The organism is Curtobacterium sp. MCSS17_015 (genome assembly GCF_003234265.2).
In the GTDB taxonomy this organism is placed as follows: Bacteria; Actinomycetota; Actinomycetes; order Actinomycetales; family Microbacteriaceae; genus Curtobacterium.
This window is the reverse complement of record NZ_CP126256.1, coordinates 2,958,889-3,318,982: the sequence shown is the minus strand read 5'-3', so window position 1 is coordinate 3,318,982 and position 360,094 is coordinate 2,958,889. Positions and strand designations below refer to the sequence as shown.

The window sequence follows — 360,094 nt, the reverse complement described above, 5'->3', positions numbered from 1 at the left end:
GTCCGCTCGTCTCCTGGTCTCGTTGCTCGGTTGCGGCTTCGGGGTGGTGCTGTGTCCGCGGGGGCGGCGTCTCGTGGTGGACGACCGGCGACACGCGGGCCGTACCGACAGCACCCCGCGCTTCGTGGACGGTCAGCGCGGTGTTCTGGGCGCCGGTCCACCGTCGAGCTTCCCACAGGGTTGTCCACAGAGTGTTCCGCGGCCTGGTGGACGGCGACCGACGGGGTGCTCCCCCGCAGTACCGGGCATCCGGCCGTGCAGTGACACAACTGTAAAGGACCAGACCGCGTCGCACCGAACGGAAGTTGTCCCCAGTGTGGAGAATCGGTCGTGGCGCGGGCGGTCGGCCCGGCGGGGTAGCGGCGTTTGACCTGTCAGCCGTCGTCACGTACCGTTGTCCAGTTGACTGCGGCCGTTCGGTCGCGCCTTCCGCGTCAACCAACGCATACGTGACGGCTCGCCGCGAGCAGCCGTGTGGAGATCATCATGAGCAAGCGCACCTTCCAGCCGAACAACCGCCGCCGCGCCAAGAAGCACGGCTTCCGGGCCCGCATGCGCACCCGCGCCGGCCGCGCCATCCTCGCCGCACGCCGCGGCAAGGGGCGCACCGAGCTCTCCGCCTGATCCGCGGGGTCCTCGCCGTGTTGGCCCGAGCCAACCGCATCGTCCGAGGCGACGACTACCGAACGGTCGTGCGCCGTGGCCGCAAGAGCGCCACGGCGCACGCCGTCGTGTCGGTGGTCCGTCGCCTCGACGACGATCGTGGTCCCACGAGGTTCGGGTTCATCGTGGCGAAGACCGTCGGGAACGCGGTGACGCGCAACCTGGTGCGCCGCCGACTGAAGGCCATCGCACACGGACTCCTCCCGAGCGCCCCGCTCGGGTACGACGTCGTCGTTCGTGCACTGCCAGCCGCTGCGCAGGCCGGATGGCCTACCCTGCTCGAAGACATCACGCGCTCCTTCGCGCGCGGTGTGGAGAAGGCAGCATGAACCGGTTCCTCTGGGTCGTCGCGTTGCTCCCGCGCAACGCTTGCGTCGTCGTGCTCCGGGCCTACCGTGCGGTGATCTCACCGCTCTACGGCAACGTGTGCCGGTACCACCCGTCGTGTTCCCGGTACGCGCTCGAGGCGATCCAGCAGCACGGCGTCATCCGCGGATCGGCCATGGGAGCGTGGCGGATCGCACGGTGCAACCCCTGGGCCGCCGGTGGGATCGACGACGTCAGGGAACGTCGCCGCCCCTTCAACGTCAGTCGGTTCGGGTTCGTGCTCGCACCGAGCCCGCAGCAACAGCAGAACTCGGCCGGCACGGTCCGACCGGTGCTGCTCCCCCAGCGCACTCGAAAGGCGTGACCTCCTCATGGAGATCCTGAACACTCTCCTCTGGCCGCTCAAGTGGGTGGTGTCCGCGATCCTCGTCGGGTTCCACTGGCTCTTCGAGACCATCGGGATGGACCCGTCAGCGGGCATCACGTGGGTCCTGTCGATCATCTTCCTGACGTTCGTGGTGCGCGCCGCGCTGATCCCGATCTTCGTGCGCCAGATCAAGTCGCAGCGTCGCATGCTCGAGGTCGCGCCGCAGCTGAAGAAGATCCAGGACAAGTACAAGGGCAAGAAGGACCAGTTCTCGCGCGAGGCCATGTCCCGCGAGACGATGGCGCTGTACAAGGAGACCGGGACGAACCCGCTGAGCTCCTGCCTGCCGCTGCTGATCCAGATGCCGATCTTCTTCTCGCTGTACTCCGTGCTGCACGAGGCGCAGATCAACAAGGCCGGCATCGGTCTGCTCACGAACGAGCTCGCCGCCGACTTCGGCAACGCGGCCCTGTTCGGCGCCCCACTGCACGAGACGTTCACGAACGCGTCCGGCTGGGAAGTCCGGGTCATCGCCGGCTTCATGATCGTCGTGATGACCGCCTCGCAGTTCATCACGCAGCTGCAGCTCGTGGCCAAGAACATGTCGCCGGAGACCAAGGAGTCTCCGATGTACCGCCAGCAGAAGATGATGCTGTACATCCTCCCGCTGGTGTTCGTGATCTCGGGTCTCTCGTTCCCGCTCGGCGTCATGTTCTACTGGCTCGCCTCGAACATCTGGACGATGGCGCAGCAGTACTTCGTCATCCGTAGCATGCCGACCCCGGGTTCCGAGGCTGCCCTCGCCCGCGAGGCACGTCTGGCCAAGAAGGCCCAGCGGCGCGGCACCCCGGCGACCGCCGGTGTCCTGACAGAGGCCGGCACCGGCGCCTCGGTGGCCGAGGTCGAGGCACGTGTCACCACTCAGCGGCAGCAGCCGGTCGGCAAGTCGCGCGCCAAGAAGAACGGGAAGAGCAAGTGACCGAGCAGGACACCGCAGCTGTCGTCGACACCACCGAGGACGAGCAGGTCCTGGGCCAGGCGCCCGGGGAGGACGGCGAGGACGAGACCCGCGACGAAGCGGACATCGCGGCCGACTACATCGAAGAGCTGCTCGACATCTGCGACCTCGATGGTGACATCGAGATCGAGGAGCGCGCCGGTCGGGTGTACCTGACCGTGACGGACGACGGTGAGGCGCTCCGGGTGCTCGCGAAGCCGGACACCGTGTCCGCGCTGCAGGAGCTCACCCGCATCGCCGTGCAGGCCGAGACCGGGGAGTTCAGCCGGCTGATCCTCGACATCGGTGGATCCCGTGATGCCCGGGCCACGGAGCTGCAGCGTCTCGTCGACACCGCAGTCGAGCGCATCGAAGCCGGTTCGACCACTGCTGCCCTGCCGCCGATGTCGTCCTACGAGCGGAAGCTCGTGCACGACCTGGTCGCCGAGAAGGGCTTCCACTCGGAGTCCGAGGGTGAGGGTCGCGACCGTCACACCGTCGTCACCCGATGACCGACGCCGACACCACGGCCGGTTCCGAGCCTCCTGTCCTGGAGACGGAGCCGGCCGTTGCCGCATCCCTCTTCGGGGCGCAGATCGAGGGCGCACGGTCCTTCACCAGCGAACTCGCGCGCCGTGGCGAGGAGCTGGGTCTCATCGGGCCGCTCGAGCTGCCCCGGCTGTGGACTCGACACATCCTCAACTCTGTCCTGCTCGCACCGCTGCTCCGGGAAGGCGCATCGGTGGGTGACGTCGGATCAGGGGCTGGCCTTCCCGGTCTCGTGCTGGCCATCGCCCGGCCGGACGTGTCCATGACGCTCATCGAGCCGATGGAGCGTCGGACCGAGTGGCTCCGCGGTGAAGCCGACCGTCTCGGCCTGACCAACGTCACGGTCGTCCGCGCGCGCGCTGAGGACGTCGCCGATGAGCTCGTGCTCGATCAGGTGACGGCGCGTGCCGTGAGCGCCCTCTCGAAGCTCATCCCGCTGACTGTCCCGCTCGTCCGCTCCGGCGGGCAACTCATCCTCATGAAGGGTGCGCGGGTCGATGACGAGGTCGCAGCCGCTCGCAAGGTGATCCTGCGGAAGCGCCTGGAGGACGTCGAGGTCCTCGAGCTCGGAGTGGGTGTGGTCGACGAGACCACGCGCGTCTTCCGGGCTACAGTTGAGTGACGCCACCGGTCCGGTCTGACCGGGCCTGCTGCTGGTCGGCTGAGCGCGTCGAGGGGCGGTGGCACACCACCGAACTGCCCGATGTTCCACGTGAAACACAGACCGGGGAAGAGGCACTCGTTGAGTTCGTCCACTGACTACGACGCGTCGACACCTCTCGCCCGGGAGATCGCCGATCTCAACCGGCGCCGACGAGCGATCGCGATGCAGCAGTTCCCGCTGCCGGAGAAGACCCGTGTCTTCACGGTGTCGAACCAGAAGGGTGGCGTCGGGAAGACGACCACCACGGTCAACCTCGCTGCGGCGCTCGCTCACGGCGGCGCACGGGTGCTCGTGATCGATCTCGATCCGCAGGGGAACGCTTCCACCGCCCTGGGCATCGACCACCAGGCCGAGGTGGCGAGCATCTACGACGTCATCGTCGACGAGGCTCCCATGGCGGACACGGTCCAGCGATCCCCCGAGTCCGAGACGCTGTGGTGCGTGCCTGCGACGATCCACCTCGCAGGCGCGGAGATCGAACTCGTCTCGCTCGTCGCCCGGGAGCAGCGGCTGCGCACCGCCCTCGACGAGTACCTCGCCTCCGTCGAGGAGCCGTTCCACTACGTCTTCATCGACTGCCCGCCGTCGCTCGGTCTCCTCACGATCAACGCCTTCGTCGCGGCCAAGGAGGTGCTCATCCCGATCCAGTGCGAGTACTACGCACTCGAGGGATTGAGCCAGCTCCTTCGGAACATCGAACTCATCGAGCGGCACCTCAACCCTCATTTGGCCGTGTCGACGATCCTGCTCACGATGTACGACGGCCGGACCAACCTGGCCAATCAGGTCGCCAACGAAGTGCGGACACACTTCGGTGATCAGGTCCTGCAAGCGATGATCCCGAGGTCCGTCCGAGTGAGCGAAGCGCCGAGCTACGGACAGAGCGTGGTGTCGTACGACGTCAACTCCACCGGCTCGCTCTCCTACCTGGAGGCGGCGGCCGAGATTGCAGAACGAGGAGCGAAGGCCTGATGGCAACCAAGCGGACCGGGCTCGGGCGCGGCATCGGCGCCCTCATCCCCACGACGAACGAGCAGCAGGAGCGGCCCGTCGACGTGTTCTTCCCATCGGGGGGGACCTCGGCAGCGGACACGACCAGCGGTTCGGCTGGCGCGGCGACGGCGGAGGAGCTGCTCGCCGTTCCGGGTGCTCGGCTCGCGAACCTCAACCCACTCGACATCGTTCCGAATGCCCAGCAGCCGCGGAAGGAATTCCGTGAAGAAGAGCTGCAGGAACTGGTGCACTCGATCCGCGAGATCGGACTCCTCCAGCCGATCGTGGTGCGCCCGATCGTCGGCGCCGCCGGTACGGCACCGCAGTACGAGCTCATCATGGGCGAGCGACGCCTCCGTGCGACGAAGGAGCTCGGCCTCGCCACCATCCCCGCGATCGTCAAGGACACCCCAGACGATGCGATGCTCCGTGACGCCCTGCTGGAGAACCTGCACCGCGCCCAGCTGAACCCGCTGGAGGAGGCGTCCGCTTACCAGCAGCTGCTGGCTGACTTCGGCATCACGCAGGAGCAGCTCGGGCAGCGGATCGGCCGGTCGCGGCCACAGATCACGAACACGATCCGTCTGCTGCGGTTGCCGTCCCCCGTGCAGCGTCGTGTTGCCGCTGGAGTGCTCTCGGCCGGGCACGCCCGTGCGATCCTCGCGGCGCCCGACGCAGAGGCCATGGAGTACCTCGCGGAGAAGATCGTCAACGAGGACCTGTCGGTACGTGCGGCTGAGGCCATCGCGCAGCAACTCTCGGCGAAGACGCCGGCCAAGGCCCCCGCGGTGCCGTCCAAGCGCCAGGTGCACTTCAACGACATGGCGGAGCGTCTCGGCGACCGGTTGAACACCCGCGTCAAGATCGCAGTCGGTGCTCGCAAGGGATCGGTGACCATTGATTTCGCGAACCCGGACGATCTGAACCGGATCTTGGGCGAACTCGGTATCGACGACGTGGCGCGCTGAGCCGCAGTCACCGTCGAGGGCGCCCAGGCGGCCGCTGAGGGGTGCACGGGACGTCCGAGGCTCTCCGGGCCACCAGGAGGGCGTGCTGCGGCCTCCAGTGGGCGCACAGCGGACGCCAACGCCGTTCAGGGGCTCCTCTGGGAAGCGTCGGGACGCGTCCGAGCCGACTTCTCCCGGTCGTCCGCGGGAAAGTGGCCTCTGGCTCTGCGCTCCGGACCTGGTGAGCCCGCGGTACCCGGTCGAGGGAGATGGCGACGGCGATCCGCACGCCAATCTGCGGATGATCCGCGGCTGGAGGCTCCTGGGACCGACTCAGCAGCCAACGATGTTCCACGTGGAACACCTTGAGCGAGGTACGCAGGTCTGTTGCCTCGCGGTCTCTTGACGCTCGCTGTACGGATCAGCGGGTGGGCCATCCCACCACATTCGGTGGCCCCAGGACGTGGCTCCCGGTGACCCGTAACGCACCCATCGTCCTCGGCCGACCCGCAGAAGACTCCCTTGAAGCAGCGTCTACCGCCAGAGCTGGATTTCGGGTCTGCAGCTCGAGACCGCGGCGCTCTCGGTGTCGGCTCGGCGGCGACGCGGGCGATCGCGGGATCGGGATGTTCGGGCCGCTCAGGTGCCGGAGCACCGTGGAGCACCGACAACTACGAACTGGCCCGATGGACGAGGCGGTCGGCGAGGTGACGCTGCCTCGGGGTCTGACGGAGTTCCACGTGAAACGTTGACAATGCCGTGCTTCCTCATGCGCTCTGCAGCGAGACCGCGTTTCACGTGGAACATCGCTCGTGCTTGCCGGGAGCCGCACAGTACGAGACGCGGGCACTGCCGTCGGCCCGTCAGCACAGGTTGACCCGCCGGGAGGCTCGCTCTCGAGCAGCACAAAGAAGATGGCCGTCGTCCGCTCACTGACGTCCTGGCGGACTCGAGACTCCATTCAGTGGCTGTGGCGTCGGACTCGTCGACTGTCTCTCGTCGCGGAGCTCCGTCTGCGCGGATCCTGCCTCGTCAACGCGCCACTCCCCCAGCCGCACGGCAGGTGGATATCCCCGACTGAACGGCACTGGTGGTATCGACTCCGAGGCAGAACGCACCACGCGCAGAACGATCACGGCCCAATGCCCACGGGCAGAACGCAGACGGCGCAACGTACAAGGGGAAGAACGATCAAGGGAGGAACGCACGAGGGGGGAACGATCAGGGGGTAGATCGTGCCAGGGGCGGACAGACGCGTTCCACGTCGGCAGGCTCGAGCCGCGATGAAGCTGTGCAGGTGGCGGAGCGCCCCGCGTGCCTGCGAGCGCTGTTGCAAGGGCGCAGGCCGACGACGGGAGCGAAGGATGGTCGTTACGCCCGTTCGCCGGGGGCGCTGTGCTGATGCCCCAGCATGCTCTTGCGCAAAGGCCCCCTCCGACGTCGACGGAGCGAGGGCGGGCTCCTCACGGGGCCTCACCACCACACCTGCAGAAGCAGACGCGCAGGACGGGGTCGAGTTCGACGCCGACGAGGGTGTCGGAACTGAGCTCGTGCTGCGATCCGTGCGCACGCACGCTAGCGCAACGAGCCGACCGGCGCAGCTGAGGTACCGAGGCGCCAGCGCGGCCGCGGCCCGACTCACCGACGGCGTCAGGTCACACCGATCGAGCTGCGCCGCCTACCGGCCAGGACGATCGCCGCGATCGAGATCGGCGTCCCCAGCAGCCTGATGCGGGAGAGTAGGTGTGTTCAGCGCGGCCGCCGACTGATCCACGAAGCACCCGACGGCCGGATCGTGCACGATGTCGTCCGTCTCATCGACGGATCCACTGGATCGTGCTGGACAGTGGCGACGATCGGGTGGGAGTCGTCGATGTCTGGCGGACGGTCGTCCCGTCGATGCTTCGCCCCCAGCGGGGCTCGCGCCGTCAGGCGAACTCGTGCAGTGGCAGGTGGAACAGACGCCCGTCACAAGGCGATCGGGTGACCGCATTCGAGGCCACTGCGGCGCCTGTGGTGGTGTGATCGATGACCCCGACACGAGCGTTTCCCCTTCTGATCGGGGGTTGGGCCGATCTCGACCGCAGTTCGTGTCTGCGGACACGCGCGCGATGGCTGCTCAGGAAGCCCTGCGACGCGCGTCGGAGCCGGATGTCTCGGACCGCTCCGTGACCAGGAAGCCGGACGCCGAGTGAGATCGGCGGAGTTGAGTCGCGATGGTGTTCCACGTGGAACATCGGGGTCGGCCCTACCTCGATCGCAGACCGCGCTTCAGGCAGGTCACCCGCCGGAGTGAGTCGGGCTCGGTCAGGCCGTGTGATCCCGGATGGCCTGCTCGGCGAGCTCCGCATAGGTCCACCCGAGGTCGAACCCCGACGCCGAGAGCGCCTGTGGCACGAGCGACGTCTCGGTCAGTCCCGGCAGCACGTTCGACTCGAGGAACCAGGGTGTGCCGGCCCCGTCGACGATGATGTCGACACGGGACACATGCCGCAGCCCGAGCGCGCGATGCGCGAGGACCGCCGCCGCTGACGCAGCGCTCGACTGCTCGTCCGACAACCGGGCCGGCGTGTAGAAGGTCGTCTCGCCGGCGTTGTAACGCGCCTCGTAGCCGTAGAAGCCGTTGCGCGGGACGATCTCGACCGGGGCCAGGGCGAGCGGCCCGTCCCCCGTGTCGATGATGCCGACTGCGATCTCGGTGCCGCGGATGAGCTGCTCGATGACGGCGTCCTCGCAGTAGGTGTAGGCGGCGACCATGGCCCGCGGGAGGTCCTCCACGTTCTCGACGAGGGTCACCCCCTGGGCGCTACCGCCTCGTGCGGGCTTGACGGCGAGCGGCACCGGGTGCTCGGCGGCGATGGCCTGGAGCACGCCGACTGCGCCCAGCTCACGGAACACGTCGTGCGACAGCGTGATCGATCGCGGGGTCCGGACGCCGGCGCGGGAGACGAGGGCGGACGCCGTCGGCTTGTCCCATGCGAGACGAGCGGACGTCGAGCGTGAGCCGACGTAGGGGATGTCGAGGGCCTCCAGGATGCCGCGCAGCGCGCCGTCCTCCCCTGAGGCGCCGTGCAGGGCCGGCCACACGACGTCGGGACGGTCGGCGCTCAGGGCGGGCAGCAGCGATGCGTCGGCGTCCCGGAGGTCCACCTGCCAGCCGTACCCGGCGAGCGAGTCCGCGACGCGTCGGCCGGATCGCAGCGAGATGTCGCGTTCGTGCGAGATCCCCCCGGCGACGACGACGACGTGACGGCGGGCGAACTCAGCCATGGAGGATCCTCTGCGAATGGTGTTGTGGTGCGGAAAGACCTGTTCAGGACAGGTTCGGCGGCGGCGAGCTGACCGTCGGGCGGCTGAGCGTCGGGCGCGAGCGTGCGGTCGGGCCGAAGGTCTCGATGAGTTCCAGCTCGTCGTTGACGACCGATGCCAGACGCTTCACGCCGACGCGGATCTGCTCGGAGGTCGGGTAGCAGAACGACAACCGGATGTTGCCGGCCCCGCGGCCGTCGGCGAAGAAGGCGGTACCCGGTGTGTAGGCGACGAGCTCCTTGACCGCGCGGGGCAGCATGCCCTTCGAGTCGAGGGACTCCGGCAGGGTGAGCCAGACGAAGAAGCCACCGTTCGGCACGGTCCAGCTGAGGTCGGGCAGGAACTCCCCCAGTGCGGAGAGCATGGCATCGCGTCGTTCGGCGTAGAGCCCGCGGAAGGTGTCGACCTGGCCCTTCCAGTCGGCGGCGTCGAGGTAGGCGTTGACGACGTACTGCCCGAACGAGTTCGGTGCGAGGACGGCCGACTCGTTCGCGAGCACGAGCTTCTCGCGGATGGCGTGCGGCGCCAGGGCCCAGCCGACGCGGAACCCGGGGGCGAGCGTCTTCGAGAACGACCCGAGGTAGACCACACCCTCGTCGTCGATGGAGCGGATGGCCTGCGGCGCGGGCTCGTCGAACCAGAGCAGCCCGTACGGGTTGTCCTCGAGCACGAGGATGTCGTTCGAGCGGCAGATGTCGAGGACCTCGATGCGGCGCTCGCGGCTCATCGTGACCCCGGCGGGGTTGTGGAAGTTCGGGATCGTGTACAGGAACTTCATCCGCTTGCCCGCGGCCCGCAGACGGGCGATCGTCTCGCGCAGGGCCTCGGGGACCAGACCGAGCTCGTCCGTCGCCACGTGGACCGTCTCGGCCTGGTACGACCGGAAGACCCCGATGGCACCGACGTACGAGGGTGACTCGGCCAGGACGACGTCGCCCGGATCGATGAACAGCCGCGTGACGAGGTCCAGGGCGTGCTGGGACCCCGTGGTGACCACGACGTCCTCCGCGCTGGCACGGATGCCCTCCAGGCTCATCACGTCGACGATGTGCTCGCGGAGGGACCGCAGTCCCTGCCCGCCGCCGTACTGCAGCGCCATGGCCGCGTCGTCCTGCATGACCCGGTCGATCGAGCCCGTGACGAGTTCGCGCGGCAGCGCGGAGACGTACGGCATGCCGCCGGCGAGGGAGACCACCTCAGGCCTCGACGCGACGGCGAACAGAGCTCGGACCTCGGAGGCGCTCAGCCCGGCGGTGCGCTGGGCGTAGGAGTCGTACCAGGGGTCGAGACTGTTGCCGTTCGTCATCGAGTTACCTCCACTCGGTCGTTCTCGCCACAGTACGACATGGAGCAGGGCGTCCGTCGGTCCGCGACGCAGGCCGATCGGCGATCCGTGGCCTGGGCCCGACCGCACGGGCGTCGCACGCGCCCGTACCGGCCTGGAGGCCCGCCCAGCGCCCGCGGTCCTGCCCACCGCGCAACGGGCCTCCAGACAGGCGAACGCCCCGCCCTCCGATGGAATGGAGGGCGGGGCGTCCGGGTCTGTGCTGCGGATCCCGCTGTGCGAAGTCCCTACGCGAGGAAGTCCGCGAGGTCGGCCTCGAGGGCCGGCTTCGGCTTGGCACCGATGACGGTCTTCACGACCTCGCCGCCCTTGAACACCTTCATCGCCGGGATGGACGTGATCTGGTAGTTCATGGCCGACTGCGGGTTGTCGTCGACGTTGAGCTTGACGATCTCGATCTTGTCGGCGTGCTCCGCGGCGATCTGGTCGAGGATCGGCGAGACGGCGCGACACGGGCCGCACCACTCAGCCCAGAAGTCCACGAGGATCGTCTTGTCGGACTTGAGGACTTCGGCCTCGAACGTGGCGTCGGTGACGGCCTTGGCGTTGCTCATGTTTGCTCCTTCGACGGAAGTCGGTTCGGGAAGGTGAACGTCGTCGACGGACCGGGCATTCCCCCGGTCGGCCGCGCCGGGGTCAGACCCGGGCGGTGACGTCGATGATCGCCTCGGTCGGGGTGACGCCCTCGGCCTGGTCGGTGAGGTCGTGGTCGAGGTCCGCCAGGTACTTCTCGGCGTCGAGCGCGGCGACGGCACCGGAACCGGCGGCCGTGATCGCCTGGCGGTAGGTCGGGTCGAGCACGTCACCGGCGATGAAGACACCGGGGACGCCGAGCGCTCGGGACGAACGGCCCTCGACGGCGAGCGTGCCCTCGGGGGCGATCTCGAGCTGCCCGTGCACGAGGTGCGTGCGCGGGTCATTGCCGATCGCGATGAACAGCCCGTCGAGCGCCATCGAGGACACTTCTCCGGTGACGGTGTCCTTGAGCGTGACGCCCTCGACCGCGGAGTCACCCGTGATCCCGGTGACCTCCTTGTTCCACGCGAACTCGATCTTCGGGTCGTTCATCGCGCGGTCCTGCATGATCTTCGACGCGCGCAGCGAGTCCTTGCGGTGGATGACCGTCACCTTGTCGGCGAAGCGGGTGAGGAACGTGGCCTCTTCCATCGCGGAGTCGCCACCGCCGACGACGGCGATGTTCTTCTGGCGGAAGAAGAAGCCGTCGCACGTGGCGCACCAGGAGACGCCGTGGCCGGAGAGACGCTCTTCGTCGGCGAGGCCGAGGTGGCGGTAGGCGGAACCGGTGGCGTAGATGACCGTGAGGGCCTCGTAGGTCTCGCCGGAGCCGACCGTGACCTTCTTGACCCGACCGGTGAGGTCGACCGAGACGGCGTCGTCGTACAGGACCTCGGCACCGAACTTCTCGGCCTGTTCCTGCATCTTGATCATGAGGTCGGGGCCCTGGACGCCCTCGGGGAAGCCCGGGAAGTTCTCGACCTCGGTCGTCTTGGTCAGCTCGCCGCCGGTCTCGACGCTCGAGGCGACGATGAGCGGCTTCAGCTCAGCGCGCGCGGCGTAGATGCCGGCCGTGAACCCGGCGGGACCGGAACCGATGATGATGAGCTCGCGCATGACTGCCCTTCCGTTGCGTGCTACCGGGAGAACCCATGGTACCGGCGGGCCATTCCCCGGCAGCCGTGCGTGCCGGGCCGGCGGAGGCCCGAGGCGGCGACGCCCGCCGACCCCGCAGCCACGGTTCAGCGACCGAGTCGCGCCCGGACGAGGTCGACGGCGCTGCGGACCTCGGCGTTCCGGAGGAGCGCGAGGACGCCGAAGTACACCGCGACCATGACGATCCCGCCGAGCACGACGGTGATGAGCGCGCTCGTGAAGTCGGCCATGGCGAACCCGTCGGCGCGGAAGGCCCCGAAGAAGTGCACGACGACCAGGCCGACGGCACCGGCGACGAGCGCGGCGGCGACGAACTGCAGGTGCGAGCGGGTGACGACGGGGCCCTCGATGCCGTCGAGACGCCGACGGACGAGCACGAGCGCGACGATCGTCTGGGCCGACCCGGCGACGGTCGTGCACGCGGCCACGGCCAGGCCGATGACCTCCCCCGGCAGCGCGGTGACGGCGAGGGCCCCGATGACGAAGAGCCCCGACTGGACGAGCTGCATGAGGAACGGCGTCCGGTGGTCGTGCATGGCCCAGAACACCCGCTGGATGATGAAGAGCATGCTGAACAGGACCAGCCCGGGCATGTAGGCGAGCAGGACCGCGCCGATGGAGACGGCTCCGTCGAAGGTGTTCGAGAACATCCGCCCGAACGGCACGGCGACCACCATGAGCGCCACCGACGAGAACACCGTGAACAGTCCGACGATCCGCAGGGACAGCGACAGGTTGCGACGGACGGCAGCGAGGTCGCCGCGCTCGGCCTCGTGGCTCATCCGCGTGTAGTAGGCGGTGGCGATCGACACGGCGATGATCGAGTGCGGGAGCATGAACAGCAGCCAGGCGTTCTGCAGTACCGCGTTGCCGGCGTTCCCGGAACCGAGTGAGGCGACCCGCGACTGCACGATGCCGGCGAGCTGGGTGACGAGGATCATCGCGAACAGCCAGCCGGCGGCGGTCCCGGTGGCCTTGAGGCCGACACCGCGCCAGCGGAAGTCCGGCCGGAAGCTGAGCCCCGCGCGCTTCCAGAAGAACGGCAGGAACGCGGCCTGCGCGAGGACACCGAGTGTGGCGCTCCCGGCGAGGACGGCGATCTTCAGCGGTGTCCAGTCGTCGGTGCCGGAGTTGGTCGTGCGGTTGCCGAACAGGGCGATGAACACGACGAGACCCGAGATCGCGATGACGTTGTTGATGAGCGGTGCCCACGTGAAGGGCCCGAACACCTGCTTGGCGTTGAGGACTTCGCCGAGGAGCGAGTACAGCGCGTAGAAGAGGATCTGCGGCAGGCACCAGAACGCGAACGCCACCGCCAGGTCGGTCGCCGCCGGCGAGAACCCCTTGCCGTCGTTCGCCTGCGCCGCGTAGACGCGGACCAGGACGGGTGCGAGCAGGGTCGCGACGATCGTGATGACGACGAAGACCGAGGCCCCGAGCGTCACGATCTTGTTGACGTACGCGCGTCCGGCGTCCTCCTGCTTCATCGAGCGGACGATCTGCGGGATGAGGACCGCGGACAGCAGGCCACCGGCGATGAGCGCGTAGATGTTGTTCGGCAGCTGGTTCGAGACCGCGAAGGCGTCCGCCGAGCGGGAGTTCGTCTGACCGATCGCGTAGGCGAGCACGAACGTCTTCGCGAAGCCGAGCAGGCGGGAGATCATCGTCCCCGCTGCGAGCATCGCGCTCGCCCGCCCGAGGTTCCGCTCGCCCTGCGGTGCTGCGTCGACGGTCCCGGTGGACGGGGTGGTGCTGATGGTCGGCTCCTCGGGCTGGCGACGGGCGTCGCGGGTGCGGTCGTCGTCGTGGTCGTCGGACGGGAGGCTCGACCGCGCTCCGGCGCGCATGATCGCGTCCTCGAGACGGTCGCCGTCGGATCCGACGGTGTCGGTGCCGGAGCTGGCCGCGGCGATGGCGGTGGCGGCCCCGGGGACGGGGGTCGGGCCTCCAGGCCGGGTTTCGGCGTCGGGTGCCGGCGTGGCGCGGTCCGCTGCGACGACGCTCTCGGCGGGTCCGCCCGGGGCGGGGGGCTGGACCTCGAGCGGACGGTTCGGGTCGTCGTCCTCCGGCTCGGGCTCACCGTTGCGACGGCGGAGTCGGCGTCGGACGTTGCGGACGATGCCGAAGCCGAAGACGGCGATCACCGCGACGGCGGCGATGGCCGTGATGACGGTCTCCCACTGTGCCTGCACGTTGATCTCGACGGTGGCGGGCGTGGAGATCCGTGCGCCGGTCGCGCTGGTCAGCGACATCGACAGGGCGACCTTGCCGTTCGCGACCGACTGCACGGGGAAGGTGGTGCGCGTCGAGGAGCGGGGCTGGATCGTGACCTCGACGGCGTTCTCCTCGATGCGGAGGAACGAGTTCGACGGCGTGACGGTCAGGAACACGGTGACCGGGAAGTCCGACCGGTTGCGGACCGAGATCGGCAGCGAGGAGCGGTCGCCGAGCAGGGTGATGTCGCTCGAGTTGACGATGCCGACGGTGCCGACGGTCTCGTCGTTCGTGGCGACGATGCCGTCGACCACCGTCGTGAGGCCGTCGGTGTCCGCGCGCCAGGCGTTGGACGCGGCCGCGAGGGTGGTGAGGCGCGCCGGGGCGGTGACCGCTGCCGGGTCCTGGACGGCGCTGGCGAAGTCGGCGAGTTCCTGCTCGGAGCGGACGAGACGTCGGAGCGTCGCGAGCCGGTCGTCAGCGACGCTGCTGCTCTGCAGGGTGAGGGAGCCGGGCGTCGCGTCGACGACGGTGGAGAAGTCGGTCGGCGAGACCCAGACCGTGCTCTCGAGGGTGTCGAGGGCCTTCTCGAGGCGGCTGGAGTCCGTCGGCCAGGACCGGTCGAGCGTGAGGAGGACCGGTCCGGTCGCGGTGCCCTGGACGGCGACGGTCGCCAGGGTGGCGGACAGTTCGGACATGGCCTTCGCGGCGGCGCGTCCGTCGGTGGCGCTGGCGGCTTCGCGCAGGAGGCCGGACATGGCCTGGTCGGACACGAGGGCCTGGGTCGACCCGATCTCCTCGGAGGCGGCGACGGTGGTGTTGCCGCCGGCGGAGGTGTTGCCGCTCGAGACGAGCGTCGAGCGGTACCCGGCGGCGCCGAGCGCGGTGAGGTCGTCCGTGGCGACGGTGCCCTCGGCGGGCCAGGCGACGGTGTCCACCGTCCAGGGGAAGTCGACGAGCGACTCCGAGGTGGGGAGGGTCGCGGGGGCGTCGGCAGCCGGGCCCGTGCCGTCGCCCGTCGGATCACCGGGGGTGGCGTCGGCGGTCGGGGTGCCCGTCGTCCCGGTGTCGTCCTGGCCGGCACCGCCCTGGTCCGCGCCGTCGTCCGTGCCGGGTGTCCCGGCGGTGGCGCCGTCCGAGGGGGCGGGGGCCGTGGGGCTCGGCGTCGCGCCCGGGAACCGGTCGTCCTCGACGGCCGCGGCGATCGCCTGGTCGAAGGAGATCGGCGCGGCGATGCCCGGCAATCCGGCCTGATGGAGACCGGCGACGTCGGCATCGGCGTAGGACAGCGGGAACTTCTCGTTCCGCAGGCCCTCGAGGCGCTCGAGCCAGGCGGTCGCCGAGCTCGGGGCGTCGTCGCCGAGGAGCCGGATCGAGGCGATGATGCGCGGGTCGACGGCGAGGGCGACGCTGTGGCCCTCCGCCGCGTCGAGCTGCTGGGTCAGGGTGCCGTCGACGGCGGTGTCGGCAGCGAGGGCGCCGGCCGAGAGCACGCCGTCCTCGGTCGCCGGGACCGTCACGGGCATCGCGACGGCGACGTCGACGGGCGCGCGGTCGAGTGCGGGGTTCCACGTGAAGGCGGAGCGTCCGACCGCGAACGTCGACCCCGCTGCGTACGAGGCCGCGATGCGCCGGGCACCGAACGGGTTCAACGTGCCGAGCCGCACGTCGTCGAACGGGACGCTGATGGCGCTGACCGTGACCGAGCGGTGCGCGGGGACCACCGGGACGTCCACCGAGTCCATCGGGACGCCGACGTAACCGTCTGACGAGGTGTCGCCGAGCCAGTCCGTGAGGATGTCACGCGTGCCCACGACCGGGCGGATGATGTCGAGGTCCGCACGGCCGGCCGGCAACGCGACGTCCGTGTCGTTCGTGACCGTGAGGGACAGCGAGAGGTCGTCGCCGAGCTCGAGGACACCTTGCCCGGAGGGCGTCAGCTCGACCGAGGTCGTGCCGGACTGGGCGGTGGTCGGGTCGGCGGGCTTCGAGCTGGTGGCGGCGTCGGCGACGTCCACCGCAGCGGGCGCGATGACCAGACCGGTGGCGACCAGGGCGGACGCGGCGGCGGCGAGCACGGTACGGAGTATCTGCATGTGAGAGGGCCCTGGTCGTGAGCGGGCCACGACGAGTGTATGAGGCACGACCATGACAGCAGGCGGGCGCGCAGGTGCTCACCGCCATCATCTGGGATGATCGACGGCGTCATGCAGTCCGTAGCCCAGGCCGTCGAACGACTCGACGCACTCGCCGCCACCGACACCGTCGACGTCCTCGCACGGGCGTTCGCCGCAGCCGGTCACGAACTCGCCCTCGTCGGCGGGCCCGTCCGCGACGCCTTCCTCGGCCGCCCGGTGACCGACCTCGACTTCACCTCGGACGCCCGGCCCGACACCATCCTGCGGATCGTCGAACCCCTCGCGAGTGCGACCTGGGACGTCGGCCGCCAGTTCGGCACCATCGCCGCCCGGGTGCGCGGCGAACAGGTCGAGATCACCACCTACCGCAGCGACGTGTACGACGGCGAGACCCGCAAGCCCGAGGTCACGTTCGGCGACACCATCGAAGACGACCTGCTGCGCCGTGACTTCACCGTCAACGCGATGGCGCTCCGACTCCCCCAGCGGGAACTCGTCGACGTGCACGGCGGCGTCGAGGACCTGCTCGCCGAACGGCTCGCGACCCCGCAGGAGGCGCGGATCTCGTTCCGCGACGACCCGCTCCGGATGATGCGCGCGGCACGGTTCACCGCACAGCTCGGCTTCACGGTGTCCGACGACGTCCGTTCCGCCATGGCGGACCTCGCCGACTCCATCGACATCGTCTCCGCCGAGCGCGTGCGGGACGAACTGGTCAAGTTGCTCGACACGTCGGACCCCGTGGAGGGGCTCCGGCTCCTGGTGGACACCGGCATCGCCGAGCGGATCCTGCCCGAGCTGCCCGCGATGAAGCTCGAGATCGACGAGCACCACCACCACAAGGACGTGTACGAGCACTCGCTCACCGTCCTCACCCAGGCCATCGGGTACGAGGCCGAGCGCCACCCGGGCGACGCCCCCGACACCGTGCTCCGGCTCGCGGCGCTCCTGCACGACATCGGCAAGCCGGCGACCCGGAAGCTCGAGCCCGGTGGGGCCGTGAGCTTCCACCACCACGACCTGGTCGGCTCCAAGCTCGCGAAGAAGCGCCTGCGCGCGCTGCGCTTCGACAACGACACCATCGCGTCGGTCGCCCGCCTGATCGAACTGCACCTTCGGTTCTTCGGCTACACCGAGGGCGCCTGGACCGACGCGGCCGTCCGCCGCTACGTGCGCGACGCGGGCGACCAGCTCGAGCGGCTGCACGAGCTCACCCGCTCCGACGTCACCACCAGGAACCGCCGGAAGGCGGACCGGCTCGGCTTCGCCTACGACGACCTGGAGGCCCGGATCGCCGTCCTCGCGGAGCAGGAGGAACTCGACTCCATGCGTCCCGACCTGTCCGGGGACGACATCATGCGCATCCTCGACATCCCGCCGGGGCGCGCCGTCGGCGAGGCGTACCGCTTCCTGCTCGAGGCGCGGATGGACGAGGGGCCGCTCGGCCCCGACGAGGCCGAGGCGCGTCTGCGCACCTGGTGGACGTCCCGCGACGCGTAGCCCGCGGGTAGAGCCGGGGGGACGCGGCGGACCGGTGGCGCGCCTCCAGGCCGTCCGCTACGATGGGCAGGTTGTCTCGCGCGCATTCAGCGTGCCGAGGCACATGCATCAACCCTCCTGCCCCGGGAACTGCCCGGGGCCGCTGAGACCAGAGGAGGTGGGTTCCGCATGCACCAGTACGAACTGATGGCGATCCTCGACCCCGAGATCGATGAGCGCACCGTCGCTCCCAGCCTGGACAAGTTCCTCGCGGTCATCCGCAACGACGGTGGCACCGTCGACAACGTGGACGTCTGGGGTCGTCGCCGGCTCGCTTACGAGATCGCGAAGAAGACCGAGGGCATCTACGCCGTCGTGAACTTCACGTCGTCCGCCGACTCCGCCAAGGAGCTGGACCGCCAGCTCGGTCTCTCCGAGGCCGTCCTGCGCACCAAGGTCCTCCGCGCCGAAGAGGGCATGGCCCAGGTCGCCGCTCAGAAGGAGCGCGACGAGGCCCGTGCCGCCCGCAAGGCCGCCAACGCGTCGGCCACCGCGACCGCGAGCGCCGAGTAGCCCGTGGCCGGCGAAACCGTCATCACGGTGGTGGGCAACCTCACCGCGGACCCGGAGCTGCGCTACACGCAGAACGGGCTCGCCGTGGCGAACTTCACCATCGCGTCGACTCCTCGCACGTTCGACCGTCAGGCGAACGAGTGGAAGGACGGCGACGCGCTGTTCCTCCGTGCGAGTGTGTGGCGCGAGTTCGCCGAGCACGTGGCGGGGTCGCTGACGAAGGGCTCGCGCGTCATCGCGCAGGGTCGTCTGCGTCAGCGTTCCTACCAGGACCGTGAGGGTCAGCAGCGGACGAGCATCGAGCTCGAGGTCGACGAGATCGGCCCCTCGCTGCGGTACGCGACCGCCCAGATCACCCGCGCGCCGGGTGGCAGCGGCGGTGGCGGTGGACGCGGCCAGGTCGGTGGCGGCGCCGGGGGCAACTCCGGTGGCGGCAACGGCGGTGGCTGGAACAACGGCGGCGGCGGGCAGTCTGACGCCCCGTGGTCCCCGCAGGGTGGTCAGCAGGGCGGCGGCAACGCACAGTCGAACGACGTGTGGTCCACCCCCGGCGGCACCTACGACGACGAGACCCCGTTCTGATCCTCAGCGGTCTGACGACACAACTTCTTCTTCTCTAAGGACACACAATGGCTGGAAAGAGCACCGGCGACCGCCGGAAGCCTCGCGGCAAGGGCGGCAAGAACGCCGCTCCCGCGAAGGCGATCAAGGTCGGCGTCATCGACTACAAGGACGTTGCGACCCTTCGCAAGTTCATCTCGGAGCGTGGCAAGATCCGCGCCCGTCGCATCACCGGCGTCTCCGTCCAGGAGCAGCGCCTCATCGCCCGTGCCGTGAAGAACGCCCGTGAGATGGCGCTCCTCCCCTACGCCGGCTCCGGCCGCTGATCGGAGGTCGACACATGTCGAAGCTCATCCTCACCCACGAGGTCTCCGGCCTCGGTTCCGCCGGTGACGTCGTCGACGTCAAGAACGGCTACGCCCGCAACTACCTGATCCCGCAGGGCTTCGCCGTGTCGTGGTCGAAGGGCGGCGAGAAGCAGATCGAGTCGATCCGTGCTGCTCGTGCCGCGCGCGAGCTCGCCACCATCGAAGAGGCCCAGGACCTCAAGATGAAGCTCGAGAACGCCACCATCCAGCTGTCGGTCAAGGCCGGCAAGGACGGACGTCTGTTCGGCTCCGTCCGCCCGGGCGACGTCGCTGACGCCGTCAAGGCGCAGGGCGTCGGCTCGCTCGACAAGCGCAAGGTCGAGGTCCCTGCGACCATCAAGACCGTCGGTGACCACGAGGCCACCGTGCGTCTGCGCGAGGACATCGTCGCGACCATCTCGCTGAAGGTCGTCGCCGCCAAGTAGGCAGCACCAGCACCGCCGGAGGGCGGGTCTCCCATGACGGGAGGCCCGCCCTCCGTCGTTCCGGGACTGCGCGTCGGGCGGGTGTTGTGTCCTCTTCGGGCACGGGAGGCCCGCCCTCCGTCGTTGTCGGGACCGCGCCGTCGGGCGGGTGTTGTTTCCTCTCCGGGCACGGGAGGCCCGCCCTCCGTCGTTGTGGGGCGGGGGTAGACGGCCGCCGTGCAAGCGCTCGCACGTCGGGTCCGGGCCGACGCGGAGGCACTCGCGCTCCCCCGTACCCTCGCAGGCAGGGCGAGCGACGATGGCCGCCACGATGGCCCGCTCGCTCCTGGCAGGCGGGACGCTGATCGTGGGCGGGGGACGGTGCTCGTGCATCTGGGGACCGGGATCGCGTCGACGGTGCAGGTGCCGATGGTGACGCCGGCGATGCGGGCCGGGACGCTGGGCGTGGGGTCGGGACCGGAACCGAGCGACGCGCCGGTGGAAGCGGTCTCCGACGACGGCGACGGCGTGTCGGCGGGCGACGAGGGCGTCCTGGAGGCCGGGGTCGGACGAGCAGGTTCGGCACCCGAAACACGACTGGCCGGTTACGCCCTGCCCCGATCTGCCTGCCTGGGAGCCAGCCGAGTAGCTTGGGACGCCGAGGGCGTTTGTCAAGTCGGTTCTGCACAGTGGCAGCCTTCGAGGGGAACCTTCGACTCCCACTTGAAGCCGAGTTCTCCACACACGGTGTGGAACGCAAAACCCCCGGTCAAAAGTCGAAAGTGTGTTCTCCGACCGACTTATCCCCAGCGGAGTGCACAACCCTCCACACAGGAGTCCGGCGTGTTCCGCAACCTCTCCACAGAGTTGTCCACAGGGACTGTTGCTGGGGATAACTGTGTACCCGTAGCTTGGCCCAGCGACTCGGTGATGTCGGTCGCCCGGGGTAGAACTGCTCGGTGAGGAACGGTGAACGGGCCGTCCACCAGCACCGTCACGAACACTGAGGAGCACGTGTGTCGATCGCGCATCTGGAGCCGGCCCCGCAGGAGTACGCCGAGCGGAACACCGATCGGACTCCCCCGCACGACATGCTCGCGGAGCAGTCGACCATCGGCGGCATGATGCTCTCGAAGGACGCCGTCGCCGACGTGATCGAAACCGCTCGCGGTGTCGACTTCTACATCCCGAAGCACGAAGTGATCTTCGACGCGATCCTGTCGCTGTACTCGCACGGCGAGCCGACTGACGTGATCGCGGTCACCGACGAGCTGACGAAGACGGGCCTGTTGTCCCGCGGTGGCGGTGCCGAGTACCTGCACAGCCTGACGAGCATGGTGCCGACCGCGGCGAACGCCGGGTACTACGCGGCCATCGTCGCCGAGAAGGCCGTCCTCCGCCGCCTGGTCGAGGCCGGTACCCGCATCGTGCAGATGGGCTACGCCAGCGAGGGCGAGGTCACCGACCTCGTCAACAGCGCGCAGGCCGAGGTCTACAACGTCGCCGGCGGTGTGCAGACCGAGGACTACGTCCCCCTGACCGAGGCCATCGGCACCGCGATCGACGAGATCGAGGCCGCGAAGGGCCGCGACGGGCAGATGACCGGCGTCCCCACCGGGTTCGCGCAGCTCGACGGACTGACCAACGGCTTCCACCCCGGGCAGCTCATCATCGTCGCCGCCCGACCCGCACTCGGCAAGTCGACGCTCGCCCTCGACCTGTGCCGTGCCGCCGCACTGAAGCACAACCAGACGGCCGCGTTCTTCTCGCTCGAGATGGGTCGCGCCGAGATCGCCATGCGTCTGCTCTCCGCCGAGTCGAGCGTGCCGCTCCAGAACATGCGCAAGGGAACCGTCGACACCCGCGACTGGACCACCATCGCGCAGACCCGCGGGCGCATCAACGACGCCCCGTTCTTCATCGACGACTCCCCCAACATGACCCTCGTCGAGATCCGTGCCAAGTGCCGGCGCCTCAAGCAGCAGCACAACCTGAAGCTCGTCGTCATCGACTACCTGCAGCTGATGACCTCGGGCAAGCGCGTCGAGAGCCGCCAGCAAGAGGTCTCGGAGTTCTCCCGCGCGCTCAAGCTCATGGCGAAGGAGCTGCAGGTGCCCGTCATCGCGCTGTCGCAGCTGAACCGTGGACCCGAGCAGCGTGCGGACAAGAAGCCGATGATCTCCGACCTGCGTGAATCCGGGTCGATCGAGCAGGACGCCGACATGGTCATCCTGCTGCACCGTGAGTCGGCGTACGAGAAGGACAACCCGCGGCAGGGTGAAGCCGACCTCATCGTGGCGAAGCACCGCAACGGGCCGACGGACACGATCACCGTTGCGTTCCACGGGATGTTCTCGCGGTTCGTGGACATGCCGCAGTAGGTGAGTTGTTGTCGTCCGCCAGCTAACTTGTCCGACTGCCACTCAACGTGTCTGAAATACGGACATGGACACGTTGTTTGGCAACACGGACGGGTCACGTTGACCAGGGGTTGGCTACGTGTTCGAACGTCGCGACGTGTCCGTATGACGTGCGTGAACTGAGTTAGTTCGCGGATTACCTATGTGAGACGGGGTGGGGCCTGGAGCAGGGCTGTAGAAGTCCGGGGCTGCCTGTAAGCACCCGGGGGTCCCCTTCAGGACCGGCTATCGAGGCTGTGATCTTCGATCTCGCTGTGTGCTCGTTAGGACAACGACTGCTTGACCCCGTGGAGTCGTCGCCGGGAGGCACTAGTGCTAGCCGACTTCCAAGGGGAACGTCCTCGCCGCGGCGAATCGGAGGTACTACAACCTCAAGGATACAACGGCGCCCCTCCGCAGCCGGACGCGAACGGACTGTTGCGGGAAGGGTGCGATCATGAGCACAGAACAACTTGGTCCCCAAGGGAAGCGAGCATGATGCTGGTCAAGGTCGTCTACTTCGATGAGGAGTCCGCTTCCGATTTGCTCGATATCGCCGCGGGTGGCAAAGAGATCGCGTCGAAAGAGCAGACAAGAGAGCGGATGGCCGAAGTCGAGGCCGAAGCTAGCACCAAGGCCGCAGCGAGGTTCAACTGGCTGCCCTTCTTTGGGGCCTCGGCCCAAGTCGGGGCCGCGGCAAGCGCTTCGGCTCTTGGGCGCAATATCCTGAATAAAACTCTCTCCAACACAATTCTCACTGATTACCTCCGCAAACTGGATGAGCTCGGCGGAGTCAAGCGTCTAGCGGAAATGCGCGTGTCGGCGCCGAGTGAATCGGCGGCCTACATGAAAATGTTCACACCGTACCTCGCGATGCTTAAAATCGACGAACTGCCCGTGAACTTGGCCGAGATCGACAGCGCGCTGATGTCGGCGAAGGGCTATTACGAGCTGCTTGGTAAGGGCAACGACGGCCTAAAAAGCATACTTAGATTCAATATTCAGGCATTTCGAAACAATTACGGCCTTGCAGACCTGGGGCGAATGAACCTTGTCTTCCACGGTATTCATGTCGGACAGGCGTCCGAAGAAAGCTTGACGATGACCGCGGAAATGAATCCTGACGGAAGAGGGTCGGAGGAAGTAACAGGACTGGATGTCGTGGACGGCCCGAGACCCCCCGTGCGAGATGTCCTCGATGTGTACGACGTCGTTCTGGCCGGGGTCGAACATGCCGGCTAAGACGAAGGTCACGATCTGCTACGGCCCTCCGTCCTGGTTCGAGGAAGTACTGGGTAAGGGTGCACGGACGTACCTCCTTGACGCGCTGAATGAGCGCGACGCGGCGATGCGGCGTCACCGGCACACGATCGACGGGCAAGAGCGAAGCGTTGAGGAGGAAGTAGCTCCACGCGTGAAACGGTTGATCGCGATGACGGGGGATTACGCAAGCGTATCTGAGCACGCAATCACCAATTTTGTCGGGCTCGTGCGGGAGATAGATCCCAAGCGCCTCGTGCTGCACAACCCTCCTGAACTCGTTCACGCGCAGCTCAAGCGCGCCTTCCCGACCGAAATCCTGCGTTTCGAGTACCCGGTTCTAAAGCGTGACGCCCTGCGGATGTTCCGCGACGGTTTTGGCGGCCGCCTAGTCGGCCAAGCCGCGGTGCGTGAGCGGATGCTCGCCGCGCTGTACCCCTTGACGACACCACGGCGCTCGAAGCCGGTGGTGCTGATGTTCTACGGACCATCGGGTGTGGGAAAGACCGAGACCGCACAATTTGTGAACGACTTGATCGGCGGAACGCTGCTCCGCAAGCAATTTTCAATGTTTCACAGCGAGAAGTTCGCCTCTTACGTTTTCGGCGGGGCGCACTCGGAAGGATCGTTCGCGCGCGACCTGCTTGACCGATCCTCCGGCGTTATTCTTCTCGACGAGTTCGATAAAGCGGCGTCCGTTTTCCATAGCGCGTTCTACGAGGTGTTCGACGAGGGCGTATTCGAGGACAAGAACTATCGGGTCCGGCTCGGGCCGGCCCTCATCATCTGTACCTCGAATTACGAATCAGAAGGTGACATCCGGAACGCCCTCGGGGAAGCGCTCTACTCTCGGTTCGACGCTCTCATTCGATTCGCAGCGCTGTCCCGCGATGAAATCGCGCTGGTGATTCGTCGCCTCGTCGATGACCGTTTCACGCGCCTCACCTCGGAGGACGGCGCGCTGTTGAGCGCGGACGCCATCAGCGAAGAGCTGATTGAGAGGGCGGGCCGCGTCGGAAACGTCCGAAAGCTTGGAAAGCTGGTCGATGAAGTTATAGCTTTGAAACTTGTCCGAGCGGTGCTCTCCAGCACCGACGCCGACGCCTGTCCCGACATTGCGGTTGAGGGCGCCTAGGAACTCGCCGTGCTGCTTGTAGCGCTGGGTGTTTGAGGAGCTTCGCTCTATGTCGTCGTTCTGACTTCGGTCTGTGTCGTGATCGCGTCCCGTTAGCCGACCGGCTTGCGAGACTCGACTCGGCCACAAGATGCGGCGAAAACGCCTACTCGAGCGACATATCGCGCAAAAGAGACGGAACGATTCGGGGCGCATCGCGCTAAGGTCAGTCTGTGAACGGTGACGGTGGTACTGGCAGGATCGCGGTTGATCGAGAACAGGCGCGTCCGTGGGTGGAAGTGGCGCAGTCTGCTCGGGTCTTGCGGGACCTACTGACCGAAACCCCAGCGGCTGTTGCGGGGTCGCCGTTCAGGACCATCGATGACGACCTACCTGAGTCGTGCGAGATATGGTGTCGCTCCTACCTCTCGTCTGCTCTCGAACACCTTGGGCTGTGGGCGGACCACGTCGCACCGCTGACTTTTCGGCCCGACGCGGTCGTGCACCATGAGGCACGGCCGGCGCAGACGCTCGCCCGTGCGGCGCTCGAATCTGCATCTCAAGCCGTTTGGGTGATGGCGTCGCGTGATCCGAGCGAATTGCTGCGGCGTCACCTGTCGCTCGTGCTCGCGGACTGGGAGGAACAACGGAAGGCCGAAGTGGAGCCGCAGCGCAAGGCGGACCTCAAGCAGCAGAGGCTCGACCTGCTCAAGATCCTTGAAGCGCACGGCGTCAAGACCAGTGACCCGAGCTATCTGACTCTCGTCACGGCCGCGGCTGACGAGGTGCGAAGCAAAGCACCTATGACAGACCTAGGCGACCCAGCACGGGTAGAGCGCCTTTGGCGTGCATCTGCCGGCTCTGCACACGGGAAGATGTGGCCATCCGTGGAGTTACGGGTCTCGGTCGAGCTCGACGGCCAGAGATTCTCCTTCCCCGACGCCGACGCGATGTCCGCAATACTCGTGCTCGCGAACAAGGTCACGCAATATGGCGTCTTCCGCTTCATTGACTACGCTGGTCATGAGCCCCAACTCGCGGAGCGCCTCACAGCGACCACTCGCCGCTGGTACGCGCGAATACCGAAGGTCGCGGGAGCACCCGAACGACTAGAAGACGTTCCTGGCTACCCGGGACCGACTCCTGATTCTACCAATCCAAGTCAGGGTCAATAGCTGTCACGCGACGCGCATGTCCGGGTACGTGCTTGAGCGCTTCGCGGCTCGATCGCCTGTGGCGCAACGAACACGACCGGGCCCGCGTGGCTCTGACCGGTAGGGGATCGGCTACCGGACGCCTGGTCTGCTGGGTGACGGCCAAGATGAACAGGCCCGGACCCGGATCGCCCGTGTATGGGGTTAGTGGAGCAAGTTGCCGCAGAGCGCGATGAACTCTGCTTCCTCTCCGGCCGTGCTCCTGAGCTCGATCGTGTCTCCTGATCGCATGGTGAGCGTCAGTACCGGGTTCTCCGGGGTCCACTGCGCTTCCATGTCGTCGAAGTCTGGTGCGTCAACCCGCGTCAGTTTCGCCTGCACGATGTCGGCTCGGCTACGAATGACCGCGGTGCTCTCGACCGACCCGACGGTATGGGCTGGAGTCGGCCCCGTCTGAGCGGAGAACGTGAGGCAGACGATGGCTGAATCGGTGACGTAGTAGGCGGTGCCGAACAGTGAGCGGCCCAGCTTATTCACCTCGACGTCGATGTCAGCGAAGCGAATCGCCTCGATGTCGGGGATGAGCGGTGCAGCGGAGGCGGTGAGCGACCGGTGGAAGTAGGCCGCTTCCTCGGGGCTTCGATGCTGGTTGCCCCACACGACGCGGGCAGCTTGGATGATGGCCTGTCCGCTGCGGCCAGGCAGCGCGGCGAGGTGGTCGGCGATGATCATCGCGCGGTGATTGTTCATGCCGCGACGATAGCCCGAGCATCGTTCATTGCAGAACGTCCGAAGGGCGCTAGGTGCGACGCATCGCGGCCTGATGCCGGCGCCGCCGGGTTCTCAGGGCTGCAATCGCGCTACGGTCCTCGGATGGTGGAGTGGGAAAGAGCTCGGAGCCGCGGGATGGCGTTGAACGCTCTCGAGAAGGCACTGACCGACCTTCGTCGACGTCATGGCGAGCTTTATGCCAACGTCGGTGCCGGAGTGATGTGGGCGGCCGTTCTCGATGAGAACCTCCGCGATGACTTGGGCGCCGAGTACGAAGAACTAAGGGATCGCGACGCCCCTTTGTTACATGGGCTCGTTCATGCACGGAACGGCGTCATGCACGCGGCGCTCGTCACGACTAACGCCGGAGGTATAACCGCCCCGATCGTAGCCCCGGTCGTCATAGGCCCGCCGTCTTGGCGGGCGTCCGTCGTGCTGCACAAGCTCTGGACACCCAAGGCCCTCGAGAGTCCCCGCGTTCGTAAGCGTGTGGCAATGTACGAGGAGCACCTCGCGGGGCGGGATCCGGCAGACACTTTCGAAGAGGTGTTGAGCTTTTTCCGGTCGCTCGAAGCGGTTGGCTGGAACCCATCGGCCCTCAACTGAACGTGACCCAGGGCTGGGTGAGCGACTGGGCACTCGGGTACCAGGATGCTACGTCGGGATCTACAGATGGCGGACCCGTGTGCATCTAAGGTGTTCCTACGTCCAGCTCGCGGCTTCGAGATGGTCAAGGACGACCTGGACGTCGCCGCCTATCGTCAACCACTCGACGGGCGTGAAGGACTCATCGGTCCCCTCGATCTCGAGTTCCGCGTTGTACATGAAGCCGAGGATCGTGGACGGGTGCTTCTGCTCGCCCCACGCCAGCGTGAGTCGCGCGAGGCCGGAAGGACAGACATCGTTGGATCATCGCTGAACTGCCACGCCGGGTAACGCAACTCACCGTCGCAGACGAATGTTCCGCCCCGGGTCTGATGGAGGCTCTCAATCCACGGGAGGATGAGAGTCATGGGAGCACCGAGGAAGTACCCGGAGGAGCTTCGGGAGCGAGCGGTCCGGCTCGCGGTGGAAGCCCGCCGCAACCCGAACACCAGAGCTGGCGCATTGCGTCGGATCGGTGAGCAGCTGGGGATCAATCCGGAGACGTTACGGAACTGGGTGCAGCAAGCCGAGATCGATGCCGGCGACCGGCCGGGGGTCACCACTGACGACGCACAGCGGATCGCGGAGTTGGAGCGTGAGGTCCGCGAGCTTCGACGGGCGAATGTGATTCTGAAGTCGGCGTCGGCTTTCTTCGCGGCGGAGCTCGACCGCCCGTCCAGCAGGTGACGCGGTTCATCGATCAGCACAAGCACGAGTTCGGGGTCGAGCCGATCTGCAGGACGTTGCAGGTCGCCCCGTCGAGCTACTACGCCGCGAAGAACAGGCGGCCGTCGGCCCGGTCGATCAGCGACGCTGCACGCAGGATCGAGGTCGAGCGGGTGCACCGGAGCAACTACGGCGTTTACGGCGCCCGGAAGGTACACGCGCAACTGCGGAGGGAGGGGCACGTGATCGCCCGCTGCACGGTTGAGCGACTCATGCGGTCCACCGGACTGCACGGCGTGTCCAAGCGGAAGGGCCCGAAGACGACGATTCCGGGTCCGGTCGGTGACCGGCCGGCGGATCTGGTGCAGCGGGCGTTCACCGCGACCGGTCCGGACCAGCTCTGGGTTGCCGACATCACCTACATCCGCACGTTCTCCGGGTGGGTCTACGCCGCGTTCGTCACGGACGTGTTCTTGCGCCGTATCGTGGGCTGGCAGCTATCGAAAAACATGCGCACCGACCTCGTCCTCGACGCCCTCGAGATGGGCATCTGGACCCGGCAACGCGAAGGTCGAGATCTGTCACGGCTGATCCATCACAGCGACCGCGGAGTTCAATATCGAGCTATCCGCTACACGGACCGACTCGCTGAGGCCGGTGCGGTCGCGTCCGTCGGATCGAAGGGCGACAGCTATGACAATGCCCTCGCGGAGGCGGTGAACTCGATCTTCAAGGCCGAACTGATCCGCAACAAGGGACCGTGGCGGGGCATCGAGGACCTCGAAATCGCGACCGTCGAGTACATCGATTGGTTCAACCACCGCCGTCTGCACGGCGAACTCGGCATGATCCCACCCGTCGAGTTCGAACACGCCCACTACCGTCACAACCCCGCTCCGACTACCGTTGAAGAGGCACTACCGAGCCTCCACTAAACCCGGGGTGGAACAGACGGCATTCCCGTCGCGGTGACGTGCCGGGTGTTGCAGCTTGCTCGTCAGCCGTACTACCGGTGGTTGGCGGCTCCCGTCTCACGCAGCGAGGTGGTGCGGGCATATCGGGCGAACGCATTGTTCGATGCGCACCGGGACGATCCCGAGGTCGGGTACCGGCTCCTCGTCGACGAGGCCCGCGATGCCGGCGAACCGATGGCGGACCGGACCGCGTGGACGATCGCGTCGGACAACGGCTGGTGGAGCGTGTTCGGGAAGAAGCGTGGCAGAACCGGGAAGAAGCCCGGCCCCGCGGTCCACGACGCCCTCTGCACCATGACCGACGACCACGGTCGCGTCCGGCACGTGTTCACAGCCGAGGCGCCGAACCGGCTGTGGTTGACCGACATCACCGAGCACAACACCGCGGAGGGCAAGCTCTACCTCTGCGCGGTCAAGGACGCCTACTCCGGACGCATCGTGGGGTACTCGATCGACTCCCGAATGAAGTCGCAGCTGGCCGTGACTGCGTTGGAGAACGCGGTCCGGATGCGTGGCGACGTGGCCGATTGTGTCCTGCATTCGGATCGGGGATCGCAATTTCGAGCCGGAAGCTGCGTCGGGCGTTGACCCGCCACGGCATGGTCGGGTCGATGGGCAGAGTCGCTTCCTGCGGTGATAACGCCGAAATGGAGAGCTTCTTCGCGCTCTTGCAGAAAAACGTCCTGAACCGACGCGCGTGGGCAACGCGTGAAGAACTACGAATCGCAATCGTGACGTGGATCGAACGGACCTACCACCGGCATCGCCGTCAGGCCCGCCTCGGCCGATTGACGCCCATCGGGTTCGAAACCATCATGAAGACGAACGTCGTACTGGCGGCGTGACTAGAACTGTCACCTATCCGTGCAGCAGACCCTCAGGATCTCCGCGCGACGTTCCCGTTGTTGAACAGTGACAGTGACCGAATGACGAACGCCGCCCTACCAGGGCGGCGTTCGTCATTCCAGTGGCGCTCCATGCGACTACCGGCCGCGCTCCCCGCGCTCCCCCTGAGCACCCGTCGCGCGCGTCGCGGTCTTGCGTCGGTCAGCGTGGGTGCGGAGTGCGGCGCGAGCCAGACGGGCTCGCGCCGCGAGGAGATCTACGCGGTGACGCTGATGCTCCAGGTGACGCCGAACTGGTCGGTGAGCATGCCGAAACCGGCGCTCCATGCCGACGCCGCCAGTGGCTCCACGATGACGGCATCGACAGCGAGGGCGTCCCAGTGTCCCTGGAGTTCCTCGAGGGTCTCCGCGCCGATCGAGACGAACAGCGCCTGGTCGGTGACGGTCGTCCCGTTCTCGCGGCGGGTGGAACCGTCGCCGGCGATTCGTCCTCCGGTCTGGCCGGGGATGTCGTAGCCCATGACGCGGAAGCCGCTGTCGGCAGCGACGAGCCCGAAGACGACCTTGTCGGACCCGGGCACCTCCGTCGGCATCCCGAAGTCCGCGTACGTGTTGATGACGGTGTGGCCGCCGAACACGGACTGGTAGAACTCGAGCGCCGCGCGAGCATCGCCACGGAAGTTGAGGTGGGTGGTCGTCTGGATGGTCATCGTTGCTCCTTCACGAGGTCCGGGTCCTGTTGACCCGCTGCCGCAACTGTCACAGCCATGTAGGTCTGTTCCTGTCCTAGACCGTGATTAGTGTTGCCGTCATGACGACGACCACGCGACTGCTCCGCCTGCTGTCGCTGCTCCAGACGCGTCGCGACTGGCCGGGGTCGCTCTTGGCACGTCGCCTCGAGACCAGCGACCGGACCGTTCGTCGGGACATCGATCGGCTGCGTGGGATGGGCTACAGCATCCGGGCCACGATGGGCCCGGACGGTGGCTACCGACTCGACGCGGGAAGCGAACTGCCGCCACTGCTGTTCGACGACGACCAGACGGTCGCGGTCGCCATCGCCCTGCAGACCGCGCCAGCGATCGGTGCCGGCATCGAAGAGGCAGCGATCCGTGCGCTCGGGACGATACGGCAGGTCATGCCGTCCCGACTGCGGCATCGGCTCGACGCGCTCGAGGTGACAGCGGTCGGCCGCGCCGGCGATGCCGCCCCCGTGAACCTCTCGTTCGACGTGCTCGTCACCCTCGCCACCGCGATCCGCGACCGAGAGACACTGCGCTTCGACTACGTCCCTCGTGATGCGACAGCGGAGGACCGGCCGCTTCTCCCGCCGCGCCGTGCTGAACCGTCACACCTGGTCACCTCGCACGGACGCTGGTACCTGCTCGGGTGGGACCTCGACCGTGAGGACTGGCGACTCTACAGCGTCGATCGAGTTCGACCGCGGACCCCGAACGGTCCGCCGTTCGCCCCGCGCGCGGTGCCCGGTGGAGATGTGGACGAGTTCGTGTCAGGGCGGTTCAAGGGCTCTGACGTCAACGAGTGGCCCTGCCGTGGCACGGTGATCCTCGATCTCCCCGCGCACGAGGTCCTGCCGTTCGCCGGGGACGGAACCGTGACCGCGATCGACGGTCACCGATGCGCTCTCGAGGTCGGTTCGTGGTCATGGGGTGCACTCGCAGCGTCGTTCGGCAGGTTCGAGGTGCCGATGGAGGTCGTCGGCCCGCCAGAACTCGCAGCCGCGTTCGGGACGATCGCCGCGCGCTACCGAGCGACGAGCGAGAGCGCGACCACCCGTCGCCAGCCGTAGGTCACTCGCTGGTCGACGTCGATCAGGGCTCACCGGGCCTGCCGTGCGGATCGCGCCCGGGTCATGCCGACCGCCACGAGGAGCGCTGCGGCAACGGTCATGGCGAAGCCCGCGACGGTGACGCCCGTCTGGAACGCGGCGGCCTGGTGCGCGGTCCAGTTGGTGGCGGAGATGTCGCCGGTGAACAGGGCTGCGAGGATCGTGCCGGTCACGGCGAGCCCGATACCGGTTGCAGCCTGGCTGGACGTGTCCACGAGCGCTGCACCGACTGTGGTGCGGTTCTCCGGAAGACCGGTCATCACGTTGGTGCCCGCGACGACACCGACGAGGCGCATCCCAGCGGCGACGAGGACCAGGGCGAGCGCGACCCAGACGTACCCGAAGCGGCTCCCCGCGGCGTGGACACGCGACCTCGGCGTCCTCCGCTCCACGCCCGGTGCTGCTCAGACGGTGGCGCGGTAGCGGAGCCCGTCGACCAGGAGTCCGACGAGCTGCTGGCTCTGCTCGGGGGTCGCCGCACCGTGGGACAGGTCGGCGACGGCCCGGAGGAGCTGGGGTGCGTCGATGTCGGCGCGGACCGTTCCGGCTGCTGACGCTGCGTCGAGCAACTCCGTCAGGGTGCCGCCGAGCCGTCCGATGAAGTAGGCGGGGAGGGCCTCGAAGGCGGCGTCGCCGGACTGCAGTGCGGCGGCGAGCCCCCGCTTGGTGGCGACGAACTCGGTGAACCGCTGCAACCACCGAGCAAGCGCCTCGTCCGGAGCGTGTGCGGCGCGCAGGTCGTCGGCGGCGTCAGCGCAGGCTTCGACGGCCTGCTGGAACACCGCCACGACCAGGTCGGAGCGCTGTGGGAAGCGGCGGTACAGGGTGCCGACGCCGACGCCTGCGCGGTCGGCGATGGCCTTCGCGGGGGCGTCGACGCCGTCGGAGGCGAACACGGCCTTGGCGGCGTCGATCAAAGCGTCCAGGTTGCGGCGGGCGTCGGCGCGCACAGGTCCTCCTCGGTCCGGGGTTGCGGAAACGGAAAGGCGTTCCGTATAGTTCCGGAAGAGCGTTCCACTTCGCGTCAGACTACGACATCTGCACCCGGGACGCCATCGACAGGAGGATCCCATGCAGTACCGCACCCTCGGCAAGACCGGTATCCAGGTCAGTCCCTTCGCGCTGGGCGCCATGATGCTCGGCACCGACGGCCGGATCGGCAACGGAGACGAACAGGACTCGATCCGGATCGTCCACCGGGCACTGGACGCCGGCATCAACCTCATCGACACCGCCGACCGCTACTCGCAGGGTGGCTCGGAGACCCTGCTCGGCAAGGCGCTCGCGGGTCGCCGTGACGACGTCGTGCTCGCCACGAAGTTCAACGGCCCGATGGGGGACGATCCGAACCGCCGGGGGAACTCCCGCCGGTGGATCATGCGTGCGGTGGAGGACTCGCTCCGCCGTCTGCAGACCGACCACATCGACCTGTACCAGGCACACCGACCGGACGACACGGTCGACCTCGAGGAGACCCTGTCGGCGCTGACCGACCTGGTGCGCAGCGGCAAGGTGCGCGCCATCGGCACGAGCGACTTCCCGGCGTCGATGCAGGTGGAGGCGCAGTGGACCTCGGAACACCGGGGTCTCGAGCGCTTCCGCACGGAGCAGCCGACCTACTCGATCCTGAACCGCGGCATCGAGCGCGAGGTCCTGCCCGTCGTCGAGCGCTACGGCATGGGCACTCTCGTCTGGAGCCCGCTTGCCGGCGGCATGCTGACCGGGCGGTTCCGCAAGGGCCAGCAGAGCGACCTCGCCCGCGTCGGCTTGTTCCGGCACAACCAGGACGAGCGACGCATCGACGCCGTCGAGCAGGTCGTCGCGCTGTCCGAGGAGGTCGGCATCCCGATGACCCACCTCGCGATGGCGTTCGCGATCGCACACCCCGGAGTCACGAGCGCGCTGATCGGTCCGCGGTCGATGGAGCAGCTCGACGACCTGCTCGCGGGCGCCGACGTGGCGCTGTCGGACGAGGTCCTCGACCGGATCGACGCGATCGTCCCGCCGGGCACGGACGTCGGTCGTCTCGACCAGCAGTACGCCCCGCCAGCAGTCCTGCAGGCCGGGCTGCGTCGGCGCCCCGTCGCCGAGCGCCGAGCAGCCTGAGACAGCGCGACCCACGCCCCGGTGGCCGCGAGGCCGGGAGGAGGAGTCGTGTCCGGACGCTCATCCTCCCGGCCGCCGTGGTTCCGGGGCTGCTGCACCTGATCGGTCCCCTCCCCGTCCGCCCGCCTCCGCCGCCCCTCACGACGGTGCTGGTCACGATCGGGTAACGGGATTTTGCGTCAACGCGTTTGACGCTCCTACGGTCGCATCAATCGATTGACGACCCCGCGTCAACCGATCGACGCGAAGGAGCGACGCATGCTGACGATGAAGGACATCGCCGCCCAGGTGGGCGTGTCCGTGTCGTCCGTGTCGCTCGTGCTCAACGACCGGGACGCCGGCCGCGTCAACCGCGACGTCGCCAGCCGGATCCGGGAGCTCGCCGACACGTTCGGCTACGTGCCGAACCAGCTCGCCCGCTCACTGAAGTCGAAGCAGACGCAGACCATCGGCCTGGTGTCCGACCGGGTCGCGACCGTCCCGTTCTCGAGCGCGATGCTCGCCGGCGCGCAGGAGGCCGCCTGGCGCAGCGGCTACGTCCTCATGCTCGTCGACACCGGCGGCAACGAGGAGATGCAGACCACGGCGGTGCAGTCGCTGCTGCAGCGGAACGTCGACGGACTCATCGTCGCCGCGACGTACCACCGGACCGTCGAGGCACCGAAGGTGCCGTCGAGCACCCCGGTGGTCCTGCTCGACGGCCGCCCCGACACCGGCCCGGCCGACGGCGGCGCAGCGTCCGGGGGAGCGGGCCCCGACGCTGCACCGACCGACTTCGTCGTGCCGGACGAGGAGCGCGGTGCGTACGACGCCGTGACCCACCTCGTGCAGGCGGGACACCGCCGCATCGGGTTCTGCACCGTCCGTGCCTACCCGATCGCCGACGCACTGCGCACCCGCGGGTACCGGCGCGCCCTGGCCGATGCGGGCCTCCCGGCCGACCCCGCGCTCATGGTGACCGCCGAGGACGCGGCGACCGCGTGCGCCATCGCGCCCGCGCACGCCCTCCTCGACCGACCGGCCGGCGAGCGGCCGACCGCGGTGTTCTGCTTCGGCGACCAGATCGCGATGGGCTTCTACCAGGTGGCCCGGAGCCTCGGACTGACCGTCCCCACCGACCTGTCCATCGTCGGCTTCGACAACCAGGAGTTCGTCGCCGAAGCGCTCGACCCGGGACTCACCACCGTGCAGCTCCCGCACCGAGCGATGGGGGAGTGGGCCGTCGAGCGCATCCTCCGCCGGATCGACGGATCACCCGCGACCGGTGACGCACCCGTCGGGCACCGCATGCACTGTCCGATCGTGGTGCGCAGTTCCGTCGCGCCGCCCCGCGATCCCCCCTGAGCCGTACCGCACCAGTCCTCCCGACACCCACCCGAACGCGACGCGCCCCACGTCGCGGTGGTCGAGTGCGCCTGCGCGCGGTCGTCCACGTCATCAGCAAAGGAGCTGCACCATGCACCGAACCACGCGACGTCGGTCCCTGCGGACCGCCGCCATCACCACGATCGCGCTCGCCGCGGCCGCCCTCACCGGATGCAGCGCGTCCGGCTCCGGCTCGGACGGCAAGACCTTCACGATCATGCAGTACGAGGACCCCAGCACGGCGCAGGGCCAGGGCTGGAAGCTCGCGCTCGAGATCTTCGAGAAGAAGCACCCGGACGTCGACGTGGAGTTCCAGACGACGAGCTTCGACGGGTTCCGCAAGAACGCCAAGCTCGTGCTCGGCGGGAACAAGGTGCCGGACGTCGTCGAGTTCAACAAGGGCAATGCCGACGGTGGGCAGCTCGCCAGTCAGGGGCTGCTCGAGAACCTCGACGACGCCGTCGAGGAGCGCGGCTGGGACGACAAGGTCACCGGCTCCATGCAGTCGTTCGCGAAGTACGACGAGCAGGGCAAGGCCGGCAGCGGCAACTGGTACGGCGTCCCGAACGTCGGTGAGTACGTCACCTTCTACTACAACAAGGACAAGTTCCAGCAGGCCGGCATCACCGCCGAGCCGAAGACGATGGACGAGTTCACCACCGCCCTGCAGAAGCTCAAGGACGCCGACATCACGCCGATCTCGTCGTCGGCAGCGGTCAACCAGGGCTTCAACCAGATGTGGATCTGGTACTCGCTCGTCTCCGCGGCAGCCGACCGGGAGGACATCGACGACTTCATGTTCCTCAAGGGGAAGGTCGACTTCTCGAAGGACCCGTGGAAGTCGGGCACGCGGCAGTTCCAGGAATGGATCGACGAGGGCTACGTCGGCACGGACCTCGGCGGCCTCAACTTCGAGCAGGCGAACGTCAACTTCCTGAGCGGCAAGACCGGGATGCTCATCTGGAACAACGGCGTCTTCGCGCGGGTCAAGGACCAGGCGTCCTTCGAGTGGGGCTCGTTCACGCTCCCCGGCGCGAACATGACGATGGGGTCATCCGGCCACCTGTGGGGCGTCCCGGCGAAGGCCGGCAACAAGGAACTCGCCTACGACTGGATCGACACCACGCTCAGCCCCGAGGTCCAGAACGAGATCGGTGAACAGGGCGGCCTGCCGCTGGCGGGCGACACCGCGTCGATCTCGGACCCCGTCACGAAGGCGTACACCGAGCGCTTCGACGAGGTCGTGCGTGACGACACGCTCACCTTCTACCCGGACTACCCCGTGCCCGGCTTCCTCGACTTCATCCAGAACAACATGTCGGCGATGTCGAACGGCAACGAGACCGCCGACGAGTACCTGTCCGAGCTGCAGTCCTTCTACGACGACGGCAAGAAGACCGTCGACCAGGGCTGACCGACACCCACACCGGGCGGGCGCCCACCGGCGCCCCCGTCAGGAGATCGTCATGACGACACTCGCGCTCCGAAGTCGCACCCGGCAGCACTCCTACTGGTGGTACCTCGTACCGATGATCATCGGCACGCTCGCCATCGTGATCGTGCCGTTCGCGATGAACGTCTGGTACAGCCTCTTCCAGTGGAAGGGCGGACTGGCGCCGATGCGCTGGTACGGGATCGGCAACTACGTCGACCTGCTCGCCGACGCACAGTTCTGGCTCGCCTTCGGGAACTCCGTGTTCATGATCGTCGGCATCGTCGTGGTGCCGACCATCATCGGGCTCGTCCTCGCCGCGATGCTGTTCGACCACCTCGGCCGCGAATTCGGGCCGAAGGTGGCCGCGACGCTCCGCGCGCTGTACTACCTGCCGCAGATCCTGCCGATCGCGGTCGCCGGCTTCGTGTGGAGCTGGGTGCTCGCCACCCAGAACGGGCTGCTCAACAGCGTGCTCGCCGCGTTCGGGAACACGAGTCCACCGGACTGGCTGGGCAACCCGGACATCGCGATCTTCGCCGTGATGCTCGTGCTCGTCTGGCTGCAGATCGGCTACCCGGTGGTCGTCTTCATGGCGGCACTGCAGCGGGTGGACCCGGAACTGTACGAGGCGGCGTCGCTCGACGGTGCCGGCTGGTGGCGACGCTTCACCGCGATCACGCTGCCGCAGATCCGCCCCGAGGTGTTCGTCGTCGTGATCACGGCGACCGTCGGCGCCCTCAAGGTCTTCGCGCCGATCCTCATCCTGACGGGCGGCGGGCCGGAGGGATCCACCGTCGTGCCGTCGTACTACTCGTACCGGAACTTCTTCGAGCTGTCGAAGGTCGGGTACGGGTCCGCCATCGCGACGGTCATGGCGATCGTCATCTTCGTCATCGCGGGTGTGCTCATGTGGCTGCAGCGCCGTGACGCCGAGGGGAAGGACGCCTGATGAGCGCCACTCTGTCCACCTCCGACGAGACCGCTCCGACCGAGGATCGGGCCGCCCAGACTCCGGGAGGACGGACTCAGCGGGGCCGCGGCGCCCGCCGGAAGCGCGGGGTCACCCGCTGGGTCGTCCTCGCCGTGGCGGCGGTGTTCGCCCTGCTCATGCTGGCGCCCCTGCTGCTCCTCGTGCTCAACGCCTTCAAGACCGGCGCGGACTACTCCGCCCACGGTCCGCTGTCGCTGCCCGAGCAGTTCAGCACCGAGGCCTTCCAGCAGTACCTGTCCCTCGTCGACTACCCGCGGGCACTGCTCAACTCGATCGTCATCTCGGGACTCGTCGCCGTGCTCGGGACGGCGCTCGCCCTCGTGACGAGCTACGGGATCGGCATCGGCCGGATCCGCGGTCGCACCTGGATGCTCGCGGTGTTCCTGCTGGCGACGATGCTCCCGCAGGAGTCCCTCATCTACCCGCTGTTCTACGGCGCCCAGACCACCGGCACCGTCAACACGATCTGGAGCGTGGTGATCGTCTTCACCGTGCTGCAGGCCGCGTTCGGCACGTACCTGCTGTCGAGCGTGATGAGCACGATCCCCCAGTCGTTGCTCGAGGCCGCAGCGCTCGACGGCGCCGGACGCTTCCGCATCCTCTGGTCGGTGGTGTTCCCGGTCCTCCGCCCGACGCTGTCGGTGCTCGTCGTGTTCTTCTTCGTCTGGACCTGGAACGAGTTCTACATCCCGCTCGTGCTCCTCACCGACCAGTCCGCGCAGACCGTCCCGATCGCGCTCGCGACCCTGCAGGGGCAGAACAGCATCAACCTGACCGCGCTCAACGCCGGGTCGTTGCTCTCCCTGCTCCCGACCCTGGTCTTCTTCCTCGTCTTCCAACGCACCCTGAGCCGCGGCGTCACCGTCGGCTCCGTCAAGTGACCACCACCCGACCGACCCCCGGAGGATCCATGCTCCCCACCCTGTCCGAACTCGCGCCGCCCGCCGGCGTGCGGTCCCGATCGATCAACGCCGAGAACCCCACCGGGGCGTTCGGGATCGCCGCCTCGGCCTCGTCGAACCTCGGTCCGGGCCGCAAGGGGAGCGCCTGGGCCGCACTGCCCGCCGGTGGGACGGTGGACCTGGTCGACATCGACGGGCCCGGGGTGATCCGGCACATCTGGATCACCGTGACCGACAAGACCGAGGCCGGACCGTTCGTCCTCCGCGACCTGGTCCTGCGCGCCTGGTGGGACGACGAGGACGAACCCTCGGTCGAGGTCCCGCTCGGCGACTTCTTCTGCAACGGCTTCGCCACCCGCGCGCTCGTCACGTCGGAACCGATCACCGTCGCCCCGACCGCCGGCATGAACAGCTACTTCCCGATGCCGTTCCGGAAGCACGCTCGCATCGCCATCACGAGCGAGCACGGTGCCGACCTGGAGCACGTCTTCTTCCAGGTCGACCTGACCACCGGTGACGACATCGCCGCCGACACCCCGTACTTCCACGCGCAGTGGCGGCGGTCGAACGGCACGACCGCGCTCGGCGAGGACCACGTCATCCTCGACGGGGTGCGCGGCCGCGGGCGGTACGTCGGCACCTACGTCGCCCTCGCCTCGCTGAGCCGCTTCTGGTGGGGTGAGGGCGAGGTCAAGTTCTTCGTGGACGGCGACGACGAGCTCCCGTCGCTCTGCAGCACCGGACTCGAGGACTACGCCGGCGGAGCGTGGGCGTTCCAGGACGAGCTCCGTGCCGACCCCGAGCCCGTGCCGCTCACCTTCAGTGCGCCGTACTTCGGCTACCCGTTCTGCAGCAGTCGTGACACCACCGGGGCGTCCGAGTTCATCCACGCGGTCGCGCCGATGCACGCCCTGTACCGCTGGCACCTGCCGGACCCGATCTGGTTCGAGGAGGACCTGCGCGTCACCGTGCAGCAGATCGGCACCTGGGACCACGGGCTGTTCGAGCGGGCCGACGACATCAGCACGGTCGCCTACTGGTACCAGACGGGACCGCACGCGCCGTTCCCGACGCTGCCCCCGGCGGCGGCACGCGTCCCGAGGTGACCGCCTGACGGCCTGGAGGCGCGGTGCGGGCCCGCACCGCGCCTCCAGGCCGTCCCCTCGCGGTAGGGACGCAGGACCCGCGTCGCTCCCGATCCTCAACCCGTTGCCGGAAGGTGAGCAGCATGGAGACCGTCGTCATCGGTGAGGCCCTCGTCGACGTGGTCGACCGACCAGCGGGGCGCGTCGAGCAGCCCGGTGGGAGTCCGATGAACGTCGCGGTCGGCCTGGCCAGACTCGGCACGCCGGCACGGCTCGTCTGCGCGCTCGGCGACGACGACCGTGGCAGCGCGGTCCTGGCCCACGTCGCAGCGAGCGGCGTGGCGGTCGACGCGACGCGCATCGGGCGCACGTCGACCGCGGTCGCGACGATCGAGGAGCACGGCGGCGCGTCCTACGCGTTCGACCTCGACTGGCGGCTCGACCCCGTCGACGTGCCGGCGGGGACGCCCCTCGTGCACGTCGGGTCGATCGGGGCCGTGCTGCGGCCCGGAGCGGGCGCGGTCCTCGACGCGGTTCGCGGCCGACCCTCGGGCACGCTCTGCTCCCTCGACCCGAACGTCCGGCCGACGATCACGCCGGACCGGGACGCGGTCCTGGCGGCGCTGGCGCCGCTCGTCGCCGAGGCGGACGTCGTCAAGCTCAGTGACGAGGACGCCGCGTGGCTGTGGCCGGACCGTGACGTCGACGCGGTCCTCGACGGGCTGCTCGCGGCCGGGGTGGGGCTCGCCGCGGTGACCCTCGGCGGCTCCGGGTGTGCGATCGCGTCCCGGAGCGCTCGCCGCAGGTCGCCCGCACCCGCCGTCGAGGTCGTGGACACGATCGGGGCCGGCGACTCGTTCATGTCGGGGTTGCTCGTCGGCGTCCTGTCCGGGCGAGTGGAGCCCGGGGACCTGGACGGCGCCGAGCTCGAGCGACTCGCGGGACTCGCACTGGCGTGCGCAGCGGTCACGGTGTCGCGACCAGGGGCGGACCCGCCCACGCGGGCGGAGCTCGACCAGGACGTGTGAACGTCCTGGATGCGCCGTCCGCTCCGTCAGGACACTGACGAGCTGGGCCCCTCGGCGTGATCCGGCCACAGCAGCCGGAAGCGCTCACACACCACCGGCATGTCAGACGCCCACCCCCGCGGGCTCTCCGAGTGCTCCCGCCAGTACCGCTCGTGCGCCGCACGCCAGTAGGCCAGGGTCCGGTCGCCCTCACCCTCGGCGCGGGCGTGCTCGGCGCTGACCCGGATGAACGGTACGATCCGGACCTCGGTCGTCACGAGCACGGCTCGCGGCTCGTCAGTGCCGTCGAGGATGATGCTGTACTCGCCGACCTCCGGCAGGGGCTCACCGGTGGCCTCGTAGTCCCAGAGCGAGGATGCTGTTCCGTCCTTCACGCCGGCGAGCACGAGGTCGAGCAGGGCGTCCGCGTGTTCCGGTGTCGCACCGAACGCCCATGCGAGGGGAACGGTCTCGGGCAGATCGGGGGAGTCGCGGCGACGCGCCTCCCAGAAGGCGGCCACGGTCGGTGAGGGTGCGTTCACAGCAGTGACCCTAGTGAGCGACCAGATGCGAGCGACGGCCATGCCACCCACCGGACGTGACAGGATCGACCCGTCCCCACGAGCCTCCGGAGCCCCGATGACCACGCGCGATCGCACCACCAGCACGACGCTGCTGTGCCGCGCGACGGCCTCCGGCCCGGGCTGGACGCCGATCGTCTCCGCCGAGAAGGCCGACCTGTACGGCAGCGACGACAGCCGCCGCGAGCTCCATCCGTAGATGCGTGACGGGCGCGCCCCGCGCCTCCAGGCCGGCGGCTCCGATTCCTGCGCAGCAGGCGGGGGAGCAGCCGGCTCGACCCGCACAACCCACCGCTCGGAAACAGGAAGCACCGTCATGCCCGCACGCACCCTCACCCCCTCCGGCTCCCCGGCGATCGACTGGGCGACCCGCTCCATGCCGCTCCTCGCGGCCAGCATCGAGCAGGACGCTCCGGTGTTCGCCGGCCTGCACCTCGGCATCTGCATCCACATCGAGCCGAAGACCGCCGTCCTGTGCCGATGGCTGCTCGATCAGGGCGCCCGCGTGACGATCACCGGCAACGTCGGCACGACCGTGCCCGAGACGGCGGAGGCGCTCCGGACCCTCGGCATCACGGTGATCGGTGGCCGCAGTGACGACGCCGAGCAGCACGACCGGAACCTCGACGAACTGCTCGCCGCCCTCCCGGACCTGGTGATGGACAACGGCGGTGAGCTCATCGCGAAGCTGAGCAGGGGAGCACCACGGTCGAGCACGTTCCTCGGCGCGACGGAGGAGACGACCACCGGCGGCATCGCCATCCGCGCCCTGCCGCAGGCGCCGGACTTCCCGGTCGTGGTCATCAACGACAGCCGACTGAAGCTCATCGTCGAGAACGAGCACGGCGTCGGGCAGAGCATCGTGCAGGGGTTCATGAACGCAACGAACGCGATGGTGCCCGGCGCCCGCGCCACCGTTGTCGGGTACGGCCCGTGTGGCAAGGGCGTCGCGGACACGCTCCGGAGCCTCGGCGCCGTCGTGAGCGTCGTCGACACGGACCCGTTCCGCGCGCTCGAGGCGATCATGCGCGGCCACCGCGTCGGGCCGATGGCTGCGGTCCTGCCCGACACCGAGCTGCTCTTCCTGGCGACGGGCGCACGGGGCGTCGTCGGCTCCGCCGAGATCGCGATGCTCCGCGACGGCGTCGTCATCGCGGGCGTCGGTCATGAAGGGCTCGAGCTCGACCTGGAGGCCCTGACCGCGGTGACCGCGGAGACCACCTCCCTGTCGGGGCCGGGTTCCGACCCGGACGCGCGGGTCCTGCACCGTCTGGTCGACGGGCGCGAGGTCGTGACACTGCACGGGACGCGGATGATCAACCTCACGGCCGCGGGCGGCAACCCGATCCAGGCGATGGACCTCGGGCTGTCGCTGCAGGCCCGGAGTCTCGCGGCGATCGCGCGCGGCGACGTGCCGTGGACCGGGGCAGGGCCGGTCCCTGCCGACGTCGACCACTGGCTGGCGACGGCGCTCGTCGCGCTGCTCGGCAAGGGCGGTCGCTGACGGTCGCGCGCGTCACTGCGACAGTTCGCGGTCCAACCGGTCGAGGAGCGCCTCGAGCGAGACCTCGAACTCCTCGTCGCTGCGGTCCTCGCTGAGCAGGGGGCGGAGGCGTCGGACCTCCGGAGCGACGTCGAGGGACAGGTTCCCGTCGCCCTCCGGGATGTCGGCGTCGCCTTCGTCCAGGGGTTCCTCCGCGGGCCCCGCCTCGGCTCCCGCCACGACGGACTGCAACAGGAGCTGCCCGAGCAGGAAGCTGCTGAAGGCCCGGTAGGCGTTGACCGCCTGTGCGTCGCTGAACCCGTGCTCGGTCAGCGCGTGGAGGAACGTGTCGACGACCTCGATGCTGCGGAGGGGCGGACGGAGCCAGGGCGCGGCAGGATGGCGGGTCGCGACGAGGGGGAACGCCTTCGGGTGGTCCGTCGCGATCCGGCGGACCTCGTGGGCGACGGTCTGCAGGAACCCCTGCCAGTGCTCGGCCTCGGGCTGCGCGTCGTCGAGGCGTGCGGTGAGGTCACTCATCAGCGACGCGACGACGCCTTCGAGCAGGTCTTCCTTCCCGTGCACGTACCGGTAGAGGGACATCGCCTCCACGCCGAGGTCCTGTGCGAGGGACCGCATGGACAACCCCTGTGGGCCGGAGCGGTCGATCTGGGCGAGCGCGGTGTCCACGATCAACTCGCGACTGAGTCTGGGTCCGGTCGTGCTCGGTCGGTTCGCGGTCACGACTGCCTCCAGGTCCGCCGGGGTCGTCGCCGGGACGGTTCCCGGTCGTGGGTCGGCGCCCGGAAGTACGGCGTCACCGAACCTGTGAGTCTACCGGGGCTTACGTCGTAAGTTCGGACTCGCTTACGGTGTAAGCCTCCTCGAGGCAGGGCCGAGCGGACGCTCGTGTCCGGCTCCCCGGCCATCGAGGACCCACTGTTCATCGACCCTCGGGTACCCCGGGGAAAAGGAGCACGACATGATCGACAGCAGCAGCGTCAACGACCTCATCGGCGCCGACGTCTACGGCAGCGGCGAAGCCAAGATCGGCACCGTCGGCCAGGTCTACGTCGACAACGACACGCAGGCCCCGACGTGGGTGACCATCCGGACCGGTCTGTTCGGGACCTCGGAGACCTTCGCGCCGTTGACCGAGGCGAACTTCGACGCCGGCATCGTCCGCATCGCCTACGACAAGGCCTTCGTCAAGGACGCACCGCGGGTCGAGGCCGACGGCGCCCTCAGCGACGAAGAGGAGCAGGCGCTCTACTCCTACTACGGCATGACCGACGCCTCCGTGGACGAGTCACCGCTGTACGACCAGGACGCCGACCGCGGCGTGAACACCCACGGCACCGAGGGCCACGACACGTCCGGCCCGACGACCGACGACGCGATGACCCGCTCCGAGGAGCGCCTGCACGTGGGCACCGAGCGGGTCGGAGCCGGCCGTGCCCGTCTGCGCAAGCACGTCGTCACCGAGCAGGTCACGAAGACCGTCCCGGTCAGCCACGAGGAGGTCACCCTCAGCCGTGAGCCGATCACCGACGCGAACGCCGCCGACGCCCTCGCCGGTCCGGACCTCAGTGAGGAGGAGCACGAGGTCGTCCTCACCGAGGAGCGCATCGTCACCTCGAAGGAGACCGTCCCCGTCGAGCGTGTCCGTCTGGGCACCGAGACCGTCACCGAGCAGCAGACCGTCAACGAGGACGTCTCCCACGAGGAGATCGAGCTCGACGACACCGAAGTCCGCACCACCACGACCGACGGCACCGTCGCCGACCGCGACTCCCGCTCCTAGGCACCGCCCGCGGCGGCCCCCGGCCCACGTCGGGTGGCCGCCGCCGCGTCCGGCTGACCCTGCGAACCCGTGTCCACATCGGAGGAGACCATGACCTCGCCCCACACCCCGCGACGCCCGTCCGCCGCCGACGACGACGACATCGAGGTGGTCCGGCACGAGGAGCGCCTCGCCGTCAGGACCGAGCTCCATGCGACGGAGCGGGTCCGGCTCGAGCGGGTCGTCGTGAGCGAGCAGCGGACCATCAGCGTCGACGTCAGTCACGAGGAGGTCCGGCTCACACGCGAGCCGATCACCGGAGGGACCCGCCTGCCCGGCGCCGAGGTCCCCGTCCGCGAGCCGATCGTGGTGGTCCTGCACGAGGAACAGGTCACCGTGACGAAGACCGTCGTCCCGGTGGAGCGCGTCACCCTCAGCACGCACCGGGTCACCGACGACCACGTGGTGACGGAGACGCTCGGCCACGAGGAGGTCGACGTCACGACCGAGTAGCCAGGGCGCTTCCGGCGCAGATGTCGAGCACGCCGTCCACGGCAGCGCTCCGCGGCGGGAGTGCCCGGCCCGTGCGTCCACTGCGCCTGTGGCCATGCGCACGTCCGACCGAGGACCGTGGGGACCAGCGCGTCCCCGACCCTCCGGGTCCCGGGAGCAGGACCGACCGCACGCACGCCACGAGGGCCGACCCGCATCCGCTGGGATGCGAGCCGGCCCTCGTGTCGGTCGGCCGGGTGCGCCCGGTCAGACCGACCGGCGTCGGCGGGACCCGAACACCGCCGTCGCCGCGCCCAGCAGGAGCAGCGTGAGCGCCGCCGCGATGCCCGCACGCGGGTCCGACCCGGTGAACGCGAGGCTGCCGGTCGTGCCGCTGCCGTCGCCGACGGTGCCCGTGGTGCCGTCACCAGCCGTGCCTCCGGTGGCGCCACCGGCCGCGAGGTAGGCGAACGCCGTCCCGTCGTCGCTCGTACCGCCCGCGGTGCTGACGGTGATGGCCGCTCTGCCCGCGGCACAGGCCGGGGTGGTGAAGGTCAGCTCGGTGCCGTCCTCCGAGACGGTGACGTCGGCCGGGTCGATGGTGACCCCGCAGATCGTCACGGTCGTGGCGCCGGGGACGAAGCCGTCACCTGTCAGGGTGACGGTCGTGCCGCCCGTGGTCGGTCCGGAGCCGGGGGTGGCACCGGTGACGGCGGGGACGGGCAGGTAGGCGTAGGCGTCAGCGGCGACGGCGGTGCCGTCCGGTCCGGTGACGGCCACGTCGGCGGTGCCGGTCGTGCCGGCCGGCGTCGTGACGGTGACGCTCGTGTCGGTCGGCGTGCCGACGATCGTGGCGGGGACGCCGTCGAACGTGACCTCGGTGGTGCCGGCGAGGCCGGTGCCCGAGACGACGACGGTCTGGCCACCGGCGGTCGGGCCGGCGGCGGGGCTGATGCCGGTCACGGTCGGTGTGGCGGCGGCTGCCGCGTACCGGAACTGCACCGGAGCGGTGAGCAGGGTGTCACCGGGGAAGCCGACGGTGACGTCGACCAGACCCGTGCCGGCCGGTGCCGTGACGACGATGGTGGTGCCGTCGTCGGACACGGACTGCACGTCGGCGAGGGTGTCGCCGAAGCGGACCTCGTCAGCTGCCTGGAGGCCGGTGCCGGTGATCGTCACCGTCGTCCCGCCCGCAGCCGGACCCTCGGCCGGCGCGAGCGCGGTGACCGTCGGGGCGACGTAGACGTAGGGGAGGCTGTCCGAGGTGCCGCCGCTCGTGACGACCGCGGTCGTCGTGCCGGCGGGTCCGGCGGGCGTCACCGCGGTCAGGGAGGCGCCGTCGGCCGCGACGGTGACGTCGGTGGCGGGGACGCCGGCGAACGTGACCGTCGTGTCGTCGCCGAAGCCGGAGCCCGTGATCGTGACGGTCTGGCCGCCGGTGGTGGGGCCGGTGCCGGGGGTGATGTCGGCGACCGTGACGGGCGCGGCCGCAGCGGTCGGGGTCTCGCAGTTCGCCTGCGCGAGGACGACCGTGGCGACGGCGTCGTCGGTGAGGGTGACGCCGGCGGCCGTGCCGTCGAGGGTGACGGTGGCGACGACCGCGGTGGCGGTGGCGGTCGTGCCGGTCGTGGTCGTCGTGCGGGCGAGGTCGACCGTCAGGGTGACACCGGCGAGGGCGCCCGTCAGCGCCGTCGCGTTCGAGAAGGTCGGGGTGTCGACGTCGAGGGTGACCCCCTGGCCGAACACGGTCAGGCCGGTGAGGAGCGCGTCGCTCGTCGGGGTACCGCCGACCGGGCAGGTGGCGGTGGCCGTCGCGGCGTCGGCGGTCAGGACGTCGAGTCCGAACAGCTCGATCGAGGCGCCGGCGATCTCCGCGGCCGCCGTGGAGCGTGTGGCGTCGCTGCTGGCCGAGGTCGTGACGACCCCCGCGCCGATGTCGGCGACCGCTGCCGTGACGAGCGCTGCGGCGTCGCCGTCGAACTCGTCGGTACCGGTGCCGGCGACCGAGACGGCACCGGCGGACGCGTCGGCGGTGAGCCCGACGATCCCCGCGAGATCCGGTACTGCGACGTCGGCACTGATCCCGACGGCTGCGGCGTCCCCGGGTGCTGCCGCGGCGGGGCTCGCGACGACGAGCGCACCTCCGAGGGCGGTCCCGGCGGCGATGGACATCGCGGCGAATCGCATTCCCACGCGTCGTTGCATGGTGGTCCTTCCGTTTGAGTGACTCTCAGGACGGACGCTAAGCCGGGGATCAGCAGGGGGTTCCACCCACGTTCGGGGGATGGACGTCACCCCGAAAACCTGCACATCCGCTCAGATCCAGCGTTGGCGCGCTCCCTCCGCCCGCCTCCGGCGCGGCCAGCGGCACGGGATCCGCGTTCCGTGGCCAGCGCCGCGGGGACACTCAGTCGTCCATCGCCACCACGACCTTGCGGGCGGAGACGCCGTCCCGCAGCGTCTGCAGGGCGCCGGGGAGGGCCTCCAGTCCGTGTCCGACGACCATCGCCTCCGGGGCTGCGCGGAAGCGCCCGTCGGCCAGCGCTCCGGGCAGGAAGTCGCGGAAGACGGCCGGTCCGACGGGGGAGACCACCGGGGTACCGCCCCAGATGGCGGAGACGCGGATGCCGCCCAGGCGCGCGATCCGCGACCGCACAGCGGTCACCGGATCGGGGTAGGCGGACGCGATCCGCTTCGCGCCGGGTGCGCGACGGGTGATCCGCAGGGCGTGCCCCAGTGACCCGCTGCCGATGGCGATCGTGCCCGCGAGCCGACGGCCTCGCAGCGCAGCGACGACCTCGGCGTCCACGTCGTCGTCCCGGTAGTCGAGGACGGTCTCGGCGCCGAGGGAGCGGACGAGGTCGTGGTTCGCCCGACCGGCGGTCGCCACCACCGTGGAGCCACTGGCACGGGCGAGCTGGACGGCGTTGCTCCCGACGCTCGTCGACGCGCCCCAGACGAGGACCACCTGGTCGCTCCGGTCCGCGCGGTCGCCCGGCAGGGGGAGGGCCAGCTGGTCGGCTTCGTACAGGCCCGCGGCCGCGGTCGCCAGCGCGAGCGGCAGGACCGCGGCCTGCTCGAAGGACAGGTCGTCCGGGAGGCGCGTGGTGACGCGCTCGAGGACCGTCACGATCCGCTGGAACCCGCCCTCGGCCGCGCTGTTCCGCGGTTTCTCCTGGCCGGCGGCGAACGCGGTCACCCGGTCGCCGACCGCGAGGGCCGTGACGTCCGGCCCGACGGCGAGGACCTCGCCGGCGACGTCGCTGCCGAGGACCGTCGGGAAGCGCACCCAGGGGGTCACGAGGCGCCGGAGCGGGCCGGTGATCGCGTCGACCGGGTTGACGGCCACGGCACGGACGCGGACGACGACCTGACCTGCGGCGGGGCTCGGCACCGGGGTGGGGCGGACCTCGAAGGGGCCGCGGGGGCTGAGCAGGAAGAGTGCTGCGTTCGTGGTGGTGGGATCGTCGGCGGTCATGCGAGCTCCTCGTTCTCCGGTGCCGATCAGCGCGATGACACGTGGTGTCATCGTACGCCTCATGACACGTCGTGTCATCAGCTACCATCGGACGATGCGATGGGCTCCGGATGCACGAGGACGACTCGAGCGCGCCGCGTTCGAGCTCTTCGCCGAGCAGGGGTTCGCCGCAACGACGGTGCCGCAGATCACCGCTCGTGCGGGCCTGACGACCAGGACGTTCTTCCGGCACTTCGCCGACAAGCGCGAGGTCGTCTTCGCGGGTGCCGAGATCCCGGAGACCGCCGCGCGGCTCATCGCCGAGGCGCCGGACGACCTCGAACCGATGCGGGTCGTCCGCCGCGTCCTGCACCAGGTCGCGGCCACGCGCTTCGACGGGAACCACGAGCAGACCGCCGCATGGCGCCGGATCATCGAGGGGAACGACGAACTCCGCGACCGTGACGCCCGCAAGCGGTCCGACCTCGTCCGCGCCGCCCGGGCCGCCTTCATCGAGCGGGGGGAGACCCCGCTGCAGGCGACCGTCGTCGCGGAACTCGGCGTGCTCGTGTTCCAGGTCGCCCTCGAGCAGTGGGCGGCGGGGACCGGGGAGCGGCCGATGGAGGACACCGTCGACGAGGTGTTCGCCGCGCTGCCCTGAGGCTGAGGCCGAGGCCGCGGGACCGGGTGGAAGGATCGTGCCCATGCGCGCCGTCACCTTCACTGCCTTCTCCGCGACGCCCGTCGTCACCGAGGTCCCCGACCCGGAGTGCCCGCCGCACGCCGCCGTGGTCCGCGTCGTCGCGACCGGCGTCTGCCGCAGTGACTGGCACGCCTGGCACGGGCACGACGACACGGTGTCGCTGCCGCACGTCCCCGGACACGAGTTCGTCGGCGTCGTCGAGCAGGTCGGGGACGAGGTCCGGCAGTGGCAGCCCGGCACCCGCGTCACCGCCCCGTTCGTGAACGCGTGCGGCACCTGCCCCACGTGCGTCGCCGGACGCCAGAGCATCTGCCCGAACCAGACCCAGCCCGGGTTCGACCGCCCCGGGTCCTTCGCCGAGCGGGTCGTCGTGCACCACGCCGACACGAACCTCGTCGCCGTGCCGGACGCCATCGACGACGCCACCGCCGCCGGACTCGGCTGCCGGTTCGCCACCGCCTACCGCGCGATCGTGAACCGCGCCCGAACCGCCCCCGGGGAGCACGTCGTCGTGTTCGGCTGCGGGGGAGTCGGGCTCTCGGCGATCGTCGTCGCCGTCTCCCGCGGTGCGCAGGTGACAGCGATCGACGTCTCCGCCGAGGCGCTCGCGCTCGCCCGGACGCTCGGCGCCACCACCACGGTCGACGCCCGGTCTGACGACGTCGACGAGCAGATCCGGACGGCAACGGTCGGCGGCGCGCACGTCGTCGTCGAGGCCCTCGGACGCGCCTCGCTCGTCCGGCAGGGCATCGCCGCCCTCCGTCCCGGCGGTCGGCACGTCCAGGTCGGGCTCCTCGCCGGGGCGAACGCCATCCCGCAGGTCGACCTCGGCCGCGTCATCGGCCTCGAACTCGAGCTGCTCGGCAGCCACGGTATGTCCGCGCACGAGTACCCGGCCATGCTCGCCGAGATCGCCGCGGGCCGCCTGGACCCAGCACCGCTGGTCGGACGGACGATCGGGCTCGAGGAGGCGCCTGCGGCGCTCGCCGCGATGGACCGGCCCGCGACGGCGGCGGGCACGACGGTCGTCGTCCTGTAGTCGCGAGCGCGTCGCGGACGGGAGGCGCGCGGCCAGGCCGGGCCTCCCGTCCGTGGAGGCGACCGCCTGCGTGACGGGAGGCGCGTGGCCAGGCCGGGCCCGGCCTCCCGTCCGGCGCAGGCGACCGCCTGCGTGACGGTAGGCCGGAGGCCGGAGGCCGGACACGGACCGTCGGCGCGCGGCAAGCTGGAGCAGACGTCGGTCCCGGAGGGGGACCAGCGTCAGCAGACCGGGGGAGTGACGATGGACGACGACCGGCGGCCGGACACGGTCGGCGACGAGAGCACGGCGCGGGTGGGCCGTCGTGCGTCCGTCCTGGCGATCGCGACCGTGACCGTCGCGCTGCTCACCGGATGTGTCCCCGTCATCAGCGGGCCCACGCCGGCACCGTCCCGCAGCGACGTCTCGGTCGCGAACGGCGTGCGCCACACCGGTCCGGCACCCACGGCGATGAGCCGTCGAGACGGCGTCGAGACGTGGGACCTGACCGTGCCGCCCTCCGTCGAGGCGTTCGGCATCGAGACCGACGGGGCCAGTCCGTTCGTCGGCGCCTACTCGGCCACGGCACCGGGAGGACGGCCCGTGCGGTTCCTGCTGCCCGGTGGCAGGGAGGTCCGCGTCACCGCGACCGAGGTGATCTTCGACGCGCTGGACAACGACGAGGAGATGACGGATCGGTCGGGCGAGGTGACCCTGCCCGAGGGGCGGCTGTTCCACCTCGACGTCCACACCGTGCCGGTGGAGGGCGCCACGGCAGGCGTGGCCGGGTACCGTGACGTGCTCCGACAGCTCGACCTGCCGGAGACCTCGGTCGGCGAACTCGAGGACAAGCTCGCGTCGGCTGACTCGATCAACCCGGTGGATGCGTCCGAGCCGATCGGTGCCGGCGTCGACGTGCCGAAGTCGGGCGGCCTCGACTTCGGCATGAGCTCCACGTTCCGGCCGAACGACGAGCCGCCGTTGTTCGCCCTCCGGCTCGCCGGCGTCTGGGATGCGGTGCCGATCCCGTGATGTCCGGCGACGTCGCCAGGGCCACCGGATCGAGCATTCCCCGGTGTGACGAGGACACGAACGGCCGCCGCGCCGGCGGACGGCGGAGCATGCCTCATCGCGGAGGACCCCGACCCGGCACATCGCGCGCTCCTGACGACTAGCCGGCGAGCATGCCCGCTGGCGGTGCGTCCGTCCATGACAGGTGCTGGACGAGTCGCGTGATCCGCCAGCCCTGGTCGGACCGGACGACCACGTGCTCGTACGAGCCGTGCATCACGAAGGTCGGTGCGCCCTGCATGTGGTGCTGGGCGAACATGTACGAGCGCAGGACGGCGGTGTCCGGGTCCGCATCGTCGAAGTCCACCTCGTGGTTGGTGCTCAGGTGCTGGCGGGCGTCCCACCCCTCGAGCCCCTGACGGGCGAAGGCGACGAAGTCGTCGCGGGCGAAGTCGGCCGCCGGCATCCCGGCTTCGCTGAAGTCGACGTGGACCACGTCGGTGAAGAGGTCGCGGAGGCGGTCCCAGTCGGCCCGATCGACGGCGGATGCGTACCGGACCGCGACGGCGGCGATGTCGACCCGGTCTTCGAGGCGGCGGATCCGCTGTTCGAGAGTGGTGGTGGTCATGGGTGCGCTCCTCTGGCAAACTAGTCACCTGCGGTTTGCAAGCAACCTGCAAAAAGTAAGTGAGTGAGGAGCGCCATGTCAACTCCAGACCCGACCCTGTCCTCGAGCACTCCGGGGGACCTCTGCGACACCCTGAGTGAACCGCTGTCGCAGGTGATGACCCTGCTCGGGAGGCGTTGGGCCGGCATGGTCCTCAGCGCGTTGATGCAGGGCCCGCTGCACTTCAACGAGGTCAAGCGCGCCGTCCCCGGGGTGAGTGACCGGGTCCTCACCGAGCGGCTCGGTGAGTTCGTCGACCTCGGGTTGGTCTCGCGCACGGTGTCGGACGGCGGGCCGGTCCGGGTGCGGTACGAACTGACGGAGCGTGGTGCTGCCATGCGGCCGGCCATCACGGAACTCACCCGGTGGGCGGAGCAGAACCTGAGCCCGTCGAACGGGGTGTAAGTCGGCGACTCCGACGTGAGCGCTCCGGGATGACGGGCTCTTCGCGGACGCCTCGACTGCACAGGTCTTGTACATGTAACCTTGCCTGCATGCCCGTCCCACCGAAGCGACGCCTCGTCGCCGACGCCCTCCGCGACGCGATCGCGACGGGCCGGTACGTGCCGGGCCAGCGCCTGCCCGGTGAGCACGACCTGGCCGAGCGATTCGCCGTCAGCCGTGGGACCGTGCGGGCCGCCCTGGCCGACCTGGCCGACGAGGAGTACATCGCGATCCGCGGCGGCATCGGTTCGGTGGTCACGTTCGACGGTGCCGCGCTCGACCCCCGGAGCGGCTGGGCCCGGTCCCTCGAGGCGACGGGCACCGAGGTCGCCGTCCGCGTCCTCCGGATCGCCGTGGTGAGCGCACCGGCGCTCGCCGCCGAACTCGGGCTCGACGACGCCGACTTCGTCGCCGTCGACCGCGTCCGCCACGTGGCCGGGGGACCGGACATCTCCCTGGAACGCAGCCTGGTGCCGCCGTACGGGAGGCTCGCCCGCGCCGTCGACGAGGGTCTCGTCGACGGGTCGCTCACCGCCACGATCGCGGAGACGGGCCTGGTGCCGGCGCTCGCCGAGCAGTGGGTCGACGTGCTCCCGCTCACCGAGGAGGACGCGGCGCTCCTCCACCGGGCCGCCGGGGAGCCGTTCCTCCACAGCCGCCGCGTCTCGCGCACGGCCGACGGCACGTTCGTGGAGGCCGTCGACAGCCTCCTCGACCCGAGCCGGTTCCGCATCCACATGACGTTCGGGAGCGCACGATGACGACCAGCAGCCTGACCGAGCACGCACTCGCGGCCTTCCGGGGCCTGGCGATCGGGGACGCCCTGGGCATGCCGACGCAGTCGATGTCGCTCGAGCAGATCCGCACCGACCACGGCGTGATCGACGGGTTCGTCGACGCCGGGCCGAACCAGCGGATCGCCCACGGCATGCCGGCCGCGAGCATCACCGACGACACCGAGCAGGCCGTCCTCGTGGCGGAGCTGCTCGTGCAGGGGCAGGGCCGGCTGGACCCGGTCGACTTCGCCCGGGCGCTCATCGACTGGGAGCGGACGATGGCCGACAAGGGCTCCCTCGACCTGCTCGGGCCGAGCACGAAGACCGCCGTGCAGCGGATCCTCGACGGGGTCCCGGCGTCCGAAGCCGGGTCGACCGGCACGACGAACGGCGCCGCGATGCGCATCACCCCGGTCGGCATCGCGACACCGCTGGGTTCCGGCACCACCGGGTTGTCGTCGCTGGTCGACGCCGTCCAGGACGCCTGCCGGGTCACGCACGACACCGGGCTCGGCATCGCCGGGGCGAGTGCCGTCGCGGCGGCCGTGTCGGCCGGCGTCGAGGGCGCGACCCGGTCGGAAGCGCTCGACCTCGCGGTCGCGGCAGCCCGGATCGGGGAGACCCGGGGCCACTGGGTCGCCGGCGGCTCGATCGCCGACCGCATCGATTGGGCGCGCGGGTACCTGTCGACCGTCCCCGACGCCGAGCGCATCGACGTCGTGTCCGGCCTGATCGGCACGAGCGTCGCCTCGCAGGAGTCCGTCGTCGCCGCACTCGCGCTCGTGGCGCTGGACCTGGACCCCTGGCAGACCGTCTGCACCGCGGCGAGCATCGGCGGCGACACCGACACGATCGCCGCCATGGCCGGCGCCGTCCTCGGCGCCGTGCACGGCGCGACCGCATGGTCCGCCGACGCCGTCCAGCAGGTGGAGACCGTCAACGACCTGCACCTCGAGGAGCTCACCGAGCAGCTCCTCGACCTCCGCGCCGGCACCCGCCGGTAGCGGCCCCCTGACCGCCGGGCGGCGGTTCCCCCCTTGCCGCCGCCCGGCTCCCCCCTCGCACCCTTCCGATGACGTAAGAGGACCTGATGACCAGCACCCCGACCGACGCCACCACCCGCGCCGGGACCCTGACCACCATCGAGCAGCGCGGCATCGAGCCGGTGCCCGTCGCCGAACGCACCGGGACACCGGGCGCGCTGTTCTGGGTCTGGTTCGCCGCGAACATCTCGATCCTCGGCCTGCCCCTCGGCGCCACACTCGTCGCGTTCCAGGGGCTGACAGTCTGGCAGGCGCTGCTCGTCGCCGTGATCGGCGCCGCCGGGTCGTTCGCCGTCGTCGGGGTCATCTCGATCGCCGGTCGCCGCGGCGGAGCACCGGGTCTGACCCTGAGCCGAGCGGTGTTCGGCGTCCGCGGCAACATCGGCCCGACGTTCATCTCGCTCCTGAGCCGCCTGGGCTGGGAGACCGTGAACACCACGACCGCCGCGTTCGTGCTGCTGTCGCTGTTCACGATCCTGTTCGGCACCGACGGGGGCTCGAAGGCGCACCCGGTCGTCACGATCGTGGCGATCCTGCTGTTCGTCGCCGCGACCGTGCTCATCTCGGGCCTCGGTCACGCGTTCATCGTCGCTGTGCAGAAGTGGGCGACGTGGGTCTTCGGCGCACTGAACGTCTTCGTCGCCGTGTTCCTGGTCGCCCGCATCGACTGGGACGTCGTCGGTGCGCAGCCCGCCGGCCCCGTCGCCGCGATGGTGATCGGCATCGGGACCATCGCGGCCGGGACCGGCATCGGCTGGGCCACCGCCGGTGCCGACATCGCCCGGTACACGCGCACCAGCGTCCGCGCCGGCAAGCTCGTCGCCGCCAGTGCCGCGGGTGCCGGCATCCCGCTCGTCGTCCTGGTCGGACTCGGGTCCCTCGTCTCGGCCGGCGACCCGACCCTCGCCCAGGCCGGGGACCCGGTCGCCGCGATCCGCGACATGCTGCCGAGCTGGATGGCCGTCCCGTACCTCATCGCCGCGTTCGGCGGACTGCTGTTGTCGAACCACCTGTCGGTGTACTCGGCGAGCCTCACCACGCTGACCCTCGGCGTGAAGGTGCCGCGGGTGTGGGCGGTCGCGGTCGACGTCGTCATCACCACGCTCGGCGCCATGTACTTCATGCTCGTCGCCGACGGCTTCTACGCCCCGTTCATCACCTTCATCTCGGTCCTCGCCGTGCCGATCACCGCGTGGCTCGGCGTCTTCATCGCCGACATGGTCCGCCGCACCTGGTACGACCCGGCAGCGCTCCTCGACCTCCGCCGCGGAGGCCGCTACTGGTACGCCGGTGGGGTCGCCTGGCGGGCCGTCATCGCCTGGGTCGGCGCGATCGTCGTCGGCTTCCTGTTCACGAACGTCCAGGTGGGCGACGCCGACCCGGTGTTCGTCGGGGCGTTCTCGGACACCTGGATCGGCGCGAACGGCCTCGGCTGGGTCGTCACGTTCGTCGTCGCGGCCGCGGTCTACCTGCTCACCGGAGGGCCGCGTGGCACGCTGCACGAGCAGCCCGACCAGTCCGCTCCGCTCCCGCACACCGAGCACACCGTCTGATGGGCCGCCTCGTCTCGGTCGGCAACGTCATCGTCGACATCGTGATGCGCATCGACGCGCTGCCCGAGCCGGGCGGGGACGTCATCGCGGACGCGTCGGAGATCACCGCCGGCGGCGGCCTCAACACCATGGTCGCCGCCCGTCGCGACGGCATGGAGGTCGTCTTCGCCGGGCAGTACGGCACCGGCCCGTTCGGGGACGTCGTCCGCCGGGCCCTCGCCGACTCGGGCGTCACCGTCGTGCAGCCCGGCCTCGCCGACGTCGACAGCGGGTACTGCGTGGCCCTCGTCGACGCCACCACCGAGCGCACCTTCGTCACGAGCGTCGGCGCGGAGGGGCAGCTCACCCGCACCGACCTCGACCGCGTCGAGCTGCGTGACGACGACGTCGTGTTCGTCTCCGGCTACGGCCTCGCCCACCCGGTCAACGGAGCGGCGATCACGGACTGGCTCGAGACCGTCCCGCCGTCGGTCCGGGTCGTCTTCGACCCGTCACCGCTGGTCGACACCCTGCCGGCGTCGACCCTGTCGGCCGTGTCCGCCCGGTCCGACGTGGTCAGTGCCAACAGCCGGGAGGCCCGCCTCATGTCCCCGACGTCGGCCACCCTCGCCGAGGCGGCCACCGCCGTCGCAGCGGCAGCGCGGGGCACCGCGCTGGTGCGGGACGGAGCCGACGGCTGTTGGGTGGTCGAGGACGGCAGCGCGCCGGTCCTGGTCCCCGGGTTCCCCGTCGTGGCGGTCGACACCAACGGTGCGGGTGACGCGCACGCCGGCGTGCTGGTGGCGGCGCTGGGACGTGGGGCGGGCCTCCAGGACGCGGTCCGGCGTGCGAACGCGGCGGCGGCGCTCGCGGTGACCAGGCCGGGCCCGGCGACGGCGCCGACGGCGGAGGAGACCGACGCGCTCCTCGTGGCGCCCTGACCGCCAGCCCGTCCGGACGGTCGCCTGCGTTCTCCGGCTGAGCGACACGTGCAGTGTTTCCCGGCCGTCAACTGTTCGTTACGACCCCGTTTCCCGAGCCCAGCGGATCCCGAGGTGCCTCGAAGCTTCCTCTGAGAACCCCTTCACTCGAGGAGACCCTTGTCCAGATCCCTGTCCCGGAGTCGGCTCGCCGCCCTGGCGATCACCGCCACGCTGACTCCCGCCCTCGCCCTGACCGCAGTCCCTGCGTTCGCGGCGCCCACCCCTGACCCGGTCGTCGCCTCCGGCAGCGACTGGGACGTGACCACCACCCCCGGCGGCTACCTGGTGTCCCTCGACCTGGACGAGCCGCTGCCGATGGTCGACGACGCACCCACGCTCGTCGTCGACGGCGAACCCATCGGCTTCGCGACCGAGTCGGCCGACGGGAAGACGCTCCAGGTCCTCACCGCGGACCGGTCCGTCGCCGACGCGAGCGACGTCACCAAGGCGTGGTCGAGCGGGGACGAGGACAAGGCGACCGAGACGACGACCGCGCCCGTCACCCCGCCCGTCCCGGAGAACCGGACGCTCAATCGGCAGATGAAGTCGCTCGCGACCGCCGCCGCGGTGGAGGACCCCTCGACCCCCGGCGCCTTCACGGTGACCGAGGCCGAGTACGACTTCGGTGACCAGGCGGTCCCGCTCGCGGCGATCGGCGGCATCCGCGGCGAGCTCACGGGCAAGATGTACCTGACCAGCGCGGCCGGGCAGCGACCGACGGTCGTGCTGCTGCACGGTCGGCACACCTCCTGCTCGGGCACCGGCGCGAACCCGCTGCGCTGGCCCTGCGGTCCCACGCAGATGAACGTCCGCTCGTACCTCGGCTACGAGGGCACCGCGCGCGCACTCGCGACCCGCGGCTACAACGTCGTGTCGATCGCCGCCAATGCCGTGAACTCGAACGACAACCAGCTCGCGCTCGACTACGGCGCCGAGGCCCGGGGCCAGCTCGTCCTCGACACGCTCGAGATGCTCGGCAAGGCCGACGCCGGTGCAGCCGTCTCGTACGACGACGTCACCACCGCGACCGACGCCGCCCCGAGCACGACCACGACCCGCACGCTCGACGACGCACTCGTCCGCGCGACCACCCGTGCCGACCAGCCGGCCGCCGCCTCCGGCGTCACGGCAGCATCGCTGAAGGGCCGGTTCGACCTGACCCACGTCGGTGTCATGGGTCACTCCCGCGGCGGTGAGGGCGTCGTCTCGGCCGCGACCCTCAACCAGGCGCTCCCGAAGCCGTACGGCATCGAGGCGGTCCTGCCGCTCGCCCCCGTCGACTTCGGCCGCATGACGCTGCCGGACGTCCCGACGTCCGTCTTCCTGCCGTACTGCGACGGCGACGTGTCGAACCAGCAGGGGCAGCACTTCATCGACGACTCCCGGCACGCCTTCGACGACGACGTGCTCCGGTCCGCCGTCTGGGTGATGGGCGCCAACCACAACTTCTTCAACACCGTGTGGACCCCGGGCCTGTACCCGGCCGCCACGGGCGACGACTGGCGGACGAGCGACACCACGTCCACCTGCTCGACGACCAACCCCACCCGCCTCACCGCGGCGCAGCAGTACCAGGTCGGCGTCAGCTACATGACCGGCTTCTTCCGCCTGACGATGGGCGGCGAGACCCAGTTCCAGTCGATGTTCGACGGTTCGGTCAAGCCGTCGACCACCGCGACGCCGTACGCCGACGTCCGCACCATGGCCGCGCAGCCCTCGTCCACGACGAAGCTCGTCACCGACTTCACGACCTCGAGCTCGCTCATCCGCACGGTCGGCGGTGCCACGGCCGCGGTCTGCACCAACCTGACCGGTCGGACGCTGCCGCAGTCGAACCCGTTCTGCGCCACGACGAAGGCCTCGGCCCAGGTCCCGCACTGGACGCCGGGCTCGTTCGCCCCGAACGTCCCGACGTTCCCCACCACGCGGTTCCTCTGGACGGGTGCCTCGACGACGGACCCCGCGGTGCCGAGCACCGGTGAACTCCGCGTCTCCGTCCCCGCCTCCGCGCGCAACGTCACCGGCAGCACGCAGATGACGCTGAAGACCGCTCCCGACGAAGCCGTGCCCACCGGCACCGACTTCCGGATCACGGTCCTCGACGGCTCCGGAGGCAGCTGGTCGACCGCCGCGTCGGCGATCAACCCTCTCGCCGTCAACCGGATGCCGGGCGGCACGAACACCACGCTCAACAAGATCGTGCTGCAGCAGCTCACGATCCCCACGGCTTCGATGACGGGCGTCGACCTGACGAACGTCCGCGAGGTCCGCTTCACCGCGGGCGTCGGCGCGGACGGCACCGGGACCGGTGGCGTGTACCTGTCCGACCTCGCCTTCGACACGCCGAGCGTCGGCACCGCCGTCGCGGCGACCCGCACCACCGTGAACGTCGCCCCGACCACGGTCGAGGAGGGTGACGGCCCCGGCACCGCCGACGTCGCCGTGTACCTGTCCCGCGCCTCCGACCGGCCGATCACCGGCTACGTCAGCGTGCTCGGCTCCGCCACCGGTTCGGTCGGTGTCGGCATGGAGCGCGTGACCTTCGCGCCCGGCGAGACCTGCAAGGCCGTCACCGTCCCGACCGCGGGCAACACCGCGGTCTCCGCGACGCCGAGTTCGGCGTTCAAGGTGAGCGTCACGAACACCCGCAACGCGGTCATGGGCGCCACGGCGTTCACGAACCTGACGGTCCGCGAGGACGACGGTGTCACGGCACCGGCGACCGAGCTGCCGACCGTGGGCGCGCAGGGCGACGTCTGCGCGGAACGCGCCGGCGCGGTCACCCCGGTGACGCTCGGAACGTCCGCCGACACCGTCGCACCGGGCGGCTCGGTCGAGCTCACCGGCGAGGGCTTCCGCGCCGGCGAGACCGTGACGTTCCGCTCCGGTACGACGATCACCGACACGGTGGTCGCCGACGCAGCGGGCGTGGTCACCTCGACCCTGCGGGTCGCGGAGGACGCCGACCTCGGTGCACTCGCCCTCTCCGCCGAGGGTGCCGGTTCCGGCCGGGAGGCCCAGGTCACCATCGCGGTCCTCGCACCCACCGAGACGGTCCTGTCCGTCACGCCGACCGAGCCGGTCGAGGGCGACGAGGTCGTCCTGACCGCCACGGTCACCGGCCGGGACACCGACGGCACGGTCACGTTCCGTGACGGCGACCCGGCTGCACGTGCCCGTGCCGCTGCCGCCATCCTCGGCACCGCCGAGGTGACGGACGGCGTCGCGACGCTGACCCTGGCCGACGGCCTGAGCGTCGGCGACCACACGCTGGTGGCGGTGTTCGGGGCCACCGAGACCGCGGACGCCTCCACGTCCGCCCCGGTGGTCATCACGGTCGCGGCTGCTCCCGTGGCGCCGAGCCCGACGCCCGGCCCGGGTGCGGGTACGCCCGGTGCCGGTGCTCCCGGCGCCGGTACCCCGGGTGCCGGTACGCCGGGCGGCGGGACGGGCAACGGCCCGATCGACACCGTCGGTGGCGGCTCCGGCTCCGGCTCGACCGGCGGCTCGATCGCCGACCGTCCCGGGTCCCTCGCCTGGACCGGCGCCGAGATCGGTTCGGCTGCGCTCGCGGCACTCCTGCTGCTGACGGCGGGCGTGGGGATCACCGTGGCACGTCGTCGTCGCCGGATCGAGTGAGGTCGGCGAGCTGACCCCGAGCAGGGTCGTACCCGGGAGGGTGCGGCCCTGCTCGCTGTGGTCAGCGTGGGGTGCCGTGCGGCGTGCCGGAGGGGGGCGTCACTCCGCCTGTCGCAGTTCGGCCACGTCGCCGTCGGAGCACGTCGAGACGCCGGTGACGCTGTAGCGCTGCGGGTAGGCGTTGAAGCCGATCGTGTTGACCGGACCGCCGCCGCCACGGACACCGGTGAGTGGGTCGACACCACCGCTGACGAAGCGCTCCGTCGTGATGCCCTTGCCCTCCCAGAGCTCCTCGACGGTGCTGATGTCAGCTGCAGGTGCCGTACCGTCCACGCCCTCCCGCTCGAGGATGTAGACGAAGCGAGCGCCGTCCCTCCCGTCCGGCTGCTCACACACCTCGGCATCAGGGCCGCGGTAGAGTACCCAGTCGCCTCCGACCGCCTCGGTCGACTCCTCGACGAGATCGACGACGGCGTCCCTCGCTCGCTCGGGAGTCATGGCGCGTCCGGCCGGGTCGTTCCCACAAGCGGTGAGTGCGAGTGACGCACCCACGAGGACCAGAGCGACGGTGGTGGTCATCCTGCTCTGCGATCGACACAGCACCCTCACGCCCATCCCCTTCATTCCTCGCGACGCAGTTCCTTGACGTCGCCGTCCGAGCACTTCGACACGCCGGTCATGGTGTAGCCCTGCGGGTACGCGTCGAAGCCCACCGAGGTGACGGGACCACCTACGCCGTTCACGCCGGTCAAGGGGTCCGAGCTCCCGCTCTGGAAGCGCTCTGTCGTGATCCCCTTGCTCTTCCAGAGTTCCTCGACGGTGCTGATGTCAGCTGCCGGTGTGGACCCGTCGGCGCCCTCCCGCTCGAGGATGTAGACGAAGTGTGCGCCCTCTCCGCCGCCGGGCTGCTCGCAGACCTCAGCTGCGGGACCGCGGTAGAGCGTCCACTCGCCGCCGACCGCGGTGGTGGACTCTTCAACGAGGTCGACGATCGACTTCTTCGCATCGGACGGTTTCACGGTGGTGCCTCCGGGGTTGTCACTACAGCTGGCAATGGTGAGGGACGCCGTCAGGACGAGAGCGGCGCTGATGCTGCTCCTCACGAAGCCTGGTGTTCGACGGTCGGCCCCGCTCACTCGTTCTTCCGCAGATCACTGACGTCGCCGTCTGCGCATCCCGAGACCGCTGTGATGCTGTAACGCTGTGGGTAGGCGTTGAAGGCGATGGACGTGGTCGGGCCACCTTTGCCCCGCATGCCGAGGAGGGGATCGCTGCCACCGCTTCGGTACGGGGTGGTCGTGATGCCCTCACCGTCCCAGAAGTCCTGCATGGTCTGGACATCTGTCTTCGGGGCGGTGCCCTCCGTGCCGGTTCGTTCCATGATGTAGACGTACCGAGCTCTGTCCTCGGCTCCCTCGCCGCAGGCCTCCACGGAAGGCCCGCTGTAGACCTTCCAGGTGCCCCCGACGACGGCGGCGGACCGTTCGACGATGTCGACGACGTCCTTCTCGACAGTGGCGGGTTCCACGGTGGTGCCTCCTGTGCTGGTGCTGGTGCTGGTGCTGGTGCCGCAGCCGGTGATGCTGAGCATCGCGGAGACCGCGATCAAGGCTGCGATACCGATGCGGCTTGGTCGATCTTGGCGTGGGGGCATGCTCACGGTGCTCTCATCATCTGGTCCAGCATGGATTGCTCGAAGTCGGTCAGCCCCTTGGGCACGAACTCAGTCATCCGCTCCGGTTGTCCGGTGGTCGCGAAGCCGACGTTCGTCAACGACTCCGTACCGGGATCGAGGTACCCCTCACCGTCGGGCGTGCTGACGCCATGGTCCTTCACGCCCTTCAGCTCATCGACGCCAGCGACACCGTCGGCGCCGAACGCGGTGGCTCCGAACTCGCTCGACGTCGGGTCGATGTTGTGGACGGGGCTGAGCCGTCCAGATCCGGCCCACTGGTCGCCCTTCTCGTCGCCGGGCACTGCCCAGACATTGCGGGCTTGCCCCGCGTAGACGTGGGTGGCGTGGAGGTCGTCGGCCTCGGGGATCGAGTTCGGGATACCGGCAGAGCCGATCGTCGTGAACGTGTCGACATGGACGCCGGGCTGTGTCAGGCCGAAGGCCGCGGTGGTCGAGCCGTAGGAATGTGCCACGACGTTCGTGGTCGGCATCTCATCCCCGGCACGGACTGCATCCAGACCACGGATCGACGTCGCGAGGTTGTCACCACCTGGTTCCGCAGCGCCGTTGGTGAGGACGCCGAAGTCGAGGCTGCCCGACATCACTGGGACGGGCGGTGCTTTGTAGCCCATCCAAGCGATGACGGCGCGGTCCTCCGCGCCACCGTCGGCCTGTTGGTCGTAGATGTGCTGCGCGGAAGTGGTCCAAGCACGCATCCCGGTCGTTTCCGAGCCCATCCCGGGCACGGCCCAGGTCACATTGTCCGCAGAGTCGAGGTCGCCGATCGAGACTGCTGCGAGTGGCGGCACGTCCTCGGTCAGCGAGATCAGGTACCGATCGCCCTGGTTCTTGCGCTTGTCCAGCGCGTCGTCGATGTCGCGGAGCGCGTCGAGGTTCGTCGAGGCGCGGAGGTATGCAGCTCCGTTGTCGTACGCGATCGTCGTCTTCAGCGCCTCGACCTGTTCCGCCGCTTCGGTGATGCGTGTCTCAAGGACGACCTGGTTGGCCGTGTCCCGCGCCCAGTAGTCCACGCCCTCCAGGTTCCCGAGCCGACTGAGCACCGGGATGGGCAGGGCCTTCAGGTCGTTCTCGTCGGCCTTCGAGTAGCCGAGCTTCGCCCAGAGTTCCGCGACCTCCGCCGGGGAGAGGTCAGGATCCAGCATCTTCTCGAAGGCCGCCGGGAGCTCGGCGGCAGCGGAGACGTCCAGCGTCGCGTTCGAGAGCGAACCGTGGCCGCCCGCGCGCTCGAACGCTTCGGCGATGCGTTCCGCCCACGCGGCGTCCTCGCCGTTCTCCTCGAGCAGCCGATCGAACCCGGTCAGGAAGGTGGCGGACTCGATCCGCGCCCATCCGCACGACCCCGTGAAGCCGTGCCACGCACTCCGCAGCGTGCTCAACTCCTCGGCGGCGCCCCGGTCCAGCGCACGGTAGGCGGTCGCGAAGGACCGCAGGTGGTCGGGGTCGGCAGAACTCTTTCCCCCGGACGTCCCGTCCCCGGTGCGGGTCCGCCCTCGTGCCGAGAACGACGCCGAGATGGCCGGCGGTGCGATGGGCGTGTCGGACGGCTTGAAGTCGAACCCCATGCCCGCGGGCACCTCGAAGACGCCGAGGGGAGACTCCGCGGCCTTGCGCTCCCGCTCGTCCTGCCGGACCTGCCATGCGGCCAGGTCGGCCTGACGCTCCCGTTCCCGCTTCGCCGCTGCGGTCACCTCGTTCACCTGGTCGCCCAGGTCGTCGAGCACGGACGCGAGCTTCGGCCGGTCCTCGGCTTCGATCTGCGCCGATTCCTCGAAGCGTGTCGCGTAGGCACCGGAGAAGTCGTCCGTGCCCTGCTCGACGGCGGACCGACGGCCAGCGGCTTGCCCGCGGAGCTTCTCGGCGGCTGCCGTCGATGCCTTCACGAGCGCGTCCGCTGTCGCCTCGTCGTACTGGATGTCCCCCATGATGTCCTTCCCCCTGTGCCCCCTCGCGAGCGCACGCTCCCGACTGTACCGATCCCTGCGCCCGGCGTCACGGGGGAGGACGAGGACCCCGCGCCTCCGGCCCGGCGCTGCCGCGCCGTCCTGCCACGCGACCCGAACACGGGACTGGTGCCGCCACCGGTCGCGCGCTTGACTCGTCCCAGGGCACACCGCCCTGCCCACGACCAGGAAGGCCGACCGTGCGCACACTCGTCTACACCAGCACGCAGACCCGACCGATCTCGGACTCCGAACTCGCCCAGATCCTGGCGGTCGGCCGCGAGAAGAACACCCGCCTCGGCATCACCGGCATGCTCGCGCACCGCGACAGCAACTGCATCGGCATCATCGAGGGCGAGGACGACGTCGTCCACGAGCGCTTCGAGCAGATCCGGCTCGACCCGCGGCACACCAACGTCCGGGTGCTCTGCGACGACCCGGTGCAGCAGCGGTCCTTCCCGGACTGGTCCATGGCGTTCCAGCCCCTCGATCCGCTGATGCGCGAGGTCCCGGGGTTCAGCGACCTGTTCGCCGCGCAGCGGCCGAGCGATGCCGAGTTCGGTGCTTCGCGGGCCCGCGCCCTGCTCGAATGGTTCCGCAAGCACCCGCTCGCACCGCTGACGAACCAGAACGCGGCTGACGACGAGGTCCCGCGCACCCGCGCCCTGAACGGCGCGATCGCGGTCCTGCACGACGGCGGCACGACGAGCTTCTCCATCGAGGCGGTGGCCGAGCGCAGCGGGATGAGTGTGTCCGAGATCGAGGGGCTCTTCCCGAACCGGCACGCCCTGCTCGCGGCGACCGTCGAGCGCTGGTCCCGCGCGGTGTCGGCACCCCTGCTCCCGATGATCACCGAACGCGGCACGGTGGCGTTCATGCACGCCCTGTTGGCCGCGCACGTCGAGGAGCCGGGCCTGATGCGCCTGCTCGCCTCCTCGCTCGCCGCGGCCACGGACCCGAAGGTCGACGGTGCGGACTACTACCGGTCCGCCTACCGGAACTTCCGGCAGACGATCCGCACCGCGCTCGCCGCGGACGTCCGCGACGGCCGGGAACCGGCGACGATGGACCCGGAGCGGGGCGCGCAGCAGTTGCTCGCCCTGTACGACGGCCTCCGGCTGCAGGCCCTGCTGACGGGTGACACGGACCCGGTGGACGCGTTCGACCGTGCAGCCGCCCGGATGCGGCGTGGTTGGTCGGAGCAGTACGAGCAGCCGACGTACTGGGACATCCCGGTCGCCTCGGCGCCCTGAGCAGGGCGCCGGATGCGGGAACAACCGGTCTCCCCCGTGGAGTGGGGGCGGTGGAGCGCTCCGCGATCGGGCAGGATGGCGGGAGGGCGTGGACCGGGTATCCGCGCTCTGCTCGCTCACCCAGGGTGGTGAGCCCGGCCGTCTGGTCGCCTTCGGGTGGTGATCAGGCGGCCGAACACGTTCCGGGCGCTGCACTTGTCCGCCGTTCGTCCGACTGTGGAACGCGCTCGATCGGGTCTACCGTCACGTCCGTGCGGCAACGGGGCCGCACTGGTCATGAATCGAGCATCATGCAACGACGGATGAGAAGTCTCGTCGCCCTCGCCGTGAGTGCCGGCGTCGTGGGGGCACTGGTCCCGGCGATCTCGGCCCAGGCGGTCACGACGAGCGACACCCCGGACTTCGGGAGCAACGTCAAGGTCTACAGCCCATCGACCCCGACCTCGACGATCCAGGCGGACGTCGACGCCGCGTTCAACGCGCAGCTGCGCAGCACCACGGCGCAGTTCGGGTCGCAGCGACACGTCTTCATGTTCAAGCCGGGCAGCTACAACCGGGTCTGGGCGAACCTCGGCTTCTACACGACGGTCGCCGGTCTCGGGAAGAACCCCGACGACGTCACGATCACGGGAGCCGTGAACGTCGACTCCGGCTGGAACGCGGGCGACGAGTCGAACGCGACGCAGAACTTCTGGCGGTCGGTGGAGAACGTCGCGGTCGTCCCGGAGGGCGGCACCGACCGCTGGGCGGTGTCGCAGGCGGCCCCGATGCGCCGGGTGCACATCAAGGGCAACCTGACGATGGGTCCCTCGAACCAGGACGGCGGCCAGGGCTACTCGTCCGGCGGGTACATCGCGGACAGCAAGGTCGACGGCACCGTCACCTCGGGCTCGCAGCAGCAGTGGTACACGCGCAACTCCACGCTCGGCTCGTGGCAGGGCGGCAACTGGAACATGACGTTCTCCGGTGTGCAGGGTGCCCCGGCGAACGACTTCTCGAAGAGCTACACGACGCTCGCCACCACGCCGACGACGCGCGAGAAGCCCTACCTGTACGTGGACTCGTCGAACAAGTACCACGTGTTCGTCCCCTCGCTCCGGCAGAACTCGAGCGGTGTCACCTGGCCGAACACCGCGGGCACGGACATCCCGATGCGGAACTTCTACGTCGCGCACCCGGGTGACACGGCGGCGACGATCAACAGTGCGCTCGCGCAAGGGCTGAACCTGTTCTTCACCCCGGGCACCTACCAGCTCGACGCGGCGATCAACGTGCAGCGGGCGAACACCGTCGTGACCGGCATCGGCTTCCCGACGCTCGTGCCGACCAAGGGCAACTCCGTCCTGGTGTCGAACGACGTCGCTGGTGTGAACGTGTCGAACCTCGTGGTGGACGCCGGCACGCAGAACAGCACGCAGCTGGTGCGACTGGGCACGGCGGACTCGCACATCGACCACGCGGCGAACCCGCAGAGCATCCAGGACGTCTTCTTCCGCGTCGGGTCGAGCATCCAGGGCAAAGCCAGCACCTCGCTGCGGGTCAACGCCGACGACACCCTGATCGACCACATCTGGGCGTGGCGCGCCGACCACGGTGGCGCACCCACGGGGTGGACGGTCAACACCGGTGCCACCGGCGTCGAGGTGAACGGCAACGACGTCCTCGCCACCGGGCTCTTCGTCGAGCACTACCAGAAGTACGAAGTGCAGTGGAACGGCGACAACGGCAAGACAATCTTCTTCCAGAACGAGATGCCGTACGACGTGCCGGACAACGCCTCGTGGCAGAGTCCGACCGGGGCCGGGTACGCGGCGTACAAGGTGGCGTCGAACGTCACGAAGCACGAGATCTGGGGCGGCGGTGTCTACTGCTTCTTCAACACGAACAAGGCGGTGCGCGCCGACCGGGCCTTCGAGGTGCCGCAGACGCCCGGCGTCCGTGCACACAGCCTGGTGACGGTGTCCCTCGGTGACGTGGGCACCATCTCGAGCATCATCAACGGGGTCGGCGGAGCGGTGCCGACGCCGGCGGGCAACACCGCCCCGAACCGGCTGGCGAACTACAACTGATCGTCGGTCGCGACGCGACCACACGACGGACGGGAGGCCCGGGACCAGTCGGTCCCGGGCCTCCCGTCCGTCCGTCGCCGCCAGCGTGGGTCCGCGGTGCCCGTCCCTCAGGACCGACGTGACGCCCGCGGCAGGAACGTCTCGTCACGCAGCGACTGCTCGATCTGCTCGAGCGACCGTCCCTTCGTCTCCGGGACCCGAAGGAACACGAGCACCCACCCGAGCACGTTGAGGGCCGCGTACACGAGCATCGTGCCGCCGAGCCCGATCCACCCGGTGAGGGTGAGGGCAGTCGAGGTCACGAGCAGGTCCGCACCCCAGAGCACCATGGCGTGCAGACTCGTGGCCGCGGCCCGGACCCGCAGCGGGTACATCTCGGAACCGATCAGCCAGCCGACCACCTGGATGCCCCCGGCCTGGAAGAACATGAACGCCAGGATGAGCACGATCGTCAGCACCGGAGAGGGTTTGCCGTCCTGCAGGAAGAAGAGCGCCCCGAAGAGCCCGATGCTCATCGCCGCTCCCGGGAGCATGACGAGCGTCAACCGCCGACGCCCGACACGGTCGACGACCCGCGACCCGACGAACGTCATCACCAGGTACACGACGCCGACGCCGACGTTGGCCCACAGCGAGTAGACGTGCGGGAACCCGGCGTCGGTGAGGATGGTCGGTGTGTAGTAGATCATCATCTCGAGGCCGGTCAACTGCGTGAACGCCGCCACGATGAGACCCGCCACGAGCGCCGGACGCACCCACGGTTTGCGGAGCTGCGACCACTGCCCCTTCCCCGAGTCCGGTTCGGCGTCGTCGAGCCGGCGGATCTCGTCGAGTTCGTCCTCCGCGGCGCGGCTGGTCGGCCGCAGCCAGCGGAGGACCTGGCGAGCCGGTCCGACCCGGTCCTTCGACACGAACCACCGTGGGCTCTCCGGCAACCGCAGCATCCCGAGCAGCAGCACGATCGCGGGCGCCGCGGCGACACCGATCATGAACCGCCACGAGACGACGCCGTTGAGCGTGACCCCGACGAGGGCTGCTGCGAGGATCCCCACGCCGATGGCGCAGTTGAACACGGTGACGAGGCTCCCTCGCCGGGGCCCCGGGGCGATCTCCGCGATGTAGGTCGGGATGGTCTGGGTCGACCCGCCGACAGCCAGCCCGAGGAACAGCCGGCTGAGCACGAGGAACACCGGGCTCGGCGAGACCGCGGCGAACAGGACACCGAGCATGAACACCGCCGCGATGAGCAGGATGGTCCGGCGTCGGCCGACCCGGGCCGAGACCGGCCCGGTGAGGAAGGCGCCGAGGATCGCACCGACGAGGATCGACGCGGTGATGAACTCCTTGACGGCGGAGCCGACGGAGAACTCCTTGCCGATCTCGATGAGGGTGCCCGAGATGACGCCGGTGTCGTAGCCGTACAGCAGCCCGCCGAGCGCCGCGACGAACGCGACCCGGGTGACGTGCCGCTTGACGGAGCGGGCCTTCTCGGCGTCGCCCGTGCCCTCCGGGATGGCCGGCGGGACGCCGGGGACCCGGTCGTCGTCAGTGGTCGTGTTCGTCATCCGGGCCCTCCGCCTCACCGGTCCGGCACGCGCCGGACCGGCGGTCACGGTAGACGGAGGACTGCGAGCGGACGGGGAGCTTGTACGGATCACGCCGTGTACGGAAGTCCCCGTCGTCGGCGCGGTACACCGCCTGAACGGCTCCTGACCGGGTTCAGTCCCGCGCGATGACGCCCTGCCGCAGCATGTCCCGCGCGACCCGGGCCCGCGGGATCACCCACAGCGCGCTCCACAGCGCCAGTCCGGCCCAGAGGCCGAGGAGCAGCAGGGTGATCACCGTGCCGTGCTGGTCGCGCATGGACCAGGTCATCGCACTCCAGAAGACGCAGAGCACGATCTTGCCCCAGCCGCCGACCTGCTGGTCCGCCTGGGCCTGCAGCCGCGGGACCCAGACGTCGGCGGGCACCTCGGTGGGGACGCGACGATCGGTCACCCACCGTTCGACCATGACCACGCGCTCGTACCCGCCCTCGGCGCGCCACGAGCGGAGCAGCAACCAGCCGGCCACCACGGCGCCGGCGACGGCGGCGGGCAAGCCGACCGACACGAGCACCTGCGGGGTCGCGGTCCGGAACGACGACAGGACGAGCATGACGAGGACGAGCGCGAACGCGGCACCGGCCACCGCGGTGCCGAGCAGCCGGAGCCGCCCGGCTTCGTCGACCACTCCGACCCCGTGCACGCTCCGACCGTACCCGTGGCGGCCGACCTCCCGCTGCCCGCCGGGGGCAACGCACAGGAGGCCCGTCACCGGTCCGACGGACGGGTGACGGGCCTCCTGGAAGGGGTCCGCCTGTACTGCGGTACCGGCATCGGCGTGCTGGCCCGGGGTCAGTCCCCGGCGTTGATGAGGCCGAGCCAGCGGCCGAAGCCCGCGTGGTCGTCGTCCTGCAGGTGGAGGTGCGGGTGGCGGGCGAGGTCGTCGCGCTGGCCAGGGGTGCGGTCGTCGTCGATCACGGCGGACTCCTTCTCGTTCGGGGGTGTTCATCTCTACACGCGGGCCGCCGCGGACATTCCCGTTCCGGCCCGCCGTACCGGGGGACACCGCTGCGACCCGGCTGAGTCCGGCCCGCCCGGTCCTGGTACTCCTTGGGGATCGGCTGCGCCCGCAACCGAGGACGAGGTGGACGCCATGGTCGACGCGAGGACCTACGACGAGTCCGGGTACTGGTACCCCGACCGTGCGGCGAAGAGCGGCGTGGAGCTGCTCAACGCCATGCGCCGCTACCGGTCCGCCGAGGTCGCCATGCGCCAGCGCACGCGCGACACCATGCACATGGGCGCCACCGACATGGCCGCCGTCCGGTTCCTCCTGCAGGCCCGACAGCGCGGCACCGCGGTGAAGCCGACCGGACTGGCCGCACACCTCGGCATCACGACCGCCTCGACCACGGCCCTCGTGAAGCGACTCGTCGCAGCCGGACACGTCGACCGGCAGACCGACCCCGACGACGGCCGCGGGTTCCTGCTCGTCGCGACGGACTCGGGCGACGAGACGGTGCGGTCGAACCTCACCGCCGTGCACGCGCGGATGATCGCCGCCGCCGACCGGCTCTCCCCGACGACGATCGCGGAGATGAGCGCCTTCTTCGCCGAGATGACGGCCGCGATGGACGACGCCGCCGCGGTGGTCCCGGACGACGCTCGCGGTGCCGTGGCCGTCGCCGTGCCCGCCCACCACTGACCGCCACCAGCCGCGCTGAGTAGCGTCGGGCACGTGCCGACGTCCGCACCGCGCTGACGTCCGCACCACGGCGGCGTCCGGACCGCGACGACGCCGGCAGGGAAACGAAGGAGACCACCCGCATGTCCAAGAAGAGCCGGACCACCAGCACCCTCACGCGCGCCCTGCTGCTCGGGGTCCTCAGCGGAGGCCGCTCGGCCACCCCGCTCGCCGTCCTCGGCCTGCACCAGGGCGACAAGCGCCTGTCCGGCGACTGGCAGAAGTGGAAGACCTTCGACTCGTCGCTCGGCCGCGCCGGGCTCGTCGCGGGTGCCGCAGGCGAGATCATCGGCGACAAGATGCCGAAGACCCCGAACCGCATCGCCCTCCCCGCACTGCTCGGACGCATCGGCGCCGGCGCCTTCGTCGGTGCGGCGTTCGGGACCACCACGAAGTCCGGGAAGTCGGACCTGCGGATCGAGGGTGCCATCGTCGGCGCGATCGGGGCGCTCGTCGGCTCCTACGTCGCCTGGGCGGCCCGCAAGGCCGTCGGCACGGTCCTGCCGGACCCGGTGGTCGCCGTCGCTGAGGACGCCGCCGTCATCGCCGGCTCGCGTGCGGTGGTCCGCGGCGCCTGACCCGCGAACGGACGGACGGGAGGCCCGACTCACCTGCTGAGCCGGGCCTCCCGTCCGTCGTCGTGTCGGCGGCTACCAGCGCTCGTGCACCGTGGCGCGGAACCAGCGGTCGTAGAGGTCCTGGACCGTCGCGTCGAGGTCGGCGGGCAGCTCGAGCGAGCCGGCGGCCGCGTTCGACCGGGCCTGCTCGGCGTTCCGCGCACCCGGGATCGCGGCGGTCACGCCGTCCTGCGCGACCACCCACGCGAGCGCGGCCTGCGGGACCGAGACACCCTCGGGCAGGGAAGCGGCGAACTCCTGCGCGGCACGGACGCCGTCCTCGAACGGGACGCCGCTGAACGTCTCGCCCTGGTCGAAGGCCTGGCCGTCACGGTTGTAGGTGCGGTGGTCCTCCGGCGCGAAGGTCGTCTCGGTCGTGTACTTGCCGGAGAGGAGCCCCGAGGCGAGCGGGACACGGGCGAGGATCGCGACCCCGGCCTCCCGGGCGGCGGGGAGCACGCGGTCGAGTGGCTTGAGGCGGAACGCGTTGAGGATGATCTGCACACTCGCCACTCCGGGACGGGCGATCGCGGTCAGGGCCTGGTCGGCGGTCTCGACGGAGACGCCGTAGGCGGCGATCGACCCGTCGGCGACCAGTGCGTCGAGGGCGTCGTAGACCGCATCGTCCTCGAAGACGGCGGTCGGCGGGCAGTGCAGCTGGACGAGGTCCAACGTGTCCTGACCCAGGTTCTCCCGCGACCGGTCCACCCACTGGCGGAAGTTCCCGGCCACGTAGTTCGAGGGGACCTGGTCGACCCGGCGGCCCATCTTCGTGGCGACCGTGACGTCGGCCTCGGGATGCGCGGCCGTCCAGCGGCCGATGAGCTGCTCGCTCCGGCCGTCGCCGTACACGTCGGCGGTGTCGAACAGGGTGATGCCGGCCTCGGCGGAGGCGTCCATCACTGCGAAGGCGTCCTCCGCGGCGACCGGACCCCAGTCACCGCCGAACTGCCAGGTGCCGAGACCGATCACGGATACGTCGCGGCCGGTACGGCCGAGGGTGCGTCGCTGCATGACCCCGACGGTAGCCCCTGCCCGCCGAGGAGCCCGTCCGCTCATCCGCTCCGCGTGGGGAGAGGTGCACCGCGCGTACGGTGACGGCATGAGCAGCAAGCGCATCGTCGTCGTCGGCGCGACCGGTCACATCGGCACCTTCCTCGTTCCGCGACTGGTGCGTGCCGGACACCACGTCGTGACCATCAGCCGCGGCACGCGCTCGGCCTACGTCGACGCCCCGGAGTGGCAGCAGGTCGAGCAGGTCACCGCCGACCGTGAGCAGGAGGACCGCGACGGCACATTCGGCGACCGCATCGTCGCGCTCCGGCCGGACGTCGTCATCGACCTGGTCTGCTTCACCCTGGAGTCGGCACGGGCGCTCGTCTCGGCGCTGCGCGGCACCGACGTCCACCTGGTGCACTGCGGGTCGATCTGGCGGGCAGGGCCGAGCGCGGTGCTGCCGGTCACCGAGGACAACGCGACGCCGCCGCAGGGCGAGTACGGCACCCAGAAGGACGCCATCGCCCGTCTGCTCCAGAAGGAAACCGCCTCGGGTGGTGTCGTCACGACGTCGCTCCACCCCGGACACATCAGCGGGCCGGGCTGGGCGCCGATCGGTCCGGTCGGCAACCTCGACCCCGCGGTCTGGCAGACGCTGTCCGCCGGCGAACCCCTGCTCGTCCCCGGACTCGGAGCCGAGTCGATGCACCACGTGCACGCCGACGACGTCGCCCAGGCCTTCGAACTGGCCGTCGAGCACCGGGACGCGGTCGCCGGCGAGGACCTCACGGTCGTCGCCCCGACCGCGCTCACGGCACGCGGGTACGCCGCGCTCGCCGCGTCCTGGTTCGGCCAGGAGGCCCGGCTCGAGTCCGTCTCCTGGGACCGGTTCCGCGAGGCGGTGCCGGCCGAGCACGCCGACGCGAGCTGGGAGCACCTGTCCCGGAGCCACGTGTTCAGCATCGACAAGGCGCGGCGGCTGCTCGGCTACGCGCCGCGGTACACCGCGGAGGAGACGGTGCTCGACGCGGTGCGGTGGCTCGTCGACAACGACGAGGTGGTGGTCGCGGGGCCGCTGGTCGTCTGAGACGGAGCGGGCGGACGCCGCTGTCGGTGCTGCTCGGTACCGTCCCGGCATGAGCACGATCTACTCCGTCGCGGCGTCCCTCGACGGGTTCGTCGCGGGACCCGACGACGACCTCGACTGGCTCCTGCAGTTCGGCTTCGACGCGTTCCAGGAACACCACGACCGCTTCGCCGCCGGTGTCGGCGCCCTGGCGATGGGGGCCACGACGTACGAGTGGCTCCGCACACACGACGACACGTGGCCGTACCAGGACAGGGTGACCTGGGTCTTCTCGTCGCGGAGCCTCGAGGTCCCGACGGACGGTGACGTCCGTGTGGTCAGCGGCGACGTGCGGGACCACCACGGCCAGGTGGTGACGTCCGCCGGGGGCCGTGACGTCTGGATCGTCGGTGGTGGTGTCCTCGCCGCCCAGTACCAGCAGGCCGGGTTGCTCGACGAACTCCACGTCACGGTGATGCCGATCGCGCTCGGAGCCGGCACGCCGCTCCTGCCCGTCGGCTCCGACACGGGTGTGCTCGACCTCGTCGGCACGACGGTGTTCGACGGGGGAGCGGTCGAACTGCGCTACCGGACGTCGAACCCGGGCTGAGACCACGGTGTCGGCAGGGCGGTATGCAACATTCTTGGCTGCCGCCGTCCACGCCTGACACGCTCCACGCAGCCCCGAGCGGGGCGCGAGAGGAGACACGTGGGAAACAGGAAGAGCGCAGTGGTGACCGGGCTGCTGCTGGCGACCGGGCTGGTCGTGGTACCGACCGTGGGAGCGTCGGCAGACGACGTCCTCGGGTCCGGACCGGGATCCGGCGGGGTCGTCATCACGGGAGGGAGCGGTACCACCGGAGAGGTGCGGGGCTCCGCGAGCCGACGTGACGACGGCGGTGGAGGGAGCTTCTGGCAGTGGGGGGTCGGTCGGGAGGACACCTGGTCGAACTACTTCCGCGAACGACGCTGTCATGGCGCGACGGCCGTCGGGCTGAAGAGCAAGCGCGTCAGCGGTGTGCCCGGAGGCCGGTACGCACTGGCGACGACGCCGAAGGCCCGCAGCGGCAACAAGGCGTACTACCACAACTGCTGAGCATGGCGCGGGTGCGGAGTGTGCGGCTGGCGTACGTCGTCCCACCGGTCCTGGCCGTCGTGCTCGCCTTCCTCGGGTGTGAACAGCTGAGCCAGACCGGCGTGGTCGATGTCTCGACCGTCGTGACGGCCGCCGTGGGATCCGGCTCGACGTCGAACGGCGTCGTCGCGGAGTCGCTCGAACGCGTCGCGCGCGAGCACGACGCGACGATCGTCCGGACGGTCGCCGATCGTTCGGCGCCGACGAGACGACGGACAGCGCTCGTGACCGATGCCCCCGGGACGCGGGGAGCTGCGTGGCTCCGGAACGGCTACGCCGAGTTCGACCCGTCGATCACGACGGCGGTGCGACCGATGTCGGCACTCGACCGGTACGACCCGGCAGGGGCGTACGAGGTCGTCGGCGACGAGCAGGCGGCAGGTGCGACGGAGCACGCCCTCGTCGCGGCGGGCTTCGAGACGACGTCCGAGCGCGTCCCCGCCCTGACCCGGCTCGGCGTGACCGCGGGAGCGGAGGGAACCGGGAGCCTCATCGGCGCACTGGTGCTCGGTTGTGTCGTGCTCTGCCTGGTCGGGACGGTCGGCGCCCCGCGGAGGACGGCCGTCCGGGGACTGCACGGGCGCGGCATCTGCTCGGTCGTGCTCAGCGAGGTCACGGAGGTCCGGACGACGCTCATCATCACGGCCGTCCTGGCGCCGGTCGTCACGCTGGGGCTCTGGGTCCACAACGGGCTCGCGGTGTGGGCGACCTTCGCCGTTGCGGCCGCGGTGTGCTGTTCGGCGCTGCTCGTCCCGGTGGTGACCGCGCACGCGCTCGGCACCGTCATCGCCTCCCGACGGTCGATCGCGCGGACACTCAGTGGTGACCGACCGTCGTCTGCGCTCGTCCTCGTGGCGCAGCTCGCACGGGTCCCGGCGGTGGTGGTGCTGGTGGCGGCGGTCTTCGACCTGACGTCCGCGGTGGCGGTCGCCCGGGCGGGATCCGCGGAACAGGAACGCCGGGCCGCCGGCGACACCGTCCAGCTCTGGGTCACGCCGGACCCGCGCCCCGGATCGCACACGCAGCCGTACTGGGACCGGATCGGGCATCTCGCCGGCAGAGCGCTCGACCAGCACCGGGCGCTGCTGTCCGCGGCCGCCGAGGTCTCGACCGGCATCGGTCGCGGCACGGTGCCGGCCCTGTTCGTCGACGCCGGGTACCTGCGGCGACAGGACCTCCGGACGGCTGCGGGGGACCGGGTCACCGGCACGGGGGACGCGATCACGGTGTGGACACCCTCCGGCTCCGACATCGACGGCGCGGCGCTCGTCCGGGCCCTCACGGAGTGGGAACTCCGAGGAGCGTCGCCCGCGCAGAAGAACAGCATCGGTGGTGGCGAACTCGCTCCCCAGCGGGTCTACACGTACCCGGGCGACGCCTCCACGGCGTCCTGGCTCACGGAGGCCGTGGTCGTCGTCGTGCCGACTCCCTCCCGGGTGTTCACCCCTGACCAGCTCAGTGCCTGGTTGTCGACCGGGGACGTGGTGTTCACCTCCGAGCGAGCGGCGGACCGGGCGATCGACGATTCGGGCCTGCGCGACGAGTTCAGCGCTGTCGTGTCGGTCGGGCAGGCGGCCGCCGAGCAGCAGCGCCATGCGGGGACCCTCGTGGTCGTCGACGTCCTCACGGTGATCAGCAGTGCCGTGGTCGCGGTCGTGCTCGCCGCCCTCGCCGTCACCGCGCACCTGCGACGTCACGGACGGTCGGTCTTCGCCGAGGCCGCCGCCGGCAGGTCGTTCGTCCACACGCACCGGCTGCTCCTCACGGTCGAAGGCGCCCTCCTGTCCGTCGCCGCCGTCGTGACGGTGGACGCCTGGTGGCAGCGCAGACCGGACGGCTCGGGTGCGGTCTCCGTGCTCGACCCCGCGGCGCAGGCCGCCGGGTCGGCAGCGGCGGCGGCCGCGCTCGTCGTGCTGACGGTGAGCGTGGTCTCCGTCATCGTGATGGTGGGATCGGCCCGGTCCGTCGTCCGACTCCGGGGGACCGGGTCGTGATGATCACCGTCCGGGACGCCCGCAAGCAGTGCGGTGGTCGGACCCTGTGGGACGCACTGTCGTTCGACGTCGCAGCGGGAGAGGTCCTCGCCCTGACCGGTCCGAGCGGCGCCGGGAAGTCGACGCTCCTGGACTGCATCGGGCAGATCGACGTGCTCGACGCCGGGACGGTCAGCATCGCCGGCGTCACCGCAGCCCGGAGTGGACGCCGGGCACGCCTGCTCCGGCGTGATCACCTCGGGTACCTCTTCCAGGACTTCGGGCTCGTGCCGGACATGACCGTGCAGGCGAACGTCGAGATCGGGCGCGTGCCACGCCGGGGTGGCGGCCGCGGGCTCCCCACCGCCGCGGCGCTCGAGCGGGTCGGACTCGCGGGGCGGGCGACCGACCGCGCGTACGAGCTCAGCGGCGGGGAACAGCAGCGTGTCGCCCTCGCACGGCTCCTCGTGAAGCAGCCCGACGTCGTCCTCGCCGACGAGCCCACGAGCGCCCTCGACGAGGGGAACGCGCAGATGGTCCTCGACCTCCTCGGCGAGTTCGCCGCCGACGGCGCGGCCGTCGTCGTCGCCACGCACGTCCCCACGGTCGTCTCGTGGGCGGCGAGCAGACTGCACCTGGATCCCGCCCGCGCGACGTGAGCCGGGCCTCCCGGGCCTCGTCGAATGGGTGATCGTCGACCACCTCGTCGACGACGGCTGGACCGTCATCAGGCCCGCGTCCGGAACGGCAGTCGGCCGACCTCAACAGCAAGACCCGCCTGTCCACGAGTGTGGGGCGGGTCCGCGGCTTCAGGATGACCACATCCGGACCGGACGTCCACCACTTGCCGCCGGAGCGGCCAGGACTCCGCGGAAGTCGCACCCTTCCTCGCGCGGACCATGTCTTCGGGACCGTCCGGTGGCGGAATACGCCCAGGCGACAGGTGTTGTCTCCGGTCCACCGCTCCCCACCGGAAGGACCCGCATGACCGCGACTCCGCACGCCCTCGTCGTCGGCGCCACCGGCATCGCCGGATCGGCGATCGTCGGCCACCTCGTCAGCGACGGCTGGACCGTAACCGCGCTCTCGCGCCGTCCGGGTGCCGAACGACCCGGTGTGACCTGGCGGTCGGCCGACCTCCGGTCGTCGGCGTCCCTGGCCTCGGCGCTCGCCGACATCCCGGCGACCCACGTGTTCTTCACCGCATGGTCCCGCCAGGCGACCGAGGCCGAGAACATCGCGGTGAACGGCGGCATGGTGCGGGACCTCCTCGCCGCACTGTCCGGTGCGCCCGTGCAGCACGTCGCGCTGATGACCGGCCTGAAGCACTACCTCGGCCCGTTCGAGGCGTACGGCCAGGGCGCGATGCCGGACACCCCGTTCCACGAGGACGAGCCGCGGCTGGACGTCGACAACTTCTACTACGCGCAAGAGGACGAGTTGTTCGCCGCCGCGGCACGCCAGGGCTTCACCTGGTCGGTGCACCGTTCGCACACCGTCCTCGGGTACGCCGTCGGCAACGCGATGAACATGGGCCTGACGATCGCCGTCGCCGCCGCGATCAGCCGGCACACTGGCCGCCCGATGGTCTTCCCCGGCAGCGAGACGCAGTGGAACGGCCTGACCGACGTCACAGACGCCGACCTGCTCGCCGCGCAGATGGTGTGGGCGTCCACTGATCCCGCGGGCGCTGACGAGGCGTTCAACACGGCGAACGGCGACGTGTTCCGCTGGCGGTGGATGTGGCCGCGCATCGCCGCGCACCTGGGCGTCGAGGCCGAGGGGTTCGACTCGGCGCCGCGGCCGTTCGAGCAGCAGATGACCGACGCCGCTCCGGTGTGGGCGGAGATCGTCGCCGGGCACGGCCTCGTCGAGCCCGACCTGGAGCGCCTGGCGTCGTGGTGGCACACGGATGCCGACCTCGGCCGCGACATCGAGGTGATGACCGACATGTCGAAGAGCCGGCTCGCCGGGTTCACCGAGCACCACCGGACGCTCGACTCCTTCACGCGGCTGTTCGACCGGTACCGGGCGGCGCGGCTCGTCCCCTGACGCGACGTGACGACGTGACGACGTGACGAGGGGCCGGCCGGTCACCCGGTCGGCTCTCGGTCGGTCAACCCGTGGTCAGCGGGACCTGCACGATCCGGTCGTCGCCGTCGCGCGGGTCCCCACGGCCGTCGGTGTTGTTCGTCACGAACCAGAGCGTGCCGTCCGGGCCGGCGAGCACCGTGCGGATCCGGCCGTACTCCCCGGCGAAGTACTCGTGCGCGGTGCCGGGGTCGTCGACCGGGACGCCGCGGAGCACCTGGCCCTGCAGGTTCGCGATGAACACGGTGTCCCCGACGACGGCGAGGCCGCTCGGACTGGCGTCGTCGGTCGACCACTGCTGGACGGGGTCGACGAACCCCTGGTCCTCGCCGCCGGTGCCCTCGACCTCCGGCCAGCCGTAGTTGCTCCCCGGCTCGATGACGTTGAGCTCGTCGCGGGCGTCCTGCCCGAACTCGGACGCGAACATCGTCCCGTCCGCGCTCCACCCGAGGCCCTGCACGTTCCGGTGGCCGAGGCTCCACACGGGGGAGCCGGGGAAGGGGTTGTCGTCGGGCACGTCGCCGTCCGGGGTGAGGCGGAGGATCTTGCCCGCGAGCGATTCCCGGTCCTGGGCGTCCTCGCTCGCGCCGGCGTCCCCGACGCTGGCGTAGAGCATGCCGTCCGGGCCGAAGGCGATCCGCCCGCCGTCGTGGAACGTGTTCGCGGGCAGGTCGTCGATGAGCGTCGTAGCGTCCCCGAGCGTGTACGAACCGGCCGATCCGGCGAGGTCGTAGCGCTCGATGCGGTTGCCGTCTTCGCCGGTGGAGTACACGAACAGGTCGTCCTCGTGCAGGGCGAGTCCGAGCAGGCCGCCCTCGCCGCCGTGCCGGACGCCGGGGACCGTGCCGACCGTGCGGCGCTCGCCGTCGGCCGTCAGTTCGAGCACCTGGGCGGAGTCGCGCAGACTGATGAGCGCGTCGGGACCATCGCCGGTGCGCGCGACGGACCAGGGGGCCTCCAATCCGGTGACGACGTCCGTCGTCCCGCCGTCCGGCGCCGACTGTCCGGCAGCCAGGTCGACCGGGGCGGAGGCCCGGGGCGCGCGGTCCGGGTCGGACCGGTCCGCGTCGGGTCGGTCCGCACCCGTGCAGGCGGTGAGGGCCAGGGCGACGAGCGTGACGCTCGTCGCCGTGACGGTACGACGTGTCCTGGCCATGGTGTGCCTCCCGGTGCGGTGTCCGTCGATTGCACCCCGCGGAGGTGCGCAACCGCTGGGTGGACCGCGACCGCGACCGCCACCCGCGACCGCGACCCGCAGCCGGCAGCCGCGACCGCGCCCGGCAGGCGCGACCGGCAGCCGCCCGGACACCCGCTACCGCGCCAGCACCCGCAGGGCGAGCGCGGTGACGGCGCGGGTCGGCAGCAGCCGCAGCACGGTCGAGAAGAGCGCGTTCGCCCGCCCGTCGACGACGGACGGTCCGGACCCGTCGAGCGCGGCGAGGACGGTCGCGGCGACCTGCTCGGGTCGTCGACCCCATCGTCCGGTGGCTGCGTTCATCGGGGTCCGGGTCGGCCCGGGGCTGACGGTGACGACCCGCACGCCGCTGCGTCGCGTTTCCGCCCAGAGCGCCTGTGTGAACGACAGGACGTACGCCTTCGAGGCCGCGTAGGCCGCCAGGACCGGTGCCGGGGCGAACCCGCCGGTGCTCGCGATCGTGACGACGGAGCCGTGCCCGCGCTCGACCATCCGGGTCACCACCGCCGTGGTGAGTTCCGTGAGTGCTCCGGCGTTGAGGTCGACCATGCGGCGGAGGGCCGCGGGGTCGCTCTCGACGACGAGGCCCCGCGAGGCCGCGCCGGCGCTGGCGACGAGCAGTTCGACCTCGGTCCCGTCGTCGGTCAGGCGGTCGAGCAGCCGGGCGACGGCTCCGTCCTCCGCCAAGTCGAGCGCGATGGTCGTGACGGTGACGCCGTGGCGGTCGCGGATGCCGTCGGCGCTCTGCTCGAGCCGGGTGGCGTCCCGGGCGACGAGGACGAGGTGTGCCCCCGCGTGCGCGAGTGCGCCGGCGACGGCGGCCCCGATCCCGGTGGAGCCGCCGGTGACGAGGGCGGTGCGGTCGTGCATCTGTGCTGCTGTGGTCATGTCGGTACGGTAGACATTGACGTCAGCGTCAAGGTCAAGCGGAGGGCGGCGGGGTCGTGCGGATCGGCGAGTTGAGCGAGGCGACGGGTGTGAGCACCCGGGCGCTGCGGTACTACGAGCACGAGGGGCTGATCACGAGCAGACGGCGCCCGAACGGGTACCGGGACTACGACCCGGACGCGGTCGAGATGGTCGCGCTCATCCAGGACCTCTTCGCGGCCGGGCTCTCGTCGGGGCTCCTCCGTGACGTCATGCCCTGCGTCGCGGGTGACGGGGCAGGATCGCCGCCGGCGGAACTCCTCGCCCGGGTCGAGCAGGTCCGGGACGACCTGCTCCGACAGGAAGAGCGGCTCCGGGCACGCCGGGAGACGCTCGACGACTACCTGTCCGGCCGACGACGACCCGCCCGCATCGACGCCCTCGTGTCCGCTGACGCGTGCGGACCAGACCGGACCTGACTGCCGCACGCGGCCGCCTGGTTCAGTGGACCGACCACCACCAGTCCCTGGAGGACCACATGACCACCATCGCCATCGTCGGCGCCGGCAAGGGCCTCGGGCTCGCCGTCGCCGAGCGTTTCGCCCGCGAGGGCTTCGCCGTCGCACTGATCTCCCGCAACCAGGCCCGCCTGGACGAACTCGCCGCCGCGCTCCGCGAGCAGGGCCACCAGGCCGCCGGGTTCGCCGCGAACGTGCGTGACGGAGACTCCCTCCGCCACGCGCTCGAGCAGGCCACCGAGCAGCTCGGCCCGATCGAGGTCCTGCAGTACAGCCCGCTGCCCGCGAAGGAGTACATGCGGCCGGTGCTCGAGACGACCGCCGAGGACCTCGTCGGCCCGATCGAGTTCTCCGTCTACGGCTCGGTGAACGCCGTCCGCCAGGTCCTGCCCGGCATGCGCGCGATCGGCCACGGCACGATCCTGTTCGTCAACGGCGGGAGCGCGGTCCGTCCGGGCGCCCGTGTCACCGGCACGTCGGTCGCCTTCGCCGGCGAGAGCGCCTACGCGCAGCTGCTCCACGACGCCGTGCGGGACGAGCAGGTCCACGTCGGCCAGCTCATCATCCCGTTCGGGATCGACGACGGGGAACAGGCCCACTCCGGTGCCGCGATCGCCGAGCACCTCTGGGCGATCCACACCGAGCGCGGCGACTTCCGCACGTACGCGGAGCCGCTCCCCGAGTAGCCGGTCGCGGTGCACGACACCGCGCGAGGGACACGGCGCCGCGCACCTGCGTGGTGCCGTGTCCGTTCCGGGGTGTCGACGACCCCACCGGCGGGCTACCGTGGTGCGCATGCGACGCAGGGACCGGCCGACCGGTGACACCGCGCTGACGGTGGACGAAGCCACCGCGATCGCCGACCACGCCGAGGCCGGCCGCCTCGACATGGAGGACCCGGAGGTCCGTCGTCTGGTCGGTGAGGCCAACCGCGTCCTCGTCCGCGCGGGCGTCTGGGGCGTCGACGAGACCCCGCGGCAGCGCCGACGCCGACGGGTCCTCGCGGTCGGCGCGTCGGTGCTGGTCCTGTCCTGGCTGGCCGGGCTCTTCCTGCCCCTGCTCATCCGGCTCACCGACTAGCGGACCACGCGCTCGCCTCAGGCCGCGTGACCGCCGGACGGGAGGCGCGCAGCCAGCCGGCAGCGAGCCTCCCGTCCGTCACGCGGTCCGGCGGACCGCCACCCGGCGTCGCCGTCCGGCAACCGCCCAGACCCCCGCGGTCACGAGGACCGGCAGCCCGAGTCCGAGCACCGCGAGCGACACCGGGTCCAGGGCGAACGGCATGTGGACGACGCCGTCCGGAGTCGGCGTGAACCGAAGCGTCAGGGCGCGCAGCGGTAGCGTCCCGAGCACGACACCGACCAGCGAGCCGACCAGGGTGAGCACCGCCGCCTGCCAGGTCGAGACCAGGCGCCGGACACCGGGGGAGGCGCCCACCGCGTCGAGGACCTCGTCGTCACGCCGCCCGTCGGCCCGGGCCAGCCCGATCGCCACCGTGGTGGCGCCGAGCGTGACGATCCCGGCCAGGAGCGTGACGACGACGGCGATCGGACGGAACGGGTCCTCGGGTCCGGTCTCCACCGAGAACCACGGGTACCAGAGGTCGGCGTCCGCTCCTGCCGCCGTCTGCCAGGTCGCCGCGAGCGCGTCCGCCTGCTCGTCGGGCAGGCCGCCCGGGAAGGACCCGACCAGGAAGGAGCGCTCGGTCGCGACCCCGTGCCGCTCGGCGCCCTGCGGGGTGAGGAACAGCCCGAGGTGGAGGGGCTGGTCGGTGTGCTCGACCACGGCCGGCAGGGTCGTCGACCTGACCGGCGGCGCCGACGGTTGCTCGCCGTACGCCGTGAACTGCGAGAGCGGACGGGTGTCGAGCCGGGCGACGCCGTCCCGCACGTACTCGGGCCGCATCGAGACGGCGTCACCGCGCTCGAGCGCAGCGCGTGCGGCCCGGGACGGCCGGTGACCGAGGAGCACGGCGAGGTCGTCGACGTCACCGGTGAGGACGTGCGGGCTCGAGGCGTCCGGCGATGCCAGCCAGTCGTCGCACGATCCGGTGCTGCTGCGGGAGCAATCCGGCCGGTGCTCGTCGACGGGCAGGGTCACCGGGACGTCGTCGGAGCCGGTCTCGACGCCCTCGCCGAGCAGCCGGACGTCGGCGTCGGGCAGGACCTGGCGCACGACCCGGAGCGCCCGAGCGGTGAGGGCGGCATCCACCCCCTCGCCGGTGACCGACGCGGTGCCCACGCCCTTCGCGGTGGAGAACTCGTACTGTGCTTCGGTCTGCGCCTGTCCAGCGGCCGCGAAGGTCAGCACGACGGTCGAGACGAACACGACGCTCATCACGCTCGCGAGCACGGGGACCGTCCGGACCGGGTTGCGGACGGCGTCGCGGACGGCGATCCGGGCGGGCAGACCGAGCCGCTCCCCGATCCGGGCGACCCCGGCGAGCAGCCGACGGGCCGCGAGGACGATGCCGAGCTGCGCCAGGCAGGGGCCGACCGCGACACCGACGCCGACCACGAGCGCGAGGTGGTCGTCCTGCACCGGCCGGTCGTTGAGCATCAGCACGCCGACGCCGCAGGCCATCGTCATCAGGATGCCGAGTCCGGTGAGCACGGGTCCGGCGGCCGCGGCCCGGCGACGACGGGACACGGGCGCGGGACGGGTCGCACCACGGAGGGCGCTGTCGACGTCGACGCGGCTCGCGCTCCTGGCGGCGACGAGCGAGGCCGCCCATCCGGCCAGGACCCCGAGCGCCACGACGGCGAGCAGCACGAGCCACGGCAGGTGCACCCCGGGGTACCGAGCACGGTCGCCCGAGTCGAGCAGGTGGAAGGCCGCGACACCGCCGCCGATGCCGAGCACGGTGCCGCACACCGCGCCGACGGCCCCGAGCACGAGACCGGAGGACGACACGACCGCGAAGAGGAAGCGCCGGTCGCCGCCGACGCTCGCCAGCACCGCGTGTGACCGGGTGTCCGCGCGGGAGCTCACCAGGAACGCCGCCGCGGCGAGCAAGCCGACCTCGAACAGGGCGAACGCCCCGGCGAGGCCGACGTACCCGTAACTGACGATCGGGTCGTACCCACCACCGGTGCTCCGGCTCGCGAAGGGCGGGTCGAGCACGACGGCCCGCGACTCGACCACGATGCCGTGGTCGTTGTACCGCTGGATCTCGGGCCAGGTGACGCTGCGGTCGGGGAGGAACACCTGGGTGGCGTCGTCGTCGCTGAGACCGAGGGACCCCCACGGGCCGAACACGGCGAGGGTGGACGACGGCTGGCCGAGGTCGCGGAGGGTACCGACGATCGTGACCTGCCGCTGCACCGGGTCCTTGAGCTCGAGCGGCTCGCCGACGGCGACGTGCAGGCGGTCGAGTGTGGCCGGTGACACGAGCACCTCGTCCGCGTCGCGCGGGACGGCGCCGTCGATCCGGTCCCAGTGCCCCTGGAGGGCGCCGGCCCAGGTCTGTCCCTCGACCGCGGTGACGGTCACGGGGACCTGCGGCCCGGCGACGACCGCGGAGCCCTCCCGCACCGGGATGGACGCGGCTCCCGCCGGGACCGAGGCGAGCAGGTCCGCTGTCGGCGGGGCCGGGGCGTCGGCCTCGGTGCTGGTGGGGTCGTCCTGGTACCGCTGGAGCGGACTGCCGCGCCGCGTCTCGGCGGTGTAGCGGTCGACGGGGTCCTGCCGCATCCCGATCAGGTCGGGGCCGTTCGACTCGAGCAGTGCGGCGGACCGCCCGAGCTCGACGTTCAGACGTTCCTCGGTGCTCTGTGTCGTCGACGCGATGAGCACGCTGCCCGCCGCGAGCCCGGCGATCGGCAGCCCGATGAGCGATGCGACGAGCACCGCGCGACCGGTCCGGGCGAACGCGAGACGCCGGGCCAGCAGGAGCGCGGGCCGGACGGCGAACGGGGAGCGGCTGCGGATCGTCGGACGGTGTGTGTCCCGACGGGGCCGCTCGCTCACGACCGGTCCTGCGCGTCCGACAGGGCCAGCTCCACGCCGGCGTAGGCGGTCTCGTCGACGATGCGGCCGTCGCGGAGGAACACGATCCGGTCCGCCCAGGCCGCGTGCCGGGCGTCGTGGGTGACGAGCAGCGCGCCGGCCCCGGAGTCGACGTGTCGGCGGAGCATGCGCAACACGACCTCGCCGGTCTGCGAGTCGAGGGCTCCGGTCGGCTCGTCGGCGAGGACGAGCTTCCGGTCACCGACGACGCCGCGGGCGATCGCGACGCGCTGCCGCTGCCCGCCGGAGAGGTCGTCCGGCCAGGCGTCGAGGCGGTGTCCGAGCTCGACGCTCTCCAGTGCGAGCTCCGCCGCCTTCCGGGCACGGCCGGTGCGCCAGCCGTCGAGTTCGAGCGGGAGTGCCACGTTCTCGACCGCGGTCAGCGAGGGGATGAGGTTGAAGTCCTGGAAGACGAAGCCGAGCACCCGTCGGCGCAGGGCCGCGAGTTCCCGGGCCGGACGGTCCGACACCCACTCGCCGTCGATGCGGACCTCACCGCTCGTCGGCGGCAGGAGCGTGCCCGACACCGACAGCAGGGTCGACTTGCCCGATCCGGAGGTCCCCATCACGGCGACCATCTCGCCCGGGCGGATCGTCAGGTCGACACCGGCCAGGGCGGTCACGGCCTGCGCGCCGGTGCCGTACTGCACGGCGACCGCGTCGAGTTCGAGCAGCGGGGTCGAGGTCATCGGACGGCCTCGCCGGTGCGACGGCCGGTGGGCTCGCTGCCGTACGCGTCCTCGTCGTCGGGCTGGTCCACCGTTGCACGGGGTGCCGGCTGGTACCGCGCCACGCTCGACTCCACGTGGTCGAGCCAGCGGACCTCGGACTCGGCCTGGAACACCATCGACTCGAGCACGAGCGACCACGCCAGCTCGGTCGACGGGTCCGTGGTGCGCTTGAGTCGTGTCAGGTCCTGCAGTGCCCGGACCGCGGACGTCCGCTGGACCTGCACGAGGCGCTGCACGTCCACGCCCGGCACGGTGACCGCGATGGCGAACTTGATAGCGAGTTCGTCGCGCCCGCGCTTCGACGGCACCGGTTCGCTGAACCAGCGGTCGACTTCCTCGCGGCCCGCGTCGGTCGCCGTGTAGACGACGTGTCCGTCGTCGTCGGCGTCCCCGCGGGCCACGAGGCCGTCGCGCTCCAGTCGGTCGAGCGTCGTGTAGACCTGGCCGATGTTCAGTGGCCAGCTGCCCCCGGTCCGGTGCTCGAACTCCCCCCGGAGCTGGTAGCCGTAGCCCGGCTCGGCCACCAGCAGTGCGAGTACGCCCATGCGAACGCTCATCGTGTCCCCTCGACCCGCCGGAGCACTTCCCCTCGGGCATACCGAGTATGCACATACCCGGTATGCGGAGGCAAGCGGACCAGTCCGATGTCATCCTGACGACGGACGGGAGGCCCGTGGCGATCCCGCCACGGGCCTCCCGTCGTGTCGTCGGTGCGTCAGCTGTGCAGCTTCGACAGCTCCTGGAACTCCTCGTCGCTCAACTCGATCGTCGCGCCCTGGAGGTTGTCCTCGAGGTGGTCGACGCTCGACGTCCCCGGGATCGGCAGCATCACGGGGGAGCGCTTGAGCAGCCAGGCCAGGGCGACCTGCGCCGGGGTGGCGTCCTTCGACTTCGCCAGCTCCGTCAGCGGCGAGTCCTCGCCGGTCAGGCCACCGGTCGCGAGCGGGAACCACGGGATGAACCCGATGCCCTGCTCCTCCGACCAGTCGAGGAGCTCCTCGGCGGACCGGTCGGTCAGGTTGTAGAGGTTCTGCACGGAGACGATCGTGGCGATCTCCTGCGCGGCCTTCACGTCGTCGACGGAGACCTCGGACAGCCCGATGTGGCGGATCTTGCCCTCGTCCTGCAGCTTCTTCAGCTCGCCGATCTGTTCCTCGAGCGGGACCTTCGGGTCGATGCGGTGCAGCTGGAACAGGTCGATGCGCTCGAGGCCGAGGCGGCGGAGGCTCATCTCGGCCTCCTGGCGCAGGTACTCGGGGCGGCCGACCGGCGGCCACTCGTTCGGGCCGGTGCGGGTCAGGCCGGCCTTGGTCGCGATGACGACGTCGTCCCCGTAGGGGTGCAGCGCCTCCTTGAGGAGCTCCTCGGCGACGTAGGGGCCGTACGAGTCGGCGGTGTCGAAGAAGTTCACGCCGAGCTCGACGGCGCGCTTCAGGACGCGGATCGCCTCGTCGTGGTCCTTCGGCGGTCCCCACACGCCGGGGCCGGTGAGCTGCATGGTGCCGTAGCCGAGGCGGTTGACCTCGAGGTCCCCGCCGATGCGGAAGGTGCCGGACGATGCGGCCGGACGGTTCGTGGTGTCAGTGCCAGTGGTCATGTCTCCCGGTCTACGCCCCGGCTGCTCGGCCGTCCTGAGGGTCCACCCGGGGACGGGGGTACGGCGTCTCCCCGCGCTCCAGCATCCCGACGAGTTTGGTCACGCGGTTCGCCCGCGCTCCCGGGCTCGGCGCGGTGACCACCCGGTGCACCACGGCGTAGCGGTTCGTCGCGTCGAGCTCCGCGAACAGTCCGGCGGCGGCCGGTGTGGCGTCGAGCGCTGCCCGCAGGTCGTCCGGGACCTCGGCGGTCGCCGCACCCGCGTACGCACGGTCCCACCGGCCGTCGGCCTTTGCCCGGTCGATCTCCGCACGGCCCCTGGGGCGCATCCGCCCGGCCTCGATCAGTGCGGTGACGAGTCCGACGTTCCGCTGCGACCACAGCGATGCCCGCCGCCGCGGCGTGAACCGCTGGAGGAACGTGTCCTCGTCGAACCCGCGCTTCTGCCCGTCGATCCACCCGGAGCAGAGCGCCTCGTCCAGGGCCTGCACGTAGGTCAGGCTCGTCGGACTGGTCGTGCCCTTCTTCGCGAGGACGAGCCAGACCCCGTCGGACAGGTCCTCGTGGCCGTCGAGCCAGGCGCGCCAGGCGGTGACGTCGGCGACGACGAACGGCTCGATCTCCATGCCCCGATCGTAGGACTCAGGCCCGCCCGGCGCCGGTGACCCGCACGGCGTCCGCCCACGCCCGCACCCGGTCGGGCAGGGTCAGGTCACGGGGTGCGCCACCGGCGGCGGCGAGCAGTTCGTCGGGCTGGACCGTGCCTCCCGTCCGGCGGAGGAACCGGGCCTGCACCACGGCCCGGGCCACGACGTCACCCCGGCGGACGAAGGTCTGCTCCATGTACACGGCCCGCTCGTCCACCCCGAGCACCCGCGAGCGCAGTTCGAAGCGCTGGCCGAGCGTCAGCGACCGCTTGTAGGTGATCGTCTGCGCGGCCACGACCGGGTACCACCCTCGTGCACCGACGACCTGCCAGAAGCCGGACCGCAGCATGAGGTCGAGCCGTCCGAGGTCGAGCAGCGACAGGTACTTGCCGTTGTTGACGTGCCGCAGTGGGTCCAGGTCGGTGAGCGTCACGCGGAACGGGGTCCGCGACTCGTCCCACAGGGACAACCGTCGCGGTGAGAGCCGGACGCGCAGGGTCAACAGCAGGAGCCGGAAGGTCAGGTTCACGCAGCCGATCCGACCACGGCGGCGACGTCGGCGCCACGTGGTTGGAGGAACCACACCGACGGCGGCCGTCCTCGGTCTGCCGGTTCGTCGGAACGGGACGGAACACGACGGTCGCGCGGGCATTCCCGACGAGACGGGCACGGCCAGGGCCTCCCTGCCCGACGGCGCGTGCGAGTACACCGGACCTGCAGACAACGGACCTCACGAAAGGACCACGCATGCAGACACGCACGCTCGCCGATCTCCAGGTCGGCGCGATCGGACTCGGCACCATGGGCATGAGCGCCTTCTACTCCGGCGCCGGCTCCGACGACGCCGAGTCGATCCGGACCATCCACCGCGCCATCGACCTCGGTGTCACGCTCTTCGACACCGCCGAGGCGTACGGCCCCTACACGAACGAGGAACTCCTCGCGGAAGCCCTCAAGGGCCGCCGCGACGACGTCGTCATCGCCACGAAGTTCGGCCTGTACCACCACGAGGCCGACGAGCAGACGCCGACGCAGACGCGGTCGATCTCCAGTGCGCCGGAGTCCGTGCGGGTCGCCCTCGAGGGGTCGCTCCGCCGTCTCGGCACCGACCACATCGACCTGTACTACCAGCACCGCGTCGACCCGGCCGTCCCGATCGAGGACGTCATCGGGCAGCTCGCCGGCTTCGTGCAGGAGGGCAAGATCCGCCACATCGGACTGTCCGAGGCCTCCGCCGCGACGATCCGCAAGGCCCACGCCGTGCACCCGATCACGGCACTGCAGAGCGAGTACTCGCTGTGGACCCGCGACCCCGAGGGTGACGTCCTCGACACGGTGCGCGAGCTCGGGATCGGCCTCGTGCCGTACTCGCCGCTCGGTCGGGGGTTCCTCACCGGCGCGATCACGAAGCCGTCCGACCTCGGCGAGGACGACTTCCGGTCGGCGAACCCGCGCTTCCAGGAGGAGGCCTTCGCCGCGAACATGCGGATCGTCGACGCCGTGAAGGGCATCGCGGACGAGGTCGGCGGCACCCCCGCCCAGGTCGCGCTCGCCTGGCTGCTCGCACAGGGCGACGACATCGTCCCGATCCCGGGCACGAAGCGTGTCACCCGGCTCGAGGAGAACGTCGGCGCGGCCGACGTCACGCTCTCGGCCGACCAGGTCGAGCGCCTGTCGGCGCTGCCGCTGCCGACCGGAGACCGCTACCCCGACATGTCGAGCATCGGCCGCTGACCCTCCCGCACCACGCACCGTGGGCGGCACCGCGCAACGCGATCGCGTTGCGCGGCGCCGCCCACGGTGTCTTCTGCGTGCCGCGCGTCGGCGTCAGACCTCGGCCGCGAAGGTCGCCACGCGCACCTGCAGGTCCTCCATCCGCCGCAGGCGCGCGGCCTCGACGTCGTAGCCCTCGTACGCCGGCGGCGGCGTCCGCCGGACGTTCCGCGAACACTGGAAGTCCTGGCAGACCAGGGTGCCAACCGTGTTGCCCTTCCGGCCGGACGACCCCGAGCGCTTCGCGGCGTAGAAGACGACGTCGTTCGGCAGTTTCACGTCCTGGCACCACGAGCACTGGGCGCGGGACCTCGGCGAGGCCTCGGCCTGCCGGAAGAGGATGCCGACCAGGCCGCCCTCCAGCGTCGGGATGACCGCGGCGGCGCGGCGAGCGGTCTTCGGGTCGCGCCAGCCGAAGTACGTCAGGTCGTCCCACGCGACGGCGTCGAGGTCGGGGACGGTCATGTCGGCGAGTTCGCGCCGGGAGGCGTTGACGAAGGAGGCGCGGAGGGCCTCGATGGTGAGCGGGAGCATGGTGAGCCTGTCGTTCTGGCACCCGGACACGGCTCGGTGACGGCACGGACGCGGGGAGCGTCCCGTGCACGGCGAGCACCGTCGGAGGGGTGCGGTTGTTCTGGAGGGGTCGACGATGGTGCCGTGTCGACGACACGGCAGGGGCGTCAGGCCCTGATGCCGGCGCAGGCGCCGACGACCTCCTCGGAACGGTTGCTCACCGTCTCACCCTACGGCCGGGCGACGACGAGCACCAGCGCGCCCTCGTAGGACGGCTGCACCCGGAGCCGTCCGTACCGGGCGTCCCACGAGCCGTCCTCGATCGCGGTGCGGAGCGCGTTGACCGATCGTGCCGCGGTCATCTCGTCGACGAAGGCCCACGCCGAGTTCGCCTTGCGGGCGCCCGGGTCGAGCAGGCGTTCCGGTCGGCCGTAGTACGCCTCCGAGAACCCGTCGACGCAGGTGAACGGGATCGGGAGCCGGGTCGTGCTGACCTCGCCGCCGAGCGCCCCGGCGATGCGGTCGAGCGACGGGTAGCGGCGGGCCTCGGTGGCCATGACCTCGGGCGCGTAGTCCGTCAGCCAGTGGTCCTCGACACGAGCGGGGTCACAGGTCAGCAGGACGACGGGGCCGCGGGTGACGCGCCGCACCTCGGTGAGGCCGCGTTCGAGGTCGGACCACTGGTGCACCGAGAACGTCGACATGGCGGCGTCGAAGGTGTCGTCGGCGAAGGGCAGGTCCTCGGCGGCGGCGTCGAGGGCGTCCGGCAGGTCGGCGGGTCGTTGGGTGCGCATCGCGGCGGAGGGCTCGACGGCGGTGACCTCCCGGTCGCGGGGCTCGTAGGACCCGGCACCCGCACCGACGTTGAGGACGGTACGAGCCTGCCCCAGTGCTGCCCGGATCTCCCGCTCGAAGGCCGGTTCCGGTCGGCGGTACCGGGTGTACCCGTCGCCGATGGTGCCGTAGTCGGCGTCCCCGGCTGATCCGTCCGCAGTCCTCGTCACGTCGTCAGCCTACGGCGGAGGACCCGCGCCGGGGCCGCCTGCGGGCGTCGCTTCAGTCGACCGACTCGGCCGACCGTGTCGCCGCCCGCTGCTCGGCCAGCTCGGTGGCCGCCCACGTGCCGAGCAGCGACAGGGACCGCTCGGACTCCGACCCGGGGTCGGCGCCGTAGGTGAACACCGTGAGCCCGGGGTCCGCGACGAGGTCGAGTGCCTCGAACGACAGCTCGAGGTCGCCGACGATCGGGTGGTGCAGGTGCTTCCGGCCGGAGCGGTGCACGTGCACGTCGTGCTCGGCCCACCAGGTGCGGAACTCCTCGCTCTTCACCGACAGCTCGCCCACCAGGGTCATGAGGCCGGGTTCGCACGGGTTCGAGGCCGCCGTCGTCCGCAGCACCGCGACGGCGTCCCGGGCGGTCTGCTCCCAGCGGGGGAAGAAGTCGCGCGCGGCCGGGTCGAGGAACGCGAACCGGGCGGTGTTCACCGGTCGTCCGGCACCGGCGAAGACGGGTGCGTAGAGCGCGCGCCCCAGGGTGTTCGTCGCGACGATGTCGAGCCGTTCGTTGCGGATCCAGGCCGGTGCCCCGGTGATCGCGTCGAGGAGGCGCTGCACCGCGGGACGGACCGAGGTCGGCACCGCGCGGTGGGTGGTCTTGACCCCGGCGTTCGCGAGGCGTGCGAGGTCCGCCAGGTGCGCGCGCTCGGCCTCGTCGAGCTGCAGGGCGGTCGCGAGGCCGTCGAGCACCCCTTCCGAGACGCCCTTCAGGGTGCCGCGCTCGAGCCGTGTGTAGTAGTCGACGCTGACGCCGGCGAGCATCGCGACCTCGTGCCGGCGGAGCCCCGGCACACGTCGGGTGCCGCCGCCGAAGGACGGCATGCCGGCCTGGTCCGGCGTCAGGCGCGCTCGTCGGCTGGAGAGGAAGTCGCGGATCTCGTTGCGGACGTCGATACCCATGACGTCAGGCTACGTGGCGGAGCCGGTACCAGGACAGGTACCGCCAGGGCCGGTCACGGCGGCGTGTGACGTGGTCCTTCCGGACGGGAGGCCGGACACCGGTCCGGTGCCGAGCCTCCCGTCCGGGACGGCTCACTCGGCGGCGTCGGCTGCTGCTGCCGTCGGCACCGCGCTGATCCGGACGCGGGCGACGCGGTGACCCGCCATGGCGGTCACCTCGAGCCGGACCTCGCCGACCTCGACGACGTCGCCGACGCTCGGGACCCGGTCGAGCGCGACCTGCACCAGCCCGCCGACCGTCTCGTAGTCGCCGTCGGACAGGACGGGGCCGCCGTCGGCGGCGAGGTCCTCGAGGACGAGCGCTCCGTCGACCTCGTCGTGCAGGGCCGGGGTGCGGTCGTCGTACTCGTCGTGGATGGTCCCGACGAGGTCCTCGAGCAGCGCCTCGAGCGTGACCATTCCGGCGCTGCCGCCGTACTCGTCGACGACGAGGGCGATCTGGTGTCCGTCGGCACGCATGTCCGCGATCGCCCCGGTGAGGGACTTCGTCTCGGGCATGGCCGACACCGGACGCACCACGGTCGCGACGGCTGCGCTCGGGTCGGTCGGCCGGAGGAGGTCCCGGAGGTGCACGAAGCCGAGGACGTCGTCCCGTGACCCTGCGGTGACGAGGTACCGCGTGTGACCGCGGTCGATCGCCTGGTCGGTCGCGCGGGCGAGCGGCAGGTCGGCGTCGAGGACGTCGACGTCGAACCACGGCCGCATCGACTCGCGGAGGATGCGGTCTCCGGCGTCGAGGGCACTGCGGGCGATCCGTCGGCCCTGCGCGTCGATCGCGTCGTGGTCGGTGACGAGGCCGCGGAGCTCCTCGGTGCTCATCGACTCGCTGCGGGCGTCCGGGTCCCCGCCGAGCAGTCGGACGACCGCGTTCGTCGAGGTCGACAGCACCCAGATGACCGGCCGCATGGCGACGGCGAAGCGGTCGAGCGTCGGTGCGACGAGCATCGAGAACCCCTCGGCGCGCTGGAGGGCCAGGCGCTTCGGGACGAGCTCGCCGAACACGAGCGAGAGGTAGGCGATGACGAGGGTCATCGCGACGAGGGCGACGGCCTCGGCGGCGCCCTGCTCGAGACCGAGTGTCGTGAACAGCGGAGCGACGTCGGGTGCGATCGAGGCGGCACCGTACGCGGCCGAGAAGAACCCGGCGACGGTGACGCCGATCTGCACGGCGGAGAGGAACCGGTTCGGGTCTCGGCCGAGCGCGGCGACCCGGGCTCCTCGCGGTCCACGGTGTTCGAGCTGCTGCAGCTGGGACTCACGGAGCGAGACGAGGGCGATCTCGGCGGCGGCGAAGACACCACCGACGAGCACGAAGAGGACGACGAGTCCGAAGGCGATCCAGGTGTCGGCACCCATCAGCGGGGCTGCACGGAGCGGGACACCGGCGGGGTCGTGGGGTGGGCGGGCGGTCTGTGGTGATCGTCCATCCTGTGATCCTGCACAGGGACGCTGGGACGACGCCGCGGGACTGCTGTGCCGCAGCTGTCCGGTCGGGACGGGCAGCTAGAGGGCGCGGCCGGTGTGGGCGGCGATCCACGCAGCCGGGTCGACCGGGAGCGTGCCGTCCATGAGGACCTCGAGGTGCAGGTGCGCGCCGGTCGAGACCCCGGAGGACCCGACGCTGCCGACGAACTGCCCGGGCTCGACGCGGTCGCCGACCCGCAGTGGGGAGGAGCCCGGGATCATGTGCCCGTACAGGGTCGAGACCTTCCGCCCGTCGACGACGTGGTCGATGATGACGGTCTCGCCGTACGAGAAGTACACGCCCGAGACCCGCACGGTGCCAGCGGCCACGGCACCGATCGGGGCACCCATGCCCGGGTTGAAGTCGAGGCCCTGGTGCAGCGACGAGCAGGCGGCGCAGGGGGCCGACCGGTACCCGAAGCCGGAGCTCATCCGGACCGGGCCCGGGAACGGCGAGCGGACCGCGCCGCCGTACGTCACCGTGTCGCCCGCGGTGGCGTCGGCCGCGGCGACGCCGCCACCGACCGTGAAGCCGTCACGGCTCGTGCTGGACAGCGCGACCTGCGTGACGGCGAAGTCCTGGGTGGTGACCGCGGGCGCGAGGGTCGACGTGGCGGCGGCGGTCCCCGTGCCGGCGTGCGCGGGCATGGCGGAGGCACCGAACATGACGAGCGCGGCGACGGCACTCGTCACCGTGAGGCGGCTGGCGCGGGCGGCGCGGGACCCTGCGGACGCGGGTGTCCGGGTGCCGCTCCGGCACCCGGGGAGCGGCGACGCGCGACGCTCCGGCACGGTCGTCCACGCTGCGGACGGGCTCAGCGCCGCGGTCCACCGGGGTCGTGGTGGCCGGTGCCGCCACAGCTGCTCCCGGTGCCACGACCGGGGCCGCCGCTGCTGCTGCACGCCCGGGACCCTTCGTCCGCCCAGCCTGTCCGGCCCGCTCGGCTGCGAGGGCAGCGCGACGGGTCAGGTGCACGACGGGCGTGCTGCTGGGGTGGTCTGCGTCAGGGGGAGTCATGGCCGCAGACCATTCTGCACGAAGCTGTCCGCTTGTACAGCCCCAGTTCGTCGGGCCTCCGCCGTCGCCTCCGGTCGACTCCCGCGGGGGAGCGACCCGGCCCCGCTGGGAGTCGACCGGGCCGGAACGGGTGATCCGGCCCTCCCGCCTGGTGCGTCAGTAGGGTCAGGGGAAGCGACGGAGAGGACCCCTCATGGCCCGATCGCCGCGGGAGCGGCACGAACCCATCGACCTGCGGTCGGCGGAGGTCGTGCTCGCCGGTACCCAGGACCTGCTCCCCGTCCTCCGGTCGGCTGCGGTCCGGGCCGGCGTGGACGCTGCACGGATGCACGTCGTCGGGGTCGACGACGTGCCGGACCTGGACGGCCCCGGAGTGGCCGAACTCGCGGTCATCGCGATCCGTCGTCGAGGCGACGACCCGGCGTTCCACCGCGCGCAGGAGGCGGCCGAGCTCATCGCTCCGTTGCTCCGACCCGGTGCCGTGCGCATCGTCATCACGGTGTCCGGTGTGACCCGCCTGGCACCGAAGCTCGAACGGGCGCTCACGGCCGAGGTGCTGCACCAGCTCGGTGCCGCCACCGCGGTCTCCGGGTTCCGTCGGCCGTTCCGCAACCTCCGGACCCGGCTCGGGACCGCCGGGCTCCGTACCGCGGGGCTGCGGGTGTTCCGGCTGACGGTCTGACGGGCTGACCTTCCTGGCTCCGCTCGGCCTGGAGGCGCGGGGCGTCTCGCCGGGGACCTCCTGTCCACAGGTGCCCGGTTCTCGGCCTCCGTCCACCGGGCGGGTATCTTGATGTCGAGACATCTCACGCCGCGAGTAGCGTGGGGGGCACGGACCGCGCGAACAAGGGAGTACCCGCCAGCATGGCCAAGATCATCTACACGCTCACCGACGAGGCCCCGTTCCTCGCGACCCACTCCTTCCTGCCCGTCATCGCGTCCTTCGCGAAGACCGCGGGGGTCGAGGTCGAGACCCGCGACATCTCGCTCTCGGGCCGGATCATCGCCCAGTTCCCGGAGCGGCTCACCGACGAGCAGCGCCTGGACGACGCCCTGGCCGAGCTCGGCGAACTCGCCGGCACGCCAGAGGCCAACATCATCAAGCTGCCGAACATCTCGGCGTCCATCCCGCAGCTCAAGGTCGCCATCGCGGAGCTCCAGGCGCAGGGCTACGACCTGCCGGACTACCCGGACGAGCCGACGTCCGACGACGAGCGCGACGTCCGTGCCCGCTACGACCGCGTCAAGGGCAGCGCCGTCAACCCGGTGCTGCGCGAAGGCAACTCGGACCGCCGTGCGCCGCTCTCGGTGAAGAACTACGCCCGCAAGCACCCGCACCGCATGGGCCGGTGGAGCTCGGACTCGAAGACGAACGTGGTCACCATGGGCGTCGACGACTTCCGGTCGAACGAGAAGACCTGGGTCGCTCCGGCCGAGGACACCCTGACGATCACGTTCGTCGGGCAGGACGGCACCGAGCAGACGCTCGGGCAGCCCATCCCGGTGCTCGCCGGAGAGGTCGTCGACGGAACCGTGCTGCACGTCGCCGCGCTCGAGGAGTTCCTGCGCAAGCAGATCCAGCGCGCCGCGGACGAGGACGTCCTGTTCTCGGTCCACCTCAAGGCCACGATGATGAAGGTCTCCGACCCGATCATCTTCGGGCACGTCATCCGGGCGTTCTTCCCCGACGTCTTCGCGCGCTACGGCGACGACCTGGCCGCGGCCGGGCTCACCCCGAACGACGGACTCGGTTCGATCCTGGCCGGGCTCGACGCGCTGCCGAACGGGGCCGACATCGAGAAGGCGTTCCAGGACGGCATCGACGCCGGGCCGGACCTGGCCATGGTCGACTCCGACAAGGGGATCACGAACCTGCACGTCCCGAGCGACGTCATCGTCGACGCCTCGATGCCCGCGATGATCCGCACCTCCGGCCACATGTGGGGTCCGGACGGCGAGGAACACGACACCGTCGCGGTCATCCCGGACTCGAGCTACGCCGGCATCTACCAGGCCGTCATCGAGGACTGCCGGGCCAACGGCGCCTTCGACCCGGCCACGATGGGGTCGGTGCCGAACGTCGGCCTGATGGCGCTCAAGGCGGAGGAGTACGGCTCCCACGACAAGACCTTCGAGCTCCCCGGCGCCGGCGTGGTCCGCGTGACGAACGCCGCCGGTGCGACCGTGCTCGAGCACGACGTCGAGCCGGGCGACATCTGGCGTGCCTGCCAGACGAAGGACGTCGCGATCCGCGACTGGGTGAAGCTCGCCGTCAGCCGTGCCCGCGCCACGGGCTCGCCCGCGGTGTTCTGGCTCGACGAGACCCGAGCCCACGACGCGGCCCTGATCGGCCTCGTCCGCACCTACCTGCAGGAGCACGACACCGACGGCCTGCAGATCGAGATCCTGTCGCCGGAGGACGCCATGCGCTTCTCGCTCGAGCGCATCCGTCGGGGCGAGGACACGATCTCCGTCACCGGCAACGTGCTCCGCGACTACCTGACCGACCTGTTCCCGATCATGGAACTCGGCACCTCGGCCAAGATGCTCTCGGTCGTCCCGCTGCTCGGCGGCGGTGGACTGTTCGAGACCGGTGCCGGTGGTTCCGCACCCAAGCACGTGCAGCAGCTCGTGCAGCAGAACTACCTGCGCTGGGACAGCCTCGGGGAGTTCCTGGCGCTCGCCGTCAGCCTCGAGCACCTGGCCGGCGTTACCGGGAACGCCCGGGCGAAGGTCCTCGCGGACACGCTCGACCGCGCCACGGGCACCTTCCTCGACGAGGACAAGTCGCCCGGACGCAAGCTCGGCTCGATCGACAACCGCGGCAGCCACTTCTACCTGGCGAAGTACTGGGCCGAAGAGCTCGCCGCGCAGACCGAGGACACCGAACTCGCCACGGCCTTCCAGGGCCTCGCGACGACGCTCGGTGAGCAGGAGCGCACCATCGTCGACGAACTCAACGGCGTGCAGGGCCACCCGGCGGACATCGGCGGGTACTACCGGCCCGACGACGCCAAGACGAGTGCGGTCATGCGTCCCTCGTCGACGCTGAACGCGGCGCTCGCCAGCCTGTAGGCGCACGACCCCACCGCAGACCGCAAGGCCCGGTGCCAGCTGGCACCGGGCCTTGCGTCCGTGCGGGCCGCTCCGCGCGAGCCGTCCGACCACCGACCGTCAGCGCGACGGCACCGGCCGTCAGCGCGACGGGACCGGCGGACCGAGCACGAGCAGCACGCCGAACACGGCCGCGACGAGCACGACCCCGACGACGGCGGCGAGCACGGGGCGACGCACCACGACGAAGAGCAGGCGGTCGAGCGGACCAGGGCGATCCCCGTCGGCCGGACCACGGCGCCACGGGCCGTCGAGCATCCCGCGGCGGGCGACGCCGACCTCGAACGGCAGCGTCGTGTACGGCACGACCGAGCTGAGCCAACCGAGTGCCGTGGCCCCGAAGGACCAGCGCTGGTTCACCGCGACGACCGTCGTGACGACCAGGTAGGCGAGGAACACGAAGCCGTGCACCCCGCCTCCGATGCGGACCGGCCAGTCACCGGCGTCCAGGCCGTACTTCAGCAGCATGCCCACCAGGAGCATCGTCCAGGTCACGAGTTCGGCGATCGCGAGGCCGCGGAACAGGGATCGAGGCGTCATGTCGACCATCGTGGCGGACCGGCGCTGGGGGACCGCATGACGCCCCGGGCCGTGACGGGGCCCGGGGCGTGGTGCGGTCGCGTCAGCGTCGGACGGAGACGACCTGGTCGAGGTCGTTCACGCCGGTGCGGGCATCCCACGTCCCGACGTTCGCGGTCTGGATCGCGAAGTCCGGGTCGGCAGCGATCGACCGCTCCGGGGCCGGCAGCGCGAGTGCGACGTGCCACCTGCCGGACGGCACCCGAGCGAGCGAAGCGGTGACCGTGGCGGTCGTCCCGGGCTGCCACGACGACGCGTCCGCACGGACGGGGACGGTGACGCGCCGGTGCCCGTTCGTCAGCACGAGCTGCACCGGCCGGGGGTTGTACGGCGCCGCCCAACCGTCGTTGCGGACGGACACCGACACCGATGCGTGTTTGCCCGAGGTCACGGTGCTCGACGTCATGGTGAACCGGTAGCCGAGCTTCTTCGCGGCGTCCGTCATGCCGGCGTCCCCCCACGACGCCAGGACGTCCTTGTTGTAGTCGAGGTTGAGGTAGCTGTAGTGGTACTTCGCCATCTCGGCCCAGGCGGACGGGTACTCGGACCGCGGTGTGTTCACGGCGCAGGTCTCACCGCCGACCGGCACGTACCGCGACTCGGCGGCCAGGTAGTCCTGGTCGAGTGACAGCGGGTCGCTGAGGAACGTGCCGAAGTCGTCGGGCGAGGCGAGGAAGCAGTCGTTGTGGTGGCCGATCCGGGACGCCGCAGATCCGTCGTGCGCCTGCTGCGGCGTGAGCGCCCCGGCGGTGCCCGAGGTGGTGCGGAGCGCGTCCTGCTTCATCTGCATGGTCCGTACCTGGATGGAGCGGCTGCTCGGCAGGGCGGCGAGTTCCGCCTGGACCACCTGGCGTCGGGCCTCCTTGTCCGCCTCGGTCAGCACGCCCGGGTTGGCCGGGTCGCTGGCGAAGTGGTCGGTGTAGTAGCCCTCACCCCAGAGGCCGATGAAGCCCTCCTGCAGGGTCGGGATCACCTCGGCGTTCCGGCGCAGGGTCGGCGTGAGCTGCTCGATGTGGGCGAGCACGGTCGGCAGGTCGGCGTCGCCGTACGGTGCCGTGTACGGCCAGGCGCCGCCCTGGACGTAGGCGAAGCGGGTGATCACGCCGACACCGGCCGCCCGCGCGGTGTCGTAGTCCCGCTGCACGAGCCGGAGCCACGCCGGGCTGAGGCGTCGCTGGTCGACGAACGCCTCCATGTAGAACACCCGGACGATCTGGGTGACGCCCTCGCCGCGGTACCCCCGGAGCGTCGCGGCGTCGAGCGGGGTGTACCCGGTCCCGTCGGCGCGGAAGTGCGTCTCGGTGGTGTGGTCGAAGCCGCGTGACGGGTTCGGGATGACCGCGTCGCTCGCCGTGTACGACACCGTGGTCCTGGTCGGTGGTGCGTGGTGGCCACCGGGCGACGAGGCCCAGGCCCCGGTCGGTACGGCGAGTGCGATCACGGCCGCGAGGGCGGCGGTGGTGATGGTGCGGTGCTGCATCGGACGAGCCCCTGATCCCTCGGCGCGGACGCTCGTCGACACCCCCTGGTGCCGCCGTCCTGCGCGGATGTGATCTGAAGGTAGGTCAAACGGTCAGAAAAGACCAGAGTGATGTGGTCGTATCGATTCGATCGGAATCTGGGTAGCGTTGACGCATGTCGCAGACGACCGATGCATCGAAGACGCTGCGCGTGGGGGTGGTCGGCCTCGGTTTCGCCGGGACCACCCATCTCGACGCCTTCACCGCACTCCCCGGCGTGGAGGTGATCGCCCTCGCCGGACAGGAACCCGAACGGCTCCGCGAACTCGCGACCAGCCGTGGTGTCCCGAACGCGTACGCCGACTGGCAGGACCTCGTGGCCCGGGACGACCTGGACATCGTGTCGATCGGTGTGCCGAACAGCCTGCACCACCCGATCGCCGTCGCCGCGCTCGAGTCCGGCAAGCACGTGTTCTGCGAGAAGCCCCTCGCCACCACCGGCGAGCAGGCGCAGGAGATGGTCGACGCGGCCGTCCGCAACGACCGTGTGCTCGAGGTCGCGTACAACCACCGCCGCCGCGCCGACGTGCAGTTCCTCGCGACGCACCTGCGCCGCGGGCAGACGGCGGGTGACGCCGTCGACACCACCGATGACGGTGCCCTGGCCGCGCTCGGCACCGGCCCGATCGGGAACGTCTACCACGCCCGCGCGAGCTGGATGCGACGAGCCGGCATCCCCGGCATCCGCAGCTGGTTCGTCAACAAGGAGACCGCCGGCGGCGGTCCGCTCATCGACCTCGGCTCGCACGTGCTCGACATCGCCCTGCACCTGATGGGCGAGCCGCGCGTGGTGACGGCGAGCGCCGTCACGTACAACGAGCTCGGTCGCGCCGGGCGCGGCGGCAGCGACCGCGACCCGGTGTCCGCCGCCACCGGTCGTCCGTTCGACGTCGAGGACTTCGCGAGCGCCCTGCTCCGCTTCGAGGACGGCGCGAGCCTGCTCCTCCAGGCGTCGTGGGCCAGCTACTCGAAGGACGTCGAGGACATCGAGGTCGAGCTGCTCGGCTCGACCGGTGGCGCGCGGCTGTTCGTCCGCGACTACGCCACCGAGGGCACCGTCACCCTGTACTCCGACGAGCAGGGCGTCCCGACGGTCACCCGCCCGGGTGTCCAGGTCCCCGCGGGCCACCACCAGCGCGTGATCGAGGAGTTCCTCGCGACCATCCGCTCCGGGCTGCACGACGGGCACCACGGCGAGTTCGCGCTGCACCGGAGCCGCGTGGTCGACGCCATCTACGCGTCGGCGCAGGCCGGACACGAGGTCGAGGTGGTCCGGTGAACATCGTCGTCTGGAACGAGAACGTCCACGAGACCCGCGGCGACGAGACCGTCCGCGAGCACTACCCGGACGGCATCCACACGGTCGTCGCCGCCGGACTGGAGGCCCGACTCGCCCCCGGCGCGGACGGTGCCGACGGCACGCACCCGGCCCACGGCCAGCACGCGTCGACCCACACCGTCACGACCGCCACGCTGCAGGAGCCCGAACACGGCCTGACCGAGGAGCGCCTGGCCGACACCGACGTCCTGTTCTGGTGGGGGCACATCGCCCACGACCAGGTCGCGGACGAGGTCGTCGACCGGGTGGTCCGACACGTGCACGCCGGCATGGGCCTCGTGGTGCTGCACTCCGGCCACTACTCGAAGCCGTTCACGCGCCTGATGGGCACGACGTGCTCGCTGAAGTGGCGCAACGACGGGGAGCGCGAACTGGTCTGGACCATCGCACCCGAGCACCCGATCGCCGCCGGGGTCCCGCACCCGATCGTGATCGACCGCCAGGAGATGTACGGCGAGCACTTCGACATCCCGCGCCCGGACGAAGAGGTCTTCCTCTCGACGTTCGCCGGTGGCGAGGTGTTCCGCTCGGGCGTCGCCTACCGCCGCGGGCTCGGGAAGGTGTTCTACTTCTCGCCGGGCGACCAGGAGTACCCGGTGTACCACCACCCCGACATCCAGCGGGTCCTCGCGAACGCGGCGCAGTGGGCGGCCCCCACCGGCCCGCGCCGACAGCTGACCGCCGACCCCCACCCGAGGGACTGGTTCCTGCCCGAGGGCTGACCTCGACGAGCACGCACCGCGACGTGACCGGAGCACACCGGGAGCCTCAGCGCGCTGGGGCCCCCGGCTTGTCCGTGAAGGCCGCCACGAGCAGTGTGGCGAGCAGCCCGAACCCGGTCAGGACGACGCCGAGCGCCGCGAGCTGCCAGTAGGCGCTGCCGACGTGCTGTGGCTGGGTGAGGACCTCAGGCCACCACGGCTCGAGGAACGGCACGGAGCCCGGGAACGGGTCGAGTCCGAACATCGCCAGGCCGCCCAGGAGCATGAGGACCCCGAGCGCCGCCATCGTGCCCCGTCGGCGTCCGAGGGCGTGGACGACGAGCGCCGCACCCATCCCGACCAGACCGACCACGGCGATCGAGAACGCCACGACGAACACCGGCTGCGGCACGAGCGCGAACCAGTCGAGCACGGCGATCGGCACCAGCAGCCACCGACCGGTCCTGGCCCACCGCCTGGGCTCCTGCCATCCATGCATGTCGGCACGGTACGACACGAACCCGGACGACCGCCCGGCTACGATCGCCGTCGTGCCCACCCCCGGAGCCGAGGTCCACGTCGACGTCCCCCTCGTCCGCGCTCTGTTGGCCGACCAGCACCCGGACCTCGCCGACCGGTCGCTCACGGTCGTCGCGAGCGGCTGGGACAACGTCCTCGTCCGCATCGGCCCCGCGGTCCGCCCGGGTGCCGGTCCCGACGTCGACCTCGCCGTCCGGCTCCCTCGGCGGGCCGCGGCGGCGGCCCTCGCCCTGCACGAGCAGCGCTGGCTGCCCGAGGTCGCCCGCCTCGTCGGTGACCTCGCCCCCGTCCCGGTCCCTGTCCGGACCGGCCGGCCGGCCCTCGGTTTCCCCTGGTCGTGGAGCGTCGTGCCCTGGTTCCCGGGCGAGACGATCGGCAGCAGGACCGGTGGGACGTCGGTGGCCGAGACCCTCGCAGCGTTCCTGGCCGCCCTGCACGTGCCGGCGCCGGCGGACGCCCCGGTCAACCCGGTGCGTGCGGTGCCGCTGCACACCAGGACCGAGGCGGTCGCCACCCGGCTCGCGTCACACCCCGTGCCGCGGGCCGGCGAGCTCGCGACCGCGTGGCGGACGGCGGCGGACCTGCCCGGGTACGCCGGGCCTCCCGTCTGGGTGCACGGCGACCTGCACCCGTTCAACCTGCTCGTCGAGACGGGGCCGACCGGCGACCGGCTGTCCGCCGTCGTCGACTTCGGCGACGTGACGGCGGGGGACCCGGCCGTCGACCTCGCGACCGCCTGGTTGACGTTCGACCGGGAGGCCCGGGCCGACTTCCGGGGTCGCCTCACCGCGCAGGACGGCAGCCTCGACCCGCACGCCTGGGGGCGGGCGCGCGGCTGGGCCGTCTCGATCGCCTCGGCCCTCGCCGTGGGTGACGAGCCGTCCGCCCGTGCGGTGGCACGCCGGGCGATCGACGCGGCCCTCGACGACTGAGCGAGCGGTCCTCCGCTTCGCGCACGACGGGACGACGGGGGCTACCGCCACCGGGAGCCCGGGGTTACCGTCTCCCCACACCATCCGTGCACGTGAAGATCGGGAGGGGCCCTCATGACCCTCGAGTTCCGCGTCCAGCACGACGTCGCCACCGACGCCGCTCCCTCCCGTCGTCCCGTCCCCGACCGGCGCAGCCGGGTCCGGCGGGCGCTCGACCACCTCGCCGCACGACGCACCGCAGCCCACCTGCGGCGTCTCGAGGCGGACCAGGCCGAACTCGCCGACCTGCAGCGCGTGCTCTCGGACGCACGAGCCGTCGTGGAGCGCGGGTGGATCCAGCACGCCTGGTTCGCCTACCTCGACGACCGCGGACGGACCCGGACCGCCTCGAGCGCCGCCGCCACCGAGGTCACCGGCCGGCCCCTCGTCGGGGCGTGCCTGGTCGGCGCCGTGGTCGACGCTGCCGGTGGTCCACACGCGGTGCACGCACAGCCGGTGCAGCGCTCCCTCGACCTCGTCTGGCACGCGCTCGCCGTGTCCGAAGGGTCCCCGGTGACCTGGTGCCCCGCTCCCGACGTCCGGATGGCCCGCGTGCGGGACCTGACCCGGTGGAACGACAGCGGTGGACGGACCGCGGAGCAGGTCGCCGGGTTGCTGCTCACGGCCGAGCGGGTCGCGGTGCAGGAGTCGGACCGGGTCGTCGAGCGGATGTGCGCCGTGCGCGAGAAGGTCACGGGGCGCGGATCGGGCCTGTAGCCGACGATCCCTCCTGATCGTTACCGTTCTCCCAGGGTGCCCGGTACAGCTCTGCTCTCATCAGGGGTTCTCATCGCACGTTCGATGGGTGTTCACCCGGGAACGGTTGTCCCGCAGTCGGCCGGACGTCGGGGACCTGCGTAGCTTGGGGCCGTTCGTGCCCCGTTCCGTGGGTCGAACTGCCGACCGGAGGGAGCGGAGAACCGGTGTTCCAGTACATCGCCGAGCGATGGGACCAGATCTGGTTCTCGTCCTGGCAGCACTTCTCGCTGGTGGTCCAGTGCGTCGTGCTCGCGACCGTCATCGCCGTGGTCCTCGCGGCGCTCGTCTACCGGATCCCCGGTCTGCGGTCCGCCGCGAACGAGGTGTCCACGATCGGGCTCACCCTGCCCTCGTTCGCCGTGATCGGCCTGTTGCTCGTGCCGCTCGGGTTCGGCGTCGTGCCGTCCGTCGTCACCGTGACGTTCTTCGCCGCGCTGCCGATCCTCCGCAACGCGGTCGTCGGGCTGAACGAGATCCCGCCCGCCGTCGTCGAGTCGGCCCGGGGCATCGGGATGAGCCGCTTCCGCACCCTCGTGCAGGTCGAACTGCCGATGGCGTGGCCGATCATCCTCACCGGCGTGCGGGTCTCCGCGCAGATGGTGATGGGCGTCGCCGCCGTGGCGGCGTACGCACTCGGCCCCGGGCTCGGCAGCTTCATCTTCTCCGGGCTCTCCCGCCTCGGCGGTGCGAACTCCCTCAACTCCGTGGTCGTCGGCACCGTGGGCGTCGTGCTGCTCGCCCTGGTCCTCGACCTCCTGCTCCTCGGCCTCGGCCGCCTGACCACCTCGAGAGGTATCCGTGTCCAGCACTGACTCCCCGACCACCGCGCCCGACACCGACGTCACCGGCCGGAGCATCCTGCTCGACCAGGTGACGAAGCGGTACCCGGGCCAGGCGAAGCCCGCGGTCGACGGCATCACGCTCGAGATCCCGGCCGGCAAGATCGTCATGCTCGTCGGTCCCTCGGGCTGCGGCAAGACCACCACGCTGAAGATGATCAACCGCCTCATCGAACCGACCGAGGGGCGCATCGTCGTCGGCGACGACGACGTCACGAAGATCGACGGCGACGAGCTGCGCCGCCGGATGGGCTACGTCATCCAGGCCGGTGGCCTCTTCCCGCACATGACCGTCGCGGCGAACATCGCGATCGTGCCGAAGATGCTCGGTTGGTCGAAGGAGAAGATCGCCGCCCGCGTCGACGAACTACTCGACCTGGTGTCGCTCGACCCCGACACCTACCGCGACCGTTACCCCCGTGAGCTCTCCGGCGGTCAGCAGCAGCGCGTCGGTGTCGCCCGTGCCCTGGCCGCCGACCCGCCCGTCCTGCTCATGGACGAGCCCTTCGGTGCCGTCGACCCGATCACGCGTCAGCGCCTGCAGGACGAGCTCATCCGGATCCAGGCGGAGCTGCACAAGACGATCGTCATCGTCACGCACGACTTCGACGAGGCCGTGAAGCTCGGCGACTGGATCGTCGTGTTCTCCGAGGGCGCGCACATCGTGCAGTACGACTCCCCGGAGCGGATCCTCGCCGAGCCCGCGAACGAGTTCGTCGAGAACTTCATCGGGTCGGGCGCCGGGCTCAAGCAGCTCACGCTCACCCGTGTCCGCGAGGTCGGACTGGCCGACGCGGTCACCTGCTCGCCGGGCGAGCAGACCGAGGCCGTCCTGCAGCGCATGCGCGAGGCCGGCGGCCACGGGCACGCCGTCGTCGTCGACCGGCGTCAGCGGCCGATCGGGTGGCCGTCGCGCCGCCAGCTCGAGCGCCTGGACCGGATCCCGGAGGGCATCGAGGCGGGTCTGCCCGTCGTCTCCGAGGCATCGACCCTCAACGACGCGCTCGACACCATGCTCGTCTCGAGCGCCGGCGCCGCGCTCGTCACCGGTCGCCGGGACGCCTTCCAGGGCGTCATCACGGTCGAGACGGTGATGGAAGCGATCACCCGCACCCGCGCCGCGGCCGCCGAGGACCAGGCGTACACCCCCGTCGGGACGAACACGAACCCCCTCCAGACGATGCCGAGCAGCCCGGCCGTCGACCTCGGGGACGAGCCCGCCGGGTCCGCCGACGACTCGCTCGTCACCGACGCGGTGCCCGCCGACGGCCGGGACGACCGGTGAGCGACGTCGTCACCGCCTCCCCGGCGACCGGGAAGCGGACCAGCTGGCGCGGGCTGGTGATCCAGCCGGTGGTGATCCTCGTCGTCCTCGCCGCGTTCGCGGTCTGGCTCGCGAACGCGGACCTCAGCGCGACCGAGCGCAGCACCCTCAACCCGTCCGGGCTGCTCGACCTGGCCTGGCAGCACGTCCTGCTCACCGTCGTGTCGACGATCATCGTGCTCGTCGTCGCCATCCCGCTCGGCATCGCCCTCACGCGCGGCCCGCTGCGGAGAGCGAGCGGCACGATCCTGGCGGTCGCGAACTTCGGCCAGGCCGCCCCCGCGGTCGGCCTCGTCGTGCTCCTGGCCTTCTGGCTCGGGTTCACGTTCTGGGCCGCGGTCGTCGCGCTCGTGCTCTACGCGATCCTGCCCGTCCTGCGGAACACGATCATCGGCATCGAGAGCGTCGATGCCCGTCTCGTCGAAGCCGGCCGGGGGATGGGCATGAGCGCCGCCGCGGTGCTGCTCAAGGTCGAACTGCCCCTCGCCGTACCCGTCATGCTCGCCGGCATCCGCACCGCGCTCGTGCTCCTGGTCGGTTCCGCCGCCCTCGCCACGTTCATCGGTGCCGGCGGCCTCGGGTTGCTCATCACCACCGGCGTGAACCTCTTCCTGCCGAAGGTGCTCGTCGCCGGCGCGCTCCTCATCGCCCTGCTCGCCCTGTCGATCGACTGGCTCGGCCGCATCGTCGAGACGTACGCCCGACCGAAGGGACTCCGATGACCCGCCGACCCACCACCCGCCGTGCCCGCCGGCTGCTGACCGCTGCCGCCCTGGCCGGCGTCACCACGGGCCTCCTGGCCGGCTGCGGGCTGCAGCCCGCAGCGTCCTTCGTGCCGGCTGCCGCACCCGGCACGATCGAGCAGATCGACAGCCTGCCCGAGGACGCCCCGCTCACCGTCACGTCGAAGAACTTCACCGAGCAGCTCGTGCTCGGCAAGATCGCCGTGCTGGCCGCCTCGGCCGCGGGCTTCGACGTCACCGACGAGACGAACGTGCCCGGTTCGGTGGCCGTCCGGCAGCTCATGACCTCGCACGACGCCGACATGACGTACGAGTACACGGGAACCGCCTGGCTGACCTTCATGGGGCACAAGGAGGGGATCCCGGACAAGACCGAGCAGTGGCAGGCGGTCAAGGACGAGGACGCCGGCAACGGGCTGACCTGGCTGGCGCCGGCGCCGATGAACAACACGTACGCGTTCGCCGTCCGGAAGGAAGCGGTCGAGGACCTCGGCGGCATCACGAAGCTGTCCCAGATCGCGGAGCTGCCCGCCGACCAGCGCACGTTCTGCGTCGAGTCGGAGTTCAACTCCCGTGCCGACGGCTTCAAGCCGATGCTCGAGAAGTACGGGCTGACGCTGGGTGGGTCCGGCGACGGCGCGATCCCGAAGGACAACGTCGACATCCTCGACACCGGCACGGTCTACACGGCGACCGACCGCGGGACGTGCAACTTCGGCGAGGTCTTCACGACCGACGGCCGTATCAAGTCCCTCGGGCTGAGCGTGCTCGAGGACGACCGCGGGTTCTTCCCGGCGTACAACGTCGCCCCCGTGCTGTCGACCTCGGCGCTCGAGGAGTACCCGCAGCTCGAGGGGGTCTTCGACCAGATCTCGCCGAAGCTCACCGATGCGGTGCTCCAGGAGCTCAACCGCCAGGTGGACGTCGAGGGGCGCGAGCCCGCGGACGTCGCGTTCGAGTGGATGGTGGAGGAGGGCTTCATCACGGAGCCCTGAGGTCGCTGCGCGACCCACGACGGACGGGAGGCCCGTGGCGACACCGGCACGGGCCTCCCGTCCGTCTTCACGCGGGTCAGGGCCCGGCTCCGGGCGGACCGTCGTCCGTCGCCGGTATCGTCGTCGCATGGCACTGTTCGGACGACGCAAGCCCGACGTGCGCGACCGACCCGTCAGCCAGGTCGAACTGAAGCGCGCCGTGGACGAGGGCTTCCTCATCGCGAAGGCCGCCGTCACCGTGGCCGTCGCGAACCGCATCATCACGAACGCCCTGCGCGACCAGGGGTACTTCGACCACGCCCTCATCGCCGACGCCACCCGCCAGGAACTCCACCGGATGGCCGAGGAACAGCGCGCCGACGCCGAGCGGATGCGCGAGATCCGGGTCCGGTCGAGCAAGCAGGGCGGGAGGTCGCAGCACCAGCACGACTACCGCCGCGGCGACGACCTCAAGCTCCGGACGCGCGAGGCGACCTACGAGGAACTCGCCCGGCGGCTCGACGCCCGTCGCGACGACCAGTACTTCGTGGACGGCATCGTGCTCGCCGCTCGGGCCCGGGCCTGGGACGACATCGGCACGACCGTCGTCGGACGACTCGGATGGGCGCAGCGGCCGGCCGACGACTACGAGGTCGGGCGGGAGGAGCGCGTGCAGCAGCTCCTGGACGAGGACTTCGCGGCACTCGTCGCCGAGCACCCCGTCGGCACGGGCCGACCGGTCGGTGACGACGACCCGACGGACGCGGACGGATCGGACGACGGCACGGACCCGGCCGAGGCGGACACCACCACGAGCTGATCGGGCGCCGGTACCACGTCCAGCCGCCGCTCCGTAGGCTCACCCGCATGGTTGATGCGGTGGTCGTCGGAGCCGGACCGAACGGGCTGGCCGCGGCGGTGACCCTCGCCCGCGCCGGGCTCAGCGTCGAGGTGGTCGAACGGGACGACACCATCGGTGGTGGTGCCCGGACGAAGGAGTTGACCCTCCCGGGTCACCTGCACGACGTTTGCTCGGCCGTGCACCCGATGGCACTGCAGTCCGAGTTCTTCCGCGCCTTCGGCATGGAGCAGCGCATCGAGCTCCGACTGCCCGAGGTCCAGTACGGCCACCCGCTCGACAACGGCCGGGCGGGCATCGCGTACCAGGACCTCGAGCGCACCGCGGACAGCCTCGGCATCGACGGCGGGGCGTACCGGCAGCTCATGGCCCCGCTCGTCCGGAACGCCGACCAGGTGTCCGACTTCGCCACCGACGCCCTGCTGCACGTCCCCCGGCACCCGGTGACCGTGGCCCGGTTCGGCCTTCGCGCGCTCGAACAGGGCTCCCGCGCCTGGAACCTGCGCTTCCGCGACGAGGTCGCCCCGGCGATGATCAGCGGCGTGGCGGCGCACTCGATCCAGCACATGCCGTCCCTCGCCACCGCGGCCGCAGCGCTCTCGCTCGGCGTCTACGCGCACGCCCGCGGCTGGCCGGTGCCGATCGGCGGGAGCCAGGCGATCGTCGACGCGCTCGCCGCCGACCTCGTCGCGCACGGCGGCACGATCGAGACCGGCCGTGAAGTCCACTCGCTCGGGGACCTGACACCGGCCAAGGCGGTGTTCTTCGACACGAGCGTCCCCACCATGCTCAGCATCGCCGGGAACCAGCTGCCGTCGCCGAAACGCGGAGCACTGCGCCGCTTCCGGTTCGGCAACGCGGCGGCGAAGGTCGACTTCGCGCTGTCCGAGCCGGTGCCGTGGACGAACCCCGAGCTCCGTCGCGCGGGCACCGTGCACATCGGCGGCACCCGCGCCGACATCGCCGAGGCCGAGGCGCAGGTCGCGCGCGGGCAGGACCCCGAGCGGCCGTACGTCCTGGGCTCCGAACCGACCGTCGTCGACCCGAGCCGGGCACCGGAGGGCGGACACGTCTTCTGGGCGTACGCGCACGTCCCGGCCGGCTCGACGGTCGACCACCAGGAGTCCGTCATCCGCCAGATCGAACGGTTCGCCCCGGGCTTCCGCGACACCATCGTCGCGACGAACAGCCGGACCGCCGCCGACATGGAGCAGTACAACCCGAACTACTCCGGCGGGGACATCGCCGCCGGTGCCGCGAGCTTCTGGCAGCTGGTCAAGCGCCCGGTGCTCTCGAGTGACCCGTGGCGGATGGGCGGTGGCATGTACCTGGCCTCGCAGTCCGCGGCTCCGGGTCCGGGGGTGCACGGCATGGCAGGCTGGCACGCGGCGAAGAGCGCCCTCCGGCACACCTACGGGCTGCCGGTGGACGTCGACCTGGCACCGAGGAGCTGACATGGCGAAGAACGTCCGGATCATCCACTGCACGCCGGAAGAGGTCTTCGACGTCCTCCGCGACGGCTGGCTCTACCCGACGTGGGTGGTCGGAGCCTCCCGGATGCGCGGCGAGGACCCCGGCTGGCCCGCGGTCGGCACGAAGATCCACCACTCGTTCGGCATCTGGCCGTTCGTGATCAACGACACGACGCACGTGCTCGAGTACGACGAGCCCCGCCGCATGGTCATCCAGGCTCGGGGTTGGCCGGTGGGCGAGGCGCGCGTCGAGGTCGAGGTCGAGCCGCACCCCCGAGGGTGCCGCGTCACGATCCGCGAGAACCCGGCGGAGGGCCCGGGGTCGCTCGTCCCCGGGTTCATCGCCCAGCCGGGCATCTGGTTCCGGAACCGCGAGACCGCCCGCCGGCTCGGCTGGGTCGCCGCGGGGCGCGCGCGCAGCCACTGACGCTGCTGAGCGCTGACACGCCCCCGTGTGCGTGCGACGCCGCGCCCTACGCGAGACGCCGCCGGATCCCGCGGCGTCCGTGCGAGATGGCGGCGTCTGAGCGAGGCGGCCCCGCGCTACTCCTCGCGCGAGAAGGCGCTCGCCCGGGCGACCTGGTCCGCGGTGAGCGCGACGCCCGTGTACCGCTCGAACTGACGGGCCGCCTGGAGGGCGATGACCTCGGCTCCCGTGATGACGTGCGCCCCGGCCTCGCGACCGGCCCGGACGAGCGGGGTCTCGGCGGGGAACGCGACGACGTCGAACACGGTCTGCGCTGACGCGATGCGGTCGGGTGCGAAGGACAGCGTCGTCTCCTCGTCGCCGCGCATGCCGAGCGGCGTGACGTTGACGAGCAGGTCGGCGTCGCCGGCACGGTCCTCGGCATCGACCCAGGCGTACCCGTACTGGTCGGCGAGGGCGCTGCCGGTCGCCTCGTTCCGGGCGACGACGGTGAGGTGCTCGAACCCGGCACCCCGGAACGCCGCCGTGACCGCCTTCGCCATGCCGCCGGACCCGCGGAGCAGGACCCGGGCGGAGCGGTCGACCCCGTGCGAGTCGAGCAGGGACGCGACGGCCTCGTAGTCGGTGTTCGAGGCGGTCAGGACCCCGCCGTCGTTGACGATCGTGTTGACCGAGCGGATCGCCCGCGCCGACTCCTCGAGCTCGTCGACGAGGGGGATCACGTCCTCCTTGAACGGCATCGACACCGAGCAGCCGCGGATGGCGAGCGCACGGATGCCGGCGACCGCGCCGGGCAGGTCCGTCGTGGTGAACGCCTTGTAGACGAAGTCGAGTCCGAGTTCGTCGTAGAGGAAGTTGTGGAAGCGGGTGCCGATGTTGCTCGGGCGGGCGGCGAGCGAGATGCACAGCTGCATGTCCTTGTGGAGGATGGGCATGGCGTCAGTGTCCCACGAGGGCGCTGATGGAGCGGTCCATGAGGTGTCGTTCCGGACGGGGAGCGGCCCGCTGGCGTACCGTGACGCGGGATGACTGCTCTCCCTGACACCATGCGCGCCGTCCGCTTCGACGAGTGGGGCGACCGCTCCGTCCTGCACGTCGCCGAGGTCCCGGTCCCCGACGTCGCTCCCGGCCGCGTGCTCGTGAAGGTCCGCGCCGCCGGCGTCAACCCCGGCGAGTCCGCGATCCGCCAGGGCGTGGTGGACGACCACGACCCGTCGAGACTGCCGTCCGGCCAGGGCACCGACCTCGCCGGCACCGTCGCCGCGATCGGCCTGGACGTCGACGGGTTCGAGGAGGGCGACGAGGTCCTGGGCTGGTCGTGGGAGCGCTCGAGCCAGGCCGAGTACGTCTCCGTCCCCGCCGGACAGCTCGTCCCGAAGCCCCGCCTGCTCTCGTGGGAGGCGGCGGGCGGTCTCGACGTCATCGCCACCACCGCGGCAGCAGCCGTCCGTGCCGTCGACCCGCGAGCCGGCGAGACGGTCGTCGTCTCCGGTGCTGCCGGTGGCGTGGGTGGGTTCGTCACGCAGCTGCTGACGAACGAGGGCGTCGACGTCATCGCGATCGCCTCCGAGGCGAACCACGAGTGGTTGCGCGGGAAGAAGGCCCGCCCGGTCGCGTACGGCGACGGGGTCGAGGAGCGCATCCGCGAACTCGCCACGAACGGCATCGACGCGCTCATCGACACGTTCGGCCCGGAGTACGTGCACCTCGGCATCACCCTCGGGATCCCCGCCGACCGCATCGATACCGTGATCGCCTTCGACGCTGCGGCCGAGGTCGGGGCCAGGGCCTCCGGCAGCGCGGACACCGCCGACCCGGAGATCCTGTCGGCGCTGGCGAACATGGTCGCCGACGGCTCGATCGAGGTCCCGATCGCCGCGACCTACCCGCTCGACCGCGTGCAGGACGCCTACGCCGAGCTCGAGGAGCGCCACACCCGCGGCAAGATCGTCCTGCTCCCGTAGGGCGACTGCCGGGAGGCCCGTCCAGCGCTGGTGGGGTTGCCCCCACCCTCGAGCCGGGTGCGGCCCGGCTGCCGCCGCGCAGCGCGACCCCGTAGCGTCGGGGACATGACGAACACACTCCACCGTCCCCGCTCCGGTCGCATGCTCGCCGGGGTCTGCGCCGGCATCGCCGACCGCTTCGGTTGGTCCCGCACCGCCGTCCGCGTGCTCTGGGTCCTGCTCAGCCTGTTCCCCGGGCCGCTCTGGATCGCCTACGTGGTGCTCTGGGTCGTGATGCCGACGCAGGGCGCCCGTCGCTGAGGGTGCCACCCGGGGAGCGGAACGCCGACACTGGCCGACCCGTCCGGACGGCGTAGGCTCGCCGTCGTGCCGGTCTCCGTCTTCGAGCTGTTCAGCATCGGTGTCGGCCCGTCGAGCTCCCACACCGTGGGACCGATGCGCGCCGCCGCCGAGTTCGCCGCGCGCATGGCGGACGGCCCCGTCGACACGATCCGCGTCGACCTCTACGGCTCGCTCGCCTCGACCGGTCGCGGACACGGGACGCTCGGCGCCGTCGCGGTCGGGCTCATGGGGCACCGACCCGAGGACGTCGACCCCGACGTGATGACGGCCGCGCTCGACGCCCTCGAGTCCACCGGCAGACTAACCCTGGCGGGCGGGACCGCCGTCCCCTTCCGGCTCGACGACATCGTGCTGCACCCGTTGACGATGTTGCCCCGGCACCCGAACGCGATGCGCCTCCGGACGTTCGACGCGACCGGGACCGAGACCGCGGTCGAGACGTACTACTCGATCGGCGGCGGGTTCATCGCCCGCGACGGGGACGAGGAGCCGGGCGAGGACGTCGCCGGCACCGCGATCCCCGTGGAGACCGACGCGGTGCCCCACCCCTTCTCCAGCGGAGCCGAGCTGCTGTCCGCATGCGCGACCGCGGGCCTCCCGGTCAGCGGTGTGGCGCTCGCCAACGAGACCGCGAGCCGCACCGAGGACGAGGTCCGTGCCGGACTCCTGCGCATCCACGCCGTGATGGAGGACTGCGTCGAGCGCAGCGTCCGCCGCACCGGCACGCTCCCCGGTGGACTCGAGGTCCGGCGTCGCGCCGCCGACTGGTACGAGCAGCTCACCCGCGACGACCCGGACCACGACCCGCTCTTCGCGATGGAGTGGGTGAACCTCACCGCGATGGCGGTCAACGAGGAGAACGCCTCGGGCGGTCGCGTCGTCACCGCGCCGACGAACGGTGCTGCCGGGATCATCCCCGCGGTGCTCGCCTACGCACTGACCTACGTCGGACCGGTCGCACGCGGGTCCCGGACGGAACGGGACGACGCAGTCGTGCGGTTCCTGCTCACCGCCGGTGCGATCGGCTCGATCTACAAGGAGCGGGCGTCGATCTCCGGAGCCGAGGTCGGCTGCCAGGGCGAGGTCGGGTCCGCTGCCTCGATGGCGGCGGCCGGGCTCGCCGAGGTCCTCGGCGGCACCCCGGAGCAGGTCGAGAACGCGGCCGAGATCGCGATGGAGCACAACCTCGGGCTGACCTGCGACCCGATCGGCGGCCTCGTGCAGATCCCGTGCATCGAGCGGAACGCCATCGCCGCGAACAAGGCCGTGAACGCCGCCCGGATGGCCCTGCGCGGCGACGGGGTGCACCACGTGTCGCTCGACCAGGTCGTCGAGACGATGCGGCAGACCGGTGCCGACATGTCGACGAAGTACAAGGAGACCGCGATGGGCGGCCTCGCGGTGAACGTCCCGCTCTGCTGAACTCCCGCCGCGGTCCCCGGAACTGGGGCTGCGGCACCCGTGCCACCCCGGGTTAGCGTGCAACGTCCGTCACCGAGCGGACCGGCGGCCCGGGACGGCCGTCGTCTCCGACCCCCGGAAGCGATCGTTGATGTCACCCCGCACGCCGACCCTCCTCGCCGCCACCGCCGTCGTGGTGGCGCTCGCCGTCACCGGCACGGGCCTCCCCGCGCAGGCGCAGCCCAGCGCCACCGTGCCCACCGCGCCTGCTGATCCGGCCGCCGGTGGTGTGCCGGCGCCGTCCGACCCGACGGCCGGTGCGACCCCCGACGACACCCCGGTCGACCTGACGCTGGTCCTCCGCCCGGTCGACCCGGCCGCCCTCGCCGCCCTGCCGGTGTCGACCACGGGTGACACCGCCGATCAGCGTGCTGCGGCGGTGGAGGCGGTCGCCCCCGTCGACGACGCCCGGTCGCGCGCCCGCGCCGTGCTGACGGGTGCGGGCTTCACCGTGACCGACCCGGACACGTGGGAGGTCGAGGCACACGGCACCGCTGCCCAGGCCGAGGCCCTGTTCGGGGTCGAACTGGTCGGCACCGGTGACGGCATGCACCCCGTCGCCGAGCCGACCCTGCCACGGGCCTTCGACGGCGCCGTGGTCTCCGTGCTCGGGCTCGACACCCGCCCGGCACTGGCCCACGCGGCCGTCCCCGGCGGGTACGCCCCCGCCGACCTGGCGAGCGCGTACCGGTCCTCCGGGTCGGCCACCGCGGGTACCGGTGCGACCATCGCGACCGTGCAGTTCTCCGGCTGGGACCGCAACGACCTCAGCGCCTACGCCGCGGTGACCGGACGGAAGCTCCCCGCGCTCGACCAGATCGCGGTCGACGGTGCCGACCCGCACAAGGGTGACGGCAACCAGGGCGAGAACGAGGTCGCGCTCGACCAGCAGGCGCTGCTCGCGGTTGCGCCCGGCGCCCGGCAGCGCGTGTACGTCACGCAGAACTCGTTCCAGGGCAGCTACGACGCCTACAGCCGCATCGCCGACGAGGTCCGCACCGCGGGCATCACGGCGGTGAGCATCTCGTGGGGCAGCTGTGAGACGCGGACCCCGGCCGGAGCGCGGGCGGCGCTCGACGCGGCGCTCTCGCGGATCGTCGCAGCCGGTGCCACCGTCTTCGCCGCGACCGGGGACGACGGCGCGCAGTGCCCGACCGGCCCGACGACGACCATCCGCGACGTCTCGTACCCGGCGTCCTCACCCGCGGTCGTCGCCGTGGGTGGCACGTCCCTCACGAGGACGAAGACCGGTTGGACGGAGGCCGGGTGGTCGAACTCCCTCGGCGCCGGCGGTGGCGGTCCCTCTGCGGCCTACGCCCGGCCCGCGTGGCAGACCGGCATCAGCGGTGCGAAGCGCATGCTGCCCGACGTCGCGGCGCTCGCCGACCCCGCGAAGGGACCCGCGGTCTACATGTCCACGGCGCGCGGCTTCGTGCTCGGCGGTGGCACGAGCCTGGCGTCCCCGGTGCTCGCCGGGCAGCTCGCCGTCGCACTGACCGCACGCGGATGCGCAGCCGGCGTCGGCGACGTGCACCAGGCGCTGTACGCGAACCCGACGGCGTTCCGCGACGTCACCTCCGGCAGCAACGGCACGTTGCGCGCTGCCCGGGGTTGGGACGCGGCGACCGGGCTCGGCTCGCCGAACTGGTCCACCCTCGGCCGACTGCTCCCCACCGCGGCGGACTGCACGCGACCGACCACCACCGCGGCCGCGGCGGGAGCGGACGCCACGTCCGTTGTCTCGGGGACCGGGACCGTGCCGTCCGGGACGTCGATCCACTCCCCGAACGGCCAGTACTGGCTCGACATGCAGGTCGACGGCTCCCTGGTCGAGTGGGGCAACGGCCGACGCCTCTGGCAGAGCAGCGGTCGGGCCGAGGGCGCCGGGTTCCGCCTCGACAGCCGCGGGCGGCTCTCCGTCGTGGCTCCGTCCGGTGCGGTCCTCTGGTCCACGACGGCGACGACCACCTCCGGTGGCGCCCGCCTGACGGTCGACGACGCCGGCGACGTCCGGGTGACCGCACGGAACGGCGCCGTGCTGTGGCGCAACAAGGCCCCCGGTGCCGACCGGCTCGTCCCCGGGGCCACGCTCGTCGCCGGCCAGTCCCTACGAGACGGCACGTCCGGCACCCGACGGCTCAGTGTGCGATCCGACGGGAGCCTCGTCCTCGGCTCCGGCAGCCGGGTGCTCTTCCGGAAGTCCGGCGGCGGACAGGGCGCGTCCCTCCTGCTGCTGTCGAACGGCGACCTGGTGCTCGCGGGGCCGTTCGGTCAGACCCGGTGGTCCACGGCCACGGGGAAGCGCGGGGGGTCCGGCGTGGTCCTGCGGATGCAGTCGGACGGCAACCTCGTGCTGCGGAAGGGGTCGACCGTGATCTGGAAGAGCGGGACCCGGGGCTGAGCGCCCCGGGCCACCCGGCTCACCCGGCGAGCAGCGCGAGCAGCCGCGAGGTCTCCGCGGCCACGGCGTCCCGACCCGCGGCGACGTAGCGGCGCGGGTCGACCAGGTCCGGCCGTTCGTCGAGCACGTCGCGCAGGGCCCGGGTGAACAAGCCGTTCAGGTGCGTCGAGATGTTGACCTTCGTCATGCCGGCCCGGACCGCCCCACGGAGCTCCTCGTCCGACAGGCCCGACGAGCCGTGCAGCACGAGCGGCACCGGGACGGAGGCCCGCAGCCGCTCGACGAGGTCCCGGTCGACGGACGCCTCGCGGGTCTGCATCGCGTGTGAGGTCCCGACCGCGACCGCCAGGGCGTCGACGCCGGTGGCGTCGACGAACGCGGCGGCCTCGTCCGGGTCGGTCCGGACACCGGGTGCGTGCACACCGTCCTTGCCGCCGACCTCGCCGAGCTCCGCCTCGATAGCGATCCCGGCGGCGTGGCACGCGTCGGCCAGCTCCCGGGTCGCCGCGACGTTGGCGTCGTGGTCCAGATGCGAGCCGTCGAACATGACTGAGTCGACGCCGAGGGCGATCCCGGCGTGGACGAGTGCTCGGTCCTCGATGTGGTCGAGGTGCACCAGGACCTCGACGTCGGCGGCCCGCGCGACGGCTTGGGTCGCGGTGACGATCGGCGTCAGCCCGCCGTGGTAGCGGATGCAGTTCTCGCTGATCTGCAGGACGACGGGCAGTGCGGCCCGTTCGGCACCGGCCACGATGGCCTCGGCGTGCTCGAGGAGGACGACGTTGAAGGCGCCGACGCCCCGATGGGCGGTGCGGGCGGTGTCGAGGAGCCCGGTGAGGGCGAGGGCGGTGGTCATGTGGAGCTCCCGGTTCGGTCGAGCTGGGTCAGGAATCGGTCGACGGCGTCGCGGTCGACCTCGCCCGCGACGGGGCGCAGGACCGCGGCGGCGCCGTACGCCGCTGCGCTGCGCAGGGCGTGCCGGAGGACGTCGTGTCCGAGGGGGTCCGGCGCCTGGGCATCCGTCGTGCGGCGGCCGTCGGGCGCCGTGAGCGCGAGGACGAGCCCGGCCGTGGCGGCGTCGCCCGCGCCGGTCGGGTTGCCGTGGACGTCGGGGACCGCCGCGACGGAGACGACCCCGTCCCGCGTGTGCGCGCTGATGCCCGCGGAGCCCGCGGAGACGACGACGACCGCGGCTCCGCGTGCGAGCAGGTCGAGGGCGCCGGCCCGCTCGTCCGGGGCACCGGTGGCGTCGAGGAGCTCGTCGCGGTTCGGCTTGCAGATCGTGGCGCCCGCGGACGCGGCCTCGAGCAGCGCCGGACCGGACAGGTCGGCCACGACCAGCACCCCCGCGTCGACCGCGCCGCTGACCCAGGGGCGGACCACGCGGGGATCGGTGCCGCGCGGGAGGGACCCGGACACGACGAATGCGGACGCGGCGGCCCAGGTCGCGCGCACCGCGACGCCCACCGCAGCCCATTCGTCCGCGGTGACCGCGGGGCCGGGTTCGCCGTACATGGTCGGGTGCGCGAGGTCGTCGACGACCGTCACCGTGGTCCGTGTGTCCCCGGCGACCGGCACGGCCGTCGTCGTGAGCCCGTCGCGCTGCAGTGCCGCGGCCGTCCAGGAGCCGGTGGTGCCGCCGAGCGGCAGGACCGACGTCGTCTCCACGCCCGCCGCGTGGAGCACCCGGGCCACGTTGACGCCCTTCCCGCCCGGTCGGCGGGCGACGTCGAGCACGCGCTGGGTCACCCCCACGGCCTGTTCGGCGACGCGGTAGGTGACGTCGACCGCCGGGTTCGGGGTGAGGACGACGATCACGCGGGGACCTCCAGGACGGTGGGGCGGCCCTCAGGGTCGAGGACGACCAGGTCGGCGGCGGCGCCGACGGTGAGGGGTGGACGCAGGCCGAGCACCGCGGAGGCCCGGACGGACGAGGCGGCCACGGCCTCCCGGACGTCGTCAGGACGAGCACGACCGGGCCGACCCCCGGGACGAGCGGCGAGGACCCGGGCGACGGCGTCGCCGACGGTGATGGTGCTGCCGGCCAGCGAGGACCGGTCGGCGAGCATCGCGACACCGCCCTCGACGACGACGTCGGATCCGGCGATCCGGTAGGCGCCGTCGGCGCAGCCGGTGGCGGCCATCGCGTCCGAGACGAACACCAGGCGGTCACCGGCGGTGCGGCGGACCAGGTCGACGGCGACCGGGTCCAGGTGGTGGCCGTCGACGATGCACTCCACGGTCAGCCGGTCGTCGGTCAGGGCGACCCCGACCGGACCGGGCACACGGTGGTGCAGCGGGGGCATGCCGTTGAAGAGGTGGGTGACCAGGGTGGCGCCGGCGTCGGTCGCTCGCTGCACCTGCTCGCTGTCGGCGTCGGTGTGGCCGATCGCGGCGACGATCCCGGCGTCGACCAGGCGGCGGATCGCGTCGATCGCACCAGGGAGTTCGGGGGCGAGCGTGACCACCCGGAGGGCTGGGCCTCCGGCGTCGATCAGGAGGTCGACCTCGGCGGCGGTCGGCGGGTGCAGCAGGGCGACCGCATGCGCGCCGCGGCGGGCGGGCGCGAGCCACGGCCCCTCGAGGTGCAGGCCGGCGAGCGTGCCGTCGGTGACGAGCGGTCCGAGGCGGTGGAGTGCGGCGACCGTGTCCGGCACCGTCCCGGTCGCGATCGAGGCGACGAGGTGTGCCGTGCCGCGTCCGGCGTGGTGCGCGACGGCGGCGCGGGCGTCGTCGGCCGAGCACGAGGCGAAGTCGTGGCCGAGGGCGCCGTGCGCGTGGAGGTCGACGAAGCCCGGGACGACGGTGCCGGGAGCCTCGACCACGTGGTCGCACGAGGGTGCCGGGCCGCTGCCGACCGCGGCGACCCGATCGTCGGTCACCGTGATCCAGCCGTCGACCAGGTCGAGTTCGGCGGTGACCACCCGTGGGGCGCGGACGAGCGTCGTCACGCCGACACCGCCGTCGGGCCGTCGTCTCGGTGCGGACGGTCGTCGTCCTGCCGGCGGTGGCTCGGGAGGTCGCGGTCCAGCAGCTCCTGCGCCAGGAGAGCGGCCCCGATCGCGCCGGCGGTGTCACCGTGCCGTGCGCCGACGACGGCCGGGACGCGGACGCCGGCCAGCCGATCGCCCAGCGCCGCGGTGAGGGGGTCGAGCAGGAGCGGACCGGCCTGCGCGAGTCCGCCGCCGATGACCAGGGTGTGACACCCCGCGGTGGCCGTCAGCCAGGCCAGCGCGTCGGCGAGCACGTCGACGCAGTCGTCCCACGCCCGGCGGGCGACGAGGTCGTCGGCGCGGACGCGGAGCATCGCGGCGTGCGCGGTCGGTACGCCGCTCCGACGTGCGACGGCACCGGCCGAGGCGACCTCCTCGACCCGGAGGCCCGCGTGCGGACCGTGGACGATGCGGACCTGGCCGATCTCGCCGGCCCAGCCGTCACCGCTGACGACGCGCCCGTCGACGACGAGGGCGCTCGCGAGCCCGGTGCCCACCGGGACGAACGCGACCGCGCCGTGGTCGAGCCCGCCGGCCCGCACCTCGGCGAGGGCCCCGGCGCGCACGTCGTGGCCGAACGCGAGCGGGACGTCGGTGCCCGTCGCCCGGAGGGCCGCAGCGACCCGCTGGCGGACGGGGACGTCCTGCCAGCCGAGGTTCACGGACAGCACCGACCGACCGGCGGCCTCGTCGACCACACCGGGGACGACCAGGCCGACGGCGTCGAGGCCGGCGCCGTGCTGTCGGGCGACCGAGCGCGCGTGCACGGCGAGCTCGGCCACGACGACGGCGAGGGCCCCGGCCGCGGGGTCGTCTCGCGGGGTCGGGACACGCTGCTCGTCGAGCAACCGTCCGTCGTCGGCGGTCAGTCGGGCCTTGATGCCCGTGCCGCCGACGTCGACCCCGAGCACTGCCCCGCGTGCCGTCATCAGGTGAGGATGACCGACCGGGTGAGCGAGCGCGGGTGGTCCGGGTCGAGACCGCGGCGCTCGGCGAGGGCGACGGCGAACCGGTGCACGACGACGAGTCCGGCGAGCGGGTCGAGGTCATGGTGCACGAGGCGGGCACCGGTGGCCGCGACCTCGTCGGCGAGACCGTCCGGCACCGGGCCGAGGGACCAGACCAGGCGGCCGGGCTGCGCGATCGCGATCGGACCGTGGCGGTAGTCCATGGCGGGGTACGACTCGGCCCAGAACTGCGCGGCCTCGCGCGTCTTCAGAGCGGCCTCGGACGTCAGACCCACCGCGGCGCCACGGCCGACGAACGTCACCTGCTCGGCGTCGAGCAGGTCGTCGATCGGCAGGGTCAACGCGGTCTCGGCCTGGGCTGCGAGGGCCTCGACGTCGTCGCCGAGGGAGGCGCGGAGCAGCGCGAGCGCCGTGGTGGCGAACCGGGTCTGCACCACGGAGCGCTCGTCGGCGAAGGGCAACGCGACGACGTCGTCGGCGTCCGCGGCGGCCGGGCTGTCCGGCACGGCCGTGATGAGCACGGTCCGCTGGTCGGGCAGGGCGCGCAGCAGGTCGATGATCTCGGTCGTGGTGCCCGAGCGCGAGATGGTGACGACGCGGTCGTACCGGCGCGCGGCGGGGTACTCGGAGCCGGCGAAGGCGTCGGTCTGCCCGAGGCCTGCGGACTCGCGGGCGACGGCGTAGCTCATCGCGATGAACCAGCTCGTGCCACAGCCGATGACGGCGACGCGCTCACCCGGCTGGGGGAGGACGTCGATGAACGAGGGCAGCAGGGCCGCGGCGGAGCGCCAGGAGTCCGGCTGCGATGCCAGCTCGGCGCCCACGAAGGTGTCGGACATGGTGTCCTTCCGGTCGGACCGATCCTTGGTGATCGGTACGGGCCAGCATGACGATCGATCGTGCGCGATGCAAGTACAAAACGTCATTTCCGATCACGAGCGTGCCGGACCAGCGCCCGTAGGATGACGCCATGACCCCGCAGCAGAGGCTCAACGCCCTCCTCGAGTTGGTGAGCGATCGCGGCAACGTCTCGATCACCGAGATCGGCGACGCGCTCGGGATCTCCGCGGCGACCGCTCGTCGCGACCTCGCCACCCTCGCCGACCAGCGCCTGGTGACCCGGACGCACGGCGGTGCCGCGGCACTCGGAGCGGGCTACGAGCTGCCCCTGCAGTACAAGATCGCCCGTCAGGCCGAGGCGAAGACCGCCATCGCCCGGGCGACGGCCGCACTCGTGGCCCCCGGTGACACGGTCGGGCTCAACGGCGGGACGACGACGACCGAGGTGGCACGGGAGCTCGGCAAGAGCGAGCGCTTCCTCCGCGCCGACGGCGAGTACGGCATCACCATCGTCACGAACGCGCTCAACATCGGGTACGAGCTCTCGGTCCGCGCGAACGTCAAGATCGTCGTGACCGGCGGCGTCGCCCGTCGCCAGTCCTACGAGTTGATCGGCCCCCTGGTGCGCGACACGCTCGACGAGTTCGCGCTCGACGTGGTCGTGCTCGGGGTCGACGGCCTGACCGGCCAGTACGGCGCCACCACCATGCACGAGGGTGAGGCGGAGGTCAGCCGGCACTTCGCCTCCGTCGGACGGCGGGTGATCGTGGTCGCCGACTCCACGAAGATCGAGCGCTCCACCTTCGCCCGGATCTGCCCGCTCGACCGCATCGACGTCCTGGTGACGGACCGGGACGTCCCGGCGCAGTTCGCCGCAGACCTGGCCGCCGCCGGCGCGGAGCTCGTCGTCGCCGACTGATCCTCCGCCAGGGGCCCGACGCGCGGCCCGGGCGGCACGTTACCGGCGTGTAAAACCCTCGTATCTCGCTTCCGTGAGCGATCCATGAGCACATATTGTGCATTCATGATCGATTTGGCATCATGGCCGTCACAATCACGCAAGGGAGCGAGATGAGCATCACGAGCACGCGAACACTGCGGGTCGGCGTGGTCGGCATCGGTCAGCGGTCGACCATCGCGAACCACGTCGCCGCCGCCGGACTCGACGCCGACGGGGTCGACGCCCGGATCGTGGCCGCAGCCGACGTCACGGCGTCGGGGCGGCAGCGAGCCGCCGATGCCTGGCCGGACGCCACCGTCGTCGACGGCCACCGCGCACTGATCGGAGCCGACGGCGCCGAGAACCTCGTCGACGCCGCGATCGTCACCACCCCCGACTGGACGCACGCCGAGATCGCGATCGACCTGCTCCGTGCCGGCATCGCCGTCTACCTCGAGAAGCCCCTCGCCATCACGGTCGAGGACGCCGACGCCGTCCTCAACACCGCCGCCGAGACCGGTACTCCACTCTACGTCGGCCACAACTTCCGGCACGCGGCCGTGGTCCGCCTGATGCTCGACGTGATCGGGCGCGGCGAGATCGGCGAGGTCAAGGCCGTCTGGGTGCGCCACTTCGTCGGCAACGGCGGCGACTACTACTTCAAGGACTGGCACGCCGACCGCAGCCACGTGAACTCGCTCCTGCTGCAGAAGGCCAGCCACGACCTCGACGTCGTGCACGCCCTTGCCGGCGCGTACACCAGCCGCGTCGTCGGCATGGGCTCGCTCTCGGTCTACGGCGACGTCACGGACCGCCGGGACCGCAGTGACGAGTTGATGACCGACTGGTTCTCGTTCGACAACTGGCCGCCCGCCGAGCAGACCGGCCTGAACCCCGTCGTCGACGTCGAGGACGTCTCGATGGTCATGATGACGCTCGAGAACGGCGTGCAGGCCAGCTACGAGCAGTGCCACTTCACGCCCGACTACTGGCGGAACTACACGGTGATCGGCACCCACGGTCGCCTCGAGAACATCGGTGACACCGGCGGCGGCGTGGTCAAGGTCTGGAACCACCGCCGCAACTGGGACGTGGCCGGGGACGTCGAGTACCCGATCGACGGCGTCGAGGACGGCCACGCCGACGCCGACCTGCTCACCATGACCGAGTTCCTCCGCTCCCTGGCGTTCGGCGAGCCGACCACCCTGTCCCCGATCGCGGCACGGGCCGCCGTCGCCGCCGGGGCGCTCGCCACCCGCTCGCTCCGCGACGGCTCCGTCCCCATCGACGTGCCGCCGCTCCCCGACGCCACCCTCCGACACTTCGCGACCGCTCCCGACCGCGACGACGTTCCCGAAAGGACCACCCGATGACCGCTCCCACCGCCCACCCGGGCCGCGGCCGCCGCCGCGCACTGCTCGGTCTCGCAGCCGCCGTCAGCGCCGTCGCGCTGCTCGCCGGCTGCAGCAGCGCCTCCTCCGCGGGGTCCTCCGACTCCGGTTCGGGCGAGGTCGCGAAGGACACGAAGGCGAACCTGACGTACGCCGTCTGGGACCAGAACCAGGTCGACGCGATCAAGGCCAACATCGAGGGGTTCAACGAGGAGTACCCCGACATCACGGTGAACGTCGACGTCACGCCGTACGCCAACTACTTCACCAAGCTGCAGACCCAGGGCTCGAGCAACACCCTGCCCGACCTGTTCTGGATGAACGGGCCGAACTTCCAGCTGTACGCAGCCAACGGCAAGCTCGCCCCGATCACCGGCTCGGTGGAGTCCGGTGCGATCGACCCGGCGAACTACTCGGCAGCGCTCAACAAGCTCTACACGTACGACGGCACCCAGTACGGCGTGCCGAAGGACTTCGACACCATCGGCGTCTGGATGAACAAGGCGCTGTTCGACAAGGCCGGCGTCGCCATGCCGTCGAAGGACTGGACCTGGGACGACTTCCAGGAGACCGGCGCCGAGCTGTCCGACAAGCTGAAGTCCGACGGCGCGTACGGTGCCGCCGCGGGCATGGACGGCCAGACGACCTACTACGACACGATCTTCCAGGCCGGCGGCTCCGTGATCGACGGGGACGAGTCGGCGTACGACACGAAGGCCGCGCAGGAGGGCATCGGCTTCTGGACCGACCTGATCGCGTCGGGCGCCTCGCCCTCGATCAAGCAGCTGACCGACACCACGGCGGACCAGTGGTTCACCTCCGGCAAGGTCGCGATGTACCAGGGTGGCAGCTGGTTCCGGTCGGCGCTGATCGGTTCCGACATGGAGAAGGACGTCGTCGCCTACCCGCTGCCGAAGGGCAAGGAGCAGGCGACCGTCATCCACGGAGTCTCGAACGTCGTCGCGGAAGGGTCGAAGGACAAGGCCGCCGCGCAGGCACTCCAGGCCTACCTGGCGAGCAAGCCCGCCCAGCAGCAGCAGGGCGACATGGGCGCGGTCATCCCCGCCTACACCGGCACGCAGGACGCCTTCACGAAGACCATGCCGGACGCGGACCTGCAGGTCTTCCTCGACGCGGTCGACTACGCGAAGCCGCTGCCGGTGTCGAAGAACACCGCCGCGTGGAACACGCTGGAGACGAACCTGCTGCCCAGCGCGTTCGACGGGTCCGAGCCCGTCGACCAGGTGACGGAGGAACTCGCCCGGAAGATGGACGCGGCACTCGCCAAGGAGTGAGGGACGCCGGCCGGTCGGGCCCCACCTGACCGGCCGGCAGCCCCCACCGCGGGCCGAGCGCCCGCAGTACCAGCAGCACCCAGCACCACCCGGACCACCCGATCCGACCGCCCTGGCCGAGGAGCGACCTCATGACGATCAACACCCAGCGACCGGACGCCGCGCAGGCGTCTCCGCCGCCCGAGACCCGTCCCTCCGAACCCGCGAGGTCGAAGCAGGCGCGACGCACCGACGGTGTCTGGCCGTGGCTGTTCGTCCTGCCGCTGCTGGTCGGCGTCGCCACGTTCTTCATCTGGCCGATCCTGCAGACGTTCTACTACTCGTTCACGAGCTGGGGGGTCTTCGGCGGCTCGAGCTTCACCGGGCTGGCGAACTACGAGCGCCTGGTGACCGACCCGCAGCTGTACCAGTCCCTCGTCAACACGATCGTCTACACGGTGGTCGTCCTGGCCGGCATCCCGATCGCCGTGTGGCTCGCGAGTCTGCTGAACACCCCGGGCCTGCGCTTCGCCCAGTTCTACCGGGTCCTGTTCTTCCTGCCCTACGTGGCGATGCCCGCCGCCATCGCGCTGGTCTGGCGCATCATGTTCAACGGCGACTTCGGCATCGTGAACTGGTTCCTCGGGTTGTTCGGCGTCGACGGCCCGTACTGGATCTCGACCCCGGGCTTCGCGCTCGTCGCGGTCTCGCTCGTCGGGCTCTGGTCGTCCCTCGGCTTCTCGATGATCATCCTCGGCGCGGGGCTCAAGGACATCCCGCCGGAGCTGTACGAGGCGGCCGAACTCGACGGGGCGAGCCGCTGGCGACAGTTCCACTCGATCACCGTGCCGCTGCTGACGCCGAGCATCTTCTTCGTGCTCATCATCACGACGATCTCGAGCTTCCAGCTGTTCGACCTGCTCTACGCCATCCTCGGTTCCACCAATCCGGTCATCCCGAAGACGATGTCCCTCGTCTTCTACTTCTACAGCGCCGGGTTCATCGACAACGACAAGGGCTTCGCGGCTGCGATCGCGATGGTGATCTTCCTGCTCATCGGCATCATCACCGTCGTGCAGTTCCGGGTCCAGCGGAAGTGGGTCCAGTCATGACCGGCATCATCGACGCGCACGGCAGCAAGCTGACGGCTGCCACGAAGGCCGCCACCCGGGCCCGGACCCCGGTCCTCGCACAGTCACGTCCGGGTCGCCGCGGCGGCAGCCACTGGTGGATCCACGTCGTCCTCGGCGTCGGCGGGTTCGTGATGGCCTTCCCGTTCCTCTGGCAGATCATCATGGCGCTGTCCACGAACGCACAGGTGACGTCGCCAACGCCGACGTTCTGGCCGGGCGACCTGCAGTGGGGCAACTTCGTCCGCGTGTTCGACCGGCTGCCGTTCCTCGACCAGCTCGCCACGTCGATCTGGGTGACCCTCATCCGCACGGCGGCGCAGATCGTCCTCTGCACCCTGGCCGGCTACGCCTTCGCCCGGATGCGGTTCCGCGGTCGCGCGGTCATCCTCGGGATCGTCCTGTCGATCCTGCTCGTACCGTCGCAGGTGTACCTGATCTCGCAGTACCAGATCGTGCAGGGCCTCGGCTGGCTCGACACCCTCGCCGGCATCGTCGCCCCCGGGCTGTTCAGCGCCTTCGGCACGTTCCTCATGCGCACCGCGTTCCTCAACATGCCCGCCGAGCTCGAGGAAGCGGCCCGCATGGACGGCGCGAACCCGTTCCAGACCTTCTGGCGGATCATGCTGCCGCTGGCCCGACCCTCGATCAGCGTGCTCGCGATCACGACGGTCCTGTGGTCCTGGAACGAGCTGCTCTGGCCGCTCGTCGTCTCCACCCGCGCCGAGGACATGCCGCTCGCAGCCGGACTCGCGACGCTGTCGAGCGACCGGACGATCGACTACCCGCTGCTCATGGCAGCCAGCTTGATGGCGATGGCCCCCGTGCTCGTCCTGTTCATCGTGCTCCAGCGCCGGGTGATCGACGGGCTCGCGTCCTCCGGCCTGAAGTGACCGCGGGGGTACCGGGGCCGGTCGGAGCGGGACGGGTCGGCGCGGACCGGGAGGCCCGGTCCGACCCCGTCACGCTCCTCACCGCCGCCGTCGGCGCGTCGGCGGACCCCGCCGGGCTGACCGCATCGCTCGAGGCGAGCGTGCGGCACCTCGACCCGGCCGACCGGGAGGCCGCGGTCCTCGCCGCCCTCCGTGCGGTGCTGCCCGACACCGAACGGTGGCTCGTCGCCCACGGGTGCAGCCCCGAGGACGCCGCGTCGAGCGTCGCCGACGTCGACCGGAAGGTCGAGCGCTACGGCCTCGACGGCACCGGGCTCGACTGGCTGGCACAGGTGGCGACCGGACGCGTGGTGGCCGTGGGGCGCCTCCAGTTCGAGCGGTCCGCCGAGCTGCCGGACGGGACCGCGGCCTGGGGCGTGCACGTCCCCGAGACCGGGCCGCTCGACCCGGACGCCTGCGACCGGTCGTTCGCGGCGGCACCCGGCGTGCTCCGGACGCTCGATCCCGGTACGGCGGTGCGGACGTGGGTGTGTTCCTCGTGGTTGCTGGACCCCGGGGTCGCAGACGTCCTCGGTCCGGCGTCGAACACCGCCCGGTTCGCGGCGCGGTTCCGGCTGCTGCCGCCCGGTCCGCACGACGAGGTGGCCGGGGACGAGTCGGTCGCGAAGTTCGTGTTCGGGACGGACCGGCTCGCAGCGCGTCGGGTCGAACCCGTCGGCAGGCTGCAGCGTGCGGTCCACGACCGGTGGGCGGCGGGCGGCCACTGGGCCGAGCGGACCGGCACCGCACCGGTCGACCGCTGACCGTCGACGTGCGCTCTGGGCCCCGGGTCGGCGTACCGTGACGGACATGAGCGCTCCCGACCGAGACCACCTGGACGACGGCGTCGACATGACCTTCGAGGAGCGTCGACACGACACCTTCCGGCGCATGTCGGGGTCCGACGAGCACGACGAGGCCCCCCGCGTCGAGGTCGAGGAGACCGAGTCCGGGGACGTCCGCATCGACGTCGCGGACAGTGCCGCGGTCCGACCGGGGGACTGAGCGGGCACGTCGTCCGACGATGACGGCGGCGCACGGCAGAATCGTCGGGTGCACCTCGTCCTCACCCGTGTCGACGGTGGCGTCACGGCGACGCCGCTGACGGACGCGGGGGAGCCGGACGGCGAGTCGACGCGCCTGGCGGAGTCGGACCTCCCGGCCTTCGTCGCCGCGACCGACGGACCGGGCGTGCGCTGGGTCTGGTCCGACACCACACGCTGGTACCCGGCCGTGCTCGCCGCCGGTGGTCGGGTCGCGCGCTGCGTGGACCTGCGCCTGGGGCACCGGGTCCTCCGGACCGCGCTGGCCGCTCGCGGGTCCGCCCTCGCGCAGGCGCCGACGAGCGGGTGGGACGCTCCGGCTGTCCTGGAGGCACGGCCCGCCCCCGTCACGCAGGCGTCGCTCTTCGACGACGACCTGTTCGCGCTCGCCCCGGCCGACGACGACCTCGACCCGGTCGCGGAGCTCCGCGCGCAGCTCGACGCCGTGGTCGGGTCGACCGAGCCGGGCGCGCTCCGACTGCTGCTGGCGGCCGAGTCCGCCGGCGCGCTCGTCGCGGCCGAGGTCAAGCACGCCGGGCTGCCGTGGCGGACGGACGTGCACGAGCGGCTGCTCGCCGACGCCCTCGGACCGCGGGTGCCGTACGGGGTGCGGCCACGGAAGCTCGAGGAACTCGCGGAGGTCCTGCGCGAGCGGCTCGACGACCGCGACCTCAACCCGGACTCGCCCGCGGACGTCCTGCGCTCCCTGCGGCGGGCCGGACTCGTCGTCGAGAGCACTCGCAAGTGGGAGCTGCAGCACCTGGAGCACCCGGCGATCGAGCCACTGCTCGAGTACAAGCGGCTGTACCGGCTGCTCACCGCCAACGGCTGGACCTGGTTCGACGAGTGGGTGCGGGACGGACGGTTCCACCCCGAGTACGTCGTCGGCGGTGTCGTCACGGGGCGGTGGGCCGCGAACGGCGGCGGCGCCCTGCAGCTGCCGAAGCAGGTCCGGGCCGCCGTGGTCGCCGACCCCGGGTGGGCGCTCGTCGTCGCGGACGCGGCCCAGCTCGAACCGAGGGTCCTCGCGGCGATGTCCGGTGACACCGACATGGCGGCCGCCGGCGACGGGCAGGACCTGTACGACGGGGTCGTGGCCTCCGGCGCCGTGCAGACGCGGCAGCAGGCGAAGACGGCGATGCTCGGTGCGATGTACGGCGCCACGCAGGGCGAGGGCGGTCGGTTCGTGCCACGGCTCGCCCGGGCCTTCCCGCGGGCACTCGACCTGGTCGAGCAGGCGGCCCGAGCGGGGGAACGCGGTGAGCCCGTGACGACCCGGCTCGGCCGGACCTCGCCCGTCCCGGAGCCGTCCTGGTTCGAGGCCAGGAACCGCGCGTACTCGGTGGAGGGGTCGCCGGGGATGCAGCGGGCGGTCGAGTCGCGAGCACGCAGCTGGGGCCGGTTCACGCGGAACTTCGTGGTGCAGGGGACGGCGGCGGAGTGGGCGCTGTCGTGGATGGGCGGTCTCCGGACCCGGTTGGCCGCGCGGACGGACGGGCCTGTCACGTCCGGGCCCCACATCGTGTTCTTCGTGCACGACGAACTCGTCGTGCACGCGCCCAGCGCCGACGCGGAGTGGGTGGCCGAGCAGGTCCGCGCGGCCGCGGTCGACGCCGGGCGGATCATGTTCGGCGGGTTCCCGGTCACCTTCCCGCTGTCGGTCGCGGTCGTCGGGGCCTACTCCGAGGCGAAGTAGGCGCACCGCCGGCCGCGTCTCCCCAGCCGCGCGAGGCCAAGCTGGTCGGATGGAACAGCACGACACCCCTTCCGGTCGGACCCCCGTGATCGGCGGCGTGGAGCGCGAGCGCGCCGACCGCACGGTCGGCGAGGTCGACCTCACCCGCTGGCGGTCCCGCGCCGGACGGACCGTCGCGGACTCGTGGGCGGCGCTCGGACGGCGGTTCGGCGCGCTCCCGCTCCTGGTCTTGACGCTGCTCGTCGGGATGGGGGTCGTGGTGACCGCGACCTGGGCCGCGTCCGAGGTCTACGACGCCGTGCGCGAAGCCGACGACGTCGCCGTGCTCGACCGTCCCGTGCTCGACTGGATGCTGACGCTCCGCTCGCCCGTGCTCGACCAGGGCGTGACGTGGTGGACCGACATCGCCGGCACGATCGGGATGCCGATCGTCGCCGTGCTCTTCCTGGTCGGCTTCACGGTCCAGCGCCGTGCGTGGACGCCGCTCGTGCTCCTCGTCTCCGCCAGCGCCGGCTCGCTCGCGATGACCGTCGCCGGCAAGGACCTCATCGGGCGGAGCCGGCCGCCACTGTCCGACGCCGTTCCGCCGTACGAGCACTCGCCGTCGTTCCCGTCCGGGCACACCCTCAACGCGACCGTGATCGTCGGCACGATCGTGTACCTGCTGCTCCTCCGTCAGAGCCGGGTCGTCACCCGGGTCTGGACGATCGTCGCGGGGACGCTGTTCGTCGTGTCCGTCGGGATCTCGCGGGTGTTCCTCGGGCACCACTGGACCACCGACGTCCTGGCGGCGTGGGCCCTCGGGCTCGCCTGGCTGGCGCTGGTGGTCACGGCGCACCGGCTGTACCTGACCGCGCTGCACCGGGGTGCCGAGCCGACCCCGTCCTGACGCGGCTGCGCGCCCTCGCCAGCTGCGCCCGGTAGGTTTCCCCGCATGGAAGAACGGCTGATCGGCGGCAGGTACCGGGTGACCGGGACCCTCGGACACGGCGGGATGGCATCGGTGTACCGCGCCGTCGACGAGCAGCTCGGGCGTGAGGTCGCGGTCAAGCTCTTCCGCATCGGCCCCGTCGACCACGGGGAGCGCGCCCGCGCCGAGGCCGAGATCCACGTGCTCGCCGGGCTCCGCAGCCCGAACCTGGTGACCCTGTTCGACGCGGCCCTCGACACCGCGGACGGGGACTCGTTCCTCGTCATGGAGCTCGTCCCCGGCAGTGACCTCGCGACCCGGCTGCGAGAGGGTCCGCTCGACCCGGTGACGACCGCGCGCGTCGGTGCGCAGGTCGCCGAGGGTCTCGCCGCCGTGCACGCGCAGGGCATCGTCCACCGTGACGTGAAGCCCGCGAACGTGCTGCTCGAGCAGGACGGGGAGCACGTCAAGCTCGCCGACTTCGGCATCGCGCTGCTCCGCGACGCCGCCCGCGTCACCGGGACCGGCACCGTGATCGGCACGGCCGCCTACCTGGCCCCGGAGCAGGTCCTCGGCCAGCCCGTGACCGGCGAGGCCGACGTGTACGCGCTCGGGCTCATGCTCCTCGAGGCCCTCACCGGCAAGCAGGCCTTCCCGGGCAGCGCGGTCGAGGCCGCCACCGCCCGGCTCGCCCGGGCTCCCGAGATCGACCAACACCTGCCGACGGCGTGGCGCACCCTGCTGCACGTGATGACCGCGCAGCACCCGGAGGACCGTCCGACCGCCGCGGAGGCGGCAGCACGGCTCCGGGCGCTCGGCCGCGACGACGTCGCGCCCGCCACCCAGCTCCTGCCGGGAGGCCCAGGGGCGCTCACGAGGGCGGCCGCCGGCGCCGGTGTGGCCGGGGCGGCCGCCGGGGCCGGGGCCGCGGCGGCGGACGAGGCGACGCGCGCGATGCCCCTGAGCGGTGCCTCCGAGGCGGACACCGCCACCCGCCGACTGCCGGTGCAGTCCGCCGGCACCGCCGACGACGACGTGGCGACGACGGTGCTCGGCACGCCGGGTACGGCCGGTGCGGCAGCAGCCGGTGCCGGTGCCGCCGGTGGTGGCACGGGCGGTCGTGCCGGCGCGACGGCCGTCCCGGCCGGTGGGTCCGGTGCCGAGCCCGAGGAGCGCGAGCGGAAGCGCTGGGTGCTGCCGGTGATCGTCCTCGCCGTCCTCCTGGTCGCGGGGGTGCTGGTCGCGGCGCTCGCCCTCGGCCGTGACGAGGGCACGCCGAGTCCGACCGAGTCGAGCCAGCAGCCCTCGGACGAGCAGCCCGGTGAGGACGAGTCGAGTGCACCCGCCGAGGAGCAGCCGAGCGAGCCCGCGCCACAGCAGCCGAGCGAACCGGCGGAGGAGCAGCCGAGCGAGGAGCCCTCGGAACCGACCGAGGAGTCCAGCGAGCCCGCCGAGCAACTGCCCACGTCGGTCCCCGAGCCGAGCGTCGAGACGACCCTGCCGGTCCAGGAACCCCTGGACACCGGAGTCGACACGACGTCGCAGCAGGCCCCTGGCAACGGCAACGGCAACGGCAACGGCGGTGGGAAGGGCGGTGGGCCGGGGAAGTCCGGCGAGGCCCCTGGCGGGTCCGGCGACGCCCCCGGCCGCGGCTGACGCACAGCGGACACCCCGGAGACGCTGTCCACCTCCGAGGAGCACACTCGACCCATGTCGATGAGCGCACCGTTCGATCCCACGCAGCCGGGCGGCGACGTCCCCGTGGACGGGTCCGACCAGGACGAACTCGAGGTCGAGGAGGCCCGCGGGGCCTCGGCCCCCGAGACGTCGGGAGCCGACGTCTCGGGGGCCGAGGTGACCGGGAACCCCGGGGACTCCCCGGTCCGGCACGACGACGAGGACGAGGCCGGCGGCGGCCCGGTCTTCCGGACGCCGAACCCCGGCGACCGTCTGCACCCGGACGACCTCGGCGCCTGACCACAGCCGGCGTTGTGCCGGCTCCAGGGTCGGACGTGCAGGCTCGTCGCATGTCGATGAGCAGTGCGTTCGACCCGTCGAAGGGCCGCGCCATCCCCGAGGACCAGGTCAGCAGCGACGGGCTCGAGCTCGACGAGGACCCGCTCGCGGCCCTCGGGATCGAGGTCGCCGTCGTCCCCGGCGGCACGACCGACCCGACCGCAGCGCCGGTCCTCCGGCGAGACGGCGAAGGCCCCGAGCCGACGTCCTGAGACGGCAGCGCGGGGCCTCCGCGGCAGCGGCGGTCAGGGCACCGTGTGCCCGGCAGCCGTCAGGACGCGGTACCACTCCTCGCGGCTGAGTTCGACGTCCGAACCGGCCGCCGAGTCCTGCACGCGCTGCGGGTTCGTCGTCCCGAGCACCACCTGGAAGTGCGCGGGGTGCCGGGTGATCCACGCCACCGCGATGCCGGTCGGGGTGACGCCGTGCGCCGAGGAGATCTCCTCGAGCACGTCGTTCAGCTCGGCGTACTGCTCACGGTCGCCGAGGAAGACGCCGTCGAAGAAGCCCTTCTGGAACGGTGACCAGGCCTGCAGCGTCACGTCGTTCAGGCGGGCGTGGTTGAGGATGTCGTTGTCCCGGTCGATCGACTGGTCGAGTCCGGCCATGTTCGCCACGAGGCCCTGCGTGATGACGTTCGCGTGCGTGATGCTCAGCTGCACCTGGTTGAACGCGAGCGGCTGCCGCACGGACTTCTTCAGCAACTCGGTCTGCCCGGGGGTGTGGTTCGAGACGCCGAAGTGGTGCACCTTGCCGGCCGCGTGCAGCTCATCGAAGGCCTTCGCGACCTCGTCCGGCTCGACGAGGGCATCCGGGCGGTGCAGGAGCAGCACGTCGATGTGGTCGGTGCGCAGGGCGGTGAGCGACTCCTCGACCGAGGACAGGATGTGCTCGTACGAGAAGTCGAAGTACGCGCCGTTGCTCGTCGGCCGGATGCCGACCTTGGTCTGCAGCTGGATCTCGCTGCGCTCGGCCGCGGACAGCGTGACCGCCCCGCCGAAGCGTTCCTCGCAGCCGTGCCAGCCGCCGTAGACGGCCGCGTGGTCGAACATCGTCACGCCCGCGTCGCGCGAGGCGGCGTACAACGCCCGGATGTCCTCGTCGCTCATGTCGTTGATCCGCATCAGTCCGACGACGACGTCGGAAGCGGTGAGGTCCGTCTGTGGCAACTCCAGTGTCTTCACCCGACCGATCCTGCCAGCGGCCGCCGGTGTGAGCCAGGCACTGGCCGTACCCGCCAGCGCACGCGGACTGCCCGCCATCGCACGGCGGACTGCCCGCCCGCGCACAACGCGCTGCCCAGCGGCGGCCCGTCTACGGCAGCAGGACCGCGACGACCGCCGAGCCGTCGGTGCCCCAGCCGGCGGTCAGGGCCGCCCCGGCGGGGACGTCGACCCCGAGCACCCGCAGCACGGCGACCGCCCCGTGGTCGGTCGTGACGGTGGTGACCGTGCCGTCGGTACGGGCCCCGACCGTGGTGATCGTCGGCGACGTCGGGTCGTTGCCGTCACCGGAGGCCCGACCCTCCTTCTCGAGGGTGCCCGCCCCGGAGGCCCGCTCGAGTTCCGCCTCGTGGCCACCGGTGGCGATCGCCCGCCGCAGGACGTCGGCGTACACGGGGTCGCCGACGGCGTCGTAGACCCCGCGGCGGCCGAGGACCGAGTGCTCCATCTCGGTGACGAGGAACGCCTCGGCGCCGGCGAGCGGCGCCCCGCGGTAGGTCAGCGGCACGTGCAGCACCGGCCCGTCGGCGGCGCGCACGAGGTACGTCTCCACGCCGACCTCACCGTCCGGGTCGTCGAACCGGAAGCGGCTGACCTGCTCCACCGTGGTGCCGGCGGGGACCCCGCTCCACGGCTGTCCGGGCAGCCAGGCGCTGATCGCGTCGAGCTTGCCGGGGGTGAGTGTCGCTTCGTGGATGACGGCCATGACCGCAACCTACCGGCACGCCCGTACCCTGGACCGGTGCGTGACGACCTCCTCTCCGTGCTCGCGTGCCCGGTGTGCAGCGAGCCGCTCGCCCGCACCGCGCCCGGGCAGGCCGGGTGCGCGAACGGGCACCGGTACGACGAGGCGAAGCAGGGTCACCTGACGCTCCTGCCCGCCAGACGGCGGGCTCTCACCGCGGACACGCCGGAGATGGTCGATGCACGGCTGCGCTTCCTCGGCCGGGGGCACTACGCGCCGGTCGAGCGGGCGCTCTCGAGCGTGGTCGCGGACGTGAGCGCACCGGGTGTGGTCCTCGACGTCGGTTCCGGCCCCGGCACCTACCTCGCGCACGCGCTCGAGGGGACGGCCTCGCCCGGTCGTCCGGCCGGGAGGCTCGGGGTCGCCCTGGACCTGTCGGCCGTCGCCGTCCGCCGCGCGGCCCGCATCCACCCGCATGTCGGTGCCGTCGTCGGGGACGTGACCGAGCGCCTCCCGGTCGTCGACCGTGCCGGAGCCGTCGTGCTCGACGTCTTCGCGCCCCGCAACCAGCACGAGTACGCCCGGGTGTTGCACCCGGAGGGCGTGCTCGTCGTCGTCACGCCCCGGGCCGGTCACCTGGCGGAGCTCGCGGCGGCGACGATCAGCGTCGACCCGGAGAAGGAGCGGCGTCTGCACGACAGCCTGACGCCCGCGTTCGCACTGCGCTCGAGCGAGGACCTGACGTGGACGATGTCGCTGACCGCGGAGGATGTGCACGATGTCGTCCACATGGGGCCGAGTCACCACCACGTGGCGCCGGACACGGTGTTCGCACCGGAGACGGTGACGGCGTCGGTGACCGTCAGCACCTGGACTCCCGCGCGCTGAGCGTCGGGCGGCGAGCCCGTCAGGACTCCGGCGCGTCAGTACTCCGGGGCGTCCGGTCCCAGTGTCGGCCACGGCTCCGACGGTCCGCGCTGTGCCGGCCAGCCCTGGGCGGGAGCCCCCGGGGACGGGGCACCCGGTGCTGGCCACCCCTGCGCCGGAGCGCCCGCTGCGGGCCAGTTCGGTGCCGGGGTGCCCGCGCCCGCGTACGCGACCCATGCCCAGGGTGCGCGCTCGGCGAGCCAGGCCTCGAGGTCGGGGTAGCCGATCGCGATCGACACGGTGTCGAACAGCACGGTCCCCTTCGCGTCCCGCGCCTGGATCCCGCCGTACGGGCCGGTCCAGGGGCGGATCGACGCGATGGCGGTGTGGTGCACCTCGCGTTCCGCCCGGAAGCCCTTCCGGACGACCAGCCGGTCCGGCAGCGCATCGATCCGCGTCCGGGCCAGGGCCCCGGCGAGCAGGACGAACGCGACCCCGCCGAGCAGGCCGACCCCGCCCGCGATGCCCATCGGCAGCGCGTCCGGGTCGTCGGTGGTCGAGGCCGCACCGAGCAGCAGCACGCCACCGAGGACGATGACCAGGATGCCGATGGTCCGCAGGATGACCCGCTGCCACCGTCTCGGCCGCACGGTGAACAGTGCGTCCGGGGCCGCGCCGGCGAGCACGCGCTGGTGCTTCCGCTTCCGGTCCCCCCGGCGGATGGCCGACGTCACGACCACCGGGACGACGGCGGCGGCGACGAAGGCGATCGTCACGGACAAGAACGTGGTCCCCATGGGGTCAGCGTACGGACCCGCAAGCTGCCCGTCCGGTCCGCACCACCACCGTCCTCGACGCCGACGCCGACGCCGACGCCGACGCCGACGCCGTCGTCGTCACCGGACCGGACGCGCGCCGCGACGGGGCGCGGCCGGTGGTCGAGCGGTGCCGCTCCGCGGTCGACGAGTGGGCGTTAGGGCCGCGCACGTGTCGGTCACGGCACCGTCAGGGAACCGTTAGGACCGGCCGGGAGGCCCACCCGCGGATCCAGCATCGGTACCGCACCACGACCGGTGCGGTCCACGGCACCTGCCGCGGGCACCTCTACCTCCAGGAGTCCCACGTGTTCGACGTCTTCGTCGTCGCCGGTGTCCTCGCCGTGTTCGGCGTCGTGGCACTGATCGCCAAGGGGGTGGAGCGGCTGTGATCGGCATCACCATCGCCGCTGCCGTCCTCGGCATCGCCGCTGTCGTGTACCTCGTCTGGGCGCTCGTGCGCCCCGAGCGGTTCTGATGGGCGCCGCGCAGACCTGGGCCGGCATCGCCCAGGTCGCCCTCCTCGTGCTGCTCCTCGTCGTGGCGCACCGGCCGCTCGGCGACTGGATGGCGCGCGTCTTCACGAGCACCCGTCACGGCCGCGGTGAACGCCTGGTGTACCGGGTGATCGGCGTCGACCCGGACGCCGAACAGTCGTGGGCCGCGTACCTCCGCGGCGTGCTGCTGTTCAGCGTCGTCGGGCTGCTGCTCGTCTACCTGCTCCAGCGCATCCAGGTGGTGCTGCCGGGCGACCTCGGCCTGCCCGCCGTGGGCCCCTCGCTCGCGTTCAACACCGCGGCCTCGTTCGTGGCGAACACGAACTGGCAGTCGTACTCGCCCGAGGTCACCGTCGGGTACACCGTGCAGATGGCCGGCCTGGCGGTGCAGAACTTCCTGTCCGCCGCCGTCGGACTGTCCGTCGCCGTCGCCCTGGTCCGCGGGCTGGCCCGTCGGAAGTCGGACACGCTCGGCAACGTCTGGGTCGACGTCGTGCGGGGCACCGGTCGGGTGCTCCTGCCGATGGCCTTCGTCTCCGCACTCGTGCTCGTCGCGGGCGGCGTCGTCCAGTCGTGGGGCACCGGCACGGACGTCACGACGCTCACCGGTGGCACGCAGCACATCCCCGACGGGTTCGTCGCCTCGCAGGAGGCCATCAAGGAGCTCGGCACGAACGGCGGCGGGTACTTCAACGTCAACTCCGCGCACCCGTTCGAGAACCCGCAGGCGTGGACGAGCCTGTTCGAGGTCTTCCTCATGCTCGTCATCCCGTTCTCGCTGCCCCGCACCTTCGGCAGGATGGTCGGCGACACCCGCCAGGGCCTCGCGATCGTCTCCGTGATGAGCGGCATCTTCCTGGTGTCCCTGTCGGCGATGTCGATCGCCGAGCTCGCCGGTGGCGGTGCGGCCACACAGGCGGCCGGGGCGGCGATGGAGGGCAAGGAGGTCCGCTTCGGCGTCCTCGGCTCGACGCTCTTCGCCACGGCGACGACCTCGACGTCCACGGGCGCCGTGAACGCCATGCACGACAGCTTCACCCCGCTCGGCGGGATGATGGCGCTCGTCAACATGATGCTGGGCGAGGTCACCCCCGGCGGCGTCGGCTCCGGCCTGTACGGCATGCTCGTGCTCGCCGTGATCACGGTGTTCATCGGCGGCCTGCTCGTCGGTCGCACCCCGGAGTACCTCGGCAAGAAGATCCGCGCCAAGGAGATGACCTTCGCGGCGCTGTACATCCTCGTCACGCCGACGGTCGTGCTGCTCGGCACGGCGCTGTCCCTGGTGATCCCGGGCGTCCGGGAGCAGGTGCTCGGCACGAGCATCTACAACCCGGGCAACCACGGCCTGTCCGAACTGCTCTACGCGTTCACCAGCGCCGGCAACAACAACGGTTCGGCGTTCGGTGGCCTCACCGCGAACACGACGTGGATGAACTCCGCGCTCGGCGTCGCGATGCTGCTCGGCCGCTTCGTGCCGATGGTGTTCGTCCTGGCGCTCGCCGGGTCGCTCGCCGCGCAGGACAAGGTCCCGGCGACCGTGGGCACCCTGCCCACGCACCGGCCGCTGTTCGTCGCGCTCCTCGGTGGCGTCGCCGTCATCGTCACCGCACTCACGTACTTCCCGGTGCTCGCACTGGGGCCGCTCGCAGAAGGACTGTCATGAGCACCACGACCTCCGAACCGGAGGTGACCCCGGCCCCCCGGCCGGCCACCCGCTCGTCCGCATTCGGACCCCGCCAACTGGCGGCGGGCCTCCCGGGCGCGTTCCGCAAGCTGGACCCCCGGCTGATGTGGAAGAACCCGGTCATGTTCCTCGTCGAGGTGGGCGCCGCCCTGACGACGGTCACCGCCGTCGTCGAGCCGTTCAGCCGGACGGGAGGTGCGACCGACTCCGGCGCCCCCGTCCCGTCGTCGTTCACCATCGTCATCGCCGTCTGGCTGTGGCTGACCGTGCTGTTCGCCAACCTGGCGGAGTCGGTCGCCGAGGGCCGGGGCAAGGCCCAGGCCGACACCCTGCGGAAGACCCGGTCGACGACCAGCGCCCGCCGCGTCGTCGGGTACTCGTCCGCCGACCCGGCCGCGCTCTCGGCACCGACCGAGGACGTCGCGTCCGTCGACCTGGCGAAGGGCGACCTCGTCGTCGTGGTCGCCGGTGAGGTGATCCCGGGCGACGGTGACGTGGTCGACGGCATCGCCTCGGTCGACGAGTCGGCCGTCACGGGCGAGTCGGCCCCGGTGATCCGCGAGTCCGGCGGCGACCGCAGCGCCGTCACGGGCGGCACCCGCGTGCTGTCCGACCGGATCGTGGTGCGCATCACGTCGACCCCGGGTGAGACCTTCATCGACCGGATGATCCGGCTCGTCGAGGGCGCCGCCCGACAGAAGACGCCGAACGAGATCGCGCTGAACATCCTGCTCGCGTCACTGTCGATCGTCTTCGTGATCGTCTGCCTCACGCTGCAGCCCATCGCCGGGCTCGTCGGCTCGACGGTCAGCATCACGGTGCTCGTCGCGCTGCTCGTCTGCCTCATCCCGACCACCATCGGTGCGTTGCTGTCCGCGATCGGCATCGCCGGCATGGACCGGCTCGTGCAGCACAACGTCCTGGCGATGTCCGGCCGCGCGGTCGAGGCCGCCGGTGACATCACCACGCTGCTGCTCGACAAGACCGGCACGATCACGTACGGCAACCGTCGGGCCTCCCGGTTCGTGCCGGTGCCGGGCGTGAGCGAGGTCGACCTCACGGCCGCGGCCGCACTGTCCAGCGCTGCCGACGGCACGCCAGAGGGGCGCTCGATCGTCGACCTGGCGCTCGCCGCCGGAGCCGTGACGGGCCTCCCGGCCGGTGCGGTGGAGGTGCCGTTCACCGCACAGACCCGCATGTCGGGCGTCGACCTGCCGGACGGCACCGAGGTCCGCAAGGGTGCCGCTGCCGCGGTCATGGCCTGGGCGGGGACCACCGACCCCGGCATCGTCGCGGCGGTCGACGCGACCGTCGCCGACGTGTCCGACCAGGGCGGGACGCCGCTCGTCGTCGCCCGGAAGGACCCGTCGGGGCAGGTCGCACTGCTCGGCGTCGTCCACCTCAAGGACGTCGTCAAGGACGGTCTCGCCGAGCGCTTCACCGAGCTCCGCAGCATGGGCATCCGCACCGTGATGATCACCGGGGACAACCCGCGCACCGCCAAGGCGATCGCGGCCGAGGCCGGCGTCGACGACTTCCTCGCCGAGGCCACCCCGGAGGACAAGCTCGCGCTCATCAAGCGGGAGCAGGAGGGCGGCAACCTCGTCGCGATGACCGGCGACGGCACGAACGACGCCCCCGCCCTGGCGCAGGCGGACGTCGGCGTCGCGATGAACACCGGGACGACCGCGGCGAAGGAGGCCGGCAACATGGTCGACCTCGACTCGGACCCGACGAAGCTCATCGACGTCGTCCGGATCGGCAAGCAGCTCCTCATCACCCGCGGAGCACTCACCACGTTCTCGATCGCCAACGACATCGCGAAGTACTTCGCAATCATCCCGGCGATGTTCCAGGTGGCGTTCCCCGGCCTCGGCGTCCTCAACGTCATGGGGCTGCACAGTCCGGCGTCGGCGATCCTGTCGGCCATCGTGTTCAACGCGCTCGTCATCGTGGCGCTCATCCCGCTGTCGCTGCGTGGCGTCGGGTACCGCGCGGGCTCGGCGTCGTCGATCCTCGGCCGCAACCTGCTCGTCTACGGGCTCGGCGGCGTCATCGTCCCATTCATCGGCATCAAACTGATCGACCTCGTGGTCGGTCTCATCCCGGGGTTCTCGTCATGACTTCCACTCGTTCCTTCCTCCGTTCCGGTGGTGTGGCCGTGCGCCTCACCCTGCTGTCCACCGTCGTCCTCGGCGTCGCCTACCCGCTCGCGGTGTGGGGCGTCGGCCAGGCGGCCTTCTCGTCCCAGGCGAACGGGTCGATGATCACCGACTCGTCGGGGAAGACCGTCGGGTCCTCGCTCATCGGGCAGTCCTTCGCCGGCGAGGACGCCGACCGCTGGTTCCAGTCCCGCCCCTCCGCCGCAGGCGAGGACGGGTACGACGCCGGTGCGTCCACGGGGTCGAACCTCGGCCCGTCCAACCCCGACCTCACCAAGGCCGTCGAGGACCGTCGAGCCGCGATCGCGGCGGCCGACGGCGTGCCCGCGTCCGAGGTCCCGGCGGACGCGCTGACGGCCTCGGGCTCCGGCCTCGACCCGCACATCAGCCCGGCGTACGCGGAGCAGCAGGTGTCCCGTGTCGCCGCCGCCCGCGGGCTGTCCGAGGCGGACGTCCGTGCGCTGGTGGCCGAGCACACCGACGGCCGCCAGCTCGGGTTCCTCGGCGCCCCCGCGGTGAACGTGCTCGAGCTGAACCTGGCCCTGGCGCGGGCGCACTGAGGTGCCCCGCTCACCCCGCTCCCTCGTCCGACCGACGCTGCCCGACCGGATGGCGGAGGCCGTCGAGGAGGTCCGGGTGAGCCGCCAGGAGGTCTGTCAGCCCGTACGAGCGGGGACACGACCGCCTCGTCGTCCCGGCGAGGTGGTCGATGAGCACTGCCGAGCGGTACGGACTCCGGACCGGCGCTCCCGCCAGCCGCTCGACCAGGTCGGTCGGCTGCCGGTAGTGCGGTGTGGGGACGCCCAGCGGGCGGCCCCACACCTGAGCGTGATGGGCGCAGCAGTTCCGGACATGGGTGATGTGCTGCACGGTGGCGCGGAAGGTCGGCTGGGGGGTGCGGAACGACCGTGCCACCCCGCCCTGGACTCGCAGGACCAGTGCTCCGGCGGTCCGCGACAGCGTGCCGAGGCTGAGTTCCTCGGCCAGGACGGCGAAGGGGACCTCGTCGAGCGACCGGTCGCGCAGATCGGGATCGTGCGACCGCGCCAGCGCTTGCGAGAAGCGTGCGCGGAGGACGCCGTGCGGGGCGTGCTGCCGGAACGAGCGCGGATCGAGGTGCCAGAAGGGCCCGGCGCTGTCGATGCCGGCTTCGTCGAGGCGGCCGCGGAGCGCCAGCTCGATCCGCTCGACCAAGGAGAGCAGCACGATCCGGAGCTGCCCGTCGAACTCGTGCAGGCGGTCGACGTCGGCGTCGGAGGCGGGAAGGTCGTGGGCGCGCAGCGCCTGTCGGAACTGCTCGTGCCGGTACCTCGAGACAGCGAGTGGGTGGTGCAGCATGCGGCTCCTTGAGGACGACGGAGGGTCGAGGCCTGGGGCGAGCCGGGAACGGAAAAGTCCCGCCGGTTTGAGGAAGCGTGAGCTCGAGCCTTGGCGGGAACGATTGCGTCCAACATATCAGTCGATGGACGTGTCGTCAACGTCGAGCAGGAGAGGATGAGCACGTGAAGCGAGGCAAGCTGCGGGTGCTGCTCGGTGCAGCCCCGGGCGTCGGCAAGACCTACACGATGCTCGAAGAGGGGCGCCGGATGGCCGACCACGGTCGGGACGTGGTCGTCGCCGTCGTCGAGACCCACGGCCGCGCCGCCACCGCCGCCCTCGTCGACGGGCTCGAGGTGGTCCCGCGCCGCACCGTCGAGCACCGCGGGGTCGCACTCGACGACATGGACCTCGACGCCGTCCTCGCCCGCCGCCCCGAGGTCGCCCTGGTCGACGAACTCGCCCACACCAACGCCCCCGGCAGCCCGCACGAGAAGCGCTGGCAGGACGTCGAGGCGCTGCGGGCCGCGGGCATCGACGTCATCTCGACCGTCAACGTGCAGCACATGCAGTCCCTCGGCGACGTCGTCCGCGAGATCACCGGCACCGTGCAGCGCGAGACCGTCCCCGACGCCGTGGTCCGCGCCGCCGACCAGATCGAGGTCGTGGACCTCTCCCCGCAGGCCCTGCGCGACCGGTTGTCCGACGGCCTCGTCTACCCGGCCGCCCGTGTCGACGCAGCCCTGTCGAACTACTTCCGTCTCGGCAACCTCACCGCCCTCCGCGAGATCGCCCTGCTCTGGCTCGCGGACGAGGTCGACGACGCCCTGAAGCGCTACCGCGCCGAACACGGCATCGCGAACCGGTGGGAGACCCGCGAACGCGTCCTCGTCGCCCTGACCGGGGGCCCGGAGGGCGAGACCCTGCTCCGCCGCGGTGCCCGCATCGCCGCCCGCTCCGCTGGTGGCGAGCTCGCCGCCGTGCACGTCACCACGAACGACGGCCTGCGCGAGCGGCACCCCGGTGCCCTCGGCAAGCAGCGTGCCCTGCTCGAACAGCTCGGCGGGACCTACCACCAGGTGGTCGGCGATGACGTGCCGACGACGCTCGTCCGGTTCGCCCGCTCCGTCGACGCCACCCAGATCGTGATCGGCATCAGCCGTCGGAGCCGACTGGCCGCCGCGTTGACCGGCCCGGGCATCGGCAGCACGGTCATCCGCGAGTCCGGGGACATCGACGTCCACGTCGTCACGCACGAACGCGCCGGTGGCGGACTCGCCCTGCCGAAGCTCGGTGGCAGCCTGTCCCGCTCCCGGATCGTCGCCGCCTTCATGCTGTCGCTCGTCGCCGGGCCGCTCCTGACCTGGGTCCTGTCCTTCGGGAACGACCCGGACTCCATCACCGTCGACGTCCTGGCGTACCAGCTGCTCGTCCTCGTCGTCGCCCTCGTCGGCGGCATGCTCCCCGCCGTGTTCGCCGCGGTGCTGTCCGGGCTGAGCCTCGACTTCTTCTTCGTGCAACCCCTGCACCAGGTCACGGTCCAGCAGCCGTGGCACCTCGTCGCCCTCGTCATGTACGTCGTCAGCGCGGTCCTCGTCAGCTTCGTCGTCGACCGGTCCGCCCGCCGCTCCCGCACCGCCCGTCGCGCGGCCGCCGAGTCGGGGCTGCTCGTCGGGATCGCCGGCAGCGTCCTCCGCGGTGACGACGCCCTCCAGGCCCTCGTCGAGCGCACCCGCGAGGCGTTCGGCTACGCGGGCGTCCGCGTCCGCCAGGGTGACGAGGTCCCGGCCACGTCGGGCGAGTTCGGCGACGCGCCGGACGCGGCCACGACCCTCCCGTCCGGCGCCGTCCTGGAGTTCGCCGGTGCGCCCGACGACCCGGCCCAGCGCCGGTTGCTGCGGGTCGTCGAGCAGCAGCTCGACGCGGCCCTCGAACACCGCGCGCTCACCCGCACCGCCGTCGACGCGGAACGCATCGCGGCCGTCGACCGGGTGCGCAGCGCCATCCTCGCGGCCGTCAGCCACGACGTCCGGCGACCGATCGCGGCCGCGTCGGCCGCCGTGCAGTCCCTCCGTGCGCGTGACGTGCGGCTGGGCGAAGCTGACCGGGAGGCCCTCCTCGCCACCGCCGACGAGAGCCTCCGGCAACTGGCGGTCCTGCTGGCCGACCTGCTCGACGTCAGTCGGGTGCAGGCCGGGGTGCTCGCCGCGTCGCCCGTGCCGACCTCGCTCGACACGGTCGTCGCCCCCGCACTGGACGAGCTCGAACTCGGTCCGGAGGACGTCGACCTCGACCTGCCCGCCGAACTCCCGCCCGTCCTCGCCGACCCGGTGCTCCTGCAGCGCGTCGTCGTGAACCTGCTCGCGAACGCCGTTCGGTACTCACCCGACGGCCAGCGGGTCCGGATCGCGGCGAGCGCCTTCGCCGGCGGGGTCGAACTCCGCGTCGCCGACCGTGGTCCCGGCATCCCCGAGGACCGGCGCGAGGACGTGTTCCAGCCCTTCCAACGGCTCGGGGACACCGACAACGACACCGGGCTCGGCCTCGGCCTGGCGCTCGCGCGGGGCTTCACGGAGGGCATGGGCGGCACGATCGAGGTCGACGACACCCCGGGTGGTGGTCTCACCGTCGTGGTGCGACTGCCGATCGCGGGGCACCTGGGAGTGGTGGGCAGATGAAGGTCCTGATCGCGGACGACGACGTGCAGCTCGTGCGTGCGCTCGCCGTGACGCTGAACGCCCGCGGGTACGAGGTGGTCACCGCCCGGGACGGCCGGGCCGCCATCGACGCCGTCATCACCGAGCGGCCGGACATCGTCATGCTCGACCTCGGCATGCCCCGGCTCGACGGCATCGGGGTGCTCGAGGGCATCCGTGGCTGGTCACAGGTGCCGGTGCTCGTGCTGTCCGGGCGGACGGACTCGGGCGACAAGGTGGACGCCCTCGACGCCGGGGCCGACGACTACGTGACGAAGCCGTTCGAGATGGACGAGCTGCTCGCGCGGCTCCGGGCGCTCGGCCGACGCCGGGCACCCGTCGGCGGCGAGGCGGCTCCCACCATCCGGATCGGCGACCTCGTGGTGGACCTCGTCGCCAAGCAGGTCACCGCGCCCGACGGTCCCGCGATCCGCCTGACCCCGACCGAGTGGCGGTTGCTCGAGGTCCTCGTGACGAACCCGGACCGGCTGTTGACGCGCGAGATGCTCCTCACCGAGGTGTGGGGTCCGACGCACGGCAACGACTCGGGGTACCTGCGGTTGTACATGGCACAGTTGCGGCGGAAGCTCGAGCCGGAGCCGTCGCACCCGCGCTACCTCGTGACCGAGTCGGGCATGGGCTACCGGTTCGCGCCGGCGGGCTGACCGCCGGTCTCGTCCTCCAACTCGCCGGCCCAGGCGAGCGCGCGCTGCCGGAGGGCGGCGACCTCCGGCGGAGCGACGCCGTACTCGGCGAACCGGTCGTCCGCGACGCGGGTCACGAGGCGGAGTTGCTGTGCGAAGACGACTGGGTCGTACCCGTCGTCCCGTTCAGCGACGAGACGCAGGAGATCGGCGTCCGTCCACCTGCCGGAGGCCCGGATCGCGTCCACGTCGATGAAGTCGCGCACCTCGAGGCGGCCGTAGAGCGCGTCGAGCTTGGCTGCGACGGCGTCGTCCGCGGCCAGCACCGGTCCGATCGGGAGATCCGCCGGGGCCTGGCCGCGCCAGTCGTACCCGAAGTCCATCTCCATACGGTCACCCTGCGCGGACGTCACCAGGAGCTGCGCGAACAGCTCGTCGTGCCGTCGGATGTCGACCCGGTAGCCGTGTCCGGAGAGGACGCCGACCGCGTCCTCGACTGCGGTACGGAACAACTCGCGGTCGTACCGGTCGGTGAACAGGTCGATGTCGCGGGTCGACCGGTCGACGAGGCCGTGTTCGCGGATCGCGCCAGAGCCGGCGAGCACGAAGCCCTGTCCGCCGACCGTCCTCAGGACGAGCGCGGTGACCTCTCGCTGCGCAGCGCGGAGGTCGGTCACGCCGTCAACTCCGGGAAATGTGCCTCCCACGCTGCGCGGACGCGATCGGGCAGCAGGAGATCCGGCCATGTCCGAACGAGCAGGTCCCGATCGAGCAGGGCCGCCTGAGTTCTGGTGTCACCCTCGCGGAGGACCGCTTGGTAGGCCTTGGCGACGTCCGAGGTGGATGCCAGGTCGACCAGCGGTTCCGGACCCCAGTAGACCTCCAGCGGGAGCACGAGCGGACCGGTTGCCGGGCCGTGGAGGTCTTCGAGGGAGGCGACGACGTCGACCGGCTTGACGTCCTGGAACAGCACACGCGGGTTCATCACACCTCCCTCGCTCCGATCGTGCCAGAGCCGTCGGCAGGACGCCACCGCCCGGGTGCTACCGCCTCAGCCGGCGTGCACGTGCGCCGCGAGCTCCGCCCGGGTCCGCGCCCCGAGCTTCCGGAGCAGGTTCGCCACGTGGTACTTCGCCGTGTTGACGGAGATGCCGAGGCCGTCCGCGATCTCGCGGTTGCCGACGCCCGTTGCGACGAGGCGCAGGACCTCGGCCTCGCGGGGCGTCAGGTCGGCCTCGTCCGGGCTCGACACCGATCCGGGGGCGGGGTCGAGCGGGATCGTGATGTCGAGCACGGACCCCCAGCCCGGCGTCGAGTCGACCTGCATCCGTCCGTCGAGGACCCCGACCCGCTCGGCGATCGGCCGCATGGCGTCGTCCTGCACGTCATGCGTCCCGGCACCGTCGTCCCGTAACTGCATGAGCAGGTTCCTCCCGTCGCAGTCCCACTGGATGCGGACCCGGCTCGCGCTGCCCTCGTCGACGAGGGTGAGCACCGCGTTCCGGACGATCGCCCGGGCGGCATGTGCGACGTCCCCGGGGAGTGCCCGTCCCGTCGCGGGCGGCTCGACGAACTGCACGTCGAGGTCACCGAACCGGACGAGGGGACGCAGGTCGGCGCGGAGGCGGGAGAACGCCCCCGTCACCGGCTCGAGCAGGACCTCCCGCTGTCGGTCGCTCGAGGTCCGGAGGTCGACGAGCGCCGCGGACGCGACCTCGACCGCCTCCGCCCGGGCTGCCGCATCGCCGACACGGGGGGAGCGCAGGACGGCGAGCACCGACTCGAGGGTGAGCGAGTGCCGGTCGGTCAGGTCCGCGACGACGCGCGCGTGTTCCGCCGCCTCAGCGCGGCTCGCGTGGCCGACGGTGCCTCCGACGGGTGCAGGGAGCGCCGGACGGGAGGCCCGACCCGGCCCCGGGACGGGCGTCACCTGGTCGTCGGGGGCGGTACGCGCCTCCCGGCCGGTCTCCGGGTCCGTCTCGTCGTCCACCAGGCCGAACCTACCCGCCCTGCTCTGCACGGTGCGCCCGCCCACCCGATCGGACGGGACGCCCGCCGTGTCGGGTAGCGGCGCACTGCACCTGACAGGCGCAGGCTCGAGACATGTCCGAACAGACGCTCGCCAACTCGCTCGACCTCGTCAGCCACGAACTCGACGACCTCGTCGACGCGGTCGGGGAGAGCGATCCGGCTCCCGCTGCCCGGGCCCTCGACCTGCTCGACGGTGCCGAGCGCGTCTTCGTGCACGGCGCTGGCCGGTCCGGGCTCGCGCTGCGGATGACCGCGATGCGCCTCATGCACCTCGGGCTCGACGTCCACGTCGTCGGCGAGGTGACGACCCCCGCGATCGAGGCCGGCGACGTCCTGCTCACCGCGAGCGGGTCGGGCACCACCAGCGGCATCGTGCAGGCCGCGCGCACCGCGGTGGACGTCGGCGCGCAGGTCGTCGCCGTGTCGACCACGGCGTCGTCGCCGCTCGCCGAGCTGGCCGAGGTCACCCTCGTGCTGCCGGCCGCGACGAAGACCGACCGCTCCGGCACCGCCTCGGCGCAGTACGCGGGCAGCCTGTTCGAGCAGGGCGTCGTCCTGCTCGGCGACGCGCTGTTCCACGCGCTCTGGCAGCGCAGCGGACACTCCGCCGACGACCTCTGGCCGCGGCACGCCAACCTCGAATGACCCCCACGGAAGAAGGAAGCACCAGCATGCAGCTGCAGTTCGCCATCGACACCCTGTCCACCGAGACCGCGCTCGAGCTCGCCGCCCAGGCCGCTCCGCACGTCGACATCCTCGAGCTCGGCACCCCGCTCGTGAAGAGCGCCGGCGTCGCCGCGATCACCGCGATGAAGGAAGCACACCCGGACAAGATCGTGTTCGCCGACCTCAAGACGATGGACGCCGGTGAGCTCGAGGCCGACATGGCGTTCCAGGCAGGTGCCGACCTCGTCACCGTGCTCGGCGTCGCCGGGGACAGCACGATCGTGGGGGCCGTCGCCGCCGCGGAGAAGCACGGCAAGGGCATCGTCGTCGACCTGATCGGCGTCCCGGACAAGGCCGCCCGTGCCCGCGAGGTCACCGAGCTCGGCGTCGAGTTCGTCGAGGTGCACGCCGGCCTCGACGAGCAGGCCGAGGAGGGCTTCACGTTCGACACGCTCCTCGACGAGGGCAAGGCCTCGGGCGTGCCGTTCTCGATCGCCGGTGGCGTGAAGGCGTCCTCGGTCGCCTCGGTCAAGGCCGCGGGTGCCCGCGTCGCCGTCGCCGGCAGCGCGATCTACAGCGCCTCGGACGTCGGCGCTGCCGCCGCCGAGATCCGCGCCGCGATCGACGCCGCGTAGTCCTTCCGCAACACGCGATGTGGGCGGTTCCACGCAGCGGTACTCCGCTGCGAGGGACCGCCCACGTTGCGTTCCGCGGGGGCTCGTCTCGGGTGAACGGGGGCGTTCCGCCAGCCGGCTTCAGCGCCGGTTCAGGCCGCGCCGCCATGCTCGGACGATGCGCGTGCTGGTGGTCGACGACGAGGTGCGGCTCGCCGACGGCATCCGCAAGGGCCTCCAGGCCGAGGGGTTCGCCGTCGACGTCGCCCACGACGGGGTCGACGGGCTCTGGTACGCCCGCGAGAACCCGTACGACGCCATCGTCCTCGACCTGATGATGCCGGGCATGAGCGGCTGGAAGGTCTGCGCGACCCTCCGCGCCGAGCAGGACTGGACCCCGGTGCTCATGCTCACCGCGAAGGACGGCGAGTGGGACCAGGTCGACGCCCTCGACGCCGGCGCCGACGACTACGTGACGAAACCGTTCTCGTTCCCGGTGCTCGTCGCACGCCTCCGTGCGCTCGTCCGGCGCGGATCCCGGGAACGGCCCACGGTCCTCCAGGCCGGCGACCTGCGGCTCGACCCGGCGGAGCGTCGTGTCTGGCGCGGCGAGACGTTGCTCGACCTGACGAGCCGGGAGTTCACCGTCCTCGAGTACCTCATGCGCCACCCCGGGCAGGTGCTGTCGAAGCGGGACGTCATCGCGAACGTCTGGGACGACGACTTCACGGGGGACCCGAACATCGTCGAGGTCTACGTCGGGCACCTCCGCCGCAGGGTCGACCGCCCGTTCGGCCGGAACGCCATCGAGACCGTCCGCGGGGCCGGGTACCGCCTCGACGTCGACGGTGGCTGACCGGTCGCGTCCGTCCCGTCGCCCCCGTTCCATCCGGGCGCGTGCGACGGGAGGCGCGGCCCTCGTCGTCCTCGTCGCCCTCGTCATCGGGGCGGTCACGTTCGTCGCGGTCCTGCGGAGCTCCTTGTCCGACGGCGTCCGGTCGTCGGCCGAGCAGACGCTCGACGGCCTCGCCACCCGGGTTGAGGCGGACGGAGCCGGTGTGGTGGCGGCGGAGGACGACGACGTGCTCGCCCAACTGCAGGACGACGACGGCCAGGTGCTGGCCCGCGCCGACGACAGCCCCGGCCAGCCCCTCGACACCGCCGAGGAGTCGCGGTACCGGCACGACGGCGAGCGGTGGCTGCTCGTCGCCGACGACGTCGACCTGCCGGACGGCACCGGCGGCGTCCTCGTCGTCGGCGCCTCGCTCGAGGACGCCGACGCCGCCGTGCGGACCGTGACCGTGCTGCTGGTCGTCGCCGTCCCGGTCGTCGTGGCGCTCATGTCGCTCGTGACCTGGTCCGTCGTCGGTCGTGCGCTCCGTCCGGTCGACCGGATGCGCCGCGAGGTCGACGATGTCGAGGGCACGAACCTGCACGCCCGCGTCGACGAACCGGGCTCCGGGGACGAGGTCGACCGGCTCGCCTTGACCATGAACCGGATGCTCGGCCGACTCGAGGCGTCCCAGCAGGCGCAGCGGCGGTTCGTCTCGGACGCCTCCCACGAACTCCGCTCCCCGCTCGCGACGATCCGCCAGCACGCCGAGGTCGCACGGGCGCACCCCGACGTCACCGACACCGGGGACCTGGCCGACGTCGTGCTCGACGAGGGCGCCCGGCTGCAGGAGCTCGTCGAGTCGCTGCTCCTGCTCACCCGCCTGGATGAACGCGGACGCGACCGGGACCGTGCCGTCGACCTCGACGACCTCGTGTTCGCGGAGGCGTCGCGGCCGCGGGCGACCGTGCACGTCGACGTGTCCGGGGTCGCACCGGCCCGGGTCCGCGGCGACGAGCGGCTGCTCGGACGGGTCGTGCGGAACCTCGTGGACAACGCCGTCCGGCACGCGGACCTGGCCGTGACCGTCGCGCTCGGGAGCGTCGGTGGCGATGCGGTGCTCACCGTGGACGACGACGGGCACGGCGTCCCGGAGGCCGACCGGACCCGTGTGTTCGAGCGCTTCGTGCGGCTCGACGAGGGCCGGGCGCGGGACGCCGGCGGCTCCGGGCTGGGCCTCGCGATCGTCGACGCCGTGGTCCGCGGGCACGGCGGGTCCGTCGCGGTGTCGGCCGCGCCCGGCGGGGGAGCGCGGTTCACCGTGCGGCTGCCACTCCTGCGGGACTGAGTCGCGGCCGGTGCCCGGTCGCCCGCCCTGCGGCGTCGCCCCAGGTCGCTTCAGGTCTGCTTCAGTGCCCGCTCGCCAGGCTGACGACATGCAGACCACGAAGAAGACCACCGCCCGCCGCATCGCCCTCGTCGCCGCCCTCCCGCTCGTCGGAGCGCTGGCGCTCGCCGGGTGCGCCACCGACGACGACGACCGCGACGACGTCGCGGCCCCGGCAGCCTCCGGTCCGTCCGTCTCCGCCACCGACGGCGCGACCACGGACGACGCCAGCGGGAGCGCCACCGTGCCGGGGGAGGACGCCCTCGTCGCCGCCGCGACCACCGCGCGAAAGGCCGTCGGTTCCGGGACGGTGACCTCGGTCGAGCAGGAGGCCGGCGGCACCTCGTGGGAGGTCCTCGTCGTGACGTCCAACGGGGACGAGCACGAGGTCCACGTCGACGCCGACGGCGAGCGCACCACCGCGGTCCCGACGAAGGAGACCGCGGACGCCGAGGACGTCGCGGAGAACGAGCGGTTCGTCGACGCCGCGGACCTGTCGGTCGCGCAGGCCGCGTCGACCCTGACGAAGACCGTCCGCGGCACGGTCACCGAGCTCGGTCTCGACGACCACGCGGGCACGGTCGTCTGGGAGGGTGACGTCCTCGACGGCTCCGGCACGACACACAGCATCCGCATCGACGCCGGCAGCGGGAAGGTCGTCACGAACACGGTCGACACCGACGACTGACCTCCCGCCGGACCCTCCGGCTCGCCCTGCGCCCGGGCGGCGGCGGTACCGTCGGCGACGTGAGCACCGACGCGCGACCAGGCCGTGCCCGACGACACCGTGCGCTCCGGATCGGCACGTGGGTCCTCGCCGCGCTCCTCGTCCTCGTCCTCGTGTTCCTCGTCTGGGCGCACATCGTCCTGCAGGGCACCCGATCCGCAGCCCTGACCGTCTGGCGGGACGATCGGGTGTCCGTGCGGGACGCGGGCGACGCCGTCGTGATGACCCCGACCGGCACCGCGGACGGCGTCAGCATCGTGTTCGTGCCCGGCGCGAAGGTCGACCCGTACGCGTACATGGCGACCTTCCGGCAGGTGGTCGGTGACGGCACGACGGTCGTCATCACGAAGCCGACGCTCAACCTCGCGTTCTTCGACACCCGTCCGCTCTCGCGCTTCGCAGCGCATGCGCCGGACGGCCTGACGTGGGCGGTGGGCGGGCACTCCCTGGGCGGCGTGCGTGCGTGCCAGCTCGCGGAGGACCGGGACGTCGCCGGGGTGCTCCTCCTCGGTAGCTACTGCGCGGACGACCTCTCGGACAGCGACCTCGACGTGCTCAGCGTCTCCGGCTCCCGGGACGGCCTGTCGACACCCGAGAAGGTCGCGGCCGCGCGCGACGAACTCCCGGCCAGCGCGACGATGACCGAGGTCACCGGTGCGAACCACGCCGCCTTCGGGGCCTACGGCGCCCAGCCCGGGGACCTCCCCGCGACGGTCTCCCGCCGCGAGTCCGGCCGCGCGGTCACGGCCGCCGTCGAGAGCTGGGTCCGCGACCTGCGCTGAGTCGCAGACGGCGCGGACATCGGGACGCGCCCCGAGACGCGCATCGCGCCCCGTCGGGACGGGGCGCGATGAGCGCAACGGGGCGCGATGCGGTGCGGCGGACGCGGGGCGGGCCTCCAGGCCGTCAGCCGGGAGGCCCGCCCCGACCCGGTCAGCGGGCCTGCGTGTCCGAGGTGGTGCGCTCGCGGCCGCGCGTCGCACGGGCGATGAAGTACAGCACCACACCGACGGCCAGCAGGATCGCCGCGTACAGCCAGACCTGGCCGCTCTGCTGCGTGAGCAGCAGGATGCAGGACGCGACGCCGAGCACCGGGACGAAGGTCCACACCCGGAAGTGCTCGTGCTCCACCTTGTCCTTGCGGAGCACGAGGACCGCGACGTTCGTGCTGATGAAGACGAAGAGCAGCAGGAGCACGACGGTCTCGGCGAGGGTGCCGACGTCCCCGACGAGGGTGAGGAGCATCGCGACCACGGTGGTGGCGATGATCGCGGTCCACGGGGTCTTCCGCTTCGGGAGCACCTTGCCGAGCAGGCTGGGCAGCAGACGTTGTTCAGCCATGCCGTAGGTGACGCGGCTCGCCATGATCATGGTGAGCAGGGCGCCGTTCGCGACCGCGACCAGGGCGATGAGGCTGAACACCACGTCCGGGATGCCGACACCGGTCGCGGCGACGACCGCCAGGAGCGGGCCGCTCGAGTCGGACAGCTCCGAGGCGGGCAACGCGATCGAGCTGGCGAGCGCGACGAGCACGTAGACGACGCCCGCGGTGGCGAGGGAGCCGAACAGTGCACGGGGGTAGACCTTGGCCGGTTCGCGGACCTCCTCGGCGACGTTGGCCGAGGTCTCGAAGCCGACGAACGAGTAGTAGGCGACGATCGCGGCGCTGAGGGTCGCGAGCGCGGGGTTCGCCTCCGCCGGGAAGGCCCCGACGCGGGAGACGTCCCCGCCCCCGCCGCCCATCATCAGGGCGACCGACACGATGACGATGACCAGGCCGGACAGCTCGATGATCGTCATCACGACGTTGCTGCGCAGCGAGTCCGAGATCCCGCGGGCGTTCAGGCAGGCGACGAGCGCGAGGAAGACGATCGCCGCGGGCACCGGCGGGACGTCGATGAACGTGCCGAGGTAGTCACCGGCGAACGCGAGGGAGAGGCCGGCCGCGCTCGTCACACCGGCGGCGAGCATCGAGAACCCGACCAGGAACGACACCAGCGGCACCTTGTAGGCACGCTCGGCGAACACCGCGGCGCCACCGGCCTTCGGGTACTTCGTGACGAGCTCGGCGTACGAGCCCGCGGTGAGCAGGGCCAGGAGGAGCGCGAGGACCAGCGGAGCCCAGAGCGCGCCGCCCACGTCCTTCGACAGGGTGCCCATGAGGGCGTAGATGCCCGCGCCGAGCACGTCGCCGAGGATGAAGAGGAACAGCAGAGGACCGGTGATCGCCTGCTTCAGCTTCGAGCCGGTCCCGTCCTGCGGCCGTGCGGTGGTGTCGGATGTCATGAGCGCGAGCGTCTCTGGCCGGTGCTGAACACGTCCCCAGGTCCGCGTTCGGTGGACCGCACCGGTCTCCGTCGGCATCCACCACCGCTGGAGGACAACGCTGCGTGCCGGTCCTAGAGTGGGACGCGCTGCATTCGTGTTCGACACCGCTCCCTGGAAGGTCTGCCCATGACGTCGTCGGATCGGCGAACCCCTGCACGCCTCGCGGACCAGCGGGCGCTCCTCTTCGACCTGGACGGTGTGCTCACGCCGACGGCCGAGGTGCACATGCGCGCCTGGAGCCGTCTCTTCACGCCGTACCTCGACGCCCACGGGGTGGCGCCGTACACGGAGCAGGACTACTTCGCCTTCATCGACGGCAAGCCGCGGTACGACGGGGTCCGCTCGCTCCTGCACGACCGCGGGATCGACCTGCCCGAGGGCACCCCGGCGGACGACCCCATCCTGGACACCGTCTGCGGGCTCGGCAACCGGAAGAACGCCGAGTTCACCGCGGAGCTCGAGGAGCACGGCGTGGCCGCGTACCCGGGGTCGGTGCGCTTCCTCACCGCAGCGATCGCCGCCGGCTACGAGGTCGCGGTGGTGTCGAGCTCCGCGAACGCGAAGCACGTGCTCCGGACGGCCGGCATCATCGACCGCTTCGACGTCATCGTCGACGGCGCGGTCGCGCGTGAGGACGGCCTGGCCGGCAAGCCCGCCCCGGACACCTACCTCGACGCGGCGACCCGCTTCGGGCTGACCGCGGCCGAGTGCGTCGTGGTCGAGGACGCCACGAGCGGGGTCGAGGCCGGCCGCAACGGGGCCTTCGGGCTCGTGGTCGGCGTGGACCGTGGCGCCGGCGTCGACGCCCTCCGCGCGCACGGTGCCGACGTGGTCGTGTCCGACCTCGCCGACCTGCTGCCCGACCTGCCCGGCGACGGATCGCACGAGCCCGCTGCCGACCTGCCTCCCGTCGACCCCCGGAAGACCGCATGAACCCCATCACGGAAGACCCCCTCGACCGCGTCCGGTACCCGGTCGACGAGTGGGCGCTGATCGAGACCGAGTACGCCGACGAGCAGGGCGTCGACGAGACGAACTTCGCGGTCGGGAACGGGTACCTCGGCCTCCGCGGCAACTTCGACGAGGGCCGCGGCGGCGTGCAGTACGGCACGTACATCAACGGCTTCCACGAGACCTGGCCGATCCGGCACGCCGAGACGGCGTTCGGGTTCGCGAAGACCGGGCAGACGATCATCAACGTCCCGGACGCGAAGGTCATCCGGCTGTACGTCGACGACGAGCCGCTCGTCCTGTCCGAGGCCGACATCCTCCGCCACAGCCGCCGGCTCGACTTCCGCGGCGGGTACCTGCTGCGCGAGACCGAGTGGTCGACGCCGTCCGGCAAGCGGGTCCTCATCCGGTCCCGGCGCCTGGTGTCGTTCGTCGAACGGCACCTCGCCGTCATCGACTACGAGGTCACGATGCTCGACCACGACGCCTCCGTGCTGCTGTCGAGCCAGGTGCTCAACCGCCAGGACGTCGCCGACGAGTACCACGCCGGCATGAAGGCCGCGGCGGCCGCGTTCGACCCGCGCAAGGCCGAGTCGTTCACCGACCGCGTCCTCCAGCCGCGGTTGAAGCGGAACGCGGGCTCGCGGTCCCTGCTCGGCTACCAGGCGTCGAGCTCCGGCATGACGATCTGCGTCGGCGTCGAGCACCGGCTGGAGACCGAGAACGCCTGGGACGAGACCTCGAGCATCGAGGACGACCTGGCCAAGCACGTGTACCGGGTGCAGGCGAAGGCCGGGCAGCCGATCCGCCTGGTGAAGAGCATCGTCTACCACACGTCCCGCGGCGTCCCGGCGCGCGAACTCGCCGACCGGTGCGACCGCACGCTCGACCGTGCGAAGTACGAGTCCGTCGAGCAGGTCTTCGGCGACCAGCGGAAGTGGCTCGACGACTACTGGGCCCGCAGCGACGTCGAGGTCGCCGGTCAGCCGGAGATCCAGCAGGCCGTGCGGTGGAACCTGTTCCAGCTCGCACAGGCCACCGCCCGCACCGACGGGCACGGCATCGCGGCGAAGGGCGTGACCGGCTCCGGCTACGGCGGCCACTACTTCTGGGACATGGAGATCTACGTCCTGCCGTTCCTGTCGTACACGGCGCCGATCGTCGCCCGGAACGCGCTCCGGTTCCGCTACAACATGCTCGACGCCGCACGTTCCCGGGCGCGCGAGCTGAACCAGCGCGGCGCCCTGTTCCCGTGGCGGACGATCAACGGCGAGGAGTCCAGCGCCTACTACGCCGCCGGCACCGCGCAGTACCACATCGACGCCGACATCGCGCATGCCCTCATGCAGTACGTGCGGGCCTCCGGCGACACCGACTTCCTCAAGCGCGGTGCGATCGACATCCTCGTCGAGACGGCCCGACTGTGGGAGGACCTCGGGTTCTGGCGCTCGAACGGCGACCAGAAGTTCCACATCGACGGCGTCACCGGCCCGGACGAGTACACGACCGTCGTCGACGACAACATGTACACGAACGTCATGGCGCGCGCGAACCTGTGGTTCGCCGTGAACGCCTGCCGGCAGCTCGCGGTCGACGACCCGGACGAGTACGCGCGGATGGTCCGACGCACCGGGCTCGACCCCGAGGAGATCGAGAACTGGGAGCGCGCGGCCGAGTCGATGGAGATCCCCTTCGATCCGCACCGTGGCATCCACCCGCAGGACGCCCAGTTCCTCGACAAGGAGTTGTGGGACCTCGAGCGCACGCCCGAGTCGAAGCGCCCGTTGCTCCTGCACTACCACCCGCTGGTGATCTACCGGTTCCAGGTGCTCAAGCAGGCCGACGTCGTGCTCGCCCTGTTCCTGCAGGGCCACGAGTTCACCCCCGCCGAGAAGCGTCGTGACTTCGACTACTACGACGCCCTCACGACGGGGGACTCGACCCTGTCGGCGGTCGTGCAGTCGATCATGGCGGCCGAGGTCGGCTACCACGAGCTCGCCGACCAGTACTTCCAGACCGCGCTCTACGTCGACCTCGCCGACCTGCACGGCAACACCACCGACGGCGTGCACATCGCGTCGACCGGTGGCATCTGGGGTGCACTCGTCAACGGCTTCGGCGGGATGCGCGACCACGGCGGTCGGTTGACGTTCAACCCGCGCCTGCCGGTGGACTGGGAGCGTCTGACGTTCCGGATCACGGTGCACGGCTCGCGGGTCCGCGTCGACCTCGAGCAGGATGCGCTCACGTTCACCGTCGAGACCGGTGGCGGGCTCGACGCGTGGGTGCACAACGCCCCGGTCGAGGTCCGTCCCGGCGAGCCGACGGTCGTGCCGCTGCCGCACCAGGGGCCCCGGATGACCGGGCACGCGCCGACGACGAGCGACATCCAGGGCACGCTCCGCGCCGACGGGTCGGTGATCACCGCCTCCATCCCGACGATCTCGCTGGAACGCGACATGGAGACCGAGGACACCACCGCGTAGGACCGTCCTGGAGGCGGCGTCCTCCGTCCGCCTCGCTGCCCGCCCCGCCCTGGACCACCGTCCAGGGCGGGGCGGGCACCGTGGTCTCCCGTGCCCCTCCGGGCCGACGGCGTCCCGCCCCGGGCACGACCGACGCGAGAGGAGCACATCATGGGCAAGCGGTTCGAGGGCAAGGTCGCGATCGTCACCGGCGCGGGGTCCGGCATCGGCGAGGCCACCGCGCGGGCGTTCGTCGCCGAGGGCGCCGGCGTCGTCCTGGTCGACAGCGTCGAGGAGAAGGTCCGCGACGTCGCCGACTCGCTGCCCACCCAGCAGGCGCTGTGGTTGCAGGCGGACGTCGCCGACCCGGACGCGTGGCAGACGGTCGTCGACGCGGCGATCGACCGCTGGGACCGGCTCGACGTGCTCGTCAACAACGCCGGTACCTTCACCTCCGGCGACATCACCGACATCTCGCCCGACGAGTGGCGCCGCGTCGTCGAGACGGACCTGTCGAGCGTGTTCTACGGCACCCGGGCCGCGCTGCCGTTCCTACGCGAGACGAAGGGGTCGATCGTGAACACCTCGTCCGTGTCCGGCGAGGCCGCTGACTGGCGGATGAGCCCGTACAACGCGGCGAAGGGCGGCGTCTCGAACTTCACGAAGGCGGCGGCGCTCGACAACGGCGGGTTCGGCGTCCGGGTGAACGCGGTCGCCCCCGGTCTGATCTGGACCGACCTGACGCAGTCGCAGGCCGAGGACGAGGAGCTCAAGCGGGAGTTCTCCGAGCGCATCGCCCTCGGTCGTGGTGGACGGTCCGAGGAGGTCGCCGCAGCCGTGCTGTTCCTGGCGAGCGACGAGGCGTCGTTCATCACCGGCGCGGTCCTGCCGGTCGACGGCGGCACCATGGCGAGCAACGGGCAGCCCGCCCAGGCCTGATCCCGTCGGCGGGGTATGCACAAGAACCGTTGCGCAAGGGCTCTTGTGCATGTACCGTCGGCGCATGACGCCGACGCCCTCCGCGGGACCCGACGCCGCCGATGGCGGACCTGACCCGAGCCGACCGCGCGGTGCCGGCCGCCTCGACGACCCCGCGCACATGCGTGCGCTCGCCCACCCGACGCGCCTGCGGATCCTCGGCCTGCTCCGCACCGGCGGGCCCCACACCGCGGCCATGCTCGGCGACCAGGTCGACGAGGCGCCGGGCACCATCAGCTACCACTGCACGCGGCTGGCCGCCGTCGGGCTCATCGAACCCGCGCCGGAGGTCGGTACCGACCGCCGGGAGCGCTGGTGGCGGGCCGTACACGAGTCGTCGTCGTGGGACCTCGCGGCAGCGCTCGACGACCCCGAACGGGTCCTCGCCGCCACCGCCCTCAACCACGTCATCGCCGGGGTCTACGCCGCCCGGTGGGAGGCGTTCGTCGAGCGGGCCGCGTCCTTCGGTCCCGCCTGGGCCGCGGCCTCGGCGAGCACCGACACCGTGCTGCGGCTCACGGCGGACGAACTGGTGTCCCTCGGCGCCGAGGTGCAGGCGGTCGTCGAGCGGTGGCGGCCGAGGAGCGACGCGCACGATGCTGGTGACGGCTCCGAGCAGGTGTTCGTCCTGAACCAGGCGTACCGGTGGCCGGGCGCCTGAGCGCGGCCGCCCGACTCCGGGCGCTCCTGCTCGTCCAGGTCGTCTCGCGCGTCGGGAACGTCGTGACGACGGTCGCCGTGCCGTTCCTGGTCCTCGCCCGCGGTGGGTCGGCGACCGACGTCGGCATCGCCGCGTTCGTCGCCACCGCGCCGATCGTGCTCGGCGGACCGTTCGGCGGTGCCCTCGTCGAACGCGTGGGGTTCGTCCGCTCGAGCGTGGCGTCGGACGTCCTGAGCGGGGTGACGCTCCTGGCGATCCCGGTGCTCGCGTGGACCGCCGGGTTGCCGACGTGGGCGCTGCTCGCGCTCGTGTTCGCCGGCGGCCTGTTCGACGCGCCGGGGGAATCCGCGCGACGGGTGCTGCTGCCGGGACTGGCGACCGCCGCGGGCATCCCGCTCGAACGCGCCGTCGGGCACTTCGAGGCCTCCGCCCGGCTCTCGGTGCTCCTCGGTGCTCCGCTCGGCGGGCTGCTCGTCGCCGTCGCCGGGCCGCTGCCGGCGCTCGCGTGCACCGCTGCTGCGTTCGGGCTCGCCGCGCTGGTCGCCGCGGTCACCCTCCGCGGACTCGACGCTCCGGACGCGACCGTCTCGGGGGCCGACGGTGGTGCGGCGGGCACGGTGGACGTGGGCACGAGCGGCGGCTACTGGCGCGACATCGCCGAGGGCTTCCGCTTCTGCGTCCACGACCCCCTGTTCCGGCTCGTCGTGGCGCTCGTGCTCGTGACGAACCTGCTCGACGCCGGCCGCTCGACCCTCATGCCGCTGTACGCCGCAGAACGCCTCGGCGGCGCGCAGGCCCTCGGCTTCGTCACGGGCACGTTCGGTGGCGCGGCCTTCCTCGGTTCGGTCGTGTTCGGGTACGTGGCGCACCGCCTGCCGCGTCGGATCCCCTTCGTCATCTGCTTCGTGGTCGCCGGCGGGCCGTCGCTCGTCGTGCCGGCGCTCGGCCTCGGGCTGCCGTGGGTGCTCGCGGCGTCCGCGGTGTCCGGGCTCGCAGCGGGGGCACTCAACCCGATCCTCGGTGCGGTGGAGCTCGAACGGATCCCGGAGCACATGCGCGCTCGGGTCTTCGGGCTCCTCGGCGCGGGAGCGTGGGCGGGCATCCCGATCGGCGGTCTGCTCGCCGGTGTCGCCGCGGACGGCGTCGGTGTCATGGTCACCTTCGCCGTGGTCGCCTCCTGCTACACGGTGGTCACGCTCGCGCCGCTGACCGGAGGGTCGTGGCGGCTCATGGAGCGTCGGCCCGGAGGCGCGTCCCGGTCCGCCACCACGCCCCCCGCTCCGGACGCACCGCGCTGACCTGGTGGGTTCCGGGCGGGCAGTCGGTGGTCCCGCAGGACCCGGGGTCAGAGGAGCTCGCGGAGGGTGTTCGTGTTCCGGGTCGTGCTGGTGCGCGCGGAGCGCCTGCTCGATCGCTGCCCGGAGCGCAGGGGGTCGGCAGCGCCGTCGGTCGTGAAGTCGACGTTCCCCGACGCCAGGACCGTCCGGACGTCGGTGTGCCCGAGGGCCCGGAAGAGCTCGACCAGCTCGGCGCTGCGGATGGTGATCCCGTTCACGTTCACCCCGCGCAGGAGCGCCACCCACCTCGTCATGTCGTGACGGTGGCGCGGACCGGGCGCCTGGTCCACGGTCACGTCCACGTGCGGGCGACGCTCCAGCCGTCACCGTCCGGGACGATGTCGACCACCAGCGTCTCGCCGTCCTCCGCCGTGGCCTGGAAGCGCCACCCCGCGGTGCGTTCCGGGGCGTGGGTGATCGCGGTGGGCAGGTCGGTCGGGGTCGTGGTGAGCCGCGTCGGGACGTCGGTGACGCGCCAGCGCCGGCCGAGCCACACCAGTCGGACGGGTGCGCCGCCGGTCCACCACACCGTGGCAGCGGTGTCGACGATCATCATCAGGAGCCTCCTCGTTCGAATGTGTGTTCGAATGCTAGGTCGGCCCTCCGACAGCTGCAAGCGGCTCGGCGTGCCGCCTTCGTCCTCCGGAGCACGCCCAGGACGACGCGAGGAGCGATCGTGTAGACGAGCACCATGACGAACGACGACGGTCAGGGCCCCGACTCCGCGCACCAGCTCCCCGAGGGGGTGTCCGAGGCGACGATCGAGGCCCTGGGCAGCCTGTCGGCGGCCCTCGAGGTGATCGAACACGCCCGTGGGTTGCTCTACGGCTTCCACCGGCTGACCGGCACCGCGGACCTGGGCTTCGGCGAGGCGGTGGAGCAGCTGCGGAAGGCCGGGCACACCGAGCTCGCGGAGCGCATCGACACCGAGCTCGTCGGCCGCAACGTCATCGCCGGGCGGTGGACGTTCCAGATCGTCGAGGACTACGACGACGGCTACTACGCACTCGCGAAGGACCTCGAGCGCACCGCGCGCGAGCAGCTCGTCGACGGCAAACGCCACCTGTTCGAGGCGAGCATGAAGGAGGACCGGCGCACGCCCGGCCAGCGCCACCACGAGGCGACGCCGGCGGACCTGACGGACTGATCCGGGCCTCCCGTCCGTCCCGGGCCGGGTCAGCCGACGCCGAGCAGCTGCTCCAGCGGGCCGCGGGCGAAGTACAGCAGGAAGCCGGCGGCGACGACGTACAGCAACCACGAGACCTGGCGGCCCTTGCCGGACAGCGCCTTGATGAGGACCCAGCTGATGAAGCCGGCACCGATGCCGTTCGCGATCGAGTAGGTCAGCGGCATCACGACGATCGTCAGGAACGCCGGCAGCGCCGACCCGAAGTCCGACCAGTCGATGTCCGCGACCTGCGCGACCATGAGCGCACCGACGACGACGAGTCCGGCGGCGGCGACCTCGAGCGGGACGACCTGGGTCAGCGGCGTGAGGAACATCGACGCCAGGAACAGCAGGCCGGTGACGACCGAGGCCATGCCCGTCCGGGCGCCCTCGCCGATGCCGGACGCCGAGTCGATGAAGACCGTGTTCGACGACACCGAGGCGCCACCACCGGCGATCGCACCGGCACCCTCGACGACGAGCGCGGCCCGGAGGCGCGGGAACGTGCCGTCCTGCTCCGCCACCCCGGCGGCCTTCGCCAGGCCGGTCATCGTGCCCATGGCGTCGAAGAAGTTCGTGAAGACGAGCGTGAAGACGAGCATCGACGCGGCGAGCGGGCCGATCCGGGCGAACGCACCGAAGTCGAACTGGCCGACCAGGGACAGGTCGGGCAGGGCGAACAGCGCGCTCGGCAGGCCGGGGGCGTTGAGGTTCCAGCCGGTCTTCGACTCGACCGAGGTCGGCACCTGGAACACGGCCTGCAGGATGATCGCGATGACGGTCGTCGCGACGATGCCGATGAGCAGCGCGCCCTTGACCCGGCGGGCCATGAGCGTGCCGATGATGACCAGGCTGATGAGGAACACGATCGTCGGCAGCGCCCCGACCGAGCCGTCCTCACCGAGCTGCAGCGGCGGCGACGCGAGCCCCGACGACCGCACGAAGCCGGAGTCGACGAGCCCGATGAACGCGATGAACAGGCCGATCCCCACCGTGATGGCGGCCTTGAGCTGCGCGGGCACGGCCGTGAAGATGAGCGTGCGGATCCCGGTCAACGCCAACAGCACGATGATGACGCCGTTGATGACGACGAGTCCCATCGCCTCGGCCCACGTCACCTGCTGCACGACGCTCACGGCCAGGAACGAGTTGATCCCGAGACCGGCCGCGATGCCGAACGGCAGGTTCGCGATGACGCCCATCGCGATCGTCATGAGTCCGGCGACGAGCCCGGTGGCCGCGGCCACCTGGGCGTTCTCGAGCCAGCCGCCGCTGACGTCCTTGGCGGCCTGGTCGGCGCTGAACCCGCCGAGGATGAGCGGGTTGAGGATGACGATGTACGCCATCGTCACGAAGGAGACGACGCCACCCCGGACCTCGCGCGGGATCGTCGATCCGCGCTTGGTGATCGAGAAGAAGCGGTCGAGACCGGATGCGACGCTGTTCCGGGGCGGGCTGGATGTCTGCGGGGCGCTCACCGGTGGAGTTTAGAGGACGGGGTCAGGACCGCACCGCGCAGCCGGTGTTGGATGAGCGGGTGACGCAGCGCATGGACCGTGCCCGTGTCGAGGCCGCCGTGCGCGAGTTGCTGGCGGGCATCGGCGAGGACCCCGACCGACCAGGACTCGAACGCACCCCGCAGCGGGTGGCGGACGCGTACGCCGAGTTCTTCCACGGGCTCGACCAGGACGCGACGCAGATCGCCCGGGACGGCACGGTGCCCGCCGGCGACGGGGAGCGCGGTGACCTCGTGGTCGTCCGCGACATCCTGTTCCGCTCGGTGTGCGAGCACCACCTGCTGCCCTTCCTCGGCACCGCGCACCTGGCGTACGCGCCCGGCGAACGGCTCATCGGCCTCGGGACGCTGGCGCGGGTGGTGGAGGCGCTGGCCTCCCGCCCGCAGCTGCAGGAGCGGCTCGGTGAGCAGGTCGTCGCGGCGGTGCAGGACGGGCTCGAGGCACGCGGCGTCCTGGTCGTGCTCGACGCCCAGCACCAGTGCGTGACGACCAGGGGGGAGCGCCAGACGAGCTCCACGACGGTGACCGTCGCGGCGAGCGGGACCCTCGCCGAGGCCGCGGGCCGTGCGGAGGCGATCGCGCTGATCGGTGCAGGCGCCGCTGCCGGGGCCGACCCCGGAACGGGCGCCTGATGCGCGCCGGCCTCGGCACGGGCCTCCGGTCCGGTCCGTCCGGTGCACCCGGACCCGGGTGGGTCGTCCCGGACCTGCGCGCACCGGTCCGGACCATCGGCCGCCGCACCTTCGACTTCGACTCCCGCATCGCCGTGATGGCGATCGTGAACCGCACCCCGGACTCCTTCCACGACCAGGGTCGGACCTTCGCCCTCGACCGTGCCGTCGAGGCCGCCGTCCTCGCAGCCGAGCAGGGCGCCGACTGGGTGGACATCGGCGGGGTGAAGTTCGCGCCCGGACCCGAGTTGTCCGCGACGGACGAGATCGACCGCGTCGTCCCCGTCGTCGAGCAGGTCGCGCAGCAGTCCGACGTCACGATCAGCGTCGACACGTTCCGGCCGGAGGTCGCCGCCGCCGCGATCGCCGCCGGTGCCAGCGTCGTCAACGACACCACCGGCCTGACCGACCCGCGGATGGCCGCCGTCGTCGCGGACTCCGACGCCACGATCGTCATCACGCACTCCCTCGCCGCACCCCGGCAGGAGTACCCGGAGCCGCAGTACGCCGACGTCGCCGGCGAGGTCGCGGCCTTCCTGCGCCTCCGCGTCGACCGGGCGCTCGCGGCCGGGATCCCCGAGGACCGGATCGTCGTCGACCCCGGGCACGACCTCAACAAGACCACCGTCCACACCCTCGAGCTGACACGACGGCTGCCGGAGGTGGTCGCGCTCGGCCACCCCGTCCTCGCCGCGGTGTCGAACAAGGACTTCGTGGGGGAGACCCTCGGCCGACCCCGCGGTGAGCGCCTGGCCGGGTCGCTGGCCGCCGCGACGATGAGCGCGATGCTCGGCGCGCGGATCGTCCGGATGCACGACGTCGCCGAGTCGGTCGACGCGATGCGCATGGTCGAGGCGGTGCTCGGCTGGCGGGAACCCCTGGAAGCGAAGCACAACACGTGACGCACCTGCCCGACTCCGTCGCCGACCTGTCCGACGACGACCTGCTCGCCGCCTACACGGACGGCGCCGAGGGCGCGGCGGACGGCGGTTGGCTCCGGGTCAACTTCGTCAGCTCGCTCGACGGCTCCGCCACCGCAGCGGGGAAGTCCGGTTCGCTCGGTGGCCCCGACGACCTGCGCGTGTTCGACCTGCTGCGGCGGGTCGCCGACGTCGTCCTGGTCGCCGCGGGCACCGTCCGCGACGAGGGCTACGGCCCGATGCTCCTGCACGACGTCGACGTGGCCTGGCGTCGGGAGCACGGTCTGTCCGACCACCCGGTGTTCGCGATCGTCACGGGGTCGCTCGGCCTCGACCCGGCGTCGCGGGTGTTCACCGAGGCGCCGGTCCGGCCGCTCGTGCTCACGGCCACGTCGGCCGACCCCGAGCGACGACGTGCCCTCGAGGTCGTGGCCGACGTGGTGTCCTGCGGTGCGGACACCGTCGACCCGGTGCTCGTCCGGACCACCCTCGTGGAGCGCGGCCTCGAGCGGGTGCACTGCGAGGGCGGGCCGTCGTTCCTCGGGGCCCTGGTGGCGGCGGACCTGGTCGACGAGTTGTGCCTGTCGATCGATCCGTCGCTCGAGGGCGGGGCCGGTGGGCGCATCGTGCGCGGGTCGTCGCCGGGGCTGCGGTCGATGTGCCTGGCGCACGTGCTGCGCGGGGCCGGGGACGTGCTGTTGACGCGGTACGTGCGGGCGCGCTGACGGGCAGTGTCGGTCGCCGCGGGCCTCCCGGGGACGGCCGGCGGTAGGGTCGGCACGTGATCGACGTCGTGGTGTCCGGGGTCCTGTTCGACATGGACGGGACGCTCGTCGACTCGACCGCCGTCGTCGAGGGGGCGTGGGGACGGTTCGGCGCCGACCACGACCTCGACCCGCAGACGATCCTCGCCTTCTCGCACGGCCGTCAGACGATCGACACCATCCGGCAGTTCCTGCCGGACCTCGACCCGGACGAGCAGCGTCGGGTGGCACTCGAACTGGTCGACGACGAGGTCGAGAACACCGACGGCATCGTCGAGGTCCCCGGCGCCGGTGCGTTCGTCCGCCGGCTCCTCGCCGCCGGTGTCCCGGTCGCGCTCGTCACCAGCGCCCCGCGGGACCTCGCCCTGAACCGGATGCGCGCCGCCGACGTGCCCGTCCCGGACGCCGTGGTGGCCGCCGACGACGTCGAGCACGGCAAGCCACACCCGGACGGCTACCTGCGGGGCGCGGCCCTGCTCGGCCTCGCCGCTCCGGACTGCCTCGCCTTCGAGGACGCCCCGGCCGGACTGGAGGCCGCCATCGCCTCCGGTGCGACGACCGTCGCCGTCGGGTCACTCGCCGCCGAGGTCCCCGCCGGCCTCGCGCGCATCTCCGGGTACGACGAGGTCACCGTGACGGCCGAGGGCGACGGGTTCCGCATCCGCGACTGAACGCGCGCTGCGCACTGCGAGCACGTCCAGCGGCGACCGACGACCGTGGTGTCCGCGGCCGGAGACCCCGGCCTGCGGAAGGAGTGACCATGGCAGCCCTCGACGGCAAGAAGATCCTCGTCATCGCGACGAACTACGGCGTGGAGCAGGACGAGATCGTCGTCCCCACCGACCAGCTCCGTGAGCGTGGCGCCACCGTGACCGTGGCCGCGAAGGAGTCCGGCTCGATCGAGACCCTCGTCGGCGACAAGGACCCCGGCAAGAGCGTCGACACCGACACCACCTACGACGGCGTCTCCGCCGCCGACTTCGACGCGCTCGTCGTCCCCGGCGGCACGATCAACGCCGACACCATCCGCCAGGACAGCACGGCGGTCGACCTCGTGAAGGCCTTCGTCGAGGCCGGCAAGCCGGTCGCGGCGATCTGCCACGGCCCGTGGACCCTGGTCGAGGCCGGTGTCCTGCCGGGTCGCACGATCACGTCGTTCCCGTCGCTGCAGACCGACGTGCGCAACGCCGGCGGGGAGTGGGTCGACCAGGAGGTCCAGGTCGACGAGACGGGCAGCACGATCATCACCTCGCGGAACCCCGGCGACCTGCCGGCGTTCGTCGACGCGATCCAGGCAGCACTCGCCTGACCCTCGCACCACGCGACGTGGGCGGTCGCGCGCAACGGTGTTCCGTGGCGCGCTGCCGCCCACGTCGCGTCCCGCGGACCGGACAGCGAGCCGGCGGGCCGACCAGCCGGCGCCCCGTCAGTCGGCGCCCACGTCAGCGGCGGGGACCGGGTCGGCGGTGCGGAGCACCGCCGTGCCGAGGGTGAGCACGCCGTCGGACTCCGGGTCGCACCGGACGCCGCCGTGCCCGCGCATCGCGCGGAACGCCCCCGGAGCCACCTCGGTGTCCATCCACGCGCACGGGTTCGCCGGCCGGTAGCCGCGGAACAGCACGGGCCCGTCACCGGTGTCGAGCGAGAACGGCACCCCGCGCAGTGCCTCGACGTCGACCCCGCGCAGGAACACGTTGCGCCTCGTCGACGCCAGGTCGATCGGTGCGCCCAGCTCGCGGCCGGCCTGCTCGAGCCCCTCGACGCCGATCACCGTCACCGAGGCGTGCACGTGCGCCCGGGCTGCGAAGTACCGGTCGCCGACGATCCCGAGTCCGGCGCGGAGCTCGATGCGGTCGCGGAGCTCCTGCTCACCCGGCTGCGGAGGAGCGGCCCCGTCGGCCGGACGTCCCTCGTAGCGGTGTCGCCGGGAGGCCAGGAGCATCACCACCTCGACCGCGCGGGCATGCGGCAGCGCCTCGGACGCAGCCGTGTCGGAACCGGGACCCATGCGGACGACGGTAGTCGTGCCTCCCGGCCGGAGCAGTCGGGTCAGCCCGTCCGGCGCCTGGACCCGCACCCGCACCCGCCGGGCGGGCGCCGGCGCCCCGTCCGCTGCGACGTCCGATTCCCGCCAGTCCGGCGTCACCTGCCCGTGCCAGGCTGACCGCATGACGACGACCGGAGCCGAGGCGCTGCACGACGAGCGCTACCGCATCGCCGCGTCACGGGACGCCCGGTTCGACGGACAGTTCGTCACCGCGGTGCACTCCACCGGCATCTACTGCCGGCCGAGCTGCCCGGCACGGACCCCACGATCCACCGGCGTCACCTTCTACCGGACGAGCGCCGCCGCGCACCTGGCCGGGTTCCGTGCCTGCCGTCGCTGCCTGCCCGAAGCGACGCCCGGCAGCCCGGAGTGGGACCTGCGCGAGGACGTCGCCGGCCGGGCGATGCGCCTGGTGGTCGACGGCGTCGTCGACCGGGAGGGCGTCCCCGGCCTCGCCAGCCGCGTCGGGTACTCCGAGCGGCAGCTCAACCGGATCATGACCGAGGAGCTCGGCGCCGGACCGAAGGCCCTCAGCCGCGCGCACCGGGCGCAGACGGCCCGCACGCTGCTCACCGCCTCCGACCTGTCCATCGCCGACGTCGCCTTCGCCGCGGGGTTCACGAGCATCCGCCAGTTCAACGACACCGTCCGCGAGGTCTTCGCACTCACCCCCACCGAGCTCCGCGCCCGTCGTCGGTCCGCCCCGAGCGCGGACGGCGCGCTGCGCGTGCACCTGCCGGCGCGCCCGCCGTTCGACGCGCAGGGCCTGCTCGAGTGGCACGCGCTGCACGCGCTCGCCGGCATGGAACAGGTCGGGACCACGGCCGCCGGACGGGTCGCGTCCTACGGGCGCCTGCTCGACCTGCCGGGAGGCCCCGCTTGGTTCCGCGCGTCGGCCGCCGACCCCGACGTGGCCGCGTCGAGCGCGGGGCGCCGGACGGACGGCCGTGGACGCACCGGCCTCGACCTGCTCGTGCGGCTGACCGACCTGTCCGACCTGCCGACGCTCGTGGCCCGGGTCCGGGCGCTCTTCGACCTCGACGCCGACCCGGTGGCGGTGGACTCGGCACTCGCCGCGGTACCCGAGCTCGCACCCGTCGTCCAACGGGTCCCCGGCATGCGGCTGCCGGGCGCGGTGGACCCGCACGAGGTCGTGTTCCGCACCCTCATCGGCCAGCAGGTGTCGGTCGCCGCGGCCCGGACGGCGCAGACCCGGCTCGTCGCGGCGCTCGGGGCGCCGGTGCCGGACGGACTCGTGCCGGACGGGTCCGTGCCGGACGGGTCCGTGCCGGACGGGTCCGGGCCCGACGAGCCCGGGGCGCGCCTGTTCCCGCGGGCCGCGGTCATCGCGGAGCGCGGGCGCGAGGTCCTCCGCGGCCCCGCCGCCCGGGTGGACACGATCATGCGCGTCGCGGCTGCCCTCGTGGACGGGTCGCTCGTCGTCGACGGCGGCCAGTCCCTCGACGACCTGCGATCCGGGCTGCTCGCCGTCAAGGGCATCGGGCCGTGGACCGCCGACTACGTGGCGCTCCGGGTCCGACACCACCCCGATCTCTTCCTCCACAGCGACCTCGCGGTGCGGAACGGCGCACAGGAGCTCGGACTGCCCGGGACGGCGCGCGAGCTCTCTCTATGGTCGGAACGGGTGGCGCCCTGGCGCAGCTACCTGACGATGCACTGCTGGCGGCCGATCATCGATCGCGCGATGGACCGGACCGCAGCGACCTCCACGAACTCCGGGAAGGAACCCCGATGACCGACGCCGTCCTGGCCACCCTCTCCACCCCCGACGGACCGTTCACGGTGCTCGAGGACGACCGAGGTCGGGTCCTCGCCTCGGGGTGGACCGCCGACGCGGAGCGGGTCTTCGCCCGGATCGCCGAGCGACACCGCCCCACCCGGGTCCTCGACGGACACGTCGCCGCGGCGGACGCGGTCGACGCCTACTACGCGGGCGAGACCGACCACGTCATGCAGGTGCCCGTCCACCAGGTCGGAACCGACCTCTTCGCCGAAGGGTGGCGGCGGCTGCGGGACGTGCCCGCCGGCACGACCCTGACGTACACCGCCTTCGCGAGCGTGATGGGTCGACCGGACGCCGTACGGGCCGCCGCGAGCGTCTGCGCCCGGAACGCCCCGGCGCTGTTCGTCCCCTGCCACCGCGTGCTCCGGTCGGACGGCTCCCTGGGCGGCTTCGCGTGGGGGCTCGACGTCAAGCGCGCACTCCTCGAACGGGAGTCCGTCAGCGTCGACGCGCTGGTCTGACCGGTCGCCGTCGGCGCGGCCGTCCACAGGGTCCACAGAGCGCTCCCCCAGGACGCGGGTGGTGACGCGGGACGATCCGCCTGTCAGACTCGCGACGACGGCGTGGCCCATGACCACCGAGGGCCGTGATCAGCGTCGCCCGTGATGCGCGTGGCACCGACCAGTGCCGCTCGGCCGGGGACGACCCACCCGCCGTCGGGACCGAACGAGGACGCCATGACGACCACCGCCGAACGATCGGTGCTGTCTCCGGACGGCACGCGGATCGCGGTGTCGTCGAGCGGTTCGGGTCCGGCGCTCGTCCTCGTCGGCGGGGCCTTCGACCATCGGGGCACCCCGTACGTCGACGCGATCGTGGCGACGTTCTCGGACCGGTACCGGGTCGTGACGTACGACCGCCGTGGGCGGGGCCAGAGCGGTGACACCCGGCCGTGGTCCGTCGAGCGCGAGGTCGAGGACCTCGCCGCGGTCGTCGCCGACGTCGGCGCACCGGTCGACCTGCTCGGCATCTGCGTGGGTGCCGCCGTGGTCCTGCACGCGGTCGCCGCCGGTGTCCCCGCGGGGCGCGTCGTCCTCTACGAGCCGCCCTACCGCGCCAGTGTCGACGCCCACGCGGACGACGTCCTGTTCGCCGACCGGCTCGACGAGATGATCGCCGGCGGACGCCGAGCGGCAGCGGTCCGCGCCTACCTGACCCGGGTGCTCGGCGTGCCGATGCTGCAGGTCTCCGCCGTGCCCCTCAAACCGAAGCTCTGGAAGGCGCTGCTCGCCGACGCCGCCGTGCTCGGCCGCGACGTCCGGGTCCTCGGCGGACTCGTCGTGCCCGAGCGGGTGCTCGCCGCCATCGGCGTCCCGGTGCTCGTCGCGGCCGGCACCGCGGGGGCGGTGTGGGCGCGCGGCGCTGCCCGAGCGGTGGTCGACACCGTGCCCGGCTCCACGTCCGTGGTCCTCGAAGGACAGGGGCACGTGCCGGATCCCGCCGTCCTCCGGGGCGCCGTCGACGCGTTCCTGCTCGGCGAACGCAGCCCCGACCCGCACTGACCTGCGCCAGGATGGACGGGTGAACGCACCCCGCCTCGGACTCCTGCTCGACGTCGACGGCCCGATCGCCAGCCCGCTCTCGCGGACCATCGCGATCCCGAGCATCATCGAGGACCTCGTCGCGCTCGCCGCGGAGGGCGTCCCGGTCGTGTTCAACACCGGTCGGAGCGACGCCTTCATTCGCGAGCAGGTCGTCGGGCCGCTCCTCGCCGGGGGACTGGCAGCGGGCGGCCGCGTGCACGCCGTCTGCGAGAAGGGCGCCGTGTGGTGCTCCATCGGGCCGCAGTTCCCGGACGGCATGGGCGAACTCACCGTCGCCGACGACCTGGCGCTGCCGCGGGACTTCGCGGACGAGATGCGGGACCTGGTCCGGGACGAGTACGCCGACCTGGTGTTCTTCGACGAGACGAAGCGTGCGATGGTGTCGATCGAGCAGCTGGTCGAGGTCGACAACGCGGCCTACCTGGCACGGCAGCCGTCGTTCGACGCCCAGGCGATGGCGGCGCTCGAGCGTCGCGGACTCGGCGTGCGGCGGCTGGACGACGTCCGACCCGACGAGCACGGCGCAGTGGACTGGCGGGTCGACCCGACGATCATCTCGACCGACATCGAGTCCGACCGGAGCGGCAAGGACCTCGGCGCCGAACGGGCGCTCGAGCTCCTCGCCGCGGACGGCGCCCTGCCGCTCGAGTGGCGCACGGTCGGCGACTCCCGGAGCGACTACGCGATGGCGGACTGGCTGCACGCGAACGGTCACCGCGTCGCGCACGTCGACGTCCGGCCGGCCGACGGGGTCCCCGAGACGCCGTACCGCGTCCTCACCGCACCCGACGGCGTCATCCACGACGAGGCCGGCGCCCGCTTCCTCCGCGGGTGGCGCGAGGGGCACGAGGTCTGACCCGCGCACGAAGCCTGACCCGCACCGGGGCGCACGAAGCCTGACCCGCACAGTGTGACGGGGTGACTCCCATTTGTGACAGCAAGCGGTATACCACTACCCTTCCCGGGTCCGCCTGCTCCGATGACGGGAACGTCCCATGGCCCTCCGCACCAAGTCCATCGAGGCGTCGCTCGCCGACGCCGACGAGAAGGGGCGCTCCCTCAAGCGCTCCCTGAAGACGTTCGACATCGCCGCGATGGGGATCGCCGTCGCGGTCGGCGCCGGCATCTTCTCGGTCGGGGCGAACGCCGCCGCGAACTTCGCCGGCCCCGGCGTCATCATCTCGTTCATCCTCGCCGCGGTCACGTGTGGCCTCGCGATCATGTGCTACGCCGAGTTCGCCTCGACGATCCCGGTCGCCGGCTCCGCGTACACGTTCACCTACGCCACGATGGGCGAGCTGCTCGCGTGGATCGTCGGGTGGGACCTCATCCTCGAGACCCTGACGGCCAGCGCCGTGATCGCGAAGTACTGGGGCATCTACCTCAGCACCGCGTTCGACGTCTTCGGCATCACACTGCCGAGCACCATCGCGGTCGGTCCGATCGGCTTCACCTGGGGGCCGGTGCTCATCGTCGGTGTCTTCACCGCGCTGCTGGCCTTCGGCACCCGCCTGTCGAGCCGGGTCTCCGCGGTGATCACGATCATCAAGGTCGCGATCGTCCTGTTCGTCATCGTGGTCGGCGCCTTCTTCGTCAAGGCCGCGAACTTCACGCCGTTCATCCCCGAGGCCGAGCCGGCCAAGGGCGCCGAGGGCAGCGTCTGGACCCAGTCGCTGGTGTCCTTCGCCACCGGGTCCGAGCCCGCGCAGTACGGCGTCTTCGGCCTGCTCGCCGCCGCGTCCCTGGTGTTCTTCGCGTTCATCGGCTTCGACGTCGTCGCGACCAGTGCCGAGGAGACCGAGAACCCGCAGAAGACGCTGCCGCGCGGCATCTTCATCGGCCTGGGCATCGTCACGCTCCTCTACGTGGGCGTCAGCATCGTCATCACCGGCATGGTCTCCTACCAGCAGCTCGCCCAGGAGGAGGCACCGTCACTCGCCTCGGCCTTCGACCTCGTCGGCCTGCCGTGGGCCGCCGGCATCATCGCGATCGGCTCGCTCATCGGGCTCACCACGGTGGTCATGGTGCTGCTGCTCGGGTTGTCCCGCATCGTCTTCTCCATGAGCCGCGACGGCCTCCTGCCGCGCTGGCTCTCGGTGACGAACCCGAAGACGCAGACCCCGGTCCGCGTGCAGGTCGTCGCGGGCGTCATCGTGGCGTTCCTCGCCGGGTTCACGCCGGTCGAGAACCTCGAGGGCATGATCAACATCGGAACGCTCTCCGCCTTCGTCCTCGTGTCGATCGGCATCATCGTGCTCCGGAAGTCCCGTCCCGACGCGCCGCGTGCGTTCCGCGTGCCGTGGTCGCCCGTCATCCCGATCCTGTCCGCCGTGCTGTGCTTCTGGCTGATGCTCAACCTCGAGGTCGAGACGTGGCTCCGCTTCGTCGTCTGGCTCGCCATCGGGTTCGCGATCTACTTCGGCTACAGCCGCCGCAACAGCCGGGTCGGCCAGGACCTGCGCCAGCAGTCCCGCTGACCGCCTCCTCGGCGTCGACGGCCCGTCAGGCGCCGAGGAGCAGCGTCAGCCCGAAGGCCAGCATCACCACCGCGACCAGGGCGTCGAACACCCGCCAGGTCACCGGCTTCGCGAACAGCGGCCGCAACAGCCGCCCGCCGAAGCCGAGCGCGCCGAACCACAGGCAGCTCGCGGCCACGGCGCCGACGGTCCACCACCAGCGGTCGTCCGGCCCCTGCTGGTTCGCGACGGACCCGAGGAACACCAGCGTGTCCAGGTAGACGTGCGGGTTCGCCCACGTGAAGACGAGCATCGTCAGGACCGCGGCGCGCATCGTCGGTCCGCCCGGCCCGGAGCGGACCGGCCCGGAATCGACCAGTCTGGAATCGACCGGGCCGGCGCCGACCAGTCCGGAGTCGACCCGGCCGGGAGGCGCGGTGCGGCCCCGCGACGCAGGTGCGGCCTCCTGGGCGTGCCCCGGCACCGCGTCGGTGGTCCCGCTCCCGTCCGCGTCCACCGCGGCCGCGACGGGGACGCCGTCCTCCGCTGCGCGGTCGTCCAGGCGGATGGCGTCCCCGGACGGCCGCAGCGCCCGCCGGGCCGCGAGCACCCCGTACGTGATCAGGAACGCGGCCCCGACGAACCGGATGACGAGCAGCGCAGCCGGCACCCGCTCGACGACCGCGCCGACGCCGAGCACCCCGGCGACGATGAGGGCCGCGTCCGACAGGGCGCAGACGCCGACCGCCACGGCGACCACGCCGAGGCGTGCGCTGACCGCGAGCCGGAGCAGGTAGGTGTTCTGCACCCCGATCGCCACGATGAGGGCCAGACCGGTCCCGAGGCCGGAGAGGACGGGGAGGAGTGCGGTCACAGGGGAACCGTACGGCCGGACCCCGCCACCAGACCAGCTCACGTTCCTGGTCGGCCGTAAGCTGCGCTCATGGTGCACCTCCAGCGCGACCACCTCGAGACCCTCCTCGCCGCGGTCGATGCCGGCACCTTCGAAGCCGCGGCGCGCGAGCTCGCGATCACCCCGTCGGCGGTGTCGCAGCGGGTGAAGGCGATGGAGCAGCTCGTCGGACGTGTCCTGCTGCAGCGGACCACACCGATCAGCCCGACGCGGGACGGCGAGGTCGTGCTCCGGCACGCGCGCCAGGTGCGACTGCTGGACGAGGAGACCTCGCGGGCACTCGACGTCGCCGACGCGACGGTGCCCGGGCGGACGCCCTCGATCCCGCTCGCCGTCAACGCGGACTCGCTCGCGACCTGGTTCCTCGACGCCCTCGCCCTGGTCCGCCGCGACACCGAGGTGGTGTTCGACCTGCACCGCGAGGACCAGGACCGCACCGCGGAGCTCCTCCGCGCCGGCACGGTGATGGCAGCGGTCACGGCCGAGTCGGAGCCCGTGCAGGGCTGCTCGTCGGTGCCGCTCGGCGTCGACCGGTACCGGGCCGTGGCGTCGCCGGCGTTCGTCACCCGCTACCTCGCCGACGCCGACACCGAGCGGCGCATGACGGCCCGTCTCGACCGGGTGCCGCTCGTGGACTACGACCGCGACGACGACCTCCAGCAGGGGTTCCTCCGGCGGGTGCTCGGGCACGCTCCCCGCGGCCCCCGGCACTTCGTCCCGAACTCCGCGGACTTCGCCCGCGCCGTCGGGCTCGGGTTCGGATGGGGCCTCCTGCCCGAGGCGCAGTGCCTCGACGCCCTCCGGTCGGGCGCACTCGTCGAGCTGACGCCCGGCCGGCGGGCGGACGTGGCGCTCTGGTGGCAGCGCTGGAACCTGGCGTCCCCGCTGCTCGAACGCGTCACCGAGGCCGTCCGGGCGGTCGCGGCGGAGCGGCTGCACCCCGCTCGGGGGTGACGGCCGGGTCGGCGTCGCTCCGTGCGCCCGTACCCATGACGCGCCCGTGACGCGCCCGTGGCGGCGGATGTCCGCGGAACGCACGGCCAGCACCACGACGCGCCCGTGGCCCCCGCCCAGGGGGTGTGTTCACACGATCGTCACATGCCGGCTCCGACCGGTGACGTACGATCAGCACCACCGACGGCGCGGGCCGTCGGCAGCTCGACCCGACATCACCGAACACGGTCACGCCTCCCGAGGGCGGGCCCCCTCCGGTGCACGCCGCACCCACGGCGAGCACCGTGCCACGGACGAGGAACCCTAGCCTCCGTCCGCGCCGGACCACTGCGTCCGGGTCCTGTCGCCACCGTCGCCGACACCCGTCATCCGTCGTGCCCCCGCGAGCACGGCGGACTGACATCTCCGACACCCGACAGGAGAACGCGCATGTCCGCACCCACGGACGTCCGGCGACCCCGGACGACCTCTGCACCCCCGACCGAACCCGACGACCGCACCGTGATCGAGGTCCCGGCCGACGGGGACCCCCGTCGCCGGTCCGGCCGTCGGTCCTCCTCCGGCAGTGGCGCCGTCGACGCCGCAGCCCGCCGCCCCGAGCGTCGGACCGGCCGGCCGGTCGAGCGGCCGGACCGCTCGACCGAGCGGCCCGGCGGCCGCGCCGAGGCGACCCCCGCGCGCCGCACCCGCGCCGACACCCGGGCCCACAGCCCCGTCATGGTGCTCATCGTGCTGCTGGCCACGCTCGGCGTCGTCACGTACGCGGTGTTCCTGCTCAACCCCGCCAATCGCGGCGACTTCCTGCCGTACGGCCTCGTCATCGTCGCGGAGAGCGTCCTCGTCGGGCAGTCCCTGCTGTCGATGTGGACGATCCTGTCCGGGGGCTCCGACCCGCGCGACTTCGCGTTCCACAACACCCAGGACACGCTGTTCGACCTCGACCAGATCGACCGCGACGGGCTCGCCGAGCGCAGCCACCTCTGGCCGATGCGCGTCCGCGGCAAGCAGGTCGTCGTCGACGTGTTCATCACCGTGTACGGCGAGGAACTGACGAAGATCGCCGCCACGGTCGCCGCGGCGGTCGCGATGCGCGGCGAGCACCGGACGTGGGTCCTCGACGACGGCCGGAGCGACGACGTCCGTGCGCTCGCCGACCGCCTCGGTGCCCGGTACGTCCGGCGCCTGTCCTCGAACGGCGCGAAGGCGGGCAACATCAACCACGCCCTGACCCTGGCGAAGGGCGACTACTTCGCGGTCTTCGACGCCGACTTCGTGCCGGGCAAGGACTTCCTGTTCGAGACCGTGCCGTTCTTCGCGGACGGGTCGATCGCGTTCGTGCAGACCCCACAGACCTACGGCAACCTGCACAACCTCGTCTCCCGCGGCGCCGGCTACATGCAGACGGTGTTCTACCGCTTCATCCAGCCCGGGCGGAACCGGTTCAACGCAGCCTTCTGCGTGGGGACGAACGTCATCTTCCGGCGTGCGGCGATCGACGACGTCGGCGGCATCCACACCGACTCGAAGTCCGAGGACGTCTGGACGAGCCTGCACCTGCACGAGCGCGGCTGGAAGTCGGTCTTCATCCCGATGACGCTCGCGGTCGGCGACGCCCCGGAGACGATCGAGGCGTTCAGCAAGCAGCAGCTCCGCTGGGCCACCGGTGGGTTCGAGATCCTGCTCACGCACTTCCCGTTCAACCCGAAGCGCAAGCTGACGATGGACCAGCGCCTGCAGTACTTCGTGACCGCGAGCTTCTACCTGACGGGCATCGTCCCCGGGCTGCTGCTCCTCGTCCCGCCGCTGGAGATCTTCTTCGACCTCCGCCCGATGAACATGTCGATCGGCGTCGGTGAATGGGTGCTGTTCTACCTCGGCTTCTACCTCATGCAGGTCGTCCTGGCCTTCTACGCCCTCGGGTCGTTCCGCTACGAGACGCTGCTGCTCGCCGCCGTCTCGTTCCCGATCTACGCCCGAGCGCTCTGGAACGTCCTGTGCGGGAAGGAGCAGGCCTGGCACGTGACGGGAGCGGGACGCGGTCGGGCACCGTCGCCGTTCAACTTCATCGTGCCCCAGGTGCTCGTCTTCGTGTTCCTGTCCCTGACGAGCGTCGTCGCGATCTGGCGTGACGTGTCGAACGGACAGCTGACCCTGGCGACGGCGTGGAACATCACGAACTCGCTCATCTTCGGCGCCTTCATCATCACCGCGTTCCGCGAGCAGTCGGCGGGCCGCCGTGCCGCCCGCGAGGAGCGCGACGCCGACACCGCCCCGGTGTTCGTGCTCGCAACGGTCGGCCTCGAGCCGGCGCCCGCCCTGCGGACCCAGGTGGTCCGCCCCGACGCGCTGCAGTCCGCACGCGACGTCATCACCGCCAGCGCCGCCGCCGGCACCCCGACGCCCGTGGAGGTGGCTTCGTGACCTGGACCAACCGGCTCCGCCTGTACGGCGGCATCGTGCTCGTACTCGTCCTCGTGGCGGCGTGCACGCTCGTCTTCAACCAGCGCCGGAGCGCGGTGGCGAGCACCTCGGCCGCGATCACCGCGCAGGAGTACGCCGTCGGCACCGACTACGGCGGCACCGTCACCGAGGAGTACGTCGAGGAGGGCGACACCGTCCGCGAGGGGCAGGAGCTCATGCAGGTCCAGAGCCTGCAGCTCGCGCAGGACATCCGGAAGGGCGTCGTCGGAGCGAACACGACGACCAGCGCCTACGAGATCGAGTCCGACGGACTCATCACGTTCAAGGCGGAGGTCTCCGGCACCGTCGCGACGCTCGACGTCAAGGCCGGCGGGTACGTGCAGGCGGGCGCCGAACTCGGCACGATCCACAAGGCGCAGAGCCTGTTCGTCACGTCCGAGTTCCTCGTCAGCCCCCGCGACTACGGCCGGATCACCGACGGTGCGACGGTCGACCTGCTCCTGCCCAACGACCGGTCGATCGAGGGCACGGTCGAGGACGTCAGCGTCGTCACGGACGCCGACGGCCAGGCGAAGACGACCGTGTCGGTGGAGAGCCCGGAGCTGTCCGCCTCGCCGTCCTCGGGCGTCACGAGCCCCGGCACCCCGGTGGACGCGACCCTGCACCTCCGGGACGACGGTCGGCTGTCCGGCGTGACCGACGGGTTCCGCGACTTCCTCCGGCAGATCGGGCTGTGAGCGTGCGGCTCCGCGCCGGCGCCGTCGCCCTCGCGGCCGCGTCCGCCCTGGTGCTCACCGCCTGCACCGGGACCGAGACCGGGACGGGAGGCGCGGACCGCGCCACCGGGACCGCGTCACCCACCGTGGACGGTGCAGCCCAGCAGCGCGCCGTCACCGCACTCGGCTCGGTCGCGGAGACGACGGCGGGCACGATGCGCCTCGCCGACGGACTGGTCCCACCGACGAACCGGTGGTTCTCGGGCCTCGTGTACGGCGACGCCCCGCAGCCGGTCTTCCCGACCCCGATCTCGTGGCAGGTGACCGACGACGGCTTCGCGGCCGGGCTGCCGGTCGTCAGCGCGACCGAGAAGACGATCGCCGGCGGCGCCGTGCAGCAGGTCGGGCTCGACCTCGGCGCCGACCGGACCCTGGTGTCCGCGTACGACCAGGTCTCGGTGACCGTCGAACACCGCGCGGGTGCCGCCGTCCTCGGACGCACGGTGCTCGCGCAGGGGTCGCCCCTCGTCTCGTACACCGCCGAGGGTGCCCAGACCGTGACCGTCACGGGAGCGGTGACCGGCACGGGCGACGGACCCGACGGCACCACGACGGGCACCATCGCCGCCGACGGCCGGACCTGGGGCGTCGTCACGAGCGGGGAGGTCGACGGCAGGTCGATCCGTCTCGCGGCGGACGGCTCGGTGGTGCTCTTCCCGGTCCCCGACGACGCGACCACGAAGCAGGTGCAGGCACTCTCGGCCGCAGCGGCGTCCCCGCTGCAGCAGGTGACGCTCGCCCGTTCGTCCACCGGGTCGGGGAGCGACGGAGCGCAGCGCACGGCGCTCGGCTACCGCACGGCCGCGACGGGGAAGACGGTCATCGTCCCCCAGCCCGGCCAGGGCGCGACCGGGCTGCGGTGCACCGGACTGCACTACGCGACCATCACCGGCGACGCACCCGTCTGCATCGGTGACGTGCTCCGGTTCTCGGCCCCGAGCCTCCCGGCCGACGACGAGCTGGACCTGTCCGGCCTGACGTCGTCGCAGCGCGACACGCTCGTCGCCCAGGTCCGTGCGGACGCGGGCGGCGTCTCGGCGGCGTCGTTCGGCGCGGACAGCTACGGCGGCGGCAAGGACCTGTACCGCGTCGCGAACCTGTACCGGCTCGCCACCCAGCTCGACCTGGATGACGTGGCCACCGGGCTGCAGCAGCAGCTCGTCACCCAGATCGACCAGTGGACCGACCCCGACGGCTGCGGCGTCAGCGGCACCCGGTGCTTCCTGTACGACGACACGGTGAAGGGCCTCGTCGGCCAGGCGCCGTCGTACGGCTCGGACGAGTTCAACGACCACCACTTCCACTACGGGTACCTGCTGTCCGCGGCGGCCATCGTGGCGGACGGTTCGGACGACCTCGTCGCGAAGTGGAAGCCGGTGCTCGACCTGGTCGCCGCGGACATCGCGTCCCCGGCAGCCACGGAGTCCTTCCCCGAGCTCCGCGTGTACGACCCCTACGCGCAGCACTCGTGGGCCTCCGGGTACTCGCCGTTCGCCGACGGGAACAACCAGGAGTCGTCCTCCGAGGCGGTCTCGGCCTGGAACGGGCTCGCCCGCTGGGGCGCCGTCTCCGGCTCCCGCGCCACCGAGGAACTCGGTGACTGGCTGCTCGCGAACGAGGCCGTGTCCGCGCAGCGGGACGTCCTCGACCCGGACCTGCGGGCGTTCCCGGGCTTCGAGCACACCGTCGTCTCGCTGAACTGGGGCGGCAAGCGGGACCACGCCACGTGGTTCAGCGCGGACCCGGCGGCTCCGGCGGGCATCGAGCTCATCCCGATGCCCGCCGTCGCCGCGGACTACGTGGCCGCCGGTGGTGAGGAACAGATCGCGAAGGTGCTCCGGGAGGCCGTGCCGGAGGGCGACTACGCCGTGCAGTTCGGGGACTACCTGCTCATGTACCGGGCGCTCGCGTCCGGAGCCGAGGCGGAGGCCGCCCTCGACGCGGCACGGGACCTGCCGGCGGAGGACATCGACACCGGCAACACCCGGTCCTACCTGCTCGCCTGGATCATGGCGCGCGGGTAGCGGACGCCGGACCGGGAGCGTGGTCGGGGGACGCGCTCCTGGGCTCCGGCACACCTCCGGCGGCCTAGCGTCGGGACCATGACCACCTTGCGCGCGAAGACAACCGCCACCCTCGTCGGCCTCGCCACCGTCGGCCTGCTGCTCGGCGGCTGCTCCAACGCCGGTGCCCAGAACGGCAACCCGGTCGGGAAGGTCCCGGGCTCCGAGGAGTCCGCGACGCGCTCCGACCCCGGTCAGCGCAACAGCGCGCCGTGCGGGGTCGCCTCGAGCGCCGCCGTCGACGTCCTCGACGAGGCCGTCGGTCCGCACGACGGCACCGACGTCGTCAGCGTCACCCAGAGCGACGAGGGCTGGTACCTCGGCGTCTCGGTCGCCCCGAACACGAGCGACGACCCGAACGACGACGAGGTCGGCATCTGGGGCACCGAGGAGGACCCGACCGCCGAGGACTTCGACGGCATGGTGTTCCCGGTGAACAAGGTGGCCGAGGACGTCGTCGCCGACGAGCAGGGGTCGGCCACCGCGGCGCCGTCCGCGTTCTCCGAGACGTCGAAGGCCGCCAAGCAGGTCCAGAGCTGCATCGTCGAGGCCGTCGACCACTGAGTCAGGTCTGGCAGCGCGGGCACCAGTAGGTGTCCCGCAGCGTGAGGTCCGACTCGCCGAGGTCGCCCGACCGCACGCGCGTGCCGCAGCGCAGGCACGGCTTGCCGGCCCGGTTGTAGACCCAGAACCGCTGCCCCGGTCGGTCGACGCCCGTGGTCACGCGGTTGCTCCGGTCGCGGTTGGCGACGATGAGCCGGGAGGCCATGGTCACCATCCGCGCCGGGTCGCGCACCTCGCCGACGGGGCGCGTGGGCAGCACGCCCCGCAGGAAGCAGAGCTCGTTGCGGTAGACGTTCCCGAGGCCCGCCATCACCCGCTGGTCGAGGAGGGCGAGGCCGACCGGACGATCCGGGTCGGCGGTGAGGTTCACGAGTGCGCGGTCGGCGTCCCAGTCCGGGCCGAGCAGGTCCGGGCCGAGGTGTCCGACGACGGTGGACTCCTGGTCGCGGGGGACCACCTCGAGGACGCCGAGCGTGAACCCGACGGTCGAGACGTCCGCCGCGTCGAGCACCACGCGGGCCTGGAACGCGGGACGCCGCCAGCGCTCACCGGGGCGGTAGACGTCCCACCGGCCCTCCATCTTGAGGTGCGAGTGCACGGTGAGGTCGCCGATCCGGTGCAGCAGGTGCTTGCCCCGCGGCACGACCTCGTCCACCGTCCGACCGACCAGGTCGAGCGTGGCGAACGCGGGCACGCGGAAGTCGCTGCGGGTCAGGACCTTCCCGGCGAGTGCGGCGTGCAGGCGAGCCGCCGCCCGGAAGACGGTGTCGCCCTCAGGCACGATCGACCTCAGGCACGGAGCCGCAGTCCCTGCGGGGTGGCGGTGAAGCCCGCGGTCCGGAGCGCCGTGCCGAGCGCCGACTCGAGGACGAACTCGCCGTCGACCCGCTCCACGGACAGCTTGCCGAGTCCGGTCCGCACCGTGGCCGCGATCGACGCCGCCGCTGCCGCCAGGTCGGCCGGGTCCTCGGTGAAGGTCAGCACGCTCTTGCCACCGCGTTCGACGTAGACGGCGAGCTGGCCGTCGACGAGCACGACGAGCGCGCCCGCCTTGCGGCCGGGTCGGTGCCCCCGTCCGGTCTTCGTCACCGGGGCGGTGGTCGTCAACGCGGACGTGCCCACGGCCTCGGTGCCGGTCGAGCCGTCGGTGTCCTCGTCAGCCGCGTCGTGCGGCCACGGCAGCGCCGCGCCGTAGGGGTTGGCCGGGTCGGTGGCGGCGAGCGTGAGCGCCTCCCGCACGCGGTCCGGGTCGGCGCGCTCTTCGTCGTCCAGGTCCTTCGCGTAGGTGCGGAGCCGGTCGACGGTCGGCCCGGTGGCGAACTGCGCCGCGCCGAGCCCCTCGACGAAGTACCCGCGTCGGGCGCGGCCCGACTCCTCGAACTTCGCGAGCACCCGGTACACGCCGGCGAAGCCGCCGCGGACCCCCTCGACCTGCACGGCTCCGCGGGTGACGACGCCGTAGCGCTCGAGCAGGAGTTCGGCGGTGGCCGCGGCCCGGACGGTCGCGTCGGGTTCGGCGAGCGGCAGGAGCGACCAGCGGCCGCCGACGTCCGGCGGTCCGGACTGGGTCGGCAGCGTCGGGCGTCGCCGTCCGCGGTACGCCCGGGTGCGGGGAGCGCTGGAGGTCCGCGCCTTGCCGCCGAGCATCGCCCGGAGCGGGGCGAAGGTGTCGTTCGTGATCTGTCCGGCCCAGACGAGGTCCCAGAGGGCGGTCGTCAACGCCTTGTCGTCGGTGCTCCCGACGGCCTGGCCGAGCTGGCGGAAGAAGTAGGCGCCGCCGCCGGCCAGGGCACCGAGCACGTCCCGCTGCAGCTCGGTCGTCTCGTCCCCGGCGGCTTCGGCCAGGGTCGTCGCCGCGGTGTCGGCGAGGTGCAGGCGCACCCAGCCGTCGCTGCCGGGCAGGGTGCCGCCGCCGGACCAGAGGACCTCGCCCGTGGCGGTCAGCTCGTCGAGCATGCTCGGGGCGTAGTCGGACACCCGGGCCGGCAGCACGAGGGACTCCCACGAGCTGGCGGGCAGGGCGACACCTGCGAGCTGGTCGACGACCTGCAGCACGCCGTCGATCCCGCGCAGCCCGCCGCGGGTGCCGGGGACGCGGACGTGCTGCCACGCCGGCATGAACCGGGCGAGCGTGTCCGGGGACACCGGCTCGACCTCGTGCCGGAGCGCCGCGAGCGACTTCGTGCGGATGCGTCGGAGCACCTCGGAGTCGCACCACTCCGCGCCCTGCCGGTCGGGGCGGAACTCGCCCTCGACCAGCCGTCGGTCGGCGACCAGGCGACGCAGCGTGTCCTGCACGACCGCCACGCCGAGCCCGAGTCGACCGGCCGCCTCCTGCAGGCTGAACGGCCCGTGACTGCGGGCGTACCGGCCGACGAGGTCCCCGAGCGGGTCCGCGACCGGTTCGACGAACGCGGTCGGGACGCCGATCGGCAGCGGGACGCCCAGCGCGTCGCGGAGCCGGGAGGCGTCCTCGATGACGGCCCACCGGGTGGCGCCGGCGTGCGAGAAGGCGAGGACCCGGCGGTCGCGCTCGAGCCCCTCGAGTGCCGTGCGCAGGGTGGCGCCCGCCTCGGCCCGGTCGGTGGCGTCCGCCAGCCAGCTGCGGTCGAGGAGTTCGTCGAGGTCGAGCGCGCCGACGAGTCGCAGGACGTCGACCATGCCCTCGACGTCCCGCGCTCGGCGGTCCGGGGAGAGCCGCTGCAGGTCGCGCTCGACGCCGGCGATGACCGCGGGGTCGAGGAGTTCGCGCAGCTCGGCGCGACCGAGCAGCTCGCTGAGCAGTGTCGAGTCGAGCGACAGGGCTGCGGCCCGACGTTCGGCGAGCGGTGAGTCGCCTTCGTACATGAAGGCGGCGACGTAGCCGAACAGGAGCGTCCGGGCGAACGGCGACGGCTGCTCGGTCTCGCTCTCGACGAGTCGGATGCGCCGCCGGGCGATCTCGTCAGCGATCCCGAGCAGGGACGGGACGTCGTACACGTCCTGCAGGACCTCGCGCACGGTCTCGAGCAGGATCGGGAACGTCGGGTACTTCTGAGCGACCTCGAGCAGCTGGGACGCCCGCTGACGCTGCTGCCAGAGCGGCGAGCGGCGGCCGGGGTCACGGCGGGGGAGCAGGAGCGCCCGGGCGGCGCACTCGCGGAACCGGGCGGCGAACAGCGCGGACCCGCCGACCTCGTCGGTGACGATCGCCTCGAGGTCGTCGCGGTCGAAGACGAACAGGTCGGCCCCGGGAGGCTCGGCGTCGGTCTCCGGGATCCGTACCACGATGCCGTCGTCCGCGGCCATCGCACCGCCGTCGATCCCGTGCCGCTCCCGCAGGCGGGCCGCGACCGCGAGGGCCCACGGGGCGTGCACCGTCATGCCGTACGGGGAGTGCAGGATGAGGCGCCAGTCGCCGAGTTCGTCGCGGAAGCGCTCGACGACGAGCGTCGTGTCGCTCGGCACGTGGCCGGTGGCGGCGCGCTGGTCGCGGAGGAAGGTGATGAGGTTCGTGACCGCGCGCTCGTCGAGTCCGACGCCCGCCACCCGTGCGCGGGCGTCCTCGTCCGAGGCGGACTCGACCTCGCGCACGAAGGCGCCCGTCGCGCGGCCGAGCTCCGCGGGTCGGCCCAGGCCGTCGCCCTTCCAGAACGGCACGCGTCCGGGCTGCCCGAACGCCGGACTGACCAGGACGCGGTCGTGCGTGATCTCCTCGATCCGCCAGCTCGTGGCCCCGAGCGCGAAGACGTCGCCCACGCGGGACTCGTAGACCATCTCCTCGTCGAGTTCGCCGACGCGGGAGGCCCGCTCCCCGACCATGAAGACGCCGAACATCCCGCGGTCGGGGATCGTCCCGCCGCTCGTGACGGCGAGTCGCTGGGCACCGGGACGACCGGTCAGGGTGCCGTGCACGCGGTCCCAGACCAGGCGCGGTCGCAGCTCGGCGAACTCGTCGCTCGGGTACCGCCCGGTGACCAGGTCGAGCGTCGCGTCGAACGCCGAGCGGGGCAGGCCGCTGAACGGTGCGCTGCGTCGGACCAGGTCGAACCAGTGCTCGACGTCGATCGTGTCGACCGCCCCCGCGGCGACGGTGTGCTGCGCGAGGACGTCGAGCGGGTTCGCGGGGACCGAGATCGACTCGATCTGCCCGCTGACCATCCGCTCGACGGTGACGGCGCTGTTGACGAGGTCCGCCCGGTGCTTCGGGAACAGCACGCCGTGGGAGACCTCGCCGACCTGGTGCCCGGCACGGCCGACGCGCTGCAGCCCGCTCGCGACCGACGGCGGTGCCTCGACCTGGATGACGAGGTCGACCTCGCCCATGTCGATGCCGAGTTCGAGCGAACTGGTGGCGACCACGCAGCGCAGCCGCCCGGACTTCAGGTCGTCCTCGATGATCGCGCGCTGGTCCTTGGACACCGAGCCGTGGTGGGCGCGGGCGAGCACCGGCACGCTCGGGTCCGAGCCGCCGCCCTCGGTCTGTCCGGACCCGCCGACGAGCTGCGCCGGGGGTCGCTTCGGCTGGGCCACCGGCGCGTGCGCCGACGCCCGGCCCGGGGACTGCGCCACCGCCGCTGCACCGACGCCGGCTGCCACGGGCTCGGCCACCTCCGTCGTCGCGAGCGCCCGTTCCTCGTGGATCTCGTTGAGTCGGGCGGTCAGGCGTTCGGCGAGTCGGCGGGAGTTGGCGAAGACGATCGTCGACCGGTGCTGCTCGATGAGGTCGACCACGGACTCCTCGACGTGCGGCCAGATCGATCCGTTGGTCGGACTGGAGGTCGCGTCTGCACCGACCGGTGGGGCGCCGAGCTCGGTCATGTCGTCGACGGGGACGACCACGCGCAGGTCGAAGGTCTTCTGCGCGGGCGGCGCGATGATCTGCACGGGGGCGCGACCGCCGAGGAACCGGGCGACCTCCTCCGCCGGACGCACGGTGGCGGACAGGCCGATGCGCTGCACGGGCTTCTCGAGCAGGTCGTCGAGGCGCTCGAGCGACACGGCGAGGTGGGCGCCGCGCTTCGAGGAGGCCACCGCGTGCACCTCGTCGACGATGACCGTGTCGACGTTGACGAGCGTTTCGCGGGCCTTCGACGTGAGCATGAGGTAGAGCGACTCGGGCGTCGTGATGAGGATGTCCGGCGGGAGCCGCAGGAGCCGCTGCCGGTCGGCTGACGGGGTGTCACCGCTCCGGACCCCGACCGTGACGTCCGGGGGTTCCAGGCCCATCCGCTTGGCGGTCTGCGTGATGCCGACGAGCGGGCTCCGGAGGTTGCGCTCGACGTCGACGCCGAGGGCCTTCAGTGGGGACACGTAGAGCACCCGGGTCCGCTGCTTCGCCGGCGGGGTGTCGGTCGAGGCGATGAGGCGGTCGATCGACCAGAGGAACGAGGCGAGGGTCTTGCCGGAACCGGTCGGAGCGATCACGAGCGCGTGCTGCCCGGTGGAGATCGCGTCCCACGCCCCGGCCTGCGCTGCCGTCGGTTCGCGGAAGGCACCCCGGAACCACGCAGCGGTGGCGGGGGAGAAGCGCTCGAAGACGTCCGTCATGGTCCGCTCCATCCTGCTCCCGACCACCGACAGCGTCCTGATCGGGGACGCGTGCTTGACAGGGCGAACAGTACCGATCTATCGTTACTGCATCGCGACCGGTACGAGTACGGTCGCGGACCATCCTCCACGAAAGGAGTCGTCATGCACTCCATGGACGACCACACCAGCACCACATCCCACCGCGGCCCCTTCGGTCGCGGACCCCGCGGGCTCCGCTTCGGCGGCGCCCGCCAGCACCACGGCACCGGGTTCCCCGGCCGTGACCACGACCACGCCGGCCGTGGCGGTCGCGGCTTCGGCGGCCCGGGCTTCGGCGGACCCGGGTTCGGCCCGGGCTTCGGCAGCGGCTTCGGCCCGGGTCGCGAGCGCCGCCGTCGCGGCGACGTCCGGCTCGCCGTCCTCGGCCTCCTCGGCGAGGGCCCGCAGAACGGGTACGCCGTCATCAAGACCATCGCCGAGCGCACCGGCGGTGCCTGGAAGCCGAGCCCCGGTTCGGTCTACCCGACGCTCCAGCAGCTCGTCGACGAAGAGCTCGTCGTCTCGACGGGCGACGGCCGCAAGACGCTCTTCGAACTCACCGACGCCGGACGCGCCGAGGTCGAGGCGAAGGCCGACGAGATCGCCGCCGCGTGGGAGTCCACGCCCGGCGTCCCGGACTCGCAGCGGGCGTTCGTCGAGTCCCTCCGCAGGGCGATGGGCGTGCTGCACATGTACCGGACCACCGCCACGGAGGAGCAGCTCACCGCCGCCACCGCCAAGGTCGACCAACTGCGCCGGGACCTCCTGCAGATCCTGGCGGACTGACCGTCCGTCCCCCGTTCAGTCGCCGATGAACGCCGCGACGTCCGCGAGCTCCGCCGCGGCGACCGCGTGCGGCAGGCCGGGGTAGCTCCGGTCGGTCACCCGGGTGTGTGCGGCCGCCCACACGCTGGTCCTGGCGGTGGCCTCGGCGGGGACGACCGTGTCGGCGTCCCCGTGCCCGAGGAACACCCGTGGTCGGACGGCGGCCAGCCGGTCGTCACGGCCGTCGTCGACGCCGGGGACCACGAAACCGGAGAGCGAGACGGCGAACGCGAACGCCTCCGGTCGGGCACGGAGGAGCTGCAGGGCCATCGACCCGCCCTGCGAGAAGCCGAGCAGACCGATCCGCGGGTGGTCGGCCGCGACGGCGTCGATCCAGTCGAGCACCGCGGCCGCGGACGCCTCGACGGCGGCGGGGTCGGCCGACCCGGGCGCCTCGAGCGGGTACCAGCTGAAGCCGGGACCCCACGGGTCCGGCGCCCGGAGCGCTGCCACCGTCCACGTCGCGGGCAGCGCCGGCGCCAGCCCGAGCAGGTCGTGCTCGTGCGACCCGACCCCGTGCAGGGCGACGAGGAGCGGGGTCCCGACGCGGTCCGCTGCCGACCGGGTCCACTGCACGACGTCTGCATCCACCATGTGGACAACGCTATCCGTGCACCGCCGTGCTCCTCCGGCACCGCACTCGCCGCCTGGCCTGGTAGGAACGGTGCATGGCATCGCTCCGCACCCCCGACCCCGATCCCGACTCCGGCTCCGGCTGGCTGTCGGACGAGGAACTCGCGACCGTCCGCCGTCGCATGCCCATCGCCTACGTCGAGGCGGTCCCGGTGCGCACCGACGGCCTCGGAGTCGTGACGGAGGTCGGCGTGCTGCTGCGCGTGTCCCCGAGCGGGTCGATCGCGCGGACGCTCGTGTCCGGCAGGGTGATGTACGGCGAGTCGATCCGCACCGCGCTGTTCCGCCACCTCGAGAAGGACCTCGGTCCGATGGCGTTCCCGCAGCTGCCGGCGAGCCCGAACCCCTTCACCGTCGCCGAGTACTTCCCGCTGCCCGGCGCCTCGGTGTTCACCGACGAACGGCAGCACGCGATCTCGCTCGCCTACGTCGTCCCGGTGACGGGCACGTGCGAGCCGCGCCAGGACGCCCTCGAGCTGACCTGGATGAGCCCGATGGAGGCGGCGTCCGACGCCGTCGCCGACGAGATGGAGGGCGGTCGGGGTGCCCTGCTCCGGGCCGGCCTCGCCTCGGTGGGCGCCCTGCACTGACCTCGCGTCCCGCGCACGACGAAGCCCCCGGATCCGATCGGATCCGGGGGCTTCGCAGCGCGGTACGAGACCGGCTTCGTTACTTGTCGTTCTTGAAGGAGTCGGCGACGCCGTGTGCAGCGTCCTTCACGTCGGTGACGCCCTGCTTGGCCGAGGCCTTGCCCTGGTCGGTCTGACCCTCGGTCTTCAGGCGGTCGTTGTCGGTGGCGTTGCCGAAGCCTTCCTTGGCCTTGCCGGCCGCCTTCTCAGCGGCGTTCTTGATGTCTTCGATCCCAGCCATACGAGCTCCTTCCGACGACGGACAGTTCCCCGGTGGACGCTCGCGCATCCGCCGGTGACCAGTACCGTACGCCGCGACGTCGGGCCGCTCGGAGGAGACGTTGAGGTTGGCGGACCGGGTCCGTCCGGACCGGGTCAGCGACCGCTGCCGGCCGGACGGGAGGCGCGGCGGGACCCACCACGACGGGCTGCGAGCGCCGCGTCGTCACGCGGGGTGCGACCGGCGGCGTAGCCGCCGTCCGACGACCACACCGACGCGGAACCGCCACGGGTGGTGTCCGACGCGGCACGGCGCGGCCCACCCCGGCGCTGCCCGGAGGCGGCACCACCCGTCGAGGCACCACGGCGGTCGTCGCGACCGGCGGAGTCGGACCGACCACCGCGGCGGGAGCCCGAACCAGCCGAGTCGGTGCCCGCAGCGGAGCGCCCGGCGGAGGCCGAGCTTCCCGAACGACCACCGGTGCCACCGGCGGGGGCGCCACGACCACGCGAGCGGCCACGTCCCTGACCGGCGGTGTCGCCGGAGGACTGGCGACGCGGCTGCTGCTGCTGGACCGCGGGGGTGGTGTCCTCGCGGTACGGGGCGACCTCGCCGACGAGCTCGGTGACCGCCGGGGAGGTCGCGGTGACCTGCTGCGGGGTGACCTTGATCGCGGCGGCGCGCATCATCTGCGCGACGTCACGACGCTCGGCGGGCATCGTCACGGTGACGACGTCGCCCGACGAACCGGCGCGCGCGGTGCGGCCCGAACGGTGCAGGTACGCCTTGTGCTCGGTGGGCGGGTCGACGTGCACGACGAGCTCGACGGCGTCGACGTGCACGCCGCGGGCCGCGACGTCGGTGGCCACGAGGACCAGGGCGTCACCGGAGGAGAAGCGGGCGAGGTTGCGCTCGCGGGCGCCCTGCGACAGGTTGCCCTGCAGGTCGACGGCCGGGATGCCCTGGCTGGAGAGCTGCTTGGCGAGGCGCTTGGCGTGGTGCTTCGTGCGCATGAAGAGGATGCGACGGCCGGTGCCGGAGGCGAGGGCCTTGACCAGGTCCTTCTTCGCGTCGGCGTCCGCGACCTCGAAGAGGTGGTGGGTCATGGCCTCGACGGGGCTGGTCTCGTCGTCGACCGAGTGCATCACCGGGTCGTGCAGGAACTTCTTGACGAGCTTGTCCACGCCGTTGTCGAGCGTGGCGGAGAACAGCAGCCGCTGTCCCTTGACCGGCGTCGCCTGCATGATCTTCGTCACGCCGGGCAGGAAGCCCATGTCGGCCATGTGGTCGGCCTCGTCGAGGACGGTGACCTCGATGGCGTCCAGGTGCACGTGACCCTGCTGCATGAGGTCGGCCAGGCGGCCCGGGCAGGCCACGACGATGTCGACGCCGCGGTTCAGCGCCTCTACCTGGCGGCCCTGACCGACACCACCGAAGATGGTCGTCGTGTTGAGGCCCATGGCCTTGGCGAGCGGGGCGAGCGTCGCGTCGATCTGCGTCGCGAGCTCACGCGTCGGGGCGAGCACGAGCGCACGGGGGCGCCCGGCGCGACGGCTGCGGGGGGAGGCGGCCAGGCGTGCGGCGAGGGGGATCGCGAAGGCGATCGTCTTGCCGGAGCCGGTGCGGCCGCGGCCGAGCACGTCCTTGCCCTTGAGTGAGTCCGGCAGGGTGTCGACCTGGATCGGGAAGGCGTTCTCCTTGCCCTGGGCGACGAGGACGTCCACCATCGGGGCGGGGACGCCGAGGTCGGCGAAGCGGACGTCGGCGGTGGGGGTGTTCTGGGTGGTCATGGTGACCTCTCGGGCCGTTGCCGGCCGGAAGGCGCGCGGTCGAGGCCGGCGCGGGCGGGAGCGCATCCGTGAGCGGTCCGTGTCCGGAGGGGAGACGGCGCTGGTGAACGGGTGCTGTCGCCGCAGCAGAGAGCCTGGCACCGGGTCCTTCCCACCGGACGGGTTCCGGGGGAGGGGAGGTGCGCGATACATCGGTGTCGGTTCCGCTCGTGAGCCACTGGGGCTCGGTGCGGGACACCGGGAGTTTCGGGGGCGTCCGTACGACGCACGAGGCGATCGGCGCCTCGAGTGATGCCAGCATAGCGGGCTCAGGGGCCCGAGCGGGAGGGGGTGTTCGCGATCGGCGTGCGAGGATGCCTCGTGCGCTCCCGGAACCCCGTCGTCCTCGCGGCCCTGGTGGCCGTCGTCGTGCTCGCCTCGACCGGGTGCGCGGCGGCCGCCCCGAGCGGTGCCAGCCCGACGGGCGCGGCCGCCGGCGCTGCACCCCGCGCGCTGCCGACCACGGGCGTGCCCGACTACCAGCTCGGCGGCGGCTACGCCCCGCCTGCCGGCGTCACCGTCGTCGAGCGCGACAGCACCGAGCGGCCGGCGGCCGGCACGTACGGCATCTGTTACGTCAACGGGTTCCAGACCCAGCCCGGGGAGCGGGCAGCCTGGTTGTCCGATCACCCGGGAGCGGTCCTCCGCACGTCGTCCGGAGCGCCCGTGTCCGACCCTGGCTGGCCGGACGAGGTGCTCCTCGACACCCGGACGGCCACGGCTCGGGCGACGATCACCGAGGTCCTCGGCCGCACGGTCGCACGGTGTGCCGACCGTGGCTTCGACGCCGTGGAGTTCGACAACCTCGACTCGTGGACCCGCTCCGGCGGCCGTCTCACCCGCTCCGGGAACCTGGCCCTCGCCGCCGCGCTCGTCCGGGTGGCGCACGACGAGGGACTCGCCGCCGCGCAGAAGAACACGCCGCAGCTCGGCACCGACGGGCAGCGGCGAGCCGGCTTCGACTTCGCGGTCGCCGAGGAGTGCGTGCAGTACGACGAGTGCGCGGCCTACACCGAGGTGTACGGCGACCGCGTGGTGGACGTCGAGTACGCGGACACCCTCGAGCAGGACTGGTCCGACGTGTGCGCGATGACCGACCGGCCGCGCATGACGATCCTCCGCGACCGGGAGCTCGTGCCCGCCGGCAGCGACGGGTACGTCTTCGAGCACTGCTGAGCGGTGCCGTCGGTCCGTGTGGTCCGCCCGCGCTACACCGGCCAGGCGTCCCGCACGGCTGCGGCCGTCTGGTCCGCCGACAGGCCGGCATCGCGCGCCGCGGCCACGAGCGCCGTGGCCGCAGCCGTCACGGTCTCCGGCACCTCGGCCGGGCGCACCACCCGGGTGCCGGCGCCGCGTGCGGTGTGCACGAGTCCGGCCTCCTCGAGCAACTGGTAGGCCTTGGCGACCGTCCCGGCGGCCAGTCCCAGTTCGGCGGCGAGCCCGCGGACGCTCGGCAACCGCTCGCCGTCCACCAGGTAGCCGGCCGTGATCTGCGCGGCGAGCTGCGACCGTACCTGTTCGAAGGGCGGCACCCGGCCGCCGGCGTCGATCGCGACGAATCCCGACATGCGGTCCACCCTAGGAGCCGTACCGTTCGCCGACCGGGACCGCCACGGGCACCGTGTTGCCCGGAGGAGCGAGCGGGCATGCCCACGCCGGGTCGTACGCGCACGACGGGTTGTACGCGAAGTTGAAGTCGAGCACCAGCTCCCCGTCGTCCCCGCCCAGGTCGGAGCCCTTGATGGTGTCGAGCAGGTAGCGGCCGCCGCCGTAGGTCCCGCCGGGGCGCCCGGCGTCGGCGTCCTTCACCGGGACGAACAGCCCGCCCGCGTAGCCGCCGTGCGCCCAGACGTCGAGGGAGCCGACGCCGGGCACCCGGACGACGCCGAGCCGGTCGAAGTGCACGGTCCCGTCGGTGCCGGTCTCGACGTCGAGGGACTGCGGTTCGGCGGACTCGACGGGCAGGCGGAAGCGCCAGGCCGGGTCGTACGGTGCGACGGGCAACGCCGTGAAGGCGGCGGCGTCCTCCGGCAGGAGCGGACTGGCCGGGTGACCGGCGAACATGGCGTCCCGGCCCTCGCGCCACAGCGTGTGGGCCGCCTCGGGGTCGGGGGTCGCCCGCACCCGACGGAACAGGTCGAAGGTGGCACGACGCCAGTCGACGGTGGCGAGGGTGCTGCGGACGCGGTCGGCGGTCTCCGTCTGGGTCACGCCGGTGAGCGTACGCGCGTCCGACGACAGCGCCCCGGACGGACGGGAGGCCCGCAGCAGGCACCCGCTCGGCTCAGGCCCGCCAGGTGCTCGCGAGGGCGCGCATCCGGAACGCCCGCCACTGCCAGATGACCCACATCCCGGGCCAGAGCGCCACGCCGAGGAGGGTCGGTCGGGTCCGGTAGGTCAGCCGGTCGCGGAACAGCGTGCGTCCGTCGGGCAGCGCGGACACCGCCATCCGGTGGCGGATCTCCATCCGGGCGAAGAGGCCACTCGTGCCACCGCCGCGGTCGACCTGGACGGGCACGCCGTCGGTCTGGTGCAGGTCGATGTCCACGTGGCTGGCGCCGCTCGGGACGACACCGAACGCCGAGGCGCTGACCGGGTGCGGCTCGTGGGGCGTCCAGTGCTCCGGGAACCCGGCGGGGTCGAGCGAGCGGTAGACCAGGAACGGCTTCGTGACGGCGACCATCACGGCGGGGCGGAGGAGGGCCTCCCGGACGGCGTCGACGGGCGCGTCCAGTTCGATGCGGAGTCCGACGTGCATGCGGCGGACGCTACCCGGACCCGCTGGGGGCGCCGGAGCGACCCGGGGACTCGTCCGCGACGGCGGCCGTCCCGCTCAGGCGTGTCGGGCGGACCGGCGCCGGGACCCTTCCGCGCGGTCATGGCTGCGCAGACGTTCAGCGAGCAACAGTCGGACGGTCGGCCACTCGGACTGGATGACCGAGAACACGACGGTGTCGCGGAGGCTGCCGTCGCGGCCGAGGGCGTGGTTCCGGAGCACCCCGTCCTGCTTCGCGCCGAGCCCGGCGATGGCCGCACGCGACCGCGTGTTGTGCCAGTGCGTCCGGAACTCGACGGCGATGCACTGCCAGACGTCGAAGGCGTGGGAGAGCATGAGCAGCTTCGCCTCGGTGTTGATGCCGGTGCGCTGCGCGGAGGCGCCGAGGAACGTCGCCCCGATCTCGACCCTCCGGTTGTCACGGTCGAGGTTGATGAAGGTGGTCGCGCCCACGACCCGGCCGGTGGGCCGGTCCCGGACCGCGAAGGGCACCATCCGACCGGCGGCCTGCTCGCTGAGCCGTCGATCGACCTCGGCGTCGACCTGCGCCGGAGCGGGCACCGAGGTGTACCAGGCACGCCAGAGGTCACCGTCCGCGACGGCCACCCGCAGGTCGTCCGCGTGCTCGTGCGACAGTGGCTCGAGCGTGACGCGGTCGCCGGTGAGCATGGGCGCGGGGACGGTCTCCATGGCACCGGATCGTACCGGCCGACCCGGACACGCCAGCTGCGCGGGACCTGTCCGTGGACGGGCACCGCAGCCTGTGGCGGACGACGTCCGGTCTCGTGTCGGCGGCTATCGTGTCGGCGTGCAGGAGCGAGGACAGCAGAAGTACCAGGTGCGGTTCGGGTGGGGCGTGTCGGGAGCGGCGCGGGTCGCCGCCGACGCACACCTGCTCGTGTGGGTGGACGTCCTGCCCGCGGCCGGTGGGCACGACGACCGGTACCCGGCCGACCACCGGGACGTGCCGCTCGGGCAGGTGCCCGACGGGCCGGAGGTCGTGCTCGGCCACCTCGGCAACGCGGCGGCGGTCGCCGGACGGGTCGCGCGCCTCCAGGCCGAGCGGGGCGACCGCTGTGTGGTTGCGGTCGTCGCGGCGGGCCACGTCGACGGTCCCCTCGGCGGGAACGCCGCCGCCGAGGCGGGCGAGGCCCCCGACGTGCAGGCGGTGCCGGAGTTCGCGGTGGAGGACCTGCTCGGTGCCGGCGCGGTGGTCGACGCGTTGGTGGAGTCCGGCATCGACCACACGTCCCCGGAGGCCGCGGCGGCGTGTGCGGCGTGGACGGGCCTCCGTCGAGCGGCCAAGCACCTCGTGACGGCGTCGGAGTCGGCCGCCGTGCTCGGGCCCGAGCGGGTGCACGCGGCGCTCGCCGTGGGGACCGACCTCGTCACGCTGCGACCGTCCACCGGGCGGGCGTAACGTCCGGCTCGACCGCCGTCGGACCGACGGCCGGAACGAGGAGGAAGTCATGCAGGCAGTGATCGGCGACACCGTCATCGCGGAGGCCCCGGAGGCGCACCTCATCCAGATCGAGGGCAACTGGTACTTCCCGCCGGCGAGTGTGAAGACCGAGCTGTTCAGCGAGAGCCCCACCCAGTACCACTGCCCGTGGAAGGGCGACACGCAGTACTGGACGGTGACCGTCGACGGGCAGGAGCACGTGGACAACGCCTGGTCGTACCCGGAGCCGATCCCGTCGTCGTTCGACCGCGTGGGCAAGGACTACAGCGGCTACGTGGCGTTCTGGAAGGACGTCCGCGTCGCCGACTGAGGTCGACCGACAGCGTGCGTGACCCGGTTCAGCCCGTCACGGTGAGCACGATGAGCGCCACGTTGAGGGCGACGATCACCGCGGCGATGAGCCAGGCCACGACCCGGGTGCCGACGGCGTTGACGTCGGCACCCATCACGCTGCGCCGGGACGTGTAGGCCACGAGCGGGACGATCGCGAACGCGATGCCGAAGCTCAGCACCACCTGGCTGATGACGAGGAGCTGCGTGGCGTCGGCGTCGAGCGCGAGCAGGACGATCGCGGGGACGAGCGTGACGAGCCGCCGCACCACGAGCGGCACCCGCACCCGGAGCAGCCCGTGCATGATCTCGGCGCCGGCCATGCAGCCGACCGAGGTCGAGGCGAGTCCCGACGCCAGCAGCCCGATCGCGAAGAGCACCCCGACGACCGGTCCGACGTTCTCGGCGATGGCCCGTTGCGCTCCCGGGATCGAGTCCGTCCCCTCGACGCCCTGCAGCGTGGCGGCGGCGAGGACGAGCATGCTGATGTTCACCCCGCCGGCCACGACGAGTGCCAGGGCGACGTCCCACCGCGTGGCGACGAGGACCCGGCGTCGCTCGGGTCCGGCCGGCACGTCGCCGTGGCGGTCCCGGGCGAGCGCGGAGTGCAGGTAGACGGCGTGCGGCATGACGGTCGCGCCGAGCATCGAGGCGGCGAGCAGCACGGAGCCGGAGTCGGCGAACCGGGGGGCGATGCCGGCGACGAGGGCGCCGGGGGAGACCTGCGCGAACAGCAGTCCGGCGCAGAAGCCGATGGTGAGGACCGCGAGCATCGCCGTGACGACCGCCTCGAAGGTCCGGGCGCCGCGGCGGTTCTGGAGCAGGAGGATCGCCATCGACACCACGCCCGTGATCACCCCGCCGGCGACGAGTGGCACCCCGAAGAGCAGGTGCAGGGCCAGCGCACCACCGATGACCTCGGCGACGTCGGTGGCCGCGGCGACCACCTCGGCCTGCGCCCAGAAGAGCAGGCGCGGCGCGCGGCGCATCTTCAGGCCGAGCAGTTCCGGCAGCGACCTGCCCGTCACGATGCCGAGCTTCGCGGAGAGGTACTGCACGACGACCGCACTCGCGTTCGCGGCGACGAGCACCCACAGCAGCAGGTAGCCGTAGCGGGCGCCGGCGGTGAGGTTCGCGGCGACGTTGCCGGGGTCGACGTAGGCGATCGCGGCGACGAAGGCCGGTCCGAGCAACCCGAGGCCGGCAGCACGTCGGCCGGGCGGGCGCTGGCCCACGAGCGGGGCGGCGGTGTCCGTCATGCCGCCAGCCTGCCAGAGAGTTCGGCGGGCCGAATCCAGGGTTTCGGCAGGTCGTCCGATCCGCGTGGACGGCCGTCCTGCGGCGCGCTCGACCGCTGGAGGCGCTGCCGGTGGTGTCGGGTCAGACCGCGGCGCGTCTGGCCCGGTGTGCCCGCACCTTCGCCCGGTTCCCGCACCGTTGCATCGAACACCAGCGCCGGGTGCCGCCGCGGGAGGAGTCGTAGAACACCAGGCCGCAGTCCGGCGCCGAGCACCGGCTGAGCCGGGCGGCCCGACCGTCGGCCTCGACGTCGTCGAAGCCGACCTCGGTCAGCAGGGCGACGGCGTCACGGGCGACGCTCGAGAGTGCCTGCGCGAGCCGGACCCGGTTCGCGCCGGCACGACGCCGACCACCCGGGAGGCTCGGGGGCACGTCCGGCAGGGCGGCGAACAGGTTGACGGTGTCGATGTCGTCCGGCGCGGGACGCGTCCGGCCGGTCCCGGCCCGCAGACCCGCGGCGACGGCGGTCCGTTCGGCGGCGGAGTCCGCGGCTGCCGGGGCGGCGGCGACGGCGAGGCGGGCGATCGCGGCACGGAGCGCACGGGCGTCCTGCAGCTCACGGGCGGTCGCGCCGACGTCGATCGGTTCGGTGTGCAGGCCGAGCCACTCGTCGAGGTCGGCCGGGGTGGCGAGCAGCTCGCCGAGGTGCCCACGCGGGCGACGGCGGTCCGGGTCGTCCGCGAACCCACCGGTGTGTGCGAAGTCCAGGGCGATCCGTCCCGCGTCGAAGAACCACGAGGACCCGGCATCGGTCCGGATGTCCTGCCCTGTTCGCATCCGCCCAGGCTAACGGGTGAGCGGCGCGCCTCCGACACGATCCGCCACTGCTGGGGTAGACGCGGCCGTCTCAGAGTGCGGACGGCGCACCCATGCGATGACGTTCCGCTCGTCGAACCGGCGCGAACACCGGGCACAGGCGAGCGGGCGCGTGGGGGTCCGGTACCGGAAGTGCTCGTGTCCGGCGGGGCAGTGGCCCACCCACGGGGCGAGCTCACTCGCGATCGGCCCGTCGTGCAGCCGTGACCCGGTGTAGCCGAGCGCCGCGGCCGTCCGGCGCCAGGTGGGCCCGTGCCCCGCCCGGGGACCGCTCAGTGCGTGCGCGATCTCGTGCAGCAGCACCTGCTCGACGTCCTCGGGGGTGAAGCGGACGGCGAGGTGCCGACTCACGGTGATCCGACGGCGGGCGAAGTCGCACTGGCCGGCGCGGGTCTTCGCGTTGTCGAACGCGAAGGCCCAGGAGCGGTCCGCCAGGTGGGCGCCCATCAGCTCGGCAGCCCGGGAACGGACGCGGTCGAGCGCGGTCACTGCTCCCCGCGCGGACCCTGGCCCTCGTCGGACCGGTCCTTCCGGGCGGCCAGACGACCCCAGAGCGAGTCCCCTTCGGTCCGGGCGGCGTCCGGAGCGCCGAGCACCCGGCGTCGAACCGGCGGGACCTGTTCCTGCGGCTCGGCCACCCGTGTCTGCGGCTCGTCGTCGGTCCGCACCGCGACCTCGCGGGCGGTGCGCGGACGAGCGGTGTCCGGCTCCGCGGCGGGCTGCGCCATGGAGGCCCGGAGTGCAGCCTCGACGGCGGTGCGGAGCGCCTCGGTCCGCTCCGAGGGCGCACCGGCGGCGCGGAAGGCGTCGTACGCGCGGCTGAGGACGGCGCGGGCCTCCTCGAAGCGGGAGAGCTCGTGCAGGGACCAGCCCTCGATCTCGGCGGCGGCGCCCTCGAGTTCCGGCCACTCCTCGGTCGCGGCGGTGTCCCGCGCCAGCGAGGCCTCGGTCGCGGCACGCTCGTACCGACCGAGGTCGTGCAGGATGTGCGCCCGGCGGATCCGTGCGCCGACCTTGTCCTGGCGTTCCCCGGTGAACATCGCCAACCGGAACACCTCTTCAGCCACGGTCAGCGCCTCGTCCAGCCGACCGAGCAGTCGGAGCAGTTCGGCGCGCTCGGCGAGGGCGTCGGTGCTGCGGCTCTGGCCGAGGTCGCGCAGGCGGTCCTGCACGACCTGGACGTCGACGGCCGGGCGGAGGCTGATCGGCGCGAAGGTGCTGCCCGGGCTGACCCCTGCGGTCACGGGGGCGGCATGACGCGGCTCCCGGGCCTGGTCGGTCCGGTCGTGGTCTCGGCGTTCGTCGGGCGGGAGGGACATCAAGGTCGAGGGTATCCGCGCGATCCCCTGAGGTCTCCGTGCCACGCGCACGGAACGCGCACGGCCCGCCCCGGTCGTCCGGGACGGGCCGTGTCGACGTCGGCGGAGGGTGCTGTCACCGGCTCCCGGCGACGGCAGCAGCGATCGAGCCGCCGTAGGCGATGCCGAACACGACGACCGCGAGGACGGCGAGGACGATCGCCAGGACACCCCACACCCGGCCGCGCCCGGTGGCGGCCGCGATGATGCCCTGCACGAGGGCCCAGAGGCCGATCACGGTGCCGATGCCCATCACGACCAGCGCGCTGCCGAGGGCACGCATGACGGCCGGGTCGGACATGAGTTCGCGCGACATCTCCTGCTGGTCGATGGTGCCGGAGCCGCCGTTGCGCATGAGGTCCTGGAACGACTGACTCGCCCCGATGCCGCTGCCGAACAACCAGCCGCCCACGGCGCCGAGCACGAGGGCAACGATCCCCAGGCCGAACGCCACGACCCCCACGGTCTTCTTCCGCTTCGCCGACCCGTCGTGGGCCTGCCAGGCGGGAGCGGCACCGTGCTGCTGGTGGCCGTACTGCTGCGGCTGCCCGTACTGCTGCTGCCCCCAGGGCTGCTGGCCCTGCTGGTGTCCGTACTGGTCGCCGTGCTGCTGCTGCCCGCCCTGGTGCTCGCCCCACTGCGGTGCGGACTGCTGACCGTACTGCTGCGTCGGCTGGTCCTCGTACCGCGGAGCCGAGCCGTGCTCCGGGGTGATGCGCTCGCCGTAGCGCGGCTGGTCGTGCTCACCGTGGCCCTGCGGGGCTGGGTTGCGATCGTCGTTGGTCATCGGCGGCCTCCTCGTGGTGTGCGGTCGCGCGCTGGCGCGGCGTGCCCCCATCCTGGCAGCGTCCCCTCGCCGGGGTACACCCGCGCCGGCATCCGCAGCCGGTGCTCAGGCGCCGAAGACCGAGCGGTTCGGCTCGGGGGACCCGACCGCCGTGGTGTCGGTGACGATCGGTGCGCCCGCGATGAAGGACCGCAGCTCCGCGCCGTGCACGACCTTGCTCGGCAGCGGGTCGGCGGAGTACCGCCGGGGCATCTCGGCGATCGGCAGCTCGCCCGGTGACCCGAGCAGCACGATGTTGCCGAACCGCCGGCCCTTGAGCATCCCGGTGTCCGCGACCGCCGCCACCGAGGGCAGCACCGACTGGAGCGTCGCCGCCTGACCGCGCGCGAAGGCCAGGCCGGCGCCGTCGGCGACGTTCACCGCGACCATGCCCGTCGGCGACAGGAAGGACGCGACCGACCGGTAGAACTCCACGCTCGTGACGTGGGCGGGTGTGCGGGCTCCGGAGAACACGTCGACGACGGCCAGGTCGACCGTGCCGCGGAGGCCGGCCGGCAGCTTCTCGAGCACCTCGCGGGCGTCGCCGTACCGCACCCGGATCGAGGCGCCGCGCGGGAAGGGCAGGGCGTCGCGGACGTGGTCGACGAGTTCCCGCTCGAGCTCGATCACCTGCTGCCGGGAGCCCGGCCGGGTGACCGCGACGTACCGCGGCAGGGTCAGGGCGCCGGCGCCGAGGTGCAGCGCGGTGACCGGTCCGGGCGGCAGCAGGTCGATCGCGTGGCCGATCCGCCGGATGTACTCGAACGCCAGGTGGCTCGGGTCCTCGAGGTCGACGTGGGACTGCGGCGTCCCGTCGACCACCAGGGTGAACGACCCCGGCCGGTGCTTGTCCGGTTCGACGACCGCGTACCCAGCACCCACCCGGAACCCGTCGAACGCATCAGCCATGTGTCCATGGAACACCACCCGGCGTCCGGCGAGGTCCCGCCCGTGGGTCAGGTGTCCGACGCTGCCGGGGTCGGTGCCCCGGTGCGGGCCGCGACCTCGCGGAGGTGCTGCGCCGTCCGCTCGGTCAGGAAGGCGCACAGCCGCCCGACCGCGAGGACCTCGGTGGCCAGGGTCATCACCTGCTCCGCGGAGACCTGCGCGTCCGACTCCCGGGCCTCGAACGTCACGGTCCACTCCGGCGAGCCGCCGATGTCGCGCTTGAGGTAGACCTCGGTGCCGGAGGTCCCGAGGCGCGCCACGATGAGCGCGGTGTCGATGAGGGAGCCGTCCCACGAGACGTCGATCGCGCGCGGGTCGGCAGCGTCGCCGGCGCCCCGCGCGCGGAACTCCGCGATCCAGCTGGACAGCTCGTCGCTCGAGAGACTGGGCATGCGACCAGGATAAGGACTGCACGGAGCACGGCCGATGAACCGGTCCGATGTGCGCCGGGTCCGACCGGCTCGGTCGATGCTCCTGCATGGACAGCCAGGAGACGCCAAGGCAGGCGACGTACCGTCGGTGGGTCCTCGGACGACGAGCGACGCGACCGCCCCACCCCACGGTGGTCGTGCCCGTCGTCCCGGTCGGCCCGACCCGTCGACGACCGCCCCGGTCCCCGCCGAGGCCGCGCCCGACGCCGTCGGCCCCGACCGCTCCGGACGCCGCCCGACGACGAGCCCCGCTCCCGTCGCGGGTCTCGTCGACGTGCTCAGCGTCCGCCCGCACCACCGCACCACGTCCGGGCCCCGCGCCCGAAGGAGCAACCCCATGTCCGCCGACACCCTCTCCGTCCCCGTCCCCGTCCGCCCGGCCCGTCCTCGCCGACCAGGAGGCGCGGCGCGACCCTCGACGCACGCGCGCCGCAGGATGGGCGCGAGCCGGACCTCCCGTCCGATCGTCGAGGACCACGAGACGGCACCGGTCTGGATGCGCGTCGTCGGCGGGGTCGTGCTGACCGCCGGGCTCGCGCTCACGGCCGCCGTCCTCGCCTGGCCGGGGGGCGCGCCGGAGGCGGCGCTCCTCGTCCCCGGGCTCGTCGCCGTCCTGGTCGGGGTCCTCGCACTCGTCGCCCGCGCCGGCTTCACCGTCACCGCCGACGTCGTGGTCCTGCACTTCCGGCCGCTCCCGCCCCGTCGCATCGCGCGCCGGCGCATCGCACGGGTCCGGGTGTCCGAGGCGGACGCCGGCACCTACGGCGGCGTCGGGCTCCGGATCGGACGGCGGCGTCGCGCCCTCGTGCTGACGCCCGGACCCGGCCTCGAGATCACCGACGACGCGGGACGGACGACGTTCGTGCGGAGCGACCGGCCGTGCGACGCGGTCCGCGCGCTCGACAGCGGGGTCGCGGCCGGGGGTGCCCGGGCGGGGGAATGAGACAGGTCGTGCGGGGCTTATACACGCCGGACTCGATCTCGGTCAAGCCAGGACTGGACAGCGCACTCGTACCCGACCTATGATGACAGTTCGCGCTCCCTGGCATCCGTGTCGTCATATTGCGGTCGACCGAGTTCCTCGAAGACGCCTCTCAGCAGGCGCTTCGCAGAACACGCCTGGTGACGCCGGTCCCGTATATGGCGGCGGGGCCCGCTCACCGATCATCCCACAGGCGGCTCCGGACCCGGAGCCTCACCGTACTCGTGTCGTGATCATCGGGTTGCGCCGAGCGATCAATCCACTCACCTACACACTGCTCGTCAGTGTCGGCCCGACGGGGCCTACCGGAGGTCAAACCCTTGGCTGCTGCGCCCAACGCATCCACCAACCCCAAGAACGGTCGCAACCACTCGCGACTCTCGTTCGCCAAGATCACGGACACCCTCACGGTTCCTGATCTGCTCGCCCTCCAGACGGAGAGCTTCGACTGGCTCGTCGGCAACGACGCATGGAAGGCCCGCCTCGCCGAAGGGCAGGAGCAGGGTCGCACCGACCTCGCGCTGCACTCCGGCCTCGAGGAGATCTTCGAGGAGATCTCCCCGATCGAGGACCTCGGCGAGACCATGCAGCTCTCGTTCACGTCCCCGGAGCTCGAGGACCCGAAGTACTCGATCGACGACTGCAAGGAGCGCGGCAAGACCTATGCCGCTCCGCTGTACGTCAACGCCGAGTTCATGAACCACATGACGGGTGAGATCAAGACGCAGACGGTCTTCATGGGCGACTTCCCGCTCATGACCGAGCGCGGCACGTTCATCATCAACGGCACCGAGCGTGTCGTCGTCTCGCAGCTCGTCCGCTCGCCGGGCGTGTACTTCGAGCGTGCGCAGGAGAAGACGTCCGACAAGGACATCTACTCCGCTCGCATCATCCCCTCGCGTGGTGCCTGGCTCGAGTTCGAGATCGACAAGCGCGACCAGGTGGGCGTGCGCATCGACCGCAAGCGCAAGCAGTCCGTGACCGTCTTCCTCAAGGCCCTCGGCCTGACGAGCGAAGAGATCATGGAGGAGTTCCAGGGCTTCGCGTCCATGGAGTCGACCCTCGAGAAGGACGCCGTCCTCACGAAGGAAGAGGCGCTCAAGGACATCTACCGGAAGCTCCGTCCGGGCGAGCAGGTCGCCGCCGAGGCCGCGCGTGCGCTCCTCGACAACTTCTACTTCAACCCGAAGCGCTACGACCTGGCCAAGGTCGGTCGCTACAAGCTCGACCGCAAGCTCGGCATCGACGCCCCGCTGTCCGACTCGGTGCTCACCGTCAAGGACATCGTCGCGACGATCAAGTACCTCGTGTCGCTGCACGCCGAGCGCACCACGATGGACGGCATCCGTGACGGCGAGCCGGTCCAGCTCCGCCTCGACGTGGACGACATCGACCACTTCGGCAACCGTCGCATCCGCGCCGTCGGCGAGCTCATCCAGAACCAGGTCCGCACCGGTCTGTCCCGCATGGAGCGCGTCGTCCGCGAGCGCATGACCACGCAGGACATCGAGGCCATCACGCCGCAGACGCTCATCAACGTGCGTCCCGTCGTCGCCGCGATCAAGGAGTTCTTCGGGACGAGCCAGCTGTCGCAGTTCATGGACCAGAACAACCCGCTCGCGGGCCTGACGCACAAGCGGCGTCTGTCGGCCCTCGGCCCGGGTGGTCTGTCCCGTGAGCGTGCCGGCGTCGAGGTCCGCGACGTCCACCCGTCGCACTACGGCCGCATGTGCCCGATCGAGACCCCGGAAGGCCCGAACATCGGCCTGATCGGTTCGCTCGCGTCCTTCGGTCGGATCAACTCCTTCGGCTTCATCGAGACCCCGTACCGCCGGGTCGTGAACGGTCAGGTCACCACGACCATCGACTACCTCACGGCTTCGGAAGAGGACGACTTCGTCGTCGCGCAGGCCAACGCCCCGCTGACCGACGACTTCCACTTCCAGGACGACAAGGTGCTCGTCCGCAAGAAGGGCGGGGAGGTCGAGCTCGTCGGCAAGGACGAGGTCGACTACATGGACGTCTCGCCGCGCCAGATGGTGTCGGTCGCGACCTCGCTCATCCCGTTCCTCGAGCACGACGACGCGAACCGCGCCCTCATGGGTGCGAACATGCAGCGCCAGGCCGTGCCGCTCCTCCGTTCCGAGTCGCCGCTCGTCGGCACCGGCATGGAGGGCTACACCGCCATCGACGCCGGTGACGTCGTCACCGCCGACAAGGCGGGCGTCGTCTCCGAGGTCTCGGCCGACGCCGTGACCCTGCAGCTCGACGAGGGCGGCACGCAGACCTACTACCTGCGCAAGTTCGACCGCTCGAACCAGGGCACCAGCTACAACCACCGCGTGATCGTCAGCGCCGGTGAGCGTGTGGAGCAGGGCGAGGTCATCGCCGACGGCCCCGCGACGGAGAACGGCGAGCTCGCGCTCGGCAAGAACCTCCTCGTCGCGTTCATGCCGTGGGAGGGCTACAACTACGAGGACGCGATGATCCTGTCGCAGAACCTCGTGAAGGACGACACGCTCTCCTCGATCCACATCGAGGAGTACGAGGTCGACGCCCGCGACACGAAGCTCGGCAAGGAGGAGATCACCCGCGACCTCCCGAACGTCAGCCCGGACCTCCTGGCCGACCTCGACGAGCGCGGCATCATCCGGATCGGTGCCGAGGTCCGCCCCGGCGACATCCTGGTCGGCAAGGTCACGCCGAAGGGCGAGACCGAGCTGAGCGCCGAGGAGCGCCTGCTCCGTGCCATCTTCAACGAGAAGTCGCGCGAAGTCCGCGACACCTCGCTCAAGGTGCCCCACGGTGAAGAGGGCACGATCATCGGCGTCAAGGTGTTCGACTCGCAGGACGGCGACGACGAGCTCGGCTCGGGCGTCAACCAGCGCGTGGTCGTCTACATCGCCCAGAAGCGCAAGATCACCGCGGGTGACAAGCTCGCCGGCCGCCACGGCAACAAGGGCGTCATCTCGACGATCCTGCCGGTCGAGGACATGCCGTTCCTCGCGGACGGCACCCCGGTGGACATCGTCCTCAACCCGCTCGGCGTCCCCGGCCGCATGAACTTCGGCCAGGTCCTCGAGATCCACCTCGGGTGGCTCGCGAAGCAGGGCTGGAACGTCGAGGGCATCCAGGAGTGGGCCTCCGCCCTGCCGGAAGCCGCGCACAGCGCAGCCCCCGGCACGAAGGTCGCCACCCCGGTGTTCGACGGTGCGTACGAGCGCGAGATCGAGGGGCTCCTCGACTCCACGCTCCCGAACCGTGACGGCGAGCGCCTGATCGGTTCCTCGGGCAAGGCGCAGCTCTTCGACGGTCGCTCCGGCGAGCCGTTCCCGGAGCCCGTCTCGGTCGGCTACATGTACATCCTGAAGCTGCACCACCTGGTCGACGACAAGATCCACGCCCGTTCGACCGGCCCGTACTCGATGATCACGCAGCAGCCGCTGGGTGGGAAGGCGCAGTTCGGTGGACAGCGCTTCGGTGAGATGGAGGTGTGGGCGCTCGAGGCATACGGTGCCGCGTACGCCCTCCAGGAACTCCTGACGATCAAGTCCGACGACATCCTCGGCCGCGTGAAGGTCTACGAGGCGATCGTCAAGGGCGAGAACATCCAGGAGCCCGGCATCCCGGAGTCCTTCAAGGTCCTCATGAAGGAGATGCAGTCGCTCTGCCTGAACGTCGAGGTCCTCTCGGCCGACGGCCAGGCGGTCAGCCTCCGCGACACGGACGACGAGGTCTTCCGTGCCGCTGAAGAGCTCGGCATCAACATCTCCTCGCGGTTCGAGTCGTCGTCCGTCGACGACATCTGATCCCTCCCGTACCGAACACGTTTCGAACTCAGCAAGAGAGAAGAACATTGCTCGAAGCAACTTCCTTTGATGCCATTCGGATCGGTCTCGCGACCGCCGAGGACATCCGCCAGTGGTCGTACGGCGAGGTCAAGAAGCCGGAGACCATCAACTACCGCACCCTGAAGCCCGAGAAGGACGGTCTGTTCGGCGAGCAGATCTTCGGTCCCTCCCGCGACTGGGAGTGCGCCTGTGGCAAGTACAAGCGTGTCCGCTTCAAGGGCATCGTCTGCGAGCGCTGCGGCGTCGAGGTCACCAAGTCCTCGGTCCGCCGTGAGCGCATGGGCCACATCGAGCTCGCCGCGCCCGTCACGCACATCTGGTACTTCAAGGGCGTCCCGTCGCGCCTGGGCTACCTGCTGGACATGGCCCCGAAGGACCTCGAGAAGGTCATCTACTTCGCGGCGTACATGATCATCAGCATCGACGAGGAGGGCCGTCACGCCGACATGCCCGGCCTCGAGAACGAGATGCGCCTCGAGATCAAGAACCTCGAGAACCAGCGCGACTCGATCATCGCCGACCGCCTCAAGAAGCTCGAGGACGACCTCGCAGCCCTTGAAGAGGAGGGCGCGAAGGCCGACGTGAAGCGTCGGACCAAGGACACCGCCGAGAAGGAGATGTCCCAGGTCCGCAAGTCCTTCGACGAGGACATCACCCGTCTCGAGCGCGTGTGGGAGGACTTCCGCAACCTCAAGGTGGGCGACCTCAAGCCCGAGGACGCCGTCTTCCACGAGCTCCAGGACCGCTTCGGGATCTACTTCGACGCCTACATGGGCGCCGAGGCGATCAAGCTGCGGCTCGAGGCCTTCGACCTGGCCGCCGAGGCCGAGGCACTGCGTCTGCAGATCGCCGAGGGCAAGGGCCAGAAGAAGATCCGTGCGATCAAGCGTCTGCGCGTCGTCAGCTCCTTCCTCGCAACCGGCAACTCGCCGGCCGCGATGGTGCTCGACGTCGTGCCGGTCATCCCGCCGGAGCTGCGCCCGATGGTGCAGCTCGACGGTGGCCGCTTCGCCACGAGTGACCTCAACGACCTCTACCGTCGTGTGATCAACCGCAACAACCGTCTCCGCCGCCTGCTCGACCTCGGTGCCCCCGAGATCATCGTGAACAACGAGAAGCGCATGCTGCAGGAAGCGGTCGACGCGCTGTTCGACAACGGTCGTCGTGGACGTCCGGTCACGGGTACCGGCAACCGCGCCCTGAAGTCCCTGAGCGACATGCTCAAGGGCAAGCAGGGTCGTTTCCGCCAGAACCTGCTCGGCAAGCGCGTCGACTACTCGGGCCGTTCGGTCATCATCGTCGGCCCGCAGCTCAAGCTGCACCAGTGCGGTCTGCCCAAGCAGATGGCGCTCGAGCTGTTCAAGCCGTTCGTCATCAAGCGCCTCATCGACCTGTCGCACGCGCAGAACATCAAGTCGGCCAAGCGCATGGTCGAGCGTTCGCGTGCCCAGGTGTGGGACGTGCTCGAGGAGATCATCCGCGAGCGCCCCGTGCTGCTGAACCGTGCGCCCACGCTGCACCGTCTCGGCATCCAGGCGTTCGAGCCGCAGCTCGTCGAGGGCAAGGCCATCCAGCTCCACCCGCTGGTCTGTGCTGCGTTCAACGCGGACTTCGACGGTGACCAGATGGCCGTGCACCTGCCGCTGTCGGTCGAGGCGCAGGCCGAGGCCCGCATCCTGATGCTCGCCTCGAACAACATCCTCAAGCCGTCCGACGGCCGTCCGGTGACCCTGCCCGCGCAGGACATGATCATCGGTCTGCACCACCTGACGACCGTCCGCGAGGGCGCCGTGGGTGAGGGCCGGGCGTTCTCCTCCGTCGCCGAGGCGATCCTCGCGAAGGACCAGAACACGCTGCACCTCAACGCGATGGTGAAGATCCGCATGTCGGGCGTCCACTTCGCCGAGGGTGAGGCGCCGGAGGGCTACGAGGTCGGTCAGCCGATCCTCCTCGAGACCACCCTGGGCCGTGCGCTCTTCAACGAGACCCTCCCGGCGGACTACCCGTTCGTCCAGAAGGTCACCGACAAGGGCACGCTCTCCGCGATCGTCAACGACCTCGCCGAGCGCTACTCCAAGACCGAGACGGCCGCTGCGCTGGACCGGATCAAGGACGCCGGTTTCTACTGGGGCACCCGCTCCGGTGTGACCGTCGCGCTGTCGGACGTCGTGACGCCTCCTCGCAAGAAGGAGATCATCGCGGGCTACGAAGTCCAGGCCGCCAAGGTCCAGGGTGAGTTCGACAAGGGTCTGATCACCGACTCCGAGCGTCGCGCCGACCTGATCAAGATCTGGACCGAGGCCACGAACGAGATCGCGCAGGAGATGCGCGACAACTTCCCCGTCGACAACACCATCAACCGCATGGTGTCGTCGGGTGCTCGTGGTAACTGGCTGCAGGTGCGCAACATCGCCGGTATGCGTGGTCTGGTGAACAACCCGAAGGGTGAGATCATCGCCCGCCCGATCATCAACTCGTACCGCGAGGGCCTGACCGTGGCGGAGTACTTCATCGCCACGCACGGTGCTCGCAAGGGTCTGGCGGACACGGCTCTCCGTACCGCCGACTCGGGCTACCTGACCCGTCGTCTCGTGGACGTGTCGCAGGACGTCATCATCCGTGAGGACGACTGCGGGACGACCCGTGGCCTCGAGCTGCCGATCGCGACGATGGGCGCAGACGGCAAGCTCGTCCGCGACCCGCGCGTCGAGAACACCGTCTACTCGCGCACCCTCGCGACCGAGGCCGTCGACGCCTCGGGCACCGTGGTGGCCGAGGCCGGCGAGGACGTCGGTGACGTCCTCCTCGACAAGCTGCTCGCGGCGGGTGTCGAGAGCATCAAGGTGCGCTCGGTCCTGACCTGCGAGTCGGCCGTCGGTGTCTGCGCGCAGTGCTACGGCCGGTCGCTCGCCACGGGCAACCTGGTCGACATCGGTGAGGCGGTCGGCATCATCGCCGCCCAGTCCATCGGTGAGCCCGGTACCCAGCTGACGATGCGTACCTTCCACACGGGTGGTTCGGCCTCGGCCGACGACATCACGCAGGGTCTGCCGCGCGTGACCGAGCTCTTCGAGGCCCGCACCCCGAAGGGCGCGTCCCCGATCGCCGAGGCCCCCGGCCGCGCCACGATCGAGGACACGGACAAGGGCCGTCGGATCATCCTCACGCCGGACAACGGCGACGAGCCGTTCATCTACCCGGTGCTCAAGCGTGCGACCCTCCTCATCGAGGACGGCCAGCACGTCGAGCTCGGCGAGCAGTTCATCGCCGGCACCGTCGACCCGAAGGAAGTCCTCCGGGTCAAGGGTGTCCGTGAGGTCCAGAAGCACCTGGTCAACGGTGTGCAGGACGTGTACGGCTCGCAGGGTGTGCCGATCCACGACAAGCACATCGAGGTCATCGTCCGCCAGATGCTCCGCAAGGTCACCGTCGTCGACCACGCCGACACCGACCTGCTGCCGGGTGAGCTCGTCGACCGGTCGCGCTACAACGCGATCAACCGGGCGGCGCTGCAGGAGGGTCGCAAGACCGCCTCGGCTCGCCAGGAGGTCATGGGCATCACGAAGGCGTCCCTCGCGACCGAGTCGTGGCTGTCCGCCGCGTCCTTCCAGGAGACCACCCGCGTCCTGACGCAGGCGGCCATGGAGGGCAAGCAGGACCAGCTCGTGGGCCTCAAGGAGAACGTCATCATCGGTAAGCTCATCCCCGCCGGGACGGGCCTCAGCCGGTACCGCGACGTGGACGTGAACGCGACGGAAGAGGCGAAGGCGGAGCGGTACCCGAACCGCATCTTCGCGGACGACTCGTCGTTTTCGGACGCCGACCTGAGCTTCGTCGACTTCGACAGCTTCTCGTCGGACGACTTCACGCCGGGTACGTACAACTGAGCGTGAGTTGACAGCAGAAGGCCCCCCGCATCCTCGGATGCGGGGGGCCTTCTCGCGTCGCGTGCGTGCGGCGGCCAGGAGGCGCGGGGCGGGTCCGCACGGGCCTCGCGTCCGGCGCGTGCCGGCCGTCAGACCGAGCGGCCCGCGTCGCTGCCGCGACCGCCGGGATCCCGACCGCTCTCGTCGGCGAGCGAGTACAGGCTGAGGACGTTGCCGTCGGGGTCGCGGGCGTCGAACCAGTCGATGGCACCGTCGACGCACTCGATCGGACCGACGTCGATGCCGAGGGCGGCGATGCGTGCGTGCTGGGCGAGCACGTCGTCGACGCCGAAGCGGACGGTGACCGGGTTCTCGTCGGCGTCCGGGTCCTCGAGGAGCTGGATCCAGATGCCGCCGACCTCGTACTCGGCGACGCCCTCGGTGGGCTCGAGGTCGGGCTCGAGCCGTTCGAACACCGCGCCGTACCAGAGGCACGACGCCTCGAGGTCGGTGACGGGCAACCCCACGGTCACGCTCGTGATGTCCATGCCTCATCATGGTCTCTCCGCACCGGGCGCGTCGAGGGGTACGGCATGCTGGGGGCATGGCGACGCTGCGTGAACGGGTCACGGCTCCGGCCCACCTCGACCTCCCGACCGCGGTCGGCGGGCTGGCCTTCCGACCGGCCACCGAGGCCGACCTGCCGGCGGTGCACGACGTGGCCGTGGAGTCGGCCGCCGTGGACGACCCGCAGACGCACCCCTCCCCAGAGGACTTCGCCCACCGGCTGTCCACAGCAGGACTCGACCCAGCCCGCGACACGGTGGTCGGCACCGATGCTGATGGGCATGTCCACGCGTACGCCATCGTCATCGCGGTCCCGAGCCGGGACACCGCCGCCCGTGTGCTCCTCGCCGGGTCGGTGCGTCCCGCGTACCGCGGACAGGGCGTCGGGCGGCGGTTGCTCGCGTGGCAGACCGGTCGGGGACGGCAGCACCTCGCTGCACTGGACGTGGACCTGCCGGGCGCGATCGACCTCACCGCGCCGCAGGGCTCGTCGGCGCTCGCGTTGGCCGCACGCTTCGGCCTGGAGCCGGTGCGGTACTGGGTCGACATGCAGGTCGTGTTCGACCAGGCTCCGGCGCGGGACGCCCTGCCGACCCTGCCCGACGGCCTGGTGCTGCGCCCCGCGACGCTCGACGACGTCGAACGCATGCGGATCGCCAAGAACGACGCCTTCCGCGACCACTGGGGATCACAGCCGATGCTCGCACCGGACTGGCACGGGTACCTCACGGCCAGGAAGACCCGGCTCGAGCTCTCCCGCGTGGTCGTCGACGAACACGGGGACGTCCTCGCGTTCACCGTGGTGGAGTCCGATCCAGGCGCGTTCTCCGCTCGTGGTCGGAGCTTCGCCTACCTGCACTGGGTCGGTGTCGTCCGGCGCGCACGCGGCCGCGGACTCGCTCCCCTGGTGCTCGCGGCGACGCTCGGCGCCGTCGCCGACGCCGGACTCTCGGCGGCCGCGCTGGACGTCGACTCGGAGAACCCGAGCGGGGCGGTCGGGCTGTACGAGCGCCTCGGGTTCGTCGCGGGTGCGGTCAGCGTCACGACGTCCACAGCGCTCTAGCACCGGCCGTCGCGCACTCGATACCCGCGGGTACCCCTGTTCTGGGTGCAGTCACGAATGCTCCGCCCCCTCCTTCTGGGACTGCTCCGGACACGCGCCCGGACGTACCGTGGTCGAGCGTCGTACCCCTGGCGGCGCCCATCGAACCACGCGGCTTCGGCGCGCCCGGCAGCAAGGAGGTACGGGGCACATGGCAACCCTGTCCGAGATCCTCATCCTCAACGGCGCCCTCCCGATCGAGTACCTCGACGCGATGACCGGCCACGAGGACGTCGACGAGCAAGCGATCCGTTCCCTCGTCGAGCAGGGCGTCGTGAGCGAGGCGCAGTACATCACCGCCCGTGCCGCCTCGCACAACTCCAAGACGGTCCCGCTGACCGACTACCCGGTCGACGGCACCGCGGTCTCGGTGCTGCCCGCTCCGCTCTGTCGACGGCACTCGGTGCTCGGCATCGGGTTCGAGGGGGAGACCCTCGTGCTCGCGATGGTGAACCCCGCCAACGTCCTGGCGATCGACGACGCCCGTGCCGCCTCCGGCCGACCCATCAAGCCGCTGCAGGTCGACGAGCGCGACCTGCTCGCCGCCTTCGACCGCTACCTGCGCGCCGATGACGAGCTGAACGACCTCACGTCCTCGCTCGAGGAAGAAGCCGGGCGCACCACCGAGCAGCAGGTCGACATCGGCGACGGGGCGCTCGACGACGTACCGATCGTCCGCTTCGTCAACCTGCTCGTCTCGCAGGCGATCCAGGACCACGCGTCCGACATCCACATCGAGCCGGGCGAGCACGAGGTCCGCGTCCGCTACCGCATCGACGGCGTGCTGCACGAGATGTCCCCGGCGCCGAAGAACATCCAGAACGGCGTCATCAGCCGGCTCAAGATCATGAGCGACATCGACATCGCCGAGCGACGGAAGCCGCAGGACGGCCGCATGTCCGTCCGCCACGGTGGACGGCAGATCGACCTCCGCGTCGCCACGCTGCCGACCGTGTGGGGCGAGAAGGTCGTCATGCGGATCCTCGACAACACGAACACGTCGCTGACCCTCAAGGACCTCAACCTGCTCGACCGCAACGCCGCGGCCTACCAGAAGTCCTACTCGAAGCCGTACGGCATGATCCTCGTCACCGGCCCGACCGGTTCCGGCAAGTCGACGACGCTGTACACGACGCTCAACGCCGTGGCGAAGCCGGAGATCAACGTCATCACGGTCGAGGACCCGGTCGAGTACCGGATGGCCGGCGTCAACCAGGTCCAGGTGAACCCGAAGGCCGGCCTGACGTTCGCGTCCGCCCTGCGGAGCATCCTCCGCTCGGACCCCGACGTCGTGCTGCTCGGTGAGATCCGCGACCACGAGACCGCCCAGATCGCGATCGAGGCGTCACTCACGGGTCACCTCGTGCTCTCCACCCTGCACACCAACGACGCCCCCTCGGCCGTCACCCGCCTCACCGAGATGGACATCGAGCCGTTCCTCGTCGGGTCGGCGCTCGACTGCGTCGTCGCCCAGCGACTCGCACGCAAGCTCTGCGATCGCTGCAAGGTGCCCGCCGTGTACGAGGCCGAGCAGCTGCACGCCCTCGGGTTCCTCGACGCACCTGACGCGGTGATGCCGGAGTTCTTCGCCCCGCTCGGCTGCTCCGTCTGCTCGAACACCGGGTACCGCGGGCGCATCGCCCTGCACGAGGTGATGACGGTCACCGAGGAGATCGAGCGACTCGCCGTCGCCCGTGCCTCGAGCGCCGAGATCAGCCGCGTCGCCCAGCAGCAGGGCATGCTCACCCTCCGGATGGACGGGTGGGAGAAGGTCAAGCTCGGTCTCACGAGCGTCGACGAGATCCTGCGCGTGGTCGCGTAGCCCTGGAGGACGACCAGATGACCGACTCCGTCTACGACGTGACGCCCGCGAGCGATGAGCCCGTGGCCGGCTGGCACCCCGGAACGCCCGGCGTGCCCGGCACCGAGCTCGGCGGACGGCGTGCCGCACGCCTCGCACAGGCCGGACAGCAGCCGCCGACCTCGTACCCGCCGGCCGCGGCGCACCCCGCGCCCGTGTCGTCCGCGCCCGTCTACGACCTCGGCGACGACCTGGCCGCGTGGTCCGCGCCGGTCGGGCAGCCCGTCGCGGTGCCGGTGGCCCAGCCGCAGGCCGTGCCGGCGACGCCGCCAGCCGCCGTCCCGCCGTCGACGGCGAGCTACGGGTACGACTCGTACCAGGCCACCGAGCGGTTGCCGGTGGCGCCCGCCGCCGTCACCACGAACCTCCAGACCGTCGCCGCCCGCACGCCGGTCGCGATGGTGGCGCCCAGCGGCAGCCCCGAGATCAACTTCACGCGGCACGCGCGCGAGGTCGCCGACTCCGACCTGATCACCGCACTCGCGCAGGTCGTGTACCAGGGTGCATCGGACCTGCACGTGACCGCGGACGCACCGCCGACCGTGCGGGTCGACGGGTCGCTCCGACCCGCCGTGCCGGGAGGCCCGTGGGCCCGCAACAAGGTCATCGCGGCGCTCAAGACACTGCTGTCCGGCGACCAGGCGGCGCAGTTCGACCAGGAACAGGAACTCGACTTCGCGTACTCGCTGTCGCCGGAGTACCGCTTCCGCGTGAACTACTACCAGCAGCGCGGCAACTGGGGTGCGGCCTTCCGCATCATCCCCACCAAGATCAAGACGCTCAAGCAGCTCGGCATCCCCGAGCACGTCGGCGAGTTCGCCAAGCTGTCCCGCGGACTCGTCCTCGTCACCGGCCCGACCGGCTCCGGCAAGTCCACGACGCTCGCCGCGCTCATCGACCTCGTCAACGAGACCCGTGCCGACCACATCGTCACGGTCGAGGACCCGATCGAGTTCATGCACGAGCACAAGAAGGCGATCATCAACCAGCGTGAGGTCGGGGCGGACACGCACTCGTTCGCCCGCGCCCTGAAGCACGTCCTCCGCCAGGACCCGGACGTCATCCTCATCGGCGAGCTCCGCGACCTCGAGACGATCTCGGTCGCGCTGACCGCCGCCGAGACCGGCCACCTCGTCTTCGCCACGCTGCACACGCAGAGCGCCCCCGGCACGATCGACCGCGTCATCGACGTCTTCCCGCCGCACCAGCAGGGGCAGATCCGTACGCAGCTCGCCGCGACCCTCGAGGGCGTCGTCTGTCAGACCCTCGTCCCGAAGGCGAACGGCACCGGCCGCATCGTGTCGACCGAGATCATGAAGACCACCCCCGCCATCGGCAACCTCATCCGCGAGGGCAAGACCTACCAGATCACCTCGGCAATGCAGGCGGGGCGGGACGCGGGCATGCACACCATGGACCAGGACCTGGCCGAACTGGTCAACGTGGGCACCATCACCCGCAAGGCGGCGCTCGAGAAGGTCCACGACCTGGAGGGCTTCGACCGGCTCGTGCAGCGCGTCGAGTCACCGTCGGACGCCTCCGCTGACGCCATCGCCGCCAGCGGGATCGACTTCGGCGACAAGTTCTCCGGAGGCTACTGATGTCCCTCGCGTTCGACTACCGCGGCCGCGACGGCTCCGGCAAGCTGGTCAAGGGTCGGCTCGACGCCGCCTCCGAGGGTGCCGTCGTCCAGCGGCTCCGGGGGATGGGTGTCTCGCCGATCGCGATCACCGAGGCCAAGGCCGGCACCGGCCTGCAGACCGAGATCAAGATCCCCGGCTTCGAGAAGGGCGTCGGGCTCAAGGACCTCGCGATCATGTCCCGGCAGGCGTCGACGATGCTGTCGTCGGGGCTGTCACTGCTCCGCGCGTTGACGATCCTGGCCGACCAGACCGAGAGCAAAAAGCTCAAGGGCATCCTCGGCAAGGTGCGCGACGAGGTCGAGCAGGGGGTGTCGTTCTCGGACGCCGTGGGGAAGTACCCCGTCGACTTCCCGCCGATCATGATCAACATGATCCGGGCGGGGGAGACCGGCGGGTTCCTCGACCAGGCGATGGACTCGATCGCGACGAACTTCGAGAAGGAGCACAAGCTCCGGACCACGATCAAGTCCGCCATGACCTATCCGGTCGTCGTGCTCATCATGTCGCTCGCCGCGGTGGCGATCATGCTGATCTTCATCGTGCCGATCTTCCAGGACATGTTCTCGAGCCTCGGAGGCACGCTTCCGTTGCCGACGATGGTGCTGGTCTACGCGTCTCACGCGATGCGGTTCGTCCTGCCGGTTCTCATCCCGTTGGTGATCGTGGCCTGGCTGTGGTGGCGGGCGAACAAGAATTCGGCCAAGGTCCGATCGGTGATCGATCCGATGAAACTCCGCCTGCCGGTGTTCGGTGCATTGACGCGCAAGATCGTCATCGCTCGTTTCTCACGCAATCTCTCGAACATGATCGCCGCCGGAGTTCCCATTCTCCAGGCGCTGCAGATCGCCGGCCAGGTCGCAGGGAATTCCGTCATCGAGTCCGCAGTGGACCGCGTTGCTGAAGCAGTGCGAAAGGGAGACACGATCGCCGGCCCGTTGACGAAGGAGTCGGTGTTCCCCTCCATGGTTTCGCAGATGGTCTCCGTCGGAGAGGACGCCGGGTCACTCGAGACAATGCTGGAGAAGATCTCGGTGTTCTACGACAATGAAGTGGAAGCCACCACGGAAGCATTGACGTCCCTGATCGAGCCGTTGCTCATCGCCTTCCTCGGCGTCGTGGTCGGCGGGATGATCGTGGCGCTCTATCTCCCGATCTTCCAGATCACGAGCCTGATCAAGTAGTAGTGGCTGCCCCCTCCACGGGGGTAGAACGATTCCGCCGCACCCCCGGTAGTGGGGGTATTTCGTTCGCATCTGCCCCCCGTTCTCGGGATTATGCGGCGTGCGAGCCCCGATTAGCTTTGACATCGCGGCGGAGCAGTCCCCGGCATCATCCCCCATTGCATTCCCCAGAACGGAAACCACAATGCACTTCGCTCTCATGGGCAAGCTCGACGCTCGCCGCAAGGGTCTCCTCCAGGACAAGGAAAAAGGCTTCACCCTCATCGAGCTCCTGGTGGTCGTCATCATCATCGGCATCCTCGCCGCGATCGCGATCCCGGTGTACATCGGCGTGCAGAACAACGCGAAGGACTCCGCCGCGAAGTCGGACCTCACCAACGCGAAGACTGCGGTCATCTCATCGTTCACGCAGAACCAGAAGAACCCGGCTGACCTGACCAATCTCGGCAACGACGGCTACACGGCGTCGACCTACTCGTCCACCGGCGTCGCTCCTGCCCTCAAGAGCGGAGCGAACGCAGCCGACGGCAAGTTCTGCATCGAGGTCAAGAGCAACGCGGGCAACGTCTTCAGCGTCACCCAGGACAGCGGCGTCAAGTCGAGCGCCTGCAGCGCCTGATCCTCCTCCGGGAGCGGGTCGCGCGGAAGCGCGGCCCGCTCCTGTCCGTCATCGCACCCCGAAGTCGAGAGGAACGTCGTGCGTCTCGTAGAGCGCCTCCGCGCACGGCACACCGAAGAAGACGGCTTCACCATCATCGAGGTGATGGTCGCGATGACCGTGTTCGCGATGATCGCAGCAGGGGTCGCCGCGGGCATCGTCTCGAGCATCTACCTGACGCAGGACAACCGCTCGCGCGAGGCTGCGCTGAACCTCGCCACGCAGGAGATCGACCGCGTGCGGAGCGTCAAGGACGTCTTCACCGTGACCAACTCGTCGAGTCCGGCGCAGGTCGGTGGGCAGCAGTACACCGTCACCCGATCGGTGAACTGGATCACGTCCACAGGCTCCGACAACGCATGCGGAGCGGGAGACGGTGTCCTCGCCTACAAGCGCGTCAACGTCGAGGTTGCATGGTCGAACGGAACGTCGAGCAAGCAGCGGTCCGTCGACATCGACACGCTGGTCGCGCCACCGACATCGGTCGCGAGCAACACGAGTTCGACGATCGTCATCGCGGTGTCGACGGCGAACGGTGCGCCCAACACCGGTGCGACGGTCGCCGTCAGGCCGGTGGGAGGCGGTGCTGCGCTCCCGCCCGCGCAACCGGCTCCGACCGACGCGAACGGGTGCTCCTACGCCGTCGACGTGAAGCCGGGGACCTACGAGGTCTCGGTCTCGAAGAGCGGGAACACCGACGAGGACTTCGCTTCCACCGCCTCGAAGCAGGTTGCCACCGTCGCCGGCAGCGTGGCCAGCCAGTCGTTCCTGCTCGACCAGCCGGCATCGGTGACGCTGCAGTACGCGGCGAACGCCAGGGCCGGGAGCAACCCGAAACTGCCGAGCGGTCTGTCCGCGTCCTTCGTCCGCGGTCAGACGGTGACGACGGTGACGTCCTCGCAGACGAGGGTGTTCCCCTACGGGTACGACGTCTACGCGGGCAAGTACGACAAGACGACGTGCGCCAACGTCAACCCCTTGGCGTGGTCGATCCCCACGACGTCGAACCTCATGGTGGACGCGGCCAGTGTCCCCACCGGGGTCGGCGGAGTCGCGGGCGACTCGAGCACGGCCAAGATCCCGATGGGCCTGATCGACGTGAAGCTCGTGGGTTCCGACACCGTCCTGGTCGCGACTCCGACTCCCGGGCCGAGTGCCGCGAACGACCCCGGGTGCACGACCCGACCGGCAACCACCTACACCTTCACCGGGCTGAATTCGAAGACCGCGACGACCATCGCCCTGCCGTACGGGACCTTCCAGTTCAAGGAAGGGACGTCTGCGGCAGCGCTCGGGCCGAACACTCCCGTCTTCGCCGCTTCCGTCGGCGCGACGAACGTCAACGTGACGGTCTCCGGAAGCACGGTGCTCTTCGATCCCCGGACGAAGGGCGCGCCGTGACGCGGCGGTGGAGAGAGCTGCGTCGACGGGTGCTCGTCGAGGAGCGCGGCATCAGTCTCGTCGAACTCATCGTGGCGATGACCCTCAGCATCCTCATCCTGACGGTCGCAGGGTCCTTCCTCGTGTCGGCGCAACGCGCGTCGGTGACGGCTCGAGCGGTCAACGACAACACGCGTACGGCAGCAGCAGCGATGAACGAGATGACCCGGATCCTGCGATCGGCGACGAACAACGCGGTGTCGACGGGTGACGAACCGCAGTACGCCTTCCAGTACGCGAGTGCGACCAGCGTCCGCTTCTTCTCCTACGTCAACACGGCCTCGACGGCGTCGCGGCCCGTGCTGGTGCAGCTCACGCTCGATCCGGTCCGACGATCGATCATCGAGACGAAGTGGGCGGGCACCCAGGTGGGTGCGAGTGATTACTACACCTTCCCCCTGGCGTCGACGCCGTCCCTGAGTGCGACGCCGATGTCGACCCGCACGTTGGCGACGTCGGTCGTGTCCACGCGTGCCTTCACGTTCACCAACGCCGCAGGCACCATGCTCGGTTCGATCGACGCCCCCCTCAGTGCAACCGACCTGACCAACGTCCGTCGCGTTGCGATCACCATCACCGCGGGAACGGACCTGTCCGACCGCCGCGCAACGACGTTGACGAACAGCGTCAGCCTCGCGAACCTCTGATCGGAGCCTCATCGTGATCCGGATCCTCCATACGCTGCGTGCTCGCGACGACGAGCGCGGCGTCGCACTCGTCGCGGTCGTCGGCGTGGGCATGGTGGTCATGATGCTCGTCGCGACGCTCGTAGCGGTCTCGTCGAGCGGAGCGCGACTCACCACGAACGACCGGGACTGGGCGCGTGCCGCGGCCGCGGCCTACGCGGGCATCGCGGACTACCAGGCCCGTCTCAATGCGGACAACTCGTACGGGACCCACGGCGAGGAGGCCGCTCCGTTCAGCAGGGACAGCGGGAGCAAGTTCTCCGACGGCCCCGGCGGCAATCCGGCCTTCGGGTACCGGCCCGAAGACCGTTGGGTGAACGTTCCCGGGCGCGACGGCACTCCGAGTGGTGGCTCCTACCGGTACGCGGTCGACAACTCGAAGCTCACATCGCAGGGTGCCATCCGTGTGCAGTCGACGGGGCGCGCTGGTTCGACGACACGGACGTTCATCGCGAACGTCCGACCGGACGGCTTCTCCAACTACCTGTACTTCACGAACTACGAGTCCCAGGATCCCTCCGTGAGCAACGAGACGGTCAACTCCACCTGCGGCGGTCAGCAGTGCAAGGTCCCCTGCACCAGTGAGTACCGGCCGTTCGCCGTCGGGACGACCTGCCAGTACATCCAGTTCGCGGCACGCGACCTGCTCGAAGGCCCGGTGCGGTCGAACGACCAGTTCCGGATCTGCGGCGCGACCTTCCAGGGCACCGTGCAGAGCGTGTACGGCTGGACCAAGGCAGGGTGCACCGGCACGACGCCGACCTTCGCGAGCAACCCCACGACGAGCTCGACGCTCACGCCGCCGGCCACCATCGCGGATCTCCGCGACTACACGCGCGAGGACCTCCGGTCGACGACGGACACGCCGGAGGGCCCGGGCTGCCTGTACACCGGTCCCACGAAGATCACCTTCCTCGGCGGAGGGAAGGTCAACATCGTCTCGCCGATGACCGTGAAGACGTGGGTGAAGGGAGCAGCCGAACAAGCGGGCGGTTTCCTGACGGGCGGCAGCCAGCCAGCCCGTTGCGGGGACGTCGAACAGCTGCACACCCCCGCCGGCGCGACGATCGACATCCCGAAGAACAACCTCATCTACGTGCAGAACGAACCGGCCGTCCGGTCGCGTGGCGGTCAGGACCCCAATCTCTGGAGCAGCTCGGAGTACAAGCGGGAGGCCACCGCGTGCGACGTCACGACGCGCGCCAGCACGGCCACGACGCTGCCGTCGAACGGGGTGGGTTTCCCCGAGGTCGGCAGCACCAACGAGGCAGACCCGACAGCGGGCCTCGGCAACACCGTGACCGATCCGTACGGCTGCGACAACGGTGACGTCTTCGTGAGGGGCACGGTGGACAAAGCGGTGACCGTCGCTGCGGAGAACTACCTGTACGTCACCGGCGACATCACCTACCCCGCGACCCGGTCGGCGTCGACGGTCCTCGGACTGATCGGACAGCGTGCGGTGTGGGTCTGGAACCCCGTCAACCAGGCCAAGCAGCCCTACAAGCCGGCCAACCGCCGGATCGACGCGGCGATCCTCGCGAACGACGGCACGTTCGCGGTACAGAACTACACGCTCGGGTCCTCTCGGGGAACACTGACCGTGAACGGATCGATCGCGCAGAACTTCCGTGGTGCGGTGGGGACCGGGAGCGGGGCGAGCGGGTACTTCAAGGACTACGCCTACGACCCGTCCCTCGCCACGTACACCCCGCCGAAGTTCCCGCAACCGACGATCACGACCTACCGCGTCGCGACGCAGCTCGAGTCCCGCACCGCCTACACCGCATCGGGGGCAGCGGTACCGTGACGATCTCGGCAGCCGCTCCTGTCCTGGTCGTGCTCGTCGGCGTCCTGGGCATCGTCGTCGGGTCGTTCCTGAACGTGGTCGTCCACCGCGTCCCCGCCGGACTCTCCGTCGTCCGGCCGGCCAGCGCGTGCCCGCGGTGTGGGCACGCGATCCGCCGTCGCGACAACGTGCCCGTCCTGTCGTGGCTTGCGCTGCGGGGTCGTTGCCGGGACTGTGGCGTCCGTATCTCGAAACGGTACCCGCTGGTCGAGGCGGCGACGGGCGGGCTCTTCGTGGTCGTCACGCTCCTCCTCCTCACGGCGCCCTGGTCGCCCGCGACCGGTGGGGCAACGGGAGCGTCAGCGGACGTCCACGCGCTCGTCGTGCTCGTCGCGTACCTGTACCTGATGGCGCTCAGCGTGGCGCTCGCGCTCATCGACCTCGACACCCACACGTTGCCGAACCGGATCGTGCTGCCGGCCTCCGTGGTGATGCCGGTGCTGCTGATCACGGCATCCGTCCTGTCCGGCGACTGGGCAGCGCTGGGGCGGGGCGCGGTCGGAGCGGTGATCCTCGGCGGGGCCTACTTGGGGCTCGCCGTGGCGGTGCCCGGCGGTATGGGGTTCGGGGACGTGAAACTCGCCGTCGTGCTCGGGCTCGCCCTGGCGTACCTCGGATGGGGACCCCTCGCAGTGGGTTCTTTCGGTGCGTTCCTCCTCGGCGGTATCTTCGCCATCGCCCTGGTCGCCGTGCGGCGAGCCGGACGGCGGAGCGGGATCCCGTTCGGCCCCTGGATGCTCGTCGGCGCCTGGCTCGGGATCGCGTTCGGTCCACCGCTCTGGGCGATGTACCTCGGGCTCCTCGGGCTCTCGTGATCAGCCCTCGACCGCGAACCCACCAAGTCCTCCCGGCGTCCGGCCCGGGCATGCACCATCCTCCGCAGAGCTCCTCCGCGGCGGCACGGAAGGAGGCCGTCATGGCCAAGAGCATCGTCGGCGTCGACATCGGCGCGGCTTCGATCCGCGCTGTCGAGGTGCAGGACGCAGATCGGGCGAAGCCGGTGATCCTCCGCTTCGCCGAGGTGCCGGTGCCCGAGGGATCCACGCGGCAGGGCGAGGTGGTCGAGCCCAACACGGTCGCGGCCACCCTCCGCCAGCTGTGGTCCGTCGGGAAGTTCCGGTCGCGCGACGTCGTCCTCGGGATGGGGAACCAGCGCGTGCTCTCCCGTGACCTGACCGTGCCGAAGGCTCCGCTGGCGCAGATCAGGGAATCACTGCCGTTCCAGGTCCAGGACATGTTGCCGGTCCCGGTCGTGGACGCGATCCTCGATTTCTACCCGACCTCGGAAGGGACGAGCGAGAACGGCCCGACGGTCAGCGGTCTCCTGGTCGCCGCCGTGAAGGACGCGGTCCTCGCGAACGTGCGCGCGGTCCAGACCGCCGGCCTCAACCCGGTCGCGGTCGACCTCATCCCGTTCGCCCTCGCGCGCGTCCTCTCGCCGTCCCAGCGGAGCGGGACCACGGCCATCGTCGAATGCGGCGGCAACACCACCACGGTCGTGGTCGTCACCGACGGCGTGCCGAAGTTCGTGCGCATCATCCCCACCGGAGGCGAGGACGTGACCCGGCTGCTGGCTGGCCGTCTCGAAGTCCCAGCATCCGCAGCGGAGTCCGTGAAGCGTCACTTCGGTATGGACTCGACCCGTGCCCGGACCCGCGACGACGCCCTTGCGGTCGCCGCGGTCCGGGAGACGGTCGGAGAGCTGCTCGCGAGCCTCCGGAACACGATGAACTACTTCGTGAACACCCACCCGTCCGAGCCCGTCGGCGAGGTCCTGCTGGTCGGCGGTGCGGCTGAGCTGCCGGGCTTCGCGTCGGCGCTCGCTGAGGCCACCGGCTTGCCCGTCCGACGCGGTGAGCCGTTCACCCACGCCGGGCTCGCGAAGTCGATCCGCCCCGAGGACCTCCAGACCCACGCCTCGTCGATCACGGTGGCGTGGGGGCTCGCTGTCGGAGGGAAGGCAGCATGAGCGAGGCGAAGATGAAGCAGCCGCGGTTCGCCGGGGCGCGTGGGCGCACGAGTGTGAGCCCGGAGCGCCGCGTCGTCGAGGAGACCGCGCAGCGGTCGAAGCGCCAGCCCCGACGTGGGGCCGGCAACGGTCCGGTCGTCGGCGCCCGTCCGCGTGCGGACCTCCTGCCGACCGAGGTGCTGGTTCACCGGCGTGAACGACGGGTCGTCGGTCGTCTGTGGGCGGGAGTCGTCGTCGTCGCGGTGGCGGTCGGCATCGGCATCGGAGGCGCTTCCCTCGTGGCGACCCGAGCGACGGACGACCTCGCGAACGCACAGGCGCAGACGCTCTCGCTCCTGCAGCAGCAGGCGCAGTACAAGGAAGTGCGGACGACCGAGACCTCGACGTCGCTCCTGGAGTCCGCACAGGCGGTCGGAGGGTCGACCGAGATCGCGTGGGGGCCGTACCTGCGAGAGGTGCGGACATCCCTCCCCGAGGGCGTCGTCATCAACGGCGTGGGCGTCGACTCGGCTTCCCCGCTCGAGCCGTACGCACAGACCGATGCGCCCCTGCAGGGCAGGCGGGTCGCCACGCTGACGCTCGACGCGATCAGCCAGACGTTGCCGACCGTGCCGGACTGGCTCGAGGCGGTTCGATCGTTGGACGGCTTCGTCGACGCGACCGTCAATTCCGTGACGCTCGAGGAGACGAGTGGCCACTACACGGTCAACATGACCATCCACGTCGACGAGCGAGCATTCGACGGCAAGTACCTCCCGCAGAAGAAGGGGGAATGACATGACCCGGAACCACCTCAACATGGTCCTGGCCGTGCTCGCCATGGTGGTGGTCGCGACTGCAGGCTTCTTCCTCGGCGTGCAACCCCAGCTCAGCCGTGCGGCGACCGACGGTGCCCAGCAGGCGACCGTCGAGCACGAGAACGCGGTGAAGTCCGGCGAACTCGCCCGCTTGCGGCAGCAGGCGAAGACCCTGCCCGAGATGCGGACGGCACTTGCCGAGTTGCAGGCCTCCGTGCCGTCGTCGGACCGCATGTCCGCGTTCTACGACGAGGTCGACCAGGCAGCGACGACGGCAGGAGTCACGGTCTCGACGATCACCACCTCGGACGCGACCGCCTACATCCCGCCGGTCGCCGAAGCGGCGTCGACCGCGACCGACGGGACCGAGCCGGCGGCCCCGCCCACTGCGACCCCCGCGCCGTCCGCATCGGCCACGCCCTCGCCGCCGGGCGTCACGACCGACGCGCGGATCACCGGGGAGAACTTCTCCGTGATCCCCGTCACGGTGTCGGTGGACGGCTCGTTCGACCAGGCGATGGCCTTCGCGACCGAGGTACAGGACCTGTCCCGGCTGTACCTCGTGACGTCGATCACGTCGTCCGCCTCCGAGCCGTCGGCGGAATCCACCGAGACGTCCTCCACGACCTGGAACTTCGGCGGCTACGTCTACGTCCTCGACATCGATGCCGACGCGTCGGGCACGGCCGCAGCTTCCGACGCCGCCGGCTGACCCCCATCCCCGCAGAACGCCCCCCGGAAGGGGTCCCGCCGCCACGCCGGACCCGCTTCCGCCGGGGCGTTCCGTGCCTCTACGATGCTGCTCGGGCCCGCGCTCGCGGCTGCCCATCTCCCTCTCGGACGTCCCCTCGGAACGGGCGTCCCTCGTCGTGCCCGGAGTCGCTCGTGTTGGTCGGTGTCGTGGAGTTCCTCGGCTGGTTCGGAGCCGTAACCGTCCTCGTCGGTTACATCCTGTTCTCCCTCGGGAAGATCGCGAACGGCCCGGTCTACCAGCTGTTCAACCTGGTCGGCGGTGTCGCGATCGCCGTCAACGTGGCCGCGCACAACGCCGTGCCGTCCACGATCGTGAACAGCATCTGGGCCGCCGTCGCCGCCGTGGTGCTCGTCCGGATGGTCGTGCGTCGACGTCGGGGTACGGCCGGTGTGCAGCCGACGCCCGAGCTGCACGCGGAGCCGCCCACCACGACCGCGGTCCTCCCGGTGATCGGTCCGGCGCTGCGCGACCACGACCTGGTCGAGGCCGGTCGCGAACCGGCACCGCAGCAGGCGCCGACGTCCCACGTGGCGGACGCGACGACCGTCGTCGCCCCGACCCCGGGCCTCCCGTCCGCTGACGGTGACCGCACCGGCCCGGCCGTCGGCCACGATGCTCCCGCGCCGATGACCGAGACGGTCCCGGTCATCACGGCGACCATCGCGCTGGCGCTCGTCCAGGCGGCCCACCAGCAGCACGCTCAACAGCAGGGGGCCGCGCAGCGGGACACGGCGCAGCCCGAACCCGCGGACGCCCCGTAGCGGCCGGACCCGGACCCTCCGCAGGGCGCTACGATCGGCGCATGTCCCGGTGGTTGGTGGCGACGATGGCGTCCGTCCTCTTCATCGCGCTCGTCATCGCCGTGACGGGCTTCGAAGCGCTGCTCGCGGACGTCGAGGCGATCCGCCAGCCGGACGCCACCCCGTACCTCGGACCCGGCATGGTCGTCGGGGCCGCGGTCGTCGTCTTCCTGGCGACCGCGACGGGCGCGCGCGAGGGCAACCCGGTCGTCACCGGGCTCGTCGCCGCTGCGACGACCTACCTCGTGATGCTCGGCGTGGGGGCGGTCGGCTACACACTCGTCCGGTCGGACGCCGCCGAACTGCTCGTCTTCCCGGCCGGGTACGCGCTCAGTCCGTTCGTCGTCGGCGGCGTCGTGGTCGCGCTCGTCACGGTCGTCGGCGGCATCTCGGCGGTGCGGTGGCAGGCGCCTCGTCCACAGGGGCAGCAAGCGGCACCGGTCCGTCCACAGGACTGACGGGAGGCCCGCCCCACCTCCGTCCCGCCCGGTACGATTCCGAGACGGGCTGACCGATCGCACCTTGGGGGACTCATGACCGACGGACCTGACCACGTACCGGGCTGGGGATCGGTGCCGGGGGCGGACACCCTGCGCGGGGACGCCGTGCTCCCCGCCGTGATGACCGCGCCTGCGCCGGGCGGCCCCCCGTCGGGGCAGCCGGATGCGTCCGCCGGTGGCCCGGGGCACGGCCCCGGCCGCCCCCGGCGGGGGCTGCGCAAGGGTGCGGTGATCGGCATCGTCGCAGGGGCGGCAGCGCTCGTGCTCCTCGTGGTCGCCGGTGGGATCGGTTGGTCGGTCGGATCGGACAGCCACTCGGCGGAACGGCCGGTGCAGGCGTTCCTGCAGGACGTCGAGGACGGTCGGTTGTCGGACGCGCTCGAGTCCGCGGGCATCGACCGCGACACCGACGACGTGCTCCTCACCGATGCCGCGTACGCCGAGGCGGGCGACAAGATCACGGCGCACCGGATCACCTCCGTCGACGAAGGTGACGACCGGGCGACCGTGCGAGTGCTGCTGACCCAGGCCGGCCGGAGCGTGCCGGCCACCTTCGAACTCGAGCGCACCGGCACCGACTGGGGCGTGTTCCCCGTCTGGGAGCTGCAGCCGCCGTCCCTCGGTTCGGTCGAGGTCGTCGTGCAGGGGCCGACCCGCAGCGGGGTGCAGGTCGCCGGGGCCCAGGTGACGACCGGTGACCTGGGTGCGGTCGCGCTGCGGGCGTTCCCCGGCTCCTACGAGGTCTCGGCCGACGGTGGGAAGTGGTTCACGGCAGATGCGTCGACGGCTGCCGTCCGGGGGTTCGGGACCCCAGGGACCCCCGTCGTGCTCGCCACGACCCTGACGGACGCGGGCCAGCAGGCGGCGAGCAAGGCGGTCGACTCGTGGGTGGACGGCTGTGTGGCATCGCCCACGGCCACGCCCGACGGGTGCAGCTTCTACGCGTACGGCGAGAACCCGGCGAACACCTACACGAACCAGAAGTGGACGCTCGACGCCCGTCCGGCCGTCGGGGTCGGCGCGTGGTCGTCGAAGGGATGGCTGGTCGAGACGCGCTCCCCGGGCTCCGCGAGCTTCACGGCGGACTTCACCGGCCCGGCCGGGCGCGGGAGGGCGACGGCCGGTCCGATCGACGTCAACGCGTCGGGGTGGATCACGGGCTTCGACGACGACGGCGCCACCTTCGTTCCCGCCGTCGCCAACGGCAGCAGCGACTCCGGCTCCTGAGCATCCCGTTCCCCGCAGCGACGCCGTTCTCGCCCTGGGTGGACGGCGTGGTGCCGGGGCTGCCGCGGATTGATTTCAGCGGGTCCGACGGCTAGGCTCTTCTGGGTGTGCGCCTTCGGGCGCGCCCAGATCCTGCAGGCCTCCGGCCTCCTGATCACTCCATCCCCAGTCTTCCCCGCCGTCAGGCGGTGGTCCGTGTGGGATGAGGAAGCCGACGGACCGCGTCGGCCAGAGAGCACGAGCGAAGAACCAGGAGAACAGTTGCCTACCATCCAGCAGCTCGTTCGCAAGGGTCGTACGCCGAAGGTCGTCAAGACCAAGGCGCCCGCCCTGAAGGCGAACCCCCAGCAGCGTGGCGTGTGCACCCGCGTCTACACCACCACCCCGAAGAAGCCGAACTCGGCACTGCGCAAGGTCGCTCGTGTCAAGCTCTCGAACGGCACCGAGGTCACGGCCTACATCCCCGGTGAGGGCCACAACCTGCAGGAGCACTCGATGGTGCTCGTCCGCGGCGGTCGTGTGAAGGACCTCCCGGGTGTCCGCTACAAGATCATCCGTGGTGCCCTGGACACCCAGGCCGTCAAGAACCGTAAGCAGGCTCGTAGCCGCTACGGTGCGAAGAAGGGTTGAGTTAGATGCCTCGTAAGGGTCCCGCCCCGAAGCGCCCCGTCGTCGCCGATCCGGTCTACGGCGCTCCCGTCGTCAGCCAGCTCGTCAACAAGATCCTCCTCGACGGCAAGAAGGGCCTCGCCGAGCGCATCGTCTACGACGCACTCGAAGGGGTCTCCTCCAAGAACGGCCAGGACGCCGTCACGACGCTCAAGAAGGCGCTCGACAACGTCCGTCCGACCCTCGAGGTCCGCAGCCGCCGCGTCGGTGGCTCGACCTACCAGGTCCCGGTCGAGGTCAAGCCGCACCGTGCGAACACGCTCGCGCTGCGCTGGCTGACCTCGTACGCCAAGGCCCGTCGCGAGAAGACGATGACCGAGCGTCTCATGAACGAGATCCTCGACGCGTCGAACGGTCTCGGTGCCGCGGTCAAGCGCCGTGAGGACACCCACAAGATGGCCGAGTCGAACAAGGCCTTCGCGCACTACCGCTGGTAGTCATCCGGCACCGTCCGGGTGCCTCGGTCAACAGCCGAGGCACCCGGACGGCCGCCACCCTCTCCTACAACTCTCTCGGAGGAACCCTGTGGCACAGGACGTGCTCACCGACCTGAACAAGGTCCGCAACATCGGCATCATGGCGCACATCGACGCCGGCAAGACCACGACCACCGAGCGCATCCTGTTCTACACGGGCATCACGCACAAGATCGGTGAAGTCCACGACGGCGCAGCCACCATGGACTGGATGGCGCAGGAGCAGGAGCGCGGCATCACGATCACGTCGGCCGCGACGACGTGCTTCTGGGACAACAACCAGATCAACATCATCGACACCCCGGGTCACGTGGACTTCACGGTCGAGGTGGAGCGTTCGCTCCGCGTCCTCGACGGTGCGGTCGCCGTCTTCGACGGCAAGGAGGGCGTCGAGCCCCAGTCCGAGACCGTGTGGCGTCAGGCGGACAAGTACAACGTCCCCCGTATCTGCTTCGTCAACAAGATGGACAAGCTCGGTGCGGACTTCTACTTCACCGTCGACACGATCATCAACCGCCTCGGTGCGGAGCCGCTCGTGCTCCAGCTCCCGATCGGTGCCGAGAACGACTTCGTGGGCGTCATCGACCTGATCGAGATGCACGCCAAGGTCTGGCCGGGCGATGCCAAGGGTGACGTCACCATGGGCGCCCAGTACGAGGTCCAGGAGATCCCCGCGGACCTCAAGGACCGCGCCGAGGAGTACCGCGCCAAGCTCGTCGAGCGTGTCGCGGAGACCGACGACGCGCTGCTCGAGAAGTACTTCGGCGGCGAGGAGCTCACCAAGGAAGAGATCAAGGCTGCGATCCGCAAGCTGACGATCAACTCCGAGGTCTACCCGATCCTCTGCGGCTCGGCCTTCAAGAACCGTGGCGTGCAGCCGATGCTCGACGCGGTCATCGACTACCTGCCGTCGCCGCTCGACGTCCCGCCGATGATCGGCCACGACGTCAAGGACGAAGAGGTCGAGATCATCCGCAAGCCGGATGCCACCGAGCCCTTCTCGGCGCTTGCGTTCAAGGTCGCGGTGCACCCGTTCTTCGGTCGCCTCACCTACGTCCGCGTGTACTCCGGTCACATCGACTCCGGCGCCCAGGTCATCAACTCGACCAAGGGCCGCAAGGAGCGCATCGGCAAGATCTTCCAGATGCACTCCAACAAGGAGAACCCGGTCGACTCGGTCACCGCCGGCCACATCTACGCGGTCATCGGTCTCAAGGACACGACCACGGGTGACACCCTGTGCGACCCGTCGAACCAGGTCGTCCTCGAGTCGATGACGTTCCCGGAGCCGGTCATCGAGGTCGCGATCGAGCCGAACACCAAGGCCGACCAGGAGAAGCTCTCCACCGCGATCCAGAAGCTCGCCGAAGAGGACCCGACGTTCCGCGTCGAGCTCAACGCCGAGACCGGTCAGACGACGATCAAGGGCATGGGCGAGCTCCACCTCGACATCCTCGTCGACCGCATGAAGCGCGAGTTCAAGGTCGAGGCGAACGTCGGCAAGCCGCAGGTGGCCTACCGCGAGACCCTGACCAAGGTCGTCGAGCGCTACGACTACACCCACAAGAAGCAGACCGGTGGTTCCGGTCAGTTCGCGAAGGTGCAGATCGCGCTCGAGCCGATGCCCGTCACCGCTGAGAAGGTGTACGAGTTCGAGAACGCCGTCACCGGTGGCCGCGTCCCGCGCGAGTACATCCCCTCGGTCGACGCTGGTATCCAGGACGCGATGCAGGTGGGCGTGCTCGCCGGCTTCCCGACCGTGGGTGTCAAGGCCATCCTCAAGGACGGTGCGGCGCACGACGTCGACTCGTCCGAGATGGCGTTCAAGATCGCCGGCTCGATCGCGTACAAGGAAGCGGCTCGCAAGGCCGGTCCCGTGCTGCTCGAGCCGATCATGGCCGTCGAGGTCCGTACGCCCGAGGAGTACATGGGCGACGTCATCGGCGACCTGAACTCGCGTCGTGGTCAGATCTCCGAGATGACCGATGCGTCGGGCGTCAAGGTGGTCCGCGCGAGCGTCCCGCTGTCCGAGATGTTCGGGTACGTGGGCGACCTGCGCTCCAAGACCTCTGGTCGTGCTGTCTTCTCCATGGTGTTCGAGACCTACAACGAGGTCCCGCGCAACGTGGCGGACGAGATCATCCAGAAGAGCACCGGGGCCTGACGCTCCCGCGTCATCCCCAGGCGAGGGTGCCCGGCGACGGGCCCCTCGTCACCAAGTAAAGTAGAGACACACACACCGCGCGCCAACAGTGCAGGGCCGACCAAGGTCCTGCCGGGGGCGACGCATCCGAGTCCTGAGGAGGACCCACAGTGGCCAAGGCCAAGTTCGAGCGGACCAAGCCGCACGTCAACATCGGAACCATCGGTCACGTCGACCACGGCAAGACCACGCTCACGGCGGCGATCACCAAGGTTCTGCACGACCAGTACCCGGACCTCAACGAGGCCCGTGACTTCGCGCAGATCGACAACGCTCCCGAAGAGCGTCAGCGCGGCATCACGATCAACATCTCGCACGTCGAGTACCAGACCGACAAGCGCCACTACGCGCACGTCGACGCTCCTGGTCACGCCGACTACGTGAAGAACATGATCACCGGTGCGGCCCAGATGGACGGCGCGATCCTCGTGGTCGCCGCCACCGACGGCCCGATGCCCCAGACGCGTGAGCACGTGCTGCTCGCCCGCCAGGTCGGCGTCCCGTACATCGTCGTCGCGCTGAACAAGGCCGACATGGTGGACGACGAGGAGATCCTGGAGCTCGTCGAGCTCGAGGTCCGCGAGCTGCTCGGCTCGCAGGAGTTCGACGAGGACGCCCCCGTCGTGCAGGTCTCGGCGCTCAAGGCGCTCGAGGGCGACGAGAAGTGGGTCAAGTCCGTCCAGGACCTGATGGCCGCCGTCGACGAGAACGTCCCGGACCCGGTGCGCGCCACCGACCAGCCGTTCCTCATGCCGATCGAGGACGTCTTCACGATCACCGGTCGTGGCACCGTCGTCACCGGTCGTGTCGAGCGCGGTGAGCTCGACATCAACTCCGAGGTCGAGATCGTCGGCATCAAGGCGACCCAGAAGACCACGGTCACCGGCATCGAGATGTTCCGCAAGCTGCTGGACAAGGCAGTCGCCGGTGACAACACCGGTCTGCTCATCCGTGGCCTCAAGCGCGAGGACGTCGAGCGCGGCCAGGTCGTCGTGAAGCCGGGTTCGGTCACGCCGCACACCGAGTTCACCGCGAACGCGTACATCCTGAACAAGGAAGAGGGCGGTCGTCACAACCCGTTCTACGCGAACTACCGTCCGCAGTTCTACTTCCGCACCACGGACGTCACCGGCGTCATCACGCTGCCCGAGGGCACCGAGATGGTCATGCCCGGTGACACCGTCGCCATGACCGTCGAGCTGATCCAGCCGATCGCCATGGAAGAGGGCCTCCGTTTCGCCATCCGCGAGGGTGGTCGTACGGTCGGTGCCGGTACGGTCGAGAAGATCATCAAGTAACTCCGGTTGCTGCGTCAGCGGGGTCGGGCCTTCGGGTCCGGCCCCGCTTCCGTGTTCCCGGACCGCCGTCCGGGGTACGTTCCTGCCGCCGACGGCAGTGCCGATGGTGTTGCATCGAGGACGTGACACGTCTTCGCCGCTCCTCGACCAAGGGTCGCGGGTACCACCGCGTCCGCAGTGGCAAGGGCTTCTCCTACCGCGACCCGCACGGCACGACGGTGACGGACCCCGAGGTACGCCAGCGCCTCGAGGACCTCGTCATCCCGCCGGCATGGGACGACGTCTGGATCTCGCCGTACGACAACGGCCACATCCTGGCCACCGGGATCGACGGCGCCGGACGCCGGCAGTACATGTACCACCCGTCCTGGCGCGACCGGATGGACAAGATCAAGTACGACCGTGCGTTGGCGCTGGCCGAGTCCCTCCCGGCCGCCCGACGCATGGTCACGCAGGACCTCCGCCGCCCGGAGCCGGACCGCCGACGGGCGCTGGCTGCCGCGTTCCGGATGCTCGACCAGGGGTCCCTGCGCGTCGGCTCCGAGCGCTACGCCACCGAGCACGGCAGCCACGGCCTGTCCACCCTGCTCTGCACGCACGCCCACATCTCCGGCGACGACATCGAGCTGGAGTTCCCCGGCAAGAGCCACCAGGCGTGGTCCTCGACGATCCACGACGCCGACCTCGCCCGTGTCCTGGTCGGGATGAAGCGCCGCGGGCCGACCGCGCGCCTGCTGTCGTTCCGTGAACGGCGCGGCGACGACTGGCAACCGGTGACGGCCGAGGACATCAACGCGTACGTCAAGGAGCGCGCGGGGGAGGACTTCACCGCCAAGGACTTCCGCACGCTGCACGGCACGGTCGCGGCCGCGGTCGACCTGGCCCAGACCGGCGTCCTGTCCAGTCAGGCCAAGCGCAAGAAGGCGATCTCGCACGCGGTGAAGGCCGCCAGCGAGGTCCTGGGCAACACCCCGACCGTCGCCCGTCAGAGCTACATCGACCCGCGGCTCCTGGATGCGTACGAGCACGGCGAGACCATCGACCCGACCCGGTTGCACGCGGCCGAGGCCGAGGTCCGGGCACTCCTGTACCGCCAGTGACGTGATCGGTCGCCCGCGGTTCCCGGATGACGTAGCGTTGGTGGTCGTGCCCGCCCACCCCACGAGGCACGGAAGGACCCATCAGTCGTGACCGACGAGTGCATCCACGGTTTCCCCATCGAACTCTGCGACATCTGCTCCCCCCGGCAGCGTGATCCGGAGACCATCACGAAGACCCCGACGCCGCGGCGGACCCGTGTGACGACGTCCCTGCGGTCCGCCCCGACGAACGCGAACGGGAAGCCCGTCGAGCCGACGCTCCCCGCCACCCGCGACTTCGCGGCACTCCGGGCCCACCACGTCACACACGTGGACAACCTCGCGTCCATCGTCGCCGAGGGCGCGATCCTCGCCGCCGACCAGGCGGCGCCGTCCGTCGACGTCAGCTCCGCCGCCACCCGGGAGGCCCGTGGTGCGGCCACCGCACCCGACGGTTCCAGCGTGGCCGGCCACGTCCCGTTCACCCTGTCGCCCGACGCCCGCCGCTGGGACGAGCTCCGTTCCGGCGCCGAGGAGGGCCGTTGGTCGGACGCCGCCCGGCGCACCCGCGCGACCGAGTACGTCGTCCTCGTGGTCCCGACGACCGCGTTCGGTGCCTCCGTGATCCTGGCGGACACCGACGCCGACGACCCGGACGTGCGGTTCGCCGTCGGGCCGGAGGCAGCGACCAACCTGCTCCGCCGGACCGACATCACGGACCCGTCGATGCACGGCGTCGAGCTGCTCGCCGGCCCCCGGGTGCCGCTGTCCTCGGTCGCCCTGGTGGGTGTCCCGAACGACAAGGTCCGCCAGCAGGTGAAGGCCGTCTTCGCCGAGCAGGGTGGGGCCGCGCCCCGCGTGGCGGTCTTCCCGCCGTGGTTCGTCCCGCCGCTGCCCGAGGACTGACGCCGGACCGCCAGGACGTGCGAACGCCCCGGATCCCCACGAGGGACCCGGGGCGTCGTCGTCCCGGCGGGCGGCTCAGCCGTGCCGGCGCGAGCGGGCGTACAGCACGATGCCGGCGACGACCGACACGTTGAGCGACTCCACACGGTCGTCGATCGGGACCGAGACCGTCTGCGTGGCGAGGTCCTGCAGGACGTCCGAGGCACCAGTCTTCTCCGCACCGAGCAGCAGTGCGACGTCCTCGTCGAGGGCGCCGAGGGACTCCGGCGACAGTGAGCCGTCCATGTCGACGTCGACGACACGGAGGCCGGATTCGCCGAGCCACCGTGCGACGCGCTCCCGGGTCTCGAGCAGGACCGGCACCGAGAACACGTGCCCGCGGCTGGCGCGGACGACACGGCGGTCGGCGATGGTCGCGAGGTCGCTGTCGACCAGGACGACGCCGCGCGCGCCGAGACCGACCGCGGTCCGGACGATCGCGCCGATGTTGCCGACGATCTTCACGCCGTCGAGGACGAGCACGTCCCCGGCTCCCTCGGCGAGGGCGGAGAACCGGGCGGGGGCGGGGACGGACGCGACACCGAACACCTTCGGGCGCTTCTCGGAGCGGAACACCTTGGTGAGCACGGCCGGGTCCACCAGTCGGACCGGGACTCCGTGCTCACCGCACAGGGCGGTGAGGTCGGCGGGGAACTCGCGGGTCGATTCGCCGTACACCTCGACGAACCGGACGCCGGCGCGGAGTGCTTGCACGAGGGGCTCGGGGTCCTCGACGATCGCGGTGCGGACGGTTCCGCGAGCCGGCTTGGCGAGGTCGGCGAGCCGCTGCACCGCTGGGTCGGACGGGTCGGTGAGCACTTCGTGTTCCGGCATGGGCGAAGGCTAGCAGCGCGTCGGACGCCCGCCGGGGGCTGCGTCACCGCCCCGCGCAGGACGTGCGTCGACCGCCGCGCGGAGGGCGAGCCTCCAGGCTCGGTCAGGGCGGCCGGGGAGGCCCGTGGCGGGCCTCCCGACACGCCGCGCAGAGCGCGACACGCCCGGGTTGCACGGATGCGGGGCCTATGCGAGACTTGTCCGGTTCCGAAATCCCGAGGCGCACGCGCCCGCGGGGTCACTGCTCTGGCAGTGCACAACCCCCTTGTTCAGCAGGGCTGGGTTGGGCCGCAGGCAGCAGAACACGATCGACATCCTCCAGCACCACCGTGCGGCACGACAGTGCAGCGCGATCCGGTGCGCGGGTGACGACATGCCCACGCGGGTGCCCCTGGTACTCGCGCGGTTGACAGGAGAACAGCGGTCATCCCCTGCGGATGGAGCCGGTGGTTCACGCAAACAGCCGGGCACGCGACAGCGGAGCCCCGGCGGCGTCAGGCGGCCTGAGGGTGCGCGGCGCAGAGAGGACAGGAAAACACATGGCGGGACAGAAGATCCGCATCCGGCTCAAGTCGTACGACCACGAGGTCATCGACACGTCGGCCCGGAAGATCGTCGACACGGTGACCCGTGCCGGTGCGACCGTGGTCGGCCCGGTGCCGCTCCCCACCGAGAAGAACGTGATCCCCGTGATCCGTTCCCCTCACAAGTACAAGGACTCGCGCGAGCACTTCGAGAAGCGCACGCACAAGCGGGTCATCGACATCGTCGACCCGACGCCGAAGGCCGTCGACTCGCTCATGCGACTCGACCTCCCGGCGGACGTCAACATCGAGATCAAGCTGTAAGGGGGCTGGAACTCATGGCGAACTCAACCAAGACCGTCAAGGGCCTCCTCGGCAAGAAGCTCGGGATGACCCAGGTGTGGGACGAGAACAACAAGTTCATCCCCGTCACCGTGATCGAGGTCGGCCCGAACGTGGTCACCCAGATCCGCAACGTCGAGCGCGACGGCTACGAGGCGATCCAGATCGCCGCGGGCCAGATCGACCCCCGCAAGGTGAACAAGCCGGCCGCTGGCCACTTCGAGGCCGCCGGGGTCACCCCGCGCCGCACGCTCACCGAGATCCGGACGAACGACTCCGCCGAGTACACGCTCGGCCAGGAGCTCACGGTCGACCTGTTCGAAGCGGGCCAGAAGGTCGACGTCGTCGGCACCAGCAAGGGCAAGGGCTTCGCCGGTGTCATGAAGCGTCACGGCTTCGCCGGTGTCTCCGCCTCGCACGGTTCGCACCGCAACCACCGCAAGCCCGGTTCGATCGGCGCCTCCTCGACCCCGTCGCGTGTCTTCAAGGGCATGCGCATGGCCGGTCGGATGGGTGGCGACCGCGTGACCGTCCTCAACCTCACGGTCCACGCCGTCGACGCCGAGAAGGGTCTGCTGCTCGTCAAGGGCGCCGTCCCCGGTGCTCGTGGCCGTTCCGTCTTCGTCCGCACCGCCGTGAAGGGTAAGTGATCATGGCCACCACGACCGCAACCACGATCGACGTCCTCGACGCGACCGGAGCCGTCGCCGGGAGCATCGAGCTCCCCGCCGAGCTCTTCGACGTCGAGACGAACGTCCCGCTGATCCACCAGGTCGTCACCGCGCAGCTCGCCGCCGCGCGTCAAGGCACCCACAAGACCAAGAACCGTGGCGAAGTCCGCGGTGCCGGTCGCAAGCCGTTCAAGCAGAAGGGCACCGGCCGCTCCCGTCAGGGTTCGGTCCGCGCTCCGGAGCACACCGGCGGTGGCGTCGTCCACGGACCGACCCCGCGTGACTACTCGCAGCGCACCCCGAAGAAGATGATCGCCGCAGCCCTGCTCGGCTCGCTCTCGGACCGTGCCCGCGGTGGCCGCATCTCCGCTGTGGAGGGCTTCGTCGCGGCCGAGCTGCCGTCGACCAAGACCGCCCGCACGCTGCTCGAGAAGGTCGCGCCCGTCAAGCACGTGCTCGTCGTGCTCGAGTCGGGCGACGAGCTCACGCTCAAGAGCGTCCGCAACCTGCCGAACGTCCACGCGCTCTCGTACGGCCAGCTGAACGCCTACGACGTCCTCCGTGCGGACGCCGTCGTCTTCAGCAAGAGCGCCCTCGACGCCTTCATCGCGTCGAAGACCGCGAAGGAGATCACCGCATGAGCGGCTTCAACAAGGACCCGCGCGACATCATCATCTCGCCGGTCGTGTCGGAGAAGAGCTACGGCCTCATCGACCAGGGCAAGTACACGTTCCTCGTGGACCCCCGTGCGAACAAGACCGAGATCAAGCTCGCCATCGAGAAGATCTTCGACGTCAAGGTCGCCGGCATCAACACGCTGAACCGTCCGGGCAAGACCCGCCGGACCAAGTTCGGGATCGGCAAGCGCAAGGACACCAAGCGCGCCATCGTGACGCTCAAGTCCGGTTCGATCGACATCTTCACGGCTGTCGGCTGAGGACCAGAGGGATAAATCATGGCTATTCGTAACTACAAGCCCACGACCCCCGGTCGTCGCGGCTCCTCGGTCGCCGACTTCGCCGAGATCACCCGTTCGACCCCGGAGAAGTCCCTGCTCCGTCCGCTGCCGAAGACCGGTGGCCGGAACAGCTCGGGTCGCATCACGACGCGTCACATCGGTGGTGGCCACAAGCGCCAGTACCGCGTGATCGACTTCCGTCGTGCCGACAAGGACGGTGTCGACGCCAAGGTCGCGCACATCGAGTACGACCCGAACCGCACGGCGCGCATCGCGCTCCTGCACTTCGTGGACGGCACCAAGCGCTACATCATCGCGCCGAACAAGCTCAAGCAGGGCGACGTCGTCGAGACGGGCCCCGGCGCGGACATCAAGCCGGGCAACAACCTGCCGCTGCGCAACATCCCCGTCGGTACCGTGATCCACGCGATCGAGCTCCGCCCGGGTGGCGGCGCGAAGATGGCCCGGTCCGCCGGTGCCTCGGTGCGTCTCGTCGCCAAGGACGGCCCCTACGCGCAGCTCCGTCTGCCGTCGGGCGAGGTCCGCAACGTCGACGCCCGCTGCCGCGCGACGATCGGCGAGGTCGGCAACGCCGAGCAGTCGAACATCAACTGGGGCAAGGCCGGCCGCATGCGCTGGAAGGGCGTCCGCCCGACCGTGCGTGGTGTCGCGATGAACCCGGTCGACCACCCGCACGGTGGTGGTGAGGGCAAGACGTCCGGTGGTCGTCACCCGGTCAGCCCCTGGGGCCAGGCCGAGGGCCGCACGCGCAAGCCCAACAAGCCGAGCGACAAGCTCATCGTCCGTCGCCGTAACGCCGGCAAGAAGCGCAAGTAGGAGTTCCGAAGATGCCACGCAGTCTGAAGAAGGGCCCCTTCGTCGACGAGCACCTGCTCCGCAAGGTCGTCACGCAGAACGAGGCCAACACCAAGAACGTGATCCGTACCTGGTCGCGTCGGTCGATGATCGTCCCGAACATGCTCGGTCACACCATCGCGGTGCACGACGGCCGCAAGCACATCCCGGTGTTCGTCACCGAGTCGATGGTCGGTCACAAGCTCGGCGAGTTCGCGCCGACCCGCACCTTCCGCGGCCACGTGAAGGACGACAAGAAGGGCCGTCGCCGCTAAGGCGGCGACGAAGAGGAGGAACGAAATGGTGGAGTCGATCGCACGCGTGCGACACATCCGCGTCACGCCTCAGAAGGCCCGTCGCGTCATCCAGCTGATCCGCGGCAAGCAGGCCCACGAGGCGCTCGCCATCCTGAAGTTCGCCCCCCAGGGCGCTTCGGAGCCCGTGTACAAGCTGGTCGCCTCGGCGATCGCCAACGCACGTGTCAAGGCGGACTCGACGAACAGCTTCCTCGACGAGCGCGACCTCTACGTGAGCAGCGTCTACGTCGACGAGGGCACGACCCTGAAGCGGTTCCAGCCGCGCGCCCAGGGCCGCGCCTTCCGCATCAACAAGCGCACCAGCCACATCACGGTCGTCCTCGCGACGCCGGATGAGGCCGAGGCCGCCGCGACGAGCAAGAAGGCGAGCAAGTAATGGGCCAGAAGGTCAACCCGTACGGCTTCCGTCTCGGGATCACGACGGACCACATCTCCCACTGGTTCGCCGACAGCACGAAGAAGGGTCAGCGCTACGCCGACTTCGTGGCCGAGGACGTCAAGATCCGTCAGTTCCTGACGAAGACCCTCGACCGCGCGGGCGTCGCCCGCATCGAGCTCGAGCGCACCCGTGACCGCGTCCGCGTGGACATCCACACGGCACGCCCGGGCATCGTCATCGGTCGCCGCGGCGCCGAGGCGGAGCGCATCCGGAGCGAGCTGGAGAAGCTCACCAAGAAGCAGATCCAGCTCAACATCCTCGAGGTCAAGAACCCCGAGACCGAGGCCCAGCTCGTCGCGCAGGGCATCGCCGAGCAGCTCTCCGCTCGTGTCGCGTTCCGTCGCGCCATGCGCAAGGGCCTGCAGGGTGCACAGCGCGCCGGCGCCAAGGGTGTCCGCATCCAGGTGTCGGGCCGCCTCGGTGGCGCCGAGATGTCGCGCTCGGAGTTCTACCGCGAGGGCCGTGTGCCCCTGCACACCCTCCGCGCGAACATCGACTACGGCTTCTACGAGGCCCGGACCACGTTCGGCCGCATCGGCGTGAAGGTCTGGATCTACAAGGGCGACATCACGAACAAGGAGCTCGCTCGCGAGCAGGCGAACCAGCGTTCGTCCCGCCCGGAGCGTCGTGGCGGCGACCGTCGTGGCGGCGGCCCCCGTGGCGACCGCAACGAGCGCGGTGGCGACCGTCGCGAGCAGCAGGCCCCGCAGGACGCGCCGGCCGGCGCAGGAGTTGAGGCGTAACCATGCTTATCCCCCGTCGAGTCAAGCACCGCAAGCAGCACCACCCGAAGCGTTCGGGTCAGGCGACCGGTGGCACCAAGGTCTCCTTCGGTGACTACGGAATCCAGGCGCTCACCCCGGCCTACGTGACCAACCGTCAGATCGAGTCCGCTCGTATCGCCATGACGCGTCACATCAAGCGTGGCGGCAAGGTGTGGATCAACATCTACCCGGACCGCCCGCTCACCAAGAAGCCGGCTGAGACCCGAATGGGTTCCGGTAAGGGTTCCCCCGAGTGGTGGATCGCGAACGTCAAGCCGGGTCGTGTGCTCTTCGAGCTCTCCGGCGTGAGCGACGAGATCGCCCGCGAGGCACTGACCCGTGCAATCCACAAGCTGCCCCTCAAGGCACGCATCATCAAGCGCGAGGAGGGCGACGCATAATGGCGATCGGTTCCAAGGAGCTCCGTCCCACTGAGCTCGACACCTTCGAGAACGAGCGTCTCGCTGACGAGCTGAAGAAGGCCAAGGAGGAGCTGTTCAACCTCCGCTTCCAGTCGGCCACCGGCCAGCTGGAGAGCCACGGCCGTCTCCGTGCCGTCAAGCGCGACATCGCGCGCATCTACACCGTGCTCCGCGAGCGCGAGCTCGGCATCCGTGCCACGCCCGCCCCCGTCGAGACCGCCCCGAAGGCCAAGAAGTCGTCGAAGAAGGCCGAGAAGCCGGCTGAGTCGACCGAGGCCGAGACCGCCGAGGAGAACTGATGGCGACCGAAGAGAAGGACTCCGCAGCCGTCACCCGCGGCTACCGGAAGACCCGTCGTGGCTACGTCACGAGCGACAAGATGGACAAGACGATCGTCGTCGAGGTCGAGGACCGCGTGAAGCACCCCCTCTACGGCAAGGTCATCCGTCGCACGTCGAAGGTCAAGGCCCACGACGAGCTCGGGACCGCCGGCATCGGCGACCTGGTCGTCATCAGCGAGACCCGTCCCCTCAGCGCCACGAAGCGCTGGCGCCTGGTCGAGATCCTCGAGAAGGCCAAGTAGGCCTCGGCCCGCTTCGGAATAGGAGACAGCAGTGATTCAGCAGGAATCCCGCCTGAAGGTCGCCGACAACACGGGTGCCAAGGAGATCTTGACCATCCGCGTTCTCGGTGGCTCGGGTCGTCGCTACGCCGGCCTCGGTGACGTCATCGTCGCCACGGTGAAGGACGCCATCCCCGGCGGCAACGTGAAGAAGGGTGACGTCGTCAAGGCGGTCATCGTTCGCACCAAGAAGGAGACCCGTCGTCCGGACGGCTCCTACATCAAGTTCGACGAGAACGCGGCAGTGATCCTCAAGGCTGACGGCGACCCGCGCGGCACGCGCATCTTCGGTCCGATCGGTCGCGAGCTCCGTGACAAGAAGTTCATGAAGATCATCTCGCTCGCGCCGGAGGTGCTGTAAGCCATGGCGAACATCAAGAAGGGTGACCTGGTCCAGGTCATCACGGGTGCCACGCAGGAGCGTGGCGGCGACCGCGGCAAGCAGGGCAAGGTCATCGAGGTCCGCGGCGACCGCCTGGTCGTCGAGGGCATCAACTTCGTGACCAAGCACGTCCGCGTCGGTCAGACCCAGCGCGGTTCGAAGACCGGCGGCATCGAGCAGCACGAAGCCCCGATCCACGTGTCGAACGTCGCGATCGTCGACCCGAAGACCAAGAAGCCGACCCGCGTCGGTTTCCGCAACGAAGAGGTGGAGAAGGACGGCGTCACCAAGACCGTCCGCGTCCGCTACGCCAAGAAGTCTGGTGAGAAGCTCTGATGACCGACACGACTGCCGCGACTGCTGAGAAAGTTCAGCCGCGCCTCAAGCAGAAGTACCGCAACGAGATCAAGGCGGCGCTGACCGAGCAGTTCGGTTACGCGAACGTCAACCAGGTCCCCGGCCTGGTCAAGGTCGTCGTCAACACCGGTGTCGGTGAGGCCGCGCGCGACTCGAAGATCATCGAGGGCGCCATCAAGGACCTCACGGCGATCACCGGTCAGAAGCCGCAGGTCACGCTGGCCCGCAAGTCCATCGCGCAGTTCAAGCTGCGTGAGGGCCAGGCCATCGGCGCGCACGTCACCCTCCGCGGTGACCGCGCGTGGGAGTTCCTGGACCGCCTGCTGTCGCTGGCACTCCCGCGCATCCGCGACTTCCGCGGCCTGAGCGACCGCCAGTTCGACGGCAACGGCAACTACACCTTCGGTCTCTCGGAGCAGAGCGTGTTCCACGAGATCGACCAGGACCGCATCGACCGCGTGCGTGGGTTCGACATCACCGTCGTGACCACCGCGAAGACGGACGACGAAGGCCGCGCGCTGCTCCGCCAGCTCGGCTTCCCGTTCCGTTCTGCCGAGCAGACGGTCTAAGCTACTCCGGGCGGTGCGGGCCGGAGGAGTTCTCTCCTCCGGCCCGCTCGCACGAAGTCACACCGATCCCGGGGAACCGCCCTGGGATCACATCGATCGTCGAGGTCGGCACTCGTGGAACGGGTGTCGAAACCGGACGAAGGACGGAAAACGCATCATGACGATGACCGATCCGGTCGCAGACATGCTGACCAGATTGCGGAACGCGAACTCGGCGCACCACGACGCCGTCTCGCTTCCGAGCTCCAAGCTCAAGCAGACCATCGCTGACATCCTCAAGCGCGAGGGTTACATCAGCGAGTGGAAGGTCGAGGACGCCCGCGTCGGGCAGACCCTGACCATCGACCTCAAGTACGGCCCCGATCGCGAGCGTTCGATTGCCGGCATCAAGCGCGTCTCGAAGCCGGGCCTCCGCGTCTACGCGAAGTCGACCGAGATCCCCCGGGTCCTCGGTGGCCTCGGCGTGGCGATCCTGTCGACCTCCTCGGGGCTCCTGACCGACCGCGAAGCCGAGCAGAAGGGCGTGGGTGGGGAAGTCCTCGCCTACGTTTGGTGATCGATCATGTCTCGTATCGGACGTCTCCCCATCGACATCCCGGCCGGAGCGACCGTCTCGGTCGACGGCCAGAACGTCGCCGTCAAGGGCCCGAAGGGCGAGCTCACGCTCGTCATCGCTGAGCCCATCCAGGCCAAGGTCGAGGACAACCAGGTCCTCGTCAGCCGCCCGGACGACGAGCGTTCCTCCCGCGCGCTGCACGGCCTGACGCGCTCGCTCATCGCGAACCAGATCATCGGCGTCACCCAGGGCTACTCCAAGGGCCTCGAGGTCGTCGGCACCGGTTACCGCGTGGCGGCCAAGGGCAGCGACCTCGAGTTCGCGCTCGGGTACTCCCACCCGATCACGGTCAACCCGCCGGCCGGCATCAGCTTCGCCGTCGAGGGCAACAACAAGGTCACCGTGAACGGCATCGACAAGCAGCTCGTCGGTGAGGTCGCGGCCAACATCCGCAAGCTGCGCAAGCCCGAGCCCTACAAGGGCAAGGGTGTCCGCTACGCCGGCGAGATCGTGCGCCGCAAGGCCGGAAAGTCAGGTAAGTGATCATGGCCATCGGAACTCGTACTCGAGGCAAGAGCAAGGCGGCTGCCAAGGCGCGTCGCCACAACCGTCTCCGGAAGAAGATCACCGGGACCGAGACCCGTCCCCGTCTCGCCGTCACCCGTTCGTCACGTCACGTGTTCGTGCAGGTCATCGACGACGCCAAGGGTCACACCCTCGCCAGCGCATCGACGATGGAGGCCGACCTCCGCTCGTTCGACGGCGACAAGACCGCCAAGGCCCGTCGCGTCGGCGAGCTCGTCGCCGAGCGTGCGAAGTCGGCTGGCGTCGAGGCCGTGGTCTTCGACCGCGGCGGTAGCAAGTACGCCGGTCGCGTCGCCGCGATCGCCGATGGTGCCCGTGAAGGAGGGCTGAACCTGTGAGCGACATCGCGAACACCAACGACGACGCCGAGGCCACGACCGAGGTCGAGACGACCGACGCCGAGACCACCGAGGCGAAGGCCCCCGCGGCCAAGGAGCCCGACGTCCCGGTCGTCGAGCGTCCCGTCGAGACCGCTGCGGGTTCGGCATCGAACAACCGCGACTCCGTCGACAACCGTGGCCGTCGTGGTGGCGGCAGCGGTGGCGGGCGTGACCGTCAGCAGGGTGGCCGTGGCGGCAACGACCGCAACGGTCGCGGCGGCGACAGCCAGTTCCTCGAGCGCGTCGTCACCATCAACCGCGTCTCCAAGGTCGTCAAGGGTGGTCGTCGCTTCAGCTTCACCGCCCTCGTCGTCGTCGGTGACGGCAACGGTCTGGTGGGCGTCGGCTACGGCAAGGCCCGCGAGGTCCCGACCGCCATCTCGAAGGGCGTCGAGGAGGCGAAGAAGAACTTCTTCCGCGTCCCCCGCGTCGGCAACACGATCCCGCACCCGGTGCAGGGTGAGGCCGCCGCTGGCGTCGTCCTCCTGCGTCCGGCCGCTGCCGGTACCGGTGTCATCGCCGGTGGTCCGGTCCGCGCCGTGCTCGAGTGCGCCGGCATCCACGACGTCCTGAGCAAGTCGCTCGGTTCGTCGAACACCATCAACATCGTGCACGCGACCGTGACGGCGCTCAAGCAGCTCGAAGAGCCGCGTGCCGTCGCCAGCCGTCGTGGTCTGCCCGTCGACCACGTCGTCCCGGCCCGTCTGCTGCACGCCGAGGCGGCCGCACGTACGGCTGCGAACGAGAAGGCAGGTGCGTGATGGCGATGCTGAAGATCACGCAGACGAAGTCCGTCATCAGCGAGAAGCAGTACCAGCGCGACACGCTCCGCAGCCTGGGTCTCAAGCGCATCGGCCGTACGGTCCTGCGTGAGGACAACTCCCAGAACCGCGGGTACATCGCGACGGTTGCGCACCTCGTGAAGGTCGAGGAGGTCGACGCATGAGCGACGAGAAGAACGAGCGCGTCCAGATCCTGAAGGTCCACCACCTTCGTCCGGCAGCGGGGTCCAAGAAGGACCGCACCCGCGTCGGTCGTGGTGAGGGTTCGAAGGGCAAGACCGCCGGCCGTGGCACCAAGGGTCAGAAGGCCCGGTACCAGGTCAAGGTCGGCTTCGAGGGTGGGCAGATGCCGCTGCACATGCGCACCCCGAAGCTCCGCGGGTTCAAGAACCCGTTCCGCGTCGAGTACCAGCCCGTGAACCTGGACAAGATCGCGGAGCTCTACCCGAACGGTGGCGACGTCACCGTCGCGGACCTGGTCGCCAAGGGCGCCGTCCGCAAGAACGAGAAGGTCAAGGTTCTCGGTCAGGGTGACATCAGCGTGGCGATCACGGTCACGGTCGACAAGGTCTCGGCTTCGGCCGAGGAGAAGATCGTGGCGGCGGGCGGCACCGTCACCAAGTAGTCCCCGTCGGCGGCGGCCCGCGCATTGCGCGCGGGCCGCCGTTACGGTTTCCTTGATGGCAGGTCCGGAACACGGCGTCGTTCGACGTGCGTGCCGGGCCACGGGGTCGGCGCTTCCGGCCACGGGCGACCTCGCCCGGCTCGACCGGTCAACCGGTCACAGAAGTTCGGAGTAACTCGTGTTCAGAGCGGTCGCGCGCATCATGCGCACCCCAGATCTTCGGAAGAAGATCGGCTTCACCCTCGCGATCATCGCGCTGTTCCGCCTCGGCTCGTACATCCCGGCACCGTTCGTGGACTACGCCAGCGTGCAGGCCTGCCTGGCGTCCGCGTCGTCCTCCGGCGGCCTGTACGACCTGATCAACCTGTTCTCCGGCGGCGCGCTCCTGAAGCTCTCGGTCTTCGCGCTCGGGATCATGCCGTACATCACGTCGTCGATCATCGTGCAGCTCCTGCGCGTGGTGATCCCGCACTTCGACTCCCTCTACAAGGAGGGCCAGTCCGGTCAGGCGAAGCTGACGCAGTACACGCGTTACCTCACCATCGCGCTGGGCGTGCTGCAGTCCACCACCCTGATCACGGTCGCCCGCTCTGGTGCCCTCTTCGGCACGAGCGCATCGGCGTCCTGCACGTCGATCATCTCGAACGACAGCTGGTACGCCATCCTCCTGATGGTCATCACACTGACCGCCGGCACCGGCCTCATCATGTGGATGGGCGAGCTCGTGACCGAGCGCGGCATCGGCAACGGCATGTCGCTGCTCATCTTCACGTCGATCGCCGCCCAGTTCCCGTCGGCGCTCTGGGCCATCGAGCAGTCGCAGTCCTTCGAGCTCTTCCTCTTCGTCATCCTGGTCGGCCTGGTCATCATGATGGCCGTCGTGTTCGTCGAGCAGTCGCAGCGGCGGATCCCGGTCCAGTACGCCAAGCGCATGGTCGGGCGCCGCACGTACGGCGGCAACAACACGTACATCCCGATCAAGGTGAACATGGCCGGCGTCGTGCCCGTCATCTTCGCGTCGTCGCTGCTGTACCTGCCGGCGCTGATCGCCCAGTTCAACCAGCCCTCGGACGGCAGCGCGCCGGCCCCGTGGGTGACCTGGATCCAGAGCAACCTGACCTCGGGCGACAACTGGTTCTACATGGTCCTGTACTTCCTGCTCATCGTCGGCTTCACGTACTTCTACGTCGCGATCACCTTCAACCCCGAAGAGGTCGCCGACAACATGAAGAAGTACGGCGGGTTCATCCCGGGCATCCGTGCCGGACGTCCGACCGCTGAGTACCTCGACTACGTCCTCACCCGGGTGACGTTGCCCGGTGCGCTCTACCTCGGTCTCATCGCGCTCATCCCGCTCGCAGCACTGGCGCTGTTCGGGGCGAACCAGAACTTCCCGTTCGGCGGTGCCAGCATCCTGATCATCGTGGGTGTCGGCCTCGAGACGGTGAAGCAGATCGACTCGCAGCTGCAGCAACGTCACTACGAAGGGCTTCTCCGTTGAGCGCACGCCTCATCATCGTCGGACCTCCCGGAGCCGGGAAGGGCACGCAGGCCGGACGGATCGCGTCCACCTTCTCGATCCCCGCCATCTCCACCGGCGACATCTTCCGGAAGAACGTGGCCGAGGGGACGCCGCTCGGACAGCGTGCCAAGGCGCTCATGGACGCCGGCGAGTACGTGCCGGACGACCTGACGAACGAACTCGTCCGGGACCGCCTGGCCGAGTCCGACGCGGAGCACGGCTTCCTGCTCGACGGGTACCCCCGGACCGTGGCCCAGGTGGAGTACCTGGACGGCCTCCTGGCTGAGCAGGGAGACGCCCTCGACGTCGTCGTCCAGCTCGTCGCCGACCAGGACGCCCTCGTCGACCGGCTGCTCCAGCGGGCGCAGGAGCAGGGCCGCGCAGACGACACCGAGGAGACGATCCGTCGTCGGCAGCAGGTCTACCAGGAGCAGACCGCGCCGATCGTCGCCGTGTACCAGGAGCGTGGCCTCGTGGTCGACGTGGACGCGCTCGGCGGCGTGGACGAGGTCGGCGATCGCATCGCCGACGCCCTGACCGCGCGCGGCCTCCCCGCCGCCGTCTGACCGAGGTCGACCCGGTGCGACGGCGGAAGCCCTCGATCTACAAGACGCCGGAGGAACTGCGCGCCATGGTGCGCCCGGGCCTCCTCACGGCGCAGGCCCTCGACGCCGTCCGCGCGGCGATCCGTCCCGGGGTGACCACCGGCGAGCTCGACGCCATCGCGGAGCGCACCATCCGTGACGGCGGGGGCGTCCCGAACTTCCAGCTCGTGCCCGGTTACCGCCACACGCTCTGCGTCTCGGTGAACGACGAGATCGTGCACGGGATCCCCGGGGAGCGGGTGCTGCAGGCCGGGGACATCGTGTCGGTCGACGCGGGAGCCGAGGTCGACGGGTGGAACGGCGACAGCGCGTTCACGGTCGTCGTGCCCGGTGGCGACCCCGCGGTGACGGACGCCCGGCAGAAGCTCTGTGACACCACCGAGCGTGCGCTGTGGCACGGCGTCGCGGCGCTCGCGCTCGCGAAGAACCTGCACGAGGTCGGGGCGGCCGTCGAGGACGCCATCGACGAGACCGGTGCGTGGGGCATCGTCGAGGACTACACGGGTCACGGCATCGGGCGCTCGATGCACGAGGAGCCGCCCGTGTTCAACCACCGCGTCCGTGGCGCCGGCCCCGCCGTGCAGCCCGGTCTCGCGGTCGCCATCGAGCCGATGGTCACGGCCGGCACGATCGACAGTTCGACGGACGCCGACGAGTGGACGGTGCGGACGCTCGACGGGTCCGACGCAGCCCACTGGGAGCACAGCGTCGCGGTGCACGCCGACGGGATCTGGGTGCTGACGGCCGCCGACGGTGGCGCAGCGGCGCTCGCGCCCCTGGGAGTGACCCCGGTCCCGGTGCCGTAGGGCGAGCGCCGCCGCCGCCGGCGGGGGAGAAGTGCTCGTGCCGTGCGGGCTGGCACCGGTGTCGGTCCGGTGTGCCGAGCCTCCAGTCCGCCCGGGCCGCTCCAGCTGCCGCTCCAGCTGCCGGTCCCGGTTTCGGTCCTCGGTCCCCTGGCCCGTTCGCGGTCCCGGTCCCGGAGTCGGTGACGGGAGGCCCCTCAGCAGGTCGCAGGGTGCCGTGCGTCTCGTGGCGCAGGCTCGCCTCGGCAGGCTCCCGCCGACGACCGGCAGGTCCGTGCCGGCCGCCGCCGCATCCGGCGCGCGGTCGGTGTCGTCAGTTGCCGACGGAGCAGGTCTCCTCCGCCGCGCTCTGCCCCGTGATCGAGGAGGGCAGCGGTGTCGCCGACGGGCTGCTCGTGGTGGTCGTCTGCCCGCCCGGTGTCTCCGAGGGGCTCGTCGACGGACTCGCGGTGTCCGCCGGGGCCGTGGTGTCGGACGGCGCCGGCGTGGCGGACGGAGCGGTGCTCTCGGCGTCCGACGACTCCTGGGACGCCCGCCCCGTCGACGAGTCGCTGAGGGTCGTCCGCTCGTCGGTCTGCAGGGCCACGTTCAACGTGTGGGCGTTCGCCTCGTCGACGATGACCCGCGCGGTGTCGGCCGGGTCGTCGATGACGGGGTACTGCACGAACAGCATGCTCGAGGTGCTCATGCCGCGCAGGGTCGACGCGAGTCCGACCAGGGTGCGCGTCTGGGCGAGCCCGTCCGAGAGCGCCATGTTGGAGAGCGCGGCGCCGGCGAGCTTGTAGAGCGTGATCGGGTTCGAGAGTGTGCCGTCCGCGGTCACCTGGCGGAGGAGGGCCGAGAGGAACACCTGCTGCGAGCTGATGCGCGCGAGGTCGCTGCCGTCGCCGACGCCGTGGCGCGAGCGCAGGAACGCGAGGGCGTCCGAGCCCCGCAGCGAGTGTGCGCCCGCGGTCAGGTGGAGGCCGGTGAACGTGTCGTCGATCGGGGTCGCGACGCACACGTCGACACCGCCGAGTGCGTTCGACATCTCGATGACCCCGTCGAAGGTGATGAGTCCGGCGTACGGGACGGTGAGGCCGGTGAGGTTCTCGACGGTGTCGACCACGCAGGACACCCCGCCGTTGCCGAGCGCGGTGTTGAACTGCGCGGACTCGGCGGCGGGGTAGGTGGTGCCGGTCTCGGGGTTCGTGCACGCAGGGATGGGCACCATGAGGTCACGGGGGAAGCTGACCGCGGTGAGCTGCTGGTGGTCCTCCGACACGTGCACGAGCATCGTGACGTCGTTGCGGGCGCCTTCGACGTCCTCCTCGGAGTCGAACTGGCCGACGCGGGTGTCGCTGCCGATGAGCAGGATGTTCGCGCCGCCCTCGATGGCGGTGACGTCGGCGGTCTCCGCCGTGCTCTGGTCATCGGTGCTGAGCTGCACCGTCCGGGGTGCCGCGGCCAGCTGCGCGCCGGCGATCGCGGCCACGCTCGTGCCGCTGACGAGGAGCACCGCGGCGGCGGAGGCGACGACGGACAACAGGGTCGTCCAGCCGCGGCGGCGGGGGAGTCGGCCGTGGCGTGCGACGGGGCGCTCGCGGCCGGTGGCGTCGGGCACGGTGGTTCTCCTTCGGTGACTGCTCCCGTCACCGTACGGCTCCGGGCTCTGCTGCGGCACCGCTGCGACCGTGGGATCGCTGTCGAACAGCGCATCTGCGCACCGGTCCGGGACGCCCGTCCCCTGTACTGGGGTGGCCGCGCCGCTCCGAGTGGAGCCAGCACTTGGCAATCCGCGGTCTACCACATAAGATCGATCTTTGGTGTGCCATGCCCTCTGGCGTGGCGCCCGACCCGCAGACCGGCTCGGGGATCACACCGGTAATCCAACCAAGCGACAGTGAGGCTATGGCCAAGAAAGACGGCGTCATCGAGATCGAGGGCTCGGTGCTCGAAGCTCTGCCCAACGCGATGTTCCGCGTTGAGCTGACCAACGGACACAAGGTCCTCGCGCACATCTCCGGGAAGATGCGCCAGCACTACATCCGCATCCTCCCCGAGGACCGCGTGATCGTGGAGCTGAGCCCGTACGACCTGACCCGCGGCCGGATCGTCTACCGCTACAAGTGATCCGCGAGCTGGAAAGGAACGGCCCGGCGAACCCGCCGAGCACGAAGCCAGCGAGCACGAGGAACGAACAATGAAGGTCAACCCCAGCGTCAAGCCCATCTGCGAGCACTGCCGAGTGATCCGCCGGAAGGGCCGCGTCATGGTGATCTGCAAGAGCAACCCGCGTCACAAGCAGCGTCAGGGCTAGTCCCTCCCGCGTGACCGGGGCCGCCAGTCGGAGACTGCCAGCGGCTCGAGCACGACCCACAACTGAAGATCGACAACGCAGTACCAGAACCCATCCGCTCCGGCGGGCGGGGGACACCTCGGGACGGAGGCCCGGGCACCGGTACTGCGCCACACCTCCATCGACAACAGGAGCAGCCAGCACAATGGCACGTCTAGCAGGCGTCGACATCCCGCGCGAGAAGCGCGTGGAGATCGCACTCACCTACATCTACGGGGTCGGCCGTACCCGCGCCGTCCAGACGCTCGCGGAGACCGGCATCTCCGGCGACATCCGCGTCAAGGACCTCACCGACGACCAGCTCGTCGCCCTCCGCGACTACATCGAGGGCACCTTCAAGGTGGAGGGTGACCTCCGCCGTGAGGTCGCCGCCGACATCCGCCGCAAGGTCGAGATCGGTAGCTACGAGGGTCTCCGCCACCGTCGTGGTCTCCCGGTGCGCGGTCAGCGCACCAAGACCAACGCTCGTACCCGCAAGGGCCCGAAGCGCACCGTGGCAGGCAAGAAGAAGGCTCGATAGGAGATCACGATGGCTACCCCCAAGACCGCCGCGCGCAAGCCGCGCCGCAAGGAGAAGAAGAACGTCGCCGTGGGCCAGGCCCACATCAAGAGCACGTTCAACAACACCATCGTCAGCATCACCGACCCGTCGGGTGCCGTCCTGAGCTGGGCGTCCTCGGGCGCCGTCGGCTTCAAGGGCTCGCGCAAGTCGACGCCGTTCGCGGCGCAGCTCGCTGCCGAGTCGGCTGCCCGTCAGGCCGCCGAGCACGGCGTCAAGAAGGTCGACGTCTTCGTCAAGGGCCCGGGCTCGGGTCGCGAGACGGCGATCCGCTCCCTCCAGGCCGCTGGCCTCGAGGTCGGCTCGATCAACGACGTCACGCCGCAGGCGCACAACGGGTGCCGCCCGCCGAAGCGCCGCCGCGTCTGACGCGAGGAGCAACCGGCCGTTCCCCGCTCGTTCCCTGACCGGGACGAGCGGGGTCGGCCATTCCTGGTCGTTCGATCGCGCACTCCTGTGCGCGTGATCACAACTGAAACAGACCCGTCGGGGCCCGGCCGGCCCCGTCGTACCGCCAAGTGTCATATAGCGGACACTTCGCCGAAAGGAATTCCACAGTGCTCATTGCACAGCGCCCCACCCTGAACGAGGAGTCGATCTCCGAGTTCCGCTCGCGCTTCGTCATCGAACCGCTCGAGCCGGGCTTCGGCTACACCCTCGGCAACTCGCTGCGCCGCACGCTCCTCTCGTCCATCCCCGGTGCTGCCGTCACGAGCATCCGCATCGACGGTGTCCTCCACGAGTTCAGCACCGTTCCCGGTGTCAAGGAGGACGTCACCGAGATCATCCTGAACATCAAGAGCCTGGTCGTCTCGAGCGAGCACGACGAGCCGATCACCGCGTACCTGCGCAAGCAGGGTGCCGGGCAGGTCACCGCGGCGGACATCTCCGCCCCGGCCGGTGTCGAGATCCACAACCCGGACCTCGTCATCGCGACCCTGAACGACTCCGCGCGCTTCGAGCTGGAGCTGACGATCGAGCGTGGCCGCGGCTACGTCTCGGCGACCCAGAACCGCTCGGAGTTCAGCGAGGCCGGTCAGATCCCGATCGACTCGATCTACTCGCCCGTGCTCAAGGTCACCTACCGCGTCGAGGCGACGCGTGCCGGTGAGCGCACGGACTTCGACCGCCTGGTCGTCGACGTCGAGTCGAAGCCCGCGATCACGCCGCGTGACGCCATCGCGTCGGCCGGTCGCACGCTGGTCGAGCTGTTCGGGCTCGCCCGCGAGCTCAACACGGCGGCCGAGGGCATCGAGATCGGCCCCGCGCCGGTCGACGCCGTGCTCTCGAACGAGCTGCAGACCCCGATCGAGGACCTCGACCTGTCGGTGCGCAGCTACAACTGCCTCAAGCGGGAGGGCATCAACACGGTGTCCGAGCTCGTCGCCCTGTCGGAGACGCAGCTCATGAACATCCGCAACTTCGGTCAGAAGTCGGTGGACGAGGTCAAGGACAAGCTCACCGAGCTCGGCCTGTCCCTCAAGGACACCGTCCCCGGATTCGACGGTGCCCACTTCTACAGCGGGTACGACGAGGACGAGTCCAGCAACTGACCTCGCGCTGACGCGCACGCGCTCCTGACACGGGGCGCACCACCATCACCACTGGAGAACTGACATGCCGAAGCCCACCAAGGGCCCCCGCCTCGGTGGCGGTCCCGCACACGAGCGCCTGCTCCTGAGCAACCTCGCCAACGCCCTCTTCACGCACGGTCGCATCACGACGACCGAGACGAAGGCCAAGCGCCTCCGTCCGGTCGCCGAGCGCCTCATCACGTTCGCGAAGCGCGGCGACCTGCACGCGCGTCGTCGCGTGATCGCGGCCCTGCGCGACAAGACCGTCGTGCACACGCTGTTCACGGAGATCGCGCCGCAGGTGGCGGACCGCCAGGGCGGTTACACCCGCATCACGAAGCTCGGCTTCCGCAAGGGCGACAACGCGCCGCTCGCCTCGATCGAGCTCGTCCTCGAGCCCGTCTCGAGCACGCCGGCCCCCCTCACGCGCAACGCGGCCCCCGCCGCGGCTGCGCCGGTCGCCGAGGACACCACGTCCGACGAGACCACGGCCGCCCCGGTCGAGGAGACCGAGACCACCGAGGAGTCGACCCCGGTCGCCGACGAGACCACGACCGACGCTGCCGCAGAGGTCGAGGCCGACGCCGCCGCGAAGTCGGACGACGCCGCGGACGAGTCCAAGTAGTCACACCGCAGGTCAGGAGGGCCCCCGCAGCGTTCGCTGCGGGGGCCCTCCTGCTTCGGGCCGGACACCGTCCACCGGACGCGATGTGCCCGGGAGGCCCGGTACGCGCCCGTCACGGATCGTGACGGCCGACGAGACGAGAGCACCGATGCAGTTCCAGCACGTCGCCGGTGTCGGCACCCGCCTGTGGCGGTGGAGCCGGAACTCCGGCACGCAGCCCCGACTGCTGCACGCCGCGAAGGCAGCAGCGGCGGCGACGCTCGCGTGGGTCGTCGCGCAGAACGTGCCGGGCGTGGCCGCCGAGTACCCCTACTACGCTCCCCTCGGCGCCGTGGTCGCGATGCAGACGACGGTGTTCGCCGGGCTCCGGAGCGGGCTGCAGACCCTCGTCGGCATCGCCCTCGGCATCGCCGTCGCCGCCTTCACGATGTGGGTCGGCGACCCCGGGGTCCTGGCGGTGGCGATCACGGTCGGCGTGGGCGTGCTGGTCGGCGGGTTCCGCATCCTCGGCGAGGGCAGTTCCTGGGTCTCGACCGCGGCGCTCTTCGTCCTGCTCGTCGGCGGCGCCCACGCCGAGGGCTACTCACTCGCGTACCTCGTGCAGATGGCCGTCGGCGTGGTGGTCGGGCTGCTCGTGAACTTCCTCGTGTTCCCGCCCCTGCACTTCTGGGATGCCGAGCGGCGCATCGACCAGGTGAACAGCGTGCTGGCCGTGCACCTGGACGGCCTCGCGGACGTGCTCGAGCAGGGCGGGCGGGACGAGCGGGCGTGGGACCAGGCGCAGGACCGCCTGGACCGGGCGATCGCCGACGTCCGGAGCCGGGTCTCGATCGCGCAGGAGAGCCGTCGCGTCAACCCCAGGGGCGCGCTGCGGGGATCCCGTGCTCGGCTCCAGCGCGACGGAGCCCGCTTCCGCGCACTGGAGCGGGTCGCCTGGTACACGACGGACCTCACCGAACTCGTGGCCCGGTCCGGTCCGGTCTCGTCGAACCTCGGCCGGCCGGACGAGGCGTTCACGACACCGCTCGTGCGGGCGATCCGGCAGGTCGCCGCGATGGTCCGCGGTGACCACCCGCCGGACGAGGGGGACCGGGCGATCTCCGAACTCGAACACGCGCTGGACGCCTCCCGCGAGAAGCCGTCGGACGTCGCCGTGACGTCGACGGCCCTGGTGGCGCTCCGCGGGATCGTGGAGTCGGAGCGGCGGGCGACCCATGACGCCGACACCGAGACCGGCCCGGCGGAGCCGCCGCGGCCCACGAGCCTCCACGACCGGCTCGCCCGACGGCGAGGGCACCGACCCGGGCGTGGCGGTCCGTCGGACTGATCGTCCGCGCCGAGGGCCCGCCGTCTGCGGGGCGTGGACCGGCCGAGGGCGCGGACATCGGTACCGTGGAGGTGTGAGCGAGACCGGCCGGACCGAGGGCGAGGCCGGCGTGCGGCTGCGGCTCGACATCGCCTACGACGGAGCCGCGTTCTCCGGGTGGGCCCGACAGCCGGGCCTCCGCACCGTGCAGGGCGCGCTCGAGGCCGCCCTCGCCACCGTCTTCGGCCGGTGGGGCGAACCGCCGCAGCTGACGGTCGCCGGCCGCACCGACGCCGGCGTGCACGCCACCGGACAGGTCGCACACCTCGACCTCAGCCCGGACCAGTGGGCCGCCCTGACGAGGCCGAAGCGCCCCAGCGCCGACGGCACCGTCCGCGACCCCTTCGCCGGGCTCGTCCGACGAATCAACGGACTCGCTGGCCCCGACGGCGACGTCGTGGTCTCCCGCGCCTCCGTCGCGCCCGCCGGGTTCGACGCGCGGTTCTCCCCGGTGTGGCGGCGGTACCGGTACCGGGTGGCCGATCTCGACGCGCCGCGCGACCCACTCCGACGAGGGCACACGACCTGGTACCCGGGGCGTCTCGACCAGGCGGCCATGGAGCGCGGTGCGCTCCGCCTGCTCGGGCTGCACGACTTCGCGGCGTTCTGCAAGCCGCGCGAGGGCGCGACCACCATCCGGACGCTGCAGGAGTTCCGCTGGGACCGCGAGCCGGACGGCGTGCTGGTGGCGAGCCTCCAGGCCGACGCGTTCTGCCACTCGATGGTGCGTGCGATGGTGGGCGGCACGCTCGCCGTCGGCGAGGGCCGCCTGACGCCGGACCAGCTCGACGACCTGCGGATCGCGGAGGAGCGGACGAGCGCGTTCACGGTGGCACCGGCCCGCGGACTCACCCTCACCGAGGTCGGGTACCCGGACGACGACGCCCTGGAGGCGCGTGCCGAGCAGACGCGCGCGCGTCGCGACGCCGAGGGGCACCGGCCCGGCGACCTCCAGGCCGACCTCGGGCGGTAGCGTCGGGGGATGGCTCCTCGCACTCCCCGCTCCGTCGTCTCCGTCGCACCCGGTGTGGTCTTCGTCGAGGGGCCGGTCTCGAACTGGGTCGTCCTGGCGGAGGAGGACGGCGTCGCCCTCATCGACGCCGGGTACCCGGCCGACACCGACCTCGTGCTCGACAGCGTGCTGCTCGCCGGGCACGACCTCGACGACCTCCGCCGCGTCTACGTGACCCACGGACACGTCGACCACGTCGGGGGCCTGCCCGGGATCCTCGAGCGCCACCCGCACGTCGAGGTCCTCGCACACGCCGACGAACTCGCCAACGTCCGTGGACCGGGGCGCCAGCAGGTCACCCCCGCGGAGATCGGCGGACGGCTCGCCGCTCCCCGGGTGCTGCGGTGGCTCGGGCGGGCGATCGCCTCGGACGCGCTCCGGCCGACCACCGTGCCGTCCGCCCGGGCGTTCACCGCGCGGGACTTCGACGGCCGTGCGATGACCCCGCTGCCCGCGCCCGGACACACCGCCGGGTCCACCGCGTACCTGCTGCCGGCCGCCGACGCGATCGTCACGGGCGACGCCGTCGTCACCCACCACGACACCCAACCGGCCTCGTGGGCGCCCCGGCCGCGGATGATCACGCCGTTCTTCACGGCGGACCAGGCGCTCGCCGTGGAGTCGGCAGGTGTGCTGCCGTACCCGGCGATCGTGTTGCCCGGCCACGGGCCGGCGGTGCACCGGGTCGGGTCGGAGTGGGTTCCGATCGAGGCGTGAGGGCCATGAAATACTGGTACTTGTACTCTGTATTCTAGTTGTGCCACGATCTCCTCGACGGCAACCTGGCCGTCGAGAGGAGAGGGGTCACATGAACAGAGCACGCACCGCTGGGATCGTCGGGGCTGTCGTCGTCGGAGCGATGCTGAGTCCGGTCGGTGTGACCGCAGCCTCCGCCGTACCGCTGACGAGTGTCACTGTCAGGGGAGCGTCGACGCCGACGGTGCCGTCCGGTGGGGTCGCCCCGTCGGTGACCACTGGACCGTCCACGCTGTCTCACACCGGCGCCTCCACGGACGGGGTGCCGATCAGGCCGATCGTCGACTGGCTCAAGCGCAACGCGTCGTCCGTCATCCCTGCGCTCAAGAACGCGCTCCGCAGTGGCTTCAACGCTTTCAAGAACTGGTGGAACGGCCTCGCCAGCTGGATCCGGACCGGGATCAGCGCGCTGGCGCAGATGAGCCTTCAAGAGCTCTTCAGCCAGCTCTGGCACCACTTCTTCGGATGAACGATGCAGCACGACCGCAGCGAACCGGGCGGTGAGTGAAACGTGCCAGTGATGGAGCTCGCGAACATCGTCGTGCGGGGCCGAGGCAGGCCTCGGCTGGACGACATCACGCTCAGATTCGAACGCGCGCAGGTGTACGGCCTGATCGGGCCGAACGGTGCTGGGAAGTCGTCCCTGCTCAGGGTCATCACCGGGCTGCTGCCGACGGACGGGGGCCACATGTCTGGTCTGCCGTGGCAGCAGGGGCGAGCCGTGGGGGCGGTATTCGGTGATTCGGGTGTCCATCCCGGGCGGACGGTCCGGGAGACGCTCTGGCTGCGCGCGAGGTACGTCGACGCGGACAGTGCGCAGGTGACCGCTGCCGCCCGGCGAACCGGTCTCGACAACGTCATGAGCCGCCGAGTCGGAGCGCTCTCGCTCGGGATGCGGATGCGGCTTGCCATCGGGGTCGCCCTGTTGGGTGAGCCATCTCTCGTCGTGTTGGACGAACCGACGAACGGACTCGATCCGAACGGCATCACCTGGGTGCGCGGTGTCGTATCCGACCTCAGGAGCGCGGGCGCCACAGTCCTGGTGTCGAGCCACCTGCTCGCCGAGCTCGAACCGATGATCGACACCGCGATCGTCATGAGTCGAGGGCGGGTCGCCCGCATCCACGACCACGACTTCCGGAGCGCCGAGCGATGCGTGATCGCGGTGGATCGACCGAGTGCGCTGATGGCGGCGCTGCAGGACGAGGGCGTGCCTGTGACGCCGGGAGCGTCGGGCCTCCTCGTCGAGGCCGCGCCCGATGCGGCCGTCCGGTTCGCCGTGGAGGTCGGCGTCCGAGTCATGGCGGTGTCCCCGCGTCACGGCACGCTCGAGGCGCTGTACGAGGCGACGTCGTCAGCAGAACACGAAGCGGAGGCATCATGACGAGTCGGTGTTGCAGACTGATCGGGTTGGAACTCCGTAAGCGGTTCGACACACGCGGTTCCACGACCGGATACGGGTTCCTCGCTCTCATCGTGATGCTGTGTGGTGCGCTCAGCGTCTCCGTGGTGACCCGGGCTGACTCATTCGCGGCGAGTGAGGTCGTCGTCACCACTGGCCTCGCAGCAGCGCTCGCCTCGTCGATCGTCGGAGCGGTTGTCGGTGTGGGCGATGCCGGACGGGGCGGTGAAGGTGATGTGCTCCTCGGTGGGCATTCCCGTGACGCGGCGTTCTTCGCGCGTGGTGCGGCGTGCATCGTGGTGATCGCCGCGCTCGTGCTCTTCACCGCAGTCGTCGCCGCTGCGAGCGCCGGCGTGGCCGTCCTCCTGGGTGGAAACCTCCGATCCGGTGTCCCGCTCGGAGCGGTTGGTCAGGTCGCGGGCCTGTCGTTGTCGTCTGCAGCGGCTGGCTTCGGGATCGGGTCGGCCTGCCGTTCGTTGACACTCAGCGTGGTGACGGTCGTCCTCGTCCTGCTCGTGGTGGACGCCCTGCTCGGCTTCCTCGGGGACTGGAGCGTCTTCATCCGCTTCAGCACTGTCCAGAGCGCGTCCACCGGAACGACAGCGTTCCTTCCCACCGTCACCTCGACGCTGCTGTGGATCGCTCTGCCACTTCTCGTCGGGTGGGTTCGCACCAAGCGAGCATCAGCATGATGAAGCGTCCGGGAGGTTCGTGGTCGCTCAGGCGATCAGCCGTCATGGTCCTCGCCGTCATCACGACGCTGGCGCTGTTGGTGGCAGGGGTGGAGGACCAGAGCCTGCCGGTACGGGGTGTCGCCTCGGTGACGGCCGCAGGAGCGGGGGGCGTTTCGATCGTCCTCGCTCGGTCGCGCGGGAACCTCGTCGGCTGGTACCTCATCGCTGTCGGCGTCGTCATCATCCGCGTCCTCGCCGGAGCGTGACCGGATCCCGGAACGGGCGGTCGACCCTCGTCCGGGGGGAAGGTTCACCCGCTCGTAACCTGTGCGCCCGTGCAGGACCGTACGGTCGTCGGGATCCCTCCCGACCACGAACCGAAGGTCCTCATGCAACGAACCGTCGGACGCACCCTGCTGTGCGCCACGGCTGCCGCGACCCTGGTCGCCGCACCGCTCGTCACCGTCACCGCCGCGACCGCGAACCCCGCGGGCACCGGACTCGTCATCTCCGAGGCGTACCTCAAGGGCGGCAGCACGAACCAGCCGTTCACGAACCGGTTCGTCGAGATCGCCAACCCGACCGACACCGCCGTGTCGGTCGACGGGTGGTCGCTGCAGTACCGCTCGGCGACCAGCACCGGTGCCGCGAGCACGGTGGTGCCCCTGACGGGCACGGTCCCGGCGAAGGGGACCTTCCTCGTCCAGGGTGGTTCGAACGGCACGGCCGGTGCGGCTCTGCCCACGCCGGACGTGGTGTCGACCCTCAACGCGTCCGGCAGCGCCGGCACCCTCGTGCTGTCCGACCGGGCCACCGCCCTCACGCTGCCCGCCGGCACCGTGTCCGCCGGGACCCCCGGTGCGGTGGACCTGCTCGGCTACGGGACGTCGAACACGTTCGAGACGGCCGCGGCGACGAACCCGGCGGGAGCGAACTCCACACCGGACGCCCTGGCGCGCGCGACGAGCGGCGCCGACTCGGACGTCAACCGCGCGGACTTCACGCTGTCCACCACGATCACCCCCCGGAACGCGAAGGGCGAGACCGCGACCGGCGGGTCCGCACCGACGCCGGGCGACGGCGGCACCACACCGCCCGCCACCCCTGCGGTCGCCGCGACCATCCCCGAGGTCCAGGGCACGACCGACACCTCGCCGCTCGTCGGCAGGACGGTCACCACGAGCGGCGTCGTGACTGCGGTGTACGCGACCGGTGGCCTCAACGGCTACACGATCCAGACGCCGGGCACGCCCGGCGTGGGCGCCGCGGCCACGCGGACCGCGTCCGACGGGCTCTTCGTCTACTCCGCTGCCACCGTCGGCCGGGTCGCGATCGGTGACCACGTCGAGGTCACCGGCGCGGTCTCGGAGTTCAACGGGCTGACCGAGCTCACCGTCCCGAGCGCCGCCGGACTCCGGGTGCTCACCACGCCCGCCGTCGCGCCGCAGCCGGCAGCCGTCGCGTTCCCCCGCTCGGACGCCGAGCGCGAAGCGCTCGAGAGCATGCTCGTCCTGCCGCAGGGCGACTACACGGTCGCGGACAACTACACGACGAACCAGTACGGCGAGATCGCGCTGGCCACGGGCGCCGGCCGGCTCCTGCAGCCGACCGAGGTCGCGCGTCCGGGCAGCGCTGAGGCCGCTGCGGTCGCCGCCGACAACGCGGCCCGCAAGGTCACGCTGGACGACGGCGCGAGCACGAACTTCCTGCCCCGCGACGACCAGGACCAGGCCGCCCGCGGGATCCCGGTCCCGTGGTTGACGAACGCGGGTCCGATCACGGTCGGGGCCACCACGACGTTCACCGACCCCGTGGTCCTCGACTACCGGAACAACGCCTGGAAGTTCCAGCCGACGACGCCGATCACCGGCGCCACCCCGGCGGCCGACCTGCCCGCGTCGTTCTCGGACGTCCGTACCCCGGCGCCCGCCGCGGTCGGCGGCGACCTCACGCTCGCCGGGTTCAACGTGCTGAACTACTTCCCGACGACCGGTGACGAGCTGACCGGGTGCACGTACTACCGGGACCGCGTGGGGGACCCGATCACGGTGAACTCCGGCTGTGACGCCCGCGGTGCCGCCGAGCAGGAGGACCTCGACCGCCAGCAGGTGAAGATCGTGAAGGCGATCAACGCCCTCGGCGCCGACGTGGTCTCGCTCGAGGAGATCGAGAACTCGGCGGCCTTCGGGCAGGACCGGGACGCCGCGGTCGCCACGCTCGTGGCCGCGCTGAACGCCGCGACGGGGACCGACACCTGGGCGTACGCGGAGTCGCCGTCCGTGATACCGACCAGCGAGGACGTCATCCGCCTGGCCCTGATCTACAAGAAGGACCGGGTCGCACCCACGGGCGAGTCGACGATCCTCATCGACCCGGCGTTCACGAACGCACGCCAGCCCGTCGCCGACGCCTTCCGACCGGTCGGCGGCACCGCGGAGGACGACTTCCTCGTCATCGCGAACCACTTCAAGTCGAAGGGCTCGGGCACCGGCGAGAACGCCGACCAGGGTGACGGCCAGGGCGCTTCCAACGCCGACCGCGTACGACAGGCGCGGGCCCTCGCGACCTTCTCCACCGCCATGCAGGAGCAGTACGGCACCGACAAGACCTTCCTCATCGGTGACTTCAACGCGTACAGCGAGGAGGACCCGATGGTGGTGCTCCGTGACGCCGGGTACACCGACCTCGCTCCGGCGCAGGACGAGGACGAGTACTCCTACGTGTTCAGCGGTCTGAGTGGGTCCCTCGACCACGTGCTGGCATCGCCGGCCGCGCTCGAGTCGGTCACCGGCGTGGACATCTGGAACATCAACTCGACCGAGTCGGTGGGCCTGGAGTACAGCCGGTACAACGTGAACGTCTCCGACCTGTACGAGGACGACGTCTACCGCGCCAGCGACCACGACCCGATCCTGGTCGGGTTCGACCTGAGCGCGGCCGAGGTACCGGGCGACCCGACGCCGGAGCCCACGCCGGCACCCGAGGCGGACGACGCGACACCGACCCCCGCCCCGGTCGCCGGTGGCGTCGGCGTGACCCCGGGTGCGGGCGGCGCGCCGAGCACCGACGGCGACCTCGCCTTCACCGGTGCGGAGCTGGGCGCGGGGCTGGCGGCGACACTCGCCCTCCTGGCCGCCGGCGGTGGGCTCCTCGCCCTCCGTCGCCGCCGGACGACGGGTGGCAGCGCCGAGTGAGGCTGCCCTGAACACGACCACCGCCGGGAGGCGCGTTGCGGGTCCGACCCGCAGCGCGCCTCCCGTCCGTGGCGCATCCGGGTCTGCCCGCGGTTGACCGACGTGATCCGCGTCCGCTAGGCTCTCACCTTGGCCTGCGCGCTCTGTTGCGCCAGGCAGTCAGATGGGCCCTCCACCGGGTCGTTCACCGGGCATCTGCCCGCGGGAACGCCCACCGGAGCGGGATTCACGGACTCCTCACCTCGACACGAAAGCAGCACTCCTGTGACTCGTACGTTCTCCCCGAAGCCGGCAGACGTCCAGCACGACTGGATCGTCATCGACGCGACCGACGTCGTGCTCGGCCGCCTCGCTTCGCACGTCGCCGCCCTTCTCCGCGGCAAGCACAAGGCCACCTTCGCCCAGCACATGGACATGGGTGACTACGTCATCATCGTGAACGCCGACAAGGTCGCCCTGACCGGGTCGAAGCTCGCCAAGAAGGTGTACTACCGCCACTCCGGTTACCCGGGCGGCCTCACCGCCACCAGCTACCCGGAGATGCTCGAGAAGCACCCGACCCGCGCCGTCGAGAAGGCGATCCGCGGCATGCTGCCGAAGAACACCCTCGGTCGCGAGCAGCTCAAGAAGCTCAAGGTCTACGCAGGCGCTGAGCACCCCCACGCGGCGCAGCAGCCCAAGCCGTACACCTTCGACCAGGTCTCGCAGTAACAGCGGCCACGACGACTTCCAGGAACGAGAAAACACTCATGGCTCAGATCGCTGACTCCATCGACCAGACCCCGGAGAGCTTCACCACCGAGAGCGCGCCCGTCGCGTCCGAGGCCGCTCCCCGTCAGATCCTCAACGTCTCGGGCGGTGCCGTCGGTCGCCGCAAGGAGGCCATCGCGCGCGTCCGCCTGGTGCCCGGCTCCGGCACCTTCTCGGTGAACGGCCGCACGCTCGAGGACTACTTCCCGAACAAGCTGCACCAGCAGCTCATCAACGACCCGTTCAAGGTGCTCGAGCTCCTCGGCTCGTACGACGTCACCGCCCGCATCACGGGTGGCGGCCCCTCGGGTCAGGCCGGCGCGCTCCGCCTCGCCATCGCCCGCACCTTGAACGAGATCGACCGCGAGAACAACCGCGCGACCCTCAAGAAGGCCGGCTTCCTCACCCGTGACGCCCGCGTCATCGAGCGCAAGAAGGCCGGTCTCAAGAAGGCCCGCAAGGCGTCGCAGTTCTCGAAGCGCTGATCGCCTGACGGCGGGAGATCGCATGCCGCGTCTGTTCGGTACCGACGGCGTTCGTGGCCTCGCCAACGGCGAGTTGACGGCCGCGCTCGCACTGGGCCTTGCCCAGGCGAGCGCGGCCGTGCTCACGCACGGACACCATGCGGACGCTCGTCGAGCGTCCGGTCGCACGCGCCCGCGGGCCGTGCTGGCGCGCGACCCGCGCGTCTCCGGCGAGTTCCTGGGCGCCGCCGTGGCAGCCGGACTCGCCTCCGCCGGCGTCGACGTCCTCGACGCCGGGGTCATCCCCACTCCCGCAGCGGCGTACCTCGTCGCCGACATCGACGCCGACTTCGGCGTGATGATCTCCGCGTCGCACAACCCCGCGCCGGACAACGGGATCAAGTTCTTCGCCGCAGGTGGTCGCAAGCTGCCGGACGAGGTCGAGGACCGCATCGAAGCGGCCATGCACGACCAGTCCGCGCCGACCCCCACGGGTGCCGAGGTCGGACGCATCACGCGGTTCGCCGACGCCGAGGACCGCTACGTCGTGCACCTGCTCGGCACGCTGCCGCACCGGCTCGACGGGCTCCACGTCGTGCTCGACTGCGCCAACGGGGCAGCCTCCGGCGTCTCGCCCGAGGTCTTCGTCAACGCGGGTGCGAAGGTGACGCTCATCGGTGCCGACCCGAACGGCATCAACATCAACGACGGCGTCGGCTCGACCCACATCGACAACCTGGCCCGCGCGGTGCTCGAGGCCGGCGCCGACGTCGGCATCGCGCACGACGGCGACGCGGACCGGTGCCTCGCCGTGGACGCCGACGGCAACGCGGTGGACGGCGACCAGATCATGGCGATCCTGGCGCTGTCGCTCAAGGAGCGCGGCCGCCTGGTGGACGACACCCTCGTCGCCACGGTCATGTCGAACCTCGGTCTCAAGCGGGCCATGGCGGACGCGGGCATCACGGTGCTCGAGACCGGCGTCGGTGACCGTTACGTGCTCGAGAAGATGAACGAGGGCGGCTTCTCGCTCGGTGGCGAGCAGTCCGGCCACATCATCTTCAACGACTACGCGACGACGGGTGACGGGGTCCTGACGGGCCTCCACCTCGTCGCCGAGATGGCGCGCACCGGCAAGACGCTCGGCGAACTCGCCGCGTGCATGACCGTGTTCCCGCAGGTGCTCCTCAACGTGAAGGGCGTCGACCGGCACGGGCTGCAGGACCAGGGTGTGCAGGACGCGATCGCCGCCGCCACCGACGCGCTCGGCGACACCGGCCGGGTGCTCCTGCGTCCGTCGGGCACCGAGCCGGTCGTCCGCGTCATGGTCGAGGCCGCCAGCCAGGAGGACGCCCAGCGCGTCGCCGAGGAACTCGCGGACGTCGTCCGTGCGCGCCTGACGCTCGAGGCCGCGTAGCGGCGCGCTCGCGGCTCGCGGTGTCGCCCGCAGCTCGCGGAGTCGCCCGCGGCCCTCGGCGCCGATAGCGCCCGGTCGCAGACGACGCGCCCCGTTCCGACGGGGCGCGTCGTCGTCGCGGGGTGGGACCCCGGTCGGGCCGTCCCCGTCGCGACCCGCTCCGGGTCAAATCTTGCGGAGCAGGACGCTCGTCACCTTGTGGTCCGCCGCCTTCTTGAGCACCAGCGTTGCGCGGGAGCGGGTCGGCAGGACGTTCTCGAGCAGGTTCGGCTCGTTGATCGCCCGCCAGACCTCGGTGGCGGTGCGGACGGCGTCCTCGCGGGACAGGTCGGCGAAGCGGTGGAAGAACGAGTCGGGGCTCGAGAACGCCTGCTCCTGCAGCGCCAGGAACCGGTCCACGTACCAGGACTCGATGTCCTTCGTCTTCGCGTCGACGTAGATGGTGAAGTCGAAGAGGTCGGACAGTGCCAGGCGCCCGTGCACCGGCGGTGCGAGCACGTTGAGCCCCTCGACGATGAGGATGTCCGGCTGTCGCACGACGATCTCGGCGTCGGGCACGATGTCGTAGACCAGGTGTGAGTAGTACGGCGCGCGGACCTCGGCAGCGCCGCTCTTCACGTTGCTGACGAACCGCAGCAGGGACCGGCGGTCGTACGACTCGGGGAAGCCCTTGCGGTCCATGATCCCGCGCCGCTCGAGCTCGGCGTTCGGGTACAGGAAGCCGTCGGTCGTCACGAGTTCGACGCGGGGCGTGTCCGGCCAGCGCTTGGTGAGTTCGCGGAGCAGGCGCGCCACGGTGCTCTTGCCGACCGCCACCGATCCGGCGACGCCGATGACGAAGGGGGTCCGGCCGGCACGTTCGCCGAGGAAGCGGCTGGTCTCGGCGTGGAGGTCCCGCGCACCGGCCGCGTACAACGTCAACAGGCGCGAGAGCGGCAGGTAGACGTCCTGCACCTCGGTGATGTCGAGGCGGTCGCCGAGGCCGCGCAGCTGCACGATCTCGGTCTCGGTGAGGGAGAGGTGCTCCTTCGGTGCGAGCTGCGACCACTCGTCGCGGGGGATCTCCACGAAGGGAGTGGGGTGCGCGACGGTCGTCTCCGGGATCGGCATGGGGTCGAGCGTACCCAGCCGGGAGGCCCGCCCCCGGTCAGCGACGTCGCCGACGGTGGGTGGGCCTCCCGGCCGGGCTCCGGGTCAGGCGGGGAGGGCCGCCTCGATGGCGGCGACGACCTCGGGGGCGTCCGGCGTGACCGTCGGGCGGAAGCGGGTGACGGTGCCGTCCGGTGCCACGAGGAACTTCTCGAAGTTCCACATCACGCGACCGGCCTTGCCCGACGCGTCCGGAGCCTGCGTGAGTTCCCGGTAGAGCGGGTGCGCGGACCGGCCGTTCACCTTGACCTTCTCGGACATCGGGAAGCTGACGCCCCACGTGGTGGAGCAGTACTCCTCGATGGCCTCGGACGAGCCGAGCTCCTGCAGGAACTGGTTGCTCGGGAAACCGAGCACGGTGAAGCCCCGCGGGCCGTACGTGCGCTGGAGTTCCTCGAGCTGTTCGTACTGCGGCGCCAGCCCGCACCGCGAGGCGACGTTCACCACGAGCACCGCCTTGTCGCCGAAGCTGCCGAAGGTGGTGGTCTCACCCGTGAGGGTGGTGATCGCGATGTCGTCGAAGCGTCCCATGTCCGGAGGCTATCCCCACCTCCGGGGCGGCTCGCAGGGTGCTCCCGGCAGTGCCCGTAGGATCGATCCCATGTGTGGAATCGTCGGCTACGTCGGCAGCAACAGCAGCACGGACGTCCTCCTCGGGGGCCTCCGCCGTCTCGAGTACCGCGGGTACGACTCGGCGGGCATCGCCGTGGTCGACCCCTCCGGTGACATGACCTCGGCCAAGAAGGCCGGCAAGCTCCAGATGCTCGTCGACGAGCTGGACGCCAACCCCATCGCGGACGGCGGCACCGGGATCGGGCACACCCGCTGGGCGACGCACGGCGGTCCGACCGACGAGAACGCGCACCCGCACCTGGCCGACGGCGGCAAGCTCGCCCTCATCCACAACGGCATCATCGAGAACTTCGCCCCGCTGAAGGACGAACTCCTGGCCGAGGGCGTCTCGTTCACGAGCGAGACCGACTCCGAGGTCGCCGCACACCTCGTGGCGCGGGAGTTCCACGAGACGCACGACCTGACCGAGGCGATGCGTCGCACCGTGGCACGGCTCGAAGGGGCGTTCACGCTCCTCGTCGTGCACGCCGACCAGCCAGGCGTCGTCGTCGGCGCCCGGCGCAACTCGCCCCTCGTGGTGGGGCTCGGGGACGGCGAGAACTTCATGGGCTCGGACGTCGCCGCGTTCGTGGCCTACACGCAGCGGGCGCTCTCGATCGGGCAGGACGAGATCGCCACGATCCGTCCCGACGGCGTCGACGTCATCCACTTCGACGGCACCCTGGCCGAGCCGAGCGAGTTCGAGGTGAACTGGGACGCCTCGGCCGCCGACAAGGGCGGCTGGTCCTCGTTCATGGCGAAGGAGATCAGTGAGGAGCCCGAGGCCGTGCGCAACACGGTCCTCGGCCGCGTGCACGAGGGCGCGATCACGCTGACCGACCTCGATCCGATCGCCGAACGCCTGCAGCAGGTGGACCGCGTCATCGTCATCGCCTGCGGCACCGCGGCCTACGCCGGCATGCTCGGCAAGTACGCCATCGAGCAGTGGGCACGCGTCCCGGTGGAGGTCGAGCTCGCCCACGAGTTCCGCTACCGCGACCCGGTGTTGAACGACCGCACCCTGGTCGTCTCGATCAGCCAGTCCGGCGAGACCATGGACACCCTCATGGCCGTCAAGTACGCCCGCGAGCAGGGCGCCCAGGTCCTCTCGATCTGCAACACGCAGGGCGCGACGATCCCGCGCGAGTCCGACGCCGTGATCTACACGCACGCCGGGCCCGAGGTCGCGGTGGCCTCGACGAAGGCCTTCCTGGCGCAGGGTGTCGCGCTGTACCTGCTCGGGCTGCACCTCGCCACGCTGCGCGGCACGCTGACCGCCGAGCAGGTCGCCGAGCAGGTCGCCGAGCTCGAGGGGCTCCCCGAGAAGCTGCAGCAGACGATCGAGGACGCCTCCGGTGTCGCCGAGCTGGCGAAGTGGATGGCGGACACCCGGAGCGTGCTGTTCCTCGGCCGCCACGTCGGGTACCCGATCGCGCTCGAGGGCGCGCTCAAGCTCAAGGAGCTCGCGTACATCCACGCCGAGGGCTTCGCCGCCGGTGAGCTCAAGCACGGTCCGATCGCGCTCATCGAGCCCGGCCAGATCGTCTTCGTCATCGTCCCGTCGCCGCGTGACGCCCGGTCGCTGCACCCGAAGGTCGTCTCGAACATCCAGGAGATCCGCGCCCGCGGCGCTCGGGTGATCGCGATCGCCGAAGAGGGCGACGCCGCCGTGCTGCCCTTCGCGGACGAGGTCCTGCGGATCCCGCTCGCGACGCCGCTGTTCGAGCCGCTGCTCGCCGTGGCCCCGCTGCACATGTTCGGCATGGAGCTCGCCGCGGCCAAGGGCCTCGACGTCGACCAGCCGCGCAACCTCGCGAAGTCGGTCACCGTCGAGTAGTCGCGACGTGATCATCGGCATCGGGGTCGACGTGGTCGACCTGGAACGGTTCGAGCGGGTCCTGACCCGGACCCCCGCGATGCGGTCGCGGCTGTTCACCGACGCCGAGCAACTGCGGGACGGCGAGCCGCGCCCGGTGGCGTCACTCGCCGCCCGGTTTGCCGCCAAGGAGGCCCTGATCAAGGCCTTCGGGTCGAGCGCCGGCCTGCGCTGGCGGGAGCTCGAGGTCGTCGCGGACGACCAGCGGAACCCGTCGCTCACCCTGCACGAGGGGGCGCAGCGGGTGGCGGACGACCGCGGGGTCTCGCACGTGCACCTCTCGCTGTCGCACGACGGCGGGATCGCGACGGCGTTCGTCGTCATCGAGGGCCGGGAGCGGCCTGCAACGGAAGGACCGATCGCGTGAGCGCGTTCACGGGGGTGACCGTCGACCGGGAGGCGCTGATCGCCAACTACGCGACGATCGCCGGACAGGTGGCCCCGGCCGGCGTCGTCGCGGTGGTGAAGGCCGACGCGTACGGGCACGGCGCCGTCGAGGTGGCCCGTGCGCTCGTGGACGCCGGCGCGGACTGGCTCGGCGTCGCCGACCTCGACGAGGCGGTCGCGCTCCGGCGGGCCGGGATCGACGAGGGCGTCCGTGTCCTCGCGTGGCTGCACGCCCCGGACGAGGACTTCCGGCGCGCGGCCCGGTACGGCATCACCCCGGCGGTCTCCAGCGTCGAGCAGCTCGCGACCGCGGCCGACGCCGACGTGCCCGCGGTCCACCTGGTCGTGGACACCGGCCTGAGCCGCAACGGCGCGGTCGAGTCCGAGTGGCCCGAGCTCTTCGCGACGGCGGCGGCGCTGTCCCGCGGCGGGGACCGCACCCGGATCGAGGGTGTGATGTCCCACCTGTCGAACGCGTCGCGCGCCGACGACCTCGACCAGGACGCCGCGCTCCAGCGGGCGCTGGACGGCCTGGCCGCGGTCGGCATCCGTCCGGACGTGGTGCACCTCGCCGCCAGCGCCGGCAGTCTGGCGCTCCCGGAGACCCGGCGGGACCTGGCACGGGTGGGGCTCGCGCTGTACGGGCTGAGCCCGTTCCCGGACCGGACCTCGGCCGACCTCGGGCTCCGGCCCGCGATGCGGGTGACCGCCGCCGTGCTCCGGACCATCGCGGTCCCCGTCGGCGACGGTGTCTCGTACGGGTACACGTGGCGTGCGGAGCGTGACACGAGGCTCGCGGTGATCGGCCTCGGCTACGCGGACGGCTTCGACCGCGGGTCCGGCAACGCCGTGTCCGTCCGCATCGGCGACCGCCGCTTCCCGGTGGTCGGACGGGTGGCGATGAACGCGATGCACATCGACATCGGTGACGCCGACGTCTCGATCGGGGACGAGGTCGTGCTCTGGGGCGACCCGGCGAACGGCGACCCCGCGGTGGAGGAGTGGGCCGACGCGATCGGCACGATCAACTACGAGGTGGTCGCCAGGGTCGGCCGCAGCGTGGAACGGAGGACGACGTGAGCGCACCGCTCCGCCGGGCGGTCATCGACCTGGACGCCTACCGCGCGAACCTCGACCTCGTCCGGTCGTGGATGGACCCCGTCGAGCTCATGGCGATCATGAAGGCCGACGCCTACGGGCACGGTCTCGAGGCGATCGCCCTGACCGCGGTGGATGCCGGCATCCGGTGGATCGGGGTCCTCACGGTCCCGGCCGCCCTCCGGCTGCGGTCGATCGGCGTCGGCGAGGACGTCCGGCTGTTCACGTGGCAGCACGACCCCGGCCTGGACTTCCGCGATGCGGTCGACTCCGCCGTCGACCTGGGCGTCTCGAACGTCGCCGAGCTGCGACGCGTCCTGGACGCCGTCGACCAGCGTCCGGCCCGCGTGCACCTCGGCGTCGACAGCGGACTGCACCGCGACGGTGCGACCGCCCGGGAGTGGCCGGCCCTCGTCGAGCTCGCCCGCGACGCGCAGCGCGCCGGCCGGATCGAGGTCGTCGCCGCGTACACCCACCTGGCGGAGACCTCGGACGCCGACGACGCCGCGGCCGTGGCGCACTTCGACGCCATGGTCGAGCAGGCCGAGGACCTCGGTCTCGACATCCGGTGGGAGCACGTCGCCGCCTCGCTCGCCGGTCTCGAACGCAAGGAGTTCCGGAAGGACATGGTCCGGATGGGGGCGAACCTGTTCGGCATCCCCGGCGCCGACGGGGTCTGCGCCGCGGATCTCGGCCTGCGGCCCGTGATGACCCTGACCGCCTCGGTCGCGAAGACCAAGCGCGTGCCGGTCGGCACCGGTGTCTCCTACGACTACACGTACCGCACCGACGCCGAGACGACCCTGGCGCTCGTGCCCGTCGGGTACGCGGACGGCGTCTCACGGGCGGCGCAGGGCCGGGTCGAGGTCGCGATCAACGGCACCAGGTACCCGATCGCCGGTCGGGTCGCGATGGACCAGTTCCTGGTCGACGTCGGTGACGACGACGTCCGCGTCGGTGACCCGGTGACCCTGTTCGGGACCGGCGAGGACGGCGAGATGACCGTGCTCGAGTGGGCGGCCGCGATCGACACCATCGGTGAGGAGGTCGTCTGCCGGATCGGCAGTCGGGTCCAGCGCGTGCACGAGGGCCACTCCGGTGCGGGCCGGGTCGGCGAGTACCTGCGCGGGGAGCGGACGTGACCGTCCTGCTCGACACCACGGTCGACACCACGGAGCAGATGGGGGCGCTGGGCGCGCGCCTGGCCCGGGTGCTGCGCGCCGGGGACCTCGTGGTGCTCACCGGACCGCTCGGTGCCGGCAAGACCACCATGACGCGCGGCCTCGGGTCCGCACTCGGCGCCCGCGGCCAGGTCTCCAGCCCCACCTTCGTGCTCGCTCGCACCCACCCGACCACCGCCGGCCCGGACCTCGTCCACGTGGATGCCTACCGACTGAGCGACCCGGTGGAGCTCGACGACCTGGACCTCGACTGGGACGGCTCGATCGTCGTCGTCGAGTGGGGTCGCGGCATGGTCGACGGAGTCAGCGACAGCGTCCTGGACGTCGAGATCGTCCGCGCGACCGGCGGTGCCGCCGAGACCGGCGAGGACGTCGACCCGGACGACGTCCCGGACGAGCCCCGCCGGGTCGTCGTCACCGGTAGTGGACCGCGCTGGCAGGGCGTCACGCTCTGACCCGCCGTCCCGGGTCGGTTCCCGCGCCGGACGGGAGGCCCGGATCACCGCACGGGCGTCCCTGACGCGGTGTGGGCCTCCCGTCCGAGACCGCGGAGATCGGCCAACATGCTCGAAACGCTTGGGTATCGAGCGCGAACGGCGTAGCGTCGCCCGCGCTACACCGCGGACCCTGCCGCGGATGCCCGATCCCTGTTCCCGGGCTGGCCTCGTCGTGACCACGCGTCGTACCCGACGGCGTCGTAGCGCGAGGGCGCTCGTCGCGGAGACCCGAACCCGCAACGAGCGCCCTCGACCCTCGCCCCGACCGGGCACTGCCGCTCCGGCGCGTTCACGCCGTCGCTCCCCGCACTGCGTACCGGTGCAGGGTGACACCGTCGGGGAACGCGCGCTGTTCGAGGAGGTCGAGCAGCAGGGGCTCCGGGACCGGTTCGTCGAAGAGCGGTCGACCGGCGCCGAGGACCGCGGGGTGCGTGTACAGCAGGAGCTCGTCGACGAGCCCCGCGGCGAGCAGCTGCGTGGCGAGGGTCGCCCCGCCGACCGCGATGTCCCCCTCGGACTCCTGCCGCAGGGCCGCGAGCTGAGCGATCGCGTCGTCACCGCCGATGACCCGGGTGTGGTGGTCGGCGGCCGTCCGGGTCCGCGACACCAGGACCTTCGGGATGTCGGTCCAGATGTGCCCGAACTCGCGGAACCACTCCGGCAGCGACTCGTCCGCTCGGGCGTCCGGCCAGAACGGGTCCATCATGTCGCGGACGACCCGCCCCTCGACGAACATCGTCATCGCGCGGGCACGGGCGTTGAACTCCCGGTGCAGTGGGCCGTCGATGCGGAGCCAGTCGGGCCCCTCGAGGCCGCTGTGGTCGCCGTGGTCCCGCTCGATGAGCAGGTCGAGCGAGACGTTCATCCAGTACACGAAGCGCGCGGGCATCGGGACTCCTTCGTCGATGCCGTGACGGTACCGCCGGGCTGCCCGCCCGACAAGACACCGGCAGTCCGGGTCAGGGCCGACCGGGACGGCTCCGCAGCCCGCAGCTGCGGCGTTCGAGGTCGGCGAGGGCCGCGATGGTCGCCGGGTCCCGCTCCCGCCACCGGTCGACGACCCCGGGGCCGAGCGCGGTCACGGCGTCGCGTCCGACGAGTGCCCGGAGCGCCAGGACCTCGGTCCCGTCCGGCCCACGGTCGACCTCGCGGGCAGCGGTCGCGGCGCGGACGAACCGGCCACGGGTGCGCGTCCAGACGAGGAGCAGGACCACGACGAACACGACGGTGAGGCCGCCGCCGACGAGGTGCGCCAGGTGGACGGCGGTGTCGTGCTGCTGCGCTCCCGCGGCCGCGACGGCGCCCGCGTGCTCGCTCGCCTTCCGCAGCGGCGCGCTCACGGCGTCGCCGGCGAGGGGGATGTCCGCCAGGGCCCGTGCGGTCGCCGACAGTTGCCGCTGGAACGCCGAGCCCTCGTCCTGCACGCGGGTGCCGATGGACGCGAGCCGTTCGATCGAGCCGGCGACCTCCCTGCCCACCACCACGGAGAGGACCAGACCGACGAGGACGAGGAGGTCGGTGACGACCTGGCGGGCACGTCGGACCGGTCGGCTGTCGTACACGACCATCACGGGCCTCCTGTCCGGGTCGACCGGCGCCGGAGGTGGCTGCTCGGTCGACGTCCCAGTCTGCTGGGGCCGCCTGTGCTCCCGGTCCGCCACGTCGTCGTACTAGGCTCACTCTCCGGCCTCGACCCGCCGGACGGCAGGACGCCGGACGACGACGATCGGAGGCCACGGATGCTCGTGACCATCACCACTCGCGGCGAGGCTGCGCCGGACCTCTCGCACCTGCTCCACAAGCACCCCGGGCGCGCGCAGTCGTTCGACCTCAGCGTCGGCACGGCGCACGTCTTCTACCCCGCCGACACGACGACCACGTGCACCGCGGCACTGCTCCTCGAGGTCGACGCGATCGCCCTCGCCCGGAGCAAGCGGTACGGCGCCGACGCGCAGGCCCTCTCGCGGTACGTGAACGACCGGCCCTACGCATCGACGTCGATGCTCGCGCTCGCGATCGGGCAGGTGTTCCGGAGCGCCATGGGCGGCCGGAGCACCTCCCGTCCGGAGCGGGCCGCGGCACCGATGGACCTCGAACTCGCCCTCACCAGCGTGCCGAGCGAGGTCGACGAGCACGGGACGGGGCTCGCGACGCGGTTGTTCGCGCCGCTCGGCTGGACCGTCGAGGAGACCCGACGGCCGCTCGACGAGACCCGGCCCGAGTGGGGTGACGCCGCCACCGTCGGGCTCCGGCTCCAGGGGCAGGTCCGACTCGCCGACGCACTGCGACAGCTCACCGTGCTGCTGCCGGTCCTCGACGACGCGAAGCACTACTGGGTCGGCGACGACGAGGTCGGCATGCTGCTCCGCCGCGGCGAGGGGTGGCTCGCCGAGCACCCGCTCCGCGAACTCATCACGACCCGCTCGCTCGCCCATCAGCGCGGGCTCGTGGACGACGCGACCTCGCGACTCCTCGGCGTGGACGCCGGTCTCGACGCCGGCGTCGCGGACGGCGGGAGGATCGACGCCGGGGCCGAGGACGGTGTCCGCCGGGCCACCGAGCCGGGAGGCACGGCAACGGTCGACGCGTCACCTCTCATCGACGACCTGCACACCGAGACGCCGCTGTACCACCGGCGCGCCGAGGCGGTGCTCGCGGCGCTCGCCGATGTCCAGGCCCGCACGGTCGCCGACCTCGGCTGCGGCGAGGGCGCTCTGCTCCGGCACCTCTTCGCGGACCGCTCCTTCACGACGGTCATCGGCACCGACGTGGCACCTCGGGAGCTCGCCCGCGCCGAACGTCGACTGCGGCTGGACGACGTCAGCGACGAGCAGCGTGCCCGCGTGCGGTTGCTGCAGTCCTCGGTGACGTACTCCGACGACCGGATCGCCGGGCTCGACGCGGTCGTCCTCATGGAGGTCGTCGAACACGTCGACCCCGAGCGGCTGCCGGCCCTCGAGGCCTCGGTGTTCCAGGCCGCACGGCCGGGTGCCGTCGTCCTCACGACACCGAACGCGGAGCACAACGTGCGCTACGAGCACCTGGCGGCCGGGCGCTTCCGGCACCCCGACCACCGGTTCGAGTGGACCCGCGCCGAGTTCCGGGCGTGGGCGCAGGCCGCCGGCGACCGGCACGGGTACACCGTCGAGTTCCGCCCCGTGGGCGAGGACGACCCCGAGGTGGGCCCGCCCACGCAGCTCGCCCTGTTCCGCCGTACGACGACGACCCGCAGCACCAGCCCGACCGGAGGCACCGACGCATGACCGCCCTGCCGATCCCGACCATGTCCCTCGTGCTGCTCGTCGGCACGAGCGGCTCCGGCAAGTCGACGTTCGCCGCGCAGCACTTCGGTCGCTTCGAGACCCTGTCGAGCGACTTCTTCCGCGGGCTCGTCTCGAACGACGAGGACGACCAGGCTGCGACCCCCGCCGCGTTCGAGGCCCTGAAGCACGTCGCCGCCCAGCGTCTGCGCGCCGGACTGCTCACCGTCATCGACGCGACGAACGTCCAGGCCGAGGCCCGCCGGGACTTCGTCCGGCTCGCCCGTGAGCACGACGTCCTGCCGGTCGCCATCGTCCTCGACGTCCCGGCGGCCCTGTGCCTCGCCCGCAACGCGGCCCGCACCGGCCGGGAGTTCGGCGCCGACGTGGTCCGGCGCCAGCAGGGGCAGCTCCGCCGCGGGCTGAAGGGCCTCGGCAAGGAGGGCTTCCGCCGCGTCCACGTCCTGCACGGCGAGGACGAGGTCGCCGCCGCGACGATCGTCCGCGAGCCGCTGCTCAACGACCGGACGGACGAGCACGGCCCGTTCGACGTCATCGGCGACGTGCACGGCTGCCGGTCCGAGCTCGAGTCACTGCTCGGACGACTCGGCTGGACGCTCCTCCGTGACGACACCGGGCGGCCCGTCGACGCCGTCCACCCCGAGGGACGCCGCGCGGTGTTCCTCGGCGACCTCGTCGACCGTGGCCCGGACAGCCCGGGCGTCCTCCGGCTCGTGATGGGCATGGTGCGGAACGGTCACGCGCTCGCCGTCCCGGGCAACCACGAGGACAAGCTCGTCCGCGCGCTCGACGGCCGGAAGGTGCAGACCGGCCACGGCCTCGCCGAGACGCTCGCGCAACTCGCCGCCGAGCCGGACGTGTTCCGCACCGAGGTCCGCGAGTTCTGTCGCGCCCTCGTGGGGCACCTCGTGCTCGATGACGGCCAGCTGGTCGTCGCGCACGCCGGCCTCAAGGAGCAGTACCAGGGCCGGGCCTCCGGACGGGTCCGCTCCTTCGCGCTGTACGGCGACACGACCGGTGAGAGCGACGAGTACGGACTGCCGGTGCGGCTGCCGTGGGCGGACGACTACCGCGGCCGGGCGATGGTCCTCTACGGCCACACGCCGACCGTCGACGCCGAGTGGATCAACGGCACGATGTGCCTCGACACCGGGTGCGTGTTCGGCGGGAAGCTCTCGGCGCTCCGCTACCCGGAGCGCGAGGTCGTGCAGGTGGACGCCGAGCGCGTCCACTACGAGGCCGCCAAGCCCCTCGAGCCGTTGCGCGCGCCGGGCACGTCGGAAACGCGTGCCGACGAGACGGACGGCGGACGAGCCCCCAGTCCGGCCGGGAGGCCCGCCGTCACCCCCGCCTCGCCCCGTCGCGTCCCCGGGCTCCTCCCGATCGAGGACGTCACCGGCAAGCAGGTCATCGAGACCCGGCACCACGGCCGGGTCGGCATCCGCGCCGAGAACGCCGCCGGTGCGCTCGAGGTGATGAGTCGCTTCGCCGTCGACCCGCGCTGGCTGCCGTACCTGCCGCCGACGATGAGCCCCGTCGCGACGGCCGCGCGCCCCGACCACCTCGAGCACCCGGACGATGCGTTCGCGTACTACCGGGGCCAGGGCGTCGACACGGTCCGGATGGAGGAGAAGCACATGGGCTCCCGGGCCACCGTGCTCCTCACCCGCGACCCGGCCCGCTTCGACGCCCCGTCCGGCTGGTGGGGGGTCGTCACGACGCGCACCGGCCGGGCGTTCTTCGACGAGACCGACTCGGAGACGTTCCTGTCCCGCCTCGACGTCGCGGTCGACGCGGCGGGGCTGTGGGCTGAGCTCGACTCCGACTGGGTCCTCCTCGACGGCGAGGTGCTGCCGTGGGCGGTCAAGGCCGAGGGCATGATCCGCGACTGGTACGCCGAGGTCGGTGCGGCAGCGGCAGGGGCGTTCCCCGCGACGCTCACGGCGCTCGCCGCGGCCCGCGACGCCGGCGTGGACGTCACGGACCTGCTGGCCCGGACGAAGCAGCGCGCGGGCGACGCCACCGCCTACACCGAGTCCTACCGGCGGTACGCGGCACCCGCGACGGGCATCGACGACGTGCGGTTCGCGCCGTTCCAGGTCCTCGCGGCCGAGGGGCGGACGTTCTCGGACCGGCCGCACGGCTGGCACCTGGAGGTGGCGGGACGCCTCGCCGCCGCCGCGCCCGGTGTCGTCCGTGCCACGCGGTCGCTGCTCGTGGACGTACACGACGACGTGTCCCGCGCCGCCGGGGTCGACTGGTGGCAGGAGCTGACCGGTGCCGGGGGTGAGGGCGCCGTCGTGAAGCCGGAGTCGAACCTGACCCTCGGGCCGAAGGGGCTCGTGCAGCCGGGCGTGAAGGTCCGCGGCCGCGAGTACCTGCGGATCATCTACGGGCCGGAGTACACGGCACCGGCGAACCTCACGCGCCTGAAGGACCGGGACCTCGGGCACAAGCGGTCGATGGCGCTGCGGGAGTACGCACTCGGGCTCGAGTCGCTCGCGCGCTTCGTCGAGCGGGAGCCGTTGTGGCGGGTGCACCAGCCGGTGTTCGGCGTGCTGGCGCTCGAGTCGGAGGCGGTGGACCCGCGGTTGTGAGCGGACGAGCGCACGCGGCTCGTCCGCCGCCCGCCCGCCCGATGCCCCAGTCGTGCCGCCTCTTGCTCACCGCTCCAGCGACACGCGCCGATCCGTCGCGATGTGGTCGAGGGCGGACAGCGCCCGCTCGTCCTGGACCAGGGTGTCCACCGCGTCCCACCGCCTCGTCCACGCTCCGAGTTCGGGACTCAGCGCGGCGGTGAGCATGCGCGCATCCTCGAGGATGCGTCCCGGAGAACGGCGGAGCTGGCGTCCCTCCGATACGATCCCCGGCTGGGGGAACCCGAAAACGACGGGCTCACAGTGGTTGATGCGGTTGCGGGCCCAGTTGAGGCGCAGGGCGATCCGGTGGACCTCCCGACGCGTCCGACCCGGGAACGCGGGGCTGAGCGCTGGTTCCCAGAGCGTTTCGGTGTAGGACGCCTTCGTTCCGTCGGGTCTGCGGCCACCGCGGCCCAACACGGCGACCCAAGCCCCCAGCATGAGCTGCGCGACGACCTGGCCCGGTTGCGCCCCGACGCCCACGCGCGTGATCGCCGTCTCCACCTGTCGGAGGAGGTCCTCGTCGAACGAGTCCCGCTGCGTCTCGAACCAGCGGGGCCCGAAATGCGCCGTGAGAGCCCTGTGCAGGTGCTCGCGCAACGCGACCTCGAGGAAGCGCAAGACCGCGTGCAGATGCGAGGCCAACGATGCGTCGACGAGAGCCAGTTCGACCGCGGCGCGGTCAGCGCCGCCGACCGCCGCACGGAAGCGGCGCAGCCGAGCGGGCGCGAGGCTCGCGATCAGCGCTCGCTGTTCGTCGTACGTGGGAGCCGGGATCACCCACGGCACGCTACTATCGATGGATAGTCCCGCAGTCGGAAGGCTGCTCGGGTTCTGGAAGCCGTCGTAGTCCCTCGGGTCACGGCGGCTTCACCCGTTCCCGGGCGTCGATGGGCGGCCGCGCGAGCGGTACCGCACGTCCGCAGAGTCCCGCGGGCCGAACCGCTCGGCGAACGCCCGGTCGTTCGGGATCCACACGTCGCGCCACAGGTCGTCGTGCGCCCGTCCGAGCTCGTGATCACGGGCCATCCCGCGTCGGGCCGCTTCATCGAGGTCCACGTCACACCAGACCGTCAGGTCGAGGAATGACCGGACCTCCGGGTGGAAGAGCCCGATCAGGTCGACGACGAGCACGTCGGTCACCGGCAGCGGTTCCGGTCGACCGAGCGCCCGGGTCGACCAGTCGAAGCGGCGGAACGATCCCGTCCGGCCAGCGCGGTGCGGTTCGAGGACCTCCGAGCCGAGACGCAGGCGTTCGATGCCGTCCCAGTCAGTCGATCGTCGGTGCGACCGGGTCGGGTCGAGGAAGTCGTCACCGCGGATCCGGACCGCCCCCGGCATGTGGTCGACGAGGGCCCTGGCGAGCGTCGACTTGCCGGACCCGCAGTGGCCGGACACCCCGACGACGATCGGTGACCGTGCCGAGGCACGGAGCGTCCGGACGTGCTCGAGCAGGGCATCGCGGTCCACCTCGTCAGCGTAGGGCGGGTGGCCGTCCGCGCCTACGATGGACGGGTGCTGCTCGCGATCGACACCTCCGCCGGGACCTCCGTCGCCGTCGTCGACCCGACGACCCGCCAGGTCCTCGCCGAGCGCGAGACCGACGACACCCGTCGGCACGCCGAGGTGATCGGCCCGTTCCTCGACGAGGTCCTGCGCGCCGCCGACCTCGCCCCGGCCGACGTCACGGGCGTCGTCGCCGGCATGGGCCCCGGCCCCTTCACCGGCCTCCGGGTCGGCATCGCCGCCGCCCGCACCTTCGCCGCCGCGCGCGCCGTCCCGTTCCTCCCCGTCGTCAGCCACGACGCGGTCGCCGCGGGGGAGCCCGGGCCGCTCGTCGTCCTCACCGACGCCCGCCGTCGCGAGGTCGCCTGGAGCGCCTACGACGCCTCCGGCGCACGCGTCGCGGGGCCGGGACTCGCGAAGCCGGCGGACCTGGACGACGTGCTGCGGGCCTCCCGTCCAGAGGCCGTCGACTGGCGGCGCGTGACGGCCGCGACCATCCCGGCCGGGAGGCTCGGGGCGCTCGCCGCGGATCGGCTCGCCTCCGGCGCGCCCATGGCCGCTGACACCCCGGTCTACCTGCGCGAACCCGACGTGACGATGCCGGGAGCGCCGAAGCGGGTGGCTCGGTGACCGCCGTGCTGCCCGACGGACTGCGGCTCCGTCGCGCGCACCCGCAGGACCTCGACGACGTCATGTGGCTCGAGCACGTCTCGTTCCCGACCGACGCCTGGTCGGCCTCGCAGATGTCCGGTGAGCTGCACTCCCCGCACGGGTACTACGTCGTCGTCGAGACGACCGGCGAGGGCGCGGCGCCGACGGTCGTCGGGTACGCGGGGCTGTCCTCGCTGCCCGGCAACCCGGTCGCGGACGTGCAGACCATCGCGGTCGCGGCCGACCAACGTGGCAAGGGCCTCGGCCGGGTGCTGTTCACGGAGCTCCTCGACGAGGCGCGTCGCCGCGGGGTGCACGAGGTGTTCCTCGAGGTCCGCGCGGACAACCCGGTGGCGCAGACGATGTACACCGGGTTCGGGTTCGAGCACATCGCCACCCGGCCGCGGTACTACCAGCCGGACGGGGTCGACGCGTGGGTGATGCGAGCCGAGCTCGGGGCGGACGCGGAGCCCGGACCCCGACGCGGACCCGGCCCGATCGGACAGGAGGCGCTCGATGACCGCGGCTGAACCACTGGTGCTCGGCATCGAGACGAGCTGCGACGAGACCGGCGTCGGCATCGTGCGCGGGACCACCCTGCTCGCCAACGTCATCGCGTCGAGCATGGACGAGCACGCCCGCTACGGCGGCGTCGTGCCCGAGGTCGCCGCGCGGGCACACCTCGAGGCGATGACACCGACCCTGCACCAGGCGCTCGAGCAGGCCGGGGTGACCCTCGACGAGCTCGACGCCGTCGCGGTGACCGCGGGCCCGGGGCTCGCCGGCGCGCTCATGGTCGGTGTCGGCGCCGCGAAGGCGCTCGCCGTGGCGACGGGCAAGCCCCTGTACGGCGTGAACCACCTGGTCGGACACGTCGGTGCGGACGTCCTGCGCACCGACGGCTCCGAGATCGAACTCCCGACCGTGGCGTTGCTCGTCTCCGGCGGGCACACGTCGTTGCTCCTCGTGCGCGACCTGGTCGGCGACGTCGAGCTGCTCGGCGAGACCATCGACGACGCCGCGGGTGAGGCGTTCGACAAGGTGGCGCGGCTCCTCGGCCTGCCGTACCCCGGCGGGCCCCAGATCGACCGTGCGGCAGCCGAGGGCGATCCGACGGCCATCCGGTTCCCCCGGGGCCTGACGCTGCCGAAGGACATGGCGGCACACCGGTACGACTTCTCGTTCTCCGGGCTGAAGACCGCCGTGGCCCGCTGGGTCGAACGCTGCCGCGACGAGGGGCGCGAGGTGCCCGTCGCCGACGTCGCCGCGAGCTTCCGCGAGGCCGTGGTCGACGTCCTGCTGACCAAGGCGTTGGCCGCGTGCCGGGACACCGGCGTCGACCGGATGCTGCTCGGCGGCGGGGTCGTCGCGAACGCCCGGCTGCGGCAGGTGGCCGAGGAGCGATGCGCGGCAGCCGGGGTGGCGTTGCGGATCCCGCCGTTCGACCTCTGCACCGACAACGGGGCGATGATCGCGGCGGTCGGGGCCCGGCTCGTCGCCGAGGGGCACGCCCCGAGCGACCTCGGCATCGCGGCCGACTCGACCCTGCCGGTGACGACCGTCCAGGTCTGACCGGGCACGACCCCGCCCGGTCCCGCTCCTGAACGGTCCCGGGAGCCGTGTGGGAGGATCGGTGCCGGTGGCCGCCCGGTCGCCGGGAGGGGTGCAACGTGTCCGACCAGAACGACCGATCGACGCCGGACGAGACGCCGGACCAGGTGTCCGACCAGACGTCGGGTCAGGCGTCGGCTGCGACGCCTGCCGATCCGGACCGTGCGCACGAGCCGGTGACGCGCGACCCGTTCGCGTCCTCTGGGCAGGGTTCGGCGGCGCAGGGCGTCACGGACCCCGTGGGGGACCGCAGCGGTGGGGCCTCCTCGCCCGGACAGCAGAGCCCGTACGCGACGCCCGGCCAGTACGGGTCGGCGGGGCAGTACGGTGCCGCCGGTCAGTACGGCTCGCAGGCGACCTCCGGGCAGTCGGGTCAGTACGGGACACCGACCTCGTGGGGCTCGCAGGACCCGTACGGGCGGCAGTCCGGGCAGAGCGCGTACCCGCAGCCCGGGGCCTACGCCCAGCAGGGCCAGTACGGGTCGCAGAAGCCCTCCTCGAACCAGCAGCAGTACAGCCAGCAGCAGTACGGCCAACAGGGCGCAGCCGCGTACAACCCGTACGCCGCCACGAGCCAGAACCCCTACGGACAGCCGCGCAGGACGAGCGCCCTCGCGATCCTGTCGATCGTCTTCGCCTTCGGTGGACTCGTCTTCGGACCACTCACGGTCCTCACCAGCCCGGCCGGCGCGATCATGGGCCACATCGCCCTCGGTCGCATCCGACAGACCGGGGAGCAGGGCCGCGGTCTCGCGCTGGCCGGTGTCATCGGCGGCTGGATCCTGACGGCGATCTCCCTGCTCGGCGTCATCCTGTTCATCTCGTTCGTCGTGTTCGCCTCACAGAACCCGGGGTCGGGCGGCTACGGCTACGACGGCTACGACGGGTACGACACCTCCGGCGCCAGCGCGCTCATCGCCTGACCGGCAGCACCGGGGCGGTTCCGCCTCGACGAACGGGCACCGCCAGGACGGCGGTGCCCGTTCGTCGTCTCAGCCGGTCACGTCGTCCAGCCGCTCGCACAGGACGGCCGTGTGGCGACCCTCCAGTCTGGTGAGCACGAGCGTGACGCGACCGCGGCCCCGCAGGCGCAGGCGCTTGCGGAACTCGGCCGGGTCCACGTCGACGCCGCGCTTCTTGATCTCGACCGTGCCGATGTCGTCGGCCGCCAGCCGGGCGGCGAGGCGCTTCACGTCGAGCGGCATCGTGTCGAGGACGCGGAACCCCTGCGCGAACGGCGTCACGACCGCCCGGTCGCTCGTCACGTAGGCGATGCCCTCGGAGAGCATGCGCCCGTCGATCGACCGCGCCAGGTCCCCGATCAACCGGGCGCGGATGACGGCCCCGTCGGGCTCGTAGAGGTACGCCCCGAGCGACCCGACCTCGACGTCCTCGGCGTCGGCGGCCCCCGTCAGTTCGGCGATGCCGTGGGTGCCGATGACGGTCGCCGCGCGCCGGACGCCCGGACGGGCGAGCGGGCCGAACCACAGGGCGAGTTCGACGACCTCCCGGTCGACCGACGTCCACTGCGCCTCAGCGGTGTCGGGGATCAGGTCGCGGTCGATGCCCGGGCCGAGCTTGACGCCGGTCGGGGTGGTCGTCGCCGCCGCGAACACCGTGTCGAGCGAGGGCGACCAGTCGTCCGGGTCGGCGAGTCGTCGAGTGTCCGAGTGCCCGCTGGTCCGGCGGGCCGGGTCCATCCAGACCCCGTCCACGGAGGTGATGTCGAACGTAGCGGCGTCGCCGAGCTCGACGCGGGCGTTCGGCCACGGCGCGAGGTTGTGCGTCGCGACGGCAGCCGTCACCTCGTCCCGGTCGACGGCGGTGACGTCGAGGTCGAGCGCCGCCATCGCGAGCGCGTCCCCGCCGATCCCGCAGCCGAGGTCGGCGACACGGGTCAGGCCGGCGGCGGCGAACCGCCCGGCGTGCTGCGCGGCGACCTGCAGTCGGGTCGCCTGCTCGAGCCCGGCGGCGGTGAAGAGCATGCGCGCGGCGAAGTCACCGAACTTGCCGCGGGCCTTCTGCCGGAGCTTCGCCTGGGTGAGGACCGCCGCGACGAGCGCCGGGTCGTGGCCCTCGGCCCGCAGACGTGAGACCACCCGGACGATCTCGCCGCCGTCCGAGACGGACGGCGTACGGTCGAGCAGGTCCATCCCCGCCGGGGTCAGCAGCTGGGTCAGTTCGGCGGCGTCCATGCCCCGATCCTCCCAGGTGGGGCAGTGCGCGGCGCGCTGGCACTCGGATTGACCGAGTGCCAGTGACGTCCTACAGTTGGGGTTGGCACTCTCCCGAGGGAAGTGCCAACCCGGTTTTCGTCAGTACCGAACACGTACCGAGAAAGAAGAGGTCACCGTGGCCGTCAGCATCAAGCCGCTCGAAGATCGCATCGTCATCCGCCAGGTCGAGGCGGAGCAGACCACCGCGTCGGGTCTGGTCATCCCGGACACCGCGAAGGAGAAGCCCCAGGAGGGCGAGGTCGTCGCCGTGGGCCCGGGCCGCATCGACGACAACGGCAACCGCGTGCCGCTCGACGTCGCCGTCGGCGACAAGGTCATCTACTCCAAGTACGGCGGCACCGAGGTCAAGTACTCCGGTGAGGACCTCCTCGTCCTCTCGGCCCGCGACGTCCTCGCGGTCATCGAGCACTGACACCCGCTCCACGAACGCCCCGTCGGCCTGGCCGGCGGGGCGTTCGTCGTTCCGGGATCACCGCAGACCGCCGGGAGGCCCGGGTTCGGGCGCGTCCGTCGGCCCGCCTTCCTAGGATGGTTCCGTGAGTGAACCGATTCCCCAGCGCCCAGCGCGGAGCGAGGCGTCCGTCGGTGTGGTGCAGGCGCTCGTGGCGTACGGGCTCTGGGGGCTCATGCCGTTGCTCTTCGCGGCCATGGCCCCCGCCGCCGCGTTCGAGATCGTGTCGTGGCGCATCGTCTTCGGCCTGGTGTTCTGCGCCGTGGCGATCCTGGCGACCCGGTCGTGGCTCCGTACCCGGTCCCTGCTCGTGCAGCCCCGGGTGATGGGCGTGATGGGGGTCGCTGCCGGGCTCATCCTGGTGAACTGGACCGTGTACGTGCTCGCGACGACGACGGGCCACACGGTCGAGGCGGCCCTCGGGTACTTCATCAACCCGCTCGTCACGATCGCCCTCGGCGTCCTGGTCCTCCGCGAACGCCTGCGTCCGCTGCAGTGGACCGCGGTGGGGATCAGCGTCCTGGCCGTCGTCGTCATCGCGGTCGGCTACGGGCAGATGCCGTGGATCGCGCTCGTGCTGGCGTTCTCGTTCGGCTCGTACGGCCTGGTGAAGAAGCGCGTCGGGGGCACGGTCGACGCCCTCAGCGGGCTGACGATCGAGACGGTGTGGCTGCTGCCCCTCGCCGTCGGCACCCTCGTGGTGCTCGGGGTCACCGGGCTCGGCGGTGGGGTGACCTTCACGAGCGAGGGCTGGCCGCACGCCCTCGTCACGGTGCTGACCGGGCCGGCGACGGCGGTGCCGCTGCTGCTCTTCGCGTCCTCGGCGCGGCGCGTGAGCCTGTCGACGCTCGGGTTGACGCAGTACCTCGCACCGGTCATGCAGCTGCTCGTGGGCGTGCTCGTCCAGCACGAGCCGATGTCGGCCTCGCGGTGGGTGGGATTCGGGATCGTCTGGCTGGCGCTCGTGGTGCTCACGGTGGACTCGTTCACCGCAGCGCGGCGAGGTGCGCGACGTGACGTCGTCCCCGAGCCGGCCTGAGCTGACGGGGGCGGAGCGGGCCTCCCGGCCGGTGCCCGCCGGGTGTGGGCGAGACGCACCCGTCTGCGTGCGGCGTCGCGGTCCCCTCGACGCCCCACGCGCGCGAGACACGCCCGTCTGCGCGCGACGCCGCTCCCATGGCGCGACGCCGCCACCATCGGCGGCGTCTCGGTCGCTTCGCGGCGTCTCCCGCTGACACCGGCGTCTCGGCCCCCCGCCATCAGCCTGCCGTCCGCCACCGCCCGGCCGCGGGCTGCGCCGCCCCGATGCCACGTTGCGCCGCCCCGACGGCACGTTGCGCCGCCCCGACGGCGCCGCACAGGCCGTCGGCGTCCGCCCACGCGAACGGCCCCCGGGAGCAGCTGCTCCCGGGGGCCGTCAATCGTGCGGGGTGTTACTTCGAGACCGAGCCCTGGATGGCGCTCTGGTAGACGGGCTTGTTGTCGCCGTCGAACTTGTAGATGCCGATGTAGGCGCTCGACGGGTCGTTCTTGCTGTCGAACGGACCGATGCCGGACGGGCCGGTGTAGTGGATGTCCTCACCCTCGTCGAGGAGGTCCTTGCAGTCCTTGAACGTCGAGCACTCGGTGCCGCCGTCCGCCCCGGAGACCGCAGCCATGTTGGCCTGGATCGTGCCGGAGTCGGTGCCCTTGCCCTTCACCGCGGCGAGGGCGGCGAGGGTGGTGGCGTCGTAGGACTCAGCAGCGTACGAGAAGTCGGCGAGGTCCTTGTTCGAGGACTTCTTGTAGAAGTCGACGAGGCGCTTCTTCAGGTCGTCCTTCGGGCTGGCACCGGGAATGGTCCCCTGTGCGCCCTCGAGGGTGCCCTTGTCGAAGTCCTTCGAGTAGTCCGCCGTGTTGCCGTCGGACATGTAGATCTTCGCCTTGTTCCCCTGCGAGACGAGCTCGGGGATGATCGACTTCGTCTCGTCGAACGCGAGCACGACGATCGCGTCGGGCTCGGTGGCGAGCGCCGCGGTCACCTCGGACGAGAACGTGGTCTGTCCGGGCGGGAACTCCTGGCCCTTGCCCTTGGCGCCGTAGACGACCTGGCCACCGGCGGACTCGACGGCTTCCTGGACGGAGTTGCGCAGGCCCGTGCCGTACGTGTCGTTGAAGACGAGGAACGCGACCTTGGCGTTGCCGTCGCCCGTGACGAGCTGGCCCAGCGCGGAACCCTGGACCGAGTCCGGCGGAGCGGTGCGGTAGTAGTGCGACGAGTAGCCGGACAGGTCGGTCGCCGTGTTCGCCGGCGAGATCTGCACCATGCAGTTGCTCGTGAGCTGGTCGATCACGTTGAGCGTGACGGAGGACGACTCGGCGCCGATGACGACCGGGACCTTCGCGTCGACGAGCTTGGTGGCGGCCGAGCTCGACACGGTCATGTCGTTGCTGTCACCGGAGTCGGTGGCGGGGTCGATGGTGACGTCCTCGTCGAGCACACCGCCCGCCGCGTTGATGTCCTCGACGGCGAGGCCGACGCCGGACTCGGCCGGCGGGTTGAGGTAGGCGAGCGATCCGGTCAGCGGCAGGATCGTGCCGATCTTCAGCGGGTCGGTGCTGGGCGACGAGGGGGCCTCGCAGCTCGCGGCCGGGTCCTTCTTCGCGCCGCCGGCCTTGGCCGACTCGGATCCGCCGTCACCGGCGTTGCTCGAGGTGGAGCAGCCGACGAGGAGCACCGCGGCCGCTCCCGCCAGTGCCAGCGCCGTGGTGGCGCGGGTGGTTCTGATCATCCGTGGAACCCTTTCTCTGCGCGGAGGCCCTACCGCATCGGGTCGAGCGCGGCGTCTCCGCGTGGGATTGGAGAGAAAACTAGGGTCGATGTGTTTCGCCCGTGTGACGGAAGGACACACCTGGGTGTTTCGTTACATACCCGTGACACTTCTGAACGGACGTACGGGAAGCCCTGATCAGGAGTCCGTCTGGACGGTCTCCGCGGTTCCGGACGGGCGCCCTGGAGGTCCGGCGTACGTTCCGCAGGCATGAGCGACACATCCTCGACCACCGTGTTCCAGCCCACCAGGGCCATCGTCACCGGCGCAGAATCCGGCATCGGCCGCGCCACCGCCGTCGCGCTCGCGACCGCCGGCATGGACGTCGGCATCACCTACCTGTCCGAGCCCGAGCGCGCCGAGGAGACCGCGGAGGAGATCCGCGGCCTCGGGCGGAAGGTCGTCGTCGAGCAGATCGACGTCACCGACCTCGCCGGGGCCGGTGCCGTCATCGAGCGGATCGCCGAGCAGCTCGGCGGCGTGGACGTGATCGTCGCCGACGCCGGGACGGGCGACAACGCACCGTTCCTCGACATCACGCTCGACCAGTGGCGTCACACGGTCGCGACCGACCTCGACGGCGCCTTCGTCACGATCCAGGCCGCGGCCCGACGCATGGTCGCGCAGGGCACCGGTGGCCGGATCATCGGCATCACGAGCGTGCACGAGCACCACCCCCGCTACGGCTCGAGCGCCTACGACGCCGCGAAGCACGGGCTCGGCGGACTGCTGAAGACCATCGCGATCGAGCTCGCCGAGCACGGCATCACCGCGAACGCCGTCGCACCGGGCGAGATCGCGACGCGGATGACCGGCGCCGAGGACGAGGACCCGCACACCATCGACCGACCCGGCGTGCCGCTCGGCCGTCCGGGCAACGCGTGGGAGATCGCCGCCGCGGTGGCGTTCCTGGCCTCGCCCGCGTCGTCGTACATCACGGGTGTCTCGCTGCCCGTCGACGGCGGCATGCTCCAGATGGGCCCGCACGGCGGCAGCCACATCACCTCGAACGACTGGCGGAGCGCGTAGCCCTCGCGCTGGCCAGTCGCCTGAGAGGCGGCCGTCTCCTCGAGACGCCGCCGACCGCTCGAGACGCGCCGAACCCGGCGGCGTCTCGAGCGGTCGGCGGTGTTCCGCGTTGTCTCGCGAACGGGAAGGGGGAGCTCACCTGGCGGCGTCTCCAGAGCCCAGCCCGCTAGCCGCGGTAGTTCGGCGCCTCGACGACCATCTGGACGTCGTGCGGGTGCGACTCCTTCAGCCCGGCCGCGGTGATGCGGACGAACTTGCCGCGGGCCTTGAGCTCCGGGACCGTCCGGCCGCCGACGTAGAACATCGACTGCCGGAGGCCGCCGACGAGCTGGTACACGACGTTGCCGACCGAGCCGCGGTAGGGCACCTGGCCCTCGATGCCCTCGGGGATGAGCTTCTCGTCCGAGGGGACGTCCGCCTGGAAGTAGCGGTCCTTCGAGTACGAGGTCTTCTTGCCGCGGGTCTGCAGCGCCCCGAGGGAGCCCATCCCGCGGTACGCCTTGAACTGCTTGCCGCCGACGAACACCAGGTCGCCCGGGGACTCGTCCGTGCCGGCCAGCAGGGAGCCGAGCATCACGGTGTCCGCACCGGCGACCAGGGCCTTCGCGATGTCACCCGAGTACTGCAGGCCGCCGTCGGCGATGACCGGGACACCGGCTTCGCGTGCGGCGAGTGAGGCCTCGTACACGGCGGTCACCTGCGGCACGCCGACACCGGCGACGACGCGGGTGGTGCAGATCGAGCCCGGACCGACGCCGACCTTGACGGCGTCCACACCGGCGTCGATGAGCGCCTGCGCACCGGCACGGGTCGCGACGTTGCCGCCGATGACGTCGATGCCGTCGAACGACGAGTCGGCCTTGATGCGGCGGACCATGTCGAGCACGCCTTCGCTCTCGCCGTTCGCGGTGTCGACGACGAGCACGTCGACCCCGGCGTCGCGGAGGGCCTCGGCGCGCTGCCAGGCGTCCCCGAAGAAGCCGATGGCGGCACCGACGCGCAGCCGGCCCTCCTCGTCCTTCGTGGCGTCCGGGTACTTCTCGCTCTTGTCGAAGTCCTTGACGGTGATGAGCCCGCGGAGCTTGCCGTCGACGTCCACCAGCGGCAGCTTCTCGATCTTGTGCTGCGCGAAGATGGCGATCGCCTCTTCGGGGTCGATGCCCTCGAGTGCCGTGATGAGCGGGGCCTTCGTCATGACGTCACGGACGAGCGTGCTGGACATCTCGAACGGTGCGACGAAGCGCATGTCGCGGTTGGTGATGATGCCCACGAGCGTGCCGTCAGCCTCGACGACCGGCAGCCCGGAGACGCGGAACTGCCCGCAGAGCGCGTCGACGTCGGCGACGGTGGCGTCCGGGGTGGTGGTCACCGGGTTGGTGATCATGCCCGACTCCGAGCGCTTCACCTTGTCGACGTAGGCGGCCTGGTCCTCGATGGACATGTTGCGGTGCAGGATCCCGATGCCACCCTGGCGCGCCATCGCGACCGCCATCCGCGACTCGGTGACGGTGTCCATGGCCGCGGAGAGCAGCGGCACGTTGACCGAGATCCGCTTGGTGAGCCGGGACGCCGTGGACGCCTCGCTCGGGATGACGTCGGTGTGCCCCGGCAGGAGCATGACGTCGTCGTACGTGAGTCCGATGAATCCGAACGGATCCGGCTGGTCCATGGGTCCCCTTCGTGAGCGAGGTGAAGTGGTCGAGACACCGGGACGCTGCGGTGGGCTCCGGATAGGACATGGTAACGCGCGGCCCGCGCGCGCCATTCCGGCGGTCCCGATCGGCTGCTGTACCGGCCGGACGGGGAGGCTCTCGGCTGGAAAGCAAATCGACGCGCCTGAGGAAGATCACGGTTCCGGCACGATTTGTGCAGGGAACGTGCCGGAAACACGGGGGACACAAAAAATCCCTAGGGTCCTCGACTATCCGAACGAGAGGCTCATCCGTGGGTTCCATCACTCCGCCGGGGTCAGCGCTGGCGCGCCGACTCCGCCGCGGGGCACCAGGCCGCCGTCGCCTGGTCCTCGCCGCCGTGCTCTTCCTCGCCTTCCTCGCCACCTTCGCGGTCGACTGGGCACTCTCGCCCGCGGCCGACGCGGCGACCAGCTCCCCGTCGGCCAGCAGCGCGCCCGCGAGCACCGGGCCCTGCGTGGTCAGCCCCACGAACGGCTGCATCCAGGGCACCATCCTCGACTCCGACCGGGAGCCGGCCGACGGCGTCGACGTGGACGTCACCGGACCGGGTTCCTTCGCCGGCTCCTCGACGACGAACGCCGACGGCCGCTGGTCGGTCAGCGTCCCGGAAGCCGGGTCCTACACGGTCAAGGTCGACCAGGACTCACTGCCGAAGGGGCAGTACCTCACCGACGCGGAGGACGCCGAGCGCACGGTGCAGGGCAACCTGAACGCCAACGCCGGCACGATCTTCCAGCTCTCCGACCAGGAGGGCGCGACCACCGACACCGGTGCCACCAGCGTCACCGCCGCACGGTTCTGGCAGCAGTTCGCCTCCGGCATCCGACTCGGGCTCCTCATCGCCCTCGCCTCGATCGGTCTGTCGCTGATCTACGGCACGACCGGCCTGTCGAGCTTCTCGCACGGCGAGCAGGTCACCCTCGGCGGGCTCCTCGCCTACGTCTTCGCGAACCAGCTCGGGTGGAACATCTGGCTCGCCGGCCTCGTCACGGTGCTGCTCTGCGCGGCCACCGGGTACCTGCAGGACGCGGGCATCTGGAAGCCGCTCCGCAAGCGCCGGATCAGCCTGACCCAGCTGATGATCGTGACCATCGGCCTCTCGATCGCCGCCCAGTACGCGTTCCAGTACTTCTTCGGCGCCTCGACCGTCCGCATCCAGCAGGGCAACCCCGAGACCGTGACCTTCGCCGGCATCACCCTCACCGTGCAGTCCTACGTCGCCATGGGCATCGCGCTCGTCGTGCTCGTCGGCACCGGGCTGTTCCTCGCGAAGACCCGCTTCGGTCGGGCGACCCGCGCCGTGTCCGACAACCCGGCGCTCGCCGCGGCCTCGGGCATCGACGTCGACCGGGTGATCCGGTTCGTGTGGACCCTCGCCGCCGGCCTCGCGGGCCTGTCCGGTGTGATGCTCGGCCTCGTGCTGAACGGCGTCAACTGGCAGACCGGTCTGCAGCTGCTGCTCCTCATGTTCGCCTCGGTGACGCTCGGTGGTCTCGGGACCGCGTACGGCGCGCTCGTCGGCTCGATGATCATCGGCATCGTCGTGGAACTCACGAACCTGGTGCTGCCCGGTGACTTCAAGTACGCCACCGCCCTCGTCATCCTCATCCTCATCCTGCTGTTCCGGCCGCAGGGCATCTTCGGCCGTGCCGAGCGGATCGGTTAAGGGAGCACCCGCATGGACTACATCCTCCAACTCCTCAGCTCCCTCACGCAGGAAGCACTCGCCCCGACGACCGCGGCGTTCGCCCTCGCCGCGATCGGCCTCAACGTGCACTTCGGTCTCACCGGTCTGGTGAACATGGGCCAGGCGGCGTTCCTGCTGCTCGGCGCCTACGGCTTCGCGATCTCGATCTCGAACGGCCTGCCCGTCGGTCTCGCGGTGCTCATCGCCCTGGCCATCGCGATCGTCTTCGCGGTCATCCTCGGCATCCCGACCCTGCGGCTGCGCGGTGACTACCTGGCGATCGTGACGATCTCCGGCGCCGAGATCATCCGCATGGTCGGCCGCTCCAGCCTGCTCACGGACACCACCGGTGGCTCGAACGGCATCACCGGCTCGAGCTACCGCGAACCGTTCAACGCGCTGAGCTTCCTGCCCGACGGCACCACGACCATCCTGTGGTTCACGTACTCGAACAACGGCGTCAACGGTTGGTGGATCCGCATCGTCGGCTGGGGTCTCGTCGCCCTGTTCACCCTCGTGCTGTTCCTCCTCATGCGCAGCCCGTGGGGCCGTGTCGTGAAGGCGATCCGCGAGGACGAGGACGCGGTCCGCTCCCTCGGCAAGAACGTCTACTCGTACAAGATGCAGGCGCTCGTCTTCGGTGGCGCGCTCGGTGCCCTGGCCGGGGTCATCTACGTCCTGCCGAGTTCGGTGCAACCGGACGCCATGGGCCGCTCGATGACCTTCTTCATCTGGACGGCACTCATCCTCGGTGGTGCGGCGACGGTGTTCGGGCCGGTGCTCGGCGCGATCCTGTTCTTCGTCGTCCGTCTCTTCATCCGCACGCTCGCGGGTGACTTCATCCCGAACTCGATCATGAGCGCCCAGCAGGCCGAGCAGTTCTCCTACGTGCTGGTCGGTGTCGCGCTCATGCTCCTCATCGTCTTCCGCCCACAGGGACTCCTGGGGAACAAGAAGGAGCTGACGTTCAGTGTCTGAAACCACCGGAACCACGCCCGGCGTCCCCACCGCCCTCACCGCGGTGCAGCACGCCCCCGGCTCGCCGAAGCCGGACGCCATCCTCACGGTCGACAACATCACCCGGCGCTTCGGCGGCATGACGGCGGTCGACGTCGACCACCTCGAGGTGCAGCGCGGCGCCATCACGGCCCTCATCGGCCCGAACGGCGCCGGCAAGACCACGTTCTTCAACCTGCTCACCGGCTTCGACAAGCCGACGAGTGGGAAGGAGGCGCGTTGGCAGTTCAACGGGAAGACGCTCGGCAACACCGGGGCCGCGAAGGTCGCCCGGGCCGGCATGGTCCGTACCTTCCAGCTGACGAAGGCGCTGTCCCGCCTGACCGTGATGCAGAACATGCTGCTCGGCGCGAAGGACCAGCCCGGTGAGAACTTCTTCGCCGCACTCGTGTCGCCCGTGTGGAAGAAGCGCGAGCAGGAGATCACCGCGAAGGCCGAGGACCTCCTCGCCCGCTTCAAGCTCCTCGAGAAGAAGGACGACTACGCCGGGTCGCTCTCGGGCGGGCAGCGGAAGCTCCTCGAGATGGCCCGCGCGCTGATGTCCGACCCGACGATGATCATGCTCGACGAGCCGATGGCCGGCGTGAACCCGGCGCTGACCCAGTCGCTGCTCGGGCACATCCAGTCCCTCCGCGACGACGGCATGACCGTGCTCTTCGTCGAGCACGACATGCACATGGTCCGGCACATCTCGGACTGGGTCATCGTGATGGCCGAGGGCAAGGTCGTCGCCGAGGGCCCGGCCGCCACCGTCATGGACGACCAGGCCGTCATCGACGCCTACCTCGGCGCCCACCACGACACCGACCTCGGTGACGACTCGCTCCTCACCGAGGAGACCTACGAGGAGCTCGCCGACGAGGTCGCAGAAGAGGACGCGGCGGACGCCGCCGACGAAGGGAAGGCGACCCGATGACGGACGCGACGAACGGCACCGGCGCGGACCGGGCCTCCAGTGCGGAGCCCGCAGCGGTGGCCCTGACCCCGGGCAGCACGACCCCGGGCAGCACGACCCCGGGCAGCACGGCTCCGGGCAGCACGACCGCGGCGACCCCGCGTGCCGCGACCGGCGGTGCCACCGCGGTGCAGGACCGCGAGCCGGTCATGCGCGCGGACAACCTCGTCGCCGGGTACCTGCCGGGCGTCAACATCCTCAACGGGTGCGACCTGGTCTGCTACCCGGGCGAGCTCATCGGCATCATCGGCCCGAACGGTGCCGGCAAGTCGACGCTCCTCAAGGCGCTGTTCGGCCTCGTCAACATCCGCGAGGGATCGGTCACGCTGCAGGGCGAGGACATCACGAACCTCAAGGCGAACAAGCTCGTGCAGGCCGGCGTCGGCTTCGTCCCGCAGACGAACAACGTCTTCCCGTCGCTCTCCATCGAGGAGAACCTCCAGATGGGGCTGTACCTGCGGCCGAAGAAGTTCAGCGAGCGGCTCGAGGTCATCTACGACCTGTTCCCCGTCCTCGGGCAGCGCAAGGGCCAGCGTGCCGGGTCGCTCTCCGGTGGTGAGCGGCAGTCGGTCGCGATGGCCCGCGCGCTCATGGTGGACCCGAAGGTGCTGCTGCTCGACGAGCCGAGCGCCGGGCTGTCGCCGGTGCGGCAGGACGAGACGTTCATCCGCACCCGCCGCATCAACAAGGCCGGCGTCTCGGTGATCATGGTCGAGCAGAACGCGCGCCGGTGCCTGCAGATCTGCGACCGCGGGTACGTCCTCGACCAGGGACGGAACGCCTACTCGGGCACCGGGAAGGAGCTCGCCGACGACCCCAAGGTCATCGAGCTCTACCTCGGGACGCTCGCGAAGGACGTCGACGCCACGAAGTAGGGCGTCGACACCGCGGGTGCCGCTGTGGGGGCAGCATCCGCGACGGACGGGGCCGTGCTGGCTGCGCTTGCGCGCCGCACGGCCCCGCTCTCGTACCCGGCAGGGAGACGCCCCCGTCTGTCCGAGACGCCTCCGTCAGTCCGAGACGCCCCGCGGTCACCGAGACGCCGCGGGATCCGGCGGCGTCTCGCGCACATCGCGGCGCCGTCCGCGGACAGGCGCGTCCCCTGCGACCGCGACCGGGCCTCCCGTACGGCCGGGAGGCCCGCCCCGGCCCCGCCGGTCGGGTACCGTTCCAGCGTGCAACGCTTCGCGGACCGCGCGACGGACGCCCTGGTGTGGGTGGTGTTCGTCGTCCTCTTCATCGGTGCGGCCCTGCTCGTGAAGGTCGCCGCCGCGCTGCTCGTCGTGTTGGTCGTGCTGGCGCTGCTCCTGGGGCTGACGCTCCGGGTGCTCCGACGGACGCGAACGAACCGTGGCGATCGTCCGCCCCGGCGTCGTAACCCGCGCTGACCGGTCCGGGTCGATCGACTCCGCTGCCGCTCCCGACCGTCCGGCCGTGCCACCCGCGCACCCCGCCCGGTAGGGTTGGCGGGTGAGCGAAGTCGAGATCGGTGCAGGCAAGCGCGGACGTCGGGCGTACGCGTTCGACGACATCGCGGTGGTCCCCTCGCGACGGACGCGTGACCCGCGTGACGTCAACGTCCAGTGGTCGATCGACGCGTTCACCTTCGAGTCGCCGATCCTCTCGGCGCCGATGGACTCCGTCGCCTCGCCCGCGACCGTCATCGAGATGGGTCGTCTCGGCGTCCTCGGGGTCCTCGACCTCGAAGGCCTCTGGACCCGCTACGAGGAGCCGGAGCCGTACCTGGCCGAGATCCGCACGCTGACCGACGGCAACGTCACGAAGCGCATGCAGGAGATCTACGCCGAGCCGGTCAAGGCCGAGCTCATCACCCGCCGCCTGGCCGAGATCCGCGCCGCCGGGGTGCCCGTCGCCGGGTCGCTCAGCCCGCAGCGCACGGCTGAGTTCTCGCAGACCGTCGTCGACGCCGGCGTCGACCTGTTCGTCATCCGCGGCACCACGGTGAGCGCCGAGCACGTGTCGCAGAACACCGAGCCGCTCAACCTCAAGAAGTTCATCTACGAGCTCGACGTCCCCGTGATCGTCGGCGGTGCCTCCACCTACACGGCGGCCCTGCACCTCATGCGCACCGGTGCCGCGGGCGTGCTCGTCGGCTTCGGCGGTGGCGCGGCCTCGACCACCCGTGCCGCGCTCGGCATCCACGCGCCGATGGCGACCGCGGTCGCGGACGTCGCCGGTGCCCGTCGTGACTACATGGACGAGTCCGGCGGCCGGTACGTGCACGTCATCGCGGACGGCGGCCTCGACACCGCCGGTGACGTCGTCAAGGCGATCGCGATGGGTGCCGACGCCGTCATGCTCGGCACCGCGCTGGCGCGCGCCCAGGAAGCCCCCGGCGGTGGCTTCCACTGGGGTGCCGAGGCGCACCACCCGGAGCTGCCCCGTGGCCGTCGTGTCGAGGTCGGCACGATCGGTTCGCTCGAGAGCATCCTGAACGGCCCGACCCCGTCGTGGGACGGCCGCGCGAACCTCATCGGTGCCCTGCGTCGCTCGATGGCGACGACCGGATACTCCGACGTCAAGGAGTTCCAGCGAGTAGAAGTGGTCGTGGCGCCGTACCACCGCTGACGGCGGTGCGCTCGCGGACGTTCCGCGGGTGACGCTCCGGCGCCGCACGGCGACGGAGGCGAGCATGACAACGACGGTCACGAACGGTGCGGCCAGCACAGCGGGGTTCGACCCCTCGACGAAGCTCGGTCCCGATGAACGCGAGGCCGCGATCGAGACCATGAAGACCAGGGAGCTCGACGTCCTGGTCGTCGGTGGCGGCATCGTCGGCGGTGGTGCTGCGCTGGACGCCGTCACGCGCGGCCTGTCGGTCGGCATCGTGGAGGCCCGCGACTGGGGTTCGGGGACGTCCAGCCGGTCGTCGAAGCTCGTGCACGGTGGCATCCGGTACCTCGAGCAGCTCAACTTCACGCTCGTGCGCGAGGCCCTCATCGAACGCGGCCTGCTGCTGCAGCGCATCGCACCCCACCTGGTCAAGCCGGTCCGCTTCCTGTACCCGCTCAACCACCGCGTCTGGGAGCGCTTCTACATCGGCATCGGCATGGCGATGTACGACGTGTTCAGCTGGTCGGGCGGACGCCCGCCCGGCGTGCCGCACCACCGCCACCTCACCCGCACGCAGGTGCTCCGCTCGATGCCGTCCCTGAAGAAGGACGCGTTCGTCGGCGGCATGACGTACTACGACGCGCAGGTCGACGACGCACGCTACGTCGCCGCGCTCGTGCGCACCGCCGCCTCGTACGGCGCGCACGCCGCCTCCCGGATCCGGATCGAGGGCTTCATCAAGGTCGGCGAGCGGGTGGTCGGGGCGCACGCGCACGACATCCAGACCGGCGAGCACTTCGACATCCGGGCGAAGCAGGTCGTCAACGCGACGGGTGTCTGGACCGACGACACCCAGGCGATGGTCGGCACCCGCGGGCAGTTCAAGGTGCGGGCGTCGAAGGGTGTCCACCTCGTCGTCCCACGCGACCGGTTCCAGTCGAACTCGGGCATGATCCTCCGCACCGAGAAGAGCGTCCTGTTCGTCATCCCGTGGGGCCGGCACTGGCTGATCGGCACGACCGACACCGACTGGTACCTCGACAAGGCGCACCCGGCGGCGACCGCGGCGGACATCGACTACATCCTCGAACACGTCAACAAGGTGCTCGCGGTGCCGCTCACCCGCGAGGACGTCGAGGGCGTCTACGCCGGCCTCCGACCCCTCCTGGCCGGCGAGTCCGAGGCCACGTCGAAGCTCAGCCGCGAGCACGTCGTCGCGCACACCGCTCCGGGCCTCGTCGTCGTCGCGGGCGGCAAGTGGACCACCTACCGCGTGATGGGCAAGGACGCCATCGACGAGGCCGCCGCCGCGATGGACGGCAAGATCCCGGAGTCGACGACGCAGGACATCCCGCTGCTCGGTGCCGAGGGGTACCCGGCTGCGTGGAACAAGCGGGCCCGCACCGCGAAGACGTTCGGCGTGCACAAGGTCCGGATCGAGCACCTGCTCAACCGCTACGGCACCCTGGCGACCGAGGTGCTCCAGCTCGTGCAGGACGACCCGTCGCTGGCCGAGCCGCTGCCCGGTGCCGACGACTACATCGGCGCCGAGGTCGTGTACGCGGCCTCGCACGAGGGCGCCCTGCACCTGGAGGACGTCCTCGCCCGCCGCACCCGCATCTCCATCGAGGCCTGGGACCGCGGCGAGTCCGCGGCGCCGGTGGCCGCGCGGCTCATGGCGGACGTGCTCGGCTGGGACCAGGAGACCACCGAGAACGAGGTGTCGAACTACCTCAAGCGGGTCGCCGCCGAGCGGGAGTCGCAGCTGCAGCCCGACGACGAGTCCGCGGACCGCGTGCGGCTGGAGGCGCCGGACATCGCGTTCGGGTTCGAGGAGGACGACGTCGTCGTCGGCGGTGGCCGCTCGAGCGGTGCCGAGGGTGCCACGGCGGACGACGAGCAGGTCGTGGGCGAGAAGACGACCGAGCCCAGCTGAGACGGCACGGACGCGGGGCCGGCACCGGCTGGTGTCGGGCCCTGCGTCCGACTGGCTAGGCGGCGGCGCGGGCGCGGCGGAGGGTCTGCACCATCGTCACGACGAGCACCGCCGGGATCGCGACCAGGGCCGCCAGGCTGGTGCCGTACAGGAGGCCCGCCCACGGGCCGTGTGCACCGCCGGCCACCCCGAAGGCGTCGGCCACGTCCATGCCGAGGAAGAAACCCGACTGGAAGGTCGCGACGGCACCGAGTGCGAGCAGAGCGAGGTGGCACACCGCGATGACCGGTGCAGGCATGCGCTTCCAGAGGGCGATGACCGTGACCGCCACCGCGAGGGCGACCCCGATGCCGGCCGTCACCAGCACCCCGACGACGTCCTGCCGGGAGTCCATGCCGATCGCGTCGATGCCTGCGTAGACCTGCGCGAGCGACTTCCCGGGTACGGCGGCGAGCGGGTCGAGCACGAGGGCGTCCACGGCGAGCAGTGCGGCGTAGGCGGTGACGACGAGCGCACCGGTCACGGCGACGACGGTCCTGGCGGTCATGCGGCCATCCTGGTCAGGCGGGGTGGACCGCCGCGTCCACCGCCGGGATGACCTGTGGAGAACGGAATGGACGGGTCGTGCCGGTGGTTAGCATGGGTGTCCTGGGAAAGGGAGCCATCATGGTCGACGTCCATCGCGTCAAACTCCCCGGCGTCGGCGTGCTGCACAGCTTCTACACCGACGACGGTGGCAAGTGCGGTGTCATCACGCACCGGTCGGGTCACTCCGACCTCATCTCGTTCGCGGACGTCGCCGACGGCGCGGACAAGTCCGAGAAGGTCTCGCTCCGCCTGAGCGAGGACGAGGCGCACACCCTCGCCGAACTGCTCGGCGGCACCCGGATCACCGAAGGCCTCGACAAGCTCGACGAGATCCCCGGCCTCTCCATCGACTGGTTCAGCGTCGACTACGACGACGCCATCGCCGGCAAGCCCCTCGGTGACCTGCACGACTCCGGCTTCATCGGCCTGACGGTCGTCGCGGTGGTCCGCGGCGACAGCGCCAACCCGGCGCCCTCGTCCGACTTCGTCGTGTTCCCCGGGGACACGATCGTCGTCGCCGGCGCGCCCGAGAAGGTCGCGAAGGCGTTCTCCTTCTACCGCAGCGGTCAGCTGGCAGCAGCCGCTGCCGAGGCGCCGCCCGGGAGCTAGCGGATGCACCTGGGTGGTGAGCTGCTGACCATCGGCGGCCTGTTCCTCATCGCCTACGTCCTCGGACGTCTCGGCAAGACCATCGGCCTGCCGGCGATCCCGGTCTACATGGTGGTCGGGCTCATCGCGAGCCCGCACACCCCGTGGATCGGGCTGAGCGTCGAGTCCCACACGATCGAGCTCATCGCGACGTTCGGGCTCATCCTGCTGTTGTTCAACCTCGGGTTGGAGTTCGACCAAGAGGAGTTCTACGGCAACGCCGGCAAGCTCCTCGTGTCGGGCGGCACCTACGTCGCCATCAACATGGGCGTCGGGTTCGCGTTCGGGTTCTCACTCGGATGGGGCACGCGGGAAGCCCTGATCATCGCGGGGATGACGGCGACGTCGTCGAGCGCCATCGTGACGAAGCTCCTCATCGAGCTCCGGCGCCTGGCGAACGACGAGACACCGATGATCCTCGGCGTCACCGTCATCGAGGACGTCTTCATCGCCGTCTACCTGGCGATCGTCTCCGTGGTGCTCTCCGGCGACACGAACATCTGGGCGGTGATCGGGAAGCTCGCGCTCGCGTTCGGGTTCCTCATCGTCATGTTCAGCCTGGCGCGCTGGGGCGGCAAGCAGGTGTCACGCATCTTCGCGACCCGTGACGACGAGCTGTTCACCGTGCTGTTCTTCGGGCTCGCGGTGATGTTCGGCGGCATCGGCGACCTGCTCGGCGTGACCGACGCCATCGGGGCGTTCGTGATCGGCCTGCTCTGCGGGGCCACGCGCTACCGCGACCGCATCGAACAGCTCGCGCTCCCGATGCGCGACGTGTTCGCGGCGTTCTTCTTCGTGAACTTCGGCCTCGGGCTCGACGTGTCGACCTTCGGCGAGGTGCTCTGGCCCGTCGTCGCTGCCATCGGCATGACCGTCGTGCTCAACGCCGTCGCGGGGCAGCTCGTCGCCCGGATGAACGGCTTCAGCGTCCAGCAGGGCATCAACACCGCGGTCATCCTCGTCAACCGGGGCGAGTTCGCGCTCATCCTCGCGACGCTGTCCGCGGCGGCCGGACTCGAGGAGCGCATCACCGCCTTCGCCGGTCTCTACGTCCTCATCATGGCGGTGCTCGGTCCGCTGCTCGCGGTGAACTCCGACCGCATCGGGCGACTCGTGCTCCGGCCCGGCCGAGTGCGGAAGCTCCGCGGCCGCGAGCTCGCGGCAGCGCAGGCCGCCGCCGAGCGCAAGGCCGAGCGCGACCGCCGGTTCGCCGAGGAGATCGCGCTCGTGGAGGCCGCGGGCAGGGAAGAGCGCGAGAATGGGGAACCGGAGACGACGCCGATGCGCGAACAGCCGGCCACCCCGGAGCCCGTGAGCGCGAGCACGTCGTCGATCGAGATCCCCGCCGAGCGTCCCGAACGCCCGGTCCGACCACGCGATCCGGAGTACTGACACGCATGTGGGCCGTTGCACGACGTCCGAGGTGGATCGCGCTGCTGCTGTTGGCGCTGGTCCTGGCGGGCGTCTTCGCCGCCCTGGGCAAGTGGCAGCTCGAGCGGAGCATCGAGAACGGCAAGCCGCTGCCGGCCGGCACCGAGACGCGGCGCTCCCTCGACGAGGTCACGACGCCGGAGAAGCCCGTGGGCTCGACGCTCGCGGGGCAGAAGGTCACGGTCTCCGGGCGCTTCGTCCCCGGTGACACCACGGTCCTCACCGGCCGGAGCGGGGGCGGGACCTACCAGTCCGTCGGACACCTGGTGGACGACGCGACGGGGGCGAGCCTCCCGGTCGTGATCGGGTGGTCGGACCGGCGGTCGGCCGCCGTCGCCGGGGGCGACCGCCTGGCGGACGGCGCGAGCATGACGGTCGAGGGCCGGTACTACCCGGCGGAGTCGCCCGACCAGGACTCCTTCGAGGAGGGGGAGTACTCGGCCGTCGCGCCGGCCCGGTTCGTCAACACGTGGAAGGCGTTCGACGACCGGATGTACGGCGGGTACGTCGTCGCCGGTGCGGCCGTCGCGGATGCCGCCGACCTCGGCACCATCGCCGACCGGGCCCCCACGCGCGAGGTCCAGTTCGACTGGCTCAACCTGTTCTACGCGGTCGAGTGGGTCGTCTTCGCCGGCTTCGCCGTCTTCCTCTGGTACCGCTTCGTGAAGGACGCCTGGGAGCGCGAGCAGGACGAGGAGCGCGAGGCCGCCGAAGCAGCCGCCGGTGGCGCCGTCGGGGACGAGACGCCCTCCGACGAGGCTGCTGTGGACGACGCCCGGGCCGAGCCGGGTCGCCGGTAGGATCGACGGCATGGCTCTGACCGTCCGGACCCGCGACATCCCGAAGATCCCGGGGGCCGTGCGGTTCTACCGCATCTCCGCGTACATCACCGGTGTGCTGCTGCTGGCCCTGATCGTCGAGGTCGTCATCAAGTACACGCCCATCCAGCGTGAGATGCAGCTCGGCGGGGGAGCGTTCTTCGTCCCGAACGGCACCGCCGGCGAAGCACCCGGCACGTTCAACCTGTCGGTCGCGATCCTCATCGCCCACGGCTGGCTGTACGTCGTCTACCTCTTCGCCGACTTCCGCCTCTGGAGCATCATGCGCTGGCGGCCGACGCGCTTCCTGCTCATCGCCCTCGGCGGGATCATCCCGTTCATGTCCTTCGTGGTCGAGCACCGCATGCAGCAGGCCGCCATGACCACCTACCACGAGCTGACCGCGCAGCAGTCGCGGGAGAAGGAGAGCGCTCGGTGAGCGAGACCGAACAGCGTCCCGTCCTCGTCGTCGACTTCGGTGCGCAGTACGCGCAGTTGATCGCACGACGGGTCCGCGAGGCCAACGTCTACAGCGAGATCGTCCCGCACTCCGTCACGGCGGACGAGATCCGCGCGAAGGACCCGGCCGCGATCGTCCTGTCGGGAGGCCCGTCCTCCGTCTACGAGGACGGCGCACCGTCCCTGGACAGCGAGATCCTCGACCTCGGCGTCCCCGTGCTCGGCATCTGCTACGGCTTCCAGGCCATGGCGAAGTCGCTCGGCGGCGAGGTCGCGAACACCGGCCTCCGGGAGTACGGCGCCACCGACGTGACCGTCAGCGGGACCGACAGCGTCCTGCTCGGCGGACAGCCGGCCGCGCAGACCACCTGGATGTCGCACGGTGACGCCGTGTCGAAGGCCCCGGAGGGCTTCGAGGTCCTCGCCTCCAGCGACTCGACCCCGGTCGCGGCCTTCGCCTCGGACGAGCGCAAGCTCTACGGCGTGCAGTGGCACCCCGAGGTCAAGCACTCGGCGTTCGGCCAGGCCGTGCTCGAGAACTTCCTGCACCGTGCTGCCGGGCTGCCGGGGGACTGGAACTCCGCGAACGTGATCGAGGAGCAGGTCGAGCGCATCCGCGCGCAGGTCGGCTCGTCCCGCGTCATCGCCGGGCTCTCCGGTGGCGTCGACTCCGCCGTCGCCGCAGCCCTCGTGCACAAGGCCGTCGGCGACCAGCTGACGTGCGTGTTCGTCGACCACGGGCTCCTCCGCGCCGACGAGCGCAAGCAGGTGGAGGAGGACTACGTCGCCTCCACCGGTGTCCGGCTCATCACGGTCGACGCCCGCGAGCAGTTCCTCGACGCCCTGGCCGGTGTCAGCGACCCGGAGCAGAAGCGCAAGATCATCGGGCGCGAATTCATCCGCACGTTCGAGGCCGCGGCCGAGGCACTCGTGCTCGAAGCCCGCGCGTCCGACGGCGACGCCGAGGTGAAGTTCCTCGTGCAGGGCACGCTCTACCCCGACGTGGTCGAGTCCGGCGGCGGATCGGGCACCGCGAACATCAAGTCGCACCACAACGTCGGCGGACTGCCCGACGACATGACGTTCCAGCTCGTCGAACCCCTCCGCACCCTGTTCAAGGACGAGGTCCGTGCCGTCGGCCGCGAGCTCGGGCTGCCCGGGGTCATCGTCGGTCGCCAGCCGTTCCCCGGCCCGGGGCTCGGCATCCGCATCGTCGGTGAGGTCACGGCCGAGCGCCTCGAGATCCTGCGCGCGGCCGACGCGATCGCCCGCGCCGAGCTCACCGCAGCCGGCCTGGACGACGAGATCTGGCAGTGCCCGGTCGTCCTCCTCGCCGACGTCCGTTCGGTCGGGGTCCAGGGCGACGGTCGCACGTACGGGCACCCCATCGTGCTCCGGCCGGTCTCGTCCGAGGACGCCATGACTGCAGACTGGACGCGGCTGCCGTACGACGTCCTCGCGAAGATCTCGAACCGCATCACGAACGAGGTGCGCGACGTCAACCGGGTCGTGCTCGATGTCACGTCGAAGCCGCCGGGGACGATCGAGTGGGAGTGAGTCTCCCCTGAACGCCCGAGGGCCCGGTACGCACTGCGTACCGGGCCCTCGCTCGTCCTGCCGGGCGCGGCCCGCGTCTCCCGGCGCGCCGTGGTTCCACGACTCGCCGCCCGCGGTCGTCGTGGTTCCGAAAGGGCGGCATCTCGACGAGCGAGGTTCCGCGATCGCGGAACCGGTGCCGCCGGGGCCGTGCTGTGCCTCCTGGCCGGTGGCTCGCCCAGCTACCCGTTGCCGCCCGTCGAGGTTCCATGGCGTACCGCGTGCGGTCGCCCCGGTTCCATGATCGTGGCATCTCGGCGCGCGAAGTTCCGTCATCACGGAACCTCGGGGGGGGGGGGCCAGGGAACGACGGAGGGCCCCGGCGACTGCCGGGGCCCTCCGAGTGCTGCGAGCTAGTTGCGCGAGCTGCTGGCGATGATCGCCAGGATGCGCAGGATCTCGAGGTACAGCCAGACGAGCGTGACGATGAGGCCGAACGCCGCCGTCCAGGCGTAGATGCGGGGAGCGCCGCGCTCGACACCGGTCTTGATCTGGTCGAAGTCGAGGATGAGCGAGTACGCCGCCATCAGCACCACGAAGATGCCGATCACGACACCGAGCGGGATGCCGAACACCGTGACGCCGAGGAGGCCGAAGGCGCTCTGCGTCACACCGGTGAACATCAGCACGATGTTGACGAGCGAGAACGCCATGTAGCCGACCATCGCGACGAGGAAGAACCGCGTGGCCTTCGGGGTCGCGCGGACCTTGCCGGACGTGAAGAGCAGGAGCGTGACCGCGAAGACACCGAGCGTGCCGAACACCGCCTGCGTGACGATGCCGTCCCACATGGTGTTGTACATGCCCGAGATGCCACCGACGAAGAGGCCCTCGAAGAAGGAGTACGCCAGCACCAGGGCGGGCGACGGCTTCTTCTTGAAGGTGTTCACCAGCGCGAGGACGAACCCGACGAGCGCCCCGACGATCCAGACCACCGGCGGGAGGTTCCACCCGGCGACGGCACCGACGATGAGCACGCCGAACGCCAGGAGCGTCTTGACGATGGTGTCCTCGTACGACATCCGGTCCGTGTCGACCTTGTTCGCCGACGGGCGGTCGTACATGTCACGCAGCTGGTCGGGCGACAGCCCGGGCTGCTGTGGCGCCTGTCCCCAGCCGGTCTGGCCGTACGGCGCCTGCGGGTAGCCGCCCTGCTGGGGGTACCCCTGCTGCGGGTAGCCCTGCTGTGCGTTCGAGCCGGCGCCCCATGCGTTCCGGCCCGCGTCGTTGAAGGCGGGGGACTGGTCGAAACCGGGCTTGAAGGCCATGGTGTCCTCTGATTCCTCTGGTGTGGAGTCGTGGAGCCGGTCCCCGGATGGCATCGGCTCGTGGGCTCGGGAAGGAGTGCGGCGGGGCCGTTCCTTCGTGTCCTCACAGCGTACGGGCCGATCGGGCCCGATGGCTGTGGATTCGCGGGAAGCGGAACGTCTCCGGGTCCTCCTACCGGGGAGCCTATTGGCGCTCGCTGTCGGTCCACCGAGGGATCTCCGCAGGCTCGCTGAACGTCCAGGGTGTTCATCAGCACTCCGTATCGTCGCCTGCATGCAGCCGCTCGTCATCGCCCACCGCGGCGCCTCCGGGTACCGCCCCGAGCACTCCCGCAGCGCCTACGAACTCGCGATCGAGCTCGGCGCGGACGCCGTCGAGCCGGACCTCGTGCCGACGAAGGACGGCGTCCTGGTGCTCCGCCACGAGAACGAGGTGTCCGGCACCACGGACGTCGCGGACCGCCCGGAGTTCCGGGACCGCCGGACGACGAAGATGATCGAGGGTCGACGACTGACCGGCTGGTTCACCGAGGACTTCACGTGGGAGGAGCTGCGCACCCTGCGGACCCGTGAGCGCCTGCCGGAGCTGCGCCGGGCCTCCCGTCAGCACGACGGCGAGGACATGGTCCTGCGCCTGGAGGACCTGCTCGCGATCCTGGACGCCGCTCCTCGCCGGGTCGGCCTGGTTGCCGAGGTCAAGCACGCCAGTGCCTTCGCCGCGGCGGGGTTCCCGATGGCCCCGCTCCTCGACGGCGTGCTCGGCGCCGCCGGGTGGCGCGGGGACGGCCGGTTGACGGTCGAGTCGTTCGAGAAGGGCGTCCTGCGCGAGGTCGCCGCGCTCGGCACGGGCGGGCGGCTGGTGTACCTCCAGGAGGCCCGTGGTGCGGCCGCCGACGAGGTCGCCTCCGTCGGGTCCGCCGCCCCGACGTACGCCGCCGAGCGGTCCGACGCCGCGCTGGCCCGACTCGCGACCGAGTTCGACGGCGTCAGCGTGGACCTGCCGACGCTGATGGCCGGTGTCGACTCCCGTGCCCTCGACGACCCCGGCCCCGTGCGGAGCGACGTCGTCGAGCGGGCCCACGCCGTCGGCCTGGCGGTGTACACGTGGACGCTCCGCCCGGAGAACCGGTTCCTGCCGGCGGTGCTCCGACGCGGTGGCGACCTGGCGGCGTACGGCGACTGGGAGCGGTGGTTCACATCGGTCGTCCGGACCGGTGTCGACGGCGTGTTCGCGGACCACGCGGACCTCGCGGTGCGCGCCCGATCGCTCGTCGCGGAACGAGCCTCCGGAGCCTGATCCCTGTCGGGGGTCGCGCCTAGACTGTCCCGGACATGACGATCGTGCTCGACCCCTTCGACTCGACGCCCGGCCGCACCGACGGTCCCGGCGCCGGTGACCGCGCGTACGAGGACCCGTTCACCGCGGGTCTGAACCCCCAGCAGAAGGAAGCCGTCGAGTACCGCGGTGAGTCGCTGCTGATCGTGGCGGGCGCCGGTTCGGGCAAGACGAGCGTGCTCACCCGGCGCATCGCGCTGCTCCTGGCGAACCGTGAAGCCTGGCCGTCGCAGATCCTCGCGATCACGTTCACGAACAAGGCCGCCGCCGAGATGCGTGAGCGGGTGCAGGCCCTGGTCGGGCAGGCGGCCGAGGGCATGTGGATCTCGACGTTCCACTCGGCGTGCGTGCGGATCCTCCGGCGCGAGGCCGAGCGGTTCGGGTTCCCGCAGTCGTTCACGATCTACGACTCCGCCGACTCGCGTGCGCTGCTCAAGCGGATCATCAAGGACCTCGAAGCGGACTCCCTCGGGCTGACCGTCGGTGCCGCGGCGTCGAAGATCTCGAAGCTCAAGAACGAGCTGCAGGACATCGACACCTACGCGCGCAACATCAACACGGACGACCCGCAAGAGGTCATGTTCACCGAGGTGTTCCGGCGGTACACGAGCGAGCTCCGCCGGGCCAACGCCTTCGACTTCGACGACCTCATCGGGCAGACCGTCTTCCTGTTCCGCGCCTTCCCGGAGATCGCCGCGCTCTACCAGCGCCGCTTCCGGTACGTCCTGGTGGACGAGTACCAGGACACGAACCACGCGCAGTACGCCCTCATCCGCGAGCTCACCCGTCCGGTGCCCGTGGAGCAGGTGGACAAGCTCGAGGACGCCGGTCAGCACGTCGAGCGGATGCGGGAGACCGACGGGTCGATCGCGCCGGCGTCGCTCACGGTCGTGGGTGACTCCGACCAGTCCATCTACGCCTTCCGCGGGGCGGACATCCGCAACATCGTCGAGTTCGAGCGGGACTTCCCGAACTCGAAGGTGATCCTGCTCGAGCAGAACTACCGCTCGACGCAGAACATCCTCGACGCCGCGAACGCCGTGATCGCGAACAACTTCGACCGGCAGGCGAAGAACCTGTTCACGGACGTCGGAGCGGGCGAGAAGATCGTCGGCTTCACCGGGTACACCGGCCACGACGAGGCGCAGTTCGTCGCCGACGAGATCCAGCGTCTGCACGAGGACGGCATGGACTACCGCGACATGGCGGTGTTCTACCGGACGAACTCGCAGACGCGTGCACTCGAGGAGATCTTCATCCGCGCCGCCATCCCGTACCGGGTGCTCGGCGGCACGAAGTTCTACGAGCGCGCCGAGATCAAGGACGCGATGGCGTACCTCATCACCGTCGCGAACCCCGTTGACCCGCTGTCGCTCCGCCGCATCCTCAACGTGCCGAAGCGCGGGATCGGTGCGGTCACCGAGACCGCGCTGCAGCGGTACGCCGACGAGCACGAGGTCTCGATGCGCGAGGCCCTGCGGCACGCCGACGAACTCGGCTTCGGGCCGAAGGTGCGCACGGCGATCACCTCGTTCGCCGGGCTCCTCGACGAGGTCTCCGCCAAGGCCGGGGAGCAGCCGGTGGTCGACACGTTGACGCAGCTGCTCGACGGCTCGGGTCTGCTCGAACAGCTGCGCAAGTCGCCGGACGCGCAGGACGCCGCCCGCGCGGACAACATCGACGAACTCGTCGCCGTGACGCGTGAGTTCCAGAAGAACAACCCCGAGGGGACGCTCTCGGACTTCCTGACCGAGGTCTCCCTGGTGGCCGCGGCGGACGAGCTCGACGACTCCTCGGGAACGGTGTCGCTCATGACCCTGCACACCGCGAAGGGCCTGGAGTACGACGCCGTGTTCCTGACCGGCGTGGAGGAGGACCTGCTCCCGCACCGGATGTCCGCGAACGAGCCGGGCGGCCCGTCCGAGGAACGCCGACTCTTCTACGTGGGCATCACCCGCGCGAAGAAGGTCCTGTTCCTGTCGCTCGCGATGACCCGGGCCCAGTTCGGCGACGTCAACGTGGCGATGCCGTCGCGCTTCCTGCAGGAGATCCCCGAGGGGCTCGTCGAGTGGAAGCAGTCGCCGGGCATGGCGAACAGCCGTGGCGGTACGCAGCCCCGGGCGCTCAACGCGAAGCGCGAGGGCGGGTTCGGCGGCGGCACCGGTGGTGGTGGCTACCGCGGCGGTGGCGGTTGGGGCGGCGGGTCCTACGACCGTGCGGCCGCTGCGGCGAAGACGAAGCCGAAGACGGAGTGGGCGAACCGGGTGTCCGGGCAGGTCCGCGACAACGGCGACATGGAGCTGGCTCCGGGCGATCGCATCTCGCACGTCGACTTCGGGCAGGGGACCGTCTCGGCGGTGACCGGTCAGGGCGCGAAGCGGATCGCGGAGATCGCGTTCGACAGCGCGGGGCGGAAGAAGCTGCTCATCAAGATCGCGCCGATCGAGAAGCTCTAGCCGACTCCTCAGCGGACCATCCGGGCGGCGAGGAGCGCGTTGTCGCCCAGCCGTTCGGTCTTCGTCGTGCCGTCACGGCGGAACCCGTTCCGGCGGTAGAACGCCTCTGCCCGGGGGTTGTCGTCGGCGATCCACAGGAACGCCGGAGCATCGCCGAGCACTGCGTCGAGGAGCAGTTGGCCAGCGCCGCCGCCGTGCATCGCGGCGAGGACGTAGATGCCGGTGAGCTCGACGTCCCGGACCGAGGGGTCATCGCGACCCGGACCCGCGGTGGCCCACCCGACGACGGCTCCGCCGTGCTCGGCGACCGCCACGCTCGTGCCGGCTGCGCTCGCGCCCGCGATCGTCCGCCGCCACCGTGTGGTGCGCGTGACGGGGTCGAGCGACGCCAGGAACGCCGCCGGCAGCAGGTGGGCGTACGCCTCGCGCCACGCCTGCACGTGCACGCCGGCGATGCCCGGCGCGTCCGCGTCGACGGCTGGTCGGACGGTGACCGGCTGTGCGTGCCCCATGCCCCGACCGTACCGGGAGCCCCGGCCCAGACGCATCCGAGGGTCACTCGCGTCCGCCACGCCCGGTGCCCCGGACGGGTGACAGAGGAAGCAGGTGAGGTTAGCCTCACCTAACATGAATCCGCTCGACACGACTCCGCTCGACCTGATCAGCCCCGAGACGGCGCAGCGCTACCGGCAGGCCGTGGGCGCGACCGTCGACCGACTCGCCGACCGCATCGCCGTCGCCGAGCTCCCGACGACCGACACCCCTGCCGCCGACCTGCACCAGCGGGTCGCCGCGATCGACCTCGACGGACCGGCACTCGGGACGGACCGTGCGCTCGCCGAACTCGATGACCTGTTCGTCCGCGAGGCCGTCTGGTTCCACACGCCCGGGTACCTCGCGCACCTCAACTGCCCGGTCGCCCTGCCCGCGGTCGCCGCGGAGGCCGTGCTCGCCGCCGTCAACCCCTCGGTCGACACGTGGGACCAGTCGCGCATCGGCACCGACATCGAGCGGCACGTGGTCGACTGGCTGGCCCGGCGGATCGGCTTCCCGGCGGGTGACGGGATCTTCACGTCGGGCGGTTCGCAGTCCAACCTGCAGGCCCTCCTCCTGGCGCGGGAGGCCGCGAGGGCCGCGTCTGCGACGGACACCTCTGCGACGGCCGCGTCCGCGACGGCTGCGTCCGCGACGCACGCCGTCGCCCCCGCGCTGGCCGACCTCGCCGTGTTCGCCACCGCGGAGACGCACTTCAGCGTGCGCAAGTCCGCCCGCCTGCTCGGCCTGCCCGACGCCGCGGTCGTCGACGTCGAGACCGACACCTCCGGCCGGATGCTCCCGTCCGCACTGGCCCTCGCTATCGCCGACGCCCGTGCCGACGGCCGCACCCCGATGGCCGTCGTCGCCACGGCCGGCACCACCGACCGTGGCGTCATCGACCCGCTCGCGCCGATCGCGGACGTCTGCGACCTCGAGGGCGTGTGGCTGCACGTCGACGCCGCCTACGGGTGCGGGCTGCTCGTGTCCCCGACGCGACGGCACCTGCTCGACGGCGTCGAGCGGGCCCGCAGCGTCACGACCGACCTGCACAAGTCCTTCTTCCAGCCGGTGTCGTCGAGCGTGCTCGTGGTGCGCGACCCGGCGGACCTGCGCCGGGCCTCCTGGCATGCCGACTACCTCAACCCGGAGGACGCGACCGAACCGAACCAGGTCGACAAGTCGCTGCAGACCACCCGCCGGTTCGACGCGCTGAAGCTCTGGGCGACGCTCCGGGCCTCCGGCGCCGACGCGATCGGCCGTGCCTTCGACGCGGTGGTCGACCTGGCGGTGGACGCGCACGCCCTCGTGCAGGCGCACCCCGACCTCGTCCTGGTCGCGCCGACGCAGCTCAGTACGGTCCTGTTCCGGTGGCAGCCCGCCGGGATGACCGACGACGAGGCGGACGCGCTGGTCGCCCCGCTCCGCGCCACCCTGCTCGCCGAGGGGCGGGTGCTCATCGCGAAGACCGTGGTCGACGGGCGGCCGTGCAACAAGCTGACCCTGCTCAACCCGGCGACGACGGCGGAGCAGATGCGGGCCTCCCTCGACCACGTGGTGGCCACGGCGGAGCGCCTGCGCGCGGCGTCGACCCGGCCGACCGTGACCGGTGGAGCGGCACGATGACCGCCGTCGACGCGACCGCCACGACCCGCGTGCACGACGTCGTCGGCATCGGCATCGGCCCGTTCAACCTCGGGCTCGCCTGCCTGACCGACCCGATCGACGACCTCGACGCCGTGTTCCTCGACGCGCGTGACGGCTTCGCCTGGCACCACGGCATGATGCTCGACGACGCGACGATCCAGGTGCCGTTCCTCGCCGACCTCGTCACGATGGCGGACCCGACCTCGCCGTTCTCGTTCCTGGCCTGGCTCAAGGAGACCGGTCGGCTCTACCCCTTCTACATCCGCGAGGACTTCCACCCCCTGCGCAGCGAGTACGACGCCTACTGCCGCTGGGCTGCCGACCGGCTCGACTCCCTCCGCTGGGGACGCCGGGTGGTCGGGGTCGAGCACGACGCCGAGCAGGACCTGTTCACCGTGCACGCCGAGACGGCGGACGGCCCGGAGACGTACCGGGCCCGGCACGTCGTGGTCGGCGTCGGCACCGAGCCGTCGGTGCCCGCCGCACTCCGCGACCTGGACGGCCCGGTGCTGCACTCGGCCGACTACCTGCCGAACCGGGACGCCCTCCGCATCGCCGGGTCCGTCGCGGTGATCGGCAGCGGCCAGTCCGCCGCCGAGGTCTACCGCGACCTCCTCGAGGGCATCCGCGACGGCGGGTACCGCCTGGACTGGATCACCCGGTCGCCGCGGTTCTTCCCGATGGAGGACACCAAGCTCACCCTCGAGATGACGAGTCCGGAGTACACCGACCACTTCCACGCGCTGCCCGAGGAGGTCCGGGACCGTCTCGGGCGCGAGCAGCGCGGGCTGTACAAGGGCATCAGCGCGGACCTGGTCAGCGAGGTCTACGACGCGCTGTACCGGATCAGCGCCAGGGGTCCGGTCCCGACGACGCTGCGCACCGAGACGAGCGTCACCGCCGCCAGGTGGGACCCCGACCACGCGGTGTACCGGCTGACCCTCCGACACGAGCAGCTCGGCGAGACGTACGAGCACGAGGTCGAGCGGCTGGTCCTCGCGACCGGCTACGCGCCCCGGCCACCGCGGTTCCTCGATCCCGTCGCGCACCTCGTGACGCGTGACTCCCGCGGCCGGTCCTCGGTCGCCCGGGACCACCACGTCGACACCCTCGGGGGCCGGATCTGGGTGCAGAACGCCGAGGAGCACACCCACGGCCTGACCGCACCGGACCTCGGCATGGGGGCGTGGCGGAACGCGTCGATCATCCGGTCCGTCACCGGGCGCGAGGTCTACGGCCTGGAGGCCCGGATCGCCTTCCAGGAGTTCGGTCTGCCCGCCTCGGTCCGCGCCGAGCGCGCGGGGCACGGCGAGCAAACGGTGCACGGGAAGCGCGCGGAGGTGCGCGAATGAGCGCGGTCCAGCACGACCGGACCGGTGTGGCGGAGGCGCTGCCGGGCCTCCTGTCCGTGGTGCCGGTGGACCCGGAGCGGGACGCCGCCCGCGTGCAGTCCTGGCTCGCGGCACCGCCGTCGTCGTGGTGGGGCATGCAGCACGTCGACGTCGACGGCGTCGCGACCTACCTCGGCGCGGTGCAGAGCGACCCGGCGCAGGACGGCTGGCTCGTGCTGCGTGACGGTGCCCCGTGCGCCTACGCCGAGACCTACGACCCGACAGCGGTCCTGCTCGTCGACGTCTGGGACGCCCGTCCCGGTGACGTCGGCATGCACCTGCTCGTCGCCCCGCCTCCCGTCGGTGGCCGGGTCCACGGACTCACCAGCGCCGTGATGCGCGCCGTGGTCGAGCACTGCCGGGACGCCCTCGGGGCCCGGCGCGTCGTCGTCGAACCGGACGTGCGGAACACGGCGGTGCAGACGAAGAACGCCGAGGTCGGGTTCCGTGCGCTCCGCGAGGTCGACGTGGACGGCAAGCGCGCGCTGCTCTCGGTGCTCGACACCGCATCGATCGGCATCCCCGACGACGACGGCCCGGCCGCGCACCTCCGGCCCGAGCACCTGGTGGTCGCGCAACGACACCTGGTGGCGAAGGCCGTCGCGGAGTTCACGCACGAACGACTCGTCACACCGCGGCCGGACGGCGACGGGTGGCTGCTCGACACCGGCGGCTCGCGCTACCGCTTCCGGGCACGGCAGCACCAGCTCGAGCACTGGTCCGTCGACGAGCGCACCCTGACGCGGGAGTCCGCCTCGGACGCCCCCGTGCCGCTGCCGCTCGACGCGCAGGAGCTGGTCCTCGAACTCCGCGAGGTGCTCGGGATACCGGACGCCCTGCTCGGAACGTACCTGGAGGAGGTCGCCTCGACGCTCGCCAGCGCCGCCGCCAAGCACCGCCGCGGGGGACCGTCGGCGCGACAGCTCGCCCGCGGCCGACGGGACGGGGACGTCGTCGCCGGGTTCCAGGACGTCGAGGCGGCGATGACCGAGGGGCACCCGGCATTCGTCGCGGCGAACGGGCGGATCGGGTTCGGGCTCGACGAGTACCGCGCCTACGCCCCCGAGTCCGGGGGACGGTTCCGCTACCGCTGGCTGGCCGCACGCCGGGAGCACACGCACCTGGCGCTCGCCGCGGACCGGACGGAGGCCGAGCACTGGTCCGCCGAGCTCGACCCGGACACCGTCGCGGGCTTCCGACGGACCCTCGCCCAGCGCGGCCTCGACCCGGACGACCACGTGTGGCTCCCCGTGCACCCCTGGCAGTGGCAGCACCGCATCGCCGTGACGTTCGCGCCCGACCTCGGCCGGCAGGACCTTGTCGACCTCGGTGAGGGACCGGACCTGTTCCAGCCGCAGCAGTCCATCCGCACCGCCTTCGACCGCAGCCACCCCGAGCGCTCGTACGTGAAGACGGCACTCGCGGTGCAGAACATGGGGTTCCTGCGGGGCATGTCCCCGGCGTACATGCGCTCGACCCCCGCGGTGAACGACTGGGTCGCGTCGCTCGTGGCGGCCGACACCACCCTGCGGGACGCCGGGTTCCGGGTGCTGCGCGAACACGCAGCGATCGGGTACACCGGCGACGCGTACCACCGCGTGGACGTCGCATCGTCGCAGCGGAAGATGCTCGCGGCGCTGTGGCGGGAGAGCCCGGTGCCACGGACGGCTCCCGGGGAGCGGCTCATGACGATGGCGGCACTGCTGCACCGGGACGCCGACGGGCGTGCGGTCGCAACCGAGCTCGTGCGGGCCTCCGGGCTGCACGCGGCGACGTGGGTGCGGCGCTTCCTCGACGCGTACCTGCGGCCGGTCGTGCACTGCCTGACCGTGCACGACCTGGCGTTCATGCCGCACGGCGAGAACCTGGTGCTCGTCGTCCGCGACGGTGCCGTGACCGGGGCGTTCATGAAGGACATCGGCGAGGAGGTCGTGGTCCTCGGGGAGCACGACGACCGTCCGGTGCCCGAGGACATCCGCCGCATCGTGCACCCGGTCGACGACGACGAGGCGGCGCTCGCCGTGTTCACCGACGTGTTCGACGGGGTGCTGCGCTTCCTGGCGGCGGTCCTCGACGACGACGGGGTCCTGCCCGGGGACCTCTTCTGGCGGCTCGCCGGCGAGTGCGTCGACCGGCACGCGGCGGAGCACCCGGACCGTCGGCGTCCGCTCGACCTGCGGGTGTCCACGTTCGAGCACTCGTGCCTCAACCGGCTGCAGCTGCGGAACACGCTGACGATGGTCGACCTGGCGGACCAGTCGTCCTCGCTCATCCGGGCGGGGGTGATGCGGAACCCCATCGGACGGGGCTGACCCGCCGCGTCACTGCGCGCCCCATCGGCGGTGCCGGGGCGGGGCGCCTCTGGCGGGCGCGGCGCTAGGGCTGGAGGCGGGTGGCCGACCAGTCGCCGTGGGCGCGCGCGTACTGCAGGCGGCGGTGCATCCGGTCGCGGCTGCCGTGCCAGAACTCGACGAGGTCGGGCTCGAGGCGCCACGCGACCCAGCCGGCCGGGCGCGGGACGTCGTCGTCGGACTCGTCGAGCAGCACGTTCGCGTCGTCGATGAGGTCCTGCAGCGTCCGTGGCTCGAGCACCGCGGACTGGTCGGCGACGGCCGTGGCGGCGCGCGACTTCGGCGACCGGTCGGCGAAGAGCGCGTCGGACTCCGCGTCGGAGAGCTGCACGGCGCGGCCCTCGAAGCGGAGCTGCTGCATCGTCTCGCGCCAGTACACCTGCAGGGCGGCGTGCGGGTTCTCCGCGAGTTGCCGTCCCTTCGGGCTGAGCGTCGAGGTGCCGAACACCAGGCCGCGGTCGTCGATCCGCTTGACGTCGACCGTCCGGGCACCGACGCGGCCGTCCGCACCCGCGGTGGCCAGCGTCATCGAGAGCGGCTCGGACACCTCGTGCTCGCCGGCCTGGCCGAGCCAGGTTCGGGCGAGGTCGAGGGGGTCCGCGGGCGGCGCGTCGAACTCGGGCAGGAGCAGGGAGTCGTCACCGGACAGGGAGGAGGACATGGCCCCACTCAACCGCGGTCCGCGTTCCGACGTCCAGGATCGCGGGGGACGCGGCGCCGCCGGGACGGACGGCTCAGGCCCGCGTGTGCCGGGCCGCGGTGCGGTGCATCGCGCGGAGCAGCATCGGCCCCGGCAGGCGCAGCAGGGCCCCGGGCAGGACGGTGCGGAGCGCCCGGAGCGCCGACAGGGTCCGCCGGTAGCGACGCTCCTCGCGCGGGCCCCACGCGAAGCCGTACGCGGTCCGGACCGGCTCCGGCAGCATCCCGACGGTGACGATCCGCTCGACGGGCATCGCGGCACGCACCCACCACGGGGCGGCGACCGGGTGCAGCAGGTCACGGACCACCCCGCGAGCCTCGTCGGTGACCTGCAGCCGGGCGAGCGTGTCGGCCCAGTACGTCTCGAACGCGGCCACCGAGCCCGGCCACCGGTCCGGCGGCACGCGGAGGGCGGTGGCGATCGGGGCGTAGGCACGGAGGACCGCTTCCGCGCGCTCGGCGTCGACGGGATCGCTGAGCAGCCGGTGGGTCAGGAGCGCGGAGTCGTACAGGGTCGCGGCCACCCAGAGCTGACGGTCGACGTCGTCCGCGCCCGCGACGGGCCGGTGCGCGTGGTGGACGAACGCGGCGGCGACGGCGGCGTCGTGCGGGGTCCCGACCACCACCGCGTACACGTACATCAGGGTGTGCGCGAGGCGCTGCTGCGGCCGTCGCGCGAAGTCCGAGTGTCGCCGGACCCCCGCCGCCACGACCGGGTCGGCGATCTGCAGCAGGATCGCGCGGCCGCCCGCCACGACGGGCGTGCTGTCGGCGAGGAACCGACGGAGCGCCGGATCACGGTCGCGACCACGTGGCCGGAGGGAGGCCCGGCACACGTCGTGCACCGGGCCTCCCGTCCGTCGACCGGTCACGGTCAGAGCGGCTTCGTGCCCAGGTCGCCGCCGAGGTCGGGACGGTCGTCGCCCTGCTCCCACAGGTCCGGCGAGCCCTCGCGCGGGGCGCCACCGGTGGGGCCGTCGTCGGTGCCGTCGCCGAGCTGCGGCTCGACGGTCTCGCCGGCGACGGCGTCGTTCGTCACGGTCTCGAGCGCCTCCTCGGCGGCGTCGGTCTCGTAGGCGCCCACGTACTCGCGGTCCACGTCGTCGGCGCGGCCCTCGTCGTCGGAGTCGCTGACGCCGTCGCTGAACTCGTCGCCTGGGGTGATGCCGGGGTCGGACATGTGTCGCTCCTGTCGATCGTGTTGCGTGCTCGTGCGTGGTGCCCGTCGCGTCGTACGTGCCCGGACCAGCCCACGGTTCCTTGCTACCCGGATGCCGGTGGGAACGTCCGTGGTGCCCGGGGGACGGCGTGACGCGGCCGGACGGGTGACGGTCGGACGTGCCGGTTCGCACGCCGTTCACCTACGGGTCACCGTCAGGTCATCCCCGCGGTGTCTACTGCCTGTGCTCGGGGGAGTGGAGCGCGGTCGCCGACGGGTGGTCGAGCGACCGCGCCTTCCCCCGGGGCACCGGGTCAGACGCGCTCGAGCAGGTGCCGCTCCGTCACGTCGGCGAGGGCCAGTGTGCGGTACCCGGCGGACTCGAAGAACACCGTCAATCGGTCGTCCTCGGTGCTCATCACGGTGCCGCGGCCCCACTCGGCGTGCTCCACCGGGGCGTCCGGCGGCCACTCGGCGTCGTGTGACCCGTCCGCTCCGTGCGCGTCGGCGTCGGTGGCCGTGCCCGACGAGCAGGTGTCGCAGTTGCCGCACGGCTCGGGCAGTTCGTCGCCGAAGTAGCCGAGCAGGAACTGCCGACGGCAGCCGTTCGTCTCGGCGAAGCGGCGCATCATCTCGATGCGGGACTCCTCCACCCGCTCCCGTTCCTTCGCGTGGGCCTTGGCGAGCTCGACAGCGGCGTCGGCGTCCACCGGTCCGTCCGCTGCTCGGCGGAGCCCGTCGGCATCGTCGGTCAGCGCTCCGGCGTCGACCAGGGCGTTCGCGACCCGGGCGGCGGTGCGGGCGGCGAGCCCGGAGTGCTCGGCGACCTCGGATCGGGGGAGGACGCCGTCGGCGGGGACGGCGTCGAACACGGCGCGCAGCGACGCGGGCCGGGGGGACCCGGAGGCGAAGAACCGGCGGAGCCCGAGGTCTTCGGAGCGGTAGTGCAGGGTCGCGAGGCCGACGTCGCCGTCACGTCCGGCACGGCCGACCTCCTGGTAGTACGCGTCGACCGACTCCGGCACGTCGGCGTGCACGACGAACCGCACGTCGGGCTTGTCGATGCCCATCCCGAAGGCGCTGGTCGCGACGACGACGTCGAGGTCCCCCTCGAGGAACTCGTGGTGCACGTGTTCGCGGTCCCGCACCCGGAGCCCCGCGTGGTACCCCTTCGCGCGGCGGCCGTGCTCCGTGAGCTCGTCGGCGTAGAGCATGGTCTCGGCGCGGGTGGCGACGTAGACGATCCCCGCGCCCTCGAGCCCGACCACCTGGGCGATGACGGCGTCGCGCTTCTCGTCGGCATCGCTGTGCCGCTGGACCTCGAAGCGCAGGTTCGGTCGGTCGAAACCCGTCGCGACGACGAGCGGGTCGCGCATCCCGAGCCGCTCGACGATCTCGTTGCGGACGGGCGTCGACCCGGTCGCCGTCATCGCGAGGACCGGAGGACGTCCGAGCCGTTCGACCACCTCGCCGAGCACCAGGTAGTCCGGGCGGAAGTCGTGGCCCCAGCTCGACACGCAGTGCGCCTCGTCGACCGTGACGAGGGCGACCCCGGCCTCGCGGAGCCGGTCGACGACCTCGTCCTTCGCGAGCTGCTCCGGGGCGAGGAAGACGTAACGGGCCTGGCCGGAGGCGACGGCCTCCCACGCGTCCTCGAGCTCACGGTGCGCCCGGGTGGCGTTGATGGTCACGGCCCTGGGCGCGTCCGGGTGGTCCTCGATGCCGACGACCTGGTCCTCCTGCAGGGCCACGAGGGGCGAGACCACGACGACGGGTCCGTCGAGCGCGAGGGCGGCGACCTGGTAGATCGCGGACTTGCCGGAGCCGGTCGGCATGAGGGCGAGCGCGTCGCGGCCCTCGAGGACGGCGTCGACCACGGTCTCCTGGGCGTCGCGGAGTTCCCAGCCGAAGACCTCGGCGGCACGGGTACGGAGTTCGTTCTGCACCCGATCGACGGTGCACGGAACGGCCTGGTCGGTCGCCCGGAGATCGCGTACCCCGGACGACAGGGCGGGGGTGGTGGCTGCGCGGGTGGTCCGCGTTCTCCACCGGGGCACCGCGCGTCCACCTGCCAGCGCTAGGCTCGGTCGCGGCCGTTGTCTCGACATCGAGCGACCCTCGATGTGGAGGCGCGACCGGACACCGATGCCGATCGCACGAACCGTGCGGGAAGAAGAACAGCGTGGATCTTTTCGAGTACCAGGCCAGGGACCTCTTCGAGTCCTACGGCGTCCCCGTCCTCCAGGGGATCATCGCCGACACCCCCGAGCAGGCGAAGGCGGCGGCCGAGCAGATCGGCGGTCTCGTGGTCGTCAAGGCGCAGGTGAAGGTCGGTGGCCGTGGCAAGGCCGGCGGCGTCAAGGTCGCGAAGACCCCGGACGAGGCCTTCACGCACGCGCAGGCGATCCTCGGGCTCGACATCAAGGGCCACACCGTGCAGCGCGTGATGGTGGCGCAGGGTGCGGACATCGCCGAGGAGTTCTACTTCTCGGTGCTGCTCGACCGGGCGAACCGCTCCTACCTGTCGCTCACCAGCGTCGAGGGCGGCATGGAGATCGAGCAGCTCGCGGTGGAGAAGCCCGAAGCGCTGGCCCGGGTCGAGGTGAACCCGCTGACCGGCATCAACCAGGAGGCCGGCGAGGCCATCGCACGCCAGGCCGGGTTCCCGGAGGAGCTCGTCGAGCAGGTCGCCGGCGTCTTCGTGAAGCTCTACGACGTCTTCGCGGGCGAGGACGCCACCCTGGTCGAGGTCAACCCCCTCGTGCGCACGGGCGACGGTCAGATCCTGGCCCTCGACGGCAAGGTCTCCCTCGACGAGAACGCCGACTTCCGCCACGAGGGCCACCAGGCGCTCGAGGACACCGCCAGCGAGGACCCGCTCGAGGCCAAGGCGAAGGCCCACGGCCTGAACTACGTCAAGCTCGACGGCCAGGTCGGCGTCATCGGCAACGGCGCCGGGCTCGTCATGTCGACGCTCGACGTCGTCGCCTACGCCGGTGAGCGCCACGACGGGGTCAAGCCCGCGAACTTCCTCGACATCGGCGGCGGCGCCTCGGCCGAGGTCATGGCCAACGGCCTCGACGTCATCCTCGGCGACCCGCAGGTGAAGAGCGTCTTCGTCAACGTCTTCGGCGGCATCACCGCCTGCGACGCCGTCGCGAACGGCATCGTCGCCGCGCTCGGCATCCTCGGCGACGCGGCCACCAAGCCGCTCGTCGTCCGCCTCGACGGCAACAACGTGGAAGAAGGTCGCCGGATCCTGGCGGAGGCAGCGCACCCGCTCGTCACCGTCGCCGAGACCATGGACGATGCGGCCGAGAAGGCCGCCGAGCTCGCCGCGGCCGCGGCGTAAGGAGCACCAGAGCAATGTCGATCTTCCTCAACAAGGACTCCAAGGTCATCGTCCAGGGCATCACCGGCGGCGAGGGCACGAAGCACACCGCACTCATGCTCAAGGCCGGCACGAACGTCGTCGGCGGCGTCAACGCCCGCAAGGCCGGCACGACCGTCACCCACGGCGACGTCGAACTCCCCGTGTTCGGATCGGTGCGCGAGGCCATCGACACCACCGGTGCCGACGTCTCGATCGTCTTCGTCCCGCCGGCGTTCGCGAAGGACGCCGTGATGGAGGCGATCGACGCCGAGATCCCCCTCGTCGTCGTCATCACCGAAGGCATCCCGGTGCAGGACGCCGCCGCGTTCTGGGCGCACGCCAAGGCCCTGGGCGGGAAGACCCGCATCATCGGGCCGAACTGCCCGGGCATCATCACCCCGGGGGAGTCGCTCGTCGGCATCACCCCCGCGACGATCACCGGCAAGGGCCCGATCGGCCTCGTGTCGAAGTCGGGCACCCTGACCTACCAGATGATGTACGAGCTGCGGGACCTGGGCTTCTCGACCGCCATCGGCATCGGCGGCGACCCGGTCATCGGCACGACGCACATCGACGCGCTCGCCGCGTTCGAGGCCGACCCGGAGACCGAGGCCATCGTGATGATCGGCGAGATCGGCGGCGACGCCGAGGAGCGCGCGGCCGACTTCATCAAGGCCAACGTCACGAAGCCGGTCGTCGGGTACGTCGCGGGCTTCACCGCCCCCGAGGGCAAGACGATGGGCCACGCCGGCGCGATCGTGTCCGGCTCCGCCGGCACCGCCGAGGCGAAGAAGCAGGCGCTCGAAGCGGCCGGCGTCAAGGTCGGCAAGACGCCGTCCGAGACGGCCGCGCTGCTGCGCGAGGTCATCGCCGCGCGCTGACGGCGGCACCTGTCGGACGGGAGGCTCGGTGCGGGACCCGCGCCGAGCCTCCCGTCGTGCGCGGGGTCGGGCACGTATCCTCGCTGCGATGAACCGCCTCGGAACCGCCCTCCTCGCCGTGATCGAAGCGATCGTGACGGTGGGCGTCGGCGTGGGCATCGCCCTGGTGCCGCTCACCCTGCTGTGGGCGTTCGAGTACGGCCTCCAGGTCGACTGGAGCGTCTTCTGGACCGCTGCCGGGAACGTCTGGCTCATCGGCCACGGCGTCGACGTCACGTTCACGCTGGGGTCCGCGGCCGCGAAGGCCACCGGGCTCTCCGGGGCGTCCGCGCCGATCGTCGTCACGCTAGCGGCCCTCGGGTTCGCCGTCGTCACCGCGTGGCTCGGCGGCCGGGCCGGACGTCGGTTCGCCGAGACGGAGCACCGCGTCACCGGGGTCCTGGTCGGCACCGCGGCCGTCGCCGCACTCGGCCTGCTGGTCGCCCTCACCGCCACCACGAGCGCCACCCACCCCGCCGTCTGGCAGGCCGTCGTGCTGCCCGCGCTCTGGTTCGGCGTCCCCGCCGTCGTCACCGCCGAGGTGTGCCGACGTCGGCGCGGCCTGGCGGCCGACCCGCTGACGCTCCGGGTGGTGGACCTGGTCGGTCGGGTCCCTGCGGTGTGGCGTGCCGTCGTCGGCTTCGGCCTGCGCGCCGGCACCGTCGCCACCGCGTGCGTCGTGGCGGTCGCCGGCGTCCTGGTCGGGTTCGCACTCCTCGGCTCCTTCGCCGAGGTCATCACGCTCTACGAACGCTCGCACGCCGGCGTCGTCGGCGGCATCGCCCTGACCGTCGGCCAGCTCGCGTTCGTCCCGGACCTGGTCGCGTGGGCGACGGCGTGGCTCGTCGGCCCGGGCTTCGCGATCGGCACCGGGTCGACGGTCTCGCCCATCGGCACGACGCTCGGGCCGCTCCCGGCCGTGCCGCTGCTCGGAGCGCTGCCGACGTCGGGGCACACGTTCGGCCTGGTCTGGATCCTGGTGCCCGTCGTCGCGGGCTTCGTCGCCGGGGGGCTCCTGCGTCCCCGGCTCGTCCGGACGCTCGGGCCGGCCGACTCGGCGCTGTACCGGGCGCTCGGTGGGGTCGCGACCGGCCTGGTCGCCGGCGTCCTCACGGGCCTGGTCGCCGGCCTCGCCTCGGGGTCGGTCGGGCCGGGGCGCCTGGCCGCCGTCGGACCGGACGCCCTGGTGGTCGGGGCCTTCGCCGCGCTCGAGGTCGGGGTCCCCGCGATCGTCGCGCTCGCGATCGGCAGCGACCTGGTGCGCCTGCCCGAACGGTCCTGGATCGGCGAGCGCTGGCACGAGGCCGAGGACGACGTCGCCACCGCGGACGCGAGCGACGAGCACGGGTCGCTCATCGCCGCGCTCGAGCGTGCCGGTGCCGGCCGGACCACCGACGTGCACCGGTTCTCCGTGGACGAGGTGCACGACCCGGTGACGCACGCTGCGGACCGCACGCAGACCGGGGAGCACCCGACCGACGACGACGAGGACGTGACCGTGCATGCCGGGGTCGACGCGGGCCTCCCGGTCGGTCGCACCGTCGCTCCCGGCTCCGCGACGGACACCGAGGTGCCGCTCCCGGACTGGGCCCGCACCGACGCGGTCGCCGGAGAGCGGCTCGTCGCCGCTCCGGGCGAGGACGTGCGAGCGGATGCGGCCGGGGCGGGTGGCCTCCGCGGCGCACTGCGGTCGGCGGCGAAGGGGGCCCGTGACCGCGTGGCCGGCGTCGGGGACCGTGCCGGGGGCCTCCGTGACCGTGTCGACGGCCTCCGCGACCGCGCCACCGACCTCCGGAACCGCACGACCGCGGACGACCGGGCCACCGGTGACCGGACCGCGACCGATCGGGCCGCTGGTCCACGGGACCGACCCGGCACGGACCGGGAGACCCGCAGCGGCGACCTCGGAGCGGTCGCCTCCGTCGGCGTCCCGGCCCATCCCGACGAGCAGCCAGCGTTCCCCTGGAGCACCGAGGAGTTCGTCGCCGGTCGTGACGACGTCGACCCCGAGGACGACGGGATCGACGACCCGGCACGGCCTCACTCTGCTGCGACTGACCGCCGGCAGCCGTCCGGCTCCTCCGCCTGGTCCGGGTCCGGCCGTCCCGCTGGCTGGGACACGACCGACCAGATCCCGGACGACGAACTGCCCTGGTGGCGGCGCCCGAAGGACGACGCGTAGCGATCCGTCAGGCGGCGGTGGACACCGACGCCTGACGAGCGTGCCGCCCCGCTAGGGTTGTCCCCGTGCTCGAACTGGTCGTCCTGATCTCCGGTACCGGGTCGAACCTGCGAGCCCTGCTCGAGGCGACCCGCGATGCCGAGTACCCCGCCCGCGTCGTCGCGATCGGGGCCGACCGTGACGCCGAGGGCCTGCAGCTCGGCGAGGAGTTCTCGATCCCGACCTTCACGGTGCCGTTCACGCGCTACGCCACCCGTGCCGAGTGGGGCGAGGCGCTCGCCGAGCAGATCCGCCCGTGGACGCCCGACCTGCTGGTGCTGTCCGGGCTCATGCGCCTGCTCCCGCCCGCGGTCGTGGCCGAGTTCGGGCCGTCGGTCATCAACACGCACCCCGCGTACCTGCCCGAGTTCCCGGGAGCGCACGGCGTCCGGGACGCGCTCGCGGCCGGTGTCACCGAGACCGGGGCGAGCGTCATCGCGGTGGACGACGGCGTCGACAGCGGTCCGATCCTGGCGCAGGAGCGCGTCCCGGTCCTGCCGGACGACACCGAGTCGACCCTGCACGACCGCATCAAGCCCGTCGAGCGCCGGCTGCTCATCCAGACCGTCCTCGACATCGCCAACGGACACATCGACCTGAAGGGCACCACCCCCGCATGAGCGTGCACGCCGCCGACCCCAGCCTGTACCGCGACCGGGACGTCGTGCCCGTGCGTCGCGCCCTCATCTCCGTGAGCGACAAGTCCGGCCTGCTCGAGCTCGCCGGCGCCCTCGCCGACGCGGGTGTCGAGCTCGTGTCGACGGGCTCCACCGCGCAGACGATCCGTGACGCCGGGTACGCCGTCACCGACGTCGCGAGCGTCACGGGCTTCCCCGAGTCGCTCGATGGCCGCGTGAAGACGCTGCACCCGGCCGTGCACGCCGGCCTCCTCGCCGACCTCCGGCTCGAGTCGCACGAGCAGCAGCTCACCGACCTCGGCATCGCGCCGTTCGAGCTCGTCGTCGTGAACCTGTACCCGTTCGTCGAGACGGTCGCGTCCGGAGCGGACACCGCGACCGTGGTCGAGAACGTCGACATCGGCGGCCCCGCCATGGTCCGTGCGTCCGCGAAGAACCACCCGAACGTCGCGATCGTCGTCTCGCCGTCGTCCTACGCCGAGGTCGTCGAGGCCGTCCGCGCGGGCGGCACGACGCTCGAGCTCCGGAAGCGTCTGGCGGCGCAGGCGTTCGGCCACACCGCTGCCTACGACACCGCGGTGGCCTCGTACTTCGCCTCCGACGTGGTCGCGGCCGACGGCTCCGCTGCTGCCGACGACGCCGGACGGGAGGCCCAGAGCGCGTTCCCGACGTCGCTCACGCTGTCCGCTGAGCTCGCCGACACCCTCCGGTACGGCGAGAACGCGCACCAGGCAGCGGCGCTCTACACGAGCACGGACGGCACCGGGATCGCCCAGGCGACGCTGCTGCACGGCAAGGCGATGTCGTACAACAACTACGTCGACGCCGACGCCGCCGTCCGAGCCGCGTACGACTTCACCGAGCCGGCCGTCGCGATCATCAAGCACGCGAACCCGTGCGGCATCGCGGTCGCCGCTCCCGACGCGGGCGACCCGATCGCCTCCGCGCACGCGGCCGCCCACGCCTGCGACCCGCTGTCGGCGTTCGGCGGGGTCATCGCCGCCAACCGCCCGGTCACGCTGGGCATGGCGGAGACGATCGCCGACATCTTCACCGAGGTCGTCGTCGCCCCGGCGTTCGACCCCGAGGCGCTCGAGGTCCTGTCCCGCAAGAAGAACATCCGCCTGCTCACCCTGCCGGCCGACTTCGCCCTCGCCGAGCGTGAGGTCAAGCAGGTCTCCGGCGGTTTCCTCGTGCAGGACGCCGACCGTTTCACCGCGTTCGACCAGTCCACGTGGACGCTCGTCTCCGGCGAGCCGGCCGACCAGCAGACCCTCGCCGACCTGGCCTTCGCGTGGAAGGCCAGCCGCGCGGTGAAGTCGAACGCGATCCTGCTCGCGAACCAGGGCGCGAGCGTCGGGGTCGGCATGGGGCAGGTGAACCGCGTCGACTCGTGCCACCTCGCCGTCAACCGGGCCGGTGACCGCGCTGCCGGGTCGGTCGCCGCGTCCGACGCGTTCTTCCCGTTCGCCGACGGCCTGCAGGTGCTGCTCGACGCCGGGGTCCGCGCGGTCGCCCAGCCGGGTGGCAGCGTGCGCGACGACGAGGTCATCGCGGCGGCGACGGCGGCCGGCGTGACGATGTACTTCACGGGCGAGCGGCACTTCTTCCACTGAGTCCGGTCGGCTCAGCACCCATCCAGCACGAGATGCTGGTTGCGCGCTGAGAGTCGCTGCCGATAGTCTGCAAGGCTCCGCGGCCTCCGCCGACGACCGCTCCACGGGTCGGCGGCACCGCGGACACGACGGTGACGAAGACGACGACTGGAGTGACGATGGACACGACGACCGGCACCACGGCAACGGCTGCCCGGACGGCACGGACGTCCATCGGCGGGACCACTCCCGACGCGCGACCCGCCCTGCGGGCCGTCGCGCCGTACCCGGCCGCGGGCACGCCCGTCGTCTCGGTACCGCCGACCGCGTAGGGCTGCCTCCCACAGCCACCGGGGCCGTAGCGGGCCCAGCCGGACCGAGCGCGAGGGACACGATCCCTGTCGCTCCCGACCACGAGACCCATCCGTCCTCCGACCGACGCCGCACCAGCGGCGGCGGCCGCTGACGCGAGTGGGCACCTGGCCGACCAGACCACGCAACGCAGCCCGGGCCTCCCGTCCGGACAGGGGGCAGCCCCTGGCCGACGGCACCCGGCACGAAGCACGAGGACGCACACGCATGTCCCAGGGACCCCACCGGGAACCGGCGCCGACCCCGGCGCGACCGTCCACCGCCCGCGCGATCGCGCGGCTGTGGCCCTACGTCAGGCCGTACCGCTGGCGGCTGCTCGGCGGGATGGTGGCGGCGCTCGGCGCCTCCGTCGTCGCGCTCGCCATCCCGTACGTGTTGCAGGCCCTCGTCGACGGGCCGCTCGCGTCCGGTGACGGCGCCCTCATCCTGCCCGCCGGCGCCGCCGTGCTCGCGCTCGGCGTCCTCGAGGCGTTCTTCATCGCCTCCCGTCGGAAGATGGTGATGCGACCGTCGACCCGCATCGAGGCGAGCATGCGCAACGCGCTCTACGCCAAGCTGCAGGACCTGCCGGTCGCGTTCCACGACCGCTGGGAGTCCGGGCAGCTGCTGTCCCGCTCGGTGTCCGACCTGTCGCTCATCCGCCGCTGGCTGGCCTTCGGCATCGTGCTCCTGGTCGTCAACGTCGTGACGATCGTCATCGGGTTCGCCGTGCTGTTCACCTTCGGGTGGCAGCTCGGCCTCATCTTCCTGGTGGCGTCGATCCCGGTCTGGGTGAACAGCGTCCTGTTCGAGCGGAAGTACTCGATCGTCGCGCGGCGCAGCCAGGACCAGGTCGGCGACCTCGCGACGAGCGTCGAGCAGTCGGTGCACGGCATCCGCGTGCTCAAGGCGTTCGGACGCGGGCGGTACAAGCTCGACGAGTTCGCCGAGCAGGCCGAGCAGCTGCGCGGCACCGAGATCGAGAAGGCGAAGGCGATCGCGGCCATCTGGTTCTGGCTCCTGCTCGTGCCGGACGTGGCGTTCGCACTGTGCCTGCTCGCGGGCATCTGGCTCGCCAGCCAGGGGGACCTCAGCGTCGGCCAGCTGTTCGCGTTCTTCGCGACGGCCACGGTGCTGCGCTTCCCGATCGAGTCGATCGGCTTCTTCCTCTCGATGACCTTCGACACCCGGACCGCCGTCGACCGGTTCTTCGAGGTGATGGACTCCGAGAACACCATCACGGACCCCGAGCGCCCGGAGACGATCGCGGAGCCGCACGGTGCGTTGTCGTTCAACCAGACGCACTTCCGCTACCAGGACTCCCCGCCGCAGTTCCCCGACCTCGTCAACGGCGTCGACCTGCACCTGCAGCCAGGCGAGACCATGGCGCTCGTCGGGCTCACCGGGTCGGGCAAGACGACCCTGCTGTCGCTCGTGCCGCGGCTGTACGACGTCACCGGTGGCTCGGTGACGATCGACGGCGTCGACGTCCGCGACCTCACGCGGGCCGAGCTCCGCCGCCACGTCGCGGTCGCGTTCGAGGACGCCACCCTGTTCTCGTCGAGTGTGCGGGACAACGTCCTGCTCGGCCGTCCCGACCTGACCGGTGACGACGCCGAGCGGATCATGCGCGAGGCCCTCGACATCGCGCAGGCGTCCTTCGTGGACGACCTGCCCGAGGGCGTCGACACCCGCGTCGGGGAGGAGGGGCTGTCGCTGTCCGGCGGGCAGCGGCAGCGGCTCGCGCTCGCCCGGGCCATCGCGGCGCGGCCGAGCGTGCTCGTCCTCGACGACCCGCTGTCGGCGCTCGACGTCGACACCGAGGCGCGCGTCGAAGCCGGGCTGCGCCGGGTCCTCGCGGAGACGACGTCGCTCATCGTCGCCCACCGTCCCTCGACCGTGACGCTCGCCGACCGCGTGGCGCTCATGGAGAACGGACGGGTCACCGCCGTCGGCACCCACTCGGAGCTGATGGCCAGCAACGAGCACTACCGGTACGTCATCTCGTCCCTGGACGACGACGACGCGAACGACCGAGAGGAGGCGATGGCATGAGCGACGAGACCGACCAGGACGCGCGCGTGACCGTCGACCAGGAGCCTGGGCCCACGCGGCCCGGTACCGACGCGTCGCGGAGCTTGCGGAGCGACGTGGCGGCCGAGGCCGTGGGGAGAGGATCGGTGCCGGTCGCGCAGGTCGGCACCGGCACGCAGGCGGCCGAGGCAGCAGCCCCGGTGACGGCCTCGATCACCGTGCACGGTGTCCGCGGCGAGGAGCGCGAGGACTTCAGCAAGGCCGAGAGCCGACGACTGCGGCGCCGGTCGCTGTCCCTGCTCGGTTCGCTCGCCGCGCCGCTCAAGGCCAGGCTGTGGGGCATCGCGATCGTCGTGGTGCTCTCCACCGCCGGACAGGTCGCCGGCCCGTCACTCATCGCGTGGGGCATCGACCACGCGCTCCCCGCCGTGCTCGACCGGGACGACTGGACGCCGGCGTTCCTCGTGGTGGGCTCGTACATCACGATCGCGGTCGTCGGGGCCGTCCTCACCGCCTGGTACACCGTGCTCTCCGCGCGGATCAGCCAGGCGATCCTGTTCGACCTGCGGAAGCGCGTCTTCCTGCACACGCAGCGGCTCTCGCTCGAGTTCCACGAGACGTACACCTCGGGCCGGATCATCTCGCGCCAGACGAGCGACCTCGACTCGATCCGCGAGCTGCTCGACTCCGGTCTGAACCAGCTCATCCAGGGTGTCCTGTACATGCTGTTCACCGCGGTGGCGCTCGTGCTGCTCGATCCGACCTCGGGCCTGGTGCTCGCGATCGCCCTCGTGCCGCTGTGGTTCCTGACCCGGTGGTTCCAGCAGCGCTCGCAGCAGCTGTTCCGGTCGACCCGGACGACCAGTGCGCGCGTGATCGTGCACTTCGTCGAGACGATGACGGGCATCCGTGCCGTGCAGGCCTTCCGCAAGGAGTCCCGCAACGAGGTCGAGTACGGCGAGCAGGTCGAGCAGAACCGGCAGGCGAACGCCCGCGTGTTCAACCTGTTCGGGATCTTCGACCCGGGTCTGGTGCTCATCGGGAACGCGACGCTCGCCGCGGTCGTCATCGTCGGCGGCTTCCGGGTCGTCGGCGGCTCGCTCGCGATCGGCGCGCTGCTCGCGGTCGCGCTGTACGCCAAGCGGTTCTTCGACCCCGCGCAGGAACTGGCGATGTTCTACAACAGCTACCAGTCGGCCTCGGCGGCGATGGAGAAGATCTCCGGTGTCCTCGAGGAGCAGCCGAGCGTCCCTGACCCAGCGAAGCCGACGAAGCTGCCCGACGCCACCGGCCGGGTCGACTTCGAGCACGTCGAGTTCGCCTACAAGGAGGACCGCGTCGTGCTGCCGGAGTTCGACCTGCACATCCCCGCGGGGCAGACCATCGCCCTCGTCGGGTCGACCGGTGCCGGCAAGTCGACGCTCGCCAAACTCATGGCCCGGTTCTACGACCCGACCTCGGGCTCGGTCACCCTGGACGGGGTGGACCTGCGGGACCTCGACCCGAAGGACCTGCGTCGCGCCGTCGTCATGGTGACGCAGGAGGCGTACCTGTTCTCCGGATCGGTGGCCGACAACATCGAGCTCGGCCGACCGGGGGCCACGCGGGCGGACATCGAGGCGGCGGCGAAGGCGGTCGGGGCCCACGAGTTCATCATGGCGCTGCCGGACGGGTACGACACCGACGTGAACAAGCGCGGCGGCCGGGTGTCGGCGGGTCAGCGGCAGCTGCTGTCGTTCGCCCGGGCGTTCCTGGCGGACCCGAAGGTGCTCATCCTCGACGAGGCCACGGCCTCGCTCGACATCCCGTCGGAGCGGCTCGTGCAGGAGGGCCTCGAGACCCTGCTCGCCGACCGCACCGCGGTGATCATCGCACACCGGCTGTCGACCGTCGCGATCGCCCACCGGGTGCTCGTGATGGAGTACGGCCGGATCGTGGAGGACGGCACCCCCGCCGACCTCATCGCGGGCACGGGTCGCTTCTCGCAGCTGCACGCCGCCTGGCGGGATTCGCTGGTCTGACCTGCGCGTCCCGACCCCACTCCGGCCATCGCGCCCCGTCCCGACGGGGCGCGATGGCCGTTCCCGGGCGCGATCCGGCGCACGGCCGTGGTTTGCTGGGGGGATGAGCAGCAACGACGTCCAGCCGGGAGGCGTCGCCCTGCGCGACCCCTTCGTCGGTGCCCCCTTCGCCGAGGCCGTCCGGCGGTTCTGGCGGAAGTACACGGTGTTCACCGGCCGGGCGTCCCGCTCCGAGTTCTGGTGGTGGTGGCTGACGTCGTTCGCGATCGGCCTCGTCCTGCAGCTCGTGCCGCAGGCCTTCACCCCGGACGCCCCGCTGCTCGAGAACCCCGTCGGCTCCTACCTGTTCGTGCTGTGGGCCCTCGTGACGCTCATCGGAGGTCTGGCCCTCGGCGCCCGACGGCTGCACGACGCGAACCTGTCCGGCTTCTGGCAGTTCCTGCACGTGCTGCCCGGCATCGGGTCGCTCGTGCTCTTCGTGTTCTTCCTGCTGCCGTCGAACCCGAAGGGCACGCGCTTCGACCTGCAGCCCGGTCCGGTGCCGCCCACGCGGCGTTAGCCCGACCAGCCGTCCGTGGTCGGCGACCAGCGCGCACGGCGCATGTCGAGCCTCCAGGCCGTGTCGTCGTCGACCGCGCGCGTCTGTCGGAGCGGTGTGCCCTCGGCGCGGTAGTGCTCGAGCGCACGCGCCTCGTGGCGGACCGGGGGCAGCCCGCCGGCGCGGACGACCCGCCACCAGGGCAGGTCGGCGCCCTCGTGGGCCATCACCTTCCCGACGGCACGGGAGGCGCGGGAGCCGAGCACGGCGGCGACGTCGCCGTAGGTCATGACGCGGCCGGAGGGGATGGCGCGGACGACCTCCGCGACGGCGGCGCCGAAGTCGTGCGCGGCCGCGTCCAGGGTGTCTGGGTCCGCGTTGCCATCGCCGTCTCCGGCGGAGGACGGTGCCGACACGGCGCTGCTCAGAGCGTCAGGGCTGCGAAGTGGTCGCCGTACTGGGTCTCGCCGATCACCTGGAAGCCGATCGCCTCGAAGAACGCCGCCGGGCTCCCGGTGCCGGGCTCGTAGACCACGGTCAGACGCTCGAAGCCGCGCTTGCGGGCCTCTTCCGCCAGACCGTGCACCGCGAACCGGCCGACGCCGCGGCCCTGCGCGTTGGCGGCGACGTTGACGCGCCAGATGCAGCTGCGCAGTTCCTCCTGCGCGTTCTCGGCGTCGAAGCTGCCGATGATGAGGCCGACGACCTCGTCCCCGTCGAGGACGACCCGGGGCCAGGACGCACTCGGCTTGACGTCCGACTCGGCCTGCGCGTAGGAGGTCGGCTGGACGAACTGCTCCTGCCCCGGCTTCAGCGTCAGCGAGTTGGCCGCTGCGGCGGTCGCTGCGGAGAGTTCTTCGAGGCGGAGGTCCGTCATGTCGGTCAGGCTAACGGTGCGAGCGGGTGAGAAGCCAGCGGTGCGACGGAGCGACCGTGCTCCGGCGGTATCGTCACTCGGGTGGCGGAGCATCGGCGTGGGGCGAACCTGCCGTCGCTGGGCGGGTTCAACCGCACGGTCGTGCTCGACGCCGTCCGCCGGTCCCCGGACGGTCTCAGCCGCGTCGAGCTCGCGGCCCGCACCGGCCTCAGCCCGCAGACCGTCTCGAACGTCACCCGGTACCTCATCGACGCCGGCATGATCGTCGAGTCCGGCACGGTGGTGTCGGGGCGCGGCAAGCCGCGCACGATCCTCCGTCTGGAGGCCCGGAGTCGCTTCGCCGTCGGGGTGCACGTCGACCCCGCGGTCGTCACCTACGTGCTGCTCGACCTGGCGGGTGCGGTGGTGGCCGAGGCCACCACGTCGACCCCGAGCGCCGAGGACCCGGAGCAGGTCGTGCGGACGATGGCGGCGGCCGTCGACGAACTCGTCGGTCGCGCCGGAGTCGACACCGACACGGTGCTCGGGGTGGGCGTCGCGTCCCCGGGGCCGATCGACGCAGCGGCCGGCATCGTGCTCGACCCGCCCTTCCTGCCGCGCTGGCGGGACGTCGCGCTGCGGGACGCCCTCGGTGATGCGACCGGCTACCCGGTGCTGCTCGAGAAGGACGTCACGGCCGCGGCGGTCGGCGAGGTGTTCCTGGCCCGGGAGGCGGCGGCGCGGGACTTCGCCTTCGTGTACTTCGGCACCGGGTTCGGCGTCGGGCTCGTCATCGACCACGAGCCCGTGCGCGGGGCTGGGGCCAACGCCGGGGACGCCGGACACATCATGGTCGACCAGGGTCTGCTCGCCGGGACGCCCGACGGCGAGGGCAGGCGCGGCGAGGTCGGGGCCGCCGTGACCCCGGACCGGCTGGTGCGGATCGCGGTCGGACGCGGCATCCCGCTCGGTGACGTGGATGCCCCCGCGGTCGGCACCGACGGTGCCGCCGTCGACCTCGCGGCCGTCGACCGGGCGTGGGACGCGCTCGGGGACGCCGTCGCATCCGGTGACCCGCTCGCATCGGCGTTCGCGGCCGAGGTCGGCACGGTCATGGGGCGGGCCGTGGTCGTCATCGTGAACCTGCTCGACGTCGACCGGGTCGTCTTCGGCGGGCCGTTCTGGTCGCGGATCGCACCGGCTGCCCTCCCGGCGGCGACGGCTGCCATCGCGGGGTCGCCGATCCTCGTCCCGAAGCACCCCGTCACCGTGGTCGAGAGCCAGCGCGGGGCGGACGTGGCCGCGGTCGGGGCGGCCTGTCTGGTGCTGGACGCGGCACTGTCGCCGCGCGCGAGTGCGATGCTCATCGCGCACTGAGCGCATCCCGCCCCGACGTGTCACGCACGCGACGCGGTCCGCGGAGGGCGGCCACCGACACCGTCCGTTCACCAACGCGACACCGCCCGTCCCACTGGATGCTGAACAGTCGTGCAGGCCCCCGACCCGAAGGACCTCCATGCGCACACCCGCCCTGCGTCTCGGCGCCACGATCGCGACGGGCCTGGTCGTCGCGGCCGGCGTCCTCGCCACCGCACCCGCCACGGCGGCACCCGTCGATGCCCCTGCCGTCGCGGCCAACGGCGTCGTCATCAACGAGATCGAGTCGAACGCCGACGACACCGACTGGGTGGAGCTGAAGAACACCGCGACCGTCGCCGCCGACGTCAGCGGATGGTCGATGCTCGACGACAGCGACAAGCACACCCGGTACGTGCTCCCCGCCGGGTCCGTGATCGCTCCGGGCGGGTACTTCGTGATCGACCAGCTGACGAGCACGGCGCCCGGGTTCGACTTCGGCCTCGGCAACCCCGACCAGGTCCGGGTCTTCGACGCCACGGGTGCGCTCGTGCTCGCCCACGCCTACGAGACCCACGCCGCGGTCACGTACGGCCGCTGCCCGGACGGCCTCGGGGCCCTCGTCGACACCACCGCCTCGACCAAGGGCCGGGCGAACGACTGCTCCTCGCCGGTCCGCATCAACGAGGTCGAGTCGCAGGGTGGCACCCCGGGCGACTGGGTCGAGCTGACGAACACCGGCACCACGACGGTCGACCTCGCCGGCTACGTGTTCCAGGACGCCGAGGACGACCACGCGTACACGATCCCCGCCGGCACGACCGTGGCCCCGGGCGGGTTCACCGTCCTGGACGAGGCCGACTTCGGGTTCGGGCTCGGCAAGGCGGACTCCGCGCGCATCTCGACGCCCGCGGGCGTCCTGGCCGACTCGACGAGTTGGACCGAGCACGCGGCCGTCACGATCGGCCGCAACCCGGACGGGACCGGCGAGTTCGCCCCGACGTCCGCTGCGACCAAGGGCGCGGTGAACGCCTTCGTCGGCGTCGTCACGGCAGAGCCCTGGCCCGGCGGTCCGGACGTGACCGTCCTCGACGCCGAGGGCACGTTCTCGGGCGACCTCAGCGGACTCGACTGGCAGTCCTCGTCGACAGCGGTCGGCGGTGGTGTCCTCTGGGGCGTGCAGAACGGCGACGGCCTGCTCTACCGCATGGTCTCCGACGGGAAGGGTGGCTGGGCCCCCTCGAACGCCACCGGCACGACGCTGCACTACGCCGACGGCTCCGGCACTCCGGACGCCGAGGGCGTCACGGTCACCACGGACGACCCCGGCGCGGTGTACGTCTCCACCGAGCGCGACAACGACCGGTCGTCGACCAGCCGCCCGGCGGTCCTGCGCTTCGCGACGACGGACGGCTCCGAGCGGACGCTGAACGCGACGGACGAGTGGAACCTGGCCGGCGACTTCCCGGGCCTCGGCGCGAACGCCGGACTCGAAGGCGTCACCTGGGTGCCCGACTCCTGGCTCACCGCACAGGGCTTCGTCGACGGGTCCACCGGCGCCGCCTACGCACCGGCACGGTACCCCGGTCACGGCGAGGGGCTCTTCTTCGTCGGCGTCGAGGGCACGGCGAGCGTCTACGCCTACGCCCTGATGGCGGACGGTTCGGCGGCGCGCGTGGCCGAGATCGCCACGCCGTTCAGCGTGGTGGCCGAAGTCCAGTTCGACGCGACGCTCGACGCGCTCTGGGTGGCGTGCGACGACGCGTGCGCCGGTCGCACCGCATTGTTCGACGTGCAGGACGGCGTGTTCACCGCGGCGAGTGTGTACGAGGCTCCGTCCGGTGCGGCACGCGACCTGGCGAACGAGGGCTTCGTGGTGTCGGACGTGTGCACCGACGGTTCGCGGGCGACCTACTACGCGGACGACAACGACACCGACGGGTTCTCCCTTCGGACCGGGACGTTGCCGTGCACCGAGGAGACCGAGCCGGGCGACGGCGGCACGACACCGACGCCGGCCCCTGCGCCCGGCGACGGCACGCCCACGCCGACGCCCACCGCCGACCCGGGGACCGGTGGCGCGACGCCGACCGTGCCGGGCGCGCCGGCTGAGTCGTCCCTGACCGCCGCGAACCGCGGCGGGATCAGCGCCCCGGCCACGGCACGCGTCGGCGAGACGATCACCGTGACGACGGGGCGCGAGCACGCCGGTGAGCGCGTCGCCGTGTACCTGTACTCGTCACCGGTGCTCCTCGGGACTCCGGTCGTCGCTGCGGACGGCACGGTCGGGGTCACGATCCCGGCCGGCACGACGCTCGGCGCTCACCGGATCGCGGTCGTCGGCGCGGACGGCGCACTGATCGGCTGGGCGCCGATCACGATCACCGCCGCCTCCGGGCAGCAGCTCGCGTTCACGGGTGCCGAGCTCGCCTCGGGCACCGCGGCCGCCCTGCTCCTGCTCGCCGCCGGTGGCGGTCTGCTCGTCGCACGTCGGCGTCGCCGCACCGCCACCGCCACCGCCGAGTAGCGGTACGGGCGGTACGGGCGGTACGGGCGGTACCGGCGGTACCGGCCCCGGACGGGAGGTGCGGTGCGGGTCCGACCCGCACCGCGCCTCCCGTCCGTCGTCGGCACCTGCTCGCTACCCTCGGACCGTGCAGCACGTCGAGGTCCTCCGGTACACCGCCTTCGCCGATCCGGATGCCGGCGCGGATGGCGGCAACCCGGCCGGGGTCGTGCTCGACGCCGCGGCCCTCGGCGACGACGAGATGCTCGCGGTCGCGCAGCGGGTGGGGTACTCCGAGACCGCCTTCGTGACCGGCTCGGAGGGCGACCGGATCCGGGTGCGCTACTTCTCCCCGGCCGCCGAGGTGCCGTTCTGCGGCCACGCGACGGTCGCCCTCGCGGTGGCGATCGCCGAGCGGCAGGGTCCGGGACGGCGGGTGTTCGTCACGCAGTCGGGCGACGTCGTGCTCGACACATCGGACTCCGCGGGCGGCGTGCAGGTCGCGATGACGAGCGTCGAGCCCGTGATCCGGCCGCTGCCGGACGACCGCCTCGTGCCGCTGCTCGACCTGCTCGGACTGGTGCCGGACGACCTCGACGCGGCACACCCACCCCTCGAGGCCTTCGCCGGCAACTGGCACCCGGTGCTCGTCGTCGCCGACGCGGACCTGTTCCACCAGTTCCGGTTCGCCCCCGCGGCGCTCGCCGACCTCATGCGGCGGAGCGGGTGGCCGGCGACGGTGACCGTGCTGCACTCGGTGGCGCCGGGGGAGTACGAGGCGCGGAACCTCTTCCCGGTCGGCCGCATCACCGAGGACCCGGCGACCGGATCGGCGGCGGCGTCCGTCGGGGCGTACCTGCGCGAGGTGGGGGCGGCAGCGCCGGGGGACCGGGTCGTGATCCGGCAGGGGCGGCACGTCGGACGGCCGAGCGTGCTGCTCGTCGACGTGCCCGAGGCCGGCGGCGTCACCGTGACCGGCGGGGCGACCCCGATCCGGTAGCCGGCCCGCGCCGCTCGGAGGTCACGAACCGGACGCGCTTCGCGTCGATCCCTTGACAACGTTCAAATCCATACGATGGACTAAACCCGCAACGCGGGCAACGGAGTCCGCGACCTTCACCCGTGCAAAGGAGCACCGATGAAACGCACCCGCATCATCGCCGGACTCGCCGCCGTGGCCGTCGCCTCGGTCGGACTCGCCGGCTGCTCGAGCTCGGGGTCCGCCTCGAGCGACACGATCAAGATCGCCTACCAGAAGTTCGGCGCCTTCCAGCAGCTCGACGCCCAGATGAAGGTCGTCAAGAAGGAGTACGAGGACGCGAACCCCGGCAAGAAGGTCGAGCTCGTTCCGATCCAGGCGCAGGAGGACGACTACGCCACGAAGCTCGCGCTGATGAACCGGGCACCCGCGACCGCGCCCGACGTCATCTACGAGGACACGTTCCGCATCAAGGCCGACGCCGATGCCGGCTACCTGCAGCCGATCGACCAGTTCACCGAGAAGTGGGACGAGTGGGACCAGTTCTACGACAACGCGAAGCAGGCGGGTGAGGGAGAGGACGGCAAGATCTACGGCGTCCCGATGGGCACCGACACCCGTGCGCTCTGGTACAACAAGGAGATCTTCGAGGAGGTCGGTCTGCCCGTGCCGTGGGAGCCGAAGACCTGGGACGACGTCCTCGCCGCCGCGAAGACCATCAAGGAGCAGCAGCCGGACGTCATCCCGTTCAACATCTACTCCGGCAAGGCCCAGGGCGAGGCGTCGACGATGCAGGGCTTCGAGATGTTGCTCTACGGTGCGGACGGCGAGGGCAACACGCTGTACCGGGACGGCAAGTGGGTCGTCGGCTCGCAGCAGTTCCAGGACTCGCTGCAGTTCATCGAGGACGTCTACCAGGGTGACCTCGGGCCCACCCCGCAGCAGGCCCTCGACACCAACATCGGGACGACGATCACGCAGACGTGGCTGCCGGAGGGCAAGCTCGCGATCGACCTCGACGGCTCGTGGCAGTCCGGCACCTGGCTGGAGTCCGGGACCGCCCCGTGGGCCGAGTGGAACGACGTGATGGGCCAGGCACCCTTCCCGACGCAGAACGGCCAGGAGCCGGGCTACAACTCGATGTCCGGCGGCTGGACGCTCGCGGTCGGTTCGAAGTCGAAGAGCCCGCAGGACGCGTTCGACTTCATCACGATGTTCCTCGACAAGGACGGCTCCATCAAGTACGACTCGGAGAACAGCCAGATCGCCGTCCGGAAGGACGTCGCCGAGGACCCGGCGTACACCGGCGCGAACCCGACCTTCGAGTTCTTCTCCGGATTGGTGGAGCACACCAACTTCCGTCCGGCGACGAGCGAGTACGCACAGGTCTCGAACGCCATCCAGGTCGCGATGGAGTCCGTGATGACCGGTCAGCAGTCGCCCGCCGAGGCAGCGGCGGTCTACGACAAGGCCGTCGAGGGCGTCGTCGGCGAGGACAACACCGTCTCGGGCTGACCGGCCGGCACCACCTGACGGGAGGCGCGGTGCCGACCCGCCCCGCGCCTCCCGTCAGTCCCCATCTCCGGAACCCTCTCCGCACCCGGAAGGCATCCACCGTGTCCAGCACCCCCCTCGCGCCGACGCTGTCGGCCCCCGGTTCGCCGAACCGCGCCGACCCACCGGCGCCGCGGAAGCGGCGCCGGATGCGGAACGCGACGCGCGTCGTCCCGCTCCTGCCCGCCGTCGTCCTGCTCGTCGTGTTCCTGCTCGGGCCGGTCATCTCGTCGTTCTACGGCTCCTTCACGAACGCGGCGCTGACCGGCATCGACGCCGCGAACCAGCAGTTCGTCGGCTTCCAGAACTACGTCGAGCTCTTCCAGGACCCGGACTTCCCGAAGTCCGTGGTCCTGACGATCGTGTTCCTCATCGCCTCGGCGGTGGTGGGGCAGAACGTGCTCGGCCTCGGCCTCGCGCTGCTCATGCGCAGTGCGAACCGGGTCGTCCGCGCGATCGTCGGCACCTTCGTCGTCGCTGCGTGGGTGCTGCCCGAGATCGTGGCCTCGTTCGCGGCGTACGCGTTCTTCCACGACGAGGGGACGCTGAACACGTTCCTCGCGTCGCTGGGCATCAGCGGCCCGAACTGGCTCTACACGTACCCGATGATCGCGGTCATCCTCGCGAACATCTGGCGCGGGACGGCGTTCTCGATGCTCGTCTACTCGGCCGCCGTGCAGGAGGTCCCCGAGGAGATCACCGAGTCCGCCGAGGTCGACGGCGCGACCGGCTGGCAGCGTCTCGTCTACATCACGCTGCCGGTCATCCGGCGGAGCATCTCGACGAACCTCATGCTCACGACGCTGCAGACCCTGTCGGTCTTCACCCTCATCTTCGTGATGACGGGCGGCGGACCGGGCACGAACTCGTCGACCCTGCCGATCCTGGCGTACCAGGAGGCGTTCCAGTTCTCGCAGCTCGGCTTCGGGACGGCGATCGCGACCATCCTGCTCGTGGTCGGTGCCGTCTTCTCGATCATCTACATCAAGGCACTGAAGCCGGAGGTGGACTGACCATGGCCCTCACCGCTGACCGTCCGGTCGCGAACGTCACCCGCTCGGTGACCGCCCCGGGCTCGCTCCACATGACCTCGCCACGGGGTCGCACCCTGCGGTGGGTGTCGAACGTCGTCCTGCTCGTCATCGCGGTGTGCTTCGCGGTGCCGCTGCTCTGGCTCGTGCTCGCATCGGTGGACACGCAGGCGTCGCTGTCGGTGAAGGTGCCGTCGCAGTTCACGCTCGACAACTTCGCCCAGGTGCTCACCCCGGAACTGTCGTTCATCCCGCTCGCGAACAGCCTGCTGCTCTCCGGTGGCACGGCCGTCGTGACGGTCGTCGCCGCACTCCTCGCCGCGTACCCGCTGTCCCGGTACAAGCTGCGCGTGAACAAGCCGTTCCTGTACAGCATCCTGTTCGGCACCGGGCTGCCCATCACCGCGATGATGGTCCCCGTCTACGCGCTGTTCGTGTCGCTCAACCTCATCGACAACATCTACGGCTGCGTCTTCTTCCTCGCCGCCACGAGCCTGCCGATGGCGATCTGGATGGCGAAGAACTTCATGGACTCGGTGCCGATCTCGCTCGAGGAAGCCGCGTGGACCGACGGCGCATCGATGTTCACCACGCTGACCCGGATCGTCGTGCCGCTCATGCGCCCCGGCATCGCGGTGGTGTTCATCTTCGTGTTCATCCAGGCGTGGGGGAACTTCTTCGTCCCCTTCGTCCTGCTGCTCTCACCCGACAAGGTGCCCGCCGCGGTGAGCATCTTCAACTTCTTCGGTCAGAACGGGGCCGTCGCCTACGGGCAGCTCGCGGCGTTCTCGATCGTCTACTCGCTGCCCGTCATCGCCCTCTACGTGCTCGTGTCGCGCGGCCTCGGTGGCGGCAACGCCCTCGCCGGCGGCATCAAGGGCTGACCACCGCACACCCAGCCGCGCTCCTTCGCGGAACGCGGAACGAAAGGACACCCATGCACCAGGACGAACCGCTCGTCGAGGCCCGGATCGCACGACTCGTGCGGGACCGCGTCGACCCGAACGTCCACCGCCGGGCATCGCCGGTGACGATCGAGGCCTGGCAGGTGCCGGACGAACCGGTGCCCTTCGCCGAGGCCGTCCGGCAGACCTACACGCCGTTCACCGTCGGCGAACCGTGGGGCGCCCGGCCGTGGGGCACCACGTGGTTCAAGGTCACCGGCACCGTCCCCGCCGACTTCGGCACCGCGGACGGCACCACCGCCGAACTCCTCGTCGACCTCGGCTTCAGCAAGCGGCAGCCCGGGTTCCAGGCCGAGGGGCTCGCGTTCCGGCCGGACGGCTCCACCATCAAGGCCATCGAGCCGCGGAACGACACCGTGCCGCTGCCGGTCGGCCCGGGGGAGTCGTTCGAGCTCTACGTCGAGGCCGGCGCGAACCCGGACATCGGCGGCGACGACTTCCAGGGCGCCACCCCGCTCGGCTCGAAGCACACCGCCGGGGACACCCCGATCTACCGGCTCCGCGCGCTCGAGGTCGTCGAGCGCGACGACACCGTCTGGGAGCTGCAGCAGGACCTCTGGGTGCTGCGCGGGCTCATGGCGGAGCTGCCGACCGACGGCACCCGCGGTGCGGACGTCCTCCGCGTGCTCGAACGCGCTGCCGACGCGCTCGACCCCGACGACGTCGCGGGCACCGCCGACGACGCCCGCGCCGTGCTCGCCGAGGCGCTCGCGGTCCCCGCCAGCGGCTCGGCACACCGGGCGATCGCGGTCGGGCACGCGCACATCGACTCCGCCTGGCTCTGGCCGGTGCGCGAGACGAAGCGCAAGTGCGCCCGCACCTTCTCGAACGTGCTGGACCTGATGGACCGCGACCCCGACTTCACCTTCGCCTGCTCGTCCGCGCAGCAGTACGCCTGGATGCGGGACGAGTACCCCGAGGTCTTCGGGCGGATCAAGCAGCGCGTCGCCGAGGGCCGGTGGATCCCGGTCGGTGGCATGTGGGTCGAGTCCGACACGAACCTGCCCGGGGGCGAGGCCCTCGCCCGGCAGTTCGTCGCCGGCAAGCGCTTCTTCCTCGAGGAGTTCGGCGTCGACACCCCCGAGGCCTGGCTCCCCGACTCGTTCGGCTACACCGGCGCCCTGCCGCAGATCGTGCGAGCCGCGGGCTCGAAGTGGTTCGTCACGCAGAAGCCGTCGTGGAACGAGACGAACGTCATCCCGCACACCTCGTTCCTGTGGGAGGGCATCGACGGCTCGCGGGTGCTCACGCACCTGCCCCCGGCGGACACCTACAACTCCGACGTCTCGCCCGCCGACCTGCACCGGGGGGAGCGCCAGAACAAGGAGCGCGGCGTCGCGAACACCTCGATGCTGCTCTACGGCTTCGGTGACGGCGGCGGCGGCCCGACCCGCGAGATGGTCGCCGCCGCTCGACGTCAGCACGACCTGGACGGCTCGCCCCGCGTCGACCTCGGCACGCCCGCACAGGTCTTCGAGGAACTCGAGCGGGCGCTGCCCACCCCCGGGGTCTGGTCGGGGGAGATGTACCTCGAGTTCCACCGCGGCACGTACACATCGCAGATCCGCACGAAGCAGGGCAACCGCCGCTCCGAGCACCTGCTCCGCGAGGCCGAGCTCTGGACCGCCACCGCAGCCGTCCGGCTCGGGCAGGACTACCCGTACGACGCGCTCGAGGACGCCTGGCACACGGTGCTCCTGGCGCAGTTCCACGACATCCTGCCGGGGTCGTCGATCGCCTGGGTCTACGAGAACGCCGAGGCCGAGTACGCCCGCGTCGCCGAGGTCCTCGAGGACCTGATCGGCACCGCGACGACGGCGCTCGCCGTCGGTGGTGCGGAGCGCGGTGCGGACCGGCCGGGAGGCGCGCCCTCCACCGCACCGCACGTCCGGTTCAACGCGTCCCCGGTGGCCGCTGACGGCGTGCGCGCCCTGGGCGCCGAGCCCGTCGACGTGGCGCGGGCCGTGCCTCCCGTCCGGGACGGCGACCGGTTCGTCTTCGACACCGGCGCGGTGGTGGCGACCGTCGACGCGGCCGGCCACGTGGTGTCGCTCGTCGACCGGGCCACCGGGCGCGACGCGATCGCCCCTGGTGCCGCGGCCGCCGAGTACACCGTGTTCCGGGACACCCCGAACCAGTGGGAGGCGTGGGACATCGACCGGGCCTACCAGCGGCACGGAGCGGTGCTCGCCGCCACGAGCGTCACCGTCGAGGGGGACGCGCTCGTCGTCGTCCGTCCGTTCGGCAGCTCGACCGTGACCACCCGGTACACGGCGACCGAGGGGCAGCCGGAGCTCGTCGTCGAGACCGAGGCCGACTGGCACGAGCAGCAGAAGCTCCTCAAGCTGGCGTTCCCGCTCGACCTCAAGGCCGACCAGGCCTCGAGCGAGATCCAGTTCGGGCACATCGACCGGCCGACGCACCAGAACACCTCGTGGGACTTCGCCCGGTTCGAGACGAGCGCGCACCGGTGGGTGCACGTCGCCGAGCCCGGCTTCGGCGTCGCGGTCGCGAACGACTCCACCTACGGGCACGACGTCACCCGGAGCACCCGCCCCGACGGCGGGACGACGACGCAGGTGCGGGAGTCGCTCGTGCGCGGGCCGAAGTTCCCGGACCCCGAGGCCGACCAGGGGCACCACGTGTTCCGGACCGTGCTGCGGATCGGCGAGACCGTGCTCGACGCGGCGGACTCCGGGTACCGGCTCAACCTGCCGGTGCGCACGGTCCCCGGGGACGCCGTCGTCGAGCCGCTCGTCACGGTGTCGTCGCCGCAGGTGTTCGTCGAGGCCGTGAAGCTCGCCGAGGACCGGTCGGGTGACGTCGTCGTCAGGCTGTACGAGGCCCTCGGTGGTCGGGCGGGTGACGTCGGGGTCGACTTCGGGTTCGACGTCGCCGAGGTCACGCGGGTCGACCTGCTCGAGCGTCCGCTCGACGACGGGGCCTGGGCCGACGGTGCACCCGTCGTGCTCACCATGCGGCCGTTCGAGCTCGTCACGCTGCGCGTGCGGCGGGCGTAGCGGGCGGCGGGGGACCGCGGCGTCGGGCGGGGCTCAGGGTGCACCCGTCCGACGCCGCTTCCGCTGTCTGTGCCACAGCGGCCGACCCCGCCCGCCGACCCGCTCGACGACGGGGTGTGACGAGTGGCACGACGGCATGGGAACCGGGCCAGTCCGCTCCGGATAGCGTGGCGCGCATGGCCGTCACCGAGATCTGGCTCGTCCGTCACGGCGAGTCCACCGCGAACGTCGCAGCAGCCCGAGCCGAGGCCGCAGGTGCCGACGTCATCGAGGTTGACCACCGCGACGCGGACGTGCCGTTGAGCCCGCTCGGTGAGGAGCAGTCCCGCGCCCTCGGCTCGGAGCTCGCCGACCGCGGGGTCGACGACGTCCCCGTCGTGCTCTGGGTGTCGCCCTACCGGCGGGCGCAGCAGACCATCGGCATCGCGCTGGAGGCCGGCGGCCTCGCCGAACCCCCGCGCCGGGTCGACGAACGGCTGCGCGACCGCGAGCTCGGCGTGCTCGACCGCCTCACCCGCACCGGTTCGGCGAACCTGCACCCCGACGAGGAGCAGCGCCGCCAGTGGCTGGGGAAGTACTACCACCGGCCGGCCGGCGGGGAGTCCTGGGTCGACGTCATGCTCCGGCTCCGCTCGTTGCTCGCCGACGTCGACCGCATCGAGGACGCCGACCGCCTGGTCATCGCCGCGCACGACGCCGTCGTCATGCTGGTCCTCGCCGTCTGCCTCGACCTCGACGAGCCGGAACTCATGGACTTCGCCGAGTCGCACACCGTCGCGAACGCCTCCCTGACCCGGCTCCGACGCGACACGCTCGGTGGACCGTGGACGCTCGAGGAGTTCTCCGGCACCGGACACCTCGACGAGGACCCCGGCGCCACCGTCACCGAACACGAAGGCCGGAAGGACGACGCCCGTGTCTGAGCCCGTACCCGTCACCCCGAACCTGCTGCGCGAGTGGTCCCTGCCGGAGGTCGGCGGGAGCAAGTACGGCCGCGGGCAGGTGCTCGTCGTCGGCGGCGCCGCGAAGACCCCCGGTGCCGCGATGCTGTCGGCCACCGCGGCCCTCCGCGTCGGTGGTGGACGGCTCACCCTCGCCGTCGCCGAGAGCGTCGCCCCGCACGTCGCCGTCGCCCTGCCCGAGTCCGGCGTGCAGCCGCTGGCGCAGGACGAGGGCGGGCACGTCGCGGTCGGCGCGATCTCGAGCCTGACGGACGACCTCGCGAGCGCCGACGCCGTGCTCGTCGGACCGGGACTCGACGAACCCGATGGCAGCCGCGACCTCGTCGCCGGGCTCGCCGCAGCCGTCGGGGACGAGACGATCGTCGTGCTCGACGCCTTCGCGCTCGGGGTCGCGGCGGACCTGGCGGACGAACTCGCGCCGCTCCGGGGTCGGCTCGTGATGACGCCGAACTCCGGCGAGGCCGAACGGCTGCTCGGCCGCGACTGCTCCGACGACCACACCGACGCGGCGGAGATCGCCGAGCGCTTCGGCGCCGTCGTGTCCCTCGGCGGGGTCGTCGCCGCGCCGGACGGACGTGCGTGGGCGAAGGGCACCGGTGCCGGCGGACTCGGGACGAGCGGCAGTGGCGACGTGCTGTCGGGTGCGATCACGGGGCTGCTGGCCCGCGGTGCCGACGTGGCACAGGCCACCGTGTGGGCGACCCAGGTGCACGCCGCGGCCGGGGACCGGCTCGCGGTGCAGGTCGGGCCGATGGGCTACCTGGCGAGCGAGCTGCTCGGCGAGATCCCGCGCGTCCTGGTCGAGTTCGGCGCCTGAGCAGGACGACCTCAGCCGCCGTCGCGGGCGTCGACGCCATCGCTCCGGGCTCCTCGGCGGCGTCGGTTCGACACGACGGACGCGGCGGGGGGCGTACGTCACCCACCGGTGCGGATCACGACGTCCGTTCCCGGTCGAGGTGTTCCGTCACCGACGTCACCGGGATCGCCGACGAGGGGTCAGCGCTCGAAGCGTGCGGCGACCTCGTCGGCGAGGGCCGCGTCGACCCGGCGCCGCATGTTCTCCGGCATGTCCGGGAGGCTCGTGACCGGCGCCCAGAACGCCTCCGTGTTCTCACCGTCGGCGGGGTACGGGTCGCCGGAGACCCAGCGGCAGGCGAAGACGAGGTCCATGTACTGGGCGCGGTCGCCGTTCGGGTAGGTCATCGGCTCGAGGGTCTGCACCCAGGCCAGGCGTTCGGCGACCGCGACGACGTCGGCCTCTTCGAGGACCTCACGCTCGGCGGCGACGGCGGGCTCCTCGCCCGGGTCGACGATGCCGGTGACCGGGGTGAGGGCGCCGTTGTCGGCACGGCGGACGACGAGGAGTTCACGGTCGTCGCCCTCGCCGCGGGTCACGACCGCGGTGACGCCGGTGAGCCAGAGCAGGTCGTTCCCGACCTTCTCGCGCAGGGACAGGACGAAGTCGGGGGTGGGCATGCCGCCACGCTACCGACCCGCCGGGGTCAGGTCCTCCGTGCCGCGTTCAGGCGGCGTGGCCGCAGCCGCACGAAGCGCGGACGACGAGGTGCCCGTCGAACAACTCGTGCCGACCGTCGTGTCCCGGGGTGAGGACGCGGCTGACGGCGCTGCGGGCCATGTCCTCGATCGGCTGCCGGAGCGAGGTCAACGCGGGCCAGGCGTACTCGGCGTCGGACGACCCGTCGAACGCGGCGATCGCGACGTCGTCCGGTACTGCGACCCGGCGCTCGTGGAAGGCGCGGAGGGCGCCGATCGCGGTCCGGTCGGATGCGATGAAGAACGCCGGCGCGGCGTCGGGGTCGCCGACCCGCAGGGCGTCCGCGATCCGTACGCCGGCGTCGTGGCCACCCTGGCGGGTCAGGGCCGCGGGCACGAACGGGCCCGGGGCGACCCCGGCCGCCGCACACGCCTCCAGCCATCCGACATGACGCGGCTCCGTGGGGTCGTCCTCGCCGACGAACCCGACGGATCGGTGGCCGTGGCCGAGGAGGTGCGCGGTCGTCGCGACGGCGCCGGCGCGGAGGTCCGTCCCGAGGGTGTCTGCCCCGGGCTCGGGAGTCACCACGTTCAGGGTGACCCAGGGCAGGCCGACCTGGTCGAGGGCCTGCCGGTCGAACGGCGTCCCGCTGGCCAACACGAGCACGCCGTCCACCTGCCGGGCCGCGAACTCACGGAACCGCGCGAGCACGTGCTCCGGCTCGAACGAGGACGACGTCGTGTACAGGGCGTAGCCGCGCTCCCGGGCGGCGCTCTCCAACGTGCCGGCGTACTCGGCGAAGAAGGGGTTGTCGAAGACCGGATCGGGTCCGCTCGGGACCAGGAAGACGAGCGTGCTCGCCGATCCGGAGCGGAGTGCCCGTGCGCTGAGGTTCGGGCGGTACCCGAGCTGTGCCACGGCGGCGCGGACGCGCTCTGCGGTGGCCGCGGCGACCGGGGGGCCGCCGTTCAACGTGTAGCTGACGACCGCGTCGGACACGCCGGCGAGCTTCGCGACGTCACGGCGGGTGGGCTTCCGGGGAGCGCCGCCGGCAGTGCCGGCGGCGCCGGCAGCACCGCTCGTGCCGTTGGTGCCGCTCGTGTCCATGGGCCTCCCTCGGCTCCGCTCCTGGTCCGCCTCGGGCCCGGTGGTCACCCTACGACGAGGTCCGACCCGTGTCGGTCACACCGACTCGGTGGTCGCGGGGAGGCCCGTCCCGACGGCGACCGGAGCATCACCGAGGTCGGGGACCTGGAGGCGCTCGCCGCCGCGCAGCGCGGACTGGTACGCCACCAGGCCGGGCAGCGTGTACCGCGCGGCGACCCACGCGTTCACGGTCGGCAGGGTGCGCGTCTCGACCGCGCGCACGAAGTCGTCGACGAGGAACCGGTGGCTGCCCTCGTGGCCGTCGGGGGCGACGTCGAACTCGCGGGGCAGACGACGGGCCTCCTCCGCGTGCACCTCGGCGTGGCCGGAGCTGAAGGCCTCGCGCAGGGACGGCGCGATGTCCGCCAGGAGCGGGTCGTCCAGCCCGATCGACGGCTCCGAGGCCAGGCGGGCCGTGACGTCCTCGACGCCGTCCTTGTCCTGCCAGAGGGAGGTCGTGGCGAGCTGTTCGAAGCTGCCCTCGGTGCCGAACCACCGGAACCGGCTCTCCCGGATCGGCGACGGGTACCCCACCCGACGGAACTCGTTGATCCGCATGGAGCCGCCGCCTGCCAGTTCGAAGAGCGCGGTCATGTTCGAGAAGTCGTTGTCGAACATGCTGACCTCGGTGTCGAACACCCCGTCGTCCTGCTCGTCGTGCACACCGATGCAGCTGACGCTCGTGACATGGGTCGGGAGCGCCCCGAGCACACCGCCGATCGCATGCGTCGGGTACCACATCGGGGGGTAGCTCGCCGTGGCCTTCCAGCCGTCACCGCCGCTGTACCGGTAGGCGTCGTAGAAGCCGAGGTCCATGTCGTGCAGGTAGTCGCCCTCGGCGTAGAACACCCGACCGAACGCGCCGGCGTCGAGCTTCTGACGGGCGAACACGGTCGCCGGGTTGTACTGGCTCGTCTCGCCCATCATGTAGGTCACGCCGGTCCGCTCGACGATCTCGACGACCGCGCGGATCTCGTCCTCGGTCACCGCCATCGGGACCGCCGAGTACACGTGCTTGCCCGCTTCGAGGGCCCGGGTGACGATCGGACCGTGTGTCCACCGCTGGGTGAAGACCGCCACGGCGTCGACAACCGGGTCCGCGAGCATGGTGTCGAGGTCCGGGTGCGTACCCGCGAGTCCGAGCTCGGTGACCAGGCGCTCGGCGCGGCCCTCGATCACGTCGGTCGCGAAGACCGCACCGACACCCGGGTGCAGTTGGAAGAGGGAGGCGAAGTGGGCCGAGAACTGGCCGGCACCGACGATCCCGATCGTGAACGTCATGGGGGCTCCTGAACCGTGTCACACCGGTCCCTCGTCGGACCGATCGGACCCAGACTGCTGTGCGGATTTACTCGTGTCAACCCTTCCAGGAGAAGGGATGCCCCTCGTTGCGCAGACCGCCTCCAGGTGCCCCTGACGACACACTGGTCATGACCAGTAGGCTGACGACGTGGAGATCATCATCCTGCCCACCCCGGCGGAGGTCGGTCGCGTCGCCGCGGCCAAGATCGCGTCGGTCGTCACCACGAAGCCCGCGGCGGTCGTCGGACTCGCCACCGGATCGAGCCCGCAGGGCATCTACGCCGACCTGCGCCGTCGGGTCGAGGCCGGCGAGCTGTCGTTCGCGCAGGCGCGCGGGTTCGCCCTCGACGAGTACGTCGGCATCCCGCTCGAGCACCCCGAGTCGTACGCCAGCGTCATCGCCCGCGACGTCGTCGAGCCCCTCGGCTTCGACCCCTCGCGGGTCCGCGTGCCGGACGGCCGCGCGGGGGACCTCGCCTTCGCCGCGAAGGAGTACGACGCCGCCATCCGCGCCGCCGGCGGGGTGGACGTGCAGATCCTCGGCATCGGGGCGAACGGGCACATCGGGTTCAACGAGCCGACATCGTCGTTCGCGTCCCGCACCCGGATCAAGACGCTGGCGCCGAGCACCCGCGAGGCCAACGCGCGGTTCTTCGACTCGCTCGACCAGGTGCCGACGCACTGCATGACCCAGGGTCTCGGCACGATCCTCGAGGCCCGCGAGCTCGTCCTCGTCGCCCAGGGCTCGGCGAAGGCGGACGCCGTCGCCGCCGCCGTCGAGGGCCCGCTGTCGTCCTTCGTGCCGGGCTCCGCGCTGCAACTGCACGAGCACGCCACGGTCGTCGTCGACGAAGAGGCCGCCGCGCGCCTGCAGCTCGCCGACTACTACCGGTACACGTACGCGAACAAGCCGGAGTGGCAGCGGTTCGAGTAGCCCCGCGGAGGTCAGCGGGCGGCGGCCAGGCGCGCGAGCCCCTCGCGCAGGGTCTCCTCCGAGCACCCGAAGTTGAGCCGGACGTGCCCGATGCCCTGCCGGCCGAAGTCCCGCCCGTTCGACAGCGCCACCTTCGCCCGGTCGACCAGGAGCGGCGCGGGGTCCTCGCCCCACGGCAGCGCCCGCAGGTCGAGCCACGCCAGGTACGAGGCCTGCGGCTGCCGGTACCCCGCGCCGGGCAGCGCCTCACCCAGCTCCTCGGCCAGCACCCGGCGGTTCGCCGCGAGTTCCGCGAGCAGGGACGCCAGCCACGGGCCGCCCTCAGTGAAGGCGGCGACGCTCGCGGTGTAGCCGAGGATCCCGGTTCGCTCGACGACCTCGCCCGGCAACCCGTCGAACCACCCGCGAGCCCGGTCGGATGCGCCGACCATGAGGGCGCACTTCGTGCCGGCGAGGTTGAAGGCCTTGCTCGCGCTCGTCAGGGCGACCCCGAGGGCAGCGGCCTCCGGGCATGAGTCGAGGAACGGCGTGAACGCGGCGTCCGCGTGCACGAGCGGGGCGTGGATCTCGTCGGAGACCACCACGGCGTCCCACTCGGCGGCGAGCCGGGCAAGTGCCGCCAACGACTCCTGATCGTGCACGAGCCCGAGCGGGTTGTGCGGGTTGCAGAGCAGTACGGTCCGGGCGCCGTCGGTGAAGGCCTGCCGCACGCCGTCCAGGTCCATCCGCCAGCCCGCGGTCGTGTCGAAGGGGTCGGCCGGGCCCTCGGGAGCGAGGAGCGGCACCTCGGTGACGGACCCGCCGGCCTCGCTGACGTACTCCCAGAACGGCGCGTACACGGGCGGCATGATGACGACCTGGTCCCCGGGCTCGATCACCCGGCGGAGCACCTCGACCGCGGCGACCGAGACGTCCGTGGTGGTCCGGACGAGGTCGGGGTCCACCGCCCAGCCCCACCGGTCGGCGGCGAACGTGGTGAAGGCCTCGGGCAGCACCCGGTGGTGCCCGACGTACCCGGTGTCGCCGTCCGTGACCGCTCGGACCAGGGCGTCCCGCACGGGTTCGGCGAGGGCGCAGTCCATCTCGGCGACGAACATCGGCAGCACCTCGGGGCCGAACGCGGTGTACTTCTCGCTCGTGCGGGTCCGGCGGGCATCGAACACGGAGACCATGACGCTCATGCCGTCATCCTCGCAGCGGTCAGTGAATCTGGTCCAGCCAGCCGGTTGCCGCTTCTCGGATTCCTTTGTAAAGGCGGAGCGCGTTGTCCACGGCTCGACTCATCGGCCGTAGATCCGCGGACAAAGCCCCGAAGGTGACGAGCATTTCCCGCATCGGTTCGAGTTCCGTCATCTCGGGGATGTCTGCGACCGCCGACAAGCTCTCCTTGAGTGTCAGCTCGAGGTCAGGTACCCCAGCCGAGACGCGAAGGACCGTCTGGACCGAACCGTTGAAGGAGTCCCACTCGTCGCCGAGTGCTGAGGTCGTCTGCTCGAGCGCGTCGACACTGGGTTGCAGGCGGTCACCCAAGGCGCGGAAGCTCGCGATCATCGCGGTTGGGGACTGCGAAGCCGGCGGGACATAACTTCCCATCGCGGCACCCAGCGCATCGAGATCGTGCTGGAACTCCACGACCTTCTCCGCAAGTGCTGCTTGCCCAGTCTCCAGGGCGGCGAGAGCCTCGAGCGCGTCGACGTCCGAGTCATCTGGTTCGGCTCCTCCGCGAGCTCCAGGAACGGCTGTTGTTGGTGTCGCGAGGAGTCGAGTTCGCGCCTCGATCGACTGCCGCAACCTCGAGACGACCTCCTCGACCATGTCGTCCCAGTCGCTGCTGCCCGGCTCGGATCGACGGACAGCAGTCACGTCGATGTACTGGCTGTCCTCGAGTGCCTTCCGAACGGGATCACTCGGGTCGACGACTCCGGTCGCTCTGGTGTCGATCCACTGCAGCGGAAGCAGGAGTCGGACGTCGCCCGCGGCCTTTGCCGCGGCACTGAACCCGAGGACCTCCGAGCGGCAGGCTTCGCTGGTCAGGTATCGAGGTGTGACGAAGCTCAGCAAGAAAGTCGTTGCGCTGACCTCTCGGTCCAGACGGGTGCGCCAATTCTCTCCCCACAGGATGTCGTTGCGATCGATGAACAAATCGATCTCGAACCCGTACAGAGCGTGGTACGTCGACTTCACGTCTTGTGCGAAGCGGAGTATGCGCCCTCTCGCGTGGTCGTTGTCAGCGTGCACGTAGCTGACGAACAGGCTGGCATCGACGTTCGGCGTCAATTCGGTGGCTCTCTGTCGGAGTGGATCAGCTGAGGCGGGAAGTAGGGCTGCCGGAGCAGCTTCCGAGAGCCAAGCTCGAGGGGTGGCGAGCGCCTCCACCGGCAATGCCCAGATGTCGTCGGCCAGCTGGCGGACGTCCTGCCCGAGATAGACGACGAAGCCTCGATGCAGCCCGCGGTCTTGTCGCAGCGCCAGCAGCCCTCGGGCGTCTGTGCTGGAGACCGATGACGACAGCTTCACTTCGACACCCACGAGCCGCCCCGTGCCATCCTGCAGGACCAAGTCGACCTCTGGAGACCGATCGCTCGACTTCCTCCAGAAGAACGGATCGACTGCCGTTGACGACCAACTCGCCGCCGGAAGGATCTGATTGACGACGTGTGACTCGAGCAGCGAACCCAGGAATGCCCGGTCGGGACCGATCTCGCCTCCCGCCCGGGCATGAAGAGCAGCTGCGACTGCTGTATCCGAAGGATGGATCTTCGCGCGGGAGTGGAACTGCTTGCTCGAGGCGAGGGCGAGGTTCGGAAGGCTGTGGGTCAGAAAGAGCTGTTGGAACATGCCGACGTATCGATCGACGGTGCGTCGGTCGAGATCGACAGTGTTGCCCAACTTCGATGCGTTGAGGATCCCGCCGGGGTTGCAGACGAGTGCCCGGAGGATCGTGAGGGCGACCAGCGAGTCGCGACCACGATCCGGCAGTACCGAGTTCCCGAGCACCCCATCGACGTAGCTCTCGATCTCCTGGCGTCGCTCGCGGGCGGTGGACAGCCCTCTCGGAACGCGGAACGGGGGGAGCCCCCCGACGGTGAGGTCGCGGATCAGCGCCGGCTCGTCGTACTCGGAACGCCACGCGGCACTGGGCTCGCTCTCGAAGAGGTGATCGACGATCGAGCCCTCGTGGCGGCCGATCTCCCACAGGGTCAGAGGGTCAAGGCGAAGTCGAGTTGCGCGACCTGCGAGGGCATCGGCGCCCCCGAGTGTGTTCCGCCCGATGCTCGACGACCCAGTGAGCACGATCATGCGATCTGTTTCGTCCACGAGGCGCTTGACTTCCACGGGGAGGTCGGGGAGGAGCTGTGCCTCATCGATGACGACCGGGCTCGGTAGCCGCCGAAGCCACCCAGCCAGGTCGCTTTCGGCGTCACGACGAGTTGCCGTGCTCGAGAGATCGACGTAGTCGAATCCCTCGCCTGTACTGAGCTCACTGCGAACCAGTGATGTCTTGCCCACGGCCCGTGCCCCTTCGATCACGAGGACGGGCAGGGTGCGGGTAGCCCGAATCCGGCGGGCGAGGAGGCGCGGGATGGAAGGCATGCGGAAAATGTACATCAGAACAGCAAAAATTTGTACATGAGTTGCAGGTTCGCCTTGGTGTCGCCCATTCGTTGGCAGAGCGACCAAGACGTGAACAACCACCGACCGCCCGGTGACAGCGGTGGCGTCCCCCGTCTGAGGGGGCTAGCGTCGCGATCGTGACCAGTCCTCGCGTGCACCGTCGCCCGCTCCTCCGTCAGTTCCCGCTCGCCGCGGTGGCCACGATCGCCGCACTGCTCGGCACCGGGGCGGTGGTCACTCCGGCCGCGGCCGCCCCGGAGACCGCAGCGTCCGTGGCGGGGGCGACTCCGGCCTCCCGGCCCGTCACCGATCCGGCCGCGTTCGTCGACCCGTTCATCGGCACCAGCCACGACGGCAACACCTGGCCCGGCGCCACCGCACCGTTCGGCATGATGCAGTGGAGCCCGACCGGGACCAAGGGCGACCAGACGTCGACCCCGGTCGCGAACGGCTACTCGTACGACGTGAACCGCCTGCGCGGGTTCAGCCTCACGCACCTCAACGGCGCCGGCTGCGCCCCCGGTGCTGCTGGCGACATCCCGATCATGCCGGTCACGACGCCCGTCACGACCTCGCCCTCCGCGGACTCGACCGATGCCGTCTACGCCGCGGGGTACTCGCACGACCAGGAGCACGCCAGCCCCGGCCGCTACGGCGTCACGCTCGACAACGGCGTCCGCACCGACCTCGCCGTGACCACCCGCGCCGGCGTCGGCGAGTTCGCGTTCCCGGCCGGGCAGGACGCGAACCTGCTCTTCCGCACCTCGAACTCGATCAACGGCAGCGAGGCCGCCGACACCCGCGTCGACGCCCGCACCCGCACGGTCAGCGGCAGCGTCCTGACCGGCGGCTTCTGCAGCCGCCGCGCGAACGGCGGCGGCGCGACGAACCCCGACCGGCGCAGCTACTACCGCCTGTTCTTCACGGCCACCTTCGACAAGCCCTTCACGAGCACCGGCACCTGGAAGGACGGGACCGTCCAGCCGGGAGGCACGCGCGCCTCCGGTGGGGAGGGCTACCTGACCGGCGCCGACCGCGCCGGACGCGGCTCCGGTGCGTGGATCGGGTTCGACGCGCGTCGCGGTGCGACCGTGCACGCGAAGATCGGGATCTCGTACGTGAGCGCCGCCGGCGCCGTCGCGAACCGTGACGCCGAGGTGACCAAGCGGGCGACCGTCGCCAGCGTGGCGGCGGCGACCCGGGCCTCCTGGAACACGGAACTCTCGCGCATCCGGGTCGGTGGTGGCACGACCGACCGCACCACGCAGCTGTACACGTCGGTGTACCACGCGCTCATGCAGCCGAACACGCTGAACGACCGCGACGGACGCTACCTCGGGCCGGACATGCGGGTGCACCGGATGGACCGCGGGCATCGCGCCGTCTACGGCACGTACTCCGGATGGGACCAGTACCGCGCGCAGATCCAGCTGCTCGCGCTGCTCCGGCCGGACGTCGCCGGGGACATGGCCCAGTCGATGCTGCGGTTCGCCGAGCAGAACGGCGGCGTGTGGGACCGGTGGCTGCACCTCGGCGCACCGACACACGTGATGACCGGGGACCCCTCCGCCGCGACGCTCGCCACCTGGTACGCCATGGGGGTCCGGAACTTCGACGTCCGCGCCGCCTACGCCTCCCTCAAGCGCCAGGCGACCGTCGAGAACGGAGACGCCGAGAGCGACATCGGGTGCCCCGGCCAGTGCCTCGCGCAGCGGCCGGCGCTCGACGAGTACCTGCAGCGGCACTACGCCGCGAACGACGACTGCTCGTGCTGGGGCGGCGCGGCCGAGACGCTCGAGGACTCCATCTCCGACAGCGCCCTCGGGTACTGGGCTTCGTCGCTCGGGCTGCGGTCCGACGCCCGGATGTTCGCCGCCCGTGGCGAGTACTGGGAGAACACGTTCAACGCGGCCGTCGGGTACCAGGCTGCGCGCCAGGCCGACGGGTCATGGACGCCCGGGTGGTCGCCCTCGACCGGGACCGGGTTCGCGCAGGGGACGAGCGCGCAGTACACCTGGCTCGTGCCGCAGGACGTCAGCGGGCTGTCCGCGGCACTCGGCGGGGACGAGGCCGCGGTGGCCCGACTCGACACGTTCTTCCACGACGGCGCGGGCAACTGGGCGGTGACCGGCGGGGACGCGACGCGCTTCGACCCGACGAACGAGCCCGACATCCACACGCCGTGGATGTACAACGCGCTCGGACAGCCGTGGAAGACGCAGGAGACCGTGCGCCGGGTCGTCGACGACGCGTACCGCACCGGGCCGAGCGGCTTGCCGGGCAACGACGACCTCGGCACGATGAGCTCCTGGTACGTCTTCGCCTCGATCGGGCTCTTCCCGCAGACGCCCGGCCGGGCCGAGATGCTCGTCGGCAGCCCGACGTTCAGCACGGTCGACATCCGGCGGTCAAGTGGGCAGCGGATCGTGATCCGGTCCTCGGGGACGGAGCAGTACGTGCAGGGCGCGCGGCTCGACGGGAAGGCCCTCACGAAGTCGTGGGTGCCGGCCTCGTTCGTGAACCGCGGTGGCACGTTGTCGCTGCGGGTCGGGGCGACGCCGGACACGGAGTGGGCGACGGCGGTGCGGGACCGGCCGGTCGACCGCTGAGCGCACCACCACGCGCCAGCAAGCGGTCGAGGACGTCCCGGTGCCGGGTGGTGGCCGGCCCGACGGGCTGTCGTGCGAGAGTGTCCGCGTGCACTACCGGATGATGAACGACTACTCGGCGGACTGGCCGTTCTGGGGCGATGACGGCCAGTGCCCGGACGGGGAACCAGCGCTCCCGCCGCGCCTCGACGCTGACGTGCGCCAGTGGGCGGCCGACTTCGACGGCGGCTACTCGTACGAGTTCGGCTGGCAGACGAAGGCGCGTGCCGACGAACACCGCCGTCGTGGTCGGGGTCTGTTCGGCGCGGTACAACGAGTCGTGGAGGCTGAGGGCCACACCGTGGAACTGGCGTACTGGGAGACCGCACACCGCAAGGGTCTCTAGTCCTTCAGGGCTGCTGACGCGCACCGTCGCGGAGGCCGGAGCCGTTCACAGCAGGACCACCCTCCGTGCCCGACGGAGCTCCTGGCACGGCTGATCGAGGCCGAGCACGACAACATGGGCGCTTCGGGTGACCTCTTCGCGGCGGAGCTCGGTGCCGCCGGTGTCGACGTGGTACACCAGGTCCTCCCGGGTACCCGTCATGCGTTCCTGAACCGCCCAGCGCTGGCGGAGTTCTCGACGGCCACGGCGATGATCGCGTCGTGGCTCCACGACACGGCGGTGCCGGTCGAGCGGTGAGGTGGGCCGAACCAGCTCCCGCGAGCCGCTACCCGGCGACGCGGTCGACGGCGTCGAGGACCGTCGGCACCTCGGTGCGCGTCGTGTAGTCGACGTGCACGTCGGCGAACCGGACGATCCGGTCACCGTCGACGACGAACACCGACGGGAACGGGACCTGAGCCGTGTGGTCGGCGTTGCTGTCGGCGACGTCGAAGCCGAGCTTCGTGTGGGCCTCCCGCGCGGGCCCGTCCGGCGAGGTCACGATGCCCAGCCGCGCGGCCAGGGCGTTCGCCGGGTCGGACAGGACGGGGAAGGCCAGCTCGCCGTTCGCGATCGCCTGCTCGGAACCCTCGCGGGTCTGCGGTGAGATCGCGATGAGCCGCACCCCGCGGGCGGTGAGTTCCGGCAGGAGGTCCTGCTGGTACGTGCGGAGCGTCAGGTTGCAGTACGGGCACCAGGCACCGCGGTAGAACACCACGACGGCGAGGGTGCCGTCGAGCTCGGCGGCCAGTGACGTGTCGGCCCCGGTCGCCGTCAGCAGCGCGGCGTCGGGGACGGTGTCGCCCTCGTCGGCGGCGGTGCTCGGCACGCCCGCTGCACGGAGTGCCGCCTGCTCCCGGTCGAACACCGCGCTCAACTCCGGACCGATCTGGGCGGTGAAGCCCTCGTTGAACGTGTGGACCTGCTCGGCGATGGACTGCTCGGGCATCGGGGCTCCTCCGGGTGGCGGCGGTGGGTCCGCCGGTGCAGGGAGCCTATGCAGCGAGGTCGGGGCGGGTGCGCTCGGACGTCACGCTCCGTCACCGAACGTCACGGGCCGTCACGGAGCCGCTTCCCGACCACGTGCCCGGACAGGGAACTCAGCGTTGCCCCACCGGACGCACGACGATCTCGTTCACGTCGATGTCGGGGCGCTCGTCCACGGCGTAGGCGACCGCACGAGCGATCGCGTCGGCCGGGACGGACTCTGCGCGGTACGCCACCATCGCGGCGGCGGCCGATGCGTCGGTGATAGTCGAGGCGAGTTCCGAGTCCGTCACGCCGGGGGAGACGGTGGTCACGCGGACGGAGCGCGGGGACTCCTGGCGGAGTCCCTCCGTGATGGCTCGGGCCGCGTACTTGGTGCCGCAGTAGACGGCTGCCGTCGGCGAGACCTCGAATGCCCCGACGGACGCGACGGTGACGACGTGACCGGTGCCCTGGGCGAGCATGGTGGGCAGGGTCGCGGCGATGCTGTGCAGGAGACCGCGCACGTTGACGTCGATCATGCGGTCCCACTCGTCGACCAGACCCGCTGCCAGTGGGGACAGGGGCATGACTCCGGCGTTGGCGACCAGCACGTCGATGCGTCCGAACCGCGCGAGTGCGGCCTCGGCGAAGTGGCGGGCCGAGGCTACGTCGGTCACGTCGAGGGGTACCGCGAGCGCCTGCCCTCCGGCAGCCTCGATCTCGGCCACGAGGGCGTCGAGGCGATCGGTCCGTCGGGCGCCCAGCACGACGGGGTGCCCGGCGGCGGCGAGGCGGAGCGCCGTGGCCCGCCCGATCCCGCTCGAGGCACCGGTGACCAGGACGACCCTTCGGCGGTGCAGCACCATGCCGGCGTGGTGCAGGACGTCGTCACGGAAGTCGCCATCCGCGGTGAAACCGGTGTCGTCGACGTACTCGACGTGGTCGCCGGAGACTTCGTAGCGCCCGACGTACGCCGCTTCGCGGTCGCCGCGGGCCTCGACGTACCGCCCGTCGGCGCGGAGTTCGTGGCGGATCCGGCCGTCCGATGTGACCCAGAGCCCGACGTACGGATGTGTGGTGGTGGTCGTGTCCTCGTTCATGTCCACCACCTTGGAGCCGACGCGGACCCGGACCCAGGTCGCATCGTCCCGGGGTGCGCGGGGGCCAGGGAGGCGCCACGATCTGCGCCTACCGTGGAGGTGTGTCCACGCCCGATCACGACCGCAGCCTCGCCGCCTACCTCCGCGCCGTCCGTGAGCGCCTCTCCCCGGAGGCGCTCGGGTTGCCCGGTGGCGGCGTCCGCCGTGTTGCGGGGCTCCGGCGCGAGGAGGTGGCCGTGCTGGGCGGCCTCAGCGTCGACTACTACACGCGGCTCGAGCAGGGACGCGAGCTCAGCCCGGGCGTGGCGGTGCTCGAGGGCATCGCGACCGGGCTGGAGCTCGAGGGGGACGAGCGCGACCACCTGTTCACCCTGGCCGGGCTGACCGCGCCGCCACGGGTGCACGCTGCGGCGACGTCCGTGACACCGGCGCTCGCGCAACTCCTGGATTCCTGGTCGGCGCAGCCCGCGTTCGTGATCAACCCGGCCCACGACGTCCTCGCCGCGAACGCGCTCGCCCGCGCGGTGTACGCGCCCTTCGGCGAGTTCGACAACCTGGTCCGGATGACCTTCCTCGAGCCGGCGGCCCGGCGCTTCCACGTCGACTGGGCACGCACCGCCGATTCGACCGTGGCCAGCCTCCGGGCAGCGACGACGGGTTTCGAGGCCGACCCCCGGCTGCTGAGCGTGGTGGAGTCGGTGGGCGAGCGGAGTCCGGAGTTCGAGGAGCGGTGGCGAGCGCAGCGCGTCCAGCGCAAGACGGCGACCGTCAAGCAGTTCCTGCACGACGAGGTCGGACGGTTGGAGTTCGACGCGCACTCCTTCGCCGTCCAGGGCGCGCCGGGCCTGCATCTCGTCGTCTACGGGGTCGAACCGGGGTCCGCGACGGCACGAGCTCTTCCGCTGCTCTCCGTGGGCATGACGGCGAGGACCGCGGCGCGGCGGTAGCGTCCGCGCCAGCCGCCAGCCGCCAGCCGCCAGCCGCCAGCCGTCAGCGCAGCTCGCGCCCGCCGCCCCACACCCGCCGCACCTCGAGCGCCGGCGACAGCGCCACGAGGTCCGCCGCGGAGCCCGGCGCGAGTCGGCCGAGCCGGTCCCCGAGCCCGAGTGCCGCGGCCGGGATGCTCGTGAGCGCCGCCACGGCCTGGGGCAGCGACCGCCCGGCGAGGGTCACGGCGTTCCGGAGTGCGACGTCCTGCGTCAGGGTCGACCCGGCGATGGTGTCCGTCCCGGCGACGCGCGCGACCCCGTCCGTCACGGTGACGTCGAGCGACCCGAGGCGGTAGTCGCCGTCGGCAGCTCCCGCGGCCCCCATCGCGTCGGTGATGAGTGCGACCCGACCCGGGGCAGCGCGGAACAGCGTCTCGGCCACGAGCGGGTGCACGTGGACCGCGTCCAGGATGAGCTCGAGCGTGACCCGGTCGTCCGACACCGCCGCCCCGATCGGCCCGGGCGCTCGGTGGTGCAGGCCGGGCATGGCGTTGAACGCGTGCGTCAGGACGGTCGCGCCGGCATCGAACGCGGCCCGCGTCTGGTCGACCGTCCCGACGGTGTGCCCGACGGCGACGGTCACACCAGCGGCGGCGAACCGACGGACGGCGTCGAGCGCCCCGGGCAGTTCGGGCGCGATGGTGATCTGTCGGAGGACGCCCTCGCCGGCCTCGAGCAGGGTGTCGACGTCGGCCGGGGTCGGCGCGAGGAGGTGGTCCTCGTTGTGGGCGCCCTTGTTGTGCGGCGAGAGGAACGGCCCCTCCAGGTGGACGCCGAGCACGAGCGGGTCCGTCGCCATGACGGCCCGCACCTGCGCCAGCGACGCGACGAGCGCGGGGACGGGGTTCGCGACGAGCGACAGCACCGACCGGGTCGTGCCGTGGGCCCGGTGCATGGCCAGGGCCTGGGCGAAGGAGTCGTCCTCGTACGCCTCGGTCGCGCCGCCGTGTCCGTGCAGGTCGATGGAGCCGGGCGTCAGGGTCGCGTCGCCGAGGTCGACGACCTCGGCCGCCGCGGGTGCTGCCCCGGACCCGACCTGGAGGATCGTGTCGCCGCCGACGAGCACCCACCCGTCCGCGACGGACCCGGCCACGTCGACCAGGCGGGCGGCCCGGACCAGGGTCGTGCGGGCCTCCAGGCCGGAGGTGCGATCGCGGTCCTGGAGGCCCGTGGTGCTCATGCGGTCTCCCTGCGGAACGCGACGACGCCGCTCACGGCGGCGACCACGACGAACACGAGTCCGACGAGCGGGTGCCCGAGCGAGACCCAGGTCGCGCCCGCGGCGACGACCAGGGCGGTCTCGACGACGGTCTTGCCGACCACGTCGGTCTCGATCGGGGAGCGCGGCGAACGGAAGAGGTACCAGACGACGGCCGCGAAGAGCGGAGCGCCGACGATGAAGAACACCGCCGGGAACGGGTACGGCCACGCCAGGTAGCCCCAGTACGCCAGGGAGAGCAGGCCGAAGGCGCAGACCACGACGCGGAGGACACTCCAGGTGTCGACCGGTCGCCGCGGGGCCGCCGGCGTCGCCGGCACGTGGTCGTCGCCGGGCTCGACCGGACTACGGGGTGCGTCGCGCATCGCCTGACCTACTTGAAGATGATCGTCCGGGCGCCGTCAAGGAGCACGCGGTCCTCGGCGATCCACCGGACGGCCTGGGTGAGGGTGCGGGACTCCTCGTCCTGTCCGATCGACACGAGCTCGGCCGGTTCCTTGGTGTGGTCGACGCGGACGACGTTCTGCTCGATGATCGGGCCCTCGTCCAGGTCGCTCGTGACGAAGTGCGCGGTCGCCCCGATGAGCTTCACCCCGCGGGCGTGCGCCTGCCGGTACGGGTTCGCGCCCTTGAAGCCGGGCAGGAACGAGTGGTGGATGTTCACCGCGCGCCCGGCCAGGGCGGCGCAGAGCTCGGGGGAGAGGATCTGCATGTACCGGGCGAGGACGACGAGCTCGATGTCGTGCTCCTCGACCGCCTCGAGGATCCGGCGCTCCATCGCGGCCTTCGACTCGGCGTCGGTGACCGGGCGGTGCTCGAACGGCACCGAGTAGAACGACGCGAGTTCGGCGAGGTCGGTGTGGTTCGACAGCACGAGCGGCACGTCGATCGGCAGCTGCCCGCCGCGCTGCCGGTACAGCAGGTCGTTGAGGCAGTGTCCGGCCTTGGACACGAGGACGAGGGTGCGCATCGGCCGGCCGACCACGTCGAGCTGCACCCGCATGCCGTAGCGCTCGACGACCGGTGCCAGGGCCTCCTGGAACGTCTGGCGGTCGACCGGGGCCATCACCTGCAGGCGCATGAAGAACGTGTCCGTGTCGGCGCTCGAGAACTGCTGCGACTCGGTGATGTTGCCCTCGGCGGCGACGACGGCTCCGGAGACGGCGTGCACGATGCCGGGCTGGTCGTCGCAGACCAGCGTGAGGGTCCAGTGCGTGGGGGTCTCGGGCGTCGGGGTCGTCACCGGATCAGGGTACCGGGGGCGTGCGCGCGTCCGCGCGCGACCGGACGGGAGGCACGTGGCGGCGGTGTGACGGGCCTCCCGGTCGTCAGCGGGACGAGATCGTGACGACGAGGTGCTCCTGCACGTACCCGAGCCAGTCGTAGACGTCCCGCAGGCCGATGCTGCCGTCGTCGCCGTTCAGCCCGTTGTCGGCCGTCTCGCGATCGACGATGCCCAGGCGGTCCGCGATGGTGAGCCGCAGGTCGGTCAGCGACCGGAGCCAGGCCTGCTCGTCCGCGCGGGTCAGCGCGCCCTCCCGCATGCCGGTGAGCCACTCGTGGACCACGGTCGCGTTCGACGACTTCGCCGCCCGCAGGTCATCCTGCGTGTAGCGGCGGAACTCGGCGCTCGCCTCGTCGTCCTCCGGGTAGGCGTCCGGGAACATCCGGGCCGCCACCGGGTCGGTCGCCAGGTCGTGGTCGAGGACCTGGCGCAGCTGCTCGACCAGCGAGGTGAGGACGGCGCGCTCGCCGGAGGCCAGACCGAGGTGCACCCCGTCGGCGCGACGGACGAAGGGGATCACGCGGCCGGGGCCCGGTCGACGGTCGCCTGTAGGCCGTACCCGTGCATGGCCTCCACGTGGCGCTCCATCTCCTCGCGGTGCCCGGTCGCGACGACCGCCCGACCGTCGGAGTCGACCTGGTGCATGAGGCGCTCGGCCTTCGCCCGGGGGAACCCGAAGTACGACTCGAAGACGTAGGTGACGTACGACATCAGGTTCACCGGGTCGTCCCACACCACCGTGGTCCACGGGACGTCGGCCCGCACCGAGGTGCGCTCGTCGACGTCCGGACTCAGCATGGTCATGCAGACAAGGGTGACACGAACCGGTGGCCTCGGTACGATCGAACGGTCGCGACTGGCGTTGGATGGGTCACCATCGGGGAGCGACACCTGACACGGAGCGCAGCCGTACGCCTGGGCCGCGCCCACCCGTCCACCGCGTCGTGCGTCCCTGCACGGCGGTGTCGCGTCGCTCGGCGCGGCCAGACAACGAGGAGTCCCGTGTCCATCACCGATCTCACCCCCGTCGCCGCGTCCGCCGACGCAGCCCGGACCACCTTCAACGCCCCGCTCACCGAGGTCGACCCGGAGATCGCGGCCGTCCTCCAGCAGGAGCTCGGCCGTCAGCGCGACACCCTCGAGATGATCGCGTCGGAGAACTTCGTGCCGCGCGCGGTCCTCGAGTCGCAGGGCTCGGTGCTCACGAACAAGTACGCCGAGGGTTACCCGGGCAAGCGCTACTACGGCGGCTGCGAGTTCGTCGACATCGCCGAGCAGCTCGCCATCGACCGTGCGAAGGCCCTCTTCGGCGCCGCGTACGCGAACGTGCAGCCGCACTCCGGCGCCAGCGCGAACGCCGCGGTCCTGCACGCCATCGCCTCCGCCGGTGACACCATCCTGGGCCTCGAGCTCGCCCACGGCGGCCACCTGACCCACGGCATGAAGCTCAACTTCTCCGGTCGGATCTACAACGCCGTGTCCTACGGCGTCGACCCGGAGACGTTCGAGGTCGACTACGACGACATCCGCGCGAAGGCGATCGAGCACCAGCCGAAGGTCCTCATCGCCGGCTGGTCGGCGTACCCCCGACAGCTCGACTTCGCGAAGTTCCGTGAGA

General features: G+C 71.3%; 348 protein-coding genes, 1 pseudogene, 1 riboswitch and 1 other annotated feature (1 of these 351 cut by a window edge). Of the genes and pseudogenes, 242 read left to right on the top strand and 107 right to left on the bottom strand.

Features of this window, described 5'->3' with window-relative positions:
* The first annotated feature begins 486 nt into the window (after nucleotides 1-486).
* The 8 genes from rpmH to DEJ18_RS15855 all read left to right on the top strand — a co-directional run bounded on the left by rpmH (nucleotide 487) and on the right by DEJ18_RS15855 (nucleotide 5,528).
* The gene (gene rpmH / locus DEJ18_RS15890) at nucleotides 487-624 is read left to right on the top strand and encodes a 50S ribosomal protein L34 (RefSeq protein WP_043595303.1); all 138 of its coding nucleotides are present in this window, start codon (nucleotides 487-489) and stop codon (nucleotides 622-624) included.
* Between the two features lie 17 nt (nucleotides 625-641).
* Nucleotides 642-992 carry a ribonuclease P protein component gene (rnpA, locus tag DEJ18_RS15885; protein WP_111082099.1) on the top strand — a complete coding sequence of 117 codons (351 nt, stop codon included), beginning with the start codon at nucleotides 642-644 and terminating at the stop codon, nucleotides 990-992.
* Nucleotides 989-1,354, top strand: a complete 366-nt coding sequence (gene yidD, locus DEJ18_RS15880; protein ID WP_111082100.1) for a membrane protein insertion efficiency factor YidD — start codon at nucleotides 989-991, stop codon at nucleotides 1,352-1,354. Before rnpA ends, yidD begins: the two co-directional genes overlap by 4 nt.
* Before the next feature lie 7 nt (nucleotides 1,355-1,361).
* Nucleotides 1,362-2,336, top strand: coding sequence for a membrane protein insertase YidC (gene yidC, locus DEJ18_RS15875; protein ID WP_111082101.1), 975 nt, complete (start codon nucleotides 1,362-1,364; stop codon nucleotides 2,334-2,336).
* Nucleotides 2,333-2,866: a R3H domain-containing nucleic acid-binding protein gene (locus DEJ18_RS15870; protein WP_111209846.1), complete on the top strand. Its 534-nt coding sequence runs from the start codon at nucleotides 2,333-2,335 to the stop codon at nucleotides 2,864-2,866. The genes yidC and DEJ18_RS15870 overlap by 4 nt, the downstream gene beginning before the upstream one ends.
* A complete protein-coding gene (rsmG, locus tag DEJ18_RS15865; protein WP_111209847.1) occupies nucleotides 2,863-3,525 on the top strand; it encodes a 16S rRNA (guanine(527)-N(7))-methyltransferase RsmG in 663 nt (220 codons plus the stop codon). The genes DEJ18_RS15870 and rsmG overlap by 4 nt, the downstream gene beginning before the upstream one ends.
* Nucleotides 3,526-3,606: 81 nt before the next feature.
* Entirely contained in the window at nucleotides 3,607-4,539 is a 933-nt protein-coding gene (locus tag DEJ18_RS15860; protein WP_111209848.1) for a ParA family protein, read from the top strand.
* Nucleotides 4,539-5,528 (top strand): ParB/RepB/Spo0J family partition protein, encoded by a 990-nt coding sequence (locus DEJ18_RS15855; RefSeq protein WP_111209849.1) that lies wholly within the window; start codon nucleotides 4,539-4,541, stop codon nucleotides 5,526-5,528. The genes DEJ18_RS15860 and DEJ18_RS15855 overlap by 1 nt, the downstream gene beginning before the upstream one ends.
* Nucleotides 5,529-7,814: 2,286 nt before the next feature.
* On the opposite strand, the gene DEJ18_RS15850 is transcribed toward DEJ18_RS15855, so the two are convergent.
* The 5 genes from DEJ18_RS15850 to DEJ18_RS15830 form a co-directional block, all read right to left on the bottom strand.
* The gene (locus DEJ18_RS15850; RefSeq protein ID WP_111209850.1) at nucleotides 7,815-8,777 is read right to left on the bottom strand and encodes a D-alanine--D-alanine ligase family protein; all 963 of its coding nucleotides are present in this window, start codon (nucleotides 8,775-8,777) and stop codon (nucleotides 7,815-7,817) included.
* Between the two features lie 43 nt (nucleotides 8,778-8,820).
* A complete protein-coding gene (locus DEJ18_RS15845; protein ID WP_111082107.1) occupies nucleotides 8,821-10,122 on the bottom strand; it encodes an aminotransferase-like domain-containing protein in 1,302 nt (433 codons plus the stop codon).
* A gap of 266 nt (nucleotides 10,123-10,388) precedes the next feature.
* Nucleotides 10,389-10,715 (bottom strand): thioredoxin, encoded by a 327-nt coding sequence (gene trxA, locus DEJ18_RS15840; protein WP_110825783.1) that lies wholly within the window; start codon nucleotides 10,713-10,715, stop codon nucleotides 10,389-10,391.
* Between the two features lie 82 nt (nucleotides 10,716-10,797).
* Nucleotides 10,798-11,793, bottom strand: a complete 996-nt coding sequence (trxB, locus tag DEJ18_RS15835; RefSeq protein ID WP_111209851.1) for a thioredoxin-disulfide reductase — start codon at nucleotides 11,791-11,793, stop codon at nucleotides 10,798-10,800.
* 125 nt (nucleotides 11,794-11,918) lie between these two features.
* Nucleotides 11,919-16,142 (bottom strand): DUF6049 family protein, encoded by a 4,224-nt coding sequence (locus DEJ18_RS15830; protein ID WP_220034297.1) that lies wholly within the window; start codon nucleotides 16,140-16,142, stop codon nucleotides 11,919-11,921.
* 111 nt (nucleotides 16,143-16,253) lie between these two features.
* Here DEJ18_RS15830 and DEJ18_RS15825 point away from each other — a divergent pair, with 111 nt between their 5' ends.
* From DEJ18_RS15825 to DEJ18_RS15785, 9 genes are all read left to right on the top strand, one after another.
* Nucleotides 16,254-17,684 (top strand): CCA tRNA nucleotidyltransferase, encoded by a 1,431-nt coding sequence (locus DEJ18_RS15825; protein ID WP_111210123.1) that lies wholly within the window; start codon nucleotides 16,254-16,256, stop codon nucleotides 17,682-17,684.
* A 168-nt stretch (nucleotides 17,685-17,852) separates the two neighbouring features.
* Nucleotides 17,853-18,236 carry a 30S ribosomal protein S6 gene (rpsF, locus tag DEJ18_RS15820; RefSeq protein WP_111082109.1) on the top strand — a complete coding sequence of 128 codons (384 nt, stop codon included), beginning with the start codon at nucleotides 17,853-17,855 and terminating at the stop codon, nucleotides 18,234-18,236.
* Between the two features lie 3 nt (nucleotides 18,237-18,239).
* Nucleotides 18,240-18,818 carry a single-stranded DNA-binding protein gene (locus tag DEJ18_RS15815; RefSeq protein WP_111209852.1) on the top strand — a complete coding sequence of 193 codons (579 nt, stop codon included), beginning with the start codon at nucleotides 18,240-18,242 and terminating at the stop codon, nucleotides 18,816-18,818.
* 47 nt (nucleotides 18,819-18,865) lie between these two features.
* Nucleotides 18,866-19,123: a 30S ribosomal protein S18 gene (rpsR, locus tag DEJ18_RS15810; RefSeq protein WP_056121021.1), complete on the top strand. Its 258-nt coding sequence runs from the start codon at nucleotides 18,866-18,868 to the stop codon at nucleotides 19,121-19,123.
* 14 nt (nucleotides 19,124-19,137) lie between these two features.
* Nucleotides 19,138-19,590, top strand: a complete 453-nt coding sequence (rplI, locus tag DEJ18_RS15805) for a 50S ribosomal protein L9 (protein ID WP_111209853.1) — start codon at nucleotides 19,138-19,140, stop codon at nucleotides 19,588-19,590.
* 995 nt (nucleotides 19,591-20,585) lie between these two features.
* Entirely contained in the window at nucleotides 20,586-21,950 is a 1,365-nt protein-coding gene (gene dnaB, locus DEJ18_RS15800) for a replicative DNA helicase (protein WP_111082112.1), read from the top strand.
* Between the two features lie 513 nt (nucleotides 21,951-22,463).
* Nucleotides 22,464-23,210: a DUF6414 family protein gene (locus tag DEJ18_RS15795; protein ID WP_111209854.1), complete on the top strand. Its 747-nt coding sequence runs from the start codon at nucleotides 22,464-22,466 to the stop codon at nucleotides 23,208-23,210.
* Entirely contained in the window at nucleotides 23,200-24,363 is a 1,164-nt protein-coding gene (locus DEJ18_RS15790; protein ID WP_111209855.1) for an AAA family ATPase, read from the top strand. The genes DEJ18_RS15795 and DEJ18_RS15790 overlap by 11 nt, the downstream gene beginning before the upstream one ends.
* 212 nt (nucleotides 24,364-24,575) lie before the next feature.
* Complete coding sequence (locus tag DEJ18_RS15785) at nucleotides 24,576-25,517, top strand: hypothetical protein (RefSeq protein ID WP_146241497.1); 942 nt, start codon at nucleotides 24,576-24,578, stop codon at nucleotides 25,515-25,517.
* Between the two features lie 183 nt (nucleotides 25,518-25,700).
* On the opposite strand, the gene DEJ18_RS15780 is transcribed toward DEJ18_RS15785, so the two are convergent.
* Nucleotides 25,701-26,246, bottom strand: a complete 546-nt coding sequence (locus tag DEJ18_RS15780) for a hypothetical protein (protein WP_111209856.1) — start codon at nucleotides 26,244-26,246, stop codon at nucleotides 25,701-25,703.
* Nucleotides 26,247-26,369: 123 nt separating this feature from the next.
* Between DEJ18_RS15780 and DEJ18_RS15775 the strand changes: the two genes are divergently transcribed.
* A complete protein-coding gene (locus tag DEJ18_RS15775; protein ID WP_146241498.1) occupies nucleotides 26,370-26,873 on the top strand; it encodes a hypothetical protein in 504 nt (167 codons plus the stop codon).
* Nucleotides 26,874-26,969: 96 nt separating this feature from the next.
* Here DEJ18_RS15775 and DEJ18_RS15770 read toward each other — a convergent pair whose 3' ends face one another.
* Complete coding sequence (locus DEJ18_RS15770; RefSeq protein WP_258376860.1) at nucleotides 26,970-27,092, bottom strand: hypothetical protein; 123 nt, start codon at nucleotides 27,090-27,092, stop codon at nucleotides 26,970-26,972.
* Nucleotides 27,093-27,278: 186 nt separating this feature from the next.
* Here DEJ18_RS15770 and DEJ18_RS15765 point away from each other — a divergent pair.
* A protein-coding gene (locus tag DEJ18_RS15765; protein WP_258376861.1) for an IS3 family transposase occupies nucleotides 27,279-28,513 on the top strand; the annotation gives its coding sequence in 2 pieces (ribosomal slippage) (nucleotides 27,279-27,558 and nucleotides 27,558-28,513; 1,236 coding nt in all).
* Nucleotides 27,557-27,670 (top strand) — a sequence feature (AL1L pseudoknot). (Overlaps the previous gene by 114 nt.)
* A gap of 15 nt (nucleotides 28,514-28,528) precedes the next feature.
* Nucleotides 28,529-29,397: pseudogene (locus DEJ18_RS15760) on the top strand (IS3 family transposase); the annotation flags it as partial.
* Between the two features lie 257 nt (nucleotides 29,398-29,654).
* On the opposite strand, the gene DEJ18_RS15755 reads toward DEJ18_RS15760, so the two are convergent.
* A complete protein-coding gene (locus DEJ18_RS15755; protein ID WP_111209859.1) occupies nucleotides 29,655-30,107 on the bottom strand; it encodes a VOC family protein in 453 nt (150 codons plus the stop codon).
* Nucleotides 30,108-30,208: 101 nt separating this feature from the next.
* On the opposite strand from DEJ18_RS15755, the gene DEJ18_RS15750 reads away from it, so the two are divergent.
* Nucleotides 30,209-31,207, top strand: coding sequence for a helix-turn-helix transcriptional regulator (locus DEJ18_RS15750; RefSeq protein ID WP_111209860.1), 999 nt, complete (start codon nucleotides 30,209-30,211; stop codon nucleotides 31,205-31,207).
* A 29-nt stretch (nucleotides 31,208-31,236) separates the two neighbouring features.
* On the opposite strand, the gene DEJ18_RS15745 is transcribed toward DEJ18_RS15750, so the two are convergent.
* On the bottom strand, nucleotides 31,237-31,638 hold the full coding sequence (locus tag DEJ18_RS15745; protein WP_111209861.1) for an MFS transporter: 402 nt from the start codon (nucleotides 31,636-31,638) through the stop codon (nucleotides 31,237-31,239).
* Between the two features lie 12 nt (nucleotides 31,639-31,650).
* Entirely contained in the window at nucleotides 31,651-32,196 is a 546-nt protein-coding gene (locus tag DEJ18_RS15740; RefSeq protein ID WP_258376862.1) for a TetR/AcrR family transcriptional regulator, read from the bottom strand.
* Nucleotides 32,197-32,317: 121 nt separating this feature from the next.
* Here DEJ18_RS15740 and DEJ18_RS15735 point away from each other — a divergent pair, with 121 nt between their 5' ends.
* The 7 genes from DEJ18_RS15735 to DEJ18_RS15705 all read left to right on the top strand — a co-directional run bounded on the left by DEJ18_RS15735 (nucleotide 32,318) and on the right by DEJ18_RS15705 (nucleotide 40,158).
* On the top strand, nucleotides 32,318-33,352 hold the full coding sequence (locus DEJ18_RS15735; protein WP_111209863.1) for an aldo/keto reductase: 1,035 nt from the start codon (nucleotides 32,318-32,320) through the stop codon (nucleotides 33,350-33,352).
* Nucleotides 33,353-33,610: 258 nt separating this feature from the next.
* Complete coding sequence (locus tag DEJ18_RS15730; RefSeq protein ID WP_111209864.1) at nucleotides 33,611-34,696, top strand: LacI family DNA-binding transcriptional regulator; 1,086 nt, start codon at nucleotides 33,611-33,613, stop codon at nucleotides 34,694-34,696.
* 112 nt (nucleotides 34,697-34,808) lie between these two features.
* The gene (locus tag DEJ18_RS15725) at nucleotides 34,809-36,131 is read left to right on the top strand and encodes an ABC transporter substrate-binding protein (protein WP_111209865.1); all 1,323 of its coding nucleotides are present in this window, start codon (nucleotides 34,809-34,811) and stop codon (nucleotides 36,129-36,131) included.
* A gap of 52 nt (nucleotides 36,132-36,183) precedes the next feature.
* Nucleotides 36,184-37,101: a carbohydrate ABC transporter permease gene (locus DEJ18_RS15720; RefSeq protein WP_258376863.1), complete on the top strand. Its 918-nt coding sequence runs from the start codon at nucleotides 36,184-36,186 to the stop codon at nucleotides 37,099-37,101.
* Entirely contained in the window at nucleotides 37,101-38,024 is a 924-nt protein-coding gene (locus tag DEJ18_RS15715; RefSeq protein ID WP_111209866.1) for a carbohydrate ABC transporter permease, read from the top strand. The genes DEJ18_RS15720 and DEJ18_RS15715 overlap by 1 nt, the downstream gene beginning before the upstream one ends.
* Before the next feature lie 29 nt (nucleotides 38,025-38,053).
* Complete coding sequence (locus DEJ18_RS15710; protein ID WP_111209867.1) at nucleotides 38,054-39,151, top strand: glycoside hydrolase family 172 protein; 1,098 nt, start codon at nucleotides 38,054-38,056, stop codon at nucleotides 39,149-39,151.
* Nucleotides 39,152-39,273: 122 nt separating this feature from the next.
* Nucleotides 39,274-40,158 carry a carbohydrate kinase family protein gene (locus DEJ18_RS15705; RefSeq protein WP_111209868.1) on the top strand — a complete coding sequence of 295 codons (885 nt, stop codon included), beginning with the start codon at nucleotides 39,274-39,276 and terminating at the stop codon, nucleotides 40,156-40,158.
* A gap of 26 nt (nucleotides 40,159-40,184) precedes the next feature.
* On the opposite strand, the gene DEJ18_RS15700 is transcribed toward DEJ18_RS15705, so the two are convergent.
* Nucleotides 40,185-40,679 carry an ASCH domain-containing protein gene (locus DEJ18_RS15700; protein WP_258376864.1) on the bottom strand — a complete coding sequence of 165 codons (495 nt, stop codon included), beginning with the start codon at nucleotides 40,677-40,679 and terminating at the stop codon, nucleotides 40,185-40,187.
* Nucleotides 40,680-40,776: 97 nt separating this feature from the next.
* Here DEJ18_RS15700 and DEJ18_RS15695 point away from each other — a divergent pair, with 97 nt between their 5' ends.
* A complete protein-coding gene (locus tag DEJ18_RS15695; RefSeq protein ID WP_181434139.1) occupies nucleotides 40,777-40,917 on the top strand; it encodes a hypothetical protein in 141 nt (46 codons plus the stop codon).
* Nucleotides 40,918-41,034: 117 nt separating this feature from the next.
* Nucleotides 41,035-42,222, top strand: a complete 1,188-nt coding sequence (locus tag DEJ18_RS15690; protein WP_111209869.1) for an adenosylhomocysteinase — start codon at nucleotides 41,035-41,037, stop codon at nucleotides 42,220-42,222.
* A 12-nt stretch (nucleotides 42,223-42,234) separates the two neighbouring features.
* Here the strand turns inward: DEJ18_RS15690 and DEJ18_RS15685 are convergent, their stop codons facing one another.
* The gene (locus DEJ18_RS15685) at nucleotides 42,235-42,945 is read right to left on the bottom strand and encodes a TetR/AcrR family transcriptional regulator C-terminal domain-containing protein (protein WP_258371180.1); all 711 of its coding nucleotides are present in this window, start codon (nucleotides 42,943-42,945) and stop codon (nucleotides 42,235-42,237) included.
* Between the two features lie 238 nt (nucleotides 42,946-43,183).
* Between DEJ18_RS15685 and DEJ18_RS15680 the strand changes: the two genes are divergently transcribed.
* Nucleotides 43,184-44,005, top strand: coding sequence for a DUF2382 domain-containing protein (locus DEJ18_RS15680; protein WP_111209870.1), 822 nt, complete (start codon nucleotides 43,184-43,186; stop codon nucleotides 44,003-44,005).
* A 90-nt stretch (nucleotides 44,006-44,095) separates the two neighbouring features.
* The gene (locus DEJ18_RS15675) at nucleotides 44,096-44,497 is read left to right on the top strand and encodes a YsnF/AvaK domain-containing protein (protein WP_111209871.1); all 402 of its coding nucleotides are present in this window, start codon (nucleotides 44,096-44,098) and stop codon (nucleotides 44,495-44,497) included.
* Nucleotides 44,498-44,743: 246 nt separating this feature from the next.
* Here the strand turns inward: DEJ18_RS15675 and DEJ18_RS15670 are convergent, their stop codons facing one another.
* On the bottom strand, nucleotides 44,744-46,663 hold the full coding sequence (locus DEJ18_RS15670; RefSeq protein WP_284178636.1) for an IPT/TIG domain-containing protein: 1,920 nt from the start codon (nucleotides 46,661-46,663) through the stop codon (nucleotides 44,744-44,746).
* A gap of 220 nt (nucleotides 46,664-46,883) precedes the next feature.
* Nucleotides 46,884-47,954, bottom strand: coding sequence for a zinc-binding alcohol dehydrogenase family protein (locus tag DEJ18_RS15665; protein ID WP_111209873.1), 1,071 nt, complete (start codon nucleotides 47,952-47,954; stop codon nucleotides 46,884-46,886).
* A 94-nt stretch (nucleotides 47,955-48,048) separates the two neighbouring features.
* Between DEJ18_RS15665 and DEJ18_RS15660 the strand changes: the two genes are divergently transcribed.
* The 3 genes from DEJ18_RS15660 to DEJ18_RS15650 all read left to right on the top strand — a co-directional run bounded on the left by DEJ18_RS15660 (nucleotide 48,049) and on the right by DEJ18_RS15650 (nucleotide 50,686).
* Nucleotides 48,049-48,594: a TetR/AcrR family transcriptional regulator gene (locus DEJ18_RS15660; protein WP_181434141.1), complete on the top strand. Its 546-nt coding sequence runs from the start codon at nucleotides 48,049-48,051 to the stop codon at nucleotides 48,592-48,594.
* A gap of 43 nt (nucleotides 48,595-48,637) precedes the next feature.
* Nucleotides 48,638-49,675: an alcohol dehydrogenase catalytic domain-containing protein gene (locus DEJ18_RS15655; protein WP_111209875.1), complete on the top strand. Its 1,038-nt coding sequence runs from the start codon at nucleotides 48,638-48,640 to the stop codon at nucleotides 49,673-49,675.
* A 243-nt stretch (nucleotides 49,676-49,918) separates the two neighbouring features.
* Nucleotides 49,919-50,686 (top strand): hypothetical protein, encoded by a 768-nt coding sequence (locus DEJ18_RS15650; protein ID WP_146241501.1) that lies wholly within the window; start codon nucleotides 49,919-49,921, stop codon nucleotides 50,684-50,686.
* A 139-nt stretch (nucleotides 50,687-50,825) separates the two neighbouring features.
* Here DEJ18_RS15650 and DEJ18_RS15645 read toward each other — a convergent pair whose 3' ends face one another.
* Complete coding sequence (locus DEJ18_RS15645; RefSeq protein WP_111082128.1) at nucleotides 50,826-51,293, bottom strand: nuclear transport factor 2 family protein; 468 nt, start codon at nucleotides 51,291-51,293, stop codon at nucleotides 50,826-50,828.
* Between the two features lie 75 nt (nucleotides 51,294-51,368).
* On the opposite strand from DEJ18_RS15645, the gene DEJ18_RS15640 reads away from it, so the two are divergent.
* The 6 genes from DEJ18_RS15640 (at nucleotide 51,369) to DEJ18_RS15615 (ending at nucleotide 59,749) form a co-directional block, all read left to right on the top strand.
* The gene (locus tag DEJ18_RS15640) at nucleotides 51,369-51,737 is read left to right on the top strand and encodes a winged helix-turn-helix transcriptional regulator (RefSeq protein WP_111082129.1); all 369 of its coding nucleotides are present in this window, start codon (nucleotides 51,369-51,371) and stop codon (nucleotides 51,735-51,737) included.
* 89 nt (nucleotides 51,738-51,826) lie between these two features.
* On the top strand, nucleotides 51,827-52,537 hold the full coding sequence (locus tag DEJ18_RS15635) for a GntR family transcriptional regulator (protein WP_181431193.1): 711 nt from the start codon (nucleotides 51,827-51,829) through the stop codon (nucleotides 52,535-52,537).
* Nucleotides 52,534-53,556 (top strand): ADP-ribosylglycohydrolase family protein, encoded by a 1,023-nt coding sequence (locus DEJ18_RS15630; RefSeq protein ID WP_111209877.1) that lies wholly within the window; start codon nucleotides 52,534-52,536, stop codon nucleotides 53,554-53,556. The genes DEJ18_RS15635 and DEJ18_RS15630 overlap by 4 nt, the downstream gene beginning before the upstream one ends.
* An 86-nt stretch (nucleotides 53,557-53,642) precedes the next feature.
* On the top strand, nucleotides 53,643-55,148 hold the full coding sequence (locus DEJ18_RS15625) for a purine-cytosine permease family protein (protein ID WP_111209878.1): 1,506 nt from the start codon (nucleotides 53,643-53,645) through the stop codon (nucleotides 55,146-55,148).
* Nucleotides 55,148-56,068, top strand: a complete 921-nt coding sequence (locus DEJ18_RS15620; protein WP_111209879.1) for a PfkB family carbohydrate kinase — start codon at nucleotides 55,148-55,150, stop codon at nucleotides 56,066-56,068. Before DEJ18_RS15625 ends, DEJ18_RS15620 begins: the two co-directional genes overlap by 1 nt.
* Before the next feature lie 159 nt (nucleotides 56,069-56,227).
* The gene (locus DEJ18_RS15615; RefSeq protein WP_111209880.1) at nucleotides 56,228-59,749 is read left to right on the top strand and encodes an Ig-like domain-containing protein; all 3,522 of its coding nucleotides are present in this window, start codon (nucleotides 56,228-56,230) and stop codon (nucleotides 59,747-59,749) included.
* A 99-nt stretch (nucleotides 59,750-59,848) separates the two neighbouring features.
* On the opposite strand, the gene DEJ18_RS15610 is transcribed toward DEJ18_RS15615, so the two are convergent.
* The 4 genes from DEJ18_RS15610 to DEJ18_RS15595 form a co-directional block, all read right to left on the bottom strand.
* The gene (locus DEJ18_RS15610; protein ID WP_111209881.1) at nucleotides 59,849-60,328 is read right to left on the bottom strand and encodes a hypothetical protein; all 480 of its coding nucleotides are present in this window, start codon (nucleotides 60,326-60,328) and stop codon (nucleotides 59,849-59,851) included.
* Nucleotides 60,329-60,369: 41 nt separating this feature from the next.
* Nucleotides 60,370-60,768 (bottom strand): hypothetical protein, encoded by a 399-nt coding sequence (locus DEJ18_RS15605; RefSeq protein ID WP_111209882.1) that lies wholly within the window; start codon nucleotides 60,766-60,768, stop codon nucleotides 60,370-60,372.
* 113 nt (nucleotides 60,769-60,881) lie between these two features.
* Nucleotides 60,882-61,409, bottom strand: a complete 528-nt coding sequence (locus DEJ18_RS15600; RefSeq protein WP_220034300.1) for a hypothetical protein — start codon at nucleotides 61,407-61,409, stop codon at nucleotides 60,882-60,884.
* Complete coding sequence (locus tag DEJ18_RS15595; protein WP_111209884.1) at nucleotides 61,406-63,367, bottom strand: alpha/beta hydrolase; 1,962 nt, start codon at nucleotides 63,365-63,367, stop codon at nucleotides 61,406-61,408. Before DEJ18_RS15595 ends, DEJ18_RS15600 begins: the two co-directional genes overlap by 4 nt.
* Before the next feature lie 218 nt (nucleotides 63,368-63,585).
* On the opposite strand from DEJ18_RS15595, the gene DEJ18_RS15590 reads away from it, so the two are divergent.
* Together DEJ18_RS15590 and DEJ18_RS15585 are read left to right on the top strand one after the other, a co-directional pair.
* Entirely contained in the window at nucleotides 63,586-64,638 is a 1,053-nt protein-coding gene (locus DEJ18_RS15590; RefSeq protein WP_111082143.1) for a BLUF domain-containing protein, read from the top strand.
* Between the two features lie 302 nt (nucleotides 64,639-64,940).
* The gene (locus DEJ18_RS15585; RefSeq protein ID WP_111209885.1) at nucleotides 64,941-66,707 is read left to right on the top strand and encodes a pectate lyase-like domain-containing protein; all 1,767 of its coding nucleotides are present in this window, start codon (nucleotides 64,941-64,943) and stop codon (nucleotides 66,705-66,707) included.
* A 107-nt stretch (nucleotides 66,708-66,814) separates the two neighbouring features.
* On the opposite strand, the gene DEJ18_RS15580 is transcribed toward DEJ18_RS15585, so the two are convergent.
* The 3 genes from DEJ18_RS15580 to DEJ18_RS15570 all read right to left on the bottom strand — a co-directional run bounded on the left by DEJ18_RS15580 (nucleotide 66,815) and on the right by DEJ18_RS15570 (nucleotide 69,229).
* Complete coding sequence (locus DEJ18_RS15580) at nucleotides 66,815-68,272, bottom strand: sugar porter family MFS transporter (protein WP_111209886.1); 1,458 nt, start codon at nucleotides 68,270-68,272, stop codon at nucleotides 66,815-66,817.
* Nucleotides 68,273-68,426: 154 nt separating this feature from the next.
* The gene (locus DEJ18_RS15575) at nucleotides 68,427-68,954 is read right to left on the bottom strand and encodes a hypothetical protein (protein ID WP_111209887.1); all 528 of its coding nucleotides are present in this window, start codon (nucleotides 68,952-68,954) and stop codon (nucleotides 68,427-68,429) included.
* 149 nt (nucleotides 68,955-69,103) lie between these two features.
* On the bottom strand, nucleotides 69,104-69,229 hold the full coding sequence (locus DEJ18_RS15570; protein ID WP_258365834.1) for a hypothetical protein: 126 nt from the start codon (nucleotides 69,227-69,229) through the stop codon (nucleotides 69,104-69,106).
* Between the two features lie 175 nt (nucleotides 69,230-69,404).
* Between DEJ18_RS15570 and DEJ18_RS15565 the strand changes: the two genes are divergently transcribed.
* Together DEJ18_RS15565 and DEJ18_RS15560 are read left to right on the top strand one after the other, a co-directional pair.
* Nucleotides 69,405-69,956 carry a MarR family winged helix-turn-helix transcriptional regulator gene (locus DEJ18_RS15565; RefSeq protein WP_110824392.1) on the top strand — a complete coding sequence of 184 codons (552 nt, stop codon included), beginning with the start codon at nucleotides 69,405-69,407 and terminating at the stop codon, nucleotides 69,954-69,956.
* A gap of 122 nt (nucleotides 69,957-70,078) precedes the next feature.
* Nucleotides 70,079-70,573: a DUF4126 family protein gene (locus DEJ18_RS15560; protein ID WP_110824391.1), complete on the top strand. Its 495-nt coding sequence runs from the start codon at nucleotides 70,079-70,081 to the stop codon at nucleotides 70,571-70,573.
* Between the two features lie 72 nt (nucleotides 70,574-70,645).
* Here DEJ18_RS15560 and DEJ18_RS15555 read toward each other — a convergent pair whose 3' ends face one another.
* The gene (locus DEJ18_RS15555; RefSeq protein WP_111209889.1) at nucleotides 70,646-71,626 is read right to left on the bottom strand and encodes an aldo/keto reductase; all 981 of its coding nucleotides are present in this window, start codon (nucleotides 71,624-71,626) and stop codon (nucleotides 70,646-70,648) included.
* Between the two features lie 88 nt (nucleotides 71,627-71,714).
* On the opposite strand from DEJ18_RS15555, the gene DEJ18_RS15550 reads away from it, so the two are divergent.
* The 6 genes from DEJ18_RS15550 (at nucleotide 71,715) to DEJ18_RS15525 (ending at nucleotide 77,834) form a co-directional block, all read left to right on the top strand.
* Nucleotides 71,715-72,695: an NAD-dependent epimerase/dehydratase family protein gene (locus DEJ18_RS15550; RefSeq protein WP_111210126.1), complete on the top strand. Its 981-nt coding sequence runs from the start codon at nucleotides 71,715-71,717 to the stop codon at nucleotides 72,693-72,695.
* Nucleotides 72,696-72,744: 49 nt separating this feature from the next.
* Nucleotides 72,745-73,284 (top strand): dihydrofolate reductase family protein, encoded by a 540-nt coding sequence (locus DEJ18_RS15545; protein ID WP_111209890.1) that lies wholly within the window; start codon nucleotides 72,745-72,747, stop codon nucleotides 73,282-73,284.
* A gap of 99 nt (nucleotides 73,285-73,383) precedes the next feature.
* Nucleotides 73,384-73,770 (top strand): lactococcin 972 family bacteriocin, encoded by a 387-nt coding sequence (locus DEJ18_RS15540; RefSeq protein ID WP_181434142.1) that lies wholly within the window; start codon nucleotides 73,384-73,386, stop codon nucleotides 73,768-73,770.
* An 11-nt stretch (nucleotides 73,771-73,781) separates the two neighbouring features.
* Nucleotides 73,782-75,803 (top strand): bacteriocin-associated integral membrane family protein, encoded by a 2,022-nt coding sequence (locus DEJ18_RS15535; protein ID WP_146241504.1) that lies wholly within the window; start codon nucleotides 73,782-73,784, stop codon nucleotides 75,801-75,803.
* Nucleotides 75,803-76,441 carry an ATP-binding cassette domain-containing protein gene (locus DEJ18_RS15530; protein WP_111209893.1) on the top strand — a complete coding sequence of 213 codons (639 nt, stop codon included), beginning with the start codon at nucleotides 75,803-75,805 and terminating at the stop codon, nucleotides 76,439-76,441. The genes DEJ18_RS15535 and DEJ18_RS15530 overlap by 1 nt, the downstream gene beginning before the upstream one ends.
* A 325-nt stretch (nucleotides 76,442-76,766) precedes the next feature.
* Nucleotides 76,767-77,834, top strand: coding sequence for an SDR family oxidoreductase (locus DEJ18_RS15525; protein ID WP_111209894.1), 1,068 nt, complete (start codon nucleotides 76,767-76,769; stop codon nucleotides 77,832-77,834).
* A 64-nt stretch (nucleotides 77,835-77,898) separates the two neighbouring features.
* Here DEJ18_RS15525 and DEJ18_RS15520 read toward each other — a convergent pair whose 3' ends face one another.
* Together DEJ18_RS15520 and DEJ18_RS15515 are read right to left on the bottom strand one after the other, a co-directional pair.
* Nucleotides 77,899-79,029 carry a PQQ-dependent sugar dehydrogenase gene (locus tag DEJ18_RS15520; protein ID WP_111209895.1) on the bottom strand — a complete coding sequence of 377 codons (1,131 nt, stop codon included), beginning with the start codon at nucleotides 79,027-79,029 and terminating at the stop codon, nucleotides 77,899-77,901.
* Nucleotides 79,030-79,185: 156 nt separating this feature from the next.
* A complete protein-coding gene (locus DEJ18_RS15515) occupies nucleotides 79,186-79,956 on the bottom strand; it encodes an SDR family NAD(P)-dependent oxidoreductase (RefSeq protein ID WP_111082154.1) in 771 nt (256 codons plus the stop codon).
* Between the two features lie 56 nt (nucleotides 79,957-80,012).
* Between DEJ18_RS15515 and DEJ18_RS15510 the strand changes: the two genes are divergently transcribed.
* The 3 genes from DEJ18_RS15510 (at nucleotide 80,013) to DEJ18_RS15500 (ending at nucleotide 81,533) form a co-directional block, all read left to right on the top strand.
* Nucleotides 80,013-80,414 (top strand): MerR family transcriptional regulator, encoded by a 402-nt coding sequence (locus DEJ18_RS15510; RefSeq protein WP_111209896.1) that lies wholly within the window; start codon nucleotides 80,013-80,015, stop codon nucleotides 80,412-80,414.
* Nucleotides 80,415-80,473: 59 nt separating this feature from the next.
* The gene (locus tag DEJ18_RS15505; RefSeq protein ID WP_111209897.1) at nucleotides 80,474-81,139 is read left to right on the top strand and encodes an SDR family NAD(P)-dependent oxidoreductase; all 666 of its coding nucleotides are present in this window, start codon (nucleotides 80,474-80,476) and stop codon (nucleotides 81,137-81,139) included.
* Nucleotides 81,140-81,248: 109 nt separating this feature from the next.
* Nucleotides 81,249-81,533 carry a hypothetical protein gene (locus DEJ18_RS15500; protein WP_111209898.1) on the top strand — a complete coding sequence of 95 codons (285 nt, stop codon included), beginning with the start codon at nucleotides 81,249-81,251 and terminating at the stop codon, nucleotides 81,531-81,533.
* A gap of 78 nt (nucleotides 81,534-81,611) precedes the next feature.
* Here DEJ18_RS15500 and DEJ18_RS15495 read toward each other — a convergent pair whose 3' ends face one another.
* The 6 genes from DEJ18_RS15495 to DEJ18_RS15470 form a co-directional block, all read right to left on the bottom strand.
* On the bottom strand, nucleotides 81,612-84,422 hold the full coding sequence (locus DEJ18_RS15495; RefSeq protein ID WP_111209899.1) for an FtsX-like permease family protein: 2,811 nt from the start codon (nucleotides 84,420-84,422) through the stop codon (nucleotides 81,612-81,614).
* Complete coding sequence (locus DEJ18_RS15490; protein WP_111209900.1) at nucleotides 84,419-85,150, bottom strand: ABC transporter ATP-binding protein; 732 nt, start codon at nucleotides 85,148-85,150, stop codon at nucleotides 84,419-84,421. The genes DEJ18_RS15495 and DEJ18_RS15490 overlap by 4 nt, the downstream gene beginning before the upstream one ends.
* Nucleotides 85,147-85,749, bottom strand: a complete 603-nt coding sequence (locus DEJ18_RS15485) for a PadR family transcriptional regulator (protein WP_111209901.1) — start codon at nucleotides 85,747-85,749, stop codon at nucleotides 85,147-85,149. Before DEJ18_RS15485 ends, DEJ18_RS15490 begins: the two co-directional genes overlap by 4 nt.
* Nucleotides 85,750-85,907: 158 nt before the next feature.
* The gene (locus DEJ18_RS15480; protein ID WP_111209902.1) at nucleotides 85,908-86,789 is read right to left on the bottom strand and encodes an aldo/keto reductase; all 882 of its coding nucleotides are present in this window, start codon (nucleotides 86,787-86,789) and stop codon (nucleotides 85,908-85,910) included.
* A 10-nt stretch (nucleotides 86,790-86,799) separates the two neighbouring features.
* Nucleotides 86,800-87,414, bottom strand: a complete 615-nt coding sequence (locus DEJ18_RS15475) for a YdeI/OmpD-associated family protein (protein ID WP_111209903.1) — start codon at nucleotides 87,412-87,414, stop codon at nucleotides 86,800-86,802.
* A gap of 16 nt (nucleotides 87,415-87,430) precedes the next feature.
* Entirely contained in the window at nucleotides 87,431-87,964 is a 534-nt protein-coding gene (locus tag DEJ18_RS15470) for an acyl-CoA thioesterase (protein ID WP_111209904.1), read from the bottom strand.
* Nucleotides 87,965-88,182: 218 nt separating this feature from the next.
* Here DEJ18_RS15470 and DEJ18_RS15465 point away from each other — a divergent pair, with 218 nt between their 5' ends.
* Nucleotides 88,183-89,169: an aldo/keto reductase gene (locus DEJ18_RS15465; RefSeq protein WP_111209905.1), complete on the top strand. Its 987-nt coding sequence runs from the start codon at nucleotides 88,183-88,185 to the stop codon at nucleotides 89,167-89,169.
* 93 nt (nucleotides 89,170-89,262) lie between these two features.
* On the opposite strand, the gene DEJ18_RS15460 is transcribed toward DEJ18_RS15465, so the two are convergent.
* The 5 genes from DEJ18_RS15460 to DEJ18_RS15440 all read right to left on the bottom strand — a co-directional run bounded on the left by DEJ18_RS15460 (nucleotide 89,263) and on the right by DEJ18_RS15440 (nucleotide 93,894).
* The gene (locus DEJ18_RS15460) at nucleotides 89,263-89,742 is read right to left on the bottom strand and encodes an FBP domain-containing protein (protein WP_111209906.1); all 480 of its coding nucleotides are present in this window, start codon (nucleotides 89,740-89,742) and stop codon (nucleotides 89,263-89,265) included.
* A gap of 209 nt (nucleotides 89,743-89,951) precedes the next feature.
* Nucleotides 89,952-90,725 carry a class I SAM-dependent methyltransferase gene (locus tag DEJ18_RS15455; RefSeq protein WP_111209907.1) on the bottom strand — a complete coding sequence of 258 codons (774 nt, stop codon included), beginning with the start codon at nucleotides 90,723-90,725 and terminating at the stop codon, nucleotides 89,952-89,954.
* Between the two features lie 52 nt (nucleotides 90,726-90,777).
* Nucleotides 90,778-91,677 carry a helix-turn-helix transcriptional regulator gene (locus tag DEJ18_RS15450; protein ID WP_111209908.1) on the bottom strand — a complete coding sequence of 300 codons (900 nt, stop codon included), beginning with the start codon at nucleotides 91,675-91,677 and terminating at the stop codon, nucleotides 90,778-90,780.
* A gap of 132 nt (nucleotides 91,678-91,809) precedes the next feature.
* The gene (locus tag DEJ18_RS15445; protein ID WP_111209909.1) at nucleotides 91,810-93,093 is read right to left on the bottom strand and encodes a hemolysin family protein; all 1,284 of its coding nucleotides are present in this window, start codon (nucleotides 93,091-93,093) and stop codon (nucleotides 91,810-91,812) included.
* A gap of 147 nt (nucleotides 93,094-93,240) precedes the next feature.
* Entirely contained in the window at nucleotides 93,241-93,894 is a 654-nt protein-coding gene (locus DEJ18_RS15440) for a M23 family metallopeptidase (RefSeq protein ID WP_146241505.1), read from the bottom strand.
* Between the two features lie 518 nt (nucleotides 93,895-94,412).
* On the opposite strand from DEJ18_RS15440, the gene DEJ18_RS15435 reads away from it, so the two are divergent.
* Both DEJ18_RS15435 and DEJ18_RS15430 read left to right on the top strand, forming a co-directional pair.
* A complete protein-coding gene (locus DEJ18_RS15435; RefSeq protein WP_111209911.1) occupies nucleotides 94,413-94,901 on the top strand; it encodes a hypothetical protein in 489 nt (162 codons plus the stop codon).
* Between the two features lie 182 nt (nucleotides 94,902-95,083).
* Nucleotides 95,084-97,294 carry an NADP-dependent isocitrate dehydrogenase gene (locus DEJ18_RS15430; RefSeq protein ID WP_111209912.1) on the top strand — a complete coding sequence of 737 codons (2,211 nt, stop codon included), beginning with the start codon at nucleotides 95,084-95,086 and terminating at the stop codon, nucleotides 97,292-97,294.
* Between the two features lie 120 nt (nucleotides 97,295-97,414).
* Here DEJ18_RS15430 and DEJ18_RS15425 read toward each other — a convergent pair whose 3' ends face one another.
* Together DEJ18_RS15425 and DEJ18_RS15420 are read right to left on the bottom strand one after the other, a co-directional pair.
* Entirely contained in the window at nucleotides 97,415-97,873 is a 459-nt protein-coding gene (locus tag DEJ18_RS15425; RefSeq protein ID WP_111210127.1) for a DUF3817 domain-containing protein, read from the bottom strand.
* Between the two features lie 82 nt (nucleotides 97,874-97,955).
* Complete coding sequence (locus DEJ18_RS15420) at nucleotides 97,956-99,392, bottom strand: DUF4832 domain-containing protein (protein ID WP_111209913.1); 1,437 nt, start codon at nucleotides 99,390-99,392, stop codon at nucleotides 97,956-97,958.
* Between the two features lie 155 nt (nucleotides 99,393-99,547).
* Between DEJ18_RS15420 and DEJ18_RS15415 the strand changes: the two genes are divergently transcribed.
* Together DEJ18_RS15415 and DEJ18_RS15410 are read left to right on the top strand one after the other, a co-directional pair.
* Nucleotides 99,548-100,711, top strand: coding sequence for a Gfo/Idh/MocA family protein (locus DEJ18_RS15415; protein ID WP_111209914.1), 1,164 nt, complete (start codon nucleotides 99,548-99,550; stop codon nucleotides 100,709-100,711).
* Entirely contained in the window at nucleotides 100,708-101,493 is a 786-nt protein-coding gene (locus DEJ18_RS15410) for a ThuA domain-containing protein (protein WP_111209915.1), read from the top strand. The genes DEJ18_RS15415 and DEJ18_RS15410 overlap by 4 nt, the downstream gene beginning before the upstream one ends.
* Before the next feature lie 46 nt (nucleotides 101,494-101,539).
* On the opposite strand, the gene DEJ18_RS15405 is transcribed toward DEJ18_RS15410, so the two are convergent.
* Nucleotides 101,540-101,971, bottom strand: a complete 432-nt coding sequence (locus DEJ18_RS15405; protein ID WP_146241506.1) for a hypothetical protein — start codon at nucleotides 101,969-101,971, stop codon at nucleotides 101,540-101,542.
* 52 nt (nucleotides 101,972-102,023) lie between these two features.
* Here DEJ18_RS15405 and DEJ18_RS15400 point away from each other — a divergent pair, with 52 nt between their 5' ends.
* From DEJ18_RS15400 to DEJ18_RS15360, 9 genes are all read left to right on the top strand, one after another.
* Entirely contained in the window at nucleotides 102,024-102,944 is a 921-nt protein-coding gene (locus DEJ18_RS15400) for an aminoglycoside phosphotransferase family protein (RefSeq protein WP_258376865.1), read from the top strand.
* 114 nt (nucleotides 102,945-103,058) lie between these two features.
* Nucleotides 103,059-103,700 (top strand): DUF6197 family protein, encoded by a 642-nt coding sequence (locus tag DEJ18_RS15395; RefSeq protein WP_111209917.1) that lies wholly within the window; start codon nucleotides 103,059-103,061, stop codon nucleotides 103,698-103,700.
* Nucleotides 103,701-103,906: 206 nt separating this feature from the next.
* Nucleotides 103,907-104,554, top strand: coding sequence for an ABC transporter permease (locus tag DEJ18_RS15390; RefSeq protein ID WP_111080090.1), 648 nt, complete (start codon nucleotides 103,907-103,909; stop codon nucleotides 104,552-104,554).
* On the top strand, nucleotides 104,541-105,866 hold the full coding sequence (locus tag DEJ18_RS15385) for an ABC transporter ATP-binding protein (RefSeq protein WP_111209918.1): 1,326 nt from the start codon (nucleotides 104,541-104,543) through the stop codon (nucleotides 105,864-105,866). The genes DEJ18_RS15390 and DEJ18_RS15385 overlap by 14 nt, the downstream gene beginning before the upstream one ends.
* Nucleotides 105,863-106,627 carry an ABC transporter permease gene (locus DEJ18_RS15380; protein WP_111209919.1) on the top strand — a complete coding sequence of 255 codons (765 nt, stop codon included), beginning with the start codon at nucleotides 105,863-105,865 and terminating at the stop codon, nucleotides 106,625-106,627. The genes DEJ18_RS15385 and DEJ18_RS15380 overlap by 4 nt, the downstream gene beginning before the upstream one ends.
* The gene (locus DEJ18_RS15375; protein ID WP_111080087.1) at nucleotides 106,624-107,643 is read left to right on the top strand and encodes a glycine betaine ABC transporter substrate-binding protein; all 1,020 of its coding nucleotides are present in this window, start codon (nucleotides 106,624-106,626) and stop codon (nucleotides 107,641-107,643) included. Before DEJ18_RS15380 ends, DEJ18_RS15375 begins: the two co-directional genes overlap by 4 nt.
* A gap of 127 nt (nucleotides 107,644-107,770) precedes the next feature.
* Nucleotides 107,771-108,442, top strand: coding sequence for a hypothetical protein (locus DEJ18_RS15370; RefSeq protein ID WP_111080086.1), 672 nt, complete (start codon nucleotides 107,771-107,773; stop codon nucleotides 108,440-108,442).
* A gap of 47 nt (nucleotides 108,443-108,489) precedes the next feature.
* A complete protein-coding gene (locus tag DEJ18_RS15365; protein WP_111209920.1) occupies nucleotides 108,490-109,935 on the top strand; it encodes a phytoene desaturase family protein in 1,446 nt (481 codons plus the stop codon).
* 1 nt (nucleotide 109,936) lies between these two features.
* Nucleotides 109,937-110,380, top strand: coding sequence for an SRPBCC family protein (locus DEJ18_RS15360; RefSeq protein WP_111209921.1), 444 nt, complete (start codon nucleotides 109,937-109,939; stop codon nucleotides 110,378-110,380).
* A 116-nt stretch (nucleotides 110,381-110,496) separates the two neighbouring features.
* Here the strand turns inward: DEJ18_RS15360 and DEJ18_RS15355 are convergent, their stop codons facing one another.
* Nucleotides 110,497-111,315 (bottom strand): shikimate 5-dehydrogenase, encoded by an 819-nt coding sequence (locus DEJ18_RS15355; protein WP_111209922.1) that lies wholly within the window; start codon nucleotides 111,313-111,315, stop codon nucleotides 110,497-110,499.
* 90 nt (nucleotides 111,316-111,405) lie between these two features.
* Here DEJ18_RS15355 and DEJ18_RS15350 point away from each other — a divergent pair, with 90 nt between their 5' ends.
* From DEJ18_RS15350 to DEJ18_RS15335, 4 genes are all read left to right on the top strand, one after another.
* Nucleotides 111,406-112,344, top strand: coding sequence for an NADP-dependent oxidoreductase (locus tag DEJ18_RS15350; RefSeq protein ID WP_111209923.1), 939 nt, complete (start codon nucleotides 111,406-111,408; stop codon nucleotides 112,342-112,344).
* Between the two features lie 105 nt (nucleotides 112,345-112,449).
* Nucleotides 112,450-112,644 (top strand): PspC domain-containing protein, encoded by a 195-nt coding sequence (locus DEJ18_RS15345; protein ID WP_111209924.1) that lies wholly within the window; start codon nucleotides 112,450-112,452, stop codon nucleotides 112,642-112,644.
* A gap of 66 nt (nucleotides 112,645-112,710) precedes the next feature.
* The gene (locus DEJ18_RS15340) at nucleotides 112,711-114,108 is read left to right on the top strand and encodes an L-serine ammonia-lyase (RefSeq protein ID WP_111209925.1); all 1,398 of its coding nucleotides are present in this window, start codon (nucleotides 112,711-112,713) and stop codon (nucleotides 114,106-114,108) included.
* A gap of 130 nt (nucleotides 114,109-114,238) precedes the next feature.
* Nucleotides 114,239-116,548 carry a S8 family serine peptidase gene (locus tag DEJ18_RS15335; protein WP_111209926.1) on the top strand — a complete coding sequence of 770 codons (2,310 nt, stop codon included), beginning with the start codon at nucleotides 114,239-114,241 and terminating at the stop codon, nucleotides 116,546-116,548.
* Between the two features lie 19 nt (nucleotides 116,549-116,567).
* On the opposite strand, the gene DEJ18_RS15330 is transcribed toward DEJ18_RS15335, so the two are convergent.
* The 5 genes from DEJ18_RS15330 to DEJ18_RS15310 are packed head-to-tail and all read right to left on the bottom strand — an operon-like array spanning nucleotide 116,568 to nucleotide 121,348.
* Entirely contained in the window at nucleotides 116,568-117,404 is an 837-nt protein-coding gene (locus DEJ18_RS15330; RefSeq protein WP_111209927.1) for a class II fructose-bisphosphate aldolase, read from the bottom strand.
* Complete coding sequence (locus DEJ18_RS15325; protein ID WP_111209928.1) at nucleotides 117,401-118,366, bottom strand: 1-phosphofructokinase family hexose kinase; 966 nt, start codon at nucleotides 118,364-118,366, stop codon at nucleotides 117,401-117,403. The genes DEJ18_RS15330 and DEJ18_RS15325 overlap by 4 nt, the downstream gene beginning before the upstream one ends.
* On the bottom strand, nucleotides 118,363-119,499 hold the full coding sequence (locus tag DEJ18_RS15320) for an N-acetylglucosamine-6-phosphate deacetylase (RefSeq protein ID WP_111209929.1): 1,137 nt from the start codon (nucleotides 119,497-119,499) through the stop codon (nucleotides 118,363-118,365). Before DEJ18_RS15320 ends, DEJ18_RS15325 begins: the two co-directional genes overlap by 4 nt.
* Complete coding sequence (locus DEJ18_RS15315) at nucleotides 119,496-120,470, bottom strand: ROK family protein (RefSeq protein ID WP_111209930.1); 975 nt, start codon at nucleotides 120,468-120,470, stop codon at nucleotides 119,496-119,498. The genes DEJ18_RS15320 and DEJ18_RS15315 overlap by 4 nt, the downstream gene beginning before the upstream one ends.
* Nucleotides 120,470-121,348: an SIS domain-containing protein gene (locus DEJ18_RS15310; protein WP_111209931.1), complete on the bottom strand. Its 879-nt coding sequence runs from the start codon at nucleotides 121,346-121,348 to the stop codon at nucleotides 120,470-120,472. The genes DEJ18_RS15315 and DEJ18_RS15310 overlap by 1 nt, the downstream gene beginning before the upstream one ends.
* A 131-nt stretch (nucleotides 121,349-121,479) precedes the next feature.
* On the opposite strand from DEJ18_RS15310, the gene DEJ18_RS15305 reads away from it, so the two are divergent.
* From DEJ18_RS15305 to DEJ18_RS15250, 12 genes are all read left to right on the top strand, one after another.
* Nucleotides 121,480-122,268 (top strand): DeoR/GlpR family DNA-binding transcription regulator, encoded by a 789-nt coding sequence (locus tag DEJ18_RS15305; protein WP_111080073.1) that lies wholly within the window; start codon nucleotides 121,480-121,482, stop codon nucleotides 122,266-122,268.
* Between the two features lie 152 nt (nucleotides 122,269-122,420).
* Complete coding sequence (locus DEJ18_RS15300) at nucleotides 122,421-123,662, top strand: Gfo/Idh/MocA family protein (protein WP_111209932.1); 1,242 nt, start codon at nucleotides 122,421-122,423, stop codon at nucleotides 123,660-123,662.
* Nucleotides 123,659-124,975 carry an ABC transporter substrate-binding protein gene (locus tag DEJ18_RS15295; RefSeq protein WP_111209933.1) on the top strand — a complete coding sequence of 439 codons (1,317 nt, stop codon included), beginning with the start codon at nucleotides 123,659-123,661 and terminating at the stop codon, nucleotides 124,973-124,975. The genes DEJ18_RS15300 and DEJ18_RS15295 overlap by 4 nt, the downstream gene beginning before the upstream one ends.
* Before the next feature lie 131 nt (nucleotides 124,976-125,106).
* Entirely contained in the window at nucleotides 125,107-126,066 is a 960-nt protein-coding gene (locus tag DEJ18_RS15290) for a carbohydrate ABC transporter permease (protein WP_111080070.1), read from the top strand.
* Nucleotides 126,063-126,977 (top strand): carbohydrate ABC transporter permease, encoded by a 915-nt coding sequence (locus DEJ18_RS15285; RefSeq protein WP_111209934.1) that lies wholly within the window; start codon nucleotides 126,063-126,065, stop codon nucleotides 126,975-126,977. Before DEJ18_RS15290 ends, DEJ18_RS15285 begins: the two co-directional genes overlap by 4 nt.
* On the top strand, nucleotides 126,974-127,780 hold the full coding sequence (locus tag DEJ18_RS15280; protein ID WP_111209935.1) for a hypothetical protein: 807 nt from the start codon (nucleotides 126,974-126,976) through the stop codon (nucleotides 127,778-127,780). The genes DEJ18_RS15285 and DEJ18_RS15280 overlap by 4 nt, the downstream gene beginning before the upstream one ends.
* Nucleotides 127,781-127,826: 46 nt before the next feature.
* Nucleotides 127,827-128,021 carry a multidrug transporter gene (locus DEJ18_RS15275; protein ID WP_110824332.1) on the top strand — a complete coding sequence of 65 codons (195 nt, stop codon included), beginning with the start codon at nucleotides 127,827-127,829 and terminating at the stop codon, nucleotides 128,019-128,021.
* Nucleotides 128,022-128,069: 48 nt separating this feature from the next.
* On the top strand, nucleotides 128,070-129,755 hold the full coding sequence (locus tag DEJ18_RS15270; RefSeq protein WP_111209936.1) for a bifunctional 3'-5' exonuclease/DNA polymerase: 1,686 nt from the start codon (nucleotides 128,070-128,072) through the stop codon (nucleotides 129,753-129,755).
* 49 nt (nucleotides 129,756-129,804) lie between these two features.
* A complete protein-coding gene (locus DEJ18_RS15265) occupies nucleotides 129,805-130,644 on the top strand; it encodes a phosphatase PAP2 family protein (protein WP_111080065.1) in 840 nt (279 codons plus the stop codon).
* A gap of 45 nt (nucleotides 130,645-130,689) precedes the next feature.
* Nucleotides 130,690-132,321 (top strand): serine/threonine-protein kinase, encoded by a 1,632-nt coding sequence (locus DEJ18_RS15260; RefSeq protein WP_111209937.1) that lies wholly within the window; start codon nucleotides 130,690-130,692, stop codon nucleotides 132,319-132,321.
* A 54-nt stretch (nucleotides 132,322-132,375) separates the two neighbouring features.
* Nucleotides 132,376-132,642 (top strand): hypothetical protein, encoded by a 267-nt coding sequence (locus DEJ18_RS15255; RefSeq protein WP_111209938.1) that lies wholly within the window; start codon nucleotides 132,376-132,378, stop codon nucleotides 132,640-132,642.
* 50 nt (nucleotides 132,643-132,692) lie between these two features.
* On the top strand, nucleotides 132,693-132,893 hold the full coding sequence (locus DEJ18_RS15250) for a hypothetical protein (protein ID WP_111080062.1): 201 nt from the start codon (nucleotides 132,693-132,695) through the stop codon (nucleotides 132,891-132,893).
* Between the two features lie 33 nt (nucleotides 132,894-132,926).
* Here the strand turns inward: DEJ18_RS15250 and DEJ18_RS15245 are convergent, their stop codons facing one another.
* Both DEJ18_RS15245 and DEJ18_RS15240 read right to left on the bottom strand, forming a co-directional pair.
* The gene (locus DEJ18_RS15245; protein ID WP_111209939.1) at nucleotides 132,927-133,865 is read right to left on the bottom strand and encodes an aldo/keto reductase; all 939 of its coding nucleotides are present in this window, start codon (nucleotides 133,863-133,865) and stop codon (nucleotides 132,927-132,929) included.
* A gap of 130 nt (nucleotides 133,866-133,995) precedes the next feature.
* The gene (locus DEJ18_RS15240) at nucleotides 133,996-134,610 is read right to left on the bottom strand and encodes a CG0192-related protein (protein ID WP_111209940.1); all 615 of its coding nucleotides are present in this window, start codon (nucleotides 134,608-134,610) and stop codon (nucleotides 133,996-133,998) included.
* A 36-nt stretch (nucleotides 134,611-134,646) separates the two neighbouring features.
* Between DEJ18_RS15240 and DEJ18_RS15235 the strand changes: the two genes are divergently transcribed.
* Nucleotides 134,647-135,477: a putative RNA methyltransferase gene (locus DEJ18_RS15235; RefSeq protein WP_111209941.1), complete on the top strand. Its 831-nt coding sequence runs from the start codon at nucleotides 134,647-134,649 to the stop codon at nucleotides 135,475-135,477.
* 35 nt (nucleotides 135,478-135,512) lie between these two features.
* Here DEJ18_RS15235 and DEJ18_RS15230 read toward each other — a convergent pair whose 3' ends face one another.
* Nucleotides 135,513-136,253: a hypothetical protein gene (locus DEJ18_RS15230; protein ID WP_111209942.1), complete on the bottom strand. Its 741-nt coding sequence runs from the start codon at nucleotides 136,251-136,253 to the stop codon at nucleotides 135,513-135,515.
* 406 nt (nucleotides 136,254-136,659) lie between these two features.
* Here DEJ18_RS15230 and DEJ18_RS15225 point away from each other — a divergent pair, with 406 nt between their 5' ends.
* Genes DEJ18_RS15225 through kdpC form a run of 4 tightly spaced genes read left to right on the top strand, consistent with a single transcriptional unit; the run spans nucleotide 136,660 to nucleotide 141,174 of the window.
* Nucleotides 136,660-136,749, top strand: a complete 90-nt coding sequence (locus DEJ18_RS15225; protein WP_017887940.1) for a potassium-transporting ATPase subunit F — start codon at nucleotides 136,660-136,662, stop codon at nucleotides 136,747-136,749.
* Nucleotides 136,749-138,431, top strand: coding sequence for a potassium-transporting ATPase subunit KdpA (gene kdpA / locus DEJ18_RS15220; protein ID WP_111209943.1), 1,683 nt, complete (start codon nucleotides 136,749-136,751; stop codon nucleotides 138,429-138,431). The genes DEJ18_RS15225 and kdpA overlap by 1 nt, the downstream gene beginning before the upstream one ends.
* Nucleotides 138,428-140,575, top strand: coding sequence for a potassium-transporting ATPase subunit KdpB (gene kdpB, locus DEJ18_RS15215; RefSeq protein ID WP_111209944.1), 2,148 nt, complete (start codon nucleotides 138,428-138,430; stop codon nucleotides 140,573-140,575). The genes kdpA and kdpB overlap by 4 nt, the downstream gene beginning before the upstream one ends.
* Nucleotides 140,572-141,174, top strand: coding sequence for a potassium-transporting ATPase subunit KdpC (kdpC, locus tag DEJ18_RS15210; protein WP_111209945.1), 603 nt, complete (start codon nucleotides 140,572-140,574; stop codon nucleotides 141,172-141,174). The genes kdpB and kdpC overlap by 4 nt, the downstream gene beginning before the upstream one ends.
* Nucleotides 141,175-141,184: 10 nt before the next feature.
* On the opposite strand, the gene DEJ18_RS15205 is transcribed toward kdpC, so the two are convergent.
* Entirely contained in the window at nucleotides 141,185-141,952 is a 768-nt protein-coding gene (locus DEJ18_RS15205) for an Abi family protein (protein WP_111209946.1), read from the bottom strand.
* Between the two features lie 164 nt (nucleotides 141,953-142,116).
* On the opposite strand from DEJ18_RS15205, the gene DEJ18_RS15200 reads away from it, so the two are divergent.
* Together DEJ18_RS15200 and DEJ18_RS15195 are read left to right on the top strand one after the other, a co-directional pair.
* Nucleotides 142,117-144,609 (top strand): ATP-binding protein, encoded by a 2,493-nt coding sequence (locus tag DEJ18_RS15200; protein WP_111209947.1) that lies wholly within the window; start codon nucleotides 142,117-142,119, stop codon nucleotides 144,607-144,609.
* On the top strand, nucleotides 144,606-145,292 hold the full coding sequence (locus DEJ18_RS15195; protein WP_111080053.1) for a response regulator: 687 nt from the start codon (nucleotides 144,606-144,608) through the stop codon (nucleotides 145,290-145,292). Before DEJ18_RS15200 ends, DEJ18_RS15195 begins: the two co-directional genes overlap by 4 nt.
* Here DEJ18_RS15195 and DEJ18_RS15190 read toward each other — a convergent pair.
* The 3 genes from DEJ18_RS15190 to DEJ18_RS15180 all read right to left on the bottom strand — a co-directional run bounded on the left by DEJ18_RS15190 (nucleotide 145,268) and on the right by DEJ18_RS15180 (nucleotide 147,261).
* Nucleotides 145,268-145,948, bottom strand: coding sequence for a nucleotidyl transferase AbiEii/AbiGii toxin family protein (locus DEJ18_RS15190; protein ID WP_181431024.1), 681 nt, complete (start codon nucleotides 145,946-145,948; stop codon nucleotides 145,268-145,270). The two genes, DEJ18_RS15195 and DEJ18_RS15190, sit on opposite strands and share 25 nt — an antisense overlap.
* On the bottom strand, nucleotides 145,945-146,256 hold the full coding sequence (locus DEJ18_RS15185) for a transcriptional regulator (protein WP_111080130.1): 312 nt from the start codon (nucleotides 146,254-146,256) through the stop codon (nucleotides 145,945-145,947). The genes DEJ18_RS15190 and DEJ18_RS15185 overlap by 4 nt, the downstream gene beginning before the upstream one ends.
* Nucleotides 146,257-146,322: 66 nt before the next feature.
* Nucleotides 146,323-147,261, bottom strand: coding sequence for a LuxR C-terminal-related transcriptional regulator (locus DEJ18_RS15180; protein WP_258376866.1), 939 nt, complete (start codon nucleotides 147,259-147,261; stop codon nucleotides 146,323-146,325).
* Nucleotides 147,262-147,374: 113 nt separating this feature from the next.
* Here DEJ18_RS15180 and hxlB point away from each other — a divergent pair, with 113 nt between their 5' ends.
* The 6 genes from hxlB to DEJ18_RS15150 all read left to right on the top strand — a co-directional run bounded on the left by hxlB (nucleotide 147,375) and on the right by DEJ18_RS15150 (nucleotide 152,310).
* The gene (gene hxlB / locus DEJ18_RS15175) at nucleotides 147,375-147,947 is read left to right on the top strand and encodes a 6-phospho-3-hexuloisomerase (RefSeq protein ID WP_111080051.1); all 573 of its coding nucleotides are present in this window, start codon (nucleotides 147,375-147,377) and stop codon (nucleotides 147,945-147,947) included.
* A 26-nt stretch (nucleotides 147,948-147,973) separates the two neighbouring features.
* The gene (gene hxlA, locus DEJ18_RS15170; protein WP_111080050.1) at nucleotides 147,974-148,603 is read left to right on the top strand and encodes a 3-hexulose-6-phosphate synthase; all 630 of its coding nucleotides are present in this window, start codon (nucleotides 147,974-147,976) and stop codon (nucleotides 148,601-148,603) included.
* Nucleotides 148,604-148,760: 157 nt separating this feature from the next.
* Nucleotides 148,761-149,438, top strand: a complete 678-nt coding sequence (locus tag DEJ18_RS15165) for a response regulator transcription factor (RefSeq protein ID WP_111209949.1) — start codon at nucleotides 148,761-148,763, stop codon at nucleotides 149,436-149,438.
* On the top strand, nucleotides 149,431-150,762 hold the full coding sequence (locus DEJ18_RS15160) for a sensor histidine kinase (protein ID WP_258376867.1): 1,332 nt from the start codon (nucleotides 149,431-149,433) through the stop codon (nucleotides 150,760-150,762). The genes DEJ18_RS15165 and DEJ18_RS15160 overlap by 8 nt, the downstream gene beginning before the upstream one ends.
* Nucleotides 150,763-150,850: 88 nt before the next feature.
* The gene (locus DEJ18_RS15155; RefSeq protein WP_111209950.1) at nucleotides 150,851-151,489 is read left to right on the top strand and encodes a PepSY domain-containing protein; all 639 of its coding nucleotides are present in this window, start codon (nucleotides 150,851-150,853) and stop codon (nucleotides 151,487-151,489) included.
* A 59-nt stretch (nucleotides 151,490-151,548) separates the two neighbouring features.
* Nucleotides 151,549-152,310, top strand: coding sequence for an alpha/beta hydrolase (locus DEJ18_RS15150; RefSeq protein ID WP_181434143.1), 762 nt, complete (start codon nucleotides 151,549-151,551; stop codon nucleotides 152,308-152,310).
* A gap of 151 nt (nucleotides 152,311-152,461) precedes the next feature.
* Here DEJ18_RS15150 and DEJ18_RS15145 read toward each other — a convergent pair whose 3' ends face one another.
* Nucleotides 152,462-153,814 carry an APC family permease gene (locus tag DEJ18_RS15145; protein WP_111209951.1) on the bottom strand — a complete coding sequence of 451 codons (1,353 nt, stop codon included), beginning with the start codon at nucleotides 153,812-153,814 and terminating at the stop codon, nucleotides 152,462-152,464.
* 168 nt (nucleotides 153,815-153,982) lie between these two features.
* Here DEJ18_RS15145 and DEJ18_RS15140 point away from each other — a divergent pair, with 168 nt between their 5' ends.
* From DEJ18_RS15140 to DEJ18_RS15120, 5 genes are all read left to right on the top strand, one after another.
* Nucleotides 153,983-154,789 (top strand): HAD family hydrolase, encoded by an 807-nt coding sequence (locus DEJ18_RS15140; RefSeq protein WP_111209952.1) that lies wholly within the window; start codon nucleotides 153,983-153,985, stop codon nucleotides 154,787-154,789.
* Nucleotides 154,786-157,293, top strand: a complete 2,508-nt coding sequence (locus tag DEJ18_RS15135) for a glycoside hydrolase family 65 protein (RefSeq protein ID WP_111209953.1) — start codon at nucleotides 154,786-154,788, stop codon at nucleotides 157,291-157,293. The genes DEJ18_RS15140 and DEJ18_RS15135 overlap by 4 nt, the downstream gene beginning before the upstream one ends.
* A 150-nt stretch (nucleotides 157,294-157,443) precedes the next feature.
* Nucleotides 157,444-158,211 (top strand): meso-2,3-butanediol dehydrogenase, encoded by a 768-nt coding sequence (gene budC / locus DEJ18_RS15130; RefSeq protein WP_111209954.1) that lies wholly within the window; start codon nucleotides 157,444-157,446, stop codon nucleotides 158,209-158,211.
* 64 nt (nucleotides 158,212-158,275) lie between these two features.
* The gene (locus tag DEJ18_RS15125) at nucleotides 158,276-158,911 is read left to right on the top strand and encodes a winged helix-turn-helix domain-containing protein (protein WP_181434144.1); all 636 of its coding nucleotides are present in this window, start codon (nucleotides 158,276-158,278) and stop codon (nucleotides 158,909-158,911) included.
* Nucleotides 158,896-160,209, top strand: coding sequence for an MFS transporter (locus DEJ18_RS15120; RefSeq protein ID WP_111209956.1), 1,314 nt, complete (start codon nucleotides 158,896-158,898; stop codon nucleotides 160,207-160,209). The genes DEJ18_RS15125 and DEJ18_RS15120 overlap by 16 nt, the downstream gene beginning before the upstream one ends.
* Nucleotides 160,210-160,256: 47 nt before the next feature.
* Here DEJ18_RS15120 and DEJ18_RS15115 read toward each other — a convergent pair whose 3' ends face one another.
* The gene (locus tag DEJ18_RS15115; protein ID WP_181434145.1) at nucleotides 160,257-160,502 is read right to left on the bottom strand and encodes a DUF1697 domain-containing protein; all 246 of its coding nucleotides are present in this window, start codon (nucleotides 160,500-160,502) and stop codon (nucleotides 160,257-160,259) included.
* Nucleotides 160,503-160,540: 38 nt separating this feature from the next.
* Nucleotides 160,541-160,804 carry a hypothetical protein gene (locus DEJ18_RS15110; protein ID WP_111080042.1) on the bottom strand — a complete coding sequence of 88 codons (264 nt, stop codon included), beginning with the start codon at nucleotides 160,802-160,804 and terminating at the stop codon, nucleotides 160,541-160,543.
* A 135-nt stretch (nucleotides 160,805-160,939) separates the two neighbouring features.
* Between DEJ18_RS15110 and DEJ18_RS15105 the strand changes: the two genes are divergently transcribed.
* On the top strand, nucleotides 160,940-161,395 hold the full coding sequence (locus DEJ18_RS15105; RefSeq protein WP_111080041.1) for a hypothetical protein: 456 nt from the start codon (nucleotides 160,940-160,942) through the stop codon (nucleotides 161,393-161,395).
* Between the two features lie 29 nt (nucleotides 161,396-161,424).
* On the opposite strand, the gene DEJ18_RS15100 is transcribed toward DEJ18_RS15105, so the two are convergent.
* The gene (locus tag DEJ18_RS15100; RefSeq protein ID WP_111209957.1) at nucleotides 161,425-162,894 is read right to left on the bottom strand and encodes an NCS2 family permease; all 1,470 of its coding nucleotides are present in this window, start codon (nucleotides 162,892-162,894) and stop codon (nucleotides 161,425-161,427) included.
* 71 nt (nucleotides 162,895-162,965) lie between these two features.
* On the opposite strand from DEJ18_RS15100, the gene folE reads away from it, so the two are divergent.
* The 5 genes from folE (at nucleotide 162,966) to DEJ18_RS15075 (ending at nucleotide 166,597) form a co-directional block, all read left to right on the top strand.
* The gene (gene folE / locus DEJ18_RS15095; RefSeq protein WP_220034306.1) at nucleotides 162,966-163,565 is read left to right on the top strand and encodes a GTP cyclohydrolase I; all 600 of its coding nucleotides are present in this window, start codon (nucleotides 162,966-162,968) and stop codon (nucleotides 163,563-163,565) included.
* Nucleotides 163,565-164,506 carry a dihydropteroate synthase gene (folP, locus tag DEJ18_RS15090; protein ID WP_111209959.1) on the top strand — a complete coding sequence of 314 codons (942 nt, stop codon included), beginning with the start codon at nucleotides 163,565-163,567 and terminating at the stop codon, nucleotides 164,504-164,506. Before folE ends, folP begins: the two co-directional genes overlap by 1 nt.
* Complete coding sequence (locus tag DEJ18_RS15085; protein ID WP_258376868.1) at nucleotides 164,503-165,249, top strand: pyrimidine reductase family protein; 747 nt, start codon at nucleotides 164,503-164,505, stop codon at nucleotides 165,247-165,249. Before folP ends, DEJ18_RS15085 begins: the two co-directional genes overlap by 4 nt.
* 56 nt (nucleotides 165,250-165,305) lie before the next feature.
* On the top strand, nucleotides 165,306-165,959 hold the full coding sequence (locus DEJ18_RS15080) for an HAD-IA family hydrolase (RefSeq protein WP_111209961.1): 654 nt from the start codon (nucleotides 165,306-165,308) through the stop codon (nucleotides 165,957-165,959).
* 89 nt (nucleotides 165,960-166,048) lie between these two features.
* Nucleotides 166,049-166,597 (top strand): type 1 glutamine amidotransferase domain-containing protein, encoded by a 549-nt coding sequence (locus DEJ18_RS15075; protein ID WP_111209962.1) that lies wholly within the window; start codon nucleotides 166,049-166,051, stop codon nucleotides 166,595-166,597.
* 117 nt (nucleotides 166,598-166,714) lie between these two features.
* Here DEJ18_RS15075 and DEJ18_RS15070 read toward each other — a convergent pair whose 3' ends face one another.
* On the bottom strand, nucleotides 166,715-167,296 hold the full coding sequence (locus tag DEJ18_RS15070) for a molybdenum cofactor biosysynthesis protein (RefSeq protein ID WP_111080034.1): 582 nt from the start codon (nucleotides 167,294-167,296) through the stop codon (nucleotides 166,715-166,717).
* 160 nt (nucleotides 167,297-167,456) lie between these two features.
* On the opposite strand from DEJ18_RS15070, the gene DEJ18_RS15065 reads away from it, so the two are divergent.
* From DEJ18_RS15065 to DEJ18_RS15045, 5 genes are all read left to right on the top strand, one after another.
* The gene (locus DEJ18_RS15065) at nucleotides 167,457-169,091 is read left to right on the top strand and encodes a DNA-3-methyladenine glycosylase 2 family protein (protein WP_111209963.1); all 1,635 of its coding nucleotides are present in this window, start codon (nucleotides 167,457-167,459) and stop codon (nucleotides 169,089-169,091) included.
* Nucleotides 169,088-169,600 carry a methylated-DNA--[protein]-cysteine S-methyltransferase gene (locus DEJ18_RS15060; protein WP_111209964.1) on the top strand — a complete coding sequence of 171 codons (513 nt, stop codon included), beginning with the start codon at nucleotides 169,088-169,090 and terminating at the stop codon, nucleotides 169,598-169,600. The genes DEJ18_RS15065 and DEJ18_RS15060 overlap by 4 nt, the downstream gene beginning before the upstream one ends.
* Nucleotides 169,601-169,816: 216 nt before the next feature.
* Nucleotides 169,817-170,641, top strand: a complete 825-nt coding sequence (locus tag DEJ18_RS15055; protein WP_181431021.1) for an alpha/beta fold hydrolase — start codon at nucleotides 169,817-169,819, stop codon at nucleotides 170,639-170,641.
* A 19-nt stretch (nucleotides 170,642-170,660) separates the two neighbouring features.
* Nucleotides 170,661-171,539 carry a hypothetical protein gene (locus DEJ18_RS15050; RefSeq protein WP_111080030.1) on the top strand — a complete coding sequence of 293 codons (879 nt, stop codon included), beginning with the start codon at nucleotides 170,661-170,663 and terminating at the stop codon, nucleotides 171,537-171,539.
* 139 nt (nucleotides 171,540-171,678) lie between these two features.
* The gene (locus DEJ18_RS15045; protein ID WP_111209965.1) at nucleotides 171,679-173,160 is read left to right on the top strand and encodes an APC family permease; all 1,482 of its coding nucleotides are present in this window, start codon (nucleotides 171,679-171,681) and stop codon (nucleotides 173,158-173,160) included.
* 25 nt (nucleotides 173,161-173,185) lie between these two features.
* On the opposite strand, the gene DEJ18_RS15040 is transcribed toward DEJ18_RS15045, so the two are convergent.
* A complete protein-coding gene (locus tag DEJ18_RS15040) occupies nucleotides 173,186-174,013 on the bottom strand; it encodes a LysE/ArgO family amino acid transporter (protein ID WP_111209966.1) in 828 nt (275 codons plus the stop codon).
* A gap of 69 nt (nucleotides 174,014-174,082) precedes the next feature.
* Here DEJ18_RS15040 and DEJ18_RS15035 point away from each other — a divergent pair, with 69 nt between their 5' ends.
* The 5 genes from DEJ18_RS15035 to DEJ18_RS15015 all read left to right on the top strand — a co-directional run bounded on the left by DEJ18_RS15035 (nucleotide 174,083) and on the right by DEJ18_RS15015 (nucleotide 180,830).
* A complete protein-coding gene (locus tag DEJ18_RS15035) occupies nucleotides 174,083-175,006 on the top strand; it encodes a LysR family transcriptional regulator ArgP (protein ID WP_220034301.1) in 924 nt (307 codons plus the stop codon).
* Between the two features lie 429 nt (nucleotides 175,007-175,435).
* On the top strand, nucleotides 175,436-177,427 hold the full coding sequence (locus DEJ18_RS15030) for a glycosyltransferase family 2 protein (protein WP_111209967.1): 1,992 nt from the start codon (nucleotides 175,436-175,438) through the stop codon (nucleotides 177,425-177,427).
* Entirely contained in the window at nucleotides 177,424-178,164 is a 741-nt protein-coding gene (locus DEJ18_RS15025; protein ID WP_111080026.1) for an HlyD family secretion protein, read from the top strand. The genes DEJ18_RS15030 and DEJ18_RS15025 overlap by 4 nt, the downstream gene beginning before the upstream one ends.
* Nucleotides 178,161-180,227 carry a glycosyl hydrolase gene (locus DEJ18_RS15020; RefSeq protein ID WP_111209968.1) on the top strand — a complete coding sequence of 689 codons (2,067 nt, stop codon included), beginning with the start codon at nucleotides 178,161-178,163 and terminating at the stop codon, nucleotides 180,225-180,227. Before DEJ18_RS15025 ends, DEJ18_RS15020 begins: the two co-directional genes overlap by 4 nt.
* Nucleotides 180,228-180,305: 78 nt before the next feature.
* Nucleotides 180,306-180,830, top strand: a complete 525-nt coding sequence (locus DEJ18_RS15015) for a hypothetical protein (protein ID WP_111080024.1) — start codon at nucleotides 180,306-180,308, stop codon at nucleotides 180,828-180,830.
* A gap of 1 nt (nucleotide 180,831) precedes the next feature.
* On the opposite strand, the gene DEJ18_RS15010 is transcribed toward DEJ18_RS15015, so the two are convergent.
* Together DEJ18_RS15010 and DEJ18_RS15005 are read right to left on the bottom strand one after the other, a co-directional pair.
* Nucleotides 180,832-181,611 carry a DNA-formamidopyrimidine glycosylase family protein gene (locus DEJ18_RS15010; protein WP_111080023.1) on the bottom strand — a complete coding sequence of 260 codons (780 nt, stop codon included), beginning with the start codon at nucleotides 181,609-181,611 and terminating at the stop codon, nucleotides 180,832-180,834.
* 8 nt (nucleotides 181,612-181,619) lie between these two features.
* Nucleotides 181,620-186,359: an ATP-dependent helicase gene (locus tag DEJ18_RS15005; protein ID WP_111210132.1), complete on the bottom strand. Its 4,740-nt coding sequence runs from the start codon at nucleotides 186,357-186,359 to the stop codon at nucleotides 181,620-181,622.
* Nucleotides 186,360-186,503: 144 nt separating this feature from the next.
* Between DEJ18_RS15005 and DEJ18_RS15000 the strand changes: the two genes are divergently transcribed.
* Nucleotides 186,504-187,166: a PadR family transcriptional regulator gene (locus DEJ18_RS15000; protein ID WP_258376869.1), complete on the top strand. Its 663-nt coding sequence runs from the start codon at nucleotides 186,504-186,506 to the stop codon at nucleotides 187,164-187,166.
* A 15-nt stretch (nucleotides 187,167-187,181) separates the two neighbouring features.
* Here DEJ18_RS15000 and DEJ18_RS14995 read toward each other — a convergent pair whose 3' ends face one another.
* A complete protein-coding gene (locus DEJ18_RS14995) occupies nucleotides 187,182-187,799 on the bottom strand; it encodes an alpha/beta hydrolase (protein WP_111209969.1) in 618 nt (205 codons plus the stop codon).
* A 74-nt stretch (nucleotides 187,800-187,873) separates the two neighbouring features.
* On the opposite strand from DEJ18_RS14995, the gene DEJ18_RS14990 reads away from it, so the two are divergent.
* Nucleotides 187,874-188,428, top strand: a complete 555-nt coding sequence (locus tag DEJ18_RS14990) for an NUDIX hydrolase family protein (protein ID WP_111209970.1) — start codon at nucleotides 187,874-187,876, stop codon at nucleotides 188,426-188,428.
* A gap of 79 nt (nucleotides 188,429-188,507) precedes the next feature.
* Here the strand turns inward: DEJ18_RS14990 and DEJ18_RS14985 are convergent, their stop codons facing one another.
* Both DEJ18_RS14985 and DEJ18_RS14980 read right to left on the bottom strand, forming a co-directional pair.
* Nucleotides 188,508-188,708: a CsbD family protein gene (locus DEJ18_RS14985; protein WP_111080019.1), complete on the bottom strand. Its 201-nt coding sequence runs from the start codon at nucleotides 188,706-188,708 to the stop codon at nucleotides 188,508-188,510.
* A gap of 134 nt (nucleotides 188,709-188,842) precedes the next feature.
* Nucleotides 188,843-190,477, bottom strand: a complete 1,635-nt coding sequence (locus DEJ18_RS14980; RefSeq protein WP_111209971.1) for a DEAD/DEAH box helicase — start codon at nucleotides 190,475-190,477, stop codon at nucleotides 188,843-188,845.
* A gap of 360 nt (nucleotides 190,478-190,837) precedes the next feature.
* Here DEJ18_RS14980 and DEJ18_RS14975 point away from each other — a divergent pair, with 360 nt between their 5' ends.
* Nucleotides 190,838-191,692: an endo alpha-1,4 polygalactosaminidase gene (locus DEJ18_RS14975; RefSeq protein WP_111210134.1), complete on the top strand. Its 855-nt coding sequence runs from the start codon at nucleotides 190,838-190,840 to the stop codon at nucleotides 191,690-191,692.
* Between the two features lie 32 nt (nucleotides 191,693-191,724).
* Here DEJ18_RS14975 and DEJ18_RS14970 read toward each other — a convergent pair whose 3' ends face one another.
* The 4 genes from DEJ18_RS14970 to DEJ18_RS14955 all read right to left on the bottom strand — a co-directional run bounded on the left by DEJ18_RS14970 (nucleotide 191,725) and on the right by DEJ18_RS14955 (nucleotide 193,982).
* A complete protein-coding gene (locus DEJ18_RS14970) occupies nucleotides 191,725-192,084 on the bottom strand; it encodes a GntR family transcriptional regulator (protein ID WP_111080122.1) in 360 nt (119 codons plus the stop codon).
* Nucleotides 192,085-192,094: 10 nt separating this feature from the next.
* The gene (locus tag DEJ18_RS14965) at nucleotides 192,095-192,727 is read right to left on the bottom strand and encodes a DUF1684 domain-containing protein (protein WP_111209972.1); all 633 of its coding nucleotides are present in this window, start codon (nucleotides 192,725-192,727) and stop codon (nucleotides 192,095-192,097) included.
* Between the two features lie 73 nt (nucleotides 192,728-192,800).
* Nucleotides 192,801-193,274, bottom strand: coding sequence for a hypothetical protein (locus DEJ18_RS14960; RefSeq protein ID WP_111209973.1), 474 nt, complete (start codon nucleotides 193,272-193,274; stop codon nucleotides 192,801-192,803).
* Nucleotides 193,275-193,349: 75 nt separating this feature from the next.
* Nucleotides 193,350-193,982, bottom strand: a complete 633-nt coding sequence (locus DEJ18_RS14955; protein ID WP_111209974.1) for a GNAT family N-acetyltransferase — start codon at nucleotides 193,980-193,982, stop codon at nucleotides 193,350-193,352.
* A 118-nt stretch (nucleotides 193,983-194,100) separates the two neighbouring features.
* Between DEJ18_RS14955 and DEJ18_RS14950 the strand changes: the two genes are divergently transcribed.
* Nucleotides 194,101-194,712: a hypothetical protein gene (locus tag DEJ18_RS14950; RefSeq protein ID WP_111210135.1), complete on the top strand. Its 612-nt coding sequence runs from the start codon at nucleotides 194,101-194,103 to the stop codon at nucleotides 194,710-194,712.
* Between the two features lie 49 nt (nucleotides 194,713-194,761).
* Nucleotides 194,762-195,064 carry a DUF427 domain-containing protein gene (locus DEJ18_RS14945; protein ID WP_111209975.1) on the top strand — a complete coding sequence of 101 codons (303 nt, stop codon included), beginning with the start codon at nucleotides 194,762-194,764 and terminating at the stop codon, nucleotides 195,062-195,064.
* A 28-nt stretch (nucleotides 195,065-195,092) separates the two neighbouring features.
* Here the strand turns inward: DEJ18_RS14945 and DEJ18_RS14940 are convergent, their stop codons facing one another.
* From DEJ18_RS14940 to DEJ18_RS14910, 7 genes are all read right to left on the bottom strand, one after another.
* A complete protein-coding gene (locus DEJ18_RS14940) occupies nucleotides 195,093-196,343 on the bottom strand; it encodes an Nramp family divalent metal transporter (RefSeq protein WP_111209976.1) in 1,251 nt (416 codons plus the stop codon).
* A 121-nt stretch (nucleotides 196,344-196,464) separates the two neighbouring features.
* Nucleotides 196,465-197,160, bottom strand: coding sequence for a CGNR zinc finger domain-containing protein (locus DEJ18_RS14935; protein ID WP_111209977.1), 696 nt, complete (start codon nucleotides 197,158-197,160; stop codon nucleotides 196,465-196,467).
* Between the two features lie 9 nt (nucleotides 197,161-197,169).
* Nucleotides 197,170-197,688 (bottom strand): SprT-like domain-containing protein, encoded by a 519-nt coding sequence (locus DEJ18_RS14930; protein ID WP_111209978.1) that lies wholly within the window; start codon nucleotides 197,686-197,688, stop codon nucleotides 197,170-197,172.
* Nucleotides 197,685-198,518 carry a tetratricopeptide repeat protein gene (locus tag DEJ18_RS14925; protein ID WP_111209979.1) on the bottom strand — a complete coding sequence of 278 codons (834 nt, stop codon included), beginning with the start codon at nucleotides 198,516-198,518 and terminating at the stop codon, nucleotides 197,685-197,687. Before DEJ18_RS14925 ends, DEJ18_RS14930 begins: the two co-directional genes overlap by 4 nt.
* A 115-nt stretch (nucleotides 198,519-198,633) precedes the next feature.
* On the bottom strand, nucleotides 198,634-199,344 hold the full coding sequence (locus tag DEJ18_RS14920; RefSeq protein ID WP_111209980.1) for a hypothetical protein: 711 nt from the start codon (nucleotides 199,342-199,344) through the stop codon (nucleotides 198,634-198,636).
* 105 nt (nucleotides 199,345-199,449) lie between these two features.
* Entirely contained in the window at nucleotides 199,450-200,292 is an 843-nt protein-coding gene (locus tag DEJ18_RS14915) for a spermidine synthase (protein WP_111209981.1), read from the bottom strand.
* 47 nt (nucleotides 200,293-200,339) lie between these two features.
* On the bottom strand, nucleotides 200,340-200,723 hold the full coding sequence (locus tag DEJ18_RS14910) for a hypothetical protein (RefSeq protein WP_111209982.1): 384 nt from the start codon (nucleotides 200,721-200,723) through the stop codon (nucleotides 200,340-200,342).
* Between the two features lie 376 nt (nucleotides 200,724-201,099).
* Here DEJ18_RS14910 and DEJ18_RS14905 point away from each other — a divergent pair, with 376 nt between their 5' ends.
* The 3 genes from DEJ18_RS14905 (at nucleotide 201,100) to DEJ18_RS14895 (ending at nucleotide 209,482) form a co-directional block, all read left to right on the top strand.
* Nucleotides 201,100-201,705 carry a hypothetical protein gene (locus DEJ18_RS14905; protein ID WP_146241507.1) on the top strand — a complete coding sequence of 202 codons (606 nt, stop codon included), beginning with the start codon at nucleotides 201,100-201,102 and terminating at the stop codon, nucleotides 201,703-201,705.
* Nucleotides 201,706-202,064: 359 nt separating this feature from the next.
* Nucleotides 202,065-205,553, top strand: a complete 3,489-nt coding sequence (gene rpoB, locus DEJ18_RS14900) for a DNA-directed RNA polymerase subunit beta (protein WP_110824269.1) — start codon at nucleotides 202,065-202,067, stop codon at nucleotides 205,551-205,553.
* A gap of 47 nt (nucleotides 205,554-205,600) precedes the next feature.
* Nucleotides 205,601-209,482, top strand: a complete 3,882-nt coding sequence (locus DEJ18_RS14895) for a DNA-directed RNA polymerase subunit beta' (protein ID WP_111209984.1) — start codon at nucleotides 205,601-205,603, stop codon at nucleotides 209,480-209,482.
* 128 nt (nucleotides 209,483-209,610) lie between these two features.
* On the opposite strand, the gene DEJ18_RS14890 is transcribed toward DEJ18_RS14895, so the two are convergent.
* Entirely contained in the window at nucleotides 209,611-210,009 is a 399-nt protein-coding gene (locus tag DEJ18_RS14890; RefSeq protein WP_111209985.1) for a VOC family protein, read from the bottom strand.
* A 56-nt stretch (nucleotides 210,010-210,065) separates the two neighbouring features.
* Between DEJ18_RS14890 and DEJ18_RS14885 the strand changes: the two genes are divergently transcribed.
* The 21 genes from DEJ18_RS14885 (at nucleotide 210,066) to DEJ18_RS14785 (ending at nucleotide 233,126) form a co-directional block, all read left to right on the top strand.
* Nucleotides 210,066-211,091: a GNAT family N-acetyltransferase gene (locus DEJ18_RS14885; protein ID WP_111209986.1), complete on the top strand. Its 1,026-nt coding sequence runs from the start codon at nucleotides 210,066-210,068 to the stop codon at nucleotides 211,089-211,091.
* A gap of 190 nt (nucleotides 211,092-211,281) precedes the next feature.
* On the top strand, nucleotides 211,282-212,952 hold the full coding sequence (locus DEJ18_RS14880; protein WP_111209987.1) for a GspE/PulE family protein: 1,671 nt from the start codon (nucleotides 211,282-211,284) through the stop codon (nucleotides 212,950-212,952).
* A 17-nt stretch (nucleotides 212,953-212,969) separates the two neighbouring features.
* Nucleotides 212,970-214,592, top strand: coding sequence for a type IV pilus twitching motility protein PilT (locus tag DEJ18_RS14875; protein ID WP_181434146.1), 1,623 nt, complete (start codon nucleotides 212,970-212,972; stop codon nucleotides 214,590-214,592).
* Nucleotides 214,592-215,815, top strand: coding sequence for a type II secretion system F family protein (locus tag DEJ18_RS14870; protein WP_111209988.1), 1,224 nt, complete (start codon nucleotides 214,592-214,594; stop codon nucleotides 215,813-215,815). The genes DEJ18_RS14875 and DEJ18_RS14870 overlap by 1 nt, the downstream gene beginning before the upstream one ends.
* Nucleotides 215,816-215,999: 184 nt before the next feature.
* A complete protein-coding gene (locus DEJ18_RS15925) occupies nucleotides 216,000-216,434 on the top strand; it encodes a type IV pilin protein (protein ID WP_111209989.1) in 435 nt (144 codons plus the stop codon).
* Nucleotides 216,435-216,512: 78 nt separating this feature from the next.
* Entirely contained in the window at nucleotides 216,513-217,874 is a 1,362-nt protein-coding gene (locus DEJ18_RS14860) for a prepilin-type N-terminal cleavage/methylation domain-containing protein (protein WP_111209990.1), read from the top strand.
* Complete coding sequence (locus DEJ18_RS14855; RefSeq protein ID WP_146241508.1) at nucleotides 217,871-218,560, top strand: hypothetical protein; 690 nt, start codon at nucleotides 217,871-217,873, stop codon at nucleotides 218,558-218,560. The genes DEJ18_RS14860 and DEJ18_RS14855 overlap by 4 nt, the downstream gene beginning before the upstream one ends.
* A gap of 13 nt (nucleotides 218,561-218,573) precedes the next feature.
* Nucleotides 218,574-220,409 carry a hypothetical protein gene (locus tag DEJ18_RS14850; RefSeq protein WP_111209992.1) on the top strand — a complete coding sequence of 612 codons (1,836 nt, stop codon included), beginning with the start codon at nucleotides 218,574-218,576 and terminating at the stop codon, nucleotides 220,407-220,409.
* A complete protein-coding gene (locus DEJ18_RS14845) occupies nucleotides 220,406-221,263 on the top strand; it encodes a prepilin peptidase (protein WP_258376870.1) in 858 nt (285 codons plus the stop codon). Before DEJ18_RS14850 ends, DEJ18_RS14845 begins: the two co-directional genes overlap by 4 nt.
* Nucleotides 221,264-221,364: 101 nt before the next feature.
* On the top strand, nucleotides 221,365-222,417 hold the full coding sequence (gene pilM, locus DEJ18_RS14840; RefSeq protein ID WP_111209993.1) for a type IV pilus assembly protein PilM: 1,053 nt from the start codon (nucleotides 221,365-221,367) through the stop codon (nucleotides 222,415-222,417).
* Nucleotides 222,414-223,193 (top strand): hypothetical protein, encoded by a 780-nt coding sequence (locus DEJ18_RS14835; RefSeq protein WP_111209994.1) that lies wholly within the window; start codon nucleotides 222,414-222,416, stop codon nucleotides 223,191-223,193. Before pilM ends, DEJ18_RS14835 begins: the two co-directional genes overlap by 4 nt.
* Before the next feature lies 1 nt (nucleotide 223,194).
* Nucleotides 223,195-223,926 carry a hypothetical protein gene (locus DEJ18_RS14830; protein ID WP_111209995.1) on the top strand — a complete coding sequence of 244 codons (732 nt, stop codon included), beginning with the start codon at nucleotides 223,195-223,197 and terminating at the stop codon, nucleotides 223,924-223,926.
* Between the two features lie 173 nt (nucleotides 223,927-224,099).
* Nucleotides 224,100-224,729, top strand: a complete 630-nt coding sequence (locus tag DEJ18_RS14825; RefSeq protein ID WP_111209996.1) for a CBU_0592 family membrane protein — start codon at nucleotides 224,100-224,102, stop codon at nucleotides 224,727-224,729.
* A gap of 41 nt (nucleotides 224,730-224,770) precedes the next feature.
* Nucleotides 224,771-225,226, top strand: a complete 456-nt coding sequence (locus DEJ18_RS14820; protein ID WP_111209997.1) for a DUF6121 family protein — start codon at nucleotides 224,771-224,773, stop codon at nucleotides 225,224-225,226.
* Nucleotides 225,227-225,301: 75 nt separating this feature from the next.
* Entirely contained in the window at nucleotides 225,302-226,495 is a 1,194-nt protein-coding gene (locus DEJ18_RS14815; protein ID WP_111209998.1) for a hypothetical protein, read from the top strand.
* 261 nt (nucleotides 226,496-226,756) lie between these two features.
* Entirely contained in the window at nucleotides 226,757-227,125 is a 369-nt protein-coding gene (rpsL, locus tag DEJ18_RS14810; protein WP_058728453.1) for a 30S ribosomal protein S12, read from the top strand.
* A gap of 5 nt (nucleotides 227,126-227,130) precedes the next feature.
* Nucleotides 227,131-227,601, top strand: a complete 471-nt coding sequence (rpsG, locus tag DEJ18_RS14805; protein WP_110824254.1) for a 30S ribosomal protein S7 — start codon at nucleotides 227,131-227,133, stop codon at nucleotides 227,599-227,601.
* Nucleotides 227,602-227,689: 88 nt separating this feature from the next.
* Complete coding sequence (fusA, locus tag DEJ18_RS14800) at nucleotides 227,690-229,804, top strand: elongation factor G (protein WP_111079989.1); 2,115 nt, start codon at nucleotides 227,690-227,692, stop codon at nucleotides 229,802-229,804.
* 149 nt (nucleotides 229,805-229,953) lie between these two features.
* A complete protein-coding gene (gene tuf, locus DEJ18_RS14795; protein WP_111079988.1) occupies nucleotides 229,954-231,141 on the top strand; it encodes an elongation factor Tu in 1,188 nt (395 codons plus the stop codon).
* Nucleotides 231,142-231,263: 122 nt separating this feature from the next.
* Nucleotides 231,264-232,241 carry a DNA topoisomerase IB gene (locus DEJ18_RS14790; RefSeq protein WP_111079987.1) on the top strand — a complete coding sequence of 326 codons (978 nt, stop codon included), beginning with the start codon at nucleotides 231,264-231,266 and terminating at the stop codon, nucleotides 232,239-232,241.
* Between the two features lie 87 nt (nucleotides 232,242-232,328).
* Nucleotides 232,329-233,126, top strand: coding sequence for a DarT ssDNA thymidine ADP-ribosyltransferase family protein (locus tag DEJ18_RS14785; protein WP_111209999.1), 798 nt, complete (start codon nucleotides 232,329-232,331; stop codon nucleotides 233,124-233,126).
* A gap of 75 nt (nucleotides 233,127-233,201) precedes the next feature.
* Here DEJ18_RS14785 and DEJ18_RS14780 read toward each other — a convergent pair whose 3' ends face one another.
* Nucleotides 233,202-233,999 carry a TrmH family RNA methyltransferase gene (locus DEJ18_RS14780; RefSeq protein ID WP_111210000.1) on the bottom strand — a complete coding sequence of 266 codons (798 nt, stop codon included), beginning with the start codon at nucleotides 233,997-233,999 and terminating at the stop codon, nucleotides 233,202-233,204.
* 539 nt (nucleotides 234,000-234,538) lie between these two features.
* Between DEJ18_RS14780 and rpsJ the strand changes: the two genes are divergently transcribed.
* From rpsJ to map, 23 genes are all read left to right on the top strand, one after another.
* Nucleotides 234,539-234,847, top strand: a complete 309-nt coding sequence (gene rpsJ, locus DEJ18_RS14775; RefSeq protein WP_110824248.1) for a 30S ribosomal protein S10 — start codon at nucleotides 234,539-234,541, stop codon at nucleotides 234,845-234,847.
* A 14-nt stretch (nucleotides 234,848-234,861) separates the two neighbouring features.
* Nucleotides 234,862-235,515 (top strand): 50S ribosomal protein L3, encoded by a 654-nt coding sequence (gene rplC / locus DEJ18_RS14770; RefSeq protein WP_111079984.1) that lies wholly within the window; start codon nucleotides 234,862-234,864, stop codon nucleotides 235,513-235,515.
* Nucleotides 235,516-235,517: 2 nt separating this feature from the next.
* Entirely contained in the window at nucleotides 235,518-236,177 is a 660-nt protein-coding gene (rplD, locus tag DEJ18_RS14765; protein ID WP_111210001.1) for a 50S ribosomal protein L4, read from the top strand.
* The gene (rplW, locus tag DEJ18_RS14760; protein ID WP_110824245.1) at nucleotides 236,174-236,473 is read left to right on the top strand and encodes a 50S ribosomal protein L23; all 300 of its coding nucleotides are present in this window, start codon (nucleotides 236,174-236,176) and stop codon (nucleotides 236,471-236,473) included. The genes rplD and rplW overlap by 4 nt, the downstream gene beginning before the upstream one ends.
* A gap of 18 nt (nucleotides 236,474-236,491) precedes the next feature.
* Nucleotides 236,492-237,331, top strand: a complete 840-nt coding sequence (gene rplB / locus DEJ18_RS14755) for a 50S ribosomal protein L2 (RefSeq protein ID WP_110824244.1) — start codon at nucleotides 236,492-236,494, stop codon at nucleotides 237,329-237,331.
* 11 nt (nucleotides 237,332-237,342) lie between these two features.
* Nucleotides 237,343-237,624 (top strand): 30S ribosomal protein S19, encoded by a 282-nt coding sequence (gene rpsS, locus DEJ18_RS14750; protein WP_017885529.1) that lies wholly within the window; start codon nucleotides 237,343-237,345, stop codon nucleotides 237,622-237,624.
* Between the two features lie 25 nt (nucleotides 237,625-237,649).
* Nucleotides 237,650-238,042, top strand: coding sequence for a 50S ribosomal protein L22 (rplV, locus tag DEJ18_RS14745; protein WP_110824243.1), 393 nt, complete (start codon nucleotides 237,650-237,652; stop codon nucleotides 238,040-238,042).
* A complete protein-coding gene (gene rpsC / locus DEJ18_RS14740; RefSeq protein ID WP_110824242.1) occupies nucleotides 238,042-238,848 on the top strand; it encodes a 30S ribosomal protein S3 in 807 nt (268 codons plus the stop codon). Before rplV ends, rpsC begins: the two co-directional genes overlap by 1 nt.
* Nucleotides 238,849-238,850: 2 nt before the next feature.
* Nucleotides 238,851-239,270, top strand: a complete 420-nt coding sequence (rplP, locus tag DEJ18_RS14735) for a 50S ribosomal protein L16 (protein ID WP_110824241.1) — start codon at nucleotides 238,851-238,853, stop codon at nucleotides 239,268-239,270.
* On the top strand, nucleotides 239,270-239,590 hold the full coding sequence (gene rpmC, locus DEJ18_RS14730) for a 50S ribosomal protein L29 (protein ID WP_110824240.1): 321 nt from the start codon (nucleotides 239,270-239,272) through the stop codon (nucleotides 239,588-239,590). Before rplP ends, rpmC begins: the two co-directional genes overlap by 1 nt.
* A complete protein-coding gene (rpsQ, locus tag DEJ18_RS14725) occupies nucleotides 239,590-239,874 on the top strand; it encodes a 30S ribosomal protein S17 (protein ID WP_111079983.1) in 285 nt (94 codons plus the stop codon). The genes rpmC and rpsQ overlap by 1 nt, the downstream gene beginning before the upstream one ends.
* A 31-nt stretch (nucleotides 239,875-239,905) precedes the next feature.
* Nucleotides 239,906-240,274: a 50S ribosomal protein L14 gene (rplN, locus tag DEJ18_RS14720; protein ID WP_110824238.1), complete on the top strand. Its 369-nt coding sequence runs from the start codon at nucleotides 239,906-239,908 to the stop codon at nucleotides 240,272-240,274.
* A 3-nt stretch (nucleotides 240,275-240,277) separates the two neighbouring features.
* Nucleotides 240,278-240,631 (top strand): 50S ribosomal protein L24, encoded by a 354-nt coding sequence (gene rplX, locus DEJ18_RS14715; RefSeq protein ID WP_111073933.1) that lies wholly within the window; start codon nucleotides 240,278-240,280, stop codon nucleotides 240,629-240,631.
* Entirely contained in the window at nucleotides 240,631-241,221 is a 591-nt protein-coding gene (gene rplE / locus DEJ18_RS14710) for a 50S ribosomal protein L5 (RefSeq protein WP_110824236.1), read from the top strand. Before rplX ends, rplE begins: the two co-directional genes overlap by 1 nt.
* Before the next feature lie 157 nt (nucleotides 241,222-241,378).
* Nucleotides 241,379-241,777 (top strand): 30S ribosomal protein S8, encoded by a 399-nt coding sequence (rpsH, locus tag DEJ18_RS14705; RefSeq protein ID WP_110824235.1) that lies wholly within the window; start codon nucleotides 241,379-241,381, stop codon nucleotides 241,775-241,777.
* A 6-nt stretch (nucleotides 241,778-241,783) separates the two neighbouring features.
* The gene (gene rplF / locus DEJ18_RS14700; RefSeq protein ID WP_111050814.1) at nucleotides 241,784-242,320 is read left to right on the top strand and encodes a 50S ribosomal protein L6; all 537 of its coding nucleotides are present in this window, start codon (nucleotides 241,784-241,786) and stop codon (nucleotides 242,318-242,320) included.
* A gap of 2 nt (nucleotides 242,321-242,322) precedes the next feature.
* Nucleotides 242,323-242,700 (top strand): 50S ribosomal protein L18, encoded by a 378-nt coding sequence (gene rplR, locus DEJ18_RS14695; protein ID WP_110824233.1) that lies wholly within the window; start codon nucleotides 242,323-242,325, stop codon nucleotides 242,698-242,700.
* Entirely contained in the window at nucleotides 242,697-243,503 is an 807-nt protein-coding gene (gene rpsE / locus DEJ18_RS14690) for a 30S ribosomal protein S5 (RefSeq protein ID WP_111079982.1), read from the top strand. The genes rplR and rpsE overlap by 4 nt, the downstream gene beginning before the upstream one ends.
* On the top strand, nucleotides 243,503-243,688 hold the full coding sequence (gene rpmD / locus DEJ18_RS14685) for a 50S ribosomal protein L30 (protein WP_082517835.1): 186 nt from the start codon (nucleotides 243,503-243,505) through the stop codon (nucleotides 243,686-243,688). The genes rpsE and rpmD overlap by 1 nt, the downstream gene beginning before the upstream one ends.
* Entirely contained in the window at nucleotides 243,685-244,149 is a 465-nt protein-coding gene (gene rplO / locus DEJ18_RS14680) for a 50S ribosomal protein L15 (protein ID WP_110824232.1), read from the top strand. Before rpmD ends, rplO begins: the two co-directional genes overlap by 4 nt.
* Nucleotides 244,150-244,327: 178 nt before the next feature.
* The gene (secY, locus tag DEJ18_RS14675; protein WP_110824231.1) at nucleotides 244,328-245,650 is read left to right on the top strand and encodes a preprotein translocase subunit SecY; all 1,323 of its coding nucleotides are present in this window, start codon (nucleotides 244,328-244,330) and stop codon (nucleotides 245,648-245,650) included.
* The gene (locus DEJ18_RS14670; protein WP_111210002.1) at nucleotides 245,647-246,237 is read left to right on the top strand and encodes an adenylate kinase; all 591 of its coding nucleotides are present in this window, start codon (nucleotides 245,647-245,649) and stop codon (nucleotides 246,235-246,237) included. Before secY ends, DEJ18_RS14670 begins: the two co-directional genes overlap by 4 nt.
* Before the next feature lie 65 nt (nucleotides 246,238-246,302).
* A complete protein-coding gene (gene map / locus DEJ18_RS14665; protein ID WP_111210138.1) occupies nucleotides 246,303-247,082 on the top strand; it encodes a type I methionyl aminopeptidase in 780 nt (259 codons plus the stop codon).
* A 310-nt stretch (nucleotides 247,083-247,392) separates the two neighbouring features.
* Here the strand turns inward: map and DEJ18_RS14660 are convergent, their stop codons facing one another.
* The gene (locus tag DEJ18_RS14660) at nucleotides 247,393-248,682 is read right to left on the bottom strand and encodes an LCP family protein (protein WP_111210003.1); all 1,290 of its coding nucleotides are present in this window, start codon (nucleotides 248,680-248,682) and stop codon (nucleotides 247,393-247,395) included.
* 287 nt (nucleotides 248,683-248,969) lie between these two features.
* Here DEJ18_RS14660 and infA point away from each other — a divergent pair, with 287 nt between their 5' ends.
* The 17 genes from infA (at nucleotide 248,970) to glmM (ending at nucleotide 263,210) form a co-directional block, all read left to right on the top strand.
* Nucleotides 248,970-249,191, top strand: coding sequence for a translation initiation factor IF-1 (infA, locus tag DEJ18_RS14655; protein ID WP_017885509.1), 222 nt, complete (start codon nucleotides 248,970-248,972; stop codon nucleotides 249,189-249,191).
* A 70-nt stretch (nucleotides 249,192-249,261) separates the two neighbouring features.
* On the top strand, nucleotides 249,262-249,378 hold the full coding sequence (rpmJ, locus tag DEJ18_RS14650; protein ID WP_022903266.1) for a 50S ribosomal protein L36: 117 nt from the start codon (nucleotides 249,262-249,264) through the stop codon (nucleotides 249,376-249,378).
* A gap of 184 nt (nucleotides 249,379-249,562) precedes the next feature.
* A complete protein-coding gene (gene rpsM / locus DEJ18_RS14645) occupies nucleotides 249,563-249,937 on the top strand; it encodes a 30S ribosomal protein S13 (protein ID WP_110824228.1) in 375 nt (124 codons plus the stop codon).
* 9 nt (nucleotides 249,938-249,946) lie between these two features.
* Nucleotides 249,947-250,345, top strand: coding sequence for a 30S ribosomal protein S11 (rpsK, locus tag DEJ18_RS14640; protein WP_110824227.1), 399 nt, complete (start codon nucleotides 249,947-249,949; stop codon nucleotides 250,343-250,345).
* A gap of 188 nt (nucleotides 250,346-250,533) precedes the next feature.
* Nucleotides 250,534-251,529 carry a DNA-directed RNA polymerase subunit alpha gene (locus tag DEJ18_RS14635; RefSeq protein ID WP_110824226.1) on the top strand — a complete coding sequence of 332 codons (996 nt, stop codon included), beginning with the start codon at nucleotides 250,534-250,536 and terminating at the stop codon, nucleotides 251,527-251,529.
* A 64-nt stretch (nucleotides 251,530-251,593) separates the two neighbouring features.
* Entirely contained in the window at nucleotides 251,594-252,175 is a 582-nt protein-coding gene (rplQ, locus tag DEJ18_RS14630; protein WP_111210004.1) for a 50S ribosomal protein L17, read from the top strand.
* A gap of 148 nt (nucleotides 252,176-252,323) precedes the next feature.
* Nucleotides 252,324-253,502, top strand: a complete 1,179-nt coding sequence (locus tag DEJ18_RS14625) for an FUSC family protein (protein WP_111210005.1) — start codon at nucleotides 252,324-252,326, stop codon at nucleotides 253,500-253,502.
* A gap of 73 nt (nucleotides 253,503-253,575) precedes the next feature.
* Nucleotides 253,576-254,514, top strand: a complete 939-nt coding sequence (locus DEJ18_RS14620; RefSeq protein ID WP_258376872.1) for a tRNA pseudouridine synthase A — start codon at nucleotides 253,576-253,578, stop codon at nucleotides 254,512-254,514.
* A 9-nt stretch (nucleotides 254,515-254,523) separates the two neighbouring features.
* Entirely contained in the window at nucleotides 254,524-255,270 is a 747-nt protein-coding gene (locus DEJ18_RS14615; RefSeq protein ID WP_111210006.1) for an MBL fold metallo-hydrolase, read from the top strand.
* Nucleotides 255,271-255,571: 301 nt separating this feature from the next.
* Nucleotides 255,572-255,778 carry a hypothetical protein gene (locus DEJ18_RS14610; protein WP_111210007.1) on the top strand — a complete coding sequence of 69 codons (207 nt, stop codon included), beginning with the start codon at nucleotides 255,572-255,574 and terminating at the stop codon, nucleotides 255,776-255,778.
* Nucleotides 255,779-255,829: 51 nt separating this feature from the next.
* Nucleotides 255,830-256,693: an ABC transporter ATP-binding protein gene (locus tag DEJ18_RS14605; protein WP_111210008.1), complete on the top strand. Its 864-nt coding sequence runs from the start codon at nucleotides 255,830-255,832 to the stop codon at nucleotides 256,691-256,693.
* A gap of 26 nt (nucleotides 256,694-256,719) precedes the next feature.
* Nucleotides 256,720-257,403: a hypothetical protein gene (locus DEJ18_RS14600; RefSeq protein WP_111210009.1), complete on the top strand. Its 684-nt coding sequence runs from the start codon at nucleotides 256,720-256,722 to the stop codon at nucleotides 257,401-257,403.
* A gap of 44 nt (nucleotides 257,404-257,447) precedes the next feature.
* Nucleotides 257,448-257,651, top strand: coding sequence for a hypothetical protein (locus DEJ18_RS14595; RefSeq protein ID WP_111210010.1), 204 nt, complete (start codon nucleotides 257,448-257,450; stop codon nucleotides 257,649-257,651).
* A gap of 69 nt (nucleotides 257,652-257,720) precedes the next feature.
* Nucleotides 257,721-260,579: an ExeM/NucH family extracellular endonuclease gene (locus DEJ18_RS14590; protein ID WP_258376873.1), complete on the top strand. Its 2,859-nt coding sequence runs from the start codon at nucleotides 257,721-257,723 to the stop codon at nucleotides 260,577-260,579.
* Between the two features lie 264 nt (nucleotides 260,580-260,843).
* Complete coding sequence (gene rplM / locus DEJ18_RS14585; RefSeq protein WP_111073916.1) at nucleotides 260,844-261,290, top strand: 50S ribosomal protein L13; 447 nt, start codon at nucleotides 260,844-260,846, stop codon at nucleotides 261,288-261,290.
* A gap of 38 nt (nucleotides 261,291-261,328) precedes the next feature.
* On the top strand, nucleotides 261,329-261,814 hold the full coding sequence (gene rpsI / locus DEJ18_RS14580; protein WP_111079976.1) for a 30S ribosomal protein S9: 486 nt from the start codon (nucleotides 261,329-261,331) through the stop codon (nucleotides 261,812-261,814).
* 22 nt (nucleotides 261,815-261,836) lie between these two features.
* On the top strand, nucleotides 261,837-263,210 hold the full coding sequence (gene glmM, locus DEJ18_RS14575; protein WP_111210011.1) for a phosphoglucosamine mutase: 1,374 nt from the start codon (nucleotides 261,837-261,839) through the stop codon (nucleotides 263,208-263,210).
* A 165-nt stretch (nucleotides 263,211-263,375) separates the two neighbouring features.
* Here the strand turns inward: glmM and coaA are convergent, their stop codons facing one another.
* Together coaA and DEJ18_RS14565 are read right to left on the bottom strand one after the other, a co-directional pair.
* Nucleotides 263,376-264,320 (bottom strand): type I pantothenate kinase, encoded by a 945-nt coding sequence (gene coaA / locus DEJ18_RS14570; protein WP_111079974.1) that lies wholly within the window; start codon nucleotides 264,318-264,320, stop codon nucleotides 263,376-263,378.
* Between the two features lie 84 nt (nucleotides 264,321-264,404).
* On the bottom strand, nucleotides 264,405-264,890 hold the full coding sequence (locus DEJ18_RS14565; protein WP_111210012.1) for a glutathione peroxidase: 486 nt from the start codon (nucleotides 264,888-264,890) through the stop codon (nucleotides 264,405-264,407).
* Nucleotides 264,891-264,960: 70 nt separating this feature from the next.
* Between DEJ18_RS14565 and glmS the strand changes: the two genes are divergently transcribed.
* The 5 genes from glmS to tsaE are packed head-to-tail and all read left to right on the top strand — an operon-like array spanning nucleotide 264,961 to nucleotide 269,968.
* A complete protein-coding gene (glmS, locus tag DEJ18_RS14560; protein ID WP_111210013.1) occupies nucleotides 264,961-266,808 on the top strand; it encodes a glutamine--fructose-6-phosphate transaminase (isomerizing) in 1,848 nt (615 codons plus the stop codon).
* Nucleotides 266,809-266,815: 7 nt separating this feature from the next.
* Entirely contained in the window at nucleotides 266,816-267,214 is a 399-nt protein-coding gene (locus tag DEJ18_RS14555) for a holo-ACP synthase (protein WP_111210014.1), read from the top strand.
* Complete coding sequence (alr, locus tag DEJ18_RS14550) at nucleotides 267,211-268,314, top strand: alanine racemase (protein ID WP_111210015.1); 1,104 nt, start codon at nucleotides 267,211-267,213, stop codon at nucleotides 268,312-268,314. Before DEJ18_RS14555 ends, alr (DEJ18_RS14550) begins: the two co-directional genes overlap by 4 nt.
* Nucleotides 268,311-269,474 carry an alanine racemase gene (gene alr / locus DEJ18_RS14545; protein WP_181434147.1) on the top strand — a complete coding sequence of 388 codons (1,164 nt, stop codon included), beginning with the start codon at nucleotides 268,311-268,313 and terminating at the stop codon, nucleotides 269,472-269,474. The genes alr (DEJ18_RS14550) and alr (DEJ18_RS14545) overlap by 4 nt, the downstream gene beginning before the upstream one ends.
* 38 nt (nucleotides 269,475-269,512) lie before the next feature.
* Nucleotides 269,513-269,968, top strand: coding sequence for a tRNA (adenosine(37)-N6)-threonylcarbamoyltransferase complex ATPase subunit type 1 TsaE (gene tsaE / locus DEJ18_RS14540; protein ID WP_111210141.1), 456 nt, complete (start codon nucleotides 269,513-269,515; stop codon nucleotides 269,966-269,968).
* Between the two features lie 331 nt (nucleotides 269,969-270,299).
* Here the strand turns inward: tsaE and DEJ18_RS14535 are convergent, their stop codons facing one another.
* Together DEJ18_RS14535 and DEJ18_RS14530 are read right to left on the bottom strand one after the other, a co-directional pair.
* Nucleotides 270,300-270,899 carry a dihydrofolate reductase family protein gene (locus DEJ18_RS14535; protein ID WP_111079968.1) on the bottom strand — a complete coding sequence of 200 codons (600 nt, stop codon included), beginning with the start codon at nucleotides 270,897-270,899 and terminating at the stop codon, nucleotides 270,300-270,302.
* A gap of 70 nt (nucleotides 270,900-270,969) precedes the next feature.
* Complete coding sequence (locus DEJ18_RS14530; protein WP_111210017.1) at nucleotides 270,970-271,578, bottom strand: hypothetical protein; 609 nt, start codon at nucleotides 271,576-271,578, stop codon at nucleotides 270,970-270,972.
* 171 nt (nucleotides 271,579-271,749) lie between these two features.
* On the opposite strand from DEJ18_RS14530, the gene DEJ18_RS14525 reads away from it, so the two are divergent.
* Both DEJ18_RS14525 and DEJ18_RS14520 read left to right on the top strand, forming a co-directional pair.
* A complete protein-coding gene (locus DEJ18_RS14525) occupies nucleotides 271,750-273,273 on the top strand; it encodes a 3' terminal RNA ribose 2'-O-methyltransferase Hen1 (protein ID WP_111210018.1) in 1,524 nt (507 codons plus the stop codon).
* Nucleotides 273,270-275,888, top strand: a complete 2,619-nt coding sequence (locus tag DEJ18_RS14520) for a polynucleotide kinase-phosphatase (protein ID WP_111210019.1) — start codon at nucleotides 273,270-273,272, stop codon at nucleotides 275,886-275,888. The genes DEJ18_RS14525 and DEJ18_RS14520 overlap by 4 nt, the downstream gene beginning before the upstream one ends.
* A gap of 66 nt (nucleotides 275,889-275,954) precedes the next feature.
* On the opposite strand, the gene DEJ18_RS14515 is transcribed toward DEJ18_RS14520, so the two are convergent.
* Nucleotides 275,955-276,710, bottom strand: coding sequence for a hypothetical protein (locus DEJ18_RS14515; RefSeq protein ID WP_146241510.1), 756 nt, complete (start codon nucleotides 276,708-276,710; stop codon nucleotides 275,955-275,957).
* Between the two features lie 90 nt (nucleotides 276,711-276,800).
* The gene (locus tag DEJ18_RS14510; RefSeq protein ID WP_111210021.1) at nucleotides 276,801-277,400 is read right to left on the bottom strand and encodes a uridine kinase family protein; all 600 of its coding nucleotides are present in this window, start codon (nucleotides 277,398-277,400) and stop codon (nucleotides 276,801-276,803) included.
* A gap of 45 nt (nucleotides 277,401-277,445) precedes the next feature.
* Here DEJ18_RS14510 and tsaB point away from each other — a divergent pair, with 45 nt between their 5' ends.
* The 4 genes from tsaB (at nucleotide 277,446) to DEJ18_RS14490 (ending at nucleotide 280,621) form a co-directional block, all read left to right on the top strand.
* Nucleotides 277,446-278,066 (top strand): tRNA (adenosine(37)-N6)-threonylcarbamoyltransferase complex dimerization subunit type 1 TsaB, encoded by a 621-nt coding sequence (tsaB, locus tag DEJ18_RS14505; RefSeq protein WP_111210142.1) that lies wholly within the window; start codon nucleotides 277,446-277,448, stop codon nucleotides 278,064-278,066.
* Nucleotides 278,063-278,617, top strand: a complete 555-nt coding sequence (gene rimI, locus DEJ18_RS14500) for a ribosomal protein S18-alanine N-acetyltransferase (protein ID WP_258376874.1) — start codon at nucleotides 278,063-278,065, stop codon at nucleotides 278,615-278,617. The genes tsaB and rimI overlap by 4 nt, the downstream gene beginning before the upstream one ends.
* Nucleotides 278,604-279,659: a tRNA (adenosine(37)-N6)-threonylcarbamoyltransferase complex transferase subunit TsaD gene (gene tsaD / locus DEJ18_RS14495; protein ID WP_111210022.1), complete on the top strand. Its 1,056-nt coding sequence runs from the start codon at nucleotides 278,604-278,606 to the stop codon at nucleotides 279,657-279,659. Before rimI ends, tsaD begins: the two co-directional genes overlap by 14 nt.
* A gap of 98 nt (nucleotides 279,660-279,757) precedes the next feature.
* A complete protein-coding gene (locus DEJ18_RS14490; protein ID WP_181434148.1) occupies nucleotides 279,758-280,621 on the top strand; it encodes a DUF4190 domain-containing protein in 864 nt (287 codons plus the stop codon).
* A 69-nt stretch (nucleotides 280,622-280,690) separates the two neighbouring features.
* Here the strand turns inward: DEJ18_RS14490 and DEJ18_RS14485 are convergent, their stop codons facing one another.
* Entirely contained in the window at nucleotides 280,691-281,893 is a 1,203-nt protein-coding gene (locus DEJ18_RS14485) for a class I SAM-dependent methyltransferase (RefSeq protein WP_111210024.1), read from the bottom strand.
* Between the two features lie 157 nt (nucleotides 281,894-282,050).
* Here DEJ18_RS14485 and groES point away from each other — a divergent pair, with 157 nt between their 5' ends.
* Entirely contained in the window at nucleotides 282,051-282,347 is a 297-nt protein-coding gene (gene groES, locus DEJ18_RS14480) for a co-chaperone GroES (RefSeq protein WP_071292506.1), read from the top strand.
* Between the two features lie 124 nt (nucleotides 282,348-282,471).
* A complete protein-coding gene (gene rarD / locus DEJ18_RS14475) occupies nucleotides 282,472-283,425 on the top strand; it encodes an EamA family transporter RarD (RefSeq protein WP_111210025.1) in 954 nt (317 codons plus the stop codon).
* 394 nt (nucleotides 283,426-283,819) lie between these two features.
* Here the strand turns inward: rarD and DEJ18_RS14470 are convergent, their stop codons facing one another.
* Nucleotides 283,820-285,157 carry an ABC transporter substrate-binding protein gene (locus DEJ18_RS14470; protein WP_111210026.1) on the bottom strand — a complete coding sequence of 446 codons (1,338 nt, stop codon included), beginning with the start codon at nucleotides 285,155-285,157 and terminating at the stop codon, nucleotides 283,820-283,822.
* Between the two features lie 249 nt (nucleotides 285,158-285,406).
* On the opposite strand from DEJ18_RS14470, the gene DEJ18_RS14465 reads away from it, so the two are divergent.
* A complete protein-coding gene (locus tag DEJ18_RS14465; protein WP_111210027.1) occupies nucleotides 285,407-286,225 on the top strand; it encodes an SDR family oxidoreductase in 819 nt (272 codons plus the stop codon).
* 166 nt (nucleotides 286,226-286,391) lie between these two features.
* On the opposite strand, the gene guaB is transcribed toward DEJ18_RS14465, so the two are convergent.
* Complete coding sequence (gene guaB, locus DEJ18_RS14460) at nucleotides 286,392-287,894, bottom strand: IMP dehydrogenase (RefSeq protein ID WP_111210028.1); 1,503 nt, start codon at nucleotides 287,892-287,894, stop codon at nucleotides 286,392-286,394.
* Nucleotides 287,895-288,256: 362 nt separating this feature from the next.
* On the opposite strand from guaB, the gene DEJ18_RS14455 reads away from it, so the two are divergent.
* The 7 genes from DEJ18_RS14455 (at nucleotide 288,257) to DEJ18_RS14425 (ending at nucleotide 296,088) form a co-directional block, all read left to right on the top strand.
* Nucleotides 288,257-289,585, top strand: coding sequence for a branched-chain amino acid ABC transporter permease (locus DEJ18_RS14455; protein ID WP_111210029.1), 1,329 nt, complete (start codon nucleotides 288,257-288,259; stop codon nucleotides 289,583-289,585).
* A gap of 12 nt (nucleotides 289,586-289,597) precedes the next feature.
* Entirely contained in the window at nucleotides 289,598-290,584 is a 987-nt protein-coding gene (locus DEJ18_RS14450; protein ID WP_111079954.1) for a branched-chain amino acid ABC transporter permease, read from the top strand.
* Nucleotides 290,577-291,539, top strand: a complete 963-nt coding sequence (locus tag DEJ18_RS14445) for an ABC transporter ATP-binding protein (protein WP_111210030.1) — start codon at nucleotides 290,577-290,579, stop codon at nucleotides 291,537-291,539. Before DEJ18_RS14450 ends, DEJ18_RS14445 begins: the two co-directional genes overlap by 8 nt.
* A gap of 188 nt (nucleotides 291,540-291,727) precedes the next feature.
* Complete coding sequence (locus DEJ18_RS14440) at nucleotides 291,728-292,453, top strand: ABC transporter ATP-binding protein (RefSeq protein WP_111210144.1); 726 nt, start codon at nucleotides 291,728-291,730, stop codon at nucleotides 292,451-292,453.
* A gap of 300 nt (nucleotides 292,454-292,753) precedes the next feature.
* Nucleotides 292,754-292,966, top strand: a complete 213-nt coding sequence (locus DEJ18_RS14435) for a hypothetical protein (protein ID WP_111210031.1) — start codon at nucleotides 292,754-292,756, stop codon at nucleotides 292,964-292,966.
* 82 nt (nucleotides 292,967-293,048) lie between these two features.
* The gene (locus tag DEJ18_RS14430) at nucleotides 293,049-294,167 is read left to right on the top strand and encodes a GuaB3 family IMP dehydrogenase-related protein (protein WP_111210032.1); all 1,119 of its coding nucleotides are present in this window, start codon (nucleotides 293,049-293,051) and stop codon (nucleotides 294,165-294,167) included.
* A 64-nt stretch (nucleotides 294,168-294,231) separates the two neighbouring features.
* Entirely contained in the window at nucleotides 294,232-296,088 is a 1,857-nt protein-coding gene (locus tag DEJ18_RS14425; RefSeq protein ID WP_111210145.1) for a glycerol-3-phosphate dehydrogenase/oxidase, read from the top strand.
* Between the two features lie 55 nt (nucleotides 296,089-296,143).
* On the opposite strand, the gene DEJ18_RS14420 is transcribed toward DEJ18_RS14425, so the two are convergent.
* Complete coding sequence (locus DEJ18_RS14420) at nucleotides 296,144-296,635, bottom strand: hypothetical protein (protein ID WP_181434149.1); 492 nt, start codon at nucleotides 296,633-296,635, stop codon at nucleotides 296,144-296,146.
* A gap of 119 nt (nucleotides 296,636-296,754) precedes the next feature.
* Here DEJ18_RS14420 and DEJ18_RS14415 point away from each other — a divergent pair, with 119 nt between their 5' ends.
* The 5 genes from DEJ18_RS14415 to guaA are packed head-to-tail and all read left to right on the top strand — an operon-like array spanning nucleotide 296,755 to nucleotide 301,589.
* Entirely contained in the window at nucleotides 296,755-297,285 is a 531-nt protein-coding gene (locus DEJ18_RS14415; RefSeq protein ID WP_110824193.1) for a cation:proton antiporter regulatory subunit, read from the top strand.
* Nucleotides 297,286-297,288: 3 nt separating this feature from the next.
* Nucleotides 297,289-298,716 (top strand): cation:proton antiporter, encoded by a 1,428-nt coding sequence (locus DEJ18_RS14410; protein WP_111210033.1) that lies wholly within the window; start codon nucleotides 297,289-297,291, stop codon nucleotides 298,714-298,716.
* A gap of 5 nt (nucleotides 298,717-298,721) precedes the next feature.
* Complete coding sequence (locus DEJ18_RS14405; protein WP_111210034.1) at nucleotides 298,722-299,555, top strand: SURF1 family cytochrome oxidase biogenesis protein; 834 nt, start codon at nucleotides 298,722-298,724, stop codon at nucleotides 299,553-299,555.
* 10 nt (nucleotides 299,556-299,565) lie between these two features.
* Nucleotides 299,566-300,012, top strand: coding sequence for a DUF3817 domain-containing protein (locus DEJ18_RS14400; protein ID WP_111079947.1), 447 nt, complete (start codon nucleotides 299,566-299,568; stop codon nucleotides 300,010-300,012).
* Nucleotides 300,009-301,589, top strand: a complete 1,581-nt coding sequence (guaA, locus tag DEJ18_RS14395; RefSeq protein WP_111210035.1) for a glutamine-hydrolyzing GMP synthase — start codon at nucleotides 300,009-300,011, stop codon at nucleotides 301,587-301,589. Before DEJ18_RS14400 ends, guaA begins: the two co-directional genes overlap by 4 nt.
* 392 nt (nucleotides 301,590-301,981) lie before the next feature.
* On the opposite strand, the gene DEJ18_RS14390 is transcribed toward guaA, so the two are convergent.
* Nucleotides 301,982-302,896: a Bax inhibitor-1/YccA family protein gene (locus DEJ18_RS14390; protein ID WP_111210036.1), complete on the bottom strand. Its 915-nt coding sequence runs from the start codon at nucleotides 302,894-302,896 to the stop codon at nucleotides 301,982-301,984.
* 274 nt (nucleotides 302,897-303,170) lie between these two features.
* Here DEJ18_RS14390 and DEJ18_RS14385 point away from each other — a divergent pair, with 274 nt between their 5' ends.
* Together DEJ18_RS14385 and DEJ18_RS14380 are read left to right on the top strand one after the other, a co-directional pair.
* On the top strand, nucleotides 303,171-304,193 hold the full coding sequence (locus DEJ18_RS14385; protein ID WP_111210037.1) for a glycerophosphodiester phosphodiesterase family protein: 1,023 nt from the start codon (nucleotides 303,171-303,173) through the stop codon (nucleotides 304,191-304,193).
* 35 nt (nucleotides 304,194-304,228) lie between these two features.
* Nucleotides 304,229-306,688, top strand: coding sequence for an ATP-dependent helicase (locus DEJ18_RS14380; protein ID WP_111210038.1), 2,460 nt, complete (start codon nucleotides 304,229-304,231; stop codon nucleotides 306,686-306,688).
* 8 nt (nucleotides 306,689-306,696) lie between these two features.
* Here DEJ18_RS14380 and DEJ18_RS14375 read toward each other — a convergent pair whose 3' ends face one another.
* Nucleotides 306,697-307,200, bottom strand: a complete 504-nt coding sequence (locus DEJ18_RS14375) for a GNAT family N-acetyltransferase (protein ID WP_111210039.1) — start codon at nucleotides 307,198-307,200, stop codon at nucleotides 306,697-306,699.
* 115 nt (nucleotides 307,201-307,315) lie between these two features.
* On the opposite strand from DEJ18_RS14375, the gene DEJ18_RS14370 reads away from it, so the two are divergent.
* The 3 genes from DEJ18_RS14370 to DEJ18_RS14360 are packed head-to-tail and all read left to right on the top strand — an operon-like array spanning nucleotide 307,316 to nucleotide 312,572.
* Nucleotides 307,316-308,848, top strand: a complete 1,533-nt coding sequence (locus DEJ18_RS14370) for a pyridoxal phosphate-dependent decarboxylase family protein (RefSeq protein WP_111210040.1) — start codon at nucleotides 307,316-307,318, stop codon at nucleotides 308,846-308,848.
* Nucleotides 308,845-310,221, top strand: coding sequence for a lysine N(6)-hydroxylase/L-ornithine N(5)-oxygenase family protein (locus DEJ18_RS14365; RefSeq protein ID WP_111210041.1), 1,377 nt, complete (start codon nucleotides 308,845-308,847; stop codon nucleotides 310,219-310,221). Before DEJ18_RS14370 ends, DEJ18_RS14365 begins: the two co-directional genes overlap by 4 nt.
* Complete coding sequence (locus tag DEJ18_RS14360) at nucleotides 310,218-312,572, top strand: GNAT family N-acetyltransferase (protein ID WP_111210042.1); 2,355 nt, start codon at nucleotides 310,218-310,220, stop codon at nucleotides 312,570-312,572. The genes DEJ18_RS14365 and DEJ18_RS14360 overlap by 4 nt, the downstream gene beginning before the upstream one ends.
* A gap of 64 nt (nucleotides 312,573-312,636) precedes the next feature.
* Here DEJ18_RS14360 and DEJ18_RS14355 read toward each other — a convergent pair whose 3' ends face one another.
* The 4 genes from DEJ18_RS14355 to DEJ18_RS14340 form a co-directional block, all read right to left on the bottom strand.
* Nucleotides 312,637-313,272 (bottom strand): pyridoxine/pyridoxamine 5'-phosphate oxidase, encoded by a 636-nt coding sequence (locus DEJ18_RS14355; RefSeq protein WP_111210043.1) that lies wholly within the window; start codon nucleotides 313,270-313,272, stop codon nucleotides 312,637-312,639.
* 73 nt (nucleotides 313,273-313,345) lie between these two features.
* Nucleotides 313,346-314,182 carry an oxygenase MpaB family protein gene (locus tag DEJ18_RS14350; RefSeq protein ID WP_181434150.1) on the bottom strand — a complete coding sequence of 279 codons (837 nt, stop codon included), beginning with the start codon at nucleotides 314,180-314,182 and terminating at the stop codon, nucleotides 313,346-313,348.
* Nucleotides 314,183-314,184: 2 nt separating this feature from the next.
* On the bottom strand, nucleotides 314,185-314,490 hold the full coding sequence (locus DEJ18_RS14345) for a hypothetical protein (protein WP_146241512.1): 306 nt from the start codon (nucleotides 314,488-314,490) through the stop codon (nucleotides 314,185-314,187).
* Between the two features lie 293 nt (nucleotides 314,491-314,783).
* Nucleotides 314,784-316,415: a RecQ family ATP-dependent DNA helicase gene (locus tag DEJ18_RS14340; RefSeq protein WP_111210045.1), complete on the bottom strand. Its 1,632-nt coding sequence runs from the start codon at nucleotides 316,413-316,415 to the stop codon at nucleotides 314,784-314,786.
* Between the two features lie 236 nt (nucleotides 316,416-316,651).
* Here DEJ18_RS14340 and sucC point away from each other — a divergent pair, with 236 nt between their 5' ends.
* The 9 genes from sucC to DEJ18_RS14295 all read left to right on the top strand — a co-directional run bounded on the left by sucC (nucleotide 316,652) and on the right by DEJ18_RS14295 (nucleotide 328,181).
* Entirely contained in the window at nucleotides 316,652-317,821 is a 1,170-nt protein-coding gene (gene sucC / locus DEJ18_RS14335; RefSeq protein WP_111210046.1) for an ADP-forming succinate--CoA ligase subunit beta, read from the top strand.
* 14 nt (nucleotides 317,822-317,835) lie between these two features.
* Complete coding sequence (gene sucD / locus DEJ18_RS14330) at nucleotides 317,836-318,723, top strand: succinate--CoA ligase subunit alpha (RefSeq protein WP_111079933.1); 888 nt, start codon at nucleotides 317,836-317,838, stop codon at nucleotides 318,721-318,723.
* An 88-nt stretch (nucleotides 318,724-318,811) separates the two neighbouring features.
* Nucleotides 318,812-320,944 carry a cell division protein PerM gene (locus DEJ18_RS14325; RefSeq protein WP_111210047.1) on the top strand — a complete coding sequence of 711 codons (2,133 nt, stop codon included), beginning with the start codon at nucleotides 318,812-318,814 and terminating at the stop codon, nucleotides 320,942-320,944.
* A gap of 65 nt (nucleotides 320,945-321,009) precedes the next feature.
* On the top strand, nucleotides 321,010-321,603 hold the full coding sequence (gene purN / locus DEJ18_RS14320; protein ID WP_111079931.1) for a phosphoribosylglycinamide formyltransferase: 594 nt from the start codon (nucleotides 321,010-321,012) through the stop codon (nucleotides 321,601-321,603).
* On the top strand, nucleotides 321,600-323,237 hold the full coding sequence (gene purH / locus DEJ18_RS14315; protein ID WP_111210048.1) for a bifunctional phosphoribosylaminoimidazolecarboxamide formyltransferase/IMP cyclohydrolase: 1,638 nt from the start codon (nucleotides 321,600-321,602) through the stop codon (nucleotides 323,235-323,237). Before purN ends, purH begins: the two co-directional genes overlap by 4 nt.
* A 158-nt stretch (nucleotides 323,238-323,395) precedes the next feature.
* Nucleotides 323,396-323,548, top strand: a complete 153-nt coding sequence (locus DEJ18_RS14310) for a hypothetical protein (RefSeq protein ID WP_181434152.1) — start codon at nucleotides 323,396-323,398, stop codon at nucleotides 323,546-323,548.
* A 247-nt stretch (nucleotides 323,549-323,795) separates the two neighbouring features.
* Nucleotides 323,796-325,622: an ABC transporter ATP-binding protein gene (locus DEJ18_RS14305; RefSeq protein WP_111079929.1), complete on the top strand. Its 1,827-nt coding sequence runs from the start codon at nucleotides 323,796-323,798 to the stop codon at nucleotides 325,620-325,622.
* A 191-nt stretch (nucleotides 325,623-325,813) separates the two neighbouring features.
* Nucleotides 325,814-327,622: an ABC transporter ATP-binding protein gene (locus DEJ18_RS14300; RefSeq protein WP_111080110.1), complete on the top strand. Its 1,809-nt coding sequence runs from the start codon at nucleotides 325,814-325,816 to the stop codon at nucleotides 327,620-327,622.
* 103 nt (nucleotides 327,623-327,725) lie between these two features.
* Nucleotides 327,726-328,181, top strand: coding sequence for a DUF805 domain-containing protein (locus DEJ18_RS14295; RefSeq protein WP_111079927.1), 456 nt, complete (start codon nucleotides 327,726-327,728; stop codon nucleotides 328,179-328,181).
* On the opposite strand, the gene DEJ18_RS14290 is transcribed toward DEJ18_RS14295, so the two are convergent.
* Together DEJ18_RS14290 and DEJ18_RS14285 are read right to left on the bottom strand one after the other, a co-directional pair.
* Nucleotides 328,178-328,576, bottom strand: a complete 399-nt coding sequence (locus DEJ18_RS14290; protein WP_111210049.1) for an MGMT family protein — start codon at nucleotides 328,574-328,576, stop codon at nucleotides 328,178-328,180. The two genes, DEJ18_RS14295 and DEJ18_RS14290, sit on opposite strands and share 4 nt — an antisense overlap.
* Nucleotides 328,577-328,584: 8 nt before the next feature.
* Nucleotides 328,585-329,037, bottom strand: a complete 453-nt coding sequence (locus DEJ18_RS14285) for a GNAT family N-acetyltransferase (RefSeq protein ID WP_111079925.1) — start codon at nucleotides 329,035-329,037, stop codon at nucleotides 328,585-328,587.
* Nucleotides 329,038-329,118: 81 nt separating this feature from the next.
* Here DEJ18_RS14285 and DEJ18_RS14280 point away from each other — a divergent pair, with 81 nt between their 5' ends.
* The 9 genes from DEJ18_RS14280 (at nucleotide 329,119) to DEJ18_RS14240 (ending at nucleotide 342,206) form a co-directional block, all read left to right on the top strand.
* The gene (locus tag DEJ18_RS14280) at nucleotides 329,119-330,393 is read left to right on the top strand and encodes an ROK family transcriptional regulator (protein ID WP_111210050.1); all 1,275 of its coding nucleotides are present in this window, start codon (nucleotides 329,119-329,121) and stop codon (nucleotides 330,391-330,393) included.
* 139 nt (nucleotides 330,394-330,532) lie between these two features.
* A complete protein-coding gene (locus tag DEJ18_RS14275; RefSeq protein ID WP_111210051.1) occupies nucleotides 330,533-332,899 on the top strand; it encodes a lamin tail domain-containing protein in 2,367 nt (788 codons plus the stop codon).
* Nucleotides 332,900-333,026: 127 nt separating this feature from the next.
* The gene (locus DEJ18_RS14270) at nucleotides 333,027-333,878 is read left to right on the top strand and encodes a PhzF family phenazine biosynthesis protein (RefSeq protein WP_111210146.1); all 852 of its coding nucleotides are present in this window, start codon (nucleotides 333,027-333,029) and stop codon (nucleotides 333,876-333,878) included.
* A 138-nt stretch (nucleotides 333,879-334,016) separates the two neighbouring features.
* The gene (locus DEJ18_RS14265) at nucleotides 334,017-335,372 is read left to right on the top strand and encodes an extracellular solute-binding protein (RefSeq protein ID WP_111210052.1); all 1,356 of its coding nucleotides are present in this window, start codon (nucleotides 334,017-334,019) and stop codon (nucleotides 335,370-335,372) included.
* Between the two features lie 101 nt (nucleotides 335,373-335,473).
* On the top strand, nucleotides 335,474-336,424 hold the full coding sequence (locus DEJ18_RS14260) for a carbohydrate ABC transporter permease (RefSeq protein WP_111210053.1): 951 nt from the start codon (nucleotides 335,474-335,476) through the stop codon (nucleotides 336,422-336,424).
* A 2-nt stretch (nucleotides 336,425-336,426) separates the two neighbouring features.
* Nucleotides 336,427-337,326 carry a carbohydrate ABC transporter permease gene (locus tag DEJ18_RS14255; protein WP_111210054.1) on the top strand — a complete coding sequence of 300 codons (900 nt, stop codon included), beginning with the start codon at nucleotides 336,427-336,429 and terminating at the stop codon, nucleotides 337,324-337,326.
* A 53-nt stretch (nucleotides 337,327-337,379) separates the two neighbouring features.
* Nucleotides 337,380-340,427, top strand: coding sequence for an alpha-mannosidase (locus DEJ18_RS14250; protein ID WP_111210055.1), 3,048 nt, complete (start codon nucleotides 337,380-337,382; stop codon nucleotides 340,425-340,427).
* Between the two features lie 176 nt (nucleotides 340,428-340,603).
* Nucleotides 340,604-341,350 (top strand): histidine phosphatase family protein, encoded by a 747-nt coding sequence (locus DEJ18_RS14245; RefSeq protein WP_111079916.1) that lies wholly within the window; start codon nucleotides 340,604-340,606, stop codon nucleotides 341,348-341,350.
* Nucleotides 341,343-342,206 (top strand): NAD(P)H-hydrate dehydratase, encoded by an 864-nt coding sequence (locus DEJ18_RS14240; RefSeq protein ID WP_111210056.1) that lies wholly within the window; start codon nucleotides 341,343-341,345, stop codon nucleotides 342,204-342,206. Before DEJ18_RS14245 ends, DEJ18_RS14240 begins: the two co-directional genes overlap by 8 nt.
* Before the next feature lie 179 nt (nucleotides 342,207-342,385).
* Here the strand turns inward: DEJ18_RS14240 and DEJ18_RS14235 are convergent, their stop codons facing one another.
* The 3 genes from DEJ18_RS14235 to DEJ18_RS14225 form a co-directional block, all read right to left on the bottom strand.
* Nucleotides 342,386-342,865, bottom strand: coding sequence for an NUDIX hydrolase (locus DEJ18_RS14235; protein WP_111079914.1), 480 nt, complete (start codon nucleotides 342,863-342,865; stop codon nucleotides 342,386-342,388).
* A gap of 46 nt (nucleotides 342,866-342,911) precedes the next feature.
* Complete coding sequence (locus DEJ18_RS14230) at nucleotides 342,912-343,991, bottom strand: LacI family DNA-binding transcriptional regulator (RefSeq protein WP_111210057.1); 1,080 nt, start codon at nucleotides 343,989-343,991, stop codon at nucleotides 342,912-342,914.
* Nucleotides 343,992-344,066: 75 nt separating this feature from the next.
* On the bottom strand, nucleotides 344,067-345,311 hold the full coding sequence (locus DEJ18_RS14225; protein WP_111210058.1) for a Gfo/Idh/MocA family protein: 1,245 nt from the start codon (nucleotides 345,309-345,311) through the stop codon (nucleotides 344,067-344,069).
* Between the two features lie 169 nt (nucleotides 345,312-345,480).
* On the opposite strand from DEJ18_RS14225, the gene nagB reads away from it, so the two are divergent.
* Nucleotides 345,481-346,266: a glucosamine-6-phosphate deaminase gene (gene nagB, locus DEJ18_RS14220; RefSeq protein ID WP_111210059.1), complete on the top strand. Its 786-nt coding sequence runs from the start codon at nucleotides 345,481-345,483 to the stop codon at nucleotides 346,264-346,266.
* An 11-nt stretch (nucleotides 346,267-346,277) separates the two neighbouring features.
* Here nagB and DEJ18_RS14215 read toward each other — a convergent pair whose 3' ends face one another.
* Entirely contained in the window at nucleotides 346,278-347,447 is a 1,170-nt protein-coding gene (locus DEJ18_RS14215) for a MalY/PatB family protein (RefSeq protein WP_111210060.1), read from the bottom strand.
* A 19-nt stretch (nucleotides 347,448-347,466) separates the two neighbouring features.
* On the bottom strand, nucleotides 347,467-349,860 hold the full coding sequence (locus tag DEJ18_RS14210) for a DUF4143 domain-containing protein (RefSeq protein ID WP_181434153.1): 2,394 nt from the start codon (nucleotides 349,858-349,860) through the stop codon (nucleotides 347,467-347,469).
* A 158-nt stretch (nucleotides 349,861-350,018) separates the two neighbouring features.
* On the opposite strand from DEJ18_RS14210, the gene DEJ18_RS14205 reads away from it, so the two are divergent.
* From DEJ18_RS14205 to DEJ18_RS14195, 3 genes are all read left to right on the top strand, one after another.
* Nucleotides 350,019-352,490 carry a GH92 family glycosyl hydrolase gene (locus DEJ18_RS14205; RefSeq protein WP_258376876.1) on the top strand — a complete coding sequence of 824 codons (2,472 nt, stop codon included), beginning with the start codon at nucleotides 350,019-350,021 and terminating at the stop codon, nucleotides 352,488-352,490.
* 88 nt (nucleotides 352,491-352,578) lie between these two features.
* Complete coding sequence (locus tag DEJ18_RS14200; RefSeq protein ID WP_146241514.1) at nucleotides 352,579-352,875, top strand: hypothetical protein; 297 nt, start codon at nucleotides 352,579-352,581, stop codon at nucleotides 352,873-352,875.
* A 114-nt stretch (nucleotides 352,876-352,989) separates the two neighbouring features.
* Nucleotides 352,990-353,172: an alpha/beta hydrolase family protein gene (locus tag DEJ18_RS14195; protein WP_111210064.1), complete on the top strand. Its 183-nt coding sequence runs from the start codon at nucleotides 352,990-352,992 to the stop codon at nucleotides 353,170-353,172.
* 28 nt (nucleotides 353,173-353,200) lie between these two features.
* On the opposite strand, the gene DEJ18_RS14190 is transcribed toward DEJ18_RS14195, so the two are convergent.
* Both DEJ18_RS14190 and DEJ18_RS14185 read right to left on the bottom strand, forming a co-directional pair.
* Nucleotides 353,201-353,863 carry a peroxiredoxin-like family protein gene (locus DEJ18_RS14190; RefSeq protein WP_111210065.1) on the bottom strand — a complete coding sequence of 221 codons (663 nt, stop codon included), beginning with the start codon at nucleotides 353,861-353,863 and terminating at the stop codon, nucleotides 353,201-353,203.
* A 151-nt stretch (nucleotides 353,864-354,014) separates the two neighbouring features.
* The gene (locus DEJ18_RS14185; protein ID WP_111210066.1) at nucleotides 354,015-354,983 is read right to left on the bottom strand and encodes an SDR family NAD(P)-dependent oxidoreductase; all 969 of its coding nucleotides are present in this window, start codon (nucleotides 354,981-354,983) and stop codon (nucleotides 354,015-354,017) included.
* 101 nt (nucleotides 354,984-355,084) lie between these two features.
* On the opposite strand from DEJ18_RS14185, the gene DEJ18_RS14180 reads away from it, so the two are divergent.
* On the top strand, nucleotides 355,085-355,930 hold the full coding sequence (locus tag DEJ18_RS14180) for a helix-turn-helix transcriptional regulator (protein ID WP_111210067.1): 846 nt from the start codon (nucleotides 355,085-355,087) through the stop codon (nucleotides 355,928-355,930).
* A 43-nt stretch (nucleotides 355,931-355,973) separates the two neighbouring features.
* Here DEJ18_RS14180 and nagA read toward each other — a convergent pair whose 3' ends face one another.
* The 5 genes from nagA to clpS form a co-directional block, all read right to left on the bottom strand.
* Nucleotides 355,974-357,152 carry an N-acetylglucosamine-6-phosphate deacetylase gene (gene nagA / locus DEJ18_RS14175; protein WP_111210068.1) on the bottom strand — a complete coding sequence of 393 codons (1,179 nt, stop codon included), beginning with the start codon at nucleotides 357,150-357,152 and terminating at the stop codon, nucleotides 355,974-355,976.
* Complete coding sequence (locus tag DEJ18_RS14170; RefSeq protein WP_111210069.1) at nucleotides 357,149-357,556, bottom strand: YrdB family protein; 408 nt, start codon at nucleotides 357,554-357,556, stop codon at nucleotides 357,149-357,151. Before DEJ18_RS14170 ends, nagA begins: the two co-directional genes overlap by 4 nt.
* A gap of 8 nt (nucleotides 357,557-357,564) precedes the next feature.
* Complete coding sequence (gene purU / locus DEJ18_RS14165; protein WP_111079901.1) at nucleotides 357,565-358,434, bottom strand: formyltetrahydrofolate deformylase; 870 nt, start codon at nucleotides 358,432-358,434, stop codon at nucleotides 357,565-357,567.
* Nucleotides 358,435-358,519: 85 nt separating this feature from the next.
* Nucleotides 358,520-358,996 carry a DUF2017 family protein gene (locus DEJ18_RS14160; RefSeq protein WP_111210070.1) on the bottom strand — a complete coding sequence of 159 codons (477 nt, stop codon included), beginning with the start codon at nucleotides 358,994-358,996 and terminating at the stop codon, nucleotides 358,520-358,522.
* Nucleotides 358,993-359,280, bottom strand: coding sequence for an ATP-dependent Clp protease adapter ClpS (gene clpS / locus DEJ18_RS14155; RefSeq protein WP_111052343.1), 288 nt, complete (start codon nucleotides 359,278-359,280; stop codon nucleotides 358,993-358,995). The genes DEJ18_RS14160 and clpS overlap by 4 nt, the downstream gene beginning before the upstream one ends.
* A gap of 38 nt (nucleotides 359,281-359,318) precedes the next feature.
* Nucleotides 359,319-359,404, top strand: a riboswitch (ZMP/ZTP riboswitch).
* 74 nt (nucleotides 359,405-359,478) lie between these two features.
* On the opposite strand from clpS, the gene glyA reads away from it, so the two are divergent.
* Nucleotides 359,479-360,094, top strand: the 5' end (the start) of a protein-coding gene (glyA, locus tag DEJ18_RS14150; protein ID WP_284177809.1) for a serine hydroxymethyltransferase. Its footprint extends 689 nt past the window's final position; 616 of the gene's 1,305 nt are visible here — the first part of the coding sequence; it begins with the start codon at nucleotides 359,479-359,481; its stop codon lies off the right edge, out of view.

What these genes read in the sequence shown, in the direction of transcription:
- rpmH (WP_043595303.1), top strand. Translation starts at nt 487, where the DNA reads ATGAGCAAGCGCACCTTCCAGCCGAACAACCGCCGCCGCGCCAAGAAG.
- yidD (WP_111082100.1), top strand. Translation starts at nt 989, where the DNA reads ATGAACCGGTTCCTCTGGGTCGTCGCGTTGCTCCCGCGCAACGCTTGC.
- yidC (WP_111082101.1), top strand. Translation starts at nt 1,362, where the DNA reads ATGGAGATCCTGAACACTCTCCTCTGGCCGCTCAAGTGGGTGGTGTCC.
- rsmG (WP_111209847.1), top strand. Translation starts at nt 2,863, where the DNA reads ATGACCGACGCCGACACCACGGCCGGTTCCGAGCCTCCTGTCCTGGAG.
- DEJ18_RS15860 (WP_111209848.1), top strand. Translation starts at nt 3,607, where the DNA reads ATGTTCCACGTGAAACACAGACCGGGGAAGAGGCACTCGTTGAGTTCG.
- DEJ18_RS15855 (WP_111209849.1), top strand. Translation starts at nt 4,539, where the DNA reads ATGGCAACCAAGCGGACCGGGCTCGGGCGCGGCATCGGCGCCCTCATC.
- DEJ18_RS15850 (WP_111209850.1), bottom strand. Translation starts at nt 8,777, where the DNA reads ATGGCTGAGTTCGCCCGCCGTCACGTCGTCGTCGTCGCCGGGGGGATC.
- DEJ18_RS15845 (WP_111082107.1), bottom strand. Translation starts at nt 10,122, where the DNA reads ATGACGAACGGCAACAGTCTCGACCCCTGGTACGACTCCTACGCCCAG.
- trxA (WP_110825783.1), bottom strand. Translation starts at nt 10,715, where the DNA reads ATGAGCAACGCCAAGGCCGTCACCGACGCCACGTTCGAGGCCGAAGTC.
- trxB (WP_111209851.1), bottom strand. Translation starts at nt 11,793, where the DNA reads ATGCGCGAGCTCATCATCATCGGTTCCGGTCCCGCCGGGTTCACGGCC.
- DEJ18_RS15830 (WP_220034297.1), bottom strand. Translation starts at nt 16,142, where the DNA reads ATGCAGATACTCCGTACCGTGCTCGCCGCCGCCGCGTCCGCCCTGGTC.
- DEJ18_RS15825 (WP_111210123.1), top strand. Translation starts at nt 16,254, where the DNA reads ATGCAGTCCGTAGCCCAGGCCGTCGAACGACTCGACGCACTCGCCGCC.
- rpsF (WP_111082109.1), top strand. Translation starts at nt 17,853, where the DNA reads ATGCACCAGTACGAACTGATGGCGATCCTCGACCCCGAGATCGATGAG.
- rpsR (WP_056121021.1), top strand. Translation starts at nt 18,866, where the DNA reads ATGGCTGGAAAGAGCACCGGCGACCGCCGGAAGCCTCGCGGCAAGGGC.
- rplI (WP_111209853.1), top strand. Translation starts at nt 19,138, where the DNA reads ATGTCGAAGCTCATCCTCACCCACGAGGTCTCCGGCCTCGGTTCCGCC.
- DEJ18_RS15795 (WP_111209854.1), top strand. Translation starts at nt 22,464, where the DNA reads ATGATGCTGGTCAAGGTCGTCTACTTCGATGAGGAGTCCGCTTCCGAT.
- DEJ18_RS15790 (WP_111209855.1), top strand. Translation starts at nt 23,200, where the DNA reads ATGCCGGCTAAGACGAAGGTCACGATCTGCTACGGCCCTCCGTCCTGG.
- DEJ18_RS15780 (WP_111209856.1), bottom strand. Translation starts at nt 26,246, where the DNA reads ATGAACAATCACCGCGCGATGATCATCGCCGACCACCTCGCCGCGCTG.
- DEJ18_RS15775 (WP_146241498.1), top strand. Translation starts at nt 26,370, where the DNA reads ATGGTGGAGTGGGAAAGAGCTCGGAGCCGCGGGATGGCGTTGAACGCT.
- DEJ18_RS15770 (WP_258376860.1), bottom strand. Translation starts at nt 27,092, where the DNA reads ATGTACAACGCGGAACTCGAGATCGAGGGGACCGATGAGTCCTTCACG.
- DEJ18_RS15755 (WP_111209859.1), bottom strand. Translation starts at nt 30,107, where the DNA reads ATGACCATCCAGACGACCACCCACCTCAACTTCCGTGGCGATGCTCGC.
- DEJ18_RS15750 (WP_111209860.1), top strand. Translation starts at nt 30,209, where the DNA reads ATGACGACGACCACGCGACTGCTCCGCCTGCTGTCGCTGCTCCAGACG.
- DEJ18_RS15735 (WP_111209863.1), top strand. Translation starts at nt 32,318, where the DNA reads ATGCAGTACCGCACCCTCGGCAAGACCGGTATCCAGGTCAGTCCCTTC.
- DEJ18_RS15730 (WP_111209864.1), top strand. Translation starts at nt 33,611, where the DNA reads ATGCTGACGATGAAGGACATCGCCGCCCAGGTGGGCGTGTCCGTGTCG.
- DEJ18_RS15725 (WP_111209865.1), top strand. Translation starts at nt 34,809, where the DNA reads ATGCACCGAACCACGCGACGTCGGTCCCTGCGGACCGCCGCCATCACC.
- DEJ18_RS15720 (WP_258376863.1), top strand. Translation starts at nt 36,184, where the DNA reads ATGACGACACTCGCGCTCCGAAGTCGCACCCGGCAGCACTCCTACTGG.
- DEJ18_RS15715 (WP_111209866.1), top strand. Translation starts at nt 37,101, where the DNA reads ATGAGCGCCACTCTGTCCACCTCCGACGAGACCGCTCCGACCGAGGAT.
- DEJ18_RS15710 (WP_111209867.1), top strand. Translation starts at nt 38,054, where the DNA reads ATGCTCCCCACCCTGTCCGAACTCGCGCCGCCCGCCGGCGTGCGGTCC.
- DEJ18_RS15705 (WP_111209868.1), top strand. Translation starts at nt 39,274, where the DNA reads ATGGAGACCGTCGTCATCGGTGAGGCCCTCGTCGACGTGGTCGACCGA.
- DEJ18_RS15695 (WP_181434139.1), top strand. Translation starts at nt 40,777, where the DNA reads ATGACCACGCGCGATCGCACCACCAGCACGACGCTGCTGTGCCGCGCG.
- DEJ18_RS15690 (WP_111209869.1), top strand. Translation starts at nt 41,035, where the DNA reads ATGCCCGCACGCACCCTCACCCCCTCCGGCTCCCCGGCGATCGACTGG.
- DEJ18_RS15680 (WP_111209870.1), top strand. Translation starts at nt 43,184, where the DNA reads ATGATCGACAGCAGCAGCGTCAACGACCTCATCGGCGCCGACGTCTAC.
- DEJ18_RS15675 (WP_111209871.1), top strand. Translation starts at nt 44,096, where the DNA reads ATGACCTCGCCCCACACCCCGCGACGCCCGTCCGCCGCCGACGACGAC.
- DEJ18_RS15670 (WP_284178636.1), bottom strand. Translation starts at nt 46,663, where the DNA reads ATGCGATTCGCCGCGATGTCCATCGCCGCCGGGACCGCCCTCGGAGGT.
- DEJ18_RS15665 (WP_111209873.1), bottom strand. Translation starts at nt 47,954, where the DNA reads ATGACCGCCGACGATCCCACCACCACGAACGCAGCACTCTTCCTGCTC.
- DEJ18_RS15660 (WP_181434141.1), top strand. Translation starts at nt 48,049, where the DNA reads ATGCGATGGGCTCCGGATGCACGAGGACGACTCGAGCGCGCCGCGTTC.
- DEJ18_RS15655 (WP_111209875.1), top strand. Translation starts at nt 48,638, where the DNA reads ATGCGCGCCGTCACCTTCACTGCCTTCTCCGCGACGCCCGTCGTCACC.
- DEJ18_RS15650 (WP_146241501.1), top strand. Translation starts at nt 49,919, where the DNA reads ATGGACGACGACCGGCGGCCGGACACGGTCGGCGACGAGAGCACGGCG.
- DEJ18_RS15645 (WP_111082128.1), bottom strand. Translation starts at nt 51,293, where the DNA reads ATGACCACCACCACTCTCGAACAGCGGATCCGCCGCCTCGAAGACCGG.
- DEJ18_RS15640 (WP_111082129.1), top strand. Translation starts at nt 51,369, where the DNA reads ATGTCAACTCCAGACCCGACCCTGTCCTCGAGCACTCCGGGGGACCTC.
- DEJ18_RS15635 (WP_181431193.1), top strand. Translation starts at nt 51,827, where the DNA reads ATGCCCGTCCCACCGAAGCGACGCCTCGTCGCCGACGCCCTCCGCGAC.
- DEJ18_RS15630 (WP_111209877.1), top strand. Translation starts at nt 52,534, where the DNA reads ATGACGACCAGCAGCCTGACCGAGCACGCACTCGCGGCCTTCCGGGGC.
- DEJ18_RS15625 (WP_111209878.1), top strand. Translation starts at nt 53,643, where the DNA reads ATGACCAGCACCCCGACCGACGCCACCACCCGCGCCGGGACCCTGACC.
- DEJ18_RS15620 (WP_111209879.1), top strand. Translation starts at nt 55,148, where the DNA reads ATGGGCCGCCTCGTCTCGGTCGGCAACGTCATCGTCGACATCGTGATG.
- DEJ18_RS15610 (WP_111209881.1), bottom strand. Translation starts at nt 60,328, where the DNA reads ATGACCACCACCGTCGCTCTGGTCCTCGTGGGTGCGTCACTCGCACTC.
- DEJ18_RS15595 (WP_111209884.1), bottom strand. Translation starts at nt 63,367, where the DNA reads ATGGGGGACATCCAGTACGACGAGGCGACAGCGGACGCGCTCGTGAAG.
- DEJ18_RS15585 (WP_111209885.1), top strand. Translation starts at nt 64,941, where the DNA reads ATGAGAAGTCTCGTCGCCCTCGCCGTGAGTGCCGGCGTCGTGGGGGCA.
- DEJ18_RS15580 (WP_111209886.1), bottom strand. Translation starts at nt 68,272, where the DNA reads ATGACGAACACGACCACTGACGACGACCGGGTCCCCGGCGTCCCGCCG.
- DEJ18_RS15565 (WP_110824392.1), top strand. Translation starts at nt 69,405, where the DNA reads ATGGTCGACGCGAGGACCTACGACGAGTCCGGGTACTGGTACCCCGAC.
- DEJ18_RS15560 (WP_110824391.1), top strand. Translation starts at nt 70,079, where the DNA reads ATGTCCAAGAAGAGCCGGACCACCAGCACCCTCACGCGCGCCCTGCTG.
- DEJ18_RS15555 (WP_111209889.1), bottom strand. Translation starts at nt 71,626, where the DNA reads ATGCAGCGACGCACCCTCGGCCGTACCGGCCGCGACGTATCCGTGATC.
- DEJ18_RS15550 (WP_111210126.1), top strand. Translation starts at nt 71,715, where the DNA reads ATGAGCAGCAAGCGCATCGTCGTCGTCGGCGCGACCGGTCACATCGGC.
- DEJ18_RS15545 (WP_111209890.1), top strand. Translation starts at nt 72,745, where the DNA reads ATGAGCACGATCTACTCCGTCGCGGCGTCCCTCGACGGGTTCGTCGCG.
- DEJ18_RS15530 (WP_111209893.1), top strand. Translation starts at nt 75,803, where the DNA reads ATGATCACCGTCCGGGACGCCCGCAAGCAGTGCGGTGGTCGGACCCTG.
- DEJ18_RS15525 (WP_111209894.1), top strand. Translation starts at nt 76,767, where the DNA reads ATGACCGCGACTCCGCACGCCCTCGTCGTCGGCGCCACCGGCATCGCC.
- DEJ18_RS15520 (WP_111209895.1), bottom strand. Translation starts at nt 79,029, where the DNA reads ATGGCCAGGACACGTCGTACCGTCACGGCGACGAGCGTCACGCTCGTC.
- DEJ18_RS15515 (WP_111082154.1), bottom strand. Translation starts at nt 79,956, where the DNA reads ATGACCACAGCAGCACAGATGCACGACCGCACCGCCCTCGTCACCGGC.
- DEJ18_RS15505 (WP_111209897.1), top strand. Translation starts at nt 80,474, where the DNA reads ATGACCACCATCGCCATCGTCGGCGCCGGCAAGGGCCTCGGGCTCGCC.
- DEJ18_RS15500 (WP_111209898.1), top strand. Translation starts at nt 81,249, where the DNA reads ATGCGACGCAGGGACCGGCCGACCGGTGACACCGCGCTGACGGTGGAC.
- DEJ18_RS15490 (WP_111209900.1), bottom strand. Translation starts at nt 85,150, where the DNA reads ATGACCTCGACCCCGCTGCTCGAACTCGACGCGGTCGCCGTGCAGTAC.
- DEJ18_RS15485 (WP_111209901.1), bottom strand. Translation starts at nt 85,749, where the DNA reads ATGAGCGTTCGCATGGGCGTACTCGCACTGCTGGTGGCCGAGCCGGGC.
- DEJ18_RS15480 (WP_111209902.1), bottom strand. Translation starts at nt 86,789, where the DNA reads ATGACCACTGGCACTGACACCACGAACCGTCCGGCCGCATCGTCCGGC.
- DEJ18_RS15475 (WP_111209903.1), bottom strand. Translation starts at nt 87,414, where the DNA reads ATGGAGATCGAGCCGTTCGTCGTCGCCGACGTCACCGCCTGGCGCGCC.
- DEJ18_RS15465 (WP_111209905.1), top strand. Translation starts at nt 88,183, where the DNA reads ATGCAGACACGCACGCTCGCCGATCTCCAGGTCGGCGCGATCGGACTC.
- DEJ18_RS15460 (WP_111209906.1), bottom strand. Translation starts at nt 89,742, where the DNA reads ATGCTCCCGCTCACCATCGAGGCCCTCCGCGCCTCCTTCGTCAACGCC.
- DEJ18_RS15450 (WP_111209908.1), bottom strand. Translation starts at nt 91,677, where the DNA reads ATGGGTATCGACGTCCGCAACGAGATCCGCGACTTCCTCTCCAGCCGA.
- DEJ18_RS15445 (WP_111209909.1), bottom strand. Translation starts at nt 93,093, where the DNA reads ATGGGTGCCGACACCTGGATCGCCTTCGGACTCGTCGTCCTCTTCGTG.
- DEJ18_RS15435 (WP_111209911.1), top strand. Translation starts at nt 94,413, where the DNA reads ATGGCCCGATCGCCGCGGGAGCGGCACGAACCCATCGACCTGCGGTCG.
- DEJ18_RS15430 (WP_111209912.1), top strand. Translation starts at nt 95,084, where the DNA reads ATGGCCAAGATCATCTACACGCTCACCGACGAGGCCCCGTTCCTCGCG.
- DEJ18_RS15425 (WP_111210127.1), bottom strand. Translation starts at nt 97,873, where the DNA reads ATGACGCCTCGATCCCTGTTCCGCGGCCTCGCGATCGCCGAACTCGTG.
- DEJ18_RS15420 (WP_111209913.1), bottom strand. Translation starts at nt 99,392, where the DNA reads ATGCAGCACCGCACCATCACCACCGCCGCCCTCGCGGCCGTGATCGCA.
- DEJ18_RS15415 (WP_111209914.1), top strand. Translation starts at nt 99,548, where the DNA reads ATGTCGCAGACGACCGATGCATCGAAGACGCTGCGCGTGGGGGTGGTC.
- DEJ18_RS15405 (WP_146241506.1), bottom strand. Translation starts at nt 101,971, where the DNA reads ATGCATGGATGGCAGGAGCCCAGGCGGTGGGCCAGGACCGGTCGGTGG.
- DEJ18_RS15395 (WP_111209917.1), top strand. Translation starts at nt 103,059, where the DNA reads ATGACCCTCGAGTTCCGCGTCCAGCACGACGTCGCCACCGACGCCGCT.
- DEJ18_RS15375 (WP_111080087.1), top strand. Translation starts at nt 106,624, where the DNA reads ATGACCCGCCGACCCACCACCCGCCGTGCCCGCCGGCTGCTGACCGCT.
- DEJ18_RS15370 (WP_111080086.1), top strand. Translation starts at nt 107,771, where the DNA reads ATGGCACTGTTCGGACGACGCAAGCCCGACGTGCGCGACCGACCCGTC.
- DEJ18_RS15365 (WP_111209920.1), top strand. Translation starts at nt 108,490, where the DNA reads ATGGTTGATGCGGTGGTCGTCGGAGCCGGACCGAACGGGCTGGCCGCG.
- DEJ18_RS15360 (WP_111209921.1), top strand. Translation starts at nt 109,937, where the DNA reads ATGGCGAAGAACGTCCGGATCATCCACTGCACGCCGGAAGAGGTCTTC.
- DEJ18_RS15355 (WP_111209922.1), bottom strand. Translation starts at nt 111,315, where the DNA reads ATGCCCATCCTCCACAAGGACATGCAGCTGTGCATCTCGCTCGCCGCC.
- DEJ18_RS15350 (WP_111209923.1), top strand. Translation starts at nt 111,406, where the DNA reads ATGACTGCTCTCCCTGACACCATGCGCGCCGTCCGCTTCGACGAGTGG.
- DEJ18_RS15345 (WP_111209924.1), top strand. Translation starts at nt 112,450, where the DNA reads ATGACGAACACACTCCACCGTCCCCGCTCCGGTCGCATGCTCGCCGGG.
- DEJ18_RS15335 (WP_111209926.1), top strand. Translation starts at nt 114,239, where the DNA reads ATGTCACCCCGCACGCCGACCCTCCTCGCCGCCACCGCCGTCGTGGTG.
- DEJ18_RS15330 (WP_111209927.1), bottom strand. Translation starts at nt 117,404, where the DNA reads ATGACCACCGCCCTCGCCCTCACCGGGCTCCTCGACACCGCCCGCACC.
- DEJ18_RS15315 (WP_111209930.1), bottom strand. Translation starts at nt 120,470, where the DNA reads ATGACGGCACGCGGGGCAGTGCTCGGGGTCGACGTCGGCGGCACGGGC.
- DEJ18_RS15310 (WP_111209931.1), bottom strand. Translation starts at nt 121,348, where the DNA reads ATGTCCGACACCTTCGTGGGCGCCGAGCTGGCATCGCAGCCGGACTCC.
- DEJ18_RS15305 (WP_111080073.1), top strand. Translation starts at nt 121,480, where the DNA reads ATGACCCCGCAGCAGAGGCTCAACGCCCTCCTCGAGTTGGTGAGCGAT.
- DEJ18_RS15300 (WP_111209932.1), top strand. Translation starts at nt 122,421, where the DNA reads ATGAGCATCACGAGCACGCGAACACTGCGGGTCGGCGTGGTCGGCATC.
- DEJ18_RS15295 (WP_111209933.1), top strand. Translation starts at nt 123,659, where the DNA reads ATGACCGCTCCCACCGCCCACCCGGGCCGCGGCCGCCGCCGCGCACTG.
- DEJ18_RS15290 (WP_111080070.1), top strand. Translation starts at nt 125,107, where the DNA reads ATGACGATCAACACCCAGCGACCGGACGCCGCGCAGGCGTCTCCGCCG.
- DEJ18_RS15285 (WP_111209934.1), top strand. Translation starts at nt 126,063, where the DNA reads ATGACCGGCATCATCGACGCGCACGGCAGCAAGCTGACGGCTGCCACG.
- DEJ18_RS15275 (WP_110824332.1), top strand. Translation starts at nt 127,827, where the DNA reads ATGAGCGCTCCCGACCGAGACCACCTGGACGACGGCGTCGACATGACC.
- DEJ18_RS15265 (WP_111080065.1), top strand. Translation starts at nt 129,805, where the DNA reads ATGGAACAGCACGACACCCCTTCCGGTCGGACCCCCGTGATCGGCGGC.
- DEJ18_RS15260 (WP_111209937.1), top strand. Translation starts at nt 130,690, where the DNA reads ATGGAAGAACGGCTGATCGGCGGCAGGTACCGGGTGACCGGGACCCTC.
- DEJ18_RS15255 (WP_111209938.1), top strand. Translation starts at nt 132,376, where the DNA reads ATGTCGATGAGCGCACCGTTCGATCCCACGCAGCCGGGCGGCGACGTC.
- DEJ18_RS15250 (WP_111080062.1), top strand. Translation starts at nt 132,693, where the DNA reads ATGTCGATGAGCAGTGCGTTCGACCCGTCGAAGGGCCGCGCCATCCCC.
- DEJ18_RS15240 (WP_111209940.1), bottom strand. Translation starts at nt 134,610, where the DNA reads ATGGCCGTCATCCACGAAGCGACACTCACCCCCGGCAAGCTCGACGCG.
- DEJ18_RS15230 (WP_111209942.1), bottom strand. Translation starts at nt 136,253, where the DNA reads ATGGGGACCACGTTCTTGTCCGTGACGATCGCCTTCGTCGCCGCCGCC.
- kdpA (WP_111209943.1), top strand. Translation starts at nt 136,749, where the DNA reads ATGGGCGCCGCGCAGACCTGGGCCGGCATCGCCCAGGTCGCCCTCCTC.
- kdpB (WP_111209944.1), top strand. Translation starts at nt 138,428, where the DNA reads ATGAGCACCACGACCTCCGAACCGGAGGTGACCCCGGCCCCCCGGCCG.
- kdpC (WP_111209945.1), top strand. Translation starts at nt 140,572, where the DNA reads ATGACTTCCACTCGTTCCTTCCTCCGTTCCGGTGGTGTGGCCGTGCGC.
- DEJ18_RS15205 (WP_111209946.1), bottom strand. Translation starts at nt 141,952, where the DNA reads ATGCTGCACCACCCACTCGCTGTCTCGAGGTACCGGCACGAGCAGTTC.
- DEJ18_RS15195 (WP_111080053.1), top strand. Translation starts at nt 144,606, where the DNA reads ATGAAGGTCCTGATCGCGGACGACGACGTGCAGCTCGTGCGTGCGCTC.
- DEJ18_RS15185 (WP_111080130.1), bottom strand. Translation starts at nt 146,256, where the DNA reads ATGAACCCGCGTGTGCTGTTCCAGGACGTCAAGCCGGTCGACGTCGTC.
- hxlB (WP_111080051.1), top strand. Translation starts at nt 147,375, where the DNA reads ATGTCCGAACAGACGCTCGCCAACTCGCTCGACCTCGTCAGCCACGAA.
- hxlA (WP_111080050.1), top strand. Translation starts at nt 147,974, where the DNA reads ATGCAGCTGCAGTTCGCCATCGACACCCTGTCCACCGAGACCGCGCTC.
- DEJ18_RS15165 (WP_111209949.1), top strand. Translation starts at nt 148,761, where the DNA reads ATGCGCGTGCTGGTGGTCGACGACGAGGTGCGGCTCGCCGACGGCATC.
- DEJ18_RS15155 (WP_111209950.1), top strand. Translation starts at nt 150,851, where the DNA reads ATGCAGACCACGAAGAAGACCACCGCCCGCCGCATCGCCCTCGTCGCC.
- DEJ18_RS15145 (WP_111209951.1), bottom strand. Translation starts at nt 153,814, where the DNA reads ATGACATCCGACACCACCGCACGGCCGCAGGACGGGACCGGCTCGAAG.
- DEJ18_RS15140 (WP_111209952.1), top strand. Translation starts at nt 153,983, where the DNA reads ATGACGTCGTCGGATCGGCGAACCCCTGCACGCCTCGCGGACCAGCGG.
- DEJ18_RS15135 (WP_111209953.1), top strand. Translation starts at nt 154,786, where the DNA reads ATGAACCCCATCACGGAAGACCCCCTCGACCGCGTCCGGTACCCGGTC.
- budC (WP_111209954.1), top strand. Translation starts at nt 157,444, where the DNA reads ATGGGCAAGCGGTTCGAGGGCAAGGTCGCGATCGTCACCGGCGCGGGG.
- DEJ18_RS15125 (WP_181434144.1), top strand. Translation starts at nt 158,276, where the DNA reads ATGACGCCGACGCCCTCCGCGGGACCCGACGCCGCCGATGGCGGACCT.
- DEJ18_RS15115 (WP_181434145.1), bottom strand. Translation starts at nt 160,502, where the DNA reads ATGACGAGGTGGGTGGCGCTCCTGCGCGGGGTGAACGTGAACGGGATC.
- DEJ18_RS15110 (WP_111080042.1), bottom strand. Translation starts at nt 160,804, where the DNA reads ATGATGATCGTCGACACCGCTGCCACGGTGTGGTGGACCGGCGGCGCA.
- DEJ18_RS15105 (WP_111080041.1), top strand. Translation starts at nt 160,940, where the DNA reads ATGACGAACGACGACGGTCAGGGCCCCGACTCCGCGCACCAGCTCCCC.
- folE (WP_220034306.1), top strand. Translation starts at nt 162,966, where the DNA reads ATGGACCGTGCCCGTGTCGAGGCCGCCGTGCGCGAGTTGCTGGCGGGC.
- folP (WP_111209959.1), top strand. Translation starts at nt 163,565, where the DNA reads ATGCGCGCCGGCCTCGGCACGGGCCTCCGGTCCGGTCCGTCCGGTGCA.
- DEJ18_RS15075 (WP_111209962.1), top strand. Translation starts at nt 166,049, where the DNA reads ATGGCAGCCCTCGACGGCAAGAAGATCCTCGTCATCGCGACGAACTAC.
- DEJ18_RS15070 (WP_111080034.1), bottom strand. Translation starts at nt 167,296, where the DNA reads ATGGGTCCCGGTTCCGACACGGCTGCGTCCGAGGCGCTGCCGCATGCC.
- DEJ18_RS15065 (WP_111209963.1), top strand. Translation starts at nt 167,457, where the DNA reads ATGACGACGACCGGAGCCGAGGCGCTGCACGACGAGCGCTACCGCATC.
- DEJ18_RS15060 (WP_111209964.1), top strand. Translation starts at nt 169,088, where the DNA reads ATGACCGACGCCGTCCTGGCCACCCTCTCCACCCCCGACGGACCGTTC.
- DEJ18_RS15055 (WP_181431021.1), top strand. Translation starts at nt 169,817, where the DNA reads ATGACGACCACCGCCGAACGATCGGTGCTGTCTCCGGACGGCACGCGG.
- DEJ18_RS15045 (WP_111209965.1), top strand. Translation starts at nt 171,679, where the DNA reads ATGGCCCTCCGCACCAAGTCCATCGAGGCGTCGCTCGCCGACGCCGAC.
- DEJ18_RS15035 (WP_220034301.1), top strand. Translation starts at nt 174,083, where the DNA reads ATGGTGCACCTCCAGCGCGACCACCTCGAGACCCTCCTCGCCGCGGTC.
- DEJ18_RS15030 (WP_111209967.1), top strand. Translation starts at nt 175,436, where the DNA reads ATGTCCGCACCCACGGACGTCCGGCGACCCCGGACGACCTCTGCACCC.
- DEJ18_RS15015 (WP_111080024.1), top strand. Translation starts at nt 180,306, where the DNA reads ATGACCACCTTGCGCGCGAAGACAACCGCCACCCTCGTCGGCCTCGCC.
- DEJ18_RS15005 (WP_111210132.1), bottom strand. Translation starts at nt 186,359, where the DNA reads ATGACGGACGTCTTCGAGCGCTTCTCCCCCGCCACCGCTGCGTGGTTC.
- DEJ18_RS15000 (WP_258376869.1), top strand. Translation starts at nt 186,504, where the DNA reads ATGCACTCCATGGACGACCACACCAGCACCACATCCCACCGCGGCCCC.
- DEJ18_RS14995 (WP_111209969.1), bottom strand. Translation starts at nt 187,799, where the DNA reads ATGGTGGATGCAGACGTCGTGCAGTGGACCCGGTCGGCAGCGGACCGC.
- DEJ18_RS14990 (WP_111209970.1), top strand. Translation starts at nt 187,874, where the DNA reads ATGGCATCGCTCCGCACCCCCGACCCCGATCCCGACTCCGGCTCCGGC.
- DEJ18_RS14985 (WP_111080019.1), bottom strand. Translation starts at nt 188,708, where the DNA reads ATGGCTGGGATCGAAGACATCAAGAACGCCGCTGAGAAGGCGGCCGGC.
- DEJ18_RS14980 (WP_111209971.1), bottom strand. Translation starts at nt 190,477, where the DNA reads ATGACCACCCAGAACACCCCCACCGCCGACGTCCGCTTCGCCGACCTC.
- DEJ18_RS14970 (WP_111080122.1), bottom strand. Translation starts at nt 192,084, where the DNA reads ATGTCGGGATTCGTCGCGATCGACGCCGGCGGCCGGGTGCCGCCCTTC.
- DEJ18_RS14960 (WP_111209973.1), bottom strand. Translation starts at nt 193,274, where the DNA reads ATGCACGTCGGACTCCGCATCGAACTGGACGCGCCCGTCGACGCCGTC.
- DEJ18_RS14955 (WP_111209974.1), bottom strand. Translation starts at nt 193,982, where the DNA reads ATGGAGACCGTCCCCGCGCCCATGCTCACCGGCGACCGCGTCACGCTC.
- DEJ18_RS14945 (WP_111209975.1), top strand. Translation starts at nt 194,762, where the DNA reads ATGCAGGCAGTGATCGGCGACACCGTCATCGCGGAGGCCCCGGAGGCG.
- DEJ18_RS14940 (WP_111209976.1), bottom strand. Translation starts at nt 196,343, where the DNA reads ATGACGGACACCGCCGCCCCGCTCGTGGGCCAGCGCCCGCCCGGCCGA.
- DEJ18_RS14935 (WP_111209977.1), bottom strand. Translation starts at nt 197,160, where the DNA reads ATGCGAACAGGGCAGGACATCCGGACCGATGCCGGGTCCTCGTGGTTC.
- DEJ18_RS14925 (WP_111209979.1), bottom strand. Translation starts at nt 198,518, where the DNA reads ATGTCCCTCCCGCCCGACGAACGCCGAGACCACGACCGGACCGACCAG.
- DEJ18_RS14920 (WP_111209980.1), bottom strand. Translation starts at nt 199,344, where the DNA reads ATGACCAACGACGATCGCAACCCAGCCCCGCAGGGCCACGGTGAGCAC.
- DEJ18_RS14915 (WP_111209981.1), bottom strand. Translation starts at nt 200,292, where the DNA reads ATGGCTGATGCGTTCGACGGGTTCCGGGTGGGTGCTGGGTACGCGGTC.
- DEJ18_RS14910 (WP_111209982.1), bottom strand. Translation starts at nt 200,723, where the DNA reads ATGCCCAGTCTCTCGAGCGACGAGCTGTCCAGCTGGATCGCGGAGTTC.
- DEJ18_RS14905 (WP_146241507.1), top strand. Translation starts at nt 201,100, where the DNA reads ATGTCCGCCGACACCCTCTCCGTCCCCGTCCCCGTCCGCCCGGCCCGT.
- DEJ18_RS14890 (WP_111209985.1), bottom strand. Translation starts at nt 210,009, where the DNA reads ATGGACATCACGAGCGTGACCGTGGGGTTGCCCGTCACCGACCTCGAG.
- DEJ18_RS14885 (WP_111209986.1), top strand. Translation starts at nt 210,066, where the DNA reads ATGGCGACGCTGCGTGAACGGGTCACGGCTCCGGCCCACCTCGACCTC.
- DEJ18_RS14880 (WP_111209987.1), top strand. Translation starts at nt 211,282, where the DNA reads ATGGCAACCCTGTCCGAGATCCTCATCCTCAACGGCGCCCTCCCGATC.
- DEJ18_RS14875 (WP_181434146.1), top strand. Translation starts at nt 212,970, where the DNA reads ATGACCGACTCCGTCTACGACGTGACGCCCGCGAGCGATGAGCCCGTG.
- DEJ18_RS14870 (WP_111209988.1), top strand. Translation starts at nt 214,592, where the DNA reads ATGTCCCTCGCGTTCGACTACCGCGGCCGCGACGGCTCCGGCAAGCTG.
- DEJ18_RS15925 (WP_111209989.1), top strand. Translation starts at nt 216,000, where the DNA reads ATGCACTTCGCTCTCATGGGCAAGCTCGACGCTCGCCGCAAGGGTCTC.
- pilM (WP_111209993.1), top strand. Translation starts at nt 221,365, where the DNA reads ATGGCCAAGAGCATCGTCGGCGTCGACATCGGCGCGGCTTCGATCCGC.
- DEJ18_RS14835 (WP_111209994.1), top strand. Translation starts at nt 222,414, where the DNA reads ATGAGCGAGGCGAAGATGAAGCAGCCGCGGTTCGCCGGGGCGCGTGGG.
- DEJ18_RS14830 (WP_111209995.1), top strand. Translation starts at nt 223,195, where the DNA reads ATGACCCGGAACCACCTCAACATGGTCCTGGCCGTGCTCGCCATGGTG.
- DEJ18_RS14820 (WP_111209997.1), top strand. Translation starts at nt 224,771, where the DNA reads ATGTCCCGGTGGTTGGTGGCGACGATGGCGTCCGTCCTCTTCATCGCG.
- DEJ18_RS14815 (WP_111209998.1), top strand. Translation starts at nt 225,302, where the DNA reads ATGACCGACGGACCTGACCACGTACCGGGCTGGGGATCGGTGCCGGGG.
- rpsG (WP_110824254.1), top strand. Translation starts at nt 227,131, where the DNA reads ATGCCTCGTAAGGGTCCCGCCCCGAAGCGCCCCGTCGTCGCCGATCCG.
- DEJ18_RS14780 (WP_111210000.1), bottom strand. Translation starts at nt 233,999, where the DNA reads ATGCCGGAACACGAAGTGCTCACCGACCCGTCCGACCCAGCGGTGCAG.
- rpsJ (WP_110824248.1), top strand. Translation starts at nt 234,539, where the DNA reads ATGGCGGGACAGAAGATCCGCATCCGGCTCAAGTCGTACGACCACGAG.
- rplC (WP_111079984.1), top strand. Translation starts at nt 234,862, where the DNA reads ATGGCGAACTCAACCAAGACCGTCAAGGGCCTCCTCGGCAAGAAGCTC.
- rplD (WP_111210001.1), top strand. Translation starts at nt 235,518, where the DNA reads ATGGCCACCACGACCGCAACCACGATCGACGTCCTCGACGCGACCGGA.
- rplW (WP_110824245.1), top strand. Translation starts at nt 236,174, where the DNA reads ATGAGCGGCTTCAACAAGGACCCGCGCGACATCATCATCTCGCCGGTC.
- rplB (WP_110824244.1), top strand. Translation starts at nt 236,492, where the DNA reads ATGGCTATTCGTAACTACAAGCCCACGACCCCCGGTCGTCGCGGCTCC.
- rpsS (WP_017885529.1), top strand. Translation starts at nt 237,343, where the DNA reads ATGCCACGCAGTCTGAAGAAGGGCCCCTTCGTCGACGAGCACCTGCTC.
- rplV (WP_110824243.1), top strand. Translation starts at nt 237,650, where the DNA reads ATGGTGGAGTCGATCGCACGCGTGCGACACATCCGCGTCACGCCTCAG.
- rpsC (WP_110824242.1), top strand. Translation starts at nt 238,042, where the DNA reads ATGGGCCAGAAGGTCAACCCGTACGGCTTCCGTCTCGGGATCACGACG.
- rplP (WP_110824241.1), top strand. Translation starts at nt 238,851, where the DNA reads ATGCTTATCCCCCGTCGAGTCAAGCACCGCAAGCAGCACCACCCGAAG.
- rpmC (WP_110824240.1), top strand. Translation starts at nt 239,270, where the DNA reads ATGGCGATCGGTTCCAAGGAGCTCCGTCCCACTGAGCTCGACACCTTC.
- rpsQ (WP_111079983.1), top strand. Translation starts at nt 239,590, where the DNA reads ATGGCGACCGAAGAGAAGGACTCCGCAGCCGTCACCCGCGGCTACCGG.
- rplX (WP_111073933.1), top strand. Translation starts at nt 240,278, where the DNA reads ATGGCGAACATCAAGAAGGGTGACCTGGTCCAGGTCATCACGGGTGCC.
- rplE (WP_110824236.1), top strand. Translation starts at nt 240,631, where the DNA reads ATGACCGACACGACTGCCGCGACTGCTGAGAAAGTTCAGCCGCGCCTC.
- rpsH (WP_110824235.1), top strand. Translation starts at nt 241,379, where the DNA reads ATGACGATGACCGATCCGGTCGCAGACATGCTGACCAGATTGCGGAAC.
- rplF (WP_111050814.1), top strand. Translation starts at nt 241,784, where the DNA reads ATGTCTCGTATCGGACGTCTCCCCATCGACATCCCGGCCGGAGCGACC.
- rplR (WP_110824233.1), top strand. Translation starts at nt 242,323, where the DNA reads ATGGCCATCGGAACTCGTACTCGAGGCAAGAGCAAGGCGGCTGCCAAG.
- rpmD (WP_082517835.1), top strand. Translation starts at nt 243,503, where the DNA reads ATGGCGATGCTGAAGATCACGCAGACGAAGTCCGTCATCAGCGAGAAG.
- rplO (WP_110824232.1), top strand. Translation starts at nt 243,685, where the DNA reads ATGAGCGACGAGAAGAACGAGCGCGTCCAGATCCTGAAGGTCCACCAC.
- map (WP_111210138.1), top strand. Translation starts at nt 246,303, where the DNA reads ATGGTGCGCCCGGGCCTCCTCACGGCGCAGGCCCTCGACGCCGTCCGC.
- infA (WP_017885509.1), top strand. Translation starts at nt 248,970, where the DNA reads ATGGCCAAGAAAGACGGCGTCATCGAGATCGAGGGCTCGGTGCTCGAA.
- rpmJ (WP_022903266.1), top strand. Translation starts at nt 249,262, where the DNA reads ATGAAGGTCAACCCCAGCGTCAAGCCCATCTGCGAGCACTGCCGAGTG.
- rpsM (WP_110824228.1), top strand. Translation starts at nt 249,563, where the DNA reads ATGGCACGTCTAGCAGGCGTCGACATCCCGCGCGAGAAGCGCGTGGAG.
- rpsK (WP_110824227.1), top strand. Translation starts at nt 249,947, where the DNA reads ATGGCTACCCCCAAGACCGCCGCGCGCAAGCCGCGCCGCAAGGAGAAG.
- rplQ (WP_111210004.1), top strand. Translation starts at nt 251,594, where the DNA reads ATGCCGAAGCCCACCAAGGGCCCCCGCCTCGGTGGCGGTCCCGCACAC.
- DEJ18_RS14625 (WP_111210005.1), top strand. Translation starts at nt 252,324, where the DNA reads ATGCAGTTCCAGCACGTCGCCGGTGTCGGCACCCGCCTGTGGCGGTGG.
- DEJ18_RS14615 (WP_111210006.1), top strand. Translation starts at nt 254,524, where the DNA reads ATGGCTCCTCGCACTCCCCGCTCCGTCGTCTCCGTCGCACCCGGTGTG.
- DEJ18_RS14605 (WP_111210008.1), top strand. Translation starts at nt 255,830, where the DNA reads ATGGAGCTCGCGAACATCGTCGTGCGGGGCCGAGGCAGGCCTCGGCTG.
- DEJ18_RS14595 (WP_111210010.1), top strand. Translation starts at nt 257,448, where the DNA reads ATGGTCCTCGCCGTCATCACGACGCTGGCGCTGTTGGTGGCAGGGGTG.
- rpsI (WP_111079976.1), top strand. Translation starts at nt 261,329, where the DNA reads ATGGCTCAGATCGCTGACTCCATCGACCAGACCCCGGAGAGCTTCACC.
- glmM (WP_111210011.1), top strand. Translation starts at nt 261,837, where the DNA reads ATGCCGCGTCTGTTCGGTACCGACGGCGTTCGTGGCCTCGCCAACGGC.
- coaA (WP_111079974.1), bottom strand. Translation starts at nt 264,320, where the DNA reads ATGCCGATCCCGGAGACGACCGTCGCGCACCCCACTCCCTTCGTGGAG.
- DEJ18_RS14565 (WP_111210012.1), bottom strand. Translation starts at nt 264,890, where the DNA reads ATGGGACGCTTCGACGACATCGCGATCACCACCCTCACGGGTGAGACC.
- glmS (WP_111210013.1), top strand. Translation starts at nt 264,961, where the DNA reads ATGTGTGGAATCGTCGGCTACGTCGGCAGCAACAGCAGCACGGACGTC.
- tsaE (WP_111210141.1), top strand. Translation starts at nt 269,513, where the DNA reads ATGGGGGCGCTGGGCGCGCGCCTGGCCCGGGTGCTGCGCGCCGGGGAC.
- DEJ18_RS14535 (WP_111079968.1), bottom strand. Translation starts at nt 270,899, where the DNA reads ATGCCCGCGCGCTTCGTGTACTGGATGAACGTCTCGCTCGACCTGCTC.
- DEJ18_RS14530 (WP_111210017.1), bottom strand. Translation starts at nt 271,578, where the DNA reads ATGGTCGTGTACGACAGCCGACCGGTCCGACGTGCCCGCCAGGTCGTC.
- DEJ18_RS14525 (WP_111210018.1), top strand. Translation starts at nt 271,750, where the DNA reads ATGCTCGTGACCATCACCACTCGCGGCGAGGCTGCGCCGGACCTCTCG.
- DEJ18_RS14520 (WP_111210019.1), top strand. Translation starts at nt 273,270, where the DNA reads ATGACCGCCCTGCCGATCCCGACCATGTCCCTCGTGCTGCTCGTCGGC.
- tsaD (WP_111210022.1), top strand. Translation starts at nt 278,604, where the DNA reads ATGACCGCGGCTGAACCACTGGTGCTCGGCATCGAGACGAGCTGCGAC.
- DEJ18_RS14485 (WP_111210024.1), bottom strand. Translation starts at nt 281,893, where the DNA reads ATGGACGCCGCCGAACTGACCCAGCTGCTGACCCCGGCGGGGATGGAC.
- DEJ18_RS14470 (WP_111210026.1), bottom strand. Translation starts at nt 285,157, where the DNA reads ATGATCAGAACCACCCGCGCCACCACGGCGCTGGCACTGGCGGGAGCG.
- DEJ18_RS14465 (WP_111210027.1), top strand. Translation starts at nt 285,407, where the DNA reads ATGAGCGACACATCCTCGACCACCGTGTTCCAGCCCACCAGGGCCATC.
- guaB (WP_111210028.1), bottom strand. Translation starts at nt 287,894, where the DNA reads ATGGACCAGCCGGATCCGTTCGGATTCATCGGACTCACGTACGACGAC.
- DEJ18_RS14450 (WP_111079954.1), top strand. Translation starts at nt 289,598, where the DNA reads ATGGACTACATCCTCCAACTCCTCAGCTCCCTCACGCAGGAAGCACTC.
- DEJ18_RS14440 (WP_111210144.1), top strand. Translation starts at nt 291,728, where the DNA reads ATGCGCGCGGACAACCTCGTCGCCGGGTACCTGCCGGGCGTCAACATC.
- DEJ18_RS14425 (WP_111210145.1), top strand. Translation starts at nt 294,232, where the DNA reads ATGACAACGACGGTCACGAACGGTGCGGCCAGCACAGCGGGGTTCGAC.
- DEJ18_RS14420 (WP_181434149.1), bottom strand. Translation starts at nt 296,635, where the DNA reads ATGACCGCCAGGACCGTCGTCGCCGTGACCGGTGCGCTCGTCGTCACC.
- DEJ18_RS14415 (WP_110824193.1), top strand. Translation starts at nt 296,755, where the DNA reads ATGGTCGACGTCCATCGCGTCAAACTCCCCGGCGTCGGCGTGCTGCAC.
- DEJ18_RS14410 (WP_111210033.1), top strand. Translation starts at nt 297,289, where the DNA reads ATGCACCTGGGTGGTGAGCTGCTGACCATCGGCGGCCTGTTCCTCATC.
- DEJ18_RS14405 (WP_111210034.1), top strand. Translation starts at nt 298,722, where the DNA reads ATGTGGGCCGTTGCACGACGTCCGAGGTGGATCGCGCTGCTGCTGTTG.
- DEJ18_RS14400 (WP_111079947.1), top strand. Translation starts at nt 299,566, where the DNA reads ATGGCTCTGACCGTCCGGACCCGCGACATCCCGAAGATCCCGGGGGCC.
- DEJ18_RS14390 (WP_111210036.1), bottom strand. Translation starts at nt 302,896, where the DNA reads ATGGCCTTCAAGCCCGGTTTCGACCAGTCCCCCGCCTTCAACGACGCG.
- DEJ18_RS14385 (WP_111210037.1), top strand. Translation starts at nt 303,171, where the DNA reads ATGCAGCCGCTCGTCATCGCCCACCGCGGCGCCTCCGGGTACCGCCCC.
- DEJ18_RS14380 (WP_111210038.1), top strand. Translation starts at nt 304,229, where the DNA reads ATGACGATCGTGCTCGACCCCTTCGACTCGACGCCCGGCCGCACCGAC.
- DEJ18_RS14375 (WP_111210039.1), bottom strand. Translation starts at nt 307,200, where the DNA reads ATGGGGCACGCACAGCCGGTCACCGTCCGACCAGCCGTCGACGCGGAC.
- DEJ18_RS14370 (WP_111210040.1), top strand. Translation starts at nt 307,316, where the DNA reads ATGAATCCGCTCGACACGACTCCGCTCGACCTGATCAGCCCCGAGACG.
- DEJ18_RS14365 (WP_111210041.1), top strand. Translation starts at nt 308,845, where the DNA reads ATGACCGCCGTCGACGCGACCGCCACGACCCGCGTGCACGACGTCGTC.
- DEJ18_RS14360 (WP_111210042.1), top strand. Translation starts at nt 310,218, where the DNA reads ATGAGCGCGGTCCAGCACGACCGGACCGGTGTGGCGGAGGCGCTGCCG.
- DEJ18_RS14355 (WP_111210043.1), bottom strand. Translation starts at nt 313,272, where the DNA reads ATGTCCTCCTCCCTGTCCGGTGACGACTCCCTGCTCCTGCCCGAGTTC.
- DEJ18_RS14345 (WP_146241512.1), bottom strand. Translation starts at nt 314,490, where the DNA reads ATGTCCGACCCCGGCATCACCCCAGGCGACGAGTTCAGCGACGGCGTC.
- sucD (WP_111079933.1), top strand. Translation starts at nt 317,836, where the DNA reads ATGTCGATCTTCCTCAACAAGGACTCCAAGGTCATCGTCCAGGGCATC.
- DEJ18_RS14325 (WP_111210047.1), top strand. Translation starts at nt 318,812, where the DNA reads ATGAACCGCCTCGGAACCGCCCTCCTCGCCGTGATCGAAGCGATCGTG.
- purH (WP_111210048.1), top strand. Translation starts at nt 321,600, where the DNA reads ATGAGCGTGCACGCCGCCGACCCCAGCCTGTACCGCGACCGGGACGTC.
- DEJ18_RS14310 (WP_181434152.1), top strand. Translation starts at nt 323,396, where the DNA reads ATGGACACGACGACCGGCACCACGGCAACGGCTGCCCGGACGGCACGG.
- DEJ18_RS14305 (WP_111079929.1), top strand. Translation starts at nt 323,796, where the DNA reads ATGTCCCAGGGACCCCACCGGGAACCGGCGCCGACCCCGGCGCGACCG.
- DEJ18_RS14295 (WP_111079927.1), top strand. Translation starts at nt 327,726, where the DNA reads ATGAGCAGCAACGACGTCCAGCCGGGAGGCGTCGCCCTGCGCGACCCC.
- DEJ18_RS14285 (WP_111079925.1), bottom strand. Translation starts at nt 329,037, where the DNA reads ATGACGGACCTCCGCCTCGAAGAACTCTCCGCAGCGACCGCCGCAGCG.
- DEJ18_RS14275 (WP_111210051.1), top strand. Translation starts at nt 330,533, where the DNA reads ATGCGCACACCCGCCCTGCGTCTCGGCGCCACGATCGCGACGGGCCTG.
- DEJ18_RS14265 (WP_111210052.1), top strand. Translation starts at nt 334,017, where the DNA reads ATGAAACGCACCCGCATCATCGCCGGACTCGCCGCCGTGGCCGTCGCC.
- DEJ18_RS14255 (WP_111210054.1), top strand. Translation starts at nt 336,427, where the DNA reads ATGGCCCTCACCGCTGACCGTCCGGTCGCGAACGTCACCCGCTCGGTG.
- DEJ18_RS14250 (WP_111210055.1), top strand. Translation starts at nt 337,380, where the DNA reads ATGCACCAGGACGAACCGCTCGTCGAGGCCCGGATCGCACGACTCGTG.
- DEJ18_RS14245 (WP_111079916.1), top strand. Translation starts at nt 340,604, where the DNA reads ATGGCCGTCACCGAGATCTGGCTCGTCCGTCACGGCGAGTCCACCGCG.
- DEJ18_RS14235 (WP_111079914.1), bottom strand. Translation starts at nt 342,865, where the DNA reads ATGCCCACCCCCGACTTCGTCCTGTCCCTGCGCGAGAAGGTCGGGAAC.
- DEJ18_RS14230 (WP_111210057.1), bottom strand. Translation starts at nt 343,991, where the DNA reads ATGGACACGAGCGGCACCAACGGCACGAGCGGTGCTGCCGGCGCCGCC.
- DEJ18_RS14225 (WP_111210058.1), bottom strand. Translation starts at nt 345,311, where the DNA reads ATGACGTTCACGATCGGGATCGTCGGTGCCGGCCAGTTCTCGGCCCAC.
- DEJ18_RS14215 (WP_111210060.1), bottom strand. Translation starts at nt 347,447, where the DNA reads ATGAGCGTCATGGTCTCCGTGTTCGATGCCCGCCGGACCCGCACGAGC.
- DEJ18_RS14210 (WP_181434153.1), bottom strand. Translation starts at nt 349,860, where the DNA reads ATGCCTTCCATCCCGCGCCTCCTCGCCCGCCGGATTCGGGCTACCCGC.
- DEJ18_RS14195 (WP_111210064.1), top strand. Translation starts at nt 352,990, where the DNA reads ATGGGCGCTTCGGGTGACCTCTTCGCGGCGGAGCTCGGTGCCGCCGGT.
- DEJ18_RS14190 (WP_111210065.1), bottom strand. Translation starts at nt 353,863, where the DNA reads ATGCCCGAGCAGTCCATCGCCGAGCAGGTCCACACGTTCAACGAGGGC.
- DEJ18_RS14185 (WP_111210066.1), bottom strand. Translation starts at nt 354,983, where the DNA reads ATGAACGAGGACACGACCACCACCACACATCCGTACGTCGGGCTCTGG.
- nagA (WP_111210068.1), bottom strand. Translation starts at nt 357,152, where the DNA reads ATGAGCACCACGGGCCTCCAGGACCGCGATCGCACCTCCGGCCTGGAG.
- DEJ18_RS14170 (WP_111210069.1), bottom strand. Translation starts at nt 357,556, where the DNA reads ATGCGCGACGCACCCCGTAGTCCGGTCGAGCCCGGCGACGACCACGTG.
- clpS (WP_111052343.1), bottom strand. Translation starts at nt 359,280, where the DNA reads ATGACCATGCTGAGTCCGGACGTCGACGAGCGCACCTCGGTGCGGGCC.